This is a genomic window from Agarivorans sp. QJM3NY_25 (assembly GCF_050870875.2).
Lineage (GTDB): Bacteria > Pseudomonadota > Gammaproteobacteria > Enterobacterales > Celerinatantimonadaceae > Agarivorans.
In genome coordinates this window covers 2130590-2591962 of record NZ_CP194041.2, presented here as the reverse complement: position 1 = coordinate 2591962, position 461373 = coordinate 2130590, and the positions used below count along the sequence as shown (strand labels likewise).

Sequence of the window (461373 nt, the reverse complement as noted above, 5' to 3'; positions counted from 1 at the left end):
CTAGAGTGGCAATACCTTGATGGTCATTTTAACCTCCTGGCAGGCTTTGGGCTCTATTTCGGGCATTATGATCTGATGGTGAGCATCGATGGGGTAAGCCTGTGGCTCGATACAGATATAGCCATCGCTTATTGAAGGTTGATACAGCGTTATATAGTGGGTGTTATAGGTAATCACGATACGATAACCGAGATCCGGACGAAACAGGGTTGTTGCCGGGGCTGAGACTCTATAACAGTGATTCAACCATCCTTTCAACAACGCTTTTTTTGTTCTGAAATCATATTGAGTTGCGACACGTTCTTGGTAAGCCATGGGGAGGTGATGCTCACCCTCAGGCCAATATCCTTGATGCAACAAACACAGTTCAGTTTTATCATTAGCGGAGAAAAATGGGTGAAGACCGATATTAAATGGGAACGCATTTGCAGATTGATTTGTCACCCGAAGCGTCACCGCTAAGGATGACTCGGATAATTGATAGCTAAGCATCGCTAAATAATCAATTTGCGGGCTAATATGCGACTCTAAAACTAATTGAATGGTGCTTTTATTTTTGTTGAGGACGCGCCATGGTTTCTTCCAGGCATCTCCATGTAAAAAAAACAGCTCGTCCCACTCGACATTTGGTAAGGATAGGTTTTGTCCATGCCAGGGAATTGTATTGCCAGTGACTCGGTTAGCAATTGGAGCCATTGGAAATAACCCCCCGCAACCTGCCCCCTCGAGAGCCGGCATCAGGATGTGTTGCTTATTCACCAGAAAGCGATGAGCATAGCCTCCTCTGGAATCGATGCTGAGTGTGCAATTGGCGTAGTTGATGTCTTGGAGCATGTGGGCGCAGCAATGTGGGTCGTTAGCTGACTATATCTCGATATTAAAAGCCAATCTGGTTTTGAAGTCCCAGTTATTAGTTAACGTAGTTTATAAGCATAATCGTGGAACAAAGCCCAAACGTTTTGCTTCAGACGCTTGGGCTTTTACTAAGTTATGTATCTTGCCATTAGAGCCATTCATTACTGCTCTTCATGCCGGGTTATTAGCAGATTTATTTTGTGCAATAAGTTGATCATATAATGAATCAGATCGGTATTACTTACTTTCTCTGCCGGATGGCGATTTGGCTGAGTTGATCGATTAGCTGACTTTCTTCTTCGATTAAAGTAATGCTTTGCTGAGCATCTTGCGCCTGCTGGATATCTCGTTCGGCGCTTAAGGCCGCGTTTTGCGAGTTATCTGAAAGCGTTGTAAGTTCGTTGCTAAAAGATTGAGAACCAAGCTCTATATCACTTAAAACGGTGTCGATACTGTCTATTCCATGGGTGATATGGTTAATCGACTGGGTCACTTCTTTAATCGTCTCGCCAGTTTCATGAACGCTGGTTTGGGTACGTTTGGATAATTGACGTACTTCATCGGCCACTACCGCAAATCCACGGCCTGCTTCTCCGGCACGTGCCGCTTCGATGGCTGCATTTAGTGCCAGTAGGTTAGTTTGATCGGCAATGCCGCTGATTGATTGAATAATGTTAACGATTTTATCGGCGTTATTTTTAAGGGTGCTTACACCTTCCATCAATTCTTGGCGTTGGCTCTGTTGCTGATCGATTTTATGAATAAACGCAGCAAATTGTTCGCCTAAAGTTCGCAGCTGTTGGGCGGAGTCTGCAGTTTGGCTCGAGCCCTGCTGCAGTTGTGCGGTTGCCGATTGTAATAAAGGGTGAATTTTACTCATGTGCTGAATTACATCGGCTTGCAAAGTATTTATCTTCTGGGTACTCACCAATTTCGAGCGTAAGTAATAATTGTTAAAAGACGCTAAATAAAAGGGGTAATTGTCAGCATATTCGTCACTAAACTGGCTATGGTCATCTACTTTGAAGAAAGCAACGGCGGTAATGGTTTGATTTTGGTGTAAGCCTAAAAACTCACCAAAAGTGGAAAATCCCGATAGGCAGATCCCATCAAAACTATTGGCTTGATTTAGACTGGAGTCATTGTTGAGCCGTCGTAAAATACAGTCGTTGGCGATCATCGCCAGCGGCTTGTTAGGTTTACCCCGCATAAATTGCTGATAGTCACGCTGAGTCGATTGGTTAAAGTCTTTTGCTTTGACCAATAATAAACGGTCGCCAAAACTAAAGTCACTAAAGAAACGAATGCTACCGTCCGCGTTGATTGCCGCAACCGAGCGAATAAATAATTCTTTGTTGATCTGAATACCAAAGGAGTGTTTATTGAGTTGCTGCTCTACTTGCTCTGCGCTGCAATGAAAATGCTCACTTAGGCAATCGACCGGACTGCGGAGTTGCATCTTGTCGTCTAACACCGAATGTAATACGCGAGTAAAGGGGTCGAATTCGGCCACGTCGAAGCCATGACCCGTGGCTTCAAAGTTGTGACTCTTCATGATGCCGTAACGATAAGCGGGGGCAACTTTACAAAAACCAACAAGCGCTTGCCCGCTGAGTACCTGGCCATCTAAACCGACTTCGGCTTGTTTGAAGTCCAGTTTTCCGCCAGCGCTGCCACCAATGAAGTAACAGGGGAAACGTTGGCTGCGATAAAGGGCTTGGGTGAAAAAGTCTTCGCTGCCAGCTAAGCCATCAAAATAGGTGAGGGCAAGGGTGTCTCGACTTTCCACTTGAAAGGGTAACTGAATCGCTTTCAGTTCGCCGAGGATATGCTTAATTCGACGTTCGGCACTATCATCGGTGGCATGCGCACTTGTGGCCTTGAGTGTAATACGGTGGATCGATACATCGCTTAATATTTTACGTGAGAATGCATGCAATACCATCCCATCCCAAGTTTGCGGGGTCTCGTGATACAGTTTTGTGCGTCCACCGCCTAACTCACCGGCTGTCATCACCGCAATCATATGATCGGCAAAAGGCAGTGCTGTTTTCAGCTGTCGGTTCACTTCTGCAAAATTGCAGTGGGGTGATACAAAAGCGAGTACCAATGCAGTGCCTCCCTCTAACTCAAAATCTTTCAATTCTGCGAGTTTGAGTTGCTGACTGTTTATGGCGCGGGTGATGCTCACCGATACCTCGGTTTGCTCTTGTTTAGCGAAAATCCTTTTTCTAAAAAACATATCCATTGACTCCAAAAGTGAGCGCGCGATTGGCTTACATTTAGCTCGCGCGCTTTAATCCGATTATTTTATGCTTTATATAGTAAGACAAAAGCGATAGAGCTTAATTGATCAATATAGTCGTTCTTAGGGGATAAGCTTGAGGAAATACTAATCGTTAATGTCAATCATTAAAATTTGACAGTGAGGTTTAGGCGTTTGCAGAGTGCCGTGCCACGATGAATACTGGTGAAGCATTTTAAGGTGCCGCGTTGAGCAATGGAGACCTTCGGTGGTGTTTGTTCAAAGGTAGTTGCGAGGTATTTACGTTGAGTGCTAAGCTGCTGCGTGAATATCACCGCGAAGTTAAAGCCCCAGCTGGCGCTGCGCTCAATTCGTCTTCTGTCGTACGCTGCTAAGAAGGCAAATTCATCAGCCCCTGCCATGAAAGAGTCGTTATGCTAAAAATAAAGAAAGGCTTACGAGCCGTGGCAATGTTAGAAGCCTGCAAGGGGAGCTTGTCGTTCATTGTGGCTTTAGGACTATTTCAACTGGCGGGCGAGAATTTACAGCAGGTCTTATTAAGGCTGTTAGAACATCTGCATTTTAACCCTGCAAGTCACTTCGCGAGTATTTTATTACATGACGCAAGTTTAGTGACTGAACAAAACTTGCATCTGGTTTTAATTGGCTCGCTGGTCTATACCATGGTTCGATTTATCGAAGCCTATGGTTTATGGCATGGCTTTGTGTGGACCGAATGGTTCGCTTTACTAAGTGGCGCGATTTACCTTCCCTTTGAAATCTATGAGCTGCTGACCCAACAGAACCTTTTAAGTGTGGTGGTGCTACTGCTTAACTTAGCCATTGTTCTCTATATGTATCAGGTGTTGCAGCATAGTCGCAATCGCCAGTTTGATGAATAAGAGTCGGTGCCAGCAAAGCGCTGACACCATGGGCGTGTTTAGGGCTGAGTCGATGAAAGTACGGTTTTTGGCTGCGAGGCTAGTTTCGCCGCGCGTCGCTTGCCTTTGTTATACAGGCTCTTGTAGCTAAAAGCACAGATGAACACGAGCGCTTGAAACAAGACGATACAGGCGCTAGTTGAACCATCAATATGGTAGCTAATTATGACTCCCATAAAAGTCGAACAGCTCGCAACCAGACAAGCGATGATTAGCATTTGTTCAAAGCGTTTGCTAAGAATTAATGCAATCACCCCGGGTCCAACCAACATCGCAACCACCAATACAATGCCAACCACTTGAATGGCTGCCACCGTGGTCATCGCCATAAGAACCAACAATAAGTAATAAAGAAAGTTAGTATTTAAGCCGACTACCCGAGCATGACTTTTGTCAAAACAATATAGTTTTAAATCTTTACGGAACCAGAGTGTACACAGCAATACCACTGAACAAATGGTGATGGTTTGTAGCATCAGGTTTTTTGATATGCCTAAGATATTGCCAAATAATACATGCATCAGGTGTTGGTCTGTTTCTACTTGGGTAAATAGGACTAAGCCAAGGGCAAACATACTGGAGAAGACCACTCCCATCACAGTATCTTCTTTGATTCGACTGCGTTGTTTTATATAACCAGTTAATAGGGCGCAACTAAAGCCAGAGATGAATGCGCCGATTAAAAGTGGAATGCTTAAGCAATAGGCTATCACTACGCCGGGGAGTACTGCGTGAGATATTGCATCTCCCATTAACGCCCAGCCCTTCAGAACTAAGAAACAGGAAAGCAAAGCACAAACCAGGCTGACGACCAGCCCGGTGAATAAGGCGTGTTGCATGAATTGATATTGCAGTGGCTCTATCAGCATATTAAGCATGTTTAATTCCTGACCGTAATTTGTTTAGCGACCGAGCTTGTCGGTGATGGCTATTGAGCAGTCCGTACTTGGGGGCGAACAATAACGCTGTGGCAAAAATGCTCACTTGACTCAACACGATTAAGCCGCCGGTGGAGGTATCCCAAAAATAACTGAGGTACACGCCAAGTAAACTGGTCACTAGGCCAAACAACGTAGAAATAATCAGCATTACTCCAAATCTATCGCTCAAGAGATAGGCGGAGGCGCCAGGGATGATCACCATGGCGATCACCAGTAGCGCGCCAACAGCCTGTAAAGAGGCAACGGTGCAAGCACTTAACAGAACAAAAAATAGCAGTTTGAATCCACGGGCAGATATACCGGTGGTGGCCGCTTGGTTTTCATCAAAAAAAACTAATAATAAGGGTTTCCAAAACAAGCCGATAATGACAAAGGTTGAGACGGAAATAATGAGTATTTGCAGTAGCTCGCTCTGGGTAATCATTAAGATGTTGCCAAAGATCACCGCTTGAATATTAATTGAGGTTGGATTTAGCGAAATAATTAACAAGCCTAAGGCGAAGAAACTGGTGAACACTAAACCAATAATGGCGTCTTCTTTTAGATGGGAAAGCTGTTTAATGATCGCCATACTGCCAGCGGCTAAGAAACCAGCAAAAAATGCGCCCACAGCAAGCGGCAGGTGAAGAGTGTAAGCCACCGCAACACCCGGCACGACAGAGTGGGATAGGGCATCACCAATTAGCGACCAGCCCTTCAGCACCAAGTAAGTGGATAAAAATGCGCAGACTGAGCCCACTAATGCACCTGCGAGTAGTGCATTATTCATATATTGATAACTGAAAGGTTCCAACAAATACTCAATCATAATCTTGCCTGCTGGTTTCTGTTAACAGTTGGCTGTGTTCGGTTTTACTCCCATAAAATACCGCTGGTTTTTCATGGTCAGAAATAATCGTCACGGTACGTTGGTCGTCGTCCTTATGCAGGTCTGAACCAGAAATACCCATCTGTTTGAGCACGCCACCGAAGGTTGCAGCAAGGTTTTGTTGGGTAAAGGTAGTTTCTACCGTACCCGTTGCGACCACACTGCGATTGATCAATATCACATCATTACAATAGTCGGCCACGTTACCTAAGTTATGGGTCGACACGAGAATCAAATAGCCTTGCTTTTTTAGAGACTTAAGTAAATCCATAATCGCATTTTCGGTATTGAAATCGACGCCGGTAAATGGTTCATCAAGCAGCATGATGCGGCTTTGCTGGCTCAATGCCCGAGCTAAAAACACGCGTTTCTTTTGGCCGCCTGACAACTCGCCGATCTGTCGGTTGGCTAATTCGGTAATGCCCATTCGCTGCATCGCTTGGTCGACAATTGCATGGTCTTTTTTTGTGGGTCGTTTTAACCAGCCCATATACCCATAGCGCCCTTGCATCACCACATCTTTAACCAAAATTGGAAAATCCCAATCAATGTCTTCGGATTGTGGCACATAGGAGACCAAGTTACTTTTTAAGGCTTGTTGAGTGGACATACCGGATAAAAGTATTTTGCCGCTGGTTAATTTGACCAAGCCCATCATGCTTTTAAATAGTGTGGACTTACCGCCACCATTCACTCCAACTAAGGCACATATGGTTCCCCCAGATAAATCAAAGCTCACATCTTGGATTGCGGTAAAACCATTATTGTAAATGACGCTGACCTCTTGGGCCTGAATGCTGACAGCTTTACTCATAAATCAAACCCCCGTTTAATGGTGCTGGTGGTCACGCGTAATAAATCGATATAATTTGGAACCGGGCCGCCTTTTTCAGACAGTGAATCCACATAAAGTACTCCGCCGTAGTGGATCCCGGTTTCGCGGGCCACTTGCTTGGCTGCTCGGTCCGAAATCGTACTTTCGCTAAATATCACCGGGATGTGGTGTTGCCTAATGGTTTCGATTAATCGTTTCACTTGTTTGGGAGTTCCCTGTCTATCGGCGTTGATTGGCCATAAATAGGTTTCGTTGAACGCTAAATCTCTTGCTAGGTAGCTAAACGCGCCTTCGCTGGTGGCTAACCATTTTTGGCTTACCGGAAGAGTTGTAAAACTCTGTTTGATTGTTTGTTCTAGCTGGCTGATCTGTAGGGCGTAATTCTTAGCGTTACGGTTATAACTGGCGGCATTTTTGGGATCATATTTCACCAAGGCTTTGCGGATATTTTCAATGTATATCAATGCATTTTGGGTAGACATCCATGCGTGTGGATTGGGCTTACCTTGATAGGGACCTGCATAAATAGAGATCGGTTCAATCCCCTCTGTAACCACCACTGACGGCTTTGTAGGCATGTTACTAAAAAATTGTTTAAACCAACGCTCAAGGTTTAAGCCATTCCACAAAATAAGATCGGCCGCTTGTGCTTTAACTATGTCTTTGGGTGTTGGTTGATAATCGTGAATTTCTGCGCCCGCTTTGGTTATCGATAGCACATCTGCATTTGTTCCGGCGACGTTCTGAGCAATGTCTTGAATAATGGTGAAAGTGGTGACAACTTTGAACTTAGCGTGTGCGGTGTAAGGAACACCAATTGCAAACAACAAAATTGAACTCGTGAGCCAAAACCGAAGTGCCATGACTGTTTCCTTTTAGGTAAATAACCACACCACTATAGATGATAATGATTATCATTTGCAAATTGGTTTTGGATTAATCATGCTCAAGGCTGGCTTATTTTAAGCGATTATTTTTGCAGGAAGTGGGGAGTGCTTGGGACTAGGTTCAGTATTAATCATGTTTTTATTAATTAAAACTTTATTTGATTCAAATTAAACTTGTGGCGCTTAGTTATCCCTTTGCGCTGAGCAATCGGTAGAATGCACGGCTTTGATCCTGACGAGTCGTGTAAAGTTTGTGCTTATGAAATCTCAGTTTGAATTGTTGGCTCCTGGAGGAGATCTTGGCTCGGTAAAGGCTGCTATCGCAGCTGGGGCCGATGCGGTTTATTTAGGCTTGGAGAAGTTCAATGCTCGGAGTCGAGCAAGCAACATCTCACTGGATCAGCTTGATGATCTGTGCATTTTGGCACATCAGCAAAATTGTAAAATTTTTGTCGCACTAAATATTATTTTATTAGAGAGCGAACTGCCTACGATGACTCGCTTACTCAATCGTTTGGTGAACATCGCGATTGACGGCATTATCGCGCAAGACTTGGGCTTGTTGCATATGGTTAAGCAACATTTTCCCAGCCTGGACGCGCATGCTTCAACCCAACTAAATACCCATAACATTGGGCAAATTAGTTTGTTGAACAAACTTGGGGTGAGTCGTGTAAATCTTGCTCGAGAACTCAATATTGAAGAAATTAAATTATTGGCAGACTACGGACATCAACACAATGTACTGATGGAAGTATTTGTACATGGTTCCTATTGCATTGGCTTTTCCGGACTATGTTACATCAGTTCGGTACGTAACGGTTGTTCTGGAAATCGCGGCCGCTGTAGTCAGCCTTGTCGCGATCAATACCAAACTACCCAAATGGGCAAAGACTTTCCGTTAAACCTAAAAGATAATTCTGCTTTTCATGATCTTCAGGCTTTGGCCGATGCTGGTGTTTATTCCTTAAAAGTGGAAGGGCGCATGAAACAAGCGCATTACGTATACACAGTCGTTGGACAATGGCGCCAGCAGTTAGACCGCTACTATCAGAGTCAGCCGCTGTTAAGCGACAGCACGCCTTTGTATAAGGTGTTTAATCGTGATTTTAGTAACGGTTATTTAAAGGGCAAGCTTAGCCAACAGATGTATATTGATAACTCTCGGAATCATGCACTACAACATTTTTCTCAGCAACAATCTGCACTGAGCGAGTCGGCACGGCAAGTGTTAAAACAGTCGCTATATGATGATAATACCGCGCTCATTGCAAACATGCAGCAGGTGATTGACCGCTTAAGCATCAGCCAAATCCCGGTAAAAATTAAGCTGATCGCTAAGCTTGCTCAACCACTGAAATTAATCGCTCACAGCGGCTCGCAACAATTTATTCTCTGCAGCGAAGAAAATTTGCAGACAGCTAACTCACAGGGTTTGTCGACCCAACGACTGCAAGATTTATTTACTATCAACAATCGGGGCTATTGCCTAGCAGCGCTTGATGTGAGCGAAGTTTCCCCTGGGTTGGCTATTTCGGTCAAATCGTTATTTGCGCTCAAGCAACAGTTTGATCAATTGGTACTTCGGCAGCCGCCAAAGGTAAAAGCGCTTGATCCATCTGCATTGAATTGTTCCGTTGTGGCAAGCGCCGACAAACCAATAACTGTGCCTCGACTTGCGGTTTTGGTTGATGATCATAATGATCTTGAGTTGGCTGAAATAGAAGAGGTAGATTTATATTGGCACTTACCAAATGCCTTCGCTGATTCTCTTGATGACAGCATTGCATTATTCCAAGCTAAACCAAGGCTTAAGGCCTGGTTTCCTGCAATCTTAATCGGTGAGCATTACCAAGCTGCGGGGGAGTTTTTAAGGGTGGTTCAACCGAAACTGTTGGTGACCAACAATAGTGGGATCGGCGCTTTGGCACAACAATTAGGGCTCAACTGGATTGCCGGGCCACAGTTGAATACAGCAAATTCATGGGCGATGCAGGCCCTTCAACAGCAGGGGGGCTGCGATGGCGCTTTTGTGAGTAACGAACTTAATGCCGGACAAATGCGCCAATTAAAAGCACCGCAAGGCTTTCGTTGCTTTTACAGCATTTACCATCCAATCAAGATGTTGACCAGCCGTCAGTGTTTATTTCAGCAAGTGGTTGGTTGTAAGAAAACTCAAGTTGATCATAAGTGTTTACGTAAGTGCGTAAAAACAAGCTCGATTATTAATTTGAAAGACGCTGAATATGTGATTAGTAAAAAGGCTGGTGAGCATAATAGTTTGTATAGTCAGCAACATTTCTTAAACAGTGAGATCTTAACAAAATTGCCTGGTATATTTAGCGACGTCTTGGTCGATCTTAGAGATGTGAAAAATCAGACAAGGATAGCGGCGCACCTCACCAAGCAAGCTTTAATCGCCGAGTTTGTCAGTTTACTAAATGCCGAGCCAAACGCAGAGCAAACATTACATAGCCATATAAGCCCGACTCAAATTAAGCAGTACTACAAGGGTTTATAGCTTGATTATCGCAACTGGAAGTACAGATTAGGCCGTTAGCGTGGCATTTTGTAAGCCAAAGCTTTAGAATTGGCGGTTTCGTGGCATCGCCACAACCCATAAATTGAGGAATCATTGATGACTATCGCAAAAGACGATGTTGCCATAATCGAATACACGGTACATGCAAACGGTGAGCAATTAGACACCTCTGAAGGTAAAGAACCACTGGCAGTGATTGTTGGTCAAGGTCAACTCGTACCAGGTCTAGAAAACGCGCTACTTGGTAAAAAAGTTGGCGATAAGTTTGACGCAGAGATCGCTGCCGCAGACGGTTATGGTGAGCGTAATGATAACCTTGTGCAAGCCGTGCCTAAATCAATGTTCGGCGAAGTTGAAGTGGAAGTTGGCATGCAGTTCCGAGCTACGACCGATGAAGGTGAGCAATCGGTGATTATTATTGGTATCGAAGATGATGAAGTCATTGTTGATGGTAACCATCCTTTATCTGGTATTGATTTAGCGTTTAGTATCGAAGTGGTTGAAACGCGCAAGGCCACCGAAGAAGAACTGGCCCATGGGCACGTTCATGCGGCTGGCGGTTGTGGTCACCACCACTAAGGCGAACGCGGCTTAAAGTGTCGCGCAAGCTGGTGGCTCCACAATAACCAGCTTGTTGCGAGGCGTGCCTCGCGAGCGCTAGTATTTATCGTCGTAACATCACTATTCACCCCGCAAATAATTATCCAATATGGCTCGTTTGCGAGCGATTACAGTTGATCTTCCAGTGGCAACAAACCCACCAACCAGGCTTGAAATTTCCGCCATAGGGTGGCTTTCGGTTCTTGGCTGTAAACAATCTCGGTTTGATTGCGTAATTTTTCGCGCCAGCGTAGCCGATGATTACTATCGAGCTGAACTTGATAACTTTTATAATCCAGATTATCACGTATTTGTTGGGTGACCTTGTCCGCCAAATTAGGGCAGCTTAGTAACAAGCCCATTTCGGTGTTTAAATTGATGGAGCGTGGATCCCAATTAAAGGAGCCGATAAATAATTTTTCCTGATCGATAACAAACAACTTGCTATGTAAGCTGGCTCGAGAGGCCCCCTTACCGAAAAAAGCAAGCCGTTGACGTTGCTTTGCATCGGGTTTTATTTCATATATAAACACGTTTGCTTCCAGTAGTTGCTGGCGGTAGTTCTTATATCCGGCATGCACCGCCGCGACATCGGTTGCGGCTAAAGAATTGGTAATCACACTCACATCTACGCCGCTTTTGGCTATAGCGGACAAACCTTGGCTACCTGCTACTCCGGGTACAAAATATGGCGAACTAAGCAGGATAGTTTGTTTAGCCCGACCCAATACTTGTGCCAGATTGCTAGCAACATCTTGCGCAAAATCGGGGTTTTTATCGGGATGGTCGACGAATAATTCAGCGTCACACCAATACAGTACATCGCGTAAAGAATGGTTGCTAATTAGCTGTTGATAGCGAGTATGCGCCTGTAGCAGCGGCTTAAGGCTTTGGCTGAATAATTGTTGTTCTAAACGTCGTAATTGGGCGTCTTGGTCGACCGATTTAAGGTTGAGGGCTTCCATCGGGTAGCTACGTCGATCATTCCAGTACAAGTCGAAGGCTTGGCTCACCTGCTGAACCACCGGCCCAAAAGCCATGGCGTCGATGTCGGCAAAGTCGAGGTCATCCCGCGCGCTAAAATACTCATCGCCAATATTTCGACCACCAACCACACTGATCAAGCCATCGATGGTTAATGATTTATTGTGCATCCGGCTATTTAAACGCTGAAAATCTCCCAGCATATTGGTCACGCGAAAGCGTCGATTATAGAAGGGATTGAATATTCTCACTTCGATATTCGGGTGCATCGTAATGGCTTTGAGCATATCGTCGTAGTTATTGGTGTTAATGTCGTCCATTAGCAAGCGCACCCGTACCCCTCGCTCCGCAGCTTTTAACAAATGACCCAGAAAAATTGCCCCCGTTAGATCTTCCTTAATCATATAGTATTGGGCATCTATCGATAACTGAGCCTTTTCGATGAGGGCTATTCGTGCGGCCAGCGCACTCACCCCATCAGGTAATATCGCGATGCCATTTTTACCCGGCTGGTAGCTCTGAAGTTGCATGATACTTTGTTTATTGGACAGCTCATCTGGCGCAATTAATGCGTAGCTCGCTTGTTTGTATTGGACGATAAGTGCGGGGTCGGGACGCTGTGCACAACCAAAAAATACCAGGCCAGCGAATGCCATCATGATTAACTTTACTAAAAATTTAGTCGCGTCCATGTGCTTGTTCTTTTCCAAATAAATTGAATTGAGGACCAAGGGTTGGCTGCGAACATCGCCCAGTAAGCGCTTTTTTCATCGAGCAGTCGTTATCTCCCTAAGGCTCGGTAAGCAGCGTTTTTTACTAAGCGTTGCAATCTGTTTGGCCATACGATTGATCTAAACCAAAAGCGCTATCACCAATGGTATATATTGTGAATTTGGGCCGAAGGCCTCTCGCTTTGCTTAACTATTTAAATTACAAAGAAATGTTAGCTGTTATTTAGTGTTTAAGCTAGCTAACCAACAGGCAGATAAAAAGTTAGTTTGTTAATTTGGTGTTAATCCGTTTCCTTAGCTTGGTGAATACGTATATAATATGCGGCCTTCATTTTCGAGACCTTAAGCCTATGCACACCGCTGAAACCCTATTTAAACCTGAAAGCTGCGTGAATCGTCAGCGTAAGGCTGCGCCGTTTTTGCCGATGTCGCGCAAAGAGATGAAAGCTTTAGGTTGGGATAGTTGCGATGTGATACTCGTGACTGGCGATGCTTATGTTGATCACCCCAGTTTTGGTATGGCGGTGATTGGTCGAATGTTGGAAGCCAAGGGGTTTCGGGTCGGCATTATTGCGCAGCCCGAATGGACCAACAAAAATGATTTTATGCGCCTTGGTAAACCCAATCTGTTTTTTGGGGTGACGGCCGGCAATATGGACTCGATGATTAATCGTTATACAGCCGATCGTAAATTACGCCATGACGATGCCTACACGCCAAACAATGAAGGTGGCAAACGACCCGATCGGGCGGTAATTGTGTATTCACAGCGCTGTAAAGAAGCCTATAAAGATGTGCCGGTGATCTTAGGCGGTATTGAAGCCAGCTTACGACGAATTGCCCATTATGATTATTGGTCTGACAAAGTGCGTCGCTCGGTTTTGTTTGATGCCAAGGCTGAACTATTGATTTACGGTAATGCCGAACGTCCCCTGGTTGAAGTGGCCTATCGTTTGAGTCAGGGCGAAGCTATCGCCGAGCTCAACGATGTGCGTGGTACTGCGATTATTCGTAAACAAGCGCTGCCCGGTTGGAGCGGTTTAGATTCCAGTCATTTGGATAAACCCGGTAAAATCGATCCGATTATTAGCCCTTATGCCGAGATTGAAGAAAGCTGTTCTACTCAAGATGATTCGGTAGAAACGATTGATCCACAGCAAGCCAAGCCGATTGTGGTGCAGATGGAAAAGAAACGGCCTTGGGAAGAAGTTTACATTAACTTGCCGGCCTACGAGCAGGTGAAAGTGAACCCGGTGTTATACGCTCATGCTTCGCGTATTTTTCACCTCGAAACTAATCCCGGTTGTGCACGTGCTTTAGCGCAGCGTCATGGCGACCGGATTGTCTGGTTAAACCCACCGGCTTTACCTTTGAGTACTGAAGATATGGACGGGGTATTTGGTCTGCCTTATCAACGCATTCCACATCCCAGTTATGGCAAAGCGAAGATCCCAGCCTATGACATGATTAAGTTTTCCATCAACATCATGCGGGGCTGTTATGGCGGCTGTACCTTCTGTTCGATCACCGAACATGAAGGGCGAATTATTCAGAGTCGCTCGGAAGATTCAATCATTGAAGAGATCGAACAGATCAGAGATCAAGTTCCTGGTTTTACGGGGGTTATTTCTGATTTAGGTGGACCTACGGCAAACATGTATCGGCTGAATTGCAAGAGCCCCAAGGCCGAAGAAACTTGTCGACGCTTATCCTGCGTTTATCCGAGTATTTGCCACCATATGGATACCGACCACCAACCGACCATCGATCTATATCGGCGGGCTCGCAAGGTTGAAGGGATCAAAAAAATCCTGATTGCTTCTGGTGTGCGGTACGACATTGCTATTGAAGATCCGCGCTATATTAAAGAGTTAGCACTGCACCATGTGGGCGGATATCTGAAAATTGCGCCTGAGCATACCGAAGAAGGGCCCTTATCAAAGATGATGAAACCGGGCATGGGAACTTATTATAAATTTAAAGAGTTATTTGATAAGTACTCACAGGAAGCAGGGAAGAAGCAGTACCTTATCCCGTACTTTATTTCGGCTCATCCGGGAACCAAAGATGAAGACATGGTCACCCTTGCATTGTGGTTGAAGAAAAACAAGTTTCGCTTAGATCAGGTGCAAAATTTCTATCCTTCGCCGCTGGCCAATGCTACCACGATGTATCATACCGAGCGCAATCCTTTGCACAAGATCAGCCATAGCAGCGAGCGAGTTCCAGTAGCGAAAAAAGGGCGTCAGCGGCGTTTGCATAAGGCTTTACTGCGTTATCATGATGAGAAGAACTGGCCAATTATTCGGGAAGGTTTAACCAACATGGGCTTAACCAAGTTAATTGGGAATGGCTTACACCATCTGGTGCCTGCCGAAGGTCGTCGTGATGGTCGTCGCGCCGGTAATCGTGGTTTTAAAGGTGCCAAAAACAGCCAGTTTGCTGCCACCCGATTTACCAACAAGCAATTTAAACGTGAATAGGCTGGTGGTTGATTTGAATATTCTTTTTATTAGTGACTTAGTTTCAGCCTCTAGGTTATAGCGGCATGGCTCAACGGAGCGATAGATTGTTGAATCATTTCAATGTTTATCGCTCCGATATAGGCATTTGAAGGAGTACATCATGATACGGCATATATTGCTGATTAAGTTCCAGGCCACGGCAGACACGGTGCAGATTAAGCACTTGCAAACCTTATTTGAAGCGATGCCGCAAAAAGTTACTGGGGTGCTTACGGTTGAATGGGGCGTAAACAACAGCCCAGAGTATCGAAATAAGGGATATACGCATTCGGTACTGATGACTTTTGCAGACGAAGCTGGGCGACAAAACTATTTACCTCATCCCGAGCACCTTGCGCTTAAGCAAGTACTCAGACCTTTATTAGACGACATTATCGTATTTGACTTTCAGTTATAGCGAACGACAGCAAAGGTCTGGTGAGATAAATTTCCAAGCCAAATTCCTTTTAGTTCCACCAGCTTAATGCTAAAAGCATGTTACATAAACCCATCACTCGAAATAAATTACTTAACAAACAGCGATTTATTGCTTAGCATTCAGCAATCACCGAAGTCTAAATCGACCTAAGTCATAACGATATGGCGTTTAGACCCTTAGCAATAGTCTAAGCAGGGTAAAGGACAGAAATGCCTTTGCCTCCCGCATTTGGAAAGGTTGATTTATGTTATCGGATTCATTTTCCCGACAGTTTAGCTATTTGCGGCTTTCGCTCACTGAAGTTTGTAATTTTAAGTGCAACTACTGTCTTCCCGATGGCTATCATTGCGATACGCCTAAAAGCGAACTTAAGCTGTCGGAGATCGCGTTGCTCGCGCGTTGTTTTGCAGACTTAGGCACCAATAAGATCCGTTTAACTGGCGGTGAACCCAGCTTACGCAAAGACTTAGTCGAAGTGATCGAAATCTGTTCCCAAACCGAGGGAATTGAGCACTTGGCGATGACCACCAATGGTTTTAAATTAGCTAAACATGCCAAGCAATGGAGACAAGCCGGCTTAAACCATATTAATATTAGTGTTGATAGTTTGGACCCGCGTCAATTTGCTGCGATTACTGGCACCAACAGCTTTGTGAAAGTTATGGCGGGGGTTGACGAGGCTCTCAACCAAGGTTTTCGCTCTATAAAATTGAACGCGGTGTTGATTAAGCAGCTTGCAAAACATGGCTTTGAACAATATCTAAACTGGATCAAACACCGTCCGGTCGAAGTCCGCTTTATTGAAGTGATGGAAATAGGGGCAAATCCCGAATATTTTGAACAACATCATATTGCTGGGACGGGATTTAAACAGCAACTGCTGTCACGCGGATGGCAAGCGCAGATAAGAGCCCATAATGCCGGTCCTGCTGAGGTTTTTTACCATCCAGATTACGCCGGTAAGGTTGGTTTAATCATGCCCTATGCTAAAGATTTTTGTAGTACGTGCAATCGATTACGAGTCTCTTCTCAAGGGCGGTTGCATCTGTGTTTGTTTGGTGAAGAGGGGATTGAACTACGTGATTTGTTGAACTCCCCATTACAGCAGGCCGCTTTAACTCAACGAATTGAACAAGCCTTGTTGAGTAAAAAAGGGACTCACTTCCTTCATGATGGTAATACTGGCGCCACCCCTCATTTAGCGTCAATAGGCGGTTAGTTGTTAACGATGATGTATCATTGTGAGTCATCGGGAAGGTTGAAGTCACGTCATTTCCGTTTATCCCTTTAGCCAAGGCCCTTAAATTGGCCGCTGAGCCGAACAAGAGAAACACCAATAAGTTTATATTATATTAATACTTTTAATCATTACGCTAAATAGGCATTATTATGGTGAGCAAGCCGATGCAACAAAAGGATTGATGAGTCGTTATTTATGCAGGCAATTATCGGGGTAGTACTTGCAGGCGGGCGCTCTAGCAGGATGGGGCGCGACAAAGCGCTTCTTCACTGGCAGGGCAAAACTCTATTGCAGACCAAGGTTGAACAATTACAAAGGCTGCTTGGCTCTGCAGTATATGTGAGCGGCCAATATCCGGGCTATCAGTGTATCGTGGATATTGATATTTCCCGCGGCCCTTTGTCAGGTATTTATAGTTGTTTAAATCAGTTGGAGTCGCCAGCGTTTTTATTTGTACCGGTTGATATGCCATTACTGTCCGATGTGGTCCTCCGTCAATTATTGGCATGCTTTCAGCAAACCAATCGGAGTGCCTATTGCCAAAATAGTATGTTTCCACTTTATGTGGTTCGGAATCAACAAACAGAATCGATCTTACGCTCGCTGCTAGATGAACAAGATCCCAAGCGCGCTTCAATTGTTGCCTTTAGTTCAGCGATTGGTGCAAACGTCATTGAGTTACCCGCTGAATATCAAACAGTGATGGTCAATACTAATACGCCCGACCAATGGCAAGCGGCCCAAAAAACCAATGGAGAACACTCATGAGCCATTTGGCTACCGTTCAACAAACATTCTTAAATATTGCGGTACTTACGGTTTCAGATACCCGTAATGAAGCTACCGATAGTTCCGGCCAATATCTTGCGGAGGCACTTCAGCAAGCAGGACACCGGTTAGCGGATAAGCACATCGTAATTGACGATGTTTATCAAATTCGCGCGATTGTCAGCCAATGGATTGCTTCGTCTGAGATTGATTGTGTGATTAGCACTGGCGGAACAGGCTTTACTGCTAGAGATAATACTCCGGAAGCTATGAGCGTATTATTTGATAAAGACATTGAAGGCTTTGGCGAATTGTTCCGGAGTATTTCTTATCAAGAAATAGGCACATCTACGGTGCAAAGTCGTGCTTTAGCAGGTTTTGCCAATAAGACTGTGATTTTTTGTGTCCCAGGGTCAACCAATGCCTGTAAGACCGCATGGCAAAAAATACTTTTAGAACAACTTAATAGTACCCACAAGCCTTGTAACTTTGTGCCCCATATCAGGTGATTTTGGATGAGTAAATTTAGTCATATTAATGCTTCTGGCGAAGCTATCATGGTTGATGTCTCTGATAAGATAGCGACCAGCCGCGTGGCCAAGGCTCAGGCTTTAGTATTGGTTAACCAGCAGGTGGTTGATAATTTATTAGGTGCAGAGCAGCACAAAGGAGATGTTTTTGCTTGTGCTCGTATTGCAGGTATTCAAGCGGCTAAAAAAACTTCCGATTTAATCCCGCTTTGTCACCCCTTGATGCTGAGCAAAGTGAGTGTCGATTTAACTTTAGATGCATCTCGTCGAGAGATCTTGATTGTAAGTACTGTTAAATTAAGCGGCGTAACTGGGGTCGAGATGGAAGCTTTAACTGCTGCTAGCGTTGCAGCATTAACTATTTATGATATGTGTAAAGCGATTCAAAAGGATATTGTCATTCAAGATATTCGATTACTTGAAAAACATGGCGGTAAGTCTGGTTCTTTCCAAGTGAGTGGCCGTGAGGAAAATAAATGTTAATTAAGGTGTTATTTTTTGCTCGCTTAAAAGATCAGCTCGGCCAATCGGCGGTGACTATCGAACTCACCAATGGCGGCGACACTGCCACACTAAAACAGCAGCTTTTGAGCCTAGGCTCTCGCTGGACTGCATTGCAAGATCCAGCGTTATTAATGGCCGTTAATCACCAGCATGTAAACCACGATGTGGCTTTACATGCTGGTGACGAAGTCGCATTTTTCCCTCCCGTTACAGGTGGTTAGATGATTAAAGTTCAGCAACAAGATTTCGATGTAGGCGCCGAATACCAACGTTTGGCAACCAATTGCCACACCGGCTCGATTGTGTTTTTTGTCGGTTTAGTGCGGGATATGAATCTTGGAGAGCAAGTCGACAGCTTGCATCTTGAGCACTATCCCGGGATGACCGAAAAGCAGCTGGCTGATATTGTTGAGCAGGCCAAACAACGTTGGCCGATCCAAGATGCTAATATTATCCATCGAGTGGGGGATTTGGAAGTTAACCAACAGATTGTGTTTGTTGGAGTGAATAGTGAACACCGCGAAACGTCATTTGCCGCGTGTCAATTCATCATGGATTACTTAAAGACACAAGCTACATTTTGGAAAAAGGAACGTGGTCAGCAGGGCGAATCTTGGCTCGATGCGAGACAGTCTGATTTACGTGCCACAAGTAAATGGTAAAGCTTTAAGGGCTTCAACCTATAGCCTTACACTGATGGTCCTTCATTTTGCGATTCTAATGCCTTGTTGGTTAACGGCTAAGCTTTCATAAGCTTTGCCTTGTTTAGTGGAGCACCTAGCATCGAGATAGAGATCAAACCTAGCATTAAATCATGGGGCTGGCGAATAGCTCTATTTTGACCCATTCTCCTGCCATCACCTTGCCACGCTCTTGTTCTAACACGATAAAACAGTTTGCTTGACTAAGGCTGCTAAAAATAGCGCTGCCTTGATTTCCTGTGGGGGATACTTGCAGCTGCCCTTGCGCATCTGTACTCACAATACCACGCTGGAAATCGAGTCTTCCGGGACGTTTTTTCAACGCTGTCGTCGTTTGAGCGCTGATTTGCGGTGGCGCTTGATAATTCCAGGCACTTGCCTTTGCAATGACAAGCAAGGCCAATTTGTAAAAAGTAATGTAAGCGGAAACTGGGTTGCCGGGAAGGCCAATAAAGTAAGACTCTTTTAACTGGCCAAAAGCGAAAGGCTTACCCGGTTTCATTGCCACTTTCCAAAATCCGATCTCTCCCAGTTCGTCCAGCACCAATTTTGTATAATCTGCTTCACCAACTGATACGCCGCCACTACAGATCACAATATCAGCCTGTTGGTCTGCTTGCTCGAATGCTTGTTTGATCAATGAATGTTGATCTGGAATAAGCCCAAAATCGAGCACTTCAACAGGTAAGCGTTCTAGCATCGCTTTAATTGCAAAGCGATTACTGTCATAAATTTGCCCATGACTTAACGGATTGCCGGGGGCGATAAGTTCATCTCCTGTGGACATCAGCGCTACTTTCAGACGAGTTTGCACCGCAATTTGATCGAACCCTAAGCTGGCTAATAGGCCAATATGACTTGAATTGAGCAAAGTATTCGCGCTAATCACGATTTGCCCTTGAGTGATATCCTCTCCCATTTTTCGGATATTATTCCCGATGGATATTGGCTGTTTAAAGGTAATCAGAGAACCATCGACACTGGTATTTTCTTGCATTTCGACTGCATCGGCACCGCATGGTAGAGGTGCTCCGGTCATGATCCTGACACAGTGCTTTGGTTTAAGTTGGTGTTTGTTTACGTCTCCGGCAAACACCTTTTCACTGAGCGGAAGTTGTTGATTGGCCGGTAAGTGACTCACACATAGTGCGTAACCGTCCATGGCACTGTTATCGAAGGGAGGGATATTCAATGGTGAAATAAGATCAGCAGCGAGCACTCGGTTTAAGGCTGAATCTAAACCGACCATTTCAGTCTTGGTGATTACTTTTACATTTTCATTGAGCAGTGCTTTGGCTTGTTCCAGTGGCAATAGTCCAGGTTGGTGACAACAATCCATTGATTTTCCTATATATGAGTGCTTGATTATTAATATAACAAGATTATCGTATCTTTGACTGTAGGGGCAGGGAATTCATTAAAAAAACAATTTAGTCGAAAATACTGTATAACTAACTCGCCTTTGATTTTGCTTAAGTATAGCGAACACGCATTAGTTTAATGTACTATGAATGGTTGATTTAATAATATTAAATGTGAAACTGTCAAAAGTTAACGGCTTGTTATTTTTTGTGTTGCGGATTAACATAATACAGCTATGATTTAACTGGTTTGTTACAGCTGTGGCAAATTTAGGCCAGAATATTTTCAAGGAAGTTTATATGTCCACAGAGCCGAGTCCGAATCTAGTCGTTCGTGCTATTTCCAGCATCGAGCTTTATCAATTTTGTGAGTTATTGATGGAAGCTGCGTCTTGGTTTGAGTCACGGGGGGAAACCTTGTGGAAATGCCATCACATCACTCCTCACTCCATGTTAGCAAGTCATCGTTTAGATGAGATGTATATGGGGTATATTGCTGGTAAACCTGTCGCCGCGATGATTTTAGACAAAAACAGTGGAATTATTGATGTCGGTTTAGAAGAAAAACGCGAAAGCTTATTTATGCATAAGCTAACCGTTAAACGAGAATTTGCGGGTCAAGGTATTGCCAAGGCAATGGTGGATTGGGCGCGTTGCAGTGCCTTAAAAAAAGGATATACATTGCTGAGTCTTATTTGCAATTGCCAAGACCAACGACTTCGTTGGACCTTGGGTCAGTTTGGTTTTGAAGAAATAGAGATACTGAACCCCCATTATCAGTTACAACGTTATTTTCGTTTGGATTTGGAACACTGCAAAGTGCCTCTGGATAGGCCTTCTGTTGAGGGCTTGAGTTTTGACTATTCGCAGTTAGACTGTGCGACTTCGTTAATGAGGTAGTATGAGAAATTATCGTTTAATGGCGGTTGTTAAAGGTCATGTTCAAGGCGTAGGCTATCGATATCATGTGATGCAACAAGCAAGTAAATCAGATATTGTTGGTTACGCTAAGAATTTGGCAAACGGTGATGTTGAAATATTTGCCGAAGGAAAACAAACCAATTTGGAGCAACTTATTTCATTTTTATATCATGCATCACCGCTTGGCCGGGTGTCTGAGGTGGAGACTTTGGAATTTATTTCTATCGATCAAAAATCCAAAACCAACTTTGTCTGCTATTAGCTGTTCTTCTGTGTTTCACTTCCGAATTATTTTGTAATGAATAACAAACAGTGGCTTTACATACTTTGCCACTGTTTGCTATTGGCTAAGCTTATTTGTTTTTAGAAGAAACCCAGCGGGTTCACGTCGTAACTAACCAACATATTTTTAGTATTTTGGTAATGTGAGAGGGCTATTTTGTGGGTTTCACGACCGATACCGGAACGTTTGTAGCCACCAAAAGCAGCATGTGCGGCGTAGGCGTGGTAGCAATTTACCCACACGCGACCAGCTTGGATATTTCGCCCCATTCGTTGTGCTAAATTGATATCGCGGGTCCACACGCCTGCGCCTAAACCATACTCGGTATCGTTGGCGATACGTAAGGCGTCGGCTTCATCTTTAAACGTGGTGACCGAAATCACCGGTCCAAATATTTCCTCCTGAAAGATCCGCATGTCATTAGTCCCTTTTAAAATCGTGGGACTCACAAAGTAACCGTTGTTATGTTGACCGGGTAACTTACAGGTATCACCACCCGTTAATAACTCTGCACCCTCATTGCGGCCGATCTCAAAATAACTGAGAATTTTATCCAGTTGTTCTTTAGAAACTTGAGCCCCCACTTGAGTTGTCAGATCAAGTGGATCCCCTTGCTTGATGGTTTTTACACGCTCTAGGACTCGTTGCATAAATTGATCATAAATGGATTCTTGGATCAACGCGCGGGAAGGGCAGGTACAAACTTCCCCTTGATTGAAAAATGCGAGTAGCATACCTTCCACAGCTTTATCCAAATAGTCATCTTCATGAGCCATCACGTCGGCAAAATAGATATTGGGCGATTTTCCGCCAAGTTCAACCGTTGAGGGGATCAGTGAATCGGCGGCACATTTTAATATATGCTGACCAACTTCAGTGGAGCCGGTAAAGGCTAACTTGGCGATACGCTTACTGATTGCCAGTGCTTGCCCAGCTTCAGCACCAAAGCCGTTGATCACGTTAATCACTCCGACAGGCACTAGATCTTCAATTAGCTCCATGAGTACCATAATCGATACCGGGGTTTGTTCTGCGGGTTTTAATACCACACAGTTACCAGCAGCAAGTGCTGGCGCTAGTTTCCATGCCGCCATGAGTAAAGGGAAGTTCCAAGGAATAATCTGTCCTACAACGCCTAAAGGTTCGGGAAAGTGATAACTGACAGTGGTTGAATCTATATCGGCAGCACCACCTTCTTGGGCTCGAATACAGCCCGCGAAATAGCGGAAGTGATCAACAAATAGTGGTATGTCTGCGTTCAATGTTTCGCGGATTGCTTTACCGTTTCCCCAAGTTTCGGCAACAGCAAGCGATTCTAAATGTTGTTCGACGCGATCGGCTATTTTTAATAAGACCTTAGAGCGATCTGCGACCGAAGTTTTGCCCCAGCCCGCACTTGCTGCATGAGCGGCATCGAGTGCTAAACCGACATCTTGAGCATCGGAACGAGCGACCTTGCAATAGACTTCACCGTTGACCGGTGAACGATTCTCAAAATATTGTCCATTTTTGGGTGGGACCCACCGACCACCGATAAAATTGTCGTATTGTTCTTTAAAAGTAATCAATGAACCTTCGGTTCCTGGCTGCGCATATAGCATCGTCAAATCCTTCTATAATTTACTTTTTGTTATCAAGTTGTTGCTTTTGTGGGTGCTGATATATTGCACTTAATCAGCGTATTGCAAGTGATGAACCAATTAATCAGGACTTGTTGTTAATGAAATGTAAAGTTATGATTGGTAAAATAAACTATTTTCTCAAGGTGTGGCGGGCTGGTTGTTGAGTCATCAGGTGGGCTGTCACACTGTTATATTCTGGCACATACAATGTGTTACATTTTGGAACAGTGTTATGAGCGTAAAGTACCAACTGCCCAATTCACTTAATGCCTCTTGGTTAAGAAGCCAAAATGCGGGCTTATCGGAGAGTTATTCACCAGACGAACTTCGTTTAGCCAAGGCTGAATTAAAAATGCGCCACCAACGGTATGACGATCTGATTCAATTAGTAAAAACTTATGCCTATCCATTATTTGAGCAATTGATGGCCCACACGTCTTGTCGATTGATTTTGTCTGATATAGATGGTTTTGTGATTGATCATTGGGGAATAGACAAGTTCGCCGATAAACTCGCGAATGTGGCTCTTGAGTCTGGTGTGAACTGGTTAGAGCAGTATAAAGGGACCAATGCCATTGGCACCGCTATCGCGATCGGACAAGCAGTATCTGTGGTTGGTGAACAGCATTATATTAAACACCATCGCTTTATGAGCTGTAGTGCCTGTCCAATCTTTTCTCCACAGGGCGAGATGGTCGCAGTGTTAGATATCACCAGTGAACAACAGCGCCATAACCAACAAGCTATGTCTTTAGTTGCGAGTCTCGCCCAACAAGTTGAGATTGCCTTGCTGTGTCGACTCCCCCAAAGTGTTTACCGGATTGACTTAGCTGCGCAACCGCATTTGCTTCATTCTGGCTGGCAGGGGATTGTCGTGGCCGATGAAGAAGGTAAAGTATTGGGTCATAACCCAATGGCTCGCCAGTTGATCAAACAACTCGAAGTGGGCCAGAGTTTGACGACTCATTTAGGCGAGCAGTGGTTAAGCAAGGTGCGCTCAGCTAACTTGCGCTTACATATGCAGACTAAAACCTTAAGCACACCTAAATTTGTGCATGCGAGGCCTCCGGCACAGCCAAAACTTTCAGGTTTTAAAGAACCATCAATTCAACGCGCTTGGCTGCATGCTCTCAAGGTGATCGAGAAATCTATTCCTTTGTTAATTTATGGGGAAACAGGGGTCGGTAAAGAGCAATTTGTAAAACGTCTGCATCAGGCTAGCCAACGCGCGAATCACGTTTTACAAGCCGTGAACTGCGCGGCCTTGCCGCACGACTTAGTCGAAAGTGAACTATTTGGTTATCAAGCTGGTGCTTTTACCGGTGCCGCTCCAAAAGGCGCTTTGGGAAAAATTCGTCAAGCGGCAGGTGGGTTTCTATTTCTGGATGAAATTGGTGAAATGTCTTTATCGGCACAAACTCGTTTATTGAGAGTATTGCAAGAGCGTGAAGTGGTCCCGGTGGGTGGACATCAAGCGATTGCGGTCGATGTTCAAGTGGTTGCCGCTACCCACGTAAATTTGAAACAACGAGTACAGCAGGGATTATTTAGAGAGGATTTATATTATCGTTTAAATGGATTTCAGCTAACTTTACCAGCATTACGCGAGCGTCGAGATATTCAACAGATGATCGAACAGATCCATTTGCAGCATTGCCATGCAGGTCAACGTATTTGTCCTCAGTTACTGGCTATTCTCTGCGCATATCAATGGCCGGGAAATCTGCGTGAATTAGATAATTTTATGCAGGTTGCTTGTTTGATGGCGGAACATCAAAAGTTATTACAATGGGATGATTTACCGGAGTCTCTGCAACAGCAACTTGGTCATCCAGCTGAAGATAGACTTTCTGGAGAGGTGGGTTTAAAGCAGACGATTGATGAGAATATCCTACAGGTTTATCAACGTTGCCATGGCAACATTAGCCAGAGTGCCAGACTGCTAGGGATCAGCCGTAATACGCTTTATCGAAAATTACGACGTTTAAAACATAGTCGTTAATCGTTTTGTTAATACTAATTTGGTTGGTTATATGACCAACTTATTGCGTAGAATAAATCTGCCGATAAACAGGTATGAAGGGCGTAACTAGTCGCTTTAATCATAAGGTTCATCATGCAGTGAACGGTGATTTAGGCAGCAACAATGAACCGACAATTAGTTATATTGTTATAAGGCAAGTGTCACTTATTTTAAAGATAAAAAATCCGAGCCCTTAGACTCGGATAGAACCATTGATTGATGACCAATCGTCGGTAAATTACATGACTCGCATGCCCGGTTGAGCACCATCATCGGGACTTAAGATCCATAAATCTTTTCCACCCGGTCCAGCGGCTAACACCATACCTTCAGAATTACCAAAGCGCATTTTTCTAGGTGCAAGATTTGCCACCATTACGGTTAACTTACCTTCTAGGTCTTCAGGGGAATAAGCGGATTTAATCCCCGCAAATACCTGGCGATTTTCACCACCAATATCGAGTTCGAGGCGAAGCAGCTTTTCGGCTTTTTCCACATGTTCCGCTTTAACGATACGAGCGATCCGTAAATCAATTTTTGCGAAATCATCAAAACTGATAGTTTCTGCAATTGGTTCAATTTCGACAGACTTGGCCGGTGTCGCGGTTTCTGTTTCAGTGGTGGTTTGGCTCGATGCCTGTAAGTTGTCTTTTGAGGCCTCAACCATGGCTTCAACTATGCTCATGTCGATACGTTGCATCAAGGCCTTAAAGCTTTGTATTTCACAACCCACCAAGTGCTCGCCAATTTCATTCCACTTCAATTCAACATTGAGGAACTTTTCCACTTTAATTGATAGTTCTGGGAGAACCGGTTTGAGGTAAGTGATCAGCACTTTAAATAAGTGGATCCCCATAGAGCAGACTTGATGCGCACGCTCTAAGGTGTCTTCTTGTTTGGCAAGTTGCCATGGTGCTTCTTCGGCAATATATTGATTAGCTTTATCAGCCAGCGCCATAATTTCTCGCATCGCCTTACCAAACTCACGATCTTCATAGAGTGCGGCGATGGTTTGCTCTGCATCGGTAAATTCTTTTAATAAGCCCGGATTAATCAGTTCGCTAGACAAACGGGAGTCAAAACGTTTACTAATAAAGCCAGCAGTACGACTGGCGATGTTGATCACCTTGCCAACTAAATCGGAATTAACCCGCTGCGCAAAATCTTCAAGATTTAAATCTAAATCATCGATTTTATTGTTTAATTTGGCTGCATAATAGTAGCGTAAATACTCAGGATCTAGATGATCCAAATAAGTGCGCGCCTTAATAAAGGTACCACGAGACTTAGACATTTTGGCACCATTCACCGTGACGAAACCATGCGCGTAAACACTGGTTGGTTTACGGTAACCTGCACCTTCTAACATTGCCGGCCAAAACAGACTGTGGAAGTAAATAATGTCTTTACCGATGAAGTGATAAACTTCTGCTTTTGAGTCTTGGTTCCAATAATGAGCAAAATCTAAATCGTCACGTTTGTCACATAAATTCTTAAAGCTGCCCATATAACCAATCGGCGCATCGAGCCAAACATAAAAGTATTTATCGTCGGTCTCTGGTATTTGGAAACCAAAGTACGGTGCATCGCGACTGATGTCCCATTGTTGCAAGCCTTGTTCAAACCATTCGCTTAGTTTGTTAGACATTTCATCCTGCAGCGATCCAGATACAGTCCAATCTTTCAGCATTTTCTGAAAGGCTGGCAAATCAAAGAAGTAGTGCTCGGAATCTTTGAGGACCGGTTCGGCACCTGAAACTACCGATTTAGGTGAAACTAGATCAGCTGGGCTATAGGTTGCGCCGCAATTATCACAGTTGTCGCCATTTTGATCGTCGCTGCCACATTTAGGGCAGGTTCCTTTAACAAATCGATCGGGCAAAAACATGTTTTTCTCAGGGTCGTATAGTTGAGAAATAGTCCGCGTTTTTATGTGACCGGCTTGGTTCAATCGACTATAGATATCTTCTGATAAAATTTTATTCTCAGGGCTGTGCGTAGAGTGATAGTTATCAAACGCAATGTTGAATTCTTTAAAGTCGGCACTATGTTCGCTATGAACCTGATTGATCATTTCTTCAGGGCTAATGCCCATCTGCTGAGCTTTTAGCATGATTGGCGTTCCGTGGGCATCATCGGCACACACATAAGTGCAGGTATGACCGCGTAACTTTTGGAAACGAACCCATATATCCGTTTGAATATATTCTAATAAATGGCCAAGGTGAATGGGTCCATTGGCATAGGGTAAAGCGCTGGTGACCAGAATTTCTCGTTGTTCGTTTGTCATGTGATCTACTGTAAGCTCAGTCAATAAACAGGGGAATCAAGGGATGTAATACTACCTTAAGCAAAGGTTTATGCCTAGAGGCTGTTGGCCTTTGAAGCTTGGTTTACAGTCGTTTATGGATGATTAGAGCACGGCTGTTCCTCTCTAATCTAGTAATCCAGATGAATTCTCAAAAAATGCTGTATTTATGAGCAATCTACACTTCGTTTCATCTAATTGTGCTCAGTGCTTTGTGATATAGATGAATTGATATGACTTACGATATAGCGCTTAGTCATGATGCTGCTTCAAGGGGCAATTTATGAACGCTATTGCCGCGAAATAGTGCACCACCTAAAATTCAAACTGTTCGCTGGTATGAGCAGAGGGAAGGGCGTTTAATATATGATAAATCACTGATACAAAGCGATTAGTCTAATGACTAATCGACGCTTACCACCTATAATTGCGGCAAAAATTTTAGGTCAATTCAATGCAAAATCAAAATCATCATGTTGTCGTTATCGGGATATCGGGGGCGTCTGCATCCGGTAAAAGCCTATTTTCTAAAACGATAGTAAGTGATATTCGTAATGAACTCGGTGATAGTTGTATTGCAGTTATCAATGAAGACAGTTATTACAATGATCAGAGCCATATTCCAAGGGAAAAGCGTAAACTGACCAATTATGACCACCCTAAATCGATGGATCACGCCTTATTAGCAACACATTTACAAGCGCTTAAACAGGGGCAAACCATCGAGCGCCCGCAATACAATTACACAGTCAACAATCGAATGAGCGAAACAAAAACTGTGTGGCCGACTAAGATTATTGTATTAGAAGGTATACTTTTGTTTACCGACCCAGCGATTCGAGAACAACTGGATATCAGTATTTTTGTCGATACACCTTTAGATATTTGCCTGGCTCGTCGTATTCAGCGAGACATTAAAGAGCGAGGTCGTACTCTCGATTCGGTATTGGCTCAGTATCACAACACGGTACGACCAATGTATTTGCAATTTATTGAACCGTCCAAGCAGTATGCCGATGTGATTGTGCCTCGTGGCGGTAAAAACCGAATCGCGATCGATATTATTAAAAGTAAAATACGTCATTTACTGGGATCTTGAGTGCTATTCACTTGTTTTACTAAACAAAGTACACGCAGTATCACAAAGTTTATTATTATCTAATTGTCATTTACATATTATTCAAGCGCTTTTATAAGTAGGGAAAGTTATGAAGAAGTTGCTATATGGCTTTATTGCTATCGTTGTGTTGCTGCTCGTTGTGGTAGTGATTGCTGTCTCTTTGGTTGATACCAACGATGTTAAACAGCTTATTGTAAGTAAGACCAAGGAGGCCACTGGCAGAGAGCTGGTGATTGATGGCGATTTATCTTGGCGTTTTTTCCCAAGTATTGGTTTTCAGTTAGGCTCGCTTCATTTATTAGATCATCCTAACTTTGGTCAAGGGGAAACATTGAGCATTGACGGTGCAGAAATGTCGGTCGCACTCATGCCCCTATTTAGTAAGACTATTGATTTGGGTGAGATTTCGCTTTCCGGTTTATCTTTTCGTTATCAAACCAATGCTGACGGCTCAAGCAATTTGGATGATTTGACCAAAACTGGCGACGCAGCATCTCAAACAGAGCCGTCGGTCAGTCAAGCTCCTAGCGAGCAAGTCGCAACGGAAGCAGCAAGTCCTTGGAATATCAGCTTATCGGGACTTGTGATTAAAGATGCCAACATTGAACTGATTGATTTAAAAACTAATAAGACACAAAAAGTAGGCCCAATTGACTTTAAGTTAGAGGGTTTAGAACTTGGTAAAGACAATCGTTTTGAATTGACCAGCCAATACAGCGACGGAGAGTTAAGTTTAATACAGCAAGCTCACGGCATTTTGTTTGTCACTAAAGATTTTTCAAGTTTGTCAGTGAAAGACTTAGACAATAACCTTGAAATAAATGGTGATGCGATTCCGAATGGTAAAATGAATATTCAGTCTAACCTGAACTTGGAATACTTGGTTTCACAGAAAATAGCCGAACTATCTTCATTGAACGTCGATATTGATGGTAAGACTCAACTTAGCGGTAGCAGTCGTTTACAGCTTAGCGATGCCATACCAAGTTTGAGCTTTAACCTGATGATCCCATTACTAGATACTTCTGCGTTCATTAGCCCTAGCCAAGACGCTCAACAAACTGATGCGGTTAAAACTTCGCCTGAGCAGACTCCTGGCACTGAACAGGAACCTGATCTGAGTGCGCTTAAAACAATTAATCTCGACGGGCGTTTGACCATTACGAAGCTGCAGCACCAAAAATTACATTTGGAAAATATTAAGCAGCACTTAGTCATTAAAAGTGGCGTGTTAAGCCTTAAGCAGTTAAGCGCAGATCTTTATGGCGGCAAACTGGATAGCAGCGCGCTTGTGAATGGCAATGAGAAGCAAGCGAGTTATTCAATGTCGGCTAAATTGTCTGGAGTGAAAGCTCAGCCTTTGTTAAGTGATGCCGCTAACTTTGAGTTTGTTGCTGGAAAATTAGATGTCGACCTTAACCTAAAAGGTAAGGGGCTGACTTCGATGGCGGTCAAGCAGCGGATTAGTGGACCGATTAATGCGACTTTTAGTGACGGTGCAATTTATGGCATTAATATTCCACAAATGATCCGAGCTGCAACGGTATCCTTAAAAGGGGGTGATAAGCAACAAGCTCAACAAGAGCAAAAAACTGATTTTAGTGAACTGGTTATTCATACCAAACTCGGTCAGTCATTGGCTTCGGTTACTAAGGCTCAAATGGTATCCCCCTTATTAAGGGTTGATGGCAAAGGGAAAACTCATTTAGTTAACGAAAGCTTAGATTTTAGTTTTATTACCAAGGTTGTTGCCAGTTTAGAGGGACAGGGGGCTTCTAATGATTTAGCAGGTTTAGATATTCCTTTGAAAATCAGTGGATCTTGGACGCAACCAAAAGTGCAGTTAGATATGAAGAAATTACTTGAAGGCCAAGCGAAGGAAGCACTGAATAAAGAGTTGAATAAAGCCTTAGGTGGAAAAGAAGGTAATAAAAAATTATTGGATAGTTTAGGTAGCTTCTTTAAATAGAGGCATACATTATTACCAATGGAATAGAACTTTTATAATGGTCTGATGGTGCGAGTAAAGGGAACTGAGTGGATAAATTAAATGGTGTCAAATCGATTCTTGTTGTTTGTATGGGCAATATTTGTCGCTCGACAACCGCAGAAGCGGTACTCAGAGAGAAATTTAAACAGCAAGCGTTGAAGGTTAAAGTTGATTCGGCTGGCACCACCGATTACCACCGTGGTGATAAGCCAGATCCTAGAGCGATGAGAGTTGCAGAGGAGAAAGGCTATAACTTTAAAGGGATCCGTTCGCGTAAGGTTGCTGATAAAGATTTTACGAAATTTGATTTGATTCTTGCATCGGATAAAAAAAATCTTAGTTACTTGCAACAACATTGCCCTAGTCATTATAGCCACAAGTTAGCGCTGTTGTTGCCCTCTGGTGGTCTGGATATCGAAGAAGTACCAGACCCATATTACGGCAGCGTACAAGGGTTTAAACAAGTTTTGGGACTAATAGAGCAAGCTAGCGATGGCCTCATTACCAGACTAAAACTTTAAAGACCAACGAATCTATAAAAATAGATGTATTAAAAAAGGCCAGCATATGCTGGCCTTTTTGTTATACCGTTTAAAACTATTTATTCGGCTTCGTCATTGGGCTTTGTGACGAACTGGTTGAACTGCTGCTTGATATGCGTCGCGTCCCAGTTTTAATCGGCTTACGAACATAAGGTTTTTTCACTTCTTCCTGCACAGGGGCTGACCTTACTACCGGAGCTGCAGGTTTTGCCATAGCAGCAGAAGCGCTGCCCTTGGTGTCGACAGGGCTAGGCTTTAGTTTCCCGCGATTACTACGTTTCGCTTTAACAATCGCTTTTGCCGGTGCTTCGGCTTTCACTGTTTCCACAGGCGCTTCAGCTTTCGCTGTGTCTGCAGGTGCTTCAGCTTTCGCTGTGTCTGCAGGTGCTTCAGCTTTCACTGTTTCCACAGGTGCTTCTGCTTTCGCTGTTTCTGCAGGTGCTTCAGCTTCCGCTGCTGCTGCAGGTGCTTCAGCTTTCGCTGCTGCTGCAGGTGCTTCGGCTTTCGCTGTTTCTGCAGGTGCTTCGGCTTTCGCTGCTGCTGCAGGTGCTTCAGCTTTCGCTGCTGCTGCAGGTGCTTCAGCTTTCGCTGCTGCTACAGGTGCTTCAGCTTTCGCTGTTGCCACAGGCGCTTCAGCTTTCGCTGTTTCTGCAGGTGCTTCGGCTTTCGCTGCTACAGGTGCTTCAGCTTTCGCTGTTTCTGCAGGTGCTTCAGCTTTCGCTGTTTCTGCAGGCGCTTCAGCTTTCGCTGTTTCTGCAGGTGCTTCGGCTTTCGCTGTTTCTACAGGTGCTTCAGCTTTCGCTGCTGCTGCAGGTGCTTCAGCTTTCGCTGCTGCTACAGGTGCTTCGGCTTTCGCTGCTGCTACAGGTGCTTCGGCTTTCACTGTTTCAACAGGTGCTTCGGCTTTCGCTGTTTCTGCAGGTGCTTCAGCTTTCGCTGTTTCTGCAGGTGCTTCGGCTTTCACTGTGTCTGCAGGTGCTTCTGCTTCTGGGTAACGTGAATCGACGGCTTCTGCGTTAGTTTCCGCTTTTGGTAAGTCATTAAAGCGTTTACGCCCAGCATTGCTTGAAGAACGACGACGGCGTTTAGGTTTAACGACTTCTGCTTGTTCAGTCTCAGTTGCGTTTAGCGTATTTTCAAGTGAAGTCGATTCCACCGCTTTAGCTTTTGCCTTTGCTTTTGGTGTAATCTCTTGACTAACCTTTTCTGCAACCGATGCACTTTGGCTGAGTTCTTCGGATACTTCAGTTGTCATACGCACTTTTTTACGCAAATTACGACGTTCTCTACGTTCTTTTACGCGTTGCTCTTTTGGTGCAGCCGCTTCTTTTGGCGCTTTAGATACTTGCGATTTTTCTGCAACGGCAGTATTCGAAGTGTTTACGCTTGCTTTTGCTTCATCGTTTAGTGCGTTGTTGCGTCCACCTTTATTATTCCGCGGTTCTTTACGGCGACGGTTGTTGCTGCTGTTTTCGCCGCGGCTGCGTTCTGTTCGCTCTTGGGTTTTGCCATTACGCTTATCATTTCTAGGATTATTGCGTCGAGGATTACGCTTGTCCTTCTCATTCGACTGACTGCGTGGCGCTGGTTTAGCAGCCGGTGCTTCTTCGGTTTTAAATAGGCCAGAAATAAAAGCAACGATACGGGCGCCCAGAGAAGGTCCGCTGGTTTGTTGGACTTCAGCTTTAGGGCTCTTAGCTACAGGCTTAGGCGCTGCAGTCGGGGCAGGGGCCGCTGGAGCAGAAAAGCCTTGTAAAACGGGTTGTTCTGCCTCAGTTTTTTCCTTGGCTACTTGATTTGGTTGATATACCGGAGATGGATTTTCAGCGGTCAATTGATAACTGGTTTCTTGAGTCTCTTCGCCACTACGAACCCGAGTCACATCATAATGTGGTGTTTCCATGTGCTGATTTGGGATAATAATCAAGCGAACATCATGACGTTTTTCTAGTTTGTTAATCGCGACCCGTTTCTCATTCAATAAATAAGCGGCGACTGGCACAGGTACTTGAGCGTGTACTTCAGAGGTGTTTTCTTTTAACGCTTCTTCTTCAAATAAACGGAGGATCGAAAGCGCCAAAGATTCATTATCTCGAATAGTACCTTGACCACTACAACGAGGACAAATGTGGGTGCTAGATTCCCCTAAAGAAGGGCGTAAGCGTTGTCGAGACATTTCCAATAAACCAAAGCGAGAAATTCGACCAATTTGCACTCGCGCACGATCTTGACGGATGGCGTCACGGAAGCGATTTTCGACTTCTCGCTGATTTCTAACAGGTGTCATATCGATGAAGTCGATAACCACCAAGCCACCAAGGTCACGCAAACGAAGTTGACGAGCTATTTCATCTGCAGCTTCTAAGTTGGTTTGTAAGGCTGTTTCTTCAATATCTCCGCCTTTTGTCGCTCGGGCCGAGTTAATATCAATAGAAGTTAAGGCTTCGGTCGGGTCAATTACAATGGAACCGCCAGAAGGAAGGCGAACTTCACGCTGAAATGCAGACTCAATTTGTGATTCGATCTGATAATGATTGAACATTGGTACTTCGCCTTCGTAGCGTTTCACGCGATTAACGAAGTCGGGGCGAACCAAGTCGATATGTTTTTTCGCTTGTTCAAAGATAGTTTTGTTATCAATTAAGATCTCACCAACATCGCGACGAAGGTAATCACGAATAGCCCGAACAATCACGTTACTTTCTTGGTGAATTAAAAATGGGGCTTGTTTTGACTTGGATGCATCAATAATTGCACCCCAATGATTAAGTAGAACTTTTAGGTCCCACTGTAATTCTTCAGCTGACTTACCAACACCTGCAGTACGAACGATTAAGCCCATACCTTTAGGTAGCTCTAATCCGTTCATCGATTCTTTTAATTGGGTTCGCTCATCACCTTCGATACGACGAGATATGCCTCCGGCACGCGGATTATTTGGCATTAAAACCAGATAGCTACCCGCCAAACTTATAAAAGTGGTCAAGGCCGCGCCTTTGTTGCCACGTTCTTCTTTATCGATTTGAACGATGACCTCTTGGCCTTCCTTGATCACTTCCTTAATACTGGGGCGGCCTTGATAAACATAGCCTTCGGGGAAGTATTCTTTAGCTATTTCCTTCATGGGAAGGAAGCCATGACGTTCTGCGCCATAGTCAACAAATGCAGCTTCTAAACTAGGCTCTACGCGAGTAATTTTACCTTTGTAGATATTCGCTTTTTTCTGTTCGTGACCAGGACTTTCTATGTCTAAGTCGTATAGCCGCTGGCCATCGACCAATGCAACGCGCATCTCTTCTAGCTGCATTGCATTAATTAACATTCTTTTCATTTATATTGCCTTGGGGTTTGTTTGATTAAAACAACCTCACAAGCAGCAATTAACCTGCCTTAAATGGCCAGACCCTGTGTTTTTTGTTAGAGCGATTAGGTAACCTCTCGGTTAGCTACTCTAATCCTTAGGGCGCATTTTGGCGCTTTTATAAATAATAAGTGCCGCAAAAAAGTCTTGCAGAACTGAAAAATCTATTCTATATAGCGTTGATTTAAGGCAAGTATTTTTGATTGCCTATCAGGTTGCTATGAAAATTCTTACTATCAAGCTTTGCGTTTTTTACAAAAAATAACAGCTTGAAGTTGGTGCCAAATTAGGAAAATGTTTAAAAACGGGCACTTTAAGCCTGTTAAATATAGCAAAGCTATATTTTTCCATCAAATTATTTATGAACATGTTACACTTTTTGCTATGAATACCGAAAATAAAGCGGTTCAGATGGTCACGGTAAGTGACGACGAGGCTGGACAAAGAATAGATAACTTCCTCCTAAAGCGGCTAAAAGGGGTTCCTAAAAGTCGTATTTACCGTATTTTACGCAAAGGAGAGGTTAGGGTTAACAAAAAGCGGGTAAAGCCCGAATATAAGTTACTAACTGAAGACTTGGTCAGGATCCCGCCGATTAGGGTCGCGGAGCCGAATAGTTTACCTTCAAATAAACTTAATCAAGTGACTCAACTCGAACAACAAATTATCTATGAAGATGATTATTTGTTAGTTTTGAATAAACCCTCTGGGATGGCAGTACACGGTGGCAGCGGATTAAGTTTTGGTGTGATTGAAGCACTGCGCTCATTGCGCCAAGATTGCCGCTATCTGGAATTGGTGCATCGCATCGACCGTGATACATCGGGATTACTGGTTGTCGCGAAGAAACGTAGCGCGTTGCGAGAAATGCATCGACAGTTAAGAGAGAAGCTTGTTCAGAAGGACTATCTCACTTTAGTTCATGGTCAGTGGCCTAAAGGAACTAAATCGGTAGACGCGCCATTGCGAAAGAATGCCTTGGCTTCTGGCGAACGTGTTGTGGTGGTTGACCCAATGGAAGGGAAACAATCTCTTACTCGCTACAAAATAGAACGACGTTACACAGATATGACCTTGATGAAAGCCAGCCCGGTCACCGGACGAACTCATCAAATCCGTGTACATAGCCAATATGCAGGGCATAGTATTGCTGGTGACGATAAGTATACCGATAAGAAACTCATCGCCGAAGTTGCCGATATCGGCTTACATCGTCTATTTCTGCATGCTTGGCAGATCCGCTTTGAACATCCAGGCACTCAACAGCAAATGCAGTTGACTGCGCCATTAGATCCTGAGTTACAAGCGGTTTGCGATTGTTTAAAGCCGATTTAGGTGAAGTGAGGGAGGTGAGCCTCCCTTTGGCTTTTGCCTGCCATCTATTTGCTAAACCAGCAATGTGAAGCCCTGAGCCTCAAGTAAAGCACATAGCTTAATTAACGGTAATCCGATTAAGCTATTTGGATCATCTCCGCGTAGGTGTTTGAACAATACAATACCCGAACCTTCGCTTTTAAAGCTGCCCGCACAATTATAAGGTTGTTCAAGCTGAAGATATCGTTCGATGAGCTCAACGCTTAAATCTCTGAATTTAACTTCAAAGGGTTCAACCAAGCTATTCATTTGTTTATTTTCACTATTATATAAAGCCATGCCAGTATAAAAGGTAATTGTTTGACCGCTGGCTTCAGTGAGTTGCTTAATTGCAGTTTGGTGATCCCCAGGTTTGCCGACAATCTTGTGGTTAATACAGCAAACTTGGTCGGAGCCTATAATCAAATGTTGCTGAAATCGAGACTCACCAGCTATCGCTTTTTGTTCAGCTAGGCGCTTAACCAAGTGCTCGGCTGTTTCATTTGCGAATGGCGTCTCATCTATATCGGGATTGAAAGTGCTAAACTCAGGAACGATTTTCTGAAGTAACTGTTTTCTGAACGGGGAGCTCGAGGCAAGAACTAGGCGATTTTTCATCGTTTTTTAACCAAAAATGAGAGAACGATGATTTTAAACACAATCTTCAGCAATGGCGATGCTTTAAAGCCATGAAAAAAGCAGAATTTGTTTTGACTATCGCTAACTGTAACTATATTATGCGCGCCTTATGCAGAAAGTGAAATTACCAGTAGAGATTGACCCGTTTAGGGCGGCTAAGCGAAAGTTAGACTATCAAGGTACTCTTGAGGTTAAGCGTTTGCCCCGTCTAAGCGAAGCAAGCTTGAAAGTGAATAGTGATGTAGACGTCTGGTTACGCTTTGAAACTGACCCTCTGGGGTTGGTTGTCGTTCAAGGCAGAGCGTTAACTGAGGTGGAGTTGGAATGCCAACGTTGTGGTGAAGCGTTTAGTTACGCCATTGATGTTGAGTTTACCTATTCGCCAGTCTGCGATGAATCGCAAGTGGAAGCGTTAACTGAAGATTACGAACCACTACAACTTAATGACGATAACTACTTTGTTGTGCAAGAGTTGATCGAAGACGAGCTATTATTGGCGTTACCGATTATTCCTAGACATTCATTAAGCGATTGTTTAGTGAAAGAAAGCGAACAAGTATTTGGCGAGATTGAGGAAGTAGAGGAAGAATCGAAACCGAATCCATTTGCAGTGTTAGAAAGTTTAAAAAAGAAAGACTAGGAGACTGGGTCAATGGCTGTTCAGAAAAGTAAAGTTACACGTTCAAGACGTGGCATGCGCCGTTCACACGACGCAATTGAAAACAATGTTGCATTAACAACTGACGCAACTTCAGGTGAACTTCACCGTCGTCACCATGTTACTGCTGACGGTTTCTACCGCGGTAACAAGGTAATCAACAAGTAAATTTTTGCATTTTGCAAAAAATTACAATTGCAGTTGATGCAATGGGGGGCGATGTTGGCCCCCATGTTACAGTGCCTGCCGTTGCGCAGGCACTTAACTATTACCCTCATCTTAATATTATCTTAACTGGCGACAAGCAGGTGGTTGAGACTTTGCTCGTTAGCCACAAAATCAATCTTCACCCTCGATTCAATTTTATTCATACCTCACAGGTAGTGAGTGCGAATGATAAACCGTTAATCGCACTTCGTTCCCGTCGACATTCATCGATGCGCCTTGCCTTAGACCTAGTTCATCAGCGCCAAGCTGATGCTTGCATCAGTGCCGGTAATACAGGTGCTTTAATGGCGATGGCCAAGGTTGTGCTAAAGCTGCTTCCGGGGATCGAACGCCCTGCATTGGTCAGTCATTTACCCGAGGAAAATGGGCGAGGCAGTTTATTATTGGATTTGGGGGCGAATTCGAGTTGTGACTCCGATGTTTTAATGCAATTTGCCCTAATGGGTTCTGCTTTGGCCGAGAGTGTCTGGGGAATGACTCGTCCACGGGTTGCATTACTAAATATTGGTGAGGAACAAATTAAGGGTAACGATGTCGTAAAACAAACGGCCCAACTTCTTGAAAACTTAAACGCAATAAATTATATCGGCTTTGTCGAAGGTAATCAGTTATTTAGTGGTAAGGCTGACGTGATCGTGTGCGATGGTTTTGTTGGTAATGTTGCACTAAAAACAGCGGAAGGTGTCTCTCAGCTGATACTGTCAAAATTAAAAAACCAATTTGATGTAAATTGGTTTGCGCGTTTTGTACTCAAACTATTTCTTCCGAGTTTTAAAACTCAGTTAAAACAACTGAACCCCGACCAGTATAATGGCGCCAGTCTGTTAGGATTGCGCGGTATTGTGATTAAAAGTCATGGTCATGCCGATGAACAAGCATTTCTTCAAGCTATTCATCAAGCGGTTGCCGAAATACAGCAACAAGTTCCTAGCCGTATTACCGACAAACTTGAATCATTATTAATTGATAAGCATTAAATCATTTATGTACTCAAAAATTTTATCTACCGGTAGTTACCTACCAATTAACGTGAGAACCAACTCTGATCTTGAGCGCATGGTAGAGACGAGCGATCAGTGGATCACTGATCGTACAGGGATTAAAGAGCGTCGAATTGCGGGTAACGATGAGTCTGTTGCAGACATGGGATTTTATGCAGCACAGTTGGCAATTGAGCGTGCAGCTATTGACAAAAGCGACATTGGCTTAATCATCCTTGCCACGACTTCAAGCGAAAATGCATTTCCCGCTGCGGCCTGTGAAGTGCAAGCTAAATTGGAGTTACCCGGGGTTCCCGCTTTTGATATCGCCGCAGCTTGCGCAGGTTTTACCTATGCACTGAGTGTTGCGGACCAATATATTAAGAGTGGTCTTGTTAAAACCGCGTTAGTCATCGGCGCAGACAAGTTGTCTCATATGTGTGATCCCGATGATCGTTCCACCATTATTCTATTCGGCGATGGTGCTGGCGCAGTTCTATTGGGAGCAAGCGAAGAACCCGGAATTTTGTCTACTCATATTCATGCTGATGGTCGATTTGGTGAATTGCTTAAATTACCTCATCCACGCCGTGGTATGTCAGGCTCTACCATGGAATCATATATGAGCATGAGTGGTAATGAAGTATTTAAAGTTGCCGTGACTCGCCTCAGTGAAATTGTGACCGATACATTGCAGGCAAACGGAGTCGAAAAATCAGCATTAGATTGGTTAGTTCCTCACCAAGCTAACTTTAGAATTATTAAAGCCACAGCCAAAAAGCTCGCTATGCCGATAGAGAAAGTTGTGTTGACTTTGGACCGACATGGTAATACTTCGGCGGCATCAGTGCCGATTGCTTTAGATGAAGCGGTAACCGATGGTCGCATTCAACGCGGGCACCTTGTATTATTAGAGGCCTTTGGTGGCGGTTTTGCATGGGGCAGTGCCCTAGTTAGATTTTAACAATTAGGATAGAAGATGAATAATTTAGCATTCGTATTTCCAGGCCAAGGTTCACAAAGTGTGGGCATGTTGGCTGAATTGGCGAACGAGTATTCTGTGGTAGCGGATACCTTAAAACAAGCATCTGAAGTTCTAGGCTATGATTTAGCCGAACTTATTGCGAATGGGCCTGTCGAAGATTTGAATGTCACCAGTCGTACTCAACCTGCATTATTAGCCACATCAGTCGCCCTATGGCGACTTTGGCAGGAACTTGGTGGCACAATGCCAAGCTTATTAGCTGGACACAGCTTAGGCGAGTATTCAGCCTTAACTTGCGCCGGTGTATTAGATTTTGCTGATGCACTGAAGTTGGTTGAATACCGTGGCCAGTTGATGCAACAAGCTGTTCCTGCTGGGGTTGGTGCCATGTCTGCAATCATTGGTTTAGGTAATCAAGACATTATTGATGCTTGCGAGAAAGCTGCGCAAGACCAAGTGGTGACAGCTGTTAATTTTAACTCTCCGGGTCAAGTGGTTATCGCCGGGCACAAAGAAGCAGTCGAGCGAGCCAACGTATTATGTAAAGAAGCGGGTGCAAAAAGAGCCTTGCCGTTGCCGGTAAGCGTACCGTCTCACTGCGCGTTAATGCAGCCTGCAGCCGATGAATTAGCAGGCTATATTGAAGGGATTCAATTCTCTGAGCCCAAATTCGACGTGATTAATAACGTTGATGTTGCCATTGAGAAAGATGCCAAAGCGATTAAATTAGCGTTAATTAAGCAGCTTTATAGCCCAGTACGTTGGACTGAAACCATCGAAGCCATGGCAGCCAAAGGCATTGAAACTGTATATGAGTGTGGTCCGGGCAAAGTATTGACAGGATTGGTAAAACGAATTCATAAACCATTGGTAGCAGCGACTATTAATGATTTGACATCGATTAAGTCTGCATTAGATAAGTAACGAGGAATATTGATGACTTTACAAGGTAAAGTAGCACTAGTAACGGGAGCCAGTCGTGGAATTGGTCGCGCAATCGCCGAAACGTTGGTTGCCAAAGGCGCTATCGTTATTGGTACCGCAACATCGCAGAAAGGGGCGGAGTCAATCGGTGACTACCTCGGAGAGCATGGTACAGGGCTCGCCTTGGATGTAACCTCCAGCGAATCTATTCAGCAGTTGTTTATCGATATTAAAGAAAAATATGGCGATATCGATATTTTGATCAATAATGCTGGGATTACTCGCGATAACCTGTTGATGCGAATGAAAGATGACGAGTGGGAAGACATAATCAATACTAATCTCAGCTCTATCTTTCGTTTAAGTAAAGCGGTATTACGCTCGATGATGAAAAAACGCCATGGGCGTATTATCAGCATCGGCTCCGTGGTTGGCACGATGGGTAATGCGGGTCAGGCAAATTATGCGGCTGCGAAAGCCGGTGTACTTGGTTTCACCCGTTCTTTAGCGCGCGAAGTTGCCTCTAGAGGGATCACCGTAAATGCGATTGCACCTGGTTTTATTGAAACAGATATGACTCGGGCACTTGACGAGAATCAACGTGGTGCTATCTTGTCGCAAGTGCCTATGGGCCGTTTAGGTGATGCTGAAGAGATAGCAAAGACGGTTGCATTTTTGGCCAGCGACGATGCTGCTTATATTACCGGTGAAACCATTCATGTGAATGGCGGAATGTACATGGTTTAAGCAATGGCTTAAAAAAAACGCAAAAAATTGATAGATCGCAAGTTTTTCATAAAAATAACTACGAAAAATGTGGTTAGACCACTACGGTTAGGCTTGCAAAGTATCTCGGTTTGAATACACTATCGCAACAACGCAGAAGCGTATTACTAAGGAAAAATATTGTCATGAGTGCAATTGAAGAACGTGTTAAAAAAATCATCATTGAGCAACTTGGTGTAAGTGAAGACGAAGTTAAAAACGAAGCGTCTTTTGTTGATGACCTAGGTGCTGATTCTTTAGATACAGTAGAATTGGTTATGGCTTTGGAAGAAGAATTTGATACTGAGATTCCTGATGAAGAAGCTGAAAAAATAACTACTGTACAAGCTGCAATTGATTACGTTCTAAATAATCAAGATTAGTTAAAAAGTGGGCGACATAGGTCGCCCATTTTGCATCCCCCTAAGATAAGTAAATCCCCCCTTGGAGGCATTTCAGTGACTAAGCGTAGAGTCGTTGTTACTGGTATTGGTGCGTTATCACCAGTAGGTAATACCGCTGAATTAACTTGGCAGGCACTCAAAGCAGGCCAAAGTGGTATTGGGCCAATTGAGCATTTCGATATATCCGCATTTCCCACCCGTTTTGCTGGTCTCGTTAAAGACTTCAATGTAGAACAGTTCATGAGTAAGAAAGATGCTCGTAAAATGGACGCGTTTATTCAATATGGTGTCGCTGCTGGCATCATGGCTTTCGAAGATTCGGGTATTGAAGTCTCCGAAGAAAACGCTGACCGGATTGGTGTATCAATTGGTTCGGGCATTGGCGGATTAGGCTTAATTGAGCAAAATCACGAACATTATTTAAAAAATGGACCGCGTAAAATTAGTCCGTTTTTTGTTCCATCAACCATTATCAATATGGTAGCTGGGCATCTTTCTATTATGAAAGGCCTTAAAGGACCGAACATTGCGGTTACGACAGCCTGTACCACAGGCGCTCATGCTATTGGTTTGGCTGCCAGAATGATCGCCTATGGCGATGCTGATACGATGGTGGCTGGCGGTGCTGAAAAAGCATCAACTCATTTAGGTATGGGCGGTTTTGGTGCTGCCAAAGCGCTATCCACTCGCAACGATGATCCATCAAAGGCGAGTCGGCCTTGGGATCAGGATCGCGATGGTTTTGTATTAGGCGATGGCGCTGGCGTGATTGTGCTTGAAGAATATGAAGCGGCAAAAGCTCGTGGCGCTAAGATTTATGCAGAGCTCGTTGGTTTTGGGATGAGTGGTGACGCTTACCATATGACATCTCCACCAGCTGACGGTGATGGTGCTGCACGTTCGATGGCAGCAGCGATTAAAGATGCCGGCATTGATGCTGCGGATATTGATTACATTAATGCCCACGGTACCTCGACTCCGGCAGGTGATATCGCAGAAACTCAAGCGGTGAAAACGGTATTTGGTGAACATGCTAAAACCGTATTGGTTAGCTCGACTAAATCGATGACCGGTCATCTATTAGGTGCCGCAGGCGCTGTTGAAGCGATTATTTCTGTATTAGCAATCCGAGATCAAATCGCTCCGCCAACCATCAACTTGGAAAACCCAAGTGAAGGTTGTGATTTAGATTATGTGGTTGGTCAAGCACGCGAAGCTAAAATCGATTACGCTTTATCCAATTCTTTTGGTTTTGGTGGCACCAACGGTTCGTTAGTATTTAAGAAAGTTGACGATTAAACTCACTTCGATACTATGAAAAATTGAAAGCCTGATGTTCATATCAGGCTTTTTTATGTTTAGGGGCATCACAATTGAAAGTGGTTAACGTTAATAGTCATGATCGTGGTTTAAACTATGGAGATGGTTTTTTCACCACGGTGTTAATTGCTCAAGGCAAACCTGTGCTATGGGATTACCATTGCCAGAGACTGGTAGCCGCGCAACAACAATTGGGATTTCCACAACTTGATTTAGATAGTCTGTACATAGAACTATTAAGTCGAATTGAGCATCCACATGCGGTTGCAAAAATATTGATTTCCCGAGGTGTCGGTGGGCGAGGGTATGCAATTCCAGACAAAGTTGAACCGACGCTGCTTATTTCGATGTCTGCTTACCCCGAGCATTATACATGTTGGCAACAAGATGGCTTAAGTTTAGGGGTGGCCGGCCAACGCTTGGCAGCTGGCTGTAGCTTTTCTTCCATAAAGACGCTCAATCGTTTAGAACAAGTGATGTTGCGCAAGGAAGCGGATCAATCTAAGTTTGATGATTTGATTTGTCTGGATATTTTTGATCACTTGATTGAATGTGTATCTTCTAACTTATTCTGGTTAAAAGGAAATACGCTATATAGTCCTGATCTCAAGACGGCTGGTGTCGCAGGGATCCAGCGTCGGTTTCTGATGGACCACTGTCATCATTCGCCTTACAAATGGCAGGTAGGCCAATTTCAACTTGATGAACTCGCAGCAGCAGATGAAATTTTTATTAGCAATGCCGTCCTCCAGTTTGCACCTATAAAACAGTTCAATGAGCGAGTATTCACAGAGCATCATGCTTGTCGTTGGTTTCAACAGTTGGTAATTCGTTTTGCGTAAATTTTTTATTAGCGTCATGCTGTTAGCCATGTTGGTAAGCATTGGCTTTATAAGTTTCAAACATTTTCTGGAACAACAATGGAACCAACAGAGGAGCAGCCAAGTGGCATTGCTTGCTGTTGAGCCAGGCGATAATTTTTATAAGATGGTTAACTTGGCATTTACTGATGCCGAGCAAGACAATTGGTGGTTAAGGTTTTGGATTAAGCTCAATCCACAATTTGGGAAGATAAAAGTTGGTCACTACCAACTGGCTAAACACCTTAGCTATGCGACGCTTAGTCAGTTGTTAACGAGCGGTAATGTGGTGCAGCTGAAAGTAAGTTTGATTGAAGGGGAAACCTTTAAACAATTTTGGCAAAAGTTAAACCAAGCCGAAGGCATCAAATCGAGTTCGAAAACTGAGCAAGAACTAGCCTCTTGGTTGGGCAGTGAACGGAGCAAGTTAGAAGGTTTGTTGTTACCGGAAACCTATTTTTACGTCCACGGTACTTCTGCGGAAGAAATTGTTAAACGAGCTTATTTAGCTTTAGACAAAACACTGCTTGCTCATTGGCAGCTACGGGATAAACATTTACCTTTAGCCAAGCCCTATGACGCGCTTATTTTAGCCTCTATTATTGAAAAGGAAACGGGCGCAAAATTCGAGCGTCCGCGAATTGCATCGGTATTTATTAACCGTCTAAATAAAGGCATGCGTTTACAAACCGATCCTACGGTTATTTATGGCATGGGGGACCGTTACGATGGTAATATTCGTCGTAAAGATCTACGTGAGGCTACCGAATATAATACTTATGTAATTAAAGCCTTACCGCCCACACCGATAGCGATGGCGAGTGAAGACGCTATCGCTGCAGCCTTAAACCCTGAACACACCCAATATTTATATTTTGTCGCGAAGGGTCGTGGTGAACATTATTTTTCAAAATCGCTAGCAGAGCACAATCGTGCTGTACGTAAATACATTTTAAAGAAGTAGATGATGACTCCTGGAAAATTTATTGTAATAGAAGGCTTGGAAGGCGCAGGTAAAAGCAGTGCAGTTAGCGCGATTCAAACGGTCCTGAATCACCGTGATATCCCATTTATTAGCACCCGAGAGCCCGGTGGAACGCCAATTGCTGAAGCCCTACGAGACATTGTGAAGCAGGGGATGGCAAACGAACATGTATGTGATAGTACGGAATTGTTGCTGATGTATGCCGCGCGCGCGCAATTGGTAGAAACGCTGATCCGTCCCGCTTTAGCGAACGGTACCTGGGTTATCGGTGATCGCCATGACTTAAGTTCACTCGCCTATCAAGGTGGCGGGCGAGAGCTGGGAATGGCCAAGCTAAAAGCGATTAAGCAGATTGCAATTGGTGATTTTGAACCTGATCTCACCTTGTACTTAGATATTGAGCCGAGTTTAGGCTTGAGTCGAGCCCGCCAGCGCGGAGAGCTCGATCGTATCGAGCAGCAAGATTTGAACTTCTTTGAACGTACTCGAGAAGTTTATCTACAGCAAGTTGCAGAAAAAGAGAGCATCATGCTTATCGATGCCAGCCAAAACATGGAGCAAGTCGCCGCGTCCATTACGGCGATACTTATCCAATATGTAGATAATATCTAAGCGAGAGTCATTTATGAGTTTGCCCTGGTTAGGCCCAATTTGGAAGCAGTTAGCTTCACAGCTACAACAACAGCACTTTCCTCAATCCATACTATTAAGAGGAGAGAAAGGCCTGGGCAAGCAGCAAATGGCACAATTTCTTGCGAAAACACTGTTATGTACTGAACAGACTCACCAAGCTTGTAATGCTTGTCATAGCTGTCAGGTATTTGAGGCGAATAATCATGGTGGCTTGTATCAGGTGAATCAAGACAAGCCAAAGCTTGATGATATTCGAGAGCTTAGCGCTTGGGCGGGCCAAACTAGTCACCTCGGGCCACATAAGGTTGCTATTATTCACGATATTAGCTTACTCAACGATGCTTCTAATAATGCCTTATTGAAAACACTTGAAGAACCTGTTGATGGCACCTTTTTCATACTCATTAACCACTTACCGTTTAAAGCGATGCCAACCATTCGCAGTCGTTGCCAATCATTTAACCTTCCAACTCCACCACTTGAGTTAGTCAAAACTTGGCTGGTGAAACAAAAAATAAGACTCGATGAAAATTTTCTGCTGATACACCGTTTTTGTAATGGTGCGCCGTTAATCATGGCTGAGTTTTATCGCCAGCAATCACTGAAAGATTTACAGCTGTTTTTAACGCAGTACCAGCAGATGGTTCATGGTCAAACACATAAACTCGGCGATATAATACAAAAACAACCGGCACAACTATCATGGTTAGGCCATACGCTGGCTTTAAGCAGCAGTATTCGTGGAGGATTACTTAATCAAGCATTGTTCCCACAATTACCAGTCAAGCAGTTATCAGCTTCAACCTTAAACAAAGCATACCAAGATTGGTTATTGTTGGTGAAACAGCTAGAATCATTTCCAAGTTTAAATCTTGGCCAGCAGCTCTACCCATTATTCAATCGATTTAAGGAACCCGTTTCGTGTTAGTTGACTCTCATTGCCACTTAGACCGATTAGATTACCCAGGCAAACATAACAATGTCGCCGATGCTTTAAGTAAAGCGAAACAAGCGGGGGTCGATTATTGTTTGGCGGTTGCTATTTCGCCGGATAAGTTTCCGGCGATGATGGAAAAAGTCGAACAATTCGATAATGTATTTGCCTCTTGTGGTATGCATCCATTGTATGTTCAAGAGCAAGCCTTCGATAAAGCTTTACTCGCTCAATATCTTCAGCAAGCTAAAGTGGTTGCTGTGGGTGAAACTGGCTTAGACTATTTTTATGCAAAAAAACATAAAGAGTTACAGCAGACTGTATTTATTGAGCAGATCCAATTAGCGGTTGAATACAACAAACCTTTAATTGTGCATACTCGTGATGCTCGAGACGATACCCTACGTTTATTGGCTGAGCATCGGGCAGAGCAATGTGGCGGTGTATTACACTGTTTTACCGAAAGTTTAGAGATGGCTCTCGCGGCCATCGAAATGGGTTTTTATATATCAGCGTCTGGCATTATTAGTTTTAATTCAGCAAAAGAATTACAAAAGACCTTTAAGCAGATCCCCCTCGAACGTATTCTCGTTGAAACGGATAGTCCTTACTTAGCGCCGATCCCACATCGCGGTGAAGAGAACCAACCAGCCTATACCCGGGTGGTAGCGGAGTGTTTAGCGAATATCAAAGGCATCAGTTTTGAGCAAGTCGCAGAACAGACCAGTCATAATTTCTTTGAGTTATTTAGTTTAGCTAAACCTTAAAAAGACATCTCCACTCTAATCCTTGAGTGGAGAGTAGGGGAAGGGCTCTTTAAAGAGCCTTGCGCTAATAATCATTTAATTCCAATCTAACTAATTATCTGTTCATTTTTGTTGGCCCAAATCACCGCTAACTGGGTTATGTATCCTGTAGTTAGAGTCACTAGTGACTTCACTTCATGCCTCGTTATCGGCAGATTTATTGTGCGCAATAAGTTACTCATATGATGAATCAGATTGGTATAAGTCTAGCTGTCAACACTGACTTTGCAAACTCAATATAGGCCTTTGTCTTTGACCAATTCTCGCGGGTAAGCATTCTTAATCTTGTTGCGGATCCACTTTCCTAAACCAATCACTTGGTCTTTATAAATTAAGGCTATTTCACCACGATTACTATTTGGGTAGGCGATATCTTTTCCCTGATAAAAGTGATGTGCTTGCTGTTCATCAAGTGTGACCGTATTTTTCCCGATCAAAGCGCCTAAGCTGGTGATCGCATCATGGCTGGTTCGAAAACCTTGCTTGAATGATTCGGCAAGCTTTAGACCTACTCGTTCAAAACGCATTTCATCCTTTATGGCTAAGAACGTATCGGGGATTAACCAATAGCTGTCGCCCTTTATAAATACGCTATAGGATTCTGGCAGACTTAAAGCAAAACCATCCGTAAAGTGCCGTTTAATCGCTTGGTATTGTTTGGTATTGGCTTTATGGTAAGTAAAACCCTTAATATTTTTTTGTATTTTCTCTGCTGACAATCCATGCGTTGTTTTACGCAGGGCTGCAACAAAGAAGCCTTCACTATCGAAATATTGCGGCCATATATGCAAGTAACCTTCCTCGGTTAAGGCTCGCTCAGCACCGGGAAATAAATCGGCAAGTTGAAGTGGGGCTAACTGCTTCGGATATTCAGACATCAAGCGGGAGATAACTTGCTGGTTTTCTTGTCGATTGAGGGTGCAGGTGGAATATACCAATAAGCCTCCAGGCTTCAAAGCAAACAGAGCACTTTCCAAGAGCTTAAATTGTAAGGCGGAGATCTCGCTCAGGTGCTGTTCACTCCAGTTTTCTAAGGCTAAGGGATCTTTTCTTAAGGTGCCTTCACCAGAGCATGGTGCATCCAATAAAATGGCATCAAATTTTTCAGGCATCCACTGGCCAAATACTTCCGCGCTAAAGTGAGTGATAGCAGCGTTATTTACACCACAGCGTAATAAGTTTGCACTAAGCACTTTAATTCGACTAGCTGAAAACTCATTGGCAATGATGACGCCACAACCGTTGAGCTGAGCGGCAATTTGAGTGGTTTTTGACCCTGGGGCGGCGGCGGCATCCAAAATGAGGCTGTCGTCTTGTCCTTGGTAAAAATTAAACAAAGCACTCACTGGCAACATCGAGCTTGCTTCTTGGATATAAAATAGCCCGGCCATATGTTCAGCAGTATTACCTAAAGAAACACTGTCTTCTGCACGATCGATCCAAAAGCCTTGTTCACACCAAGGAATAGGCTGCAATTGCCAATCAAGTTGGTCTGCAAGGCTGATAAATGCCGAGACCGATATTTTTAAAGTATTGACTCGAATACTCTTGCGCAAAGGTTGTTGGCATATGTCTTTAAAGCTTGCCAAACTCAAATCGTTAGGTAGATCTTGTTCAATACGCGAAATGAACTGGCTGGGAAAGTTAATCGTTTTCGACAAAATAAATAGATTTCAGTTAAGGTTGAATTGATGGGCTCCATTGTAGCCATTTTTCATCATAAGTGGACTGCAATTCAAACTTATCTTCGTTTGCGGCTGCTTTCGCTAAGGGCAGTTTATCTGGAGTTGCAAAAGCAATCCCCCCACTGAGTAGTGTTTCCATTGAATCCACTCGAATGTCTGCGCCACTTAAACCCAGTTTCACATCGATACCGGATGCATTCCAAAAAAGGCTATTGGCTCTCACTAAGTGACGATATTTAGAGTTTATCTTCAGTCTAGCCATGATTTTAGAACCATCAAGGCTTAACTTAGCTGCATCGACTTTACCCACCTGGTATTGCTTATATAACACTGGGCTACCAACTTTCAAAGAACCAAAGTGGCTAGCACTAAGCCACACAATCAAGGCCTTACGATCGGTATTGGGTTGCTGTTTATGTAAACTAAATTCTAGCCTAGGCTGACCTTTGCCAGGTAAGGCACTGATAAAGTCACCTTTTACTAGCGTGTCTAAGTTTTTAACAGAAGAAAGGCTGAGCTGTGCACTCTCTTGCCAATAGAGGCTACCAGTTCGAGCAAAATTACGATAATAAGGATAATCAAGTTCAGCTGTTGCGGTTAATCCGCTGAGCGAATCGTCAAAGCTTAAATCGACGATTCTTCCAATTTGCTGGCCTTGGTATTTTATTGGCATATGCCGGCGTAAACCTTGAGCATCTTGACTATGCAGCTTGATGGTCAGTTGTCGTTTGGTCGCAGATTGCTTATCTTTGTGGACTATTCTCTGGGTTTCTTTGGCTAATTGATCAAACTGGTCAACACTTATTCCGCCAATCATTAGGCTTTTGAGCGACTCACTATTCACTGATAGCCCATCAAGGCTGGCTTGAATTTCGATGCCTGATGCGTGCCAAAAACGGCTGTGGTTGGTGATAAGGTGTCTATATTGCCCTTCAATGATAAGATCAATTTGTAACTCGCCATTCGCGGCCAATTGATAATGGCTCACTTTTCCTATCGGTAATTTGTGGTATAGAACCGGCGAGCCTTCTCCAAGTGAGCCCAATTCTTCAGTCATTAAACGTAACTTAAGCGCCGGTTGCGATTTCTCTTTAGAAAGTTTCGCAGCTTGTTGGTTTGGGTAGAGAGTGAATTGTTTTTGGGTCGAAGCGGTGGTGCTTGTTCCCGGCATTAAGACAATCGGCGTGTTTAAAAAACCACTTAAGCCACTACTTTCCACACTAATACCATTGATGTCAGCTCGCAGAGCTAAGGGACTCTGTAAGTAGAAACGACTATTTTTTGAAACCAGTGATACATAATCAGGCTCAATAAAGGCATCTATCTCAAAATGACGCTTAACTAAACGTATATTACTTAATTGACCAATGCTCAGGCCTTGATAGATAACAGGACTACCAATGGTAAGATCGCGCACGTTATCGCTTAGTAAGCGTAACGACTTACTGCCTAAAGGTGGTTTTACGGTTTGCGATAATCGAAAGCTATTTTGTAGTTCTTGAGGGGAGGGGTCGCTATAGACTTCAATTTGTTTTGCACCGATCAAAGCATCAATATTTTTGAACCCCTTAAGACTGATGTTCGGTTTAATTAGTACCAGTTGTGTGCTCTGGTTAAACAGCCCTTCGTACTTGGGTTCAACTAGAGCTTTGGCCACAAAATCATCTTGGCTACTGTTAGTGTTTATCTCAGTAATGAAACCGACGACAGCGCCGCGATAGAGCAATTTACTACGTTGCGCAATCAGGCCATATTGTTTTGCCATGGTAATTTCAATGACTTTGCCGCGATGGGCCTCTTGCAAGTTATTAAAAAGTTTAAATTGGTGACCCTTGACTGCGACAGGAGAATCCGGGGGGCTATCAAAACTGATCCCGCCCGTAATAACACTGGCTAAACCTTCACTGCTAATTTGCATCCCGTCCAGAGAGATATCGGCTTTAAAACCACTTACATTCCAAAAGTGCGAATTAGTCTTCACTAAATGTGCAAATTGCGGCTTAATCAAGATGTCAAATTCAACTTGTAGGTCATTTTTAAGCTGAAATCGCTGTACATCCCCAACCTTGATCTTTTTATAGTAGATACCGGAGCCGATATTTAAAGAACCTAAATCAGCGGCACTTAGTTTTAAGTTTAAACCTTCCCCACGCACTATATTGGGAGGCTCATTTAGCGCGACAAACTGATCGGCAAGTTCTCCAGTTCCTGGATTTAGTTCGATGTAGTTTCCGGATACTAAGGCATCTAAACCGCTAATTTCGGTGATTGATGCTTTTGGACGAACTAACCAGAACTGGGCATCGCTAGTAAGAAGACTTTCTGCTTCGCGTTTGATTTCAACTTTTACCACCACGCCCTGAAGTTTAGGACCCAGTTTGACTGACTTAACCACACCGATATCGAGCCCTTGGTAAAATACTTGGGTTTGACCTGTTGTGATGCCTTGGGCGCTTTCGAAAACAATATCAATTTTTATCCCCGCTTCTGACCAGGCCTTAAATAGTAACCATCCGCCGAGTAATACAGCCAAAATGGGTAGCAGCCAAATGGGAGAAATAATTCGCTCTTTTTTATACTCTGCGGTACTAATTTTATTCAATTTCTTTATCCCAAATGAGTCTGGTATCGAAAGACTTCGCAGCAAATAAGGTCAATAGCACCACTGCACCAAAGGCAGTTGCCCCTGCACCCGCTTCCACGCCAACCAAATTATTACGCTCAAATACCGCGATCATAATCGACAATACAAATAAATCTAACATTGACCACTTACCTATAATGTCGATGATCCGATAAATAACAATACGTTGCTTGTTAGTTAAGTTAAAACGGAAATGTAAGCTTAATAATATGACCGCTAAGCCGATGAGTTTCATGACCGGAACAACAATACTGGCGACAAAAACCACAATGGCAATTCCGACCATGTCATCTTTAATCAATGAAGCGACTCCCGACATAATGGTTTCGTATTGCGGAGCCCCCCGAGTAGTCAGCACCGTAATCGGTAATAAATTCGCAGGGAATAGACCGATGGTAGCGGTGATAACGAAAGCCCAACAGCGCTGTAAACTATTCGGTAATCGACTATGCACTGGCATATGACAACGTGGACAAGTCGCCTGTTCAACTGGCATCGTTAATTCGCAATGCCTGCATAACTTTAAACCGAGTTGTTTAGCTGATGTGAACATAACGATCCCAATAATCAGCCGCTCGATAGCGTTGAACCAAATAAGTGGACAAAAACAAGGTGGTACAAATACACCATAGCCCGTAACCTAGGTGGATATCTGCAAAATCAACCAGTTTAACTAAGGCCACTAAAAAGCTGACGATATACACTTCGATCATGCTCCAATCAATTAAGTCGTCTTGAAAGTGCAGCGCGGTAGCCAAACCGGGCGATTTCCAAGCGATTGCGAGGCTAAAAGACGTGTAAGAAATTAAACTAAAAAGTAAGATTGGCGCAATAAAACTGGCAAGAAAAACACAAAAGCCGACTAAATAATGCCCATGCTCCAGCAATAATACCGTGCCACGCAGTATGTTTGCTGAGTTAGGGATCCCTAATACTGTGAAGCTGAGTAGCGGGTAGGTATTGGCGAGAATAACCATGACTAAACAGGCTAAAGAAAGCGCTAGTTGACTTGAAAAACGAAGCGAAGAACCACGAAATAACACCTGGTCACAGCGGGGACAAGTGGTCACTTGGCCAGCCTTACATTGTTGCTGCTTTTCGAGCAACAAGTCACAGCTAGGGCAAATGGACAGCTTTGATATTTCTAAAGAATTCATAGTTATGTATATTAGCTCAACTAAGCTACAGAATACTGCATAATTTTTCTCTCTAGTAGTTTTGTGATTGATGATGCATAATAACCTGTACATAAAAACAGTAGATGGAGGCAGCCGTGGCTGTAATTATTAAATATGTCGTCGAACGTAACGGTGTAGAAAAAATGACTTTTAGCTCAAAAAAACAAGCCGACAGTTACGACAAGATGTTAGATGTCGCCGATCAGCTTACTTTATTAGTGAAACATGCCGATCCTAAAATGAGTGAGGCGCAAGCTGAAAACCTAGGTTACTTCTTGTCTTTGCAACGTAATGCGGTGCAACAGTTATTAAAAGGCCAAGAGTTTTCGGAATCAATGATTGAAGCAGAAGAGGAATAGCGCTTGCAGCAAGTTTCTAGCAGGTATCTAACCCTCGCCAAGCAAATTTCAGCCTTGCTTGATAGAGATTTACCCTATATTTCTAATTTGGCTAATTTTTCGGCCTTGTTATGGATGGAGTTAGAGCATATTAATTGGGTCGGCTGCTATCTCATTAATCAAAGCAACGACACATTGTTGTTAGGTCCTTTTCAAGGAAAACCAGCTTGTAGCTCCATTGTTGTGGGCAAAGGTGTCTGCGGAGAAGCCTTCGCCAAACAAAGCTCTATCTGTGTTCCCGACGTCCACCAGTTTCCCGGCCATATTGCTTGTGATGGCGCAAGCGCGTCGGAAATCGTGGTCCCGTTTCATCTAAATGGTCGACTGATAGGAGTGATTGATATCGATAGCCCACAGCTTTCACGATTCGACGATTCTGATCAAATTGGTATCGAGTATTTAGTTAAAGAGCTAGAAAATAACTTATCAGAAGTGCATTTTTAATGGCTTTTCAATATACCCTCACTATAATAGCCGAAATCAGCCCTATCGCTGTACCAGTAAAGATGTATAAGAAAGGTCATCATGGAACAAACTAATAAACTGAAAAATAGTAAAGAAGTTATTCAATATTTAGCGACTCAATTTCCGCTTTGTTTTTCGACGGAAGGTGAAGCTAAGCCACTTAAAATTGGTATTTTTCAGGATTTAGCTGAACGTCTTAAAGAAGATGAAAAAATCAGTAATACCGTATTGCGCTCAGCGTTACGTCAATACACTTCAAGTTGGCGTTACTTACATGGCGTGAAGGTGGGCTCCAAACGAGTTGACCTAGACGGCGTTGAAGGTGCAGAGATTGAGCAAGAGCATGTTGAACATGCACAAAAAACCTTAAAAGAGAGTAAAGATAAAGCCTTTGCTCACAAAAAGGCGCAAGCAGAAAAAGCTAACAAAGCTAAATTGGCTGAGCGTAAGGCAAAAGCTGATGTAAAACGCAACGAGAAACCCAAAGCCAGTGTTAGTAAACCTGCGGTAGAGAAAAAACCAATCGAGAAAATTGATAGTAAAGATTTGGTTGCAGGCAAAGAAGTGAGGGTATTAGTTGGTCAGACTCCTATGCCTGGGCAGATTTCCGAAGTCAGTAAAGATGGCATTGCGGTCACGCTTAAAAGCGGTATGTTAGTAAAAGTGAAAGCTGAGCATATCGTTGCATAAATTAATTTAGTAGTGAGATAGGTGCCTATGAAATATTCGAGCCGTCTTTGGCTGTTTTTTTTAACACTCTGTTATTCAACATTTTTGTTAGCTCAAACGGCTAATTTAAGCGAAGAAGCTTTACCGACATTAAGTCAGCAAAGTCAACATGCTACAGCGGCTAAAAGGATAAGTGCGCTCTACTCTCGCTCGCATTACCGTAGTATTCCCTTTGACGATGAATTATCGAGTGAGATTTTCGATAAATACATTCAACAACTTGATTACAATCGTAGCTTGTTTCTAAAAGAAGATATTGCTCGTTTTGAACGTTATCGTTATGTTTTAGACCAAGATATTCCAGCTGGCCGTTTGGAACCGCTTTACTCTATTTTTGACTTGTCGCTAAAACGTCGTTATCAGCAATTAGTATATTCGTTGCAGGTGATTGACGAGCAAATGGATTTTAGTAAAGACGAACAGTTTCAATTTGACCGTAGCAAGGCAGATTGGCCAAAAGATCAAGCTGAAGTCAAGGAACTATGGCGATTAAAAGTTAAGTACGATGCACTAAGCCTTAAATTGGCGGGGCGTGATCACGATAAAATCGTCGAGATTTTAGCAAAACGTTATAACAGCGCGATTAAACGTCTGGTACAAACCTCGAGTGAAGATGTTTTTCAAACTGCAATGAATGCTTATTCTCGCAGTATCGAACCTCACACTAGTTATCTTTCTCCCCGTACCGCCGAACGCTTTCAAATGGAGATGAACTTATCTTTAGAAGGGATTGGGGCAGTACTACAGGGCGAAGATGAATACACCATTATTCGTAGTTTGGTTCCCGGAGGCCCTGCGGCGCTGAGTAACCAATTAGGGCCTGACGATAAAATTGTTGGTGTAGCACAAGGCGAAGGCGAATTTGTTGATATTATCGGTTGGCGTTTAGATGATGTTGTCGATCTTATCAAAGGACCTAAAGGAACTACGGTTCGCTTAGAAATATTATCTTCTCATGGCAAAGTCGACGGTAAAACTAAAATTGTTGGCATCGTTCGCGATAAAGTTCGTCTGGAAGATCGCGCCGCTAAAAGTGAAGTATTAGAGATTGAAGGAAAGAAAGTAGGGGTACTGAATGTCCCTAGTTTTTACGTTAATCTGAGCAAGGACGCGAGCAAAGAACTGGCTAAACTAGCAGAGCAAAATATTAGCTCTTTAGTGGTTGATCTTCGTGGTAATGGCGGAGGCGCGTTGACCGAAGCCACTGCCTTAACTGGTTTATTTATCCCGCAAGGTCCGGTGGTTCAAGTTCGAGACCAATTGGGACGAATTAGTGTCAATAGCGATACCAGTAACCATGTGAATTACGATGGCCCAATGGTTATTTTAATCGATCGTTATAGCGCGTCAGCGTCTGAGATTTTTGCTGCGGCACTGCAAGATTACGGCCGAGCAATTATTGTGGGCGAACAAAGCTATGGTAAAGGTACTGTGCAACAGCATCGTGGTTTAGGCCGTATTTATGATTTATATGAAAACGAACTTGGCCATGTACAATATACAATTGCTAAGTTTTATCGAATTAATGGCGGCAGTACTCAACATCGAGGTGTGATCCCTGACATTGCTTACCCGGTGGCATTGTTGCCGGAAGAAACCGGAGAAAGCTTAGAGAAAAATGCCTTACCTTGGGATAAGATCAAACCTGCGGAATATAAAGTATTGAGTAATATTCATCCGTATATTGCGACTCTTGAGAAGAAGCATTTAGCGAGAATCAGTCATGATCCTGAGTTTCAGTATATTATTAATGATATTGCCGATTTTCGAAAAGATAAGGATATGGTTGAGATTAGTCTCAACGAGAAAACTCGAGTCGCCCAACGCGATGACAAAGAACAGAAGCAGTTAGTTCGATTAAATGAGCGCTTGACTCGTTTGGGTAAAACGCCAGTTAAAAGTTTAGATGATGCACCAAAGGATTTTGAAATTGATGACGCTTTTTTAGATGAAGCTGCAGAAATTTCTTTAGACTATTTGGCGCTCAGCAAGAACAGTTAAATATGTAATCCACCTAAAAAAAAGCCAGCTTTACGCTGGCTTTTGTGTTGATGACAAGCGCTTAATCAGAGAATACAGGGCTAGCCAATATGGATTGTTGCAGCTTTTTAACTTCTATAATTTTGACCTGAATAATATCGCTAATTTTATAATGGTAGCTATCACTTGAGATGGAGCCCATTTCATTATCTATTTTTAGCTCTTCAGCTGATTTAGCTAATTTACCCTTAGCAATAAACGCAGTGGCTCCACTATCAAGTAAGCGAACATTTAGGCCCCCTCGATTCACATTCGTAATTTCTGCATCTAAGCTGGTTGTGGCAGCTTGTTCACTGAAATATTCACAGTAGAGATAGTTGGCCATTTCTCTTTCTGCAAATTTCTGTTTTTTGCGACACTCGCTTAAATGTTCAGTGAGGGCCTCGGTTAAAGGTGAGTCAACTTGGTCACCTCTAATTGCTGCTTTAATCAATCGATGATTCAGCAAATCACTGTATTTTCGAATTGGTGACGTCCAGGTCGCGTATTTGGCTTCACCTAAGCCAAAGTGGGCTTGACACTGCGCACTGTAAACACTGAAGTTGAAGTGACGCTTTACTAATTGATCTAAAGTCTTATTCCCCGATTGACTAATCTTTCTACGTAATTCACAGAAATAATCCAAGTCATCCAATCGTGTACTGTCGACGCTAAACTCAAACTTTTTCAGTAGTTCAACCAGGCCTTCCAGTTTTTCAACTTTAAAACCAGAATGGCAGGTAAATACCCCGTGACCGAGTCGTTCATCAAGCAATCGTCCACCACATATGTTGGCAGCCACCATCGCTTCTTCCACCATTCGATTAGCACAGCGCCGTGATTGACGAAGGATATCGATGACTTGCCCTTTATGGTCCAGAACAAATTCATAATCAGCCTGATCACCAAATACTGAACGATGTGCAGCGCGCCAATGATAACGTTGTTCGCTAAGTTGATGAAGCTGGCTTAGTGCTTGCTGCAAATCTTCTAAACCATCAAACGTTCCGGTTTCATTTTCTATAAAATCGGAAACTTGTTGGTAGTTAAGACGATATTTAGATTCCACAGTCGCCAGATAAAACGTGGCATCATCAAGTAATTCACCGTCCAAGCTAATATTCATTTCACAGACTAAAGCGGGGCGCTGCTGGTCCGCGTGCAATGAGCATTTTTCGTTGGCTAATTGATTTGGCATCATCGGCACAGTACGAGCAGGCAAATACAACGTAAAAGCACGCTTTGCTGCAGCGGCTTCCAACTCACTCTCTGGGTTGAAATATGCACTGGGGTCTGCGATAGCTACCTTAAGACACCAGCCATTGTCGTGACGCTGAATCGCAATCGCGTCGTCCATATCTTTGGTACTTTCACCATCAATGGTGAAAAATAGCTCATCGACCACGTTACGGCGTGCCTCTTGAGGCTCAATGAGTTCAAGTGGCTCTGTAAGATCAGGTTGATCCCAAACTAAACCATGTTTTAGCGTGGTTGCTTTCCAGCGCGCAAAATTGTCATCACTATCGGCAATAAATTCAATGATCTCGACTTGAAACTGCTTATCTCTCAGTGCGTGTTTCAACAAACGAGCGATTACCCAGTCTCCTTGCTTGATGGTGAAATCACTACCTTTCTTCACCCTTGCACTCAAGGCTTGATTAATCAGTGGATGATCAACGATCACCTTAGTGCGATTATCAACAAACTTGATCCGTGCAACAAAGCTGTCTAGTGCTGCTTCCACTAAAGTTTCTGGCTCAGCGGCTTCTTTGCCATTATTTTCACGGATTGCGGCCTTGATTCGGTCACCATGAATCAGCTGCTTCATCGAAGGAGGCGAAATAAAATAACTTTTTTTATTATCGGTTTGTAGAAAACCAAAATTCTTATCGGTGGCTTTCACCACGCCTTCAACCGTGGGAATGGTCTCTCTAATTTGCTGTTTCAGCTGGGCTAATAGAGGGTTATCTTTAAGCATAAAGGGATCCGTCATACATTGTGCAGGCACTATACCCAAAGGTTTCTAGCTATTCTAGAGAAACAGTACTGGTTTGTTGGCTTTCCCGCGAGTTACACTTACTAATACGATGTCAACTAAATGGATTGTAGATGAGTAAAGACAAGCAAAAACACCAACAGCGCCAACAAAAAATAAAGGAAAACGTTGATGCTAAAGTTGAACAAGCGCAAATAGAACGCGGCTTACTACTGGTGATTACCGGAAACGGCAAGGGAAAATCCACTGGCGGATTTGGCAATGTAACCCGCGCTGTGGGCCATGGTTTTAAGGCAGTAGTCGCTCAATTTATTAAAGGCGGTTGGGACTGCGGTGAACGCGAGTTGCTGAGTCAACATGCTGTAGAATTTGCGACGATGGCGACTGGTTTCACTTGGGAAACGCAAAATCGCGACTTAGATCGCCAAGCGGCCGAGGAAGTATGGCAGCGTTGTAAACAGTGGCTGACAGATCCGTCCATTTACTTGGTTTTGCTGGATGAGCTCACCTATATGTTGAGCTACGACTACTTGGATGTTGATGAGGTTGTTGAAGCTATTGCGCAGCGTCCAAGAGAACAAACAGTTGTTGTGACTGGACGAGCTTGTCATCGAAAACTCTTGGAAATTGCCGACACCATATCAGAAGTAAAAAGTCAGAGACATGCCTTCGAAAATGGCATCAAAGCACGTAAAGGGATTGACTGGTAGATATTCAATCATCAATTATTGGCGCGAAATGATATTGAGCACTCATCAAAATATAAATTAAAATACTATAAATTGAGTTAGATTGAGAATTTATTTCTCAATCGTTCTTTTTTATTAGCTAAATCAGCCAGTTTTTTCTAGTGAGTCGAGGTTAACATGGTTTATCAGTTAATCAGTTGGATAGCTTTATGCACCAGTGGCAAGCTTACATAAACCTCGTTCAGTCTCAAGTTGTACCCGCTTTGGGTTGCACCGAGCCAGTTACAGTCGCTTTGGCCAGCGCGAAAGCAAGACAAATTCTTGGTGCCACACCAGATCACCTTAAAGTTAAAGTCACGCCCAATCTCTATAAAAATGGGATGGGTGTTATGGTTCCAGGCACAGGTAAAGCTGGTCTTGCCATTGCTGCTGCGGCAGGAGCTTGTACAGGGAATGCCGATAAGGGTTTGGAGGTACTGGCTGATATCTCCAGTGCCGACTTAGCTGAAGCGAACCAGATGCTCGTGCAAAAACGTGTCAAGATTGAGATGATTTCTCATCCAGATGTATTGTATACCGTTGTCCAAGCTGGTCTTGGTGAGTCTTTGGTTGAAGTGTGTATTGCGCAATCACATACTCATTTTGAATATATCGAAGTAAACGGTCAGCGGAGCCCGCAAGTGACGGACAATGCTTGTGGTGAGCATTTGGCGGTACCACCTTTGCCATTATTAACGCTGTCTGAGATCTATACATTTGTAACTCAGGTCCCGCTTAATCAAATCATATTTATAAAACGTGCCGCGGAATTAAATCGAGCGTTGGCCAGCATTGGGATGACCGGAGAGTATGGGCTAGCCTTAGGAGCAAGTTTACAGCAACAAATTACTCAGGGCTTATTGAGCGATGATTTAATGGGGCGAGCCATGCGTTTGGGAGCCGCTGCGTCAGATGCTCGCATGGGGGGCGCACCACATGCTGCGATGAGTAACTCCGGTAGCGGTAATCAAGGAATAGCAGCGACCATGCCTATTATTGCTTTTGCCGAATTACGCCAACTCAGTGACGAGCAATTTACCCGAGCGCTGATGCTAAGCCACCTCGTTGCTATCTACGTTAAATCCAAACAAAACAAACTGTCGGCTTTATGTGCCGCTACCACTGCATCTATGGGCGCAGCGGCAGGATTAACTTGGTTGTTGGGCGGAGACCTTGCCGCAATTCATCGGGCAATTAATGCCATGGTAGGGGACATCTCGGGTGTATTTTGTGATGGTGCGAAGGCTGGTTGTGCAATGAAAGTCTCGACGGGCGCGGGGAGTGCAGTTAAATCAGCTATTTTGGCTGTCTCGGGAAATACGGTGAGTGCGCAACAGGGGATCGTATTTGATTCCGCTGATGATAGTATTCAACAACTGGGGTTCTTGTCCAAAACCGCAATGTTGCCCACCGACGAAGCAATTATTGCAACCATGCAACATAAACAATTTTAGTTGAATACCAAACTGAGTTTATCCATAGCCAACTGAACCTTCTCTTTATCGTTAGGATTTTGTTTATGCACTAAGCTCAGTTCGAAAGGGTAGCTATATTCCGCTGGTTTTATCAGCCGTATCAATTCTGTTTCTAAATAACCCTTCAGCTCACTCAAAGGCAGATAACCAATATAAGCACCTGAGAGGATCAAGGCCACACGGCTATCAAACTGATAGCCTTTTGCACCAAAATTTAAGGCTTGTAGCTGCGCTCTTCCCATTGGGTTTAGCTCGATGCCGGGATGGATGGCGGCATGCTTGGAGAGTTCTTCGTTATCAATATTACCATCATTCATCGCATATAATTCCGATTGTTCGCTTGCGCATAAATATAAGGATTCACTAAAGACTACTTGGCTCGTCAGCCCATCAATACTTCGATAAGCCGGATAAAAGCCAATGTGAGCCCTATTATTGATAAGGGCAGCTTCAATATTAGCGACCGTATCCATGTTCAGGCAGATACATAAGCTAGGCGCCTGCTGCTTAATTAAGGCAATAGCTTTTCCAATTTTTTGAATACTCAAGCGATCAAGGAGATCGGAGTACAGTATAATTAGCTCACCGGTGAGTGCTTTGCCAAGGTTGTCGACGAGGGCACTAAATTCACTAATACTTGAAAATAACCTTAAGCAAGCCTGATAAACCGTTTGCCCACGCTCGGTTAAAGCAAAACCACTGCGGCCTCGTACGCAGAGCCGCATATTCATGCGGCTCTCTAAGCTAGACATGTGGACACTAATGGTGGAACGGGTAATACCTAAGGCATTTTCTGCGGCAGCAAATCCGCCGTGTTCAACTACCGCTTTAAATACCCGCAATAGACGTAAATCGTATTCGCTGAGTTGTTTGCCATTATTTGGATCGAGCATAGTTTTATCTAATTCAAACTTTAGTTTTATTGTTTGATATTTAACATTGTTTTTACTTGGTATTCAATAACGCTAAATTGTTATTTCAACTTCGTACATGAGGCCAGAGCCATGGATAGAATCATCGACCAACAATTAGTTCGTCATCAGTCTTACATTAACGGCCAATGGATGGCTAGCGAACAGCAGTTTTCTGTATATAACCCGGCCAATCAACAAGCAATAGCTCAAGTAGACGATGCTGGAATTCAAGGCGTGGAGAGTGCGATTGCTGCCGCCAAGGCTGCCTTTAAAGCTTGGTCTAATATGGCAGCTGCTGAGCGAGCAAAACTATTACGTAGCTGGTATCAGCTGATGTTGGAGCATCAAGACGATCTTGCCGCTATTTTAACCCTTGAACAGGGTAAACCTTTGGCCGAAGCCAAAGGTGAAATAGCCTATGGCGCTTCGTACATTGATTGGTTCGCCGAAGAAGGTAAACGTTGTTATGGAGACGTGATACCCGGTCCCGCCTCAGATAAACGGATTGTCGTGATCAAACAGGCGGTTGGAGTTGTGGCGGCGGTCACTCCATGGAACTTTCCAAATGCAATGATTGCTCGTAAGGCGGCTGCGGCACTGGCGGCGGGTTGTACCTTTGTGGTTCGTCCTGCCCAACTCACGCCTTTATCAGCGCTGGCTATGGCCGAATTAGCCGACCGAGCAGGTATCCCCAAAGGTGTATTTAACGTGGTGGTTGGTGAAGATGCGCGCGGTATGGGGCGGGTGCTAACCGAAAGTCCAGATGTTGCCAAATTCACCTTTACTGGATCAACCGCGGTGGGTAAACAACTGATCGCACAATGTGCCAGTACGGTGAAAAAAGTATCGATGGAACTAGGAGGTAATGCCCCCTTCATTGTATTTGATGACGCAGATTTAGATGCTGCTATTCAAGGTGCTCTTGCGTCAAAATACCGTAATGCAGGGCAAACCTGTGTGTGCGCCAATCGATTCTTGGTACAAAAAGGTGTTTATCAGGCCTTTAGCGAGAAATTGGCCCATGCTTTAAGTCAACTGAAGGTTGCTGATGGCTTGAGTGAAGCAGCTGTCATCGGTCCAATGATCAGTGAACAAGCGAAACAAGAAGTACACAAACTGGTGACGGACTCGGTTGCGGTTGGTGCCAAGATCCTGTGTGGCGGTGAAGAGCATCCAGCCGGAAAACAATTTTATAGTCCAACAATTATGACTCATGTTAGTAATGACATGCCGATTGCCGCGAATGAAATTTTCGGCCCAGTCGCGCCCTTAATTATGTTTGAAGATGAAGCACAAGCAATCGCACTGGCTAATGATACCGAATATGGTTTAGCGGCGTATTTTTATACACGAGATATTGGTCGCGTTTGGCGTGTTGGCGAAGCGCTTGAATATGGCATGGTCGGCGTCAATGAGGGGATTATTTCTAATGCTGCGGCTCCTTTTGGGGGGGTTAAACAGTCCGGTAACGGACGCGAAGGCTCGCATTACGGCTTAGACGATTACATGGAAATTAAATATTTGTGTTTAGGTGGCTTAAACGCCTAGTTTAGAGGAACTCAGCAATGTCTAATCAATTACTACAACAAAGAAAACAAGCGGTATTCGCTCGGGGTCAAGGTAACGCCTATCCAGTGTTTGTCGATAAGGCACTTAACGCCGAAGTCTGGGATGTAGAAGGCAATCGCTACATTGATTTTGCCACCGGGATCGCGGTATGTAATACCGGTCATTCGAATCCGGCGGTAGTCGCTGCAGTGAAACAACAACTGGATAGGTTCAGTCATACTTGCGTGATGGTGAATCCCTATGAAAGTGCTGTCGCCTTAGCCGAAAAGTTAGTCGAAATTGCTCCTGGCGAGAGTGAGAAAAAAGCGATTTTTGTCACCACTGGTGCTGAAGCAGTAGAAAATGCAGTCAAAATTGCTCGGGCATCTACCGGACGTCGTGGCGTGATTGCCTTTAACGGCGGTTTCCACGGAAGAACCAATCTCACAATGGCGCTGACCGGTAAAATTACGCCATATAAACATCTATTTGGTCCTTTCGCTGGCGATATCTATCATGTGCCTTTTCCGATGGCTGCCCATGGAGTGACCACCGAAGACACTTTAAAAGCGCTGGAAAATCTGTTTAAGGTAGATATTGGCCCACAAGACGTGGCGGCTATCATTATCGAACCAATACAAGGCGAGGGAGGTTTCTATCCTGCGCCTCATGCTTTATTGCAATCATTAAGAGCGCTTTGTGATGAGCATGGCATCGTCTTAATTTTGGATGAAATTCAAACTGGCTTTGGTCGTACCGGTAAGATGTTCTGTTGTGAAGATAGCGGCATTGAACCGGATCTCATCACCATGGCCAAGGGCATTGCTGGCGGTTTCCCGCTTTCTGCAGTGGTTGGTAAGAGCCATATCATGGATGCACCTTTACCTGGCGGTTTAGGCGGGACTTATGGTGGTTCTCCCGTTGCTTGTGCAGCAGGCTTGGCGGTTCTGGAACAAATTGAACAACAACAGCTAGTTAGTCGTGCGCAAATGATTGGTCTGCGTTTTAATGAACACTTGATGCAATTGAAAGCTGACTATCCTCAGTTAATTGGTGAAATTCGTATCTCTGGGGCGATGATCGCTTTAGAACTGATCTGTGATGGCGATCCAGAGTTGGCCAACACCAGTCTGACACAAAAGCTCATTGCTAAAGCAGCCGAGTTTGGTTTGATCTTGCTTGCATGTGGTTACTACGGAAATGTGCTTCGTTTCTTACCTGCGCTTACCATTGAAGACGAAATTGTTGACGAGGGCATGGCTAAGTTTACCCAGTTGTTTCAAGCCGCTGCCGAGTAGCGCATCTCAGCATTATATACTGCTGCCAGTCATTCTCATTAAGCGAACCATTTGGTTCGCTTTTTTTAGGGTTGATAAATCCTATCGCAATGCTGTAGAGAATGAGTTAAAGCAGCGTTAAGTCTTGGTTATTTTCATCACAATAGTCGCCTAGAGTGAGCTTATTCGCTTGCTTAACTCACGGGATGATTGCGAGGTATTTACTTAGAATGCTAAGCTGCACCACACGCCGCGATTAAAATACGTTATCTCTAACCCAAAATGAACCACGCCACACCCATAGCAGCTAGAGTTTTAAGGAAGCTACATGCCAAACCCCGTTCAAAATAGCCCCAGTACCTTATTTGTATTATGTCGTTGGCTATTATTGTTAATTCCAATGGCTTTAGTAGTTGGGTCTCTGAATGCCTTGTTTTTGTGGCTGTTGGACTTTGCGAGCCGAACTAGAGCCGACCAGCCCTACTTATTATACTTTTTGCCAATTGCTGGCTTAGTGGTGGTATTTATCTACCGACGGTTTGGTAAAAATTCGGAATCGGGAAACAATCTCATTATCGATGAAATTCATCAACCAGGTGCTGGGATCCCTGCGCGGATGGCCCCCTTAGTTTTACTTTCTACGGTCGTCACCCACCTGTTTGGTGGCTCTGCCGGACGCGAGGGCACCGCAATACAAATTGGTGGCGCTTGCAGTGCGGCTTATGGTCGATTATTTAAGTTACAAGGGCGAGACTATCAAGTCTTTCTCGCTGCCGGTGTCGCTGCCGGTTTTTCTGCTTTATTTAGTACTCCTTTAGCCGCCACTATCTTTGCTCTAGAAGTATTGGCAGTGGGTCGGATCCGCTTCGACTCCGTTATCCCAGCACTATTTGCCGCAATTTTAGCTGACTTGGTTTGTACCGCCTGGGGCACACCACACACTCAATATAAAGTCGATTTTTTAGAACAGGTGATGTTATTTCATCATATAGTTCATATTGATCTGCTGTTATTAGCGAAAGTTGTGGTTGCCTCAATGGCCTTTGGTTTGGTCGGATATTTGTTTGGCGAAATGGTGTTTATGTTTAAAGACATTTTTAAATTTGTCTTTAAAAACCCTTATCTCATCGCTGTGATGGGAGGCATTATTGTGATTGTTTTAGTGACTCTGATAGGTAATCAAGATTATGTTGGCTTGGGCGTGAATAGCTATCGCGAAGGCGGAGTCAGCATCATTAGCGCTTTTAGTCCAGGTGGCGCTGAATGGTACAGCTGGATGTTAAAATTATTGCTTACCGCTATCACCCTTGCTGCCGGCTTTAAGGGTGGCGAAGTTACACCACTATTTTTCATTGGTGCGACCTTAGGCAATACGCTTGCTTGGCTAATGGGGGCTCCAATTGATTTGTTCGCCGCGATTGGATTTATTGCGGTATTTGCCGCAGCCACCAATACGCCTTTAGCTTGTACCATCATGGGGGTCGAGTTATTTGGCTCAGAACACTTGATGTATTTTGCGGTCGCCTGTTTTGTTGCCTACTATTTTAGTGGGCATACGGGGATCTATTCTTCACAACGGATAGCGGTGCCCAAATCTGCCAACTTTAACGCCCATGCCAAAACGCTAGGAGAGTTGAGAAATACCGGTAACTATTTGGCGAAATGGTTTAAAAAACGGGGGGAATAAGATGTGGCACTCAACCGTGGTTCGACTGTGCTGGGCGACTGCTTTTAGTGTTGCCCTCATTTGGCCAAACATCAGTTTTGCCTATCCTGGGTCGATGACGACCATGTTACAAAACGACCAACTTAAAGTGACCATAACTTCTAATGTTGACCAGCCTATCCGTTGTCAGTTAGTCGCAGGGCGAGATACCGTATGGATGGAACTGGAGGCAAAACAGGAACATTTTAAATTAGCCAAAGGCTATCGAACCATCGATTTGAGCCTCTACTGTAAGATCATCAAGCAAAAAACCAGAGCCTTACCATGGCGACTGAATCCGAATAATATTCCATTTCCCGCTTGGAACAAGGTGATCTTTCCTGATTAATCAAGTAAAGCCGCTGCTTCTTATCAACACAAATCCGGAGAGGTGATTGGCTTATATGCGATAAAGGTTTTAGCTTACTCATGGGGCGTGCACTATAAAAGCCAAACAAATAACTTAGCGAGGTTTTAATCCACCATATACATACAGGCAAATTCCAAGGCTAAATAATCACTACGGGAAATCTAAATTATCTGACTGGGGGGAGTCAGATGGTATTCGCGAGTGGATTTGAACCACCGACCTCTACCATGTCAAGGTAGCGCTCTAACCAACTGAGCTACGCGAATATTTTGGTACAACCGAGTGGATTCGAACCACCGACCCCCACCATGTCAAGGTGGTGCTCTAACCAACTGAGCTACGGTTGTATTGTGCTTGTGAACAAACTACGGCGTGAAAGGTACTGCAAGTTAATGCGTCCGTCAACTGCTGTTCGCGAATATGCGAACTGTATGCTTAATCATTAATCAACCAAAAGGCAAGGGACGCTTTTTTGCTGATTTTTCGTTCTACTCGTCAATTCAACTCAACAAGGTCTTCGCTTCCGCTTCAAGTTGCAGTGCAACTCGCAATAATTTCCTGCCATTGAATAACGTGTTGTCTATTTGCTTGATGAAACCTTTGCTGAATCAATTGCGTCTTGCTGATTAGTGTTGTGAAGGAGGGAGCATGATACAGTTGGGCGAGGGCAATATTCACCACACTTGCACTTTGGTCGAGTTCGGCTAGATAGCGCTGTACTTTCGCCATGTACACCTTATTTAGCACATTATCTAAGATCTTGTATTGTTGTTGATTCGAAGAAACACAGCGAAATTCAGCATGCTTTAAGGATTCGGAAATAGATTTTAACCAAATGGTGGCCCGATTTAATTCGCTAAATAAGCTGAATATGCTAGGGCTTTGATCAAGTTGTTTTAGCTGTAAAAGTAAAGCGGCTTCATCTAGCGCAGCCCCATTTTGCAATACCGTTTGGTAACTCGCCAGGTGCTTGATTCGCTCAGCTAATTTGCGATAGGCTCCGCTAGGCGTCTGGGATAAACGATCTCGCCGAGTCCATAATTGCCTTAGGCTTATCTCATCCACTAAGAAATTATGCCAATAAATCGCGCTAGCTTGCAGCTTTCGGCTCAGCAGGCGATTTAGAACTAAAGAAAACTTAGGGTCGATATCCGCGTTATTTGAACAACGAGCTAAACCAAATATAATTTGAGAATGCCAAATCAATTTATACACAGCACTGGCTTGTTTGCCTAAACTGGAGTTTTTCTGGAAAACGGTCTGTTGCAAACCGCAGCGATTCAACTTAAAGCTATCCACAAAGGAAAGCCTTAAGTCTGGCTCAGTGAGATGGTAATTTCGCCATATAATGGTGCCTTGCCCAAGTTGATGTGGGTTCACAACGCCAATCTTAATATTGAGTACCCGTTGTAAACGTTGTCGGTAATCATTAAATAACTTGTCGCTGCGGGGGAGCAACCCATCGTGAACCAATGCAATGGCTGCTAGCAGCAATAAAGTAGCTGCTAGTATTTTTAAGCATTGCCTAAGGCTCATGCTTCCTTATTGATGAGATAGAGTCGCCCTGGATTATTCGATGCCCAAACCAAGCGAGCGAGTAGGCCTATCGCACATGCCGTTAAGGCAATCACAATCGCAATCCAAAAACCTTGTACACCCATTGGGTGCTCGGTAAAGGTATTGGTAAAGGTTAACAACGAACCAATACCTAAGCCAATTGGCCAGAAGCTAATAAGAGTCACCAACAAGATAAAGCGAGTGTCTTGATAACCTCTTAAGGCACCTGCACAGCATACTTGCAATGAGTCTGATAGCTGATAAGTCGCAGCAAGTAAAAATAGCGGTGCAGCAATCGCTGCAACGGTTGCGTTATCGGTATACCAACTAATAATTTCGAGTCTGAACAAAATGGTAGCAGATGCGATAAATACGGTTGCTATTACCGACAATATAATGCCGCTATAGGCACTAATTTGCGCCTTATCATAAGATTTCTCGCCCATGTAGTTGCCGACACGAATGGTTAGCGCAATCGCGATACTTAAGGGCAACATAAACACCATTGAGGTAAAGTTAAGCGCAATTTGATGAGCAGCCACAATATCTGCACCCAAAGGCGATAGTAATAATGCAATCATTGAAAACAAGGTCACTTCAAAAAATATCGCACAGCCTATAGGCAAGCCCAATTTAAAAATTCTCGAGATGGTTGGCCAGTCAATGGTGAGCTTAGCTTCAAATAAATGAAGTTTCTCGAGGGTCTGACTTCTAAACACATAAATGATCATGGCAATAACCATAAACCAGTTAACAATTGCAGTGGCGACACCGCAACCCGCTCCGCCTAATTTAGGTAAACCCAATAAACCGTTAATAAAAATATAATTAACCGGGATGTTTACCAATAGTCCCAAAATTCCAATAACCATGATGGCTTTTATATTCGAACAGGCTTCGTTCACCCCTCTAAGCACTTGATAGACGGCAAAAGCAGGTAGCCCAAAACTCACAAATAACAGATATTGTTGGGTTAAACCCACGAGCTTAGGATCGACATCCATCAATTTAAATACGCTCGGTGCAAACCAAAGGATCAGCCATCCAATAACGGTTAAGCCTAAGGAGATAACCACCGCTTGCTGAAATATCATGCCCCCTCGATGCGCTTGTTTTGCACCCACTTGATAAGCGACTAAGGGCGTGACTGCCATGAGGATCCCTTGCAACAATAAGATCACTGGGTTAAAGAAGCTGGACGCAACGGCAACCGCTGCTAAATCGGTTGGACTCACCGAACCAGCCATCAACGTATCAACAAACCCCATACCAGTAATTGTTAATTGGGCCACGACAATTGGCCCCGCAAGTCTTAAAATAGCAAAACATTCTTTAGCAAAGCGTTGCTTAAAACCGAGGATAAAATACTTCATGTTCACCGGAATAGTTCAGAGTAAGAAAAAAATAATCAGCGTTAAAAGATCACCCGGGCTTATGCAACTTTGGGTCGATTTAGGAGAGACCGAGGGCTTAAGTATTGGCGCTAGTGTAGCAATTAATGGCACTTGTTTAACCGTTGTTGCTATCAGCGAGCAGGGCGTTCAATTTGACTTGATTCAAGAAACGCTGAGTTTAACAAATTTAGAGCTGATTCACGAAGGAGATTTTGTGAATATTGAACGGGCGGCAAAGGTGGGGGACGAAATTGGTGGTCATCTCGTCTCGGGTCATATCCATACAACCGCACGCATCCAAGAAAAACGAAGCAGTGAGAACAACCTAGCCATACACCTCGCGCTCGATAAGCAGTGGCAAGATTACGTCATCTACAAAGGATTTATCTGCGTAGACGGGGCAAGCCTAACGGTCGGGCAGTTAAGTGAATCAGGATTCTGGCTACACCTCATACCTGAAACTTTAAGAACCACCACGCTTGGTGATAAAAAAGTTAATGACCTGGTGAATATCGAGATAGACAGTAGCACTCAGACGGTGATTGATACCCTGAAGCATCTCATGAGCAACGGTGATATTAAACGCTGGCTAAACTAAAAAATTTGCTCGTCGTCGGCGTCGATATAAGCGACAATTTTGCTGTTTTGTTCATCAACTGACAGTCTACAGTGGATGGTATAACAACAAACGCGGCAATCTTCATAATAATTTTGGTCACCATTGCTCGCATCTAACACTAATGGGGTATGGTGACCACAGTTTGGACAGCTAATCATTTTTTCAACATAGTTTTTCATGGCAATCACTCCATATGTCCACGATTTAAGTATGGCGCAAACCGCTATGAACAACGAGCAATTCGGTCAATAAAACTTCCGCTATTGAAGTTATTCGCCCAGCGCATTAATATTGCTCTCTTTTTAGTGCCTCAATGCACTTATTTTATCGACGAGACACGTGATGTTTAGTAGGCATCACCACTGTAAAAGCAAGGATAAATATGCCAGTTATAACTCTCCCCGACGGTAGTCAACGTCAATTCGAAAATGCTGTATCTACTATGGACATCGCCGCAGATATTGGCCCTGGTTTGGCCAAAGCCTGTATCGCTGGCCGAGTAGATGGAAACCGAGTCGATGCCTGTGAGTTGATTCACCATGATGCAAAAGTTGCGATTATTACCGCGAAAGATGAGGATGGTTTAGAGATCATTCGCCACTCTTGTGCGCACCTTTTAGGTCACGCGATCAAGCAGCTTTGGCCGAACACCAAAATGGCGATTGGGCCGACGATTGATAACGGCTTTTATTATGACGTCGATTTAGATCATTCACTCACTCAAGAAGATATCGATAATCTTGAGAAACGAATGAAGGCTTTAGCAAAAACCAATTACGATGTCATTAAAAAGACCGTCCCCTTAGCCGATGCAAAAGCAGTGTTCGTCGAACGTGAAGAACCCTATAAACTGGAGATTATCGAGGGCATCGATAGCGCCGCCACACCGGGTTTATACCATCATGAAGAATATGTTGATATGTGCCGTGGGCCACATGTTCCAAACATGAAATTTTGTCAGCATTTTAAACTGATGAAGGTTGCGGGTGCTTATTGGCGTGGTGATAGCAAAAATAAAATGCTGCAACGGGTCTACGGCACCGCTTGGGCAGATAAAAAACAATTGGCAGCTTACTTAAAACGTTTGGAAGAAGCGGCGAAGCGAGACCATCGTAAAATCGGTAAACAATTAGATTTATACCACATGCAGGAAGAAGCACCCGGCATGGTGTTCTGGCATGATTCTGGTTGGACAATCTTCCGTCAGCTGGAAAGCTATGTGCGTGAGCAGCTCACTAAATACCAATACCAGGAAGTTAAAGCGCCTCAAATCATGGACCGCAGCATGTGGGAAAAGTCGGGCCACTGGGATAAGTATGCCGATGCGATGTTTACCACCCAGTCGGAAAACCGCGAATATGCGGTGAAGCCGATGAACTGTCCGGGGCATATTCAAATTTTCAACCAAGGATTAAAGTCCTACCGCGATTTACCATTGCGGATGGCTGAATTTGGTTCGTGTCACCGAAACGAGCCATCTGGTTCTCTGCATGGCTTGATGCGCGTTCGTGGCTTCACCCAAGATGATGCGCACATTTTCTGTACAGAAGATCAAATTCAAGATGAAGTGTCTTCATGTATCGACATGGTTTACGAGACTTATAAAACCTTTGGTTTTGAAGAAATTGAAGTAAAACTGTCAACTCGCCCAGAACAACGCGTTGGTGATGACGAAACATGGGATAAATCGGAAAAAGCTTTGGCCGATGCATTGAGCTCGAAAGGGATTGAATTCTCCTATTTACCAGGAGAAGGAGCTTTCTACGGACCTAAAATTGAATTTACATTGCATGATTGCTTAGACAGAGCGTGGCAATGTGGTACTGTACAGCTAGATTTCTCTATGCCGGGTCGTTTATCCGCTTCTTTTGTTGGAGAAGATAACGAACGCCATGTGCCGGTGATGATTCACCGCGCCATTTTAGGATCTTTAGAGCGCTTTATTGGCATTTTAACCGAAGAGTATTCGGGCTTCTTCCCAACTTGGTTAGCGCCAAGACAGGTCGTGGTGATGAATATTACTGACAAACAGGCTGATTTTGTCCATAAAGTTGTAAAAAAATTAAATAAACAGGGTATTAGAGCCATTGCGGACTTGAGAAATGAGAAGATAGGCTTTAAAATCCGCGAACATACTCTAAAGCGTATACCATACTTGCTAGTCGTCGGTGATCAAGAAGTCGCCAGCAATGAGGTTGCGGTTAGAACTCGTAAGGGTGATGATCTTGGTAAATTTGCTGTTGATGATTTTATTCAACAGATAAAACAAGAAATTGCCAATCGTGATAATAATTGTATTGAGGTATAAATTATAAAAACCGGAAGACGTGGTCAGCAACAAGCTGCAAGAGCACACAAGATAAATGAAGAAATTCAAGCACAAGAAGTACGCCTTACGGGCTTAGATGGCGAAGCCATTGGCATTGTGAGTTTGGATGAAGCGCTAAACACCGCCGAAGAATCAGGCGTAGATTTAGTTGAAATTAGTCCGAATGCTGAACCACCTGTTTGTCGGGTCATGGACTACGGTAAGTTCATTTACGAAAAGAGTAAATCTGTTAAAGAGCAGAAGAAAAAGCAAATACAGGTTCAGGTTAAGGAAATTAAATTCCGACCTGGAACTGATGAAGGCGACTATCAGGTAAAACTACGCAACCTGATTCGTTTTCTAAGCGAGGGTAACAAAGCTAAAGTAACGCTACGTTTCCGTGGTCGTGAAATGGCACACCAAAGCTTAGGCTTTGATCTACTAAACCGTATTAAAGCGGATTTAGAAGAGATTGCAGTTGTGGAAGCTTTTCCAAAAATGGAAGGTCGCCAAGCTGTGATGGTGTTAGGCCCTAAAAAGAAGTAGTTGAGGCTCACAAGTAACAAGCAGCTTACTTTATAAGTAAGCTGTTTTTGTTCGCCTTTAACTATATGTTGTTCATATTGCAATGCGGAGTGCATGTAAATGCCAAAAATGAAATCAAACAAAGGTGCTGCGAAGCGCTTTAAGAAAACTGCTTCTGGTGGTTTTAAATACAAACAAGCTGGTCTTCGTCACATCCTGACTAAGCGCCGTACTAAGGTTAAACGTCACCTTCGTCCGAAGGGTATGATTGCTGCATCTGATGTTGCATCAATTGTTCGCATGTTGCCGTACGCATAAGTTTAGAGGAAGTTAAGAATGGCCAGAGTTAAACGCGGTGTACAAGCACGTGCACGTCATAAGAAAGTCTTAAAGCAAGCCAAAGGTTACTACGGAGCACGTTCACGTGTTTATCGCGTAGCCTTCCAAGCGGTAACTAAAGCAGGTCAATATGCTTACCGTGACCGTCGTCAGCGTAAACGTCAATTCCGTCAATTATGGATTGCACGAATTAATGCTGCGTCTCGTCAAAATGGTTTGTCTTACAGCCGTTTGATTAACGGACTTAAAAAAGCATCTATCGAAATCGATCGTAAGATCCTAGCTGATATTGCTGTTTTTGATAAAGCAGCCTTCACAGTGTTGGTAGAAAAAGCAAAAGCTGCTTTATAAGCGTCGCTAATGTTTGAAATGGGAGCCTAGGCTCCCTTTTTTTATATATAAAAATCACTAACATCCAGCCTTTTTCCGGGAACAAGTCTAGCTATAAGCGGTTCATTAAAGTACTATTTCCGGTCTTATTTAAAACTAAAAAATCAGCCTTTCCCTTGGGGGAATATGAGGAAATCATGCTAGATCTTGATGCGCTAATCAATCAGGCTAAGACTCACATTGATGCAGCTTCAGCGATGAATGAACTTGACGCTGTTCGCGTGGAATACTTAGGTAAAAAAGGGTTAATGACCAAACAACTGCAAGGACTTGGCAAATTATCGCCAGAAGAACGTCCGCAGGCGGGGCAACTTATTAACCAAGCCAAACAGCTTATCCAAGATGCGTTAAATGAAAAACGCGAAGCCTTGGTACAACAAGAGCTTAATGCCAAGCTCGCTTCGGAAACCGTCGATGTAACCTTACCGGGTCGCACCGATGAGCTGGGGGGCTTACACCCCGTGACACGTACCATTGAACGTATTCAGACCTTCTTTGGTGAACTCGGTTTTCAAGTCAAATCAGGGCCAGAAATTGAAGATGGCTTCCATAACTTTGATGCCCTAAATATCCCCGAGCATCATCCCGCTCGCGCCGACCATGATACCTTTTACTTTAATCCTAATTTAGTATTACGAACTCAAACTTCTGGGGTGCAAATTCGCACGATGGAGACAGAGAAGCCGCCAATACGCATAATTTCTCCAGGTCGGGTGTATCGAAATGATTACGATCAGACACATACACCGATGTTTCATCAGGTCGAAGGCTTAATGGTTGACAAAAATGTTAACTTTACCGAACTAAAAGGCGTTTTATACGATTTCTTACAAAACTTCTTTGAAGACGACCTACAAGTGCGCTTCCGACCATCTTACTTTCCTTTTACCGAAACTTCCGCAGAAGTTGATGTACTCGGAAAAAATGGTTGGTTGGAAATTCTAGGTTGCGGCATGGTACACCCGAATGTACTTCGCTCGGTAAATATTGACCCTGAGGAATACACAGGTTTTGCCTTTGGGATGGGGGTGGAGCGCTTAACCATGTTGCGTTACGGCGTTAACGATTTGCGTTCATTTTTCGAAAATGACTTACGCTTCTTAAAACAATTCAATTAAGGGTTAATTGATATGAAATTTAGTGAATCCTGGCTAAGAGAGTGGGTTAACCCTGCAATTACCCGAGAACAACTAGCAGAACAAATTACTATGGCAGGGCTAGAAGTTGACGGTATTGAGCCCGTCGCTGCCGAATTTAGTGGTGTTGTGATTGGTGAAGTTGTCGAGTGTGGCCAACATCCAGATGCGGACAAACTACGGGTTACCAAAATAAATGTCGGTCAAAACGAATTACTCGATATCGTTTGTGGTGCGCCGAATTGCCGCCAAGGCTTAAAAGTAGCCGTGGCGATGGTTGGTGCTGTGCTGCCTGGCGACTTTAAAATTAAAAAAGCTAAGCTTCGCGGCCAAGCTTCTCACGGTATGTTATGTGCCTATAGTGAGTTAGGCATTAGTGATGAGTCTGATGGCATCATGGAACTGCCAAGTGATGCGCCAGTAGGTACAGATTTACGGAATTATTTACAGTTAGATGATGTAGCGATTGAAGTTGATTTAACCCCCAACCGTGCTGATTGTCTTAGCCTACGCGGCTTAGCTCGTGAAGTTGGCGTGTTAAATCAAATTGATGTAGTAACACCTCAATGGGTTGATGCTGCGGTGACCATCGACGATACGTTTGCTGTCAATGTGCTTGCAACACAAGAGTGCCCTCGCTACTTAGGTCGGGTCATTAAAGGTGTGAATGTGCAAGCGACTACACCGTTATGGATGCAAGAGCGTTTACGCCGTAGTGGCGTTCGTTCAATTGACCCTGTTGTTGATGTCACCAACTACGTATTGCTTGAACAAGGCCAGCCGATGCACGCCTTCGATCTTGCGAAACTGCAGGGGAGTATTGAAGTTCGCTTAGCCAAAGCAAACGAAAAACTAGTGCTTCTAGATGGTAATGAAGTTGAGTTACAAGAAAATACACTGGCAATCTGTGACCAAAGTGGGCCTATCGCCATGGCGGGTATCTTTGGTGGTTTAGCCACTGGTGTCACTAACGCTAGCCAAGATATCTTCTTGGAATGTGCCTTTTTCAGCAAACTAGCGATCACTGGGCGTGCCCGTCAATATGGTTTGCACACTGATTCTTCTCATCGCTACGAACGCGGCGTTGATTTTGAATTACAAAACCAAGCGATGGAACGAGCCACCCAACTGTTAGTTGAAATATGTGGGGGACAAGTCGGTCCTGTACTTGAATCCGGAGACTTAAAGCAACTGCCAACGTCATCCAATATCACCTTACGTCATGCTCGTTTAGAGAAAGTGATTGGTTATCCATTTGAAAAGTCTAATGTGACCGACATTTTAACCCGCTTAGGTATGACAGTGGAAGTAACTGAGCAGGGTTGGCAAGCCTTAGCACCAAGCTACCGTTTTGATATGGATATTGAGGAAGATCTGATCGAGGAAGTCGCACGTATTTATGGATATAACAATATCCCGAATCTGTCGCCTAAAGCCTCATTAACGACCGCTCAACACCAAGAAAACATCTTACCCAGCGCTAAGTTACGACAGTTACTTTGTGCGCGTGGTTACCAAGAAGCAATTACTTATAGCTTTGTTGACCCTAAACGACAACAACTACTTCACCCAGAACAGCAGGCTATGATTTTGCCGCATCCAATTTCGGTTGAGATGTCAGCAATGCGTTTAAGTTTATGGACAGGATTACTTGATACCCTATCCTACAACCAGAAACGTCAACAGACGAGGGTAAGAGTTTTTGAGTCTGGCTTACGCTTTGTACCAGATGAAAATAGCGAGAATGGAGTGAAGCAAACACCGATGATCGCTGGGGTTATCTGTGGTAATGCAAACCAAGAAGCTTGGAATGTCAGTGATCGTGAACTGGATTTTTTCGATATCAAAGGCGATGTACAAGCCTTATTACAATTAGGCGCTAACGACGATGCCTTTAGCTTTGCTGTGGGAAGTCACCCCGCATTGCATCCAGGACAATCGGCAAAAGTAATCTATCAAGGGGAGGTGATTGGTTATGTAGGAGCGCTTCATCCACAACATCTAAAAGCCTTTGGTCTCAGCGGAAAAGTATTCTTGTTTGAGCTTGAAATGAACGCTGTAAGCTTACGCCGTTTGCCCGAAGCAAAGCCCGTTTCGAAGTTTCCAGCAAACCGCCGAGACTTAGCTTTATTGGTATCGCAAAACGTTCAAGCAGGTGATTTATTAAATTGCATTAAGAAAGTTGGCGGAAATCAATTAGTTGGCGTAAACTTATTCGATGTATACAAAGGGAAAGGTATTGCAGACAATATGCAGAGTATAGCGATTAGCTTAACTTTGCAGGAGCAGGGCCGTACCCTTGAAGAAAAAGAGATTGCCGCTACAGTTGATATTATTGTAGAGGCGTTACGTACCGAGTTTGACGCATCCTTGAGGGACTAGTTATGGCATTAACTAAAGCTGACCTGGCAGAAAATTTATTTGAAAACTTAGGCTTTAGCAAAAGAGAGTCTAAAGAAGTTGTAGAAGCATTTTTTGAAGAAATACGGGTCGCTTTGGAAAATGGGGAGCAAGTCAAAATTTCAGGTTTTGGGAACTTTGATCTTAGGGAGAAAAATCAACGCCCTGGTCGTAACCCCAAAACTGGTGAAGATATCCCCATTTCTGCGCGTCGAGTAGTCACCTTTCGCCCTGGGCAAAAGCTCAAGAGCCGGGTAGAGAACGCTGAACCGAAATAGATTTTAACCGTAATAAAAAAGGAAGCCAGATGGCTTCCTTTTTTTATCCAAATGATTCTAACGATAGTTAGTGATTTAAAATTTGGCTCAAGAATAACTTGGTTCTATCGGATTGCGGGTTTTCGAAAAATTGAACTGGTTCGTTTTCTTCAATAATCTCCCCCCGATCCATAAAGATAACTCGGTCTGCAACTTGCTTTGCAAAACCCATTTCATGCGTTACACACAACATGGTCATACCTTCATCTGCCAATTCCACCATCACATCGAGCACTTCTCGGACCATTTCTGGATCAAGCGCTGAGGTGGGTTCATCAAACAGCATAATCGATGGATTCATACATAAGCTTCTGGCAATTGCTACACGCTGCTGTTGGCCTCCGGACAATTGTCCTGGAAATTTGTCGGCTTGCTCGGGGATCTTGACCCTTTCTAAGTACTTCATGGCAGTGGCTTCAGCTTCAGCTTTTGGTATTTTCTTTACCCAAATTGGCGCTAAACAGCAATTTTGTAATACCGTTAGGTGAGGGAACAGATTAAAGTGCTGGAAACACATACCAACATCGCTACGTACCATTTCGATGCTTTTCAGATCGCTCAATAGTTCAGTACCATTGACGATGATGTCGCCTTTCTGATGTTCTTCTAAGCGGTTAATACAACGGATCATCGTTGATTTACCTGAACCAGAAGGACCACAAATAACGATCTTTTCGCCTTTAGTGACGGTAAGATCTAAGTCCTTTAATACGTGAAACTCCCCGTACCATTTGTTCATTCCCTTTAATTGAATGACCACTTCAGGGCTATTTTGATTTGAATTCATTTCAAACTTCCTTATTAATGTCCTGTGTGTAGTTTCTTCTCAAGGTAAATTGAATACCTAGACATACTGAAACAGAACACCCAAAATACAAACGCTATAAATACATACATTTCGCTTGAGAAGCCTAACCAAGCCGGATCGGCTAATGCTGACTGCCCAATGGCTAGTAAATCGAATAAACCAACAATTAACACTAAGCTAGTGTCTTTGAATAAGGAAATAAAGGTATTCACAATCGAAGGAATTGTAATTTTTAGCGCTTGCGGCAAAATCACCAAGCCCATTGACTGCCAATAAGTTAAGCAAAGTGCTTCTCCCGCTTCATACTGACCTTTCGGAATTGCTTGTAAGCCACCACGAATAACCTCTGCCATATAAGCAGATTGGAACAAAATAATACCGATAATTGCTCTTAACAACTTGTTGAAGTCAACTTCTGAACCAACAAATAGCGGCAACATAACCGAAGCCATGAACAGCACAGTAATTAACGGAACGGCTCGCCAAAACTCGATATAGATGGTGCAAAAGCTACGAACAATCGGCATATGAGATCGACGCCCCAAGGCCAGCAAAATACCAAAGGGTAACGCAGCAACGATACCAGTAATGGCTAATACTAAAGTTAGCATTAAGCCACCCCATTGATGGGTTTCTACTTTAGGTAAACCAAATGAATCACCGATAAGTAAGAAAAACACGATCACCGGATAAATCACTAAAGTAAAAATAGCAATTTTAGGCTTATGTGGCGTTTTTTCATAAACCAATGCGGCGATTAATAGTAAAAAGCTAACGAAAACAATATTTACCCGCCAGCGTTCGGCATGCGGATAAAAACCGTAGATTAACTGTGAAAAGCGATCTGCTACGAATACCCAGCACGCGCCATCACTGGTACAAGCTTCACGACTATTACCTATCCAATCCGCATCGATAACCACCCACTGAAATGCGGATATAATCGGCGGTATGATGATGTAAGCAATAAGCAAGGTTAATATCGTATTACCCCAAGAAGAGAATAGATTTTTCTTGAACCAACCGATAAATCCAACACTCATATTTGGTGGAGCAAGATCAGGTTTAAATTGATGTTCTGACATATTAACGCTCCACTAAAGCCATTTTTTTATTGTACAGATTCATGAGAAAAGACGTGGTAATACTGATGGTTAAATATACTGCCATCGTTAACGCAATTACTTCAATCGCTTGACCTGTTTGGTTGAGAGTCGTTCCCATAAAAACCGATACTAAATCCGGATAACCAATTGCCGTTGCCAAAGAGGAGTTCTTGGCTAAGTTTAGATATTGACTGGTTAAGGGTGGGATAATCACCCGCATGGCTTGCGGGATAATAACCAACTTAAGCGCCTGAGTTCTAGTGAGCCCCAAAGACTCTGCTGCCTCACTTTGCCCTTTGCTGACCGCTGATATACCGGAGCGAACGATCTCTGCGATAAAAGTAGCTGTGTAAAATGTAAGTGCCACTAATAAGGCCGCCAGCTCAGGAATCACGACCATCCCACCGCGGAAGTTAAAACCTTTTAATGCGGGGTAATCCAAGCCTATGGGGGCCCCCATCGCAAAGAAAACCACTAAAGGAACCAATACGATAACGGCTAAAGATACCAATAGGGTAGGAAAGGGTTGTCCGGTTAACACCTGACGCTTTTTAGCCCATCGGGCCATCAAGAAACATCCAATCACAGCAATCATGAAGCTGATGACAACAACATTGGATCCAGCTTCCATTATTGGCGAGGGTAAATATAAACCACGGACATTTAAAAATAGAGCGTCGCCGACGTTAATACTCTGTTTCGGACTTGGTAATGCACGTAAAACCGCAAAATACCAAAAAAAGATCTGAAGTAATAAAGGAATGTTACGTAGTGTCTCAATATAAACAGTCGCAACTTTTGCGATGAGCCAATTATTCGAAAGTCGAGCGACCCCCATAATAAAGCCCAATATCGTTGCAAAAATTATCCCGAGAACTGAAATAAGAATAGTATTGAGCAAACCAACAATGAAAGTATCACCAAAAGAGTGGCTTTCGTCGTATTCAATTAGGGTTTGAATAATACCAAAACCAGCGGTTTGGTTTAGAAAACCAAAACCGGTTGTAATACCACGTTGCTCTAAATTAAAAAGAGCATTGCTAATAATGTAATAAAAAAATCCGATTACACCAATTACAACAATAATTTGGAAAACTAGCGCTCTTACGTTGGGATCAAACCAGATCTTACGAAGACTGTTTGCTGAGTTATCCTTGGTAGAAGGATGAGCAGCCATATAAATCAACCTAGTGTGGAAGTTAAATGAAAAGAGAGCAGGCTAGGCCTGCTCTAAGTTATTACGATGATATTAACGAATTGGCGGCGCGTATTGGAAACCACCTTTGCTCCATAGCGCGTTCACGCCACGAGCGATGCCTAATGGAGAACCTGAACCTACGTTTCTTTCAAATGACTCACCGTAGCTACCTACTTGCTTGACGATGTTATAACCCCATTTGTCATCTAAACCCAAGCCTTTACCTTTTGGACCTTCTAGTCCTAAGATACGACGAACGTTAGGATTAGTTGACTTCAACATGTCATCAGCGTTGGTTGAAGTTAATCCATACTCTTCGGCATTGACCATTGCAAATAATGACCACTTAACAATATTCAACCATTGGTCATCACCTTGACGAACCACTGGGCCTAAAGGCTCTTTAGAAATGATCTCTGGTAGTACCATTGCGCTGTCAGGTTTAGCCAATTTAATACGCAATGCATATAACTGTGATTGGTCAGAAGTTAATACGTCACAGCGGCCAGCTTCAAACCCTTTAACGGTTTGGTCAGAAGTATCAAATACAACAGGAGTGTATTTCATGCCATGCTCGCGGAAGTAATCCGCTAAGTTCAATTCAGTGGTTGTACCAGATTGGATACAAACCGCGGCGCCATCAAGCTCTTTCGCACTTGATACACCTAGTTGCTTACTGACCATGAAGCCTTGACCATCATAGTAGTTCACACCAGCAAAGTTAAGGCCTAGAGAACTATCACGAGTCAGAGTCCAAGTTGTGTTTCGTGAAAGGATATCGATTTCGCCGGATTGAAGCGCAGTAAAACGTTCTTTCGCAGTTAAAGGTGTGTACTTCACTTTAGATGCGTCGCCTAGTACTGCGGCAGCAACGGCACGACAAACGTCTACATCCAAGCCTTGCCAATTACCAGTTGCATCTGGATTAGAGAATCCAGGTAAGCCGGTGCTTACACCACACTGCAAAAATCCTTTACTTTTAACACTGTCTAATATGCTATCAGCAGCACTCGCATTAGCAGCAAATGCTAAAGCAACAGCTGCCACAGCGGCTTTAATATGTGTGTTTTTTAACATGTTTTCTTCCCTGTACAGTTTGTCATTTGTTTATGTATGTACAAATCTCAAGATTTAAAAGAGATATATCCAGAGCCAATAACAACATAAACATTCAAATATTCGCTGTCAACAAAATTGTAACACTGAAATTCGATGCTTATGCCGAATAAGTGACCATAAGCGAAAAATTATTCACTATTAATGAATATAGTCTCACCTACGTATTTTGCTCAAAAATCCATATTTTATTTGCGCTAAGTCAATTTTAGCACAAGTCCCTTTAATACTCTGATTTAACTGTTACTCACTTGCTAAAAGCGAGAAATGTTGCATAGAGCACAATTGCTTTCTTAACTTAGTTAGAGTAACTAGATATTTAAAGGACTGTCGAGAATAACACTACAAACTATGTTAAGTCTCGGTAACTTTTCACCATTCTATGTCACATTACAACTTAAGTCTGATGGGGAAGGGTGCGACGATATTATATATTTATGAATTATTATTTGGTTCTCGGATTAATAGAAGATGAATATGAGAAAAAATATCGTGGTGTTGACTGGTGCCGGAGTATCTGCTGAATCGGGGATCCAAACGTTTCGCGATGCCGACGGTTTATGGGAGAAACATCGAGTAGAAGATGTTGCAACACCTGAAGCTTACATTCGAGATCCGGACTTTGTTGATCAGTTTTATAACTTACGCCGTCAGCAATTGCAGAATAAAATAGTTCACCCCAACGCGGCTCACTTTGCGTTGGCGGAATTAGAGCAACAAGAAAATATAGAATTACTGCTGATTACTCAGAACATCGATGACCTGCACGAACGAGCAGGCAGCAAAAATGTTTTACATATGCATGGCGAGTTATTAAAGGCACGTTGCCCAGTCTCCAATCAAACCACCGAATGGAAAGGGGATCTTGGTAAAAATGCATTGTGTACTTGCTGTCAGTTCCCAGCACGACTTAGGCCTCATGTCGTGTGGTTTGGAGAAATGCCCATCGGCCTTGACAAGATTTACCACCGACTTAGCCATTGTGATATATTTATTGCGATTGGTACCTCTGGACACGTTTTTCCAGCAGGAGGCTTCGTTCATGAAGCGGCTAGTCACGATGCAAGAACTATAGAATTAAACTTGGCCCCATCGGAAATGCAGAGTGAATTCGCTGAACGCTATTATGGTCCCGCTAGCGACTTGGTACCTCAGTTTTTGGGGCAATTATCACCTTAAAGAGAAACTGCTTGAAAAATAAAATATTAACGGCGTTGTTACTGTGCGCCTTAGTTGGCTGTGACAAAACACCGCAACAAGACCCTTCCGCCTTCGCTAAGGCTAAATTGCCTAATTTCCAATCAATAAGTGATGTTACAGAGAAAAAGCAGGCTTTTACTGATTTTATTTTGCCATTAGTTGATGTCAACAACCAACAATTACGAGAGCTTCGCCAACAACTAATTGGGTATCAAGAGTCTGCATCAAACCACCAATTAAATAAGACTAAACTTAAGCGTGTTGAGCAACTGGCCAAAACATATCGGGTAGCGTTTGATTCTGATATCAATCGTGTTTTACAGCAACTATTAATGAAGGTTGATGTGATCCCGTCTGCTTTGGTTTTGGCGCAGGCAGCAAATGAATCGGCTTGGGGAACGTCTCGATTTGCTCGAGAAGGTAATAATCTGTTTGGTCAGTGGTGTTATACAAAAGGCTGCGGTTTGGTCCCATTGAGCCGGGTTAGTGGAGCCAGCCATGAGGTTCGAAAATTTACTTCGGTGTATCAATCGGTGAGCGCATATATGTTGAACCTCAACAGTAACCCTGCCTATTCGGATTTTCAGCAGTATCGACAGCAAGCGCGACAAACCGGTGCGCTTAATGCCATCGATCTTGCTTCACACCTTACAAATTACTCGGAACGTGGCGAAGCTTATGTCGAAGAACTAAAGAAGATGATACAAATTAATCAAACGTTATGGCCATCTTCTATCGCTGTCACTTCAAGCTAGATTACAATTCGACGATCTGAACAAGACTTGAAGATGGTTGAACTGCTGGACTGGTGTCCAGCTCAGCCTGATCAAATCCAATATCCCCGCCATCAATAATGCCACTATTACGGTCAATCGATTTAAAATCAAATTGTTGATGGTCAAGTAGATGAGAAGGGACGATATTTTGCACCGATCTAAACATTGATTCTACTCGTCCAGGGAACCTCTTTTCCCAATCATTGAGCATCTGTTTTATCGCTTGGCGCTGCAAATTTTCCTGAGATCCGCATAAATTACATGGAATAATTGGAAAGTTTTTTAATTCCGCATAACGTTGCATATCACTTTCTTTGCAATAAGCCATCGGTCTAATGACCACATGTTTACCATCATCACTCACTAATTTTGGCGGCATTGTTTTAAGCTTCCCGCCGTGAAACATATTTAGAAAAAGGGTTTCTAAGATGTCGTCGCGATGATGGCCTAAGGCGATTTTTGACGCGCCAAGTTCAGTTGCAGTACGGTATAAAATGCCACGACGTAAGCGTGAACATAAGGAACATGTTGTCTTTCCTTCAGGTATTTTGTCTTTTACGATGGAGTAGGTATCTTCTTCAACGATTTTATATTCAATACCTAAACTTGAAAGATATTCTGGCAAGATATGTTCTGGAAATCCCGGTTGCTTTTGGTCTAAATTCACCGCAATCACATCAAAATCGATCGGAGCATGGGCCCGAAGGTTCAGCAAAATATCTAACATGGCGTAACTGTCTTTACCACCAGATAGACAAACCATCACTTTGTCTCCCGCTTCTATCATGTTGTAATCGGCAATCGCTTGTCCAACATGACGACGGATCCGTTTTTGTAGTTTGTTATGGTTGTACTGTTGTTTTGCTGTAAATGACATGTCGTGTTCCCAATGAAAAAGCGGGGCTATTATATATCCCCGCTAACACGACGCAACTATTTAAACGACGCCTTATTTGGCGTTATTTTTGAAATGGACTCACAAAATTATCTGGTTTAAGTGCCAAAAGATCACAATCTAATTGATCAATCACGTGCTCAGCGGTGTTGCCGATCAAAGCTGCGCTAAATCCACTTCGACCAGAAGTACCCAAAATAACAATTTCAGCATCAATATTGTTAGCGACTTCTGGAATAACATCATCTGGTAAGCCTTCTTCAAGGTGTGTTTTCACTTCATGTTCAAAGTTTTGTTTTACAAAATCAGCCAAGGCTTTTTCGTGAAACTCTTTCACATTTTGGTTGTATTTTAAAGGATCAAAATCGGGTAACTCTATAGCGATATTCACTGGTGCTGAAGGATAGGCCGTTACGACATGAGCTGAAGCATCTAATAGATGACACAGATCTTTAGTTTCGTTGGCGATATTGAGATTAAGTTTATGATGATCTTCGTTTTCAGAACCAGCATGAATCGCCGCCAAAATTTTACCTTTGGTGGGCCATTGATGTTCTTTCACCATTAATACTGGAGTGGGGCATTTTCGTAAAATATGCCAATCATTTGGCGTGAAAATAATTGACTGTAAAGTTGGGTGCGGATGAGTCGCTTTAACCACTAAATCGTGACCAAAATCTAACACCTCTTGAATCACGCTTTCGTACAGGCGATTGTTCCATATCACTTTGGTTTCAACTTCAATACCATGAGTCTGGGTATTAGCCACGATATCTTGAAGCCAAACGTTACGCTCTTCGATCACCCCAGAACGCATCGCTTCACGTTCTTCAATCGAGAGCATTGAAGTCATCTCATAAGAGAAATCATAGATAGTGAGTAGCGCTTTGATCTTGGCTTTATCTTCTTTGTTTGCTAAGAAAACAGCACGAGACAATGCCGCTTGAGAGTCGTGTAGGGGATCAATTACCACCAATATATTACGATACTTAATCATAAAGCAGCTCCTAGAATTTGTCTGGAATAGCTACTTAACTTTAGCTCATATTGTTGAAAATATATTAGAGGTGGTTAACACTGACCTCATTATTATGCAGTTGATTGATATAAATCAGGTCAGTGTTTTTAATAGCTTAGCTTGGTTTCGTGCCGGCCAAATGACGAAGCGCGTCACGATCGGTAATTGAAATATATTTACCCTTTACAGCGATCATGTCCGCTTTTTGGAAACGACCTAGGAGTCGAGAAATAGTCTCTACAGTTAAGCCCAAGTAGTTTCCGATATCGCCTCGAGTCATGGTTAAACGAAATTCGCGCGGAGAAAAACCACGTTCTGAAAAACGTTGTGATAAGCCATAAATAAAAGCAGCTAAACGCTCTTCTGCATTCTTTTTACTAAGCAACAAAATCATTTCTTGATCAGCGACAATTTCGTTGCTCATTAAACGCATCATTTGCCGACGCAATTTGGGCATGCTTGCAGAAAGTTCATCCATGGTATCAAATGGTATTTCACAAACCATTGATGTTTCAAGGGCTTGAGCGAAACTGGGATGGACTTGATTATTAATGGCATCAAAACCTACTAAATCTCCCGCTAGATGAAAACCGGTGATTTGTTCGTCGCCTTGCTCGGTGATTGTATAAGACTTAATTGTGCCCGAGCGAATAGCATACAAGCTTTTCAATTTGTCACCAGCAGCAAAAATTTCTTCGCCTTTTTGAATTGGTTTTTTTCTTTCAATAATGCTGTCTAAGCGATCGAGCTCAGTTTCATTTAATGAAAACGGGATACACAATTGTGCAATACTACAATCTTGGCAATGGATCTCACATCCACCGGTTTGGATTCTTTGATTGGCTTTTGGGTTAATGCTCATACTCAAACTATGCTACTGGAGTTCGAGGCAATTCTACTCTTTCTGTAAGTCATTTTCTATAGTTATTGCTACAACAATGTAACAACTTGATATAGTCCTAAACTAAATACCATTAAGCCGGAACAAATCTGTAGATAGCGGTTGGCTAATATTCGAGTGAGTTTTTGGCCCAACATCACGGCGAGCAACATCACACTGAAGGTTCCTAAACCAAAACAGAACATCACAATCGCCCCATTAAACCAATTTGCCTGGCTAGCACTTAAAGTCAAATTGGAATAAACCAAACCACAAGGTAGCCATCCCCATAACATGCCCAAAGGTAAGCTGGCCAAAGGATGTTTAATCGCCATTACCTTACTCGCTGTTGGTTGAATTTTACCCCACAATCCCCGGCCTAAGGCTTCAATCGGCGAAAGTACAGAAAACCAACGGGTGAGATGGATCCCCAGTAGGATCAACATAATGGCAGCGAGCCATTGCAATAAGAAAAGTAACTGGAATGAAGAATGAACCAGACTTATAGCCTGAAAAGAACCAGCAACAAAGGCGCCTGCTATTGAATAACTTATAATTCGCCCAAAGTTAAAACCTAGGCTAAGCAAAAATTTTGAGCTATTGTCGCTCACTCGGCTACCGAGTATACAAGCGATACCACCACACATCGCAACACAGTGGCTTGCTCCAAGTAAGCCGGTAATAAAAGCAGCCAAGTAATCAGATTGCATCGTTGTCATGCTGTTTCTTGCTCTTGTCAGAGCTTTTTTCATCAAACAATATATTTACGCCCTGACGATCCAAATCTTCAAACTGCTCACTTTTAACCGCCCAAAAAAAAGCGCCGATCCCTGCTGCTATAAAAATTAAGGCGATAGGAATTAATACAAAAATGATAGACATTATTTATTTAGCCTTAAGGAGTTAGTTAAAACTGCCAGCGAAGATAAAGACATCCCAATAGCGGCCATGTATGGCGTCACCCAACCAGCGGCGGCTAAAGGCAAGATAAGAGCATTATATCCCAGCGCCCAAGCGAGGTTTTGAGTAATAATTGTTTTTGTTCGCTTGGCAAGGTCAATTGCCGTTAATAAAGTGCACAGCTTACTGCCCAGTAGAACTGCATCGGCACTAGATTTTGCAACATCCGTCCCCAAACCCATGGCAATCGATAGCGGTGACGCAGCTAACACGGGGCCATCATTCACGCCATCGCCCAACATCAGTAAGTGGGGATAATGCATACATTTTTGCTGCACCAATTTCAACTTATCTTGAGGCAGGGCACCGCTCATCACATCATCGATGGCAAGTTGCTCTGCTACAAACGCAACTTGTCCTGAGTCATCACCAGTTAACATGGTTAAGCTAATGCCTCGTTTACGAAGACCTTCTGAAAATAGTTTAGCATCTGCCTTTATTACGTCGGACAAATAAATGCGTGCCGCAAGCTGATTGTCACAGCACAAAACTAACTCTAACATTCCGGGTTGATGAATGGACCTTTGCTTGCAGAAAGACGCTTTGCCAAGCGTGAAATGGCGACCCTCAATGCTTCCTTCTAATCCCAAGCCTGTATGGTGTATAAGTTGAGTAGCATTCAAATCGTTGAAATGTGCAAAAGCTTGGGCAATTGGGTGAGAGCTTTGTCTTTCTAAAGCACCAGCGAAGTTCAACACCTGCAGTTTTGTAAAACTAGGCTCACAAATAACTTGAGAGATGGTTAAATTGCCTTCGGTCAGAGTCCCAGTTTTATCTGAGACGACGGTGGTCAGTTTGGCTAAAGTTTCTAATACGTGTCCTCGCTTGACCAATAGACCATTCTTTGACAACTGATGCGTCGCAGCAGTCAATGCGGCAGGGGTGGCTAACGATAAGGCGCAGGGGCAGGTTGCGACTAATACTGCAAGCGTGATCCAAAAGGCGTCTTGTGGCGAATAATAGTGCCAAAAAGTATAAGTTGCGGCCGCAATAAGTAATAAACCAAAAATAAAGTAACGTGCAACCTGATCTGCAATGGTCGCTATTTTAGGCTTTTCGCTTTGCGCCTGTTCTTGTAAGCGTAATATATTTGCGACAAAGGTATTCTGAGCCACTGCCCGAACCCTTAAGTGAACCGTTTGCTCGTGATTAATCGTGCCCGCATATACCCTATCATTTAAACGTCTGTTTACCGGTAAAGATTCTCCAGTAAGCGAAGACTCATCGAAATCACTTTCGCCAAAGCAAATATCACCATCAGCAGCGACCGCTTCGCCCGGCATGATCACAATACGCTCACCAACTTTTAATTGGCTTGCTGCGACTCTTTCTTGACTGCCATCATCGCGTAAACGCTGTGCTAACTTAGGGATCAACTTCAATAGATTGGAACTGGTTTCACTGGATTTTCGTCTCGCTCTAAGTTCCAGCAAACGACCTAATAATAAGAAGAATGTAAACATTGACACCGATTCAAAATAAACCTCTCCGGTTCCTTTCAAGGTGGCATAAAAAGAGGCGCTATACGCGCTTAGTAACGCAATGGAGACTGGAACATCCATATTCAGCGTCTTGGCTTTTAAACTGCGATAAGCACCAAAGTAAAATGGTTGAGCAGAAAAAAGCAATACCGGCGTTGCCATAATTAGGCTCACCCAACGAAAGTAATCCCGATACAGCAAATCCATTTCATCAAAAAAATCGCCATACAAGGCAATTGCAAACATCATCACCTGCATACTCGCAAGGCCCGCCACTCCGAGTTTAAGTAGATGACTGCGGTAAAGCTTACGGTCTATCTTTTCTTGTTCATCCGTTTGAAAGGGAGTGGCTTGATAACCAATATGCTGAACAGCATTTAACAACTGACTCAGTTTTACTTGTTGGTCGTCCCACAGCAACGTGGCGCGTTGCGTGGTAGAGTTCACATGAATTTTGTGAACCCCATCCATTTGTGATAACTGTTTCTCAATTAACCATGCACAAGCGGCACAACTAATACCTTCGATAGACAGCAATACTTCTTTATATTGTTCAGTATTTGCAACAAACTCTAATTGAACGTTCTCATCATCATATTCGAGCATCTTCATCAAGGCACTTGGCACCAGATCTTGCGCGCTGGGCGCTGCTGCTGTGCGATGTTTATAATAATCTTCTAAGCCACTATCGATGATGGTTTTAGCAACTGCGGCGCAACCCTGACAACACATTGGTTGTGGCTTGCCCAAAATCATTACATCTAGCTTAAAACCTTTAGGAATTAATTCATTACAATGAAAACAGTGACTCCCTTTATTGGCCATCAATCTCTTCTACCTTATACAGCGGTAGTTGTAGTTCTTCTTGTAAACGCCAGCTATCGTCCATTGGACTAACACTAATAAACCAGCGACTATCATCGGTTAAGTCATCCCCAAAACGATATAAGCCATTTGCATCTGCGGTCACAATATAGTTGCGATCGTACTTAGCTAAAGTCTTATGGGCTAAAGCTATTTTTAAAGGTTGGTTTTTAATCGTATCGGGTAGATCTATGTTCAGAATAAGACCTGAAGCAACTTGGCTTAATTTCGCTGTAATATTTAGTTCTTGTGCTCGGTGAAGCAAAGAAAGGTCAGCGTTAATGGCTTTACCTTTTTTATAATAAGACTCAACCACCAGGTCGTTGTTGCTTGTCAGTGCTAGATACAGAGTATAAAAACTCGCGACAACTGCACACATGGGAAGAGTAATCAAGAACCAAGGCCAAAACTGTTTGTACCATGCTTGTTGCATAAGGATAGGATTCCAGAAATAAGAGGGTTTAAATATAACAAAAAAAGCGACGCGAAAGCGTCGCCTTTAATAAGTTTTTAGTTTATTCAGTTTTAGAAAGCTGATAAACATAAGCAGAAATAAGCTGGATCTTATCTTCGCCTAGAATATCCTTCCATGCAGGCATCACACCGTTACGGCCATAACGTAGGGTTTGTTCAACCGCCCGTTTAGAACCGCCATATAACCAAATGCTATCCGTTAAATTCGGTGCACCGACCGCCTGACCACCAGTTCCATCAGCACCGTGACAAGCGGCACAAATAACGAACCGACTTTTACCATTCGCCGCATCAACGTCATTCACCTTACGTCCCGATAAGCTTAATACGTATGCAGTGACATCTCTGATACCATCGTCACCCAAAACGGCTTCCCAGGTTGGCATTTGCCCTTGGCGACCATTCATGATGGTTGTTTTAATGGTTTCACCACTACCACCATATAGCCAGTCATTATCGGTCAAATTGGGGAAACCCTTCCCGCCACGAGCCGAAGCACCATGACATTGAGAACAGTTTTGTAAGAATAAACGTTGTCCAATCTTAATCGCATCAGGATCGGTTGATAACTCTTCCACGCTGCGATACTCACCAGAATCGTTATATGCAACTTTGCGAAAAACTTCGCCAAAACGTTGGTCTGCTTTACCCATTTCATTGTGGTATTGGTTGGCAACCGTTCCATCATAAGCCGCTTCACGTTGTTGACCTTCAGCGATAGTTTTGATGTCTTTTTCGGCACTTTTCCAACCAAATAGGCCTTCCCAATTTCCTAAACCAGGGTAAAGCGCTAAGTAGCCCAATGAATAAATAATGGTTGCAAGAAATAGATAGGTCCACCATTTCGGAAGAGGGTTGTTTAATTCCTCAATTCCGTCAAAGCTGTGGCCCATTGATTCGCCTTCTTTAACCCCAGTATCATTTTTTGTGAAAGTCCTTAATAACCAATAGCATCCAGCGATACTACCTAGGGTTATTACCGTAATCCACACGCTCCAAAATGTTGTCATTTTTTCTGTGCTCCTTCAAAATCCTTTTCGAGCTTAGTTGCCGGTTCATCGGCAAACACTAAGTTAGCGGCCTCAGAAAAATCTTTATTCCGTTTTTTACTATAAGCCCAAGCAATAATGCCAAAGAAAATAGCCATCAAGAACGCAGTGTAAAGGCCACTGAATGTGCCAAAGTCCATAACTAACTCCTTATTTCAGTGCAGTACCTAACACTTGTAGATAAGCAATAAGTGCTTCGATTTCTGTTTTACCTTGAACCGCTGCTGCTGCGCCGTCGATATCGGCATCGGTATAGGGAACACCAAATTGGTTTCTAAATAGGCTTAATTTTTTACTGGTCAATGAGCTATCAACCATATTTTCAGCCAACCAAGGGAATCCCGGCATATTCGATTCTGGAACCACATCCCGCGGATTCATTAAGTGTACATGATGCCACTGGTCTGAATAACGTTGACCAACTCGTGCTAAATCAGGACCTGTCCGTTTAGAACCCCATAAAAAGGGATGTTCCCAAACACTTTCGCCAGCCACTGAGTAATGGCCATAACGTTCGGTCTCTGACCTAAATGGACGAATCATCTGACTATGACAGTTATTACAGCCTTCGCGAATATAGATATCGCGACCTTCCATTTGCAAAGCAGTGTAGGGCACTAAACCTTCAACTGGCTCGGTCGTTTCAGGTTGAAAGATTAACGGCGTAATTTGCACCAAACCACCAAAGCTGATGGCAATAACGATGAAAATAGCAAGTAGGCCTATATTTTTTTCGATTAACTCGTGCTTCATGTTATGCCTCCTATGCCTGCTCGATGGCTTCTAATGAGCCTTTCTCGGCGAAAATAGTCTTGTAGGCGTTATATGCCATAACCAACATGCCAGAAAGGAAGAATAGGCCACCAATAAAGCGGACAATATAGAATGGGTAAGACGCTTGCAGCGATTCAACGAAAGAATAAGTTAAGGTACCGTCTTCGTTGACTGCGCGCCACATTAGACCTTGCATAACACCAGAAATCCACATCGCAACGATGTACAAAACCACGCCAATGGTTGCTAACCAGAAATGCACGTTGATTAATTTAACGCTATGCATGCGACTTTGGCCAAACAACACAGGAATAAGGTGGTAAATACTGCCTATCGATACCATGGCCACCCAACCTAAAGCGCCGGAGTGAACATGACCAATGGTCCAGTCAGTGTAGTGAGATAAGGCGTTCACCGTTTTAATCGCCATCATCGGACCTTCAAAGGTGGACATACCATAGAAAGACAATGAAACAATAAGAAACCGTAAAATAGGGTCATAACGCAACTTATGCCAAGCACCCGACAAGGTCATAATACCGTTAATCATACCGCCCCAAGAGGGGGCAAATAGAATCAAAGACATAACCATACCAAGCGATTGCGCCCAATCAGGTAGCGCAGTGTAATGAAGATGGTGAGGGCCAGCCCAAATATAAATAGAGATTAATGCCCAAAAATGCACAATCGATAAACGATAACTATAAACCGGACGCCCAGCTTGTTTCGGTACGAAATAGTACATCATACCTAAGAAACCAGCGGTAAGTAAGAAGCCTACGGCATTGTGGCCATACCACCACTGCACCATGGCATCAACTGCACCCGCATAAACCGAATAGGACTTGGTCATCGTTAACGGTATGGCAGCATTATTAACGATGTGCAGCACCGCAACCGTGATAATAAAGGCACCAAAAAACCAGTTTGCCACATAAATGTGAGACGTTTTTCTCTTCACGATCGTGCCAAAAAACACGATGCCATATACCACCCATACCACAGCGATTGCGATATCGATAGGCCACTCAAGTTCGGCATACTCTTTAGAGGACGTTAAGCCCATCGGCAAGGTGATTGCGGCTGACAAAATAATAGCTTGCCACCCCCAAAATACGAAGGCGGCGAGGGAGCCGCCAAATAACCGGGTTTGACAGGTACGCTGTACCACATAAAAAGAACAGGCCATTAATGCACTGGTACCAAATGCAAAAATTACCGCATTGGTATGAAGTGGGCGGAGTCGGCTATAGGTTAGCCATGGGGTATCGAAATTTAGTGCGGGCCAAACTAATTGCGCTGCAATTAATACCCCAACACTCATTCCAACTATACCCCAAACAATGGTCATTACAGTGAATTGGCGTACAACCGTATAGTTGTAGTCCAATTCTGTGCTAGCTGCTTGGTTCATAAATAGATGCTTCCGTTGCTATTATTATTTGTTAAAGCGAGTTAAATGCGGGTGCATTAACAAAATGGAACGACATGCTAGTTTAACGAATGATTGCGCAGAGTCCTCAAACACCAACGCTAAACTAACCGCAAGATCATACTTGATCGATACAGCAAATAACAGATTGAAAAACTAGTTATTTGCATACCTAAGCCAAATTATTAACAATTTCTTTCCAATCCATGTACTCCATTGATCTAGATCAATATTTATTTTTGGCTTTAAACTCACATCTTAATGACATTAACTGCCAACGAGCATAGTCAGCTCTTAAGCTTATCGCCTCTGCCTTTGTGAATGAATTTTACCCGAATTCATGAAATGCAAAAATTATATACGCTGATAGATTTAACATGAAAGTACCTCATCTTGTTACTGTATTGTTGATTTGATGACTATAGTTAAATTCAACACTTAAGTAGATCCGAATTTTCAGGAAGGGACATATGATGGAAAACCGAGCGACGATTCTGATTGTCGACGATACCCCTGAGAACATTGATGTATTAGCCGGTATTTTACGTGACGAATATAAACTACAAGTCGCTAGGAATGGCGACATGGCCCTCAAAATTGCGGCAAAAGCGAACAAACCAGATTTAATCTTATTAGACATTATGATGCCGGGGATTGATGGCTATGAAGTCTGCCATCGCCTCAAACAAGATCTTACCACGCGCCACATTCCCGTTATTTTTGTGACGGCCAAAATTACTCCTGCCGATGAGCTAAGAGGCCTTGAATTAGGTGCTGTAGACTACATCACCAAACCAGTTAGCCCACCAGTGGTTAAACTAAGAGTAAAAACTCAATTAGCACTGTTTAACCAAAACCGAGAGTTAGACAGAAAGGTAAAATTGCAGACGAGGGTTATTCATGATACCCGTTTACAAATAATTCAACGTTTAGGGCGAGCCGCAGAATATAAAGATAATGAAACCGGTATGCATGTAATACGGATGAGTTATTACGCTAAGATCCTAGCCCTAGCCGCTGGGATGAGCGAAGCGGACGCAGATATGCTCATGAACGCAGCGCCAATGCATGATATAGGTAAAATTGGGATACCAGATAAAATATTACAAAAACCGGGGAAATTAGACTCAGAAGAGTGGGCTATTATGAAAAGCCATGTCTATATTGGCGCCGAGATTCTTGGCAACAACGATAACCCAGAACTAATCGAACTTGCCAGAACCATTGTTCTAAGTCACCATGAAAAATGGGATGGTAGTGGCTATCCTCATGGGCTCACAACAGACTCCATCCCAATTGTTGGCAGGATCGTCGCAATTGCTGACGTATTTGACGCTTTAACATCTGCTCGCCCGTATAAGGAAGCCTGGCCTGTAGCCAAAGCCTTTGATTTACTTGAACGAGAATCCGGTAAGCACTTCGACCCTAAACTTGTCCCCTTATTTATCGCAGCAACCGATAAAATTCTAGAAGTGAAAGAAAAATTTAAGGAATCACCAGTGCATCAGCCTGAAAGCAAACAACAAGCTGACGTGCTTGCGTAAGGGTCGAAGGGAGGCAAGTTAAACTATGTGAGGCAATAACCAAAAGAGTAGGGGACAAAGCAGGATCACTCGGTCCCGAAGAATAAGGCTTAAAACTCTTTAGGCGCAAACCCCGTGACTTCTTTTACTCCCATTTCACGGCCAAGCGTTGTCATAGGGTGAACAACCACTAAACCCTTCACCGACTTCTTAAGCTTGCCCATATCTGCTTGTTCAGTCTTGGTGAGTACACGACTGTAGGGTAGGCCTTTTATTTCCCCCCCTTTTTTACTCAACTGCTGAGTGTGCTGGCCTTTCACACTTTTCAAGCGTTTATTTAAAACTTCAATGGTGTGATTAAATTGCTGAATCATCACCTTATCTCCGCGCTCATGAGCGGCATTAAGTTTTCGCTTAGCTGAATCCAATTTATTGCTAATTTCTTGGATTTCTTTCTTTAAATTCATTACTGATCTCAATACAAATAAAATAGAACGTAAGACACATAGAGTTATTAGTGGTGCATTATAACAGTTCTAGTCGTTACCATTGTAAAAACATTTGTTTTTAAATCTACCAATGTTTAGACCCTGCATTGCCGATAATGCTATTTATCGGCAATTGCCATTTCATTGATTTTTAAGTAAAATCATTAATTTCTTCGAGACCGCTTATGCTAGAACTACCACCCGCCTTACCTTTATTTGATTCAGTTCATCATCTAGAAGATGGCAATGCTGAAGTGAACCTCTATTTAGCCAACATCACCATGAATGCGGTAAATGACGCGGCTTATGTTTATGAATTTGCTGTTGAGTGGTTGTTGGAGCAGCGTTTTAGCGAAAACAATTACAAAACCTACCGTAGTGAACTCACGACTTTTTTGCATTGGGCTTACAGCGTTGAACAAATCTCGGTAGGAGAAATCAAGCGCCGTAGCTTATCTAAATACATCGATTACTGTTGTAATCCGCCAAAGTATTTGGTGGCTTATCGTAATGTTGCGCAATTTGTACTCGACAAAGAACTAAAATTACGTCGTCCAAACCCAGCATGGCGACCGTTTCTAGGTAAAAAAAAGGACGGTGTCGAACAAAGCTATACTATTAGTGACAAAGCACTAAAAACAAAGCTGGCGATATTATCGTCATTTTATAGTTATCTGATTAACGAAGAATACAGCGAAATAAACCCAGCAATGATGCTGATGAAAAATGGCCGTTTTCGTTCCAGTAGCCAACACCTTGTTAGCCATGAAGATCAAGAAGATATTAAGTCCTTCAGCGACTTGCAGTGGTCTTATGTCATGAGTAGCGCAAAACAACTCGCCAAGATGAATCCATCAGAGAATGAACGTTTATTGTTTTTAGTTAGCCTTATTTACGGCTGTTATTTGCGAATATCGGAAGCTGCAGCGCGACCAGGATTTTCACCTGTCATGGGACAATTTCGCCGAGATAAAAAAACTGGAGTCTGGGGTTTTTTCATTCCTCGCAGCAAAGGTGGCAAAAAAAGAACCGTCGCAGTTTCTAAGCAACTACTTGCAGCGCTTAAACGATATCGCTTATTTCTTGGTTTAACGCCATTACCAGCGCCGAGCGAAGATACACCTTTATTTGTTCGCCACCGAGCGCCAGGTAGAGGTCGCCAAAGTGGACTACTCAATGCGAACCTTGGGATAAGACAGTTGCGCGAACAAATATATATCGTGATCGAGCACGCCGCAGAGATAGCCGAAAAAGATGGCTTTACTCAAGATGCTTTAGAAATGCGCCAACTTACACCACACAGTATTCGTCATACGGGGATTTCTCACGATATTAATTTAGTAGGCCGACCATTGGCGCATGTGCAAGCCGACGCAGGCCACGATAGTATCGAAACAACTTCTCAATATCTTCATGTCTCCCGAGTAGAGCGTCACCAATCTGCAGAACATAAGCCTTTGGATCATTTAGCTGAAAACTGAGAATAACCACACTAGACTCATAAATCGTGTCAGATTACAAACCTACGCCATTAAGGCGCATAATGTATATTAAATGTAACCATCTAAATACACTGCCAAGCCTTACTACAAAAGGGCTAGAGCTACTTCAAATTGTTTCGCACCATGCGAATAAAAATTTCTAAAGTGTTGTTCAAAAACAACACTTTACTATCTAAGCGACTAATTTCTTCAAAATACTTTTTGTGCGCTCATTCTTTGCCTTCTCAAGCAAGATAGATAAGACCACTAGTTCTGCATCCATCTCCAAATCATCGGCAATTCTGAATGCCATTTCTTCAGACATAGAAGCGCCATTTCTAAGCTTAGATACAGCTTGCTGTGTAATGCCTAGATATTTAGCGAGTTTATAGTCGCTAGGTATATCACGGCGGGCTTTTAGCCCATCTAAAAGTTCAACTGTTGTAATCATTTGGTACCCCCTGAACACAGTGTAGTACTGTTTATTTGTACAAACAACGCACACCGCGTCGGTTGTGTAACCCCATTGTGGTTGTGTATTCTTTATCTCGTTGTTAGTCGCCCCGCTCGATGTACCCCTAATACGGATGAGCGGGGCGGCGTCTGACTAAAGTCAGGGCAACCAGACAACTAATGACTTGGAGTAATCAAAATGAATGCACCACTACACGAAATCACCATACCAGTTAGCAACGCAATGTCGGCGATTAGTATCGAATTAGCGTTGCTGGATGCAGCCAGAACAAAAATAGCCACAGCCTATGTGCTCAGAGGGACTAAGCACCACGCGTCAGAGTTGGCGCGAGTAGCAGATTTGCGCACTGCGTACCTAGCAGCCAAAAAGGCCGGAAATACTCTCATATGGGCGGGGTGCTTCTAATGACTACCCAACTAATTGACCCTATCCCAAAAATAGACCGCAAATGGATTGGCTTAACACCATTTGAAGCAGCAAAGCAACGCACTCCTGAAAAGAAAATTAGGGGGATTAAATGCTGTGCTGCTCTGCGTCAAATATTAGCGGGTGAACGCGAAGCACCGGATTACAATAAAACTGTATTAGGTGCCTGAGAGTGACGCTCCCAAATTCAGTCCCACCTTATGTGCGCGATATCCATTGCGCGCCTGATGATAAAAAGTGGGTGATCCAGAAATTAGCGGGGCTTCCCGCTAACGTGGCTTATAAGCTAGCCAACGAATACAACTTTCGCTACAACCAAGCCCCAAAAAAACGCAGTTATGCGCGTAAGAATGGGCCGCACTATACAAGTCCAGCTCGTAACGCAAACTTATTTCTACGTGAAGCCGTTGCCACATTGGAACCAATGTTAAGCGGTTTACTTATTCCCATCGCCGTACTTAAGCGTGAGCACTCAACCGAAAAATATATTGAAGCCAAGCACCGCTTTTTGTTTGAGCATTCCGTTGGCCTGTTAGAACGCGCCGGTGATTTAGAAGAATACAGCGAACAGCTTAAACATGTGCTGTCAGGTTTAGTCGATTACATGCGAGAAAATGACTTAGCTTTCGCAGTGCCAGGATGTTTAAGTGATCTCGAAGATTGCGCCGATGAATTCCTTGAATCACAGATTTTGCGACTACGCTGCGTTGAGCATTTGAAGCGCAAAGCGCAAGCCTATCGAAACCGCACACTAGAGCATATTGCCATTGCTGCAGGAATGGTAAAAAAAGGTGCTCAGCCTTACATCTCTGAAAACTCATTGCGTCAATGGAAGCATAAGAAACACGCCAATTTAGCGTGGCTGAAAGCGATGGTTGCCGAAAATACGGTGACCGGACAGCAGATTGATTTAAAAGAGTTGGTCGATAAAAGCAGCGCTAACCCTGAACACCGCCGAATTGAACTGATGGTCCGCTTGCGTGGCTTTGAAGAGTTGGCCGAAGAGCTAGGCCATAAGGCGTATTTTTTAACATGGACAGCGCCGAGTGCCTTTCACCGTAGCTCAAAAAAATGGAACGGGGCAGACCCGCGACAAACGCAAAGCTATTTAGTCGCTCAGTGGGCAAAGCTACGCGCAGCGCTGCATCGCGCCAATATCAATTGGTTTGGCTTTCGGGTGACCGAACCGCACCACGATGCCACCCCGCACTGGCATTTGTTGGTCTTTGTTGCCCCCAAGCAAGTAAAACCGATGCTTGCGAGATTCAAGCATTATGCGCTTGAGCACGACGCAAGCGAAAAGGGCGCAAAGCAGCACCGATTCAAAATTGATTTTATCGACCCCGCCAAGGGTAGCGCTACAGGCTACTTGGCAAAATACATTGCTAAAAACATTAACGCCAATCACATGGACGGAGAAAAAGACCATGAAACAAACACTGACAGCGCTAGCGGTGCAATTCGCGCTCAAGCATGGGCTAGCTGGCACAAAATACGCCAATTTCAACAGTTCGGCGGCGCTCCGGTCACGCTGTGGCGAGAGCTGCGCAGGATGGGCAGCGACCCAAGTCACGACAAGCTAATCGAGCCAGCACGACAAGCAGCAGATAAAAGCCGATGGGCTGAGTTTTGTAAAACAGCCCAAAGTTTAGCGATTGTTTATGAATGTACAGGCACCAACGAATACAACGAACCCACTAAACGCCCAAGGGGCGTAGTAGGCGCAACAGTCACCGAAGTCACTCGCTTAACGCAGTGGGCGATTAAGTGCGCTCGCTCTGCTTTGAAAAAAGGCGATAGCCGCCCTTGGAGCACTGTCTCTAACTGTACGCAAGCATTAATCGAGCAGGTTAATGATCACCTAAAAAGCTGTTTGGGGATTGATGATAGTCACTCAACAGCGGTTCTACTTCACGGCGGCCAAGTCGCCATTACGCCCCACAAGTCGATTCGTCTTCGCGGCAATCAGCTTATCGAAATGAGAAGGTAAAAAATGGAAAAACTAATGCAATTTATGTTCGAAGAGATGGCCAAACAAAACAAAACCACGCGGGCTGATATTCGTATGGGGATAGAAAAAGCCAGTGACAGCGGCGAGTGTAATCAAGGCGTGATTGATGCGCTGAAAGGTCTAGAAGGAGCGGTTAAGTGTCAAATGGCATTCACTGAGAATTGTGTAGAGCAATTTGCAAGGGGATTAGCGGAGCAAAACCATGATTAAACAAATAGACCGCGATTTTGAAGCGTTGAAAGTTTGCATTGCTCAAGCCGAAGCAAACCGAAACCCGACCAAAATAAAATCATTGGCCGGGGCTGTCGCGACCCAAAGTTTAAAGACGCTCGAGTCGTTACGTAACGTAGCGTTAGATTTGGACGCCAGAGTATCTGCATTGGAGGGCGCACAAAATGGCAATTACTAATCCCACGTTAGGTGAGGTTGATTGCGCTTGGTGCGGCAGTGAATCGCCCGTTCGCAAAAACAAAAACGGCAAGCTTTACGTGATATGCCCCAATTGCGGCCAACAGCCGTTGAACCTGCCCGGCGGGCAAGAGCAGATATTAACCCGCGCTCGAATGTATGGCGCGGCCAATGACCCTGCACCACAAGAAACCCCGTTACCGAAAGCCGCTAATGATGGCATCACAGAAGAACCCGCTCCCGCTAAAAAGCGGGGCATGTTCTCATTTTTGGATGATTAAGCATGGATAAATTAATTATTACCGACCAGCCCGACCTGCCACAAGATTTAGCCGTCATCGCCGATGAACAACAGCAGCTTGTCGAGCATGGTAGCTTGAGCGCCGCCAATGATGACAGTTACGCTGAGGACTTGGAATTTGGCGGTGAAGAGTTGGCCGAATTCGCCTCCATTGGCATTATGGCTATCAGTGAATTCATGAAAGGCAAACGGGGTGACCATTGGGAAGTCAAAGAAAAACCATTAGCCCGATTTGAGCTAAAGCTTGCTCGTTATCTTTCAACAACCAGCATGGCCGATTTGCCGCCGGGGCTTGCGGTCACTTTAAGCGGTGTGGCTCTATTTGCGCCTGCGCTCATCACTGAAGTGGTCACCGCCACACAAGCCAGCAATGAAGCAATGGAGCATGAAGGGGGCGAACATGACACAAGCGCAGCCGCTTAGCCGCACCGATGAAACATTAGATTGCTTTCACCATGCCATTATTGGCTATACCGGAAGCGGTAAAACCAGTTTTATTAAGCGCCACCCGTTCTACACCGAAAGACCGCGCGTTTTAGCATGGGATCCAGAAGAAAGTTATAAGGGCTTGCGCACCTATACCACGATTAAAGGCTTTTTAGCGGCGGTTCGCGAAGCGGGCTATAACGACATTCGCGCCCGTTTGGTGATGGAGCCAACGACCGAAAATTTCGAAGCATTTTGCGAAATCGTGTGGCGCGTGGCGCATCAGGCTAAACCGATGCTGGTGATTGCCGAAGAGCTTAGCGATGTTTGTTCGCCGGGGAAAGCCTCGCGCTTTTGGGGCCAGATATTACGCAAGGGCCGCAAATATGCGATTGCGGCCTTTAGTGTCAGCCAGCGACCACAAGAAATCGACAAAACCTGCTTTAGCCAAAGCGTGTTCAAGTGGTGCGGCGTTCTTGGCAGTATGGCCGATTATAAATACATGGCAAACGTGATTAATGTTCCCGTTGAAGAGCTGCAAAAGCTGCAAGAATTACAGTTCTATATTCGTAAAGGGGCCAAGTGTCCCAAGCCCGGTGAAATCGTCTTTAACCACTAAAATTAGCCACTAAAAATCAAGGTTGCCCGTTACGTTACGGGCGGCCTTTTTTTTCATCCAAAAACGTTGCATAAAGCCTCTCGAACAACTTCTAAACGTCAAATAAAAGGCCAGAGGGCAGCAACATGACAAAAGCACAATTGATGAAATTTTTAATCCCCGCCGTGGTGTATGTCGCGCTGAATAAAATCAGTAGCGCTTCGCCACAAATCCGCCGAATCGTTCAATAGGAGAATAGCCATGCGTTCTACTGATTCTCTCGGATTCGTATCTAATGTTCAGCCGGGAACCACCGCAACGGTTCGTATTCCAGTGGGTAAAACCATTGAGCGTTTACACCTTGATTTAACCAACTTAGCGCCAGCAGATTTAAGCAATATTCGCTTAGAGCTGAATACTGATTTAGTGCTTGAATACAAAGACGGGGCGCAAATGGAATCGCTCAATGTGGCTTACTTTGTGCGAAACAAAGAAAGCAATCGCCTTACCTTTGATTTCAAGCAAGACGATATTTTAAAAACGGTTGAAGAAGGTCGTTTCTTTGCCTTAGGCACCCAAGGTTTAACCACCGTGCAACTTAAAATGGACATTGCATCAAGCGTCACCGACCCTCGAATCGAAGTCTTTGCGGAAACGGTGGTCGGTACGTTGCCGGGCTGGATGCTGCAAAACAAGCGGCTTCATACCAGCTCAAGTGTGGCAGGCACCTTTGAAATCGACTCCTTTCAAATTCCTGCGGGCGCAATGATTGCCCGCTTGCATATTTACAAGCCTGAGGGCGATATCAGCAAGGCAACATTTGAGATTGATCGCGTCAAACTCTTTGAAGCGCCGAAGCGGATTCAAAACGGTATTTTGCGAGATTATGGCCGCGCCCCTCAAGACAACCATTTCACCATTGATTGGGTGCTCGATGGCGATATGTTCCACGGCGTCAAAATGTCAAAAGCAATTCAAGACATGCGCTTAAAGCTAGAGCTAGATTCACCCGGTCAGGTCATTGTCAATATTGAGTACATGGCACCTTACGGCGCTATCTAAGGGGACGTTATGGTACAGGCAGTAACAGCAACAGCAATCGGGCCTGTCACCGCCAGCACTGGCGGCGGCCCTGAATGGCTGGAAACAGTTGACCAAGGTTTGCAAACCGCTTTAAGCGCTTGGATGGGCTATGAGCAAATTCAAAAAACAAAGAATGCCGTCGGCATTGGTCAGCTTGAACTCGCAAAAACTCAAACGCTTGAAAATGGCGCAGCGATGCCCGTTGACACCAAACCCTTATCACCCGGCCAACAGCAAAGCCAAGCGGTATTAGATAAAGCCGCGCAAGCCTTAGGTATGACGGGCAAAGGTTTGTTGATGCTTGGCGGGTGCTTGGGTGTGCTTTGGTACATCAACCGCTAAGGGGGCTGGAATGTTAGGAGCAATGACCAGCCTCACCGGAGGCGGCGGCCTGAGCGCAAGCTCTAGCGCTGCCGCCACCAATGGCGATTTCCAAGGCGGCAATACCGGATTTTATGGCGGCGCGATTAACTTTGCGCCCAGCGCTGGCAGTACGGGCGGCATCAGTACCCCGATGTTAATCGTGATTGGTTTGGTGGCCCTTTATGCGCTTCGTAAACGTTAGCTTTGAAGAAGCCGCGCCCTATTTAGCGCAAGCGATGGGTGATGATGCGAAAGCGATTGAAGCGCAAGTCAAAAACGGCGAGGCCGATTGCTACAAAGCAGGCCAAGCCTATTTTTTGATGCGCGTGGAAACGCTATTCAATGGCGTAAAAGAACTGGTTCTCGTCGCGATTGCCGGGCGAAACGTGGCTGAATTACGTCACGATTTGGTCACCATTGCTAAAGCCGTTGGCGCTGGATCTATTCGCTGGCATACCACAAGCAAACTGGCCGCCAAAGAGCGCTATTTTATGCGCTTCTTTGCCGACCTAGAGCCGCAGTTAACCGAAAAAGTATATAAAGTTAGGGTGAATTATGGGGAGTAAATCCAGCTCATCACAAGCGAGTAACAGCACCAATACCAGCTTGAGCCAAGCCATACAGGGAAATAATGAAGGCGTGGTTTTATCTGGCGATGGGAACGTCTTGGAAATGACGACCACCGATATGGGCGCGATGAATGCCGCGAAAGAGATTACAGAGCAGGGCGTTAGCATGGTCGGTGATTTAGCGTCATCGGTCACCGAAAACAATCGACTTGCACTGCAAGAATCCGGTGACTTAGCACGCGATATGCTGTCAACCACGGTTGGCGCGGTCGATGCGGCCATGAGTGATAACACCAGCTTAGCCAATAACGCCATCAATCAGGCAGGTTCCGTGTTTGGCAGTGCAGGAAATCTATTGTCCGATATGGGGCAAGTGATCTCAAATGCTGCGCTTGATAATCATCTACTTGCATCAACCAGTATCAACGCACAAAGCGACCTTGCAACCAAGGCGCTAACTGAAAATAGCGACTTAGCATTTTCAGCGATGGACTTAAGCCGTCAGAACTTAACCGAAGGCTCAAACCTTGTTTATGAGCTGGCGAAAATGAACGACACCACGCAAAGCGACAATCAAAAATACTTTTATGATTCGCTCGCCAATGCCAGCAAGCAAGCCTATCAATTTGCCGATAACGCAAGCCGTAGCGATGGGCAACAACTTGCCATCGAATCCAATAAAACCATTCAATACACCGTTTTGGCCGTGGTCGTGGGCGCAGTGTTGATTGCATTAAAAAAGGCTAAAAAATGATTGTAACCATTAGCTTAAAAGCAGACTTACCGGAAACCGTCTCACGAACGGGCCGTTACTTAAATCTTCTGATTGCTGCGGGTGAAATTCGAGTGCGTGCAATGGGGAATGGTTCGGAGAATTTCGACTCAAACCTATACAAAGGCTGCGCACCAACCTTAAGCGCGGCTTTCGAAATCTTCGAATTTACCAGCCCCGTTGACCAAGAAATTAAGGTTTGGATCTCGAAACATCCAATGACAACCCAAAGCTCAGAAATGCGCAGCGTTGGGAGCGAGAATATCAGCTCAAACCAAGCGCAGGCGTTTTATGGTGCGCCTCAACTTATCGCGCAAGCGGAGCCCGGTCGAAGCACAGTGTTAATTCAACCATGGAACGATGTAATTTTTATTGGCGGTTCGAATGTTTCCAGCGCCAACGGCTTTAAAGTCGCGGCGGGCGAGCCTGTAAAAATTAGCACACAAGGCGCGGTGTATGCAGTCACGGACAACCCAATTTATAAGCGTTTTTTGGTGCCGACTGCGGGCGAAATGAGCCTTCAAAAATCTATTCCGATTGGTGCGACTAACAATTCGTCCCATCCTCAGCCGCAAGTCAATTTCATTGGTAGCAAGCTTTATAAAAAGGATGACAACATGCTTGAGTCGTCCGATTTCGGTGAAACTTGGGTTGATACGGGCGTCAAAGCGCGCCGAACTGTGGCGCAGACCTATTCAGGCTTGGCTGCTAATGATTTTTCAAGCGTAACCTTCATGGAAGAAGGCCAAGCGCATAAAACTTTTGCGCTTGGTGATATTGGTGGTACATCGATAGCGGTCGGCGCAAGCAATCGACGCGCTCAGCTGATGGTCATGACAGATTTTAGTGCTAATTTTACGGATTACCGAGCAAGTTACTTCGACAGCGATGCGTGGCATCCCGTTTTAATCGATGGAGAACACGCGACAGTCAGTGCAATCATTCACTATTTGGATGGCTTTTTGGTGTTCGTGAATGACGGGACACAGGCAAAACTGTATTACGTCGAAGACGGTGTTAGCGAGCTACAAGCAACGCTCGCGCATCCCATCAAAACCTATGATTTTGTCTCTGCTACTTCAGACGGGCGCATCTACTATCACGCGAAATATGGTGATTATCAATTTCGATGTCACGAGCTTAAAAAAGAGTCGGGGAGTTGGACGAGTGTATCGCTACACGCATCCAACACTTACAACAATGAAATCTTAAGTCAGCACTTATGTACCAAGGGCGAGTCGGTCGCTTATTACGCACGCGCTGAGCAAAAGTTAAAACTAAAAGTTGATGCAAGTAGCCCTTGGATAATTGTTGACAGTGGCATTAACGCCCCTTGGCCTGTGGCTCTAGGAGAGGGCTTGATTGCGGGCAATTCGTTTTATTCGGGCGGTCTTGAGCCAAGCGGCGGCACAAAAATCAACGTACTGAGAGAGGTCAACTAATGCAAAAAGCGCTATTAGTCACTGTCCCGCTCGGTCTTTTGCTGTGGCTTTATTCAAGCAAAACCGCTGTGCCAGGATTAAGCGAATTACCGCGCGGCATTCGCAACAACAACCCCGGTAATCTTGAATTTAACGACCGGGTGAAATGGCAAGGTCAAATAGGCAGCGATGGCCGCTTTATTATTTTTGATACCCCCGCGAATGGCCTTCGAGCACTGGGTAGAACCTTGCTCACCTATCGCTCACGCGATGGCGTCGAGGGCTACGGTTCGGCGGGTGTTGATACTATCACCGAAGTCATTAACCGCTACGCACCGTCAAGTGAAAACAATACAGGGAGTTATATCAATCATGTTTCTAGTCAACTTAATGTATCGCCTGATACCGCCTTGGAGTATTCCGATTATCCAAATTTAATGGCGGCCATTATCAAACACGAAAACGGCCAGCAGCCCTACAGCATGGCGGAGTTAAATCAAGGTTGGAGGGCGGCGGCATGAAAATCACCAAGCAGCATATGTTTGTCGCATCGGTTGCCCTAATTGGGGGCTATCTGCTTTACAGCAAAGCGAAAGATGCAGCCCAAGCGGTTAACCCCATGAGCGACCAGAACTTAGCTTACCAAGGCACCAAGGGTTTGGTGGATGAAATAGGGGGCGAGGGCGCGTTTAACACCGTGGCCGACCATATTTTCGGGGGCTTGGATCTAATCAATCCTTGGGCGCCTGAGTATCGCAAAAACTACGCTAAAAAAGTCTATGGATTGGAGTGAACAACAGATGAATAAGTTAAAAAACGCATTACAAACAAAACGCTTTTGGTTTGGGATTGGTGCCGTGGGAACCGCTATCGCCACCGGGCAAGTGAACCAAAGTACCGTCGGCGCAGTGGTTGACCTTTTCAGTATCTTTACGGGGGCTTAATGGGCGAAATGTTAGCGCAACTGCAAGCCGTTGGTGTTGATGGCAGTACCGCTGTTCTCGCGTGGTTTTGCTGGATAATGATGCAGCGCGACAAGATAAACAGCGAAGTGTTACGCCAGTTAACCAAGGCAGTGGCCGAGCTACGGGAGCGGATTAATGCTCATACCTGAAAACGGCAACTACGGCGTCACCGTCAACACGCCGCAACCCGTAGAAGTCCGCCTAGAAATCGGCAACAAAACACAATTTGTATTAGGTGCAGCGCTAATTTTGCTCGCTGCATGGATAAAGAAAAAAGGAAAATAATATGTCAATTCGTACCCGCAAAAAACGCCGTTCAACGGCTAAGAAATCAGTTGGCAAATCAGCAGGCACCAAGGGCAAAGGGCGCTTAAAGAAAGGCTATAAATACGTGAAGGGCGGTCGCATCGTTAAAGTGAAATAATGATGCTCGGACAACAAAAGGCGCTTAACTGCGCCTTTTTTGTTACTTGAGATTTCTCACATTTGCTTCCGCTATTGTTTTTTGTGGGGTATAGTCAAAACACTCAATAATGATTTGGTGAAACATGCGTAAAATAGCTCTATTTATCAGCAGGCTAGGTTGTTTCATGAAGTATGTATTCATGAAGTTTAAAGTTGTAATACTTATGCCTTTGTTGATGTGTGTGCATTATTTGATAATTTCTTCATCGTGCGTGGAATATCTCCCATGCTGGAGTGATAAGCTGGTTAATGAAACTATTGCGTTGGTATTAAATGTGCTGGGAACGGGGATAGTGGTCCATTCTATAAGTTCCAACTTGGGAACAATTCGTCCTAGCTGGGCTAGCGATATTTTGAAGGAATTCAATGCGCAATTGGCAAAATTAATGGGTAGGGGAAATAATATAAATATAAGTGCTACGTTTGGGGGTTATCGTTCACAGGCTTATGAACCCGAAATCTCAATAACGGAAAAGGATCCCACAACCGTGGCCGAACTTCACGCTTATGTTCAAAAAGAAATAAAAGAATTAAAAAATGAAGCAGCTGTTTTTAAAGGTATCGTTGATGAAAAAATAACTAAGTTATCAACAACGTTGAATGATAGTTTAGATATAACGAAAAATGATATTCAGACCACTAAAAAGCAGCTATCGGAAGTTGCCGTGGGCGGGGCTGAGACTCAGTTGTTAGGTGTTCTTTTGCTCATATATGGCTCAGTTGTAAGTTACTTTGCATAGTCTCTGTTTTAAGGTGTTGCATGGCTAGAACGTTTAAGTTTGGTGAAACCAAAATGAATTACGCTTTAGAGTAAAGAATAAGGTTTATTGATTTTTGCTTATTAGAGTTTGGGTTTGTTACCACCAATCTGGTGTCCCGATATTTTGGAATTGGAGAGCGAACAGCAAGGGATGACTTAAAGTTGTATCAAGCAATCGCTCCAAATAACATGCTTAAAAAGCACAGCGTAGGATGGGTAGCTAGTAAACAATTTAATGCAGTATTTGTCTATTAGTCGGATTGATTGCCGATAATACCATTTATCGGCATTTAAATAAAAGGGCTATTTGACCACTTTCAGCTTATTAGCTTGAGCCATATTTAAAGTGAGTTCTTGCTCTCGATTTAACAGCTCTCGCTTAAACGCCTCCTTGTACATCGAAATCAGCTGTACGTCATGCGGTAAAAAAGGTTCTTTAAATCCGTTGACCGATAGCCCCCAGCTTTTTTGGTTTCGCACTGTGCCAATCTCTATTAATCGAACATCTGACCATTGCGGGGTTGTTGGTAGCCAGCCACGCGATTGAATGAGCATCAACCGCAGGGCCATCGTTGGCCAAGTGCCATTTTTGAGCCAGCGATACACGGTTGCCAAATCAACATCGAAATATAAAGCACCATCTTTGGGATCATCAAAGCATTTATTGAAGAGATACCGCCCAACAACTTTAATATCATCGCTGTGTGAACAGCTCACGAGTTCGCGCCAAATGTTATAGCGTTGAGCTGGTCGGTAACGATATTGGGTCGGTTTGCGTTTTGACATGAAATAAAACTCCATTTTTATTGTGACGCCAGTCACACTTATAAGAAGTTGAGCCAAATAGCTGTTTTTAGGCGCTTTTACACCTGTAACTACTAACAGTTGTAAAAGAAACAAACTCTCCAATCCTTAAGGCGCATAATGTATATTATGTTAAATTGTAAATATAAAAACCACCATTAATCAATCTGACGCTTGTCATTATTTATCCTTATGGGTTTTTAAGCTCAGCATGCTAATACTCCCTAGAGCAAGTTTTTCCACTTTAAGTAACTGTACTTAAACCCTTTGGCATCTATATATTCTTAGCTATCAGTGAAGACTTCAGTAATCCACCTTTAGTAAACAATTTTGCAGAGAATTTGGGGGCTCTTCGCGCTTTGTATGCATCTAAGATCTGCTTGAGACCGGAAGCTTCGAGCAAGGAAATATTTACTTCAGTATCCATTTCGGCTGACTCAACAAAGTCATCCGAAAATGAAGGAGCGATGATAAGTACTTGAGCTACACGTTTACCAGTATTTTCACAGCGGTTTACGTAAGCTTTCACCTGGCGAGAAGTAGTTGAGTATTTGGCAAAATCACCGTTTTTGCATGTTTTTGCTTCGCCTACAATTACGTCATCGTCACTTAATGCAATAAGGATATCGGCTTTATCTTTGGCTGTATTAATCGAACGCCGTAAATCTTCGTCTACTTCCAGACCTAGTTGCTCAAAGATGGCCTTGGTAACTTCCTCAAATTTAACGCCAATTTCGGCTTCAGGTAGCTCAATTCCTTGCTTTTTGAGCTCTTGTAAATCTCTACGTGCTAGCACGTCATAGTTGTCTATCAACTTATCTGTCGCATCTGCAAAGCTTTCCAGAATGACGAGACGAGGGTTACCTCGCTTGCTTATGCCCATACTGTCTTTTACATCTTTTACTTCATCATTGGTCAGCATGTACAAAATGTCATGTGGCGTGATGCTTAAAGCTCTAAGCATGTCGACATCAATTTCGTCGTTATTTTCCAGCTCAAACTCTTGTCGCAGGCGTTTAGATAAAGGTGAAAAGTGAGCTTGTAACCCATTAAACAACTCTCGAAATCCTGTTGCGCTAAGCGAATTAAACTCAGCTTCTGTTGAACTATTTAAAGCAGATACGATGAGGTTGGTACGTTCTTCGATAGTCGAGCCGAGTTTATCGACCGTCAAATCGAGATCTACGATGAGTTGTTTGAGGCGCTCCTTACGTTCATTAAGCGCGGCATCAGTGCTAAACAAGTCGCTCTGTAAAAGCTGAGCACACGGTAAACACATATGCATTACGGTGCTTATTTTTTGTAAGCGCTCTACCCCACGGATTCGTTTTCCATGATTTTTAAGGATGTTTGACAGTTCTGCATCGCTGAATGTCCGCAAGATTCTCAGGACATGCTTATCCGCAAGATCTTTACCTAGCATGTTGTTAAGCATGGACACAATTTCATCTGGCACATAGACCATGTGGCGCTTTCGGCTGATAAACAGTAAGCCAATTTCGCGCAATGTGTTTAACGCATCTTGTACGCCAGTCTGGGGAATAGCATTTACTAAATGCTCTAGAGCAGATTTATCGTCGGATGTAATGTCAAGCTTGTGTGCGAGTAAATTTAGGACCCCTCGTTCGTCATCAGTAATTTTCGCTTCACGATTGTTTTTCTCATCGTTTGTGTAAGCTTCGCTGAGACATGAGAAATAAATATCCAATCTTTTCGATTCATCAAAGGCATCTTGCTCACTTGTTCTCTGCATGGTTTCCGCCAACTCTTTAGAACGTTGGTTAATAAGCTTCCACTCTTTTGTGTACAGCGACTCGATCCAGGAAATTCTAGCGATACAATTGCCATCTCGACTTAGTATGTTTACTAACAAAGATGCCTGAACTCCAAGCATTGCCAGCTGCGCTTTGACACTCTTTTCGTAATATGGGAGTACCAATTTGAACAGTTGCGTGATTTCACTACTAGAGGCGTTCTTTATCTGGCCATCTAGGTTTCGGACTCGACGAGCAAGCTCTTTATCGTGCTCTATAGCATCATTACAGATGCGATCAATGAAATTGATAAACTTAGATTTTTCGACTTGGTTGACAGCAGAGAGGATGTTCGCAAGCTTCATACAGAATGTCCTTATTCTTTCATGATTACGCAAACAACAATCTACCACTTTCTATGTGGTTATTGAATGGAAATAAAGGGTTAACACCTGTTATTGAATTTGCATCACAGTCCGGGGGTCGGCAAACAAGACACCCAAACTAACGAAACGTTTTATAGTCTAAACTATCAATAGTTATTTATTTGGGGAGTTATCATCATGCCTAGGTCAAGACGCTCGCAAGTGAGCTTATCGGATACACCCTACTATCATTGTGTTTCCCGTTGTGTTCGACGGGCGTTTCTGTGTGGCGAAGACCAACAAACCGGTAAAAGCTATGAGCACCGCCGCCGAAGTGTATCGGACTCGCCTGTATGACTTAAGCTGGTTTATGCGCCATTTAAACGAACACATTGCGCGAGCCGCCAATCAGCATGATTAACGCCTGAGAACTAAATAATGGCAGTGGTGTTCACTTCACTAACACTGTTACTGTCCCTGTAGTTTTTATCATGGATGTCCATGCTCTTCTCATGCTCTTGGTGCAGACTCTCGCCTTCCCTACTCTACAACCTTTACCTGTACTACATGAATAGAATGCCTACTGGTACCTTACTTAAAGCATACCCGAAGAAACCAAGGTTTAGCGCGATTAGTCGCGGCTACAATTAACCGACTGAGGCTGGCGTAGCAACTTGATTCTATATTAAATGAAGTAAACAACTGCACTTAACATCACCGAGGCGAATACGCCGATAAAGATATTCGGTCCTTGATTAAAACCTTTACGCTTCTTATAAGGCGCTTTTACCGGACCTTCTTGAAAACTTCTCTTGGCAAGTTCCTTTACGTAATTATTTTGCATTCTTTATCCCTTCGTCGTTATTTGGGATAAAGATAAAACCTCAAGCTAAGTTGAGGTTAATACCCTTTTTAGTCTTGAGACTAAGGCTGTGAGGGTAACTCAAGGGCAATTGCTAAATGAACAGCAGCACTGGCGACCAATATGCGCAGTTCAGACTGTCATTATCATTTGCTTTCACTTCCAGCAAACGTTATTCGAGACCTTCGTTAACTAAAAAATCACAGCGGTGATCAGCAACTGATTTACCTTAATAGGCTAAATTTTTGGAGGTCTATTCTAATTTAATACACCAGTCGAAATAAAAATAGGTCAAACCTTCTGAATTGGTCTAGTCTTTCAGATTACCAATCTCAAACCCTGATGTTGGTAATTGATAACTCTACAAATAAAATAATAAGTATAAGGAATATACGAGATGAAAATACAACTGAACTTACCACATGTTAGCCGATGGCGACCCTGCAATATTATGCGGTCAGTCGGTATAGCGGTATCCCTGCTAAGTGCTTCATATGCAGCCAATGCAGCTGAGCAAATATTGTGGTATCCGTTTGACGATCCTGCCGGTTCAACTACTCTGTCTGATGCCTCTGGTCATGGCTATGATGCTGACATTATTGGCGGCGTCACGCTCACTGGCGGAGCCGCGCATTTTGATGGCATAGACGGTTATATCGACCTGCCAGACAATTTACTCACAAGCTTAAACGCGATTTCGATTACCGCTGAAATTTTTATCGAGAACAGTCAGCCTTCTCCGTATTTTATTTATGGATTAGGCAATATTTCTGGCGCATATGGTGATGGTTATTTGTTCACCACCGGCAATCATTACCGTACCACGCTGTCTAGCTGTCACTGGAGTTGCGAACAAAGTACCGCAACTGCGAGTGCTAATTTACCAAGGGGTTCTTGGCAACACATTGCTTATACCCAAGACAATAACCTCGGCATTTTATATTTGAATGGGGTTGAAGTCGCTCGAAACGATGCTATCACTCTCATGCCAGGCACCATTGGCGACGGTATCACCTTAGATAACTTCTTGGGACGCTCGCTGTATAGTGCCGATAATTACTTCTATGGTGATTTTGCGGATTTCCAAATCTGGAACGGTGCCTTAAGTCCGGAAGAAATAGCCGCAACGGTACCGCAACTGGTGCTGTGGTATCCCTTCGATGACGCACCAACCTCAAGTGTGATCACCGATGCTTCCGGTAACAACCACCATGGAACCGTTGAAGGAGGGGTTACTTTAGACGGCGACGTTGCAGAACTAGACGGTAAAGATGCTTATATCGATCTGCCCGATAACTTAATGGCGGGCCTCGATGAAATCACGGTGATGACTAAGGTCTTTATCGAAAACGACCAGCCATCTCCCTATTTCATTTATGGTTTAGGAAATACTTCGGGGAGTAATGGTAACGGATATCTGTTCACTACGGGTAACTATTACCGAACCACCCTGTCAACTTGTCATTGGTCTTGTGAGCAAAATACCGGGACTTCTGGTAGTAATTTGAGTCGGGGCGAATGGCATCATTTAGCTTATAGCTTAAAAGGCAGTATTGGGATTGTGTACTTAGACGGCGTAGAAGTTGCGCGCAACACCAATATCACAATCACACCTGCCGACATCGGTGATGGGACCACCCTTGCCAATTTCCTCGGTCGGTCACTTTACAGCGGCGATAACTTCTTACATGGTCGCTTTGACGACTTCCAAATTTGGAATGGGGCTCTAAGCGCCAGCGTGATAGCCACTACCGCAGAACAAGCGCTTGCTGAAATTCAGCTCGATGATGCCGAGTCTGTCGCGGCTGATAGCGAAGCGTTAGCAATCGTTAATGTTGATGATGTGCGTGGACATATATTTCTCGCAACCCAGGGTAAATATGAAACCAACATTTCTTGGTCATCAGATAATACCGATGTGATTACCCCCGATGGTCTCGTCACACGGGCTCCGGTCTGTGTTGCCGAACCGCGTAACAAGCTCTGCGGTTTAGTTCAAACCGTGACATTAACAGCTACGATAACTAAAGGCGAAGAGTCGGCTACCAAAACCTTTATTGCGACCGTACCGCCACTCACCACATTAGACGATTTCGAAGCGTATATGTTCAGCTACTTTACTGGTGAAGGAACAGCCGATGGAGAGCAGGTTTATTTCGCCCTGTCTAATGGTAACAACCCGCTCGATTGGCAAACTTTAAATAGCGAACAGCCAGTACTATCCACCACATTAGGAGAAAAAGGAGCTCGCGATCCATTTATTATTCGCTCCCCCGAAGGCGATAAGTTCTTCATGATTGCAACCGATCTGAAAATCTACGGTAATTGGGATTGGGGACGCTCTCAAACTTGGGGGTCTCGTTCGCTACTCGTTTGGGAATCTAACGATTTGGTGAACTGGAGTGATGCACGCCTGGTGCAAGTCTCACCAGACACTGCTGGTAATACCTGGGCACCAGAAGCCTTTTGGGATCCCGAGCGAAATGCGTACGTGGTTTTTTGGGCCTCTAAAATATATAACGACGCCAGCCATTCCAATGGTACCTACAATAAAATGATGTATGCCCTCACCCGTGACTTTGTGAACTTTAGTGACGCTCAGGTATGGGTCGATGAAGGCTACTCCACTATCGATTCAACCTTGATCAAACATGATGATGTTTATTACCGGTTTACTAAAGACGAGCGCTCAGCGTCGGAGTCGGCCTGTGGTAAGTTCATTCTTTCGGAAACATCAACGACTCTTAATAACGATAATTGGGATTTCCAAAGTGAGTGTATTGGTAAAGGGGATATGAGCCAAGGTGAAGGTCCCTTAGTATTTAAATCCAATACCGAGCAGAAGTGGTACTTGTTTATCGATGAATTTGGTGGCCGTGGTTACATTCCCTTTGAAACAACCGACCTATCCAGTGGTAACTGGAGCTTAGCCAAGGATTACACTTTACCGTCGCGACCACGCCACGGAACCGTGTTACCAGTCACCGCAAAAGAGTATCGGGCGATCCTCAATAAATGGGGTAAGCAAATGATTGGCGATTTTGATGGAGATTTTGATATTGATTCATTAGATGTATCTTTGTTTTATCAAGCGATCCGCTCGGCTTCGATAAGCGACTTAGCTTACGACTTCAATCATGATGGCCAGATTAATCGCCGTGACCTACGTGGTTTAATGGATCTTTGTACTCGCGCTCGTTGTGCAACTCACTAAGGGAATTACCGATGAAATATATAATCACACTGCTTGCAACATTGTTCACATTACAAGCCAATGCAGCGTTTATCTCACTGGAAACAAATGCCAGTCAATATGCCGCTGGTGACTTAGTGGATGTACGTATGATGGTTGATAATTCGGCAGCAGATATCGCCGAACTAGATTTTGGTCTGCGCTTTGATGAGACCTTGGCCAGCTACCAAGACAGCGGATTTAATGTCTTAAACACTCAGTGGGCAATGGTAACCGATGCGTTCTTATCAGCCAGTAATACACTAAGTGTTTACAGCCTATGGTTTGATAGCCTAGACGTTCCGGTTGGCGTGTTTGAACTAGCCAGTGCGAGCTTTACCGCTCAGTCGGCTTTTTCAGCCCAATCATTTGAGTTAATCAACGTCTATATCGCAGATTCATTTGGTGACCAAATCGCCAACACGCCTCAAGTATCAGAACCAGCGTCACTGGCGATGTTGCTGATGGGGCTTGGCGTGATGGGATTTAGGCGAAAAGCTCACGCTTCACTTCCAGCTTAAGTTCACCAAGTTAAAAGCCCAAGCACCAGCTTGGGCTTTTTATTTTGTATATCGAGTGTCCATCAATACAACAGCTATCCAGAATCATTAAATTTACTAAATGCCTTCTCAATTACATCACTGCACTGCCTTATGATTGGTTAAGCCTGCCACTCAATTGGCCCTTCCTATAATAATTCGGTGTCTCACCAAGATGTTGTTTGAATGCATATATGAAACTACTGGTACTACTGTAGCCACAAGATAAGGCGATATCGCTAATCGATAACGGACTCTCAAGTAAACGAAGCGCATGCTGTAATTTTGCTAATGCTCTCCATTGCTTAAAAGTGATCCCAGTTTGTTGCATAAACAAGCGAGAAATTGAACGCCCACTTAAGGCAAATCTTTTTTCGAGCATTGCTTTTGAGAAAGGAGCATCGGGAGTAGACAATAAATAAGCGGCTAACTTTGTTAATCGTTTATCACGAGGCATTGGAAGCTCAAAGTTAGTTCGCTCCGCTGATGATATTTCATCAAACAGAACACCCAGTAAACGGTGCATCGCCCCCTCCATGACTAAATGCTCTGTGGCGGTTAAGCGAAGCAATATTGCATGTATAAGAAACGGTGTTTTTACTAGTTTTTCCATCGTGTTATCAGCCGTAATGACGTCTGGATCCAATCTTAGTATTTTTCCCTGACAACCAACGATAACCTTTGCCCGATGTGAACACTCAGCGGGGATCCAACCTAAACAACCGGGTGCTAAAGTCCAACTGGATTCAACAGTATCCACGCTAAGTATACCTTTAGTCACCCAGAATAACTGGCCTCTGGCGTGGCGATGCCAATCAGTTTCGTGATCGTGTATATGCTGAATATTGGAGATCTTCATGCGATTCATGTTGGCCTATATTCTATATAAGTTGTCCTAATGTAGAAAGAATACCGCTAAATACGCAGGTAGCATAGGCACTCAATTCCCCTCTAATGAGATCCAGCATGAAATATTCAAATAATCGAGATTTAGTTCGCCATGTTTTTAAAACGTTGTTTAGTTCAGAACTTATAGAACTGTCGGTGGTCGAGCGTTTTTTTTCAAAGACCTACCGCCAATATGCGGATGGACATCAACTCAATTATGAAGAATTTTATTTACATTTAAAAAAACTGAAAAATGAAACGAAAAGCCTGACTATAGAGTTTAAGGCCATTGCAGAACAAGGATCTGATGTACTAACTCATCATTATGTCCATCTTGTCAAACAAGACAATTCAGAGTCATTACTGGAGGTGCTGGCACATTTCCAACTTGAGGATGGCAAAATTACGGGTTGTTGGGAATCTTGCCAAGTTATATCGGGATCTTCATCTGATCATTCATTCGCCTATATTCAATGAACCACGCAAAGCGAGTGTCTTCGCGGTCATTTTCAGCAGATTTGGAAAGACATCGTTCAGTCAGTAGCCGATAAGCCTTCAGAGGCGCATCAGCGACTCAACATGGCTTAGCCGTGGTGCCCGATGTAATAAAGCGGAAACATCCCCCCCTCAATAACGACAAAACTGAGACCTAATCACCTATAAGCCTTAAAAGCTCGCTATGTGGCGAGCTTTTAAATTAAAGACACTTTCTCACTCCCACAGATTTTTAAGCGTATTTAACAAACGATGAGATACTGCGCTTTCAATCAGATATTGGCCTGCCAGCATCTAGATGCATCCACGATACAAACTTAGTATTGACAATAACTTCACCCGATTGACACACAACTGTCAAAAAATCATTCTATTTTAATCCTCGTCGCTAAGCCCTGAATTTGTTGCAGATCTTATGCGTTCCATAATTTAGAAGCCCTAGTTATTCGTTCAAAATGGAGTTTGAAATGAATTATCACGCAAATCTAATTGCTGTGCCCTTCTGCGCGATATTTCTCAGTTTCGTTGGTCACGGCAGAAGCCGAATCCCTAATCAATGCAACAAAACATCCTTAATGCTAGGCCTCACCACTATTTATCCAAGGAAAATGCACTTGCTTTTAGCTGACGCGGTTTCCTTGAATTTTTGTGCATGTTTTTAACCAATAGAAAATGGATTGACTATGAAAATGAATATTCTTGCGGCTACGGTGGCCACATTGCTGGCACCGCAGGCGCAATCGACAATCTTCTTGTCGGAGTACATTGAAGGTAGCTCGTATAACAAGGCGATTGAAATTGCCAATGATTCAGAGAATGCAATAACCCTCAACGGTTATAGTCTAAAAAAAGCAACCAATGGTCGAGATACTTGGGGGCAATCAATGGCTCTCGATAATGTGACTATCGCGCCTCATTCTGTATTTGTACTGTCTCACCCCAGTGCAAACAGCGATATTCAGCTAGTGACAGATCAGTCAGACGCTAATGTTATTAACTTTAATGGCGATGATCCTATCGCGCTATTTTTAAACGATACCATCGTCGACATCATTGGTGTTATGGGTGACATTAATTTTGGGAAAGATCAAACACTAGTGCGTATCGACTACACACCTAGTACAGCGTTTAATCTGGCGCAATGGGAAGTTCGCCGCAAAAACGATAGTTCTGATTTAGGGCAGCTGGCTGATGGAAATAGCCCAGCTGTAGAAGCAAGCGAAGTGACTATTATGGATATCCAAGGCGACTCTTGGTTTTCGCCATTAATTGATTCCGGTTATCTATCAACTGAAAATTATCAAACTGAAGGTGTGATCACTGCGATCCAAAACAAAGCGCTTGGTAACGACATTAACCAAGGCTTTTTTATCCAAGACCAACAAGGTGACAACAACCCACTAACCTCAGACGGTCTGTTTGTTGACTACGCAGATTTAGCCGGCTTGAATGTTGGCGATAAAGTGGTGGTGATTGGTAAGGTGAATGAAAACTATGGTTGGACGACTTTATTAGGATCTCAAGTAGAACGAGTTTCTTCTGGGGAATCAATTGAAGCAACGCCGCTACAAACCCTGAGTTCAGATGAGAGTTTCCGTGAGACCTTAGAACGCTACGAAGGCATGCTCGTATCATTAGAGAAAACATCTGATCTGCGAGTCACTCGAACTTACGGCTTTGATTACAGTGCTTACCGCAACAATATGGTAGTCGCTCATCAACGAGTCAACTTCCATCCTAATCAGTTGAATACGCCAGTTACTTACGATGATGTGATTGATAGCCCTGCAGAGCAGCAATTGGCTAATAATAAAGACCAACGAATCGTTATCGAAAGTTTTGAAAAAGCAAGCAATGGCGTTGTGCCTTGGTATCCTGAGTTTGGTGTTACTGACATTGATCAAAACGGCTCGACCGAGGATTACATTCGAATTGGCGACTTAGTGGACGGCCTTCACGGTGTGCTGGGATATTCATATGCAGAATATCGCTTATATGTGACCAACCAAGCTCACACAGATAGCTTTATTCATGAAGAGAATGACCGTACTAATACGCCTGAACTCACCAAAGGGGACCTACAGGTGGCAACCTTCAATGTGCTGAATTACTTTAATTCACCATTTGGTGGAGCAGCTAACCCTAAAGGGCAAAACCGGGGCGCAACGACACTGGTAGAGTTTGAAATGCAGGCCGATAAGATAGTGGCGGCACTTAAAGCGATGAACGCAGATATTGTCGGTTTAATGGAGATAGAGAACAATGGCTTTGGGGCTAACTCAGCCATTGTTGATCTGGTTAGCCAGCTAAATGCTGAATTACCGCTAGCGGATCAATACCAGATTGCTTGGGACGGAGAGCTTGAACAAGTCGGCAGCGATGCAATCACCAATCAAGTGATTTATAAACCCGCGAAGGTGACTCTGAAGCAAATGCAGGTACTGCAAATGCCAGAACAACATGCGCCTGCTGTAGGCGATGAAGATGGTAATAACTACCAGCGCGATGCGATCACTCCGACTTTTAGCATTAATGGCAGCGACCAAACGCTGACGGTTGCAGTCAATCACTTCAAGTCAAAGGGCTCAACCTGCTGGGAAGACGTGGCAATACAACAAGGACAAGATCCAAACCGTCAAGGCTCATGTGAGAATCTAAGAGTATCGGCTGCTTATCAACTGGGTGAAAGCTTAATGGCGGTGTCAGGACACAAGCTCATTATTGGCGATTTAAACTCATACGCGGCTGAAGATCCAATTAGCGTATTAACCGATATCGCTCATTTACCAACCGACTACGAAGTGAAGACTGCTCGTAGCACTTATGTGGGAGAGACCCCATTACACGGTGATGAGGGGGCTGTTATCACCAAATCCTATGGATACACCAATGTGGTAAAAGCATTCCATCCAAACGCCTATGGCTACTCTTACAATGATGAAGTCGGCACCTTAGATTACATATTGGCGTCTCCTAGTTTGATATCACATCTGGTAGATGCTGCCGAATGGAACATTAACGCCGTTGAGTCGAGCTTATTTGAATATTCATCCGAGTACAGCGGCGATTTGCCAAAGTACGCTGACGCCTACCGAGCGTCAGACCATGACCCCGTGATTGTTGCTTTGAGTTTTAAACCTCAGGAATTGATTGGGGACTTTGATGGAGATCTTGATATTGATTCATTGGATGTATCTTTGTTTTATCAAGCGATCCGCTCGGCTTTGATAAGCGACTTAGCTTACGACTTCAATCACGATGGCCAGATTAATCGCCGTGACCTACGTGGTTTAATGGATCTTTGTACTCGCGCTCGTTGTGCAACTCACTAAGGGAATTACCGATGAAATATATAATCACACTGCTTGCAACATTGTTCACATTACAAGCCAATGCAGCGTTTATCTCACTGGAAACAAATGCCAGTCAATATGCCACTGGTGACTTAGTGGATGTACGTATGATGGTTGATAATTCGGCAGCAGATATCGCCGAACTAGATTTTGGTCTGCGCTTTGATGAAACCTTGGCCAGCTACCAAGACAGCGGATTTAATGTCTTAAACACCCAGTGGGCAATGGTAACCGATGCGTTCTTATCAGCCAGTAATACACTAAGTGTTTACAGCCTATGGTTTGATAGCCTAGACGTTCCGGTTGGCGTGTTTGAACTAGCCAGTGCGAGCTTTACCGCTCAGTCGGCTTTTTCAGCCGAATCATTTGAGTTAATAAACGTCTATATCGCAGATTCATTTGGTGACCAAATCGCCAACACGCCTCAAGTATCAGAACCAGCGTCACTGGCGATGTTGTTGATGGGGCTTGGCGTTATGGGATTTAGACGAAAAGCTCACGCTTCACTTCCAGCTTAAGTTCACCAAGTTAAAAGCCCAGGCACCAGCTTGGGCTTTTTATTCTAAATATATTGCTTTCGATAAAACTGAAAAACCGCTACTTTCTGCATCAAGCAAGCTGGTTCTTCCTTATTAGAATCTCGACACCGCTTATTGTAAGCCTACCACTCGAGCTTAAGCCGATGCTGTTTGCGATACAACTCGGTGTAGAAAAAATACTAAGAAGCTGTTAGCTACGGCTCTCAATTACCCTCGAATAAAAAGCAACATGCAGACTTCAAACAATCGAGGTATTAACCATCTCGCTCAATATAATCAAATAGAGCCGATGGCTCTAGCGGCTTAGCAAACAGCCAGCCTTGGCCGATCGCTTGAGGTGAACGTTGCAATATATAGTTCAATTGCACTTGTGTTTCGATCCCTTCAAAAACAACGTGCACGTTGAACTTCTCTAACAAGCCAAATATACCTTCCAGAGTTAATTTATTTAGAGTGTCGCAGTCAATCGCCTGAGTAAACTCTTTGTCTATTTTGATTTCATTCGGTTCAAAGGTATTTATCCAAGTAAGGTTGGACATTCCCGTACCGAAGTCATCTAAAGATATTTTATAACCCGCTCTCGAAAATCGCTTGGCATAGGCAGACATCTGCTTGAAGTCAGCGGAAGAACGTTCCGTGATTTCTAAAATAATATTTTCTGTTGGCAGTTGCGTTTTAATCCGCTGACTTTCAATAAAATCGAAAAAATCTTCTTCTAACAAGGTTGAAATTGCAATGTTAATACTCACGGTATAACCAGCATTCACAAACTCAGGGGTATTTAGATCATCGAAAACCTTCACGATAAACTTACGCGTTAGTTTACTAATCAGTAGTGATTGTTCTGCTGCAGCAATAAAGATTTCTGGCGAAATCTGCCCTAATTGCGGATCGTGCCATCGCGCTAACGCCTCAACCCCAGCCATTTTACCGTTGCTTAAATGAACCTTTGGCTGATAAACCGGATAGATTTGATTATTGTTTATCGCATGACTCAGGGCTCTGGTAAATGCTTGCTGCCCGTAGTAGTAATCTTTATATTTCCATAAAAATAACTTACCAATTGAGAATCCAATCAGACCAAGAAAGACTATCAAAAATAGATCCAATTGATAAATGCCGGGCTTGATTTGAAACACCACTAAGCAAATATTATAGTCATCGTTACATTCTCGATGCTCCAAGAAGTTATTCGGTAACGGTAACCAATTAAAGTTTTGCTTTCCTAATAGACTAGAAACATCTATCTCGGAAACTTCTCCAAACTTTTGAACCACTTGCTTAGTTTGTTTGTTGTATAAGATCCCCCCCATGCCATGTAAAGATAGAGACGATAAGTCAACATTATGAAAAAACATGTCGTTAACGCTGACAATCACACTTCCCTTGGAAAATACTCTTATATTACTCGCTTCTTTTGCAGACAGACCATTATCCTGTTGAATCAGCTTTTCTTTGTGTTTAATAGTGTAGGTGCCAAGCTCTACTGGGGGGGTTAAGGAACCAAGCTTAACGGTACAAGCCACATGGCCATTATCAACTCGACCAACATCGACTATATACTCATACGCAAACATCACTTCTGTCAAAAAACGGATATCGCTACTAGAGCAAAAGTCATCTTTAACACTATTTGCGATGCGGATACTGTGATCGACCTCGTTTCCAATATCCATTGCTGTTGCAAAAGCAGAATCACCATAACTTTCTAATAATTTTAACTCACGGTGAACTAACACGTAATGAACCGCAAACACAACACATACACAAACGCAGAAAGGAATAATCCAATTTATATACTTAGTTTTTGCCCGTAAATGACAATAAAAACTGTTAATTATAACTTCTGACATGCCGATACCTATAGTTGTTCTAAACGAGCGAACAAGATTTTACTTAGCCCTATAACGATTGCAATCGGTTTCACCCTGGTGCTCTTCGATAAAACGACATGTAGATAACCATGCCCGATAGGATTGGAGCCTTTAAGTGAAGCAACAATTTGTTATCTCAGCGTTTTTGTTTTAAACATGCTCCGCTTTAGCTTCACTCAATATTCTCATCATTTTCACTATGCATCATTAACGCTTTACCATTACTTAAGCAATCGACTACCTTAAAGCGAGCTGACTTAAGAATATTGGCAAGAGTTTGCCGTGAAACCCCCATTTCTATTGCCGCTTTTTGCTGTTGCATTTTCATTTGGTCAACCAAACGTAAAGCTTCAAATTCGTCTTTATCCAACTGAACCTTCTCCAGTTCACTCATTGGGATCCGATTTGGCTTAAAACAGCTATCTGCTGCCGTACCGCATATATTGCGAGGTATTTTGGGTCTAGGCATTGTTAAATCTACATAAATGGCATTGGCTACATATATACACTATTCACCAATCTATCCCAACCATAATCAAGGGAAAGTTTGCTTGATAGACTGCCCTATAAGTGAAAGACATGTCAATTTTTGTACTAAATAGAAAGACATAAATATCGCGTACAAGTCGTTCGGTTTCACAACTGTTAATGTTTACAGTTAATAAAACTGAGATGCTCTGCTTTAATCAAATAGAACTTATCAAATATTTGATTAGCTCTCGCGTTTTTAAACTACTTTCATCGTCACTGTTTGCTTGATGACGATACATTTTCAGTGATGGCTGAAAACAAATCCTCCCTTATGGACACCACTCTATTATGTAGTGGTTTTTTTTTATCCATTGAACGTCCCGATGCAAATGACCTCTCTATAGAAAGCTTATGCTTGCCGTCTTAGACTTCACTCTTGGCTAGAGTAAAAAATGCCAATGATAAATTTGCATTGCCTTATGAGTTAAGTCGGGTCCACAAGCTATTAAACTTTACCTAACGAGAAGGTTTCTTTAGCCTCGTAATTGCTGTATAAGCATGCTCCGTATTATTTTTTAGCGAGAGGACTCGAGTGATGTCAAAGTTTTTTTATAAGGGAAAAATCGAGAAAAGACCTAAATATGAGAGTTTTGGTTTTAGTACAAAACGAAACATCAAGCCAGGTTCGGCTGAAAATCCTCTTCAGCTGAGAGTACAAACTGAGGCGCGAAAGCTTGAGCTTGAAACCCAGTTATCAGAGCTACAACTGATTGCCAATATCGTCTTAGCACCTGAGACCGAGGAAGATATCCAAGCGCTAAAAGTTTTATTAGATACACCGCAAACAGCTATTTTTGATAAAACCCCAAAACGCAATGACCCTTGCGATTGTGGCAGCGGTAAAAAATATAAAAAATGTTGTGGTTAAGCGATTCATATAGTTAATAATGCTGGTGGAATTAAGCTTGAATATTTTAACTCTCACTTAATCTGAAATCGGCAACTGAAGCGGCTTCCAGTTAATATCTAATTCATGACTACCAATCGTGACATAGGCAGATTGTTCGGTAATCGTCACCGATAGATCCATGGTTCGCTCCACATAAGATGCCAGTTTACAAACCTCTTGCCAATCAAGTTGCCAAACTTGCAAATCCAACCGAGTCAGTTTTCCTTGGATTTGTTGCCACCAAGTATTTGATTTAGAGTTAAAACTATACACTTTTACCGTTTCCGCGAGACGCGTCGCCTTCTTAATGCGTTCAGCACTGGGTTCCCCCACATCAATCCATAGTTGAACCTGACCATCGAGAGACTTCGACCAAAGGTCGGGCTGTTCGATTTCACTTAAGCCCTTGGTAAACTCCAAACCTTGTTCTGCACTGTGGCAATAAGCCATTACCCGAGCCATCATCCTTTCAAGCGTTTCAGAAGGGTGTTGGGCAATGGTTAAATTGAGTGTGTCATAGTAATTACGGTTTAAATCAGAGAGAGAGATCCGCAATTTATAGATGGTGGGTTTTAGTGCCACTGTAGCGCCTATTCGATATAGCTGAGCTCTGAGCGCTTAGGCACAGAGCTAGTTAAATGAAGAGAATGCGCTTTTTATTAAGTAAATTCAATGCAATAACACGAAAATATTAGCCTTTGGCCTATTAGCTATCGATCGTTAATCCGGATGGCTGTTGCGAATTTCTAAGAACTCGTCAAAATTCTCGATTAACAGATCAACTAAGGTTGGATCAAAGTGTTTTCCTTTTTGTTCGATGATAAATTGTTTGATTTCTGCGTTCGACCAGGGCTCTTTATAAGAGCGCTTCGACCCCAAAGCATCAAATACATCGGTAATAGCCATGATTCGGCCCACTAAAGGAATGTCTTCCCCCGCTAATTGACGAGGATATCCGCTACCATCCCATTTTTCATGATGGCAAATAGATATTTCGGCTCCGAGACGGGCAATAATCTTATTGGAATCGGCAAGCAAATCGTGACCAACTTGAGCGTGAGTTTGCATCACCTCCCACTCCTGAGCATCTAGCTTACCAGGTTTATGCAGAATCGACTCCGGTATAGCAATCTTACCCAAATCATGTAATGGGGCCGCGTATTTAAACAATTCAACAAATTCAGGGTCAAAATTTAATTTTTTAGCCATTAGTTCGCAAATCAACGACACCCGTTTAACGTGTGACCCAGTTTCTTTACTACGTTGTTCGATGGCGTCACCAATAATGAAAATAAGTTCTTTTTGGGTATCTTGGATCTCTTCTTTAATCGTGAGGTTTTCAAAAGTTAATGCGATATTAGTCGCAAATACTTCTAACAAGCCCTTTTCTATATCATCAAGCGGTTTTTCATGTTGTACATAAAGCAGACTAACACTGCGATTATCGGTTGAATAAAATCCAACATAACAGTCTTCATTTACGATGGTTCTACGCTCTTGTAACGCGTGTTTGAGCAATGCTTTTACGTTATCAGGGATCTTACTCTGATCAAAATCAGATTCATTGTGCTCATTCGTCACAAAATCACCGGTCGCAGCCAATACATTAAACGACTGATGATGTAATACGTCTTCAGTTAAGGTGGTGATATACATTGCCGACGTTTCTAACTGAAACAATTCAACCAACTGCTCTAACACCGCTGATCCGAAGTGGTAAAGTGTTTTACTCTTTAAAACTAAGGATGTGGACTCGATAACCTTCAACAAACCAGAGCGATGACGTTCGATGAATAGAATATCTCGGTAAGAACGGATCGCTGAATAAGTAATGGTTTTTAACTTGGTGGCGGTTAATTCTGTTTTGCTCTTATAATCATTGATATCGTAATCTTTAATCACCGACTCTTCTGGAGCCTGCCCTGGCTGACCGGTCCTTAAAATCAACCGCGTAGCATGGTTTTCTTTGGTTTCGCGGATCCAGCGAACTAATTCCAAGCCAGCATGATCGGTTTCCATCACCACATCGACTAAAGCAATCGCGATATCATCATGCTCATTAAATATTTGGCGCGCCTCCTCCGCACTATAAGCAGAAAGAAACTCTAACTGATAACCATCAATTTCAACCCCAGACAGCACTAAGCGCGTTACCGAGTGAATTTCAGCTTCATCATCAATAACCAATAACTTCCAAGATGCTTTGGTAACTTTTTTTACTGGTTCTTCAGTATCATCAATGAACAGAAAGTCACTCATGCGCTGCTCCGTATTTTTTCGTTACAGTAAAATTAGAACAGTAACTGCATAATATCAAAGACTAATATGCAGTTACTGTAGAAAACTTCGAGGCCAGACTGCTTATTGGCCTATATCGATTTTAAATTAGTTAAATATTCTATAAAATCATTCCAAACTCAATTACTTGAAATTTATGGAAAGTCGCTTAACAAGCCATAATGTATTCCCGTCCCTCGCCATTTTGATGATAGCGACAGGGGCACTAATTTGGTATTCAAGCTTGTCTACTAATATTCGCGAACTCATTTATTGGTTACCCTATGGCTTCGCTACCATTATTACAATGCTGGCACTGCAGTTTAACCGACGGCAGTTATTCGTGGTAGCACTTGTAAATACTTTTAGTTATTGGTTAATAGTCAACTACTTACAACAACCGCTTGCAGAGCCAACAGCTTCGACCTGCTTCACTGTGCTCGGTTTATTCATTCCTTTCAACTTGTTTCTTAATCAATTAGTCAAAGATAACGGCTGGATAACTCGGCGAGCTCTTGTTTGGTATATTTGCTTAGCATTACAAATGCTAAGCATACCAATCATCATCGACTTTTTAGCCCTCGATATGCAAGGTATGATTAAACAATGGTTTAGCCCCCACCCGCTCGAAGGCCTCGTGATTAGCCTAAATGCGCTCGGGTTCATCATGTTTTGTTTGGTTATCTCATTTGTTCGTTTCATCAATAAACCAACCAGTATTTCGATTGGACTGTTTTTTAGTTTCTTAGCCAGTACCTTTCCGCTGATTTTTCTCGACAGAGAAGCAATTTCTTCAATTTTTTTTACGGCATCGATGTTAATCATGTTGTTCAGTGGATTTAATGCTTCACATGAACTGGCTTATCGCGATGAGCTCACCGGATTATTAGGTCGACGCATGTTATTCGAGCGCTTAGCTGGATTGTCTAAAAACTATTGCCTAGCCATGGTGGATATTGACCATTTCAAAAAATTTAATGATACCTATGGCCATGATGTGGGTGATGATGTCTTGGCGATGGTGGCAGCAAAGCTAGACCAAATTGAAGGTGGAGGTCAAGTGTTTCGTTATGGGGGAGAAGAGTTCACTGTATTATTTAAGGGCAAGCAACTCGAGCATGCCAAAATATTTTTAGATGACATACGCGAGCTCATTGCTCAAACCCCTTTCGCTATTCGTGATAATAACAGTCGTAATACCAGCGATAAATCACGCCGAGGGGAACAACCCGAGCCTAAAAATACGGTACAAATTACGGTAAGTATTGGAGTGGCAGAGAAATCTAATCTACACGCCAGTGCAGAGGAAGTGATAAAAGATGCAGATAATGCCTTGTATGAAGCGAAAAAGAAGGGGCGCAATGTCGTGATAGGATAAGGCTTAGCAAGCTAAGCCTTATTGTTTACTTGCTACACAACCGCTGCTATCGCTTCACATAATGCTTGCATATTGTCTTTGGTCATCCCGGCGACGCTGATCCGACCCGAGCCAACAATATATACCGCATGTTGCTCTTTTAAGATTTGCACTTGTTGTTTACTTAAACCAGAGAACGAGAACATACCATTCTGGCGCTGAATAAAGCTGTAATCACCCTCAGCGCCTTTTTCAGCTAACGTGGCAACAAACAAGTCACGCATTTCTTTAATCCGCTCACGCATCTCTGTGACTTCGCTATGCCATTGCGCTTTTAGCTCTGGGTTTTGCAAAATTGTAGTCACCACAGCAGCGCCGTGAGATGGTGGGTTCGAGTAGTTCGCTCGAATACCTGCTTTTACTTGGCTAAATGCCGCGGCGCCCTGCTCTTTGTTTTGAGCAACCAAAGTGAATGCACCCACCCGCTCATTATATAAGCCAAAGTTTTTAGAAAAAGAACTGGCAACCATTAACTCTTTAATTTGTTCGGCAAAAAGTCGCAAACCAGCGGCGTCTTCTTCCACACCTATAGAAAACCCTTGGTAAGCGAAATCAAACAATGGCAATATCTTTTTGCTTGCTGCTAAATTGGCTAATTGCTGCCATTGTTCAATTGTTGGGTCGATGCCAGTAGGATTATGACAACAGCCGTGGAAAAGCACTAAGTCGCCCGCACTAACGTGCTCTAAAGAACTTAACATCGCTGCAAAGTCGAGATCTTGGGTCTCTGGGTTGTAGTAATCGTAAGCTTTTACTTCAAGGCCTAAGGCTTTAAAAATATTGCCGTGGTTGGCCCAAGTTGGGTTACTCACCCAAACAGTACGTACACCTAAATGATTATAAGCGAATTCAGCGGCATTATGCAGAGCCCCGGTACCACCTGGCGACTGAGCCGTAAAAGCGCGTTGGCTGCTTACGATTTCACTATTTTCACCAAACAACAGTTTCTGTACTTCCAAGCCATAAGCAGGATTACCTTCAATACTAAGATAAGACTTACTACTTTCCGTTTCCAGTAACTTCTGCTCTGCAATTTTAACGGTCTTTAAAACTGGAGTTGCACCAGCTTCGTTTTTATAAATACCGACTCCTAGATTAATCTTGTTAGGACGGGGATCGGCTTTAAAAGCTTCAGTTAAACCTAAAATGGGATCTGCCGCGGCCGCGGAAACACGCTCAAACATACTTTCCTCACTGCTAATTACTTGCCTGTATTGAGCGAAGATTACCTTAAGTTTAGAAAGCTGTCTTTATGTAGAGGAAAAAATAACAAGTAAATTTTGATTTAACGCATTAATTTGGATTAAGTCGAGATTTTTGATAATTTTAAACACCTATGAATAAGGATAGATTAAGATGCTTGCATCGCAAACTAGAGAACCAGCTATATGGATTTAAGTTTAGGTTTTATTGTAAAAAAATGGTTAGGTTCGTTACTGATGCCTCTCAACATTTCGCTATTTTTTTTGGTGTTATCACTTTACTTTTGCCTCACTAAACGGCCTTATCGCGCCGCGATCACCCTTTTACCTGCTTTAGTCATATTATTGCTTACCAGTAATCCTTGGTGGGTTAATCAGCAGTTAATCGCAAACGAGCGACAAGTTCTGCCTCCGAGTCAGCTGGTCAATAGTTTTGACTTTGTTGTGGTCTTGGGGGGCGGACATATCAGTGACCCCTTGTTGTCCCCTACTGAGCAACTCAGTCGTTCATCTTTTGCCCGCATCACTAAGGGCATCGAATTGAGTCTTGTGAATCCACAGAGCCGCTTAATCGTATCTGGTTATGGTGGAAGCGATCCCAATAGTAATGCTGAATTAATGCAAAAGGTTGCTACAGCAGCTAATATTCCGCCAGCCAATATTATCACCATTCCAAAAGCGATGGATACAGAGCAAGAAGCCGCAGTCATCGCTAGTTATATTGGTCAACGACCTACAGCGCTGATTACCAGTGCAACCCATATGCAACGCGCACTGCAGTACTTCCGTCAATACTCGAACAACATTAGTCCTGTTCCCACGGATTACTTAGGGAAAGAAGCCCAAGGAAAACAACGCCTTTACGAATTTTTACCGGATGCTCGCTTCATCTATCGTTATGATGCGGTTTGGCACGAGAAATTGGGGATTTGGTGGCAAAAAATTCGTGACCATTTTTCATAATCGTTTGTTTTAGATCAGCTACTTTCAGTTTTAACCAGATAATTTCGTGTAAACACTACGATTTTGTAATTTATTCTCTATAATCGAGCCAATTTACTTAAAGGAGAAAGCGTGATGAGAACACCTCTTGTAATGGGTAACTGGAAGCTAAACGGTACGAAAGATTCAGTTACTGCGTTAGTGAATGGTTTAATTGAGCCAGCAAAAGCTGCAACCAATGTACAAACAGCGATTTGCCCCCCAGTGATTTTCTTAGGTCAAGTAGAAGCCTTAGTCGGTGACGCTCCTATCGCTTACGGCGCGCAAGATGCTAGTGTGAACGTTTCTGGTGCATTTACAGGTGAAAATTCACCCGTCATGTTAAAAGAATTCGGCTGTACTTACAGCTTGGTTGGCCACAGCGAACGTCGCCAATACCATAACGAAACTGACGCAGTCGTAGCCGTAAAATTCAAAGCAATTCAGGAAAACCAATTAGTACCTGTTCTTTGTATTGGTGAAACGCTTGAAGAGAATGAAAGCGGAAAAACTGAAGCTGTTGTTGAAGCTCAATTAAAAGCTGTAATTGAGCTTTGTGGTATTGATGCCCTAGCTAATGCAGTGATTGCTTACGAGCCGGTATGGGCCATTGGTACTGGTAAGTCAGCAACGTCTGAGCAAGCACAAGCGGTTCATGCTCATATCCGTGGCTGGTTAGCAGCACAAAGCGCAAGTGTTGCAGAAAAAGTTCAAATTCTTTACGGCGGTAGCGTAAAAGCTGCGACTGCAAAAGAATTGTTCTCTCAAGCTGACATTGACGGCGCGCTTGTTGGCGGAGCTTCATTAATGGCTGAAGAGTTTGGCGCAATTATTCTTGCTGCGAACTAATCACGATTCATTGTTATTAAGCCGCGACGTTTAGCATCGCGGCTTTTTTTTAACTCATTTTTATAAGTTGTTGATGTAACTCTGCGATACTATCACGCAAGCTTGCGGCTTGTTCAAACTCAAGTTCCTTAGCATGACCAATCATTTGCTTTTCTAAATCAGCAATTTTCTTTAACATCATCTCTGGAGTCAGAGTTCGATATTGTGCTTGTGGTTCTGTAGCTTGCAGCGCTTTTGATTTTCCAAAGTTACTAATATCGACAACTTTTTTGTTGAGTTTTTGCGGAATAATCCCCCGCTCTTGATTGTAAGCATGCTGAATTTCACGACGTCGGTTGGTCTCAGAGATAGCTTTATCCATCGAACCAGTAATTTTGTCCCCGTACAAAATAGCTTTGCCTTGCGGATGTCGGGCAGCACGGCCAATGGTTTGGATCAAAGACCGTTCTGAACGCAAGAAGCCTTCCTTATCCGCATCTAGAATAGCGACTAACGAAACTTCCGGCATGTCTAAGCCTTCTCGTAGCAAGTTAATCCCAACCAGTACGTCAAAGATCCCCATACGTAAGTCTCGAATGATTTCAACCCGCTCTACAGTATCAATATCGGAGTGTAAATAGCGCACTTTAACTTGATGCTCTGCCAGATACTCGCTTAAATCCTCGGCCATTCGCTTCGTCAGCGTAGTTACAAGCACTCGTTCATCAATCGCTGTTCTAATTCGGATCTCTGATAGTAAATCATCTACTTGGGTGGCAACGGGTCGCACTTCAATGACCGGATCCAGCAACCCTGTGGGCCTAACGACCTGCTCAACAAATTCTTGATTAGTTTTCTCAAGTTCATAGGTACTCGGCGTCGCCGAAACAAAAATAGTTTGCGGCGCAATCGACTCGAATTCTTCAAATTTTAATGGTCGATTGTCCAGCGCTGAAGGCAAGCGAAAACCGTAATTCACTAAATTTTCTTTTCGTGAACGGTCACCTTTATACATCGCGCCAATTTGCGGTACGGTGACGTGCGACTCATCTATCACCATCAGCCCATCAGCAGGAAGATAATCTAATAAGGTTGGTGGTGGCTCGCCGGGGGCGCGACTGGAGAGATATCGGGAGTAGTTTTCAATCCCAGAGCAATATCCCAATTCATTCATCATTTCGATGTCAAACAAAGTCCGTTGGGAAATTCGTTGCTCTTCAATAAGCTTATTAACGTCAAGCAACTGCCTTTTACGCTCATTTAACTCTTCTTTAATGGAAGAAATTGCGTTAACGATAGTTTCGCGAGGAGTAACATAGTGCGTTTTAGGAAAAATAGTTGCCCTGACCATCGAAGCTTCTTCTACTCCGGTGAGCGGGTCAAAGCTGCTGAGTCGTTCTACTTCACCGTCAAATAATTCTATACGTAAAGCATTTTTATCGGATTCAGCAGGAAAAACATCGATTACATCTCCCCTAACCCGAAAGGTTGAGCGTTGAAATGCCGCATCATTACGAGAATATTGTAATTCCGCGAGACGTCGTAAAATGGCCCGTTGGTCAATCATATCCCCAACACTCAAGTGCAACATCATCTGTAAATACGACTGTGGATCTCCCAAACCATAAATTGCAGAAACTGAAGCAACTAACACCACGTCCCTACGCTCTAATAGCGCCTTAGTGGCCGAGAGTCGCATCTGTTCAATATGCGAGTTAACCGAAGCATCTTTCTCAATAAAGGTATCAGTGGTCGGTACGTAGGCTTCTGGTTGGTAATAATCGTAGTAAGATACAAAAAACTCGACGGCGTTATGAGGGAAAAATTCCTTCATTTCACCATATAGCTGCGCAGCTAAAGTTTTGTTTGGCGCCAAAATAATTGTTGGACGGTTTTGTTCGGCAATCACGTTGGCTATGGTAAAAGTTTTACCGGAGCCAGTGACACCTAGCAAGGTTTGGTGAGCTAAGCCATCTGCTAAGCCTTCATTTAGACTTTCAATCGCTTTAGGTTGATCGCCTGCAGGCGTATATTCAGAAACCAAATCGAAAGTTTTTTTCATAAATCGATAACCAACTAAAAACCAGATGAGCGTCATTCTACTCGAATGTCGCTCAGTTTAAATAAGCGCGCGATAGCTATCAGCCAATTTATTGCGGTTCAGTAGAGAATATCGGTTTTGTATAATTAACAGCAGAAATTGCTGAATTGTGTACAGTAAACTTCTTGTAACAAAAAGTAATGCACACCGATTTTTTTGTTAAATGCAATATTTATTTTCTCGGTCGAATTTTGAGCTTTTATCCTAGAAATAACAATAAGTGTTTGTTATATATAGAGTTAAGCTTATTTTTGAATTTCGTTTAATTTCTCTTGACCCCGCGTCTTTATTGGCCTGCAGCCAGATATAATATTTTAATGCACATAGTTATCCACAAAATCAGTGGATAAGTCATAGAAACATCCACAACCAAAGGCTTTGCGGGATTGTGTATAAATCTCAGCAATAAAGTGTAGCGCACTGCAAGAGTTTAACCATGATGACACACCGAGTTTAAAAAATTTTGGCAAGCAATTTTGAAAATATCGCAAACCCGATGTCACAGAGCTTCGCAAAACTATCTTCCTAAGCTCACCGCAAACTTTTGCTATGAATTAAACGGCAGCCTGGTGCTAAATGCGTGACAAGCGCAGTGCAGAGCAAGCCTTCAAATTGGTTTTAGGGTATTTGGTTAAAACGACTTTTTAGCGCCATGTGTAGGTATAAGACCTTTGTTATTCGACACCTAAATAAAGTGAGCGTTGTTGGCTATTTCAATTTACGGCAGATTCGTGAACAACATCGTTTAGGCTCACCCCACTATTTTCCCATTATTGACGCATGTTTTAAGGTAACGATTCAATACAAGCATAAGGTAATGCTAACCACTGCCTATTATTTAAGACAGGCATAAACGACCAGCTCTGCAGTAAGTAAACATAGCAACGCGACACTTTAGGCAAGGCATCACAAACTACTTTACGATAGGCAGCCAGCATGACTTTGTTGGTTACGTACAACGAATTACATCAGACGCCAATTCAGCAGTTTTTCATCACCGCTGAGCAAGATTTGATCGAAGATGGGTGATATGTGGATGTAGTTTGAGCAAACAAACACTATTTATCATTTTTGAGGTAGAATTAGTTGACAGCTATCAGGGCAATTATTACTATGCGCCCCGCACTTAAGCAAAGCGATTCCCCAGTAGCTCAGTTGGTTAGAGCGGTGGACTGTTAATCCATGTGTCGTTGGTTCAACTCCAACCTGGGGAGCCAATCTGTTTCGCTTTAGTACATATCAAGATTCCCCAATAGCTCAGTTGGTAGAGCGGTGGACTGTTAATCCATGTGTCGTTGGTTCAAGCCCAACTTGGGGAGCCAATCTTGATGACAATAAGTTAGACCTTATATGATTCCCCAATAGCTCAGTTGGTAGAGCGGTGGACTGTTAATCCATGTGTCGTTGGTTCAAGCCCAACTTGGGGAGCCAATCATATAAGCAGATAGTGTTGATAATTCCCCAATAGCTCAGTTGGTAGAGCGGTGGACTGTTAATCCATGTGTCGTTGGTTCAAGCCCAACTTGGGGAGCCACATCAAAACTATCGTAGGTAAATGCTGATAATTCCCCAGTAGCTCAGTTGGTAGAGCGGTGGACTGTTAATCCATGTGTCGTTGGTTCAAGCCCAACCTGGGGAGCCATTATCTAGCTCACTCTTCTGTTAAATATTGTTTATTCTAGCTAGTTGATCTCAATTCACTAACCATCTGATAGATAAGTCTATTGTTTACATGTATTATCATTAAATATTGCTGATTTAATGAACAGGTAGATTATGAAAGGCCTTAGAACATTCTTTGTTGTAAACGCTCTTTTATTTATCGCTTTATGGGGTGGATTAGTCAGTGTTCATGTGCAACTGTTTAAGCAAGATTTAGCACACGAAAATCAACAAATTAATACCCTACTACAGCTGCAATTAAATGATGACGCACAGCTCAAGCAAACTTACTTACAACAGCTGCTTGAGCAGCATAAACTCAGTTTTATTTCAACGCAGTTAGCCATTGATAACAACCTTGCCTTAGTTGGCCCTCCCCAACATTGGTTGGTAGAGCTGGTTGAACCCAATAAAACAAAACTACAAACGATCACCGTCGACAATTACCAGGTTAACTATAAACCGTCTTTCGAATTTGTCAGCGACAACTACCTTAAGCTCTATTTAACCATTGCTGGTATTTGTTTATTTGGTTATGTATTAACCAGCCTTCTATTCTTGCGTTCAATCTCGCGCGTAAAAAGTAAACTCAAAACGCTACTAAATACCGAACGTTATGTCGATGAACAACCCGTATTAGGCTCCGTGGGAGAATTGATTAAAGAACAAAAATTACAACTCACTCAGCAAATCCGCGAACAAAAACATGCGATTGGCCAATTAGAAAAACAAGTTGCATTAGATCCTTTAACTGGCCAGTTAAATCGCCATTCATTTCGCCAGAAAATGCAAAGTCTATTAAAATCTGAACTCAAAGATACGGTACTATTTTTAGTCAGAGCTTCTCAGTTACAAGAAATTAATAAAGTGCGAGGTCATCAAGCCGGAGATAAATATATACAAGAAGTGGCTAATATCATCGATTACAACCGTAAAGAATACCACAACAGCTTATTATACCGTTTGCTTGGCGCTGAATTTGCGTTGATCATTCCAAGACTACCTGCGACTCGAATCAGTCAAGTTGCGCAAAACTTAAGCGCGTCATTTAGTGATTTGAGTCATCGTAAACAAATGCAAAGTGCCGCCTACATCGGTATCACCGAATTTAAAAATGGAGATACTATCGAGCGAATCATCACCCGAGCAGATGCCGCCTTAGAAATCGCCCAAAGTCTTTCTCCAAATGCTTGGGAGCTGGTACTCGAAGATAGCCATACTCTCGAGAGTAGCGAACTACAATGGCATACGACCCTCAGTTCATTATTAACACACCAGCGCTTTCGTATCGCTTCTCAGGCCATTCAATCACTGCATCGTACAATGCCCGCTTATCATGAAGTTTTCATTCGTTTCTTATCTGAAGACCAGCAACAATTGCCTACCGAAACATGTTTAGTTATGGCTGAACGTCTTGGGTTAATTGCAAAACTCGAACAATCGACCCTTGCTTATGTATTGCAAACCATCGCCGAACAGAATGCAGAATATCGCTGGGGGATCAACCTGAGTAAGTTAGTTTTAATCGAACCGAGTTTTTGCACTTGGTTAAGTCAAGAATTGTCAAAATACCCCAACCTGCAATCACGAGTCGTATTTGAACTAGAAGAAGAAGTTCTGAATTTGCACTTAAGCAATGCAAAAAAATTGTTCGAAATATTAAGGAAAAACAGTTGCCATACCGCTATTGCAGACTTTGGTACGGGGATCGGCTCTTTTAAGCTATTTAAAGAATTGAAGCCAAACTATGTAAAAATTAGCAGCGATTTAGTGCAACAACTTGCAAATGACAAATCCAACCAGCAACTGGTCGGTATGCTGGTGGAAGTGTCGCACCGCTTAGGCTGCCAAGTTATCGCTCAAGGCGTTGAGACATTAGAACAAAAACAACTTTTGGAATCGATGTATGTTGATAGCTTGCAAGGCTATTTAATTGCCCGACCCAAGCTCATACATTGAGTCACGCAAGGGGTGTTGATATATAACCTGATTACTACTGCCCCGCCAAACTAACTTAGCATCGGCTAAGCTTTGTTCGAACTTACCATCGATAAGTGTATCAATCATTCGTACGATATCTTGTTGCGCAGGATTAAGCTCGGCTAAGCGATAACCAGTCCATAACCAAATATCTTTGCCAATACATTCAGTTTTAACTCGTAATACTAAACGTTTAATCGCTGCGAGGTTGTTAGGATGCAGTGGATCGCCACCAGTCAAACTTAAACCTTTGCGTTTAATTCGAGGGTCATTTAGATCATCAATAATTTTCTGTTCTAAGGCATCGGTAAATTCATGCCCCGCATCACAACGCCAAGACTTCTGATTATAACAGCCCTTACACTGATGCTCACAACCAGCAACAAACAAGGTACAACGCGTACCCTGTCCATTCACCACGTCGATCGTATGGTAGCTAAGATAATGCATTTACAGATGTTTGACCCGACGTTTCACTTCTTCTTGTTTGCCATAGTTAAACGGACGTGCATCAGGACTACCTAAGTAACCGCAAACCCGACGAATAACCGATACCTTACTAGCTTCACTATTGCCACATGAAGGACATTCAAAGCCTTTGCTGGTACAGTTAAATTCGCCCGTAAAATGACATTCATAACACTCATCAATCGGTGTATTTGTCCCATAATAAGGCACCCGATCATAGCTATAGTCCCAAACGTCTTCTAGGGCTTCTGTATTATGTTGCATATTTGGATATTCACCATAGCAAATAAACCCGCCGCTAGAGATCGCAGGGTAAGGCTGTTCAAAGTCGATCTTATCAAAGGGATTGACCTGTTTCTCTACATCCAAATGGAAACTATTGGTGTAATAACCTTTATCCGTGACTCCTGCTATCACCCCAAACTTCTTCGCATCTAAACGGCAGAAACGGTCACATAAATTCTCACTAGGCGTACTATACAAGCTGAAAGCATACCCACTTTCTTTCTCCCAACGCAGAGTTGCTTGTTTCAGCGCCGTTACGATCCCAAGGGCCTTTTGTCGTAACTGTTTACTATCGTAAACATGTTGGTCATCAGCATATAAAGCATTTACTGTTTCATGTAGACCAATATAACCCAATGAAATAGAAGCTCGACCATTTTCAAATATTTTGGAGACATCGTCTTCGGCGTTTAAGCGAACACCACAAGCTCCTTCCATATATAAAATAGGAGCAACTTTGGCTTTCACCCCTTTTAGACGCTCTATTCGGGTATCAAGACCTTGCTTGGCGATACTTAAACGTTGGTCTAACAACTCATAGAATCGTTGTTCATCCCCTTTTGCTTCGATGGCTATCCGCGGTAAATTTAAACTGACAACACCGAGGTTATTTCGACCATCATGGACTTCTTTACCGCCCTCTTGATAAGGTCCCAAGAAACTGCGACACCCCATTGGGGTTTTAAAAGAACCGGTCACTTCAACGACTTTGTCGTAGTTCAAAATATCAGGGTACATTCGTTTAGATGCACACTCTAAGGCAAGTTGTTTAATATCGTAACTTGGATCTTCAGGCTTATGATTTAAACCATCTTTAATCGCAAAGACCAATTTAGGGAATACCGCGGTTTTGGCATTTTTGCCTAAACCTGCAATACGATTTTGTAAAATTGAGCGCTGAATCAACCGTGCCGCCCAACAGGAGCCTAAACCAAAACCGAAGGTGACAAACGGTGTTTGCCCGTTGGCTGTATGTAAAGTATTCACTTCATACTCTAAAGACTGAAAAGCATCATGACATTCTTTCTCAGTTTGTGCTTTCGCATAAGCCTCTTGATCCGCTATTTCCCATTGTTTAGCAGTAGCTAAATGCTTTTCATGACTTTTGAGAACATAAGGCGCCAGAATCTCATCAATTCGATTGATAGTTGTGCCACCATAAATATGACTCGCAACCTGAGCAATAATCTGCGCTGTCACCGCAGTTGCAGTAGAAATGGACTTTGGCGTCTCAATTTCAGCATTGCCCATTTTAAAACCACCAGTGAGCATGCCTTCAAGGTCAATTAGCATACAATTAAACATCGGAAAAAATGGAGCGTAGTCTAAGTCATGGAAGTGGATCTCACCGCTATCGTGAGCCTTAACAACATCTCGAGGTAACAAATGGGTTTTCGCATAATGCTTTGCAACAATCCCGGCTAAAAGATCACGTTGAGTCGGGATCACTTTGCTATCTTTATTGGCGTTCTCATTAAGCAAGGCGGCATTACTTTGCTCGACCAGTCCTCTGATTTCGTTATTTAAAACGCTACGTTTGTCGCGGGCAACATCTCGATCATGACGATACTCAATATAGGCGCGAGCCAAAGTCTTATTGTCATTTTCCATCAGGCAATTTTCAACTGACGCTTGAATGTCGTTGATATCAACTTCTGCCAGATTGATAAATTGTTCGGTCACCTGCTGCGCTATTTGTAATGCGACAAGATTATCTTTTACGCCTAAAGCCTCTGCGGCTTTCAATACGGCGTCAACAATCCGTTTAGCGTCGTAAGGTACACGGCTTCCGTCTCGCTTGATCACGACTGTTTTCACGATTTACGCTCCAATTTTACTCACTCATTCATTAGAAAATTGCGGAACCCGCGCTACCAAAGGCTTAGCTGTCGATATTGTATAAAAAAGCATCTGGATGATCGGATAACCATATATTGTGGTTGAGAATTGTAGTTCCCACTAGATATGGTAGTCGAGAAGTTTAAACGTTAAAGCAAAATCAAATGATCAAGATCAAGCTAAGCTAAAAAAGCTTATCTGTTTGCCTAAAAATGCTCCACAAATCACGGCAAAATTTATGGCCTTTTTCCACAGTGATCTCACGGTTGTTATAAAGACCACAAACGGGGATAATACGCTTTTGTTTGGCTGCATCTTATATAAATGACTGAATATCTGTTGTTATTGATTAGTACCGTACTGGTTAACAACTTTGTACTGGTTAAGTTCTTGGGCCTGTGTCCCTTCATGGGGGTTTCTAGCAAAGTAGAAACCGCTATAGGAATGGCATTAGCCACTACATTTGTATTGACTCTGGCTTCTATGTGCTCGTATCTGGTCGAACAGTATATTTTGGCACCACTAGATATCACCTATTTGCGTACCATGAGTTTTATCCTTGTGATCGCAGTTGTGGTTCAATTTACGGAAATGTTTGTCCAAAAAGCTAGCCCCGCATTGCACCGCGTATTGGGGATCTATTTACCCTTAATTACCACCAACTGTGCGGTGTTGGGCGTGGCGCTATTAAATATAAATGAGCAGCATGATCTATTTGAGTCCATCATTTATGGTTTTGGGGCTGCGGTCGGTTTCTCATTAGTACTGATACTATTTTCTGCCATGCGCGAACGTTTAGTCGTTGCCGATATTCCCCTCCCTTTTAAAGGGGCTGCGATCGCGATGATCACCGCTGGACTCATGTCTTTAGCCTTCGTCGGTTTTGCCGGCCTAATTAAGTAACCACAGCATGTTAGTAGCCTTAATTACCATTACTCTATTGGCCTTAGTATTTGGCGCCATTCTTGGTTATGCCGCAATTAAATATAAGGTGGAAGGCAATCCAATTGCGGATCAAGTCGAAAGCTTATTGCCGCAAACGCAGTGTGGCCAGTGTGGTCACCCTGGATGTCGTCCCTACGCCGAAGCCATCGCCAATGGTGAGCCCATCAATAAGTGCCCTCCCGGCGGGGACGAAACTATCGCTAAAATCGCAGATTTACTCGGTGTGGAAGCAATTCCTTTAGATGCAGCAGCAGTGAAAGAAGACGACCGTAAAAAAGTCGCCTTTATTGTTGAAGATGCTTGTATCGGTTGCACCAAGTGCATTCAAGCTTGTCCAGTAGACGCGATTATGGGTTCCAATAAACACATGCACACGGTGATCGCAAAAGAATGTACCGGTTGCGAGTTGTGCGTTGCCCCCTGCCCAACTGATTGTATCGAAATGCGTCCAATTGAGACAACCACCAAAAATTGGGATTGGAAATTAAACCAAATTGACGTCTCAATCATTGAGGAACTGAAATAGATGGTGGCTTGGCTAGAAAAAATAAAACAAGGCTTTACCTGGAACTACCAAGGTGGGGTTCATCCTGAAACCAATAAACAGCTGATTAATTGCGAAAAACCAGAGTGGCTGGCGAACCCTGAGTATCTCACCATTCCTGTACAACAACACATTGGCAGCGCTGCCAAATTATTAGTTGTCGTCGGCCAAAAAGTACTCCGTGGACAAGCATTAAATGAGTCGCAGTTTTATCAAGCGCCTCCGGTGCATGCCTCATGCTCCGGTACCATTGTTGCGATAGAACCTCGTGTCACAGCGCACGCCTCTGCTATTCCAGAGTTAGCGATCGTGATTAAGGTCGATGAACAACAACGAGATGCGGTTTGGCCTGCCCCCCTTAGCCAAAATCAACAAACCCCAGAACTTATTTGCCAGCGAGTCCATCAATCTGGGATCGCCGGTATGGGTGGAGCTGGATTCCCCACGGCTCTAAAAATAAGCCCACATAAGCCCTTAGATATACTCATTATTAACGGCGCCGAATGTGAGCCTTATATTACGGCTGATGACTGTTTAATGCGCAATTACCCAGCCGAAGTCATTAAAGGGGTACAAATATTACAAACAGCGCTGCAGCCGAAGTTAACAATTATTGCCATTGAAAATGATAAACCGGAAGCAATTGAAGCCTTAAGCAAGCACACCAATGATTCGATTATCATCCGTAGCATTCCCACCAAGTATCCTTCTGGCGGGGAAAAACAACTGATCGAAATTTTAACCGGACAACAAGTCACTGCCAGTCAATTACCTATCGATTTAGGAATGTTGGTGCAGAATGTTGGAACTGCCTATGCGGTTCATCGTGCAGTTGATATCGGTGAACCATTGATCTCTCGAATCGTAACTATCGCCGGAGATTTGGTTGAACAGCCAGCTAACTACTGGCTACCCCTCGGGACCAGCGTCGCACATATATTGAGTGAAAAACTGCAAGTCGCCAACAATACTCCGACAATTATGGGCGGTTCGATGATGGGGTTCATGCTGCCCAATAATCAGGCTCCTATCGTAAAAACCAGTAACTGTTTAATTGTCAACCACCCACAAGCTGCCACGACAGAATCCCCTTGTATTCGCTGCGGTGAATGTGCTCAAGCTTGTCCTATGGGATTATTACCGCAACAACTTTACTGGTTTAGCCAAGCGGATGAGCTCAACAAAGCCCGCAGCTACAACATGATGGATTGTATCGAATGTGGTGCCTGTGCCTTTGTTTGTCCCAGTCAAATATCGCTAGTGCAGCACTACCGCACTGCCAAAGCTAAAATTAGAGCCGAAGATCTAGCGAAACAAGAAGCTGATATTGCCAAACAACGTTTTGAAGCCCGCCTCGCGCGTTTAGAAAAAGATAAATTAGAGCGAAAAGCCAAACATCAACAAGCTGCGCTCCGTAGACAAGAGCAAACCAATGCCAACTCTTCGGCCAACAAGCCTGATCCTGTTGCTGCGGCCTTGGCACGGGTAAAACAATCGAAATCTCAAGCTCCGGCAGCGATACAAACGACCAGCGGAGAATGGATCCCCGATAATCAACAAGCAATCGCCGAACGCGAAGCTCGTAAACAACAGCGCCGTTTGGCTAAAGAGCAAGGACTCAAGGCCTCTAGTGATTCAAACGAGACTCAAGCTGAAAGTCACAGTGACAAAGCCAAATCAAGCAACCCAGCGGTGGCCGCAGCAATTGCCCGCGCCAAGGCTAAAAAGCTAGCCGCAACCGACACGGCGCAAACAGAGACCCCAGTCGCAGACGATGCCAAGGTAGCTGTCAAAGCCAAATCAAGCAACCCAGCGGTGGCCGCAGCAATTGCCCGCGCCAAGGCTAAAAAGCTAGCCGCAACCGACACGGCGCAAACAGAGACCCCAGTCGCAGACGATGCCAAGGTAGCTGTCAAAGCCAAATCGACTAATCCCGCGGTGGCCGCAGCAATTGCTCGCGCCAAGGCTAAAAAGCTAGCCGCAACCGACACGGCGCAAACAGAGATGTCAGTTGCAAACGACACCAAGGTAGCTGTCAAAGCCAAATCGACTAATCCAGCGGTGGCTGCAGCAATTGCCCGCGCCAAGGCTAAAAAGCTAGCCGCAACCGATACGGCGCAAACAGAAATGCCAGTCGCAGACGATGCCAAGGTAGCTGCCACCACTAAGTCGACGAATCCTGCGGTGGCCGCTGCAGTTGCTCGCGCCAAGGCTAAAAAGCTAGCGGCAACTGACGCAGCACAAACAGAGACGTCAGTCGCAAACGACACCAAGGTAGCTGTCAAAGCCAAATCGACTAATCCAGCGGTGGCTGCAGCAATTGCCCGCGCCAAGGCTAAAAAGCTAGCCGCAACCGATACGGCGCAAACAGAAATGCCAGTCGCAGACGATGCCAAGGTAACTGCCACCACTAAGTCGACGAATCCTGCGGTGGCCGCTGCAGTTGCTCGCGCCAAGGCTAAAGCGAAGAAACGTGCAGAGCAAACCAAACCACAAGAGACCAAGCCAAATGACCAGTAATACCCTGCAAAGCTCGCCGTTTGTACACAAGCCTGTAAAAACCAAGACTTTGATGTTTTGGGTTATTTTATGTCTTGTTCCCGGTTTCTTGGTACAAACTTACCAATTTGGGATCGGCACATTAGTGCAAGTGCTGTTAGCAAGTAGCATCGCGATAGCAAGTGAGACATTAATACTGTTACTACGTCGACGTCCCCTATGGCCAACGTTAAGTGACAACAGCGCATTAGTCACCGGAATATTACTCGGTTTAGCCCTACCCGCTTATGCGCCTTGGTGGATGACTCTAATAGGCTCTTGCTTTGCCATTATCGTGGTCAAACACTTATATGGCGGCTTAGGTCATAACATTTTTAATCCAGCCATGGCGGCTTATGTATTGTTGCTGGTCTCTTTTCCAGTCAGCATGACCAGTTGGATGCCACCCCAGGCCTTATTACACGAATCATTTAACAGTGTTGACGGTTTGGGCTTAATTTTTAATGGTTTCACTGTCGACGGCTTTAGCTTAAAACAAATTGCCAGCATCGATGGACATACCATTGCCACTCCACTCGATGAAATGAAAACCCAGCTCAAGCTTGGCTTCACCTCATCAGAGATCGCAAGTAAAGCAATCTATGGCGCCTTAGCTGGTGTTGGTTGGCAGTGGATAAACCTCGCTTACTTACTCGGAGGTGTAGCGCTACTTTACTTGAAAGTTATTCGCTGGCATATTCCCTTGGCTTTCTTATCAGTATTATTGTTACTAAGTTTAATCTCTAACGCAATTAACCCAGATCATACGACGCCAATCTTGCTACAGCTCTTTTCTGGCGCAACAATGCTTGGCGCGTTCTTCATTTTGACGGATCCGGTCAGTGCTTCCACAACCAACCGAGGCCGGATTATTTATGGTGCTTTAGTCGCCTTATTCGTCTTTCTGATCCGAAATTACGGCGGCTATCCTGATGCCGTAGCCTTTGCGGTTTTACTGAGTAACATGGCGGTGCCAATGATTGACCATTTTACCAAACCAAAAGTTTACGGATACGGCGAAGGAAACAAACATGAGCACTAAGAGCCAATCCATCCGCAGCAATGCCATTATGTTGGCCACTTTTGCCTTCTGCTGCACCTTGCTAGTCGTCGTGGTGAACTACTTTACTGCACCACAAATCGAGCACCAGATTGAACAGCAACGTAGAAAATCGATGAATGAAGTTCTCCCCACTCAATTAACGAGTATTGCCTATCAGCAGCAATGTTATATCGACACTAATTTAGGGTACTTAGGGAGTGATAAGGCGCAAACCATTCGTGTGATCTCTAACAAAGGCCAAGTTCAAGCCTATGTATACCCAATTACTGCACCTGATGGTTATGGCGGTGCAATTTCCTTGTTAGTTGGGGTTGAGGCAAACGGTAAGATAAGTGGGGTACGAGTTGTCCAACATAATGAAACTCCAGGCTTAGGTGACAAGATAGAAACCCGTAAATCGGATTGGATTTATCAATTTAATCAACAGTTCTTGTTAGATGAAAATGATAGTCGTTGGGCAGTTAAAAATGATGGAGGTCAATTCGACGCTTTTACCGGAGCAACCATAACGCCTAGAGCTGTAGTTAAGGCGGTTAAGAAAGCTTTGATTTATCATGCCAAAAATCATCAAACCATCGGCATCTCTGCTGTTGATTGTTAACCCGAAGGAAAAGCGATGAGTGATTACAAACAAATAGCTTGGCAAGGGCTATGGAAAAACAATCCCGGTTTAGTTCAATTACTGGGCCTATGTCCCCTGCTCGCGGTGACGTCTACGATCAGTAACGCTTTAGGTTTAGGTTTTGCCACCATGTTGGTACTTATCGCCTCAAACACGACCGTGTCATTGATCCGGAAATGGGTCGCCAAAGAAATTCGCATTCCCGTATTTGTGATGGTTATTGCCTCTTTTGTAACATGCGTTCAGTTATTAATGAATGCCTACAGCTATGGCTTGTACCAAAATCTGGGGATCTTTATTCCTTTAATTGTGACTAACTGCATTATTATCGGCCGTGCCGAAGCATTTGCGGCTCGCAACCCTGTCCCCGCCGCAGCCTTCGATGGTTTAATGATGGGTTTAGGTTTTGCGTTAGTATTAACTCTGGTTGGGGCCATTCGTGAACTATTAGGCAATGGCAGTTTGTTTGAAGGTATCGAGCTGTTACTGGGTGACTGGGCATCGGTTTTACATGTACAAGTCATCAATTTTAACGAACATTTTCTAGTTGCGATCCTTCCGCCGGGCGCTTTCTTAGTCATGGGGTTTATTATCGCCTTGAAGAATATCATCGATCATCGAGTAAAAACCAAACAACAAGCCACTGACTTAGTCATGGAAGATCTTCAACACAATGAATAACAGTAAACGACGAGAAATCTTAACGCGACTACGTAACGATAACCCGCATCCCACAACGGAGCTTAATTTTTCAAGCCCTTTTGAGCTGCTAACCGCGGTATTACTATCGGCACAAGCAACCGATGTGTCAGTAAATAAGGCAACGGCTAAGCTATTCCCAGTGGCCAATACGCCAAAAGCTATTTTAGAACTCGGCTTAGACACGCTGAAAAGCTACATTAAGACCATTGGTTTATATAACTCTAAAGCTGAAAACCTACTGAAGACCTGTAAGATCTTAATCGATCAGCATCAGGGAAAGGTGCCTGAAAATCGAGAATTCTTAGAAGCGCTGCCCGGTGTGGGGCGGAAAACGGCGAATGTTGTGCTCAATACGGCTTTTGGCTGGCCAACCATAGCTGTCGACACTCACATTTATCGCGTTTCAAACCGTACAAAATTTGCCATGGGCAAAAATGTTGAGCAAGTCGAACAAAAATTACTTAAAGTTGTACCCAAAGAATTTAAAGTTGATGTGCATCATTGGCTCATTCTGCATGGCCGCTATACCTGTGTTGCGCGAAAGCCGCGTTGCGGCTCCTGCATGATTGAAGATTTATGTGAGTTTGCCGACAAGACCGAGCTGTAGCATCCCTTAAGGAGCTGCTCGCTGATATTAGTGGGCAGCACGGTGACCACTCCCCCGTTTGCGATAAGCTCAATTGGACAGCCAATATGCATATCGCCTAATCCGGCCCTTTAGCCTGTACTTACCCGGACCACACTTGCCTAAATATCAAGTCACCTAACTCATATTTTAAAAGCGGCACTCGCTCTGAATCCCGAGTTCGAAAAATCTCACGCAACTTTATCTAACAATCTGTAACTTACAATACCTACATTAATCCATCATTTCTTAAGCGTTTCTTAAGTTTCCCCCCTTATCTTTAAATAAATGATGAAGATGAGGTTAGCGAATGAATCAAGACTTTCAACGAGACTCGGTAAGTTTGGAATTTATCACGGCTGCCCACCCACTCTGGCAGCAAGTTATTCAGTATATAACCACTCGATACCAACAAGCTTTTGATGCCAAACTAGACTCGTTCATGCCCACTTATATGGCTCTGACCGAAAACGGTCAAATCAAATCTTTATGCGGTTATCGCCTCGCCAATCATGAGCCTTTATTTTTGGAACAATACTTAGATCAAACAGCAGAGCTGTTGCTCTCAAAAGCGTTCAATCAAAGCATCAAGCGAAACCAATTAATTGAGTTCGGCCAGCTCGCATCTTTTACCAAAGGCGCTTCTCCCTTACATTTTTTATTGATGGCTGAAGCCTTAGTTGAGCGTGGGTTTGCTTGGTGCATATTCACCGCAACAGATCCCTTATACGCCCTAATGAAGCGCCTTGGTCTTGTCCCTACGCTGATTGCTGAAGCGGATCCACAACGAGTCCCAAGAGCAAAACAACGTTGGGGGAGTTATTACCAACATCAACCACGGATCTTCGCAGGTAATCTGCAAGTGGGATTAAACCACCTAACTAGTCGCGTGGGTATAACAAATATGCAACAGATAGGTCTCTAAATGAACAGCATTTTACAAGCAATTAGCCGCCACGCTAATGATCACCCTGATCAACTTGCTTTTATCGGTCACGATGTTAAAGGTCAAGCAAGTAGCTTAACTTATCGCCAACTAAAACAACAAGTTGATGCCGCAGCCTTAAGTATCGTCTCGCTAAATGTGAATGCCATCGCCTTGAAAGCAGAAAACTGCTTAGACTGGGTGATCGCCGACTTAGCAGCGATGCAGGCTCGGGTGGTAATCATCCCCATTCCGACCTTCTTTGCAGCACAACAAGTCGAACATAGTCTTGAGCAATCAGCTGCTGACTTATTAATTGGCGATTGGCCTGAATACGCTCAACTAGACTTACAAATTGCAGGTTTAGCCGCCTATCGACGACCAGTGACACAAGCGGTGCTTCCCTTAAAACAGACTTGCAAAATTACCTTTACCTCTGGCTCGACCGGGAACCCAAAGGGGGTTTGCCTTAGCGAGCAAAACTTACAACGAGTCAGCGAAGTTTTAGCCGACAAAATTCGAGATCAAAGCGAGCAACATTTAGTGTTACTCCCTTTATCAACCTTACTAGAAAATATTACTGGGGTTTATGTTCCGCTATTACTCGGTGTTACGGCGAAGATCTATCATGGCCAGAGCCTCGGTTTACATGGTTCCAGTCGATTTGAAGCTAACGTTTTTGCCAGCGCCCTAATACGCGAGAAACCCAATAGCTTGGTGCTGACACCCGCATTATTAATGGCGCTTATCCAACTGGTTCAACAGCAAGCTCAGTTGGCAGAATCGTTACGCTTTGTTGCTGTTGGCGGGGCTCGCGTTGCGCCAGAGCTTATCCAGCTCGCTCATCAACTTTCGATCCCAGCCTATGAGGGCTATGGTCTTTCTGAATGCGGCTCAGTGGTATGTATTAACACCGAGAAATCGTATAAACCTGGGAGCTGCGGCCAAGTATTAGAGCATGTAGAAGTCAAGCTAGCCGATGACGGTGAATTGCTGGTAAAAGGTAATATTGCACTTGGTTACTTAGGTATGGCTTTCACCGCCCCTTGGCTCGCAACCGGAGATTTAGCCACCATAGATGATCAGGGATTTGTCACATTACTGGGCCGTAAGAAAAACCAGCTTATTACTAGTTTTGGTCGCAATATTTCTCCAGAGTGGATTGAATCTGAAGCGCAGAGTCATTTTGCTGGTCGCCCATTCATCATAACCGGAGATGCCCAAGCTTTTCTAACTGCGGTCACTGAGAGCCAAGCAAACATCAACCAACGTATACAAGTACTCAACCAAAAGCTCCCCGATTACGCGCAAATCAAGCGAGTGATAGCGATTCCATCACTTTATTCTCATCAAGAATGGTTCACCGCTAACGGTCGACCCAAACGAATGGTGCTTGAACAATGGGTACAGGAAGTCTTGGATACGCCAAGTGACGCACTCGACCATATTCAAATAACCGAAATCAACTAAGCAAATTTGCAGGAGAGTCCAATGAGTCTTTTTTTTGAAACCTTACAACAACAAACCCGAGCTGCTCAACAACAAATGTTACAAGCGCCAGTGTTCGCTGCTTGTAGTCGCGGGGAAATTAATCGCGAAATGTACCTCGCCTTTCTCACTCAAGCCTATCACCATGTGAAACATACCGTGCCCTTACTCATGGCCTGCGGTGGCCGACTATCAGCGGACTACGAGTGGGTACGAGAAGCAATCGCAGAATATATTACCGAAGAACAAGGTCATCATGAGTGGATCTTGAATGATATCGAAGCTTGTCATGGCAACGCCCAACTAGTTCGAGACAATCAAGCCCAAGGTAAAGTGAGCCCAGCTATCGAGCTGATGGTTGCCTACCTGTATCACCAGATTGATCGTCATAATCCTTTGGCTTTATTTGGCATGGTTTGGGTATTGGAAGGCACTAGCGTGGGAGTTGGCGCTCAGATAGCAAAGCTAGTGAAGAGCACGCTTGACCTTCCCGATGAAGCTCTTAGTTACTTGCTTTCGCATAGTGAGTTAGACCAACAGCACATTTTATTTTTTGAAGAGTTAATGAATCAAATCACAGATCAGGATGATCAAAAGGTCATTATTGATTCGGCCAATATGGTGTTTTCACTCTACGGGCAGATGTTAAGAGAGCTCAATATTAGTGCTGCCGAGCAGGCAGCATAAGGATAAGAAATGCTTATTCAAGACAAAACAGTGTTACTAACAGGCGCATCTGGCGGGATTGGAAAAGCCATCGCAAAGCAACTTAGTGAGCAAGGTGCACGGTTATTGTTAGTGGCAAGAAATCAGCAAAAGCTAGAAGTGCTGCGCCAATCCCTTAGCGCCCCTGAACGACACCAGAGTTTAAGTATTGACTTACTGTCCTCTCACGACATCAAACGGCTCAAATCTGTGGCGCTTGACTACCAACAACAGGGGCAAACGATTAGTGTTGTGATCAACAATGCTGGTAGCAATCAATTTCGCTTTCTCAGGCAACGAAGCACTGAGTCACTACAACAAGAAATGCAGCTAAATTTAATGGCCCCAATCATACTAAGTCAGGCAGCTTTGGATTGGATTAGCCGCCCAGGGATCATTCTTAACATTGGTTCCACTTTTGGCTCGATCGGCTATCCAGGCTACGCAAGCTATTGCGCCGCAAAAGCGGGCGTACATCGTTTTAGTGAAGCCATGGATAGAGAGCTGGATGGTACCGGAATCAGAATGCTTTACCTTGCGCCGCGCGCCACCGACACCGAACTCAATAGCGATGCAGTTTGTCAACTCAACCAACAATTAGGCAACCATAGCGACTTACCGCAAATTGTTGCACAGCATGTGCTGAATATACTCCAGCATGAACACCGTGCGAAATGGATCGGTTGGCCAGAAAAGCTATTTGCTCGAGTGAATCAAATATTCCCGTCGCTGGTCGCAAACTCGATTCGTAAACAACAGGCGACAATCCACCAATTCATTAATCACAACAGCCAATAAACAAGGAACATACAATGAAAACGACTCTTACCTTAAGCGGCTTACTTGTGAGTAGCCTTTTCGCTAGCAGCGCTTCATTCGCTGCAAACGACAACTTACCACAGATCCAAAGTGACTGGGCGCATTGCCAATACCAAGTTGAACCAAACAAAGCACAAGTACAATGTTTTGAACAACTCATCGAGCTCAACTATCAAGCCGTAAATAACGATCCCAAGGATTTGGAGTTACAAGTTTGGTTAGCAATTAACAAAGCCTCACTAGCTGGCGCCAAAGGCGGTTTATCCGCATTACGTTTAGCCAAAGAAGCGAAGCAACTCTTAGAGCAAGTAATTGATAAAAACCCAAAAACTTTAGATGGCTCTGCCTATACCAGCTTAGGTTCGCTATACTACAAAGTGCCAGGATGGCCAATCGGTTTTGGCGACGATGACAAGGCAGAAGCGATGCTTAAACAAGCACTAGCCCTTAATCCCGATGGGATTGACCCAAACTATTTTTATGGTGACTTTTTGGCTGAAGATGGCCGTAAGCAACAGGCCATTGAATATTTAACCCGCGCCCAGCAAGCCGCAGCTCGGCCAGATCGACCGCTGGCAGACAAAGGTCGGCAACAACAAATCGCCTTACGTTTGGAGAGCTTAAAATAACCTATGCGTTTGTTACTAGTAGAAGATGATGTATTACTCGGCCAATCAATGACTGCATCACTGACGCGCCACGGTTATACTGTAGATTGGCTTGAGCGTGGCATGGGGGTCGCAGCAACACTCAAAGCCGAACAATTTATTGCCGTTATTTTAGATCTGACACTCCCCGACATTGACGGTTTAGAAGTACTGCATGAAATTCGCAGAACTGGTTTTGACTTACCGGTGATGATCTTAACGGCCCGCGATGATATTAACGACCGCGTTAAAGGGCTGGATGCTGGTGCCGACGAGTACCTCGGCAAACCCTTCGCCCTCGAAGAGTTATTAGCCCGTTTGCGGGTGTTGATCCGCCGTCAATCCGGTAGCGCAAATGAAACAATCCAATTAGGAGAACTATCACTTTCTCTCATTGAACAAACCATTAACTTTCAGCAAAATCCTCTAAAACTCACCCGCAACGAATACAAAATATTAGCAAGTTTAATCACTAATGCAGGCCGAGTTCTGAGTAAAGAGAAACTACAACAGTCACTGCATGGCTGGGATGAAGGAACCAGTGACAACGCCATTGAAGTACATATTCATAATCTGCGTAAAAAAGTACCAAACAAAGTGATCAAGAACATTCGAGGTGTGGGTTATATCATTGAAAAATAAAACATTCTCAATAAAGCGCCGATTAACAATATCGATCATTGTAGTTGCAAGTTTATTACTGGTGGTCTCACTGTATTTTAGTCTTTTATCTGCTCGCGATGAAATTGAAGAAGTCTATGACGCCCGGCTCGGCCAATCGGCAAAATTGCTGCTCATGGTAAGTCCTGTTGCGACCGACCGCTTAACGTTTACTCAGCAACAGCAACAATTTGATTTATGGATGAATCGTATTCAAAAATTGACCGAAGATGATGACAGCCCTGCGACTGCTTACGGCCATCCTTATGAGCAAAACATCTTATTCCAATTCTATCAAGATGAGCACCTACTATGGAGTTCAAACAAGCGGCTTGGACCACTGCCACTGCTAAAACACGCTTCTGGCTATGGTGACATTTCAATGAAAAATGAGCAGTGGCGATATTTTAAACTAGCAATGGCGAATACTTCTGAGCACCAGCAATATATAGTGGTGGCAGAAAAACAAAGTATCCGCCAAGAAGTGATCGATAAAATTGCCTTTACCGCAACCTTACCGCAATTGATCCTGGTCCCCTGCCTGATCATGCTATTGGTACTTCTAATCGACAAAAACTTCAAACCGATTGCCGAATTGGGTACCGCCATTGCTCAACGTAGTGCACACAAATTAGATCGGATCTATGTGACCAATCAAACTCGAGAGCTGTCCCCCTTAGTGGATGCTTTAAACCAGCTTCTAGTGCAGCTGGAACAAGCTTGGCAACGGGAAAAACGCTTTACTCGTATGGCAGCTCATGAACTAAAAACCCCATTAACCATCTTACGACTCAATGCTGAAAACGCTATTCTTAGTGAAAATCCACAGCAACTAAGGCAAGATTTAGATAACATTCTTAAAGGCATTGATCGTACCGATCGTTTGTTACATCAACTACTCACACTTGCCAAAGTGGAAAGTATCACAGATTTAATCAGCCAAAATTTTGATCTTGCCAAAGTTCTACAGCAAGCTTTAGCAGATTTAGCCCCCATTGCACTGCGCCAACATCAAGAACTCAGTTTTGAAGGCGATAGCTGTTACATTGATGGTGATGAAATACTATTAAGTATTTTATTTAGGAATCTAATTGATAATGCAATCCGATACTCAGGAAGCCACAGTGAAATTGACGTCAAACTGAAGGCGCAAGCCAATGACATCGAAGTCACGATCAGTGATAGTGGTACGGACATCAGCCAAGACACCAGAGAGAAACTATTTGATAACTTCTATCGGGCAAATACCGAAAAAGGCGATGGTGCGGGTTTAGGGATGTCGATTAGCCGAGATATTGCAGAGCTACATCACGCGACGGTACGCTTATTACCGCGCACTCAACAGCATAATACCTTTCAGGTTCGTTTTAATCAAAGAAGCTAAGTATTTACGCCTAAGTTGACGCTGTTAATGCTCGTCCTCAACAAGCTGCTCGCAGCCTTTAGCTGCGGGCGACATTCGCTAGGCGATTAGCTGTTGGCTCTTGAGTCATAAAGCGCCACCATTACAGCACATCATAGAAATTTAGAGTAGATCTTTACCTAAGGAAATAACCACTCGGCGATTTCGTTCGCGACCTAAGGTATTATCATTACTTGCGACATGGCGCCGCTCACCATGACCCGCCACCTCGATCACGCTGTCGTCTAAACCACTCGATTTAAAAAAATCTTTGATTCGCTTGGCGCGTTTATCCGACAATTCTTGATTTGTCCATTTACCACCATAACTATCGGTGTAAGCATCAACCAATACAACATCAATGTCTGGGTCATTCTTGACATAGTCACCAATCAATCTTAAACGTTGTTTAGAACGCGGAGTCAACTCGTTACTATTGGATTGATAAGTCAAAACCGTGAAGGCGATATCATCGAATGAGTAAGGTAACAATCGCCCCACACACTTCAAAAAATCGTTATATTGTTGCTTAAAGTTAACCGATGAGATCCCCACCGATGTTGTCGCATTATTAGCATACCAATCGTCAAAATAAAAAGTGGGGATATTACCGTCTTCTAATTCGCTCAGCATTTGCCAAGCTGGCTGGGCATGCACGTAACCGTCAAATTGCTGGTAAAAAGACAATTCACTAATTTTTTTAGAACTTGCCCCAGGTTTCCACATCGGCGGCACACTGCGTAATGAAACCTGATGCGTCTGCGGCGAAATTTTGTACATGTCTAAGTAGAAGTCTAAATTAACATTCTTCGAGGCGCGACTAACAAAACTAGCGATCCCAAACGATGGAATAAAATGGTCCATACGACATTCAATAGGAGATTGGCTGGACATGACCCAGGTTGAATCGTCCATTGATGCTGAATAGCTGCGTACACTAGCGTGAGTGACCGTCGTCCCAAGCGCCAAAGTTAACAATAAATAAGGTTTCATAGTCGCAAATCCTCTGTTCTCCTTAAAATATCGGCCAAAGGCCAATTATCTTTAAAGCAAATTCGCGATTCTTTGCTGCTTTTGTAATAATGCGCGCCTCAGTAAATACTATGCCAGATTATGACCATTACAGAACACAGCTCTCAGCTTATGTCGAACCGCTTTCGAGGGTATTACCCGGTTGTTATCGACATTGAAACGGCAGGCTTTAATGCCAACACCGATGCATTATTGGAAATAGCGGCTTGCTTACTCAGCTTCGATGCAAATGGCGAGTTATATGTACTCGACAGCGTGCAATTTAACGTTGATCCCTTTGTGGGAGCAAACTTAGAAAAAGCTGCTTTAGAGTTTACCGGTATCGATCCCACAAACCCGCTCCGTGCTGCGGTGAGTGAAGAGTTCGCACTAAAAGAAATGTTTAAGCCAATTCGTAAGGCCTTGAAAGCCCACGGCTGTAGCCGTGCTGTCATGGTGGCTCACAATGCCGCTTTTGATATGAGTTTCTTTAACGCTGCGGTTGAGCGATGTCGGATCAAACGTAACCCTTTTCACCCTTTCGTGAGTTTTGATACCACAAGTTTGAGCGCTTTAGCGCTCGGCCAAACCGTGTTAGCGAAGGCCTGTCGGGAAGCTGATATTGAATTTAGTAATCAAGAAGCTCATTCGGCACTTTACGATGCGCAAAAAACCGCAGAACTATTTTGCAAAATAGTAAATAAATGGCAGACCTTAGGTGGTTGGCCGCTTCCTATTCCACAAGATACCCCTGAAGAACCATAGGATCTCATTCATGTTTAACCCCGTTGTTGTTTCCGTTTGTTTAATGCTAATACTTAGTCTCATGCGGGTAAATGTAGTATTAGCGCTCACCATTAGCGCGTTAGTCGGAGGCCTCGTTTCAGGACTGCCCCTGGCGGAAACAATTTCTAGCTTCGAACAAGGTTTAGGCAATGGTGCTCAAATTGCTCTCAGTTACGCCCTACTTGGCGCTTTTGCTGTGGCAATATCTCGCAGTGGACTGACTGATTTTATTGCCGAAAAGATTATCAGCCGCGTAGACAAACACCGAGAAAGCCGCTTAAGCTTAGTGAAATGGTTGATGTTAAGCGCCATCATTCTCATGGCCATCGCTTCGCAAAATCTGGTGCCAGTGCACATTGCCTTTATCCCCATTTTAATTCCACCGCTGATTGGTGCTTTAAATCAGCTAAAAATCGATCGCCGTTTAATCGCTTGCTGTTTAACTTTTGGCTTAGTTACAACCTATATGTGGTTGCCAGTTGGGTTTGGTGGCATCTTCCTAAATCAACTTTTATTTACCAATCTACAAAACAATGGTTTAAGTATCGATAAAGCACAACTTCCCTTGGCTATGACCATCCCGGCTCTTGGGATGGTTGTCGGCTTGCTGAGTGCGATTTTTATTTCTTATCGTAAACCACGCGAATATCGTAGTGATATGCTTAAGGCTTCGGCGAGTTCCGCGCCTGCAATGCCGACTCAAAAGCTGTTGATTAACATTATTGCTATATTCGCAGCTCTGGCGATTCAGCTTTATAGTAACTCGATCATTATCGGCGCTTTAGCTGGCTTTCTATTATTAACGACAGCATCAGGGATCCGCCCTCAAAACAGCCAAGATTTATTCATTGAAGGCGTAAAACTAATGGCTTTGATTGGCTTTATTATGATTGCCGCAGCTGGCTTTGCCGCCGTAATGAAAGAAACCGGTGGCGTACCCGACTTGGTATCGAGCGCCGCAGATATGTTAGGTAGCAATAAAATGTTAGCCGCAGCAGTATTACTGATTGTGGGTCTGTTAATCACCATGGGGATCGGCTCATCGTTTTCAACGATCCCGATTATCGCCGCTATATATGTCCCCTTAGCTATTTCTTTAGGATTTTCGGAACTGGCAACCGTTGCTTTAGTGGGAACAGCGGCGGCACTGGGTGATGCAGGTTCACCGGCATCCGATTCAACTTTAGGTCCAACGGCGGGATTAAATAGTGACGGCCAGCATGATCATATTTGGGATACGGTTGTACCAACATTTATCCACTTCAACCTACCATTATTGGTATTTGGCTGGATAGCAGTTATTGTTTTATAAAAAGTGATAACAATCTGATTTACTGGTGATTTAACGACTCGCGTCTGACGACTAATATTTTATGGGAACACCAACTTGACCAACTTTGAAATACCGCTCGATAAACTACAGCCTACATTTAATTTGGCTAATGTGACTCCCAATAGTCATCACCAATGGGCAAACTTAATGCCCTTGGCAAAAGCAAGCTTTGATTATTTTTTGTCACAAGCTCCTAGTCTGCCTCTCATGATATGCCAAGCAGCCAGTTACCTACAGCATCAGTCAATACTTCAAGCCCTGTTGCGCTCACCAACTGTAACCAGCGCGCCCCCATCAAACTATGTCATGTTGTACCGGCCAAAAACGCCCTATCAGCCCAGTTATTTTCAGCTTAAAGCAGGGTCTCTACCGTTATTTAAGCAACTCATGCAACAACTAAACGAACTCATCAGAGCTGAGCCAACATCGAGTATAAGCGTACAAGCTGAAGCCAATGAGTCGCTATTTATACAGTTACACAGCTGCCAGCAACAACTCGGCTTAGTTGATGCTGTTCAAGACTTGTATCATGCTTTAATTGAACAACAGCCGGCGAATGATATTTCAGCTTATTACAAAGTTTGGCAAAGCCAACATCAGCCAATACTGTGTCCAGAATTTTCAAGAGCTGCTCTGTTCGGCTCAATTCGCAGTGGTAGCTCTGCTGCCGATTTAACAGGCATCGACTTAGGTTTGTTCCAACAATCCCCGCACGGTGTATTTGTGCTCAATAGTGATGATGTAATAGCAGATCCCGGATTGTGGTTTGAATTAAAGGCGTGCTTAAAATCATCCCGTTTGGATTGGTCTCGAGCGAAGAGTCACAAAGCGACAATGATACCAGAAGCCTCAGACTTCAAACCGAAGCTCGTATTACTCGGTGAGCCGATGGCTATCTCTGCTCTGTTAGAACTCGACCCAGAAATATATCAACTCAGCTTGATTGAAACCGAACTACCCAGTGAAGTTGAACTAAACAGTGTCAATATCGAAGCCTATCTAAGTCAGATTAATGCTACGCTGAGCGATACGAAACTAGCACCACTCGATGCTAAACTTTATACTTCGGTACTTAGTTATGCCTCACGCTTGTGTGAACATAACGACTTGCTCAGCCTCGATATTCTCCACATCATCAAGCCACTTCGTTTAGTGGCCCATTTACAGCTGAACCATAATGCCGAGGGCTTCGCCAGCGCATTAAATACACTACATAGAAACATCAATAGCCAGCAACAATTTAGTGATCTAGCATATCGAGATCAACAAACTAAGATTGAGCTTTCTGGTGAAAAAATAGGTCAAATCAATGGCTTATCAGTTATTGACTTTAACGGTCTCGGTTTGTCTTTTGGAGAGCCAATCCGGATCACTGCGACCGCTCACCAAGGCGAAGGTGATTTTACCGATGTTGAACGCAAAGCTGAGCTAGGCGGCAATATTCATGCAAAATCCATGATGATTATTCAAGGTTATCTCAGCGAGTTATTTGCCAAAGAACACCATTTCCCGCTGTCTGGTAACATCGTATTTGAACAATCTTATCATGAGATCGATGGTGATAGTGCCTCAATGGCGGGCGCTTTGGTGATGATGAGCGCATTGGCGAACCTTCCCATTAAACAAAGCTTCGCCGTAACCGGAGCGCTCGACCAAAAAGGTAATATTCTCGCAGTTGGTGGGCTTAACGAAAAAATTGAAGGCTTCTATCGGATAGCTCAACAAAGTAAGATTGCAGGCCCCTTTGCATTGATACTTCCCAAAGCCAACCTTAATCAGTTAAATTTGAATCACGATGTGATACAGGCCTGCACTCAAGGTAAACTTAAGTTGTTTGCTATTGAGCATATTGAACAAGCCGTTCAGTTACTCTTTAATCAACCTGCCGGTGATGTATATGATGCGCAAAGTGTCTATGGACAGATCTATAGAAACATTCATCCTGAAGGCCAAAACAACAGTTTTTTCGCTTACTTACTTAGAAAAATACTCGGCGTATTCAAACTCTAACAAATTTATTAGTCATCGGACTTGTTTAGCGCACACCTGTTCGCTAAAGTAGCGGCAAATTTTTTAAAGGTTTAAATCATGACTCAGGTTTCACAAAAAGATCTAGGTAAAACTAGCTATGAACGCCAAGAATTACTCGACTGTAGCCAAGGTCTTTTATTTGGTGAAGGAAATAGTAAGCTTCCTGCCCCCAATATGTTAATGATGGATCGCATTCTCAAAATTAGTCATGAAGGTGGTGAATTTGGAAATGGTGAAATTATTGCCGAATTAGATATTGATCCAGATTTATGGTTTTTTGGTTGCCACTTTCCTGGCGACCCAGTGATGCCAGGTTGTCTCGGGCTCGATGCGATGTGGCAGTTAGTTGGGTTTTTCTTAGGTTGGAGTGGCGGTCCAGGAAAAGGACGAGCTCTGGGTGTTGGTGAGGTTAAATTTACTGGACAAGTCTTACCCACAGCAAAGAAAGTGACCTATAAAATCCAAATGAAACGCGTAATCATGCGCAAATTAGTGATGGGTATTGCCAATGGTATTGTAGAGGTCGATGGGCGAGAAATTTATTCCGCAAATGACCTGAAAGTTGGTTTATTTACTGACACATCAAGCTTCTAAGTAAATCATCTCCTATAAAAAAGCCCTGTTAACCAACAGGGCTTTTTTTATTCATTAATGATTGTCTAATCCTGAAACGCGTTCTTCAAGCGCCTCGCGCCATCCTCCGTACCAATGCCCTCTCGCGTCAACTCCTCCGTACGGACAGGTCTCCTTAGAACGACCAGATAACCCTGCTTGATAACCTTTGGCATGCGCTCTTTCTAAACGATCGCGTTTTTGTCTTTTCATAGACTATTCCTCATCAAGATCAGAAAATAAACCAGCGGTCCGTTTAGGACCACCGTTCTACTATCGCCTATCGTTTTACAAAGATCAAAAACAAATTTTTAAGTATTCGCTAAGCATTTGATCTTTTTGTTACAACCAACAAAAAGATTAACGTTTTTTGAAGCGTCTCACATAAATTAAGGGTAATAACAATAAACCAAACCAAGAAACGCCTGCACCTTGGCGCTCATAAGACGCTTCTTCAAGCATTGGGCAACGAGCAATATCATTGATATCAGTGACTACAGGGTTACGCTCTAAACGCAGTAACACGGGTCTCGGATTAACACCATGAATAAGGTCATCCGGTGTTTCGTAGTGATACCCACTCGCGTAAACAGTGCCGTCATCGAGGATTTGAGAAGCATACTCAATCCGATATAGTGGCATCCGTGGTTGTCCGTCTTGTTCATAACAAGTTAAGGAATTGAGGCTCCAGTTATAGGTACTTTCACCATTCTTATAACGATCAAAATCTAGCAAAATTGCACTCTGCCAACGAGTCGTACCACTATAAGAAGGCTGTTCTTCACCATCCGCATCAACCCAACCGACAATCAAATTATCATTATTAATATCACTAAATTCGCTATTAGCGCCATTAAATGGCAAGTCACGCAGTGGCCAAACCACTTGTTGATAAGAACTAGAAGCTTGATCATTATCATAAACAAAAGCTTCTACTGGGCGATTACGTGATTTCACTTGCGTATAACGCAAGTTGCCAACCATCAATTCCGCATCATTAACGGCATTTGCCCAAGTATGTGAGACCGAGTCTTCAAAGTCTGCACTATCACCACCGATGTTAATGTTAGGAATTTGATTTAGTGAATAACTTCCATCGTCATTTGCGCTATAAAATACCGCTCGTCCGCGAGAACCTACGGTTGAATCATAAACATCGTCAGAAGAGATCCCAACAAATATATCCGCATGACTGTTGTAGTCCTTGATGAAATTATAATTGGGTGCATCGCCATATTGAGAACGAACGTAACCTTCAACCAAGGGCACGCCTTCCACCGCATCGCCATCGTCGGCGTTAGTAATATCCCACACCCAAGCCTGCGTATTAAAACCAGAACAGCGATAATAATAATCCTGGTCACCAGTTTGACATTCGCCAAAACTATCGCTATTCGAGTAACTAACACTACTCAAACCAATCACAAGCGTCTTACCGTCTTTCTGAATGACTTGTAAACCCGACGAAACACCACCTTTGTCGCTACTCAATTGTCCATCACTACTAAATGGTGTTGGTAATAAAGTAATTTTGGCATCGTCACTAAGGCGCAGCGCAAACCCGCGTTGAATAAACTCTCGAGTATAGACCGCGCTAGAGCCATTACTAAAAGGTGCGGAATCGTAACCGACAGCCCAACCAAGCGAACTATTAATTCGATTCACTCGAGTATCTGTCGTATAAGTTTGCTGACTACTATCGTCAAAAATGAACAACTTATCGTTAACGGTGTCCCAGGTCGGGATCTCACTGTTAGTTCCGTTAAGGTGAGTCCCTGTCACATTGCGCTGCGCAATGAATGCTAATACATTAGACTTATATAAGACCGAGGCTTGATTAAATAAGCGATGTCGATAGGTACCATAAAAACTATTGTCACCTTCAAAAAACAGATCACATACTTCTACAGCATATTGACAGCCGTAGTCAAAACTAGTGCGGTCGGAGAAATCATAAAAACGAAATGGGCTACGAAAAGTTAAGGCATTGCCCGCAACATACTCCCCATCCTCACTAACAGCGGTGACATTAAAACTGCTATTCGCTTCTGCTAAGCCATTCGCCATTTCAATAGGAATTTCTTCAACCAAATAGTACGCCTCAACTTGCGCGGCATGGACCATACCAGCAGAAAGTAATAAGGGCGCAAATACCAGCGATAACGAACGATTAATAATAGACTTCTTCATGAATTTTTTAATTCTTCCAATTCTTCCCAACGTGAATAAAGCACTTCTAATTCTGTTTCAGCTTCATTCAGTTGGCTTAGGGTGGTCTGAACCAAACTTTGTTCTAAACTATAAAACTCTGGCTCATTTACTTGTTTTTGTAGCTTTTCGAGTAAGTTTTCGGCAGCTTCTAACTTTTGAGGCAATTGGTCAAGCTCAAGTTGTAATTTATAAGATAACTTTTTAGTGGGCTTAACACTACGGCTACCCACTTCTGTTTTCTGTACCGAGTTGCTGCGTTGCCCTTGCTGCTGTTGCTCGATATAAGTCTGTACTTCCGAATAGCCGCCGACATAAGTATCGACTTGCCCTTCACCGGGAAAATACCAAACATGACTGGCAGTATTATCGATGAAACTTCGATCGTGACTAACCAACAGTACAGTCCCCGGATATTGGCTCACTAATTCTTCCAATAACTCCAGCGTTTCGACATCGAGATCATTGGTTGGTTCATCAAGCACCAATAAATTTGCTGGTTTTAAAAATAGCTTGGCGAGCATCAGGCGATTTTTTTCACCACCAGACAATGCCTTGACCGGGGTAAACGCACGTTTTGGGTGAAACAAAAAATCTTGTAAATAGCCCATCACATGGCGCTTCCCACCATTGATCTCGACCTCCTGTTTACCACCGGCCAAATTATCGATAAGTGTTTTCTCGGGATCAAGTTCTTGGCGATATTGGTCAAAGTACGCAACACTGAGTTTTGTGCCTACCTTCACATGACCGCTGCTCGGCTGCAACTGGCCGAGTAATATCTTAATCAATGTAGATTTACCACAACCATTGGCACCCACAAGGGCAATTTTGTCACCGCGCATCACCAATAAATCAACCGGAGAGATAATTGGCTGTTGATTAGGGTAACTAAAACTAATGTTCTCGGCTTCAAAGACTATTTTCCCTGAACGCAAACCATCATCGATTTGCATCTTGCTGGTACCCAAACGGTTAACCCGCTCTCCACGCTCGTTACGCATTGCCTTAAGTGCACGAACGCGCCCCTCGTTACGGGTTCTACGGGCCTTAATACCTTGACGGATCCAACTCTCTTCCTCGGCGAGGCGTTTATCGAATAAGGCATTTTTCTCTTCTTCAACCCGCAACCATTCGATTTTACCTTCGAGATAGGCATCATAGTTACCGGGCCAAGAAGTGAGAACGCCACGGTCAATATCTACAATCCGCGTGGCAATTTTTCGAATAAATGCTCTGTCGTGACTAATAAAGACAATGGTGCCTTTAAAGTTAATCAAAAAATCTTCTAACCACTTAATCGTCGTGATGTCTAAGTGGTTCGTGGGTTCGTCTAGCAACAAGATATCCGGCTCACCGGCCAAGGCTTTAGCCAATGCAACTTTACGTAGCCAACCCCCAGATAAACCCTGTAAAGGCTTATCACCATCCAATTTCATGGTTGTAAGTACTTTTTGGATTTCACTATCAAATTGCCAGCCATCAACGACATCAATATGATGCTGAACATCTTGCAAACGTTTTAGTAATTTTTCATCACTACCATCCCCAATATGGTTAGCTAGGTGATGAAACTCACTGAGCAACTTACCGATATGTGGCTTACCTTCAGCAACATAATCAAAAATACGTTGATCACTGGCTTGCGGCGGATCTTGTTGTAATCGAGTAATCACAACATCATTCACCAACTGCCGTTGCCCAGAATCGAGTAATACGGCACCTTCAATTACTTGTAATAAAGAGCTTTTACCTGCGCCATTACGGCCGACCAAACATACTCTTTCTGACTTATTAATTTGTAAATTGGCTTTGTTTAGCAGAGGTGTATCACCATAAGCCAAAACTGCATCTTGTAAGTTAATTAACACGTACAACTCTCTATAAATTGCTCTAACTGACTCGCATCAAAAGGCCAGCTTAACTGTTGCTGGCTAGGCGCATGACACAGCACCGGAATACTATAGCGAAACTGCTCAGTCAAAGCTTCATCATCAATAATATCTTGTTCACTCAGTTCGCTGATATTAGGACTGGCTAATATCAATGCTTTGGCATCTTCACACAAATGACAACCATCGGTACTGTATAACACCCAAGTCATAGCGCTATTCCTTGTGGATCATCCAACAATTGTGGATATGTTTATTGCGTTCGAAATCTGCAGACAAAGACTTCGAGGAGATATTTTCCAGGCTCAAACCATGTTTAACTAAAGCCTCTTGGTCAAGCTTAAAGTGACGTTTATTATTGGAGAATATTAAATCACCCCCCTTATTAAGCAAGCGCGCCACCGACACAATCAAATCAACGTGATCTTTTTGAATATCAAATACTTCATCCATTTTCTTTGAGTTAGAAAATGTGGGCGGATCAAGAAAAATCAGATCCCAGCGCTGAGATATTTGAGTTTTTAACCAGGCCATACAATCAGCACGAATAAACTCGTGTTTATTGATTGGCAATTGGTTTAAACGGAAATTATCTTTGGCCCAGTTCAGATATGTATTCGACATATCAACTGTGGTGACCTTTTTAGCCCCCCCTAAAGCCGCATGCACACTTGCCGAGCCCGTATATGCGAACAGATTAAGCACGCTCTTCGCTTGACTGTGTTGCTGAATATAATGCCGCATATTTCGATGGTCCAAAAAGAGTCCGGTATCGAGATAATCGGTTAAGTTAACGTAGAACTTAGCTCCATACTCTTGTACCACAACCCGCTCTTTTTCATCGCTATGACGTTGGTATTGTTGTTTCCCTTTTTGCTGAGCACGTTGTTTAATCACCAGCTTATCGTTGTCCACTAAACCGCTTTGCAAAAGTCCGGTAAGCAAATCCAGTAAGCGTCTGCGAGCCTTGTTAGGATCAATGGTTTTTGGAGCTCGATACTCTTGGACAATCATATAATCGTCGTAACGATCAACTGCAACATTATACTCGGGTAAGTCTGCATCATATAAGCGATAACAGCTGATCTGCTCGCGTTTAATCCACTTTTGTAACTTTTTTTGATTCTTGGTTAAACGATTGACAAAATCAGCCGCATATTGGCGATTTTCCGCTTGACCACTTTCGGCAATTTGATAAATCTTTAATACACAAGCCAACGAACCATTGAAAAACTTATAGGTTTTATCGGCACGTAAGCGCAAGTAATCAAGTAATTCGGGCGCACCGGTAAATAGCGATAAACGCCAACCACCGTAGTTTTGTCGAACGCTGGCACCAAAAGAAAGAAACAAGCCAATCAATTTGGTTAACTCACCTAATCGCTCCCCATAGGGGGGGTTTGACAAAATTAGCCCTGGTTCACTCGGCGCTACAGGCAAATTGGCAGCATCATGTACATGTACTGAAATCAACTTATCTAAACCTGCACGCTCGATATTGGCTTTGGCTATCGCCACCATTCGTTTATCAATATCGTAGCCAATCAATCTTTGTTTACAATTAGCCAAGCCAAGTTCAGCTCTGGCTTGCGCATCGGTTTTAATATCCCGCCAAGCAGACGCTGCAAAATTACTTAAACGTTCGAAGCCAAACTGGCGCTGTAGACCCGGCGCGATATCGGCAGCCTGCATCGCCGCTTCAATCAGTAAGGTTGCCGAGCCACACATCGGATCGATGAGGTATTTTTCTGTCCAAGCACTTCTTGTGACCAAGGCTGCTGCAAGGTTTTCGCGTACCGGAGCCTCACCCTGTTCGGTTCGATATCCGCGTCTATGTAAGCCACTACCTGATAGATCTAAAGAAATAGCCAAATGTTTACCTGCGATCCGCACCACGATCCGCGCATCTTCATCTATCTTGGCAACATTAGGCCGAGTACCGCAGTTCTCTTTATATTGGTCGACAATAGCGTCTTTCACTTTCAATGCGCCAAACTGACTATTGTCTATGAAATGATTGGTGCCACTACAATGCACGGAGAAGGTTTGATCGACACTAAAGTACTTATCCCAAGGCACTTGATAGGCACTATCGTATAAGTCATCTACTTTGTCCGCTTGGGTTTCCACCAAACGTAACAGGATCCGCGAAGCAAAACGTGTCCATAAACATATTTTATAAGCGGTAGGCCAATCACAGGTAAAACTCACACCCGCGACGGTTTGTTTGCAGTTGTCGGCCCCTAAGGCCACTAACTCATCTAAACATAAGCTTTCTAAACCTTTAGCGGTCGAAGCGAAAAAATCTGCCATTTTGATACTCAATTAAATTAACCCAAGGATTATACCTGTTTTAACGAGGATCAGTAGTAAAAGGGGCTTTCGGACAAATATTCGGCAGTTGGTTAAGAACAGGAAATTATCTCTTGTAATCTAAGCGAGCTCTGCGTAATATCCGCACCTCGTTACGGACGCGGGATGGAGCAGTCTGGTAGCTCGTCGGGCTCATAACCCGAAGGTCGTTGGTTCAAATCCGGCTCCCGCAACCAATTTCTACTTCGGTAGCGATTGACTAGTTTGAATAGCTAGGCCAAATAATTATTCACTATCACTTAACTTTTATAGTTAAGACCGAACGCGGGATGGAGCAGTCTGGTAGCTCGTCGGGCTCATAACCCGAAGGTCGTTGGTTCAAATCCGGCTCCCGCAACCAATTTCTACTTCGGTAGCGATTGACTAGTTTGAATAGCTAGGCCAATTAATTATTCATTATCACTTAGCTTTTATAGTTAAGACCGGACGCGGGATGGAGCAGTCTGGTAGCTCGTCGGGCTCATAACCCGAAGGTCGTTGGTTCAAATCCGGCTCCCGCAACCAATCTCTACTTCGGTAGCGATTAACTAGTTTGAATAGCTAGGCCAAATAATTATTCACTATCACTTAGCTTTTATAGTTAAGACCGGACGCGGGATGGAGCAGTCTGGTAGCTCGTCGGGCTCATAACCCGAAGGTCGTTGGTTCAAATCCGGCTCCCGCAACCAATCTCTACTTCGGTAGCGATTGACTAGTTTGAATAGCTAGGCCAAATAATTATTCACTATCACTTAACTTTTATAGTTAAGACCGGACGCGGGATGGAGCAGTCTGGTAGCTCGTCGGGCTCATAACCCGAAGGTCGTTGGTTCAAATCCGGCTCCCGCAACCAATCTCTACTTCGGTAGCGATTAACTAGTTTGAATAGCTAGGCCAATTAATTATTCACTATCACTTAGCTTTTATAGTTAAGACCGGACGCGGGATGGAGCAGTCTGGTAGCTCGTCGGGCTCATAACCCGAAGGTCGTTGGTTCAAATCCGGCTCCCGCAACCAATTTTTGTCCAATCAAATCCCTTTTTATTTTGACTCGTTTGCTTTCCCTAATATGAATCCGGAAAACTCTTAGCACAAATCAACAGCTTCAATGCTGCCTGGCCACACAGCAAAACTAGTTAAAGACTTCGAACGCCCTCCTTCTATTTAATATTTTCTAATACTAATCTGACTCATTATATGATCAACTTATTGCGCAGAATAAATCTGCCGATAACTAGGCATGGAGCGCAGTCACTGGTGGCTCTCATGACAAGATACATGACGCAGTTAGCGGTGATTCAGACAAGCAAGAATCAAGCGATAATGAGTTCGATTGCTATAATTTAATGCGCAAACTCCCCTTGCCTGGTTAATCGATGCGGTGCATTCCCATGATAATGTTGTTCGCAGTTCTCAAGAGAAGGACTGAACCGTCTGGCAAGCTTAGCTTGACTTAACCATCACCGTGAGACGGGAACTACAGACCAATTGCTGCTGTTGAGTAATATTGATCTGCCAAACTTGAATCGATTTGCCTAACTGGATTGGCTGAGCTTTCGCTGTGACCTCGCCATTCCTAACCGCTTTAATATGATTCGCATTAATTTCCAAGCCGAGTACCATTGCGCCGTCCCCCGCAACACAATAGGCCGCACAACTTGCAATACTTTCAGCAAGAACCACGCTAGCCCCACCATGTAACAAGCCCATAGGTTGCTTTACTTTGGCTGTCACAGGCATCGTTGCTACCAAATAATCGTCACCAATCTCGATAAACTCAATACCTAAATAAGCGAGCATATTGCCCTCGCCCATGGCATTCAGCTTTTCCAGAGACATCGGTAACTGCCATATACTCAAACTAAAATCTCCAATAATATCTGCAGCGGATGTTTTGGTTTGTGACCTTCGATGCGTTTCACCTGGCTACGACAAGAATAGCCAGTCACCATAATACGTTCTACCGGTAAAGTTGCCATTTTATGTTTCCAGCTTAAATCATAAATCGCTTTAGAAGTTGCCAACTGCTTGGCATCATGACCATAGGTACCAGCCATTCCACAACAACCAACAGCAACATCTTGCAGCTGAGCATCGAAGTATTGAAATACCTGTTGCCACTGAGCAAAAGCATCTGCTTTTAATGCTTTTTCGGTACAGTGACCAAATAAGTACCACGGCTCATGATCACTCACGCCAAAGCTCAAATCTTGAGAAACTTGAACCTGCTGCAGCCATTCTTGAACAACTTGAACCTCAAAGTTGCCGCGTTTATCTCCCAAAGCATGCAAATATTCGTCGCGATAACACAATACCAAGGCAGGCTCTACGCCCACCATTGGTATATTTAATTCACTCACCTGATTCAAAAAGTCAGCTGAAGTTTGCGCAGATTTTTCAAATTTACTTAAAAAGCCTTTAATATGCTGAGGTTTACCATTGGGCTTAAATGGTAACAATACCGGATTAAACCCTAATTTCTGGGCTAACTTTATAAAATCTTCCACCAATTCCGCTTCATAAAAACTGGTAAAGGGATCTTGTACAATGAGTACTGTACGTTGCTTTTGTTGCTCGCTTAAATTTTGCAATATTTTATAGTCATACTGACTAACTAAGGATTCGGGGATCCGTTGTTTTAAGGTTGGAAAACTAAGCTTGGGAATATCAACCATACCAATGGTTTTGGTCACCAAGGCGTCAACCCACTGCGGTGCCATCAACTGATTAAAGAGTCTTGGCGCTTTTGCCATCAGTGGAGCATAGCTTTCAACATAAGCAACAAAATAATCTTTAATAGGTCGTAGATAACGGCCATGATAAATATTTAGGAAGCGCGAACGAAAAGTCGGCACATCAACCTTAATTGGACAGCCCGTAGTACAGGCTTTACAAGCCAAACAGCTTTGCATCGCATCATATACTTCATGGCTATAGTCATACTCACCTTTACTCTTGGCGATGCTATTTCGAATTTTTAACAACAAATTATCCGGAGCAACAAAGCGAGTTTTGAGTTTTTGCTCTTGCTCTAATGGATCTATTTTTAAGTTCGCTAATTGCCGTAACCATTCGCGCATCAAACCCGCACGACCTTTGGGAGAGTAGCGTCGGTCTCCTGTTGCTTTAAAAGATGGGCACATCGGGCTAGCCGTATCATAATTAAAACATAAGCCATTACCATTACAATCCATGGCATTTTTATAGCTATCTCTTACTTCAATGGCGATCTCTCGATCGTATTGACCTCGTTTTGTGCCATCAACTGAGACTAAATGCTCGTCGCTGTGTAAAGGAGTACAGATTTTTCCGGGATTAATTTGGTTATGCGGATCAAAGGCGGCTTTGATTTTACGTAATTCTGCAAATAGCTCATCCCCAAAAAAATCGGGACCATACTCCGACCGAAAGCCTTTCCCGTGCTCTCCCCACATTAAGCCTTTGTATTTAGCGGTTAAGGCAACCACTTGGTCAGAAATTTCGCGCATCAAAATTTCTTGCTGAGGATCGCACATATCCAAAGCAGGGCGAACATGCAATACGCCAGAGTCAACATGGCCAAACATGCCGTATTGTAAACCTTTTGAGTCCAATAACTCGCGGAACTCAGTAATATAGTCAGCGAGGTTCTCTGGTGGGACGCAGGTATCTTCGGTGAAAGCAACAGGCTTTGCAGCACCATCGGTATTCCCCAGTAAACCTACAGCCTTTTTACGCATATTGTAAATCGCGTTGATGCTGGTTAAATCGTCACAGCGTTGAAAACCAATCACTCCAAGTTCGCGAGCGTCAGCTTGAGTTAGTATCGCTTCCAGTGCCGCAATTTTTTGCCCTTGAAGTTCAATATCGTTTTCGGCAAACTCAACAATATTAATACCTTGCAGATCATGCTCTGGTACATCTCGGATCAATTCTTTTACACTCTCCCAAACGACATCTTGGCGAGCAAGATTAAGCACTTTCGAGTCAACCGTTTCGACCGATAATGCTTGAGCAGCAACCAAACTGGGGGCGTGCTGTAGCGCTGAACTAAAGGCATCATACTTAACCGTAATTAGACTTCTGAATTTGGGAATTTCGGTTAAATCAAGTGTAGCTTCAGTAATGAAAGCTAAAGAGCCTTCAGAGCCACATAAGATACGCGTTAAATCGAGGCTATCACTCTGCGCATGGTAGGCATTTTTTAAATCGTAGCCAGTTAGAAAACGGTTTAACTGAGGAAACTTATCTTCTACGAGCTGCCGTTTATCGATACAGGCATGCTTGACCGCATCAAATATAGGACGAAGCGAAGGACGCTGCTGATCAAGCTGATCAACAGCCAATCTGCCGGTTTTTAGTTCCTCACCATTGGCCAACACCGCAATGACCGACAATACATGATCACTGGTTTTGCCATAAACCATCGAACCCTGTCCTGAGGCATCAGTATTGATCATGCCTCCAAGAGTTGCCCGATTACTGGTCGAGAGTTCCGGCGAGAAGAATAAACCATGGGGTTTTAAAATTGCATTAAGTTGGTCTTTTACGATGCCAGTCTGCACTCTCACCCAACGTTGTTCAACATTTAGCTCTAATACCTGGTTCATAAACTTGGACAAATCAACCACAATACCTTCGGTTAAAGATTGACCGTTGGTACCAGTACCACCACCACGCGGTGTTAATTTAATACTTTCAAAAGACGAAGCTGAAGCGATCCGACAAAGCTGCTTGATGTCCGCAGTGCCTTTCGGGTACACCACCGCTTGTGGTAAATACTGATACACCGAGTTATCTGTCGCCACAGACAAACGACTCGCGTAAGAGGTTGCTATCTCACCAGTGAAAGATGATTGTTCAAGTTTTTGTAAATAATCTAAATACAGAGACTCAAGAGAATTCTTAGGGCTTAACTTCGGGATCATAAATCCGTTGTCCCAACACAAGGTATTAAAATTTGACGGGATTATATCACGCCAAAAAGCCCTTCTGCATGCCTTTCGTTGTAACAAATCAATCATCTAAAAATCATTTAAACAACAGCGCTTCCTGTTAAGCAAATGGTTGAATATAAAAATTTAACTCTGTAGAAATCAAACCTGATTATATATCATTCAACTTTCTTGCAAATTTATTAAACCAGCTTCCCAGAAACATACGCCCGGGAAAGCGACTGACGACTCATTTTTTTTACCAACAGAACTGCGCGTTGACCGATGGCAACTTTATCATTTGGAAAAACTATTGCTTTCGGACCGTCCTCAATAACGATATTGTTTACGCCATCACGGGCTAATAAATAGCCACTTGGATACTCACTAAAATTGGCTTGTTCTGGGCTAAAATTAAACCGAAATTCTGAACTGGTTTTTTCAATCACATCGCTCACTTCAAACAGCTGAGCCTGCTCAGCTTGAAAATTCCATATATCCAATGGCTCAGCACTCATTAAACGAATCAGGCTGCATTGTAAGTCAGCCAAGTTTGACAAATCATTTTCCCCAAAAGGCTGGACTTTACCCAATTCCACGGTAAATGCTATTGCGCCATGAACAAAACTACTGTGGAAACTAAATGTTGCCGCTGCTTGATTTGAGAATAATACGCAATTTACACCACAGGCTTGTAACAGCGCTAAGCTACTAAGCTTCCAAGCTTTTTCATGAGTGTAAGGGTAAACTGCAAACTTAGGGTATTTGGATGCGCGTATCGCGGTGTGTAGATCAAGATGATAACGCGTCAGCTTAGGATATAGCTGGTAAAAATCCGCCACCATTTGTTCCAGTTGTTTTGCCCGATTCACTTCATAACATACCGGGTACTGTTGATATTGTCCGGTAAACAAACGATTGAGGTTCACCGATAATTCTCGTTTTGCTTCAATCATGGCTGGCGGATTTCCCAAAATAATTAAAGTCGGTTGAGAAATAAGCCATTGCTCGCTCAATATCTGAGAAGCCAAAACATCTAAACACTCAATCGGCGCGGTTTCATTACCATGGATCCCCGCAGATAAAATCACCACCCGCTGGGCAGTCGTCTTCGGTTCAAATAAAAATAACCCTGCTCCCTTCACTGTAACCTTGGTTTTATTCTGCAAGTAAAAGCTAAAGGTGTCTGTACTTCGTGGTGATGCGAGCGTATAGGCCAATATACCTTGTTTTAATAATGCGGTTTTTGACACTTCTCATCCCTTCATTTCTGTTAAGAACAACACAGTATGCGGTTTTTATAGACATAAAAAAAGGGAGACCAAGTCCCCCTTTTGTATCTCATAAACTGAGCTTAGTTAGGCAAGACTTTTTCAAGATGCCAGATACGATCAACATAATCTTCAATTGAGCGGTCAGAGTTAAATTTACCGACAGACGCTGAGTTGATAATTGCTTTACGTGCCCATTCTTTTTTGTCGCTGTATAGCTTATCAACTGCGATATTTGCTTCAGAGTAAGACGCAAAATCAGCCAAGCATAGGTAAGGGTCACCACCTTCTAACAGGCTGTGCTTAATCGCTGACAACTCACCTGGTGCGCCAGGCGTAAAGAAGTCAGTTTCTAACCAATCAAGAACCGCTTTCAATTCTGGGTTACCGTAATAGTAATCCCATGGATTGTAGCCAGCTGCTTTAAGTGCCTTCACCTCGTCACAATTTAAACCGAAGATGAAGATGTTGTCTTCGCCCACTTCTTCAGCAATTTCAACGTTCGCACCATCAAGAGTACCTAAAGTTAATGCACCGTTCAGCGCAAATTTCATGTTACCAGTGCCGGAAGCTTCATAGCCGGCAGTAGAAATCTGCTCAGAAACATCTGCAGCTGGGAATAATTTTTCAGCCAGTGTAACCCGGTAATTCGGTAGGAATACGACTTTCAACTTACCTTGAATACGCTCATCGTTATTAACTTTATCAGCGATCTTGTTGATAGCGTAAATGATATCTTTAGCTAGCTTGTAACCCGGTGCCGCTTTCGCACCGAAGATGAACACACGTTTGTTCATTTCATAATTAGGATTTTCCAACAAGCGACGGTATAGGGCCAAAATGTGTAGCACGTTTAGATGCTGACGTTTGTACTCGTGAAGACGCTTGATTTGAATATCGAAAATCGCATTTGGATCGACTTCAACATCACATAGCTCTTGGATTACTTTAGCCAGTTGAACTTTTTTGGTGTGTTTAATATCCATGAATTGCTTCTGGAATTTAGCATCATCCGCAAAAGCGTTGGCTTTACTCAATAAAGTCAGATCACGAGGCCATTGATCGCCAACTAAGTCGGTATACATACTAGCCAACTCTTCATTACAAGCGAGCAACCAGCGACGAGGCGTGACACCGTTTGTGACGTTTTCAAAACGTTCTGGCCATAATTCACTGAATTCGGGGAATAAATCCTGTTTTACCAATTCAGAGTGCATGGCTGCCACACCGTTGGTTTTGAAACAAGTGACAACACATAAGTAAGCCATGCGGACCATCCGTGTTTCACCTTCCTCGATGATAGACAAATGGCGCTTCATTTCATCGTTACCAGGCCATTTTGCTTCAACTTGATCTTCTAAAAAGCGACGGTTGATTTCATAAATGATTTCAAGGTGACGAGGTAAGACTTTCTCGAACAAGTAAACAGCCCATTTTTCTAAAGCTTCAGGCAATAGAGTGTGGTTAGTATAAGCGAAGGTTTCGCTACATACTTTCCAAGCGTCGTCCCATACCAGCCCTTCTTCATCGATCAGAATACGCATCAATTCAGGAATAGCGACAGTTGGGTGAGTGTCATTTAACTGGATTACCGCTTGCTTAGAAAACTGTGAGAAGTCGGTGTGATTACGTTTATAACGACGAATAATATCTTTCAGTGAACAAGCACAGAAGAAATATTGCTGAATCAAGCGAAGCTCTTTACCTTGTTCACTTTCATCGTTTGGATAAAGTACTTTAGAGACCGCTTCGGCTTGAGATTTTTCCGCCTGAGAATCGATATAACCACCGGCATTAAATACATCCCAATCAAAGAAGTCAGCGGCTTTAGATTCCCACAAACGTAATACGTTCACAGTTTTAGCCTCGTAGCCAACCACTGGAATATCCCATGGCACACCTTTAATTTGACGACCCGCGTGCCAAACTTTACGCATTTTGCCATCTTCACCGAATACGGTTTCTACATAACCGTACAAAGGGACTTCCTGAACTGACTCTGGACGGCAAATTTCCCAAGGATTACCATACTCGCGCCAGCTATCGGGGCGTTCAATTTGGCGACCGCCTTGAATTTCTTGACGGAATAAACCATGTTCATAGTGAATGCCATAACCGACCGCGGGGTAATTTAAAGTCGCTAAAGAGTCAATGAAGCAAGCCGCCAAACGACCTAAACCACCATTCCCAAGGGCCATGTCTGGTTCTTCATCGCAGATGTCATTAATATCTTTGCCTAAATCGCTCAACGCATCACGAGCGGCTTCGAAAACACCAACATTATGCAGATTGTTGACCGTTAAACGACCCATCAAGAATTCTAAAGAAAAATAATGAACAGCCCTTGAATCATTTTCTGCATTTGCTTTTGACGTTTCAGTTAAACGCTCAAAGACCAACTCGTTGACTGACGAACATGTTGCTTTCCACCACGCCTTATTATTAGCGCGTCCTTCGTCAGTACCGAGCGTACTGCGCAAATGCTTCAGGATTGAATCTTTAAATTGCTCTTTCGATAACGCTAATGCGTTTTTTGCTTTTGCCTTTTTAGCGGCCATGTGGATTTCCTTTGTATCTAACCTTTGTGGTGACATCTTCAAACGTAGCATCAGTTGGTTAACCGAACAACAAATGCTAGTCGTGAATTTCAAGTGCCCGGAAGAATTTCCAAGCTCATGTTACCGATGCAAACGAATATTATATACGTTCGACATCACATTTAGTTAAAAAAGCCTCTCGCAACACTAAATTTTTATGCATTTATTTACAAAAGTACATTTTAACTAAAAGAACTGAAACGAAGTGTAAAGAAAACCCTAGAAAAGCCTAGAGCTTGAAAATGCTTTCATTGGCAAATTACAAAAAATGTTGATCGGAATCAATTAATACGGGGTCTTGGGAGCAGGTTTAAATACATTTTCAGCTTGGTTATTGTAGGAGCACTTTGTAACAAGAATATTACAGTTTGTGCAATTTAATACAGCTGGCATACGTTTTCATCTAATAAAAAGTCACAATATGTGAATTTAAATTCGCATATTGTGACAGAGGGGCTTATAGACCAGCTTTCGCTAAGGCCGCCGAAACGATGCTCTGGGCTTCTTGTTCTATCTGGGCTAAATGTTGTTCACCCTTAAAACTTTCCATATAGATCTTATAGATCGCTTCAGTGCCCGAAGGGCGTGCCGCAAACCAACCATTCTCGGTGACAACTTTAAGTCCTCCGATAGCCGCATCATTACCCGGAGCACGAGTCAACTTAGCGATGATCGGCTCGCCAGCTAAAGTTTGAGCTTCCACCATGGCTGGATCAAGCGCGCTTAGTACTGCCTTCTGCTCGATACTCGCAGGTGCATCAATACGTTTATAACAAGGTTCACCAAATTGATTGACAAAAGCTTGATAGTGTTCACCAGGATCCTTGCCTGTAACTGCAATAATCTCGGCAGCCAGCAGGGCTAAAATGATGCCATCTTTATCAGTACTCCAAACGCCACCATCTTTGCGAAGAAAAGAAGCGCCAGCACTTTCTTCTCCACCAAAAGCGATGCTGCCATCGAACAAACCATCAACAAACCACTTAAAGCCAACTGGCACTTCTTTTAACTCGCGGCCAAGTTTTACGGCAACACGGTCGATCATTGAACTGGACACTAGTGTTTTGCCAATGGCGGCAGTGGCAGGCCATTGCTCGCGGTGAGAAAACAGATAATCAATGGCGACCGCTAAATAATGGTTAGGGTTTAACAGGCCACTGCTTTTGGTGACGATACCATGGCGATCATAATCAGGATCATTGGCAACCGAGACATCAAATTTGTCTTTAAGCGCAATTAAACTCGCCATCGCATAAGGCGACGAGCAATCCATACGGATTTGACCGTCTTTGTCCAAAGTCATAAATGAGAACGTCGGGTCTACCCGTTTATTAACAACTTCAATATCTAAACCGTAAGTCTCGGCAATCACAGGCCAATAAGCAATCCCACTTCCACCAAGAGGGTCAACACCAATTTTAACTTTTGCTTTAGCAATCGCATCCATATCCAATACATTGGCTAGATCGTCTACGTAAGGTTTGATGTAATCAATCGCTTCAATTGACGGCATTTTAATCGCGGCGTCGTAGCTTAAACGTTTCACGTCTTTTAGATCATTGGCTAAAATTTCGTTGGCCCGATCTTGAACAAGCTTGGTCACGTCACTATCGGCGGGGCCCCCATTTGGCGGATTATATTTAAAGCCACCGTCTTCTGGTGGATTGTGAGAAGGTGTAATCACTACGCCATCTGCTTGTTCTTTACCTAAACGATTGTAGGCCAAAATCGCATGTGAAATAACTGGCGTTGGGGTATAGCCCAAGCCTTCTTGATAGCGAACCTCAACACCATTCGCAGCAAACACTTCAATTGCCGAGCAAAATGCTGGTTCAGATAAAGCATGAGTATCCTTACCTATATATAGAGGACCAGTTGTGCCCTGCTCTGCCCTATATTCTGCAATCGCCTGACTGACCGCCAAAATATGGTTTTCATTAAAAGCCCGCTGACTGGAACTTCCGCGGTGTCCTGATGTACCAAATGCCACCTGCTGTTCGCGTACATTCACATCGGGTTCAAGCAAATAATAATCTGCGACCAGACGTGGGATGTTTGCTAGGTGCTCAGCCTGAGCTGGCTTACCTGCTAAAGGATGAATAGCCATGAATAGCGTCTCCGTTGCTTAAGTTATAAAATAAAAAAGTTTAGAGCGCCTCGCATACACGCTCTATTTGTATTGCTTGCAAGCCCATCTCACTAGCGACATGCTGAAGAATGTAACGTTTTCGGGCTGTATTAGTATTGGTGATCACCCAGTAAGGGCTGGCAGGAATGGCTTGGGGCTTACTCGTTTTCCCAGAGGCTAACAATGTTTCTTTCGCTTGAGAAAAGTACTCCCGCTTACTCCCCTTAATCACACAAGCTTTAGCAAAACGAGAGCGGTCTAAGCAGTAAAGTTGAGAGAGTAAAGCTAAAAATCGTTTGGTGGAGCTGCCCGCTTCTGCGATACCAGAAAAATCAAATTCAACATGCTGTATAGAAGAAATAACTTTATCCGCTTCGACATCTTCGCCCATCACTGGTTCTGCTGGCACAGACGGTAGTGCTTGAGAACCAACGCGAGCATCATTTAACTCTGAGCTGGCATTTAATTGGGATTGTGCATCCAGTAAGCGTCTTAAGATATCAGAGGCGCTTTCGCCGATGTGCTGAGTTTGTCCCGCAATGTATAAATACAAGTCATCTTCAATTTCTATAGTCTTCATTGCCATTTTTATTTATAAAGCCAGATTAAATATGGATTTATTATACATAGCAAAGTTAATAACTCATCATTAATCCCTTATAAGTCTATTAAAAGCTGAAATTTTGCCCACTAAACTCACCTTTTAGGGCTTGTAGATACGAGGAGATATAGGCAGACTAGTCGACGAATGAGCAGAGGGTAAATTTTGAAATTGCACTACAAACAACAAGGAACGGGCTACCCCGTTTTACTAATTCATGGCCTATTTGGCAGCTTATCTAATTTAGGTATATTAGCGAAACATTTGCTTGAAAATGATTATCAAGTGATTAGTGTTGATGCGCTCAATCATGGCTTCTCACCACGCAGCGAATCAATGAATTACCAAACCCAAGCGAATAGCATAAAAGATCTATGCGACCAACTGGCGATTGAGCAATGTGCTATTGTCGGCCATTCGATGGGGGGGAAAGTCGCAATGGCCACCGCCCAGCTTTACCCTGACCTGGTGTCTGCAATTGTGGTGGCAGACATTGCACCTGTCGCCTACCAACATAACCACCAAGCGGTATTTAGCGGTTTAAACAGCTTTGATGTAGCCACCGTAACCAGTCGAAGCGAAGCTGACCAATTGTTAGCCCACTATATTAATGAACCAAGTGTTAGACAATTTCTGCTTAAGTCCTTAATTAAAGCAGAAAATGGTTGGACTTGGTTATTTGATGTCCAACGATTATCTCGGTGCTACCACAATATTATTGACTGGGAACCTTTAGGCGTCTTTAATCAGCCTTGTTTGTTTATCAAAGGACAAAATTCGGATTATATTGTTAGTCAGCAGCAACTCAGTACCGTACAACAGTTCCCCAAAGCTGAATTAAAAGTAATAACGGCGAGCGGACATTGGCTACATGCCGAAAAACCTGCTACTTTCAATCGTTTGACTGAGCGTTTTTTAGGCACGCATATTTAACACCTCGCTGTGCTTTGTGATATAGTGCGCGTCGAATTTTCTCCCGAGGATAGCCATGTTTGCTCAATACATCGATCAAATAGAAAGCCTTGCCTTAACGATTGGCTTTGTTATTTTATTTTTTCTTATTGGCATGGCTATTCAAGATGTACTCAAAAAAGGCAATGTTCCCCCCTTCGGCCGCGCCGTTGTATGGTTAGTATTGTTTTTAGGATGTGCAGGCTTTGTCGCAAAAGGCTTAATTCAGCTATCTTGGGAAGGTAGTGGTTTAGGCTAAACGGTTGTTTCTAAAAGTAATGGCAAAACAAAATACAGATCGAACCACAATTGATCTATTTGCGAGCGAAAAAAGAGTGGGTCGGCCAAGAACCAACCCCTTAGAACGCAAAGATCAATTGAAAGCCAACAAACGAAATCAACTTAAACGAGATCGTGCAAATGGGCTTAAAAGAATAGAATTAAAAGTTGAACAACACCTATTCGAAAAACTGAATCAATTAGCTGACGAATCAGGTATTAGCAGAAGTGAATTGATTGAAAAAATATTGAATAGTCAATTTTCAATAAATCAATAGTTTGTAATACAGGTGAAAAATATGGCAAGCGTAGGTATATTTTTTGGCAGTGACACCGGCAACACCGAAGCCGTTGCACAAATGATCCAAAAAGAGTTAGGTAAAAAACTAGTTGAAGTGAAAGATATCGCCAAGTCGACCAAAGAAGACATTGATGAATTTTCACTGATCCTATTAGGGATCCCCACTTGGTATTATGGGGAAGCACAATGTGATTGGGATGATTTTTTCCCTGACCTGGAACAAATTGACTTCTCAGAAAAACTGGTTGCGATCTTCGGCTGCGGCGACCAAGAAGACTACGCTGAGTATTTCTTAGATGCGATGGGTACCATCAACGATATCGTCGTGAATAAAGGTGCTACCGTTGTTGGGCATTGGCCAATTGAGAGTTACGATTTTGAAGAATCTAAAGCCTTAGCTGACGATAAACATTTTGTAGGCTTAGGCATTGACGAAGATCGCCAGCCGGAGTTAACTCAAGAACGCGTGAAAGCTTGGTGTCAGCAAGTCTACCAAGAGATGTGTTTGGCCGAGTTAGAAGATTAAGTGACTGGGCAAAGCCCAGTTTTTCTTTAATAAACTAACACAATTGGCAATAATTATGCTTAACTTTGGCTAGAGGTGTTGAGCATTGCCAAAATTACTGTTATTAATTTCACTGATAGTGTCTTTTTCTAGCTATGCCGATGTTTGGTTTTATCAGGACCAACAAGGGGTTATGCATTTTTCTCAAGAGAAAAAAGACTCAAAATGGCGTTTGTTAATGCGCACCCCGGAAGCATTTGCAAAACCAAAATCCATCGTACAGGCCCCAAATCCACTCAACAACAATGCTTATCAACAACTGATTATTGACACCGCAAAGCGATACAATCTCGATCCGGCCTTAATCCATGCCATCATTGCAACTGAATCTAATTATAAAAACAATGCTGTTTCACGCAGTGGCGCGATGGGCTTAATGCAATTAATGCCTGCAACGGCAAAACGATTTTCAGTCACCGATCCCTTTGTTCCAGAGCAAAATATAGAGGCCGGGAGCCGTTATCTTCGCTGGTTATTAGATGAGTTCCAATCGCTGCAACTAGCGCTTGCCGCATACAATTCAGGAGAAAATACCGTAAAACGCTATGGTTTTAAGATCCCTCCTTACCAAGAAACCCAAGATTATGTCCGTAAAGTCATTAAACGTTACAAACAAAACCTCAGCCAAACTAATTAGCGGTTAAACTAACAGAGCGTTCCATTTTAGCTCCACTTTGATTGCAAGAGTTCACATCTATCTGCAGCGCTTATGTAGAAACAAACTATTACAGCATACTGTTAGAGGGCATAGCGGGAATAAACCTGTCAGTTTTTCCTAGTGACTATCATCGCTAGTCTATGTGCGAGCTTCATCAGTAATCGGCGAGTCACTACGAGTAGTGGTTCATCGCGAAAACGAAGCCAAGTGCACAAATTCGCTGGCTTAACCCACATCAATGCAGCAAGTTTTTAGCTTGGGGCTTTGTGTTTAGTGCGTAAGCCCGTATACTACGGGCAGTTATGGAATGGATAACAGCAAGGGATAAAAATCACCTATGTCTGATAATAATCACGCACTAAAAAAAGCGGGTCTTAAAATTACGCTACCCAGAATGAAAATTCTGGATTTGCTACAAACGCCGAATAACCAGCATATCAGTGCCGAAGATTTATATAAATTACTACTTGAACAAGGCGAAGAAATTGGCCTTGCAACCGTTTATCGAGTACTGAATCAATTTGATGATGCAGGTATTGTTACGCGTCACCACTTCGAAGGCGGAAAGTCAGTATTTGAGTTAAATACTCAAAATCATCATGACCACCTAGTTTGTCTTGATTGTGGGAAGGTCATCGAATTTAACGACGAAGTGATCGAGCAACGCCAGCGCGACATTGCTAAAAACAATGGTATTCAACTCACTAATCATAGTCTTTATCTTTATGGGCACTGTATTCAACAAGATTGTACAGAAAACTCTGAAGAAAACTGACAACTCAAACAGGTGTAACAACATACACCTGTTTTCTATTGAGCATATCCCCAACGCCCTACCAGCTGATTATCTACCCCTAAATGATCGAGGATCCTTGAGGCCACATGATCGACGAGTTGCTCAATACTTTGTGGGTTGTGATAAAAACCAGGGCAAGCTGGCAATATATCAACCCCTATTCTGGCGAGCTTCAACATATTTTCTAAGTGAATTGCAGAAAAAGGCATTTCCCGCGGCACTAAGACTAAACGTCCCTTTTCCTTAATGACAACATCAGCAGCTCGCTCCAGCAGATTATCTGATAGGCCCATCGCAATTGATGCCAAAGTTCCCATACTACAAGGACACACCAACATCATTTTAGGTGCAGCAGAGCCTGAAGCGACAGGCGAAAACCAATCCGTTTTACCAGGTAACAAAATTTGCCCTTTTTGAGCTTTAAAACGTTCCTGCATGAACTGTTCTACTTTATCTTTTGCGGTTGGCCACTGTTCGCCTAATTCCGTTGCAATAACGACCTTTGCCGCACTAGATATCAATAAATGCACTGTAAATTGCTTTTCGATGAGCAACTCAAGTACCCGGATAGCATAAATAACACCGGACGCGCCAGTAATAGCTAAGGTTATATGTTTGTTTTTCATTCAGTAAATACTGTACTCGATTTTAAGAGCGATCCTGCAAGAGAGGCAGGTTTATACCAAGATTTTCGGCTTGAGGGTAATTGTAACGTCATTAATTCGGCTAAGCGACTAATTATACAGCTTAAAGCATTTATAAAAACTAAGGTATTAACTACAATAAGGAAAAGGAATTTATGTAACGGGCTTATGTCTAAAGTAGAAATCCCCACCAACAGCTTACAGGTTGGTCATTATATTAGCTTACCGATTGGTTGGACTGCCCACCCTTTTATGCGAAATAGCTTCAAAATAAAAAATGAAGAACAATTAACTGTTGTTCGTTCTTTAGGCCTAGATGTGATTACAGTTTTCCCCAATAAATCAACCGTTAACGTTAACTTAGTGACCACGGCTACGACCGACGAGCAAGCACCAGAAGCAATCGCAGAAATCGATCCGGAACAAGCAATACTAGAAGAATTAAGGCACGCTCAAAAACGTGCGAATAAAGCATTCTTACGTAATTCAGAGAGTTTTCGTCTGGCCTTGACTAAATTTACCAATAAACCTGAAGAAGCTTATTACAGTATATTCGAACAAATAAATATCACTTTACAACTGATGTTTAAATCTAAATCACCACATAGTGTTTATGTTATTTTGGAACCCAGTAGCGAAGAAGATATTTTTTTCCACAGCGTAAATGTCGCTGTTCTCTCTGCTTTAGTGGCCAAGAATTTAGGTTTTACTGAGAAAGAATGTTCGATGTTGTGTATTGCGGCGATGGTTCATGACATTGGCGAACTCAAAGTTCCCCAGCAGATCCGCAGAAAACCCAATGAATGGGAATCCGCAGAACAGAGTTTTTTTGAAACTCATCCTAAATTTAGTGCTGACCTGATTAAAAAAGCAGGTTCATTTCCAAAAGAAATTCTGCCGATGGTGCTAAATCATCATGAACGATTAGATGGTAGCGGCTACCCAAAAGGTTTAAAAGCAAAAGAGCTAGATAAAACCACTCAGTTACTGTCGATTGTTGATGCTTTTGAACACCTATGTTCACCTTTACCACATCAGAAAAAACTCACACCTCAAGAAGCCTTCGCCTTTCTCTATAAGTATGCAGGAACAAAATATAACAAGTTATACTTAGAGCAGTTAATGAATACTTTAGGTATCTACCCCCCCGGCTCCATAGTAAGCTTATCCGATCAAACTTATGCAATGGTGATGTCGAGCAACCCTAAACAAAAACTTAAACCGAGAGTTTTACTTTTAGAAAAAGGTAAAAGCTTCAGCAATGCTAGCGTCATCGATCTCAGTAAGTCAGACGTCAAAATTAGTCAAACTGTAAAATGGGAAGACGTACCACAGGCGCTAATTAAGAATTTCGACCCTAAACTTCGCTGTTGTTATTTCTTCGACCCCGAGCAAGAATAATTCAAATCCGTTAGCCCTACTATTTTTAGCTTTACTTCACTTCAAATAAATTCATTTACGCGTGTTCTAGGTAAAAAGCGAAAATCATCAACTGATTTCCGCTTTTTATCTAAGTTAGTCATTGGACTATTATTCGATAATGTCTTGTTTACCTTTTACTTTTTCTCTCATACTTTGCATCATTACGTAAAAAACGGGCACCAGACAAGTCCCAACAAGGGTGGCGGCGATCATCCCGCCCATCACCGCATAACCCAAAGACACGCGACTAGCCGCCCCTGCACCAGTCGCAATCACTAAGGGGATCACCCCAAGAATAAACGAGAAGGCAGTCATCAATACGGCTCGAAAACGTAGGCGAGCAGCTTTTACCGCAGCATCTCGAATTGTCATACCGCTTTCTCGCAATTGCTTGGCAAATTCAACAATCAAAATAGCATTCTTACAGGCTAAACCGATCAATAAAACCAAGCCGATTTGAGTATATAAGTTCACATCGGAACCCATAATCCAAATGTAAACAAAAGCCCCTAAAATCGCGATAGGTACCGCAAGCATCACTGAAATAGGTATCGTCCAGCTTTCGTACTGAGCGACCAAGAACAAATAGGTAAAAATGAGGGCTAGAGAAAAAATAAGCGGTGCCAAATTACCAGCTTTTAACTCCTGATAAGTTTGCCCTGACCACTCGTAGGTATAACCGACCGGAAAACTATTTTCCGCAATTCGTTTAACCGTTTCAATCGCTTGCCCTGTACTATAGCCCGGTGCTGGGAAAGCATTCATTTTCACTGCGCCATATAAGTTAAATTGGTTGATATACTCCGGCCCCAATTTAGGCTCAACAGTCACCAAAGTTGTTAGAGGGACCATTTCATCAAACTTATTGCGAATATAGAAACGAGAAATATCTTGTTCAGAGTTTCTATATTCAGTTTCGGCTTGCATGTATACCCGAAAGACCTTACCAAAACGGTTAAAATCATTGACGTATTTAGAGCCTAGCATCGTTTGCAGCGTGGTAAAAATACTATTCAATTGTACCCCCTGCACTTTTGCTTTCTGTCTATCAACATCAACGAACAGTTGTGGTACATCCGCACGATAAGTACTAAAAGCAGCGGCTAGTTCCGGAACGCCTGCGGCTTCTACTGCGGTAGCCCGCATCACACTAGCCAATTGCGCAGGACTTCGCCCCAAGGTGTCTTGAATATAAAACTCAACACCTGCGACGGTCCCCACCCCCGGTAAAGCCGGCAACGAAAATCCCATCGCTTGCGCTTCGCCATAACGACTCAGCGCAGCATTTGCTTTTGCTAAAATACTCGACTCAATTAATGCGGGATCGTTACGTTCATCCCAATGGGATAAAATCACCACCATAAGCCCCGCATTTGAAGACACCGCGCCTGAAATAATTGAATAACCACTAGCCGAAATAACGTTAGTCACACCATCCAACTGGTTGAGTTCGTCAACCATTTTGCCAATTACGTCTTTGGTTCGGTTAATTGATGCACCATTAGGCAATTGAACATCTACAAAAAATGCCTTCTTATCTTCAGTCGGTACAAAACCAGTCGGTAATGAAGTTGCAAAATAGCCAGTCGCACCAAGCAATAGCACATAAACAATTCCAACAATCGACAACTTTCTGACCATCCCCGATACAAAACCACTATATTTCCCAGTGGCTTTATCAAAATAGCGGTTAAAGACAGCATGAAAGCCCTTTTCATGAACTTTAGGGGTTTTTAATAAAGAGGCACATAGTGCCGGACTCAAGGTTAAGGCATTCACGGAAGAAATGAGTACCGAGATACAAATGGTAATGGAAAACTGAGCATACATTTGTCCAGTGATTCCCGGCATCACAGCGGTAGGGGCGAATACAGCTAACAGTACCAAAGTGGTTGCGACCACAGGGCCTGTGACTTCTTGCATCGATTTGATAGTCGCATCGACAGCGTTCAAACCTTCTTCTTGCATTAAACGGGTGGTATTTTCCACAACCACAATCGCATCATCGACCACAATCCCAATTGCAAGGATCAAAGCAAATAACGAAACAGTATTAATGCTCATGCCAGTTGCCAATAGAAATGCAAAGGTACCAATCAATGAGACCGGTATCGCGATAGCAGGTACTAGGGTTTGCCTGAAATCTTGTAAGAAAACATAAACCACAAAGATAACCAAAGCCACCGCAATCAACAGCGTTTCTAACATCTCATTAATCGAGGTTTGAACAAATTCTGTCGTGTCGTAAAGGATTTTGTAATCCATATCCTCGGGAAACTGAACACTTAAGCGATCCAGTTCTTCTCTAACACCTTTTGCGACTTCTAAAGCATTGGCACCACTGGTTTGATAAATAAACAGTAATGCAGAGTCCTTATTATCCAGTTTTGCTTCAGCATCATAGCTTGCCGCCCCCAATTCAACCCTAGAGATATCTTTTAAATATACGGCGCTCCCATCCGGATTGGAACGAACGATAATTTCTTCAAACTCTTCGGGGTGACTTAAACGTCCCTTCGTGGATAAGGTATATTGAAACTGTTGATCCTGGGGCACAGGTGCTGCACCAATCCGGCCTGCGGCAACTTGAATATTCTGTTCTTCGATAGCCGCAATCGCGTCATCAACGCTAACACCTAAACTAGCCATTCGGTCTGGATTTAACCAAATCCGCATTGAGTAATCCATCCCACCAATAATGCTAACCTTTGATACCCCATTCACTCGGGCAAGGTTATCCTTGATGTTGATCCCCAAATAGTTGTTCAGAAATAAATTATCTAAACCTTCATTGGGTGATATCAAGTTGAGCATCATCAAAATATTGGGATCTTGCTTTTGAACTTTAATTCCGCTGCGCTGGACCTCGTAAGGTAGACGAGGCATAGCCTGCTGAACCCGGTTCTGCACATTCACTTGCGCCATGTCAACGTCGGTACCAACTTCAAAAGTAACGCTTAAGGAGTAACTGCCGTCATTGGCGCCTTTTGACTCCATATAAATCATATTTTCAACGCCGTTAACTTCGGCTTCAATAACCTTGGCCACAGTGTCTGCCACCACATCGGCACTCGCACCAGGATAACTGGTCGTCACCGAAACGGAAGGCGGAGAAATATTGGGAAATTCAGCAACCGGTAATACCGGGATCGACAACAAGCCAGCCAAAGTTAAAACAATAGAAATAACAAAGGCAAATTTGGGTCGATGAATAAAAAACTTACTAATCATCACCGACTCCTTAAGATTGAGCTTCAGTGAAAGGCTGGATAGTATCCATCTCGTGTTCGACTTCAGCACCAATACGAACTTTTTGTAAGCCCTCGCTGATGACTAAATCCCCTTTGTCCAATCCGTTTTTCACTTCCCAGTCAATCCCGTAACGTTCCCCTAACTCAAGGTTTTTTCGTTGAACTATATTTTGTTTATCCACAATTAATGCATATCGACCTTGTTGATCTTCTTGAACCGCACGCTGCGGGATCAGCATCACTTGTTGCATATTAGGTGACTCAATGATCACCGTGACATACAAGCCCGGCACCACCAGATCATCTTTATTGGCAAATTCGGCGCGAATCGCCAAAGTACCCGTCGTTGCATCGACCCGATTATCCACAAAGTCCATCTTGCCCGTTTCTTGATACATGCTGCCATCAGGGAAACGCATTTTGACTGGGAAATCTCCCAATTTGAAAGGTGTAGATATCGATTTATGGGCACGTTGCGCAGCCATAATAGTTTTCTCTGGGATTTGAAAATTTACCCAAACAGGTTCCATTTGCACCAAACTCGCCAATTCAGTTTGTTCCGGCACAATCAAATCTCCGGTAAAAACAGCTGAACGGCTAATCCGTCCGGTAAATGGCGCATATATCTTGGTATACCCAAGTTCTAGCTTGGCATTGTCTAAATCAGCTTGGGCACTCTGTAATGCAGCGGCAGCCTGAAGCTTTTTCGATAATAAATTATCGTAATCAGATTGACTGATGAAGTTATCTTTAATTAAACCTTCACCGCGTTTAAAATTGAGAACCGCGGTATCAAATGCAGCTTTCGCTTGAGCCACTAAAGCTTTTGAAGCGTTAAGCGCGGTAGTATATTGCTCAGGATCAATTTCAAAAAGCAACTGATCCTTTTCGACAATGCTCCCTTCAACAAAATTAATTTTTACTAATTCACCTCTAATTTTTGCTTTTAAAATAATATCTTGGGTGGCTTCAGTTCTGCCAACAAATTCGTTACTTGGCCTGACTTCTCTGGTGGTCACTTCTAAAACTTTAACCTTTGCTATGACCTTTGGTGCTGGAGGTGGTGCGTTATCGCAGCCACTCACAAAAAAGACTGACAAAAGCATCATTCCTAACACCGAAGATATGCGGCCTATTTCCTTGGAACGCTTCATAAATATTCCTTGTTAACAATATAAAAGAGGAAACTATAAGTTTATCATAGTTGCTAACTAACAAACTGAAAACTAGAGAATTTGGAATAATTGATAGTTTTTTTAAATCATCAAAAATAGCGATATAAAAGTCACGGTTTAGTCATATATAATGACTAATAATTTATTAGAATCATTCTCTTTAAATATCGTTGACGGAACAATAATGCAACTAAAACCAGTAGACAAACAACGTTATCAGACTCGCTCCCGATACTGCTACTTTGGCATATCTACGGTATTAATTATCTTAAGCTTAGTTTGGTCAAGTTGTTGGATTTACTTATTTTCTAAGAATGATGATAATTTTATATTCAATCTGCTTGGAGTCGTGAGCGCAGTGGTGTCGATGTTTCCAATCGTTCGCTATTGCAAAAATCAGCCTTGGTTTGATGAGGTCGTCTATATTTGGAATTTAAAACAAGAACTAAACAAAATTAATCGAAAGATGTCTTCTCTCGTGCAAGCTTGTGATCGAGCTGAATTGAATGCCTTCACTGCAATCAAGTTTAGCTATCAGGGAAGCCGTCAAATTTGGCAACTTGACGACAACACTCTCATGCTAACTGAACTGAATTTATCCGAACAGCAGCTTGATGAGGCAATCGCAAAACAAGGTCTTGTTATTAATATAAACGATTACCACAGCGAGATATTAAAAGCTTACTAGAACTGGTTGATCAAAACACATGTATGACCATCGACCAGCACCGGAGAAATGAGCAAGTCTTCGGCAAAAGCTTTCTTTAGACTACCGTCAATCACTAGCTTGTCACCTACATTCGATTGCTTATCAACTAATTCTGCGGGGTAACCCCACAGATTGCAGCTGGTAAGCTGTGCCGGTTCCGCGTCATCAGTGGCTAGCTGTAACTTTAAATAACTTTGGTTATTCACGCTCTGACGTAATGAAGACTTACTAAGCAATTGGCCAACTAAGGTTAACTTGTTCCAGTACAACTGGGTAGGCGCGCCAATAAAACTTAGTTGTTCTGCTTCTATGGCGCTAATAATCCGCCCTTCAGAGTCTTTTTGATATCTAAGTCGCCCTTTGACAACCACCCCATCTCCGGCTTTGGCATATTGTTTTAAGCGCTCCGCTTCATCTGCGCGTGCAGTAACCGTGAACACATCTACACGTTCCTTGGCTGGCGGTTTCGTTTTTTTCTTTACCAACAAGTCAAATTGAGTGATAGCAGTCCCATCGCTAAAATAACGAAGGGTCACTTGCTTGGTTACAATGTTGCCCAATAATTCAATATCTGAGCGGCATAAAGCGTTTGTTGTCATAGCCAATTTAACGTTATTATCCTCATTTATGCTTATATTAGGGCCATTATGAAATACCCTTGTCGATTAGACAAATACCTTTCAAAAGCAATGTCCATTTCCCGCAGTGATGCTAAAAAACTAATCAAAAATAAGCGAGTGACAATTGACCTCCAATTGAGGGTACAAGCACAACAAACGCTGTATGCGGAGCAACAAGTACATCTAGATGGTCAACCATTAAGCTTAATCTCTCAGCATTATTTCATGCTCCATAAACCCACGGGCTACCTGAGTACTGCAGCAGAAGCGGGTCATCCAAGTGCGCTCTCTTTAATTACCACCGCTGCACCCGTTGCACTCCATGCAGCCGGACGTTTAGACTTAGATACCAGTGGCTTACTACTGCTTACCACTGACGGACAATGGTCCCATCGCGTCACTAGCCCCAACAGTGGGAAATATAAAGCTTACCGAGTCCAACTAGCAGAATCGCTCAGTTTGCATGATTTAGAGCAACTTCGACAAGGTATTTTGTTGCGTGGTGAAGATAAATTAACCAAACCCGCTTTAGTTGAGCCACTCAGTGCAACAGAAGTTGACCTACAAATTACCGAAGGACGATATCATCAAGTAAAACGTATGTTTGCCGCTTTAGGGAATAAAGTGCTTGGTTTACATCGTTGGCAAGTTGGGCAAATAAAGCTCGATGAACAACTTGCACCGGGTGAATATAGAACCTTGACTCCCCAGGAAATCGCAAGTTTTGAACAAGCCAAATGACTCATAAATCATTAGTAAATTTACAGTGTTAAGCTCAATCTGTTGTTTGACAACGAATCGAACGAAGCAAGATTGCAAACCAGCGAGGTATAGAAATGACAAGTTTTAGATTTCATCCGCAAAGCCAAGTCGTTCGACAAGCCGAGCATTACCTCATTACCTTGTATACTGATCCAGCAGAGCAATATGAACAACTCCTGATTCGAATTGAGCCAGACCATGAGGAACTATTCATGGACATGCAGCGCTGCTCAACCAGTGGCTCTTGGCTAAAATGGCAAGTTAAAATTCCGGTGAGTGTTCATGCTCCCCATACTCTCTACTGCTTTAAATTTGTCTATAGCGATCGACAAGTCTATCTGCATGCGGCAGGTGAGTCGGTGCGCCTTCCTCAAAAACATTATCACTTTAAAATTCATTCTGATGCTCAGCCTCCTGAATGGGTCAAACAACAGGTTTTTTATCAGATATTTCCTGAAAGGTTCGCCAATGGCAAACCCGACATAACCCCGTCCGCCGATACCTATCAATATCACCAAGATGGTCGGCCTGTGGTGCAAAAACAATGGGGAGAGCCAGTAGCAAAAACTCACTCAGGAACCGGCGCTACCGAATTTTACGGTGGTGATTTAATAGGTATCGAGCAACAACTCGATTATCTTCAACAACTGGGAGTCACCGCTCTTTACCTGAATCCAATATTTGCTTCCCCCAGCAACCATAAATATGACTGCGTTGATTACTGGCAAGTTGAACCTCACTTTGGCGGAAACAAGGCGCTAATATCATTAAGCGCAGCCTTAAAAACACGACATATGAAGTTAATGCTCGATGCTGTTGTAAATCATACCTCGAATCAACACCCTTGGATCGACTTCTATCAACAAGGCAAAAACGGCGCTTATAATCATCCCTCCTCTCCCTATCGTAATTGGTATCATTTTGATAACGACGGCCACTACTGGTCTTGGAAGGGGATTACCAGTCTGCCTAAGCTGAATTTTGCTGAGCCAGAAGTTCAGCAAGCGATCTATTCTGGAAAAGACGCCATGCTTAAACATTGGCTCAAACCGCCCTATCAAATTGATGGTTGGCGCTTTGATGTGGCACACATGCTCGGTGAACACAACAGCGCTCTAAATAATGCGCATCACATCCGCCAATTTAGAAACGCGATTAAACAAACCAACCCACAAGCCTATATGATCGGAGAGCATTTTTCAGAAGCTAGCCAATGGTTACAAGGCGAACAACAAGACGGCGCGATGAATTATTATGGATTTTGCCATCCTGTGGTTGCCTTTCTCACCGACACCGACGTACCAAGACATGCACCAATTCACCTAAGCGGAGTCGATTTAGCAACCTGGCTTGCCGAGGCCCGAGCCTCAATCCCATTTGCTAATCAACTCGCCCAATATAATTTATTAGACAGTCACGATACCCCAAGATTTTTACATCTAGTCAAAGAAAATCGTCAACTGAAGCAGATCGCCGTAACGCTTTTGCTCACTTATATCGGTGTACCCTCTATCTATTATGGGGACGAGGTGGGAGTCACTGGTGGCAACGATCCAGACTGTCGTCGCAGCTTCCCTTGGGATCAAGATCAATGGGATCACAAGCTGTTCAAGCATTACCAAAGCTTAATCGCATTGCGTAAAGAGCGTATAGAACTACAACAGGGGGATCTGATAAGTCTTGCAGAAAAAGCTGACATCTGGGTCTATCTACGTTGGATACCTGGTCAACACAGTATTGTGGTCGTCAATCGCGGGCCAGCCCAAGAACTCACCATCTCGTTAGAACATTTCGTACTGGAATCACGCTGCTACCTTGAACGATTATCTGGAGAACAATTAACACTCAATCACAATCAATTAACGATTGAATGTGCCGCCCAATCTTCACAAATACTCAGCTCTATTGAACACCGACCAGCGATGTAGAGTAACATTCAAAGCACTGCCAATACGAATACTTGGCAGTGCTACCCTCACGCCCCTTCATCTGACAATTTATTGTTTTCCAAAAAATTATCCGCTAGCGATTTGCTTGAACTAATTTGTAAGTCTTTCAATTGTTGAGCCTGCCTAATCAAGTTGCCTTTGCCTGAGCTAAGTTTATTCATCGCACTGTGATAGCTATCAGAAGCTCGCTGTATTTGTTGGCCATGTGTCGTTAAATCTTCAGTAAAAGCGACAAACTTATCAAATAACTTACCAGCGCGTTGCGCAATGATTTGTGCATTCTGTTGTTGATGTTCACTGCGCCATAAATTCTGAATGGTTCGCAAGGCAACCATCAAACTACTAGGACTCACTAGCAAAATATTGGCTTCAATCGCAAACTTAATCAACTGGGGATCATGCTCCAGCGCGCTAAGGTAGGCACCTTCAATCGGCACAAATAGTAATACGTAATCTAAAGAGTTCAGCTGATATAAGGTTTGGTAATCTTTTTTACTTAAACCAATAATTTGCTGACGTAGGCTTTTAACATGTGCCTTTAAAGCACTACGCTGCTGCTCTTTGTCTTCACTATTAAAATAGCGCTCATAGTCCACAAGGTTGACTTTTGAGTCGACGATCACCGCTTTGTCATTCGGCAATTTAACCACAACATCGGGTTTTATTTTCTGCCCGTGTTGGTTTACCCCCATCACTTGAGTGTGGTACTCATAACCTTCTCGCAAACCAGAAGATTGCAAAATTTGCTCGAGGATCAATTCTCCCCAATCCCCTTGCTGTTTATTATCGCCTTTAAGTGCTTTAGTTAGTTTTACCGCATCATCACTCATTCGCTGATTGAGTTGTTGCAAAGTGACGATTTGATCTTTTAGTGAATGTCGCTGTTTGGCTTCATTCTCATAACTGCTTTGAACTTGTTGTTTAAAACCGTCTAACTGTTGTTTTAAAGGTTGCAATACCGCTTCGATACTTTGCTTACTTTGTTGTTGTAATTCTTGACCTTTTTCCGAGAAAATTTTGTTAGCTAACAGCTCAAACTGAGCACTCACTCGAGCTTCGCTCTGTTCTAGGTAACGGATCCGGTCTTGTAAGTTAAGGTCTTTTTGTTGCAACAGCGCACAGCGTTGCTGCTCACGTTGTAACAATTGTTGGTTAGCCTGAAATTGCTCTGACAACTCGCGTAAATGATGGAGTTCATTTTCACAAGCTGCATTCTTTAACTGTTGCTGATGAAGATTTGTAGTCGCGTCTTCCAAAGCTTGGCCCGTGGTAACTAATTGAGCACTCGTTTGCTCAAGCTGTAATTTCAATCCAGCGAATTGTTCCTTCATCGAACGTCGAGAAAGCTGCCTTTGTATATAAAGCAAAATCACTAACAACAATAGGCAGATGGTCGATAGACCGCTAAATTGACTAAACTGGGATGAAATAAACTCTAATATCACGGTAATTCCATTGCGCTTAAGATGAGATGCTCGTTATCATGCATCATACCTTAGGGTGAGGGCTAAACGCGCCGTCGCACTAATATTTTTAGTTTAATTTTAGGAAATTCACTAAGATGAGTATTTTTTCGGCATTTAAAAAATTATTTGAATCTACACCCACACCAGCCAAAAGCTACCCTGAGCAAGAATATAAAGGTTTTATTATCGCCGCCTGCCCACAGTCAGCCAATGGTCAGTATCGTGTCTCAGCAATGATTAGCAAAACCATTGCCGATGAAGTAAAACAACATCATTTTATTCGCTCCGATACCTGCGCCAGCGCTGAAGATGCAGCAGAACTGGCGGTGCATAAATGTAAAACTTTCATCGATCAAATGGGTGATCAGATCTTCGAATAATGGCGGAATCACTTATTGATGGTCAAACAAGCTCGCTAAGACTTGTTTGACAACATCAATATCAAAAGGCTTATCGACTAAAGCTGAGACACCACTTTGACGAACTCCATCAAGCTTCGCGCCATTATTTTCCGATGTCACCATCAAGGCAGGAATATCACAAAACCTTGGATGCTGTCGCAAAGACTCAATTAGAGCCGCCCCATCCATCACCGGCATATTGTAATCAGTAATCACTAAATCAACTGGATGCTGTTCAAGCAAAGCTAAGGCTTGTTGTCCGTGCTCAGCCACCAGCACCTGACGAATACCGATGTTTTCCAGCACTTTAGAAATGTGCCGCCGCGCGGTTTGGCTATCGTCGACCACCAAAATTCGTTTGCTTGAATAATCAATATTAGCCAGATAAGAAGCATCCGGTTCTATGTAACTAATCGTCGCCTGTAATGCGGCTAACAAATGAGTAAATTCAAAAGGCTTCGGTAAAATTGCTATCACCCCAGCCTGTTTAATCGCATCTAGGGTATGGTGGCAGGCTTCACTCGAAATCAACATAAAGGCGATATCACGGCTTAAGTCGTTAGCGCGTAACTGTTGCACTAAATCCGTCGCGGTGCCATCCATAAAGTACATCGAGCTTACGACTAAGTCGGGGGCACTCTGAATTGCCAAGTTCACCGCTTGTTGGCAGTTTTCAGCCATTAAAAAGTTATCAATGCCCGCTTCGTGAAAACGAGTACGTATGATATTGCGCTGCATATTAGATGGCTCGACCAATAAAATTGTAAGATCGCCTAACGACAAAGATTCCATAACGTCCTGTTAGAATAAATTGAACTGATGCTTAGTTTACCTGTTAAATTTCCGCATTATTATCGCTAATTTGCTAATCTTGGTCTTTGACTTGAAAAACTAGCGATTAATCACCAAATTAAGCTTAAATAAATTTTAGGAAACACTATGCAGCCGAGTACATCTGTTATCGATATTAGTTTCGAAAACGCCCAACAAGTATTAATAGAAGGGTCATTCAATCAAGCCGTGGTGGTTCATTTTTGGTCACCCGCTAGTCCTCAATGTGAAGCACTATTCCAATTATTACAAAATATTCACCAACAAAGCGACGCTAGCTTTATTTTGGCGCGCTTGAACATGGATGAATTAGCCCAATTGGCTCAACAGCTGGGGGTGACTCAAGCACCCGCTGTGGTTATTTTAAAAGAAGGACGCCCAGTGGACGGTTTCGCTGAGATCCCCGCCCCTGAAGTGATTAGTGAAACCATTGGTCGTTATCTGCCTCCCCCTGAAGAACAACTGTTCAATAAGGCAAAGGCTCTGTTAGCAGAAGAACAACCCGTCGAAGCTTTAATGCAGATTCGTCAAGCGCATCAACTTGCTCCGCAACGCAACGACATCATCTTAGTATTGATCCAAGCCTTGTTAAATAATCAGCAGACAGAAGAAGCCGAAGGACTATTAAATGGTTTGCCTTTAGAAGAGCAACAAGCCGATTATCACGCTTTAAAAAGCCAATTGGAATTATTGCAAGCAGCTGCCGACAGCCCCGAAATAAAGGCCTTGGAAGCGAAAATAAACAGCCCTGAAGATAATGAACAGATCCGCTTAAACTTAGCAATTCAATATTCACAAGCAGGGCGTAACCAAGAGGCCTTAGAATTATTGTTTAGCATATTACAAAAAAACCTAGAAAGTCTCGATGGTCAGATCAAAAAGAACTTTTTAGATATTTTGGCGACCTTAAATGGTGATCCTCTGGCCTCTCAATTTAGACGTAAGTACTTTAGCCTACTCTACTAGACAGCTCTGTAATCCAAGCCAATATCTATTTATATTGGCTTGGATCCCGTTTGTTTTTTACTCCAAATGAAACTCATAATAGATGTCCAAGGCACTATTTAGGCCAGAGAAGGCTTCAATAAACAACTTCGGTAATAGCTCATACTTCACGGTCAACTCATTCACCGGATCAAATACTCCCATCCCATAACGCACCTGCACTCCGGGTAAGATATATGCGCTCACCTCAACCTGAGTTGCGCTACCAGAGCCTGCTGTCGCTAAGGACAAATCTTTAACCCCCAGAGTATTCCCAACATTGCCAACCAAACCACCAGCACGATTAACACCAGCGCTCAACAGCATTGCAGAGAGAGCATTACTATCTTGTTCGTTATCGCCTAACGCACGTCCACGTAACAAATATGACAACATTTCATTCTGCGACATCGCAGGATCAGAGTATAAGTTGACTTGAGGCGCATCGGCCAAACCAACAACCTTGACGCCCACCGTAACATCGTCCGAAATTGTGGCGGGATTTCGAATAGCTTGAAAATCTAAGTAAGGTTGATCTAAAGGCCCGGTGAACATTAACCACCCCTTCTCTATGATGAGGTTTTGACCATAAGCCATAAACTTACCGTCAACGAGTTCGATCCGTCCATTTGCAATCAAAGGCTCTGTGGGCTGTTGTTTCAAATTTAACTGCCCCTGCAAGCGAGTATCTAATCCAAGGGCTTGTAAACTCAAACTATCGGACAAGGTAACCGTCACATCCAAAGAGGTATGCTTGGTGGTCGGAGTCTCACTCTGCTCTTCCATCACAATCGCATCACTTGACTCAGTTACCGCTGATTCAGGTAAAGACTTCACTTTTATTTCGCCTTCATCCGCCCTAACCGTGCCACCAACGGCTATCAAACTATCGCTAATGGCCACCGTTATATTTGGCGAAACAACAAGGTTTGCATAAGGATCAACATTGACTAACAGTTTATCGGCGGTAAAGTCGATGTCTCCGAGTAATTTGTCATTTGGCCATGTAAATTGACCTTGCCAAGTTGCATCTCGGCCGTCGCTACGAAAACTGCCATTTAAACTTGCCGTTTGATTATTAAAAATCAGACGACTTTGCAGCTGCTCTATCGTTAAAGGAATATCGGGGCCACTGAGTACTCCCTCGACAAGATTAATTTCTCCCTGCAACTTCGGTGATTTAAGTTTGCCCGCGACGCTCACAGTTCCATTCACCTGGCCTGACAAATGATTCAACGCTTCAACAAAAGGTAACAAGGGAGATAGCTGCAGATCTTCTAAGCGAAGCTCGGCTGCAAGCTCACCATCACGTAGCAAATCGGCATTCCCCTGAGAGCGAATCGTTCCTAATTGCTCCGATGACAAGCGTGCTTGCCAACGTAAGCGCTGGTTTTCGAGATCCGCGCTCAGATCCAGTTGTTGATACGCCAAACTTAAATTTTCATTTTCTTGATGCCGTAGCATGCGACCCGGTGAAAATTTGAGCTTAAGTTTCCCTTTTTTTGGTCGCCATCGATTCAAGCTAGAATCGAGGTGCAAGGAGGCGCGGCCTTCTAATGCTAGTCCTTCCGGCATAAACAATTTAAGGCTGGCAAAATCGAACTGTTCAATACTTAAATCGAGTGTACTATTCCCATCACTGCTTAAGGGCGCGTTCAAACACAACTGGCTCGGTCGCTTACTCCAGCAATGAGCACCAACGGTGGCTATTCCCTCAACCAAGGTTAAATCAATCGGCTGAGACAAAGACCAAGTCCCCAGCTCCGCTTCTATATCAGCATCACTGACTTGCCCATTCCATTGCTGCAAATCTCCTTGACCCTGCAATAACATACTTAATTTACGAGCAACTTGCTCAAGCTTAAGGGCTAACTGCTGATGACTTTTGTCACTACTATAGTTGATACTGGCATTGTCAATTACCTGCTCTGCTAACGTCAATCGGGACAAATTCAAACCAAATTTTCCCGTCAAACCCGAGTCTAAATTCAACTGACCTTTACTACTGAGTGAATCGAGACCAAGCTGCTTAGTTTCAATATCATCGGCTTGCAAGGACCAATCGATGAAAGGCTGATTAAGCGGCCCTTTCAGTTTTAAATTTAGGCCTGCGCGCCCCCCACTCAACCAAGGCAGTTCTGCCAACTGGGGAGTATCTAGAGTACTGTTCAAGCGTAGTTTATCACCGACAAGATTTGCGTCGGCAAGTAATTGACTGTGGCCTAAACGCAAGTCTAAATGGCCTTGGTTAGTTTGCCCCTTCAGGTTTCCCTCAGCCGTTAATGATGCGCTTAATGGTAGCTCAAACCAAAGGCCAGTAAAATCGGCTTGAGAGACTTGCCATTGTTGCTCACTGAGCTGCGCGTTGAGCTTGCCATCTATTTTAGGTAATGCAAACTCTTCACTTAGGGCCAACCAATGATGAAGCGCTAATTGCTCTATATTGAGCGAAACGTTGGCTTGCAACTGAGCTTGCCAGGATGCCGAACCTTGTAACTGAAACCCGCCCAGAGATTTAGGCTTCGCTGTCGATTCTGGCGCCACTGTTGACGAATTTTCCGGCGGCGCATCCAACAATTCACCAAGCATTGAAAATTGGTCTATTTGGCTCAAATTTCCTGTCACTTTCCCGTTTAGCCACAAGTCCTGTAAACCCGAAAGCTCACTTTGCCATTGTAAATGATACTGCTTGAGTCCGCCTTCGGCATGAAGCTTGAAACTGGCCAGTGAAAGTTGCTCGGACAATAATGGAAATTTCTGTTGCAACTTGGCGTCTAATTGGAAAGGAATATTTGGCTTAAGCCAAGCGCTCTGTAACTGTAGCTCTGCGGCCAACCAACCACGACTGTGAATATCGCTGACTAAATCAGTACCGTCGCCGTGTAACGAAAATTCGATGTCAAGTGGTTGCTGCTCTACTTGCATCTTCCAAGAGCCGATTAATTGTGAAGCAAAACTCGCTTGAAAACCCTGACGACCACTCAGGTCTAACTCGCCCCAAGGGCTAAGTAAGTGCAGCGCCTGAATATCTACCGATGAAAAACCGACTGTCGCGGCGAGTGTCAACTCAGGAAACAGGTAGTCATTCTGACCGTCATTGACCCGCCCCTGACTAAAACGAAGTTGCTTCACATTCACCTGATAAGGCGGGCTAATATCGGGTAATGATATTGTCAATGTATCGGGGAGCGGCGAGCTATTTGGCTGAATTGAAGTAGTATTAAGCTGAGATTCTGGCAGAACGACTGCCCATTGCTCTAGCAATAATTGCTCAAGCTCGATCGTCTGGTGCTGCCAGTTTGCCCGCAAATCCAACTGATGCCAGCTAAGCGCGACCCCGTCTAGATTGAGTAAGGCATCTCCTGCATTCAATCGCTGTAAAACAAAAGGAACTGGCGGCGTCCATATTGGCGAAGTGCTTGGTGCAGGCTCAGTGGTCGACACGCTAGCCGCCATCACCTCGGAATCAAGATCAAGCCTAATACGGCTTGTATCCAAGTGATCGATACAGAGCTGGGTTTGACTAATGCACACCCAATCAAAGCCAAGCTTGAGCTGGTTTAACTGTACAGTCAAACCTGGTTGCTGCCAAACCACTTGCCGAGCTTGAATACCTTGATAGAAATTGCCCTGAGGCTGAAGGATCGTTAAACCATCGACGGCCTTCGACACTTGCACTAACAACCACTCGGTACTTGGACTAAATGATAGCGCAATAATCAAACTAAAAAGCACCGCACTCACGGCGATGACCACAAACTTAATACATTTAAAGATCATAAATCGGGACCTATAGAGAAATGCAATCTCCAGGGATCGGATTCATTTTGCAAACCCTTAGCGATATCGACACGTAAAGGACCGATTAAAGTGATCCAGCGGATCCCCATGCCAACCCCAACAGATGTTGGCTCAGAAAAGTCATTCGTTGCGGTACCTGCGTCAACAAAAGTGGCGACTCGCCAATTCTTGGCAAATTGGTAATTGTATTCAGCACTACCAGTGACTAGGTATTTTCCCCCAATCAACTGGCCTTGGTTATTTGTAGGCGAAATGGTTTTGTAATCATAACCACGGATACTTTGGTCTCCACCGGCAAAAAAGCGCATCGAGGCTGGAACGTCACTGAGGTTGTCGACTAACACCCCACCTAAATCCACACGCAATAACAAACGATGCTTTTGATATGCGCGTAACCATTTGGCTAACGAGGTATACCGCAGCAACTCAACATCAGAACCCCAGTAAGGGTGTCCAACTTCAATACTGGCTTGTAGATTATCTCCCCAATAAGGGTCAAGACCGCCTCGAGTGCGCAGCCTAGCCCAATTAACCCCAGGTAATACCAAATTACTAACCGATTGTTGATTGGCCTGTACATATTCTTCATGTTGCCATTTTACAAAAACCGACGGAGTCCAACCATTATCCCAACTCCATTGGCGGGTGGTAGAAATCACAATCTTGTCACTCTCAGTATCATTGGTTTTTTCAAGCAGATATCCCGCTTGGATATCGAGATAATCATCCACCGGATTGTTCATAGGAATACGGTAAACAAACAATGCACTCTGCTTCGGTTGGGCAGCTTCCAGCTCAAAGCTAAGACTATGGCCCTTGTCATTGACCCAAGGTCGATTCCATTTCAAACGAACTCGAGGTCCTATGTCGGTGGTGATCCCGCCTCCCACTTCAATAGAGTCTCTGGGCTTCAAGCCCAAGTCAACCAACAGATCAATCTGTTGATCATGACGATTATCCAGATCCGGTCGCACCGAAATCAGCTGAAAATAGTCAGTTTCCCCTAAACGCTGATTAAATTGGCCCACCTTTTTTGCATCATATTTATCCTCTTGCTTAAAATCAGCAAGATTGGCAAACATTTGCTGAGGTAAATCAGGATTGGAAAAAATAATATCGCCAAAATGGTAACGCGGACCAGAGTCGTAACTCAGAAAAATATCGGCAGTATTCTGCTTGATACTAATTTTAATCTCAGCCTGGCTATAAGCCGCATCAAAATAGCCATAACGAGAAGCCAGACGATTTAACTCTGCTTTCAAGTTATCGTAAGCAACATGAGAAAACGACAGCCCCTTTACCAATCCACTGTTTACAATTACTTTTTTAAAACGACTATCTCGCGTTGCAGCACCAGTTAAATTAATGTTCAATTGATTGACCAGCAACGGTTTTCCCACCTCTACCGCCACCAAAAATCGCCCCTCATCGGTTCGGCTTACCAAAATTTTACTTTGGTAATAACCTAAAGCACGTAAAGCATTTCTAGTTTGTTCAGTACTGGCGCTGATGATGCGTCGATCACTACTATTCTCGGGGAAAGTTTGCGCCTCAAGGTAAACCTTCACATTGTCTTTCAGTGAACCATCGAGTCCTTGATAGTCAAAGTCTAGCGCTTTTACCGAAAAGGCAATCATCACAACAATTATCGGCAATAAACGACCAAGCAAGCCAACATTCCTTATTAAGTTTTATGCAGCGCTCAGTTTAATGTTTTTTAAGCAGTTTAAAACTACTTATCGAAAGTGAATGGTAAATTCCGACAGAAATTAAACTCGAAAAGTATCCTCCGCCTCGCTAAGCTAGATCGAAACCCTTTCAGGACAGGTTCAATGAGACAAAAATGGCCCAAACCAGTGTTAGGCTTGGCGGGTTATAGTGGCAGTGGAAAAACCAGTTTACTCTGCCAGCTATTACCTTTGTTAAAGCAACGAGATTTGCGAGTCTCCGTGATAAAACACAGTCACCATGAAATCCTTTTAGATAAACCCGGTAAAGACAGTCATCGTTTATTTAACAGTGGTGCCAACGAAGTCATTCTAGCTTGTCCTCAGCAACGTTATCACTTTAGTCAGCAGCATCAGAGCGAGCAGCTAGAACAGCAACTACAATGGGTACAATGGCAACAATGTGATTTGGTTTTGGTGGAAGGCTATCGGGAAAGTAACATCGATAAAATTGAAGTTCATCGTCCGGCACTCGGTAAAGCGCTACTCTACCCTAACGACCCCAATATTATTGCCCTAAGCTGCAATGAGGCCCTTAATGCACCTTTGCCAGTACTTGATTTAAACCAAGCATCGCAGGTTCTAGATTTTATTATTGATTATCTCAGCCAAATATCCGAGTGAAAGAATATCATTCAGTTAAGGGTCTATTAGGGATAAGCACTTACCATAGAGCAAAATATGAATAAAAATAAATGGGTTGTAGTTGTCATCCTTGCCTTGATTATAGCAACAGCAAGCTGGTTTGACCTAGGGCAATGGTTGAGCTTTTCCACGATTAAGCAGCAACAAGCAGAATTACAAACCATCGTTGAGCAACATTACACCTGGTCTTTGCTTGGCTATTTTCTGCTTTATGTTTTAGTGACTGCCTTTTCGGTTCCCGGCGCGGCGTTATTAACGCTATTAGCCGGCGCCTTATTTGGCGTGGTCAATGGAGTGATCCTCGTGTCATTTGCCAGCACCATCGGAGCAAGCCTTGCTTTTATCGTGGCCCGCTATCTATTAAGAACCAGTTTAGAACGCCGTTATACCCACAAATTAAAAGGAATCAATCAAGGCATTGAAAAGGAAGGAGCCTTTTATTTACTTAGTTTACGTTTGATTCCTATTTTCCCATTTTTTTTAATCAACTTAGTGATGGCACTCACGACCTTGCCCTTGCGTACTTTTTACTGGGCGAGCCAAGTCGGCATGTTTCCGGCAACTCTTGTCTATGTAAATGCTGGCACTGAACTGGCTAAATTAGATGGCTTAGCCGGGATATTATCCCCTTCTCTAATATTGGCGTTTAGCCTGCTTGGTTTACTGCCCTATATCAGCCAAGCTTTGATCAAGCGTTATAAACAGCAACGACTATACGCTCGCTTTGCCAAACCCAAGCAATTTGACAATAACCTCATCGTGATTGGTGCTGGTGCTGGTGGTTTAGTGAGTTCTTATATTGCAGCAGCAGTTAAAGCGAAAGTGACTCTAATCGAAAAACATAAAATGGGAGGCGACTGCTTAAATACCGGTTGCGTCCCCTCCAAAGCGTTAATCCGTAGCGCCAAGTTTGCATACCAAGCGCAACAGGCGCAGCACTTTGGCTATCAACAAGTAACCGCCAAGGCAAATTTTGCAGAAGTCATGCAGCGAGTCCACAGAGTCATAAAACAAGTCGAACCGCATGATTCCATCGAACGTTACACAAATTTGGGCGTTGAGTGTTTACAGGGAGAAGCTCGCATTGTTAGCCCATGGGAGGTTGAAATAAATGGGCAGCGGCTCACCACAAAAAACCTTGTGATAGCGACGGGGGCCCGCCCACTGATTCCTGCAATTGCAGGCTTAGAAAACATCGACTATCTCAGCTCTGATACCTTATGGAAGTTAACTGAATTGCCGCAGCGCTTATTAATCTTGGGCGGAGGTCCAATTGGCTGCGAGCTCAGCCAAAGTTTTGCTCGGCTCGGTTCACAGGTAAGTCAAGTTGAAATGGGCGAGCATTTATTGCTTCGTGAAGATCCTGAAGTCAGTGTTATCATCGAACAACAATTTACCAAAGAAGGTATCCACTTGTACTTGGGGTGGAAAGCGACCCAATTTATCCAACATAACGGCGAACAAAGCGTCATCTTAGAAAAAGATGGACAGCAACAACAACTGGTATTTGATAAAGTTATTTTAGCCCTAGGCAGAACCGCGAATACCCGAGGCTTTGGCCTTGAAGCGCTAGACTTATTGCTCGCGCCACAGGGCACCATAGCAGTCAACCGCAAACTACAGACTAATTATCCGAACATCTATGCCGTGGGAGATGTCGCAGGTCCCTATCAATTTACCCATTTTGCAGCTCATCAAGCATGGTATGCAGCAGTAAATGCACTGTTTGGCCGCTTTAAAACCTTTGCCGCAGATTACTCGGTGATCCCTGCCGCAACCTATAGCTATCCTGAAGTAGCCCGTGTTGGACTCAACGAACAGCAAGCAAAACAGCAACAAATTGCTTATGAAATTAGTCTATTTCAGCTAAAAGAATTAGACCGCGCAATTGCAGACGGTGAAACTCAAGGTTTTATTAAGGTACTTACGGTTCCCGGCAAAGATAAAATCTTAGGTGCAACCATTGTCGCTGAACATGCAGGTGAACTATTAGCCGAATTTACCCTCGCTATGAAACATAAGCTAGGCTTGAACAAAATACTGTCAACTATTCATGCTTATCCAACGCTCATGGAAGCCAATAAATATGTCGCCGGTGAATGGAAACGAAATCATGCACCGCAAAAATTACTCAGTCTATTGGAGAGATATCATCGATGGAATCGAGGGGCTTAAGCTTCAAAAACCGCACCATCAGATCAGGCGGTTTCAGCCTGATCTATAAACAAACGATCTTCAAAGATTTCTGGCTCAAGTGCTTCACTGAAATAGAAGCCTTGATAAACCGTGCAGCGACGATATTTTAAGAATTCCAGCTGATACTCAGTTTCGACACCTTCCGCAATAACTTCAAGCGCTAAGTTCTCAGCCATTGAGATAATCGTGGTAATAATCGCACACTCGCTGCCACCACTATGCAGTTCACTCACAAAAGACTTATCAATTTTAAGACAGTTAATTGGCAATTTATTTAAATAGGCCAAAGAAGAGTATCCGGTACCAAAATCATCCACCGAAAAGCGTACCCCAATATCACGCAGCGCTTGTATTTTGGCCACCGTTTCCTGAACATCGTCCACGAGTACCCCTTCGGTGATCTCCAATTCAATCAGTCGAGGGTCACAGCCAGAACGCTGAATAATATCTAAGGTTTCTTTGATAAAGCTATCGCGATGGAATTGATTAGGACTGACGTTAATCGATAAGGTTTTAAAATTATCGGGTAAACCGCGATCTTGCCAAGTTTTTAAGGTTTCACAGGCGCTGCGCATCACCCATTGACCAAGTAATACAATCAATCCACTCTCTTCCGCCAGAGGAATAAACCGACCCGGCGAAATCCAACCCATTTTAGAATCAAACCAACGCAATAAAGTTTCTGCGCCAACCATTTCATAATTAGCGTTATAACGCGGTTGAAAATAGGCGACCATATCTTCTTTTTCTACCGCTTCACGCATCATGCTCGTAAGCTGATGCCGCTCTTGGATCTCATCTGCCATTTTCGCGGAGAATACATGCACACTAGAACGCGCCAAGTCTTTGCCGTGATACAGCGCAATATCGGCTTGGCGAAGAATTTCTGTGGCATTGCTGTCGAGATTAGGAAATAGAGCGACGCCAGTCGTTAAGTTAAGGCTAATTTGATTCCCTTTAATCACAAACTCTTTATGGATCACCTTAGCTAAATGTACTGCTAACTCTGAAGCTTTTGCCTTCGCTTGTTCACGGTCACTAGATAAGTTGGGCACCAGTAAAGCAAATTCATCGCCCCCTAAACGAGCCACTGTTTCTCCACTATTACGCCCTTCCCTTAAACGATGAGCAATCAGCCTCAATAGTAAATCACCGGCGGCATGCCCCAGCATATCGTTAACGTTTTTAAAATGATCGATATCCAAATAAATCAAGGCACCAATTTGATTACTTCGGCGTCCACGCTCAATTTCCAAATCAAGATTTTCAATCAATTTTCGCCGATTAGATAAGCGTGTAATATCATCATGGGAAGATTGAAAGCGCACTAACTCTTGCGCAGAACGAACCTCAGAAATATTTGTTTGAGTACTGATCACTCGAGAAGGCAAATCCCGTTCTGTGCGCTCAACGACCATACCTCTTGATAAGACCCAAAGATAATGCCCGTCTTTATGTTTAATCCGGTGCATCGCTTCATAAACTTTGGTGTTCTTTTTTAGGTGTTTTCGTAACTCATTCAAAGTTTTATCTAAGTCTTCAGGATGAATTCGCGACTCCCACTCTTCTATCTTTTCGCCAATCTGTCCATCTTGGTAACCCAACATAGACTTCCATTGGGGGGAGTAATAGACCGTATTACTTAATAAATTCCAATCCCAAATCCCATCACCCGAGCCATTCAACGCAAACTGCCAGCGTTGCTCACTACGTTGCAACTGAGCAAAACTACAGTGGATCCCCTCAGCCATTTTACTAATGGCAAGTTCTAAGGCACCGAGCTCTCCTTGACTATTCGCAATAATCGAAGTGCTATTATGGGTTTGTATTTGGGTGGTTTTACCGACCAATTTATTCAATGGATTGACCAGCACGCGACTTAACATTGATACCAACAACAGCATCGCAATCGCCATATAACTAAAACTTTTAATCGCCTGATCAAAAATGATTTGACGCTGCACCAACCAGCTATCTTTAAGATTAAAACTAAAGAAAATTGCGCCCTGCTCTGCTCGGCGTAAACTATCTTCCCGAGGGCCCATATCTAAGGGGAAATACAAATTCACCTGCCACTGTTGCGGTAATATTTGGCTGATAGGAGTGCGCTGCTGTTTGACTTGAGCGAACATCTCAGCATTAAAATAATTGTTATTGTCAGCCGCAAACACATTTTTTTCGGAACGATGGTTAGACAATTGAACCAAACCTTGAGGATCAATCACCTGCAGTGAATCTAAATGTTGGTTTAAAGACACTAAGCTAATTTGACGTTCGGCAATATCCCATTGATGACGCGACAAACTATCAGACAAACTTTGCTGTAGCTGATAACCAATATTGAGTAGACGTTGGGTCGCTTGAGTCGCCAATTGTTGATGCTGTTGGTTAAGTGTTCCAAGCAACAGTAGACCTTGAGCAATCAGTAACAAAACCAGTGCAAAACTTGGAATTACAACGCTAAGAGAGATCCTCTTTAATCTAAACACCGGTTAACTCCATCAACCATTCACTCGAAAAATTATTAGATAAATCAGGAATTCGGTGAATTAACTCGAGCTCAGCCATACGCTGCGCCTTAAGGTGAGCATGTTTGAGAATAGATTGATCTGAATATAAGGCAGCACTTTGCTGAGCATTCAGGACTTGGATCTTACTATAGGCTTGTTTAACTTCTTTGCTATAAAGCTGAGTTCGCTTGGCAATTAATTTAAAGCCTTCCCGAGAATGTTGTTCTAACCAAGAGCTGGCAGAATAAAAGTTATCAAGCAAACTAAGAATATGCTGATGTTGCTGTTTTAATACTTCATTACGAACCACCAACACTCGATAATAAGGCTGTCCATGAGCGGCACTTTGATATAAAACGTTTGCCGAAAGGTTATCGACTAAGCGGCTCTGCAATGGACCAGAAGTCATCACTGCGCTAATTTCCCCTTTACGAAACAAAGCTAATTGCTCATCTAGTTTTGCTTCTACCAACACAAAGTCTTCGGCTTTTAAAGCACTATCTCTGAGCCAATCGTCCATCACCAGTGAAGCCACCGATAGACTTTCGTAGCCAATTCGCTGCCCTTTTAAAGAATCAATATCACGAATCGGCTGCTGTGTGATAAGCGCATCACCACCAACGCTGCGGTCGATCACTGCCACAACTGTAATATCAACACGCTCGGCCAATAAACTAATGACTTCGGTAAGGCTCAAAAAGCCAGCATCCACTTGCCCACTTTTAAGAGCATGCATTACATGACTGGGAGTGGTTAATTCGTTTAGGCTATATTGGTCAAAACCTGGATAAGCAAGTTGCTGAGCGAGATAAATTGATTCAAAGCCGAGCCAAGGCGACACCGCAACGCGCAGAGTTTGAGCTGGTGCTTGGCAAGCTGCCATAACACTTGCCATAAATAGTATAAGCAAGTACCGAATCTGGTTAATCGAAGGTAAGTTAACGCTCATATCCCTAGCTTGTTATGAACTCATCCTGAGTATTTAGTAAAACAGAAGCAACCATTCTGCTTGGCTCAATCGTAAAAAGGAAGCAATCTATTTAAAATTTTCAGTAAACATTACGAACTTAAAAGTTTACAGTTCAAGAATGAGTTCCTAGTCAAAAAAAGCGCCTCACATGCGGCGCTTTATCAAAAAAACATGAATAATTAGTCAAATTAGAGAGCGCGAAGTGCCGCAATACGTTTTTCTAAGGGCGGATGGCTTAACAATAATTCACTCATTGAACGTTTACCGTTAATTCCAAAAGCCATCAACGAACCTTCCATTTCAGGTTCTCGACTTCCACCTAAGCGTTGTAAGGCACGAATCATTTTCTGTTTACCAACCAACTTAGCCGAACCCTCATCGGCGCGATATTCTCGTTGGCGAGAAAACCACATCACGATGACACTGGCCAAGATGCCAAATACCATTTCGAGTACGAACACCGTCGCCATGTAGGCAAACATACCTAAACCTTGACCATTTTGATTATTGTTGCTCATCGTCGAGCTAATCACATTTGCGATAATCCGCGCTAAGAAAATAACAAAGGTATTCACCACCCCTTGAATTAACGTTAAGGTCACCATGTCCCCATTAGCCACGTGACTAATTTCATGGGCGAGAACCGCTTCCACTTCGTCTCGACTCATGTTTTCTAGTAAACCACTACTCACTGCCACCAAGGCAGCGTTACGTTTAGCGCCAGTCGCAAAAGCATTCATGTCTGGAGCATGGTAAATCGCGACCTCCGGCATGCCGATCCCAGCAGCCTTAGCTTGACGCGCTACAGTATTGATTAACCACGCTTCGGTTTCGTTGCGTGGGGCACCAATGACTTGTGCGCCAGTCGATCGCTTCGCCATCCACTTAGACATCAATAAAGAGATAATTGAGCCACCAAAACCAAAAATGGCAGCCATCACCAACAAACCACCGACACTTCGGGTAGAGATCCCCAAAGCCGAAAACACGATGTTCATAACGATACCAAGTATCAATACTACGGCTAAGTTCGTCGCTAAAAACAACAATATACGTTTCATCGTTTGCCTCTATCTTATATGGGAAAATACTACACCATAATATATGGGGTATGGCTCACATTTTTCAATAGTTTAACAAATAATTTCCACTTTATATTGCGCCATGAAAAACCCTCAAATCAAAATAGTTTTCTATTAATTCAGGATTTACCTTTGTTTTATAAGGAATGGTTGCGATGCAAGGTGCCGTAATGGCATTTTTTAAATACTCAATATTTAGCGTCGCTATCTCAGAATCATCACTCAAATGATTGGCAACCCATGCCAATAATTTTACACCGCTAGCCTTAATTGCCTCTACCGTTAGCAAGGCATGATTCAGACAGCCGAGCTTCACGCCAACCACCAAGATCACCGGAAGCTGGTGTTTGACAACCCATTGTGAGAATGTGGCTTGCTGATCGTCAAGCGGAACATGCCACCCCCCAGCCCCCTCAACCAACAAAATGTCTGATTGCGCTTGTAGTAAATCTAAACCGCTGTCCATAGCCGCAATATCAATCGGCGCATTCTCCAAACGGGCGGCAATATGTGGTGCAATGGCCTGTTGTAGTGTCACGGGGTTAACCTGTTGGTAGCTTAAAGGCAACGAAGTGTATTGTTGAATAGCCAAACCATCTTCATTATTCAAACCATCTGGCCCCTGTTCCGCTCCTGCTGCTAACGGCTTGAAACCATTCACCACTAGCTGTGTATTCTGGCGTTGTAAGGCCAGCATCAAAGCGCAACTCACGAGGGTTTTACCCACTTCGGTATCGGTGCCGGTAATAAACACACTTTTAATCATTGATCAGTACTCCATAACACACTTGATAAGTGGCACTCACCTGGTTTTTCTGAGCAAATTGCTGTTGGTAAACTTTCGCTAATTGACGTAGCTTTGCGGCGGTATTTAAGCCTTGTTTTGCATCAACCACATAGTTAGCACCAATTCCCTTTAATTCAGCCAACAAGGCAAAAACATCGGGGTACCACAAAGTACGGGTCTCAGTTTGCACCTGCGGATCAGCAAACCCCGCCAAACGGATTTGCTCATATAGGCAATTTTCAGCCATAAATTGATTTACATGGGGGGTATCGTCAATTTCACACCAAGCTTGTTTAAGTTCCCACAAAGTACCATCAAGTAATGACGAAAAAACACAGATCCCGCCTGGACGTAAAATTCGTTTGATCTCGCGGAGCGCACGACTTAAGTTATTACACCATTGCAGGGCTAAATTCGAAAATACAATGTCTACACTTTGGTCGCTCAAACTAATACATTCCGCATCACAAACCATGGCATAAAAATTATGGTTCTGTTGTTGTGCGTATTGCGCCATTGCGAACGAGAGATCGATGCCCACAACTTGCGATGCTGTCGCTTGCAGCTTGTGCGCAAAATGGCCAGTACCGCAGCCTAAATCAAGTGCCCGAGAGGTCGGTGTTTTAGGCAGATGCATCAATAAATTATCGCCTATATCTCTTTGCAACTGCGCAAAATCATTATAGCTAATCACGGCTTTGGAAAAATGCCGAGCAACCTGCTGCTTATCAATATTCATCATTCAATTCTTAATAAATCAACCAAAGTGTCCAATAAACGAGAGATATCATCAGCCCGATGAGAGCTACTTAAGGTCACTCTCAACCGAGCCGTATTTACCGGAACAGTTGGTGGACGTATTGCACTGACCCAAAAGCCACGCAACTTGAGTTGCTCGCTGATCCATAAAGCGCGCTCACTTGAACCTAAAATAATCGGTTGAATTGCCGTATCTGACTCAAGCAAGGGTAAGCCTAAATCTCTGCCAAGATTTTTAAATAATCGGATATTTTGGTGTAGCGTTTCTTGAAATTCCGGTTCAGTTTGCAGCACTGCGATAGCTTCAGTGACGGCTGCAGCTTGTGCTGCTGGCATTGCGGTAGAGTAGATATAACTGCGATCAAAATTAATCAGATAATCTCGCACCGAACTATCACATAACACCGCCGCACCAGAGACCCCTAAGGCCTTACCAAAGGTTAACATTTGCAATTGAATGTCATCTGCTGCTAAGTCTGCATCTTGAATACTGCCTCGCCCTTGATCACCGAGACAACCCACGCCATGGGCATCATCGACCATTAGCCAAGCATCATGCTGCTTACATAGACGGCTGATTGCATTTAACGGGGCTTGATCCCCATCCATGCTAAATACACCCTCGGTGATCACTAAGCAATTATTCGCCTTACGGCTAGCCAGTAAGGTTTGCAAACGTTCCGTCGAATTATGCGTAAAACGTTTAAACTGAGCAGCGGATAAACTCCCTGCTTCCATTAACGATGCATGATTCAATTTATCTTGCAACAACAAGTCTTGCTTACTGAGCAAAGCTTTAATGATCCCCTGATTCGCGCTAAATCCACTGCTAAATAATAAAGCCGCAGCTTTTCCCTGCCACTCACATAAAGCCTGTTCGAGTTGATGATGTGGTAATTGATACCCGGTCACCAAAGGTGAGCCACCACTGCCCGTTCCGTACTGATCAGCTGCGTTCTTCCAGCCGGCAATAACCTTGGGATGTTGCGACAACCCCAAGTAATCATTACTGGAGAAATTTAAATATTGCTGATCAGAAACCTGAATGAAGCGACCCTGGCCGCTACCGAGGCAAAATCGCTCGCGCACCAGTTGTTTAACTTTACGTTGCTGGACTTGCTGATGAATAAACTCGAAAGCCATTAAGAGGCATCATAAAAGAAAGCATTATCGGCTTGATTCTGTTGTTGAATCAAAGACTGATACAGATCTTGCTCTTGTTCTTCGGTGCCATGCTTGAGTTCTGCCGATTCTGGGCGAATGCCCAATTTATTAAACAACTGTAAATCTTGGTTTTCATCTGGATTTGGTGTGGTTAATAACTTACAACCATAAAAAATGGAGTTTGCGCCCGCCATAAAACAAAGTGCCTGAACCTGTTGATTCATTTCCTCGCGACCAGCCGATAAGCGAACATGAGAGCGCGGCATCATTATTCGAGCGACAGCGATGCAACGAATAAAGTCAAACTGGTCCATGTCTTCAACATCTTCCAACAAGGTTCCCTTGACTTTTACCAACATATTGATGGGTACACTTTCGGGATGACTCGGTAGATTCGCCAGTTGCACTAACAAAGCACTGCGATCGGTGGCGGTTTCTCCCATTCCCATAATGCCACCAGAACAGACTTTCATGCCGGCAGAGCGCACATGTTCTAAAGTATCTAGGCGCTGATCATAGGTACGAGTGGTAATAATTTCTTGATAAAACTCGCGCGAAGTATCGAGATTATGGTTGTAGTAATCTAAACCAGCTTCGGCTAAGCGTTCAGCCTGTTGTTTTTCTAGCATACCCAGCGTCATACAAGTTTCCATTCCCATCTGTTTGACGCCCTCAACCATTTTGACGAGGTAAGGCATATCCCGCTGTTTCGGGTTTTTCCAAGCAGCGCCCATACAAAACCGAGTTGAACCATTCGCCTTGGCTTTTTCGGCTTCTTTAAGGACATGCTCAACTTCCAATAGACGTTCTGTTTTTAGATCGGTCTTGTGGTGAGCACTCTGTGGGCAATACTTGCAATCTTCTGGACAAGCACCAGTTTTAATCGATAGCAAAGTAGAAACTTGAACCTGGTTTGGGTCAAAATTAGCTCGATGTACACATTGAGCTTGAAACATCAGATCATTAAATGGCAGCGAAAACAGCGCATTAACTTCGTTAACAGTCCAATCATGGCGAAGTGTTTGAGTCATAACTAAAACTTTCATTAAATAGAGTATTCGGCTAGTCTATCCACAGCCAGCCAGCTGTCAACTTCAAATTACCCAAAACTTTACTAACGGTTAAATAATGAGCACAGATATTCAGTTCGATCAAGACCATCTTTGGCATCCTTACACCTCATCAATTGCTCCTCTGCCCTGTTATGCGGTGGCGTCAGCATCCGGCTGTGAAATTGAACTCGAAGACGGCCGACGTTTGGTTGATGGCATGGCTTCTTGGTGGGCCTGCATTCACGGGTATCAAGTCAAAGAGTTAGATCAAGCCGCCAGCGAGCAATTAGCTAAAATGTCACACGTGATGTTTGGTGGTTTAACTCATCAACCCGCGGTAGAGCTTGCCAAGCGTTTAGTCGACTTAACACCAGCATCCTTAGAACAGGTTTTTATTAGCGATTCGGGATCCGTCGCGGTGGAAGTGGCCTTGAAAATGGCCTTGCAGTACTGGCATGCTAAAGGCCAAAAACGGACTAAGTTTGCCACTATTCGTCACGGTTACCATGGCGATACATTTGGCGCTATGTCAGTATGCGATCCGCAAGGCGGCATGCATCAGCTTTATCAAGGTTTCCTGCCTGAACATCTATTTTGCGCTGCACCACAAACTCGCTTTGATCAAGCATGGGATCCAAAAGATTTTATACCGATGCAACAGATGTTAGACGCCCACCACTCACAAATCGCCGCGGTAATTATCGAGCCCATTGTACAAGGTGCAGGAGGGATGCGAATTTACCATCCTCAGTATTTAAAACAACTAAGGCGTCTTTGCGACCACTACGGATTACTGTTGATTGCCGATGAAATCGCAACCGGGTTTGGCCGTACTGGTAAACTGTTTGCCTGTGAACATGCCGATATTGCGCCTGACATACTTTGTTTAGGTAAGGGACTTACTGGAGGCTATATGAGTTTGGCCGCCACTCTCACCAGCAAAACCATTGCCAACACCATCTGTAGTGGCGAGGCTGGTGTATTTATGCATGGTCCGACATTTATGGGAAATCCCCTCGCCTGTGCCGTTGCCTGCGCCAGTATCGACCGACTCCAAAATGGGCCATGGCAACAACAGGTCGCGGCTATCGAACAGCAACTAAAAAAACAGTTAGCGATTTGCCAACAGCTTAACGCGGTGGCCGATGTTCGGGTATTAGGCGCGATCGGGGTCGTGGAAACTGAGATGGCGGTAAATGTCGCTGATATTCAGGCCAAATTTGTTGAACTTGGAGTATGGATCAGACCTTTTGGAAAATTAGTCTACATCATGCCGCCCTACGTGATCAGTGCCCAACAACTCAGCAAATTATGCCATGCTATCTATACTGCGTTAGCTGAACTTGATACAAGACATGACTAACTAAGTAGGGTCTTTGGTTGGCGATAACTTGAAGGACAAGGCGCTACAATACTAAGAAAAAACATTTAAGTAGTATGCAAACAAAGTGGTTAACACGATCAAAGCTAATAAGCCCATGTTAATAATGAAATGATCCCCCTTGCGGCGGGATCGACTCCAATTGAAGCCGATCGTGGTCAGAGTAATCCCACAACAAGTCCACAACAAATAAACAAACACCGTTCGCAGGTTTTCTTGCCAGTGATCACGGTAACCCACCCCATCATTAGGTTGAAATGCCGAATAGGCTATTTCCGGACGAGCGTAGTGATAAACGATGAGAGCTGCCAAGAAAGCCCCCCAAGCTAACAAAGAAAACAGCACAAATAATTTTTGTAAGCCGTCAGGGCCCTTTCTTCGCTCGATTCGTTTTTTTGGCATTCGCTTACCTATATTCTGAATACTCAGCAGTTTAATTAAGATAACATAGCGATTTCTAATGTTTTATCAATTTTTACTTGAGTCTTTGGCCTCACCAAGTAACATTGGTTCCCTTATAATTTTAGCACTATCAGATTGGAGCAATTGTTTGCTATGACGCATTCTTCAGTGACAGACGTATTGAGTGGTAAATTCAGCGTTGGTCAACAAGTTACTATCAAAGGGTGGATCCGCACTCGCCGCGATTCTAAAGCTGGTCTTTCTTTTTTAGCCATTCACGATGGCTCATGTTTTGAGGCAATTCAGGCGGTCGCTCCCAATACTCTATCTAATTACGAGAATGATGTGTTAAAGCTTACCGCAGGTTGTTCGGTAATGGTTAGTGGTGAAGTGGTAGAATCCCCCGGACAAGGCCAGTCCTTTGAAATCCAGGCCGAGCAAGTTGAAGTGCTGGGTTGGGTTGAAAATCCCGATAGTTACCCAATGTCAGCCAAACGCCACAGTATTGAATATCTTCGTGAACATGCCCACCTACGACCACGCACCAATGTAATTGGTGCCGTGACTCGAGTCCGAAACTGTTTGGCGCAAGCGATTCACCGCTTCTATCATCAGCAGGGTTATATGTGGGTAAGCACCCCAATCATTACTGGTAGTGATACTGAAGGTGCAGGTGAAATGTTCCGCGTATCCACGCTAGACATGAACAACTTACCTTTAGATGACAAAGGCGAAATCGATTACCAACAAGACTTCTTTGGTAAAGAGACTTTTCTTACGGTATCCGGTCAATTAAATGTGGAAACCTACGCCTGTGCATTATCCAAGGTCTACACCTTCGGACCGACGTTTCGCGCTGAAAATTCGAATACCAGTCGCCATTTGGCCGAATTTTGGATGGTTGAACCAGAAGTCGCCTTTGCCGATTTAAACGATGCCGCCAAACTCGCCGAAGATATGCTTAAGTATGTATTTAAAGCGGTATTGGACGAGCGCATGGATGATATGAATTTCTTTGCCCAGCGGGTCAACAAACAAGCCGTGAGTCGCCTACAAAATTTTGTTGAAGCAGATTTCGCGCAGGTCGATTACAGCGACGCAATTCAAATTCTAATCGATTCCGGTCGCAAGTTTGAATTCGACGTAGAATGGGGCATCGATATGTCTTCAGAACACGAACGCTACTTAGCCGAAGAACACTTCAAAGCTCCGGTGGTCGTCAAAAACTATCCCAAAGACATTAAGGCCTTCTACATGCGCCAAAATGACGATGGCAAAACTGTTGCGGCGATGGATGTATTAGCACCAGGCATTGGTGAGATAATTGGTGGTAGTCAGCGCGAAGAGCGTTTAGACGTGCTCGATAAACGCCTCGCTGAGCTGGGCTTAGATAAAGATGACTACTCTTGGTATCGCGATCTACGTCGTTACGGGACTGTGCCGCACTCAGGCTTTGGTTTAGGTTTTGAACGTTTAGTCTCTTATGTTACCGGTATGACCAATATTCGCGATGTAATTCCTTTTCCACGCGCACCTAAAAACGCAGAGTACTAAACTCTCAGGTATGATTGGTTATTTGAAAAGCCCCAAAGACTGGGGCTTTTTTGTACCTACTTTGTTAAGCATGAGCTTGATTGAGTCCTCATAGAGGATAAACAAAACTATACAGCACCCGACTCATCATCCATACTTAGGCGCATTAATAATGTAAAAGTCATTGCGATTTTAAGAAGGATCTACATGAAAAGATTGAAAGTTGTCACCACTGAAGATGTATTATTAACCCTCTGTAATTCCGTCACCAATGTCTTAAGTAAGGCGACCGCCAGTGACATTAGATTCTCAGCGATGGTGCAAAAAATTAACAAAACCTGTTTAAAACCCGACATTGGTTGTTTTGTGTTATTCGATGGTGGATTCTCTGGTTTAGTGGTAATTAATTTTACCGCTCCTGCTGCCATGGAGATTTATAGAAATTACATGTTGCATATGGGGATCCCTGAGTCAGAACTAGCACAACAACATACAGCCGACGAAGTGGGAAATGTTATGGGTGAGTTGATGAATCAGATGGTTGGCTACTTTACCGGAGTGATCGGCAAAGAATTGCAAACTTCGCTCACCCAGAATCAACCCAAAATGTTAGCGTTAAACAAACAGGTATTAATTTCTATCGATACCAACTTGGATCGCCCACAAGCTCGCCGAGTAACCTTTACCACCGCAAAAAATAACATCTTTTACTTGGAGTTGGCGATGGACAAAACTGAGTTCATTAAGTTGCATGAATTTGAAACAGAAGATGATGTTGATCCTGATGCACTAATTGAGCAAGCTGCTCTCGATAAAAAATCAGAACAAGCCAGTATAGCCACTGCGACCGCAACCATTGATCAAGATTTACTCGATGAGCTCGGTATTTAAGCCTGTCGACTGAACCTATTGATTAAGTGATACCGCTATTTTTTCAGTCTAAACCGAAGTAACTGTAACTTAGGTTTAGACTGAAAGTAACCCGTCATGCGATAAAAAAACGTAATAACCCGCGACTTCAAATAGCCATCAATGTCTCTGTATCAAGCAACCCTGCAAGTCTTGAAATCGATAAACAAGCCACATGACATTCCCCGGGAAAACTAAAGCCAGCTAACATAATCTTTAAAGGCTAACTGTTTATGTTTATTCGGTTTTACTTGGGGACTGCCTAAATACAAAAATCCAACAATAGACTCTTGTTCAGCGAGTCCCAATTCGTCGTTAACAATTGAGCTATAAGCCATCGCTCCTGTGCGCCATATTCCGTTATAACCTTGAGCAAGCGCTGCCATTTGCATTGCTTGTACAGCACAACCGGCAGAGAGCACCTGTTCTATCTCAGGAACTTTGGTATGCGATTTAGGTGATGCGATCACAATCGTAATCAGCGGCGCTCGAAAAGGCATCGCTCTCGCTTTTTCTTCATCGGCTTGCTCGGCAAACGCCGCTTTTTCAAAAATGGAGGAGAGTCTAGTGAGCCCTTCACCACTCACATGGATGAAACGCCAAGGTGTTAATCCACCGTGGTCAGGCGCTCGTAAACCTGCATTCCAAATTACTTCTAGTTCAGCCCCCTCTGGAGCTGGTGCGGCCAAACGCGCACAAGACTGACGCTCTAATAATAAGTCTAAGGCGTTCATTGTGATCCTTAAGAGTTAAAATGTAACACCATTGTGATTGAAATATCATAAAAGTAAAGCGCTGCTTGCCCCTTGTTAGCTAAAGGATTAACAAGCCCACATTAATCAAAAATGTAGCTATAACGATAGCTTGCGGGGTACAAACTGCTTGCTCTTCATCGATGTGTAAGCCTAGATAACCAGCATGACTGCTTATATCATCGCGGCCAATTCAGCGCCTTGACGAATAGCCGCTTTTGCATCAAGTTCTGATGCCAAAAATGCCCCACCAATCAGATGCGAATGACGACCTAAAGCGCTTAGTTCTTCATGCAACGAACGTAAACTTTCTTGGCCTGCACATACCACAACATGATCAACTTCCAATACCGATTGCACGCCATCGATTTTGATGTGTAAACCCTGATCGTCAATTTTGAGATATTCTACCCCAGCAAGCATTGTGACCCCATTTTGCTTTAAACTTTCACGATGGATCCATCCAGTGGTCTTACCAAGCCCTTTACCGACCCTGCTCGCCTTACGCTGACACAGAAAAACTTGTCGTAAAGGATGATGCTTTAAGACCTCCTTTTTCAAGCCACCAGCATTGGACATAGTAGAGTCAATGCCCCAATTGTCTAACCAACGATCAAGATTGGTGGCTAAGGACGGCTGTTGTTCCACCAAATACTCAGCCACGTCAAAACCAATACCACCTGCCCCAATAATTGCAACCCGCTCCCCTACTGTTTTATGATCCTTTAGTACATCTAAATAGTTATAGACCTTAGGATGCGCGATGCCTTCGATGGGCGGCGTTCTCGGCACAATCCCAGTAGCGATCACCACTTCATCGACCGACAACTGGGCCAGCATCGCCGAATCTAGCTTAGTATTTAGCTTTAAAATTATCCCTAAATGTTTAATCTGATTTGAAAAATACCGCAAAGTTTCATAGAACTCTTCTTTACCAGGGATCTGCTTTGCGTAATTGAATTGCCCGCCAATCTGATCTGCCGCATCATAAATAGTCACTCGATGCCCGCGTTGTGCTGCATAACAAGCAAAAGCTAATCCTGCCGGACCCGCGCCCACCACCGCAATGTTTTTAGCTTCCATCACCGGGGAGAATGTTAACTCGGTTTCGTAACATGCCTGCGGGTTCACCAAGCAACTGGCGCGCCGTTGTTTAAACACATGATCTAAACATGCTTGATTACACGCAATACAAGTATTAATCAGCTCAGACTGATCCGCTTTAGCCTTTTGTACAAACAACGGATCGGCAAGTAAAGGTCTCGCCATCGATACCATATCCGCTTGGCCAGAACTTAAGATGTTCTCAGCAATCTCGGGTGTATTAATTCGGTTCACCGCGACCAAAGGAATACTAAGGTGTTGTTTTATTTTTTCCGTCACCCAAGAAAACGCACCACGCGGCACACTCGTCGCGATGGTAGGCACTCTGGCTTCGTGCCACCCAATACCAGTGTTCAGTAGTGTCACCCCCGCCAGCTCCAAAGCTTTTGCTAAGTGAATAACTTCTTCTAACGTACTGCCTTTTTCAACCAGGTCTAACATCGATAAACGAAAAATGATGATGAAATTTTGCCCCACAAGATCCCGAGTTTGTTTCACTACCGCCAACGCGAATTTGATACGATTACAATAGCTGCCACCCCAGCTATCATTGCGTTGGTTGGTTCGCGCGCAAATAAACTGGTTAATTAAATAACCTTCCGAGCCCATAATTTCCACACCATCATAGCCAGCACGTTGAGCAAGTTTCGCGCTAGTTGCAAAATCTTTAATGGTGCTCAATATTTGTCGCTCGCTCATTGCCTTAGGTTTAAACGGGTTAATTGGCGCTTTAATCTTACTGGCACTGACCGAAAATGGATGATAAGCATAGCGGCCTGCATGCAAAATTTGCAGTGCTATCTTTCCCCCCTGTTGATGAACTGCCTCGGTGATGAGGCGATGTTTTTTGATTTGCCATGGAAAACTGAGCTGGCAACCATTAGGCGTTAATCGGCCGCGAAAGTTTGGCGCAATCCCACCAGTGACGATCAAACCAACACCTCCCTTTGCTCTCTGCGCATAAAAGGCTGCAAGTTTGGCAAAACCGCCTTTCTCTTCCTCTAAGCCTGTATGCATAGAGCCCATCAATACACGGCTAGACAACTGGGTGAAACCTAAATCCAGGGGCGCTAATAAGTGCGGGTATTTGGTCATCTCTGGCACCTCAACTTGATGATTAATGTTATTAAACTGTTAATAGATTATCGGAAGTAAACTCACGTTTCAAACATTTGTTTAAATAATTCAAGATGCCTGTTTATCGGGTCTATGTTAACGTTTATCCATCGTTGACTTTAATAAGTGGGTCCCAGTGTTTAAATTTATAAAAAACCTCTTCAGTCTATTCTGGAAAAGCTTAAATTTTATTCGTTCACTGATCGTTAATTTGTTACTTATCGGCATGATAATTATCGTTGTCGTAGCGATAAATCAAGTGAGCGAGCCGCCAAGCACTGAGCCTGAAGCTTCGGCGCTACGCATCAATTTAGATGGTCAAATTGTAGAACAACGGCAACGACTTAACCCAATGACGGAACTAAGTAATGAGTTAGTGGGTAATCCTCAGGAAAAAGAAATCGATCTACAACGCTTGGTTGACACCATCGATGCCGCCGCAACAGATAACAATATTACCGGTATTATTCTATCACTGGACCAACTTCCACCGACCAGTCAAACCAAACTCGCTATCATTGGCCAAGCTCTGGAACGATTTAAAAGCAGCAACAAACCAATCCTGAGTTACGCTGACTATTATGATCAACACCAGTATTACTTAGCCAGCTTTGCCGACGAATTGCTACTCAACCCTAAAGGCGCAGTATTGATGCGCGGTATTAACTCTCGTCGTTTATTTTATAAAGATGTTATCGACAAGCTTGATGTGAGTACTCATGTATTTCGGGTTGGCACTCACAAATCATTTGTTGAACCCTACATACGCAACGATATGTCACCAGAAGCGAAACAAGATTTAGCCCATTGGATGGATCAGCTGTGGCAAGGCTATTTAATTACCGTTGCTCAAAATCGTAAACTTGATGCCCAGCAGCTAGTCCCTGAACCAAAGCGACTGATACAGCGTTTAACCACGGTTGAAGGCGATTCAGCCCTCTATGCAGAACGCTTTGGTTTAGTTGATCAACTGGTTACACGAGATCAAGCAAAACAATATTTTGTTGAACAATTTGGTGAAGCCGATAACAAGCTAGGTTATCACTACCTCAGCTACCAAGATTACGCCCAATCAAGAACTTTAAGTCATAGCGAGGCAAACGATAACAAAATCGCCCTGTTAGTCGCCCAAGGGCCGATCGTTTCGGGCGAAGGTGAAGAGAAGGTAATTGCCGCTGATACAGTGTTAAGACAACTCGACCAAGCCCTGCAAGATGACCAAGTCAAAGCGTTGGTGATGCGGGTTGACAGCCCTGGAGGAAGTGCCTTTGCCTCTGAGCTGATCCGCAATAAACTCCAGCAATTCCAAACCAAAGGGATCCCTGTCGTGGTTTCTATGGGCAGTGTTGCTGCTAGCGGCGGATATTGGATTTCTGCCAGTGCCGACCAAATTTTTGCCAGCCCAACCACCATTACGGGCTCGATTGGTATCTTCGGGATGTTTGCCACAATCGAAAACGCGCTAGCAAAACTTGGGGTCCATAGTGATGGCTACGCCACCACCACGCTTGCAGAACTAAGTCCTTTTCAAGCCCTTCCGGAGGAGTTAAAACAGCTTATTCAATTAAATATTGAACATGGATATCATGACTTCTTAAACTTAGTTTCAGAGGGACGCGGCATCGAAATAGCAAAATTAGATAAACTGGCTCAAGGACGGATCTGGACTGGCAAAGACGCTTTGGCAAATGGTTTAATCGACCAACTTGGTGATCTGAATGATGCTATCGCCTATGCGGCAAATATGAGTGAGCTACAAGACTATCAAATCGACCGCTTAACCGTTCCGCTAAATCCGAGAGAGCAATTCATTGCCCAATTGTTTGACTCCCAAATTAGTCGCTCACTAGAAGCTTTGATTCCCCATTGGCGCTTATTAAAGGCTCTCTCTGAACAAGCACCCGCCCTCGAAATGTTTAACGATCCACTCGGACAATACAGTTACTGCGCTATTTGTGAACAGCTATAAACTACAGCATTAACGCTACGCAGTGATTGCTTTAACAAAGCATCAGACTATAATTTCAAAAAATTTTTGAATTATAGTCTGATGAACCGAAAATCTATTTATATCGCCTATACAGGCGGTACCATTGGTATGCAACGCAGCGAACAAGGCTACATTCCTCAAGCGGGTTTTATGAGCGATTGCTTAGAAGCCATGCCTGAATTTAAGCGTGAAGAAATGCCCCTGTTTACCGTACATGAATTCTCACCCTTAATCGATTCTGCGGACATGGATCCTCACCACTGGCAATTCATCGCCGATGACATCCAAGCCAATTATGAAAAATACGACGGATTTGTAGTACTACATGGCACCGACACCATGGCATATACTGCATCAGCGCTGTCTTTTATGTTGGAAAACCTTAGCAAACCAGTGATAGTCACCGGCTCTCAAATCCCTTTAAGTGAGCTGCGTTCTGACGGACAAACAAACTTATTAAATGCCTTGTATCTAGCCGCGTACTATCCGGTTCATGAAGTATGTCTATTTTTTAACAACAAACTATTAAGGGGTAACCGCAGTACTAAAGCCCATGCAGACGGCTTCGATGCGTTTATGTCACCAAACTTCCCCCCGCTACTGAAAGCCGGTATAGATATTGAAGTTATTGCCGGAGAAATAAAGCCCACTGGCATTAGTGCACTACAGGTTAGCCCCATCGTCCCACAACCAATTGGGGTCGTCAGTTTATATCCAGGGATCTCTGCAGAAGTATTAGCTAATTTATTACAACAGCCAGTTAAGGCCCTGATTCTATTGAGTTACGGCGTGGGGAATGCCCCCCAGCATCCAGCGATGCTCGAACAACTAGAGCAGGCCAGCGAGCGAGGGATCATTGTTTTAAATTTAAGCCAATGCTTAACCGGAAAAGTTAATATGGGGGGCTATGCAACCGGTAATGCCTTGGCTAAAGCTGGGGTCATCAGCGGTGGGGATATGACCACCGAAGCGGCTTTAGCTAAGTTGCATTACTTACTAAGCAAAAACCTACCAAGTATGCGAATCCGCGAATTACTTTGCCAAGACATTCGCGGCGAGATTTCAGTCTGAATATCAAGATTGAGTAAGTTGTACAATCACTTGCTCATCTTTATATTGTCGTTTCAGTTCCTGTTTGGACTTCATCACTAATTCGCCGTCAGTACCAACCGTAAAGTGTTGTGGTTGATGGTTATGCTTGGCTTGATACAAAATAACCAACTGTTGAGTATGGTCTCGCTGCTCAGCATTCAGTTTTTTACCATCTGGCCAACGCCCGGTTTCAACAGCATTCAGCATGTTTTGGTAAATTTCGGGGCTCATTGCAGCCAACAATTTCTCTACATCCATTTATCACTCCTATAATCTAATAAGAACATTAACAAACCAGTAACCAACTGCCAAGCAATAAGCAAGCGAACAATAGAAAATTCAAGTAACGCTGAAGACAACATAAAATAAAAATATGCTAACCTTAGCTGCATCGCAATATACTAAAAATAATACAGGAATAAGACTTGTCTACCATGAAACTAACTGGACGTTTTTTATGTTTACTCTTACCGTTAGCACTCAGTGCTTGCGATCTCCGCTTTAATATTTTCAATTTTGGTAGCCTATCGGCCAAAAAGGTCTGTAACAACAATCCGGAATTATGCGAAGACCTAAACCAAGATGGCTGGTGTAAAAAAGAACGTTCAGCCGTCATACTCAGCCGTTATAATGAATCCAAAGAACCTAATGACCCGCACAAATACCAACTCATCAAAGATTATAAAGACTATAATGCTTGTATAGAATTGGCAGCGAGTATCGAACCAAGATACGACAAATCACGTAAGACAAAACGAGTGGTTGGCATGTTAACGTCGATAGAAGAATTGGCCCGCCTAGAAGCCGAAACTACAAATTCAGATTACCCGTTTTTACTCATGTACCACTGGAAGCAGCTCCGCGATAAGCAAGCTAAACAACGTTTCTTGGCTTTAGAAGGTAGTGATGCTTTAAAATCACCTGAATTACAGTGGACACTTGCGATGTATTACAATGGCAAGAACGCGAAAAAAACCATCACTATTTTAGAAAATACCTTCAAGCTATTTCCTGAAGATGAAACCATACCAGCTAAATATGCCGAAGCGATTGTTTCTCAATACATGGTATTAAAAGACTACAACAATGCCTATATTTGGGCTCAAATTGCTTCCCAGTTTGATGATCATATTCAACAGGATTATTCAGGTCTCAATTACCAACTAAACCTGACGGAACAACAACAAGAAAAATTGGAAGAACAAGCCGAGACCATTGCTGAACAAATAATAAATAGACAATATCGTTTGTAAACTTCTCCGTCTATTTGGCCTTAAAGTCGAGCGCTACCGAATTAATACAATAGCGCTCGCCAGTTTCCGTTGGACCATCGTTAAATACATGGCCCAAATGAGCATCACAAGCTTGGCAACGCACTTCTACCCGTTCCATATTATGGCTTTTGTCACTTATAAACTTAATTGCTTGATGGTCAGAAACACGATCAAAACTCGGCCAGCCACAACCAGAATCAAATTTTGCATCAGATTGAAATAACACCTGTTGACAACAAACACAAGCATAACTGCCCTGTTCTTTGTTATGTAATAACTTGCCACTAAACGGACGTTCGGTCGCCCCTTTTCTTGTGACTTGGAAAGTTAATTGATCAAGTAGCTGTTGCCACTCCTGCTCTTCTTTAAACAAAACACGATGACTCATGAAGGAATTTGTTCTAATAGTAACATGGAGTTGGCACTTAACTTAAGGCTGTCAGGGGCAATAAGTTTCTTCGAATAAATAGAATTATCAGTAGCTGTGTCCATTTGTTGCACCCAAATAAAACTACTTTCTACATTCGGAATGGTGAAATCAATGGGGTGATCACAGGCATTAATGATCCAAAACCAACGTTCTTTCGGGTCTCGAACAGAACGTAATTCCACTGCAACCGACCATGCGTGGGCATCATGCCAGTCTTCTTGGCGCATGTGTAAACCATCATGTCGATACCAGCGAACACTATGGTGCCTATAATGGGATTTCTCGTAACTATCATTTTCCAATTGCAAATGATTAAATAACGGACAACGCTTACGTAATTTAATCAGCTTCTGCGTAAAATCCAAAAACTGTTGCTGCGTACTATCCAAGGTCCAATCAAACCAACTAATCTTATTATTTTGACAATAAGCATTATTATTTCCTTGCTGGGTGCGGCCCAATTCATCCCCACCAAGAAAATGAGGAACGCCTTGAGAAAGCATCAGGGTCGCCAATAAATTTCGTTTCTGTTTACGACGTAATGCCAAGACTTTCTTATTTTCAGTTACGCCTTCAACACCGTTATTTGCTGAAATATTATGCCCATGTCCATCCCGATTCTCTTCGCCATTCGCATAATTGTGACGTTGCTCGTAGCTCACTAAATCTTCTAAAGTAAAACCGTCGTGGTAACAAATATAATTAACACTGCTATGGATACTTCTTCGGCTAGCAAGAAACATATCTCTGGAGCCCATCATTCGAGTAACCATCTGGCCGAGCAAACCGTGCTCTCCTTTCCAAAATGCTCGACAAGTATCACGAAATCGATCGTTACATTCCATCCAACGCTCAGGGAAGCGACCTAATTGATATCCATCTTGACCAATATCCCAAGGCTCAGCGATTAACTTAGCTTGAGACAAAATGGGGTCTTGTGCGATCGCTTTGAAGAATGCAGCATGACTACTAAAATGATTATTTTCTCGGCCCAGGCTAACCGCTAAGTCGAACCGGAAGCCATCGACTTGCATAACATCTACCCAATAACGCAAGCTATCAAGCACTAAGCGCAGTCCAATGGGGTGATCTAAACTCACGCTATTCCCACAACCAGTATTATTCGTATACTGACTATAATTAGGGCTGTCACCAATCTGCTCAAATAAATAATACCTTTTGTTATCAAGTCCGCGATAACACAACGTTGGTCCATCCGCACCCGATTCTGCTGTGTGGTTAAACACCACATCCAAAATCACTTCTAAACCATGGCGATGAAATTCACGGACCATGGTTTTAAATTCAACTAAGGCATCATTTGCTGCATAACGCGGCTCCGCGGCCATAAATAAAATCGGGTTATATCCCCAGTAGTTACTCAAACCTAAAGCTTTCAAGCGAGGCTCAGACATAAATGCTGCGATAGGCAGTAATTGAATACTGGTAATGCCCAAGTTTTTAAAATGCTCAATGCTTGGGGCACTCACCAACCCCAAATAACGCCCCTGTAATTCTGGATCTACGTCCGGTTTTAATTGACTAAAGCCTCGAACGTGGGTCTCATATAAAATAGTTTCATGGCGTGGGATATTGGGTTTACCGACACCTTGCCAATCAAAGTCGTCGTCAACAACAATACACTTCGGAATCATTGTCACATCATCCTCTTGATAGGCCTTTGCATCCCAAATCAAAGACCGAGAAATCGCTTTAGCATAGGGGTCTAGAATTAACTTGCGGGGATCGTACCAACAACCGTGTTCAGGTTGATAAGTTCCGAATACTCGATATCCGTAATACTGACCCGCTTTAATTCCTGCGATGTGACCAAACCTTATCCCTCCCTGCTTACTCGGTAATACAATCCGTGATATCTCGTTTTCATCCGAGTCAAATAGGCACAATTCAACGTGTTTGGCATCACCCACGTTAATTGAAAAATTACAGCCATTTTGGTCAAGGCTTGCCCCAAGGGGAAAACTACAGCCAGGTGAGACTTGCTCTGCACTCAGCCGAATGGGTAGTGCTTGAAGTTGACTTTTTATAGACATGCGAACCTTACTTCCCCCCTCGTGTTACAAGGGGGCTTGTCAAAAACTAATCTATTTTGATTAAATACAATGTTGCCAACGGAGGCAAGTTTAATATGATGGAATTTTCTCGACCATGGCCAGTAATCGCCTCACTTTGGAACTCTATGCCTGCATCATAATTCCCTCCCCAATACAGCTCTGAGTCGGTATTAAGGATAATCCGATAGCGACCTTGCTCTGGCACACCCAGACGATAACCATCTCGAGGGACTGGTGTAAAATTACACACAACAAACAAGCTTTCTTGAAAACTTAACGCATTACGCTGAAATGCTAGAATGCTGTTTTCCCAGTCATCTAAATCTATCCAAGTAAATCCTTGGGTATCATAGTCACCTTCATACATAGCAGCATGACTGCGATAGACGGTATTCAGTTGTTTAACCAGTGCTTGTTGACCTTGATGTTTAGGGTATTTCAAGACGTTCCATTCTAGACTCGTGTCATGATTCCATTCACTTGACTGCGCAAATTCGGTCCCCATGAAATTGAGTTTTTTGCCAGGGTGGGCAAACATAAACGCAGTATACGCGCGTAAATTTGCCGCTTGCTGCCACTCATCACCTGGCATTTTACCAATCAATGAGCCCTTACCATGAACAACTTCATCATGAGAAATCGGTAATACGAAGTTTTCATCGTAGTTGTACACCATCGCAAAGGTAATTTCACTGTGGTGATATTTTCTAAAGGCAGGGTCTTTTTGCATATAGGTCAGGGAGTCATGCATCCAACCCATATTCCACTTAAACCCAAAACCAAGGCCACCGGTAAAGGTTGGACGAGAAACGCCAGCAAAAGCAGTTGACTCCTCAGCAATCGTCATCGCATGTGGATACTGGCGGTATACCTCTTCGTTAAACCATTTTAGAAGACTGATTGCTTCATAGTTATGATTACCACCGTCAACATTTGGTACCCACTCACCTTCTTCCCGTGAATAATCCCAATATAACATCGATGCCACAGCATCAACGCGTAAACCATCGACATGAAATTTATCCAACCAAATTAAGGCACTCGCCACTAAAAATTGACGAACGGTATCGCGTCCAAAGTCATAAATGTAAGAGTTCCAATCATTATGCCAACCACGACGGGGATCTTCATACTCATATAAAGCCGTACCATCAAATTTAGCTAATCCATGGGAATCACTCGGAAAATGTGCAGGTACCCAATCAACAATCACACCGATACCATGCTGATGACATTGATCAATCAAATATTTTAAATCATCTGGATTACCGAAACGACTCGTGGGTGCAAACAAGCCAATTGGCTGGTATCCCCAAGATCCATCGAAAGGGAACTCAGAGATTGGTAATATCTCAATGTGGGTGTAACCCATCTCCTTAATGTAATTAACGAGTTCGACAGCCAATTCACGATAACTAAGATACTGATTTTCTTGCCCTTCAACTTTTCGTTTCCAAGATCCCAAATGCACTTCATAGATGCTCATTGGCTGGGTAAGTTTGTCATTCAGCTGTGATTCAATCCAAGCTTGGTCGTTCCATTGATATTGGCTATGATCCCACACCACCGAAGCAAAAGACGGATATTGCTCCGCGTAAAAACCGACAGGATCAGTTTTATGCGGCAAGCTGTTCCCGTGTAGATCTTTAAGTTCATATTTATATTTAGTTCCTGCCGCCAAACCCGGAACAAATAATACCCAGTGACCATCTAAAGAACGCTGCATCGGCATGCGACGCCCATCCCATTGATTGAAATCACCAATCAAGCTCACACTAAAGGCGCTTGGTGCATATACCGCAAAACGCACCCCATTCACTGATACGCCGTCTACCACTAAACTTTTGACTTGGGCCCCAAGTACCTGATAAATATTTTCAGGCGCATGGGACATAGTTGCTAATCCCTCATAGGCCTCTTCTGTGAACTGATAGGGATCGATAACTGCGAGAGTGTGTTTGCCATAATCAACTTCGAGGCAGTAGTTGAAACGTTGCTCAGTGTCGAACTTCAACTCAAACAACCCCTGCTTAGCGAGTTGTTGCATTGAACCTAAGATTTCTCCCGATAAAGATTTAACCGTAATCGCTGTAGCATCTGGTTGCCAAGCTCTTAAAACCAGCCCTGTTTTATTTTTATCTTGATTTAAACCAAGCACACTAAATGGCTCTTTTAAGCGAACATTAGACAACTGTTGAACTAACCGAGAAACCTGAGAAGACAAAGATCGTTTCATTATTTACTCACCTTAAGATCCTGAGAATATGACAATTTACTAAGTTAAGCTTAGGTTAGCGCAAGTCACCTTGCTTTTCTGCATAAATGACCACTAAAGTGAGATCGAAAGCATTTTCATAAGCAAAAAAAAAAGCGCTCCAAAGAGCGCTTGATGATATATAACACAAAACTTAACTGGCTTTAAGGCGAGCGTCAGTGAGTTGCTGCATTAAATGTTGTACATCATCATTACCAAACAAGTCCGCTAAATTCCAAGTTAATTTCCGGCGCCAGTTGGGATATTCGCTAGATGTACCTGGAACATTCACCGGTTTATCCATTTCCATCCAGTCTTCCAATTGAACTGAAAGTAAATTACAACTTCCTTTCGCCATATGAACTTGAATACCGTAATTCAATCCACGGTCCATTCCGACCCAATTCACATCACGAGAAATATAATCAGGAATACTGTGATGCCCATGCAGTGAATCAAGTAACTTCTGTTTGTTGTCATGACGGCTTTGATAAAGACTTTGTAACACTGCTTCATCGGGGTAAATCCCCAATTCACGACCTAATGCCAAATCATCACAATGCCAGAAACCGCGTAAAGTCGGCATATCATGAGTGGTCACCGCGGCCATTGCTTGGCTTGGATAATGAGACGGCGAAATATAGCCGCCATCAGCAGCTTGTTCAAAGAAGAAAATTCGGTAAGAGTGAACCCCATTTTCTTGTAAGATTTCAAAAATTCCATCAGGAACGGTGCCCAAATCTTCACCAATGATCAAACATTGATTACGGTGACTTTCTAAGGCAAGAATACCTAACAGATCTTGGATCGGATAATAAATATATGCACCCTTATCGGCAGAATCTTCTACAGGCACCAACCAAAGTCGCAATAAAGCCATTGCATGATCGATACGTAAAGATCCACAGGAGCGCATATTAGAACGGAATAGGTCAATCATGGGTTGATAAGCTTGTGCTTCGAGCACTGCTGGATCCATAGGGGGAAGACCCCATTTTTGCCCCAAAGGTCCAAGGATATCGGGTGGCGCGCCAACACTAGCATCTAAGCTATATAGATCACCGTTTGCCCAAATTTCAACACTTCCCTCACTCACACCAACGGCTAAATCGCGGTAAAGTCCCATCACCATTCCCGAAGCCTTCGCCACAGCATCAACTTCGGCAAGTTGCTCATCAGCTAACCATTGCAGCCATAGATAAAAATCCACTGCATATTGATTTTCGCTCACCCACTGAGCGACACCTGGCAAGTGATACTCTTTATATTCATCTGGCCAAGCCTGCCAACCCCAGGCATTACCGATATTATTATACAAATGTTCCTGCAAGGCGTCATAGGTGGCTTGAGCGGCTAAACTTTCGCCACCTTCCTTAATGAAAGACCGAAATGCATTTGCCCTTTTACTACGACCTTTTTGAATGGTTTGAAATTGTTTAAAAACCAATCTCAAAGCTTCAAGTTTCGCTTCGGTAACACCAGTGTAATCAACCCATTCACTTTTACGAAGTTGCTGTAAACGATTCTGGAAAACCGAACTCTCGACCAAAGCCACTGCCTCTGAGTTTGCAAACTCAGCAATCGCCTCTACATCGATATAAACGATGTTTAGCCAGCGACGAGAAGAGGGACTATAGGGGCTTGCAGCCTCAGGGTTGGCTGGATAAAGAGAATGGATAGGATTTAATCCAACAAAGTCACCACCACTAGCTGCGATGTTTTTCACTAACAATTTGAGATCAGAAAAATCACCAATACCCCAGTTTGTTTCACTACGTAAACAATATAACTGGACGCTTGGCCCCCATATTTTTTTCCCTGAAGCAATTTCTGGTTGAATATAAGCCGCTTGGGGCGCAACGATATAACGAGTTTCAGCAAGAACTTTGCGCCCTCCTTGCAACGACAAACTCAAATGGTGATATCCAATCGGAAGCTCAATCGTTAAAAGAACGATGTAAGTCTGATACTCAACATCGTGAATCGCATGCGCTTCAACTAGTTCACCATCCACGGGGACAACTTGGCCTTTAAACGCCTCACCTTGTTCCGTTTCTAGTTTCCAACTAAAGGTTTTGTTAGCCAACTCAATTGGAACTCTAATCTCTAGAGGGTATTGCTGTGCTACTCGCACGACTTTAACGGTAGGCATAAGCTGCTGCCAGTAATTTAATACATCCTCTTCATACCTTTGCGCTAATTGCTCTGCATCATCTACAGGGTAACCCAGTGCTTTTAATAATTTTACTTTGCTTTCAGGCACGACCTGAGTCGGATTCCCCCAAGCGTCAACGTAGTTGGTTTCTATGCCGCGAAGCTTTACCAACTGTTCAATGATTTGATCTGACATAACATTTCCCAAGTTATTGCTTTGTATCTAACTAATTATTATTTTTTTGCGTCTGTATTGTACTCATCCTAAAGCTCGATTTATCGATCTAGCACAACATTCGCTTTATTTATTTTATCTGAGATTAGGCTATTTAGGTTGTTTTTTTTAACGACTCACCCAATACTTCCTATTTGGAAAGTAGGCTTGGTCATTTTTAAATCATTAATTGATATCGCGCAAATTAATTGTCGATTCGACTTGAAGAAATTTCAGAATGTTGTAAGTTTACAACCAAATTATACATCTTCTAACAACTAGGAACATTAGGTATCACTATGACAATTAAAGTTGGTATTAACGGTTTTGGCCGTATTGGACGTTTCGTATTCCGTGCTTCTGTTGAGCGCAGCAACCTTGAAGTTGTAGGCATCAACGATTTAATCGACGTTGATTACATGGCTTACATGCTAAAATACGATTCAACTCACGGCCGTTTCAACGGTAGCGTAGAAGTCGTTGACGGTAACCTAGTCGTAAACGGTAATGTTGTTCGTGTAACTGCAGAGCGTAACCCTGAAGATCTTAAATGGGACGCAATTGGTGTTGATGTAGTTGCTGAAGCAACTGGTATCTTCCTAACTGACGAAACTGCTCGTAAACACATCACCGCTGGTGCGAAAAAAGTAGTTTTAACTGGTCCTTCTAAAGACGCAACGCCTATGTTCGTAATGGGCGTAAACCAAGAGTCTTACGCTGGCCAAGACATCGTTTCTAACGCTTCTTGTACAACCAACTGTTTAGCACCGATTGCTAAAGTATTAAACGACAAGTGGGGCATCGAATCTGGTCTTATGACCACTGTTCACGCAACCACTGCAACTCAGAAAACTGTAGACGGTCCTTCAGCGAAAGACTGGCGTGGTGGCCGTGGTGCTTCTCAAAACATCATCCCTTCTTCAACTGGTGCAGCGAAAGCAGTAGGTGTTGTTCTTCCTGAGTTAAACGGCAAATTAACTGGTATGGCTTTCCGCGTACCAACTGCTAACGTTTCTGTTGTTGACTTAACAGTTAACCTTAAAGAAGCAGCAAGCTACGAAGAAATTTGTGCAGCAATGAAAGCCGCTTCTGAAGGCGAAATGGCTGGCGTACTTGGTTACACTGAAGATGCAGTTGTTTCTCAAGACTTCATTGGTGAGACTCAGACTTCAGTATTTGACGCAACGGCTGGTGTTGCCCTAACTGACAAATTCGTTAAAGTTGTATCTTGGTACGATAACGAAATCGGTTACTCAAACAAAGTTCTTGATTTAATTACTCACATTTCAAAATAAGAACTGTAACTAAATTTTCAAAGGCGACCCTTCGGGTCGCTTTTTTTTTGGGGAGAACAAATAATGATTCTTGAACGATTGAACTTACAGGTTGTAAAACAAATCGATAATGCCGTCTTCGAAGTCATGAACACCGCTGGGATGTTATTTTATTGGGTTGACCATCCTAAGGTGAAAGCGCTCATTTCCCAGCAAGGAGCACAATTACTTAGTTTTCGTCCAAATCTTGGACAAGAAAAACTCTGGCTCAGTCCAATCACTAAGTTCGAGCCTGGTAGCGCTATTCGTGGTGGCGTGCCCATTTGCTGGCCTAGTTTTGGCGATTCAAATCCAAGTCTGCCGGGGCACGGATATGCAAGGATCAATGACTGGCACCTGGAAGAAATAGACACCACTGAACAACAATGTAAACTAATATTCCGTTTGAATAGCCGTTTAGATCCCCTTATCGACTTGAAGTGTGAGTATGTTCTGAATCAACAAGCCAGTATTCAATTAACAACGACCAATAACAGCGAGCAAATATTTAGTTTTAATGGCGCGCTACACAGCTATTTTTGCGCAGATGTGGCTAAACTACAGATTACTGGTTTGGGCGATCATTATTTTGATTCAGTCACTCGCCAAAATGTTACGGTCACAGAACCATTCTCTTTAGCACCCCGAACCGACCGAATTTATTTACAGCCAGAAGCAACGACTCGACTCGACTCATCTTACGGTTTGGTCAACATTCATCACCGCGGTCATAATTCGGTCGTGGTCTGGAATCCAGGCACTGAACTGGCAAGCAATATGGTCGACATCCAACAGTACTCAACACAGTTTATCTGTATCGAAACAGCCCTCACCCAAACAACCATCGACTTAGAGCCAAAACAATCCCACAGCCTAGAGCAACAAATTGTATAACGAGCCAGACAAAAAAAGCCTCCGGACAAGCCGGAGGCAAACAACATTATCTTCCTCTCAATCAACTTAGCTTAAGGTTGAGGTTTCCAACCAGATCCATCGTTATAGCTAGCAAATACTTTATCACGAGTTAAATAAGGTGCCGCTTCTTCAGCACTCAGCACAATACCACTTTCGCGTTTTGTTACATCAAGTGCATTACCTGTCAGATCCTGACTTGCGTACTCTCTCCAGCCAGATGTTGCTGATGCTGGTTTCGGCGCAGGTTGACCGTTCACATCTTTACCTGCCCACCCAATATCTGCGATATGTGGACCTACTTGGCTGTTAATCAAGACTACATTATCGTAGGCATTCGATTTACCGCTACTCCGTGCAAAATAGGTTGAACCATCTTTCACAGTATTACCAACAGGGCCTACGCCACTGGTAAATTTACTATTAATAAATACAAATCCAGGATCGCCTTCATTTGCCGTACGAGCCTGTAATACGTAACCACCCGAGGTTTCGACCTCAACGCCAGATTTTGAATCCCCTAAAGTACGGATTTCGCTATTTTCAAACACAGAAGCGACACTGTAACCCCAAATAAAATCGACATTACCAGCCACCAGCGTATTGTAGAACCAAGTGTATCCCTTCAATAACAATGTGTCTTGCTCACTAATAAAGTTAGCGTTTTTCGCGATTAAACGGTATGGACTATTGAAGTAAATGGTTTCAGCTTGGTTAGAGTATGCACTTGAGCGTACATGGGTATTCTTCAGAGTAAGATCTTCCAGCACGAGATTATCCACGGTTTCGACCAAGAATACCGCACGTCCACCTTCGGCTGAAGAAGTGCCTGCAGAGCTCTTACCACCACCGCCGTTTAAGGTGTCATAGTTATCGTATTGAATGAAAGTCTTGTCTTTACCAGCACCTTTGATAGTGACATTATTCACGCTGCGGAGGAACAATAGCCCTTCATAGGTCCCTTCTTGAACGGTAACTGTTTTGGCTGCATTCTTATCGACGTTCTTCATTAAGTAAGTTAACGCCCCTTGAACAGAGGCAAACTGACCAGTAGGACCGACTGTGACATCTGCACCAGTTGCAGGAGCACTCTTTGTTGTGAACTTCCAATTACTATTCGCGCCGAGGCCGACAAAGTTATTTCCGTTCAATTTAGAGCCTTTAACCAGCCCTTCGCCAATTACCACATAATAGCTTGTGCCGTAATCGAGTACGCCGTCGTGCAATGCGATCTTTAAAGTCTTACCATCGTCACCCACACTTAAAGGATTAAAGTTAACCACTCGGCGTTTATCCTGTCCCTCGTAACCAAGAACATTCAGCTCATTCATTGCTTTAATCGTGTCGACGGGATCAGTGGTTGTACCGTTTTTATAAATACGGATTTCGCCAATCTCACCTAAAGTTATATCATCATCAAAAGTGATAGAAAGTTGGCCATCAATAAATTGCTCCGTGCTATCGATTGCTGGCATCAATTTACCACTCAAATCACCATAATCAGCTGTTGGCATTACAAATGCGCGATTAACGGTCACTGCAATAGACTTGGTTAAATCAGCATCCGAACCTGAGATAAAGGTAATCACCGCAGTACCTTCGGCCATAGGCTCAATGGTCACCTGACCATTGACTTCGTTTACCAGCACAACATCTTCGTCACTAGACGAAACCTCATAAGTATCTTCGGTAGTTCCATCGCTTTGTACAGCTGTAACATTAACCACCAACGGGTCTCCCCCTGCAACGGCGTTCTCCCAAGCTGTCGACATATAATCTAAAGTCAATTGTACTGGTTTGATTGTTGGGTCACCTACCTTAATATAATCGATTTCAAAGGCGCGGTTATTCGTAAAGAGACCAAACTTACCAGTAGACTGATACTTATCACTATCGGTTGTACCGATAAACTCACCGTCCAAATATACGCTAAGATGATTGTCGATCATTTCAAATCGAGTCACATACCAAGTACCGTCTTCAAAGGTTTCACTGTCAGTATTTCTAGTTCCTAAGGCAATCGGTCTTTTAGACTGTACTGGCCGGCTAATCGATCCGTCGGTACTTATAACCGCTTCAACTTGAGTACTCGAAGGAGAGTTTTGCACATTCAAGCCACCGCCAAACCAGTTGCCTTCGCTGTCGTAACGGCCCATTAAGAAAATTTGTTTATTGGCTGTGGTACCATTTTGACGAGGACGAATTTTCGCTTCCACAAAATAGTTACCTGATGGAACATCAGCCATTGCAGCATCACTAGCAAGTAGGATCTCCCCCCCCTTACCACCTGCGTTATAACGTAAATAGCCTTTGTTCGCTGGGATATCAAATGTACCGGCTGCGGTACCATCATTTGCTCCCTCAACCGCCAATACTTTCCAATTAGTTGCCATGTTATCCGTTGAGAAGCCGTCACAAAAATATAAATTATCCATATCTTTACAATTATCAACAGCAGGCTCAACCACGATACGGCTGGCGCTATCGTCGTCACTACCACAACCGGCAAGGCCGATAGATGCAGCTAAAACAGAGAGTACAAATCTTTTGTTCATTAATATTTCCTTATCGATGAGTTGCATTTAGCAATACAAATACAATATATGGAAGCACCTTAAAAAAATATTTACTCAGACAACTATGTGATCCACGATTTAATTTAAAACGATTTTTTGTATATTTTTTGAATCTGATCAAATATTTTTAGAACAACGTTTCAATAAGAAACTATTTTGACAAAATAGACAATTATGGTTATTTTTATTTGTGGTAATAAAACAACACTTTAAATTTAGTACAACTATGACAACTAAACCGAAAAACTGAAGCTATTCCAAATTCGCTCTTAGAACAGGTATTTACCGAGTAAATAATTTCTAATTTTGTACTGACAGCAGAGTGCTAGCAACAAATACCTATCATACTCAAAACTCGATTAGATGAACTTATCCGACGTAAGTATTGCGAAAAACGGAATTTTTAGCTCATCAAACACTTATGGTTCATCTTAACTTTTCGATGATTACAGAAAACTGCGCGATTAAATGATTCCAAGATACAAAGTGAAGGACTTACATAGATCATATAAGAGTGGATTAAAACTAGCGCTTATCTGGAAGTGAATTGGACGACAGGCCTTATACCAACAGCCATAAATGAAATTTAAATAGAATAAAAACTTAAAGGATAAAACTAAGCTTGTCATTCATAAATACCAGCGATAACGCAATCCTAAACCAGAAAGAACCGCCTGCTATATACATAACCATATAAAAACAAACCAACGTTTTAAAAAAAAGAAACTTGTTTTATAAAAAACAAACCCGCGCATGAATCTAGAATAAAATTAGACCGATAATCACATGCAAAAATCTATCGGCGGAGCAATAAAAATAATTAACCACGAAGCCAAAAATCTCTAAATATAAATTTTAGTTGTTTGTTATGCCATCAAGAAATAAGTTAACAGATGTTACTAAAAAATAGAATATCAGCAGAGGGGAATAAAGGGATGCCTTGGAGTAGTTTGATTTATATTTTAAGAGCAAGAGATTTACGGGTTTAGTATTTTTTCAATAAAAACACTAAACCCGTAGCGTTCCATGGTTCCGTATGTTTTATGAAAATCAAGCTTCAAAACCTATCAGTATCTTCACTGACAAACATCGATTAAACGCCTAAAATTTAGAAATAGAACCTATTCCTTCCGATACTCTGCGGTGACTCACAGACACTAATTGTTCCATGTTAATTTATCACAATTTGTACAAATGCCAGATTTCGCGGGTTTTATCAGCCACTAGCCCTGTTGATAGTCCTTAGGTTCAGCTCGGATATTTGGCATCGGATTATGCCGATAGATAACACTGTCTCTCCGCCCATGATGTTTAATATAATCGAAATGAGCAACTTGGGCATGATGCTGCCCTCTTTGAGTATCATCAGTAATCGGAACAAAGGGGTTTCTCGAAGGATGTATCAATTTGTCGCCTATATATTCATGCAATCGACCGTTTACATTTTCCATGTGGTAATCGGCATGTTTACGAGCAGGTTCCCGGCCAACATTATGAGGACTGTGAAATGGAGTAATGTGCCCAAAAGTACCGCTACTGCTACGATAATAGCGAGTTTTATGCGCATCATCGGTACCAGTGGTTCCAATAAGATTAAATGGTCGGTAAAGGCGATCCGCTTGTTTATCAGCAGTGGTTGCACCGAGATGATTTTGTTCTGCTTGGTCAATAGCAGCTTTTCTAGCCGTGGAAAAACTCTTATTTGGGGCAAATAACGCTTTAAACTGCCCCCATCCTCCGAGTGATTTTCCCATACTGGCATCTACTTCTTTTTTATAGCGGGCGTATCTTTCTTTATAACTTGGCATTGCAGTTCTCCTACTTCGTTATTTAGAAATTCAAATCCATTTTTCCGTACTTTAATCGTGGGATAAATTGTCCGTTGGATGTTGGCGTGATCCCTTGATGCTGCTTGGCCAAATCAATCCGCAAGGAATTCTCCGTTGGTAGTCCATTGCTTCCTCCAGTTCCATCGGCGGCACCTACGGTCACACGCTCCTCTTTTATTACCCCTGGCGAAACATGATAGTTATCATGTTTACAGCTTTGTAGGGTTCCAGTTGCGGAATGAGTAGCATGAATAAGTTCATGTCCCAAACTGATAACTGAAGAACTTGGAGCTGCATGCGACCGTGGTTCGAGAACTGAACGGTCAGTCTGATGGGGCACTAAGGAATCTGAACCTACACCGTTGGTTTTCGCATCTAATCTATCCAACGCTTTTTGTGAGCCTCCGTGTTTGGGCTTATCGCCTCGATCTTGAATTTTCACTTTATAGCCCGAACCATGAATCGTATCGAAAACCTTCTGTCCTGACTCCATGGCTAACAGTAAGTTTAAATCTCGCTTTGCTCTTAAAGTGAAATCTAGCAATGCGCTGCCTGTTTGATAGACAGCATGCGCACCATCACGGATGATCGAGACCGAAGGAATATGTGCGACGCTAATTTCGGTCACTGGTTTAAGCTGCGATTTAGCATCACGTCGCTTCTGGATTACGGGAGGCTGCAGACTAGATGATGTTGGCTGAGCAGCGATATGACGTAGATGCTGTCGTACATGACGGTGTAAGTCGCTATCGGACTTACCCGCTTGGCCAACGACAACTTGCCTTTTTTTCGCTTTGTCATTCATACTGATGCCTCTTATTTTATCTAAACTACATAGGCTAATCACTACTCACTTCCAGCCCCATCAACTCAAATATGTTTAATTGACCACCTTTTTGTAAAAATAGTTGCTGATATAAGTCTGGCGCGCTCATCTCTCCCCAGTTACAGGCCGTATATACCAAATAAGGAACGGGACTATGCGGGTCATCTTCCATTAAAAATTCTGCCGCACGCCGCAACATCACAAACGCATCCGCTCGATCACGCAGCTCACTATGGTGGCCTCCGCCACCGCCAGCCGACGAGGGCGGCGTATCACTTGCGCTTCCTCCCTCATCATGCCCATCTGATTCACTAGCATTAGCCAAAGAAATGCCCCGGCGAAATAATTCATTACAGACCATTTCATTGACGTTACTTAGCAACTTACGTAAGTCACTTAAGCTGGGACTATCACTATCACAGGTTTCATCGAGCCACAGCTGAAATTCATCTACCGCCACAATGCCATCATCCAATGCCTGATGAAGATCTAGCAGCGTAACTGGTGCCGTGGCAGCTATACGTTGTTTAAATAACTTAGGATTGGGGCCATCCCAAGCGCTAGATAGCTTGTTTTGGTTGTGTAATTGTTGATAACGCAGCGCATTTTCCCAATCATCCCAACTGTACTCATTTCCATCTAAGGGGGTATCGGTAATTTTGATTAAACGGAGTTGTAAAGTGAGCTTTTCATTAACCCAATTAATCGGGTTGGTACGATACTCTAAATCGCCGTCTACCATTTGAGGGTGCATGGTGTCCCAGTATTGCTTACACAATTGCAAAATTAGCACCAATGCGGGAGCAACACCGGAAAATCCATACAAGTGAATATTCGATTCAAGCAGCCAAACACCTAATTGCAGATCCTTGCACTTTTCACTTAATGCTTCCAAGGCTATTTTTCTAACTTCTTGCCAATCAGCGACTTTCAGTTCGTGGCTCCAAACTCCCATAGGAAGGCTTGGATCGTCAGACTTGCGGGCATTCTTAATGTTAAAATAGACACCGTTATGACGAACTGAATCCCCTACTTGGTTATCGCCCACTGGCGCTATTAGCGTCTCTAACGGTATGCCAAAGTGTTGTTGAATATAGTCATCAACTGACTGTCCAGAGGCAGGTAATCGCATTCAGATTTCCTCAGTTATCACTAAAATTTGGAGCTTTTTGGGGCAAGGTCTGCGGCCAACTCATGGTATGACGAAGACCTTTGGCATCGGTATATTGTCCGGTCAGCGCAATATTAGGCTGACTAACGTAGGCTAATTTTTGTTGCTGTGGGAGTTTTTCTTTATAAGAGACAGGGACATTAAACATCAGTAACTGAGTGCCTGCCGCCATGCCTTCAGGTTTCATATGCATACTATCCGCGTAACGAATAAGCCATTCATACAGACCCCAAGCACCCGTGGTCTCAAAACGTACCGCTGAACGTTGTGAAACAAATGTCGCGTGAGGTAAGTCTGCCAAAGTATAAGGCTGGTAGGGAGAACTATCGGCCCAAAATAACTCTAATGCCAGCGGCCTCCCAACTTGCCAATGAATGACTTCGCCTCGATTAGGAAAACCGATAAGCTGCTGACTGCTGCTGAGTTCCCAACGAACGATTTGGTTGGTTCCTTTGGCCTTCCCTGACAATGCGTTAAATTGCACATCTAATTCGGCTGACCAAGTTTGTCCGTCTGAAGCGAGCCCGCTATTGAGCCAGTTTTTAAATTGATTAAGCTGCTTTAAAAAGCGCTTCCAGCTGGTCGGGATTTTTGCTGGATAAGCTTTGGCCATCGCATCTAATTGCTCAGACAACAACTGAGGGTCATTATCTGGGCTCGTAAAAAATCCGACCGCGGTACTTAAAGGCAAGTCATTCTTACCTGCTTCGCTCACCTCAGAGAACGGAAACAGACCGGCTAGCTGCTGATCAAATCTCCTCGCCATAGCCAAATAACTATCAATTGCTCGAGCCTGAGTTGACTTTTTACAGTGCGCCCAAACCTGTAGATCAAGTCTTTGCAACTTCTCGCCAAACCAACTGCCCCCCCGTTGAGGACTTACATCCACATCGCTGCATTGCAGCATCGTCATTTCTGGCAATGTCGTGGTAATTAAGCTCTCCAGCTTACTCAAGTCATTATCAGGATCTTTGCGCTGATACTTCGCTAAGGTATTCAAGGTATCAAACCAACGCTGAGAACTACCGCCTAACTGTTCTATTCCCCCACTATTCAATAAAAAGCTAACCAGTGGCTGCGCATAACTTTGTGCCAGATAACTCAAGCGCTGGCGCTGAGCAATGGCATATTGGCTAAGTTGCTTGTCAGTCTCAATTGCAAACAGGGCCTGAGCAAAATTCAATTGCTGCCAATCTGGTTTCTTTTCTGCAACATAAAGCCTATCGAGACTCACTAGCTCATCAATCTGTTCTAACAACTGTCGCGCATGATTACGCGCGGATTGTTTCAGCCAAATTCGGTTACGAGTATCACCCAACTGCATCAGTAGTTGTTCAAGATTTAAAATAGCATCCTGTACATTTACAAAGTTGTTGATACTTAATGCAAGCTCAGCTTCCTTATCGCTATTCTCTAAAGAATTGGCTAAGCGAACTTGCCGTTGCATCGCGTCGTTAAGCTGGTAGGTGATGACATCGCTTAACTTATGTCGAATCGAATTGGCGTAGAAAGAATCGGCGCTATGGTAGTAACGCGCCTCAAATGCTTGATACTGACGAATACTATCCAATGCCTGAGTCAGAGGCCCCAGACGCCAACGCTGTATCGGTGTTGTTGGCAGCGGACTCAATGTTCCGGATAATTGCTGGATCACAAATGGCAATTGCTCTAGTGCTTTAATTTCTTGCTGTAAAGTAACAAGTTTTGGGCTCATCCGGACTAATTTGCCTGCTGACACAAAAGCTGAACCATGCTGTGCTAGATTGACCGCTAATAACTTCTGCTGCGCAACCTGGTAACAACGCTGTTCACCAAATAATTCACTGATCTCATCTAAGATCCATGCAGGATGATCGCCTGACTTGCGTAATCCCTTGATCGCGCTAGCCAAATGAGTATTGACCTTACCACAGGGACTAGCGCTATAAGGAACCGTCCATTTAAGGTTACTGGTGCTTAACCATTCCCCCAAACTTCTTAACTGACTAATTAATAAATTGGAGGTAGGCGCGTCATCTTTGCCAAGCTCAGATAAAAATCTAGGATGAGTACTGTCAATAAGGGCTTGATGTAATCTCTTCGCGGACTGCAGTAAATGAGTAATGTTTCGTTCGGGATCGGTTAAAGTTTGTTGCTTTACTTTGTATTCCATCACCTGTATTGCCCCAGTAACCAGAGGGGATGAAGGGCGTGAAGCCTCTGGCACTGGAACATCGTATGCGTAGTCGAGTAAACTGGTGAGCCTAGCTTGTACTTGCTTATCGCTACCCAATGGACCCGCCAAATATACGAAGTCGTCAACACTGGTATTAAATATCGACATCGAGTCTGCAAATACAAATAGTTGCTCAGTTAAAGCTGACTCATTAGCTTGGCTTTTTGAGCTTTGCTGTTCCAATTTATTTAATTCTATGGCTTTGACGCTTAAGCGACATTCAAGACTACTGAACAATTGAGGACTCAGTAGTTGATTGCCAACAACCAACTGATTTTTGTACAATTGGGTATCCAACCACGATACTGGCATCGATAGGTTCCAAGGCTTGTGCCCTACTTCTGCTAAGTGAGCCAATAAGCGGTAGGGGTTTTGACCCAGTGATGGACAATTCGTAGTCGAATCGCTGATTTCACTCGCTGCTTGTTTGAGGACCCGAGTGAAGTTGTGGTTATAGTTAAGCATGCGAACACTGTCAAAGCACAACCATAACAATAACAAGGCTCCAAACCCCATAGTCGAAAGTTGAAACCGCTGTAGGAGCTTTTCCGAGGACAACAGCCGTCGCTCCAGCGGAGTGGCTAAATTCAGTTCTGCGAATATTTTTTGGTTAAACAGTTGGTCAGTAAATGCCGGGACCTGCTCAACTGCACCGCAAAAGAACACCCCTCTTAACGGCAGAGGTGCCTGAAATTGGCTGCGACTGAATGTCCCTTCCATGACTTTTTTAAGGGGAGATTGCATGCGACGAAAATGCTGATGAAACAACATAAATCGGTCTATATCGACTATCTCACGACTTGAGGCTGCGACTTCCAGTTGAGCGAGCTGTAAATCTGCAACCACTTGCTCAAATGCCAAATCTATCCAATTCGGATCAAAGCTACTTTCTAATTGCAGTGGGTTTGACCAACCAATCATCTCCCGCCAACGTTGGTCGCTTTGAGCCTGCCAGAAAGCTTCAAAACCTTCGATAACATCGCACTCGGTTACCACCAGATAAATCGGCAGCACAAAACTGCTTTTTTTCTGCACCAACCATAACTGCTTGAATAACTGCTCAGCCAGCGCCGCTTGGCGGTAGATACTGTCGGCCTCTAACAATGACTTGGCAGAGATGCTCATAACGATACCGTCTAGCGGTCGCTCTGGTCGATATCGGTGAATGACTTCTAACAGTTTAGCCAGTCGAGGCATTTCTCCACTAGGGTTGTGTCCAGTTTGAGATTCTACTAATAGCTCTTGGTCGGCTTCAATCAACACCCCATTGTCAAAGAAATGCCATTGGCTACCAGCTGCATGTTGCTGTTTTTCTCGATGCAGCAATGCTGCACGCTTGCCAGAACGGATCCCTTCAAGTAACGCATTTCCGCCCGATCCCGGTTCGCCAAGCAACAAAAACCATGAGCTTTTATAACGCCACTGGCGGCTAGTGGTTAAATACTTTAAAGTGTCGCGAATTCGTTTCATGCGAATCCTGAGCCTTAAATTCTGACGCGCTTTTCGACGATAAGCCTCTCGATACTTGTCAAACCACAGTCGCGCAACCGAAAAGGGTTTTGCCAACCAGCAGAGTAAGGCTTTCGCTCCTACATTGATGGTTGAAAACAAAACGCTAATCCAAGTGAATCCAAGTTTTAATAGCCACCAAGCCAGTATCACGATAAGTAACAGTAAAAAAAAGATGAATAAGACACGCCATACTGGATCGTTCCAGTAAGGGTCAAGCATAACCACCAGCGGGGATAAACGTTGCTGCAAGCCACCGCTGCCCCCTCTCAGCAACAACTCAGAGGTTTCCCATAGCGAGTTTAACTTAGCAAATAGTTCGGCCATTACGAACCCAGTCCCAGAAGCGAGAGCTGACTAAGCGGCAAATTAAGTAATGCCCAAATGGCTGAGCTGAGTACTAAATAAGTCAGCGTTACCCAAGCCATTTTCCGGTACCAGTTGGCGATAGGAGCCAATCGTTGCTGCTCATTTGACACCAACAAATGCTTATAAGCAGTCGCGCATATCGGAGTAGATTGTCCGTTCGCCTCCGCTCTCAGAAGTCGATATAAACGCTGTCGGTAACTTGCCAATTTTTCCGGTTGTTCACGATAACGGCCAGCAAAACCCAAACGTAACATGAATAAATACACGGTCGATAATTGGCGTTCCATCGACGTATGGCTGCGCGCATTCAGTAGTTTTTCAATTAACTCGAACATCGTGCTGCCGGCTCGGCAACTCTTAAACATCGATTTTTCGAGCAATATATCTTGCCAGTGAGCTTGCCCTACCCAGTCAATTTCAAATAGAGCCAACTCATCAGCCAAAGCAACCATGGCGTAAAGCGCACATTTCATCGATTGATTTTCACGGGCCGTATTTCGCTCGTTATATTGGTGCCGAGTGGCTTCCAACCACAATCGCAAACGCGCCTGAACAGCGTAAGCAATTTCTTCCGGTTTCGGAGCTTCGGCTAACGCTATCTCTCGTTTTACAACGTCATCTAGTATGCCTTGCTGATTTTGCTGTTTGAATATGGCAATCAGTTCGTAAAACTGCACCATTAACGAAAGTAAGTCGAGCTGATCAGTTTTAGTTTTCATACTAAACCCTTAACTCATGAGGGACATGCAAGGTGATACGCCGAGGTTGCTGCAACTTCAGCTGTCCACTGGTACATACAATAACCAGTTGTTGCCCCGGCAGGATCAGCTTTTCATCGGCTTGAATGGCAAATAACGCCCGACCCGGTCCGGCAGCAATACCAGTTTGCTCATCGACACTCACTTGACGAACCGAAGCACCCAGCATGCGGTGTTTGGCTAACGACTCATGCATCTTAAATGATGCAATACGACAGGCCTTAAACCACTCACTCAGCTCTTCAGTGCTACCGCCATCAAAAGCCGACAACTCTACAAGTAGCTCCCCACCAGCCCACGCTTTATCATACTGCAGGGTGAACACACCTTTACGGTTTTGCTCAAAGTGAATACTAGTGAAGCGCATATTCACGTTAGAGAGCTGCTGTTGCAGGTAATCCAAAGCCTGATTGAAGCCAGACAGAGAATTACTATGTTGATATGCTGCCAGTTTAGGGGGCACCCCAACTGGATCCAACTCACTAAAAATGCCAACCATACGCGCCAACAACATATACAGTGTGTGTGGGTGAGTTTGTTGATCATCACTAGCTAATTCAAATTCTGGCAGATTACGGCTTAAGGCTCTTATCCAACTCCGATGTAGCTGGCCAATTTTATGCCCCAGTCGATCTTCCCCCTGCTCAGAATAGCCAGCAAGCTGCCGCGCCTTATTACGTATACTTAAAGCAAGAGCTTGGCAACGTTGTTGAATCGGCTTACGAGTACCAATAGTATTCTGATCAAATACGAAACTTTCTGCAGCGATATTTAATAACGCTGGACAATACTCACCGAGTTGAAAATTACCCACATCGGGTTGGCAAACCTCAAATAACGGTACGCTCGCATATTTGCTACTAACTCGATCGGTTGCCTGCAAGGCCAGTTTGGGGCTTAAGCGCTGGGTCACTATCTCACCTTGTCCGGTGTTATCATCGACCGAAGGCGGACCATCAACCGCTTCAAAGCGTTGAATGGTGGCACTATCACTCACACAACCAGGCGTTCGAATGGGTGCGACCAAATGAATACGAACCCGAGTCAGTTGATCAATTCCCGAAAGCGTCGTCAGGTCAAGCTGTAAGCGGTCATGCTCATTTTCTTGATAGTTCACAACTAAGCCATCCTGCAAAATCGCCCTGACCCGCCTTACCACGACCTCACCTTGCATTAACTTCCCATGGTCGATATCTAAAAGAGTTAAGCCCCAAGCATGCGGGGAAACCAGTTTTCTAAGGACTTGCAACTGACTTTCCCAGTACACATCATTTTGCTGAAAGTGCTGCGGTGACAGCATCATCCCTTCAGACCAACATAGAGCTTGCGGGAGAGACTCCCAATCTATATCTTTCATGATTTGCCACCCGCTATAATCTGGTATTGATTCACCTCGAACTGAATTCGAACCGATGGATAACCCTCGATACGCGCGGCAACTTGGCCAAGCGAAGCAAGGTAATTAGCGAACAACAACACGGCAGTGGCATCTCTTGAATTCTTGGGTAATGTGATTGGCTGCTCGGAAGTCAGTGGAACAATGTCGTAACTCAGTACGGCAATTTTGCTACCCAAACTCAATTGCATCGCTTCTTTTTGCTGGAACCATTGTGGGGCACTCATTGTGCTTAAAGTCGCGGCTGCCCCAGTATCGAATATCAGCACTAGGTCATACGCCACTGGATTATTCTGGTTACAATCAGCGGTACTACTTACAGAGACTTTGCTTAAGTCATTGGCATGGCTAAGCCCAAGGTATTCCTTTAATGAACAAGCAGTCATCAGCAACATACAAGTCAACAAAATCCCAACTGATCGACTCATAAATTTGTTCTCGCTAAATCCACCATAAAGGTCACCCGTTCACGCCCTTGGAATTCACCCAACCGACTAAGACGGCCTAATTGGTTTCCTTCCCCCTTTAAACAAAGCGCTTTAGAAACAGCCTGATCGCTAACTAAAGTGACCTCACAATCACATTTGCGATCGGTAATCCAACACAGTAGGCGATATAACTGCGAATATCGGTCCCCCTCCGGTAACAAACGCTTAAGGCTCAAATTAGGCAAGGGCCCAAGGACCACGCCAATCGCCGCTTGCTGATCCCATATTTGAGTTCCTAGAGTCGCCTCTCCACCTAAACAATGGTTGGCTTGTCCAAGCCGAATATGATCTTCGACTTCAACTCTTAGCCAACGACCAATACAATGTTTAAGTTGGTTTAAACGGACATCTAAAGTCACTCGAAATAGCTCTTGAATAAGCGGTAAGGACATGCGTCGATTTGCCAGTGAGCCTGCAAGCCCAATAAACCGATCGGTATTTTGTTGATACAGCTGGCGGTGCACTTTAAGTAGATTGCCACTTAAAGCCAGTGACATTTGGCCTATTTCTGAGTGCTCCGCTGGTGCGTGGGCAAGAGTGGCGTCGGTCAAGCTTCTGAATAAATATCGTAAGCTTTGCAGGCGATGGTTAAACAGATCCAAAAAATGAGCTAACACCGCCTGACGGTTTTTTATATCATCAACCACCAGCTCGGTGAGGCCATCGGGCAACGGGCCAGCTAAGCCGCTGATATGATTGCCTAAGCTAACAATTTGATATTTGTGGCTAACATCATCCCGCCCCGAATCGATAACTGTAACCGCTCTCACTTCTCCCGCCGGAAAATGTGCTTCATAAGATGCTCTAAAGAAGAAATGTTTATCTAAAGATTGAACGAGTTGGTTTTCGATAGACTGTGGTTGTTCTATTTGACTTAAGTAGAAAGCTCGCGTGGCACGATGAGCCTCTAAATGGCTCACATCTTTTAATTCACCGAGAACCGCTTGCGCATCGCCTAGCGAATCGCTTGTTTCAGATAATTCAGGATCCTGTGATTCTTCAGATAATAGTAAACGTACCAGCTGATAAAACGACCAGCCAGCTTCGGGATTAGTATATAAGTCAGCTACAGTAAAACCTGTTCGCCAATGCGCGGTGGCCATTGTTTCCACACTCCTTCACGTTGATGACTCACTAGCTGTAACTGAACAAAATGGTTCAAAGTCGTATACAGACCCAAAAAATGACTTAGAACTTGCCCCAACAATAGTGGGTTGGCGTCACCAAAGTAGTGTTCGTCTACCGTCATCGTGATACGAGTTCCTCGGCAGTGACCGCGCCAAGCCTGCCGACCAATGCGCTTAACCACACTTTCGCCATGCCAATCCATGAGACCCTCAATTTGGCGCATTTGCGATGAAGCGAAACTATCAGCATATAGTGTGAGGATTTGTTTGAGCAAAGCTAATCGATTACGCCCTTCGCCAAGCGCAAAATGATTTAAACTTAACTGCGACAGCAATTTCACATTGTTACCCGGTTGTAATCGTGCTCCTTTGAATCGGGTTGGCTGCTCCATCACGTTAGCAGTCATCATTGGTGCACTTCCTACCGGCTTTAACTTATTCCCCATCCGCAAAAACTCTGGGAGACGTCGATTACTACACCAACCTTTTATCACCAAGGTCTGATCAATCGGATCACAGGTATTAAATTGACCATCGTAAAGTGCAAGCATCGTGTCACAACCGCTCTGCTCTGCCTTTAGCAATGAAGTTAAGCGAGTGATATAGTATTGCTCCGCGCTATTTTCACGCTTGACTCCCAGCCATGGGTCCACCAATTTGGCCTTGCCATCAAAACCAATGCTACGAACCTCAGTAATCTGATGGATCTCTGCCAGCAGGTATTGCTGCTCATCTGCTGTTAAGCGGTATTCATGTTCAGTTTGCTTCAATTGAACGGGCTTGAAAGTTTTTGGATATAAATTGATCACCGGAAAGCAGTTCAACGACAAACTGTTACGAGCAAGGTGAATCGAACTTTTTGCTTCATCCAGTAAAAACAGCAACTCAAACTCATCGACACAACCATCAAGTTCTAAACCATTCACGTCGAAAAAATAAAATTTATCGGGGAAGGCAAAGTATTCCTGAAGCAAACGATAGGCACGCTGACTACCGTCGCCATCGGGCAATACGTTATGTGAAGCTTCAAAACCCAGCCAGCTCAGTACATGCTGCTTTGAACTGTCTGGTAATATCCGAATGTTATCTCCAACTTTAAGCGCCACCGCTCTTAACTTGTCATTGAATAGTTGAAATAGCTCTGCTCGCTGGCTGGTATTGTTTAAATAGAATCGCAGCTTATCCAAAGGATATTCATATACATTATCCATCCCTCGACTAGCTACGGTGACCGAAAGAACGGCCTGAGTGTCGCGACGTTGATCGATTTGACTGTAATAATTTTTGGGTAAAATTTTCACACCAGTGATGTCAAAAGGCCACAGAGGCGTGTCATAACAGCACTGCATCATACAGTCGTAACTCTTATCGCTATGACTTGCCCGGGCTTTAGTGACAAACTGCCGCCCCTTTTTTAACATATAACCATTTACAAAATTTGCGCCGTCGGTCTCAACGTTAGCCTGCAACACCGTCATGCACGGTTGTGAATGCACCAGACTCGGGTATAGCGTTTGCAGCATCTGATTTGGTATTTCACCGCGCTGTTCCGCCATGTCAGAGCGTAATTTTCCAGTAAGGTAAGCAAAAGACTGTAATAATTGTTCCACATGAGGATCAGCCGAACGACCCGAACTTAATTTTAGCTCAGCGGCAGCCGCAGGGTAAGCTTGACCAAACTGCTCCACCGAATGACGCAAAAACTGCAATTCCTGTTGAAAGCTGTCATAGTGATTCATGCACGACCATTCCTGTTTTCATCTGCCTTAAAACTCGATACTCAAAATTGAAAGTCTTCAACTAAATCCATATCAAGCACCTGTAGCTTTAATTCACATTTACCATTACCTACCTCTCGAAAACTAAGGTCACTGATTTCAACAGCCTTAACCCTCGGTTCGAAACGCAATATCAACTGCTCTAAGCGCTCTTTATAGGTGTCGAGATCGGCATGGCTATCCGCGCCCTGCTCTACTAAAGACGGCACTAAACCACGATTGGCATTGTGCACATCACCATCGAGTAACATTCGCGAGTCAAAAATTGCTTGAATGTTGCGTCGAACAGAATCCACTAACACGATCTCCTCACCAGGAAACGATAAGCGTTCGAACAGTGTTTTACTCACCATCTCTAACTCCTTTGCTGGTATTCGTTAAGCAACAAAGCTCTTACTTATCAAGTGTTGGCCCCCTGCAATGGCATGGACTAGCACGCGCATATCCCGGCCCATCCTGTGGTTCAGATTGTTAGCTTGACAAAGCACCAATTGGACGGTTTTTGGCAATACTCCAACCCGCTGCCATGGTTCCTTTGTTCTGCATTCCAGGACCTTGTAACTGATGATGCCAAGTAATTTCAGTAAAATTCAGCTTAAACTGCTCGGTCGCCATATCATTCGGATGAGACTGAAACTGAATTTCACTAATCAGTGCGAGACGCAACTCGAAGCGCATAATAATGTTGAGCTGATCCCCAGAGTTACGCAGTACAAAAATAATGGTTGGGCTGCTAGGGTCGGTATCGAGAGGCTTCGCTCGTAAACAATAGTCGTACATTTTGGGTGAGCTCACATCAACATACTTTACGCACGTAAAATCACTGATGATGGGCCGACCAGAAGTTCGTGCACTGTTACTCACATCGGTAGTGACTTGCTGCTGCAGACCTTGATTAATCGACACTAACTCGACACATTTTTTCGCATCGAAACCCGAGCCACCCGCATTATCGGCCAGTGCTGACCAAGTATCGCCATCGGCGGCACCGTCGATAAGTGATCCACCAGAGGGGTCTAGAAAGCCGCTACCCGCAGGATCTTGGGGTTTAGTGAAGCTGTCATCACCAAATTGTAGCAATATCAAATCCATAATTTATCTCTCATTTTGTCCATATTTCTGAGCAGCCAAGCTTTACTTGGTGCTGCATTTCGGTGTCGAAACTACGGTAACTCCGCCACCAATCGAATCGAGGTCGATAACTCTTCCAGTTGGAAATGCGGACGAAGAAATACCGTTGCACGATACTTGCCTGGTGAGCCAGGAACATCGGTCACGTTAATCCTTGCATCACGTAGCGGATAACTCGCTTTCATCACTTGTGGGGCTGAGTCATCAACCAGCACATAGTTCGCAATCCAGTTATTAAGGAAGTCTGACGCATTATCCTTGGTTAAGAAGCTACCCACCTTGTCACGCATTATGACTTTGATGTAGTGAGCGAAGCGCGACGCATTCAATACATAGGGCAACATACTTGAAATACGGGCATTGGCATTCGCGGCATCGGTGTTATATTTCTTCGGCAAGTTGGTTGTTTGCCCACCAAAAAATGCGGCCTTATCAGAGCCCTTACGGTGTAGAATGGCCATAAATCCCAAATCGTTAAGTTCTTTCTCTCGACGATCACTAATCGTCACTTGGGTAGGACAAGTCAGTTTGATATCACCGGAAGGTGTTTTAAAGGTGTGCGTTGGCAAGCCTTCCACCAGCCCGCCACCTTCCACACCGCGAATTGCGGCTAACCAGCCATACTTAGCATAAGCATTAGTGATCCGCTGTGCTAAAATATATGCTGCATTTCCCCATAAATAACGTGATGCATCTCGGCCATCCACATCTTCTTTAAAGTCAAAGCCTTCCACCGACACCGTATCGGGTCCATAGGGTAAACGTAACAGCACTTTAGGTAAGGTCAACGTGACATACCGAGAATCGTCAGTTTCTCGAAAGCTGCGCCACTTAATAAGCTCCGCACTTTCAAAAATCTTACTCAAGTCGCGCGGTTGAGCTAAAGAGAAAAAATCTTTTAAATCAAACAGCTTAGCGTAAGCAGAGGTGATAAATGGGGCGTGAGCCGCTGCCGCTACACCAGCAATTTTTTCCAGGAGTTCAATGTCTTCAGGATGGCGACCAAATTCATAATCCCCAACCATAAAGCTGAAAGGGTCACCACCGTAAGTGCCAAATTCTTCTTCATAGGTTTTTTTGAACAGAGCACTCTGATCAAATTCAACAGCCTTTTGTAAATCTTTCAGTAGATCGGCCTTAGACACATTGAACACCTTCAACTTCAATTGAGTACTGGTTTCAGTATTCATCACTAAAAAGTGCAAGCCACGCCAAGTCGCTTCTAAAGACTGAAATTTAGGATGTTGCAGTACTAGATTAATCTGCAGGCTCAACAAATTGTCGACGTGGGAAATACGATCATTGATCAGGTCCGCCGCAAAAGCAGGCTGATTGGGATCAAGCTTTTGCACCACATCAACCGTGAACTGGCCGATCAGGTTAAGAACATAAGGAATTTGCGAGTCATCTAATGCCATATGTCCTTCAGTCAACATCAGTTGAGTGAAGCCTGTGGGAGTTACTGCAGAAAAGTCATCCGCCTTTGCAAAAGTACCAATCAGTTCATCCTGCAACTTTTTGTCGCTAAATAGTTTCACCAACAGCTCATCAAGCGCATCGTTCCCGTCGAGCTTACCTAAAAAGTCTCGCAGATAACAACGGCCTTGGTAGAGAGCAGCGGTAGGTTCAATATTATTCACCAGATTCATTGGGCTAAAATCATCAATCGAATTGAAAGCGAGGATAAAGACTTTCTTTTTCTTGTCCGTAGCAGCTTCAGAGGCAGGGTCTTTGTCACCTTCCTCTACGTCGCCATCCTTAGCCGTCTTAGCTGCTTTCCCACCTTTTTCTTTCGCCGCAGGTGTCTCCAACGATTCGCTCAGAACATCCTCTACATCAACCTTTAACCTCACCTGACAGCCCGTCATTACCTCGTTGAAGCTGTCACGATCAATCTCAACAAACGATCGTTCTTTAATCGCGGGTAACGGTGTTAATGCTGAGTCATTTGGTGCAACGGACGGCAGGTCACCAGAAAGATCTGACAAAATAGCCACCATCAGGGGTAACTCGCGCTGTTCAATCGCATCTCCAATCTCCACATCATAAGTAATATGTACCCGTGGAGAACGAACGCGTGACAGTTTCTTTTGTAAACTTTCCAAAACTTCACTCCTTAACGATTTGGCTAGTCAAAAGCTCCTTATGACTAGCACTCAAAACTACTATTGCGGACTCACGTCCTTGCTTATGCCTTCGCATTAAATCGGTAATAAGAAACACCGTTGCGATTTGTTTCAACCACGATCTGTTCCCCTACCATACGCTTCAATGCTGTCTCTACCGCCATCATAGAATCATCGAAACGTTGCCGCTTTACCCACCAGTCGGTAATGCCTGCAAGGGAGTCTTCTGATCCCGGATGCTGTTGCAGGTAACGTAAGATCACCAACTTGATGTCTTGTACTTCGTCCGTCATAGTTACCCTCGTGGTAAACGACATAACCAAACCTTCAGCAAAACTGATGCCAAATTGACAAAACAAATAATTAACAAGTAAGAACAATGGGATATATATAGTTGGATGTTATCTGCGTATATTTTAGGTGATCAGGAACGCGTGAATTAATACCCAGTGGGTAAGTTGTAGCCCGGTACGTTTCGATTCAGAGAGCTATTGAGTGATGCTGCAACCCCATCATTTAAGTTTGTATCGCTGTCATTTTGGTAAGTAAGTTGCGCATAAGATGTAGCTAAGGCTATATAGATAGGGTCCGAGATGGGTAAACATGACTTATGAATTCATTAAAAGTTTAATATTACTTTTATTGTTCGCCTTTAATGGATACCAGATCCCTTGAGTAATCGCCAAGTTTCACAGGAAAAACTCAGCAGGATAAGCCGAGGTCAGGGTAATTTTTACTGATATTGTATTTCTTCACCAACTTGCCAAATGCCCTGCGCTCTTTTCCACAAAGTGATGCAGCTTTAGTAATATTACCGTTACACTTCACCAAGGCATGTTTCACAAAAGCAAGTTCGAAAGCCTCTACTGTTTGACGTTTAGCATCGGCGAAAGAAATACCATCAAAATTTTCCGGCTCAGTGGCAATCTTCGATTTAGCAACCACAGTTTGGGTCTCGCGCAAAGTTTTTGATGCAAACAGCAAGTACTCAACATTATCAATGAGCGGGAGTTCTGCGGTTAAATACAGCCGATGTAAGGTATTTTCTAACTCTCGAACATTACCAGGCCAATTATGTTGACACAGCTGATGCATGATTCGTTCGCTGACTCTGTTTCGCCCTAACTGGTATTGACTGTCGAACTTACTCAAAAAGTGTTCTATCAGTTCGGGCATATCTTCGATACGTTCACGCAAGGGAGGCATATGAATGGTCAAAATCAATAGACGATAGTAAAGATCTTCACGAAAACAACCTTTGGTGATCTGCTCTGCTAGATCACAGTTGGTTGCAGTCACAAGCCTAACACTCGCTTTACAGGTGTCGTTACTTCCTACCGGACGAAATTCTTTTTCTTGTAAAAAACGCAATAACGTCGCCTGAGATTTAAGTGACAAACTATCGATCTCATCAAGAAACAAAGTGCCCCCCTCTGCCGCAGCTAACAAGCCTTGACGATCGGTTTTAGCATCGGTAAATGAACCTTTCTTGTGACCAAACAATTCACTGACAAATAAATCATCATTAAAGGTGGAACAGTTAAGCGCAATAAATGGCCTACTGGAAAGGCCTCCAGAATAATGCAAACCACGTGCTGCCAATTCCTTACCGGTTCCTGTTTCACCCGTGATAATCACTGGTGTGGGAAATACAGCCTGAGTTCGAATGGCTTTGATCACCCTTTTGATAGCGTACGAGTGACCAACAATATTTTGTTCCAATATGTCTTTCACTATTCCCTGTTCCTATCTTTGAGTTATTGATAGTGCCGGGTTCATCCTTACCCTATAAACAACCAAAAACAAACTATCGGCTTTCACTCATAAACAATACATTAGTTGACAAACTCATTATTTGACAGATAGGTTAGTAAATAATGCTGATGATGATTGCATGAATCTATCACCTGAAATCTAGTCAGCCCTCCAGCACAGCGCCTCAATGTATCTATTTCCAGGTATCCATAGCGCTATCCAATATTGATGGTCAATACCATGTCCGAGTGACGCTTACTTGAATTAATCTGCGATTTATTCGCACTGGCATTAAGCTTGAATATATTTTCAGAACCGTTTTCTAAACAATTGCTATTTATCCCCAAAAGACTTGGTTAAAGCCTATGGAATCATTCAATTTTTCACTCAAATTCGCCGGCTTAGCAAGCCATGAGATCTTCGACAATAAAATGGGCTCGCGGGTTGCTAGCCAAATTACCTACGGCTTACAACATGGCATTTCTCCCTGTGAGCGTATAACGTGGTTACTGTGGTTACGACAACAAAAATTAGAAGCTTACCCAGTGAGCCAAACCTCAGCGCAATTACTCATCAAAGCAATTGAATTAGCTGATTGGCTTGAAGACTGGTCCTTGCTACTAATTTTAAGACGTCAACTGCATAAATATATTGCTGGGTTAGAAAGTACCCGAGGTTTACAACAAAATGCGATTGATAACTGCTATCAGACCGTGGTGACATTAATTAAAACTGGAAACCTAAATAACGCAGAAGCAAGCTTACGCAATGCACTATTGCACTATCCAGAAGCCCAACAATTAACCCAGAGTATAACGCTACTGCAACAACGTCAGTGCAACATATCTTACCACCCTGACGATTGCTCCAATCAACTGCTCACTTTAATCCCCTTGGATTACGAGCACTACAATGCGTTTATCTGGCAATTTTATGAACCCTCAATCGCCGAGTTATGCAATTTACCAAACTTTGCCAGTGAAGCCGAATGGCGACATTGGCTTCATCAAAATCAATCACAACCAGACCAGCGAGTATTCGCCTTGATCCATGATCATTGGGGTTTTGTGGGATCGGTTTGCCTACGGATCCGGCAGAACATTGGCTTTTTTTACTTCTGGCTGGGTAAAGACTTTCAAGGCAAGCAACTTGGTCCTCAAGCATTGCAGACCTTACTATATTTGGGAGAACACTATCACAAGATAAGCGCATGTTATGCTTGTGCTTTTGCCCATAACCGAGCCTCAATCAGCGCAATGCACAAGCTAAAATTCAGCATGCTACCCTTCACCTTTTCAGCGCCCGATGACAACCAACGGATTTATTATCGAGGTAAACCAAAGACCTTGTATCAGCATTATGTGGAGATCCATGAGATCTTTAACCTGAACGATGAAAAGCAGCTAATCCCCTTGTCTACCATCACATCAGCACTCAAACTCAGGACATCAAAAACTAACACCGACCATAACTTTGCCAGTCTATTTTGCAGCTAAGCGGCAAAATGACAGCTTATTAATTGCAAACCCAGCGAAAGTTGTTAAATTTACATTATTAACAATAAAGAGAATAAGAACATGGCAAAGACACTGCTCGCTATCTTCGTGTTATTTGCCGCGATTGGCGTAAGTTTAACTGCCATCCTTCCGCCGAATACCGTATTAAATCCGCTTAAATTTAAACTTGATAGCGCGTCGCTTAAATCGCCTCTCAGCAATCAAGACTTACAGCTTAAAGTCGCTGATACCGGCAATCGCCAATTTGCGGTTCAAATTGGCCTATACTCTGATTTAACACAAGCCAGCTTCGCCTTGAATAAACTCGAGTTAAGTCAAACCGCTAATATTTTTGCCACTCACGACAATCAGCGACAATGGTATGTTGCATTACTTGGTCCTTTTAGCACGATTGATAACGCGAAGCATTGGCAACAGCAGCACTTCAACTTAGCAACATCGCTAGTTCAATGGCCTGATAGTCCCCCTGAGCAAACGGTCAAACAGGAGCAAACAACACCATGAAATCTACCATTGCCGCACCGCTGCGAGATTATCAACAATTGGTTAGAATTGTTCGCGATAAAGGGGTTAACGACCACTACCAGCTGGCAAACGCCTATGGCCTAGGTTCCAAAGTAAGTCATACAGAGCTGCGCATGCGCACTCTAGAAGAGCTTGGCGAGCCCAGTTCCAGCCCACGACGCCCGGCACCGACAGTAAGTGGCGGCGAGTTTTCTAAACGGGATACAACGATTATGTATCATCAGCTAAACCCCCAAACCCGCGGTTATTTTAGTGGTGTAAGCCCCAACATTGTCAGCCGAAATGACAGCATTCCCGGCACCAAGCTGCGCACCGGACTTGGGAGCCATAGCTTTAGTAACAAGATAGAGCCAAGCTTAAGCCTGTCACCAATGGCCCACTCAAATGCACACGCTCAGCCTAAACATCAGCATCAACAGAGTTTTTCCTCAAAAGGCTCAGGCTTTAATAGTTTCCGCTCATAACACTAGGTCTATTTTGTCGGAAAATGTTGAGCAACCGTCCAAGGCACGGTAGATGCCCGGCCCGCATTCAACTCAGTTTTCACTTGAGTGGGGTCAAGGCTCGAATTTAGCGAAACCTGAGTTCTCTGTACCATGGTGGTACCCGGTTTGCCTTTTTCAACTGATATACCGATATCCTTTTTAAAATCAGAAGTTGCCTTATAAGAAGCTTGTCCCTTAAATACACCAACCTTGGCTGTATCTTTTGCAAGCAACAGCGAAGCTTCAGTTCTCGCCATGTTTTCCGACTGATTAAAGGCCTTATATGAAGTGAATTTTGAGGATGTAGATGTGGGCATACCGGTGCCAATCCCTAGAATGGTTTGCTTATTTAATCGCTCTCGTAAATTGGCAACACTCAATACAGGATCATGTTTGCCCAAATACCCCTTGCCAACGTTGCTAGGATCTGCCCGAAATAAAGCATGTCCACCGGAAGCAATCTCCGATTGAACCGCTTTTGAAGCCTCTAGAAATTCATCGTGGCTACCATATTTGGTTTTTGTCCAATCGGGGCTTGATGAGGTAAATATCCTGTTTGTAAATTCTGAGTCTCCGTTTGAAAACTGGCTAACACCTTCTTTAAAACCAAATGTAGGATCAGTTATTTTGGTGCTCGTGTTGGTCTTTTTCTTATTTTTTATGATAACCCCATCTACCGTCATCTCTGGACGTGAAGGCCCTGTTGCGATAAAAACCTCACCTGATGAGGGCAAGGTTCGGCTTTGCGCCAACTCTTTACGTTTTTGCTCGATTTTGGCTCTAGCACCTTGCGAAACATCTAAGGATACATTCGGATACACCGCTGTCCCATCAGATTTAAGCTGTCGTTTACTTGGCTCTGAATGAGCAGGAACAGACTGCTGAACTTTGTTTGGACTTTTTTTATTTGCTCTAAGCTGCCGCGCTTTTTCGAGTAACGGACTTGGGCTTAAGCTACCCGCCCCAGCAATTAACACCGCTCTTTTTTCTGACCCATCTTCCATGTTGTGCTCCTTTCAACAGCCAAAAAATCCGGCTCAACAAACTACAATAAACTTTATATAGACATGAATACATGCCACTAACTCAATATCATCACCTTCACCTGGCAGGGGCTTAAGGTCACACCGGGTACATTAGCCAAGGGGCCATTCTGACCAGTGATCGATAACATTTTGGTTGCAGGCATGACCGACTTGAAGACCTTAAAGCTCCCGACCACGTGGCTACATGGCCCCATAATCAGGTTCGATACCAATCCCAACAACAGGCCAGCTTCGTCACCATTACTTAACACCACCGTCGTCAACAAGTTGTGATCTGGCATGGCTTCGGTGAACTGATTAAACACCGTTGGGATCGCCATACTGGTGGTCGCAATATTTGGATAAGGGAGCGGCACTGGTGCCACCCCTACCAGAGTTTTACAGACATCGGGAAAGGCCAAATTAATCGCCGTCATTTGGGTATTTGCAAACATAATATTCACCCCATATTGATCCGTTTGCCGTCGATACGTACATCTTCTTCGGCGGTAATCACCTGCTGCCTGCCAGACAGGCGCAGTAAACCTTTGGCTGTGACCATCAACTGATTCACCTGTTTCACCATGAAATCAGCACAGCTCACCAAGGTTCCGCTCACCGAAATAAGCCCATGTTGACCGGTGAGAGAAAAGCGATTCAGTGAAAGCAATTCAAGCTCCTGCTCTGCCGAAAGAACAATTTTGGGCGCGTGCAGTTGTATCGGATGGACGCTATTTATTTGCGTCACCTGCTCGCAATTACGTTGCAGGATATGCAGCAGAAAACAACCAGCCTCGGTCTTAAGATAAGCAACTAAATCACCACGAACCGGCTGAATTAATGAACTCATTGCCAACACCACTTCAACATCATGATCAAGCTGATATTTTACCGCCCGCCCCGCTTCATCGTGAATCACGGCGGTCACATGAGCCACTATATAAGCGGCTTGTTCAGGCTTTGCTGTGGTTTGTGGTAGCTCGACTCTCAATTGTTGATAAGCAACATATGGCTTCATAGAATGATCCCCAGTTGATTTAGTTTTTGTTCGATCTGATTTAGTTCGACATCGGTTTGCAGCACAGTCCCCTCAGTAAATTTGGGCCATTTACAATCTTTGTCCTGCATCGCGTGAATGTTGGTACGCTGTAGAGTCACGTCCTGAAAATTGCAGGATTTAAGCACTGCATGGGAAAAATTGGCATTGCTTAGCTCACTCGCAGAAAAATCGCTATCGCTGATCACCGCATGTTTAAACCAAGACTCATTCAACTGGCATCGATTGAATAAGCAAGCATCAAGCGTCGCTTGCTGGAAATTTACGCCCTGCATGTGGGCTTGGTTAAATGAACAGCTTTTAATCGTCGCTTCGATGAATAAACTACGTTGCAATTGCGCCCCTTCAAAGCAAGCCTCTTCAATCAAACATTTCGAAAAGTTACTCCCCTGAAGCTGGGCGTCTTTAAACTGTGTCCCAATAAATCGACTCTCTGAGCAGGTGCAATTTTGTAATTGTCCTTGGCTTAAGTCCTGAGCGCTCAGATCACATTCCAGCAGCAAAACATGATTAAACTGGCAGTTGATGAGCTTGGCATCGCTTAAATCAGCCTTCAGCCACGCCACGTTGTTTAACTGACAACTATCGAGCAATGCGCCATCCAGAGATAACTGGTTTAAAGCGGTCGTTTTAAAACTGCAACGCATGACAGCGACTTTATCGAGCTGACAGTCGCTAAAAGTACTGGCCTCAATCTCCAAGTTATTCAACACGGCGCCAGTGAAGTTACATTCCGCAAAAGTGGCCCCATGACACTGCCCTTGCCAGTGCGTATCTTTAACCTGACACTGCAACAGATTACTTTGTTGCCAATGAAGCTGAACTAAACTGCTTTGGGAAAAATCACAGCGGATAAACACACAGCGTGTCAATTGGCATGCCTGTAAGTTCATCTGGTTAAATTTACATTCAATAAACGTTAGCCCCTCTATCGAAATTTGTTGCCAGCTCTGACCACAAAATTCGGCATTCATCACCGGTTTGCCTGTTGCTGCGTATTCTTGTAAATCATTGGGCTGCATTAGTATTAACCTCTTGATCAGGAATTAGTTTTTTCGGTTTCGGGCTTTGTTTGAGCCCATGAACACGGCACAGATCAAAAGCACCATGGTCAGTATCGACTTCATGCATAGTGGCGCCTCGCCAGTCGACCTGACTAGCCTTAACTTTACGTAGCTTGGTTTGGTGCAGTAGGCTGGCTCGCCAATCCAATGAATGAAACAGGGCATCGCCCATCAAACAACGATAGAAGGTACTTTGGCTTAAGTCTGAATCGACCCACTGCACCGAACTAAAATCACATTCGACAAACACCGCCGAACTTGCTGTGCAATCTTTTAAACTGAGCGCTCTCAAACCACATATTTTCCAGCTTGCGCGACTCAGGTTAACCCCTTGCCACTCCCCCCCAGGGCCGAACTGTAGCAGTTCACAACGGCTCCCTTGCCAACGACTAAAACTCAGCCGCATGTTGACCATGACGCAACGCTTTACCTGAGCATGCTGCCAGTTGCTGTCACAGCAATCGGCCCCATACATAACGAGGGCGCTAGCCTGGCAATGCTGCCAGACACTGCCGACTAATTCGGTTTGCAGCAACTGGCTGTCTATGAGCTCAGCCCCGCTAAAGTTGGCGGCTTTTAGTTTGGCCTTGGTCGCATTGACTTGCTTAAGCGAAGCCTGAATGAAGCTGGCATTGCTGAGCTGCGCTTCCAGCAACTGGGTTTTAATGAGTTCAGCACCATCGAAACAAGGCCCATCACCAGTGGTTGCAGACAAATTACTAGCATGCAGCTTGGCCTTGCTAAAGTTACTGGCACGAATACAGGCTCCGGTGAGCACTGCACCACTCAGATCACAGGACGAGAAATTACAATCACTAAGATCTGCCCCCTCCAGCATTACATTGCGGCAATTTTGCCCGCTAAAATCTAAGCCACTTAAATTGGCGCCAGCCAAGTCTCGCCCTGACAAGCTTTCGCCTGCAGCAAGTAGCTCTTGCAGCCATATTCGAAGTAGCGAAGATTGTTGCTCTGGCAGGGGGAGATAATCGACGGTCACGGTCGGACTAAGTTGACGCATTTGCAGGCTTGACGCCGCTTGTAGTTGCTCCGCCTGTGCCTGCGGGGATAAGCCGCTTGCTGTTGCATCCCGTTCACCAGCAATCCGCATGAGTCGCGCTCGCAACTGCTGATTGCTTTGCCCGGGTGGCTTGCTTGCTTGCACAGGGCTCGCAGCGGTATTGCTCGCTTTGAGCTTCGCGCACAAGCTATTTACCTTTGCCATGACAGGTGATAGATCGTAATCGAATTCGCTCATCAGTTCAGAGGGGATCGCTGCCAGCGAGTCAAGCTCCGAGTCGTCTTCAGGACTGGCTAAACCCAACTCTGGCTGGCCGGCCTTTAAGGCGGAGAGTTTAGCTCGCTTGCGTTCTTGCAGCGCATTTTGAGCATTGGTGATGAGAGTTTTGCGGCGGGCCAATTGCTGCGGCGTCTTCTCGGGCAACAGTGGCGCTTCGTTCAACAGACTATTAGTGGCCGATGTCGGGTCACTGCGCACTGCCAGTTGCTGTTGGTAATGGGCCAGCGAGCGAGGGGGGTCATCCACACCTTCGCAGGCTAACAGTAGTTGTTTGATGTCCAAACCATCGACATCCTGAATTGGCACAACCCCACGATGTATCGCCACCCCCAACAACGCGTCAGGAAACAACCATAGGGTATCAATATAGTTTTCGACTTCCCGGTAATAAAGCGCACCATCCAACTGCTGCTGAACCAACATACGAATCCGAATATTGGGTAAAATACCTGCAATGGTACTTATTTCAGGATGCAATCCGCTAAGCTTAAAGGTCGTTTGAGGCTTAATGAAAGCATTAAAATGTTGATCTTCGGCTGCGGCTAAAAACAACTTTGGATCAGCGTCTTGCGGAAATCCGGGGTGGCGTTCCGCGAGCCATTTTTCGTCATAAGTTCCCTGATATCGGCTACGCTGCGGCCAGCCAATATCCAGTGGCCCAAGGCCTGCAGGATGCTTGGGTTGATATCCTAAGCGCTGATTATCGGAAGGATAGTAAAAGTTAGCCAAAGGCTGCAGCTTAGTACCTTGATTTTTACAACCGGCACCGCGACCAATAGGGTTATTGGGCATGTTAGGCCCGCCATAGGCCCGCTCATAGCTCAACGGCATGTGACGAAAAGGCTGCGGCTGGCTGAGTTTCGTTAACCAGCGATGCCTGAGGTAGCGATCACCGACGACAACAAGACTCTTGTCTACAGGCCCCACCTGCAGCGCAACCCGACAACGCTCGGCAGCCTGACCTTCGGTCGGGTATGCCGCGCCCGCGACCAATACTTCCCCCTTCGGTTTGGCGAATCCCATATCCAGCACCTGAGTTTGCCCCAACGCTTTGGTCATGAGCGGCCATTGCTCACTTTCAAGCAGCAAGCGGGGTGTTTTCTCTAGCGAAAAAAAACTTAAGGCGCCAATGGCTAAGCCCCATTCATCAAAGCGATAAGGCCGCGATATCAGGCCTAAACATCGAGGTTTAATCAGCTGCATCGTCATAGATTAATCTGCATGACCAGCATGTTGATTTGTGGACCCGAGTCGATTTCAATCTCAACCGAGGCTTTCAGAGGCTTGAGCGCTAAGGGTGCACTTTTCATTTCAATATCCACCGAAGCAACCGTTTTACTGGTGATATTGATCCCCATAAAAGTTGAGAATTCGGCTTTCATGCCAAAGAAACTCGAATCTTCAATTTTCGCCCCCATAAAAGTAGACGAACTGATATCACTGGCCAAAGCCACCGATGACGAAATGCTGCTACCGAGTTTTACGCTGCTATCCATAGTCGCGCCGATAAATGTAGACGTTGAGTTTTTAAGTCCTAAGTAGGTTTCGGTATGATTGGCCACTCCCAGAGTCGTTGACACATTATTGCTAGCGCTGATGTTCGTGGTGACGCTATTCGATGCGCCAATATGGGTCGCCATGGCATTACTCGCCGCAATTTTAGTACTGAGCTCATTGCTGGCACTAAGGTTGGTACTGATGGTATTGCTAGCTCCAATACTGGTTTCAATATTACTAACGGCCGACATACTAGTATTAATGTTACTCGTTGCCGCAAGCTGGGTAGAGATATTGTTCTTCAAGCCCATATAAGTATCGATATGCGAGGTCAAACCTAAGAAGGTTGACATATTGGTGACCGTTGCCAGCGTTGTTGAGATGTCGGTACGATTGCCCATAAAGGAGTTCATAGCAAAGGTATCGCCGATTTGAGCCGATATGGAGCTATTATTCCCCAGCGTCGTATGACTGGAGTCACTATTGCCCAGCGTAAGGCTGGTGGAATTACTATTACCAATATGCTGATTACTATTACTGGCGTTACCCATGTGCTGCGATTTACTTTCGGTATTACCACAGACAATGCTGTCGGAGTAAACCACTGCACTAGAGCCACCAAAGCTTGGCGGGGCAATCCCCTGCCCACTCAGCGATATGCTACGTCCTTTGGCATGGTGCTCATTGTAGCTATCGCCTTCGGCTAAGGTATTGGCGATATCGATAATCGACTGCTCAGGCACCCTGCCATTGATGAAGCTCGGCTGACTTAAATCAACTTGGCCATCGTATCTGCCGACTACTGAACGACTAACGCTTTTACCCACCTGAGAGTAATTTTGCGTGCTACCAGTATCACTGTAGCCATAACTTACTTTGGCATGATTTTCATTATAACTACTACCAGCGGAGACACTGGCATTGCTCACCCCATCGGCATTTTGATTACTCAATGAGAGGTTATATCCACCACCACGCGAAAAACTGACATTATCATAGTTGTTGCCATGCATATCGGCGTTATCATAGGCACTTTCGACAATTGCTTTTTCACGCTCAAAATCAACCACCGAGCTATAACCATAACGCAGGCTAATGCCATCGCCATAACTACAAGAGTAACTGGAACCCCAATTGGTATTGGCCGTCCAAGATTGATTACGCCGATCGGGAGGTTGCACGGTCTTTGAACCGTGTGATGCGACAACGCTAAGCTCGGGTAATTCGCTATCGTTATTAGCGCGCGAAACCATCACCATCGCCCCCACTTCGGGTGCCGATGAACTATGCGAACTCAACCTTACCCAAAACTGTTCGGAACTATCACGCGCGGTGGCAAACTGAACCAAACAGCCTTTTTCTTTTTCATCGTCCCCGGCAAAAGAATTTTGTGCCTGCTCCACCTGAAAATTACTTTTTTCCCGGTAACGCCACCCCCTTGGTACCGCAGTTTCTAACACCCTGGCCAGCACACTTCCCTGTTGCGTACTTTCCATCGAAAAAGGACTGAGTAGCGTGCCTTGACTACTGTCGGTTTGCGGATTGACTTCACTGGCCTGCAGTGTACCTTTATAGGGCTGTTGATCGCTCGCTTTGTGCTGAATACTGGTGACCACGAAGGTTTTGCCGCTAAAAGACTGACGCATTAAACGCATCTCGTTGCTACTGGCAGCTGTCGGTTGCGACAATTGAAAGGTATATCCCGGGCTCAATAAGGGTGAAGTCGAGCTACCCGACAAGGTTTCTTGATCGCTTGCCAACTCCTGCTTTAATTTCTTTAACTGGCCTTCTGCCTCACTACGATCCGTGCCATAGGCGTAGCGACGATGCCTTAAATACTGTGGGTTATCTTGCTGTTCTGGGTCGCCGTTGTAACTGGTAAAGCCCGCTACATCATTTTGCTCCCACTGCGCCTCTTCGCGGGTGAGGATTGCATCCACTGACTGAGGCACCAGTTTAACTTGATAACTCATGTCACAAAACAAATCGTCTTGCTGTAGACCCAGTTTTTCCGCACTAGAATAACTGTAACGCAAGGCTAGAGGCTGCTGCTCACAGTTGGGGATATCTACTTCTCGTAGCGCCGTCGGCCGATTAGAGAACACTAAGCTAAGTTCATTTGAGTGATGTATAAAGTAATAATGCACCGCGACGTGACCAGCGATGCGCTGTAAAAATGCCATATCCGTTTCACCGGCTTGCAACCAATCTTGCACCCGACTCACGGTTAGGCTTTCATCAAAACGAAATTCAAGCTTTAAGCGTCCCGACGCAGTTTCCCGCTCTAGTAAACAACTAAACAAAGCAACAACATCCATGCTGTGATAAATGTGATAGCGATTACGTAAATTAAGAAAATGTAAAGGTGAACCCAGCGCCAGTTGGTAACAACCAGGGGCCATCAGCGTCATGCTAGTTACAATCCCCTGAAAATAGCGTGACGGCGTGCTGCCTTCCCAATCGGCAGCGTCATCTACTGGGTGGAGGGCAAAACGGTCTTGATGCCAAGCACAAGCAATCCGGACACTTCCCCATAAACCGACCACAGCGGCAGCATTAAAGCTGGCTAACTGCTCCACTTGCTGTCGGTTTAACTGTTCTACATCATTTGCCCTCAACTCCAAATTAAACTGATAGGCCTGTGAAATCCCCTCCTGCCCCTGCAGCGACGACAAGCGCAAGAAATCATCGGTCATCGCATTAAGCGAGCTGATCCCATCCACTCTGAGTTGCAAAGCCCGTGTTAGGCGTCGCTCGCTTGCTATCGCGACATCAGTTAGCGCCATATAACCCTTAACTCCGTAGCATAGAAAATCTTCTATTCAAGCTATTAGCAGTTACAGTGCCAACTTATATCTATCTGTTATTGATAAATTTTTCATTTTGTAAACCTTATAGTGGGTAAAATTATACCCACGGCGAAATAGGTTAAGCTCTCTCCCTTCGTCAAGCTATTGGCTTTTCTCCCTAATTCACTGTGCTCCGTTAGCACTTCACAAATAGTGATTCGTGATGGCCTGAATGTTGCTAATCATAAGAGCTCTATACACTAATGAGTAATACCCGATGTATAACCAAGGAAGAAAGCGCACAGCCTCGCAAGCAGGCCTCGATGATTATGAATTACCAGCAAAAAGATTTAAGAGCGCCTCAGGTAAAGCAATCCCGATGTGGTCCTCATCTCAGTTGCGCAAGCTTTCCTCACAACTCCCCCGAAATAAAAGGATCCAGCGAAAACTCAAGCAGCCATTCGTCACAAACCCATCCCCCTTTGGTTTTCCTCATCTGTTTGCTCCCCAATCATCGAGCCACGACACTTCTTCATCGCAACACAAGCCTTTCGATTTCAGTGTTTTCAATCAGCAACAAAGTGTCAAGCAAATGGGTCTTTGGCAAATGAGTCAATCCCGACAGGCGCAATTAAGCAAACAACTGCCGAGCTATATTGCGAGGCAATCCCCGAGAAGCACCGATATTCGGATCAAAGCCAATACTGGAAATATGGAAGACTGGGGAGTCAGTGCCGACGAAAATATCAGAACTCAGATCCAACGCGATAAACGTTCACAAATGACTGACTCTGAAGCGGAAATGGCCTTTAACCAACGCAGTCATCAAGGCGCATTAGTGTGGAAAACCAATTCCCCTACGCTTTTAATGTATGGTGATCATACCGATAACTCGGAGCCACTTTCGGCGCATACACCAGGCTTGAAATCTCTACAAGTGAAAGGAACCAAAGGTGCAAAAACTAAGGAGCATGGCACCCGCGACACGCGAAGGGGAAAAATTGTGATGCAAACACTCACCGATCCAAAGCGTAAACCATCTGATCTGGCAATTATCGGAAAGTTAGCAACTGTTCAGCTATTTCAATCTCCGGCAGAAGAGCTGCAAACAAGCAAACTACAAATGCAAAACATGCCACAAGCTCGCTTTTCAGTTTTCTCGGATATTGGAGATATTACAGACTCTCACTCGCAAAACTTTGACAAGCTCGCACAACGGCAACAAGTCGTTCGGGAAACCGATAAAATGCATATTGCCAAAAACTTGCTGATTGCTGGTCGCGACAGCCTGGTTCCAGCAACTCATAAACACTTGTTAAGTTCTGCGCAAGGGGATGTTGGCAAAGCAATGGACTTGCTTCATCAGCAAAGCATCTCACAGCAACCCAACATTACGTTTAATCAGCATCCCAGCTCTCAAACCACCCGATTGGATCTGAGCAGCCTTGGGCAAATGGATACCCAGAATCAAGCTAAAGCTCAACAAAATATTCCGCTTAGTCCAGTGCGGAAGATCAAATCGCCCAAATTCACCTTTACCGACTGAGATGATAAGCACTTGCTAGCTCAGGAAACACCTAGTGTGGCAGCGCATATACAGATTGTAGAGGGACCTAAACCTCTCCGGCTACCCAATTAGGGCGATATTCAGCTTATATTCAAGCTGCATTGCTTTGGTAATCCTAGCGAGTAAAACTGGAAAAACCTACTTTGGAGACTTGTCACGAATGGGATAGTGGGCAAATTGAAGTGTACTTGAGATGGCTGTTTAATTTCTACATTGATTGAATGACAAAACATAGGTTAAAAAACTGCAATAAGTGACGTTTGTCTTTGTATGCAAAGAGAGCCTTTAAGACAGTTTACCCGAAGCCGAAAACTCTGTACGCTGATGCGTATTCCGCTTGTTCACGCGTTCTGTTTTCCTCTAAACAACATCATAACCAAAGATTATATAAAGTCGACTCGCTAGCGGCATATGATTACTTCTGCATGAGTAAATGCTCTATCTTATTCAAAGACATCGTCAGCGCTGTAGCTATTTTAGAGCTCCCAAGACAGACACAAACAAATGACTTTTTATTTCTCAATGGGAGCAGCTAACTGCTGTTCAATAAATTGGATAAACGCTCGCACCCGCAACGGCACAAACTGGCGTTGTGGCATCACAGCGTAAATGGAAGTTTGCTTATAGTAATCAGGTAATACATGGCACAAACGACCTGCTTCTAAGTCATTTTTAATATGCCAGTCTGAATGCAGAGAAATACCCAGACCCGATAAAGCTGCCTGATACAACGCTTCACCGAGGTTACTTTCTAAGGTCCCTTGTACTTTTATTTTTTCTTCCAGACCTTGTTTATTCATCAGTTGCCATATGTGTTCACGGCCATATTCTCCCGATAAAATTAAACAATTATGCTGAGCCAAATCCGCAGGGCTATTGGGTTGGCCGAAATTAGCTAAATAATCAGCAGAAGCGCATAAGATTCGTTTATTGGTATTAAGTTTTTTGGCGAGCAAACTTGAGTCTTCTAGAGCACTTGAGATTCGAATCGCCAGATCGAACCCCGAGTCGACTAAGTTCACTCGCTCATCACTCAGATTAAGTTGTACTTTTAAAGCGGGATGCTGCTTTAGAAACTGAGGTAACAAAGGCGAAATAAACAAACGACCAAACGAAACACCCGCGGTGATACGAAGGGTTCCCGATACCTCCTGCGATACTTTTTTAAGATCACTGGTTAAAGTTGCTAATTCCTCAACCAAATGCCGACCTCTTAATGCCAGCTCTCTCCCCTCAACGGTGGCGCTAACGGTTCTTGTCGTTCGATGCAACAAACGAACCCCCAGCTGTTGTTCTAACACCTGTAAGCGTTTACTGGCGAGGGCTGGTGATATATCAAGACTGCGGGCAGCCGCACTGATCGACTTAAGATCGAGAACTCGAAGAAAAAGGGATATATCCGCCAAATTACTCATCGCTATTATCAACAATATCATGAAAGTGTTTCTCTATTGTTGCTGTTTTTTTGACAAAAGCAAGCGGGTACTCTAAAACCATTCAATCGTAATTAGGAAATAAAATGGAATATCGATTTTTAGGAAAATCCGGCTTTAAAGTATCAGCCTTAGGATTTGGTGCTGGTACTTTTGGTGGCAAAGGTCCGTTATTTAGTGCTTGGGGAAACAGCCAAGAAAAGGAAGCTAAGCATATGATGGATATCGCACTAGACCACGGGATCAATCTGTTTGATACTGCAGATGTTTACTCCGATGGCGAATCAGAACGCCTGCTTGGTCTCGCCATGAAAGGACGAAGAGATAAAGTTATCGTATCTACAAAATCGACCTTAAGAATGGGAGAAGGAACCAATGACATTGGAGCCTCTCGACATCGCCTAATCGAATCCATAGACAACGCGTTAAAACGTTTAGATACCGACTACATCGACATTTTTCAGCTGCATCACTTCGATGCTATGACCCCCATGGAAAATGTCATGGCAACACTCGACCACTTAGTGAAATCAGGTAAAATTCGTTATATTGGTGTGTCTAACTTTTCTGGTTGGCAGGTGATGAAATCTCAAGCTATAGCCGACCGTTACGGTTATAGTCGTTTTGTCGCCAATCAAAGCTATTATTCACTTTTAGGCCGTGATTATGAGTGGGAGTTGATGCCCTTAGGACTTGATCAAGGACTTGGGGCTATCGTTTGGAGTCCCCTAGGGTGGGGCCGATTAACTGGGAAAATCAGCCGTAACAAGCCGATCCCAGCGCAAAGTCGCTTACATGAAACCGCTCAGTTTGCACCACCCGTTAGCGACGAACATTTATATAAGGTGATTGATGTCATGGAAGACATCGCCGAGGAAACAGGAAAAACCATTCCTCAAATTGCTTTAAATTGGGTGCTTTATCGCCCCAGTGTGTCATCGGTACTGATCGGGGCTCGCAATGCATCGCAACTAACAGACAACATACAAGCACTCGGCTGGCGTCTAACCGAGGATCAAGTCAAACGCCTAGACCAAATCAGCCAGACCGCAATCCCCTACCCTTATTACCCCTATTGGAATGGCCAGTTTACTGAACGAAATCCGCCAGCCTGCTGAATAAAAACACCTTCTATAGTCGTCTCACGTAGCTCAAGGTAGAAGGTGTTTTTAAATAACTCGTCGCTCGATATGATCGCTATCAAGCGATCATTTTAACATAGCTTTCAATGACACTATTGAAGGCCAAATTACCCAACTTTATTTTTAACAATGGTGTAGATACATTATGACTCGTTGCTCCTAGCAAATACCTTAAACCAGATAAGTTTCACTGCTCGCCATTGCTTCACATAACTTGGAGAGTATTATCGCGGGAGGATTTGAGGCACTTATTGAAGGCTAGAGCCTCTTATCGGAAAGTTCTAACTGAACACATATAGCGAACTCCAATCCAATTCACTGGCCTGTTCCAAGTCAACTTTAAGCGATGCAAAACCAAAGAAGCCATCGGTTTGAAATTAAAAGGACTGGATATAGAACAACAACCATACCACATTAGCTATCAAAAGCATGATACGCTCTTAATACCATTTCTAGGTATGGTTGTTTCAACAAAACCTTCGATTGATTACACTTTAGTAATACCGAACACTTGATTCTCTTGCTCTTGAACTCGGATAAAAGTGGTTCGTTTGGTGAGTTCTTTCAGTTCAGATGCACCCACATAGGTACAAGCCGAACGAACGCCACCAAGAATATCTTGAATCGTGAATTGCACGCTGCCTTTATATGGGAGTAATACCGTTTTGCCTTCAGAGGCACGATACTCTGCAACACCGCCAACATGTTTATCCATCGCAGTTTGAGAGCTCATACCGTAGAACTTCATGAATTTTTCACCATTTTGTTCTACAAGTTCGCCGCCGTTTTCAGCATGCGCAGCCAGCATACCGCCGAGCATCACAAAATCAGCGCCGCCACCAAAAGCTTTTGCGACATCCCCTGCCTGAGTACAGCCACCATCTGCAACGATTTGTCCGCCTAGGCCATGGGCAGCATCCGCACATTCTATAATGGCCGATAATTGCGGGTAACCCACACCAGTTTTCACCCGAGTGGTACACACGCTACCGGGGCCAATCCCTACTTTCACAATGTCTGCGCCACTTAAGATCAGTTCTTCAACCATCTCACCCGTTACTACGTTGCCAGCCACGATGACTTTGTCAGTAAAGCTGTCACGCATTTTACGTACAAATGCGACAAAATGTTCAGAATAGCCGTTGGCTACATCAACACAAATAAATTGTAAATTCTGATTCAGCGCTAAAATTTGCTTGGTTTTTTCAAATTCAGCATCTGATGTGCCGCAACTAACCATTAAATATTTAATTTTTTCTGGTGCCATCGATGCTAAAAACTGTGACCACTGCTCAATGCTGTAATGTTTATGAACCGCAGTCATCATACGATGTTCCGCTAGCGCTTTTGCTAAGCCAAAAGTTCCCACCGTATCCATATTCGCCGCAATAACAGGTACACCGTGCCATTGACTATTGCTGTTTTTGAAGGTAAACTCCCGATCAAGTACAACCTGTGAGCGACTCTTCAAGGTTGAACGTTTAGGTTTAATCAAGACGTCTTTAAATCCCAGCTTTATATCTGTTTCAACTCTCATTTACTTCTCTGCTAGTTATTAGGCACAAAACCCACGAAGTATAACAAACCATTATTGATAACAAAAACGTTAATAATATGATTTCGAAATAGGATTGCTGTGAGAATTAGTTTTGCCAATATTAGTGCAAAAAAAGTACTCGTCGAAACTCTGCAGAATAGATCATTTTTGCAAATAACTTCCATATATTAAGTCATGAACAATACCAATCTGATTCATTATATAAGCAACTTATTGCGCAGATGAATCTGCCGATAACGAGGCATGAAGCGCATTAACTAATGGCTCTAGTGACAAGATACATAATGCAACTGACGATGATTTAGGCTTTTAAGAATAAAGTTAAATTGGCATAACTAGCCACTGAATTCAATCGAGTGCACTAAAAGTAAAAAACCAGCTCTAAAGCTGGTTTTTTCAAGCAAAGCAACGCAGACTAAGCGTTACCTTTCACCTTTAATTGGTTACCTTTAGCAAAGTTGAGCATCCTGTTTAATGGGACCAACGCTTTATCAATCAAGGCATTGTCTACAAATACCTCTTTACCCTTTGCGTCTATTAAGGCCTCTTCGATGGCCTGCAAGCCATTCATAGCCATCCAGGGACAATGCGCACAAGAACGACAAGTCGCCCCATTGCCGCCAGTTGGCGCCTCAATCATCTCTTTATCTGGGCAAGCCTGTTGCATCTTGTAAAAGATGCCACGGTCGGTAGCAACAATTAACTTTTTATTCGGCAGCGTTTGAGCAGCCGCAATGAGCTGACTGGTCGAACCCACAGCATCAGCCATCGCAACTACGTTTTCTGGCGACTCAGGGTGAACCAAAATAGCCGCATCAGGAAACTGCTGCTTAAGCGCCCACAAGGCATTGGCCTTAAACTCTTCATGAACAATACAAGCGCCTTGCCAAAGTAACATATCGGCACCGGTTTGCTTCGCAACGTAGCCCCCCAAATGTTTATCAGGCGCCCAGATAATTTTATGCCCTTCGGCATCTAAATGTTCCACAACATCCACGGCAATGCTAGAAGTAACGACCCAGTCGGCCCGCGCTTTTACAGCTGCGGAAGTATTCGCATAAACGACAACCGTATGCTCTGGATGCTGGTCACAAAACGCAGAGAATTCTTTTTCTGGGCAGCCTAAATCCAAAGAGCAAGTGGCTTCTAAGGTCGGCATGATGACCTTTTTCTCTGGCGTTAAGATCTTGGCGGTTTCCCCCATAAAACGCACCCCCGCCACTAGCAAGGTTTTTGCTGGATGGTGATTACCGAATCGTGCCATTTCTAAAGAATCAGCAACGCAACCACCAGTCTCTTCGGCCAGGGCTTGGATTTCAGGATCGGTGTAATAATGAGCGATTAATACTGCATCTTGCTCAACTAACAACTGCTTTATACGTTGCTTATGGGCCGAACGCTGTTGCTCACTCAAAGGCTTGGGTTTAGGCGGAAAGGGGTAAATTGATTCGTTAAAATATTCGGGCTGCTGCATAACTACATCTGAGATAAAATAATTAGAGTATTATACACCGCAGAGAGTGCAGATGTCAGTCATTGGACTAAAGAATTAGATGAGGTAATAGAGTCATGATTTGTAATGATAAAATGATGGTGGGTTGTGAAGGATTTGAACCTTCGACCAATTGATTAAAAGTCAACTGCTCTACCAACTGAGCTAACAACCCATAATATTTGGTATTTACAGTGATGGTGGGTTGTGAAGGATTTGAACCTTCGACCAATTGATTAAAAGTCAACTGCTCTACCAACTGAGCTAACAACCCGTAACTGTAAATCACCTATTTGGAAACGAAAAGCGTGGTGGGTTGTGAAGGATTTGAACCTTCGACCAATTGATTAAAAGTCAACTGCTCTACCAACTGAGCTAACAACCCGTAACGTTTCAAAATAGTGGTGGGTCGTGAAGGATTTGAACCTTCGACCAATTGATTAAAAGTCAACTGCTCTACCAACTGAGCTAACGACCCACTAAAGTGGTAATAGATATGGTGGGTTGTGAAGGATTTGAACCTTCGACCAATTGATTAAAAGTCAACTGCTCTACCAACTGAGCTAACAACCCGTATACATCTACTACATTAAAGCTACAAAGTGGTGGGTTGTGAAGGATTTGAACCTTCGACCAATTGATTAAAAGTCAACTGCTCTACCAACTGAGCTAACAACCCGCTTTGAACTTCAGCTAAATCCGCCTCACTGCTGTGTTAGCAATTGACCCGACTCAACGGCGGCCTATGATACGGATTTAAGACTGTTGTGCAATAGTATTTTGAATCTTTTTTTCTAAGCGTTCAGCAAATAAGCAACCAGCTTCAACTTTGTACAGAATTTTGAATTTGCTAAAGTTTATTATTCAAAAACTGTACTAAAGTTGGCCTAATCGATTCTTCGCTAAACTCGCAGCACTACTATTAGGGTGCTCTTGGACCACTCGAGTAAACAATTTTTTGGCTTCATCATTATTTTTTTGAAACTGCGCAATGATACCCAATTTTAACAATGACTCAGCAACCTTATTAGATTTGGGATAATCGTTAACAACTTTAAGGAATTGCTGGGCGGCTTGCTCCCGTTGCCCACGAGTATATTGTAGCTGGCCTAACCAATAATGTGCATTCGGTGCATAGCCAGACTTAGGGAAATCCTGGATAAAAGCTTGAAAGGCCGGAATCGCTGCATCATAGTTTTTATCTTGCATCACTAGCGCCACGGCTGCGTCGTAAGCCTGATCTTCTCCAACCGCTGCAGGGGCAGCAGTAGTTGTGGCGGCAACTTTAGGCACGGCTGTTTGCAACTGAGCAAATCGACGGTCTAACTCTTGGTAGAGTTCACGTTGACGTTCAGTAATTTGTTCAATCTGATAGTTACTCTGTTCTAGCTGACCAACCATGGTTGACATGCTATTGGACAGCTCATCGACCTGACTTTGTAGTTCTAACTGGACCTGATTTCTAGCCTGCAACATCCTTTCCAGGCGTTCGACCCTTTGCTCAAGGCTTAGTTGACTACTGGGAGAATTTAAAGAAACAGCGGTTCTATTACCCGCCTCTTCGACTGGCGCAGCGGCATTAACACTAGCTGCTAATAAAACGGCCACTGTAGTAGCCGTAATCATTTTAAGTTTCATAGCTCACTCTACACTTGTAAGTTTATTAATAAACTAACACCGCGCGGCGATTTTTAGCCATCGCTACTTCGGTGTGTGAATTATCAACGGCTTTCTCTTCACCATAACTAACAATAGAAATTTGCGAGGCTAAGACACCTAAGCTTTGTAAATACTTCGAGACCGCTTTACCACGACGCTCACCCAAAGCAATATTATATTCAGGCGTCCCTTTTTCATCGGTATGGCCTTCAATTAACACCGTTACCGAAGGATTATCACGCAGATAGCTAGCGTGCGCTTCTAATATTTCGGCAAACTCTTCTCGAATATCGGTTCGGTCAAACTCAAAGTAAACGATTTGACTCTGACGTAACTCAGCAGCCTTGAGACGCTCTTGCTCGTCGGCACTAAGTACTGGGTCAACTGAACCCATTTCTACGCCGCCAGCTGCTTCGGTGCCAGTGATTTCCATTGAGGAATCTCCGCCAGCCTTGCCTTGTTCATTTAAATCACTATCGCTACTACGGGTAGAACTACAAGCGGCTAAGCCAGTGAGTACCACACCTAAAAATAGAGTTTTAGCTAACTTTTCAAATTGCATTATGGATCCCTTATGATCAGATTTAGTTATTTAGTTTAAAAATGGCGACCAAGCTGGTGCGCGAACACTGCCCTCTTTTGCTGGTAGCGTCGCTTTAAATCTTCCATCCATAGAAACCAAAGCCAATACTTGGCGACCATTGGCCACGGTACTGTACATAATCATACTGCCGTTCGGTGCAATGGTTGGCGATTCATCTAATTGAGTACGGGTTAATACTTGTACATAACCAGTATCAAAATCTTGTCGGCTAATGCGATATTGGCCATTTACACGGCTCACCATTACCAACGCGGAGCCATCGGGTGTCACCGCCCCACCTAAGTTCATTTCGCCTTCCCAGGTCACCCGACTAATTTTATTTGTATTCAAATTAGCCCGATAGATTTGCGGTTTACCACCACGCTCGGAAGAAAACAGCAATTCATGTCCAGATGGTAACCAGCTAGGTTCGGTATCAATCCGACGACTTTTAGTAATCCGTTTAAGTTGCTTAGTGGCGACATCCATCACATAGATATCTGGCTGGCCATCCTTGGATAATACCAATGCAATTTGACGTCCATCTGGCGACCAATCGGGCGCACCATTAATGCCACTAAAAGCACTCAACTTAGTGCGTTGCGAGGTATAAATATCCTGAATATAGATTTCTGCACTGCGATTTTCAAAACTAACATAAGCAAGCTTTTCACCATCAGGAGACCACGCCGGAGACATCAGTGGCTCTTGTGAGCGAAGTAAAGTCTTTTCGTTATAACCGTCATAATCTGCAATACGAAGTTGATATGGATAGTTAGCATCGGCATTCACAACTACATAAGCAATTCGGGTTAAAAATGCCCCTCTTTCACCAGTCAAAGATTTATAAACACCATCGGAAATTAAATGAGCCATCTGTCGTAACTGAGCTTTCCCTACGCTTTTATATCGATCGAGCAGCACATGATCCTGGCTGGTGACTAATTGACCGTCTTTAAGTTGTTGCTTATTGCCGGCACTCACCTGCCCACGCAGTACATCGACTAAGGCATAATTAACCTTATAAGTGCCATCAGCCAAGGCTTCTATTTTACCGGTCAATACCGCTTCTACGCCAAGCGCTGCCCACGCTTGATAGTCAATCTGTTCCACTGATTGCGGAGTTTGCGGCATCTGGCTAATCGCCACAGGATTAAACTTACCGCTGCGGCGTAAATCATCGGCAACAACCTTCGCTAAGTTCAAAGGTGCTTCGCCGTGTCCTTGCCAAACAAAAGGGACCACGCCTACCGGACGGGCACTGTCGACCCCTTCGGTAATGACAATTTCTAGGTTAGCTTGAGCTAGATTTGAAAAGACAAACCATAGGCAAACGCCCGTTAACAGTTTTTTAATCATCACAGCTGTTCCGGTTTTAAAGTTAAAGTAATGGTTTTAAGTTTGGCAAAAACATCCGGGTCTTTAGAAACCGGTAAAGTCATTGCCTTTTTTATCGCTCGACGAGCCGACTCACACACCGCTTTATCTCCACGCCCTTCACTGGTTTTTGTCACAAAACCATTGGTGGCTAAGTGAATGTCAATACGACATTGCTTGCCAGACATACTTGGATCGGTGAGCCAGTTTCGTTGAATTGTCGACATAATCATGGCTTTGTATTTATCCACTTCACTTAATACTTGTCGTTGACGTCGTACATTCGTTTCGGCCGCCATCTCTGTTTGTAATTGCTTTTCAAATTCAGCTTCTTGACGAGCGATTTCGGCTTTACGTTGACGCTCAGCCTCGGCCTTCGCGGCTTTCTCTGCAGCCAATTTAGCTTCCTTCTCTTTTTGCTTACGAGCCAACTCAGCTTTGCGCGCTGCCTGTTCAGCTTTTTGAGCTGCTATTTCGGCTTGCCGTTGCTGCTCAAGCTTACGAGTCCGCTCTGCTTCTGCGGCTGCTGCTGCGGCTTCAGCTTTCTGCTGTTGCTCAACCTTACGAACCCGCTCCGCCTCCGCTTTGGCTGCTGCCGCCTCCGCCAACTTGCGCTGTTGTTCCTGTTTGACCCGTTCGGCTTCAGCTTGCTTGGCTCGCTGTTGTTCTAACTTTTGTTTTTCTTGAGCACGACGCGCCTGCTCATCAGCTTTTTTCTTGGCTTGTTCATGCTGGCGTTTTTCTAATTCCAACTGCTTAATCCGTTTTTCTTCGGACAAACGTTTCTTACGGGCCAATTCCGCTTGTTTCTCTGCTTGAGCAACTCGCTGTTTCTCTTTGTCTGTTACGGCCTTTTGCTGTTGCTTTAAACGTTCAACTTGCTGGCTTATCTGTTTCGCATCAATCGCGGTAGCCTTAATAATCGGAGCGCTGGGCGTTGCTTCGAGCTTAACGCGCTCAAAATCAACTGACCACACTAACGCAATAAACAACAAAGCATGCAGTAAAATGGAAATAACAACCGACAGGCTAAATGGCGATTTCAATGCTAATCCTAATTTAGTTGTTTTCAGGTTGGGTCATAAGGCCAACCGATGGTACACCTGCATTTTGCAGCAATACCATTAAATTGATGACTTGCTCATAGCGAACGTTCTTATCCCCGCGAACCACTACTGGTATTTTAGGGTCAAGCTGTAAATGCGCCATCACCAAGGCTTGCAGATCATCGCCCGACAAAACTTCAGTAGATGATTGAGAGTCATTCCCCGTATCTAAGTAATATTGCCCACTTTCAGTGACCGTCGCCACTAGCGGCGGTTTACTATCTTCTGGCAAAGCCTCGGCACTCGCTTGTGGCAAATCAACTTTGACCCCTTGGGTAATCAAAGGCGCTGTCACCATAAAAATAATCAATAGCACCAACATCACATCGATATAAGGTACCACGTTGATTTCAGCAACCAAGCGGCGCTTGGGGCGTTGGTAATAATTCACGACGCCTCCTAATTTGTACCACTGTGGGTTTGGCGATGCAGAATACTTGAAAACTCTTCCATAAAGTTGGCGTAATTATGTTCTAACTTACCAACGCCCGTAGAAAAACGGTTAAAAGCGATCACAGCAGGGATCGCCGCAAACAATCCCATCGCAGTTGCAATCAGTGCTTCGGCAATCCCGGGAGCAACCATATTTAAACTGGCTTGCTGAACTTCTCCCAGAGCGATAAAAGCATTCATAATCCCCCACACCGTACCAAATAAGCCAATATAGGGGCTAATAGAACCAATCGTTGCCAACATCGGCAACTGATTCTCTAAAGCCTCGACTTCGCGGGACAAGGAGACTCGCATGCTCCGATAAGTACCATCCATCACCGCATCGGGACTTCGATTTCCTGATTTATGTAGACGAACATACTCTCTAAAACCAGAATGAAATATCTGTTCCATACCTTGCAGATGCTCGGCTCTAGCATTACTTTCTTGATAGAGCTTATTGAGGTCAATGCCAGACCAAAATTTCTTTTCGAAACTATCACTGGCAGTTTTTGCCGACTTCAAGATTTTATTACGATTAATAATCATCGCCCAAGAATAAATCGACATGCTCAATAGCAGCAGCATGACAAATTTAACCAGTAAGCTCGCCTGCCAAAACAAGCCAATAAATGACATATCAGAGTGCACCGAGTAAATCCTCTTTTAATTGATCGGGAATGGCCGTGGCCTTCATTGACGACAATGTGACGCAAGCAACGGTAACCATTCCATGGGCAATAACTTGTTGGTCAGCATTTTTAATCGTTTGCTCAAACACCATGCTGGCTCGTTTCATATTTTCAATACGAGTTTCAACCGTGAGTACTTGATTAAAACGAGCTGGTAGTTTGTAGTCAATTTGCAGCGCTCGAACCACAAAACATAGATCTTGCGCCATCAAACGGTCTTGTTCGTAACCTAATTCTCGCAACCATTCGGTACGACCTCGTTCGAAATACTTAATATGATTTGCGTGATAAACAACCCCACCCGCATCAGTATCTTCGTAATACACTCGAACCCTTAAAACCGACATTACACCTACCTTAGTATTTCAATTAGAAAATACTATACACAGGCAAGTGCTTAAGGTTAAGACTCAAACCATTTAATTTGAACAATTGCGATACAAATTTCGGCCAACGGCTTAAAAATGAACACATTAAGCCGTTTTATTGACTTGCCTGTCGCCGATAAACGACAGCATTTCTAACGTTTAGGTAAATCTAAACCAAGGTGCAAATAGGCACGGTCGCTGGCGATCCGTCCGCGAGGAGTACGTTGCAGATAACCCTGTTGAATTAAGAAAGGTTCAAGTACATCTTCAATGGTTTCTTTATCTTCACCGATAGCTGCGGCTAAGTTATCTAAGCCAACAGGGCCACCGCCAAAAGTATCGGTAATGGCAAGCAACAATTTGGTATCCATATAATCAAAGCCAGCACTATCGACACTAAGCAAATCCAAAGCTTGTGCTGCGATTTCTTGAGTGACTTTGCCATCAAATTTTACATCGGCAAAATCTCGAACCCGACGTAACAGGCGATTCGCGATCCGCGGCGTACCACGTGAGCGACGAGCCACTTCCCAAGCACCCGCTTCATCCAAGGTTAAATTCAAATAATGAGCGCTGCGCTTCACAATATCAGCCAAATCATCAGTTTTATAAAACTCTAAGCGTTGCACAATCCCAAAACGATCTCTAAGTGGTGAGGTTAACATTCCCGCTCGAGTGGTTGCACCAATTAAGGTGAACGGCGGCAAATCAAGTTTGATAGAACGCGCGGCTGGCCCCTCACCAATCATAATATCCAACTGATAATCTTCCATTGCCGGATAAAGGATCTCTTCAACAACTGCACTTAAACGATGAATCTCGTCGATAAATAACACATCGCCAGGTTCTAAATTAGTTAACAATGCCGCTAAGTCTCCCGCTTTTTCAAGCACTGGGCCGGAAGTGGTTTTAATGTTCACTTCAAGTTCGTTCGCCACAATATTCGCAAGCGTCGTTTTGCCCAAACCTGGCGGGCCAAAAATCAATAAATGATCCAAGGCATCTTCACGGCGGCGCGTGGCTTCAATAAAGATTTCCAATTGCTCTACAACCGCCTGTTGGCCGGTATAATCACCTAAGCGTTTTGGCCGAATAGCCCGATCGACGGTTTCTTCTTCTGCAACGGGCAAGGCTGCTACCAAACGATCTGCTTCTATCATCTTTTGAACCTTAAATTATAATGCAGCCTTAAGGGCTTCACGGATCAACTGTTCACTGCTCATACCCGACTGCCATACTAGCTTCACGAGTTTTTCAGCTTGAACGCCTTTATAACCCAGCGATTCTAAGGCTGCAACGGCTTCTTCTTTAGGATCGGTAGCAGGACTCAGCGGTAGATCGCCATTGGCTGTAATACCATCGCTTAATGGCGTAGCTGGTGGTTCTGCATGCCAGTTTTTCAAACGATCTTTCATCTCGACCAACAGCCGTTCAGCCGTCTTTTTGCCGATCCCAGGAACTTTTACCAAGCTGGATAAATCTTCATGTTTTACCGCATAGACAAATTGTTCACAGCTGAGTCCTGACAAGATGGCCAGCGCCACTTTTGGACCTATTCCATTCACCTTAATCAACTCGCGAAACAAGGCGCGCGAAGATTTATCATGAAAGCCATAAAGCAACTGAGCATCTTCACGAACAATAAAATGGGTCAGTAAACGCACTGGCTCGCCCAATTCGGGCAATTGATAGAAGCAATTCATGGGTAACTGGATCTCGTAACCCACGCCAGCTACGTCGACTAACACAAAAGGGGGTACTTTTTCTTCTAAAATACCTTTGATAGTGGCTATCACTAAGATGACTCCGTCTAAATACAATACCAGCTAACTCACCTGAGCAAGTCAATCATAAAGCTGGCACACTACGCTGATAAATTGAAGCTAGCTTAACTCAAAGACTGGATATTTATCCAGTCTTTCTCCGTATTCGAAGCGGATTTTGCGCAAAACGATTCATAAATAGCGGCTTAAAATCAAAGTAGCACAGAACTTAACCACGATAGCGACTCAGGTATCTATTAATTTTTAAACAGTCCACGAGCCAACAAAGCAATGTTATGTTCTGCCAGTTTCAATAATTTATCTTTTGGCAGACTAATGTGATTGGCCTGCAATAAACGCTCCGGGATCAAAAACGGAAAGACCATTAAACTCATAAAGCTCAACTGAGCTAATTCAGCATCAACCCCTTCCGCGAAAGAGCCCTCTGCCGCTAAACGTTGAAATAGGCCCTTCCCCAACAAACGGCCAAGATTTTGCAAAATTAAATTCAATTGCTCGAGACTTTCATGGTTGCCGGGCATACTTGCCAACTGAAAGATTAGCTTCGGAAAATGAGGATTATCGGCCATCGTTTGATAATAAATACGCATTAAGTCATTTAAGCTGCGGCTGCCTAGCTGCGCCGTAACCTGCTGTAAAGTAGCAAACACCGGACTGGATACCGAGCTTAGCATTTCGCCAAATAGACCGGCCTTAGATCCGAAATAGTAAGCAATTAAGGCAGGATCTAATTGCGCCTGCTTACCAATCATCCTCAACGACACTCGGTCATAGTCCAACTCAATAAATAACGCTGTTGCCACCTCTAATAACCGTTGCCGGGCTTGACTCTCACCTTTCGGTCGACCGACTTTATTTTTTGAATTCATTACTTTTTCCTATTCATCAGCTATAGAATAGTTTATTGAATAGCTACACAAATCACCTCATATATTGGCACAATTAACTCAATATAAAACGGTGAAAACGACTTGTTTCGCGTCATTATTATGTGCATCACCCCTGAGGAGGTAGTCCATGGCCAAACGAAAAGACAGAGTAATCGGCTTAGCACTTGGCAGTGGAGCCGCCAGAGGATGGGCTCACTTAGGCGTAATTTTGGCATTACGTGAAATGGGGATCCGACCACATCTAGTCGCAGGCTGCTCCATTGGAGCCCTTGTTGGCGCGGCTTATGCGTGCCAACGTGTCGACCAATTAACCAACTGGGCGCTAGGATTATCTAGTTGGCAAGTATTCAACCTTATGGACTTTTCGTTCTATAAAGGGGGGCTATTAACTGGTGAAAAAGTATTTAACGCCGCCGAGCAATATATTGGACGTAGCAATATTGAGCAATTAAGTATTCCCTTTGGTGCTATTGCAACAGAGTTGGGATCGGGAAAAGAAGTGTGGCTGCAGCAAGGCCGAGTCCGCGATGCGGTCCGCTCTTCCTGTGCCATGCCAGGCTTAATGGCTCCTTACCAGCTGAATAATCAATGGTTGGTGGATGGCGCTTTAGTCAATCCCGTTCCTGTTTCGCTATGCAGAGCCATGGGCGCCGATGTGGTGATTGCAGTCAACCTAAATAGTGACAAGTCTCACCTCAATAACTTCGACGATGAGCTTAAAGATAGCACTAGTGAACCCGACCAACCCTTCTTACGCTTATTGGGCGGAGGTAAAGAATTTTTAACATCAATGCTGGCAAGCATCAAACAGAATAATGATGATCGGTCACCGGGAATGATCGGCGTTATGTCGACTTCAATTAATATTATGCAAGAGCGCCTTACCCGGGCCCGTATGGCCGGCGATCCACCGGATATTTTGTTAAACCCTAAATTAGGTAGTATTAGTGTGATGGATTTCCACCGCGCCGAAGAAGCGATTCAAGAAGGACGGCGAGTCACCGAGTTACTACAACCACATATCGAAGAAGAATTGAGATAAAAACAGCTATATTGATCTAGGAATATTATTGATTACTTTAATCAATAATATTGATAACGACAAATTAACTTCTATTAAATCAATTATTAATGGTCAATTATTGCTTTTTTTCAGGTCTTAATTAGCCATTTAACTAAACCATCAGTGCTCTATAATAAAACTTCACAGTTAGGGGCACGTTATGCTGAACAAATTAAAACTTTTATCGACTAATGATTATCTATGTATTGCGGTTGCTTTATCAGTATTAACCCCTTGGGTAAATGGGCCGGGAGCGCTTATTATTGGTGCATGTTTAGCCAGTTTAGGCTTGACGCCAAACAACATAAATATCGGCATAGTCACCAAGCGTTTGTTAGCCATTTCCGTAGTTGGCCTTGGCTTTGGCATTTCTATCGAGCAAGCCATTGAATATACCCAAGCAGGCTTTGGTTTAATTGTTGGCTCTATCGCCCTTACCTTATGTTTAGGTTTTGTGGTCGCAAAGTTGCTAAAAGTAGAGCGAAAAACGGCTTATCTCATTTCTGTGGGTACCGCGATTTGTGGCGGTAGCGCAATTGCCGCGGTTTCTCCCGCGATAAAGGCCAACAGCAAGCAGATTTCCTTAGCCTTAGCCACCGTATTTATTCTCAACGCTTGTGCTTTATTTATCTTTCCACTGCTAGGACACTTACTTCACCTCAGCCAAGTCCAATTTGGTTACTGGGCGGCGATTGCCATTCATGATACGTCTTCTGTAGTCGGCGCTGCCGCAAGTTATGGAGACCAAGCCTTAAACGTTGCTACCACCGTCAAGCTGGCAAGAGCTCTATGGATCATTCCAGTGGCCTTAATTAGCGCGGTATTATTTAAAGAAAAAGACGGTAAGCTTTCGGTACCTTACTTCATTTTGTTTTATATCTTAGCAATGTTGGTCAGTAACTATGTGCCAATATTTGAGTCACTTTATCAAGGTTTATTTAAGGTATCGAAACAACTACTCGGGGTTTGTCTGTTTTTCATTGGTTATGGGCTTACCACAAAAAATATTCAAGCGGCTGGGATGAAACCCTTACTATTAGGCCTTAGCCTATGGTTTAGCATTGCTAGCGCATCATTACTGATTATCCTCGCTTATTATTAACATCGACGATGTTCAGCTTTCATGACTGGCTTTTTCATCCTTAGCTTTAAGCTTGCTAGCCAAAATCAACAGTAAGCTAAGGAAAGCCAAAGATTCAAAAATCAAACGCATCAACTCGCCACTAAAGACCGATAGTAATAAAAATAAAGGGATAAGTATCCACAACAGAGTCTGTAACATATTGGCTCCTCATTTAAGCAAGCTAAGCTTAAACCAATCAAAGGCCGTAACAAATTCCGAATATCCATAAGCTAGTTCACTCGGGTATAAGTGAGAGGCAGACGCAAAAAGTAACAAATATTAGACTTACATCACGTTTTTGTTAAAATCGTCAGCAATTATTGAAATTAATGGCAGAAACATGCTTCAAACATTGCTCTACAGAATACTATTTCCTTTCATCATCGTAATACTCGCTATTATCCTACTGATATTGGAAATGCAAAAAGTTACCCTTGCCGAATTTTATGGAAAGCAGCTTAGCCTTAAAGAATACCTCAATTGGTTTTCTACTCATCCCGTGAATACCATCGATGTACTCGAGGTATTGCGTGCACGACAACCCAATACTCACGGTGGCAATAGTAAAGACTGGTGTCCAAATATTCATTCTGAGAAGGGCTTTATTAGCATCAGCTATCTAGGTGACCAAGCGATTTGTTGTAGCTTAGGTAAGGGGCAACGTTACGTTTATTATAAAGAAAATGAACAAGAACTGACGATACTCTGTGGCCGCTGGCCTCGAACCGAGACCCTCACGATTAACAAAGCACAACTGAAGTCCGCGCGCGCTTATGCGAACTGATGGAATACTTTTTTGCAGTTAATGCTCGTCAAAATAATCTTTATTTCGAATATATTTACGCATGTAATGATAAGTAAAAGGCAACAGCATCCAGCTAATTAGCGACTTCGACATTCGATACCAAGTGGGCGTATTCTCATATATTTTCTCATCATGTAACCACAGCATCCTCCCGACATGCCAGTAAACAAAAGGCAAAGGCGGTAAGAAAGTCACAATATCTAAGTCACAACAGATTCGATAGGTTTTACGATGAAGTTTATAGTGACGCTTAAAATTCCACAGTCCGGTGGCTGGCTGACCGAAAGTTACCACCCGCTTCACTTTTTTGGGATATTTACGCTCTAAGCGATCGGCGACTAAAACCGCCATTGCACCGCCAGAGGAATGTCCCGTCAAAGTGATTTTTTTCCCTTGTGTCATCAGTGGCAATAATACTGACTCCAGACGCTGGTAGACACTGCACTTCTGTTTCCCTCGGTTTGGATCACAACTCATTTGCTCCAATAACTGTAAATAGCCCCAATGCACATGGTAGTAAACATGCTCAAACTGATAACGTCTGGGGATAAAAGCCAAATTAACCAGCCAATCTAATAGATTGGTAGAACCACGAAATACCACAATCACTTCACTCTTATCGGGTTTCCACAATACCCGCGTGGTTGAGCGTCCCCAACGGTCAAATATCTCTTGGTAACGATAGTTATCCAACTGATCTTGCATCTTACCTAGCGCCGAAGGATAAGCCAGACGGCAAAGCACCGCATAACGTTCATACTGATAACGCTTTAGTTTTTTAAGCTTAAAGTTCGTTTCAAGTGCAAGTGAAGAGTCCAAACAGTAAATCCCAATAAAATGGTTCGCCTTATTGAACCACAGCTCTCGGTCTACAATATGACAGTTAGATGAAGCCCATAATAAAAGGGCCTATTTATGCTCGTCTCGAGACATTTGAGCATAATAATCAAGCCAAAACTGCTGTGCTCGCTGGGGTTCGGGTAACACAGCTTGCCAGCGATAATCATTGGCAAATTTATGCAACACAAAAAAACTGAGCGCTTGACTGCCGCGGCCCTGATTGACTTCAAATTTTCCCCAGGCCGAAGCAAAAGTCGTTAATGGCGGAAATATCATCTGTAGCTCAGCTGTCGAACAAGCGAGCTCTGAGCTTGGAAAATCAACCATATAAGACAACTCAAGCCAGTTCTGAGTTTGACTAAGCTGTTGCAACTGCTGAGTAATGATTTGATCTAGGGTCAATTGCACTGCCACTAAACGACCGCTTAACTGCTGAAACGTATCAGACAAACAACTTGAACTAGTTGGTAAGGTGATCTTATAGCGACCATCTGCGGAGAGCTTAACTGACTGAGCCTGATCAATTGTCAAACTTAATAAAGGATAAGCACCTTCGATTACCTTTAGCGATAGCTGATTCGCGAAACCAAAAGGACTAAACAACAAAAAAGCAATCATCCATTTCAACATCATCATTCCTTAGGCGTTGATATTCACAAGGCATCTTAGTACAAGCTAGTTGAGCCGCTAGCTTGGGTCAACCAAACTTAACCAAGAGCTCAATTGATTCACCGTCCACTCCGCGTCATCTAGCGGTAAATCATGACCAGCACTTGGATGCTGCTTATGCTCACATTGCCAATGAGTCGCCAATACCTCACTACAACGGCAATCAACTAGCTTATCTTGGCGACTACTGAGGAGCAAAGTAGCCACTTTAGGTTTATCGGTACAACGAAACCGAGCGGCTGCCCAAAGCTGCCGTAAACTATTTTGCCAAGTCACCGGATACTGCTCAGACCAACTCAACCAACGCGCTAATACACCTAAATGTTGCATAGGAGCACAACTGGTTAACTGTAAAATTTTGAGCTGACGCTGGAAGCGATTAACCGTGAAAAGTATCGACAAAATCTTGCCCAAGCTTTGCCAACGCAAACGTTGATAAAAAGGAGAAAAGCTGGCGTTGCTAGAATTAATCAAAGTTATTGAATTTATTTCTTCAGGGAAATGGGCTTGCCAGTCAACGGCAACCATCCCACCTAAAGAGATGGCGACAACATCAATCTTGTCGGTATTGAGCGAGCTTAAACGTAGCTGTATACGCAAACTTTGACGCATCGCCGTAATAGAGCGAGGGCTGCGCAAGTGGACTAAATGACCATTCCCCGGAAGATTAAAACTCAACACCGTCCGGTTTGGAAACTGGGCTTGCAATTGTTCCGCAAAATCCCCCCAGTGACGACGTTCTCTGATCAAGCCTCGTAGCAATAATATAACCCTACCCGACTGACTTACAAGATGGTTTGATGATACTAGTACCACAGTTTCCTCGCTGCATGTTTCGCCGACGCCAAGCCGTCGACCTGATCGAAGCTTTGCCATGAATAACTCACATTTATTAAAAACTCCATCAGTACCAAGTGTCGCCGCATGACTCTTTGCACCCGATGCGGCTTCATTGGATGATACAAACCTAAACCACTAAAAACCTGCAAAGGGTTTTTCTTGAGCCATCGCCAAGATCCCATTTCTAAAGTAAGAGGAAGAAATATGCCGGGCCTTGATAAAGATTGCTGATAGCAATAGTCCCAGAGATCACCGTGGCACCGATAATGTTTGGTCTGCGGCTCAAACAAGTAATTCTGATGTGGGTAACTGGCAAAAAAAATTTCCCTTAGGCGATAAACCCAAGCAATATCATCGATAGGCTCAGAAGCTGATTTTGCATAGGGAAACCAGATCCTATCCGCATGACCAAAACCACTATGGCAATCGAGCACTAAGCTAAAAGGCCGTTCATATAAGTGCTGCTGAACAAATTGACACAAGGCCGCAGCCTCTTGCTGCATCGGTTGATTAACAGCACCACGATACCAAGGCAGGCGAGCACTTAAACGTTGCCCACCAACCATCCAAGTGGCGCCACACTCGGCGACTGCCGGAGAGTTTCGCATTAAGTCCACGCCCTCTGCGTTGGCTCGCCGCTGTAATAACATCCCCACTGGATTTACGATGGGAATAAATAACAATTGCATATGTAACAGCAAATTTTGCAACTGCTGATCCCAAGCCAAGCGAGTGAACAAATTATGCATAAAAGACAACACCACTTGGCTGCCAATACGCTCCACACCATGTACCCCAGCCACAAAACAAATCGCAGGGTCGCGTTTATTTTCGCTCCCTAAACGAATCGCCTGTACTGGATAATTAAAACCTTGGTACGTTATCGAGCTAATCGTCTCCACCCGTAACATACGTTGATGTTGAGCCAACAACGCTTGTAGTTGCTCCATCTCTGGAAAAAGAACTCGATTTAGCATCTTTATCTCTATCACGAAGGCTTGTGAATTACACTTAACCAACGGTGATGACAGCAAGATGACAATCATCCATGAAACCTAACTTTCGAAATTATTTAGCCACAAACTGTTCAGAACTAATACATCCAGAGTAAAACGTTTAATGAAGAGACTCAGCTTAAATAGACAATCTCTCCCTCACATGGATTCATTTTGGGATGCGGCTTGGTTTCAGTTACACTTGTATTGACAGCATAAAAAAGGAGCGACGATGCCGCTACACAACCAGCTAGATTTTTCGACCGTGTTAGCCACTGCCGTGCACGATATGAAAAATTCATTGTGTATGTTAACCCAATCCACCGAAGCGATCGCTCTTCGTTCCAAACAGTTGGGTCGCGAAGATAGTGAAGAGCTATCGCGACTTCATTATGAAGTATCGCGTTTAAATGGCAGTTTGATGCAGTTGTTGGCTTTATATCGCTTCGAAAAAGAACAAATGCCAATGACCATTGAGGAGTGTTATATCGAAGATCTACTCAATGACATTTATTACAAAAACAAAACCTTTATCGAGCAGGCTAATATGAGCGTGCAAATCGAAGTAGAAGAAGGTTTAAGTTGGTATCTCGACGGCGTATTGGTAGATTACCTACTTAATGATATTGTAGTAAACGCACTACGCTACTCTAAAAAACAAATTAAAATTTCAGCGAAACAAGCCGATAGCTACTTATGTATTCAAATTGATGATGACGGCGATGGATTTCCCCAAGAGATTATCGATTTGGCCCACGCTGAATTAGCACCAAGTTTAGACTTTTTAAATAATCGTAGTGGCTTAGGTTTGTTTTTTGCGAAATTGATCGCTAAAGCACACATAAATTCAGGTAAAGAAGGTAGAATTGAACTAAATAATGGAGGCTTACTTGAAGGCAGCCGTTTTAGCTTATATCTCCCGTAGAACAAACATTTAGGATATTTTTTCGGTTAAATTATGGTATTTACCTTAATATTGCTCGGCGTCGGCACCCTACTATTTTTAGTCATCGGCTATAACATGGTGCAGCAGTTTAAACAAAAACAAGAAACAGAACGTCGCTTAGCCATTGCGAAGCAAAAAGCGATCATCAATGAAACCGAAGAATTATTATTACATTCTTCCATTCTTCCCTACAGTAAAGAATTGGTGGAAACCCTACACTCTCGTATTTTACAAGCCTTAAACCATATCCGTACTACCGATCCAACAGTCAAGGGCTTGAACAATCGTATTCGCGCCACCAAAGGGCAATTAAGCCAAATCAAAGGTTCAGGTGGCGAGGTCAGCGATAGTGCCTTCCGAGCCCCAGATACCGATAAAGATGCTTTACAAATGCTTCAAATTGTTAAAAAAATTCGTGCAGTGGTTCGCTCAGAACACGCCAAGGGCCGTTTAAATACTCAAGTATTCGTCTTAGAAGATCGCCGATTAGAGTTAATGCAACTAAAAATTAATATCGAGAACGCCTTAAAACGCGCCATTGAAGCTCAAGCACTACGCCAATGGGGCAGCGCTCGCCAATTACTCAACAAAAGTATTTCCGCACTGAGTAACATTTCTGATCGCGACGCCTACTTAGAACAAAAGCTCACCGACATGAAACGGATGAATTCGGAAATGAGTGAGAAGCTCAAATCGGCCAGTCAACAACAAGTACAAGACTTAGCCGAAAAAGAAACGGACGAGCTTGACGTCTTATTCCAGCCCAAGAAAAAATGGTAGTTCGGGCGGATTTTTAACGCGATCTCTTTCGCAACTGGGGATTTTTAGCTTTCGCTATGCGAAAATGAACCCAATTATTCCTATAAGCTTTACATATCATGCGCAAAACACTGCAACAAATCTCTAGTGATAGCTCCCATGGCGTCTACTTTATTGGTACGACGCCGCCCAAAAAAAACACCGATATAGAAAAAGTCAGCGCGATTGCAGACAAATTATTATCTCGTCTTGATGAACTGGATTATGACGGTTTGATTGTTTATGACATTCAAGATGAGAGTAGTCGAATTGATAAGCCTAGACCCTTTCCTTACATGCAAACCCATGACCCAAGGCTATATGCACAATTATTAATGCAAAAAAGCCAACGTTCGGTAATCACTTATAAGAGTGTCTCACAACGAAATGAAGCTGAGTTTGTAAACTGGCTAAAACAGGCCTGGCACCAATATGGAATTCGTGACTTAGTATTAGTAGGTAGCCCGGCAGCTAATTCGGAAATAAAGCTGAGCTTAGCGGACGCTTATCAAGCTTTAGCCAACCAAGCCCCAGAGTTTTACCTAGGCGGCGTGACCATTGCAGAGCGTCATGCGAAGAAAGGGGATGAACACCTTAGGTTACTGCACAAAATGGAACAAGGCTGCCGCTATTTTGTCTCACAAGCAGTGTATAACGCTCAAGCAACCATCGATATGTTAAGCCGCTATGCCCATCAATGTCGTGAAAACCAGCAGCAGCCACAGCGGATCATACTCACCTTTTCACCTTGCGGTAGTGCTAAAACCCTTGAGTTTATTGAATGGTTAGGGATTTCGGTTCCAGAAGCCACTAGTTTGCGTATTCTCAATGCAGAAAAACCGCTAAACGAATCAATTTTAATTTGCTACAACAATCTGGTGCAGATCTTAGAAACCTGCTTGCCCTTAGGGATCCCCTTGGGTTTAAATATCGAGAGTCTCACCAACCGCAAAGAAGAAATTGATGCTTCGATCCTGCTCTACAAATTACTAAAAGCCACTATGGATAAGAAGCTAGCACAACAACAATTACGATGAAATAAGCAGTTATTCTGAGCGAAAACAGCAATAATAAACATTAAAAAAGGAAGCTCTCGCTTCCTTTTTTATTTAATCCGCCTTCGCCGCTTTTGGCTTCTTACGTTTATCTTCAATCACCCATTTATTATCGGTAAAATAGGCCCGCCAACCAGTTGGTTTACCTTCCACCTCAGAACTTAAATATTGCTCTTTGGTTTTACGACTATAACGCACCAAAGTTTTGACCCCATCGGGATCTTCCGTTGGGCCATCGGCCAAATAGTAAAACTTCTCGGGTAAACGATCTTTAAAGCGTTTCAACTCTTCAACCAACGGCGCTCGAGTTTCACGCGAGCGTGGAAAGTTACTCGCCGCCATAAATATCCCTGAAGCCCCGTCACGCAATACAAAATAGGCATCGCTATTCACACAAGGTAACTCAGGCAAATGCACCGGATCTTCGCGTGGAGGTGCAACCTCGCCACTTTTTAATATCTTACGAGTATTACTACAATCTTCACCGGTACAAGCCATATACTTACCAAAACGGCCGGTGCGTAACTGCATATCATTGCCGCATTTCTCACACTCAACAATCGGCCCATCGTAACCTTTGATTTTAAAGCTACCTTGCTCAACCACGTACCCGTCACAATCTGGATTATTACCACAGACATGCAACTTACGAGTTTCATCGATGAGGTAACTATCCATCGCGGTCGCACAAATTGGACAACGTTCTTTCGCACGCAGAGCTTCTGTTTCTTGCTCTTCTACATTCGCCGCGACCGCTTCTTCTCCGGGGATAAGATTAATGGTGCATTTACAGCGCTCTTTGGGAGGGAGCGCATAACCAGAGCATCCTAAAAAGACCCCGGTACTGGCAGTACGGATCCCCATGGGACGTCCACAATCAGGACAACTAATGTCAGTGATGACGGGGGTATTGCTACGCATCCCATGCTCATCATCATCAGCCTTGCTTAATTGGCCTTTAAAGTTCTTATAAAATTCATTGAGAACCTGCTTCCATTCAAAGCTACCATCCGCAACTTCATCCAAGCGCTCTTCCATTTCAGCGGTAAAGTCGTAGCTCATCAGATTTTCAAAGCTTTCACATAGCCGTTCAGAAACAATTTCGCCCATTTTCTCCGCATAAAAACGACGACTTTCGGTACGCACGTAGCCCCGATCTTGAATTGTGGAAATAATCGATGCATAAGTTGAGGGCCGTCCAATACCACGTTTTTCCAACTCACGGACTAAGGAAGCTTCGTTAAAACGAGCCGGTGGTTTAGTAAAGTGCTGCTTAGAATCAAGCTCAACCAAGTTTAATACATCACCTTGGCTAACCGCTGGTAATACACCGTCTTCATCTTTTTTAGCTTTGCCTACCGGTTGTACTCGCGTCCAACCGTCAAAACGTAATATTTTACCCTTCGCTCGCAACTCAAACTGACCCGCACTCACTGTAACAGTGGTTGCGTCATATTGCGCATCGGTCATCTGACAAGCGACAAATTGACGCCATATAAGATCGTAAAGTTTCTTCGCATCAGCATCCACACCATCGATATGGTTCCCTAAGACGTTCACATCCGAAGGTCTAATCGCTTCGTGTGCTTCCTGGGCTCCTTGCTTGCTAGAATAACGCAAAGGATTTTCAGGAAGATAATCTGCCCCGTAATTATCGACGATATAGGCCCTACCAGCCTCCACAGCGTCGTTGCTCAAGTTTGTTGAGTCAGTACGCATATAGGTGATGTAACCCGCTTCATAGAGCCGCTGAGCCAACATCATCGTTCTTTTCACACCAAATCCAAGGCGAGTACTCGCTGCCTGCTGCAAGGTCGAGGTTATGTAGGGAGCTTTTGGCTTAGAACGAGTCGGTTTATCTTCACGCTTAGCAACTTTATAAGCCGCTGTTTTTAAACTACTTACTGCCGTAGAGGCTTGTTGTTGAGTAACAGGCTTAAAGGGCTGGCCATTTTCTTTGACAACTTCAAGACGAAAGTTTTTCGCTTGTTGGGTGGCTAAGTCAGCATGAATGTCCCAATACTCTTCTGGGACAAAAGCTTTAATTTCACGCTCCTTCTCCACCACAAGCCGAACCGCGACTGACTGCACTCGACCCGCCGATAAGCCACGAGCAATCTTTTTCCACAACAATGGAGAAACCATATAGCCAACCACTCGGTCAAGAAAACGGCGGGCTTGTTGGGCATTCACTCGATCCATATTCAGTTCACTGGGCTGAGAGAAGGCATCTTGAATCGCAGACTTGGTGATTTCGTTAAATACAACTCGCTTAAAGCGGCTGTCGTCACCCCCAATAATTTCTTTTAAGTGCCAAGCAATCGCCTCTCCTTCGCGGTCTAAATCGGTCGCGAGATAAATGGTGTCGGCATTTTCGGCGAGGGTTTTAAGCTCATTAACAACTTTTTCTTTGCCAGGAAGAATTTGGTAATTAGCTTGCCAATCTTTCTCCGGGTCAACGCCCATCCTAGACACTAAAGCCTTTTTGTCTTTTGCTTGCTTTAATTTGGCTTTTTCTTCTGCGCTTAAGCCTTTGGTAGAAATCGGTGCCGCCTTCTTTTTATTGGTGTTACTGCCGCTACTGGGCAAATCACGAATGTGGCCGACACTCGACTTCACCACGTATTGGCGGCCTAAGTATTTATTAATCGTTTTTGCTTTGGCTGGTGATTCCACGATGACCAGTGATTTACTCATATTCTTCTTATTACCGATTAAGTCCGTCAATTATCTTTGTACGGAGAGTAGCAGACAGTGTGTTCTTTTTAAAATTGCTCGAGACTCAGCATAGGTCAATAACTTTTTTAATTCTTTGGTTTATTGGGTGAATAATTAAGCACTCGACCAGCTAAAAACAAACTGATAACATCTGAAAGTCTCGTAATCGCGTAGAGTTATACGCTTGATTTTCTTTATATGCCAATATAAATAACCATTACTATAAAAATTTTCAATAAAAGATAACTCATTTTTGATGAGCGTACTGAAAGGAATATTATGAAACACTTCGAAGTTAATTTTGACGGTTTAGTGGGCCCTACCCACAACTATGCAGGACTGTCATTCGGTAACGTGGCCTCCCTTTCTAATGCTCAAAATGCATCGAACCCGCAGCAAGCAGCCAAGCAAGGCTTATTAAAAATGAAAGCCTTGCATGACCTAGGACTGTACCAAGGCGTACTCGCGCCACAACAACGCCCCGATCTTAACTTACTTCGTCGGATCGGATTTACTGGTAACGACAGCCAACTGTTGCAGCAAGCCGCTGCGAAAGCACCAGATGCCCTACTCGCCAGCTATTCAGCCTCCAGCATGTGGACCGCCAATGCAGCCACGGTTTCACCAAGCGCCGATACTGGCAATGGTAAAGTACATTTCACCCCCGCAAACTTAACCAATAAACTACACCGTTCTATTGAGCCCGGAGTGACAGGCAACATCTTAAAAGCAGTATTTGCGAATCCTAAATACTTCGAACATCACCAACATCTACCAGAAAATGATTACTATGGCGACGAAGGTGCAGCAAACCACACTCGCCTGTGTAGCAATTACGGTAAGGCAGGTCTTGAGCTATTTGTCTATGGGCGCAGTGCCGCCAATAGTCAGCAAGTGGCTCCAAGTAAATTCCCTGCTCGACAAACTCTTGAGGCCAGTCAGGCTGTCGCCCGTTTACATGGTTTAGATAACGATACCGCAATGTTTATTCAGCAAAATCCAGCGGTGATAGATCAAGGCGTATTTCATAATGATGTGATTGCCGTCGGGAACCAAAATGTACTGTTTTATCATCAACAGGCATTTTTAAACTCACAACAAGAAATTCAGCGTATTCAGCATTATTTCGGCGAAGATAAGCTCCATTTTATTGAAGTTAACGATCAAGAAGTCTCTGTGAGTGAGGCGATAAAGAGTTACTTATTTAATACTCAAATTATTACCACTGCGCCTGGAGAAATGGCAATTATCGCCCCAACAAACTGCCAAGAATCCGATTCAGTTCGTCGTTACCTTGAGAACTTAGTGACTCGCAACACGCCGATCAAGCAGGTGCATTATTTCGATGTAAAACAGAGTATGAGTAACGGTGGCGGCCCAGCCTGTTTACGCTTAAGGGTCGCCCTTAATGACATGGAACTAGCGGCGGTGAATCAGCATACTCTGCTCAATGAGCAACTGTTTAACACGCTTAACTGCTGGATTGATAAACACTACCGAGATAGCTTAAGATTTGATGATCTACGAGATCCACAACTGATCACCGAGGTGAACACCGCCCTGGATGAACTCACCCAAATTCTTCAGCTTGGATCCATTTATCCTTTCCAACAAGCCTAAAAAGAACCAATAAAACAATACGTTAATACAGTGATTACAACCGTAAGCTAGCTTACTGATTAATTAAGACACAAAAAAGCCTGATGAACATGATCAGGCTTAATATTTTACATCCTCTTAATTTATTTCGTCCAATCCCAAGATTGCGATTGCAGCAGTTTCATCATGCCTCGCTCTACCCCGAGACTAGCTGCTTGACTTAATTTTTCCGCCAACTTTTTCTTGCCGTGATATTTAAACTGAACGACTTGCTTGTCGGCATAGTGTTGCATCAAGTAGTCATCACTGGTGCTCACCTGATCGATAAGCTTCAAACCATAGGCTTGAGTACCATACCAATGCTCACCCGTCGCAACCTTGGCAATATCAAGTTGTGGACGAAACTCTTGTACAAAATCTTTAAATAGGATGTGAGTTTCTTCCAACTCCGCTTTAAATTTAGCACGAGCCTCATCGGTATTTTCACCAAACATGGTCAAGGTGCGCTTGAACTCACCGGCAGTCAGTTGTTCAAATTCAATGTCATGGTTTTTTAAGACTTTATTAAAGTTAGGAATTTGAGCGATAACCCCAATAGAGCCGACAATCGCAAACGGAGCAGCGATGATCTGGTCGGCAATACAAGCCATCATATATCCTCCACTCGCCGCAACCTTATCAACGGCAATGGTCAGTTTAATCCCTTTCGCCTTGAGTCGCTTCAGCTGAGATGCCGCTAAGCCATAGCCATGCACCATACCACCACCACTTTCAAGCCGAACCAACACTTCATCGTCTTGCTTGGCGGTAATTAACACTGCGGTGACTTCTTCGCGGAGGCTAGCAACCTCCTTCGCATCGATACTGCCTTTAAAGTCAATCACAAATAAGCGTGGTTTTGACTGCTCTGCGGTATTTTTTTTATCGGCTTTTTGTTGCTGTTTCTGCTGTTTTTTATACTGTTTAAGCTGTTCTTTATTCATTAGCGAGTCATTCAAATGATCCTCGATCTGATGATGACGCTCACTCAGATCTTTCAGCTCTAACTCACCACTCTTATGCTTATTCTTAACGGAAGCCGCCACAATAACCACAACAACCGCAATAATGGCGATAACAATAGTTATCGCCTTGGCAAAAAACAAACCAAATTCAATCAAGAAATCCAAACTTTTACCCTCATCAATTCAAGCAGCTATTAGTACCATAGCTTGAATCACGAGCCAAGTAACAAAAAAGGCCTGCACAATGCAGGCCTAGTAGCAAATAAACTGACCTATTGGGTTGCAGCAATCACTGAGCTATCATTCACGACCACCGTGGCATTCCCGGCATCAGCGCTTACCGCATAACTAACAAACTGAGTTTGCATCTCCAAAGTAGTGGCTATGCTAGCGCTGGGACTAATTAAGGAAGCATGCGCGCCTTGACTAAATCGAACTGCATAACTGCCTGCGGAGGTCACCTCTGTCCCCTCTAAACCCATCGCTGAAATTAACGGCTCGGTACCAATTAACGGTAGTCCAGCTACGCGATTGGGAATGGTTTGGTCACCACTTTCGCTACTGCCATCCCCCACCACTTCGTGCAGTAACACTGGCATAGCAAAACCATTCTGACTAAAGTTTAACGGATCTGCGCCATCTACAACCGTTTGTGCCAAGGAACTAAACACCGAGGCAAAGGCTGGGTAATTGGCATTAATCACTAGTGCCGCCGCCTCAGGGTAACGAGCTTGATAAACGGCAAATTGCTCTAATGCTGTGCCACTGTCGTTGTCGACAAAACCTAAACCCGCAGCAACCAGAGCTAGATAACCAGTGTTCGCTTTCAAACCAGCTTCCACTGCTGGTCCAAAACTAGGGGAATACAAAAACACTCCAGCAAGTCCTCCACCCGGTACACTAAGTGCGGCACTGTCTAAGCGATAATCAACATCCATTCCATTCACGGTCACTATTTTCGCCAATGCAGCAACTGGGATCCCAACAACCGAACCCAAAGATTGCCCTACAAAATGCACCTTACTGCCATCTAATTCAGCAGGCGCGGTAGTGGCTTGTAAAGCGGCCCTCAATGCCAAAATATCGGCACTCGACTGACGCAAGTTTTCCCTAATACTCAAAAAACTACTGAGATTGGCAAACACTTGAGCATCAAGATTAGCACTTAGGTCTGGCTGACCATCCCCATCTAAATCAATGGCTCGGCTACCATGATATGGCAAATCAATCGCCACCACAGCATAGCCTTGTGCCGCATACCCAGCAGCAATACCTGCCGCCGTTTCTTTCAAAGTGGTAATGCCATGTTGGAACATGACCACCGGCCAACCATTGGCAGGCATAGTTAGGTTAGTCAATAGCTTGGTATCGGGCAGATATACATCAACCTTAAGGTTGGCCATGCTACGAGTTTTCGGTAAAGGGTTATAGGCGGTTAGATGATGATGAACGTCAACCAACTTCGTATTCCCATTTTCGATATAAGTCAGTCCCGACAAATCAGCTTGCGCTAACATTTGTGCCGCGCGAGTCGTATCACCCGCACCAACCAAGGTCCCAAAAGTAGTAACATCAAAACCTTTAGCGGCAGCTTGCGCCCAAAAACTTGTGGTACTACCTTGATTGGCAAAGTCACTATTGGTTTGCAGCAGTTGTAGTATGGCTACTGGGCTGTCAGTTTTGGCTTGTGCCCACTGATTAACATCGCCACCCCCAAGATCGGGATGATCTAAATCGGATAAGTAATAAGGCACCGTCAAACTTGATGTGTAATATTTTGCAGCTGCAAAACTTGGCTGGCTGGCCCCTAATACCGTGTTGGCAACATCTTGCGCGGTACTGCCAGTATCCACTAAGGATGACAATGATAATTGCCCCATCAGCGCCATGCCGCCATATACCTGTTGCAAACTACTTAATACCGGGTTAACAGACTGGGTGGTAAATACTGCCGTATAACTGATTGTACCTTCAACGCCTCGCGCAGCGAGCAAAGCATTATTCCAATTGGTTAAGCTCTTCAGCGACTGAACGGTCGCACTATCTTCAGCCTTTGGTACTTCACTTAACAAGGAATAACCCGTCCCAGCGTCCACAGAACGTCCATTCTCATCGTACAATTGCTCGCTCACCACCACCATATAAGAACTCGCGGGGGCGAAAGGTTTCAGTGGTACGACTACCAGTTCACCATCAGCAAAATTAACGGTATAGTCTTCCCCGTAAACCAACTGCTGGTCGATGCGACAAGTTTGACCAGCCACAAAACTGCCACCATTTTCGCTCACATCACTACAATCATCGGCAAAACCTGAAGCCCTCACTTTAAATAACAACAGCCCATCGGCAAAACTGGCATTATCAAGTTGTACATCAATTTTGTTGTTATAATCATCCTCATTGTCACCGTAACCCAGCGGGATCCTAAATGGTACGCTGGTTTGCCAACCGTCTAATGCGCCTAACACCTGAGTAATATCTCGGTATTCTGAAGTACTCACAATTTCAGCTTCACTCGGTAAATTAATGGTCCCATCTAAGCTGCCGCTAAATAGTAAGTTATTGGGCGTTGAGACATCGCCGGTCAGAGGATTGAAGCGAATTTTTACTGAGTTGGGGACTTGGGCCGTGCTATCATCTGCAAAATCTAATGGCGAGTTGCCACCGCAGCCCGCCAGAGATACTGACGCAAATAAAGTAATCGTTGTTGCTATTCGGGACAAACGCATATTCGCAAATTCCTTTTAATAGTAATGGTTCACAACAGCACCATAAACACCGCTTAACATTTTTGCAACAGGTCTAACCAGATGAATAAACAGTTGTTTAACTATTGAGTAATATTTGTGCGCTGTCGCACATCTACAGGAATCAAACATGAGCAAGGAAATCTTTCCTCAACAATTTCAGGCGAGTCAGCATGAATTGAATGACAAAGTCATTCTCGTCACCGGTGCCGGAGACGGGATTGGCCGCCAAGCAGCCTTAAGTTTTGCCGAACATGGCGCGACCGTAATTTTGCTCGGGCGAACAGTAAAAAAACTAGAAGCGGTTTATGACGAAATCGAAGCTTTAGGCGGTCCGCAGCCAGCGATTATTCCTTTAGATCTGAAAGGTGCAAGCCAACAGAATTACCTCGATATGGTTGCCACCATAGAATCACAATTTGGCCGTTTAGACGGTGCATTGCTTAACGCCGCCAATCTTGGGGTATTAAGCCAATATCTACAAATTGATGAAGATCTTTGGGATCAACTAATGCAAGTCAATCTAAAATCGCAATTTTTACTGAGTCAAGCGTTGATCCCATTGATGCTGAAAAGTCAAAATGCGTCCTTGGTATTTACATCATCCGGTGTTGGTAAAAAAGGCCGTGCTTACTGGGGGGCTTATAGTATCTCAAAGTTCGCCATTGAAGGGATGTCGCAAGTCATTGCCGATGAGTTCGAACAAAGCGCTTTGCGCTGCAACTGCATCAATCCAGGAGCCACTCGCACCCTGATGCGGGCCAGCGCTTATCCCGGAGAAGATCCAAAAAGCTTAAAAACGCCACTCGATATCATGCCGAGTTATTTATACTTATTAAGTGACGCCAGCATCGGTGTTACTGGCAAAAGTATCGATGCCCAAGCCAAGTAATTGATAGCAACGGATTGCCTATGATCCCTCCTTTTCGCGCAAAAAGCACCTTGGAACAATGGCGGATCTTCCAAGCTGTTGTTGACTATGGCGGTTATGCCCAAGCTGCGAGTCAATTGAATAAAAGTCAATCTTCGCTCAATCATGCGGTGAGTAAACTGCAAGGTTTATTAGGCGTACAGTTACTCGAAGTAAAAGGTCGCAAAGCCTACTTAACCCCTATTGGTGAAGTCATGCTGCGACGTAGTAAGTTGCTCAGCCAAAACATTCAAGAGCTGGAAGTTCTGGCGGCAAGCCTAGAGCAAGGCTGGGAACCTAAACTAAGTGTAAGCTGCGACGCCGTGCAATCTAAAGCACCAGTGATCAAAGCCCTGAAGGCATTTCTGCCTGACAGTCGAGGCACTCGTATCGAATTGCTGGATAACGTATTAGGTGGTTCGGACGAAGCCATTTATGATCATTCTGTCGACATGGTGATTACGCCGATCCTCCCGCAAGGAGTACTTGGCGAGAAATTTGGTACTGTCACGATGCTGCCAGTGGTACAACGTAATCATCCACTGGCAAAAATAGCGGCATCGGTATCCATTAACGAAGTAGTACAGCACCTGCAATTGGTGGTTAGAGATACAGGAAGTCATCCTCACCTCGATCGTGGTTGGTTACGCGCCGAACAACGCTGGACCTTTAGCGGATTTAGCCAAGTACTGGAAGTTCTCAACCAAGGCTTAGGTTTCGCTTGGTTACCCGATCATATCGTCGCGCCTTACTTGGAAGATGAAAGTTTAGTAGAACTTAATATCCTAGGAGGCGCTGCCAAAACCTTAGTGACCTATTTAGTGATATGTCGACCAGAGCAATTGGGCCCAGCTGGACAACACTTTGCGAAGATACTACTACAATGCAGCAAACAGCGTTAGAGATGAACCAGCTCTTAAACCTCAATATGGAGTCAAGATGCGATTAAACTGCGATATGGGTGAAAGCTATGGTGTATGGAAAATGGGCGCCGATGAGCTAGCCATGCCCTTTATCGACATGGCAAACATTGCTTGTGGCGGACATGCTTCAGACCCTCATGTCATGAGTCAAACCATTGCTTTAGCTAAACAGCATCAAGTACAAATTGGTGCGCATCCGAGTTATGCCGATATCGCTGGGTTTGGTCGTCGAACCATCGCCTACCAACCCGAGCAATTAAGCCAAATCATTCTCGCTCAAATAGGAGGTTTACAAGCGCTATGCCGTTACCAAGCAACTCAGATCCACTATGTGAAACCTCACGGCGCGCTGTATAACGACATGCATTGTTCAGCCCAGATATTTGAGGCGGTGCTCAAGGCTGTCGCTAGTTTAGAAGGCGAAATTAAACTCATGGTATCGGCCAGTTTAAGCACTGGTTTTGTCAGCCGTTTAGCGGAGCAATATCAAGTTGGCTTAATCAAAGAGGCTTTTTGTGACCGCCGCTATTTGGCCAATGGTCAGCTGCAGTCTCGAGAACTAGACGGTGCGGTGCTCAGCCAGCCCAATGACTTATTGGCTCAAGTGAACTTACTGCAGCAGCAACAACAAGTCATCTGTAGTGATGGCAGTCGCCTAAATATTAGCGCAGACACCCTCTGCGTACATGGCGACAACGCAGCGGCAGTTGCGCAAATAAAATTGATTAAACAAATCCTAGATCCACAAACAAAGAGCCTCTAAAACATGTTTTGTATCGATTGGGTGAATGAAGACAGTCTCTTACTCAGCTGTAAGTCCCCCCAATTTCAGGCCGCGTTACCGAGCCTCGCGGAGCAACTTAAGCAAAATATCAAGGGCGTAAACGATGTTATCGTTGCGTCTGACAGCCTACTCTGCATTTTCGATTATCAAACTGAGTTAAATGATCTGGAGTCGCTGTTAAGCCGTTTTCAGTTGACTCGTCACTCAAAACCCGTGAAAACGATACACGTTCCAGCTTGTTATGATCCGCGTTTAGGCCCCGACCAAGAGGCAACCGCCGCACATTTACAGCTCAATGTAAAACAATTAATCGAGTTGCATTTGGCTGGTCACTATCAAGTCAAGGCGATCGGCTTTATGCCCGGTTTCGCTTACTTATCAGGTTTAACTAAATCCCTACAACTCCCCAGAAAATCCACCCCTGCAAGCCATGTAGCAGCGGGCAGCATCGCGATTGCTGAAGACATGAGTGCTGTGTACCCGGCAGCGAGTCCCGGCGGTTGGCATGTCATCGGTCAAAGCCCAATGCGTTTTTTTGACCCCTCAAGTCAAGATATGTGTCCGGTAAAAGTCGGCGATCAGATCCGCTTTTACCAAATCAATTTTCAGCAATTTCAACAATTACAGGCGAAAGCATGTCTCCGGTAGGTCAATTAAGCGTATTAAGAAGTGGCCCACAAACCAGCGTAGTTGACCAGGGCCGTAGCGGTTATCAAGACATCGGGATCAGTCCAGGTGGCGCTGCGGATTTACATGCCTTTCTCTGGGCTAATCGACTACTCGGTAATGCACCAGGAGCTGCAGCCCTAGAAATTGCCATTGGAGGCGCAACTTTCCAATTTAACCAAACATGCCAAGTCGCGGTTTGCGGTGCAGATATGCCACTCAAGGTGAGCGGCGCAAGTCGCAATCCCCAACCCGCCCCTTGGCAGAGCTTTACGGTTTTGGCTGGCCAAAGCTTGAATCTTGGCACTGCACGCTCTGGATTACGATCATACCTCGCCATTAAAGGTGGTTTACAAGTGAAAAAACAGTTAGGGAGTGCTAGTAGCTCAATGCGACAAGGTTTAGGTCTTTTTATGGGCCGCTGGTTAAGTCAAGGGGATCAACTCAACTATCTAAGTTCTGCAATCGAGCCCAGAAAACAAACACCGAACCGTTTCATACCAGACTATAACCAAGCCTTATGTTTAAATTTGATCCCCGGCTATCAATTTCATCAGTTTTCAAGGCATGCTATCCAAACCCTATGTCACCAAACCTACCGAGTGAGTGCTCTGAGTGACCGAATGGGCATTCGTTTGGATGGAGTATCCCTCGATAGCGTCCCCGCCAGTGGCGAATCAGAACCTATCGCACTTGGCGCCGTGCAAGTGCCTCCCAGCGGACTCCCCATTGTATTATCGATCGACAAACAAACCATCGGTGGATATCCAAAGTTAGGTTGTATTTCTCGCTTAAGTCTTTATGCGCTCAACCAACGTCGAGCCAAACAAACCCTCAAGTTTCAGCTCAGCTCTTGGCAACAACAGCGTCAATACTGGTTGCAATTTCAGCATTTTTTTAATAATGAACAACTAAAAGTTTAGCCAATATCGAAAACCATTCAGCAAGTGCTCCACTTCGCTCAATTGCTCAAGCCGCTGAATAGTCTGCAGTGCCATGATCGGCTCATCGGTAATTACGCCATCAACCCCTAGATAGTACATTCGTTCAACCTCACTGACTCGGTTCACCGTCCAAACGTAGATTTTCTGCTCGCGCTGCTGAGCACTGAGTAAGCGCCAAGGACTAACCCACTGTTGATTCACCATTAACATATCTGCGTTCTGAAGCAAACTCGATTCACCAAAGCTGGCAGCCGCAATAAATGCAGTTTTGACTCTCGCCGCCAACGGGGTACCTTTAATCAATTGCTTAAGATAATTGAGTAACTCCGCATCTAAGCTACTGACGACCACCGGATATGGGTAACGCTTGAGTTGAGTCAGGAGTGCAGGTACTAAATCTAGAGAATCGTCATAACGTTTTAATTCTAGGTTCAGCGTGATCTGAGCAGCACTTTTAGCTAACCACACAGATAAAGGCTGAGGAGACGGGAGCCCGGCAGCAACAAAAGCCTGCTGAACCTGAGCAAAATTACTCAGATGCACCACACTCGGATCGCCAGTTAAACGTCCTAGATCACGGTCATGAACGACCACTATTTGTCCATCGGCAGTGAGTTGAATATCAATTTCGGTCATGCTTAAACCCAGTTCAATAGACTTTTGCAAACCCGCTAAGCTATTTTCTTCAGCCAAATAACCACCAGCGCGATGGCCCATAACCGAGAATTGACTACTCTGAGCAAAACGTTGGGTAAAACTGTCCACTTCATCAGCGAACTCATTCGCCGCAAGTAATAGACTCGCCAGCAATAGCAATCTAAAACCTAAATGTAAGCGATGATTTTCTTTTAATACCGCTTGATGTTCATTGGCTAATTTTCCCCTTGTCTGCTTAACCAACACTTTAAACATATAAAACTGAATACAGGCATAGAGCCAAGTATCCAAGAAGCTTAAAACTGATCCCCCCGCCAACAATGCAAAACTAAATAGCACTAAAGCTAAGTTGGATAACTGCTGTGGATCCCACCAATCAATAGTCACATGCAACAACCAAATAAATGCAGCAACCAGCACCACAAATACCAAGGTTCTTAGCGCTAACCAAATCACTGTAATAAGTACAATCCACTTACGCTGGCCCTGAGCTAAATCGGTAGAATCTCGCAACTGGCCAAGCAGAGTTCGCCTTTGTAACATGCAAAATGGCAAAGTAAACCACCACTTCAGCCATTGATTCGCCAGCCAAAAAGTGACCGGCAAACCGCCTAAACATAATACACTGAGAAAGAACCACAGCTGACTTCGCTGCATGGTGAGATAGTAATTAATGTCCCAATCGGCCAGCATCAGTCCAAACAGCCAACGACCAACAAATAACAAGCTACAACAAATGCTAATCAGTAATACTGATTGCAAAAAAGCTAAACCCGCAATCGACCAAGCACGGCGTAGCAATAGATGAATCGCTTGAGAAATTGAACGCCGATTAACTTCATGCTGAGCCAACAATAAGGTGAGTACCCCCTGTTGCAAAAAGAAGTTAAACAAAGCCATCGCAACCAGCCAAATCGCAAACAAATAACCACTGGGGGAGAGGAAAAAACCGAGTAACTGCTGATTTGCAACGCCCTGTAGGCCATACAACGACATCAGTGATTCACTGACCACAATGGTGAGTGGTGCGAAGGCCGCGAGCCAGCATGCTTGCACCAACAAATAGGCTGCAAACATTGCCAAACCGCGGTGTTTAAGAGTATTCGCTAGGTAGAAAAAAAAATGCTGACAGCGATGCCATAGAGCGAGCAACATTAACTTAGCGCCCTCGCTCCATCTGTTTCACCATCAACTGAACCAAAGACTGCGATACTGTTTGGCGGGTCAGTTCACTTGATACATCCTTCGCCGACGCCATTGCCTTGGCATACTGGGTGGCAAAAACGCTCGGTAGGTCTTCTGCCGCGGCACTATGTAGCTGCTGAATACCGCGCTCAAGTAACTCACCAATATTATGAGCTCTCACGCCTCCCGCCGCTAGCCATTCTAGCTGGGGAAATTGTTGCTGTAATGCTAACACTAGCTCCACGCCCTGTTCTATCTTATCTTGCTGGCCAGAGCTCAATATTCGAGTTACGCCGATATCGGCTAAACATTTCGCCGCAAAACTCGGCTCGGCCACACAATCGAAGGCGCGATGAAACACAAAATCGATGCCTTGCGCTGCCTTAGCAAGCCGCTGACAAGCACTCACATCCACACTCGCGTCGGGATTGAGGGCGCCACTAACCACGCCATGAAAACCGAGTTCTTTAATCAGCAAAATATCGGATTCCATCTGCATCAGTTCCTGAGGCTGATAACAAAAATCCCCGCCTCTAGGTCTCACCATAACCACGATAGGGATCTGAGTGAGATAGTGCTGAACCTGCAGCAATGCGCCATAACTTGGCGTAGTCCCCCCATCACTTTGGCCGGCACAGAATTCAATACGATGGGCCCCGCCCGCAATTGCTTTTTCGATATCTGCAACGCTATAACAGCAAACTTCTAACAAAGGAAATGATACAACTGAGTTATTTAACAAAATACAATCAATATAGGGCTTTATTTACGCCTAGTATAAACCATTATCCTGCGAGGTCATCGTGGTTTAGTGATTCAGATTAAGACAAAGTAAGCGCATGAGATAAGCTGAACAGCTGCCAAACACTTCCAATCCTTGCACCGCTAAACAAGCTCACTTCTTAAAAATTCATATCTTTGGAGCATCAGGTAAGGATACTAAATGCATGGAAACCCCTATTGGCATAAGACATAAATACAAGTTAAGTCCCTTCATTGGCCACATATCGCAATTCGACTTTCAATTAAACTGGCATTAGGCACCTTCGCGGGATCCATCAATAAACACTTCATGACTAAAAAAGCTGTTGTTTTCCCTAACCAAACTTAGTCTCTCAAACAAGCGTTTTTTAGCATAAGAGTGTATATTAACCAACTTGCACTATGGATAAAGAGCAAACTTAGGTGAAAAAATGAAACGATTTTCCAATTTTTTATTGCTGATTATATTGAGTTTAAGCAGCAACTTCACCGGGGCGAACGAGTACTTATTTTTGGGTACTGGTAACGTAAGCGGGGTCTATTACCCGACTGGCAACGCCTTGTGTCGACAACTAGAACAAAATAGTGACCATAGAAAACTCAGTTGCACCGCAGAAAGTTCCGGGGGCTCCAGTGACAATATCCAAGCACTACGAAGTGGCGATATCGATTTAGCGATCGTTCAGTCGGATGTGCATTGGCAAGCCTACAAAGGCAGCGGTGAGTTTGCCAAACAAGGAGCCTATAAGGAGATGCGCTCTCTGTTAGCCCTTTATCCAGAGGCCTTTACTGTATTAGCGAAGGCCCAGCTAAAGATTAACCAAGTTGAACAATTGAAAGGACATTCGGTCAATGTTGGGCCACTTGGTTCTGGCCAATATTCGACGATGAAACTCATCATGCAACAGCTGCATTGGCAAGATGGCGATTTTACCCAGCTAGGTCATCTAAAACCAGACGAACAAAGCCGCGCGCTATGTGGCAATAAAACCGAGGCTATCGTTTATGTGGTTGGCCACCCCAATACCTCGATTACCCGCGCGACCACAATGTGTGAATCCAATTTGCTGAGTCTGTCAACCACGACAATCGCCGCCTTAGCCCAAAAATACCCATATTTTTCTCCGGTAAGCATTAAAGGGGGAACCTATCATGGTAACCCGAAAGATGTGCAATCGATTGGCGTCAGCGCAACCTTAGTTGCAGACAAACAACTATCGGAGCAAACGGCACATGATTTTGTCGCGGCAATTTTTGAAAACCTCGACACTTTACGCGCCTTACATCCGGCATTAGCCGATTTAAAAGTGCAGCAAATGATCCATACAAATCTCACGGCGCCACTGCACCCAGGTGCCCTACGATATTATCAAGAACAAGGGTGGATGAAATAATGCCGCAACAATCAACTTAAACTCAGGATAAGCCAGCATGCTGGCTTATTTGACTTAGGGGTAAATCCAAGTGCTCACATAAAGGATCCAACTCCCGACCAATCACCTGCTGCCAATCTTCACATTTTCCCTGCCAAGCTAAACTTTCGAGCCAGTGTTGACGAAAACTACGATTGATAAATAAATCATGTAAATAACTCCCCTGCACCACACCTAATTGCCAGCCGGTAACTTGTTCAACAAAGGGCTTTAGCGCTTCAACGCAAGGGCTTGCAGCGTGATGAATTTCGTAACAAGCTAAGTGCTGCTCTTGCCACTCAACGTCGCGTTGCGTGGTCACCTTAGCATCGGCATATTCGGTGATGATTGGTAGTAAAACCAAACCCTCAAAACCTTGCCCTTCAAGCCCCAAAGGATCTAGAGTTTGCTCGCCTAGTATTTGCAAGCCACCACAAATCCCAGTCACTCTCACCCCTTGTTTCGCCGCGTGAATAATCGCCTGATCTAAACCACTCTGCGCCAAATGCATTCGGCTAGCTGAAACATTTTTCGAACCGGATAAAATAATCGCATCGTAATAACTTGAATCTTGAGCATCGCGTAGTGGCACCAGATTAACACCTGCTTGATAAATTAATCGGTCAAATTCATCCAGATTGCTGGCAAAGGGATAAACCATTAAGGCAATGTTGGTGGTGCCCAGCTGCCATTGATTTCGATGAAAGAAATTATCTTCTTCCGACAGTTGGTGGGCTGTCCAAGGGAGCACCGCTACGATAGGAATTCCTGTTTGTTGCAAAACCCACTGATTAGCATCCGCGAATAGCGTCTGTTCACCGCGAAACTTGTTCAAGACAAAACCTTTAACACGAGCTTGCTCTACTTGGCTAAGGCACATCCATGTCCCAAGCAAATGGGCGTAAGCACCAGCTCAGTCGATATCCACAATCAAATAAACCGAAGCCTGCAACGCTAAGGCGAGTTCCATGTTAACGATAGCGCTTTTAGGTAGATTAACTTCCGCAGGACTGCCTGCTCCTTCAATCACGAGACATTGATGTTGCAGTGGTAAACGCTGAACACTTGCCAAAACCGCAAGCCAAAGAACGGCTTTACGCTGATGCCAGTCGATGGCATAGCTGATGGCTCACCTCACCATGAATCACTAGCGGTGCGCCGAGTTCGCTATGCGGTTTCAATCATACCGGATTCATATCAATACAAGGCCGTTGCCGAGCGGCTAAAGCCTGCAGGTATTAAGCACGACCAATTTCACCTCCCTGGTCGGTGACGGCCGCATTGTGACTCATGTTTTGTACCTTAAAAGGAACCACATCAAGCCCTTAAGTACTCAAGTAACGGCAAATCAGGGCGCACACAAAAGATTTACCCGCATCATTGGGGCAAGCCATAAACATGATTGGGGTCTTAATGCTCAATGAAGAACTCATGAATTATTATTACTAACCAACAAAAAGGCTAAGATGTCCTTCCAGGTCACAATACCCTGCAGATGCTGATGTTCATCAATCACTGGCAAGCAACTCAAACCTTGTTCAATCATTAAACGCCCCGCATCCGTCACACTGGTGATGGCAAAGCAGCACTGTGGATCGCGCGTCATCAATTGGTGAACCCGTTGGGTTAAGGTTTTAATATCTCGCTGATTCTCCGCAGCCTTACCAAGAAAAGGACTTAAAGCCGCCAGCACATCCGCTTCAGTTAATACGCCAACCACTTGATCATCGTCATCGAGTACCACCAAGTGATGAAAGCTCACGTTGTCAAAAATGTCTTTAATATCGAATAGCCGCTGATCCATATCAACACTGACTACTCTAGTCTGCATAATATCTTTGATTATCAAGGGAATCTCCTTCGATTGGGTGGGATATTAGTATTATAAACATAAGCACCCACAAGTCGCGTTTTAGTTGCACACAACTGTAGAAATATTCAGCCGCATCCGTACACTAAGTGGGAGACAATTCAGAGTATGAGTAAAATGGCCTATCAAATTATCCCTGTGACCCCTTTTCAACAAAACTGTAGCCTCATTTGGTGTGAGCAAACCTTAGAAGCGGCAATTGTCGATCCCGGAGGCGACCCGCAGCTCATTCAAGCCGCCGTCGACAAAGCGGGTGTGAAAGTGACTAAAATATTGTTAACCCACGGTCATCTTGACCACGTAGGAGCCAGCAGCTTAATCAAACAGCGCTATCAAGTTCCCATTGTAGGGCCTCATCAAGACGACGATTTTTGGCTTAGTAAAATGGCAATGCAGTGCCAAATGTTTGGTTTTCCAGAAGTTGCAAGTTTCAGCCCAGATCAATGGTTAGAGCATGGCGACATCATCGCTCTAGGAGAAATAGAACTTGAGGTCAGACATTGTCCCGGCCACACTCCAGGCCATGTGGTGTTTATCGATCACGCTGCCAAACTCGCTATCGTAGGTGATGTTTTATTTAATGGTTCGATTGGCCGAACCGATTTTCCTCAGGGCGATCACCCCACGCTGATCAATGCCATTAAAACTCAGCTCTATAGCCTAGATGATGATTACCAGTTCTTACCTGGACATGGGCCAATGTCGAGTATTGGTCACGAGAAGAAATTTAACGGCTATACTCGGTAAATCTAAAAAACAACAAAGGGCTCGCTCGGCGAGTCCTTATCGTTTATCAGCGCCGAGTAGATCTCTCTTCACTTTTGCGTAAAGTAAATAAACACTACTCAACCAAACACCCACGGCCATAAAAAACAGCGGATATTCACGTGGACAACCGTCGCTTAAACAGCTCAGATCAGTAAACGGAAATAAGCCCAAAGGCGTGAAAAGATGGAAAAATATCGCCCCAGACATCACCACGAACGCAAGCGCTGCCCCATAAAACCGAGTCGCTTTACGTAAAATGAGAATGCTGGCAACCAATTCCACCAAACCAATTAGCGTTTCACCATACTGAGCAAACAGCGAGCCAACCGACTCCAGCCCTAAACCACTGCTGAGCCAAGTTCCCACGGTTTGAAAAATATAAACTGTAATGTCAGCGGGATGGCCAAACCAACCTGCAAATTTAAAAAACAGCGATTGTAAGAATACAAAAGCGACGTAAATCGCCAAAATAAGCGGAATGTATTTATTCAAGGTACAGATCCCATATGCCAAAAAAATGAATCGTTCTAAGTAAGTTCCAAACAAGACCTTAGCAAGCGAACTTATATTTCACCGGAAACTGATATCGCTGATGAACCGACCCCAACAAAGGCCAGATACTGGGATAAAATAGTTAATAATATTTGTCAAAATAAGATAAGTTACACAAGAAATATTGTGAATGTAACAACCAATAGCATCATCAAACCATTCTCGCTCTGGAGCCCATATGTTAAATTTGAGAAACCGTTCAGACGATCTTGAAATATTAATTGCTGTCGTTGATTGCGGTGGCTTTTCTGCTGCTGCCGAGCAGCTCAATATTCAAGTCGCGCGAGTCTCGCGGGCAGTCTCGAAGATTGAACAACAGATCGGTGTGACACTGCTCAATCGAACCACTCGGCGGATCCACCAGACCGATGAGGGGCGTCGATTTATCGAAGCCGTTCGACTCGGCCTACTCCAACTACAACATGCAGAAGAAGAGCTGTTAGCAAACGATGCATTTCCCAAAGGCAAGCTACGCGTCGATGCCGCCAGTCCATTTGTGTTGCATCAACTGGTGCCGTTAATACATGACTTTAAGCAAGCCTATCCCAACATTGACTTAGAACTGAGTTCCAACGAAGGCTATGTTGATTTACTCGAGAAACGAGTTGATGTTGCGATCCGTATCGGTCGCCTAAGTGATTCAACTCTGCACGCTCGCCCTTTAGGTAAAAGCCCTCTTTACGTGGTCGCCTCTCCCGACTATCTGGCACGCCGTGGTGTGCCGCTGCATATTACCGACTTACAACAGCATGATTTATTAGGTTTCACCAGCAAAAACCTCAATTTATGGCCACTTAAGGGTTTTAGTTTAGAGGCTCCCTCACTGATTGCTAGTAACGGCGAAACCGTTCGCCAATTGGTATTAAGCGGTAACGGCATTGCCTGTTTGTCCGGTTTTATGGTTAAACAAGATATCGCTCATGGAACGATGATCCGCTTATTTGGCTCAGAAGCCGTTTACGATACGGGCCGTGAACAAATACACGCGGTGTATTACAAGTCTTCCTCATTAGCACGGCGGATCTCTTCTTTTATCGACTTTATCCAACCACGACTCAGCCTATAAAATAAAGCTTCACTTAAAACTAATTATTGTGAAATTCACAAAAATAATTTGTCATCTACGGACTGATTGCAAGCGCACTCAACTGCTACACTGATGCTCTAGTTTTTCGAGGATCTCACACATGACAGCCACACTCTTTCAAGCCATTCAACTTGGTAAACTTAGATTAAAAAACCGCATCGTCATGCCGCCGATGACACGCTCGCGTGCTACTCAGCCTGGAGACACCGCCAATCAAATGATGGCCGAGTACTATATGCAGCGCTGTGAAGCAGGACTCATCATTGGTGAAGGGACTCAAATATCAGAACGGGCTAAAGGTTACGCTTGGACTCCCGGGATCTATTCTCAAGCACAAATTGATGGCTGGCGTTTAGTGACCGATGCGGTTCACCAGCAGGCAGGTGTGATATTTGCGCAACTATGGCATGTAGGACGAGTCACTCACCCGGATAATATTAACGGTGCTCAGCCTTGGTCCGCTTCGCCACTTAAAGCCGAAAACGTGAAAGTATTTGTGGATAACGGTAGTCAGCAACCGGGGTTTATAGATGTGGTCACGCCCAAACAAATGAGCCAAAAAGAAATTAATCTAGTGATTGAGCAGTTTCGCCAAGCGGCCCTCAATGCACAACAAGCTGGTTTTGATGGGGTAGAGTTACACGCCGCCAATGGGTACTTAATCAATCAATTTATCGACTCTGAATCTAATCAGCGAACCGATGCCTACGGCGGTAGCCTTAGCAATCGTTTACGTTTTCTTGATGAAGTACTTACAGCCTTAGTGGGTGCTATTGGTGCAGACAAAGTCGCCGTGCGACTAGCTCCGCTCACCACCTTAAATGGCACCGTAGACGCCTACCCCGAGCAAACCTACACTGCGGTGGCCGAGTTGCTCAATCAACATAAAGTAGTCTATATGCACATTGCCGAAGCCGATTGGGACGATGCGCCGCCAATGCCGCTTCATTTTAAACAGGCACTACGCAAAACCTACGCAGGGACCATTATCTACGCCGGAAAATACACGGCAGCAAGCGCCAGCCAAGCCATAGAAGACGGCCTCGCCGATATGATAGCTTTTGGCCGCCCATTTATTGCGAATCCCGATTTACCCTCTCGAATTAAACACCATCAAGCCTGGACGAGTCATGATCCCAACACCCTATTCGGAGGTAACCATCATGGTCTAACTGATTACCCTCGTTTTGAACACCAGTAAAATATAAGTTTAATCGACTAGCGGTAAAGTCTTGAACAACTTTACCGCCATCAAAGAATGGCAAAGCTTACCCATCAAACAACGAACCAGCTTGGCGCTCAAAAATCGTGATAGCTGATGAAGCAAATACATACCACACAATAAAGTTGCACGGTAAGTAAAAACCTACATAAAACGGACTTGTGCTTATCTGGCGACTTGCTGTGAATCAAGCGCGAACACCCTGTTGCAGCCGTGAGATTCGGCGCATATGATTAACGCTCTAACAAAGAAAACATAATCTCCTGAACGCCTTGACCGCCCACACTACTCACTTGTTTAGTCATCTCGATGGCGCTTAAGCCCTGATTATTGCGAAAGGTCAAATCGGGATCATGGCGAAGCAACTGCCTAAGCATGGAGAGTCGCCCAAATTTCACCGCGTACATCACCGGTGTCAATCCTTGATTATCAGCAAAATCGACATCTGCAGCATGGTCCAATAAGATCCGCGCAGTCCTAGGTTTATTAAACTTCACCGCGAGACATAAGGCAGTTTGTCCCTTTTGGTTAATGGCGTTTGGATCCATCCCTAAACGCAAAAGCGTATCAGTGATCTGCGAAGGACCGTAGTCTCCTCGACCCTCTAACCCTGCGACGCGACTGAGGATATCCGCTTTAAACAAAGTGAATGACAACGACAATTGAGTCGGCTGAAAAAACACATTAAAAACACGCTCTTCTCCACTCAAGGCTGCGACATCAAGCGCAGTAAGTCCACGATGATCAATCAGCGACAGATCTGGATTAAATTTTAGCAAGCTGCGCATGCTTTCAATTTGCAAATTGGTGGAAGCAATATGCAAAGCGGTCTGCCCACGGGAATTCCGCAGATTAATATCCATATAAGGACCAATTAATTGCAACATTTTTGCTTGTTTAGTATCTAATTGTTCACCGTCGTAGCGATTCATCTGTACCTGTAACGGTAGCCACCCCGCTAACGCAGAACTTAAACGCTGCTGACCATCATTTGTCTCCGTTAAGCTCGCGATAAATGGCAACTCTAAATGCTCAATCGCTCGCTTTATTTGCTCCTCACGACTGCCCTGAGCAGGTGACGTTCGGATGACTAAGGCCAATTTATTGAGTTGATTTTCAATCGCCCATTGATAGGCTGAGCGACCATCACTTGCAGTGCCAGCGCTATCTATACCCGCTGTTTTCAAAATCCGGACAATTTTTTCTGAATCGGCATATTGACGAGGCAAATACCTAGTCGCCAAGTAATGCAGTGTATTTCTGCCTTGCTGATCTTGGGCGTTGATATTAGCCCCGGCACCAAGCAGCGCATCAACCACTGCGATTTGTCCATAATAAGCAGCTAACATCAAGGGGCTTATCGCCTTTTCATCGGCCAGATTGACATTTGCCCCACGCTTTATCAGCTCTATCGCAATCTTTGAGTTATGCTGTCGAATCGCAGCCATTAAGGGGCTGACCCCTAGCCGATTTTGTTGATCAATATTGATACCATTTTCAATCAACAACACCGCTATTTTTTTCAGGTAAGGCTCGCCCCCTGCAATGGAATAGGATGAAACATGGTGCAAAGCATTTTGACCATTGTTATCTAGTCGATTAACATCAACTTTCTCAACTTCTAGCAGCTGCTTTACGGAGAAAACACTAGCAGTATTAGCGGCCTTCATCAACGCGCTGATATCGTCGCTTAAGCCCCCGTAAGTCATAAAACGATTATATGGAACGTTTACCTGACAGCAAACAACAGTCTGCTGAGATGCTGTCGGAGCCGACTGTCGCTGACTACATGAAATTAATAAACCGGCCAACGCCACCCCAAGTACTACTCGTTCCAAATTCATTTAATCGCTTATCCTTGCTAGAACAGATCGCCATTGCAGCGCAGAGCCAACAAAAAGTCAAAAATACACAACAGAGTCATAATTAACTTTTGTGATTACATATAATTTGGGTTGAAGCATGAAATAAAGTGGACCCAGTAGTTTGGAACTTATTTGTTCTAGCTTTAAAAACAAATAAATAGAATGAAAACGGTGATCTTGTTGATGCAGCGCTTGCTCCGCCAATGCAGCAGAGCAAGCACCTAAGATAAAGAGCCTAAGAAACGTCCCGGTAAGGGTTGCGCGGATCCTGAGTCCAGTTCATATAGGGTTTGTCGGCCTCTTTTTGCTCCATCTTGATACAGCTATCCACCGGACAGGTGATCTGGCACAGATTACAGCCAACACACTTATCTTCGATCACTTCGAAAGCGACGCTGCCATCGGGACGAGCGGTCTTGCTAATTGCCTGATGCGAGGTATCTTCGCAGGCGATGTAACAACGGCCACAGCCGATACACTTATCTTCATCAATATCGGCCACCACCTTATAGTTCATATTGAGGTATTTCCAATCGGTGGTATTGGGTACTGCGAGCCCCTGGAAATCGGAGATTTTCTCGTAGCCTTTACTGTCCATCCAATTCGACAGGCCTTGCTGCATTTCGCTGACAATTCTGAATCCGTAGATCATCGCAGCGGTACACACCTGCACGCAACCTGAGCCCAAGGAGATAAACTCCGCCGCATCGCGCCAGTTACCAATGCCACCGATCCCTGAAATAGGTAGGCCTGCAGTTTCCGGATCACGCGCGATTTCACTGACCATGTTTAGGGCAATCGGTTTCACCGCTGGGCCACAATAACCACCGTGGGTACTCTTGCCATCCACCAAGGGCCGCGCAGCCATCTGATCCAAATCGATCCCAGTAATTGAGTTAATGGTATTGATTAATGAAACCGCGTCAGCACCGCCATTTTTGGCAGCGCGCGCCGAGAAACGAATATCAGTGATGTTCGGGGTGAGTTTCACGATCACTGGCAACTTGCTATAGGTTTTACACCAACGAGTCACCATCTCCACATATTCTGGAACCTGGCCTACCGCCGCCCCCATCCCGCGCTCTGGCATCCCGTGCGGGCAGCCAAAGTTAAGTTCGAGGCCATCAGCGCCGGTTTGTTCCACTTGTTTCACGATGGTTTTCCATGATTCTTCCTCACAAGGCACCATTAAGGAAACCACTAAGGCTCGGTCGGGCCAGCTTTTTTTCACCGCCTCGATTTCACGCAGGTTGATTTCCAAACTACGATCGGTGATCAATTCGATATTGTTAAAGCCCGAAACTTCACCATTATGATCATAGATTGCTGAATAGCGAGAGGACACATTCACTGCCGCTGGATCTTCGCCCAAGGTTTTCCAAACCACTCCACCCCAGCCCGCTTCAAAAGCGCGTTCGACGTTATAGGCTTTATCCGTCGGTGGCGCTGAGGCCAACCAAAATGGATTGGGAGATTTGATCCCTGCAAATTCAATTGATAAATCGGCCATGGTATTAAGCCTCCACTGAGTTAAGTTGTTGATGAATGGCGATAGCTGCCAACTTGCCCTGTTGCACCGCTTCTACGGTGAGGTCTTGTCCTTCACTGGTACAGTCGCCACCGGCAAACACGCTGTCAATACTGGTGATTTGCTTACCAAAGGTGGCAATTTTTCCATTGCTTACGGTGGGGATCAGCTGCTCGGCGTTGGGGTAAGCAAACTTCTGGCCGACCGCTTTAAATATTGCCGAACAAGCAACATCAAAGGTTTGCTCAGTATCTTTAAGCTGGCCATCTTCACTATAGGTTTTACGGAAGGTCATACTGCGTAATACCCCATCTTGGTCCAGATTAATTTGCTCTGGTTTGGCCCAGGTTTTTATTCTGACCTGATGGTTTTTGGCAATTTGCTGTTCGTGCTCGGTGGCGCTCATTTGCGCTTCGCCGCGACGATAAACCAGCGTCACCTCTTCTGTACCCAAACGTTTGAGTTGGCAGGCCATGTCGATGGCGGTATTACCGGCACCAATCACCACCGCGCTGTCCAGCGGGACCGCCAAGTCCTCGAGATCTTTAGCCTGGCGTAGCTCTTTAATGTAATCCACGGCATTGAGTACTTGCGGATGGCTTTCGTTGAGCAACATCAAGGACTGAACGTCCTGTAAGCCAATGGCTAAAAACACCGCATCAAAACGCTGCTTCAACTCGCTCAAGCTGACATCTTGGCCTAAGGCGGTATCGGTATGCAGGGTGATGCCACCGATCCCTAAGATGAAATCAACTTCTTTCTGAGCAAAATTGTCGGTAAGTTTGTACTTGGCAATGCCGTATTCATTCAAGCCACCCGCTTTTGCTGCCGCTTCGAAGATCTCCACTTCATTGCCCAGCATCGCCAAGCGGTGTGCACAACTTAAGCCAGCGGGGCCTGCGCCCACTACCGCGATAGTTTTACCGGTCGGCGCGGCTCGTTCGAAAGGATGTCCCTCAAACACCGCATTGTCGGTGGCATGCCGTTGTAATAAACCAATTTTAACCGGTGACTGTTCCTGCTCTTTATTGCGCACACAGGCTTGTTCACACAAAATTTCGGTTGGACACACCCGGGCGCAACTGCCACCCATGATGTTTTCCTGATAAATGGTTTTAGCCGCTCCAGTTAAATCGTCAGTATGAATACTGGCAATAAAACTCGGAATATTAATTTTTGAAGGACAGGCTGTAATACAAGGCGCGTCGTAACAATAGTAACAACGCGAACTTTCGATGCCAGCTTGGCGGGCACTTAAGGCTGGATTGATATCCTTGAACATCTGATCAAGGGCTAACTGCTGTTGTGAATAGCCCTCAGGCTTTTCCATACTCATCACCATGGGATCTCCCTATTTTTTTTATAATGCCGAGATAAAACTCTCTGCTTGTACAAAAACAAAGCAAAGCCTATACCATGTTCTGACCAAACGGTCAGGAGATGTGATTTTTGGTTCGGGGCTAGTAATATAACCATCTGTTTAATAAGGCTAAAAATAAATAGTCATTGAATGAAAAAAACAGATAGTTAACAATAAGTCTTGATTAGAGTTATGCTGTCAGTCAGTGGGTAGAACTAAGCATGCCCAGTATCAAGGCAAATAGCTTCATATTAGTGCAGAGAGCAATCAGCCCATGAGCAAAACCACCACCACGAATACCAAACGCCGTAAGCTAGCAGATATTCGTAAAGACAATCTCGCGCAAATTCTATTAGTTGCCGAGCAGTTATTTGCCGAAAACGGTTACTCGGGAACCACCATTGCAGCCATTGCGGCAAAAGCTGAATTACCCAAAGCCAATGTCCTTTATTATTTCAAAACTAAAGAGGCTTTATATAAGGGGGTACTCAGCCAGCAACTCGTCATATGGATGAGCCACATGGATCAAATGACGCCCGAGCAACATCCCAGTGTGGCGCTACGCCATTACATTTTGCAGAAGATGCAGCAATCCAAACAACACCCCAACGCTTCACGGATTTTCGCTGCCGAGATCTTACACGGAGCCCCCTACCTGCGAGAACAGTTAGCCACCGAGTTAAAACAGCAATTTGATAAAACCTGCCAGGTATTTCGAGATTGGATCGCCAAGCAGTGGATGGAACCGATTAATCCAGAACATTTAATGTTCATGATTTGGGCCTCAACCCAAGCCTATGCCGACTACGCCATTCAAAGTAGCCTGATGTTAAACAAAGAAGCCCTGGATGATAGTGATTTTGAAGAAGGTATGGAATTAATTGCTCGCTTGGTGCTTAAAGGTTGCGGCATCAAGTTACTTTAGCGAAATAAGGCTAGCAACGACCACGAATCGATGCTTCATTAAAATTGAGCAAATTGGTTTGAACCAACAATTAACAGGGAATAGAGACGCATACTAGGCATAAAAACAAAGGATTAGAATAATTTCTAATCCTTTGTTACGGTGAAAGCTAGATTTCACCGCAGAATAAGCAGCTATTTACTCAGCGCAAGATCTTCAAGCGTTGTAGCTTCTGTGACTTGTTCTGCCATACTAAGCATGGCATTTAACAGCACCGAGCAACCCGCTTCACATTCTTCCTGAGTGGTGCTTTCTATCTCATTATGACTAATACCATTTAAGCAAGGCGTGAAAATCATGCTGGTTGGCGCAAAATCAGAGACATAACAGGCATCGTGACCTGCTCCAGCAATAATATCCATGTGACTATAACCTAAACTGACCGTAGCATTTCGCACTGCATCAACACAGGCCGAATCAAAATGGATCGGTTCGTAATACCAGAATGGATCGAGCGCAACTTCAACACCAGTTTGTTGCTCAAGCTCAGCCACTGCGGCTTTGAGTTCTTGATCCATGGCGCTGAGTTCTTCATCGATGGGGTGGCGTAAATCGATACTCATTTCAATTTTACCGGGGATGGTATTGCGCGAATTTGGCAACACCTGCACAAAACCTACCGTACCACACCCCGGTGGATGTGCTTTAGCGATTTGCTCCACTTGTTGCATCAATTGCGCACTGGCCAGCAACGCATCTTTTCGCAGGTGCATCGGAGTCGTCCCAGCATGAGACTCTCGACCGGTAATCGTGGCATTAAACCAACGTTGCCCCTGCCCACCAGTGACCACGCCTATCTGTTTCTCTTCAGCTTCTAAATAAGGGCCCTGCTCGATATGAGTTTCGAAGAAAGCATGAAATTTTCGACCCGTCACTGGCGTTTCGCCAGCAAAGCCGATCCGCTCTAACTCATCGCCCAAACGCAAACCGTCTACATCCAAACTGTCTAAAATTTCTTGTAAACTAAAACGCCCAGAGACCACGCCAGAGCCCATCATCGCGGGGGCGAAGCGCGAGCCTTCTTCATTGGTCCAGACCGAAATCTCAATGGGATGTTTGGTTTTAATGCCACGATCATTGAGCGAACGGACCACTTCTAAACCCGATAATACGCCAAATACACCATCAAATTTCCCTCCCGAAGGCTGGGTATCTAAATGACTACCCGTACCCACAGGCGGCAGGCTCATATCTTCACCGGGACGAGTACACATAATGTTACCAATAGCATCAATTTTCACACTACAACCCGCCTCTTCAGCCCATTTAATGTAAAGCTCTCGACCTTGTTTATCTAAATCAGTTAATGCTAATCGTCGGCAACCGCCTTTTTCGGTGGCTCCGATTTTTGCCATTTGCATCAAACTGTCCCACAAACGATCACTATTAATTTTGTAGCTACTCATACTGGCCTCCACTCAACCAAACTGTTTCATTTTTGTGTTAAATCCGCCCTCGGCGTTGCACTCAACCATGCAAAGTATTGACCAAACGGACAAGAAGTTAGACGGTAAAAGTTAAGCTATTGATAATTAACGATTAAATAATACATTATTTGTTCAGTTCTAATTTTCAGTAGCACGACCCGGTATTTTCGTTCAAATTTTATGCACTAAAAGTGGGATTATACGCCCTGCAATGGCGCGTAAGCGAGTCTATCCGACTCACTATGCAAACCAGTGGCTATCCGAATAAAACCAGTGTTCATGCGGCTTAGCATTAACAATAACCAACAAACTGTCCAATTGGTCAATCTATTGCATAACACCTAATTAAGGTAAGGGTTTTGCATCACAATAGACAACTTGATGCCCCTTTGAATCAATTAACGAGGTAGTTAGCAATGAGTGTACTAATTAAGGGTGGCAAAGTGGTCAACGCTGACCAAAGCATCTTTGCCGACGTTTACTGTGAAGGCGGTTTAATCAAAGCCATCGGCCAAGATCTAGATGTTCCCAGTGACGCTGAAGTGATTGATGCCAGCGGTAAGCTGGTAATGCCCGGCGGTATTGACCCCCATACCCACATGCAATTACCTTTTATGGGATCCGTCGCCAGCGAAGATTTCTATAGTGGCACCGCCGCAGGACTGGCCGGTGGTACCACCATGATTATCGATTTTGTGATCCCCAACCCCCAGCAACCACTGATGGAAGCCTACCAAACCTGGAAGGACTGGGCGGCTCGCTCAGTTTGCGATTATTCCTTTCATGTCGCCATTACCTGGTGGGACGACAGCGTTTATCAAGATATGGGCACACTCGTGAACCAAGAAGGGGTAAACAGTTTCAAGCATTTCATGGCCTATAAAAATGCCATCATGGCCGAAGATGAAACGCTGGTAAATAGCTTCAATCGCTGTTTAGAATTAGGCGCAATGCCAACGGTACACGCCGAAAATGGCGAGTTGGTCGATCACCTGCAAAAGAAATTACTCAAAGCCGGCTTAACTGGCCCCGAAGCGCATCCCCTATCGCGCCCTACCGAGGTGGAAGGCGAAGCCGCCAACCGCGCAATTCGGATTGCGCAATCGCTCGGTGTGCCACTCTATTTAGTGCATGTCTCTTGTAAAGAAGCGGTGGATGAAATCGCTCGGGCGCGCCATGAAGGCCAACGAGTTTACGGTGAATGTTTAGCTGGTCATCTTGAGTTGGACGACAGTGTCTATCGACAAAGTGACTGGGCCAGTGCCGCTGCGCATGTAATGAGCCCGCCGTTCAGACCGAAAGGACATCAGGAAGTTCTATGGAAGGCGCTACAAGGCGGCACCCTGCAAACCACCGCCACTGATCACTGCTGCTTCTGCGCTGACCAAAAAGCGAATGGGAAAGACGATTTCACTATAATCCCCAATGGCACTGCTGGCGTCGAAGATCGAATGATGGTGCTGTGGGATTCTGGAGTGAATAAAGGTCGTTTAAGCGAGAGCGAGTTTGTGGCAGTGACGTCCACCAACAGTGCCAAAATATTCAATCTTTACCCTCAGAAAGGCTGTATTGCTGTGGGTTCTGATGCCGATATCGTGATTTGGGATCCAACAAAAACACATACCCTTTCGGCCAAAACCCATCATCAAAAAATAGATTTTAATATTTTCGAAGGCCGAACAGTACAAGGTGCTCCGCACATCACCATCAGCCAAGGCAATGTCGTCTTTAAAAACGGTCAGTTAAACGTGGTTGAAGGTGCCGGACGTTACATTAAACGTCCAGCCTTTCCCTCGATTTTCGAAGCGGTTCAAAAATATAACCAAAGCCATGCACCTGTTGGAATAGAACGATAACGCTGCCGCCTCAAATGAGCCGCCCAAAAACAATAAAAATATGAGAGAGAGACTATGTTAGCAGTAGCACAACAGACCACTGAACAAACCACTGCCGATAAAGCGCCGAGTCATCGTTCGATGATTGCCATTGAAGACTTGTCTTTGGTGTTTAATACCAACGATGGACCGGTCAATGCCTTGTCGAATATCCAGCTCAATATTAACGAAGGGGATTTTGTTTCATTTATCGGCCCCTCAGGTTGCGGTAAAACCACCTTGTTACGAGTGATCGCCGATTTAGAGCAGGCCACAGCAGGGAAAATAAAGGTTGATGGAACTTCACCCAGAGACGCTCGCTTAAATCGACTTTATGGCTATGTGTTTCAGGCCCCAGGTTTATTACCCTGGCGTACCATTCAACAAAACTGCGCACTGCCGATGGAAATCTCCGGACAAACTGGCACCCATCAACAAAAGCAAATCGATAAGTATTTGAAGATGGTAGGCCTACAAGACTTCCATAATAAATTTCCCTGGCAGTTATCTGGCGGTATGCAACAGCGTGCCTCCATTGCTCGGGCGCTGTGCCTCAATCCCGACCTGTTGTTGATGGACGAGCCCTTTGGCGCTTTGGATGAAATTACCCGTGACCATATGAACATAGAACTATTGAGAATTTGGCAAGAGACTCAAAAAACCGTGGTCTTTGTGACGCACTCCATTGCCGAAGCAGTACTGTTGTCGACCCATATTGTGGTGATGTCACCGCGCCCTGGACGGATCGTGAAAGTCATCGAAAGCCCCTTACCTCGTTTGAAAACCTTAGCACTGCGAGATGAAGCGGCTTTTCATGAACTGGCCGCGGAAATTCGTACCGCACTGGCCACCGATCATGCCATTGACTAAGCACAGCAAAGAGTAAACTATGCAAAGCACTACGAAGGACCGTCAGTGGCTGTCTTTAGCCAGCTTAATCATCGCGCTACTCGCCATTTGGTATTTAGCCGCATTGATCATGAATGGCAACCAACTGATCCATAACCTTGAACGTAAGAAACAAGACTGGAGCTATAGCCAGGTCATTAGCCAAGCGTATCAAGTTAAAAGGCCGATGTTACCAGCCCCCCATCAGGTGGCTTTAGAACTTAAAAAATCGGTCTTTGATACCTCGGTAACTTCTAAGCGTTCCTTGGTATTTCACAGCATCATTACCCTTAACTCAACCCTTTTAGGCTTCGTTTTTGGCTCCTTATTAGGCATGCTAATTGCCATCGGTATTGTGCATAACAAAACCTTAGAAGCGAGCTTAATGCCCTGGGTGATCGCCTCACAAACCATTCCCATTTTGGCCATCGCGCCAATCATTGTGGTGGTACTCGGCGCACTCAATATTACGGGCGTGGTCCCCAAGGCGGTGATCTCGATGTATTTGTCGTTCTTCCCGGTGACCATCGGTATGGTTAAAGGTTTACGCGCCTCCGACACCATTCACGAAGAATTAATGTATACCTATAGTGCCAGCACCCTGCAAGTATTCTGGAAACTACGCTGGTACTCTGCCCAACCCTACCTGTTTGCCAGTTTAAAAGTTGCGATTGCCGCAGCCTTAGTTGGCGCCATTGTTGCCGAGCTGCCAACCGGGGCTCAAGGTGGCTTAGGTTCTCGCTTACTCAGTGGCTCCTATTATGGACAAACCCAGCAAATTTGGGCTGCATTAATCATGGCTGCACTGCTTGGCTCACTCTTAGTATGGCTTGTCGGTTTGGCTGAAAAGGCGCTATTAAAACGACGCGGGGGATTGAGCAATGCTTAACTATTTTTCTAATGCCTTATATCTTGGCTTGCTGCTACTGCAACTGGCTTTGACGATGAAAGTGGAAGCAGGCTTTTACCAACGAGCACCAAGCTTGATTATCCTTTTATTGTTAGCGACTTACGCCACTGCGGCGCTGTTAAGTCAGCTCACTCATTTGAGTACTTCACGCCCGGCATTTGCTCGCTATATTAAACCACTAATCCCTAGCTTATTTGCCTTTATGCTGATCCTTGCTTGGCAAAGCATCGTCACTGGTTACGCTATCTCTGCAGTGTTATTACCCGCCCCTTCTAAAATTTTCACAGCATTAATCAATAATCTGCCGATGTTATGGGGAGACTTTAAGCAGACTTACTTAAAAGCAGTTCTCGCGGGTTATTTGCTAGGTTGCGCCTCGGGTTTTGTGGTCGCGCAATGGGCGGTAAAAAGTGCGTTTTTACGTAATGGTTTGGTGCCATTGGGTAATTTTATGTCGGCCATTCCGATTGTGGGGATCGCGCCGATTATGGTGATGTGGTTTGGCTTCGATTGGCAATCCAAGGCCGCAGTGATCGTGGTCATGACTTTCTTCCCCATGTTTATTAATACTCTAACCGGCCTACAGGCAACAGATGCGATCCACAGAGATTTGATGCATACCTATGCCGCCAGTAAAACCCAAATCTTCATCAAAAGTCAGCTGCCGCAAGCACTGCCTTTTATATTTAACGCCTTAAAACTCAACTCAACGTTGGCCTTAATTGGCGCTATTGTGGCCGAGTTTTTTGGTACCCCGATTGTTGGCATGGGATTTCGAATTTCAACCGAGGTTGGCCGAATGAACATGGACATGGTATGGGCCACGATTGTGGTAGCAGCAATTGCCGGCTCTTTAAGTTACGGGGCTTTAGCCTTGTTAGAAAAATCACTGCTATTTTGGCACCCCTCGTTTCGAGGTGGGAATAAACACTAGGGACATCAGACCCCTAGGCAATTACTTCAAACACTTGTAGCAATAAAGGGAATTAACTATGAATCGATCTCTGATTTCACTAGCATCTGGCGTCGCTTTAATGGCCGCTAGCCTCAGCGCAAGCGCAGCTGAAAAACTAACCTTACAACTAAAATGGGTCACTCAAGCCCAATTTGCCGGTTACTACGTCGCGCTCAATAAAGGTTTTTACAAAGACCAAGGGATCGATTTAACCATTAAGCCTGGTGGACCCGATATTGCGCCAGCCCAAGTACTGGCAGGCGGCGGTGCCGATGTAATTGTAGACTGGATGCCTTCTGCACTTGCTACCCGAGAAAAAGGCCTGCCACTGGTCAATATTGGTCAAATCTACGGTAAGTCAGGCATGATGCTCACTTGCCTTAAGTCGAGTGGCATTAGCAGCCCGGCAGATTTTAAAGGTAAAACCTTAGGGGTTTGGTTCTTCGGCAACGAATACCCTTTCCTAAGTTGGATGTCTAAACTCGGTTACGCCACCACCGGCGGCAAAGATGGCGTGACAGTATTGAAACAAGGCTTTAATGTTGATCCGATCTTCCAAGGTCAAGCCGATTGTGTCTCCACCATGACCTACAACGAATACGGTCAAGTGCTTGATGGCGGTTTAAGCAACGACGAACTAGTGCTATTCAAGTATGAAGATGAAGGCGTTGCAACGCTAGAGGATGGCCTGTACGTTCTAGAAGACAGTCTAAAAGACAGTAAAAAAGTCACTACCTATGCCAAATTCCTCAAAGCATCGATTGAAGGCTGGGAATGGGCAGCAGCACATCCCAAAGAAGCGGCTCTCATTGTATTAGACTACGATGATACTGGCGCGCAAACTGAAGCACATCAAATTCGCATGGCCACTGAGGTTGCAAAATTGTTAAGTAATAGCGATAAAGGCATTGGTTACCTCGAACCCGCAGCCTTTGACCGTACCGTTAAAATCTTACTCGATAGTGATTCAACACCGGTTATCACCAAAATGCCCGAAGGTGCCTACACCCATAAAGTATTTGACGAAGCCGCTAAACTGTAATTATTTAGTTATGATCATTTGATATAAAAAAGAGCTGCCAATGGTAGCTCTTTTTATTTGAACTGCGGTCAGCACCTCCCGATAAGTTCAACCAACAGAAAGCTCAACCAAATAAAAGAATATTCTATTTTTCACAAGGGTATCCGCCATGTCCATTAAACATAAGTTTTATATCGGTAGCGCTATTTTGCTGATTGCATCATTACTTTTGTTATTTACTATCGTGCAAACCGTCGTTATACCAGTCATTAAGAACCAAGCCGTAACCACGGCGACATTCCAAGCCAAGGTCATCGGCAAAGCGATTGCCGAAGATCTCAGCGAAAACGCCGTTCTTACCCGAAACTTAGCCGCTCTAGCGGGGGGCCTTCCACTAGAGAAAGCGACATTTATTACCCACATTGAACCACTCATTAAGAGCGGTGAAGGCGTTGTGGGCGGTGGCATTTGGCCTGAACCCAATAAATTTAACCCAGATAGCCAAAAGGCTTCGTTATTTTGGGCCAAAACAGGGCCAAACCAGCTCTCCCTCCTAGATGACTATAATAAGCCAAATAGCAGTCCATACCAGCAGGAGTCATGGTACACCAATGCCAAACAAGCCACACAAGGGCAATGTGTTTGGTCTGAAGTGTATGTTGATCCAGTATCCAATGAGTCAATGGTCACCTGTTCGGTCAAGATTCAACGTGATGGCCAATTTTGGGGGGTGGCTACCATCGATGTGGAATTAGCTAATATTGAACAAAGCTTAATCACTGAAAACAATGAAACCGGAACCTACAGTCTAATTGTCGATCAAACTGGGCAAATTGTTTCACTGCCCTTATTACGTAAGCAAAATATTACGATGCTCAGCTTAAATGATTTAAGCCAGCAAGACGCTTCTCTAGCCCCTTTAGCGGCGGCTCTGCAAGCGAACAATAAGGATATGGTTGAGTTTAAACAAGGCGTGGTTCGTAATGACGCATCGATGCTAGTGCGCTTTACCCTACCCGATCAAGGCTGGACTGCGGCGGTAATCTTACCCGCTCAAGTGGCACTAAAAGATATGCGCTCATTAACCACCACCCTCTATCTTGCCTTTGCAGGCTTGATCCTTGTGTTTATTGTTGCCTTACTGGTGTCAGCTAAGCGCTTAATTACCAACATTAATTTAACCACCAACCAAGTTCGCTCATTAATTCAAGGTCGGCTCGATACAAAACTCAAGATCAACGGCAAAGATGAGATGAGTGAGTTAGCGCAAGCGATTAATGACTACGGCGATCATTTACTCGGCATCCTCAAACGTGTGAAGCAAGAAGCCGAAAACGTAAAGAATAATGCAAGCTCAATGGATGGCCTGAGCGAGGCAAGCCAACAGCGAGCGCAACAACTAATGGATGAAAATAATACTCTTGCTACAGCGATTAATGAGATGTCTGCAACGGCCTCATCGGTATCACAGGATGTAGCGTCAGTGGCGGAGATCACCACCGACTCTTCCGACCGAGTGAATCAAGGCTTTACCGTAATCGAGCAAAACTCAGAATCCATTTCCTTACTATTTGATAAATTGGCGGAATCGGTCACTGTTATAGAGAAACTTTCACAAGACTCGCAGTCGGTCAGTAAGGTATTGGATGTCATCATGAGTATTTCTGAGCAAACCAATTTGCTAGCACTGAATGCCGCGATTGAGGCGGCTCGCGCTGGTGATTCTGGACGTGGTTTTGCCGTGGTTGCCGATGAAGTACGAACTCTCGCCCAAAAAACCCAGCAATCAGCAGGCGAAATAGAAACCATGATCAATCAACTGCAACAAGCCTCACAACAAGGCGTTACGGTGATAGAAGAATGTCGCGGGTACTCTGAAACGGTGAATCAACGCTCTACCACCACCCGTAGCCAATACGAGCAAATTGTCAGCGCCTTTAATGATATTAAAGAGCGCGCCAACAACATTGCCGTGGCCACCAACGAGCAATCGAAGGTCACTGATAACGTAGAGATGCTTGCAGAACGGATCCGCGAAATCTCAAATCAAAATGTTAGTGATGCCGACGAATTTAGGCAGGTGAGTAGCGAAGCGACACGACAAGCACAACGTCTTTATGAACTGAGTCGCCAATAGCAAGACTCTGACCATTGCCTATGAGGTACCAGAGATAATGCTTGTGCGAACGAGAGTGACCGCGAGAATCAAACTCGCAGATACAAGCTAGTAGCCTTGAGTTGCGGTACCAATCAATACCGCGACACCAAGCTCGAGAGTCGTTACCTAAAAAAAGCCAGCGAAAACTGGCTCTTTTTTATCAAGAAGCATTCCCCCTAACGAAGGCTACTGAATGCTGCTAAGCCAAGCGTCCGACTTAAACCACTTGTCATAAATCCGCTGGTAAGAACCATCTTTTTTAATTTGAACAAGATAATTATTTAAGAAATTCAGAAAATGGTAGTCATGTTTACGAATTGCCCAACCCAAGGGTTCATAGGTGAAGGAACTATCTAAGTGATAAACCTTATCTTGGTGTTGCGAAGCGTATAGAGCGTTGTAAGGTAAGTCGTATACAAACGCATCCGCTTTGCCATTACTCACCTGCAACACGGCATCCGCCGAAGTTTCAAACAAATCAATATTGGCTTTTGGTAGGTACTTCTTCGCCGCAATCGCACCGGTAGTGCCGACTTGTGAAACCACTGTGTATTTCGGATCATTTAAATCACGATAACTTTTCACGCTATCTTTCAACTTTGGTGATAACAAGACTGTTTGACCAATTTCAATGTAGGTATTGGAAAACATCACCTTGAGATTACGTTCAGGAGTGATGGCAATGCCGCCAATAATGATGTCACACTTGCCCGTTTGCAGCGCTGGAATAATACCATCCCATGCGGTATTTACGGGGACAAAATTTACTTTCATAGCACGCGCCATGAGCTTGGCAATATCAATATCAAAACCGATATAACGGCCATCTTTACTCTTCATCTCGAAGGGAATATAGCCTGCTTCAAAGCAGACCTTTAACTCGCCGTTGGACAGAATAGTTTCAATGGTAGGCTCCGCAGCAGAGGCTGTGGTATGCATCAGTGACAAACTTGCAAAGGCAATGCCCGCAAATGTGTTTTTAACAAAGGGATTCATGTATATCCTTGAACTAAATGGTGTTGTTTGCATTGATAAATTATTTATTTTCTAATTCGGTTGCTGTCGCAGCCAGTGCTTGTTTTAGATCAGCCAGCAGATCGTCGGTATCTTCAATCCCGACAGAAATGCGGACTAATCCTTCAGAAATACCCAGCGCTTGACGCTCCTCTAAAGTATTTTCTACATGACTTGTGGTACGTGCCGGCCCATAAATTGTCTCTACAGCGCCCAAATTTCCAGCGCAGTGGGCATACTTCAACTTTGGTAATAGTAGCTTCACGGCATCCATTCCACCTTTCAGCACAAAACTCACTATTGCCCCAAAACCCCGCATCTGTTGCTTGGCGATTAGGTGGTTTGGATGTTGCTCAAGACCAGGATAATTGACCGATTCAACCAAGGCTTGTGTCAGCAAAAAATCTGCCATGGCTTTAGCACTCGCCTGTTGCTGGCGAAAACGTAAGGCTAGTGTTTTGATCCCACGAATAATCAAATACGCAGCAAAGGGATCGAGCGCAGCACCATTAATCTCACGATAATGTCGCACTTGCTCCATCAAGACCTTAGAACCACAGGCAATTCCGCCCATCACATCACCATGACCACTCAAATATTTGGTCGCACTATGTACCACCACATCAACCCCCAGAGAGAGCGGATTTTGGTTGATGGGCGTCGCGAAGGTATTATCGGCCACCACTAAGGCACCAACTTTTTTAGCTGCGGCAACTAAACGTTTAATATCCAATATTTTTAAACTTGGATTGGTGGGTGTTTCTAAATACAAGAGATCACAACCTTGAGCAATCTGAGCTTCAATTTGCTGATGATCCAAAGTGTCACACAGGCACACATCAACGCCCATACGCGGCAAAAATTCTTCAAAAATTTTATTAGTCCCGCCATAACTGTCTTTAGTCGATACAACCCGCTTTCCATGACTCAAAAACGTATACAGCACACTGCTGATCACCCCCATGCCACTGCTAAATGCCACCGCCGCTTCAGCCTGCTCTAAAACACTAAGCTTCGCTTCCAAAACCGCAACCGTTGGATTACTCATACGACTGTAGATAAAACCCGGTTGTTGACCTAGTGCCACCTCATACCATTGATCAATATCAGAATAGGCATGCGCCGCACTGGCCACGATGGGCGTTTGCGTCGCGCCATAGGGGTGACCCGATTGCTCACCAGCCCATACACTTAGGGTTGCAGAGCCCACACCGATTAAGCTCTTATCTACTTTAGCTTGTTCCATTTATTCGCCTTCAATTAAACAATGACAATAGCGCATCGTCGGGATTATGACGCCAATTCAGGCAAAAGCGAAGTTGCATATACGCCGACAGCCGAGGAAAAGCGCCCTTTATTATTCAGGCAAGCCTAAATGAGCCTAGAGAGAAAGTCATCCCCTTCATTTGACAAATATTTTACAAAAATCACAATCACTCTAATAACATCATTGAAAGCACGGTTTAAGCCATCAAAACACATGCTTCGAGAGATAAAAAAGCACCCTGAACACCAGCAAAAAGCCCCGCATCAGTTTTGCGGCAGAAACCAAGGCCAGTATAAAGTTATGGACTGACATGTATTTGTAAACTAAGTGGATTAAGGTGTTTAAAACCGTTCGTAACTGCAGCGGTCGTGAGCTTTTGTCTAAAAATACAAGCACACCTAACAAACAACAATAGAGTAAGGATCCAACTTGATGTCAAACGCATTAACTAAAGGACTAGTGGCTAGCGCAATTTTAGCTTCACTAGCAGGATGTAATAATAGTGATAATGACGCCGCTATCGCAAAGGCAAACAGCTGCGCTGAAGCAGGCGATGCTTGTACCCGATTTACCATTTTGCATACCAATGACCATCACGGCCGTTTTTGGAAAAACAGTAAAAATGAATACGGAATGGCAGCACGTAAAACCTTGGTGGATCAGATCCGTGCCGAAGTAGAAGCAAATGGCGGAGAGACACTGTTGCTATCTGGAGGAGACATTAACACTGGCGTCCCCGAATCAGATTTACAAGATGCTGTACCTGATTTCATCGGGATGAATCAAATTGGCTATGACGCGATGGCAGTCGGTAACCACGAGTTCGATAATCCTTTGGAGATCCTCGATTCACAACGCTCCATCGCCAACTTTCCAATGCTCGCCGCTAACATCTATAAAGCCGATGGGACTCGTTATTTTGACCCCTACAAGATTTTCGATGTAAACGGTCTTAAAGTCGCAGTGATTGGATTAACCACTGAAGACACAGTAAAAATTGGCAATCCTGAGTTTATTTCAGAACTCACATTTACCGATCCTAAAGTAGAAGCAGCCAAGGTCATTAAAGAAATTCAAGCGGCAAAAACCGCTGATGTCATTTTGGCATCAACTCATATGGGCCACTACGCAAGAAGCCTTCACGGCAGCAACGCCCCGGGAGATGTAACGCTTGCTAACTATCTAGAAACCGGTGCGTTACAAGCCATTATTGGTGGTCACTCACAAAATCCGGTGTGTATGGAAGGCAGTGCTTACGCCGACTTCAAGCCCGGAGACGACTGTGTGCCCGATAAACAAAACGGCACCTACATCATGCAAGCCTATGAATGGGGCAAGTACGTCGGTCGCGCCGACTTTGAATACTTTAATCATGAACTGCATTTATCTAGCTACAAATTAATCCCAGTGAACCTATTGAAAAAAGAAACTGATGCACAAGGTAACGAAACCGGAGCCGAAGTACTTGCGGGAGAAAAAATCGAGCCCGATGCGGCCTTAGAGCAACTTCTGTCTTACTACCAAGAGCAAGGACAAGAAAAACTTGGGGAAGTGATCGCCACAAGTGATGGCTTACTCGATGGCGAACGCAGCAACGTGCGTTATAAACAAACTAACTTAGGCCGCCTAGTTGCCGAAGCTCAACGTAGTAAAGTTGTCGCAGATATTGGCGTAATGAATTCTGGTGGTGTTCGAGCCTCCATTGCGGCAGGTGAAATAAGTTATCGCGACGTGCTTACCGTGCAACCCTTCGGTAATACCGTAACGCTCAGTACCATGACCGGTCAACAAATCACTGACTACTTAGGCCCAGTCGCTAGCATCCAAATCGGCTCTGGTGGTTATGCTCAAATCACAGGCGTTAAAATGAGTGTTGATTGCACGGCTCAAACCGTAAACATTAATGAGATTAACGGTAAAACATTCAGTGCAAGCGATAGCTACACCTTAACCGTGCCGAGTTTCAGCGCCGCTGGCGGTGATGGTTACCCAGTGATAGAACCACAGCAAACCGGTTATGTTGACGCCGATGTGTTATACGATTTCTTCAAAAAACAGGGCAGTATTGTCGCCTCAGACTACAATCCGGTGGGTGATATTGTTTATACCAATTCAGACAGTAGCGATGGTTGTTTAATTACCCCTTAGCTAAGTCTGATTTAAAAAGGTAGCTATTCAAGCTACCTTTTTATTTGAATTTAAATCCTTTGACCACTGCAGCCTAAATAACCTTCAAAACATACCCACCGGTAAACTTTTTAATTTCAATATATCTTGCATCATTTATACGTCTACATGGAATGCCAACCTCTAAATCACCTACATTCTGATTAAAGCCACATTCACTCTGTGGTTTTTTATGACATGTACAACATTCCCTGGACTAACCACATACAAAAACCAATATGAAAGAGAAAATATAATAAAAAATGATAATGAAAAAAATGAAAATAAAAATGAACTAAATACAACATTTACAAACGCATATATACTCGTTTCTTTTTTATAAAAATGATAAAAGGTTTCAAAATCAAAGAGCATGTATAACCTAAACATAAAAGTTAGAAATATAAAAGCCGCTCCTGCTAAATATAAAGGTATGATTGAGTACACAAAAGAAAAAACCATATACAACGAAAAAAATAAAAGATAAAAAATTAATCATGTATAAACTTTTCTTTTTGCGTAAAAAAGATCTATTTTCAGAAAAGCTAAATTTACTCATATCGATCTTCCTTTCCTCATATCAAACTACTAGCAATAATCGCATTATTATCAAAAATTTTGCTAACAGTTTTATATTTATAACCTAGCAATGTTGTCATAAGGCATAGAGCGCCAGACGCCGTATTAGTTCAGTTCAGATCCAAACCATTATTATTAAGATCACCTGCAATACGAACACTCACGCTCTCACCCTACCGCTAACCATTTATTGTGAAAACCTATCTCAAAAAAATAACGATCAGCGCACCAAGTACCGGAAGAAACATAGCGCTAGTGCGCAGGCAATCATCGCCCTTCTATCAGTTGATGGACGGTCGTCTACTCCTTCAAAACCATATCAATACACATCACCGCGGCTAAAATGAGTTTTCGAACATCATCGTTCTCTGGTACATCATTTGATATTTCAAGAATATAGTTATCCGCACTGGTAAATAGTTCTTTACCTAATCCGGCCCATTTCTTAGAGACGTGAGCAAACTCTTTCCCATCTTTTTTAAAGTAGAAATCCCACCCCGTCCATTTTCCTTCCAATTGACAGATCATTTGATCATGCTTATCAAGCACATCAAACTTCCCACCAATTGAAAAAAACTTCTGCGCAAAACCACCAATCGTTTGGTTATTTTGATCACTCACGGTAACTTTTGATAAAAACAGTGAAATCCCCCGCTGAAGGCGAACGATGCGCTGCCCATCAGGTGTGGTTATTTGAATGTCGAACGGTGTCATTCGTTTATAGTCAGTAAACCGCAGCATCTTGGTAAAAAAACCTAAAGAAGGTTCTCTGCACTGCATGATTACGTCCCCGGTAGAAGGGTCATAAATATCGAAGTTATTGGCAGCTTTGAATAAGCCGACATGCTCTTTTACTAAAAACAAATTACTATTGATGACATCGCTCATTCTCATTTTTTCTCCATTGGGGTAACAAGCAGTACACGCTTTATTAAAGATAAATTAGACTCTTTATCCTTCTCTTAAGCAACTGATAAATATTAATATTTAAAGGAGTAAAGATAAATCAGAACGGAATTATCATTCAACATGTCCCGCCATATGACCCCTTCACACATTTAAAGCTGATCATCACTCGTCTGATTCTATAAGCTCAACTTATCGCAATTCGAACCATCACCATTTGGTTATTTTCAGGCAAAACCAATCTTGCAAACTAATGGCGCCGAATAAATCTGCCGATAACCAAGCATAAAATGCGTTAACTAAAGGCTCAATGATAAGATTCACGACACAGTCAGCGCTGATTTAGGCCAACAAGAATGAGCAGATAATGAGTGACATTGGTATAAATACAAAGCTAATGCCGTAAATATTCAGCACTTAGTTTCGCAATTTTGTTCAATCTTTTCGCCGCAAATCTCCCTATACTGATATTCAAGATCAACGGAGAGTAATCGAGAAGGGCAAGCCAATGGCGCAAGAGAATCAATTCCAGTTCATCAATAGCAGCAGCTGGAAAAATATCACCGCGCTAAATGCCACCATGAGTGATTTTTCCTATTCTAAACATGCCCATGAAGAATATTCTTTGGGTGTGACTTTACAGGGCCGCCAAGATTTTTTCTGCCAAAATGCTTATCACAAGAGTCCTCAAGGTGGAGTGTTGCTGTTCAACCCTGAACAAGTTCATGACGGACATTCCGGAGGAGAGCAACATCTTAAGTATGTAATGCTTTATATTCATCCAAAGGAACTTCATCCCTTATTCCGAGCCCTCGGTTACCCACAACATTCGATCCCAAGGTTTGAGCAACCCTTGATCGAAAACCGGATGCTTCGCCACCAGATCCTCCAATTTTCATCCATCATCGACCAAGCCCACTATTCAAAAATCGAGTTTGAATCTTGCTTATTTCGAATTGCACAATCACTGGTATCAATGTCTGGGGTTTTAAGCATTGAGAAACCAAATAATAAACCAAGCGATAAATTGCTGCTTAGGGCAAAGGATTATATTTTGGCCAGCCTCGCGCAAGATTTATCAATTGACGATATAGCCATGGCTGCCAACATGTCTAAATTTCACTTTATTCGGCTATTTCGTCAGCAATTTGGGATTACACCTCACCAGTACGTATTGAGCTGCCGAGTCAATGTTGCGCGAAAAATTATCGAGTCAGGACAATCACTAAATGAAGCGGCTTTCATGGCTGGATTTGCCGATAGCAGTCATCTGATCCGCCATTTTAAACGTGTATATGGAATGACGCCAAAAACCTTCCAACGCCAACTTTCTGCATAAATTTATTCGAGGTTTCAATATGTTAAGCATTCTAATCTATGCTTTTAGTATTATGTACTCGCCTGGGCCTGTCAATCTACTAGGCATGCATAGCGGTATCAATAGAAACACTCGTGGTCACATCGGCTTCTTTGCTGGTGTGGCGTTCGCGATGTTACTACTTTTTATTAGCCTTGGCTTGCTTGGTGCGACCTTGGTAAACCCTGTCTTACTACCTTACCTCAGTTTATTGGGGTGCTGCTACATTTTATATGTCGCATGGAAGATCATGAAAACGAGTGTGGATATTAAGCCCTCGTCCAATGATAAAAAAACCTTGTCATTTTGGGATGGTTTTCTTATACAACTATTAAACCCCAAAGGATTAGTTGCAACGCTGCCTATCGCAACCATTCAGTTCCCGGCAGAAGATATTTATGGAATGAGTATGATTCTTTGGTCTGTGGGTTTATCGATGCTTGCTTTTGGCGCGCCGACTAGCTACTCGATCATCGGCATGCAACTTGGAAAAAAGCTAAATAATCCGGTTTACTTCAAAATATTTAATCGATCCATGTCAGGACTACTGGTATTAGTGGCGTTCAGCATCGCTCATGAATACGCATATCAAGAAATTATAAAATAGTAAACTCAGCAATAATTAACTTAGCTCGATATGGTACAAGTCACCTTTCTGTCCAATGCGAGTTTAGTTTCCAATAAAAAAGTTCTGAGCCTGTGACCCTTTTAAGCGTCAAATTCTCAGAACTTTTAGAGTTCACCGATAACTAAAACCAGCGTTGCTTATTTCACGAGAGCGGCTTTCGCTTCCGCTATCCAAGCATCAAATTGTTTTTGATGGGCTTTAATCCATCCATTTGCGTGGGCTTCAATATCCTTACTTTTGTTTTTCCCTTGACTCATCATCATGTTTTGAGCACTAACATCGTTAATGTTCAGTTTTATGATAGAAAATAGCTTCTCTGCGGCTGGGTTTTCTGCGGCAAACTTTTTATTCGCAACAATATTCATTGAGTTCATTTGGAAACCATAATTCTTACCGTTCGGTAAAGTGGTATCAACATCTGTTCGTTCGCCAGGGAGCGACGAGAACGGGACTTCCAACCAAACGACATCTTTACCTGGGACCAATACACCGCTCACCCAATAAGGGGTCCAGGTGTAATACAAGATCGAACCACCATTTTTATAACGAGAAATAGTATCGGCGATGATCGCTGAGTAATTACCTTGGTTATGCGTAACTGTATTTTCTAAACCGAAAGCAGAAAGTTGATGTTCAATCACACCTTCACATCCCCAACCAGGGTTACAGCCCGTTAGGTCAGCTTTACCATCACCATTAGCATCAAATAACTTAGCGATTTTTGGATCTTTTAATTGAGCAATATTGGTAATACCGTATTTAGTCGCGGTCTTTTTGTCGATTAAGTAACCTTGAGCGGCACCAGAAATATATTCTCCCGAGCGAAAGAACTTTTCATCAGCGCCCGCTTTTGCATATTTATCGGCATGCAATGGAAACCAGCCAACGGTTAAATACGTTGCATCACCTTCAGCAATTGAAGTATAAGCAACGTTATAGTCCACTTCTTTAGTTGGACTCACGGTGTAACCTAAAGCTTCCATCGCCTTATTTACAATCAGTGTCTGAAATGTCTCTTCTGCCACAGTTGACTGAACGGGTTGAACCGTAATACCTTCACCTGGAAGTTTTTCGGCTAAGACCGTAGTTGAAAGCGTCGCCGTAAGCATGGTCGTTGCAGTAAGCAAGCTTTTCCATGTTGTATTCATATTTCTCTCCTTGAGTTTCAAGTCTAATTAGGATTTAACTTTACGATAGATAGAGTGAATAAAAGCTGCTGGGCCACTGTGATACCAGCGTGATTTCTGATCACGTGATTCAACACCAATGGTTTGAGTCAGCCGATCGAGTAAAATAGCTAAAATAACGATACCGAGGCCGCCAACCGAGGCCATCCCCATATCTAAACGGCCGATACCGCGCAGTACCATTTGACCAAGGCCACCCACCGCGATCATCGACGCAATAACCACCATCGATAAAGACAGCATTAAGGTTTGATTGACTCCGGCCATAATCGTGGGCATTGCTAAAGGAAGTTGAATCCGATAAAGCATTTGCTTCGAACTTGCGCCAAAGGCATGTCCCGCTTCAATAAGCTCCTCTGGAACCTGCTGGATCCCTAAAATAGTGAGCCGAACAATTGGTGGTAAGGCAAAAATAATCGTCACCACCACACCGGGCACATTACCAATACCAAATAACATCACAATGGGGACTAAATAAACAAAAGCGGGGGTTGTTTGCATGGCATCTAGCATGGGTCGAATAATGCGTGCAGCCCGCTGACTTCGCGCCAGCCAAATCCCCATGGGGAGCCCAATTAATAAGCAGAAAAATACTGAGGTCAGCACCAATGCCAAGGTAACCATGGCTTCAGACCATGCGCCGATTAAACCAATAATGGTCAGTGACAGCAAAGATGCAATGCCCATTTTGCGCCCAGCTAACTGCCAAGAAATCAAAAATAGGATGAACAGCATTATCGGTGCTGGTGTAGACACTAGGGTCGTTTCAAAAGATTGTAGAATAATGTCAATTGGGACCCGAATGGCTTGAAATAACGGCCGACCATGGGCGACTAGCCAGTTTAAAGCGGTTTCGATCCAGTGATCGAAAGGAATGACAGCCTCCTTAAAAGGATGAAGCCAATCAAATGACTCCGGTGCAGCATTGGTCGTTAGCCAATCATTGGCTGCACTGGCGGTGTCTGCTGCACCACTGGACCAAGGATCAGCAGCAGATGTTGCTGGCGTGGCGGTTGCCCAAGGATCGGCAACCGGCGCTGAGGTTGCGGTCGCCCAAGGGTCTACTATCTCTGTCGCAGGCGTTGTTTCCGTTGTCATGTCTATTCTCTATCTAATACTTTTAACAGTCGTGATTTAGTAATCACGCCAAAATACTTACCATGTTGGTCGACAACTGGCACCGAATAAGGAACTTGAGCAACTGGGCCAATCAGCTCGCTAACGGATAGTTCTGGGTCAATAGTGATGGTGTCAGGAAGTAAAGCGCTGCTTAAAGATGCATTATCTTTCTTGGCAGCCTTTAGTGAATCTAAAGAGACAATACCCGAGAATTTGTTGGCCCGGTCAACGACGATGCCAAACTCTCGATCATTATCTACCAGCAATTGAATTGCGGTCGCCGGACCGTCATTATCATGCTTCTTAAATACTGCCGCAGGATTTTTAAGCGCGATATCTTTGGCTGTGAAAATAGTCGCCGTATTTACCCCACGGAAAAATGACCGCACATAATCGTTAGCTGGCTTTTGTAAGATCTCATCAGGAGTTCCCACTTGAACGACGATCCCATCTTGCATAATAGCAATTCGATCACCAATACGCATGGCTTCATCGAGGTCATGAGAGATAAATACAATCGTTCGTTTATCATCATTTTGTAAGCGGATTAACTCATCTTGCATTTCGGTGCGGATCAGCGGGTCGAGAGCGGAAAAAGCCTCGTCCATCAACAAAATATCTGGGTCGTTCGCCAGAGCCCTTGCAAGACCAACACGCTGCTTCATACCACCAGAAAGTTCATCTGGATATGAGTCACAGTAGGCATCTAAGCCAACCCTATCCAAGGCGGCTTTCGCACTGGCATTGCGTTGATTGAGTTCAATACCTGCCAGTTCCAAACCAAAGGCCGCGTTCTCAATCACTGACATATGTGGCATCAGCGCAAAATTTTGGAACACCATAGATACGTTTTGTCGACGAACTTCCCTTAATTCTGCTTCGGATATTTTAGCGATATCTCTTCCATTCAGTAATACGCTACCTCGAGTAGGCTCAATCAATCGATTTAGCAGACGCACAAGGGTGGACTTTCCTGAACCCGATAGGCCCATGATGACGAAAATTTCACCTTCTTGAATACTTAGTGAAACATCTTTCACACCAACGGTGAGTCCTGTTTTCTCGAATATTTGATCTTTATCGAGACCTTTGTCTATTAGAGGAAAAGCGAGTTCGGGTGTTTCACCGAACACTTTATACAAGCTTTTCACTTCTAGTATGCTTCGCATTAATTACATCCTTGATTTTGTATGAAACTAAATCATTCATATTTGTTATGTACTCTAAACATTTTTGTGACGAACTTCAAGTATTCAGTTTGATAACGGCGTAATTAAAACCGAATAAAATACAATGTTATCATAGCGTTATATACACATTCTTGTTTCTGTATAAAGTGTTCCCAAGCGGCACAATACTTCGTACTGAATGTATTTTCACCGATGATTACAAACAGATAAATAGATCTTATTCGCCATGACTGATTTTAGGTCGGTGTTTGTGCCACAGAAAAACCTATTAATTTTGCCAAAAGACGAGCGTAAACCAAGTCAATACCGTTCAATATGACTTCAAGCGAAAAGTTGAAACGTCTTGAGCCAGATGTTTTATCGCTCTCATACTGAGTGACTCGTATTGGCTTTTGCATGGCAGCTATAAAAACTATGTACGGTATCAGTCACAAAAACGTAGCGATAAATACAGATTTAAGTTAAACCAAAATTCACCAAGTTATTCGCTATTCATATGCCTCTTTAAATTAGATATTTATTCTTGATTTTGAATAACGACAGACGTTTAATAAGTAAACTATTATTTAATGCTGAAATCGTGATCAGCTGATGACTTTGTCGTCATAAGCAACCACAAAGTAATAACAACTGAAGCAAAAACGGAGAAAGGAATGATATTTTTTGGCTCAAAGGGTAAATCCATATCAGGGCACGTCATAGAAGGACTCCAGTGCCCAAGTTGTGAAAATGAACAGTTTATTACTTTCGGCTTACTTCGATACTTTCACCTATATTGGATCCCCACATTTGTTACCTCCAAAAAGGTTGGTATCGAATGTACTCATTGCAAAAAAACACTCATCGGCAAAGAATTACCAAGCGACTTAGCGAAGCAAATCAAGAGCACGGTTTATAATCTAAAAAACACTCTACCGATGTTTTCCGGGCTGATTATCATTGCCTGTTTGGCCTTAACGCTAAGTTATTCCTTACAGCAAAATGGCCTTCAAGAAGTGGCTTATATCGAGCAACCCGTGATTAACGATTTATATATTGTTAATTTCACAAAAATATTTACCGAAGCAGATCCAAAATACAAATATGGGCTGATCCGAATAAAACAAATTTCAGTAAACAAAGTGACGTTTCAAGTGAGTCAGGTTGCCTACAATAAGGCCTCTGGTGTGCGTAAAGACATCGAAGAGAATAAGGCTTTAGCTGATTCTTACTATGATGATGAACCTTTATCCTTCGACATCAAACAACTCAAATTAATGAAAGATTCCGGCGCAATTTATTCCATAGAACGTCTCTAAGCGATGAAGTAGGAAACGGTTAGAATCCAAGCCACCTATTTGGTGGCTTGATGTCAATAAGCTAATATTTTTATAGTAAACAATAACTTCCGCTACATAGGTATAATTAAATAAAAACAAGCGCACCACTCACTCAAGGCGGCTGTGAATCATTGTTGAATATCAACCACTGAGAATCGCGAATCGACAAATTTTCTCGAAATGCCGCATTGCTCAAATAGAAGCCACACCTTCGCAATAAAATTATCACATACTTGGGTCTACTCTTCGTGCATCGCAATAATTACACCAATGGCCAGTTCAATACTATCGGTAATACGGGCGCACCCCATACCGTTAGCCATTAAAAATATGTCAAAGTGTTCGCAGGCCAGAAACGGTTCACGTTCTGCCATGTCGTCCTCACTACACACGATCACCCGAACGCCAGGATGATGCTTGGTAAAACAACTCAACTTTTGCTCAAAAGTGGCTGGGTCCGCGAGGCGATGAACTAAATTACCGAGCATCGCCATATCCAGCGCTTCAAATTGGGTTTCGCCTTGATCTGAAGTACAACCACATTGATGTTCGGCTGTATGCTCTCCCCCTTCTTGCTGGCATTGGCACTCATGTTGATGTTTGGGTTTATGGTTGTGCGCTTCACCCTTACAGCCGCATTGTTTCATGTCTTTGTTTGTTACAGTGTGCATAAACAGTCCTCTGTAGGTATTGCTTGTTGCTTATCAAGCAAGCGTTGTAACCATCGTGGGGGGGCCTGCATCACCTCTTGCAAACGCTCTAAAATAATCTGGCTGGGCTGCGGGGTTAATTGCTTCAGCGGCAAAATGTCGGCACGACTAACTCGTGCCGCCGCAGGCCCACCAATCGATAGGGTCGCGAGCAATTGGCAATCACCAATTAGTTCGATCAAATAGCTGGTCCGTTCGTCCCCAGTTTTATTTTCCACCACTGGGCGCACATCGACTAATTGATAGCCCTGTGAGTTCACCTGATAAATCAGAAATCGCAAGCACGAGCCAAAATGACCGTCTATATCTTCCAAATTGTTCGAGCTCACGGCTAATTGCAGCACCGATCCAGAGAGTTCGCGACTCACGGGCACTTCTGGTGGTTGCATAGCACTGATCTGAGTCGAACTAAAAATGGCGTGTACTTGATTCACTTGACCGCGTTCAAGATGAGCGCTTGAAGACTGAAGTACTTCGCGTAAAGCCTTGGGACTTAAAGCACGAAGCTTTTTCTCGGTCAGCGGCTCACCACAGTGTTTCACCAAGATATCGACAAATTGTTTTAATTCGATATCAGGCATCGCTTTCGACGCCATGGCTAACCTTAAGGCTAACTGGTCACTCATTGAAACGCTCATAACTTTCTCCTGATGATAAAACTAAACATTAGGCTCGACGGGCACGAAAGGTTTTAGGCAAGGTAGGCTCTGGGTTAACGGGTTCTATGTAATATTTACTCCCATCACTGAGTTCGATTTCTCCGCCCCACTGGTCGCTTTGCTCAAACTGTAAATTTTGAATGGGCAGTTCCAGGTCTTTCTTGGCGATATAAGCCTGCAGCGCACCGGAAGCTTCACGGCTAATAATAAGATTTGGCATACTTAGATTCCTTAAGATGGCCGGAGCAGTGCACCGGCCATTGCTTCATACAGATAACGAGGTTTAACGAACCAGATCGAAACCGTAGTCTGTTTTACCCAGCTCTGAAGTGTCTTCATCGAGTTTTGCCAACACTTCGTTGACCAGCGTGGTCAGCATATACATGCCGCCTTCGTAGCCTAAAGTGGTGTTACGATGCAAATGGTGGCGATCGAAAATGGGGAAACCCAGTCGAATCAGGGGTACTTCAAACTCTTCACCCTTGGCTTTGGTATCGCGTTGGATGAATTTGGCGTATGAGTTACCAATCATAAAGTCAGGTTTATTAGTGAACACCAATGAACGGAAATGCCATAGATCTTTACCGACGTGAATTTCAGCATTGGCCGTAGTTGGCGATTGCGCAATCAAGGCTTCCATCTTCTTACGCCAGCGTTTTGCGGCGTTATTACATAAGATGTGTTTAATTTCACAGCCCAATTCCATCAGAAATTTAGTTAAACCCATTAAGTAATCTGGGTCGCCATAGATAGAGAAGCTGACTCCATGTAGCCAAGTATGCGAGTCTGTCATCATGTCTACTAAACGGCCACGCTGGGTCGCCAGTGATTCAGGGATCGCTTTGCCAGTGAGTTCAGAAATCTTCATTAAGAATTCATCGGTCCAATCTAAGCCCATTGGAATATTGAGTGTAGGCACTTCATGCTTCCAAACGCCTTCCACAAACTTCTTGGTTTTTACCAACTGATCGGGTTGCAGCAAAATGGTGGTAATCGCGTTTGGTGCATCTTCTAGCTCAGCCAGCGGTGTGCCGCCTGCGTACATACGATATTCGCCATCAGCTGGCGTATCGAGTACTTCCGAAGGATCACTCAATAGACTGTAATTAACATCCATCTGCTGCAGCATGCTATGGATGACTCGGTAGTTTCCTAAGTAGGTTTCAAAGCCGGGAATAAGGTTGATTTTGCCATTACTAGCGACCACCTTATCGTCCATGTTTTTGCCCGTGAAATACTTGGCAAAGCCCTCAAACATGCCATCCCAACCGGTGACATGACTGCCCACAAAACTCGGTGTATGGGCAAATGGGGTTGGCAAGTCTTCTGGGATGTAACCCTCTTTCTTGGCATTACCAATGAAGGCATTCAAGTCATCACCAATAACTTCCGCCATACAGGTAGTAGAAACAGCAATCACCTCTGGCTTGTACAATGCCAAGGAGTTTTGAAGACCGTCGTACATATTTTTTTGGCCGCCAAATACCGCTGCATCTTCGGTCATTGAATCTGACACACAAGCCACTGGCTCTTTAAAGTGACGGTTAAAGTAAGTGCGGAAATAAGCCACACATCCTTGCGAACCATGTACATAAGGGAGGGTTTTTTCGAAACCCAAGGCACATAATACCGAACCAAGTGGTTGGCAGGCCTTTGCGGGATCGATGGTTAAGGTTTTGCGTGAAAAGTTAAGCTCTTGGTACGCTTCGGTGGTGGTCCACTCAAAGACTTCTTTGATCTTCTCGTCACTCACGCCTTCTTCATGATCGGCACGTTTGCGCGCCATCATGTCTTGATATTCTGGCTGCTGAAACAGCGGGTAGCCAGCTTTGATATCGTCTACTGATTGACTCATTTTATATCTCCTTCCGCGCCACTCATCTGTGAACTAACGGATTGAGTTAAACACTCAAGTGCGGTTGCACTCATCCTGACCTTGCTAAGCAAACTAGACTGCACTTAAGCAGCTGCTTGATTTTCTGTCTTATCCGCCTTCCATGGTGGCGTTAACTTATTCCAACAAGGGTTGTTCAGCGTCATGTCCATGTCGCGGGCGAAAATAGCAAACCCATCGAAGCCATGATAAGGACCGGAATAATCCCAGCTGTGCATTTGACGGAATGGGATCCCCATTTTTTGAAAGATGTATTTTTCTTTCACACCGGCACCAATCAGATCGGGTTTCAGTTTGTCGGCAAATGCTTCTAACTCGTAACCTGTTACGTCATCGTAAATCAAGGTGGCATCTTTCACTTCAGGGACGGTTTTGCTGTAATCATCGTTATGACCAAATTCATAACCCGCACCAACAATTTCCATACCTAAATCTTCATAGGCACCAATCACGTGACGCGGACGTAAACCACCCACATACAACATAACTTTTTTGCCTTCTAAGCGAGGACGGTACTTGTCGACAACGGCTTGCCATTGCGCTTTGTAACCAGCAATTACCTCTTCAGCCTTGGCCTGAATTTTCTCATCGAACTTGGCCGCAATAGCGCGTAAGGATTCTTCACACTTAGTGGGACCAAATAAGTTGTATTCCATCCATGGCACACCGTATTTTTCTTCCATGTGGCGACAGATGTAGTTCATCGAACGATAACAGTGAACTAGGTTAAGCTTCACCGAAGGGGTATTTTCAAGCTCTGGTAAGGTACCGTCACCCGACCACTGCGCCACGACCCGTAAACCAATTTCTTCCAATAAGATCCGTGAAGACCAGGCATCACCACCAATGTTGTAATCACCAATGATGGCCACATCGTAATCGGTGGTCGCTACTTCTTTACCTTCCGACTTATCCAAGACGTAATCTCGTAAAGTATCGTTAGCGATGTGGTGACCCAGCGACTGACTCACCCCACGGAAACCTTCACAACGCACTGGCACGATGGTTTTACCGATTTCTGCACCTTTGGTTTTAGCAACCGCTTCAATATCATCACCGATCAGCCCTACAGGACATTCTGATTGAATAGAAATCCCGCTCGCTAATGGGAACAACATTTCCACTTCGTCGATCATGGTGGCAAGTTTTTTATCACCCCCAAACACAATGTCGCGCTCTTGGAAATCAGAGGTAAAGTTCATGGTGCCGAAGCTGTTTACCCCGGTATAACCGGTATAATAGTTACGACGGCCAGCGCGTGAGTATTGGCCACAACCCACAGGACCATGAGAGATATGCACCATATCTTTAATTGGTCCCCACACAACCCCTTTCGAACCCGCGTAAGCACAGCCCCGCGCGGTCATCACCCCTGGCAACGACTTACGGTTAGCGGTAATACAACTACCCGTTCCACTGTCGTTGGCATCGAGGTGCTTTTTACGATCCGCTTTGGCTTTTTCTGGATAAACTTCTAGCACTTCATCAATCAGCGCTTGAGTTTCTGCTTTATTGTTAGACATTGCTGCCTCCTATAGCATCAATAAGATCACTTGGTTGGTGAATGATTAGGCGGTCACTTCTTCAGCAACTTGACCAATGATCGACTCGTCTTCTGCGTCCATGATGCCGAATTCCATAAGCAACTCTTCTAACTCATCCATAGTCACAGGAGTCGGAACGACAAATAACTTGTTGTTGATGATTTTATTGGCGAGGGCGCGATATTCATCGGCTTGATTACATTTAGGGTTGTACTCAATCACGGTCATACGACGAATTTCAGCTTGTTGTACAACGTTGTCACGCGGTACAAAGTGGATCATTTGAGTACCAATTTTGGCCGCAAGCGCTTCAATCAGTTCATCTTCACGGTCACATTTACGTGAGTTACAAATCAGACCCGCTAAACGAACACTACCGGTGGCAGCATATTTACAAATCCCTTTAGAGATGTTGTTTGCGGCATACATCGCCATCATCTCACCCGATACCACGATGTAGATTTCTTGCGCTTTGTTTTCGCGAATAGGCATAGCGAAACCACCACAAACCACGTCACCCAATACGTCGTAGAATACGAAATCGAGATCTTCTTCATAGGCGCCTTCTTCTTCTAAGAAGTTAATCGCAGTAATCACACCACGACCCGCACAACCTACACCTGGCTCAGGACCGCCAGACTCAACACAACGAACACCGCCGTAACCGACTTTAAGTACATCTTCTAATTCGATATCTTCTACAGAACCCGCATCAGCAGCCATTTCCATAATGGTGTTTTGCGCTTTTGCATGTAAAATAAGGCGGGTTGAATCCGCTTTAGGATCACAGCCGATAATCATTACTTTCTTGCCAGCTTCTGCTAAAGCACCTACTAAGTTTTGGGTAGTAGTTGATTTACCAATACCACCTTTTCCGTAAATTGCACATTGACGAATAGCCATAATATTTTCTTCCTTTAGCTTGATAAACGGTTCCCGCAGTAACTATTGCGAATACCGAGCCAACTGGAATAAAAACCATAAGTCGTTGAATAAAAACAAGAATAAATCATCACTAAGAAGTTTTTGTCGCAAGTGCGTGCCACAAAGCCCTCATCAATGTCGCTTACACAACAATCATTGTAAGAATGATTGTGCTTGCGGAGCGACCCCCAACAAATGAATAAATGACTTAGATACAATTAAATCACTCAATATTGAGAAAATGTTCAGGACAAGTAATATAAAATGCAGCTCGATCATGCCACTGGGCTAAATGTCATTATCGAACCTAACCAGCAGCTTCAGCTGCTTAAGTGAACACCACAACAGATTGTGCAATGCTTGCAGCAGTAAACTTAGAGCTGTGGCTCTCGGTTTATCGTGGTTATGGCTTAACTCAATGATATGCGCAAACACATCCCACTCACGATAGGCGACAGCATTAACCGCAATATAAACCGCTAGCGCCTAATATAAGGGGCGGTATCCTCAACCAATAACGGATAGTCGCTCATACTCGATTTTACCCACGTTCTGACAAATCACGACTAAATCCTATAAATGGCTTGCTGCATCATTGCTCACAATAGCGCAAACATGTGTTTGGGGAGTTGGGATGACAGTCTAGTTATTTGTTACCATGATCAACCTTTTCACATCACTAGCCAGTAAGCAATTCCATCTTTACCAATGAAGATAATACGGCTAAGTTTGATATTAGATTGATTGTATGTGTATCAATTTTTTAAAAGTAATGTGTCTGTAGAGCACTTACTTAAATAAGCGTTAGAGGGGAATACACACTCTTAATTTGGCCTATAACATGGTGGCTGGTCAAGCATTGCTTGTCCTAGAATATGCGTCTCTCCCAACTTTTTGTTTAAGCATATTGAGTTATAGTTTTCATCGCGTTGCAATGTTGAATCGCCCCTCGATTCCTCAAAAACGTCTTCACACTCTGGGACTTGCAACCAAGAGTGTTCTTTGTGGTGCTGCGCTCACCAAGCTAGATCGTTTTCTCAATACAAGCTCTACGCTGGAAAAATAAGAAGACGTTTTAAAACAGGAATCGCTGTCTAGCTATCTTGTTAGGGAGTCACTGACTCCCGTATTGTTACTTGTAAATAATCAACTATAAGTGAGTCATAAACGTGCCTTTCGGACGAACAGGTAGGTATTTTTTATAGAAATTTTGGTAATACTCAACTGGGTCTAAATCTTTAAAAACTTCCGGATACATTATCTTGGCGTAATATTGGATCATAGCACCATCCAAAATCGTCCGAACCGCACCGTGATATGCACCATAGATTCGATTGTTTTTCACAGCTGCTAACGTTGTCCAGTCATCGCGATTTTTATAGCCGAGAAGACGTTGCTTCGCTAACTCTTCATCAACTCCTTGTCCCATAACCATCGCTGTTTTATTTGCTCGACCAGATTCATAACCAGTGATAACGACAATGTCTGGGTTAGCGGCAATAATTTGTTCAGGATTGAGTTTTCCCCACCATTCGACATAAGGAGCTGCGATATTATCTGCGCCAGCCATTGTGGAAATAGCACCCCACATGTTTTTACCAAACGTATAACCAATTTCTTCCACGCCGGCACCTCCGTATTCAGTATAAACCTTTGGTTTAGGTAGGTTGGCTTCTTTTAACCTAGCGTTGATCATCTCTACACTTTGCTGGTACTCACTCGAAATTTTGGCTGCGCGCTCTTCCTGGCCAGTAATAACACCTATTAGCTCAGTACTCTTAACATGACGTTCTACGGTTTGGGCATTGTAATCAACAACGATAATCGGGATCCCTACAGACTCGAAGCGTGATACTTCACTCCCCAGCGCTTTATATTGCCACTCGGCTAGCATCAATAGATCAGGGTTTAGTGCTATAACTTTTTCAACAGAGAAAGAGTTGGTATCCACTCGACCCATGTCAGGAATATTTTTTAAAGAAGGACGGTGTTTTAAATATAACTCCCAGTTTTCAGTGCGAGTTTCCCACATGTATTTTGCCATCCCAACAACATGATCAAATGCCGCTTCAGTACCTATTGCCATATAGTCTTCTGGATAAAAGCCAACAACTACACGTTGCGCTGGGGCATCAAAAGTGACTTCACGATCAATAACATCCGTGACAGTGGTGAGTTTTGCAAACGAAACCTGACTAAAAATAACTGCGATTAAGCCAAGTAATATTTTGTACATTTTATATGAGTCCTTATCTATTTTGCTAACCGATTAATACTGAACTGCCTTGAAGACTGCGTCACACTATCCATTTGCTAACGATAATGCAAATAAACATCATTTGCATTTAATTCGGCGTAGACAATACATTGGCAAGAAATTCACACTAAGCAACTGAATATTAATACAAAAATTAGGAGTTCGGTAATCCTCCCATTATTAACCGCATTTATTCGTAGAATTCATGCTGCCGTTTTTAGTGGTGGGAACCCTCCATTTGCAAGGTGTGGTCGTTGATGATTGTAGAACCATAACCATTGGGTCGCCCGATCTTGAACCTCTTCAAGTGTGTCAAACAAATACTTACTCACTAAGCCAAACCTCATAGTACGGTTGAACCTTTCTATATAGGCGTTTTGTTGTGGGTTCCCTGGCTGAATATAATCGATTCGAATGTCGTGGTTGTTGGCCCATTTAATAAACGCATGGCTAATGAACTCAGGACCATTGTCGCAGCGGATCGCAACAGGTTTGGTTCGTTGTTCGATGAGCTGCTCTAAGATCCGAGTGACTCGTACTGTGGGCATTGAAAAATCAGGTTCTGACGCCAGACCTTCACGTTTGTAATCATCTATCACATTGAATAAACGGTACTTCCGGCCATCAGATAGCTGATCATGCATAAAGTCCACGGACCAAACTTGGTTTGTTTTAATCGGCTCTTTAAGAGGCTCTGGCGTATGGCGATTCAGGCGTCGTTTTGGCCTAATACGTAAGTTTAGAGCCAATTCGCAGTAGATCCGATAAACCCGCTTATGGTTCCATGTATACCCTTTAACGTTCCGCAAATGGTGAAAACACAGGCCAAAGCCCCAGTCAGAGCAGTCTTCACTGTTGCACAGCGTTACTAACTCCTGAGCTATCAACTCATTCTCAGGTTGAAGCTTCGATTTATAGCGATAGCAGGTCTCGCTGATCCCAAACCAATAGCATGCACTTTTAATGCTGATGTGATAGTTCGCCACCGAACGCTGAGCCATCAATCGACGCTCACAGGGCTTCACCACTTTTTTGCCATCGCTTCTGAGATCACCTCTGCTTTAAGGCGTTCTTCCGCATACATCTTTTTAAGCCGTCGATTTTCATCTTCGAGTTCTTTCATCCGCGCCATAAGGGATGCGTCCATACCACCGTATTTCGAACGCCACTTGTAAAAGGTTGCGTTGCTCATTCCATGCTCACGACAGAGCTCAGGAACAGGTGAACCAGCCTCAGCCTGCTTGAGAATAGATAAGATCTGACTGTCCGTGTAACGTGACTTTTTCATGTTGAATCTCCTGTATTTACTATACGAGAAAATTCTACTTTTGCATGGGATTAATTTTCGGGGGAATTACCGTTCCATTTCTGGATATTCTATACTTGATACAACAAGGGGGCTGAAAACGATCTTTAACTTTAGTTGACTTTCCATTTCTGGTGAAGATTCAGTTCAAATCGTGGTTACTCGCTTACGTATACCGATGGCGATATTAACTGCAGTTATAAGTGGCATGTTAGGAGCTAAGAACTAAAAGTTGGGAGTTGGGAGTTGGGAGTTGGGAGTTGGAATAGCAGAAATGCGGACATGACTTCACAACAATATGGCGAGCCCTTATATATTCTAGCTAGGCATGGCAAGAAATAACAAGATTGTCATTCTAAAGCAGCTCGTTGGGATGACTGTCTGGTTAATTGCATCAAACTGAGTCACCTACTGTGAATTTAGCCGTTAATCGGCATGACAATAACCTGAGGACTAAATGATTTCAGTGGTGTTCACTTCACTAACGTTGTTACTGTCCCTGTAGTTTTTAACATGGATGTCTATGCTCTTCTTTTTGCTCAAATTGAGCACGGCGTAAAGGATAGAGAGTAAAAGCGCAGGCAGTTTAATTGTGGCTTAGTAAGATGTTATTCAACCTATAACCACTTTATGCTTAAAAAACACTCATGCGCTCGCCCTGTTATGGTGCATTAATGAGGGAGGCCCCAAGCACCTTCAATAACGACAAACATATCAAAAGGATACTTTAAAAAATCAATTTTATTTAACTTAGACTGTAATCCTGGTGATAATTGTGAGTACTCTATATTTGGTTGAATAGAAGTTTTAGAAAAAACAAGCTTCCTAATTAAATGTACCTGCTCCTTAATAACAGAAGATTTTTCTAAAGCATTTTGTTCCTCAAGAATAAGTAATGAATTAGCTAAATTAAATATTTCAGGCTGAGTACATTGTAGAAGCGCGTCATCAAGTAACTTCGTTAAACCTTTTGAGGCCTCTTTAGGTAATTTTTTTAGGCGGGCTCTGTCAGTTGATGACAACGTAAAAGATCTCATTTTATTACGACAGCGCTCACTTTTCTCACTATATTTAGTTAAGTTAACCTGGACCAAAAAAGAAGCATATTTAGCTTCCTCTGAAATTTCAGCTATAGAATAGAATGGAAGTGTCAGTAACAATGTGAAAATAATTTTATTTAGCATTATATTTACAACCTAAATATATAGCCTTCCAAAATTTATATTCTTTAGGCTTAGAGATATGAGCTTGACCTTGATTAAATGCAATAAATTCAATTCTTTCTTGTGCTATTTTATCAAAAGCATCAAAGGATTGGTAAAAATACTCCCAATTAGCCATATAAATATTATAGCTTGTTTGATTCGCCTCAGAAATAACAACTTTACCTGCACCATTTAGTACTTCCTTGGCTGTGCCATTAGGAATAGCATTCATAACAGTGGAAACACCTGAACTAGACGCTCCCCTTTTTACACTACCTCCAAAAATAGAATAAATATGGCCCATGAATAGAGCGTATCTACCAATCTTTTTCAAGTTGTATATTTGTTTTATTTCCTCAATAGCTTTTAGGCTATTTTCATCTAATTTTAAATCAATAATGATTGGACACTCTTTCAATTTTAATCCTTTAATAATTGTAAAGTTTAATGTGAATAAATATACGTGATGCAACCCTTTACACCCCAGACATAATGATCCCCTGGTGAAAGTGTCGACCTCCTGCGTTTATCGTGGATTCGTCAAACTAGAGCCACACTGTTAGATGGAAGTCATAACAGAACAGGAGATCGACACGTCTAAATCTAGCACGTTTTTCATTGGACTAGACGTTCACAAAGAAACCACAGATGTCGCTTATTGTATTGATAATTCGAGAGATGAGCCCGTGTTCCATGGCACCATCCCCACCAATATTTACTCTATCAAAAAATTTATCGATAATTCTATCAAAAACATAAATACTTGGCTAGTCATCTTTGTGTAGTTTATGAAGCTGGGCCTTGTGGGTTTTGGCTTTATCGTCATTTAGTTAAGCACGGTATCGCGTCAAACAACGCGTCAGACAAGATACCCCAACTAACGAAACGCTTATTATAGTCTAAACTATCAACAGTGGTTTATTTGGGGGAGTTATCATTATGCCTCAGCCTAGAAAATCGCAAGTAAGCTTGGATGATACGCCTTATTACCACTGTGTTTCCCGCTGTGTACGTCGGGCTTATTTGTGTGGTGAGGATAAGCAAACAGGCAAGAGTTATGACCATCGCCGCCAATGGGTAGAAGACTATTTGCTAAAGCTAGCGGAGGTGTTCGCCATTGATGTGTGCGCCTATGCGGTCATGAGCAATCATACGCATATCGTAAATTATATTAGACACCCATGATTGTGGCGAAGTATTCGCCCCCCATCAACGCTTAAGTAAAGTCTTCGCGTCGAGTGCTTGTTATGGGCCTTGTTGATCAAATCCAAACTCAAGGTGCAGTTATTCTAGGCTCTTACTTTATTTAGCCAGTTACCTGACAAACAGGCATACCTAGCCTAGTCATTTTGTTTAATGCACTGACACTTACCATCATTTCACCCGCTTGGGCGTTGTAATGACGTAAGCTCAACTTATCACTCGTCAGCTGTTTGTAACGGTACATGGCCGTCTCTGACAGTGAACACTCGTGATAACCCGATTGGGTTTTCCATTCTTCTAGTTGGTCATTTTGCAGGGCTTCAACGGCTTGGTTGCGAGGATGGCCTTCCTCCCAGTAAGCGGCGTTTTGCCTCGGTGGGATCACCGGGGCTATTCTTTTCGTTCCAATACCCCATAGCAGCGTTTAGTGTCATAATCCCCATCCGCCGAGACTTTTCGAATTTTGCGACGAAGTGGGTTTAGCTGTGTGGGTAAGGCTTCGCACTCATGCACTGAATCGAGTGATGCCACCATGCTCACTATTTCATGCGTATCAGTATCAACGGCAAGGTGGAGTTTACGCCATACTCGGCGCTTTTCTTTGCCGTGCTTACGCACCTTCCATTCTCCTTCACCAAACACCTTTAAACCCATTGAATCAATCACGATGTGCCTAAAGGTTATATAGGTTAAGTGCCGCGAAAAGGTGTTATTATTGATTTTGTTTTTAGAATGGGTGTCTAGTTTATTTCTTCAAATGTTGAACGCCCCATGCATGTAGCGCTTCTATTATGGGAGTCAGGGATTTTCCGTAGGTCGTTATTGAGTATTCAACTTTTGGGGGAACTTCTGCGTATATCTTTCTCGAAATCAGATTGTCGGCTTCTAGTTCTCTTAGCTGTTTTGTTAGCATTCGTTGTGTAATTTCTGGCATTAAACGGCGTAATTCATTAAAACGGATCGTTTCTGAAAGTAGATGGTAAAGTACTATCCCTTTCCATTTTCCGCCAATAACTTCTAACGTGGCTTCAACTGGACAACCATTATTGCAGTCATAGTCGCTGTGACTCATGATAACTCTCCCTTAGTATACAAAATGATACTACATACCAAAAATGTGCGTACTTACTTTGAATTTCTACTTAGTTTACTCTTCTGGTGTCTGAGCAACAATATTGGTAGCAATGAGATGCTACGTATATGTTTAATAAATTAAGGGATAAGTTATGAAGGTTTTAATTGCACTTGCGCATCCGGATGTAAATGAACAATCAATCGCTAATAAAATTATTATAGAGAGGCTGGTTGATAGAGATAATATTGAAGTAAGAGATCTTTATAGAATGTATCCTGACTTTAACATTAACGTCGATGCGGAGCAAAAAGCACTGTTAGGAGCTGACATAGTTATTTTTCAATACCCATTTCATTGGTATAGCATGCCTGGAATGCTGAAAGAGTGGTTAGATAGAGTATTTTTGCATGGTTTTGCTCACGGAGATACTGGTGATAAATTAAAAGGAAAATCGTTTATGATCTCGACGACAATTGGTGGTCCTGATCAGAGTTACTCAGAGGGGGGGCTCAATAGCTTTACTGTTGAAGAGTTTCTAAAGCCATTACAACAGATAGCTAAGCGTTGCGGAATGATATATCACCCACCAATTGTTTCCCACAACATGGTTTACATTCCAGATAGTTACGGTGATAAATTGGAAGTTGAACAACGTGCCGTTGCTCATGCGAACAAACTGGTGGAGTTTATAAATAGTTTAGATTTTCGTCAGTGTAACTAATCATATTTAGTTTTTGTAGTATTATATGTATGCAAAAACCGAATCGGGTAGCCGTAGGTATCTAGCCTCCAGCCCCCACTACACCCGGCATGCGGCTCCGCACAGGGCGTTTCCTGAAAATGTTTAAAATACAACGGTCGATTCGCGCCTTTGCATTCCAATGACGGCTTTTGATTTTGTGCCACTGTTTCTAAGTCCGATCGGATATAGAACGAGTGAGCAGCACAGGCTCCTCATTGATTTTCAGGTTCAGGTCTTCACTATGTCCCAACCACTACACAATAAAACGGTATTGGGACTCTTTATCTAAAAATACCGTCTGCTTAAATCGCCATGGAGTCAGTTAATCATTCACTATGCCACTACAGCTCCCCCACTCTTTATTTATAAGAAGTAGAACATGGACTTTCACATCATTCGTTCATGCCCCTGCCGGGCGTACACAAATTACTCAAGTCGACAGCGAACGCTCGGCATTTTAGGTTTAGTCTATGGTTAAGGTGGCTTTGCTTGAGTTCTATAGCGGTTAGCTGCAACTTAGTAAGGCCTTAGCCAAGGATAAATAATGAAGAAAATTGACTATAAGAAAGAGTTGAAACACCTATACAAACCTTCCCCGAAGAGCGTTGAGATTGTTGATGTCCCAGAAATGAATTTCCTGATGATTGATGGCCAGGGTGATCCGAATACAGCGAAAGACTACAGTGACGCAATCGAGGCTCTCTACGCCTTGTCGTATGCTCTCAAATTCATGGTCAAGAAAGGCGAATTAGAAATTGACTACGGCGTCATGCCATTGGAAGGGCTTTGGTGGGTTGATGACATGTCTCTATTTGACATCAACGACAAGAGCAAATGGAAATGGACGTCTATGATTATGCAACCGAAACATGTGACACAAGATCTGTTCTTAGAAGCCTACAAGCAGGTAAAGGAAAAAAAGAATTTAGAGGCATTGCCAAAGGTTCGTTTTGAGTTATTTTGTGAAGGTATATCAGCACAGACTATGCACATTGGACTTTTTTCAGAAGAGGGACCAACGGTTGAGCGTGTCCATGAATTTATCCATGCCAACGAATACACGCAAGCCGGTAAGCACCATGAGATTTACTTGAGTGATATTCGTAAAGCTGCCCCTGAAAATTGGAAAACAGTAATACGGCAACCCATAGAAAATGGCTAATCGGGTAGCCGCAGGTATCTAGCCTCCACAACACCCTGCATGCGGCACCGCACAGGGCGTTTCCTGAAAATGTTTAAAATACAACGGCCGATTCGCACCTTTGCATTCCAATGACGGCTTCTGATTTTGCGCCACTGTTTCTAAGTCCGATCGGATATAGAACGAATGAGCTGCACAGGCTCCTCATTGATTTTCAGGTTTGGGCCTTCACCGTGTCCCAACCATTACAAAATAAAGCGGCATTGGGAGTCTTTATCTAAAAAACGTCCGCTTGCTTCAGACATTCCCTCACGGTAATGCCCTTGCCATTCGCGAGTCCTTAGCGTTTATTCATCATCGTGTGATTAAACGCTGATCTTCCTACAGAAGATCTGCGCGTACATAAGGCCAAGCAGCATTGGAGCTATGGAGCTATGGAGCTAGTTTATTTTCAAGTCCCAACTAGAATTACTCCTCCTGATGATCTGTTGTTACTGAAATATCGGCCCATAGTTCTAGTTCTTTCATACGATTATTTAGGATGTCCCGTGACATAGAAAGAGCATCGCTACCTGCGACTAGTCGAAGTGGTGCCGGGCTTATACCCGCAGTTTTCACAATGAGTTGAGCAAGCCTTTTAGGGTCACCGAGTTGCGCATGGCTATATTCATCGTATTGTGATTTTTGAGTATTTGCGACATCCGTATAGTCTTGTAATTCAATTTGGCCATAACGTACAGAAGAGTCATCCAAAAAGTCTGTTCGAAAAAAGCCTGGTTCAACAATAGTGACATCGATGCCAAAGCGGGCCACTTCCAACGCGAGGCTTTCTGAGAATCCTTCTACAGCAAATTTTGCAGCACAATAGATGGCAGCGCCGTCAAAGCCCAGAGCACCACCAATAGATGACAAATTCAGAATGTGCCCGCGTTGCTGCCTGCGCATAGCTGGCAATACTGCACGGGTCACGTGCATCAGGCCAAAAACATTAGTAGAGAATTGTTGCTCTATAGCGCGCTGCTCAACGGTTTCAAAGTGACCGAGCTGACCGAAACCAGCATTGTTAACAAAAACATCAATACTACCAAATCGCTCAATTGACCAGCTGACCGCCTCTTTCGCCTGAATATAATTATTCACGTCTAGCTCAATACATTCTAGCTGTGGTTGGATTTCTGAGCCCAATTGCTCCCGAAGCCTTCTTACGTTACGTGCTGTTGCGACGACATTGTCACCAGAGACCAGTGCCGCTTGTGCAATTTCGAAGCCGATACCGCGAGATGCGCCCGTAATGAACCATGTTTTCTTCATAAGTAACCTTTGTGCTAATTTTCAAATTTGAGCCTCAAGGCTCACTGGTAGTTATCGTGGATGAAAAGCACAAGTAGTCGGTATGACTCTTTCCCATAATTCTTGTATTATCCTCCATATTCTAATTAGTATTCTGAATTTAGTAATACAGGAATGGAGTACTGATATATGCGTACGATATGCGATCTGGCAAAGCTATTACTCGATTTATCGAACGATGATGGTATTTTTCAGACACCAATTCCACGGGTTTCGATTATGAAATCCTCCATACCCACCACGCCTGAGCTGGTTCTTTACGAACCAGCAATATGTGTGGTTGCACAAGGGAGGAAAGAGGCTAGACTCAACAATCAGATTTACCATTACGACTCCGCGCACTACCTGTTAGGCTCTGTACAGCTACCCGTTTTTGGCGCAGTCACAGAAGCTACAAAAAGTAGTCCGTATCTTTGCCTGCGACTGGATCTGGATTCTGCACTCATCGCAGAATTGACCGAGCTATGTACCAAAACAAGCGATAGTGAAGGCACGACTTCCGGATTAAATCTGGGATCAATGGATGATCAATTGGTCGATACTGTAGTAAGGCTGACCGAGACGCTGCAATGCCCACAAAATATCGCGGTGTTGTCACCATTAATTGAAAGAGAGCTGATTTGGAGGCTACTTCAGAACCCGCAATCTCATACAGTCCTTGTTCAGATGGCGACAGCAAACAGCCGACTGAGTCGTATAAAAAAAGCGATAACATGGTTAGAAACCCATTTCACCGAATCGATATCCATCAATAAACTGGCCAGCATCGCAAATATGGGACAGTCAGGTTTTTATAAACATTTTAAAGACGTCACTGGGACAAGTCCGATTCGGTTCAGAAGTCATTTGCGATTGATGGCAGCAAGACGGCTTATGTTGGTGGAGGGATATGCCGCCGCAGAAGCGGGGTTTGAAGTCGGCTACAAAGAACCCTCACAATTCAGTCGTGAGTATTCGAAACAATTTGGGTTACCGCCCAAACATGACTCTATGCGCCTCAAAGGTAATTTTCAGTCGGTGCTTTGATAACAAGTTTGACCTTTGTTGTAATTCTAATAAGTAAAATATCTCCGAACATGCTCTGGTAGGTTTGTTATTTAACTTGCCAGAGAAACTTAATCGGGTAGCTGAAGGTATCTCGCTCTCATCTCTCCAGGGCTTGTATTTCAGCTAAAACTTAACCAGTAGAAGCCACAACAAATCAAGCGATACCCTGTGCGCCCAATGTTCATCGTGACCTCTCCCTGCGAACAGAGCCCCTAAGCCGCTAAGTCAACCCGAGCCAAGCAAACGAGCGACGTAAAAACTTGTCAACTTCATGGTTAACGATCAGGCCGTGGGCCATGATCAGAACTTTCGGCTCCCAGCTCAAGATCTGCTGTAGGTGTTGCCTGGCCTCACTTTTACCAAAGATAAAACTAAGGCGCCAATCGATGGGCATTTTGCCATGGGGCGCAAGGATCCCGGTGGCTTTTGCGACATGGCGCTGAATTGGCGTAAAAACCTCGGGTGAAAAATTCTCGACCAGATCGGTCACAATCAACACCTGAGAGGGCCTATGATAAAACACACATTCCTCCATCGCGACAGAACCAGTAAATAACAATTGCGCGATATCAGCTTGCCAAGGGCCGGGGATATTTGGCGTAAATAATCCGTCAAAACGAATATCTTTGCGCTTCGTTTGTAAAGCTTTAGTAGCAAAAATCTGAGCCTGAGGGTGCTGCTGTTGCCACTCACTAATAAACAAATGATGTAATTTATTTGGCGCCACTAAATACTTAACCGGACCAAGTTGATCCAATTGTTGTTGCAACTGACTTGTCCAACGAATCGGGCTGTGTAGCCACAATGAACCGCACGATAAACGGATCACAGTCATGCGGGTACTATAAGGCAAGCCAAAAAATGGCACCGTTTCGCCCTCACCGACCCAAACACTATTGGAAATTTGAATCATGGCTACTTCCTTGTTCACTCACAATAATGGCTCCATAAATACTCAACAGCTTGGCAACACGAGTAAAATGCAGACCAGACCCTATGATGATATTAGGCTTAAAGGCTTGCCCTGCTCTGTAAATAATTTTTCCAGCTCTTGGTAGCCTTCTAAAACCATAATCAGCTCTGCTTTTTGTTGTTTGGCGATGCTTAACCAATGTTTTCCCTCTAAGGCTCCTACCAAAGCATACAATAGATTTAAACTAGGCTGAGTTGCACCGAACTGCTTCACCTTGATAAAAGCTCGGATTGCGCCTAACTCACGTAGGTCTTCTAGCGAAATAATTCCCGCTTGCTCAAGCATTTGAGCTGATTTTGGCCCCAATCCTGGTAAATCTGTTAGGCTTTTCATCTGAGTATGTACTTCTTCATGAATACCAATTCAAACCATAGATAAAAACTATCACAGCAATAAAAACAAACGGTTACACCAATTACGATATATTAAACTATGATGTTTACGAACAGTAAGGGTCACCCCTACAACCAAGCAATACCATAAACCAAAGTGGAGAGAATAATGGATAAAAATAATGCGGTAAGCGCCGGCAAATGCCCAGTGATGCACGGCTCTCGAACTAAAGTTGCTGATAAGGGCACCGCCAATCAAGATTGGTGGCCGAATCAACTCAACCTCAATATTCTTCACCAACACAGTAAAGAATCAAACCCGCTCGGTGAAAACTTTGACTATGCGCAAGCATTTAAAAGCCTCGACTTCGCAGCACTTAAACATGATCTTCAAGCCTTAATGACCGATTCACAAGATTGGTGGCCAGCCGATTACGGCCATTATGGACCGTTTTTTATTCGCATGGCATGGCACAGTGCAGGCACCTATCGCACCGGTGATGGCCGTGGCGGTGCTGGCAGCGGTAGTCAACGTTTTGCTCCCCTTAATAGTTGGCCTGACAACGTGAACTTAGACAAGGCTCGCCGCTTACTCTGGCCAATTAAACAGAAATACGGAAACAAAATTTCTTGGGCAGACTTGATGATCTTAACCGGTAATGTCGCATTAGAATCGATGGGCCTAAAAACCTTTGGTTTTGCTGGCGGGCGCGTCGATATATGGCAACCCGAAGAAGACATCTATTGGGGAACAGAGCGAGAATGGTTAGATGACAAACGTTACAACGGAGAACGAGATCTAGAAAATCCTTTAGCCGCAGTACAAATGGGCTTAATTTACGTGAATCCAGAAGGGCCCAATGGCGACCCCGATCCCCTCGCCTCAGCCAAGGATATTCGTGAAACCTTTGCCCGCATGGCCATGGATGACTATGAAACGGTGGCGCTGATCGCTGGCGGTCATACCTTTGGTAAAACACACGGCGCAGGTGATGCCGCGCAGGTCGGTGCCGAACCAGAAGCCGCGTCCATCGAGCAACAAGGTTTAGGTTGGCACAATAGTATGGGATCAGGCAAGGGTGTGGACACTATTTCTAGCGGTTTAGAAGGCGCTTGGACTGCCACGCCAACGCAATGGGATAACAGCTTCTTTGAAACCCTATTTGGTAACGAGTGGCAACTCACCAAAAGCCCAGCCGGTGCCCAACAGTGGACACCAACAGGCAATAGCGCCAAAAATAGCGTCCCCGATGCTCACGATCCGTCGAGAAGCCATGCGCCAATGATGGCAACCTCAGACATTGCACTTCGCGAAGATCCCGCCTATCGCAAAATATCTCAGCATTTTCATCAAAATCCTGAAGAATTTGCCGACGCCTTCGCTCGCGCCTGGTTCAAACTAACTCACCGCGACATGGGACCCGTTCAACGCTACCTCGGCCCAGAAGTCCCTGCCGAAGAATTAATTTGGCAAGATCCTATTCCAGCGGTAGAGCATGCAATCATCGACGACGCCGATATTAAGGCGCTCAAAGTAAAATTGTTAAATTCTGGACTATCGGTATCTGAGCTAGTTGCAACGGCTTGGGCTTCGGCCTCGACCTTCCGCGGTTCGGATCTACGCGGTGGCGCCAATGGGGCTCGGATCCGCCTTGCACCACAAAAAGACTGGCAGGCCAATCAACCCGCTCAGTTAGCCAAGGTATTAGCGGTACTAGAAGCCATTCAAAGCGAGTTTAATCAAGCCCAGAGCAATAACAAACAGGTCTCGCTCGCTGATCTAATCGTACTGGGCGGTAACGCTGCCATTGAACAAGCAGCGCTAGCAGCCGGACAAAAGCTTGAAGTTCCGTTTAGTGCCGGGCGCAATGATGCCTCGCAGCAACAAACTGACGTCACAGCGTTCGAACCCTTAGAGCCTATCGCAGACGGATTCCGCAATTATCTAAAAGCGAGCTACAGCGTGTCGTCGGAAGAACTATTGCTTGATAAGGCACAACTACTTGGTTTAAGTGCTCCTGAAATGACGGTACTGATCGGCGGCATGCGAGTCCTCAATGCCAACTATCAGCAAACGCAACATGGGGTATTGACCCAGCGACCAGAGCAGTTGAGTAATGACTTCTTTGTGAATCTGCTAGATATGGCAACCGAGTGGAAACCAAGTGCCACAGAAAAAGGCGTATTTGAAGGACGTGAGCGAACGAATGGCGCATTAAAATGGACCGCCACCCGAGTTGATTTGGTATTTGGTTCCAACTCGCAGTTGCGGGCACTTGCCGAAGTGTATGCCCAAAGTGATGCACAAACCAAGTTCTTACACGACTTTGTAGCCGCGTGGAATAAGGTGATGAACGCCGATCGCTTCGATCTCGCTTAAATAACCAGTGCTAAAAATGATAGCAACCATCGGAGCCAATCCGATGGTTTTTTTTGCGCTTTAGCTTCGTTGGTCTTTCGGCGTTTCCATCACCACCAGAGTTGAAATCGAATTAACTTGAGGGATCTCACCCAGCACGTCAGAATGAAAACGTTTATAGGCGGCAAGATCGGCAGTCTCGATCCGTAACAGGTACTCATTCGCCCCAGTGATGTTATGACATTCGGTGACTTGTTTGGCATCCATAATGTGCGCTTCAAAATCGAGCTGCGATTGTTTGCTATGATTCGACAGCCCAATCGTGACATAGGCGATGAATCCTATCCCTAATTTGATTGGGTTAAGCACCGCTCGATAACCTTGAATCACTTGGCTGCGCTCCAGCTCTTGCACTCGACGTAAAGTCGCCGAAGGTGACAAACCGATGCGTTCTGCCAACTCCACATTAGTTAAGCGACCGTTCAATTTTAGCTCTCGCAATATTCTTTCGTCGAACCTATCCATAACCACCAATAGTTGTGCATTAATGCTGATCTAAACAAATATAGGCACAAAATTTACGGCATATCTAATTAATATACAAGTACCCAATACAATTGAAATAAGAAACAGACATGGAATATCAACAACTTATAGCACTAGTTAGCTTTGCTTTTGTTTCAACGGTCACACCCGGTCCAAACAATATTATGCTAATGAGCTCGGGAGCGAGTGTCGGTTTCATTCGCACCATCCCCCACATGTTAGGCGTGGTATTTGGTTTCAGCTTGATGGTGATCTTGTTAGGTTTCGGTTTAACGGGGCTGTTTACTCGTTACCCCTTTATTCATCAGCTATTACAGATTGCCTGCATACTTTATCTGCTCTTTCTAGCGTTTAAAATTGCTCGCAGTAAGCCAGTGAACGCGACGCATCAGCAATATCAAGCAATGAGCTTTTTATCTGCAGCTGCGTTTCAATGGGTCAACCCCAAAGCTTGGTCTATGGCACTCAGCGCCATTAGTGTGTATGCACCAAGCAGCGAACTAAATAGTGTGCTCCTTGTTTCATTGATCTTTAGCTTAATTAACCTCCCTTCGGTCGGCATTTGGGCCGCTGCGGGGAAACAATTACAAACTTTTTTAACTGCACCTAATAAGATAAGAGCTTTTAATTACTGCATGGCAGGTTTGTTAGTCATATCAGTGATCCCAATGGTTTAATACCCGCTTAATTGATGACGGGGGTAAACTTGCTCATTCTTCAAGCAAATTGCCGCTCAGAATTGAGCTAATCAAGAGAGATATTGCTAAAAAGTATCAAGCAATATCTCTCACTTATTGATTCTGAGCGATTCGCCACAACACACCACTTGGATCCGTCAGACAAAACTCCAACATGCCCCAAGGTTGGCTCACTAATTCAGACAAGCTCACGCTAAATGCTGAGCTTACCTCCGATTTAATTATATGTTCACGCCAACTCGCAGCATCTTCTACTAACAAATGCATCATAAAATTTTGGCAATGAGCACTCTCATAAAAATCTTGAAGCAAAAAAGAGCATGCGCCTTTTCTAAAATAAGCAATCCCATCGAAATCCGAAGCGAGCTCAAATCCTATGGCCTGATAAAAACGTTTAGAATCCTCGAAATTTTTAGCTGGCACAAAAGACTTTATTTCAATTATGTCTAGGTTTTGCATTGCGACTCCTTCGGCGAATGAGTTTCGATTTAACCGAATCATTGACAAATTATCAACGACAAATTAAAACTATATTAACTTTAAGGACATGAGCCGAAAACTAACCTTATGATAGCAGCCAGGACGAGAAACAAACGTCCTGAGCCAAGCATACCAAACCAGTGTTAAGCTAGCTTAGCAACAAAGCTGTAAGGAAGCCTCCTTCTCAAAAACCAACGATTTAAGTTGATCGCGACAATATTTATTTCAACTTAATTAGCCACCAGTAAATGCGAGCATTTTTTATCATTGCTTTGTCAAATATGGAACAATCATGAAACGTCTGATCTTAGTTACATCGCCACCGGCCAGTGGTAAAACCTATATTTCAAAACAATTAGCCAAAGCGCTCAAACATGTGGTGTATTTAGACAAAGACACCTTGATTGTACTATCTCATCAAATTTTCAAGCTAGCGAACCAAGAAATAAATCGAAGTTCAGATTTCTTTGAAGAGCATATTCGCAACTACGAATATGAAGCAACTTTAGCACTGGCCATGGAGGCATTGGACTATGACGATATTGTGTTAATCAATGCCCCATTTACCCGTGAAATAAGAGATACCGCATATATCGATAACTTAAAGAATAAGCTCATTGAAAAAAAAGCGCGGCTCACGGTGGTTTGGGTTGAAACGGATATTGAGGTGGTTAAACAACGGATGATTCAAAGAAACTCGTCTAGAGATACTTGGAAATTAAATAATTGGGATGAGTATCTTCAAGGCCTTGATTTTTCAATTCCCCGTAGCATCGACAACCCAGAGATCATTGACGATTTATTGCTATTTCGTAACTCAAATGAAGAGCAGTACCGCCAGTCGATGCAAGAAATACTGGCTATTTTAGAAGCCAAGCCGTAAAACCAGATTGAAAAATATGATTTCGAAAGGCTTATTTAAAGAGCAAAACCTCCACCATCAAAAAAGTGTATATAAATTTTGTCGAATCGTGGCGATAACTTCCCGATAAAAATCTGGAACAACCACATCAAAACCGTTTGCGACTCGGCATCCTTGTTTCGCCAAGCAGGTGTCGAAACTTAACGAAATTGCGGCATAAAGTCTAAATTTTGCTGAATCGTCTCTTGCAGCGCTTGCTCTAAAACCGAGCCTGTATTCACCAGCGGGTTGAGGATCAAGGCTCGATGTGCAGCGTTACGATTACCAGTAACCGCCGCTTCGACAGTCAACGATTCAAATTCTTTCATCAACTGGATTAAACGTAAAGTATCACTTGGAAAAGGCGCGACGTTGAGCGGTAATGGTCCAGACTTGGTTATCACACTACTGACTTCTACAACGCAATCATTGGCAAGCCCTGCTATAGCACCATGATTACGCGTATTCACATGCATAATAGTCCGTTTATCGTTGTAAATTGCACTCATCAGCTCACAAGCAGCTTGTGAATAGTATTGCCCACCCCGTTTTTCAAGTTCTTTAGGCTTCTCGCTTAACGCTGGGTTGCGGTAAATGTCAAACAGGCGCTTCTCCATCGCTTTGACCACTTCGCCCCGCGTCCCTTCAGAATTTGCCTCTGTAAGTTCCTGCGCCATAATATCTTGGCTGCTGTAGTAGTAGCGTAAATAGGCGCAAGGGATCATGCCCATATGACGCAGTAGCTCTGCAGGCCAAGCGAATGGCGGAATGTTTTTTGGCACCAAGGGATCATTGCCAGCCAAAATGTGTTCCACCACTTCCGCTAACTTATCTTGCCCCTGATAAAGAATTTGCCGCGCCCAAATCAGGTGGTTCAGCCCAGCTAATTGTAAAACAATATCTTTTTCGTCGGCACCCAGTAATTGTGCCACACCCTTTTGCATGATCACCGGCACATTACATAAACCCACAGCTTTCACTCGAGAGTATTTAAGAATCGCTTCGGTGACCATACCAGAGGGATTAGTAAAATTTAGCAGCCATGCATCAGGACAATATTGCTCCATTTCATGGCAGATCGCCAAAGCAATCGGAATCGTACGACAAGCATTGGCAAAACCACCTAAGCCATTAGTTTCCTGACCAATCATGCCATACTTCAAGGCGATACGTTCATCACGGATCCGCCCTTCTAAGCAGCCAGCCCTAAATTGAGAACAAACAAAATCAGCCCCCTGCAAAGCCGCAATGCGATCCAAGGTGACATGCACCGCAATGTGGTCCATACCATTCTTAGCTAACATACGCCGAGTTAAATCACCAATGATGGCGACTTTCTCTCTGCCAGCTTCGATATCTACCAGCCATAACTCAGCAATCGCTAGCTCATCTTTAAGCTTGATGAGACCTTCCATCAACTCGGGCGTGTAACTTGAACCCGCTCCAATAATGCATATCTTAAGAGTCGATTTCATCTTTTCGTCCCCCTATAGGCAAGTTAAATTAATTAAAGCATTGGTTTTCAAGTGAAACAAACCAGATATAATCCATCATGTATTAGAATCACTAATGTGTAGTGGAGATCGCATCGATGGATCGCAAACAATTATTACTCACCAATATGTATACATTTAGTATTGCCGCTAAATTTTTAAGCTTTACCAAGGCTGCAGAAGAGCTATTTATTACTCAAGGAGCCGTGAGTCAACGGATCAAGTCACTAGAACAACAATTAGGATTTAGCCTATTTGTACGACTGACCCGCCGCCTAGAACTCACCGAAGAAGGCGGTCGTTTGTTACACGCTCTCAGCCAATCCTTTGATGTCATATTTTCAGAAATTGAAGACATTAAATTTAATGAGTTAAGAGGTGAACTATATATTGGCGTTGCGCCTACCTTTGCTCAAAGCTGGTTACTCCCGCGTCTCGCGAAGTTTCAAAACCTGTATCCCAATCTCAATGTCAAAATTAGAGTGAAAGCCAGTCGTTTAGATTTTCAACATGAACCCGTCGATCTAGCGATCTATTACGGTGAAAAAAGCTACCCTGAATTTTATAGCTGCCGACTATTTGAAGAAATGCTCACACCGGTATGCAGCCCTACATACTACCGAAAACTATTTGGCGAACACGGACATCAAAGCTCAGCGATCGCCTCTCAGTTGACCAAAGCCACGTTCATACATTGTTCTGAATCTTTAGAAGCAGATGAACCGAATCGTGAATGGCGATTATGGCTCAAAGCGCAACCTGAAAACTCACTGCAAACCCTAAAGGTATTAGAGCGAACTTATATTTTTAATCACTCGGAGATGGCAATGACTGCCGCCAAGAATGAAATGGGAATTGCCATGGCTCGGGAATCATTGGTCACTAAGAGCCTGCAAACGGGTGAATTAATTGCACCATTTCAACGAGTCCATGCTGGTCGAGGCTACGATTTAATTTGCCTTAACGGGCAAGAGCATCGCCCACGAATCGCCGCCTTTATTGACTGGCTCAAACAACAAAGTGCCGCTGAAAAGATCCCCTTAATGTAAATCAACCAAGCCAGCTGTGGCCAACAAATTTGCAGACAAACAAGTGGTCTAGGTCGGGGTTTCAGATTACGCCAGCATTTTGACTCGCCTAAAAGGTAATCGGTGATTAAAGCGGGCATCCAATTATCTTGTTAGGTACACGCATGAGTGCGGCTTCATCCAAAAGCGCTTGGGATTTAGAGCGTCCCTCCCAAAAACGACCGGTGCATTGGTCTTCTTGGTTGGCGGCTCGCGCAATGTGTTCGTTTAAATGGCGCATAAACCAGCTTAAGTCATACAGGCGAGTCCGATACACTTCGGCGATGGCGCTGATGGCCTGTAGTTGCACCTCATTAACTGCGGTCGTAACTCAAAGTTGAGATACATCTGAGTCAGTAAGGTGCCCTGATGCAAACGATGCCAGCGCGCTAACACTTCATCCATTGACCAAGCTTCTGCTTGCTGCGGATTAACATGTAGCACGAGGTGGGTATGATTACTCATGACAGCATAAGCACAAACATCAATGGCGAACACCGACGCTTATTTGAGTAGATAATCCTCGACCCACTGGCGGCGGTGCCCATAGCTTTTGCCGGTTTGTTGGTCTTCGCCACACAGAAACGCCCGTCGAACACAACGCAAAACACCGTGATAGCAGGGTGTATCTGATAGCTCACTTGCGAGCGTCTTGACCGAGGCATAATGATAACTCCCCAAATAAATCACTATTGATAGTTCAAACTATTATAGGTGTTTCGTTAGTTGGGATGGGTGTCTTGTTTGACTGCTTAGGGATAAATGAAGCGCAGTGGCTGACTTTAAGCGGTGAGTTTGAACGGCACTTTTCTGGGGCTGTTGGTCAAGAGCGCTTGCTCAGGCAATACCATCAGCATATGGGACATAAACGAACGGCCGGTTTAAGTTGCTGCAAACGTTTGCTAAATCGCGCTTAAGCGCGAGCTTGCTTTCGAACTATGTCTTAATCATCAGTATTGTATCGGTGGTGATACCTTGCTGAGGCGCACATTGGCCCAGAAATTATCAAACCGAGTCACCTACTCTGAATTTAGCCGTTAATCGGCATGACAATCGCCTCAGAACTAAATGATTGTAGTGGTGTTCACTTCACTAACGTTGTTACTGTATTTATGATTTTTAATATGGATGTCCACTTTAACCACACTTAAGTTGATGAGGCTTAAGTGCCGGGCCTGTTGAACTAGCGGCCAAGCTAGTGAGTTAAACGATCGCAAGTTAAGCAGATCTCCCCAGATAAGAACATGCACTGTCTCTGCACTGCTGCATCATTTACGGTGGCCGTTAGATCACATGGCTTCGTTGTCTTGTGCCAACTCGCCTCCAGCCTACGCCTCATATGATGTTCTTGTTCATCAGCTCGCAGGTTTGCGTCCGGCTTCCTTCAGACATTCCCTCGCAGTTATGCCCTTGCCATTCGCTAGTAGTTAGCGTTTAATAATCAAAGTGTTATTAAACGGTGACCTTCCTACAGAGGACTTTCACCTCATTAGTTCATGCCCATGCTGGGCGTACACAAGCAATTTAACAGGGCTAAAAACAGTGGGCTATCGCTCGTACCTCACTCATTTTAGCCCACAATTTTTAGCCCGTTAATATGGGCGTTAGCAGTCTAAACTATGAAAAAATGGCGTATCGAATATAGAGTGGAATATACACCAAGCCCTTTGAGCTTTTGGGTGCATAAACACCTAGATAGTGAAGTGTGGTCAAATGCTACTAAGTTTGATCCTCCTCTTCCTAGAAGTATTCCGTGCAAGGGTTTTCCTGTTTTAGTTATTAATGCCCTCGGTGTTGAACTCGAATTTTCTTCTATTGAGGAGGCTGAGCATTTCTTGGATATTATCAGCAAAAAAAATATGCCAACTTCTTTACAACTTTCAAATTTGAGGGGGGGAAGTTATGGGCCTAATGGACATTGGCTAAGTCGGCTCCCAGCACGCTTAAAGCCTTGGGTAAAGCGAGAGAAAATAATCCCAATTATTAAAGGTGGTATACGAGAGTTTAAGTTAAGTCCCGTATAATCAACTGCTAACAAGGCAATTAATCGGACATCGTAAGCCAAATGAAAAACTTAGCCAAACTGATAATTTTATGGAGCTTTATTGTGTCTGTAGTTAGCGCTGAAGACCTTTACTTTACCGCTATAGGCGAAGAAGATGGAAAACCACTCATTTTTAGGAGCCTACAATCTGTGCCAGAAGGCTCAAAAGAAACGGATTATCCTTTTCTTATTTCCATTTACTGGCCTTATATACCAGCAAATGACGGTGGGATGCCTGATGCAGAGGCAAATGAAGCTCAAATAGTTTTCGAAGATGCTTTAGAGTACTTGGATAAACCAGGTATAAGTCACTTAATGCTAGTTGTAACAGGAAACGGCAGAAAGGAGTGGCATTGGTATGTCAAAGATATCGAAGACTGGATGCAAGGTCTGAATGATGCGCTAGCAGGGAAACCTGTATTTCCAATTGAAATAGAAAACTCAAAGCAGCCAGATTGGTCGCTGTATCACAATTTTGTTTCTGGCGTAAATGGTATTTAACAAGCAACTGCAGCGGAACAATGAAGGAAATTAAGCGCTGTTTAGCAAGCAGCGACTTCGAGCTAAACCCGTTGTGCGCTTATGGCCGAGGTGTTGATGGTATTTCCGTAATCGGCGCTCTTTACCCACTGCTCCTGAAAAGTGCTGTTCAAACTCGCAACTTAGACTCAGCCATTGCTCTGCGGCTATGCCTAAGCGTTGCATCATGGGGCTGGCCTCTAGCTTGAGGTGGCCTCGTTTGTCTTCTCGAACAATACGGCCAGTGCTATCGACCAATTCCAAATAATGGTGCAGTTGAAAAGGTAAGCCCTGCGGCATGTTGTTTCTTGGGTTACCCACAAAGGGAAACAGCGCTTTCGGTTGGGCTTTGTGTTGTTGTACTGCTTTAGCTCTTAACCTAACACTGGTGTGTTGAGAGGATTCGGGCGTTTTTGCCATTTTCGCCCTGACTGGGTTTAAATCGACATAAGCCATACAGGCCATTAGCGCAGCTTCATCCAGCAAGGCTTGAGATTTAAAACGTCCCTCCCAAAACCTGCCCGTGCATTGGTCTTCTCTATTGGCTTCTCTAGCAATATGTTCATTGAGCTGGCGCATAAACCAACTTAAGTCATAGAGACGTTGGCGGTAAACTTCGGCGGTATCATAAATGCATTGAAGCTGGCTTGCATCTAGTTGACGACGCCGTTCCCGGTTTAAATACATTTGAGTCAGTAAGGTGCCCTTGTGCAAGCGATGCCAGCGCTCAAGCACCTCTTGTATTGACCAAACCTCAGCTTGTTGTTGATTCACATGCAGTACGATATGCGTGTGATTGCTCATGACCGCATAGGCGCACACATCAATGGCGAACACCTCCGCCAGCTTTAGCAAATAGTCCTCTACCCATTGGCGGCGATGGTCATAACTCTTGCCTGTTTGCTTATCCTCACCACACAAATAAGCCCGACGTACACAGCGGGAAACACAGTGGTAATAAGGCGTATCATCCAAGCTTACTTGCGATTTTCTAGGCTGAGGCATAACAACAACTCGACGCGAAGGCTTTACTTAAGCGTAGAAGCGTGGCTAATATTTCGCCGCAATCATGGGTGTCTTATATAATTTTGTTCCGTTTAAAGCCCTTGTGTACGCCCAGCATGGGCATGAACTAATGAGGTGAAAGTCCTCTGTAGGAAGGTCACCGTTTAATAACACTTTGGTTATTAAACGCTAACTACTAGCGAATGGCAAGGGCATTACCGCGAGGGAATGTCTGAAGGAAGCCGGACGCCTTTTTATCTAAAGAGAGGGCGAGCTAATGAAAAATATCATATGAGGCGTAGGCTGGAGGCGAGTTGGCACAAGACAACGAAGCCATGTGATCTAACGGCCACCGTAAATGATGCAGCAGTGCAGAGAAAAGAGAAAGTGCATGTTCTACTTCTTATAAACAAAGAGTGGGGAGCTCTGCTTAGCAAGCTGATCGTTTAACTCACGCCATGGCGATTTAAGCAGACGGCTTTTTTTTAGATAAAAAGTCCCAATGCCGTTCTATTGTGTAATGGTTGGGACATGGTGAAGGCCTGAACCTGAAAATCAATGAGGAGCCTGTGCAGCTCATTGTCTCCGTATCCGACCGGACTGAGGAGTCATGGCGCAAAAACAGAAGCCATCATTGGAATGCAAAGGAGCGAATCGGCCGTTGTATTTTAACCGTTTTCAGGAAACGCCCTGTGCGGAGCCGCATGCAGGGTGTTGTGGGGGCTGGAGGTTAGATACCTCCGGCTACCCGATTATGAGTTGGGCGTATCAGGTACGACTTCACTCTCTCTATAACCTTTAAATAAATAGAGTATGAATCCAGACATCGCTGGAAACAGAACTGCAAAGCAGACCAATAGTACTTTGTGATAAGTGCGTTTCGCAGACCAGGCTACACTAAACGAATAGACGATCATATGTAGCAAGAATAGCAGCACTAATGTCTTCAAACTTATTTCTAACCAACCCCCAACAGGAAGGTATGTCAAAATAGCTGCCCCCAAAAATGAACCATAACAGCTAATTCCTGCGTACTTATTTATCAAACTTAATTCCCTCTTAAACTCATAACGCCCTTGTTAAGCTGCAAAAAATGGTTGGCTAAAATCGCGAAGCGATGGCCAACTGTTTTTTGTCGGCTTGAACAGCTTGATAATCATTGAGCCTCCTCCCTAGCAAACCGTATCAGCGGTATGCTTAAGGTGACCAAACCAACAGCAGAAAGCTCAATGAGATTTTATAATAACTCACATCCATACTACTGTGGCATTGATTTACATGCACCCTTACTTTATGTCTGCATCATTGATTCTAAAGGGGAAGTTGTCGTCCACAAAAAGATTGGGGCTGATAAAAATGACTTGTTACTCATACTCGAACCCTATATCGGCAATGTCATTGTCGGGGTTGAGTGCATGCATTGCTGGTATTGGGTCTCTGATTGGTGTGCTGAACTGGGCATCGATTTCATTCTAGGTCATGCCCTTTACATGAAAGCTATCCATGGCGGTAAAACCAAAAATGATAAAGTAGACTCCTTTAAAATTGCCACACTACTTCGTGGTGGTCATTTCCCTATTGCTTACAATTACCCTCGCGAAATGCGTGCTACGCGAGACTTGTTACGCCGAAGAATGAAGATTGTCCGTCACGGTGCCATGCTCAAAGGCCATGTGGTTAACACCAACAGTCAATACAATCTGCCTGCCACTGACTTAAACCTTAAAAACATGTCTGCAAGACAACAACTACGCGAGCAATACCAAGACCCTATCGTGCAGCGTAATATCGACATGGATATGGCAATACTGGATTTCTACGCCAAAGAACTTGCCCAAGTGGAATGGTTCATTGAAAAACAGGCCAAAAACCATAACCCCGTTTATTTAGAATTGCTAAAGACCGTACCTGGGATTGGCAAAATTTTATCCCTGACCATCTTGTATGAAATTGGTGATATCGCCCGATTTGAATCAGTACAAAAGTTTGCCTCTTACTCTCGGTTAGTGAAGTGCAAAGCTCAGTCTGCTGGTAAAACCTACGGCACTAACGGCAACAAAATCGGTAATGCTCATTTGAAATGGGCATTCTCAGAAGCGGCTGTGCTTTACCTGCGTGGCAATGACAAAGCCCGAAACTACCTTAATCAATTACAAAAAAGGATGAGCAAAGCTAAAGCATTATCGGCACTGGCACATAAACTTGGCCGTTGTGTCTATTTCATGTTGAAGAACAAAACGGTGTTTGATGAACAGCGATTCTTGAAAGGGTAAGTCGCGCAATAAGGTGAGCTGAACGTCTAACTAGATGCTCTTAAAAAGAGAAGCGAGCATGACCGTGAATGATGTGGCTAATGGAGCAATAACTCATCACCATCATCACTATGCCAAAGGCTATTTAAGCTACGCCGACTTGATTAGACACCTTATTGGCGCGCATTAATGAATACAATCAACAAAATCGTTTACACCTTAAATGAGCCTGACACTAACTGTGCATAAAGCCCCTGTGACTTGAATAGTGCCATTTTAGGGTTAACCGATAAATGTCTAGTGCCTCTGACATTCCGAAGGACCGGATAGTCTCAGGCAGCGATAAGATCGCACTAAGAGAGCCTCTATATGTGTTTGCTGTAAACGATGATTTGACAGCTAACTGACAAACGAAGTAGATGCATTTGTTGATTGATTTTAATTTGACTGCAAGAGCAGTCAAATAAGTTAGGCTCGCCTATTGACTACCCGGAGGCTCATATGTGTTAGAAGTTTCCTGTTCTGCAACTTTTTGATTCTCTACTCGAATCATGAGGCCGACAATTATTATACGCATAAGTGATATGATGGCGTCCATTATCATCAATAATTTCACATTTAACCTCACAAGGTTTCCCCAATGCACAACGCCAATAGTGATGCTTATGCTCAAAATCAACTTCAAAACTAACAATTATTTTTGCTGACATTACCCAGTTACGGGGAATACAACGTTTACCCAACAAACTCTCAAGCTTAGCCAAGTATAAGGCTAGCATTGAGTGAAATTCGCTAGTAGGAGGTCTAATACACTGCTCTAGAAGATCCAATTCAATGACCTTTTCATCCTCTTTTTCCAGAAATTTATAAAGCTTTCCGATACCCCAATAGCCATCAACATCATTATTTCTACTATTAAATGATCCACTGATTCCGCTAGCTATACTTCCTAATTCCTTTCGTCGAGCCATATTTCTCCCGGTGACTTCTAACGCCGCAATCAACTGCGTAGCAAGCTGGCGCTTGTTTTGCGGGGTTTATCGCAAAACAAGTGACAGTTTGCGGAGTCAGATTGCATTGCCTTGTTAGGCGCCTGCTTACTTTTTGACACCATTTATAATGTTTTTAATTGACTCTCGTATACCAGATAGCACTTTCTCGTGACGAGTTAAGACTTCATTTGAGTTCTGAAATAAATCTGGATCGAGAAATAATTTCGGCAAATCTTCCACTGAAACACCTCTTTCTCTAGGGGTGAGTATTTCTAAGGAGCGATCCATTATTGCCTCAACCATTTGACGCATTCTTGGATTAGCACCATTCTCTAATACAGTATTTAAAGTTGCCTCAAACTCTTCGATTGATGGAGCATCTTCGAGCACTGGGGCTGCAATTTGTGCAAAAGGAGCCATATTTGGAGCTGGTAGCCTATATGCATAGAGGGTATCAAGAGCCATTATTTTTTTGCTTTTGTCAGAATTCAGCCACTCTTTTATCTTTCCCCAAGGCGTACCCAATAACGCAGCACCTTCTCCCCAATGTGTTGTTACAGGAGATTCAATATTATTTTCAATCCAAATAAGAGCCTCGGAAAGACCGGTATAAGCTAATAATTTTGAATTCGGTGATCTTAGTGCAGGTCTCTGTTGACTCAGTATATCGATTAGCCAGTCAAACGTTGCCTCAGGCCCATTATTCTCCAACATCTCAGCCATTGGATCAGATAAGCCTCTAGAGTCTGCTTGTAATAAATCCATATCTCGAATTACTTCCTTCGCCTAACAGTATATTAATATGCAAATTCCCATCTTTCACGCATGCGAAGTTACCACCTATCACGCACCACAGAAATTCCCATACCCTTTAATATTTAAATTTATCAACAGCATATCAGTGAATCACCATTTTGACCATGTGTGAAATATGGGAACCCATTGAACTGTATATATAAAAACAGTATCGGATGCTATTTATGTCATCTCCATTTTTGACTTATATCAGCGAACATATGCGTACGCGCCACTATCGTGAGGCAACTATCAAAACCTATTTGCTGTGGATCAAACGTTTCATCATTTTCAATCATAAGCGGCATCCTAGCGAATTGCATAACCAACAGGTCGAGGCCTTCCTATCTCACATGGCGAGTGCACAGCATTTAGCGCCAAAGACCCAAGCGATTGCATTAAATGCATTGGTTTTTCTTTACCGAGACATCATCAACCACCCCTTATCACTCGCGTTAAATTTTCAGCCAAGCCACCAGCAAACTAAGTTACCAGTCGTTTTAACACAGGCAGAAATTGAACGTCTTTTAGCGGCATTATCACCTCCCAATCTTTTATTAGCTCAACTAATGTACGGTAGTGGCTTACGCAAAATGGAAGCTCTAAGGCTACGAGTAAAAGATATTGATTTTGATTACCTTGGCCTCACTATTTGGGATGGGAAAGGCGGTAAGCATAGAAGAGTAACCCTAGCCGGAAATTTACTCCCCGCCTTAAAGCAACAAATATCAATCAGTGAACAGTATTACCTTAGTGATAAAACCAATCTGGAATATGCGGGAGTATATTTGCCCTACTCATTATCCAAAAAGTACCCAAGGCTGCTTTTGAATTAAGCTGGCATTACCTTTTCCCTTCTAGTCGCTTAAGTTACGAGCACGGTGCTAGGTACTTGCGCCGCCACTACCTCGATCCCTCTAACATTAGCCGAGCTATAAAACAGGCAAAACACCAAGCAAAAATAAGCAAAGCAATTACTTGCCATACCCTTCGCCACTCTTTTGCTACCCACCTATTACAAGCAGGTGCCGATATTCGCACTATTCAGGCCCAACTAGGGCATAGTGATATTCGTACGACGCAAATTTATACTCATGTTTTGAATATGGGCGCTGATGGCGTCACCAGCCCCTTAGATCGTTTAACCTAAGACGCGTGGCATAAGCGATAAATAACTTTTTACTTGGCCCCAAAAACGAGCGCCTACCTAAGGCGGAAAAAACTTACATTTGTGCCCCTATTGACAATTTATCACACAAATTGTCCCCAAATTTTGGGTGGTAGCTGTACTAAGAGAATCACATGATGGCTATCCTCCTAAGCACCATCATCCAGACTGGGCCTTGAGGAGGCGATATTGCCTTTTACTTTGCCTGTTATACAGACTATTTAGACTTCACGATCGGGTCTAGCAGAAACTAGAAGGGTCAATCTTATTTGAGCAACAGCGCCCCAACTCACAGAAACGTTCTACCTACATTGGGATCGTCATCTGGGAAGACACCATGATAAATACTGTCTGTTTGAATATTCTACGCCCCCCTGATGAGTAAAATTAAACTAAGATTAAATAATTCTCTGTAAAAACAAAGGGAATAATCAATTTACCCAAGCTAAATCAAAATACATGACATAGCCTATGATAGAATCACCACTTTCTATCGGAGCTTGTCCTACAAATCTGTTCGCTCCTCCGATACATGGTCTTACTGAACTATCAGTTTACTTTCAACGCGGGCCCTTTTCGCTACTTAGCAAAGCTAATTAGCGCTCTCGCTATGCGGCTTATGAATTGAACCTGCGGTCGAAACCTATCTTTACGCAAACTGATATTGCTTTATTCAAGGAGAAATTAACCAATGATGATTGGTCCAATTATGAACAGTTGCGCGATTATTTTAGGCGGCTTAGGTGGCGCGTCTTTGGCTCGTTATATTCCCAAACGGCTCCAAAAAGGTTTACCTGCCACATTTGCTCTGTCGGCTATCGCAATTGGTATTTCGATGATTGTTAAAGTCAATAATCTCACCGTGGTCGTGATGGCCTTAATCTTAGGCACCGCTTTAGGCGAATTAATTTACCTTGAATCAGGCGTAAGCAAAGCGGCTAGTTTTATCCAGCGTAAATGCGAAGGTTTTTTGCCACTGCCTAGAGGCTTAAGCAAACAAGAGTTTTCCCACCAGTTTACCGCACTGATTGTATTGTTTGGGGCCAGTGGATTGGGGGTCATCGGGGCCATGACCGAAGGTCTTAATGGCAACTACCAACTGTTATTAGTGAAATCATTGATGGATTTCGTCACCGCGATGATCTTTGCGGTCACGTTGGGGCCTGGAGTGGTATTACTCGCGGTCGTACAGTTTGTTGTTCAAGCCTCACTATTCTTGCTAGCTCAATCGATTATGCCTTACATGGACGCTATTGCTTATGCAGATTTCTCGGCTGTGGGCGGTATTATCATGCTCGCAGTTGGATTACGTATTGCAAAAATCATGCACTTTGCAGTGGTAAACTTTTTACCGGCGTTGATCTTAGTATTACCATTTACCTATTTATGGCGTGAATTTTTCCCAACGTAACAGCAATAAAGCGACGGGTAGTCGACGACTACCCTAACGGATAGCCTTTAAGACTCTATGTTTTCAGCCTGAAGCCAAAACTCATTCGATTTGAAAGCGTAACGATAAGCAGGAAGCAATAATAATAAATAAGCCAAGCCACCAAACACCGCGCCAAAAACTGCAGGGCCAGAGGGATTCGCAACAAACAAATCCGACATAAACGAAATTTCAACCACAAACTGACAGGCTAAAATCGGCATCGCAATACAAAATGCGACTTGCCAAATTTTCTTAGCGCCAATGATCGCGTTGTAGGCATAGCCAAAAAACGGTACTAACATTACCGCACTCGCCACTAGCCCCAATACACCAAGTAAATCAACCGAATCAGAAGTTGGGACGCTAAAAAAATCAGAGGTTGTTAATCCAGCTAACAACCAAAAAATAACTTTCCACTTAAGCAACTTAGTCCCCTTAAACGTTATCACCCCTAACTGGGGCTAAAATCGGAGACTAAAATAACTAACTTAGAGGCAGCTGCCAACTGTTTTTCCCCTGAACCAAGCACACAACAACGATTTTGCCGTTTAACTGCCGGTTTATACCCGTAATACTCAAACAATCCGCCTCAGCGCTCGCTTCACCGTAATACGACTAACACCGTTTCAAAAAGCCGTTAGCCCTACACAAAACACTCGTCGTAGCTACTACACTCGCCACAACTGGGAGCACGGCAAATATAATCCCCTCCCTGTTCACATAAGCTGCGATAAAAGAAGCGTTTCCAGCGCATATTTTCGTGGTTTAAGGCATGTAACTGAGGAAAATTATGCTTAATCAAAGCACTTAGATCGCTACGCTGCTTAAGACCCAAACTCCGCCAAAGATGGGATGCAGACAAACTGGCACTGGCCAGCACGATTGCCATTTCTAAAGCAAAGGGCTCATCTTGGTTAGCGTACTGAAACAATAACGCTATCAGCTCATTACGCTCCTTAGCACGCAAATCAATGAGTTCATCTAAGGTATCGGCGCGTTTACGTAAGAGGCTATGCACTGGTTTAAGCCAAGCACGTTCTTGCTTATCAACCGTACCGCTACAAATTGCGCGCTTAAGCTCCAAATAACTCGCATTGTCTAAACCCAGACCATGCGGTAAAGCAGTATCGCCCTTGAGTTGCGCTAAGATGATTTGGCGAAACCAATGTCGGTTTGCCACCGACAAAGGCTTACAGATGTTAGATAATGCTTCTAACCAACTTGCCCCAATAAACGGGGTTTGTAGATGGGTGTTTGCACTACTCATATCAACACTCCTACTTCGCAATGGTAATAATACGACTCTGCGGTGGCAAACCACACAGCGAACCGGGAGGGTTCAGCGCCACCCCTTCGCTATCGGTGATCGCCGTTTCCACCGGACAAATTTGTGCGCACTGCGGTCCATGAACATTGTTCGCGCATTCGTTACAGCGATGCGCCACAATACTAAAACCCTGTTCACTAGCCTTCACGGCGTTGTTGGGGCAAACCTCTTTACAGGCGAAACAGCCAATACAGGCTTGAGTGATGGTTAAAGCCATTAGCCACACTCCTTCGAATTGCAAGCCGAAGACCCAGCCAAACTTGCAAGCAAGTCCGCCTGCAACTGCTGCAAACTTGGCTGGATATCACGAAGGGCAAATTGCGTATTTACCGTGATGCCTAATTCTTCTAGTTCCTGACGAGGGCTTAAACCGATCCGGCTACAGAGCAACACATCAAACTCACTTAATAGACTCAGCTCTCGGCGGTTGTCTTCTAGCGCTTCATCGCAGCTGCTACTGCCTTCGCAATATTGTTGCCAACTAAACGCCGCTTGCTGAGTGATACCGTCTGGCGTAATTACATAATGTTGAAACTGATTGGCATGGCCAAAGTGTTGATCGACCAGTTGCTGACTTTGACTCGCCACCGCCACCCGAATTTGTTGCACAGGTTGCGCCACTTTCGAGCCAAGAGCTTCGAGATCGAGATCTTGCCCCAGCTTACCCACTGCATCAGCACGACACTGCTGACAATGAGTCATTTGCTGCATACTTTGCCCGGCCAAAGTACGCGCCTGATTTAACTGTTCTTTGTTGGGTTCGGCTTGGCCCTTTAATCCAAAATAAGTGCCATGAGCAGGATCCGAAATCAGCGGCATAATATTGTGAATAAACGCGCCATAACGCCCCAGCTCCATGGCCAATGCCTCGATGTGCTGGTCATTGATGCCGGGGATCAATACCGTATTCACCTTCACTAACATACCGGCATTTATGGCGGCTTCTAAACCCAGTAGCTGCTGGTCGATTAAGGCCTGCGCGCCTGCCCGCCCACGCAAACGCTGCTGCTTGAAATAGACCCAAGGGTAAATCTTTTCTCCAATTGCGGCATCGATACAGTTAATGGTGATAGTGAGGTGTTTCACCCCGACAGCAAGTAACTTGTCCAAATGGTCAATCAAGGCGAGACCATTGGTCGAAATACATAAGTGCACATCGGGATCGACCGCGGCAATTGCTTTTAAACTCGCAATGGTCGCCTTGGGATTTGCCAATGGATCTCCCGGCCCTGCAATACCTACAACTCTGGTTTCTGGGACGTGTTGCTTTACCTTCGCAAAGCGCTTCGCCGCCATCGCTGGCGAGAGTAGTTTAGACACCACTCCGGGACGCGTTTCATTGCTACAATCAAATTTTCTGTTGCAATAGTTGCATTGAATATTACAAGCGGGCGCAACCGGAAGGTGCATCCTCGCGTATTGATGTCCCTCTTTTGAAAAACACGGATGGGTGGCAACCAAAGCCGTTTGAATATCGGCTTTTGATTGGGAAGAACTGGCCGTCGCGCCATGATTAAGTTGCTGGATTTTCATAAAGAGCTTCCCTAAATTGACTTAACTTAGAGTCTGCAAAGCGCATTCCAGAAAATATAATCATTAAAAACAACAGGTTAAGCAAAATCATTCAGGTAAAAAACTAACAACTGTCGCATTTGTCACAAATGCGACAGTACATTTTTGTCAAAGCTGACGCATATTAATATTCATCACTTGGATCCGGTAAGCAATTTGCCGAGGAGTCATGTTTAGTAAGCGAGCCGCCTTCGCTTGTACCCAACCCGCTTGCTCCAAGGCCGCTATCACTCGTTCCCGTTCGTCCATCTCTGAATCGTCTAACAGCGCTTTGTCTGCACCGATACTCGGTCGGCGAGTAAAACTTTGGCCTTCAAGACCATCAATCACGATGAGATCCTGATCAATCATACCGCTTTCACTCATCACCGAGGCGCGCTCCAATAAATTTTCTAGTTGGCGCACATTACCCGGCCAATCGTAAGCCATCATCATTCGGATGGCACTATCGGTTAATGACAACTTTCGACGCTGCTGCTTACTCAATTTTTCGATTAAAAAATCAGCGAGTTCAGGTAAATCTTCAATCCGATCTCGTAGTGGTGGTGGGAACATCGGCATCACATTCAGTCGATAATACAAATCTTCCCTAAAGCGTTCTTGTTTTACTTCTTCTTCTAGATTGCGATTGGTTGCAGCTAAGATCCGTACATCAACATGCAGAGTTTGAGTACTACCAATACGCTCAAATTCACCTTCTTGTAAGACTCTTAATAGCTTCGCCTGAAAGGCCGCTGATATTTCACCGATTTCATCCAAGAACAAAGTACCACCGTCGGCCATTTCAAAACGACCTTTACGCTGCTTCACTGCCCCAGTGAAAGCTCCTTTTTCATGACCAAATAACTCCGATTCTAATAAGTTATCTGGTAAGGCTGCGCAATTGAGCTTAATGAAAGGCCCAGTAGCTCGCGGGGAATTATAATGGATCGCGTTGGCAATCAACTCTTTACCGGTACCCGACTCTCCACGAATTAATACTGTGCTATCCCATTTTGACACTAAACGAATTTGTTCAAAGACCTTACGCATCACCTGACTATGACCAACGATGTTGTCTAAGCTGTAATTACTTCTCACTTTCCGTCGCAGTCGATCGCGCTCTGCTTCTAACTGAGTCGTTTGCACTGCCACGTCTTTTGCCAACAATACACTTTTAGCAATAAGGTTAGCGGTCATTTCTAAAAAACGGGTAAAGGATGCCAATTTTTGAGGATCATCCAGTTGCGGCTGAGCAGCAAGTACCCCGAGCACTTCACTTGATTTCTTTATTGGCACCGCTATAAAAGGCAGATCTAGGGCGTATAAGTCTAACTTGTCGGCAAAACGTAGATCATTGGAAACACGACTCAGCACGATCGGCTGTTTTTGGGTTAACACCGTTCCGACAATGCCTTCACCGGGACGATAGCGCACATTTTTAGTAATGCTGTCACTAATATGACTCGGTGTGTGTACCGTATCGATGGTCAACATTTGGTCATTTTCGGCAATAAGCGCCAACATCGCATGCTGAAGCATGGCCTTTTCGTGCAGCACCTGTAGCACCTTAGTGACACTTTGTTTGTAGTCTAAACTGTCGGTAAGTACGCTACTCACCTCGTAGAGCGCCAACAAGTGTTGTTCGGCTATTTTTGATTCTCTCGCGGTTGAATATTCCATGATTAAGCCCTTTTTGTAACTCGTAGAGGAAGCACTAACTTGGCTTTACATCCACCCAACGACGTTGATTGATATTGCACCGTACCATTGTGTTCACTCACCACCTGTTGAACGATGCTTAAACCCACGCCACGGCAACTGTTACTAGACAAGGGCTTGGTGCTATAAAATGGTTCAAATATCTTCAGCTGTAATTCCTTTTTAAGCCCTGGGCCACTATCTTCGAAGGTGATTTCAATATCGTCATCTACTCGCTGGGTGCAACAGATAATTTCTCTACGTGGCATTTTGGCGTAATCGATGGCATCGATGGCATTATCTAATAATTGCTTTAAGGCCACTCGGATCCGCGAAGGCTGACCGGTAAACGCGGGTAGCGTACCGTTTAAACTAAGTTGCATGCTGATACTACGAGCCAGCAGCCGCTGATTACTCATTTCGGTGACTTCATGAACTAACTGGTTGATATTGACCGACTGCATCGGCTCATGAGGGCGCTCAGGTAAAGCATTCTGTAATTGATCAACCGCTGCATGCCCAGCCTTTAAACCGGCTTGCATGGCATCAATCCGAGCGCATTGGGTCGCACCGCCACAGAACATATTTAAGGCCGAATCAATCATATTAATCGGCCCCTGGATCTGGTGAATCGCAGCATGTAATACCTCTTGCATCACGTGCAAAGCTTCCGATTCTTCAGTTGAGCGTTGTAATTCAATCAGCCGCTGACGTTCCTGGCGACGTCGCTCCCGAGTAAATTCGCTCAGTGTGAGCACTAAGAAGCGACTCACCGTTGGCGTAAAATAATCATCAACATTGCCATCATTAAGTTCCACACTGGATAAGCAACAAGAAAACCAACGTTTGTGCCCTCCACTACCGACCTCAACATTAAATTGCTGCCCTTCGGCGAGGTGTAATAATCCTTCATCATCATCCCCCGCCGATTGTTTTAATTGTTGCAACACAATATCAACCGGCTCTCGGCCAAAATCAGAGGCCAGAGTTTTATAAGAAAGATTGTCGAGTAATACGGATTGATGTTCATCAATTAAGGCAATCGCAACTGGTGCCGTGTTTAACACCGCTTCCACCATCGCTTTTTGATTGGCAACCTTGGTTTGATTATCATGCCGTTGGCTAATATCACGATGCATTCCAACGTAATGAGTAATTTCCCCAGCTCGGTTATACAGCCCTTTGATTGAAACTTCGGCTAAGTAACGCTGACCATTCTTCTTACGATTAATCAAGGTCCCTTGCCAATTTTTTCCAGCTGAAATACACCCCCATAATTGTTGGTAGACTTCGATGGGAGTGGTTTTATAACTCAAAACCGAATGTTTTTTCCCCTCCAACTCTTCCACTGAATATCCGGTAATTTCAGTAAAATATCGGTTTACGTAGAGAATGTTAGCACTTAGGTCGCTAATCGATATGGCCATGGGGGCTTGCTCTACCACTTGCAAATACTGCTCAGACACATCGCTCATTGTGCCATCCCCCACAACGGCCAAGGCCTGCTCTAACTTAGATTGAAGTTCGCTCATCGTCATTGTTACCTTTTGCATTGCTGCTTGTTGTGACTAACCTTGTTCAATGCAAAGGGTATTCCCATGTGCCAAAGCCCCTAAATTCAGCCTCCATTAACCATTCATTGTTTGATTTACAACAAAAATAAGATATTTATCAGTAAAAATTGTTAGCTTTAACACCAAAATTCAAGCGCCATAATCAGTCCACCTAGCGAACTAATCCGCTCTGTCACAAGGCTTTTCTCCCTAATTTGGTTCAACTCCCCATATTGGTACAACACCTGCAATTAACTAAGCATGGTGATCCTTGGAACAAACAAATGGCTGAATATCTCTTAATCTTTATTAGCACCGCGGTCGTGAATAATGTGGTGCTGGGTAAATTTCTTGGCTTATGTCCATTCATGGGCGTATCCAATCGCATCGACAGCGCCTTAGGCATGGGGCTAGCAACCACCTTTGTACTGTGTTTAGCCGCCGTCGCCGCCTGGTTAATCGAAGTCTTATTATTGGCACCACTAGGCTTGCAAGTGATGCGTATTCTGGTCTTGATTATTGTGATTGCAGCAGTGGTGCAACTGACCGAGCTACTCATCCAAAAAAATAGTCCCGACTTATACCAAGCGCTTGGTATTTTTCTGCCTTTAATTACCACCAACTGCGCGGTATTGGGAGTGGCTTTGTTAGTTGTACAAAACAACATGAATTTTTTAGCAACCCTATGTTATGCCTTTGGCTCGGCATTGGGATTTAGTCTGGTGATCGTGCTGTTTGCCGGATTACGCCAGCGGATCAAGCTGGCCAAAGTACCCGCAGCATTTGCAGGCCTACCGATCGCGTTTATAACCGCAGGACTATTATCGATGGCCTTTCTTGGTTTTAGCGGCATGGTCAAATAACAGGAGACGAGCAATGATCTACTTATCCATTTTTTTGCTAATGCTAGTGGGTGGCTGTTTAGGCGGACTGCTAGGTTGGGCATCAAAAGCCTTAAAAGTTGAGGGGGATCCAAGAGTCGATGAATTGGAAGCAATGCTGCCCGGAGGACAATGTGGTCAGTGTGGTGAGCCTGGTTGTCGACAAGCCGCGGAAGCCATGGTCGCTGGGCGTTTGTCGGCTCAGAGCTGCCCTCCTGGGGGCGCGGGCTTAGCCAGCAGCATTGCGGCATTGCTTGGTGTGGAACTAAGCGCCGAGCAAGGCAGTGGGCCTTTAGTCGCTTATATCGATGAAAGCAACTGCAGCGGTTGTACTCGTTGCTTTAAAGCCTGCCCCTTCGATGCCATCGTTGGAGCCAGTAAACAAATGCATACAGTGATTAGCGATGTTTGTACTGGTTGCCGACTCTGCGAAAAGGCTTGTAGTCAAGGTTGTTTAACAATGCAAGCTCCCGCCGTCAAACTCAATACCTGGCAATGGCCAAAACCCCAAGTTGCCTAAGGAGACAGTATGTTTGCATTCAAACCCAGACCATTTAGTGGCGGCGTCCATCCCAAAGGTTTTAAAGAACTCACTGAACAGCAAAGCATTGCCAAAGGCTTTCGCCCTGATCGGGTTTACCTTGGCATGCAGCAGCGGAATGGCTCAATGTTACAGTGCTTAGTTGCCGCTGGAGACATGGTTTTCAAAGGACAATTAATCGCCAAAGGCAGTAACGACATGACCGTACCGCTGCATTCACCAGTGAACGGTCAAGTACTTGAAATTAAGCCCTATTTAAGTAGCCATCCAGCGGGGATCAAATGTCAAACCTTGGTGATAGTTAATAATGGCGACAATTGTTGGGGAGACGCTCACCCTCCCTCTGACTATACAAAGCTAGAGCCGGAACAAATTGTCCAGCGCGTATTAGATGCTGGCGTCGTCGGTCTAGGTGGCGCAGGTTTCCCCAGCGGCATCAAGCTCAGGCTCGCCCGACAAGCCAAGGTACACACCCTGCTCATTAATGGCGGCGAGTGTGAACCCTACCTCACCTGTGATGACCGTTTGATGCAAGAACACGCTGCCGAGATTATTGGCGGTATCAACATGATGCTCAAAGCAATTGGGGCCAATAAAGCAATTATTGCCATCGAAGATAACAAGCCTGATGCGATCGCGGCCATGGCATCGGCGTGTGCGGAACAGCCCAAGCTGGAAATAAAGATGGTTCCGAGTCTCTACCCGATGGGATCGGAGCGCCATCTAATCAAAGCAGTGACCGGACTGGCCATTCCCCCCGGACAACTGAGTACCGCCAAAGGCATATTGGTGCATAACGTAGCGACCGCTAAGGCGGTTTTCCAAGCGGTACGTTTTCAGCGTCCTTTAATTGAACGAGTACTCACAGTGTCGGGAGATGCCATTGAACACCCAACCAATTTGCTGGTTCCCATTGGTAGTTTGGTGTCGCAGGTATTAGCCGAATGTGGAGGCCTAAAAGTTGAAGCGAACCGAATGATCGCCGGAGGGCCGATGATGGGCCAAGTACTGCCCTCTCCCTTCGTGCCTATCGACAAAAGTATTGGTGGACTATTAGCGCTTAGCGATTCTCAAATTAACCAACGTGAACGCCAAGATTGCGTGCGCTGTGGAAACTGCGTCAAAGTTTGCCCGATGGGTTTAATGCCCTTCCAAATGGCGGCTCATAGTAATCATGGTGATTTTGCAAGCGCTCAACAATTTGGTTTAGACGCCTGCTTACTATGCGGTGCCTGTAGCTATATTTGTCCCTCCAGCATTCCCTTGGTGCAATATTTTCAACACGCTAAATCTAACGTCAATGCGCAGCGCAGCATGCTACAAAAATCTAATCAAGCTCGCCAGTTGACTGAAGCTCGTCAGTTACGCTTGGCTAAAGAAGCCGCAGCGAAAAAAGCAGCCAAGGCATCTAAACGTAAACGCCCAGCCAGAGCCCGCCGTACTCAAGGAGAAAGCTAATGGCCCAATACAATCCGGTTGCCGCCCCACATACCCACTCCGGTACCTCAACGACCAACATCATGTATTTAGTGATTTTGGCCCTAAGTCCCGCCGCTATTTATGGCGTATGGCTGTTTGGCCTGCCAGCGCTTAGTGTGATAGTAAGCTGTTGCCTCACCGCCTGGTTATGTGAGCTAATCTGTTTATTGCTACAAAACAAAAACTGGCAACACAGTTTCGATGGTTCGGCTTTATTAACCGCACTGCTACTGGCAATGAGTTTACCGCCGGCAACACCTTGGTGGGTCGCCGCCTTAGGTTGTGGCTTTGCAATTTTCTTAGGCAAGCATGTTTACGGCGGATTGGGGCACAATCCCTTTAACCCAGCGATGTTGGGTCGAGTCATGTTATTGATTTGTTTTCCAGTAGAACTCACCGACTGGCGCGCGATTGCTCCACCAACTTTAAGCGAAACCGGCCTAATATTTAACTCACAATGGACTGGTATCGACGGTAGCAGTGCGGCAACCCCACTGGCCGATCTCGGTCAAATACACGATTTGAGCATGCTGATCACAGGACAACACGCGGGCAGCATGGGAGAAACCAGTGCAATTTTAATCGCCATTGGCGGTTTGTTTCTGATTTGGCGGGGAGTGATCCGCCCCTACATACCAACTGCCTTAATTTGTGGCTTGGTGCTTCCAGCCAGCATCGCTCACCTCATCGACCCAAATCAATTCGCCTCACCAATATTACATGTATTCAGTGGCGGGGCGATGTTAGCCGCATTTTTTATTGCCACCGACATGGTGACCTCACCCACTAGCCCCCGCGGACAATGGCTATTTGGTTTAACTTGCGGCTTATTAATTTGGTTAATTCGCTGCTTTGGCAGCTACCCGGAAGGTGTCGCCTTTGCCATACTCATCATGAATGCCTGTACACCAGTCATCGACCATTATTTACGTCCCACCATATTTGGTATGGCCAAGCCTTTTAGCCGATCAAAAGGAGCCTAAACATGACCCTTCCCAGTATTGAAAAACATATCGATAGTACCGTGTATCAATCGCTCTCGTTGGCCGCTGCTGTCGCTATCGCCAGTATCTTACTACTAACCTTAAATAGCTTCACTGCCCCCGCTATCGCAGAACGACTCAACGAAGACAAACTCGCGGCAATTGACCTAGTTATGCCAAAACAGCTCTATCAAAACCCGATGTTATCTACCGAACAAACATTTACCATTGGCAAACAACAATACACCCTATATACCGCTTTAAATCAGCAACAGCAAATTAGCGGTTATGTGGTACAAACTCAAGCCAATGGTTATGCCGGGCCGATTGACCTTCTAGTTGGGGTCGACGCCGATCTTGCCATTTTGGGCGTACGAGTATTAAGCCACAGCGAAACGCCTGGGCTGGGCGACAAAATTGAATTTGAGAAAACCCCTTGGGTGCTTAGCTTTAATGGCAAAAGTTTAGACAATACCAACCAAAAAGCCTGGGCAGTAAAAAAAGATGGTGGTGAATTTGACCAATTTACCGGTGCTACCATCACGCCTCGTGCAGTGGTGAACTCCGTACACCAAGCACTACTCGATTTGCAGATCCAAACTCAGCAAGGAGGCCAACAATGAGCCGCTATTCTCAAATTATTGCCGACGGTCTTTGGAATAACAACGTGGTTTTGGGGCAATGTTTAGCCCTGTGTCCGTTGTTAGCCGTAACCTCTAGCGCCACCAATGGTTTAGGTTTAGGTTTAGCGACTCTCGCGGTAATGGTCAGTTCTAACGCGGTTAGTGCACTAATTAAAAACTATGTGAGCCGCGCAGTTCGGATCCCAATTAACATTTTAATGATTGCCACTCTGGTGACGATCACCGATCTGGTACTCAACGCTTGGGTTCACCCACTGCATAAGGTGCTAGGCCTGTTTATTCCGCTGATCGTGACCAACTGCGCTATCTTAGGCCGAGTCGAATCCTTCGCCAGTCGACAAAAAGTAATGCCAGCCATCGTGGATGGTTTGGCCATGGGGATCGGCTTTACTTGGGTCTTGGTATTACTCGGTGGGATCCGCGAAATTATTGGCTCCGGCACCCTATTTGCCAACGCCCATATTTTATTGGGCCCAGCCTTTAGTGCGATTGAGCTCACTGTGATTCCCGACTATCACGGCTTGCTATTGGTAATTTTACCGCCTGGAGGCTTCTTGGTACTGGGCGGTTTGCTTAGCATTCATCGACAGGTCCAAAGAATTTTAGCGCAAAAACAAACCACTCAAGCCGCTTGCTGCGTCGATCCTTCGGCCTCAAATTAGGAGCTTACCAAGATGTTAGTCTCTATTGCTTATGCCACCCCTCACCAGCAACTATGTATCAATGTTGATGTAGTGCAAGACAGCAGCGTAATAAACGCGCTGCATCAATCGGGGATCTTAGACCTATGTCCAGAAATCGCTTTAGATAAACAAAAAGTAGGCATTTTTGGCAGGTTTGTCACCTTAGAAAACCAATTGGTAGAAGGTGACCGAATAGAAATTTATCGACCGATTACTTGGCAACCTGAAGACCTAGATGATGATGACGATGACGAATAAATCAACACTTTGTGAGCTTTACGACATCAGTGTTGGTGACATTGTGGGAAACCTTCATCCTATATATTAATAACCCCTTGTAATATAAGTATTTTTGTTTGGTTTGAATATTGCAAAACACTAATTGGTCTGATCTTTAAGGAGTTAACCATGGCAGATATAGGCATTTTTTTTGGTACTGATACTGGTACAACCCGCAAAATCGCAAAAATGATCCAGCAACAACTCGGAGCGGATTTATGCGACAAACCCCTCAATATTAACCGAGTAGACGTAGATACCCTCACCAGCTATAAGATGCTGATCCTAGGTACCCCAACCCTAGGCGAAGGACAACTTCCAGGCTTGGCTTCTGACTGCCAGGCAGAAAGCTGGGATGAGTTTTTACCCCAGCTAGAAGACGCTGATTTTGCCGGTATTAAAGTTGCTTTATACGGGCTAGGCGATCAAGTGAACTATGCCAGCGAGTTTGTCGATGGTCTTGGCGAGCTATACGACGCGATGGCCGAGACTGGTGCAGAATTAATCGGAGAATGGCCCGCTGATGGCTATACTTTCGACGATTCAGCAGCTCTGTTAGAAAATGGCAAATTTGCCGGATTAGTCTTAGATAACGATAATCAAAGTGAATTACACCCCGAACGCATTAGCGGTTGGTTAGAGCAAATAAAATCTGAATTTAATTTGTAAGCGCAGGCTTTAATACGGGCTTTGCTCGTATTAAAGCCTCTTTCAAGATCCGAAGAGTAAGTGAATAGAACAGTTTTGGTCGACTTCTAGCTTCTCAGCGCTACAGACTCGGATCGTCAACGGTTAATCGGTAAGCCGCGTTCATGACAACGTTAATCTTCCAACTATTCTACATGAGCGGGCAATAGTTCCAGCCACTCAAACCACCATTTCAGACCAATCTATTTCTCGCAAGCTTAACGAATCAATATATACCGTCCCATTCCAAGCTTTAGTAAACAAAAGTAGTGCAAAAAAACCAAAATATTGAATAAGCATCATGGCTTATCTGGTCAATGTTCATTTTTATTTGCAGTTAATCCATACAATAATTTCGTGAAATTGTTCCCAATATCACTATTTCATAGCACAATGCATGATCGTTGCGCTTGGCTATTTACCATGAGCCCTCAGCTACACAGCGCCGGTTTGGGTTCACTGCTTGATTCAGCATCCGCGCTAACCGGTAACCAAGAAAGCACCATAAACAGTGAGCTACTAAACAATTTAACTAGCCAGCTAGGCGTGAGTGACACTCAAGCTACTGGTGGTACAGCAGCCTTGCTGGCGCTTGCCCAACAACAGCTATCTGGTAGCGAAAGCTCTTTGTTGAACGACATTATTCCAAGTGGAAACAGCGCTTCACTCAGCGCTCAACTACTCCAGAAAATTAGCAGCATGGACAGTGTTAAAAGTGCTTTTTCAGCATTGGGCTTAGACGCAAGTATGATAGAACAGTTTGCACCCATTATTTTACAATATGTTGGTAATAACGGCGGCTCAAGCTTAGTGGATGGCTTGAGTAAAATTTGGTCTTAATGATGAAGCGAAGTAATATTGACCGCATCAATAATATTTCGCATATATTTTGGTTCAACATTTAACCGAGCACCACATGAGATGGCTTGTCAATCAATAAATATATATAACTAGTGATATTAACCATAAAATAGCCAGCATTTCGATTCAATATCACACAACTACATCTTATAAAACCTCCCCTGCTCAAAGAATGGAAAAATGCAGGGTGAATAATAATAATGTCAATGTTAATGTACAAATTGGATAACTAAAACGCTATAAAATGAGTAGAATTATGGATGATCAACACTCATTATCTCGCAACTATTACCAGATATTGGACGCCTTGCCGGATCATGTATTTATTTTTTCGGAATCAGGAGTGTACTTAGATGTTTTTGGTGGCGAAGACAATGATGCCGGCTTCGATTGCAAGCCGTTTATTGGTAAGAGTTTATACGATGTTACCTCCCAAGATATAGCTGAAGAATTTCATGGCTATATTAAGAAAACACTAGCAACCAATAAAACACTGGTGGTGCACTACCATTTTGCCAATGAGAATATGCTAGCGCTGCCTGACGGTATCTCTGTACCCAACGAGCTATGGTTTGAAGGTATTATTAAACCACTACCATTACTCGAAGACGGACAAAAACGAGTCGTATGGACAGCAAGAAATATCACTCTGCGACATAACCTGGAAGAACAGCTAAAAAAGTTGTCTGAAACCGATGAACTAACAGGCATTCTAAATCGTCGCGCTTTCATGGCAAAATTGACCATCGAACTACACCGCTACCAACGCTACAAGCAAAATACCAGCTTATTGATGCTGGATATTGACAGGTTTAAAAGTATCAATGATCTACTAGGCCATCAATCCGGTGATCGGGTGATTAAACATGTCACAGATATTTGCTCCAAAGAAATCCGAGAAGTCGATTATATTGGTCGGCTCGGTGGTGAAGAGTTCGCGATCCTACTCAGCAATGCCAATCTACTACAAGCTATTGAAATGGCTGAACGTTTAAGGCAAAAAATAGCGCGTTCTCCGTGTGTCGTTGAAGACTATACCATTCATATCACCGTGAGTATTGGCTTGTCTCAAATAGAAACCGAAGCTGATAGCTCAGAATATCTGATATCGAGAGCCGATAAAGCTATGTATCACGCCAAAAAACAAGGCCGAGACCAAGTTAGAATTTTCCACGATGAGCTTTGCAATCATGAGATTGAATTAACTCAGCATAGCCATATTCGTAAAAATAAAGCTTAATGAACTCGAGCGTTTATCAATACCTTCATCGCGTTATTCCCATTCATTAAGCTAGCCATTCACCGTGGAAAACTTATAAACTTTCGCCCTAAAAACCAATGCTTGATAAGCTCGCAAGTCAAGTCTGATGATAATCCTCTTCCCAAGCTTAGCTGCTCACTGATTGCGACGGCTAAGCGCCAAGTCATCATTTTCAATTAAAATGGCTGACTCCTAGTCGGTACATACCATTGTCTATACCAAGTGCGATGGCTCCGTTGATGAAACAGCGGGTATCAAAATATGCAAACGACACACATCCACGACTAACATCATCGATTCACATCAAGGTAATCATTTGAAAAAACGGACAAAATTTCATTTCACTTTATTGTTCTATTTCTAGATATGCAGCTCTGTATTTCGCATGTAATAAAAAATAGGTCTACTATTAATCAAATATTCACTTAAAAATGTACACTTGTGAATATTTTTTCATCAGATAGGATCTGATCATTGAAGTCTAAAAATCTATGATTTAGCTTCATTTTTACTGAAAAAAAACCGCATTATTCATACCGAGCTCAGTGTATAGAGAATAAATACATCACTAATGATAATGTATCAAACAGATGTCTAACCAGTTAGAAAATAAGTCATATTATGGATGAAAAATACTCATTATCTAAAAACTATTACCAAATATTAGATGCCTTACCCGACCATGTGTTCGTATTTTCAGAAGCAGGTGAATATTTGGAAGTGTTTGGAGGCGAAGAAAACGAGACAGGTTTTGATTTTAAAGACTATATTGGTAAAACCTTACATGACGTGCTCTCGCACGATAGAGCGACTGAATTTCTGGATTATATTAAGAAAACAATCCAAAGTGACACAACATTGGTAGTACGCTATCACTTTGCCAATGAGACCATGTTAAAGCTGCCTGACAGTTTTATTGTTCCTGATACCTTATGGATAGAGAGCACCATCAAACCACTTCCAACACTCGTAAATGGATTGAAACGGGTAGTATGGACAGCAAGAAACATCACCTTACGGCATCACCTGCAAGAGCAACTAAAGAAATTATCTGAAACAGATGAACTAACAGGCATTTTAAATCGCCGTGCTTTCATGGAAAAACTGGCTGGCGAATTACATCGCTATCAACGCTACAAGAATGACACTTGTTTATTAATGCTTGATATCGATAAATTCAAAAGCATCAATGATTTACTTGGGCATAAATCAGGAGATCAAGCGATTAAGCATGTCACTGATATCTGTTCTAAAGAAATAAGAACTGTGGATTATATTGGCCGACTCGGCGGTGAGGAGTTCGCTATCATATTGAGTAATACCTGCCTACAACAAGCACTTGAAATGGCCGAACGCTTACGGCGAAAAATATCAAATAGCCCTTGTGTCGTCGAAAACTATACCGTTCATGTCACTGTGAGTATTGGTTTGTCCCAAATAGAAGTGCAAGATGATAGCTCGGAGCAGATCATTTCTAGAGCGGATGAAGCAATGTATTTCTCAAAAAAACAAGGCAGAGATAGAGTGAGCATCTTCAATGAAGACATGCACGATAATGAGATTGAATTAGCGGAAAATAACCATATTTATCGCACTAAACCTTAATTTGAATCGAAGCTTCGTGTTCTGAATGAACATTTATCTAATCCCCTCATCAGTAGGAAAATATGCGCTAAAGCAAAACTGCAGAGCAGTAGTTTTACTACACTGCAGCTTATAGCTTGCTACTTAGAGCTCTTATTTAAAACCCAAGCAGACATACTCGCCTGCAAGTAACTCTCTTCTGGCGCGGTACCATTACCTAACCAGGCCGACACGTTTAACTGTTGACTCACGACATCGAGAGTCCCACTAATCGAGATGGGCTGCTTATCATTAGGTATCAAACCACTAATCGATAAACTTTGTAAATCAAGATCGGCCCGATGCGTATCGGTAAAACCATAAATTGGAAAGCACTGTTGCTGGAAGCTTGCTGACCCACTCACAATACCTAACTCAGGGTTTGTCACTGCCAATTGGATACTAAGAGCGTTACTTGGATCACTCCAAGTACCATTCATCAAATCCGGATGCTCTCCCTTAATGCTTAGCTCGAAGGGTTGCAAGTTAACATTTGATTCAACTTTATGAAAACCAAGTTTATCAATGTAGTCCCCAACGATAATTTGTTCAAACTGGGTTGATGCAACCAGCGAATTAATCACTTCCATCTGCTGATTCGCTTGAAGCTGACCACAATAAGTTGACACCCAATGCCAACTAGCGTCAGGAGCAGAGCGTTCCACAGATCGCCAATAAATAGAGATCACGACGCCTTGGCCCAGCGAAGGATTTGGTTCATGACCGCTCACATAGCCAATCATTAAATAACGTCCTGAAGAACCAGTCGTAGAACTGTAATCTCCCAACAATAAACCATCTTTTTGAACGCTCAGTCTCATCTGAGAGCCATAACTGTTTTGCCACATTCCATCGATTGCGTGAGTCATAAATTAGTTCTCTTCGTTTTGGGTAAATATTCTTGCGGGAGAAGATTGACGGTTTTGAATAATGTTTAAGCCGCCAGGTTTATTAAATATCCAAGTCCCCACCGGAAACAAAGCAACCTTGCCGGCAATATGTCTGACTCGATATTCATAAACGGTGTATAGATAATCCATCAGAACTGACCCGGTTAAGATTAGCCCAGGGATCCCTTCCATTGGCTTAAATTGAGGTTGAACTTGCCCTTCATCTTGACCGGCCTCTATCTTCACCAAATATGTACTGGCAGGAATGCGTAGCTCACCATTAGGCGTTTCACCCGTATCACCAAAAGTAATAATTAACTCTTCTGGACTTTTAGCCACGGCTTTAAGCGCCGCATTCATCACTTCTACATCGCCTTTATATTGAGAGGAACCAGAATCGAGTATAAAATCTGCATCCTTGGCTAAGATCTGATCACCCAGAGCAAAGCTTTCCAGCTGCGTCGACCATAAGTAGGAAACGCTTGGGATCAAAGATTCTTTCCATGGCAAAAATAAATACTCTCTACTGGTTTGATAACTCCGATCGAGTCGGCCCAAACTAACACTTCCTTCCCCGCTTGGCCCATCAGTTTCAAAGGCGACATACGGCATATGCGCTTCCACTAGCTGCTGCTCTATCAGGCTAGCCATGATGTGAAATGAAGGTTCTAATTTATTGACCGCACGAAGACCATAATGACCAGCCTTCGCTTGGTGTTCCGATTTCCCGTCAGTCGGAATAGTATAACTTGGCATACCGATGCCACCATCCCAATCTAACTCCTTAAATTGACTATCTTTATCAACAAATGCTCGAGATAGATAAAGCTCACTTTGTGTTGGCTGGTTATCGATAAAATGGAATACATCTTCACCCAGCTCTACCTGCATCTCCCCCCATGGGCCAAAATCGACCATTTGTGGTTGCTGAGAGATGAACTGAAAAGAGCTTGAATTATGGTAATTAAACAAATCACCGCCATAATGTTGGCATTTATTTTCTTTACACTCATTCTCTACACATAGCGAAGAGCTCACCCAAACAAAGTTACTGCCAGTATCAACACTAAATTTTAATTGCTGAATTTCGGTTCCCGGTTTTGCGGTCCCCAGAGTCAGTGTCGCATACCAAGGCGAAGCGCCATTATTTTGAAATGGCCCTTTCGATAACGGCAAGCTAATTCCACAGCATGTTTCACTCAGTTGTTCAGACATCGCCAATCCTTTTTAAATAGTTGTTTGTAATGACATATAAATCAATCATAATTTGATAAAATTATCTACACCAAAAATCAATAAATAGTCAAAACTATATTCACTCAACATCTCAAAGGCTTAATTTGTGAGTTGAAGAGCAAAAATGGCCAGTGAAACTTAAATGACTGGCAAGACCGTTGAAGATGAAATGAACACATTTATTCATAAATTCCGTAGATCAATTCAGATTAAAACAAGCCTGTTCTGGTCTAATGCCATCGGACACTTAATTTTGAGACCGTATTGTTAATCCGTTAAGAGACCTATATGAGTTTGAAAAATCACACAAGAGCTATCCGCAGGAATTTAGAGATGAAGCTCAACAACTAGGTATTACCTTGGAAGAGTCTGAGCGGGATGAACTTAAATGATGACGTTAATAAAACAAAGAATTACGCATGGAGAAAGACATTGACAGAAGCCGTTTTTAGAATGTCTTTTTCCATTTCAAGGCGCTTAACTCGCGTCTCTGACTCGCAAATACGACGCGGCTCACCCGTCATGGGTGTCGCCTTAGAAGATTCACCACAGCGCTCTGAGCGAAGTTGTTGAAGCTAAACCTGCTTAGGATAAGCAGACAGTTCCTGTCACAACGACGCATGAGAACTGACGACCGGAATTGTGACGGATCCAAATGATAAATTCTGTGATGTACTATGCCACTATATCAGTGCAACTAATCAGGTAAAACAATCAACCCAAGTTGCTCAAGTAACTGCTCTTGCTGCCAAGCGCAAATTTTTACACCACTAAGGTCGACTTTTCTAGGGTCCAAACCATTCAATTCTGAATGACTCAAATTACAACCTTGCAGCTGAAAATGGGTCCAACAATCTTCAGAAAATAAACCTCGGCTTAAGTCCGACTCTTTGAAAGAGGCGCCTTGTAGATTAGCTCCAATCCAGTTATTTTCAAATAAGTCACATTTCTCTATACATTGGCGTTCCAAGTTAGCATAGGATAAATTACATCCCGTGATATACGCAGCACAAAAGTACATACGATGACTCACTTGATTTGAGAAACTCGCTTGGATGAAATTAGCCCCCTTCAAATCACAGCCCCTAAATTCAATGCCGAAGCATTTCGCCCCAGTGAAATTAGCCATGGATAGCTGGCAGTTTTTAAAAGAACTGTCACGAAGGTCACTATAATTAAAATCGCAACCTTCAATCGCACCTTGTTCTATAAACATACAATCGACAAACTGCGCATCCCTTAGATTTGTACGACTAAAATCACATTGATAAAACTTACAACGTTTAAAAAGGGCATCACCCAAATCCTGGTGAGAAAAATCAACTTGATTAAACACTTCATATTCTTCGTTCATAACTAGCCCTTGCGCCACACGAGCCTGAAGACTAACAGCTACCCCCGAAATCGCAACAAAAACAAAGCTTTTAAAAACAACCCTTTAAAGGTTCTCAAATGGCTAATATTGGCTACCAAACCGACACCTAGAACAAGGTTTGGACGGTCAGTAAGGCCAACATCGCGTGAAATGTTTATGGCTAACTAATCCAATAGAACTAATTATCTGGCCGTTCTTGGGGGCCTAAATTACCGCTAACTGCGTGATGTATCTTGTCACTAGGACCACGAGTTGCTGCACTTAATGCCTGGTTATCGGCAGATTTATTCTGCGTAATAAATTAATCATATGATCAATCAGATGGGTATAAGCGCTAGTCGTCAATCTGAATATATGTTTTGAATGGCTAAAACATATAGGGTTAAACGTTCCGATGCTCGTTAAAGCGAACAACAAGGCAAGCCATTCAAGATCGCTTGCCTGATGAGTGCATGATTAGTGGTTGATTGGTGGCGTGACGTCAATAAACTGAATGTTTTCTGAGTCACTGAGCTGCCATGGGGAAGTCGCGGCATTTTCCCAACTTTCAATCGTCACATCACGAAAGACTGCATCTTTCAGACGACTGATATGGCTAACTTTAGTATTTTTTACTCGCACATGTTCAAACAAAAAGTTTTGTTGAAAGGTTTCTGGATAAACCAAACGTTGATCGGCACCGTCGTAACCATCGATTTTGAGCCAATAATTTGCCGGGCTTTCACTATCAACATTATCTAAGCTCACATCCTGCACCACAATATCGCGAAATTGAGCAGCCTTGGGTGCCGATTCAAATACGTTATCCCCCATTTTATAGGCCAAAGTAAATACAAATGGATTCCCGACCCGGCCACGATTCTCAATGATCAGGCCATCAATCTGATGGGAATTTTGGGTACCAATATCTTTCATCGCGTTATTGCGAAAAGTAATATTGCGCGCTCCCCCGCCAGTAGCCGGGGTGCTCTTCATTCGCAATCCATTATCGGTCATAAAGGCAACATTCTCTTCTGCCAGAATGTTTTGGATCCAGGCACCAGTATGACTGCCAGCAACCACCATGCCATGCCCTTCGCGGGTATAGTTATTAAAAATCCAAGCGCCGTCGGTGGCCTGTACATGTGCAGAGCCCAAATGATAATCCGCCCCCTGACCAGCAGCGAAGTTTATACAGTCGTCACCACTATCGATAAAATTAGCAAAGATCAGAGAGTTTTCACTATTACCAAACTCCACCCCATCGGCATTGTTAATATCAAAGGTTTGAACCGAATTATAAGCAAACACCGTGTTTTCGGCTTCTAGAAACATCACCCCGTGATAGGCCGGGTTGAGTAGCGTTAAACCCGCAAAGTAAATATCTCGCACCCCACGAAAGGTTGCCAGGCTAGAGCGCCGATTCGAGTACAAGTCACGATGTAACTGCGCCTGATAGTCAATCTCATCGGTATCACCATCCCAAGCGGGGTTAAATTGTCGATAAGCTTTTTGCATTTGGTCTTTTGCCAATAATCCCAAGCGATATACTTTCGCCCGACTCCCTGCCGGATAATATGCCAGCGACCGACCTAGTTCATCTTGAGTGTCCTTCCCCCTTAACCAGCCGCCACCATCGATGGTTCCTTCACCAACAATTCGGATATTGTTAAAGCGACCGCGACGATAATCGTAACCATGTTGGCTGTGATTTTCAGCATTCATCTGATGCGGGTTGAGGGCGTTCAGTAATGATGGAGGACGGCGTGAATCGGTCGTATTGGTTCGATAGCTATACAGTTGATAGCCCTGGCCTAAAGGATAGTCATCTGCATTTTCCGAGCCCTTCAAAACAGCCCCTGCTGCAATCTCCAGAGTCATATTACTTTTTAAGAACAATGCCCCACTCACAAAAGCCTTGCCACTGTTTGTTGATGGAATAAGCACCTTACATCCATAAGCACTGGTCGAGGCCACCGAGCAAGTGTCAATTGCCGCCTGGATAGCTTTTGTATTCACCGTTAGGCCATCTGCAATTGCACCAAAGTCTCGGATATCAACCACTCTGCTAAAGGGGGCTGCCGTTTCGGTTGTGAGAACCGGGCTGCGAGGCGATTCACGACCATCGGCATAGATAGCAGCAACCGAGAAATGATATTCAGTGGCTGGCTGTAAATGCTTCACCTTGAAGTTTAGATAGACACTGCGTTGGTGAAAACCAACCTTATCTTCGGCAAAAAACTTGTCCATATAAGGCTTTGCTGGATTGTGAGCACTGTTATTTTGACTCGACAAGCCCAATGGCTGCCCATTTTGATAAACCCGATAATCAACAATCTGTTGTCCATTATCGGGTTTGTTCCAAGCCAATACCAAGGAGCGATCATCATAGGCTAAGGTAGGGACCATCGGTCGACTCAAAAGCAACGGACTGACCGAAGGCTCTACAGTCTGGTGACTCAGCTGAGGCTCCATCTTCTCGGAACCTTGTACCGATCCCACATCCAGAGATTGACAAGCTGTTAACAACATCGTCTGGCCTAAAACCAAAACAGCGAGCATACATTTTGCAGAGCCCATAACAGTCCTCTTAAAAATAAAATAGCGTTTCAAATATGAAGTACTATTTATCAGTAATCACTGTTTCTGGTCACTAATTATTTTTGATTATGTGAGGCGACTCGAAATATCTGCAAGTTAATTCCAAATTCGCAAGAGATTTTTTGTAAAAACATAGACTTATAAACAAACACAGCTGCCGAAGCAGGAGTCTAAAGATCACGGGGGCTGGCAGCAATTAATCGAAAGACTGACGACCAATAAAAGAATGAGACAAAGTTGTCCCATCAACACTGTCTAACTCTCCCCCCAACGGCACGCCATGAGCAATACGCGACACCTTTACCTGGTAACGTTTTGCCATATCAGAGATATAATAGGCGGTTGCTTCGCCCTCAACCGTCGGATTAGTGGCAAGGATCAGTTCCGATATAGGTTCGTTTTGCAGCCGATTCTCCAATTTATCCAAGTTTAACTCACTTGGTCCGATCCCATCTAAGGGAGATAAATGGCCCATCAATACAAAATAGCTACCATAAAACTGCGCCGTTTGTTCTATCGCGGCAACGTCTGCCGGGGTTTCAACCACACAGATCTGCCCCTTGTTCATCCGCTTTGTCGACTGGCATATCGGACATAAATCATCCTCAGCAAAGTTACGACAACATTCACAATGCCCAACGACTTCCATGGCTTGATTAATACTGGCGGCTAATTGCAAACCATCTTGGCGTTTGCGCTCTAGCAAATGAAAAGCCATCCGCTGAGCACTGCGTGGGCCCACGCCAGGTAAGACTTGTAATGATTTGATTAGATGATCGATACTCGGACTATATTTCATTGGCATTCCGCTAAACTGGTTTTTGCGAGGCTAATGTAACAGTGTGTTTGGCAAAATTCACCTAGCTCAACAATTTATTATTATCAGCGATAACAACAAGCGAGCCAAGATTACTGCTGAGACAATGAATTTGAGTTATCATGATCCACAAATAACGCTTTGCCTAAACGCATATTTTCACTGCAAGGACGACTGTGAATAACTTTTTTAGAACTGTATTGATCATCAACTTAGTTAGCTTTGTCATTATTACCAGCCTAGGCTTTGTTTGTCTGCCGGTCTTATTTGAACAACAACGTAACGCTAGCGTCAATGAAGTGAAAACGGCCTTAAGTTTATTTGAAATCAGTGCCAGAAAAGCGGTAAATAGTCAAAATAAAGCCCAGCTGGAAGCGTTAGCTCAACAACTGTTGCTTTCACCTAGTATCAACTACGTGAAAGTGACAGATGAGAGCAGCCAGCAGCTAATGGTAGAGGCCGGAAAACCCTTGCAACAGGGCCGTGAAAATTATCTGAAGGCCCATAAATTAGCCCAAAAATTTAATAATCAGCAGATCCCAGCCAAGCAAATCAACCCTTTAGCCTGGGTTGAAATTGAATTCAGTAGTCCAACGAGGCTAGTCGATTGGTTGAAATCCAATCAACAACCATTAGCTCGTCCAATTATTCTGCTCGCCTTTCTACAATTAATACTTAGTTTAATCGCAGCACGAATACTCAGGCCCAAAGTTACTTCCCAAGCAAAGCCCTTAACCACATCAAATGCAACAAAAGCACCGCAACAGACAAATCAGCAATCAGCGGCTTCCGTAGAACAACAATATCAAGAACTTAAGCAACAACTCAGTAAAGCTAATAGTGAACAACTGCAAAATCAGCAAAAGCTCAAACAATTAGTTGCACTATCAAGTCGAGCCAATAGTCTAAAAAAAGCCCTCTTAGAACAGCTGAATCAAGCTTACTATGTGGTCGACGAACATAATCATGTGATCGAAGCGAGCCCATCCGCTTTAAGCTATTTGGGGATCGCTGCAGAGCAACTAACGCGCACTAATTTAAACGAGCACTTTCAGCCTAAAGCCCAACAAGATACAGAAAATTCAGCTGATTTTATCGAGCTCTTAGTCTCCTACCCAGAACAATTTTGTTTGTTAGTCCGTGGTAAAAATTCCGATCAACAATTCTATGCGACTCACATCACGCTGAACTTTCATGACGATGCCTTGTATTTAGTTCGTTTAGTGCCAATACCAACAATAACGAAAGCCAAACCAAGCCAAACAAGCTTGGCTAGTAGCGTCCAGCAGTTACAGTTAGCTGAGCTTTATTCACCACTAAAAGCCGCATGTTTCAGCACCTTGCACCAGTTAAATAACACCTTACTGGCGGATCACCTCAACAAAGGTCTAGCGCTCGATAGCAGCTTGCGCTTATCGAGCTTGCTACGCTGTTTACCTTGGGTACAAAACAAAGCAGTAACACTCAATACCGATGCCTATTCTGTGATTCACCTATTTGAACAGCGCCTCAGCACATTTGCCCCTCTGTTAGCCTGTAAAAATATTGACTGGGGCTTAGTTATTAACCCTGAAATGAAGCCCTACTACCAGTTAAACCTTGCGCTCACTCAGGCAATATTTGACCTACAGCTGTATTTAATTTCCTTATATCCAGAGGGAACTCAGGTACTATTTCAATTCGATTTACAACAACAGCAAATACAGTTGAATATTGATGTTGAACAAGCCAACCACTTACAGCCAATACAACAATCCCTGTTAGCTTGTAGTTCAGTCTTGTTGGAACAGATTGGTGGCGAGCAACAGCAACACCAAGACTCTTTGTGTTTAACGATGTCTCTAGAGAGTACCGCTAAAACATCAATGCTCGAGCAGGTAAAAACTCAAGCAAAACAAATCCAAGTACTTATCGATATAGAACCCGGTTTTGCCCAGCAGTGTCTTAATCTACAGCTACAATTATTTGGTTTACAACTACTCACCCAAGAGCAACTCGAGCAAATCGATACCACACAAACATTATGGTATGTCAGTGAGCGAGCGGAGCTGCCTGAATTTATAACTAAATTAGCTGCGACATCGTTAAAACACTTCATCTATGTCGACACCCCGCCGCCATTGGCACAACTAGAATCGGAACACCGTTACTGTTTACGGCCACGACTGAGTAGTTTTCTTTATGAACAACTCATAACTAGCAATCCTGAAAGCGAACAACAGCAACAACGTGAAGTAAAAGCCTCATCTTTGGCCGCTATCGCAGCAGAAGGGCTGGCCCAATCGAATGAAAAAGCACGGTTGGTTTTCTCACTAGGAACCGAGTCGCAAGCGCCAGACTATATAGCCGTTCTCAATGAAAGCTATGGTTTAAAAGCTGAATATTGCACCATTAACCAAGCTCAGCAACGGCTGGCTAATCTGGCCTCTATCGAAAGTGTAATCATCAATGCCAGCCAAGTGCACTCTCCTCAACTCGCACAATTAGCCTTAAAACATAAACTGCAAAATTTGATTATTCTTCAGGATTCGTCTTTCCAAGAGCTGCCGAAATACCTTGCAAAACTAAGCTATCAACAGATTGAATTACCCGTTACTGCTGAGCAGCTATACACTGTGATTAGTCAGCAACAACTTAAATCATCGCTCTTCGAACAGTTATTTCAAGATGAACAACTACTCGATACTCTGAACCAAACCGAGCAGCAATATAGCCAGATAATTAATCAACTCTGTACATCAACAGAACAAGCCCCCCCAGAAGAGATAGAGAACCAAGTCACTGCTAGCACACCAGCGAGTTACCTAAAGGCCTTATACCCCATCTTTAGCAGCGAAGCTCGGCAACGGCTATCGCAGATCAATCGGCAATTGCAAGCACAACAATGGCCTGAAGTGCAAAAACAAGTTCAAGAAATTATCCTCAGTGCTCAAAAATTTGATGATGTAAAACTAAGCACATTGTTAGGCGAAATGCTTCAGGCAAGTTTAAACAAAGACAGCCACGCCCTAGAGCTTTGCCAAGCAAATTTGAGTGAATATTTGTAAAAGCGCGGTTTAGCTTAACGCTATCAGTCTACCGCTGCCAACTGCGCAAAGCCACGGCGGCTTTAAGGTGATGCATACAAGCGGGAGCTAAATCGATATGCTGTTATGACCAACTTCAGCTGGTCATAACAGCGCACAACACCAGTATAATTTGGCGTCGAAGGAGAAGAGAAAGTTAATCGACAATCAAGTCATATTCTTTACGCAAAATATCAATCACCTCTTGTTTAGGATTATCGCCTATCACAATCTCACTTCCGGTAATTTTTTCAGCAATACCAATATAAGTACTAGAGATCTTCATTAATACCTCTACAGGCAAACTATTATCTCGCGCTAAGGCTTCACGTTCATCCATGCGATTTTTATTTAACAAAATGTCGGGGTCGGGGAAATAATTTAACAGCGTTTGACGGAAGTCTTCTTTCGAATTTTCTACAACCTTTCCTTGGCGATATTCTGGGCCATCCCAGATCCGCGATGAATCTGGCGTCCCAACCTCATCCATATAGATCAACTTATCGTTTCCATCAGCATCCGTCACATAACCAAACTCAAACTTGGTATCAACAAACACTTGATCAACCTCGCTTAATGCTTGACTAATCAGCTGAAACCCTTGTTTTAATAAGTTTTCATAAACACTAATGTCATCGGCCGATTGAAACTTAAAGGCGCTAAAATTATCTGCAATATTTTGCCGTGTTACATTCACATCATCCGCTTCAGGCACCCCAGGGATCCCTTTAAGAATGCCTTTAGTCGAAGGGGTAATCAGCAATTCTGGCAACTTCTGATCGCGTTTTAAGCCTTCGGGTAATTTGATACCACAGAAGTTTCGTTCACCTTTTTCGTAGGCTCGCCACATTGACCCGGTAATGTATTGGCGACAGATCGCTTCGATCATCACTGGACGTGCTTTTTGCACTATCCAAACAAAGGGATGCGGAATATCCAAAATATGACTATCGGCCAATCCCTGTTGTTTAAATAACTTAAACCAATAATTAGAAATAGCGTTTAAAGCAGCCCCTTTGCCAGGTACGCCCTTGAGGCCCTCTTCGCCATGCCATATGCAGTCGAAAGCAGAAATGCGATCACTGATCACCATAATCGCTAATGGAGTGTCAGGCGCAACATCATAGCCCTTCTCTAAAATTAACCGTTTGCTATCGGCGTCAGTCAACCAATAAACCGAGCGAACTTTACCGCTGTGAACGGGGCTATCGGTGCGTATGGGAAGATCGTTATTCACTGCTAATACTTTATCAGCGAGGCTCATGGTAAACAGTCCTATTTAGAAAGTGAAAACGCGACGCTAACCGTAATTAGGATGAGCGTTTTACAGGGAACGATTATTTGCGCAAAGATTTTACCAGAAAGTGTGGCAACTACTAGAGCCTGTTAAACTTTGATCCGTGTTTTTGCGGCGAGCTGTTGTATATTTAGACAAGGCAGGCTCGTTGACGTGTGCCAACCAAAATAAATCACCAGCAACGCCGAATAAATCAGCACTAACTGGCTCGCCTCTCCTCCCCGACGAAGGATCTGTCAACATCAGTGAGCATTAAGCCAAAGCACAAAGTTTGACGTGAACACAACCAGCATCGCCCATTGGTTCATGGCTTCAGCAATAAATGATAAACACCAGTTCCGCCAGTCATTCGTCATAAATATGAGAATATCGACAAATCAATCCTCAGTAACAACACATTTAAATATTAAGACAAGCACAACAAAACTTTGTATTCTAATAGCCTGTATAAATGGAATTGTTACACGCTAAATGACTACTCACTTCCAGCTTTTTGCTTTAAATGAAGATGCCGACGAGCAACAAATTAAAACGCGATATAAGCAATTGGCGATGCGTTGCCACCCCGATAAAGGTGGTTCGGCGGCGCTAATGGTGATGATCCAAAATAGTTATCACAAATTGATCTTAGGTGAAGGGGCTCTGCAATTAAGCCTAGCGGTCAATCAACAAGATAAACAACTGATCCAGAGTTTAAAAAAAACGATTCATCAACAGCAGTTTGCGATTCAAAAGCTCAGTATTGCCATCGCTAAACGGCAACAAGAAAAAGAAAACAAGGCTTTAAAAAGAGTCACCATGCCACTATTAGCAGCATTATTAATTCTGATGAATGTTGCTTTGGCGTGGGCTTGGTACACCAGTCAAGCAGCTGATGTTCCCCAAACGCCCCCCTCCTTGGCAGATATCTCCCCAAGCAAGCAAGCAATGCCACCCCTAGCACAGACCGACAATGCCTTGGACAACTCTTACAAGCTATGGGAGCTGAAGCAGAAACTGCGCCTTAGCTCAGCCCGCCAACAATATTTACAAACAGATTTTGAACAGAGCAAACAGCTTATCAGCCAATTATTAACCGCCGACCAACTTGGTCGTTTAACTCAGGAACAACGCCAGTTTTTAACCCAGCATCAAATACAGTCAATGGCAAGCCTCTACGAGGGAACGATAAACATGGATAACGTACTACTAGAAGACCTATTTATAGTAGAAGATCCATTTATGGACATTGATATGCAGATAGATATCAACCACTAGGAATTACGATTTAACAGCGAACATAGCTCTTGTTTAGCTTGTTCATTTTGCTCTCTGATTGAAGCAATTTGTTTGATTAACTGCGATCTTAGTTCTGCATCAGGTAATCTATCACACAGCGATTGAAGTTGTTCGAGCGGAGATAGTAACTGATCAAACTCTCGATGGATCTGTTGCATAATTGGCTCTCTCTCAATAGACCTTAGAATAATAACTCTAAGAATTATTAAATTGAACAAACAAATACTCAAAACACTATTTAAATCTCATAATACCCATAAATACAATTTCTTAGTCAATGACATACTCGCATCCCAAGTTAGACTTCATCTCGACAACCAGACATTAGCTATGGCGTAAAACTCTCATTGTAAAACATACCAAATCACCTTTACTGCGAACTTGGGAGGAATCCCTACTTATTAGCCGGCAGACTATTTGCAATGCCTGAACAAAAATAGCCTTGCCAACATGACTCCTTTATCACTCATTTTATTCCAAATATCTCGGTGAACCTAGTTGATACAAGGATTTCATCGTTTTTTCACCGAGGAAACATCCAAGTAATAACGGTACGGTAGAAAACTCGTTTCTTATTCTTTCAAGGAAAAGTTACAATATGTGTGCTTAACTGATTAAACGATATGCATCGCGACAACCGCGCGTTGCCCCTGACCCAAAACATAAAGCTCAACAGGCACCAAATAAGCCAAGCCCCATTTAGGTGAACTATGCGACTACCCTTATTCCCTTTAGCTCTTTTTATGCTGCCCGGCGGACGAAGTAAACTGCGGATTTTTGAACCTCGTTATCTCCGCTTAGTCGCCTTAGCAAGTGAAAATCAACAGGGATTTGTATTATGCCAACCAACTCACAACAACACCGATAATGACATCGGTGTACTCTGTCTTATCGAAGATTTTGAACAGTTAAAAGATGGGATGTTAGGCATTTCCATTCAGGCTATCGAACGTGTTTCTATCACCGATATCAGCCAAGCTGACGATAACCTTCTTAGTGGACTCATTCTAAAAATCCCCGAGTGGGAAGACAGCTCGGAGGCAATAAACAATCAACAAATGACAAGCAAACTCAAAGAAGTGCTTGAACGTCATCCAATCTACAAACAACATCCAGATTATCTCGACTATGAAGATCCACGCTGGGTGGTATTACGCTGGCTAGAACTATTACCATTTTCAACCACCGCAAAGAACCAAATTTTAAAAGAAAATAGCTTTCCTACTCTGAGTAATTTAGTTTTACACTTACTTCCAGAAATTGACATCGACGAAGATTAGCTTAGTTTCAGTTCTACATCATCGACCTACAGTCACAAAAAAAGGTCATCACGCTCAAGAAATAGTCAATCGTGTCATTTTGATTATAATTTGCGAACTTTTACACAGCCTTAAATGGCAAATTGCTTTATTATAATTCAGTCATGGATGATGACAGGCGTGTTTGCGGAAGTCTGTTATCAGGGCAAAAGTCCTGATTTGCTTACACCCTATTACCCTTGGAATGATTAATATCTAGATGTTAGAAAGTAGACCGTCTGCGAAGTTTACTTTCCTAAAGGTGATTCATGAGATATAAAGCAAAAATTTGCGCAGCAATTACCCAAGCTCTACCATTACTCCAAAGTGCCACTGCCGATGAAGCCGTATTATGGAATATCGAGCAAGAACGCGACATTTTGTGTATGGAGTTTACATCAAGCTTGAGTTTTGAAAGCTTGGAGCTCGGATTTAAACAGGCAGCCGAACAGTTTGGTATTAACCACCAAATTAGTATCTTAAAACTGCGCGGCTAGTCCAAAGCACAGGGGAGTTCTTACTCCCCTTTGTCTATCGTTTTATTTGGTCGCCTTAAGCCCGAAAGCTCGCCTTGTACTCTCACTCATAAATTAAATTTCTCGGTGAATCAGCTGAATAACGTCGCGAATATCCACTAAAAATAAATAACTCTCCGACAGTTCGATTGATACCAATCTAACTCATTATCGGTTCATTCTTGCGGATCTAAATCAGCGCTAACTGCGTAATGTATCTTGTAATTAGAGCCACCAGTTACTGCGTTGCATGCCTTGTTATCGACAGATTTATTCTGCGCAATAAATTAATCATATAAGTACTCAGATTGGTATTAACCTCATCGCTAATAAAAAAAGCAGCGTATACGCTGCTTTTTTAAACCAACAAAGTCTTATTGCAGCCAAGGCGGTAGGCAAACCCCTAAACCACCCAAACCACAATAGCCATTAGGGTTCTTGTGCAAATACTGCTGATGTTCTGACTCAGCATAATAAAATTTATCAAACTCAACAATTTCAGTACTAATTGCCTTCGCCAAGCCCTCGCTGTTCAATGCCTGCTGGTAGCTTCGTTGCGCTTGCTCCGCAAGTGCTGCCTGTTCGCGACTCAAAGTAAAAATCATCGAACGATATTGGCTGCCAACATCACCACCTTGGCGCATTCCCTGAGTGGGATCATGCTGCTCAAAAAAACAAGTTAACAGCGCTTGATAAGTAATCACCGTTGGGTCATAAATGACTCGCACGGCTTCAGCATGCGCAGTTAACCCAGTACAGACTTCGTCATAGCTAGGATTAGGCGTGTAGCCCCCCGCGTAACCAACCGCTGTGGACACCACCCCCTGCTGTTGCCAAAACAAACGCTCGGCGCCCCAAAAACAACCCAAAGCAAAATAGGCTTCGCTCAAGCCATTAGAAACGCCAGCAAGGTAATCACTCCCGTTTACTGCATGAATGCCATCTAAGCAAATCGCCTCTTCTCGGCCTTTTAAGGCATCCGCTTGGCTAACTATTTGGTTCTTGCCCATCGACAGAATTCCTTCAAATCATTGAGAGTTGTAAGCTGACAAAAAGCCATTACTCACCGGTTTTAGCCCAAGTATCCCGCAAGCCCACGGTGCGATTAAACACTAAATGCTCGCGACTGGAATCAACATTATCAGCACAAAAATAACCTTGACGTTCAAATTGGTAGGCTTGTTCGGCAACCGCATCAATTAAACTCGGTTCTACAAAAGCCTTTTTAACGACCAAGGACTCAGGATTTAGTACTTTGGTGAAATCCTCTTCCGCAGCAGGATTTGGCACCGTGAATAAACGATCATAAAGACGGATCTCAGCCGGTTTAGCATGTTTTGCAGAAACCCAATGGATCACCCCTTTAGGCTTGCGTCCATCAGCCGGATTTTTACCTAACGTCGTGTCATCGTAACTACAATAAACAGTGGTCACTTTGCCGTCTGCGTCTTTGTCACAACGCTCTGCTTTGATCATATAAGCGTTACGTAAGCGAACTTCTTTACCCAAGACTAAACGTTTAAATTTCTTATTGGCTTCTTCGCGGAAATCTTCCGCTTCAATATATAGTTCTCGACTAAATGGAACGACTCGCTCTCCCCGATCTTCGCTTGGATGAATTGGTGCAAGCAAATCCTCAGTTTGATTTTCTGGGTAATTTTCAATCACCACTTTAATCGGATCCAATACTGCCATCGCTCGAGGTGCATTGGTATTGAGGTCTTCACGAATACAAGCTTCCAACATTGGCATCTCAACCATGTTTTCCATCTTAGTGACACCAATCCGTTTACAGAACTCGACAATAGAAGCTGAGGTATAACCACGGCGACGTAAGCCAGCAATAGTTAACATACGAGGGTCATTCCAACCATTTACATGATGGTCTGTCACCAAGGTATTTAGCTTGCGCTTAGACATCACGGTATATTCGAGATTTAAACGTGAAAATTCATACTGATGTGGAATGCTATCAATCGTAATATTCTCTAATACCCAATCGTATAAACGACGATTGTCTTGAAATTCTAAGGTACATAGCGAATGAGTGATGCCTTCGATAGCATCAGAAATACAATGCGTAAAATCGTACATCGGGTAGATGCACCATTTATCTGCCGTTTGATGGTGGTGAGCAAAACGAATTCGATAAATGATCGGATCTCGCATACACATGAACGATGAACTCATATCGATCTTGGCTCGCAATGAACACTCGCCTTCTTTAAATCCACCAGCGCGCATTTTTTCGAACAGACTTAAATTTTCTTCAACCGAAGTATCACGATATGGGCTGTTCTTCCCTGGCTTGTTCAAGGTGCCACGATATTCCCGAGCTTCATCCCCGTTTAAGAAACAAACATAAGCCAAGCCTTTTTCAATCAGCTCTAGCGCATAGCCATACAACTGGTCAAAGTAATTTGATGAATAACGAACCTCGCCATCCCAGTCGAATCCTAGCCACTTAACGTCTTGCTGGATCGAGTTAACGTAATCGATATCTTCTTTTTCTGGGTTCGTGTCGTCAAAACGTAGATTACACGCGCCATGGTAATCCTGAGCAATTCCAAAATTTAAACAGATCGACTTCGCATGGCCGATGTGTAAATAGCCATTTGGCTCTGGAGGAAAACGCGTATGAACGCTAGTGTGTTTTCCTGACTTAAGATCTTCATCAATAATATGACGAATGAAATTGCTAGGGCGATTTTCCGCCTCACTCATACCAGCCTACCTATAAAAACAGTTCATACAAAATAATTCCGTATAATCCCTGATTCTTTAACTTAGTACAAGCGACCATCAACTAAGCGTTGAAAAGATCATCGCAAAGCGCGAATAAAAGCGACGATTTACCGCTATGTGTCGGTTTTGAGTGTTTTGACTCCGCAGAGCCCCCTGCATAAACACATCCCTTATGATGTGCTCGACCACACATAGACAAAAAGCCCAACAAAGAGCTTTCAATCGATAGTAAGACCCGCTATCTCAATAGGCTTTATAAAAGCGGCCTCTTATTTAACCAAAACTTCTCCTAGTTTTTGTTGCTCAGCCAAACATAAACGCATGAAATCAGCAGTTAGTTGTTGCTCTATTTCCATTGCCTTTTCGGTCGGACAAAACACTGTAAACTCTATTTTCATATAACCAAGTTCAGTGGTGCCAACTTCCAATTGCGGTTTCGGCCCAACGATTGCGCCCCCCATTTTTCGCTCGATAGACTGGTTGTAACGAGCTGCGACGTCTTCAAAGTCATTACAGTAGCTTTCAGCATTTTCAGCCAATTGAGCAACAAAACTAAAAGGGTTAATCATGGTATCTCGCACCAGCACAAAATGATGCACCGCATAACGCTTCATAAAGTTTAAGTTTTTGATTGTGCTGGTAATTAATTTATTATTGGGAATAAACAGGGTTTTACCTGTGTATTGATAAGTATTGATATTAATTTCCAATACTGTGGTTTTTATCCAATCCAATTGGGAAACTTCCCCTACAGTGTTATCAACTTGGATCCACTCCCCCGCCCGAAAGGGACGAGTTGACATCAGATAGAAAAAACCAATGATGCATTGAATAAACTCTTTGGTTGCTAGCACTATCGCAACTGCAAATGCCGCTAAAGAAAATGCAAATTTTTGCAATTCGCCAGCCCATAAATTGAATAGCAATAAGACTAATATGAAAATAAGAAAATTTTTAACGTTACTAATCAGGTCTCGATGGTCCTTACCATTATTTTTTTGCTGTTTATCTATCAATTTAACAGCAACAAATTTGACCAGGAAGGTAAAAAGAATCACCCCAACGGTTAGCACTAGTTTATTTTGGACAAATTGACTTAAATAGTTCATAACACAATACTGACTCATTCACGCAGTAAAAATTAACGCACAACTCTAGCATCTTATTTAAACTAGACACAATTGATTACAAGTTAACTTTGATTTATAGATGCTGCTCGATACAGGCAAAGGCCGTCCCGACGCGGCTACGAATTTTTCACAAGGATAGTCCGTGACCATTGACAGTTTAGCAAGCTTACTGAAGACACCCATATTCCACATTCAAGACAAAGCAATTAGTGCTGGTGACTTGCTCATCATTCCTTGTTTGTTATTCGTTGGGTATTTATCCCTTAGAACCATTGTAAAGCTACTCACAAATCGCATGACTCGGCAAAAAGTCGCCCCTGATTTAATTCATTTAGTCACTCGCATCACCTATGTACTCGGTATATTAGTCATGGGGATCACCACTCTAGATTTGATCAATGTCCCGATTACTGCTTTTGCCTTTCTCTCTGGTGCGGTTGCAATTGGCGTCGGTTTTGGTGCTCAGAATATCATCAATAACTTTATAAGCGGTTGGATATTAATGTGGGAGAGACCGATTAAAATTGGTGATTTTTTGGAAGTCGATAATGTAAAAGGGAATGTAGAGGCCATCAATACCCGCTCCACTCGGATCCGACGCACTGATGGCGTCCACTTGCTCATTCCGAATAGTAAATTACTTGAAAATACCGTGGTTAATTGGACTCTCATTGACAACAAAACTCGCACTTCAATTAGCATTGGCGTAGCCTATGGCTCTCCTTGCCGAAAAGTCGCTCAACTGATAGAACAAGCAGTAAAAGAACAAACTTCAGTGCTGACGACCCCCGCACCAACGGTGATATTTAATGATTTTGGTGACAATGCTTTAGCGTTTATCGTGTACTTCTGGATGGACGCCAACATGGAAGGGCAACTTAGACAGGTAAGCAGTGAAATCCGCTTTCGGATCGATGAACTATTTGCAGAACAAAATATTGTAATTGCTTTCCCACAGCGAGACATCCACATCGATGGCGAGCTAACATTAAATCGTAAAAAAAGTATCGATAATCATGTCATATAAAAGCGGAGTTACCTGATTAAAGCAGGTTCTTAAGCTTCTTTATGCAGGCATATTAAATTGCAGTAAATAGACAATGCCAATTCCGAATTGAAATATAACATTGCCTCAACTGGCAATTCACTTTGATAGACGTCTGGATGATATCCTAAACATCTAATCAAAATTAGCGAACACAGAATGATGAGTGCTCTCAAACCTACTAAGAAGAGCACCCATTTTATTCTATTCGTTTTATTCCCATCATCTATTATAAGGTGAAATGGGCCAATGCCTCTTTCATCGCAATACTTTGACCGCTTAACTCTTCGGCTGCTGCGGCTCCTTCAACCGAAGCTGCTGCATTTTGATCAACAACATCTCCAACCGATGCAATTGATTGGGTTACTTCATCAACCGCAAGTGCTTGTTCATTGCTGGCCGCAGCAATACCCGCCACCAAATCAGTGGTCTCGTTAATACCGCTAAACACAGCGAGCAGTGCTTTCTCTGTTTTTTCTGCAATCACAACACCGTTGAGTGTTTTATTTGATGACAATTGTATCAATTTAGCCGTTTCTGATGCCGCTTGCGTACTTCTCGAAGCTAACCCTCTCACTTCATCGGCAACAACTGCGAACCCTCTACCTTGCTCTCCTGCTCGTGCCGCTTCTATCGCTGCATTTAAAGCGAGTAGATTTGTTTGCTCTGCGATGCCATCAATAGTTTGGATAAACACGGCGATACTTTCACCCGCTTCCTTAATCTCATTCATCGCTTCAACCATCTCTTTCATATGATTCTGTCCATCAGATACCGCTTGCTGAGCCGTCTCAGCTAATTTTCGAGCATCATTGGCGCCATTTGCGTTTAAGCCTGTTTGTGTTGACAACTGCTCTAATGCTACAGAAATAGTTTGTAAGCTATCTTTTTGTATTGTAGCCCCCTGTGCAAGTGACTGACTTACACTCGAGACCTCTGCACTGCCAGCTGCAATTTGATCTCCCGAGCTTTGGATCTCACTTAAAATATCATTTAAGTTCTGTACCATTTCTTGCAAAGCAAGGCCTAATACATCTTTATCAGACGCTAACACAATCTTAGAAGAGAGGTCCCCATCAGCTATTTTCTGAGCAAGAACTGCTTTATCCTGCAAACTTTTAACCATGATACGTACACCAGCATACAAGCTAGTATCGAGTTCATTATGACTGGGTAAATCAACCGCTAAATCCCCCTCGGCAACACGCCTAACAATATTTGTGACCAATAACGGATCACCGCCTAAACTATTCATTGTCGAACGAGTAATAAAGAAGGCAATAGCAATACCAAATATTAAAGCAACAGCCACAATGCTCTCGATAATAACGACTGCACTATGATTACTTTCTTGCAATTGAGGACCAAGGATGTCTTGATCTTTCTTAATCGACAGTTTTAGATCTTCTGTCATTTTTGCAACCACTGGACCAATTCGATTTAGTGTGCCATTAATAATTACATTACGATCAGCTATTGCCTGAACAACCTCATCAAAAACTGTCTCATATTCGCTGATACTTTTTTGTGCATCCTTAAGCAGTTCCATCTGTACTTGACCCTGCAAATAATCAGCCAACTCATTGATTTCCATATCTATATCAGAAAACTCTTTATGTACTCGATCAACATCAGATTGCTCATTAGAAATCAAAAATTTTACAACATATAATCGAGCCAATAATAAACTGCGAGTCGCTAATGCAGTTTTATGTGCAACATGCATATCTTCTTCAGCTGCTGCTGACATTAGTATTTTAGTCAGTGTCTTTTCAATTGAAGGACCATTGCTATCTAAAACATTTTTAACCAGTGCATTTCTTTGTTCCTTAAGAACAACAACCTGTGAAAAACCTGCTTTATATTCATTGAGTAAACCATCAATATCCTTAATAACCCCAATACGTTTAGGGTCAGAAATAATGCCTTTTGCCTCATTCATATAGTTTTGTGTTTTCTGCCAATACGATTCAAACTCATCTTTATCTTTTTGGGACGAGGTCGTAATAAAATCTTTCACATTCATTCGCACCATCAGCATATTGGCCTGAATACGGCTGACAGCATTAGTGGCTCTAGCCAAAGATCGGTAATCTTCAAATCCCGATGACGCATTCATTAGGGCAAAATAAGCGCTGCTTCCCACGACACAGAGAAGAATAAGTACCACCGAAAAACCTAAATATAATTTTTTTGAAAATCCAAACACGATATAACTCCATTTTTATTGACGTATAGAGCAATAAACTCACAACCTTTTAATAATCATTTGGTCATTAAATGAAACACCACACCGTAATTAACAATAAGTAGCACTTCCCCAGCAGCACATGAATAGCAGGACAAAAGCATGAGTGCTTATTCATCGAACGGCACAACTCTATAGTCATCCGTTATTCAAAGATGCGCGGTTAACTCACTGATTTTGAGAGTAAAAAATGAGTAATGTTTAAGCGGAATTTGAGCGAAAATATTCACAATTTCACTCTGACATTAAGAGCGAGCAAACATACTCATACAAAATACAGTGGTTAATACCAGAGCGATGACACGAGTACATTTTTAAAAAATATAAACATATTGACTCCATTTAAAGCGGTGCGGATATAAAACCAATGTTTCACCTGTTTAATTATTGAACGATCCGTATTCAAATAATATTCAAGCGCTTGTCTTAGTAGGTGTAAAACCTAAAGCGTAGTTTGCATAATCAACTCTTGCCAAAAAAAACATATCTTCATTTTCAAACGAATTAATAACTGGAAAAAATGACTGGATAAGCAAAACAATTGATATAAGTTCACTTATGACGAACGAGAAGAAGAAACTGAAATTTGAAGATATCCAAACTTTATTGAATGATAGCCAACAATAAATACTCCTTAACTATTTATCAGGCTTTTCGACTTCCATGTAAACGCTCCAGTCTCCTTCTGAAAGAAAGACAAGCAATAGACTTCGCTAAACCCAAGCATCGTGCTTAGCTGCATCATAATTTTAGTAAGCTCGTCGTAATCGCAAGCAGCGCATCCTCTTACAAACGAGATTGCGACGGTGACATGATATCTTTTTAAGAGGTAACAACGAGTCCAGCGCCAACAACAACTCGTTAGCATACGCATTTCCAGTCAAGCAATGGCTGCGCAATTAATGAGTTATTTTAAATAAAAAAGGCGGCTCAATTGAGCCGCCTTTTTTCAAATCTAAGTGAGAGTGACTACTGAAGCCCCGCAAACACCACTACAACCTTATCATTACCCTTGCTGCGGCTAAATGCATAGGGTTTATCACTTATCTTATGGTGTTCTCCTGCACCAATGGCTACGTGACGTTTCCTGAATTGCCCCAGCGTTTGCCAGTGTTTCAGTAACGCTTGTCGATCCGCTTCTTTAATAATTTGCTGCCAGTTCATAAATGAGCGCGTAGGCGCATCAAAGGCATCTGATTGAGGCCCTCGTGGGCGGGCACTCTCATCTCCATAGTAAAGCTGTACACCACCGGGCATCATCATCAAGGCCGTTCCGGCCCCAGCCTGTAGCGTTAAATCTTCATAATTGGAATAGAACAACTTGGTATCATGTGAACTGATATAGGTGAGCAAGTTATAGTTAGGGTCTCGATTAATCTCTTTCGCGTAACTAGCATAGATACCTTCGTTTTGGGGAAGACATTGCGCCCCTTTCAGCGCCGCTTTACCACCGCCATATTCGAAGTTAATTAAACTATCCATGCCATTATCAAAATAAAAATCTTTATAGGCCCCATGATGCCAAACTTCACCGACCATCCAAAAGGGTTTGTCGTCTAATTTTTTATCCGGGTGTTTGGCTTTCCAATCGGCCAAAGCTTCAACTCCAGCTTGCTTGAGTTTACCCCAAACCTCGGGCTCAACATGCTTCACTGTATCCGCTCTAAAGCCATCAACACCATAGTCACGAACCCAATTGGTATGCCATTCAATCAAGTAGTCCGACACCGTATAACCTTCACGTTCGACGGCTTTGGTATCTTTTTTATGTTTAAGAAATGGTGGCAAACTCACCGACTTGGTTCCTTCGGTGATTAAATCCGGCAGCCCTGACAAGTTCATCGTGATATCATCCCCCCCTGGCGCCGTATAACCCGCCATACCGCTACGAACCCAATCCGGGCCCCACCATTTATCGACCCATTCACTAGAGCTCCAACGAATAAAATTAGTGTAGCGATACCAATTTTGGCCCTTGCTCAAATCTGGCTGCCAATCGGTCCATTGCTTAGGTACTGGCGCATGGGGCGCTAAGGCATCAATGCCCATAGTTTGCATATCATCCAGCGTGGGGTAGCCAACATGATTCATAACGACATCAACCAGCACGCGAATACCTCGTTTATGAGCTTCATCAACGAAACGTCCAAAATCTTGTTCGCTGCCGAGGTTCGGATCTATCTTGGTAAAATCTAAGGCCCAATAACCATGGTAGCCATAAAAAGGAAAACGACCGTGATCGCCTCCACCAATAAAGCCATGAATTTGCTCAACAATGGGAGTGACCCAAATTGCGTTCATCCCAAGATCTTTGATGTAATCCAGTTTGGCAGTGATGCCGCTAAAGTCTCCACCTTGAAAAGTACCGGCTTCTTGCTTGCCGTCTGCTTTACGATGAAAAGGAAAGTCGTTACTCGTATCCCCATTATTGAAACGATCGGTCATAATGAAATAAACGCTAGCATTGTCCCAAGAAAACTCACTGGCTTTGCCATCTGCAGCTTCTAATAACAGCAGTCCCCCGCTGGCGGGGTCGGGCTGCATACTCACTTGACCATTCATCACCGTCTGAGTTTGGCCCGAATAAAAATCTTTCACCAATTGACCGTTATTAAAAGTAGAACTTACATCAACCGTAATTGGCTGCCCGTCCCACTGAATGCAGTCAACTGCAGGGGGGCTACGTTTAAAACTTGAGGCCTTGGCCTTACGTGCCACTTGTAGCGTTGGTTTGTCGCTTTGTGAGTTATCTAAAATCAGTTCATAATTTCCCGCGAAGCGAATATTCAACTCAAAATAACGGTCATTAGCGCATGCGTTCAGCGCTAGAGGCTTAGAAAAAGCAAACTTGCTACCATCTTCTGGCCCAAAACGAAGTCCACAACTTTGCCCTTGGTCTGAAACTTGAATTTTGTAAATGCCTTTTTCAAACGGTAGCGTGATCTTATAGCGACTTTTACCTGAAAACTTTAAACGTTGTGCGGCATTCACACCACTGTCAGCGTAATTCAAGTAAAGGGGACTTTTAATCATTGCCGCTGATACGTTCGCCGAACCTGCGGACATGACTAAGGCAGCGCTGATTAGACCTAATTTAAAACCTTTCATCCAAACTCCTTGGCGTTTTAGCACTAAAAACAAGCTGCAAAGGCCTATTTTCCGTCAATAACAGTGATGAAAACAAAAGCTAGTTAAGTTTTCACTAACAAAGCACGATTATTTGCTAATTTTATGACTGACAGCGCTTTCATTTGGCAAAACAGCAAGTTCGCGAATAATCACGCATTGATTCGGTGCAGCCCCTTGCTGCACCTAGCATGTTGTTTTATGATGAACAGTCTTAATTATGCTGATTTGGTCGTCTAATTTACCTAATGAGCATAATTTGCAGACAGAAAAAATAGACAGTTTAAGTTTACTAGTAGTCGCTTAAAGCTTGACAAAGAATAAAAACAGCGCGAGTGAGAGCAACAGACAGGGTGTAAAGGAAGCAATGAAAAAAACAATGTACGAAAAGATCTGGGACGCGCATGTAGTCCACGAACCTAAAGGTAGCGCATCTATCCTTTTTGTTGATCGTCACCTCATGCACGAAGTAACAAGCCCGCAAGCCTTCGAAGGTTTACGCATCGCGAATCGCCCAGTTCGTAATCCCCACAGCATTCTGGCAACAATGGATCACTGTGTTCCAACCAAAGCAGCCGACCGAGCAACGCTCCCTGATCCGATTGGCAAGAAACAAATTCAAGTGATGGCGCAAAACTGTGCCGATAACAGCATTAATCTGTACGACATGAACAATGCTAACAACGGTGTAATTCATATCGTTGTACCAGAGCACGGATTTGTTCATCCCGGCATGGTGGTTTGTTGTGGTGATAGTCACACCGCAACTCACGGAGCCTTTGGCGCCCTCGCCTTCGGTATTGGTACTTCTGAAGTTGAACACATTATGGCAACTCAGACCATCCAACAAGGCAAATCAAAAACTATGCTGGTGAAAGTGGATGGTGAGTTACCCGAGTTTGTCACCGCCAAAGACATTGTGTTGGCCATTATCGGTAAAATTGGTACTGCCGGAGGCACCGGTTACGTCATCGAATTTGCAGGCTCTGCAATTGAAGCTCTTTCGATGGAAGGCCGCATGACCGTTTGTAATATGGCCATTGAAGGTGGAGCACGAGCGGGTTTGATTGCACCAGACCAAAAAACCTTTGATTTCCTCAAGGGCAAAGAGTTCGCTCCTAAAGCTGAATACTGGGATCAAGCAGTTGCCTATTGGCAGTCATTGACCACCGACGAAGGTGCCGAGTACGACGCTGTAGTAGAATTAAACGCAGCAGAAATTGCGCCACAAGTGACTTGGGGTACTTCACCAGAGCAAGTACTACCAGTGGATCAACCAATTCCAGATCCGACTCAAATCGAAGATTCAATTAAATCTTTAGCGGCTAAAAGTGCGCTTAGCTACATGGGTTTAGAAGCCGGTAAGAAAATGACCGACTTTCCGGTAGATGTTGTATTTGTGGGTTCATGCACCAATGGCCGTATCGAAGACTTCCGTGCCATTGCCGCTGTATCTAAAGGTAAAAAAGTAGCATCAGGTGTGCAAGCGATTGCGGTACCAGGTTCTTACCCTGTGAAAGAACAAGCTGAAAAAGAAGGCATTGATAAAGTGCTTATCGAAGCTGGCTGGGAATGGCGTGAGCCAGGCTGCTCAATGTGTCTCGCGATGAATGGTGATTATCTTCAACCTGAACAGCGTTGCGCATCAACTTCAAACCGAAACTTCGAAGGACGACAAGGTAAAGGGGGTAGAACCCACCTTGTATCACCCGCAATGGCAGCAGCAGCGGCCATTGAAGGTAAGTTCGTCGATTTACGTACTTGGAAATAATGTAAACACGTTGATTAATCAATGTGAGTGAAATTTTTGGAGTTTATGATGCAAGCATATAAAAAACACAGCTCAGTTGCTGCGGTAATGAATCGTAGCAACGTAGATACAGACCAAATCATTGCCAAGCAATTTTTGAAAAAAGTGGAGCGTACCGGTTTTGGCGTTCACCTTTTCCACGATTGGCGCTACCTAGAAGATGGCTCTGACAACCCAGAGTTTGAATTAAACCGACCCGAGTTTAAAGGTTCAAAAATCCTAATCGCCGGGGATAACTTTGGTTGTGGTAGCTCACGTGAGCACGCACCTTGGTCAATTGCCGATTACGGTTTTAATACTATTATTTCAACTAGCTACGCTGACATTTTCTTTAGCAACTGCTTTAAAAATGGCATATTACCAATCATCGTTGATGCTGAAACATTACAAGCATTAATGGATGAAGTCGAAGCGGCCCCTGGGATTTCAATTACCATTGATTTAGAGAATCAAGTCATTCAAACCCCTGCCGGTAAAGAAATAGCATTTGATGTGGACCCATTCCGTAAAGAGACTTTATCTAAAGGTCTAGACGACATTGGCTGGACTTTAAAATTCGAAGACAAGATCTCTGAATTTGAAGCCAAACACAAACAACAACTTCCTTGGTTATGGCCTAACGCCTAATCAACGATGTACCGTTTTGTACATCAATCGTTATCTAGCAGGCGCAGCTCAGGTTGCGCCTACTTCTTTAAGCTAATTCTTTACTGAGAGATCGGCTTTATGGAGCAAAACCGCTCAATTCAACTCATGGATACCACGCTACGCGATGGCGAGCAAACTCAAGGTGTATCTTATTTTCCACAAGAAAAAGTCAGTATTGGCAAAGCCTTACTCCAATCACTAAAAGTTGACCGCATCGAAGTCGCTTCGGCACGTGTCTCAGAAGGCGAAAAGGCAGCGGTACAACAACTCACCGCTTGGGCAAAAACCACTGGCTATTTACAGCAAATCGAAATTCTGGGCTTTGTTGACCACACTAAGAGTGTCGACTGGATCGTAGACTCAGGTGCAAAAATCATCAACTTGCTTACCAAAGGCAGCTTAAACCACTGTACCAATCAGTTAGGTAAAAGCCTTGAACAACATATTATCGATATCAAACAAACCGTAGACTATGCCAAAAGCCAAGGTTTATCGGTAAATGTTTACTTAGAGGATTGGTCAAATGGCTACGCCGATAGCCCCGACTATGTTTTTCAATTGGTAGAAGCGCTCAGCAACCTAGACATTGAGCACTTCATGCTGCCAGACACCTTAGGTGTGATGGCACCCAAAGAAGTGTATATCAGTATCTCAGAGATGATTACTCGCTTCCCACAAATCAAATTTAATTTTCACCCCCACAACGACTATGGCCTGGCCACCGCCAATAGTATGGCTGCAGCCGAAGCAGGTGTTGCCGCCTTACATTGCACCATGAATTGTTTAGGCGAACGAGCAGGAAATGCATCACTAGCAGAAGTCTCAGTGGTCCTTAAAGATAAACTCGGCTTTCAACTTAATATTGATGAGAAAGAGATCCACAATATTGCTAAATTAGTTGAAAGCTTTTCCGGTAAACGTTTAGCTGCCAATACGCCTATTGTAGGAGCCGATGTGTTTACCCAAACCGCTGGGATCCATGCCGATGGCGATCATAAAGGGGGCTTATATATTACCGAATTAAGCCCCGAACGTTTTGGCCGCGAGCGAAAATATGCGCTGGGCAAGATGGCCGGCAAAGCTTCTATCGTGAAGAATTTAGAAGCGATGGAGATCGAGCTGTCTCCCGAAAATCAAAAGAAACTACTCCAAAAGATTGTTCAACTTGGTGACCAGAAGGCGACCATTACGCCCGACGACCTACCCTTTATTATTGCAGACATCATGGAGAGTAACGATTTTGCTCACATTGAGTTGCTTAACTGTTCAATTACCAGTGGTTTAGATCTCGAGTCTTCGGCCAACATCCGTCTGCGAATTGGAGATGAGATCTATAAAAGCTCTGGCCATGGTAATGGTGGCTTTGATGCCTTTATGAAGGCCTTAACTTATCCTTTATCAGAAGCTAAGTTGAGCATGCCTGAGCTGCTTGATTATGAAGTACGCATCCCACCGGGCGGTCAAGCCAACGCTTTAACCGAATGTGTGATTCAATGGCGCGATGAAAACAAACAGTTCCATACGCGCGGAATCAACTCAAACCAGGTATTTGCGGGTATTCAAGCAACCTTGCGAATGCTGAACGTACGTTTACACCAACGTCAGTCAAACTAAATCAACGGCAAGCATCGCTTGCCGTTATCGTTTAATCACAAAGGCTCTTATTGTCGGCAAACAATAAAGCTTGCGCGATAGATTAAATCTTGACCGTTTTAGCCATAAATGAATAGTTCTGTACCCATGGGCTATCTCATCGCTGCCCCGCTCTGGGTTAGCCTACGGCGACGTCATTAAGCTTCAACGAGCAAAGCTTAGCTAAGCACGCCCTGCATCTTCTTAAACCCTGCGTTGCTTATTCTCAAGGGCGTTGAAGTAAACACTACGCTCAAACAGACTTCAACCTTACTCTCTTGTTCATTTGCGCTACTCGGCGAAGATGATGGGATTTAAAAGCGTAATCTTAGCTATCGAGAGTGTGAAATGTTTTTGTTTTTAGAATGGGTGTCTAGTTTATTTTTATTTTCAGCACGCAATTAAACTTATGTCGTTAAATTGCTTAGTTTTTTGAGCTTTAGCATAGGTAAGTGTCGCGAAAAGGTGTTATTGTTAGTTTTGTTTTTAGAATGGGTGTCTAGTTTATTTTATCAGTTTATTTTATCGCATGACTGAACTAGCTTTGGTAGGTACTTGCCTGTTGACTTAGTCCAGTTTGGGTTGACCAGTACACTTCTATCAAAACCTACAGAAGGATGTGAATTAATTGGCAAGGAATAATAACCAGATCGCGTTGGCTGATGTTTTAAGGGAGTATGAAGACAACGGCACTACCTTTACCGCTGAGATGGTAGCCCAACGCACCACGTATAGTAAAAACTCCATCAACAAGTACATTAATGAGAAGTTGCTTGATAAGTACGTTTATCATGCTGGTTCGCGTACCAAATACCGTATTGAAGGGATAAGCGCCTTATCAAATGACGCATTCCTTGCGGTAATGAGTCAGTCAGCAAAGGTTAAGCAGAAAACACCTGAAGAGCAGTTTCACAACAAACTGGTTAGTCGGAGCCTCGATGCTTTCACTTTGGCGCTGGAGGTATATAACCGACCTAGTATGAAAAATCGCGTTGAAGCCTTTGCAATCATGATGGTCAATGCTTGGGAGCTGCTACTTAAAGCAGAGGTCCTCAAGGCTGAAGGGTATGAAAGAATCTTTTACGATGGGGATAAAAGTATATCCATTTCAGATGCGGTTAAACGGAGGCTGCAAGAAAAAGATCCCGTCAGAATAAATTTAGAGACGATTATTGATTTACGTGACCACGCCATCCATTTGCTGATACCAGAGTTACAGCCACAATTATCCCGACTTTTTCAAGCAACCGTTCTGAACTATCAAACACGTTATAGGAACGAAATGGGGAATGCACCTCTTGCTGGACAAAGTGTGGGTATGCTGAGTTTGGTAGTAGATGGCCCCGCTCCAGAAGTAGCATTAATTCAAAAGTTGTATGGTAAATATGCTGCTCAATCAGTAGCTAAATTCATTCAACGTTTTGACGAAACATCGAAAAAAATTGATTCTACAGAGTTCTCAATTCCTATTGATTACAGGCTTGCTCTCGTTAAGCGGGAAGATGAAAGTGATCTGTCGCTTAGTGTTGGAGATGTCGGTGAAGGAGCTGTTATCATCACGAAGACTAAGGACCCAGATGCTACTCACCCCTACCATATGAACGAGGCTCTTGATGAAATAAACAAACGGCAAGCAACCATTTCAATTAAGAGTGGCGCTTTTCAGGCCGTGCTGAATAAACACAAAATTAATAATCAGACAAAGTCCGATATGCGTTGGGTTATTGATGGAAGACCTCGTTATTCTGAAAAATTCATCAGATGGTTTGTATACAACTTAAAGCAACCCAAATGGCTGGAATCCGCTAAGGAATTTAGGCGCAGCCAACTTAGGAACAAGCGCTGATATGTCAGATATAAAGTTTGATAGTGAGCCTCCCAACGTGAGCGATGTACTGCACGCCCATCACAGGGCAAATGCCCTGAACGATACATTCCAGTCACTCGAAACTATCTACCAACTATTGTCACTAGCGAATCTTCCGGTCGAACCTCCTCTTGGGAATATTTCACGTTACAACTGGGTTCGTTCGATTCTAGATATTGTTTTTAGAATGGATGTCTAGTTTATTCTTTAGCCGTGAATGAATCGTTCTGTACCCATGAGTTATCTCATCGCTGCCCCGCCCTGTGTTAGCAACGGGGTAAAAGCTTTCGCCTACGGCGACGTCATTAAGCTTCAACGAGAAAAGCTTAGCTAAGCAAAAAGAAAGCTCGCCCTGCATCTTCTTAAACCCTGCGTTGCTTATTCTCAAGGGCGTTGAAGTAAACACTACGCTCAAACAAACTTCAACTTTGCTCCCTTGTTCATTTGCGCTACTCGGCGAAGGTGATGGGATTTAAAAGCGTAATCTTGGCTATCGAGAGTGTGAAAAATTTTTGTTTTTAGCATGGGTGTCTAGTTTATTTAGCCGAGCATATGTGAAAGCTGTTGCTGCTCAGCTTGGTTTTAGATCGTCTATTCCCGATGTTGATGATGATAGTGTCGACCTAATACTCCAAGGAAGAGGACTCTCTTCTGGTATAAGAAACCCTCAAATTGAAGTGCAATTAAAATGCACATCTAAAAACACGGGAAATAACGAACACTTAAAATTTGTACTTCCTATCAAAAACTATAATGACCTTAGAGGGGACGGGGTGCTTTGCCCTCGTTACCAAAGGTTTTTATTTTTAGAATGGGTGTCTAGTTTATTTCTATCTCATAGCTGCCCCGCTCTGTGTTAGCAACGGGGTAAAAGCTTTCACCTACGGCGACGTCATTAAGCTTCAACGAGCAAAGCTTAGCTAAGCAAAAAGAAAGCTCGCCCTGCATCTTCTTAAACCCTGCATTGCTTATTCTCAAGGGCGTTGAAGTAAACACTACGCTCAAACAAACTTCAACTTTGCTCTCTTGTTCATTTGCGCTACTCGGCGAAGATGATGGGATTTAAAAGCGTAATCTTGGCTATCGAGAGTGTGAAAGGTTTTTGTTTTTAGAATGGGTGTCTAGTTTATTGTCTAGTTTATTGTTGGCGCAACATAATCAAAGGGCTTATTTCAGAGTGGGTCTTTCCCTGTCAAAAAACACTTGATCATTAATTAATCCCATGGGATTATTGGATTCAAATTGAATCCAATAGTAATAAGAGGTTTTAAATGAAGAAGGTTAAGTTATCCCTTTTTGACATTCTAGCTAGATTGGGAGGAAGTGCTCCTATTATTGTGGAGCCCCCGCCTAGTGACCCTAACGAGAAACGAGTGACCCAATCAGTTAGGTTTCCACCAGACGTGCGGCATTGGATTACAACTCAAGCTGATCACTTAGGAGTGAGCGTACAAGATTTCATTTCACTCACGATGAAGGGCGTAATGGTAACGACAAATTCGCCACAAACAGATGATTTTGACACGATGGTTATGCGTTTCTTTCAACTATTTAAAGCTCATGGTGTGGCCACGGCAGATATCCCGCATTTCTTGCCTGAAGGTTCAATTTCTCGTTCAGGTCTAAGAGATAATAACAAGATTATTGATCTGCTTGATGATCCTGTAGTTGAGCATATTTGCTCAATTTTTGGTGTACAAGAAAGCTGGTTAAAGGGTAAGTCAGATTACCCTTATCGCTCTAGGAGGTTCTATAAAAACCTAACAGCAATACTTGTTGAAATCACAAGGCATAAGCTAAAAACAGGACGGAAAGTAGATGTGCTATTCCTTACCGAGTCTGGTGTAAAACTAGATGAGTTGGCACAAATGGCAAAGGAGAGCGATGGACGTGATAGTGATAGCTATGTGCACGTTATCCTTAAACTTGAGAAAAGAGTAAATGGCCAAGACATCATAACTTATCAACTCTGGGACAGTTTGCCGTGGGATTACTGGCGCTCTCGCCAACATGCAAAAGCACTAATATATTTTTGTGATAAAACTCAGAACTTTACGTCAGCCTACAGTATTGAGAAAGATAAACTCAGCGACTTTGTCTCTGGTCAGAAGCTACTTACAAATATCAGCAGTCACGGACAACATTGGTTGCTAGATGAACTGGTGTGGGATGATGATCGAAACCCAGAGAGGTGGGAACTTGCAGAAATTAAGAAGTATTTCAGTGAGCAGGGAGGAGACCCTTACATGTTCGCAGTTCGTTATACCCACAAAATAAAGAACCGTGATGAGTTCATTTCAGGGAAGGAACCCCTAGTACTCGATGAAAGCCGCTAGATGGAAAGGGTTGTGCGCTTTATACGTCAATCTCGATTGCTCCCGTTTCTGCCCCAGTTGATACTAGCTTCGATAGGGCCAACTAACGCCTTTTCCTCTATTTAATTGTCGCGATCATCTGGCCTCTTCGGAGTGCATCAATTCGCCAGCAAGCTGGCTAGGACATAAAAAACACGTTTTGCCCCATACTAAGCTAGAAAAAGAACATACGAATGGATTGTCAGCGTGCTCTAACCCTAGCCTTTAGGATGGTACTTTAGGTTCAATTGACTATATTTGCGTGGTATTTGAGATGCTCAATGAACATCGGAATTTTTTTAGCCAAGTGCTTTCTAGAAGAATAAAAAGCATACAGCACTAAATTATCAGGCTGATACTCCATCTCTACCACCTCCAAAGTGCCCGAACATATCTCAGCCTGGCAAAATTCGATAGGTAGTATCGCAAAACCTAAACCAGATATTGCCCCTGTTTTGGCAAGGTGCCCGCTGTTCACTTTAAAGGAAGACTGTACCTTTTGAGTGATAAGCTCACCTTTAGCGTTTTTGAATATCCACGGAGTTCCATTTATCGCGGTAAAGCTACTGATACACGGAACATGTTTCAAATCGGTAATCTGAAAAGGCCTAGGAAAGCTTTGTAAGATTTTGGGGGATGCCACTACAGCACTTGGCCAGCATTTAATCTCCTTCGCTACCCAATTATTGTCTTCTAGCTTCCCACGATGAAAACTTAGAACGATGTCGAATCCATCAAGCAAATCTTCTTTCGGACTGATGCTGGTATCACAACATAATGAAACCGAGGGGTGCTGGGTACAAAAAGAAACCAATGCTTGGGCTAAAGCAGGCGAATCAGGCATTAAGACTTTAAGCTGACCCATAACCTGATGAGAGTGCTGAGTCACTTCCTCAAGAGCATCATTAAGCTTGTCCAGCAATGGCTGTGTGCGTAAATAAAGATGTTCTCCCGCATCTGTTGGAGCGATTCTGCGGGTCGTTCGGTCAAATAGTCGTGTATCCAGTCGATCTTCCAGCAAAGCGATATGGCGACTAACATTTGATGTCGGCAAACCTAGAAATTCTGCAGCCCGTTTAAAGCTATTGTTCTCATAGACACAGTGAAAGCTTTTTAACCACTGCTGTTCAATCTTGTCTAGCATCTCATTTGTCCCATAAAGTGGGATTATTAAACCAATAATTGCCACTTTATTACCAAATACAGGCTAATACAATACCCTTCACTAAAGGTATCTGAATAAGGTTTCCCATGAGTTGGCTAGAAAAGCTACTAGAGAAGAAGAACATCATTCGTACACGTAAAGCGTCGATTCCTGAGGGAGTATGGACTAAATGCCCTTCTTGTGATCAGATCTTATACCGTATAGCTCTTGAAAAGAATCTGGCGGTGTGTCCAAAATGTGAACACCACATGCGGATGGCTGCACGCCAACGAATAGAAAGTTTTCTGGATAAAGGGGAACGAACTGAAATTGGCAGTGAACATGAACCGAAAGATTTGCTAAATTTTAAGGATCTGAAGCGATATAAGGAACGCCTTGCTCTAGCTCAAAAAAGCACCGGAGAAAAAGATGCGCTCGTGGTGATGAAAGGAAAACTAATGGGGATACCTGTTGTGACCTGCGCATTCGAGTTCTCATTTATGGCAGGGTCGATGGGGTCAGTTGTAGGGGCTCGTTTCGTTCAGGCAGTTGACGCTGCCATTGATGCAAATTGTGGGTTCGTATGCTTTTCTGCTTGTGGCGGTGCTCGAATGCAAGAGTCGCTAATGGCTCTGATGCAAATGGCCAAAACCAGCGCTGCCTTGAATCAATTATCAATGGCTAAACTCCCCTACATATCGGTACTAACAGATCAAACTTTTGGTGGTGTCTCAGCTAGCTTAGCTATGTTGGGTGACATTAACATTGGCGAGCCTAAAGCAAGGATCGGATTCGCGGGGCGTCGTGTTATCGAGCAAACCGTTCGAGAAAAATTACCCGAGAGTTTTCAGCAGAGTGAGTTCCTCTTAGAGCATGGTGCTCTAGATATGATTGTGGATAGACGTGAGATGCGCAAACGAGTTGGTGGACTCATCGCTAAAATGACAAATACAACGATTCAGCAGGATGTATAGCTTGTCAATGCGGTAACAAAACAGATTGAGTTCACTGAATTAAAACCTCTCAAATCCTCGTGTCCCCCATCAGTGTCCAAATTATTATGCCACTCCCTGGTAAACTGGCGTCAAATACCCAAGTACTAAAAAACATGAATACAGAACTCAAAACCACCCACAAAAAGCGAGGGCTGAACTCGCTTCCAGCCCCCATGCTAAGCGCGTCACCGTCAACGATTCCATACTAACGCTAATTCCAAACACCGTTGCATAAGTGGCCGCTCAAACTCGTTTTGGCCAATCGTGAGTATTAGAACAATAGCCCCCTCACTGATCTGTTTTTAGCATTTACAATGCTAAAAACACTGTTATCTTCCGGCACCTATAGCGAAGCATTCGCATTAAAAGCTAACAAGATTTTAGTGACCTCGTCGATCCGTCGCACAAAACTCTGTTTACTGGCGCGTTCATGAACCGTGTGGTCACCATCACCATACGGCCCAAAACCATCCAGAGTCGCCACCCCGGCTGACGACACGATGTTAGCATCACTCACCCCACCTCGCTTCTCGGTTTTTAATGGATAATCTAAAATTTCGGCTATCGTTGACAGTAATTCAGCTTGCTCAGCGGATGCCTGCATCACATCGCGTTGGATCCCCCCTTCCAGCGAAGCGATTACACCGGCAACCTTTGGCTCGGCGACAATGCGTTCAAGTCCGGCAAGTAAACGGTCTCGTTCCTTGATTTGGGTATAGCGCAGCTCAACAACAATTGAAGCTTTCGGTGAAATCGTATTGGCACCTATCCCTCCCGAAATTTTTCCCACATTTACGGTGCTACCAGCAGCTAGATCCGTTAAATCGGTCAAGGCAATCAGCATCTGTGCCGCCGCCAAATTAGCATTGCAACCATCGGCGTAATGATTCCCCGCATGAGCAGCCTTGCCTTCAAAGTGAATGGTAAACGTGCCGACACCTTTACGCTCAGTCACCACTTCATGCTCGGCCCCAGCAGCTTCAAATACCAAGCAAATGTCATAATTTTTAGCCAATTCCGCACTCAGGTATTTGCTGTCATCACTGCCGCTTTCTTCATCACTAACCAACAACATATCGATATTAGCCAGTCCGCCGTGAGCCAAGCGCACAGCCTTAAGCGATTCTAAAGCAACAATATTACCGCCTTTCATATCACATACGCCGGGCCCATACACCCAGTCGGAGTCTTCACGAAACCCTTCAAAGCTATTGGGAGGAAATACGGTATCAAGGTGGCCTAATAGCAATACCCGTGGTAATGCCGAGTTATATCGACTGGTAAATAGCAAATGATCCCCAATATGCTCTCGCCGAAAAACTTCGGTGATATAGCCGAGTTGCTCCATCCAAGCGCGAAACACTGCACCATTTTGGTCAACCCCCGCTTTATTTTTTGTATAAGAGTTTAAATCGATAATACTTTTCAATTGGGCAAAGTTCAGCATCTCGCTTAGTTCCTCATTATTTTTAAAGCCTTAAAAATCGCTATATTCCCTTAAGGAGCGGCCCTTATAGGTCGCTAACGCTCGCAAACCTTAAGCGCCCCTAAACCCCCATATCATTCGAAGCCATTTGTCTACTGCAAAAAGTGAACCATTGAAATGGTAACGACATCTAATGGCATTAATATTGCTGATTTAGACCATAGGTTTAATGGAAATAAACCTTGAACGTGATGAATTCTGGTCTTAAGGGGCTTTTATGGGTAAGAATCTAGTAGATAAAAATGGCCCTACCATAGGGATGTGGATGTATCAAAACAGCGGTGGGGACACCATCCAGAACAACATTATCAAGCAATTAGCACAACGTGGGATTAACGTAATTACCGGCTTAGATTTAGCACAAGCCTCAGCGCAAAATGGCGAGATTATCTGTAATGGTATTGCCATGGAGCAACTCGATTTATTCTTCTCTTATAATGCAGGCCAACAAACACCTTTCCAAATGTATTTATATCAAGCGATCAATAAATTGGTGCCAACTATCAATAATTTTGAAGCCTTTTCTCTGTCCGAAGATAAATTTTTAACCGCTTACGCGCTCAATCAAGCCGGCATACGCAGTGCCGATTATCGCTTATTTAATCGTGAAGATTTTTCAGGGCTACGCGACACGGTTCGTGAATGGAATGGCCGAGTTGTATACAAACCAACCGATGGCTGGGGCGGAACAGGGATCGTGAAGATCGAAGACGAGCGTTCTTTAGATGTGCTGGTACCGTTTTTAAATCGACTCGATGTCCCGCACTTTTACTTAGAAAAATACATCAATTACGATAAAACTGATTATCGTGTCGACGTTGTCAACGGTAAGTACATCGGTTGTTACGGCCGTAAAGCGCCCACCGATAGCTGGAAGACCAACATCACCAGTGGTGGCAGCGTGATTACCCGCCATCCCTCAGATGAAGTGATTGAACTCGCCATACAGGCAGCTAAGGTTACCGGCTTAGAGATTGCTGGCGTCGACCTACTTTATGACTTAGATACCGAAGAATATGTAGTGTTGGAAGTCAACGGCATTCCTGCCTTTGCCACACCGGAACAAGAAAAACTGGGGATCGATTTTAACTCGAGAAAAATTGATGCCATTGTTGAATTAGTAGAGCGCACTATATTTACCAACACCCAACCTCTCCCCTTAGTTGACCGAATAGAAGACAGCATATATGAGCAACAGCAGACTGCCTAAACTAGGCCTACTTTATCTAGACCACGTCTTAAGATTTTTCGACAAATCTAATTTTAAAGGCTGGCCAAATACAATTGAAACCGTGGTTTACCATTGGGGACACGATAAAAATCGCTTTATCGAAGAAGTGAAGCAAAAAAAAATCGAAGTACTCATTGGTAATATTCCCGCAACGGCCTACGAAACTTTTCGACAAATTGCACGCGAATTGCCAGAGGTTCGATTTATTCCCTCACTAGATACTCAATTCAGCAATAAATCGAAAGAAAATGTCACTCATTTTTGTGAAAAATACCAAATCCCCATTCCGCCCACCGATATTTTTTATGAATATGCCGAAGCCGAAGCATTCTTAAAGACCACTACTTACCCCAAGATCATCAAAAAATCTTACGGGCCATCAAACTACGGTGGTTACTTTGTCCATAAAGTAGACAACTTTCAAGAAGCCAAAGCCTTACTCGCCGAAAAAAAATACTATCCGGTTTACCTGCAAAACTTTGTCCCCATGAGCGCCGATATACGGGTGATGCTGATTGGCCATAAACCGGTATGCGCTTTTTGGCGCCGTCCTCCCGAAGGCGATTGGCTAACCAATACCAGCCAAGGCGGCAGCATGGATTATCAGGATGTCCCCAAAGAGGTGTTAGATTTGGCAGTTCAAGTCTCCAAAGCCGCCAAGGCCGAGTATTGGGCCTGTGACATCGCTGTTGGTATCGATGGTAAATTGCGCATTCTAGAATGCGCCACCGCCTTTGCCGCCTTCCCCTATATTCGAGACTGGATAGGCCAATACCTGATGTGGAACTTATCCGACGGGCAATTTAAATTGCCTAATATTCCACTATACAACTGGGAAGAGCTAGGCAAAATGAGCGCTTCGATCCTGCGAACGATGCGGTATATCACCTTTGGCCGAAAGTACTTTCCCAGCTGTGACAGTGGTGAAACCTTTACCGCACTTAGCGAGGATAATTACCCCATTGTTTCAACAAATCCGATCCCCGGTGCAGAAGAGTGGCCAAGTGAAGTTTGGAATCGTCAGGATAACTACCCGCGAAATCAATCATCCACAAGTCCCCGGCAAGCGACCATGCAAAGTGCTGGTACGCAAAGCCAAGGCGATATTCCCTCTTCAGAAGAAGCAGACGAATCAAGCCCGCAACAACAACCAGACTAAATGATTGACGAACCATCCCCCTTATTCTGTAAACTAAGGGGGAACGGAGCTTGCTTCGTATGATGATTGAACACCACAACAGTAACTAAAGTACACTCTCAAGGAAGAAATGCAGGCTTTGCAAAAAACCTGGCAGTAGGCCAAATATGAAAAAACAATATACTTCTTATAAAGATACGATGGCTTTTCTTGAACAAGCAATGGCTGACTACCCAGACTTAATCCACGTGCAAAGCATTGGGAATACTTGGGAAAATCGCCCTATTGTTCTAGCCACTCTCTCCTTAGGTTTAGCCAATGCCAACACCAAGCCTGCACTGTTATATACGGGAACCATTCATGCCCGAGAATGGATTGGTATCGAACTGGCCAATAGCTTCATCAAATACATTATCGACAATCATCAGTTTAACCCAAAGCTTCAGCAAGCCTTGAGTCGCAATACCCTATATATTGTGCCCTGCCTTAACCCCGATGGTTTTGAATTTTCTCGCACTCATTTTTCTTTTTGGCGAAAAAACCGCAGAGATAACGGCGATGGTAGCTTTGGCGTCGATCTAAACCGCAATTTTGGCACTCGTTTCAAACACCGTAACGATACCAATGCCACCACCTATGGTGGTCCTGAAGCCTTTTCTGAACCAGAAACTCGAGCGATTAGAGACTTTGTCGACAACCATCACAATATTACGATCGCGCTAGATTACCACTCGCAAGGCAACGTATTTTTCCCTGCGCATAAATTTAATCATGAAGCCGAAGTCGATACCACTGACTTAAATACCCTATGCGCCAACATGGCACATGAAATCCAAAAAGTCTCGGGTACCCAATATGGGATACATCGTGGCAAGCCCCCCACCAATTTAATTAATGGTAGCGGCCGAGAGTACTATTACGACAAAGGCATCATTGCCACCGTTGTTGAGGTAGGCACTCGTAATATTCCCGATTACATGGAAAACATGACCCAAAGCGTGAACGAAAACATTCCCGCGCTGGTACTCGCACTTAACTCAGCAATCAGTTACTCGTCCCTCGCGCCGCAGCGAGTGAGCAACTTCACGATTAACGCACTTGCCGCCAATGAAGCCACTTTAGAGTGGGAATATTCCGGTGACGAGGATGTTTATTTCGAAATTTATCGCAACCAGCAACATAAAAGTCCCTGTACAGATGACAACTTAGTGGGCATCACCAAATCCACCAGCTTTACCGATGTTCAACTGCAAAGCGGCAGCTACTATTACTACAAAATTAGGGCGGTTCATGCAAAACAGCAGATCTGCGGCCCCTATGCGCCAGAAGTGAAATTAAAAACCGACCTCGCGCAACATCAATTTAGCCGAACCTTATTTCCGCTGCGCAACGATATTGGCTATCTAGGGCAATACACTCAAGAAAAAAATCGAGAACATTTTGGGAACAACTCGTTATTTATTGGAGTGAATAAATCTCGAGGCGTTTGCTACGGCGTCATTGAATTTAAACTAGATAGAGTCCCCGACGATGCTCAAATTGAAGCCGCATCATTCTCGCTTTACCCTCTCAACCGTGTTGGTGCAAAAATAGAAAACTACGGAGAATGGGGGATTTCAATACTCGATCCCGCGAGTATTTCCGATATTCGCGACTTTGAAGCCATCAAAAACGCCAAAGTACTACACACCGGTCAAGCCATCGAATCAGATAAGTTAACCCAAGGGGTCTGGAGTCATTGGTCGTTTAACGGTGCAGAGCGCAAATTACTTGAACAGTTTATCGAACAAGGCAGTCTGGTGATCCGTATCGACGGCCCCACGACGCTTCCCCGAGGGCACGAATCGCAGATGATGCAGTTTGATATTGGCTTTGGTCGCTTTGGTTCAGGCATTCACTATCGACCCAGTATTGAACTCACCTATACACGTCGACCACAGCGTGTAGAACTCTACCCTACAATGGTCAATAGTATCTATCGACAAGGAATTGAAAATGGCAAATTAGCTTCGGGTTATGACCCTGAAGGTGAAAAAGTTTATGGGCAACTGGCCTTCGCTATGCAGGCGATGCCCGACCCGCAACGAACCGTGATTACCGATGCCTATCTCGTCATTCAAAACACCAACTTCTTGGGCCCCAAAAAAGATATTCGATTCACGGTCGAATTGGCCGAAGTGGACAACTTGAGCTACCAATCAGTTAAAGAACGTCAACGAATTCAATATATTGGATACGAAGTCAGTCATACTGAGCTACGCGATAAAAAGCCACACTTCTTCAATTTTGATAGCTTTAGTCGTGGAGAACTGGAGCGTTTATATAGTGAACATAGCCCCATTTGTTTTGTGATCCGCTCCACCTCTGCCAGCAAAAAAGGCCAAGATGATCTGATAAATTGGCTTAATGATCCGAGTAATCAGCAACAACCAAAATTAATCATCGAGTATATCGAACGTCCGAAGACCCGTTTAGCTGCCCCGACAAACTTCACGGTCACGCTTGAAAAAAACTTAGCGAAACTCACCTGGAAAAACCCTGACAATGACGATTTTGTGGGTGCCTTTGTGGTGCGGAATCGCTTTCATCCTCCCAAATCACCTCAAGATGGCGTAAAAATTTATGGCGGTAAGGATGAATACACTTTTGATGATTTTGGTAATCCCAATATTCCTAAGTACTACTCGATATTTTCTTACGATGGTGTCCCCTTATATTCCGCTCCCGCTTGTATTTATTTCAGTGCAAATCAGGCCGTCCCGGTAGTCGAACTTGACCCTGAAGACTGGGAGCCTCAACAAGATGAGTATTTTCAAAGTTTAGATAATCCTTAAACGGCTAGTGCCGAACCAGCGAAACACCACTGTTTTCGCTGGCTTGGCGCTAATATTTAGCTTAAACAGTTCCTAGAGTTAACTTCAGAATGGTAATCCGGCATTAACTGGTATTGAAAATGATCCATTATTATTTCTCAAGGCATGGGCTAATAATGCGGTACGCCTGTTACTGTCTTGTTTCCAAGTGATTTTGCCATAACCATGACCATTCCAGTTGCCATAGGTAAACGCAGCGGTCGCGTTAGCTGGAATATCAAAACTAATCGTCGCATCAGCCGGTGAAGTACTGATATTTATCGCAACCCCGTTTAAATTCGTAAATGCCGAAGGGCTGCTAATTAAACTGCCATTAAGATCGTACATTTCAAGTTCAACACTAACGGTTTCGTCAGTAATATTTGAAATAGTCACCCCCATCTCACTGGCCTTTGAAGTTGCTGACAAGTTTTAAGGAATGTATGCCGACCCCATGCTCTCAGCAAAGCTTGCGGAGGATAAGAAAGCCAGTAACATGACAAAAATCGTCGATATTTTCATTTAATAATCCTTAATTAAGTTATAAAAATTTTTCCAAAGCTATAGAAAGGTCTAAGCGTGCCTGTCAGCTCACCTCATAACGAAACGCATCCACGAGCAAACGATCAGTCAGTGAAATGAAAAGGGATGTAATACTTACGACAAAAAAATAATACGCTATGAATCTCTTAGAACCTATTTTTAAGCATTTGTTTAATAAAACATTATATCGAGATTGTCAGCTTTGAGTATTTTTGATTCGAATTCAAAACGGTATATTGAATCGCGGTACAAAGGAGAATGGCATGAAGTAATTTAGCATTTATGCTCATTTGATTTGAGAACCATCACAAGCCAACCATAAAAAATCCCGTTAAATAGCAACCTTCAACGGGATTAAGAAATTGCGACAATAATCTATAATTTAAATCGGCTCACTTCTTGTTGTAGCGATTCGGCTAAATTTGCCAGTTCCTGGGCTTGTGTCATCGAGGTTTGCGCCTCTTGAGATAAGTTTTCCGACACTTCACGAATCGATTCGGTATTTCGATTGATTTCACTGGTCACAGAAGTTTGTTCTTCTGCTGCCGTCGCGATCTGCGTCGCCATATCTGAGATATCGTTGATCGCCTTACTAATTTGAGACAAACTTTCGCTAGCAGAATTTGCATCGGTAACGCTAGTTTCGGCCATATCATGACTCTGGGTCATCGAGGTGACTGCTTTACCAGCCGTCTGTTGTAAGGTCTCGATCATCGCCTGAATTTCTTGGGTCGATGAATGGGTACGTTGCGACAATACTCGGACCTCATCTGCCACAACAGCAAATCCACGACCTTGTTCGCCAGCTCGAGCTGCTTCAATGGCGGCATTTAGAGCCAGCAAGTTGGTTTGCTCAGCAATACCACTAATCGTTAACAAGATACTATTAATTTTCTGTGAGTGCTCGTTCAACTCACCAATAATCTGTCCGGCGGTCGCCACTTCGTCCGCCAAACTGCGAATCGACTGCTGGCTCTGCATCACTTGAGTTTGACCATGACTAGAGAGAGTCACCGCTTCTTGTGCGGTATTCGCCGTAAGCTCTGCATGGCTAGCAATTTCTTCGGTTGCGCTGGCCATCTCAGTCACTGCGGTGGCAACCATGGTCACTTCATCTTGTTGAACCGCGATTCGCTGACTATTATCGGTGGCTGATGCACTGGTTGTTGTGGCTTGTCCTCCCAATTGACCCGCAATTTCATGCATCCGAGAGATCATACCGTGAACCCGTTCAACAAAACGGTTAAAACCGCCAGCCAACTGGCCGATTTCATCGTAACTATTCGTTGTTTGAATGCGTACTGTTAAGTCCCCTTCACCTTCGGCAATATCATTCAGCGCCTGAGCGACTCGCTCGAGACCTCTAAATTGAAATTTGAAAATCGCGACTAAAACCAACCCAAATAGAATCAATAAAATAAAGCCCATCGCCGACATCCACCATGCGAGGCTAGCAGCCTGTGACATAATTTGCTGTTTGCCCATGATGAATATTAAAGACCAATCACTTTCTGGTACCGCTTCTACATATACCAGCTTAGCGGTATCATCCAAAATGCGATTTTCTATGAGATTGGTATTGGCGCGCGCTTTAACCCAGTTTTGATTCATCTCACCATCAATCGTGCTTAGTTGTTGATTATTCAATTCACTATCTGGGTGACTAATAATCAAACCAGCGCTATCGACCAAAATAGAGTAACCTTCTCCAGGGACCTTTAGTTGTCGAACTGCGTCCGTTAATTGATCAAGTGTTAAATTAGCCGCAGCAACCCCGTAAAATCGGCCAGCCACCATCACCGGCTCGGCAATCGTCACCACTTGCTTCTGCAAGGTCACACTCACATAAGGCGCCGTCATAATCATGCTGCCAGCAGCCTTTGCACTCTTATACCAGGGTCTGACTCTAGGATCGTAATTTGGCTTATTCAAGCGAGGATCTTGACGATACATATTGCCTTGCTCATCACCAAAATAGGTTAAAGCAAAACCGATACTATTATGCGCTTGCAATAAATAAGGAACAGGATCGAGATCTGGTTGCGCCTCAATGGTTGATTTGAGGCCCGTAATGGCTTTTTTGCGATCATAAATCCAATGGCCTATTCCTTGAGTAAAGGTAGTCGCCAGATGTTCAATTTCGAGCTGAGTATTGGTGAGAGCATTGCTACGAATGAAGTAACTGGAAATACTCACCAATACCGCCACAGTGATCAATACTGCAAACAGACTACTTAGCAGTAGGCGAGTCTTAAGTGTTGTTCGCATCATCACTTCCTTATTAAAAATATTAAGCTTTTTCAGTATAGTAACAATAATAAAATTGGCGTATTTGAAACGATAAAAATGAGCCTTTAAGCAAACAAAACTAACATTAGAGACTCGTTTTAAGATCTAAAACCCCTCAAACCATGAACCCGCACTAGAAGATCATGGCTGCTCTTAATGACATGAAGATGAAACTGAATTGAACAAATCAGATGCTGGGTGGCGAAAAACAGATACCAGAAAAATACCGTGAACAAAGAACGCATAAATAAATACGCAGCCTTGAAATAGCGCTATCACAACTTAAATTACAGGTTTTTATACCAATCTAACTGCTTATCGGTTAATTTTTGCGGGCTTAAATCACCGCTAACTGGGTTATGGAACTGATTGCTATTAGTGACCATCGCTAATAATTTTAGGTTTAACTCGCGCCTGTCCATTGGCATTAAAAAATGGGTTTGGTTTCCCCCTGCGCATTAGTTTCCACAGTAACATTTTACTGATGATCCGAAAAATGATCCGAGCTCGAGACTTATTACCCCATAAGGACTCAGGTAAATGACTGGTTGCCTGTTGCTGGTAAGCTGAACCATATAACGGGCCTATAATCTCTTGAATATCTTGATCTGGTGCAATAAAGCTATGGATAAGTCCAACAAAGGGGACATTCAAACCAACAGTATTAGCCACGGGCGTGTCACAACAACTGGTATACCAGCGATATAAGCCTTTTTTATGTAAACGAAGACAAGCCAAATGCTCTTGGCCCTGTATAATTTGAACTGCAGCGGGATAGATCTGAAATAAAGCGGTTCCCCCAAACTCATTGAGGGTGGCCGTTTCAGCTTGCAACTGAGCGGCAAAAGCTTGGCAATCTTTACAATAACAGCATAAATGAGTGCCTTGATTGGGCTTAAGCTGTTGTACAAGCCCCCTCACTTGACCACATTTACATTTTAGTTCTAATTGTGCCATCTTCGCTTCCTTAGTATATGGACCATCTGCGGCAATCACTATCCTTGCGAGCCTAAAGATAGCATAAAGCTACGTTTCGGGTTTTGTTTTGAAGGGTAACAGTTGTTGGCATTGGCGGCCATATTCAACCATTTGTTGGCGTTCTTGGGCACAAAAGTCGGCGATAACCTGCGCAAAGTCAGCTTGTTTAATATAATGCGCCGAGTAAGTTGTGACCGGTTCGAAGCCCCGTAACAGTTTATGCTCGCCTTGGGTACCGGGGTTAAAACGTTTTAAACCTCGCTCTATTGCAAACTCGATCCCTTGATAAAAGCACAGTTCGAAATGTAAGCAGGGGTATTCTTCAAGGCAACCCCAGTATCGTCCATACAAGTTATCAGCATCAAAAAAGAATAGTGCCGAAGCAACAATTTGCTGATTATTTTCTGCAGTCACGAGCAACATAGAATCGCCCAGTTGTTCGAGCAACTGCTGAAAGAAGCTAAAAGAAAGGTAGCCTTGTTGTCCACGTTTTAAATAAGTACTTTGATAACATTGATAAAAGGCTTCGAGTGCTGTTTGACTAATTTGTTGACCGACTAAACGATTTATATGCTCAACACTACCTTGTGCAGTGCGCCGCTCCTTATTGGTGTTTTTCCGTTTTCGCGACGTAAAAGTCTGTAAAAAATCATCGAAATGATGATACTGGTGATTGAACCACTCAAACTGCACTCCATGACGAATCATTAAGCCAAGCGCTGCCAATTGCTCAGCTAAATCAACATCAATAAAGTTACAGTGCCACGAACTGAGTTGTTGCTCTTGACAAATACTTATCACCACTTGCACCCAATCTTTAACTGCGGCCTCAGACAATCGCTGACCCAGATGCTTTTCGCTAGTGATTGGCGTAAAGGGAATTGCCGAGACCAACTTTGGGTAATACTGCAAGCCATAACGATGGTAAGCATCGGCCCAGCTCCAATCAAATACATACTCCCCATAACTGTGTTGTTTGATATAACTTGGAATAAGTATTTGAGCGTCACACAATTCTATATGACGCGGCAACCAACCGCTGTTATCGCCAACACAACGCTGTTGTTCCAGTGCTTGTAGAAATATAGGTGAATTAAATAACGAACAGCCAGCTTGATAAGCTGTCGGGAATTGTTGATGCACTAAGTAATCCGGAGACATTTGACTAAACGCTAAAACCTTATCTTTCATTTACTTGCCCAGTTTTTCTTCAATCAACTCACACAAGCTAATTTATCGTTCTCGGTTTATTGATACCACTGCTGTGCAGCAAAAGCTAGTCAAGCAAATATCAGCATAACAAGATGGATAGCAAGATCCTGCGGGTAAGTTTACTTTGAAGGAGAGGTTTGCCCCTATTTACATTGGAAGGTATGGACTCAAGCTTGAGCAAGCCTATGCGCAAGCTGATATTTTCGCTGCACGATGACTCATCGCAGCATCAATATCCAAATCTAGCCTATGAAATCAGAATAACCTAAATATTAGTGTCTAAAATCCGCCCCAAAACCCCAAAAAATTACTTTACCTTAACTCGCATCTTTCCCCATTTACCGCTACCATCGAAAAATAATGAGTCAATTTATGTCTACTCCGTAGCCAAAATGCTTTTAAGTTGAACAAAAATCAAACACCAAAAATAAGTGAACCTTTCAGCTCACACGATTAACCATCAGGGAAGATATGGCTAAATTAACGATTACCTCGCTTATGTTGGTTATCATTTTTAACGTAACAATAGCAAAAGCGAATAATGCGGATCCCCCCCCCAGATTGGTCGCTTATAGAGATACTTACATTCTATTTGCCAAATACAATCCGGATCCGCCCGCCTTAGCAGATTACTCAACCCGTCTGGCCAGCGAACTCTCAACAGATGAACAGGTGATTGACAAATTGGAGTCCGAGTTTCAGATCAGCGGCAAATTAATTCTTAAGAGTACACTATTCAACAATCGAGATTACCTGAGTATTGCCTATACGCAACAAAGCTTCTGGCAAGTCTATAACAAGCCGGTATCTGCGCCCTTCCGTGATACCAACTACGAACCAGAACTCATCTACACTTGGTTACCAAATGACAAAAGCATCGTCAAGAATCGCTGGCAACTGAAAGCTGTTAGTCTAGGATTTAGTCATCAAGCCAACGGCTCTCAAGACGAATTTTCTCGCTCTTGGGAACGTGTCTATGCACAATTTGATGCCGCATATAACAATTTTCAACTCAGTTTCAAACCTTGGCTACCAGTTGGCCCAGAAACGAATCAAGGCGAAGAGTTTACTGATTATTATGGTTACGGTGAATTATCAATGGCCTATCTATTTGGAGAGCCGACCTGCCCAAATAAAGTCAGAGTCATGGGGCGAAACAACCTAAAATCAAATAACAAAGGCGCATTTGACTTACGTTTATCCTACTGCGTCTCTCAGTCTTTTTCCCTATATGCTAAATACTTTAATGGTTATGGTGAATCTTTACTCGACTACAATTTCCACAATCAATCCTTTGGATTAGGGCTCAGTCTAAACCGTATCCCAGCCAGTGATGACCTCATCCAAAATCACGAAATATGGCAATATGCAGGAATGAGTCTTTTCCGCGATAACTACATTCTTCCTGTCAAATACAATCCCTCGCCCAGTATTCCCGATTTAAAAGGTGGGCTCAGCGGCGAACAGCCCGAGAACATGGAAGTTGAGTTTCAAATTAGCTTTGGGATCATGCTGCCCTTCAAGCTGTTCACCGACAACGACAATATAAACATTGCTTATAGTCAGCAAACGTTCTGGCAGCCCTACAAACGCTCTGGCGATTCAATCAGAGAAACCAACTATGAGCCAGAGATATTCTATCAATGGAATCAACCAGACAACGATTTAAGTCAAACCGCATGGTCGCCAAGCTGGGTAAGGCTAGGTTTGGTGCACGAATCAAACGGACAGGCACAGCTACGTTCACGCTCTTGGAACCGGATCTACACTGAGTTTAATTTCGATTTAGGAGAACCATTAGATATTGGCAAACTCAATCTGGCAATCAAACCTTGGTATCGATTTAAAGAAGAGGCTGAGGATGATGATAACCCGAATATGGAAGACTATTACGGTTATGGCGAGCTAAGCGTAGATTTAGAATTTAGTAAGTATCATCGTTTAAACCTACTCGCCCGTAACAATCTAAAACGAGATAACAAAGGTGCCATCGATGTGCGCTGGTCTTATCCAATCAGCTCTGAACTGTCGATATACCTAAAGTATTTTAACGGTTATGGAGAATCACTGATTGATTACAATAAACACAACCAAAGTTTGGGTTTAGGTTTTGCCATTAACCACTAAGCAAAGCAATAAAATGGCCGAGTTTATATTCATAAACTCGGCCTTAACACTAAGCTACACCGCTTGCCAGCTGTGCCTTACTAATGTTCAGCAAATCGATATTCGCCTGACGTGCCTTTTCGGCATTACCCGCCATAATCGCATCGTAAACCGCTTTATGCTCTTCGATACAAGTTTTATCCCCTTCTTGAGAGGCATGATCAATAAAACCAACAAACATCGTACGCAATACATTTGCAAAAGGAATATAAAAACTATTTCCGGTTGATAAAAAGACCAAGCGATGGAATTCCATATCTACATCGGTCCATTTTGTCTCCGAGTCTACTCCACTCGCAACATTCGACATTTGCTGAAATACCGCAGATAACTGCATCCGCTGTTCTGCACTTGCATTACGCGCGGCTAAAGCCGCTGCTTCAGGCTCAATAGCACAACGTAGTGTCAAAAATTCATGATAAGCGCTCTCGGTATTACTCAAACCCATCATCCAGTCGAGTAACTGTGCGTCGAGGAAGTTCCAATGTTCCCGATCACGAACACGCGTGCCTATCTTCGGCCTAGATTCCAATAAACCTTTAGAATTGAGCAATTTAATCGCTTCACGCAAAGCCGTTCGGCTAACGCCAAATTGTTCGCAAAGGGCTATTTCTCCAGGAATAATACTTCCTTGAGCCAAAGCGCCGGATAAGATCCCTCTCGCGATTTCTCTAGCTACTTGTAAATGCAGACTTCGTGATGCCCCTTCTATTTGATTGAATTCGTTAGACATGTAACAACCTTTATAAAAATTAATAGTAATAAAGCGACCTGAACTATCACTCACTTTACTGCTATTAACTATTCGGCTTTAGTATGACTAATAGTAACCAATATATCGAGCAACATACATAAAAAATACTTAAACACAGAGATAAGCGACAAATTTATTACCATATTGAGGCCAATAGCCAAATAATAACTCGTTTAGTATGATGATCTCTTGCCGATGAGCAGAGCCTAAGATAATACTTATTATTCAGGACTAAGCTTACAATCCCAAAATCGAGTGGTAATGGCACGAATTGCATAGTGTTGGGCGAATAATAGTGAAACCCATGTACGAGCCTAGTCATTGGCGTCTCCATTCAATGACCATGCAGAGTCATTCATACAAATGTCTCGCTTGAGGGTGTCTCGGAGCAAGTAAAGCAACAGTGAAAAATTAGTCTATGGAATTGGAAGACATTTATCGACGCGATCTGAATCTTCTGATCGGATTAAAAATACTTTTAGAAGAAGGCAGCGTAAGCGGTGCGGCTCAAAGGTTAAATTTAAGCCAATCTGCCATGAGTCGAGTATTAACTCGTCTACGTGAGTTACTCAACGATCCCTTGTTTATTCGTCAGGGTCAGGGCTTAGTGCCAACCCAACGAGCCATCGAGCTGAATCAACATTTACAGCATCCCCTAGAAGAGCTAAGGCAAATTTTAAGCCCTAGTGATTTTAATCCCAGTCAATGCCAACAACACTTCACGATCGCCACCACCGACTATGCGATGCAAACGATCCTTCCCTTTGCCTTGCCACGAATTTATCAAGAAGCGCCTAACATCACTCTCGAGTTTGTTCCGCTACAACACGACCAATTAAACAAACAGTTAACCAGTGATGGCTACGACATGGCGATAAGTCGACCAACAAAGCCTGTTGCACCTTTGCTCAGTGAAAGCTTAGGCTTAGTCAGTGTATTTTGCTTACTCTCAAAGCATCATCCTTTAGCCAAGCAAGCACTCAGTTTACAAAATTATCTCCATTACCCACATGCGATGATTGCAATTAGTGACGGCGTAAAACAGTTGATTGACGAAGCCCTGATTGGACACCCTAAACCTAAATTATTATTACGTGCTTATCACCTAGATGCCGCCATCGCCATTGCCGATAAGCAACCCATCATCATTACCGTTCCCGCAGATTTAGCTTATTTGCAAGCAGACAAACATCAGCTACTCATCAAACCTTTACCCTTTAAATTTGAACCCTTCGATTATTCACTAATTTGGCCTTTACGCTGTGAACATGCTGCGCCACAGCAGTGGCTACGAAATCTGATTAAACAAGAGTGCAGCCGGCTGATCAGTAAACGAGTTCAAGACATGGGCTTGGTCTAAAGCGTCAATCAATACGCCGATCTTTGTCGGCGTATTCAATACCAAGGCTCTCAATTCTTATAACTTAATCACCACTCGACCAGTCACCTGACCGAGGGTAATGGCTTCTGCATATGCAGCAACTTGCGGCAGTTCAATTTCGGTACATGCTTGCTGGAAATAACTTTGTGGAAGTAATTCAGCTAAACGTTGCCAAGCTTTAATGCGCTTGGCCGTCGGACAACTCACTGAATCAATACCTAATAAGCTCACACTACGCAAAATAAATGGCATCACGGTGGTTGGTAAGTCAAAACCACCCGCCAGACCACAGGCTGCCACCGCACCATTGTAATCAATTTGCGCCAACACTTTTGCCAATACATTGCTACCAACCGTGTCTACCGCACCTGCCCATAATTGCTTTTCTAAGGGACGCGCAGCTTCGGCAAACTCATCTCGATCAATAATCCGAGAGGCACCTAAAGAACGCAATAACTCGCCATTTTGTTCAACACGCCCAGTAACAGCTGCCACGCTATATCCAAGTTGGGCCAATAGACAAACGGCTACCGAGCCCACGCCACCGCTAGCACCCGTCACCAGTATTTCACCAGACTCAGGCGTGACCCCCGCATCAATTAAGGCTTGTACACATAACATCGCGGTGAAACCAGCCGTACCAACCATCATGGCTTGTTTACCATCAAATCCTTTGGGTAAAGGCACCAGCCAATCTGCTTTTAAACTGGCCTTCTCTGCCATTCCCCCCCAATGCCCTTCACCGACGCCCCAACCAGTTAATACCACTTTATCACCTTCGGCGTAACGCGGATCTAAAGAGCTTTCTACGGTACCTGTTAAATCAATTCCAGGGACCATTGGAAAATTACGAACAATTCTGCCTTTGCCGGTAATTGCGAGGCCGTCTTTATAATTCAACGAGGAATAATCAACTTTAACCACCACGTCTCCCTCTGGAAGCGCCGAGTCTTCCAGTTGACAAATGCTAGCGCAGGTTTTCTTATCAGCAAGATCGAGTACGAGTGCCTTAAACATAAATATGCTCCGAATAAATGACTGAAATAACAAAACAAAGGTGAAGTGTAATCCTTGTTGAATAATGTATTAAATGAATTTTTATCATTTAATAGATGTACATAACTCATAACTTAGCCAACATGAGCGAAATTGTTTTGCTTGGGTATACACACTATTTTCAGGGTCTAGCTTATACCTTATCACAGGCTAAGTAACGGATAGCTTCGTCGTCAAACAACCACCGAAATAGAACAGTGAAAAACAAATGGGTTCAAAATTAACTTTACACTCCATATGAACCGGAGTACATTGTGAGCCATTCAACCAAAAGAACCCAACGAACGCTCGAGGAGTAAACATGGAACGCAGTTATATTTATGCGCGCATGTCACCCAAATTTATACAGCAGGCAGCACAAAATCAAACCATTCAAAGCCAGTACCCAGAAGCCGAACTGAAGTTAGAAACAGGGATCCGCGGTAATGTGCCAGCCCTTGAGCGTCCGGTATTAAGCACCCTAATGGCGCAACTCAAAACTGGAGATACGCTGATTGTTTGGTGGATTAACTGCTTAGGTAGTAGTTTTACTGATATTCATAGCACCATAAGCCAACTGCTGACACAAGGGGTCACAATTAAAACCTATGACCAACAACTCAGCATCCATGCCGACAGCAAACAATTATCCTTAATAAATGCTTTATTGACTGGCTTTGCCAATAACCAGCGCTGTCGCAGACTCGCAGCAGCAGCACTGAGCCGTGAAGCATTGCGACAAAATCCAAGCGAATGGAATAAGAAATATCAAGGTCGCAAATGTGACCAAGAAAAGCATCAAAAAATCGCAGCAGCCTTAATTGAGGGGAAAACCTTACAACAGACTGCCGATGAGAGTGGCGCCAGTCTGTCGACGGTGAAGCGCGTAAAAGCCAAAATTGCGGAACAAGGCAACTTAGGCGATATGCGGCTCAAACGTAAATCCAACAAACAGAATCAAAGTGAATAATCATGAAAAGAAAATTACAGTTAAAACAACTCACCGTGGTCAAAAGTGAGACCATATCGCCGAATATGCAGCGGGTCACTCTCAGTGGAGAAGCAATCAAGTCGTTTGCTGAAGATAGCGCAGGTCAATACCTAAAACTATTATTTCATCCGCAAGGTGGCAGTGATCTGAGTTCGTTAAGCGAAGAACAACGCCCTGTGGTACGTACTTACACCGTACAAGCCTTAGATCAAAGCACACAAACCTTGAGCATCGATTTTGTGCGTCATGGCGATGCCCAGCCGAGCCCAGAAAATGGCGGCTATGCCAACCATTGGGCGCAGCACTGCAAAGTAGGTGATAGCATTCAGCTGGCAGGCCCTAACTCAAATGCAGCGATTGACATGAATACCGATAGCGTATTGCTGATCGCCGACATGACTGCTTTGCCCGCAATGCAAGCAAAACTAGCTCAACTGCCGAGCAACACCCAAGGAACAGCCTTCGTATTGCTCAAGCATCAAGCCGATAAGCAGTCAATCCAAACACCAGAAGGCATTCAAATTCACTGGCTGATTGAAGAAGACAACAGGCAAACGCTAGCAGATGTAGTGATCAATCATCCATGGCCTCAAGGCAGTGTTGCTGTTTGGTGTGCTTGCGAATTTACTGACATGCGCAAGATACGGGCGTATATTAGCCAGCTAAAAGTCCCGCGCTCAAATTCTTATTTCAGTAGTTATTGGAAACAAGGGATGACCGAAGATGGTCACAAAGTATTGAAAAAAGAAGACTCAGACGCCTTCTCTCACAACATGAAGTAACGCGATGACAAACCGCTCATTTAACTGGAAACCCGTTCTGTTGGCCAGCTTAGTCGTAAGCATTGGTCAACTCAGCATGGGTTTAGTTTTTCCTTCGCTGCCTTGGATAGCCAAAGATTTTTCGATTAGCGTCGATGAAGCACAACAACTGATAGCCATTTATCTACTAGGCTTTGGTCCATCACAATTTATTTATGGCCCGGTATCAGATGCAATTGGTAGACGTAAAGTGTTGTTATTTGGACTGTTACTTGCCTTGCTTGGTTTAAGTGTAGCAGTGGTCGGTAGCCAACACTTCGAACTACTGGTGCTAGGCCGCTTTATCCAAGGCTTGGGAGCAGGTTGCTGCGCCGTTTTAGGACGAGCCTCGCTAAGAGATAGTTATTCTAAGGATGAGCTTCCTAACGCGCTATCGTGGATTACCGTTGTCGCCTCATTCACGCCAATTGTCGCGCCTGTCATTGGTGGGTTTATCAATCATAATTTAGGCTGGCTTAGCGTGTTTATCTGCTTGCTTTGCTACATTTCGCTAGTTTGGGTTTTGCTGTATTTCTTATTCACAGAGACCCTACAAACCAAGTCTGCTTTGGCGAAGCCACAAAAAATAGTGTGTGACTATATTGAACTGTTTCGTTCGCGCTACTTTGTCAGTTTTGCGGCCATTAATTGGCTTAACTTCAGTTTGGTGGTGATCTCGGTATCACTGATGCCTTTCATCATGCAAGTCCAGATTGGGATGACTTCGGAAGAATACGCTTTATGGGCCTTAATACCGGCCAGTGGTCTACTCACTGGCAGCCTCATTTGTAATCGAGTTCGGCCAAAAATAGGAACCAAAGCAATGTTGTTCTGCTCACCAGTGGTTCATCTTTGCGCTGCAATCTGGTTGATTATGGCTCCATTAACACCGCTGGCGATGATGAGCGGCCAATTTTTAATGGCTCTTGGCAATGGAATTGCCCTGCCCTGCGCCATGACATTATTACTATTACCTTTTAAAGATAAGGCTGGTACTGTCGCCGCTTTAGCCGGTGGCTGCCAGATGCTGTTTGCCGCCCTGGCGAGTATGCTATTGCTCAAAATGGGCATGCATTACGCCTGGCATTTAGGATTAGTTATCGGACTATTTGCCTTACTAAGCAGCTTTAATATCTATTACGGCTTTAAGGCCTCGCCTCCAAAATCAAAGTCCGAGGCAACGGTATTATCGAGTTCAGTTTAACGAGTGGAATACGAGTTAAACTCTTTTTATTACAGTGTCTTAAGGCGATTAAATAGCCGTTCCATAATACATGCAGATCCGCTCACCATCGATTTCCCGGATCTTAAAGGGAATCTCATAAATTTGAGAGAGCACTTGTTCATCGATGACTTCCGCCACGGGTCCACTTTTAATCACCTCGCCCTTTTTCATTGCGACGATGTTATCGGCATAACAAGAGGCGAAGTTAATATCGTGGATCACAATCACCACCGCCTTATTCATCTGATGAGCCAAGCGACGCAGGGTACTCATGATCTCGACCGAATGTTTAATATCCAGATTATTTAGGGGTTCATCTAAAAAAATGTAATCGGTATCTTGTGCCACCACCATAGCAATAAAAGCCATTTGTCGCTGACCGCCACTAAGCTGATCTAAATAACTCTGTTGAATATGCTCGATATCTAAATGTTCTAAAGCTTGATCAATAATTTGCTGATCTTGCTGGTTTAACCGCCCCTTCGAGTGAGGAAAACGGCCAAAAGCCACTAACTCTCGCACGGTAAAACGCATATGAATATTGTTGGCTTGCCTTAAGACTGCTAAACGCTTTGCCAGCGCTTCACTATCCCACTGCGCCAGTTCTTTACCAGCAATGAGCACCTCCCCTGCATCACAGTCCGTTAAGCGACTAGCCATCGACAACAAGGTACTTTTACCCGCGCCATTGGGGCCGATGATTGCACTCACTTCCCCCAAGGGAAATAGTGCACTGGCGTTGTTTACCACATAGTGATTACTGTAGATTTTTGACAAGCTGGTTAGTTTTATCATAGGACTAGTCTTGAGAGCCGTTAGTTAAATTTGTTACGCATCAGCAACAGCAAAAAGTAGCTGCCACCGATAAAATTAATGATCACACTGAGAGTGGTTTCAAAACTCAGGAGGTTTTCCACCAACCACTGTCCACCAACCAACAATACGGTTGCTAACAACGAGCAGGCGATCAGCAGGAAACGATGGTTGAAAGTCGTAAATAATTGATGTGTCAAACTCACCACAATCAATCCAAAAAACAAGATCGGTCCCACCAGTGCGGTAGAGATTGAAACTAATATTGTGACCACAAACATCACTTTCATGGTAAGCCGCTGTGTATCAATCCCTAAGCTTTTGGCGTTATCTGCGCCCAAGAGCAATACATCCAATTGACCAGACAGTCGATACAAGTAGCTAAGCGCCAAAAGTAAGGGAGCGATACACCAATAGACCAACTCACCGTTCACATTATTAAAGCTGGCGAACATCGACCCCTGAATGAGCGAAAATTCACTCGGATCCACCACCAGCGTAAAAAAGTTAGTCATACTGCTAAATAAGCTGCTACACACAATGCCAATTAGCAATAAAGTAAACACATCGTTGCTTTTACGCCGAAAATAAAGTGTAAACAGGCCCATGGCTAAAACCACCATGCTCAAGGTCGCAATTAAAAAGTTAAGTTTGCTATTCAGCATCAAGCTGCTGGCACTGCCAAATAGCAGTAAAATCAGCACTTGTATCAGCACGTAAAGGGAGTCAAAGCCTAGGATAGAAGGCGTTAAAATTCTATTATGAGTAATGGTTTGAAAAGCCAACGAAGAGGCTCCAATCGCGGCTGCAGCCAGCATCATTGCAAGTACTTTAGGGATCCGCCGTGACAAAAAGAATTGATAATTATCGAGGGTTAATCCCTTTGACAAAAAATATGCAATAATAATCGCGGCCGCTATCGCCAGTAATGTCACCTTCATCGAATTAGCCATTGGACTTATCCTTTAACACTAATCCAATAAAAGTTATCCCACCCAAAATGCTAATAATCATTGAAATAGGAACTTCATAGGGAAACAATATGACTCGGCCAAGTACATCACAAATTAGAACTAAAACCACTCCCCAAAAAGCCGTCCAAGGTAAATTTCGCTTCATATTATCGCCCATGAATAGCGAGACCAAATTGGGAACAATTAGACCTAAAAATGGAATAACACCAACAATCATCACCACCGACGATGCCAACAATGCAACAATCATGACGCCTATCAAGATGATTTTCTGGTAATCCAAACCTATATTTTTAGCGAAGCTTTCACCAATGCTAGCGGCACTAAATTGACTTGCGTAATAGTAGGCGACTAGTGATACAGGTAAAGCTAAGTAGAGAATTTCGTAATTCCCCTGTAGCACCGAAGCGAAGTTTGCAACGGTCCATGAAGACAAGGTTTGCATTAAATCGTATTTATAAGCGATGAAGGTGCTTAACGAAGAAATAACATTGCCATACATAATCCCAATGAGCGGAACCAGCACCGTATTCTTGAACTTTAAGCGCTGCAGGAAACGTACAAAGATTAAAGTGCCCAGCAGCGAGAATAATAGGATCACCCCAAGCTGAACTAAACTGTTCGCATCACTAAACAGCATAATGCTCAACACATAACCCAACATCGCGCAATCGATGGTTCCGGTGGTCGATGGTGCAGCAAAACGATTTTGTACGATTTGCTGCATGATTAAACCAGCGATGCTTAAACCAGCGCCCGCCAAACAAACGGCCAATAGTCTTGGGATGCGGCTTGTTATAAAGATAAGCCAAGCTTGGTGATCACCTTGCAATAAGGCTTGCGGGCTAATGCTCGCCACCCCGACAAATAGCGAACAGCTTGCTAAGCTAAACAAAGCAAGCAGCGCGCACAATACGCGATTTATTTTCATAGTAAAAATTGCCCAGACAGGGGACTACCTTAAATTAATTGAATGCCTTATGAACATCATCCAACATGATTTGAGTAGCCCTTGGCCCTCCGGCGCTTAAATACCAAGCTGCGGGATCAACAAACACAATCCGCTGATGTTTGGCGGCAGGCGTACTCGCCACCAACGGATTATTAAATAGTGATTTAGCACGTCCAGAGCTGCGTCCTATTGCTTGTTCGCGGTCTAGTACCAATAAAACATCGGGCGCTGCATCGGCAATATATTCGAAAGAAATGAGATTTCCGTGAGGACCCACTGTCGATTCAACATTTTTAGCTAACGAAGACAAAAAACCCAATTCTTGATATACCAAAGAAAAACGACTGTTATCTCCGAAACTGGCTAAATTGTTTCCATTATTCATCACCGTGAGCGCTGTTAATTGTTGTTGCTCACTCAAGTGATGTTGCGCGGTGAATTGTTGAGAGAAACCTTGAATTAAAGTTTCTGCTTCAGCTGACTTACCGAACAACTTGGCTAAATTACGCCAGTTAGTTTGGGTGTCTCGCCAATAGTGGCCGGGCTCCACATAAAACATATAGGTGGGTGCAATCGCTGAGAGCTCTTGATAAACCTTCATCATTCGCGCTTCTGCAATAATCAGGTCTGGCTTAAGCGAATATATCGCTTCAAAATCTGCCTCGGTGTTACTTCCTGCGCTACCATATTGCTCAGTTTGATATTGCTTTAGGTAATCGGGTAACAAGCTTTTAACAACACCCACGGGCTTAATTCCTAGCGCATCCACCAAATCTAAGCTGGCATGCCCCAAAACCACCACTCTTTTAGGTGAACTCTCAAGGCTTAGTTCCCCCATGTGGTGACGTACCGTGAGACTTTCTGCCAATACTGCGCCAGACACCAAACATAGCGCAGTAACCAGCACTGCTTTACCCCAAACTAACAACCGATTTTTGACAGACATGTTCAACTCAAACTCTCTATAAGATCAAAAAATATGCAACGTGATTACACGTTCAAAATAAAGCATCCAAATAGTTAAACTAAAAAATAATCGCAAAGCCACGCGCTAGATCAACTTAAAGTTAAATTTAAATGCAAATCATTCTTGTTGGCATCAACAGTAACAAATAGACTTCATCCGTCAACTGAATATTGTTAATAGTAGCTATCCATCTTATGAATTTACGAAGTATCGATCTCAACCTACTGCTGATATTGCAGCAACTGTTAAATCAAAAGCATGTCTCCAAAACCGCTCGGTCTCTCAACATCAGTCAACCCTCGGTGAGTCGCGCACTACAAAAGCTCAGAGTCATTTTTAAAGATGAACTACTGGTCAGAACCAATCAAGGTTACGATTTAACTAACCGTGCTAAAGTTTTACTCAAGGATTTAGAGCGTCTGATTGCGGAGATGGAAACCCTGTTTGACGGCCAACAATTTGAGCCAGCCAACAGTAGAAAAACCATCAAAATGTTCGGTCTACTGCCAGATATCAACTATCTACTACCGCCCTTTTTTAAACTGCTGCGTCAACAAGCCCCCAATATGACGCTAGACGTTGACACTATCCCGCAAGATCATTTTAGTCCCCTGGAAAATGGTGACACCCACTTTGTACTCTCTGCATTTACACCTAGTTCTAGCCAACAAGAGCTCTATCGCATGCCCATCGCTCAATTGGAATTTAAATTGGTGATGAATCAGGATCACCCCTTAGCCAAGCAAGTGATCAACTTGGACAACCTACTTGAGTGCAATTTTGGGGCAATTTCCATTCAAGGTGATAAACGCTTTACCTTAGAACAACAACTCCGAAATAACGGCTTACTAACAAAGCAGCAACAGCTTCGAGTTCCGCTGACACTGACCAACTTTAACGCAGCCGCCTGCCTAGCCGAGGTGAGTGATATTATTTTCCAGCTGCCTGCCCACTTTGCCGACAGCATTTGCCAAGGACGAAATTTGGTGGCCCGCTCAAACCTAAAAGCACTAAAAATCAATAACCCAATCATCTATTTGTACTGGCATAAGCGCCATCATAACGACGCAATGTGTTGTTGGGTAAGGGAACAGTTTAAAGCACTTTACAATAACAAAGCTGACAAGCCGCTCAACTAAACGTTTTGCTTAGTCTTATCAGAGCCAGTATGCAATAGATGAATAGTTACCATACAAATTTACAATGGCACTCGCGTTGACTTCATCGGGAAATTCACCGACTTTAGCGCAAATTATTCTCATTAGCATTATGGATATACCAATGACATTGTCAGGAAACGCTCGCTTACGCACTGCTCCGACTTACTTCGTCGCTGCACTTACAACACTTAGTAGCCCCAGCATATTGGCCAACGAGGGCGAGCAAACCACTGAGAAATTTGAACAGATAGTTATCACGGCATCGCGTACCCAAGCGAGTGTGGCAAAAGCCCCTGCCTCTATTTCAGTGATTAGCGCCGAACAAATTCAAAGTAAACCCAACATCAACTTGGCAGATATAGTTAAAGAAGCGGTGGGCGTAGAATCCATCAAAGAAAGTGGCCGAGCTGGGCGTGAGCAAGTCAGTATTCGTGGTATGGATGCTAAATATACCTTAGTACTAGTGAATGGTCGACGAATGAGCTCTAGCAGTGCGATTGTGCGAGGAAATGACTTCGACCTTTCCACAATTCCGGTCGACAGCATCGAACGCATCGAAATTATTCGCGGGCCAATGTCGGCGCTCTATGGCTCGGATGGGATGGGCGGTACCATTAATATCATCACCAAAACACCACAAAATGCTTGGCAATCTACCCTCAACGGTAACTTATCAAGCCCAGCCGATGGCAACGGTGGCGAGCAATACTTACTTGGCTTAAATACTGGCGGCGCATTAATCAACGACAAGCTATATGCTCGCTTTGCGCTCAACGAAAGCTATCGAAATTCTTGGAACCCCTACACAGGCACTGGCAATACCAGCAACGGCTCCTACGACCGAGCCGATGTAACCGCTATCGAGAAACGCGATACTCTAAGTATGCAAGGAGCGCTGTCTTGGTATCTTAGCGATCAGCAAATTATCGATTTGGATCTCAGCTATAGCGATGACTTTCGAGACTCCCTAATCGAAGGGAATAAAGGTGGCCAACCGTCGATTACCGCCAGTGAACAGAAAGTAATACGCCATAGTCAGGCACTGACTCACAGCGGTTTTTGGCGCTGGGGAGATAGCCAAACGCGCTATTCTCACGAACAAGTCAAAGTTGAAGGCCAAGCCACTAGCGAAGACGCGCTGGAAACCAATCATATTTTCGAATCTTCAGCCACCACTTATCTGGCTACCCACAGCTTAACCTTTGGTGGTGATGCCCGTTATAGTTCCCTTGACGACCCCAATAACTTACCGAATAGCAAACAAACTAGTGTTCAGCAGCAAGCGCTATTTGTGCAAGATGAATGGGCCTTTGCGAGAGACTGGACCGCCACGCTAGGTGCTCGTGTCGACCATCACCAAGACTTTGGGACCGAGCTAAGCCCTCGCGCCTATTTGGTTAACCAAGTTAATCCAAATCTAGTGATTAAAGGCGGTGTGGGCAAAGCCTTTAAGGCACCAACCATGGTACAGCTGAATCCAGATTTTACGCTCTCTAGCTGTGGCGGCCATTGTTATGTGGTTGGGACCCCAGATCTCCAGCCAGAAACCAGTGTCAACTACGAACTCTCGGCTTTATATCATCAGCACTCGTGGTCACTCGCCGCCACAATATTTAGAAATGAAGTCGATAACCTGATCCAACGTAGTGGTACTCAAATCGATGATGGCCAATACGATAGACCCTATGAATACTATGAAAATGTAGAGCAAGCCCTATTTCAAGGCTTAGAACTCGAAGGCAGTGTTGAGCTTTCAGCACAGTTGAGTATTAAAGCAAACTATAGCTTTACCGATGCTCGCGATGCGACTACCAATCAACAGCTCACCAATCGCTATAAGCATTCTTCACTGTTGCAACTCAACTGGAAGCCAAGCGAGCACTTATCAGCATTCACCAGTGCCAACTATCGCGGTCGAAAAATAATCGAACAAAATGACAATGGGGAAGAACTAATCCAAGCACCATATACCCTCATCAACATCGGCTTAAATTATCAGCTAAACGACAGCTTTAAGTTTCGCGCAGGGATCGACAACCTAAGTAACCAAAAGCTAAGCGACGATATTATTGCCTTAGGTCATGTGGAATCGCCACGCACTTATTATGTTGGTATGTCTGCTAATTTCTAGGAGAAAGTTTAATAAGCAGCTTCGCCCTACTTAAAAGAGGCGAAGCGCCTATTGAATGTCATCAATCAAGGTCATCAATCAAGGTCATCACCGCGGATGAATTACCATAGCGTTTACCAGCATGTTAGTCTTCGCCACACAAAAAAGTCCAACGAACGCAGCGGGAAACGCAATGACAATTTTAGATATTGACTAACATTTCGCTAGTTAAGATGGATGTCTTGTTATCTTTAGTTTAAGTTGCTGCAGACATTTGCTAAATCACGCTTAAGCGCGAGCTTACTTTCGAACAATATCTTAATCATCAGTCTTGTATGGGTGGTGATACCTTGCTGAGGCGCACATTGGCCCAGAAATTATCAAACCGAGTCACCTACTGTGAATTTAGCCCTTAATCGGCCTGACAATAGCCTGAGGACTAAATAATTGCGGTGGTGTTCACTTCACTAACACTGTTACTGTCCCTGTAGTTTTTATCATGGATGTCCATGCTCTTCTTATTAAACGCTGACTGCACTTCTTCGACTGTATACGGCGGGTTTCTTTTATGCACAACCCTATGGCAATTAGGGCACAGTGGAACTAAATCAATGATTGGGTCAATTTGATAATCAGCACCAATTTCAGAAATAGGTTTGATATGGTGAACCTCAATAATACCTTCAGCAATTTCCCCATAAAGTTCACCCATATTATTTAAACAGCATTGACATGTTAATCCGTGGTGCTCGATACAAGCAGCATGAGCATATCGATTTCTTTCAAATTTATTGACTTGAATTTGAACCCTTTTTCCTTCCCACAAAGGAGTGTCAGTTTCAATTTCAGGTAATACAGCTGACTCTTCATTTACAATATTTAATACTTTTTCATGTAATTCAGATTCACTTAATTTTTTAAGAGAATCATTAACTTTTACACGAGATGATCTCTTCTCTGCGCCTTTATAACCTGCTCTATGTGGGAAAAATGCATCATATTCATCTCGCAGTCTCTTCAATGAACTGTCTGGCATTGAAAAGAATCTAGAGTAACTAATAAGTAAATTCGTCATATTTTTATTAGGCTCAAGATTTTTATAAGAATCTGGAAATTTTGCCAAATAGTAGGCAACGACATGTGCTTCTTCTGGGATATGAGCCATTGGATTCTCCTGCACTATGAATAAAAATATAACGCTGAGCTCAGTTGCAAAAATACCTGGCGCTACATTTTGGGTACCAAAATTCGTGACAGGTATTTTTGTCAATTGCAGCGATTTGTGTACGCCCAGCATGGGCATGAACTAATGAGGTGAAAGTCCTCTGTAGGAAGGTCACCGTTTAATAATGTTTTGATTATTAAACGCTAACTACTAGCGAATGGCAAGGGCATTGCCGCGAGGGAATGTCTGAAGGAAGCCGGACGCCTTTTTATCTAAAAAGAGGGCGAGCTGATGAACAAAACGTCAAAGAAGACACCCACCCCAACTAACGAAATGCTCATTACAGTCTAAACTGTCAATAGTGATTTATTTGGGGGAGTTATCATCATGCCTAGGTCAAGACGCTCGCAAGTGAGCTTATCGGATACACCCTACTATCATTGTGTTTCCCGTTGTGTTCGACGGGCGTTTCTGTGTGGCGAAGACCAACAAACCGGTAAAAGCTATGAGCACCGCCGCCAGTGGGTCGAGGATTATCTGCTCAAATTAGCGTCGGTGTTCGCCATTGATGTTTGTGCTTATGCTGTCATGAGTAATCATACCCACCTCGTGCTACATGTTAATCAGCCGCAAGCAGAAGCTTGGTCAATGGGTGAAGTCTTAGAACGCTGGCATAGCTTGCATCAGGGGACCTTACTAACTCAGATGTATCTCAACCTTGAGTTACGTCCGCAGTTAAGTGAGGTGCAACTGCAGGCCATTCGTGCCACCGCCGAAGTGTATCGGACTCGCCTGTATGATTTAAGCTGGTTTATGCGCCATTTAAACGAACACATTGCGCGAGCCGCCAATCAAGAAGACCAATGTACCGGTCGATTTTGGGAAGGACGCTTTAAATCCCAAGCGCTTTTGGATGAAGCCGCACTCATGGCGTGTATGGCTTACGTAGACCTAAACCCCATCAGAGCCAAGATGGCAAGTACACCAGAGGACTCGGCCCATACCAGCGTACAGCGACGAGCAAAAGCCGCTCAGCTAAAACAAGCCCAGGCAACAAACCTGTTTCCCTTTGTGGGTAACCCAAGAGAGCCGATGCCCCAAGGCTTACCCTTTGAGCTGAAAGACTACCTTGAGTTAGTCGATATGACCGGACGCATGGTAAGAGAAGATAAACGGGGTTACATCGACAGTGGAGAAAGTTCCATCATCCAACGCTTAGGGATAAATGAAGCACAGTGGCTGACTTTAAGCGGTGAGTTTGAACGGCACTTTTCTGGCGCAGTCGGTCAAGAGCGCTTGCTCAGACAATATCATCGGCATATGGGGCATCAACGAACGGCCGGTTTAAGTTGCAGCAAACGTTTGCTAAACCGCGCTTAAGCGCGAGCTTACTTTCGAACTATGTCTGAACCATCAGCTTTGCTGAGGCGTGTATGGTTTCAAAAATCAGCGAAATGAGCCATTTTGGCAAACTTACCCGTTAATCGGCATGACAATAGCCTGAGGACTAAATAATTGCAGTGGTGTTCACTTCACTAACGCTGTTACTGTCCCTGTAGTTTTTATCATGGATGTCCATGCTCTTCACGAAATGAGCCATTTTGGCAAGCTTACCCGTTAATCGGCATGACAATAGCCTGAGGACTAAATAATTGCAGTGGTGTTCACTTCACTAACGCTGTTACTGTCCCTGTAGTTTTTATCATGGATGTCCATGCTCTTCGAAAAATAATCGAACAAAATGACAATGGGGAAGAACTAATCCAAGCACCCTATACCCTCATCAACATCGGCTTAAATTATCAGCTAAACGACAGCTTTAAGTTTCGCGCAGGGATCGACAACCTAAGTAACCAAAAGCTAAGCGACGATATTATTGCCTTAGGTCATGTGGAATCGCCACGCACTTATTATGTTGGTATGTCTGCTAATTTCTAGGAGAAAGTTTAATAAGCGGCTTCGCCCTACTTAAAAGAGGCGAAGCGCCTATTGAATGTCATCAATCAAGGTCATCAATCAAGGTCATCAATCAAGGTCATCACTGCGGATGAATTACCATAGCGTTTACCAGCATGTTAGTCTTCGCCACACAAAAAAGTCCAACGAACGCTGCGGGAAACGCAATGATAATTTTAGATATTGACTAACATTTCGCTAGTTAAGATGGATGTCTTGTTATCTTTAGTTTAAGTTGCTGCAGACATTTGCTAAATCGCGCTTAAGCGCGAGTTTACTTTCGAACAATATCTTAATCATCAGTCTTGTATGGGTGGTGATACCTTGCTGAGGCGCACATTGGCCCAGAAATTATCAAACCGAGTCACCTACTGTGAATTTAGCCCTTAATCGGCCTGACAATAGCCTGAGGACTAAATAATTGCGGTGGTGTTCACTTCACTAACACTGTTACTGTCCCTGTAGTTTTTATCATGGATGTCCATGCTCTTTGGGATCAGTTTGAACTGGCAACACTGGACTGGATTGCTTGTTCAACAACGGGCGGCGGCTGAGTTCATACCACCAGCAGAATACGAAGAAAACTACTATCGACAGTTGCCCGATGATCAGGCAGCATAACTCAAATAAATCTGCCTCCGAACTTGTCGGGGCGATTCATAGACCATCTTTACAACTATAAACCATTAAACATACGGAGAAAGGTTCATGGAAGAACATAGCTACACCAGTAGGCCGACATTAAATCATAATGAACACTTGTTTATTTTTCTTTCGATAATGTATGCCTATCTAGTTTCGATTATTCTCAAGGAAATCACTGTGATCATCGTTGAAACCAGTTTTCTGAACAGCACTCCATTTCAAAGGTACGAGCTGATACTGGTGTTATCTTGTTGGTGCATAACATTTTTATTTTCGGTTCAAACATGGTGGTCTTTATGGTTTGATAAGAAAAAAGCGAACAAAAGTTTCAATCACTTTATTCTCTTAAATAGTTTGCCGGCACTGTTTTTACTGGCAGTAGCATTTTTAAACAAGCAAACTGATGTGTGGTTGGAATCGTATAACCTAGGGCCAGATTCATCTAGCGACGGGAGTACATTTCTAAAGGGGTTGCATAACTACCTATGGGTCATGGGATATATTCTCCTTCATATTGTATTAATGAAGTATAAGTTAAATGAAAATATCGATTCAAAACTAAAATATCTACACCAAAGAGCATTACCTGGATTCCTACTAATAGTTTTAGGCACCATTGAGTTTTACTTGGATAGTAATGGTAAAAACTATAGCCTATTAAGTGGATACCTTGGGGCTGCCACACTGTTGGCATGTGGTGTGGGGGGATATTTAGTTTTTGTTTTCACTAATCGCTATAAAAATTTAATGAATAGGGAAATAGATGAGGATGAGTTTGTTGAAAAATGCCTTCCATTAGCAAACGACTCCCATCGTAACAAATCTAAAGTGGCAATACTAATAGTGAAATCTAGCAAGCGTTTTGTGAGCGCTGATTGTGCAGAGATAAAACGAATAAGTCGAAAGGACCAGCCAACTCATATACTACCTGGTTATTTTATTTATCACTTTATAAGAAAAGCAGACAATGCGCATCAAATCAAAGGAATTATGTCTAGGGTTGACTCATCGATTAAACACACATCAATATTGGGTATAACAACTCATCAGTTCGTGTTTTACGATCTTGGGCCAGAAAAAGATTTAGATTGCGAAAAACAAATGCTTCAATTCCTTAAGGAAGCAAGGGAGTTATTTGACAGAAAGTTGAATTTGGAAGCCAAAAACGAAAGTGATTTTCCGTACATCGAAAACTGCTTACCTTCTGAACGCGATCTGCAAATAGTTTAAAGTTTAAAGATTCGGTTTTAAGCGCAAGTTCAGGGCTACGCTGTCAACTTGCGCTGCCGATCCCTTACTGATCCCTAGCGTCATAGTAGACACCCACCCCAACTAACGAAATGCTTATTACAGTCTAAACTATCAATAGTGATTTATTTAGGGAGTTATCATCATGCCTCGGTCAAGACGCTCGCAAGTGAGCTTATCGGATACACCCTACTATCATTGTGTTTCCCGTTGTGTTCGACGGGCGTTTCTGTGTGGCGAAGACCAACTAACCGGTAAAAGCTATGAGCATCGCCGCCAGTGGGTCGAGGATTATCTGCTCAAATTAGCCTCGGTGTTCGCCATTGATGTTTGTGCTTATGCTGTCATGAGTAATCATACCCACCTCGTGCTACATGTTAATCCGCAGCAAGCAGAAGCTTGGTTAATGGATGAAGTCTTAGAACGCTGGCATAGTTTGCATCAGGGCACCTTACTGACTCAGATGTATCTCAACCTTGAGTTACGTCCGCAGTTAAGTGAGGTGCAACTACAAGCCATTCGTGCCACCGCCGGAGTGTATCGGACTCGCCTGTATGACTTAAGCTGGTTTATGCGCCATTTAAACGAACACATTGCGCGAGCCGCCAATCAAGAAGACCAATGTACCGGTCGATTTTGGGAAGGACGCTTTAAATCCCAAGCGCTTTTGGATGAAGCCGCACTCATGGCGTGTATGGCTTACGTAGACTTAAACCCCATCAGAGCCAAGATGGCAAGTACACCAGAGGGCTCTGCTCATACCAGCGTACAACGACGAGCAAAAGCCGCTCAGCTAAAACAAGCCCAGGCAACAAACCTGTTTCCCTTTGTGGGTAACCCAAGAGAGCCGATGCCCCAAGGCTTACCCTTTGAGCTGAAAGACTATCTTGAGTTGGTTGATATGACCGGACGCATGGTAAGAGAGGACAAACGAGGTGACATCGACAGTGGCGAAAGTTCCATCATCCAACGCTTAGGGATAAATGAAGCGCAGTGGCTGATTTTAAGCGGTGAGTTTGAACGGCACTTTTCTGGGGCTGTCGGTCAAGAAAGCTTGCTTAGGCAATACCATCAGCATATGGGGCATAAACGAACGGCCGGTTTAAGTTGCAGCAAACGTTTGCTAAATCGCGCTTAAGCGCGAGTTTACTTTCGAACAATATCTTAATCATCAGCCTTGCTGAGGCGTGTATTGTTTCAAAAATCAACGAAATGAGCCATTTTGGCAAGTTTACCCGTTAATCGGCATGACAATAGCCTGAGGACTAAATAATTGCAGTGGTGTTCACTTCACTAACGCTGTTACTGTCCCTGTAGTTTTTATCATGGATGTCCATGCTCTTCTTAATCGGCATGACAATAGCCTGAGGACTAAATAATTGCAGTGGTGTTCACTTCACTAACACTGTTACTGGCCCTGTGATTTTTATCATGGATGTCCATGCTCTTTGACCTAAACCCCATCAGAGCCAAGATGGCAAGTACACCAGAGGGCTCCGCTCATACCAGCGTACAGCGACGAGCAAAAGCCGCTCAGCTAAAACAAGCCCAGGCAACAAACCTGTTTCCCTTTGTGGGTAACCCAAGAGAGCCGATGCCCCAAGGCTTACCCTTTGAGCTGAAAGACTATCTTGAGTTGGTTGATATGACTGGGCGCATGGTAAGAGAGGATAAACGGGGTGACATCGACAGTGGCGAAAGTTCCATCATCCAACGCTTAGGGATAAATGAAGCGCAGTGGCTGATTTTAAGTAGCGAGTTTGAACGGCACTTTTCTGGGGCTGTCGGTCAAGAAAGCTTGCTCAGGCAATACCATCAGCATATGGGGCATAAACGAACGGCCGGTTTAAGTTGCAGCAAACGTTTGCTAAACCGCGCTTAAGTGCGAGCTTGCTTTCGAACTACCCTCAATAATCAGCTTTGCTGAGGCCCTCATTGCTTCAAAAATCAACGAAATGAGCCATTTTTGCAAACTTACCCGTTAATCGGCATGAGAACAGCCTGAGGACTAAATAATTGCAGTGGTGTTCACTTCACTAACGCTGTTACTGTCCCTGTAGTTTTTATCATGGATGTCCATGCTCTTCTTAGTTTTCAGGAAACGCCCTGTGCGGAGCCGCATGCAGGGTGTTGTGGGGGCTGGAGGTTAGATACCTCCGGCTACCCGATTAGCTATTTTTTAACCTTTTGACCATAACAAACATTCCTATCTGATACCTATCAGTTTTATAAGGTATTTCATCAATTATTCCAAATTGATGCCGTAGATAGAATTTTTGGGCTTTCACGTTGTTTTTTAACACATCCAGCCACACGTATTTACTATCAAGTTCTGCTGCAAGTTCCATTACACGCTCAATTAGTGCTGAACCTAGATTATTGCCAACACTATCCTTTTTTAGATAGATTTTTTGCAATTCAATGCATGGTTTCCCCATACCATTCAGCTCTGAATTTATGTTTAATTTGGCAAAACCGACCAATGTATTGTTTCTAAGAACTAGCAGATAGCGATGACTTGATGGCGATTTTATACACGATTCAATTGCTTCATTTGTAAAATCAGTATTTAAAAAACTATCAATGTCATGCCAAATATCGGCAAAGTGTTCTTTATATATGCTACGACCCAAAACTGATATTGCTGAAACATCGTCTAATGTCGCTTCTCTTATATTGAATTCCGATTCCAAACTTATTTGTACCTCATGACTTGGATAGCTAACAGTATATTAATATGCAAATCCCCATCTTTCACGCATGCGAAGTTACCACCTTTCACGCACCACAGAAATTCACACACCCTTTAATATTTAAATTTATCAATAGCATACCAGTCTATCAGCATTTTGACCATGCGTGAAAGGTGGTCATGTATTTGCAGAAAGATGGGAACCAACCAAGCTGTATACCATCACAGTAGTTTACCCATAAAAAAAGAAAAGCTAAGCGTAAGCTGGTTTTTCAGGAGTATTGCTTAGGCTTGTCGTAACAAGTAATACGACAACAATGAGATAAATCATGAATGCTGAACTATTCACTTATAGCAAAAATTAATCAGACTTTATTGTACGCCAACAATTGGCCGAACTAATCGCCATTTAGACTGTTCGTAATTATTTGTTGATGCAGCTTTAAATATTCAATGTCTACTATATAAGCCAAATGATGGTCATCCTTGAGATTAGCAATAAATGCCTCATTCCCTTTGGCTGCTTGGTCGTGCATAAAATCAAGCAAGGCTTGTATCCTCGATATCATCACATCAACTA

General features: G+C 43.8%; 405 protein-coding genes, 19 tRNA genes, 5 pseudogenes and 1 riboswitch (1 of these 430 running past the window's edge). Of the genes and pseudogenes, 222 read left to right on the top strand and 207 right to left on the bottom strand.

Features of this window, described 5'->3' with window-relative positions:
• From ACRRSW_RS12005 to ACRRSW_RS11995, 3 genes are all read right to left on the bottom strand, one after another.
• Entirely contained in the window at nt 1-834 is an 834-nt protein-coding gene (locus ACRRSW_RS12005; RefSeq protein WP_432459454.1) for a hypothetical protein, read from the bottom strand.
• A gap of 262 nt (nt 835-1096) precedes the next feature.
• On the bottom strand, nt 1097-3097 hold the full coding sequence (locus ACRRSW_RS12000) for a methyl-accepting chemotaxis protein (protein WP_432459453.1): 2001 nt from the start codon (nt 3095-3097) through the stop codon (nt 1097-1099).
• A 170-nt stretch (nt 3098-3267) separates the two neighbouring features.
• Nucleotides 3268-3522 carry a hypothetical protein gene (locus ACRRSW_RS11995; protein WP_432459452.1) on the bottom strand — a complete coding sequence of 85 codons (255 nt, stop codon included), beginning with the start codon at nt 3520-3522 and terminating at the stop codon, nt 3268-3270.
• A gap of 12 nt (nt 3523-3534) precedes the next feature.
• Here ACRRSW_RS11995 and ACRRSW_RS11990 point away from each other — a divergent pair, with 12 nt between their 5' ends.
• Nucleotides 3535-4002 (top strand): DUF2127 domain-containing protein, encoded by a 468-nt coding sequence (locus tag ACRRSW_RS11990; protein ID WP_432459451.1) that lies wholly within the window; start codon nt 3535-3537, stop codon nt 4000-4002.
• 38 nt (nt 4003-4040) lie between these two features.
• Here ACRRSW_RS11990 and ACRRSW_RS11985 read toward each other — a convergent pair whose 3' ends face one another.
• From ACRRSW_RS11985 to ACRRSW_RS11970, 4 genes are read right to left on the bottom strand one after another with little or no spacing between them, the layout of a single operon-like run.
• On the bottom strand, nt 4041-4919 hold the full coding sequence (locus ACRRSW_RS11985; RefSeq protein WP_432459450.1) for a metal ABC transporter permease: 879 nt from the start codon (nt 4917-4919) through the stop codon (nt 4041-4043).
• Complete coding sequence (locus tag ACRRSW_RS11980) at nt 4912-5790, bottom strand: metal ABC transporter permease (protein WP_432459449.1); 879 nt, start codon at nt 5788-5790, stop codon at nt 4912-4914. The genes ACRRSW_RS11985 and ACRRSW_RS11980 overlap by 8 nt, the downstream gene beginning before the upstream one ends.
• Entirely contained in the window at nt 5783-6664 is an 882-nt protein-coding gene (locus ACRRSW_RS11975) for a metal ABC transporter ATP-binding protein (RefSeq protein ID WP_432459448.1), read from the bottom strand. The genes ACRRSW_RS11980 and ACRRSW_RS11975 overlap by 8 nt, the downstream gene beginning before the upstream one ends.
• Nucleotides 6661-7548 carry a metal ABC transporter substrate-binding protein gene (locus ACRRSW_RS11970; protein ID WP_432459447.1) on the bottom strand — a complete coding sequence of 296 codons (888 nt, stop codon included), beginning with the start codon at nt 7546-7548 and terminating at the stop codon, nt 6661-6663. Before ACRRSW_RS11970 ends, ACRRSW_RS11975 begins: the two co-directional genes overlap by 4 nt.
• A gap of 283 nt (nt 7549-7831) precedes the next feature.
• On the opposite strand from ACRRSW_RS11970, the gene ACRRSW_RS11965 reads away from it, so the two are divergent.
• Together ACRRSW_RS11965 and ACRRSW_RS11960 are read left to right on the top strand one after the other, a co-directional pair.
• Nucleotides 7832-10093 (top strand): peptidase U32 family protein, encoded by a 2262-nt coding sequence (locus ACRRSW_RS11965; protein ID WP_432459446.1) that lies wholly within the window; start codon nt 7832-7834, stop codon nt 10091-10093.
• Nucleotides 10094-10210: 117 nt separating this feature from the next.
• Complete coding sequence (locus tag ACRRSW_RS11960; RefSeq protein WP_432453012.1) at nt 10211-10693, top strand: FKBP-type peptidyl-prolyl cis-trans isomerase; 483 nt, start codon at nt 10211-10213, stop codon at nt 10691-10693.
• A 149-nt stretch (nt 10694-10842) separates the two neighbouring features.
• Here ACRRSW_RS11960 and ACRRSW_RS11955 read toward each other — a convergent pair whose 3' ends face one another.
• Nucleotides 10843-12390: a phospholipase D family protein gene (locus ACRRSW_RS11955; RefSeq protein ID WP_432459445.1), complete on the bottom strand. Its 1548-nt coding sequence runs from the start codon at nt 12388-12390 to the stop codon at nt 10843-10845.
• 389 nt (nt 12391-12779) lie between these two features.
• On the opposite strand from ACRRSW_RS11955, the gene ACRRSW_RS11950 reads away from it, so the two are divergent.
• The 8 genes from ACRRSW_RS11950 to moaE all read left to right on the top strand — a co-directional run bounded on the left by ACRRSW_RS11950 (nt 12780) and on the right by moaE (nt 19076).
• The gene (locus tag ACRRSW_RS11950; protein ID WP_432459444.1) at nt 12780-14912 is read left to right on the top strand and encodes a YgiQ family radical SAM protein; all 2133 of its coding nucleotides are present in this window, start codon (nt 12780-12782) and stop codon (nt 14910-14912) included.
• 142 nt (nt 14913-15054) lie between these two features.
• Nucleotides 15055-15351, top strand: a complete 297-nt coding sequence (locus tag ACRRSW_RS11945; RefSeq protein WP_432453015.1) for a Dabb family protein — start codon at nt 15055-15057, stop codon at nt 15349-15351.
• 136 nt (nt 15352-15487) lie between these two features.
• Nucleotides 15488-15628: riboswitch (molybdenum cofactor riboswitch) on the top strand.
• Nucleotides 15617-16591, top strand: a complete 975-nt coding sequence (gene moaA, locus ACRRSW_RS11940) for a GTP 3',8-cyclase MoaA (RefSeq protein ID WP_432453016.1) — start codon at nt 15617-15619, stop codon at nt 16589-16591. Its footprint overlaps the riboswitch before it by 12 nt.
• Nucleotides 16592-16807: 216 nt before the next feature.
• Nucleotides 16808-17380 carry a molybdenum cofactor guanylyltransferase gene (gene mobA, locus ACRRSW_RS11935; RefSeq protein WP_432453017.1) on the top strand — a complete coding sequence of 191 codons (573 nt, stop codon included), beginning with the start codon at nt 16808-16810 and terminating at the stop codon, nt 17378-17380.
• Nucleotides 17377-17889, top strand: coding sequence for a molybdenum cofactor biosynthesis protein B (gene moaB, locus ACRRSW_RS11930; RefSeq protein WP_432453018.1), 513 nt, complete (start codon nt 17377-17379; stop codon nt 17887-17889). Before mobA ends, moaB begins: the two co-directional genes overlap by 4 nt.
• A gap of 6 nt (nt 17890-17895) precedes the next feature.
• The gene (moaC, locus tag ACRRSW_RS11925; protein ID WP_432453019.1) at nt 17896-18393 is read left to right on the top strand and encodes a cyclic pyranopterin monophosphate synthase MoaC; all 498 of its coding nucleotides are present in this window, start codon (nt 17896-17898) and stop codon (nt 18391-18393) included.
• Nucleotides 18387-18635, top strand: a complete 249-nt coding sequence (gene moaD, locus ACRRSW_RS11920; protein WP_432453020.1) for a molybdopterin converting factor subunit 1 — start codon at nt 18387-18389, stop codon at nt 18633-18635. Before moaC ends, moaD begins: the two co-directional genes overlap by 7 nt.
• Nucleotides 18636-19076, top strand: a complete 441-nt coding sequence (moaE, locus tag ACRRSW_RS11915) for a molybdopterin synthase catalytic subunit MoaE (protein WP_432453021.1) — start codon at nt 18636-18638, stop codon at nt 19074-19076.
• Nucleotides 19077-19221: 145 nt separating this feature from the next.
• Here moaE and moeA read toward each other — a convergent pair whose 3' ends face one another.
• Nucleotides 19222-20454 (bottom strand): molybdopterin molybdotransferase MoeA, encoded by a 1233-nt coding sequence (gene moeA / locus ACRRSW_RS11910; protein WP_432453022.1) that lies wholly within the window; start codon nt 20452-20454, stop codon nt 19222-19224.
• A 322-nt stretch (nt 20455-20776) separates the two neighbouring features.
• Between moeA and ACRRSW_RS11905 the strand changes: the two genes are divergently transcribed.
• Both ACRRSW_RS11905 and ACRRSW_RS11900 read left to right on the top strand, forming a co-directional pair.
• Nucleotides 20777-21376 carry a GNAT family N-acetyltransferase gene (locus ACRRSW_RS11905; protein ID WP_432453023.1) on the top strand — a complete coding sequence of 200 codons (600 nt, stop codon included), beginning with the start codon at nt 20777-20779 and terminating at the stop codon, nt 21374-21376.
• A 1-nt stretch (nt 21377) separates the two neighbouring features.
• Nucleotides 21378-21659 carry an acylphosphatase gene (locus ACRRSW_RS11900; RefSeq protein ID WP_432453024.1) on the top strand — a complete coding sequence of 94 codons (282 nt, stop codon included), beginning with the start codon at nt 21378-21380 and terminating at the stop codon, nt 21657-21659.
• A 101-nt stretch (nt 21660-21760) separates the two neighbouring features.
• On the opposite strand, the gene exaC is transcribed toward ACRRSW_RS11900, so the two are convergent.
• Nucleotides 21761-23281, bottom strand: coding sequence for an acetaldehyde dehydrogenase ExaC (gene exaC, locus ACRRSW_RS11895; RefSeq protein ID WP_432453025.1), 1521 nt, complete (start codon nt 23279-23281; stop codon nt 21761-21763).
• Between the two features lie 253 nt (nt 23282-23534).
• On the opposite strand from exaC, the gene ACRRSW_RS11890 reads away from it, so the two are divergent.
• Nucleotides 23535-25304, top strand: coding sequence for a sigma-54-dependent Fis family transcriptional regulator (locus ACRRSW_RS11890; protein WP_432453026.1), 1770 nt, complete (start codon nt 23535-23537; stop codon nt 25302-25304).
• A 259-nt stretch (nt 25305-25563) separates the two neighbouring features.
• Here ACRRSW_RS11890 and metG read toward each other — a convergent pair whose 3' ends face one another.
• On the bottom strand, nt 25564-27615 hold the full coding sequence (metG, locus tag ACRRSW_RS11885) for a methionine--tRNA ligase (protein WP_432453028.1): 2052 nt from the start codon (nt 27613-27615) through the stop codon (nt 25564-25566).
• Nucleotides 27616-28087: 472 nt separating this feature from the next.
• Between metG and udk the strand changes: the two genes are divergently transcribed.
• From udk to ACRRSW_RS11870, 3 genes are all read left to right on the top strand, one after another.
• Nucleotides 28088-28732 (top strand): uridine kinase, encoded by a 645-nt coding sequence (gene udk, locus ACRRSW_RS11880; RefSeq protein WP_432453029.1) that lies wholly within the window; start codon nt 28088-28090, stop codon nt 28730-28732.
• Between the two features lie 109 nt (nt 28733-28841).
• Nucleotides 28842-30722: an AsmA family protein gene (locus ACRRSW_RS11875; RefSeq protein WP_432453030.1), complete on the top strand. Its 1881-nt coding sequence runs from the start codon at nt 28842-28844 to the stop codon at nt 30720-30722.
• A 110-nt stretch (nt 30723-30832) separates the two neighbouring features.
• Entirely contained in the window at nt 30833-31264 is a 432-nt protein-coding gene (locus ACRRSW_RS11870; protein ID WP_432456178.1) for a low molecular weight protein-tyrosine-phosphatase, read from the top strand.
• A 76-nt stretch (nt 31265-31340) separates the two neighbouring features.
• Here ACRRSW_RS11870 and rne read toward each other — a convergent pair whose 3' ends face one another.
• A complete protein-coding gene (rne, locus tag ACRRSW_RS11865) occupies nt 31341-34616 on the bottom strand; it encodes a ribonuclease E (protein ID WP_432459441.1) in 3276 nt (1091 codons plus the stop codon).
• A gap of 414 nt (nt 34617-35030) precedes the next feature.
• Here rne and rluC point away from each other — a divergent pair, with 414 nt between their 5' ends.
• Nucleotides 35031-35981, top strand: coding sequence for a 23S rRNA pseudouridine(955/2504/2580) synthase RluC (rluC, locus tag ACRRSW_RS11860; protein WP_432459440.1), 951 nt, complete (start codon nt 35031-35033; stop codon nt 35979-35981).
• 51 nt (nt 35982-36032) lie between these two features.
• Here rluC and ACRRSW_RS11855 read toward each other — a convergent pair whose 3' ends face one another.
• Nucleotides 36033-36617 carry a Maf family protein gene (locus ACRRSW_RS11855; RefSeq protein WP_432459439.1) on the bottom strand — a complete coding sequence of 195 codons (585 nt, stop codon included), beginning with the start codon at nt 36615-36617 and terminating at the stop codon, nt 36033-36035.
• Nucleotides 36618-36747: 130 nt separating this feature from the next.
• Between ACRRSW_RS11855 and yceD the strand changes: the two genes are divergently transcribed.
• From yceD to ACRRSW_RS11790, 13 genes are all read left to right on the top strand, one after another.
• Nucleotides 36748-37278 carry a 23S rRNA accumulation protein YceD gene (gene yceD, locus ACRRSW_RS11850; protein WP_432453034.1) on the top strand — a complete coding sequence of 177 codons (531 nt, stop codon included), beginning with the start codon at nt 36748-36750 and terminating at the stop codon, nt 37276-37278.
• Nucleotides 37279-37290: 12 nt separating this feature from the next.
• Nucleotides 37291-37464, top strand: coding sequence for a 50S ribosomal protein L32 (gene rpmF / locus ACRRSW_RS11845; protein WP_432453035.1), 174 nt, complete (start codon nt 37291-37293; stop codon nt 37462-37464).
• Between the two features lie 11 nt (nt 37465-37475).
• Nucleotides 37476-38501, top strand: coding sequence for a phosphate acyltransferase PlsX (gene plsX, locus ACRRSW_RS11840; RefSeq protein WP_432453036.1), 1026 nt, complete (start codon nt 37476-37478; stop codon nt 38499-38501).
• Between the two features lie 7 nt (nt 38502-38508).
• Nucleotides 38509-39468, top strand: a complete 960-nt coding sequence (locus ACRRSW_RS11835) for a beta-ketoacyl-ACP synthase III (RefSeq protein ID WP_432459438.1) — start codon at nt 38509-38511, stop codon at nt 39466-39468.
• A 15-nt stretch (nt 39469-39483) separates the two neighbouring features.
• Entirely contained in the window at nt 39484-40413 is a 930-nt protein-coding gene (gene fabD / locus ACRRSW_RS11830; protein WP_432459437.1) for an ACP S-malonyltransferase, read from the top strand.
• 12 nt (nt 40414-40425) lie between these two features.
• Nucleotides 40426-41160, top strand: a complete 735-nt coding sequence (gene fabG / locus ACRRSW_RS11825) for a 3-oxoacyl-ACP reductase FabG (RefSeq protein WP_432459436.1) — start codon at nt 40426-40428, stop codon at nt 41158-41160.
• Between the two features lie 164 nt (nt 41161-41324).
• On the top strand, nt 41325-41561 hold the full coding sequence (gene acpP / locus ACRRSW_RS11820; RefSeq protein WP_016403339.1) for an acyl carrier protein: 237 nt from the start codon (nt 41325-41327) through the stop codon (nt 41559-41561).
• A gap of 75 nt (nt 41562-41636) precedes the next feature.
• Complete coding sequence (gene fabF / locus ACRRSW_RS11815) at nt 41637-42881, top strand: beta-ketoacyl-ACP synthase II (RefSeq protein WP_432453042.1); 1245 nt, start codon at nt 41637-41639, stop codon at nt 42879-42881.
• Nucleotides 42882-42961: 80 nt separating this feature from the next.
• Nucleotides 42962-43744: an aminodeoxychorismate lyase gene (gene pabC, locus ACRRSW_RS11810; protein WP_432461115.1), complete on the top strand. Its 783-nt coding sequence runs from the start codon at nt 42962-42964 to the stop codon at nt 43742-43744.
• Nucleotides 43737-44726, top strand: coding sequence for an endolytic transglycosylase MltG (mltG, locus tag ACRRSW_RS11805; protein WP_432459435.1), 990 nt, complete (start codon nt 43737-43739; stop codon nt 44724-44726). Before pabC ends, mltG begins: the two co-directional genes overlap by 8 nt.
• On the top strand, nt 44727-45359 hold the full coding sequence (gene tmk, locus ACRRSW_RS11800; RefSeq protein ID WP_432459434.1) for a dTMP kinase: 633 nt from the start codon (nt 44727-44729) through the stop codon (nt 45357-45359).
• Between the two features lie 13 nt (nt 45360-45372).
• A complete protein-coding gene (locus ACRRSW_RS11795; protein ID WP_432459433.1) occupies nt 45373-46308 on the top strand; it encodes a DNA polymerase III subunit in 936 nt (311 codons plus the stop codon).
• Nucleotides 46302-47081: a TatD family hydrolase gene (locus tag ACRRSW_RS11790; protein ID WP_432459432.1), complete on the top strand. Its 780-nt coding sequence runs from the start codon at nt 46302-46304 to the stop codon at nt 47079-47081. Before ACRRSW_RS11795 ends, ACRRSW_RS11790 begins: the two co-directional genes overlap by 7 nt.
• 272 nt (nt 47082-47353) lie before the next feature.
• Here the strand turns inward: ACRRSW_RS11790 and rsmF are convergent, their stop codons facing one another.
• Genes rsmF through ACRRSW_RS11770 form a run of 4 tightly spaced genes read right to left on the bottom strand, consistent with a single transcriptional unit; the run spans nt 47354 to nt 52519 of the window.
• The gene (rsmF, locus tag ACRRSW_RS11785; protein WP_432459431.1) at nt 47354-48781 is read right to left on the bottom strand and encodes a 16S rRNA (cytosine(1407)-C(5))-methyltransferase RsmF; all 1428 of its coding nucleotides are present in this window, start codon (nt 48779-48781) and stop codon (nt 47354-47356) included.
• Nucleotides 48782-48797: 16 nt separating this feature from the next.
• On the bottom strand, nt 48798-51407 hold the full coding sequence (locus ACRRSW_RS11780; RefSeq protein ID WP_432459430.1) for an MlaD family protein: 2610 nt from the start codon (nt 51405-51407) through the stop codon (nt 48798-48800).
• Entirely contained in the window at nt 51400-51945 is a 546-nt protein-coding gene (locus tag ACRRSW_RS11775; protein ID WP_432459429.1) for a paraquat-inducible protein A, read from the bottom strand. Before ACRRSW_RS11775 ends, ACRRSW_RS11780 begins: the two co-directional genes overlap by 8 nt.
• 40 nt (nt 51946-51985) lie before the next feature.
• Nucleotides 51986-52519 (bottom strand): paraquat-inducible protein A, encoded by a 534-nt coding sequence (locus ACRRSW_RS11770; protein WP_432459428.1) that lies wholly within the window; start codon nt 52517-52519, stop codon nt 51986-51988.
• Between the two features lie 203 nt (nt 52520-52722).
• Between ACRRSW_RS11770 and ACRRSW_RS11765 the strand changes: the two genes are divergently transcribed.
• From ACRRSW_RS11765 to prc, 4 genes are all read left to right on the top strand, one after another.
• Nucleotides 52723-52986 (top strand): YebG family protein, encoded by a 264-nt coding sequence (locus tag ACRRSW_RS11765; protein WP_432453053.1) that lies wholly within the window; start codon nt 52723-52725, stop codon nt 52984-52986.
• A gap of 3 nt (nt 52987-52989) precedes the next feature.
• Nucleotides 52990-53469 carry a GAF domain-containing protein gene (locus tag ACRRSW_RS11760; protein WP_432453054.1) on the top strand — a complete coding sequence of 160 codons (480 nt, stop codon included), beginning with the start codon at nt 52990-52992 and terminating at the stop codon, nt 53467-53469.
• An 81-nt stretch (nt 53470-53550) separates the two neighbouring features.
• A complete protein-coding gene (gene proQ / locus ACRRSW_RS11755) occupies nt 53551-54180 on the top strand; it encodes an RNA chaperone ProQ (RefSeq protein WP_432453055.1) in 630 nt (209 codons plus the stop codon).
• 27 nt (nt 54181-54207) lie between these two features.
• Nucleotides 54208-56220: a carboxy terminal-processing peptidase gene (gene prc / locus ACRRSW_RS11750; protein ID WP_432459427.1), complete on the top strand. Its 2013-nt coding sequence runs from the start codon at nt 54208-54210 to the stop codon at nt 56218-56220.
• A gap of 61 nt (nt 56221-56281) precedes the next feature.
• Here the strand turns inward: prc and ACRRSW_RS11745 are convergent, their stop codons facing one another.
• Nucleotides 56282-58216: an exoribonuclease II gene (locus ACRRSW_RS11745; protein WP_432459426.1), complete on the bottom strand. Its 1935-nt coding sequence runs from the start codon at nt 58214-58216 to the stop codon at nt 56282-56284.
• Nucleotides 58217-58347: 131 nt separating this feature from the next.
• Between ACRRSW_RS11745 and cobO the strand changes: the two genes are divergently transcribed.
• Both cobO and ACRRSW_RS11735 read left to right on the top strand, forming a co-directional pair.
• The gene (gene cobO, locus ACRRSW_RS11740; protein WP_432459425.1) at nt 58348-58944 is read left to right on the top strand and encodes a cob(I)yrinic acid a,c-diamide adenosyltransferase; all 597 of its coding nucleotides are present in this window, start codon (nt 58348-58350) and stop codon (nt 58942-58944) included.
• Between the two features lie 188 nt (nt 58945-59132).
• Complete coding sequence (locus ACRRSW_RS11735; protein WP_432453059.1) at nt 59133-60416, top strand: serine dehydratase subunit alpha family protein; 1284 nt, start codon at nt 59133-59135, stop codon at nt 60414-60416.
• On the opposite strand, the gene ACRRSW_RS11730 is transcribed toward ACRRSW_RS11735, so the two are convergent.
• On the bottom strand, nt 60413-61330 hold the full coding sequence (locus tag ACRRSW_RS11730) for a LysR family transcriptional regulator (protein WP_432453060.1): 918 nt from the start codon (nt 61328-61330) through the stop codon (nt 60413-60415). The genes ACRRSW_RS11735 and ACRRSW_RS11730 overlap by 4 nt on opposite strands.
• 111 nt (nt 61331-61441) lie before the next feature.
• Between ACRRSW_RS11730 and ACRRSW_RS11725 the strand changes: the two genes are divergently transcribed.
• The 4 genes from ACRRSW_RS11725 (at nt 61442) to ACRRSW_RS11710 (ending at nt 66230) form a co-directional block, all read left to right on the top strand.
• Nucleotides 61442-62899, top strand: a complete 1458-nt coding sequence (locus tag ACRRSW_RS11725; RefSeq protein WP_432459424.1) for an NAD-dependent succinate-semialdehyde dehydrogenase — start codon at nt 61442-61444, stop codon at nt 62897-62899.
• Between the two features lie 17 nt (nt 62900-62916).
• The gene (gabT, locus tag ACRRSW_RS11720; RefSeq protein ID WP_432453062.1) at nt 62917-64197 is read left to right on the top strand and encodes a 4-aminobutyrate--2-oxoglutarate transaminase; all 1281 of its coding nucleotides are present in this window, start codon (nt 62917-62919) and stop codon (nt 64195-64197) included.
• A 307-nt stretch (nt 64198-64504) separates the two neighbouring features.
• On the top strand, nt 64505-65863 hold the full coding sequence (locus ACRRSW_RS11715) for a voltage-gated chloride channel family protein (RefSeq protein WP_432453064.1): 1359 nt from the start codon (nt 64505-64507) through the stop codon (nt 65861-65863).
• Between the two features lies 1 nt (nt 65864).
• The gene (locus ACRRSW_RS11710) at nt 65865-66230 is read left to right on the top strand and encodes a hypothetical protein (RefSeq protein WP_432453065.1); all 366 of its coding nucleotides are present in this window, start codon (nt 65865-65867) and stop codon (nt 66228-66230) included.
• Nucleotides 66231-66440: 210 nt separating this feature from the next.
• Here the strand turns inward: ACRRSW_RS11710 and ACRRSW_RS11705 are convergent.
• From ACRRSW_RS11705 to ACRRSW_RS11690, 4 genes are all read right to left on the bottom strand, one after another.
• A tRNA-Val gene (locus tag ACRRSW_RS11705) sits at nt 66441-66517 on the bottom strand.
• Between the two features lie 4 nt (nt 66518-66521).
• Nucleotides 66522-66598, bottom strand: a tRNA-Val gene (locus tag ACRRSW_RS11700).
• Between the two features lie 181 nt (nt 66599-66779).
• On the bottom strand, nt 66780-67787 hold the full coding sequence (locus ACRRSW_RS11695; RefSeq protein WP_432459423.1) for a DUF3080 family protein: 1008 nt from the start codon (nt 67785-67787) through the stop codon (nt 66780-66782).
• Nucleotides 67784-69181 carry an MATE family efflux transporter gene (locus tag ACRRSW_RS11690; protein WP_432453068.1) on the bottom strand — a complete coding sequence of 466 codons (1398 nt, stop codon included), beginning with the start codon at nt 69179-69181 and terminating at the stop codon, nt 67784-67786. The genes ACRRSW_RS11695 and ACRRSW_RS11690 overlap by 4 nt, the downstream gene beginning before the upstream one ends.
• On the opposite strand from ACRRSW_RS11690, the gene ACRRSW_RS11685 reads away from it, so the two are divergent.
• On the top strand, nt 69180-69800 hold the full coding sequence (locus tag ACRRSW_RS11685) for a riboflavin synthase subunit alpha (RefSeq protein ID WP_432453069.1): 621 nt from the start codon (nt 69180-69182) through the stop codon (nt 69798-69800). The two genes, ACRRSW_RS11690 and ACRRSW_RS11685, sit on opposite strands and share 2 nt — an antisense overlap.
• On the opposite strand, the gene ACRRSW_RS11680 is transcribed toward ACRRSW_RS11685, so the two are convergent.
• Nucleotides 69797-70000 (bottom strand): CPXCG motif-containing cysteine-rich protein, encoded by a 204-nt coding sequence (locus ACRRSW_RS11680; protein ID WP_432459422.1) that lies wholly within the window; start codon nt 69998-70000, stop codon nt 69797-69799. The two genes, ACRRSW_RS11685 and ACRRSW_RS11680, sit on opposite strands and share 4 nt — an antisense overlap.
• 203 nt (nt 70001-70203) lie before the next feature.
• Here ACRRSW_RS11680 and thrS point away from each other — a divergent pair, with 203 nt between their 5' ends.
• The 7 genes from thrS to ihfA all read left to right on the top strand — a co-directional run bounded on the left by thrS (nt 70204) and on the right by ihfA (nt 77197).
• Entirely contained in the window at nt 70204-72129 is a 1926-nt protein-coding gene (gene thrS, locus ACRRSW_RS11675) for a threonine--tRNA ligase (protein ID WP_432453071.1), read from the top strand.
• A gap of 3 nt (nt 72130-72132) precedes the next feature.
• Nucleotides 72133-72675 (top strand): translation initiation factor IF-3, encoded by a 543-nt coding sequence (infC, locus tag ACRRSW_RS11670; RefSeq protein WP_432456180.1) that lies wholly within the window; start codon nt 72133-72135, stop codon nt 72673-72675.
• A 99-nt stretch (nt 72676-72774) separates the two neighbouring features.
• Nucleotides 72775-72972, top strand: coding sequence for a 50S ribosomal protein L35 (gene rpmI / locus ACRRSW_RS11665; RefSeq protein ID WP_016401507.1), 198 nt, complete (start codon nt 72775-72777; stop codon nt 72970-72972).
• 18 nt (nt 72973-72990) lie between these two features.
• A complete protein-coding gene (gene rplT, locus ACRRSW_RS11660; protein WP_432453072.1) occupies nt 72991-73344 on the top strand; it encodes a 50S ribosomal protein L20 in 354 nt (117 codons plus the stop codon).
• A gap of 176 nt (nt 73345-73520) precedes the next feature.
• Nucleotides 73521-74501 carry a phenylalanine--tRNA ligase subunit alpha gene (gene pheS, locus ACRRSW_RS11655; protein ID WP_432459421.1) on the top strand — a complete coding sequence of 327 codons (981 nt, stop codon included), beginning with the start codon at nt 73521-73523 and terminating at the stop codon, nt 74499-74501.
• Between the two features lie 12 nt (nt 74502-74513).
• On the top strand, nt 74514-76901 hold the full coding sequence (gene pheT / locus ACRRSW_RS11650) for a phenylalanine--tRNA ligase subunit beta (RefSeq protein ID WP_432459420.1): 2388 nt from the start codon (nt 74514-74516) through the stop codon (nt 76899-76901).
• A 2-nt stretch (nt 76902-76903) separates the two neighbouring features.
• Complete coding sequence (ihfA, locus tag ACRRSW_RS11645; RefSeq protein ID WP_432453075.1) at nt 76904-77197, top strand: integration host factor subunit alpha; 294 nt, start codon at nt 76904-76906, stop codon at nt 77195-77197.
• A gap of 67 nt (nt 77198-77264) precedes the next feature.
• On the opposite strand, the gene ACRRSW_RS11640 is transcribed toward ihfA, so the two are convergent.
• The 4 genes from ACRRSW_RS11640 to ACRRSW_RS11625 form a co-directional block, all read right to left on the bottom strand.
• On the bottom strand, nt 77265-78023 hold the full coding sequence (locus tag ACRRSW_RS11640; protein WP_432453077.1) for an amino acid ABC transporter ATP-binding protein: 759 nt from the start codon (nt 78021-78023) through the stop codon (nt 77265-77267).
• Between the two features lie 14 nt (nt 78024-78037).
• Complete coding sequence (locus ACRRSW_RS11635; RefSeq protein ID WP_432453078.1) at nt 78038-79129, bottom strand: amino acid ABC transporter permease; 1092 nt, start codon at nt 79127-79129, stop codon at nt 78038-78040.
• 1 nt (nt 79130) lies between these two features.
• On the bottom strand, nt 79131-80327 hold the full coding sequence (locus ACRRSW_RS11630) for an amino acid ABC transporter permease (RefSeq protein ID WP_432453079.1): 1197 nt from the start codon (nt 80325-80327) through the stop codon (nt 79131-79133).
• Nucleotides 80328-80399: 72 nt separating this feature from the next.
• A complete protein-coding gene (locus ACRRSW_RS11625) occupies nt 80400-81425 on the bottom strand; it encodes an amino acid ABC transporter substrate-binding protein (RefSeq protein WP_432453080.1) in 1026 nt (341 codons plus the stop codon).
• 516 nt (nt 81426-81941) lie between these two features.
• Here ACRRSW_RS11625 and cobB point away from each other — a divergent pair.
• Together cobB and ACRRSW_RS11615 are read left to right on the top strand one after the other, a co-directional pair.
• Nucleotides 81942-82643, top strand: a complete 702-nt coding sequence (gene cobB / locus ACRRSW_RS11620; RefSeq protein ID WP_432453081.1) for a Sir2 family NAD+-dependent deacetylase — start codon at nt 81942-81944, stop codon at nt 82641-82643.
• An 11-nt stretch (nt 82644-82654) separates the two neighbouring features.
• Complete coding sequence (locus tag ACRRSW_RS11615) at nt 82655-83419, top strand: glucosaminidase domain-containing protein (protein ID WP_432459419.1); 765 nt, start codon at nt 82655-82657, stop codon at nt 83417-83419.
• Nucleotide 83420: 1 nt separating this feature from the next.
• Here the strand turns inward: ACRRSW_RS11615 and ttcA are convergent, their stop codons facing one another.
• The 11 genes from ttcA to ccoN all read right to left on the bottom strand — a co-directional run bounded on the left by ttcA (nt 83421) and on the right by ccoN (nt 93249).
• Nucleotides 83421-84317: a tRNA 2-thiocytidine(32) synthetase TtcA gene (gene ttcA, locus ACRRSW_RS11610; protein WP_432459418.1), complete on the bottom strand. Its 897-nt coding sequence runs from the start codon at nt 84315-84317 to the stop codon at nt 83421-83423.
• 82 nt (nt 84318-84399) lie between these two features.
• On the bottom strand, nt 84400-85332 hold the full coding sequence (uspE, locus tag ACRRSW_RS11605) for a universal stress protein UspE (protein ID WP_432453085.1): 933 nt from the start codon (nt 85330-85332) through the stop codon (nt 84400-84402).
• Between the two features lie 136 nt (nt 85333-85468).
• Entirely contained in the window at nt 85469-86215 is a 747-nt protein-coding gene (locus ACRRSW_RS11600) for an FNR family transcription factor (RefSeq protein WP_432453086.1), read from the bottom strand.
• 68 nt (nt 86216-86283) lie between these two features.
• Nucleotides 86284-86952 (bottom strand): sulfite exporter TauE/SafE family protein, encoded by a 669-nt coding sequence (locus ACRRSW_RS11595; RefSeq protein ID WP_432453087.1) that lies wholly within the window; start codon nt 86950-86952, stop codon nt 86284-86286.
• A complete protein-coding gene (ccoS, locus tag ACRRSW_RS11590) occupies nt 86933-87115 on the bottom strand; it encodes a cbb3-type cytochrome oxidase assembly protein CcoS (protein WP_432453089.1) in 183 nt (60 codons plus the stop codon). The genes ACRRSW_RS11595 and ccoS overlap by 20 nt, the downstream gene beginning before the upstream one ends.
• Nucleotides 87115-89499: a heavy metal translocating P-type ATPase gene (locus tag ACRRSW_RS11585; RefSeq protein ID WP_432453090.1), complete on the bottom strand. Its 2385-nt coding sequence runs from the start codon at nt 89497-89499 to the stop codon at nt 87115-87117. Before ACRRSW_RS11585 ends, ccoS begins: the two co-directional genes overlap by 1 nt.
• On the bottom strand, nt 89489-89971 hold the full coding sequence (locus ACRRSW_RS11580; protein WP_432453092.1) for a FixH family protein: 483 nt from the start codon (nt 89969-89971) through the stop codon (nt 89489-89491). The genes ACRRSW_RS11585 and ACRRSW_RS11580 overlap by 11 nt, the downstream gene beginning before the upstream one ends.
• 82 nt (nt 89972-90053) lie before the next feature.
• Entirely contained in the window at nt 90054-91022 is a 969-nt protein-coding gene (gene ccoP, locus ACRRSW_RS11575) for a cytochrome-c oxidase, cbb3-type subunit III (protein ID WP_432453094.1), read from the bottom strand.
• On the bottom strand, nt 91019-91201 hold the full coding sequence (locus ACRRSW_RS11570) for a cbb3-type cytochrome oxidase subunit 3 (protein WP_432453095.1): 183 nt from the start codon (nt 91199-91201) through the stop codon (nt 91019-91021). The genes ccoP and ACRRSW_RS11570 overlap by 4 nt, the downstream gene beginning before the upstream one ends.
• 10 nt (nt 91202-91211) lie before the next feature.
• The gene (ccoO, locus tag ACRRSW_RS11565) at nt 91212-91814 is read right to left on the bottom strand and encodes a cytochrome-c oxidase, cbb3-type subunit II (protein WP_432453096.1); all 603 of its coding nucleotides are present in this window, start codon (nt 91812-91814) and stop codon (nt 91212-91214) included.
• Between the two features lie 10 nt (nt 91815-91824).
• The gene (gene ccoN, locus ACRRSW_RS11560; protein ID WP_432453097.1) at nt 91825-93249 is read right to left on the bottom strand and encodes a cytochrome-c oxidase, cbb3-type subunit I; all 1425 of its coding nucleotides are present in this window, start codon (nt 93247-93249) and stop codon (nt 91825-91827) included.
• A gap of 491 nt (nt 93250-93740) precedes the next feature.
• On the opposite strand from ccoN, the gene ACRRSW_RS11555 reads away from it, so the two are divergent.
• Complete coding sequence (locus ACRRSW_RS11555; protein WP_432461114.1) at nt 93741-94811, top strand: HD-GYP domain-containing protein; 1071 nt, start codon at nt 93741-93743, stop codon at nt 94809-94811.
• A gap of 89 nt (nt 94812-94900) precedes the next feature.
• Here the strand turns inward: ACRRSW_RS11555 and ACRRSW_RS11550 are convergent, their stop codons facing one another.
• A complete protein-coding gene (locus ACRRSW_RS11550; protein WP_432453099.1) occupies nt 94901-95257 on the bottom strand; it encodes a YibL family ribosome-associated protein in 357 nt (118 codons plus the stop codon).
• Nucleotides 95258-95463: 206 nt separating this feature from the next.
• Here ACRRSW_RS11550 and ACRRSW_RS11545 point away from each other — a divergent pair, with 206 nt between their 5' ends.
• On the top strand, nt 95464-96759 hold the full coding sequence (locus ACRRSW_RS11545) for a tyrosine-type recombinase/integrase (protein ID WP_432453100.1): 1296 nt from the start codon (nt 95464-95466) through the stop codon (nt 96757-96759).
• Nucleotides 96760-96952: 193 nt separating this feature from the next.
• Here the strand turns inward: ACRRSW_RS11545 and ACRRSW_RS11540 are convergent, their stop codons facing one another.
• The gene (locus tag ACRRSW_RS11540; RefSeq protein ID WP_432459417.1) at nt 96953-97210 is read right to left on the bottom strand and encodes a helix-turn-helix domain-containing protein; all 258 of its coding nucleotides are present in this window, start codon (nt 97208-97210) and stop codon (nt 96953-96955) included.
• Nucleotides 97211-97411: 201 nt separating this feature from the next.
• Between ACRRSW_RS11540 and ACRRSW_RS11535 the strand changes: the two genes are divergently transcribed.
• The 21 genes from ACRRSW_RS11535 (at nt 97412) to ACRRSW_RS11435 (ending at nt 107782) form a co-directional block, all read left to right on the top strand.
• Nucleotides 97412-97639 carry a hypothetical protein gene (locus ACRRSW_RS11535; protein ID WP_432459416.1) on the top strand — a complete coding sequence of 76 codons (228 nt, stop codon included), beginning with the start codon at nt 97412-97414 and terminating at the stop codon, nt 97637-97639.
• On the top strand, nt 97639-97830 hold the full coding sequence (locus ACRRSW_RS11530; protein ID WP_432459415.1) for a hypothetical protein: 192 nt from the start codon (nt 97639-97641) through the stop codon (nt 97828-97830). Before ACRRSW_RS11535 ends, ACRRSW_RS11530 begins: the two co-directional genes overlap by 1 nt.
• Before the next feature lie 2 nt (nt 97831-97832).
• The gene (locus tag ACRRSW_RS11525; RefSeq protein ID WP_432459414.1) at nt 97833-99650 is read left to right on the top strand and encodes a replication endonuclease; all 1818 of its coding nucleotides are present in this window, start codon (nt 97833-97835) and stop codon (nt 99648-99650) included.
• Between the two features lie 15 nt (nt 99651-99665).
• A complete protein-coding gene (locus ACRRSW_RS11520; protein WP_432459413.1) occupies nt 99666-99881 on the top strand; it encodes a hypothetical protein in 216 nt (71 codons plus the stop codon).
• Nucleotides 99874-100080 carry a hypothetical protein gene (locus ACRRSW_RS11515; RefSeq protein ID WP_432459412.1) on the top strand — a complete coding sequence of 69 codons (207 nt, stop codon included), beginning with the start codon at nt 99874-99876 and terminating at the stop codon, nt 100078-100080. Before ACRRSW_RS11520 ends, ACRRSW_RS11515 begins: the two co-directional genes overlap by 8 nt.
• The gene (locus ACRRSW_RS11510) at nt 100067-100360 is read left to right on the top strand and encodes a hypothetical protein (protein ID WP_432459411.1); all 294 of its coding nucleotides are present in this window, start codon (nt 100067-100069) and stop codon (nt 100358-100360) included. Before ACRRSW_RS11515 ends, ACRRSW_RS11510 begins: the two co-directional genes overlap by 14 nt.
• 2 nt (nt 100361-100362) lie before the next feature.
• Nucleotides 100363-100803 carry a hypothetical protein gene (locus tag ACRRSW_RS11505; protein ID WP_432459409.1) on the top strand — a complete coding sequence of 147 codons (441 nt, stop codon included), beginning with the start codon at nt 100363-100365 and terminating at the stop codon, nt 100801-100803.
• On the top strand, nt 100781-101425 hold the full coding sequence (locus tag ACRRSW_RS11500; protein WP_432459408.1) for a hypothetical protein: 645 nt from the start codon (nt 100781-100783) through the stop codon (nt 101423-101425). The genes ACRRSW_RS11505 and ACRRSW_RS11500 overlap by 23 nt, the downstream gene beginning before the upstream one ends.
• Nucleotides 101426-101665: 240 nt before the next feature.
• Nucleotides 101666-102466: a major capsid protein P2 gene (locus ACRRSW_RS11495; protein WP_432459407.1), complete on the top strand. Its 801-nt coding sequence runs from the start codon at nt 101666-101668 to the stop codon at nt 102464-102466.
• Between the two features lie 9 nt (nt 102467-102475).
• On the top strand, nt 102476-102829 hold the full coding sequence (locus ACRRSW_RS11490) for a hypothetical protein (RefSeq protein ID WP_432459406.1): 354 nt from the start codon (nt 102476-102478) through the stop codon (nt 102827-102829).
• A 10-nt stretch (nt 102830-102839) separates the two neighbouring features.
• The gene (locus ACRRSW_RS11485) at nt 102840-103052 is read left to right on the top strand and encodes a hypothetical protein (RefSeq protein WP_432459405.1); all 213 of its coding nucleotides are present in this window, start codon (nt 102840-102842) and stop codon (nt 103050-103052) included.
• Entirely contained in the window at nt 103033-103416 is a 384-nt protein-coding gene (locus ACRRSW_RS11480) for a hypothetical protein (protein ID WP_432459404.1), read from the top strand. Before ACRRSW_RS11485 ends, ACRRSW_RS11480 begins: the two co-directional genes overlap by 20 nt.
• Nucleotides 103406-104173 (top strand): hypothetical protein, encoded by a 768-nt coding sequence (locus ACRRSW_RS11475; protein ID WP_432459403.1) that lies wholly within the window; start codon nt 103406-103408, stop codon nt 104171-104173. The genes ACRRSW_RS11480 and ACRRSW_RS11475 overlap by 11 nt, the downstream gene beginning before the upstream one ends.
• Nucleotides 104170-105633: a hypothetical protein gene (locus ACRRSW_RS11470; RefSeq protein ID WP_432459402.1), complete on the top strand. Its 1464-nt coding sequence runs from the start codon at nt 104170-104172 to the stop codon at nt 105631-105633. The genes ACRRSW_RS11475 and ACRRSW_RS11470 overlap by 4 nt, the downstream gene beginning before the upstream one ends.
• A complete protein-coding gene (locus tag ACRRSW_RS11465) occupies nt 105633-106133 on the top strand; it encodes a virion protein (protein WP_432459401.1) in 501 nt (166 codons plus the stop codon). Before ACRRSW_RS11470 ends, ACRRSW_RS11465 begins: the two co-directional genes overlap by 1 nt.
• Entirely contained in the window at nt 106130-106405 is a 276-nt protein-coding gene (locus ACRRSW_RS11460; protein WP_432459400.1) for a hypothetical protein, read from the top strand. The genes ACRRSW_RS11465 and ACRRSW_RS11460 overlap by 4 nt, the downstream gene beginning before the upstream one ends.
• Nucleotides 106406-106412: 7 nt before the next feature.
• Entirely contained in the window at nt 106413-106556 is a 144-nt protein-coding gene (locus ACRRSW_RS11455) for a hypothetical protein (RefSeq protein WP_432459399.1), read from the top strand.
• Nucleotides 106556-106726: a hypothetical protein gene (locus ACRRSW_RS11450; protein WP_432459398.1), complete on the top strand. Its 171-nt coding sequence runs from the start codon at nt 106556-106558 to the stop codon at nt 106724-106726. The genes ACRRSW_RS11455 and ACRRSW_RS11450 overlap by 1 nt, the downstream gene beginning before the upstream one ends.
• Nucleotides 106713-106862, top strand: coding sequence for a hypothetical protein (locus ACRRSW_RS11445; RefSeq protein WP_432459397.1), 150 nt, complete (start codon nt 106713-106715; stop codon nt 106860-106862). Before ACRRSW_RS11450 ends, ACRRSW_RS11445 begins: the two co-directional genes overlap by 14 nt.
• 1 nt (nt 106863) lies before the next feature.
• Complete coding sequence (locus tag ACRRSW_RS11440) at nt 106864-107001, top strand: hypothetical protein (RefSeq protein WP_432459396.1); 138 nt, start codon at nt 106864-106866, stop codon at nt 106999-107001.
• Between the two features lie 181 nt (nt 107002-107182).
• The gene (locus ACRRSW_RS11435; protein ID WP_432459394.1) at nt 107183-107782 is read left to right on the top strand and encodes a hypothetical protein; all 600 of its coding nucleotides are present in this window, start codon (nt 107183-107185) and stop codon (nt 107780-107782) included.
• 323 nt (nt 107783-108105) lie between these two features.
• Here ACRRSW_RS11435 and ACRRSW_RS11430 read toward each other — a convergent pair whose 3' ends face one another.
• Nucleotides 108106-108588, bottom strand: a complete 483-nt coding sequence (locus tag ACRRSW_RS11430; RefSeq protein WP_432459393.1) for a hypothetical protein — start codon at nt 108586-108588, stop codon at nt 108106-108108.
• 292 nt (nt 108589-108880) lie between these two features.
• Nucleotides 108881-110725 carry a hypothetical protein gene (locus ACRRSW_RS11425; protein WP_432453101.1) on the bottom strand — a complete coding sequence of 615 codons (1845 nt, stop codon included), beginning with the start codon at nt 110723-110725 and terminating at the stop codon, nt 108881-108883.
• 198 nt (nt 110726-110923) lie between these two features.
• Here ACRRSW_RS11425 and ACRRSW_RS11420 point away from each other — a divergent pair.
• Nucleotides 110924-111070: pseudogene (locus tag ACRRSW_RS11420) on the top strand (transposase); the annotation flags it as partial.
• The gene (locus ACRRSW_RS11415; RefSeq protein ID WP_432456201.1) at nt 111012-111146 is read left to right on the top strand and encodes a hypothetical protein; all 135 of its coding nucleotides are present in this window, start codon (nt 111012-111014) and stop codon (nt 111144-111146) included. The pseudogene ACRRSW_RS11420 and the gene ACRRSW_RS11415, both read left to right, overlap by 59 nt.
• Nucleotides 111147-111410: 264 nt before the next feature.
• Here ACRRSW_RS11415 and ACRRSW_RS11410 read toward each other — a convergent pair whose 3' ends face one another.
• Entirely contained in the window at nt 111411-111569 is a 159-nt protein-coding gene (locus ACRRSW_RS11410) for a hypothetical protein (RefSeq protein WP_432453102.1), read from the bottom strand.
• A gap of 415 nt (nt 111570-111984) precedes the next feature.
• On the opposite strand from ACRRSW_RS11410, the gene ACRRSW_RS11405 reads away from it, so the two are divergent.
• Both ACRRSW_RS11405 and ACRRSW_RS11400 read left to right on the top strand, forming a co-directional pair.
• Nucleotides 111985-114801 (top strand): LamG-like jellyroll fold domain-containing protein, encoded by a 2817-nt coding sequence (locus tag ACRRSW_RS11405; RefSeq protein ID WP_432453104.1) that lies wholly within the window; start codon nt 111985-111987, stop codon nt 114799-114801.
• Between the two features lie 11 nt (nt 114802-114812).
• Nucleotides 114813-115340: a PEP-CTERM sorting domain-containing protein gene (locus ACRRSW_RS11400; protein WP_432459392.1), complete on the top strand. Its 528-nt coding sequence runs from the start codon at nt 114813-114815 to the stop codon at nt 115338-115340.
• 130 nt (nt 115341-115470) lie between these two features.
• Here ACRRSW_RS11400 and ACRRSW_RS11395 read toward each other — a convergent pair whose 3' ends face one another.
• Nucleotides 115471-116226 carry a helix-turn-helix domain-containing protein gene (locus tag ACRRSW_RS11395; RefSeq protein WP_432459391.1) on the bottom strand — a complete coding sequence of 252 codons (756 nt, stop codon included), beginning with the start codon at nt 116224-116226 and terminating at the stop codon, nt 115471-115473.
• Between the two features lie 98 nt (nt 116227-116324).
• Between ACRRSW_RS11395 and ACRRSW_RS11390 the strand changes: the two genes are divergently transcribed.
• From ACRRSW_RS11390 to ACRRSW_RS11380, 3 genes are all read left to right on the top strand, one after another.
• Nucleotides 116325-116723: a nuclear transport factor 2 family protein gene (locus ACRRSW_RS11390; protein WP_432459390.1), complete on the top strand. Its 399-nt coding sequence runs from the start codon at nt 116325-116327 to the stop codon at nt 116721-116723.
• Nucleotides 116724-117424: 701 nt separating this feature from the next.
• On the top strand, nt 117425-120073 hold the full coding sequence (locus tag ACRRSW_RS11385) for an ExeM/NucH family extracellular endonuclease (RefSeq protein ID WP_432459389.1): 2649 nt from the start codon (nt 117425-117427) through the stop codon (nt 120071-120073).
• Between the two features lie 11 nt (nt 120074-120084).
• A complete protein-coding gene (locus ACRRSW_RS11380; RefSeq protein ID WP_432453110.1) occupies nt 120085-120612 on the top strand; it encodes a PEP-CTERM sorting domain-containing protein in 528 nt (175 codons plus the stop codon).
• 275 nt (nt 120613-120887) lie between these two features.
• Here ACRRSW_RS11380 and ACRRSW_RS11375 read toward each other — a convergent pair whose 3' ends face one another.
• A complete protein-coding gene (locus ACRRSW_RS11375) occupies nt 120888-122486 on the bottom strand; it encodes an EAL domain-containing protein (protein WP_432453112.1) in 1599 nt (532 codons plus the stop codon).
• A 193-nt stretch (nt 122487-122679) separates the two neighbouring features.
• Nucleotides 122680-122976, bottom strand: a complete 297-nt coding sequence (locus ACRRSW_RS11370; RefSeq protein ID WP_432453113.1) for a DUF134 domain-containing protein — start codon at nt 122974-122976, stop codon at nt 122680-122682.
• 597 nt (nt 122977-123573) lie between these two features.
• On the opposite strand from ACRRSW_RS11370, the gene ACRRSW_RS11365 reads away from it, so the two are divergent.
• A complete protein-coding gene (locus ACRRSW_RS11365; RefSeq protein ID WP_432453115.1) occupies nt 123574-123906 on the top strand; it encodes a PBPRA1643 family SWIM/SEC-C metal-binding motif protein in 333 nt (110 codons plus the stop codon).
• Nucleotides 123907-123963: 57 nt separating this feature from the next.
• Here ACRRSW_RS11365 and ACRRSW_RS11360 read toward each other — a convergent pair whose 3' ends face one another.
• Together ACRRSW_RS11360 and ACRRSW_RS11355 are read right to left on the bottom strand one after the other, a co-directional pair.
• On the bottom strand, nt 123964-124509 hold the full coding sequence (locus tag ACRRSW_RS11360) for a YaeQ family protein (protein WP_432453116.1): 546 nt from the start codon (nt 124507-124509) through the stop codon (nt 123964-123966).
• A 138-nt stretch (nt 124510-124647) separates the two neighbouring features.
• On the bottom strand, nt 124648-126186 hold the full coding sequence (locus ACRRSW_RS11355) for a DUF3369 domain-containing protein (RefSeq protein WP_432453118.1): 1539 nt from the start codon (nt 126184-126186) through the stop codon (nt 124648-124650).
• Between the two features lie 262 nt (nt 126187-126448).
• Between ACRRSW_RS11355 and ACRRSW_RS11350 the strand changes: the two genes are divergently transcribed.
• On the top strand, nt 126449-127582 hold the full coding sequence (locus ACRRSW_RS11350; protein ID WP_432453119.1) for a GGDEF domain-containing protein: 1134 nt from the start codon (nt 126449-126451) through the stop codon (nt 127580-127582).
• A 32-nt stretch (nt 127583-127614) separates the two neighbouring features.
• On the opposite strand, the gene ACRRSW_RS11345 is transcribed toward ACRRSW_RS11350, so the two are convergent.
• Nucleotides 127615-128805 carry an amino acid aminotransferase gene (locus ACRRSW_RS11345; RefSeq protein ID WP_432453121.1) on the bottom strand — a complete coding sequence of 397 codons (1191 nt, stop codon included), beginning with the start codon at nt 128803-128805 and terminating at the stop codon, nt 127615-127617.
• 204 nt (nt 128806-129009) lie between these two features.
• On the opposite strand from ACRRSW_RS11345, the gene ACRRSW_RS11340 reads away from it, so the two are divergent.
• Together ACRRSW_RS11340 and tpiA are read left to right on the top strand one after the other, a co-directional pair.
• On the top strand, nt 129010-129786 hold the full coding sequence (locus ACRRSW_RS11340) for an ElyC/SanA/YdcF family protein (RefSeq protein WP_432453123.1): 777 nt from the start codon (nt 129010-129012) through the stop codon (nt 129784-129786).
• A gap of 114 nt (nt 129787-129900) precedes the next feature.
• Nucleotides 129901-130653, top strand: coding sequence for a triose-phosphate isomerase (tpiA, locus tag ACRRSW_RS11335; protein WP_432459388.1), 753 nt, complete (start codon nt 129901-129903; stop codon nt 130651-130653).
• Nucleotides 130654-130702: 49 nt separating this feature from the next.
• On the opposite strand, the gene uvrB is transcribed toward tpiA, so the two are convergent.
• On the bottom strand, nt 130703-132694 hold the full coding sequence (gene uvrB / locus ACRRSW_RS11330; protein ID WP_432453125.1) for an excinuclease ABC subunit UvrB: 1992 nt from the start codon (nt 132692-132694) through the stop codon (nt 130703-130705).
• Nucleotides 132695-133873: 1179 nt separating this feature from the next.
• Here uvrB and ACRRSW_RS11325 point away from each other — a divergent pair.
• The 6 genes from ACRRSW_RS11325 (at nt 133874) to ACRRSW_RS11300 (ending at nt 136354) form a co-directional block, all read left to right on the top strand.
• Nucleotides 133874-133950 (top strand) — tRNA-Asn (locus tag ACRRSW_RS11325).
• Between the two features lie 29 nt (nt 133951-133979).
• Nucleotides 133980-134055, top strand: a tRNA-Asn gene (locus ACRRSW_RS11320).
• 33 nt (nt 134056-134088) lie between these two features.
• Nucleotides 134089-134164, top strand: a tRNA-Asn gene (locus ACRRSW_RS11315).
• Between the two features lie 27 nt (nt 134165-134191).
• Nucleotides 134192-134267, top strand: a tRNA-Asn gene (locus ACRRSW_RS11310).
• A gap of 32 nt (nt 134268-134299) precedes the next feature.
• Nucleotides 134300-134375 (top strand) — tRNA-Asn (locus tag ACRRSW_RS11305).
• 134 nt (nt 134376-134509) lie between these two features.
• Entirely contained in the window at nt 134510-136354 is a 1845-nt protein-coding gene (locus ACRRSW_RS11300; protein ID WP_432453126.1) for an EAL domain-containing protein, read from the top strand.
• Here ACRRSW_RS11300 and nrdG read toward each other — a convergent pair.
• Together nrdG and nrdD are read right to left on the bottom strand one after the other, a co-directional pair.
• Nucleotides 136325-136825, bottom strand: coding sequence for an anaerobic ribonucleoside-triphosphate reductase-activating protein (gene nrdG / locus ACRRSW_RS11295; RefSeq protein WP_432453128.1), 501 nt, complete (start codon nt 136823-136825; stop codon nt 136325-136327). The two genes, ACRRSW_RS11300 and nrdG, sit on opposite strands and share 30 nt — an antisense overlap.
• Entirely contained in the window at nt 136826-138946 is a 2121-nt protein-coding gene (nrdD, locus tag ACRRSW_RS11290; protein WP_432453129.1) for an anaerobic ribonucleoside-triphosphate reductase, read from the bottom strand.
• Between the two features lie 345 nt (nt 138947-139291).
• Between nrdD and rsxA (ACRRSW_RS11285) the strand changes: the two genes are divergently transcribed.
• The 14 genes from rsxA (ACRRSW_RS11285) to ACRRSW_RS11220 all read left to right on the top strand — a co-directional run bounded on the left by rsxA (ACRRSW_RS11285) (nt 139292) and on the right by ACRRSW_RS11220 (nt 152634).
• Nucleotides 139292-139870: an electron transport complex subunit RsxA gene (gene rsxA, locus ACRRSW_RS11285; RefSeq protein WP_432453130.1), complete on the top strand. Its 579-nt coding sequence runs from the start codon at nt 139292-139294 to the stop codon at nt 139868-139870.
• 7 nt (nt 139871-139877) lie between these two features.
• Nucleotides 139878-140438, top strand: coding sequence for an electron transport complex subunit RsxB (gene rsxB, locus ACRRSW_RS11280; protein ID WP_432459387.1), 561 nt, complete (start codon nt 139878-139880; stop codon nt 140436-140438).
• Nucleotides 140439-142976, top strand: a complete 2538-nt coding sequence (rsxC, locus tag ACRRSW_RS11275) for an electron transport complex subunit RsxC (protein ID WP_432459386.1) — start codon at nt 140439-140441, stop codon at nt 142974-142976.
• Nucleotides 142966-144036, top strand: a complete 1071-nt coding sequence (gene rsxD, locus ACRRSW_RS11270; RefSeq protein WP_432459385.1) for an electron transport complex subunit RsxD — start codon at nt 142966-142968, stop codon at nt 144034-144036. Before rsxC (ACRRSW_RS11275) ends, rsxD begins: the two co-directional genes overlap by 11 nt.
• Nucleotides 144026-144658: an electron transport complex subunit RsxG gene (gene rsxG / locus ACRRSW_RS11265; RefSeq protein WP_432459384.1), complete on the top strand. Its 633-nt coding sequence runs from the start codon at nt 144026-144028 to the stop codon at nt 144656-144658. Before rsxD ends, rsxG (ACRRSW_RS11265) begins: the two co-directional genes overlap by 11 nt.
• 15 nt (nt 144659-144673) lie before the next feature.
• Nucleotides 144674-145360, top strand: a complete 687-nt coding sequence (locus ACRRSW_RS11260; RefSeq protein WP_432453135.1) for an electron transport complex subunit E — start codon at nt 144674-144676, stop codon at nt 145358-145360.
• Nucleotides 145353-145988, top strand: a complete 636-nt coding sequence (gene nth, locus ACRRSW_RS11255) for an endonuclease III (protein ID WP_432453136.1) — start codon at nt 145353-145355, stop codon at nt 145986-145988. Before ACRRSW_RS11260 ends, nth begins: the two co-directional genes overlap by 8 nt.
• Nucleotides 145989-146316: 328 nt before the next feature.
• Entirely contained in the window at nt 146317-146931 is a 615-nt protein-coding gene (locus tag ACRRSW_RS11250; protein ID WP_432459383.1) for a thermostable hemolysin, read from the top strand.
• Entirely contained in the window at nt 146932-148401 is a 1470-nt protein-coding gene (locus ACRRSW_RS11245; RefSeq protein ID WP_432459381.1) for an AMP-binding protein, read from the top strand.
• A 21-nt stretch (nt 148402-148422) separates the two neighbouring features.
• Nucleotides 148423-149106 carry a TenA family transcriptional regulator gene (locus tag ACRRSW_RS11240; protein WP_432459380.1) on the top strand — a complete coding sequence of 228 codons (684 nt, stop codon included), beginning with the start codon at nt 148423-148425 and terminating at the stop codon, nt 149104-149106.
• A gap of 9 nt (nt 149107-149115) precedes the next feature.
• Entirely contained in the window at nt 149116-149922 is an 807-nt protein-coding gene (locus ACRRSW_RS11235) for an SDR family oxidoreductase (protein ID WP_432459379.1), read from the top strand.
• Between the two features lie 14 nt (nt 149923-149936).
• The gene (locus tag ACRRSW_RS11230) at nt 149937-150572 is read left to right on the top strand and encodes a tetratricopeptide repeat protein (protein ID WP_432459378.1); all 636 of its coding nucleotides are present in this window, start codon (nt 149937-149939) and stop codon (nt 150570-150572) included.
• Nucleotides 150573-150575: 3 nt separating this feature from the next.
• Nucleotides 150576-151232 carry a response regulator gene (locus tag ACRRSW_RS11225; protein WP_432459377.1) on the top strand — a complete coding sequence of 219 codons (657 nt, stop codon included), beginning with the start codon at nt 150576-150578 and terminating at the stop codon, nt 151230-151232.
• Entirely contained in the window at nt 151222-152634 is a 1413-nt protein-coding gene (locus tag ACRRSW_RS11220) for an ATP-binding protein (protein WP_432459376.1), read from the top strand. The genes ACRRSW_RS11225 and ACRRSW_RS11220 overlap by 11 nt, the downstream gene beginning before the upstream one ends.
• A gap of 141 nt (nt 152635-152775) precedes the next feature.
• Here ACRRSW_RS11220 and ACRRSW_RS11215 read toward each other — a convergent pair whose 3' ends face one another.
• Nucleotides 152776-153645, bottom strand: coding sequence for a flagellar protein MotY (locus ACRRSW_RS11215; RefSeq protein WP_432459375.1), 870 nt, complete (start codon nt 153643-153645; stop codon nt 152776-152778).
• Nucleotides 153646-153765: 120 nt separating this feature from the next.
• Here ACRRSW_RS11215 and rnt point away from each other — a divergent pair, with 120 nt between their 5' ends.
• The 4 genes from rnt to fabA all read left to right on the top strand — a co-directional run bounded on the left by rnt (nt 153766) and on the right by fabA (nt 158407).
• On the top strand, nt 153766-154428 hold the full coding sequence (gene rnt, locus ACRRSW_RS11210) for a ribonuclease T (RefSeq protein WP_432453145.1): 663 nt from the start codon (nt 153766-153768) through the stop codon (nt 154426-154428).
• A 10-nt stretch (nt 154429-154438) separates the two neighbouring features.
• The gene (locus ACRRSW_RS11205) at nt 154439-155761 is read left to right on the top strand and encodes a Na+/H+ antiporter family protein (protein WP_432453146.1); all 1323 of its coding nucleotides are present in this window, start codon (nt 154439-154441) and stop codon (nt 155759-155761) included.
• Between the two features lie 75 nt (nt 155762-155836).
• On the top strand, nt 155837-157792 hold the full coding sequence (locus ACRRSW_RS11200) for an AAA family ATPase (protein WP_432459374.1): 1956 nt from the start codon (nt 155837-155839) through the stop codon (nt 157790-157792).
• A 78-nt stretch (nt 157793-157870) separates the two neighbouring features.
• A complete protein-coding gene (gene fabA / locus ACRRSW_RS11195) occupies nt 157871-158407 on the top strand; it encodes a bifunctional 3-hydroxydecanoyl-ACP dehydratase/trans-2-decenoyl-ACP isomerase (RefSeq protein WP_432459373.1) in 537 nt (178 codons plus the stop codon).
• 54 nt (nt 158408-158461) lie between these two features.
• On the opposite strand, the gene rmf is transcribed toward fabA, so the two are convergent.
• The 5 genes from rmf to rlmKL form a co-directional block, all read right to left on the bottom strand.
• A complete protein-coding gene (rmf, locus tag ACRRSW_RS11190) occupies nt 158462-158638 on the bottom strand; it encodes a ribosome modulation factor (RefSeq protein ID WP_432453149.1) in 177 nt (58 codons plus the stop codon).
• Nucleotides 158639-158785: 147 nt separating this feature from the next.
• Nucleotides 158786-160615 carry a DUF3466 family protein gene (locus ACRRSW_RS11185; RefSeq protein WP_432459372.1) on the bottom strand — a complete coding sequence of 610 codons (1830 nt, stop codon included), beginning with the start codon at nt 160613-160615 and terminating at the stop codon, nt 158786-158788.
• The gene (gene uup, locus ACRRSW_RS11180) at nt 160612-162504 is read right to left on the bottom strand and encodes an ATP-binding cassette ATPase Uup (RefSeq protein WP_432459371.1); all 1893 of its coding nucleotides are present in this window, start codon (nt 162502-162504) and stop codon (nt 160612-160614) included. Before uup ends, ACRRSW_RS11185 begins: the two co-directional genes overlap by 4 nt.
• Nucleotides 162498-162737, bottom strand: a complete 240-nt coding sequence (locus ACRRSW_RS11175; protein WP_432459370.1) for a glutaredoxin family protein — start codon at nt 162735-162737, stop codon at nt 162498-162500. Before ACRRSW_RS11175 ends, uup begins: the two co-directional genes overlap by 7 nt.
• A gap of 4 nt (nt 162738-162741) precedes the next feature.
• The gene (gene rlmKL, locus ACRRSW_RS11170; RefSeq protein WP_432459369.1) at nt 162742-164838 is read right to left on the bottom strand and encodes a bifunctional 23S rRNA (guanine(2069)-N(7))-methyltransferase RlmK/23S rRNA (guanine(2445)-N(2))-methyltransferase RlmL; all 2097 of its coding nucleotides are present in this window, start codon (nt 164836-164838) and stop codon (nt 162742-162744) included.
• Between the two features lie 159 nt (nt 164839-164997).
• Between rlmKL and ACRRSW_RS11165 the strand changes: the two genes are divergently transcribed.
• From ACRRSW_RS11165 to ACRRSW_RS11140, 6 genes are all read left to right on the top strand, one after another.
• Nucleotides 164998-165074: transfer RNA gene (locus ACRRSW_RS11165), tRNA-Met, on the top strand.
• A gap of 87 nt (nt 165075-165161) precedes the next feature.
• Nucleotides 165162-165238, top strand: a tRNA-Met gene (locus ACRRSW_RS11160).
• Nucleotides 165239-165325: 87 nt separating this feature from the next.
• Nucleotides 165326-165402 (top strand) — tRNA-Met (locus ACRRSW_RS11155).
• 87 nt (nt 165403-165489) lie between these two features.
• Nucleotides 165490-165566, top strand: a tRNA-Met gene (locus ACRRSW_RS11150).
• 87 nt (nt 165567-165653) lie between these two features.
• A tRNA-Met gene (locus tag ACRRSW_RS11145) sits at nt 165654-165730 on the top strand.
• Nucleotides 165731-165817: 87 nt separating this feature from the next.
• Nucleotides 165818-165894: transfer RNA gene (locus tag ACRRSW_RS11140), tRNA-Met, on the top strand.
• A gap of 426 nt (nt 165895-166320) precedes the next feature.
• Here ACRRSW_RS11140 and ACRRSW_RS11135 read toward each other — a convergent pair.
• The 6 genes from ACRRSW_RS11135 to ACRRSW_RS11110 all read right to left on the bottom strand — a co-directional run bounded on the left by ACRRSW_RS11135 (nt 166321) and on the right by ACRRSW_RS11110 (nt 176366).
• Complete coding sequence (locus tag ACRRSW_RS11135; RefSeq protein ID WP_432453154.1) at nt 166321-166737, bottom strand: hotdog fold thioesterase; 417 nt, start codon at nt 166735-166737, stop codon at nt 166321-166323.
• Nucleotides 166734-169784, bottom strand: a complete 3051-nt coding sequence (gene ydiJ / locus ACRRSW_RS11130) for a D-2-hydroxyglutarate dehydrogenase YdiJ (protein ID WP_432459368.1) — start codon at nt 169782-169784, stop codon at nt 166734-166736. The genes ACRRSW_RS11135 and ydiJ overlap by 4 nt, the downstream gene beginning before the upstream one ends.
• Before the next feature lie 209 nt (nt 169785-169993).
• A complete protein-coding gene (astE, locus tag ACRRSW_RS11125) occupies nt 169994-171043 on the bottom strand; it encodes a succinylglutamate desuccinylase (protein ID WP_432459367.1) in 1050 nt (349 codons plus the stop codon).
• 101 nt (nt 171044-171144) lie between these two features.
• The gene (locus tag ACRRSW_RS11120; RefSeq protein WP_432453157.1) at nt 171145-173619 is read right to left on the bottom strand and encodes a glycogen/starch/alpha-glucan phosphorylase; all 2475 of its coding nucleotides are present in this window, start codon (nt 173617-173619) and stop codon (nt 171145-171147) included.
• A gap of 496 nt (nt 173620-174115) precedes the next feature.
• The gene (pgm, locus tag ACRRSW_RS11115) at nt 174116-175765 is read right to left on the bottom strand and encodes a phosphoglucomutase (alpha-D-glucose-1,6-bisphosphate-dependent) (RefSeq protein WP_432453158.1); all 1650 of its coding nucleotides are present in this window, start codon (nt 175763-175765) and stop codon (nt 174116-174118) included.
• 40 nt (nt 175766-175805) lie between these two features.
• A complete protein-coding gene (locus ACRRSW_RS11110) occupies nt 175806-176366 on the bottom strand; it encodes a replication initiation regulator SeqA (protein WP_432459366.1) in 561 nt (186 codons plus the stop codon).
• Nucleotides 176367-176552: 186 nt separating this feature from the next.
• On the opposite strand from ACRRSW_RS11110, the gene ACRRSW_RS11105 reads away from it, so the two are divergent.
• From ACRRSW_RS11105 to fur, 6 genes are all read left to right on the top strand, one after another.
• Entirely contained in the window at nt 176553-177320 is a 768-nt protein-coding gene (locus ACRRSW_RS11105) for an alpha/beta fold hydrolase (RefSeq protein ID WP_432459365.1), read from the top strand.
• Between the two features lie 55 nt (nt 177321-177375).
• Nucleotides 177376-177597, top strand: coding sequence for a DUF2788 domain-containing protein (locus tag ACRRSW_RS11100; RefSeq protein ID WP_432453161.1), 222 nt, complete (start codon nt 177376-177378; stop codon nt 177595-177597).
• A 19-nt stretch (nt 177598-177616) separates the two neighbouring features.
• Complete coding sequence (ybfE, locus tag ACRRSW_RS11095; RefSeq protein WP_432453162.1) at nt 177617-177895, top strand: LexA regulated protein; 279 nt, start codon at nt 177617-177619, stop codon at nt 177893-177895.
• A gap of 21 nt (nt 177896-177916) precedes the next feature.
• Nucleotides 177917-178444, top strand: coding sequence for a flavodoxin FldA (gene fldA / locus ACRRSW_RS11090; protein ID WP_432453163.1), 528 nt, complete (start codon nt 177917-177919; stop codon nt 178442-178444).
• Nucleotides 178445-178529: 85 nt separating this feature from the next.
• A complete protein-coding gene (locus ACRRSW_RS11085; protein ID WP_432459364.1) occupies nt 178530-179120 on the top strand; it encodes a lytic transglycosylase domain-containing protein in 591 nt (196 codons plus the stop codon).
• A gap of 358 nt (nt 179121-179478) precedes the next feature.
• Nucleotides 179479-179916, top strand: coding sequence for a ferric iron uptake transcriptional regulator (gene fur, locus ACRRSW_RS11080; protein ID WP_432453165.1), 438 nt, complete (start codon nt 179479-179481; stop codon nt 179914-179916).
• Between the two features lie 35 nt (nt 179917-179951).
• Here fur and ACRRSW_RS11075 read toward each other — a convergent pair whose 3' ends face one another.
• Nucleotides 179952-180563 (bottom strand): flavin prenyltransferase UbiX, encoded by a 612-nt coding sequence (locus tag ACRRSW_RS11075; RefSeq protein WP_432453166.1) that lies wholly within the window; start codon nt 180561-180563, stop codon nt 179952-179954.
• Nucleotides 180564-180749: 186 nt separating this feature from the next.
• On the opposite strand from ACRRSW_RS11075, the gene ACRRSW_RS11070 reads away from it, so the two are divergent.
• Nucleotides 180750-181982 (top strand): HD-GYP domain-containing protein, encoded by a 1233-nt coding sequence (locus ACRRSW_RS11070; RefSeq protein WP_432459363.1) that lies wholly within the window; start codon nt 180750-180752, stop codon nt 181980-181982.
• A 129-nt stretch (nt 181983-182111) separates the two neighbouring features.
• Here ACRRSW_RS11070 and ACRRSW_RS11065 read toward each other — a convergent pair whose 3' ends face one another.
• Both ACRRSW_RS11065 and ACRRSW_RS11060 read right to left on the bottom strand, forming a co-directional pair.
• Nucleotides 182112-185234: an efflux RND transporter permease subunit gene (locus ACRRSW_RS11065; protein ID WP_432459362.1), complete on the bottom strand. Its 3123-nt coding sequence runs from the start codon at nt 185232-185234 to the stop codon at nt 182112-182114.
• A 10-nt stretch (nt 185235-185244) separates the two neighbouring features.
• A complete protein-coding gene (locus ACRRSW_RS11060; protein ID WP_432459361.1) occupies nt 185245-186408 on the bottom strand; it encodes an efflux RND transporter periplasmic adaptor subunit in 1164 nt (387 codons plus the stop codon).
• Nucleotides 186409-186613: 205 nt separating this feature from the next.
• Here ACRRSW_RS11060 and ACRRSW_RS11055 point away from each other — a divergent pair, with 205 nt between their 5' ends.
• Nucleotides 186614-187117, top strand: coding sequence for a DUF3087 family protein (locus tag ACRRSW_RS11055; RefSeq protein ID WP_432453170.1), 504 nt, complete (start codon nt 186614-186616; stop codon nt 187115-187117).
• Here the strand turns inward: ACRRSW_RS11055 and ACRRSW_RS11050 are convergent.
• Nucleotides 187114-187737: a single-stranded DNA-binding protein gene (locus ACRRSW_RS11050; RefSeq protein ID WP_432461112.1), complete on the bottom strand. Its 624-nt coding sequence runs from the start codon at nt 187735-187737 to the stop codon at nt 187114-187116. The two genes, ACRRSW_RS11055 and ACRRSW_RS11050, sit on opposite strands and share 4 nt — an antisense overlap.
• 48 nt (nt 187738-187785) lie before the next feature.
• On the opposite strand from ACRRSW_RS11050, the gene ACRRSW_RS11045 reads away from it, so the two are divergent.
• Nucleotides 187786-188499: a pseudouridine synthase gene (locus ACRRSW_RS11045; RefSeq protein WP_432459360.1), complete on the top strand. Its 714-nt coding sequence runs from the start codon at nt 187786-187788 to the stop codon at nt 188497-188499.
• Nucleotides 188500-188594: 95 nt separating this feature from the next.
• Entirely contained in the window at nt 188595-190448 is a 1854-nt protein-coding gene (gene malZ / locus ACRRSW_RS11040; protein WP_432459358.1) for a maltodextrin glucosidase, read from the top strand.
• A gap of 47 nt (nt 190449-190495) precedes the next feature.
• Here the strand turns inward: malZ and rmuC are convergent, their stop codons facing one another.
• A complete protein-coding gene (gene rmuC, locus ACRRSW_RS11035; RefSeq protein WP_432459357.1) occupies nt 190496-191914 on the bottom strand; it encodes a DNA recombination protein RmuC in 1419 nt (472 codons plus the stop codon).
• A 116-nt stretch (nt 191915-192030) separates the two neighbouring features.
• Here rmuC and ACRRSW_RS11030 point away from each other — a divergent pair, with 116 nt between their 5' ends.
• Nucleotides 192031-192315: an HlyU family transcriptional regulator gene (locus ACRRSW_RS11030; protein ID WP_432453174.1), complete on the top strand. Its 285-nt coding sequence runs from the start codon at nt 192031-192033 to the stop codon at nt 192313-192315.
• A gap of 12 nt (nt 192316-192327) precedes the next feature.
• Here ACRRSW_RS11030 and ACRRSW_RS11025 read toward each other — a convergent pair whose 3' ends face one another.
• Nucleotides 192328-193128 carry a response regulator gene (locus ACRRSW_RS11025; RefSeq protein ID WP_432453175.1) on the bottom strand — a complete coding sequence of 267 codons (801 nt, stop codon included), beginning with the start codon at nt 193126-193128 and terminating at the stop codon, nt 192328-192330.
• 147 nt (nt 193129-193275) lie between these two features.
• Between ACRRSW_RS11025 and ACRRSW_RS11020 the strand changes: the two genes are divergently transcribed.
• The gene (locus ACRRSW_RS11020; protein WP_432459356.1) at nt 193276-194133 is read left to right on the top strand and encodes a tetratricopeptide repeat protein; all 858 of its coding nucleotides are present in this window, start codon (nt 193276-193278) and stop codon (nt 194131-194133) included.
• A gap of 57 nt (nt 194134-194190) precedes the next feature.
• Here the strand turns inward: ACRRSW_RS11020 and tamB are convergent, their stop codons facing one another.
• Both tamB and tamA read right to left on the bottom strand, forming a co-directional pair.
• Nucleotides 194191-197931 carry an autotransporter assembly complex protein TamB gene (gene tamB, locus ACRRSW_RS11015; protein ID WP_432459355.1) on the bottom strand — a complete coding sequence of 1247 codons (3741 nt, stop codon included), beginning with the start codon at nt 197929-197931 and terminating at the stop codon, nt 194191-194193.
• Nucleotides 197928-199622, bottom strand: a complete 1695-nt coding sequence (tamA, locus tag ACRRSW_RS11010) for an autotransporter assembly complex protein TamA (RefSeq protein ID WP_432459353.1) — start codon at nt 199620-199622, stop codon at nt 197928-197930. Before tamA ends, tamB begins: the two co-directional genes overlap by 4 nt.
• 162 nt (nt 199623-199784) lie before the next feature.
• On the opposite strand from tamA, the gene mobB reads away from it, so the two are divergent.
• Complete coding sequence (gene mobB / locus ACRRSW_RS11005) at nt 199785-200303, top strand: molybdopterin-guanine dinucleotide biosynthesis protein B (RefSeq protein ID WP_432459352.1); 519 nt, start codon at nt 199785-199787, stop codon at nt 200301-200303.
• A 57-nt stretch (nt 200304-200360) separates the two neighbouring features.
• Nucleotides 200361-202499, top strand: coding sequence for an FAD-dependent oxidoreductase (locus ACRRSW_RS11000; RefSeq protein WP_432453180.1), 2139 nt, complete (start codon nt 200361-200363; stop codon nt 202497-202499).
• A gap of 23 nt (nt 202500-202522) precedes the next feature.
• On the opposite strand, the gene ACRRSW_RS10995 is transcribed toward ACRRSW_RS11000, so the two are convergent.
• The 7 genes from ACRRSW_RS10995 to bioB all read right to left on the bottom strand — a co-directional run bounded on the left by ACRRSW_RS10995 (nt 202523) and on the right by bioB (nt 210823).
• Nucleotides 202523-205009, bottom strand: a complete 2487-nt coding sequence (locus tag ACRRSW_RS10995) for a putative bifunctional diguanylate cyclase/phosphodiesterase (RefSeq protein WP_432459351.1) — start codon at nt 205007-205009, stop codon at nt 202523-202525.
• Entirely contained in the window at nt 205002-205913 is a 912-nt protein-coding gene (locus ACRRSW_RS10990; protein ID WP_432453182.1) for an ABC transporter substrate-binding protein, read from the bottom strand. Before ACRRSW_RS10990 ends, ACRRSW_RS10995 begins: the two co-directional genes overlap by 8 nt.
• A 275-nt stretch (nt 205914-206188) precedes the next feature.
• Nucleotides 206189-207061, bottom strand: coding sequence for a protease HtpX (gene htpX, locus ACRRSW_RS10985; protein WP_432453183.1), 873 nt, complete (start codon nt 207059-207061; stop codon nt 206189-206191).
• Between the two features lie 91 nt (nt 207062-207152).
• Nucleotides 207153-207848 carry a dethiobiotin synthase gene (gene bioD, locus ACRRSW_RS10980; RefSeq protein WP_432453184.1) on the bottom strand — a complete coding sequence of 232 codons (696 nt, stop codon included), beginning with the start codon at nt 207846-207848 and terminating at the stop codon, nt 207153-207155.
• Nucleotides 207841-208611 (bottom strand): malonyl-ACP O-methyltransferase BioC, encoded by a 771-nt coding sequence (gene bioC / locus ACRRSW_RS10975; protein ID WP_432453185.1) that lies wholly within the window; start codon nt 208609-208611, stop codon nt 207841-207843. Before bioC ends, bioD begins: the two co-directional genes overlap by 8 nt.
• Nucleotides 208608-209771 (bottom strand): 8-amino-7-oxononanoate synthase, encoded by a 1164-nt coding sequence (bioF, locus tag ACRRSW_RS10970; RefSeq protein WP_432453186.1) that lies wholly within the window; start codon nt 209769-209771, stop codon nt 208608-208610. Before bioF ends, bioC begins: the two co-directional genes overlap by 4 nt.
• Nucleotides 209771-210823, bottom strand: a complete 1053-nt coding sequence (gene bioB / locus ACRRSW_RS10965; RefSeq protein WP_432459350.1) for a biotin synthase BioB — start codon at nt 210821-210823, stop codon at nt 209771-209773. Before bioB ends, bioF begins: the two co-directional genes overlap by 1 nt.
• Nucleotides 210824-210920: 97 nt before the next feature.
• Between bioB and bioA the strand changes: the two genes are divergently transcribed.
• Nucleotides 210921-212207 (top strand): adenosylmethionine--8-amino-7-oxononanoate transaminase, encoded by a 1287-nt coding sequence (gene bioA / locus ACRRSW_RS10960; RefSeq protein WP_432453188.1) that lies wholly within the window; start codon nt 210921-210923, stop codon nt 212205-212207.
• Between the two features lie 51 nt (nt 212208-212258).
• On the opposite strand, the gene ACRRSW_RS10955 is transcribed toward bioA, so the two are convergent.
• Nucleotides 212259-212627, bottom strand: a complete 369-nt coding sequence (locus ACRRSW_RS10955; RefSeq protein WP_432453189.1) for a hypothetical protein — start codon at nt 212625-212627, stop codon at nt 212259-212261.
• 153 nt (nt 212628-212780) lie between these two features.
• Between ACRRSW_RS10955 and asnS the strand changes: the two genes are divergently transcribed.
• Together asnS and ACRRSW_RS10945 are read left to right on the top strand one after the other, a co-directional pair.
• Nucleotides 212781-214181, top strand: coding sequence for an asparagine--tRNA ligase (gene asnS / locus ACRRSW_RS10950; protein WP_432453190.1), 1401 nt, complete (start codon nt 212781-212783; stop codon nt 214179-214181).
• A gap of 186 nt (nt 214182-214367) precedes the next feature.
• Nucleotides 214368-215051 (top strand): DUF3334 family protein, encoded by a 684-nt coding sequence (locus ACRRSW_RS10945; protein ID WP_432453191.1) that lies wholly within the window; start codon nt 214368-214370, stop codon nt 215049-215051.
• 212 nt (nt 215052-215263) lie between these two features.
• Here ACRRSW_RS10945 and ACRRSW_RS10940 read toward each other — a convergent pair whose 3' ends face one another.
• A complete protein-coding gene (locus tag ACRRSW_RS10940; protein ID WP_432459349.1) occupies nt 215264-215803 on the bottom strand; it encodes an NAD(P)H nitroreductase in 540 nt (179 codons plus the stop codon).
• Nucleotides 215804-215995: 192 nt separating this feature from the next.
• On the bottom strand, nt 215996-218020 hold the full coding sequence (locus ACRRSW_RS10935; protein WP_432459348.1) for an FAD-dependent oxidoreductase: 2025 nt from the start codon (nt 218018-218020) through the stop codon (nt 215996-215998).
• A 157-nt stretch (nt 218021-218177) separates the two neighbouring features.
• On the opposite strand from ACRRSW_RS10935, the gene sppA reads away from it, so the two are divergent.
• Nucleotides 218178-220010, top strand: coding sequence for a signal peptide peptidase SppA (sppA, locus tag ACRRSW_RS10930; RefSeq protein WP_432453194.1), 1833 nt, complete (start codon nt 218178-218180; stop codon nt 220008-220010).
• 81 nt (nt 220011-220091) lie between these two features.
• Nucleotides 220092-221102: an asparaginase gene (ansA, locus tag ACRRSW_RS10925; RefSeq protein WP_432453195.1), complete on the top strand. Its 1011-nt coding sequence runs from the start codon at nt 220092-220094 to the stop codon at nt 221100-221102.
• A 3-nt stretch (nt 221103-221105) separates the two neighbouring features.
• Here ansA and ACRRSW_RS10920 read toward each other — a convergent pair whose 3' ends face one another.
• On the bottom strand, nt 221106-221381 hold the full coding sequence (locus ACRRSW_RS10920; protein WP_432453196.1) for a YeaC family protein: 276 nt from the start codon (nt 221379-221381) through the stop codon (nt 221106-221108).
• Nucleotides 221382-221557: 176 nt separating this feature from the next.
• Here ACRRSW_RS10920 and ACRRSW_RS10915 point away from each other — a divergent pair, with 176 nt between their 5' ends.
• Nucleotides 221558-222376, top strand: coding sequence for a DUF2989 domain-containing protein (locus tag ACRRSW_RS10915; RefSeq protein WP_432456182.1), 819 nt, complete (start codon nt 221558-221560; stop codon nt 222374-222376).
• 10 nt (nt 222377-222386) lie between these two features.
• Here ACRRSW_RS10915 and msrB read toward each other — a convergent pair whose 3' ends face one another.
• The 4 genes from msrB to malQ form a co-directional block, all read right to left on the bottom strand.
• On the bottom strand, nt 222387-222785 hold the full coding sequence (gene msrB / locus ACRRSW_RS10910; protein WP_432453197.1) for a peptide-methionine (R)-S-oxide reductase MsrB: 399 nt from the start codon (nt 222783-222785) through the stop codon (nt 222387-222389).
• Nucleotides 222782-224881 (bottom strand): glycogen debranching protein GlgX, encoded by a 2100-nt coding sequence (gene glgX, locus ACRRSW_RS10905; protein WP_432459346.1) that lies wholly within the window; start codon nt 224879-224881, stop codon nt 222782-222784. The genes msrB and glgX overlap by 4 nt, the downstream gene beginning before the upstream one ends.
• Nucleotides 224882-224927: 46 nt before the next feature.
• Nucleotides 224928-227138 carry a 1,4-alpha-glucan branching protein GlgB gene (glgB, locus tag ACRRSW_RS10900; RefSeq protein ID WP_432459345.1) on the bottom strand — a complete coding sequence of 737 codons (2211 nt, stop codon included), beginning with the start codon at nt 227136-227138 and terminating at the stop codon, nt 224928-224930.
• Between the two features lie 172 nt (nt 227139-227310).
• Nucleotides 227311-229506, bottom strand: coding sequence for a 4-alpha-glucanotransferase (malQ, locus tag ACRRSW_RS10895; RefSeq protein ID WP_432459344.1), 2196 nt, complete (start codon nt 229504-229506; stop codon nt 227311-227313).
• 317 nt (nt 229507-229823) lie between these two features.
• Between malQ and gap the strand changes: the two genes are divergently transcribed.
• Both gap and ACRRSW_RS10885 read left to right on the top strand, forming a co-directional pair.
• Nucleotides 229824-230819, top strand: a complete 996-nt coding sequence (gene gap / locus ACRRSW_RS10890) for a type I glyceraldehyde-3-phosphate dehydrogenase (protein ID WP_432453201.1) — start codon at nt 229824-229826, stop codon at nt 230817-230819.
• A 63-nt stretch (nt 230820-230882) separates the two neighbouring features.
• Nucleotides 230883-231731 (top strand): D-hexose-6-phosphate mutarotase, encoded by an 849-nt coding sequence (locus ACRRSW_RS10885; protein WP_432453202.1) that lies wholly within the window; start codon nt 230883-230885, stop codon nt 231729-231731.
• 71 nt (nt 231732-231802) lie between these two features.
• Here the strand turns inward: ACRRSW_RS10885 and ACRRSW_RS10880 are convergent, their stop codons facing one another.
• The 15 genes from ACRRSW_RS10880 to ACRRSW_RS10810 all read right to left on the bottom strand — a co-directional run bounded on the left by ACRRSW_RS10880 (nt 231803) and on the right by ACRRSW_RS10810 (nt 252782).
• Complete coding sequence (locus ACRRSW_RS10880; protein ID WP_432453203.1) at nt 231803-234304, bottom strand: pectinesterase family protein; 2502 nt, start codon at nt 234302-234304, stop codon at nt 231803-231805.
• A 1244-nt stretch (nt 234305-235548) separates the two neighbouring features.
• Nucleotides 235549-236133, bottom strand: coding sequence for a hypothetical protein (locus ACRRSW_RS10875; protein ID WP_432453204.1), 585 nt, complete (start codon nt 236131-236133; stop codon nt 235549-235551).
• A gap of 22 nt (nt 236134-236155) precedes the next feature.
• Nucleotides 236156-236959 (bottom strand): M91 family zinc metallopeptidase, encoded by an 804-nt coding sequence (locus ACRRSW_RS10870; RefSeq protein ID WP_432453205.1) that lies wholly within the window; start codon nt 236957-236959, stop codon nt 236156-236158.
• A gap of 34 nt (nt 236960-236993) precedes the next feature.
• Complete coding sequence (gene tssA / locus ACRRSW_RS10865; RefSeq protein WP_432453206.1) at nt 236994-238112, bottom strand: type VI secretion system protein TssA; 1119 nt, start codon at nt 238110-238112, stop codon at nt 236994-236996.
• Between the two features lie 10 nt (nt 238113-238122).
• Nucleotides 238123-242202 (bottom strand): type VI secretion system protein, encoded by a 4080-nt coding sequence (locus ACRRSW_RS10860; protein WP_432453207.1) that lies wholly within the window; start codon nt 242200-242202, stop codon nt 238123-238125.
• Complete coding sequence (locus ACRRSW_RS10855; protein WP_432453208.1) at nt 242202-242963, bottom strand: DotU family type IV/VI secretion system protein; 762 nt, start codon at nt 242961-242963, stop codon at nt 242202-242204. The genes ACRRSW_RS10860 and ACRRSW_RS10855 overlap by 1 nt, the downstream gene beginning before the upstream one ends.
• Before the next feature lies 1 nt (nt 242964).
• Nucleotides 242965-244359, bottom strand: coding sequence for a type VI secretion system baseplate subunit TssK (gene tssK / locus ACRRSW_RS10850; RefSeq protein ID WP_432453209.1), 1395 nt, complete (start codon nt 244357-244359; stop codon nt 242965-242967).
• Entirely contained in the window at nt 244356-244826 is a 471-nt protein-coding gene (locus ACRRSW_RS10845; protein WP_432453210.1) for a hypothetical protein, read from the bottom strand. The genes tssK and ACRRSW_RS10845 overlap by 4 nt, the downstream gene beginning before the upstream one ends.
• A complete protein-coding gene (tssG, locus tag ACRRSW_RS10840; RefSeq protein ID WP_432453211.1) occupies nt 244823-245989 on the bottom strand; it encodes a type VI secretion system baseplate subunit TssG in 1167 nt (388 codons plus the stop codon). Before tssG ends, ACRRSW_RS10845 begins: the two co-directional genes overlap by 4 nt.
• Entirely contained in the window at nt 245953-247752 is a 1800-nt protein-coding gene (tssF, locus tag ACRRSW_RS10835) for a type VI secretion system baseplate subunit TssF (RefSeq protein WP_432453212.1), read from the bottom strand. The genes tssG and tssF overlap by 37 nt, the downstream gene beginning before the upstream one ends.
• 41 nt (nt 247753-247793) lie before the next feature.
• Nucleotides 247794-248144, bottom strand: coding sequence for a hypothetical protein (locus ACRRSW_RS10830; RefSeq protein ID WP_432453213.1), 351 nt, complete (start codon nt 248142-248144; stop codon nt 247794-247796).
• A gap of 118 nt (nt 248145-248262) precedes the next feature.
• Complete coding sequence (locus tag ACRRSW_RS10825; RefSeq protein ID WP_432453214.1) at nt 248263-248883, bottom strand: type VI secretion system tube protein Hcp; 621 nt, start codon at nt 248881-248883, stop codon at nt 248263-248265.
• A gap of 71 nt (nt 248884-248954) precedes the next feature.
• On the bottom strand, nt 248955-251027 hold the full coding sequence (gene tssC / locus ACRRSW_RS10820) for a type VI secretion system contractile sheath large subunit (RefSeq protein WP_432453215.1): 2073 nt from the start codon (nt 251025-251027) through the stop codon (nt 248955-248957).
• An 83-nt stretch (nt 251028-251110) separates the two neighbouring features.
• Nucleotides 251111-251341 (bottom strand): hypothetical protein, encoded by a 231-nt coding sequence (locus tag ACRRSW_RS10815; RefSeq protein ID WP_432453216.1) that lies wholly within the window; start codon nt 251339-251341, stop codon nt 251111-251113.
• Nucleotides 251342-251750: 409 nt separating this feature from the next.
• Nucleotides 251751-252782, bottom strand: coding sequence for a sigma 54-interacting transcriptional regulator (locus ACRRSW_RS10810; protein WP_432453217.1), 1032 nt, complete (start codon nt 252780-252782; stop codon nt 251751-251753).
• Nucleotides 252783-253168: 386 nt separating this feature from the next.
• Here ACRRSW_RS10810 and ACRRSW_RS10805 point away from each other — a divergent pair, with 386 nt between their 5' ends.
• From ACRRSW_RS10805 to ACRRSW_RS10795, 3 genes are all read left to right on the top strand, one after another.
• Nucleotides 253169-254299, top strand: coding sequence for a GNAT family N-acetyltransferase (locus tag ACRRSW_RS10805; RefSeq protein ID WP_432453218.1), 1131 nt, complete (start codon nt 253169-253171; stop codon nt 254297-254299).
• A gap of 81 nt (nt 254300-254380) precedes the next feature.
• Complete coding sequence (locus ACRRSW_RS10800; RefSeq protein WP_432453219.1) at nt 254381-254824, top strand: SPOR domain-containing protein; 444 nt, start codon at nt 254381-254383, stop codon at nt 254822-254824.
• Nucleotides 254821-255309, top strand: coding sequence for a hypothetical protein (locus ACRRSW_RS10795; RefSeq protein WP_432453220.1), 489 nt, complete (start codon nt 254821-254823; stop codon nt 255307-255309). Before ACRRSW_RS10800 ends, ACRRSW_RS10795 begins: the two co-directional genes overlap by 4 nt.
• 8 nt (nt 255310-255317) lie before the next feature.
• Here the strand turns inward: ACRRSW_RS10795 and ACRRSW_RS10790 are convergent, their stop codons facing one another.
• The 6 genes from ACRRSW_RS10790 to ACRRSW_RS10765 all read right to left on the bottom strand — a co-directional run bounded on the left by ACRRSW_RS10790 (nt 255318) and on the right by ACRRSW_RS10765 (nt 264056).
• Complete coding sequence (locus ACRRSW_RS10790; protein WP_432453221.1) at nt 255318-256334, bottom strand: hypothetical protein; 1017 nt, start codon at nt 256332-256334, stop codon at nt 255318-255320.
• Between the two features lie 77 nt (nt 256335-256411).
• Entirely contained in the window at nt 256412-256810 is a 399-nt protein-coding gene (locus ACRRSW_RS10785; RefSeq protein ID WP_432453222.1) for a DUF4150 domain-containing protein, read from the bottom strand.
• Nucleotides 256811-256815: 5 nt separating this feature from the next.
• Entirely contained in the window at nt 256816-257373 is a 558-nt protein-coding gene (locus ACRRSW_RS10780; RefSeq protein WP_432453223.1) for a hypothetical protein, read from the bottom strand.
• Entirely contained in the window at nt 257370-258434 is a 1065-nt protein-coding gene (locus ACRRSW_RS10775) for a pentapeptide repeat-containing protein (protein WP_432459343.1), read from the bottom strand. The genes ACRRSW_RS10780 and ACRRSW_RS10775 overlap by 4 nt, the downstream gene beginning before the upstream one ends.
• The gene (locus ACRRSW_RS10770) at nt 258421-260982 is read right to left on the bottom strand and encodes a DUF2169 domain-containing protein (protein ID WP_432459342.1); all 2562 of its coding nucleotides are present in this window, start codon (nt 260980-260982) and stop codon (nt 258421-258423) included. Before ACRRSW_RS10770 ends, ACRRSW_RS10775 begins: the two co-directional genes overlap by 14 nt.
• Nucleotides 260979-264056 (bottom strand): contractile injection system protein, VgrG/Pvc8 family, encoded by a 3078-nt coding sequence (locus tag ACRRSW_RS10765; RefSeq protein ID WP_432459341.1) that lies wholly within the window; start codon nt 264054-264056, stop codon nt 260979-260981. The genes ACRRSW_RS10770 and ACRRSW_RS10765 overlap by 4 nt, the downstream gene beginning before the upstream one ends.
• Before the next feature lie 280 nt (nt 264057-264336).
• Between ACRRSW_RS10765 and ACRRSW_RS10760 the strand changes: the two genes are divergently transcribed.
• Nucleotides 264337-265605, top strand: a complete 1269-nt coding sequence (locus ACRRSW_RS10760) for a hypothetical protein (RefSeq protein ID WP_432459340.1) — start codon at nt 264337-264339, stop codon at nt 265603-265605.
• A 533-nt stretch (nt 265606-266138) separates the two neighbouring features.
• Here the strand turns inward: ACRRSW_RS10760 and ACRRSW_RS10755 are convergent.
• Complete coding sequence (locus ACRRSW_RS10755; RefSeq protein ID WP_432453228.1) at nt 266139-267062, bottom strand: LysR family transcriptional regulator; 924 nt, start codon at nt 267060-267062, stop codon at nt 266139-266141.
• Between the two features lie 83 nt (nt 267063-267145).
• Between ACRRSW_RS10755 and ACRRSW_RS10750 the strand changes: the two genes are divergently transcribed.
• Nucleotides 267146-268177 carry an aldo/keto reductase gene (locus ACRRSW_RS10750; RefSeq protein ID WP_432453229.1) on the top strand — a complete coding sequence of 344 codons (1032 nt, stop codon included), beginning with the start codon at nt 267146-267148 and terminating at the stop codon, nt 268175-268177.
• A 511-nt stretch (nt 268178-268688) separates the two neighbouring features.
• Here ACRRSW_RS10750 and ACRRSW_RS10745 read toward each other — a convergent pair.
• The 18 genes from ACRRSW_RS10745 to ACRRSW_RS10660 all read right to left on the bottom strand — a co-directional run bounded on the left by ACRRSW_RS10745 (nt 268689) and on the right by ACRRSW_RS10660 (nt 280121).
• Nucleotides 268689-269738 carry a GMP reductase gene (locus ACRRSW_RS10745; protein WP_432453230.1) on the bottom strand — a complete coding sequence of 350 codons (1050 nt, stop codon included), beginning with the start codon at nt 269736-269738 and terminating at the stop codon, nt 268689-268691.
• Between the two features lie 436 nt (nt 269739-270174).
• Nucleotides 270175-271233 carry a quinolinate synthase NadA gene (nadA, locus tag ACRRSW_RS10740; protein ID WP_432453231.1) on the bottom strand — a complete coding sequence of 353 codons (1059 nt, stop codon included), beginning with the start codon at nt 271231-271233 and terminating at the stop codon, nt 270175-270177.
• A 117-nt stretch (nt 271234-271350) separates the two neighbouring features.
• Nucleotides 271351-271426: transfer RNA gene (locus tag ACRRSW_RS10735), tRNA-Lys, on the bottom strand.
• Nucleotides 271427-271449: 23 nt separating this feature from the next.
• A tRNA-Lys gene (locus ACRRSW_RS10730) sits at nt 271450-271525 on the bottom strand.
• A gap of 35 nt (nt 271526-271560) precedes the next feature.
• Nucleotides 271561-271636, bottom strand: a tRNA-Lys gene (locus tag ACRRSW_RS10725).
• 17 nt (nt 271637-271653) lie between these two features.
• Nucleotides 271654-271729, bottom strand: a tRNA-Lys gene (locus tag ACRRSW_RS10720).
• 19 nt (nt 271730-271748) lie between these two features.
• A tRNA-Lys gene (locus ACRRSW_RS10715) sits at nt 271749-271824 on the bottom strand.
• Nucleotides 271825-271854: 30 nt separating this feature from the next.
• Nucleotides 271855-271930: transfer RNA gene (locus tag ACRRSW_RS10710), tRNA-Lys, on the bottom strand.
• 197 nt (nt 271931-272127) lie between these two features.
• Complete coding sequence (ybgF, locus tag ACRRSW_RS10705) at nt 272128-272889, bottom strand: tol-pal system protein YbgF (RefSeq protein WP_432459339.1); 762 nt, start codon at nt 272887-272889, stop codon at nt 272128-272130.
• 25 nt (nt 272890-272914) lie between these two features.
• Complete coding sequence (gene pal, locus ACRRSW_RS10700) at nt 272915-273472, bottom strand: peptidoglycan-associated lipoprotein Pal (protein ID WP_432459338.1); 558 nt, start codon at nt 273470-273472, stop codon at nt 272915-272917.
• A 30-nt stretch (nt 273473-273502) separates the two neighbouring features.
• Entirely contained in the window at nt 273503-274852 is a 1350-nt protein-coding gene (gene tolB / locus ACRRSW_RS10695) for a Tol-Pal system beta propeller repeat protein TolB (protein WP_432453234.1), read from the bottom strand.
• Complete coding sequence (gene tolA, locus ACRRSW_RS10690; protein WP_432453235.1) at nt 274852-275916, bottom strand: cell envelope integrity protein TolA; 1065 nt, start codon at nt 275914-275916, stop codon at nt 274852-274854. Before tolA ends, tolB begins: the two co-directional genes overlap by 1 nt.
• 13 nt (nt 275917-275929) lie before the next feature.
• Nucleotides 275930-276367, bottom strand: a complete 438-nt coding sequence (gene tolR / locus ACRRSW_RS10685; protein ID WP_432459337.1) for a protein TolR — start codon at nt 276365-276367, stop codon at nt 275930-275932.
• 8 nt (nt 276368-276375) lie between these two features.
• On the bottom strand, nt 276376-277059 hold the full coding sequence (gene tolQ, locus ACRRSW_RS10680) for a protein TolQ (protein ID WP_432459336.1): 684 nt from the start codon (nt 277057-277059) through the stop codon (nt 276376-276378).
• Complete coding sequence (ybgC, locus tag ACRRSW_RS10675; protein ID WP_432459335.1) at nt 277049-277447, bottom strand: tol-pal system-associated acyl-CoA thioesterase; 399 nt, start codon at nt 277445-277447, stop codon at nt 277049-277051. The genes tolQ and ybgC overlap by 11 nt, the downstream gene beginning before the upstream one ends.
• A 173-nt stretch (nt 277448-277620) precedes the next feature.
• Nucleotides 277621-278628 (bottom strand): Holliday junction branch migration DNA helicase RuvB, encoded by a 1008-nt coding sequence (gene ruvB, locus ACRRSW_RS10670; protein WP_432453239.1) that lies wholly within the window; start codon nt 278626-278628, stop codon nt 277621-277623.
• Between the two features lie 15 nt (nt 278629-278643).
• On the bottom strand, nt 278644-279264 hold the full coding sequence (gene ruvA / locus ACRRSW_RS10665; protein ID WP_432453240.1) for a Holliday junction branch migration protein RuvA: 621 nt from the start codon (nt 279262-279264) through the stop codon (nt 278644-278646).
• Nucleotides 279265-279488: 224 nt separating this feature from the next.
• Nucleotides 279489-280121, bottom strand: a complete 633-nt coding sequence (locus ACRRSW_RS10660) for a TetR/AcrR family transcriptional regulator (RefSeq protein WP_432453241.1) — start codon at nt 280119-280121, stop codon at nt 279489-279491.
• 148 nt (nt 280122-280269) lie between these two features.
• On the opposite strand from ACRRSW_RS10660, the gene rssA reads away from it, so the two are divergent.
• Nucleotides 280270-281184, top strand: coding sequence for a patatin-like phospholipase RssA (gene rssA / locus ACRRSW_RS10655; protein WP_432453242.1), 915 nt, complete (start codon nt 280270-280272; stop codon nt 281182-281184).
• 181 nt (nt 281185-281365) lie between these two features.
• Nucleotides 281366-282307, top strand: coding sequence for a YeiH family protein (locus ACRRSW_RS10650; RefSeq protein WP_432459334.1), 942 nt, complete (start codon nt 281366-281368; stop codon nt 282305-282307).
• A 12-nt stretch (nt 282308-282319) separates the two neighbouring features.
• Here ACRRSW_RS10650 and ACRRSW_RS10645 read toward each other — a convergent pair whose 3' ends face one another.
• The gene (locus ACRRSW_RS10645) at nt 282320-282487 is read right to left on the bottom strand and encodes a hypothetical protein (protein ID WP_432453244.1); all 168 of its coding nucleotides are present in this window, start codon (nt 282485-282487) and stop codon (nt 282320-282322) included.
• A 259-nt stretch (nt 282488-282746) separates the two neighbouring features.
• On the opposite strand from ACRRSW_RS10645, the gene ACRRSW_RS10640 reads away from it, so the two are divergent.
• The gene (locus ACRRSW_RS10640) at nt 282747-283112 is read left to right on the top strand and encodes a hypothetical protein (protein WP_432459333.1); all 366 of its coding nucleotides are present in this window, start codon (nt 282747-282749) and stop codon (nt 283110-283112) included.
• 18 nt (nt 283113-283130) lie between these two features.
• Here the strand turns inward: ACRRSW_RS10640 and ACRRSW_RS10635 are convergent, their stop codons facing one another.
• The 4 genes from ACRRSW_RS10635 to ACRRSW_RS10620 all read right to left on the bottom strand — a co-directional run bounded on the left by ACRRSW_RS10635 (nt 283131) and on the right by ACRRSW_RS10620 (nt 286459).
• Nucleotides 283131-283952 carry a lipase family protein gene (locus ACRRSW_RS10635; protein ID WP_432453246.1) on the bottom strand — a complete coding sequence of 274 codons (822 nt, stop codon included), beginning with the start codon at nt 283950-283952 and terminating at the stop codon, nt 283131-283133.
• Nucleotides 283953-284042: 90 nt separating this feature from the next.
• Nucleotides 284043-284609, bottom strand: coding sequence for a hypothetical protein (locus ACRRSW_RS10630; RefSeq protein WP_432459332.1), 567 nt, complete (start codon nt 284607-284609; stop codon nt 284043-284045).
• A gap of 51 nt (nt 284610-284660) precedes the next feature.
• Nucleotides 284661-285404 carry an alpha/beta fold hydrolase gene (locus ACRRSW_RS10625; RefSeq protein WP_432459331.1) on the bottom strand — a complete coding sequence of 248 codons (744 nt, stop codon included), beginning with the start codon at nt 285402-285404 and terminating at the stop codon, nt 284661-284663.
• Between the two features lie 44 nt (nt 285405-285448).
• Nucleotides 285449-286459, bottom strand: coding sequence for a DUF2817 domain-containing protein (locus ACRRSW_RS10620; protein ID WP_432459330.1), 1011 nt, complete (start codon nt 286457-286459; stop codon nt 285449-285451).
• Nucleotides 286460-286709: 250 nt separating this feature from the next.
• Here ACRRSW_RS10620 and ACRRSW_RS10615 point away from each other — a divergent pair, with 250 nt between their 5' ends.
• From ACRRSW_RS10615 to ACRRSW_RS10605, 3 genes are all read left to right on the top strand, one after another.
• Nucleotides 286710-287402, top strand: a complete 693-nt coding sequence (locus ACRRSW_RS10615) for a sensor histidine kinase (protein ID WP_432459329.1) — start codon at nt 286710-286712, stop codon at nt 287400-287402.
• A gap of 33 nt (nt 287403-287435) precedes the next feature.
• Nucleotides 287436-288203 carry a DNA repair protein gene (locus tag ACRRSW_RS10610; protein WP_432453251.1) on the top strand — a complete coding sequence of 256 codons (768 nt, stop codon included), beginning with the start codon at nt 287436-287438 and terminating at the stop codon, nt 288201-288203.
• 98 nt (nt 288204-288301) lie between these two features.
• Entirely contained in the window at nt 288302-289258 is a 957-nt protein-coding gene (locus ACRRSW_RS10605) for a methylenetetrahydrofolate reductase (protein ID WP_432459328.1), read from the top strand.
• A gap of 72 nt (nt 289259-289330) precedes the next feature.
• Here the strand turns inward: ACRRSW_RS10605 and topA are convergent, their stop codons facing one another.
• Nucleotides 289331-291973 (bottom strand): type I DNA topoisomerase, encoded by a 2643-nt coding sequence (gene topA, locus ACRRSW_RS10600; protein WP_432453253.1) that lies wholly within the window; start codon nt 291971-291973, stop codon nt 289331-289333.
• A 300-nt stretch (nt 291974-292273) separates the two neighbouring features.
• Here topA and astB point away from each other — a divergent pair, with 300 nt between their 5' ends.
• Entirely contained in the window at nt 292274-293614 is a 1341-nt protein-coding gene (gene astB, locus ACRRSW_RS10595; RefSeq protein WP_432453254.1) for an N-succinylarginine dihydrolase, read from the top strand.
• 122 nt (nt 293615-293736) lie between these two features.
• On the opposite strand, the gene sohB is transcribed toward astB, so the two are convergent.
• Nucleotides 293737-294762, bottom strand: a complete 1026-nt coding sequence (sohB, locus tag ACRRSW_RS10590) for a protease SohB (protein WP_432453255.1) — start codon at nt 294760-294762, stop codon at nt 293737-293739.
• Nucleotides 294763-294869: 107 nt separating this feature from the next.
• The gene (locus ACRRSW_RS10585; protein ID WP_432459327.1) at nt 294870-297326 is read right to left on the bottom strand and encodes a VolA/Pla-1 family phospholipase; all 2457 of its coding nucleotides are present in this window, start codon (nt 297324-297326) and stop codon (nt 294870-294872) included.
• Nucleotides 297327-297474: 148 nt separating this feature from the next.
• On the opposite strand from ACRRSW_RS10585, the gene ACRRSW_RS10580 reads away from it, so the two are divergent.
• From ACRRSW_RS10580 to ACRRSW_RS10560, 5 genes are read left to right on the top strand one after another with little or no spacing between them, the layout of a single operon-like run.
• Nucleotides 297475-298236, top strand: coding sequence for a YciK family oxidoreductase (locus ACRRSW_RS10580; RefSeq protein ID WP_432453257.1), 762 nt, complete (start codon nt 297475-297477; stop codon nt 298234-298236).
• A gap of 20 nt (nt 298237-298256) precedes the next feature.
• Nucleotides 298257-299156, top strand: a complete 900-nt coding sequence (locus ACRRSW_RS10575; RefSeq protein WP_432459326.1) for a LysR family transcriptional regulator — start codon at nt 298257-298259, stop codon at nt 299154-299156.
• 37 nt (nt 299157-299193) lie between these two features.
• A complete protein-coding gene (locus ACRRSW_RS10570) occupies nt 299194-299940 on the top strand; it encodes a 5-oxoprolinase subunit PxpA (RefSeq protein WP_432453259.1) in 747 nt (248 codons plus the stop codon).
• 3 nt (nt 299941-299943) lie between these two features.
• Nucleotides 299944-300609: a 5-oxoprolinase subunit B family protein gene (locus ACRRSW_RS10565; protein ID WP_432453260.1), complete on the top strand. Its 666-nt coding sequence runs from the start codon at nt 299944-299946 to the stop codon at nt 300607-300609.
• Entirely contained in the window at nt 300597-301550 is a 954-nt protein-coding gene (locus ACRRSW_RS10560) for a biotin-dependent carboxyltransferase family protein (RefSeq protein WP_432453261.1), read from the top strand. Before ACRRSW_RS10565 ends, ACRRSW_RS10560 begins: the two co-directional genes overlap by 13 nt.
• Here ACRRSW_RS10560 and ACRRSW_RS10555 read toward each other — a convergent pair.
• Together ACRRSW_RS10555 and ACRRSW_RS10550 are read right to left on the bottom strand one after the other, a co-directional pair.
• The gene (locus ACRRSW_RS10555) at nt 301539-303383 is read right to left on the bottom strand and encodes a glycerophosphodiester phosphodiesterase family protein (protein WP_432453262.1); all 1845 of its coding nucleotides are present in this window, start codon (nt 303381-303383) and stop codon (nt 301539-301541) included. The two genes, ACRRSW_RS10560 and ACRRSW_RS10555, sit on opposite strands and share 12 nt — an antisense overlap.
• 4 nt (nt 303384-303387) lie before the next feature.
• The gene (locus ACRRSW_RS10550; RefSeq protein ID WP_432453263.1) at nt 303388-304155 is read right to left on the bottom strand and encodes a copper homeostasis protein CutC; all 768 of its coding nucleotides are present in this window, start codon (nt 304153-304155) and stop codon (nt 303388-303390) included.
• A gap of 451 nt (nt 304156-304606) precedes the next feature.
• On the opposite strand from ACRRSW_RS10550, the gene ACRRSW_RS10545 reads away from it, so the two are divergent.
• Nucleotides 304607-305569, top strand: coding sequence for a TAXI family TRAP transporter solute-binding subunit (locus ACRRSW_RS10545; protein ID WP_432459325.1), 963 nt, complete (start codon nt 304607-304609; stop codon nt 305567-305569).
• A 22-nt stretch (nt 305570-305591) separates the two neighbouring features.
• Here the strand turns inward: ACRRSW_RS10545 and ACRRSW_RS10540 are convergent, their stop codons facing one another.
• The 3 genes from ACRRSW_RS10540 to ACRRSW_RS10530 form a co-directional block, all read right to left on the bottom strand.
• Nucleotides 305592-306422 carry a hypothetical protein gene (locus ACRRSW_RS10540; protein WP_432459324.1) on the bottom strand — a complete coding sequence of 277 codons (831 nt, stop codon included), beginning with the start codon at nt 306420-306422 and terminating at the stop codon, nt 305592-305594.
• A gap of 78 nt (nt 306423-306500) precedes the next feature.
• Complete coding sequence (locus tag ACRRSW_RS10535; RefSeq protein WP_432459323.1) at nt 306501-306659, bottom strand: hypothetical protein; 159 nt, start codon at nt 306657-306659, stop codon at nt 306501-306503.
• A gap of 357 nt (nt 306660-307016) precedes the next feature.
• Nucleotides 307017-307436, bottom strand: a complete 420-nt coding sequence (locus tag ACRRSW_RS10530; RefSeq protein ID WP_432459322.1) for a CBS domain-containing protein — start codon at nt 307434-307436, stop codon at nt 307017-307019.
• A gap of 138 nt (nt 307437-307574) precedes the next feature.
• On the opposite strand from ACRRSW_RS10530, the gene ACRRSW_RS10525 reads away from it, so the two are divergent.
• The gene (locus tag ACRRSW_RS10525; protein WP_432456183.1) at nt 307575-308204 is read left to right on the top strand and encodes an MBL fold metallo-hydrolase; all 630 of its coding nucleotides are present in this window, start codon (nt 307575-307577) and stop codon (nt 308202-308204) included.
• Nucleotides 308205-308240: 36 nt separating this feature from the next.
• Here ACRRSW_RS10525 and ACRRSW_RS10520 read toward each other — a convergent pair whose 3' ends face one another.
• Nucleotides 308241-308717, bottom strand: a complete 477-nt coding sequence (locus ACRRSW_RS10520; protein WP_432459321.1) for a hypothetical protein — start codon at nt 308715-308717, stop codon at nt 308241-308243.
• A 247-nt stretch (nt 308718-308964) separates the two neighbouring features.
• Between ACRRSW_RS10520 and ACRRSW_RS10515 the strand changes: the two genes are divergently transcribed.
• Both ACRRSW_RS10515 and ACRRSW_RS10510 read left to right on the top strand, forming a co-directional pair.
• Nucleotides 308965-309843 carry a LysR substrate-binding domain-containing protein gene (locus ACRRSW_RS10515; protein WP_432461111.1) on the top strand — a complete coding sequence of 293 codons (879 nt, stop codon included), beginning with the start codon at nt 308965-308967 and terminating at the stop codon, nt 309841-309843.
• A 121-nt stretch (nt 309844-309964) separates the two neighbouring features.
• Complete coding sequence (locus tag ACRRSW_RS10510) at nt 309965-311065, top strand: alkene reductase (protein WP_432459320.1); 1101 nt, start codon at nt 309965-309967, stop codon at nt 311063-311065.
• Nucleotides 311066-311319: 254 nt separating this feature from the next.
• On the opposite strand, the gene ACRRSW_RS10505 is transcribed toward ACRRSW_RS10510, so the two are convergent.
• From ACRRSW_RS10505 to ACRRSW_RS10495, 3 genes are all read right to left on the bottom strand, one after another.
• Nucleotides 311320-312930, bottom strand: coding sequence for an ankyrin repeat domain-containing protein (locus ACRRSW_RS10505; RefSeq protein ID WP_432459319.1), 1611 nt, complete (start codon nt 312928-312930; stop codon nt 311320-311322).
• Nucleotides 312931-313186: 256 nt separating this feature from the next.
• Nucleotides 313187-314461: an NAD-dependent dihydropyrimidine dehydrogenase subunit PreA gene (gene preA, locus ACRRSW_RS10500; protein ID WP_432459318.1), complete on the bottom strand. Its 1275-nt coding sequence runs from the start codon at nt 314459-314461 to the stop codon at nt 313187-313189.
• 4 nt (nt 314462-314465) lie between these two features.
• Nucleotides 314466-315809 (bottom strand): NAD(P)-dependent oxidoreductase, encoded by a 1344-nt coding sequence (locus ACRRSW_RS10495; RefSeq protein WP_432459317.1) that lies wholly within the window; start codon nt 315807-315809, stop codon nt 314466-314468.
• 304 nt (nt 315810-316113) lie between these two features.
• On the opposite strand from ACRRSW_RS10495, the gene ACRRSW_RS10490 reads away from it, so the two are divergent.
• Entirely contained in the window at nt 316114-316764 is a 651-nt protein-coding gene (locus ACRRSW_RS10490; RefSeq protein ID WP_432453274.1) for a TetR family transcriptional regulator C-terminal domain-containing protein, read from the top strand.
• A gap of 173 nt (nt 316765-316937) precedes the next feature.
• Here ACRRSW_RS10490 and ACRRSW_RS10485 read toward each other — a convergent pair whose 3' ends face one another.
• A complete protein-coding gene (locus ACRRSW_RS10485) occupies nt 316938-318209 on the bottom strand; it encodes a Zn-dependent hydrolase (protein WP_432459316.1) in 1272 nt (423 codons plus the stop codon).
• A 437-nt stretch (nt 318210-318646) separates the two neighbouring features.
• Between ACRRSW_RS10485 and hydA the strand changes: the two genes are divergently transcribed.
• The 6 genes from hydA (at nt 318647) to ACRRSW_RS10455 (ending at nt 326015) form a co-directional block, all read left to right on the top strand.
• Nucleotides 318647-320086 (top strand): dihydropyrimidinase, encoded by a 1440-nt coding sequence (gene hydA, locus ACRRSW_RS10480; protein WP_432459315.1) that lies wholly within the window; start codon nt 318647-318649, stop codon nt 320084-320086.
• A 54-nt stretch (nt 320087-320140) separates the two neighbouring features.
• Complete coding sequence (locus ACRRSW_RS10475; RefSeq protein WP_432453277.1) at nt 320141-320974, top strand: ABC transporter ATP-binding protein; 834 nt, start codon at nt 320141-320143, stop codon at nt 320972-320974.
• A gap of 19 nt (nt 320975-320993) precedes the next feature.
• The gene (locus ACRRSW_RS10470) at nt 320994-321881 is read left to right on the top strand and encodes an ABC transporter permease (protein WP_432453278.1); all 888 of its coding nucleotides are present in this window, start codon (nt 320994-320996) and stop codon (nt 321879-321881) included.
• The gene (locus ACRRSW_RS10465; RefSeq protein ID WP_432459314.1) at nt 321874-322836 is read left to right on the top strand and encodes an ABC transporter permease; all 963 of its coding nucleotides are present in this window, start codon (nt 321874-321876) and stop codon (nt 322834-322836) included. Before ACRRSW_RS10470 ends, ACRRSW_RS10465 begins: the two co-directional genes overlap by 8 nt.
• Before the next feature lie 58 nt (nt 322837-322894).
• Entirely contained in the window at nt 322895-323899 is a 1005-nt protein-coding gene (locus tag ACRRSW_RS10460; RefSeq protein WP_432459313.1) for an ABC transporter substrate-binding protein, read from the top strand.
• Between the two features lie 148 nt (nt 323900-324047).
• A complete protein-coding gene (locus ACRRSW_RS10455) occupies nt 324048-326015 on the top strand; it encodes a methyl-accepting chemotaxis protein (RefSeq protein ID WP_432459312.1) in 1968 nt (655 codons plus the stop codon).
• A gap of 207 nt (nt 326016-326222) precedes the next feature.
• Here the strand turns inward: ACRRSW_RS10455 and ACRRSW_RS10450 are convergent, their stop codons facing one another.
• Entirely contained in the window at nt 326223-327032 is an 810-nt protein-coding gene (locus ACRRSW_RS10450) for a transporter substrate-binding domain-containing protein (protein WP_432453282.1), read from the bottom strand.
• 40 nt (nt 327033-327072) lie between these two features.
• Nucleotides 327073-328296, bottom strand: a complete 1224-nt coding sequence (locus tag ACRRSW_RS10445; protein WP_432453283.1) for a cystathionine gamma-synthase family protein — start codon at nt 328294-328296, stop codon at nt 327073-327075.
• A gap of 453 nt (nt 328297-328749) precedes the next feature.
• Here ACRRSW_RS10445 and ushA point away from each other — a divergent pair, with 453 nt between their 5' ends.
• Complete coding sequence (gene ushA / locus ACRRSW_RS10440; protein WP_432459311.1) at nt 328750-330465, top strand: bifunctional UDP-sugar hydrolase/5'-nucleotidase UshA; 1716 nt, start codon at nt 328750-328752, stop codon at nt 330463-330465.
• Nucleotides 330466-331362: 897 nt separating this feature from the next.
• Here the strand turns inward: ushA and ACRRSW_RS10435 are convergent.
• A complete protein-coding gene (locus ACRRSW_RS10435) occupies nt 331363-331950 on the bottom strand; it encodes a phospholipid scramblase-related protein (RefSeq protein WP_432453285.1) in 588 nt (195 codons plus the stop codon).
• Nucleotides 331951-332476: 526 nt separating this feature from the next.
• Between ACRRSW_RS10435 and ACRRSW_RS10430 the strand changes: the two genes are divergently transcribed.
• On the top strand, nt 332477-333307 hold the full coding sequence (locus ACRRSW_RS10430; protein WP_432459310.1) for an AraC family transcriptional regulator: 831 nt from the start codon (nt 332477-332479) through the stop codon (nt 333305-333307).
• Nucleotides 333308-333326: 19 nt separating this feature from the next.
• Entirely contained in the window at nt 333327-333932 is a 606-nt protein-coding gene (locus tag ACRRSW_RS10425; protein WP_432459309.1) for a LysE family translocator, read from the top strand.
• Nucleotides 333933-334090: 158 nt separating this feature from the next.
• Here the strand turns inward: ACRRSW_RS10425 and proX are convergent, their stop codons facing one another.
• From proX to proV, 3 genes are read right to left on the bottom strand one after another with little or no spacing between them, the layout of a single operon-like run.
• Nucleotides 334091-335101, bottom strand: coding sequence for a glycine betaine/L-proline ABC transporter substrate-binding protein ProX (proX, locus tag ACRRSW_RS10420; RefSeq protein WP_432459308.1), 1011 nt, complete (start codon nt 335099-335101; stop codon nt 334091-334093).
• A gap of 27 nt (nt 335102-335128) precedes the next feature.
• Entirely contained in the window at nt 335129-336238 is a 1110-nt protein-coding gene (gene proW, locus ACRRSW_RS10415; RefSeq protein ID WP_432459307.1) for a glycine betaine/L-proline ABC transporter permease ProW, read from the bottom strand.
• A 2-nt stretch (nt 336239-336240) separates the two neighbouring features.
• Nucleotides 336241-337428, bottom strand: a complete 1188-nt coding sequence (proV, locus tag ACRRSW_RS10410; protein ID WP_432453291.1) for a glycine betaine/L-proline ABC transporter ATP-binding protein ProV — start codon at nt 337426-337428, stop codon at nt 336241-336243.
• 674 nt (nt 337429-338102) lie between these two features.
• On the opposite strand from proV, the gene ACRRSW_RS10405 reads away from it, so the two are divergent.
• Nucleotides 338103-338747, top strand: coding sequence for a hypothetical protein (locus ACRRSW_RS10405; protein ID WP_432459306.1), 645 nt, complete (start codon nt 338103-338105; stop codon nt 338745-338747).
• A gap of 260 nt (nt 338748-339007) precedes the next feature.
• Here ACRRSW_RS10405 and ACRRSW_RS10400 read toward each other — a convergent pair whose 3' ends face one another.
• The 10 genes from ACRRSW_RS10400 to ACRRSW_RS10355 form a co-directional block, all read right to left on the bottom strand.
• Nucleotides 339008-339439 carry a hypothetical protein gene (locus tag ACRRSW_RS10400; protein WP_432459305.1) on the bottom strand — a complete coding sequence of 144 codons (432 nt, stop codon included), beginning with the start codon at nt 339437-339439 and terminating at the stop codon, nt 339008-339010.
• Nucleotides 339427-340116: a NifB/NifX family molybdenum-iron cluster-binding protein gene (locus ACRRSW_RS10395; RefSeq protein WP_432459304.1), complete on the bottom strand. Its 690-nt coding sequence runs from the start codon at nt 340114-340116 to the stop codon at nt 339427-339429. Before ACRRSW_RS10395 ends, ACRRSW_RS10400 begins: the two co-directional genes overlap by 13 nt.
• A 28-nt stretch (nt 340117-340144) precedes the next feature.
• Nucleotides 340145-340357: a putative nitrogen fixation protein NifT gene (gene nifT / locus ACRRSW_RS10390; RefSeq protein WP_432453301.1), complete on the bottom strand. Its 213-nt coding sequence runs from the start codon at nt 340355-340357 to the stop codon at nt 340145-340147.
• 63 nt (nt 340358-340420) lie between these two features.
• Nucleotides 340421-341992 carry a nitrogenase molybdenum-iron protein subunit beta gene (nifK, locus tag ACRRSW_RS10385; protein ID WP_432453302.1) on the bottom strand — a complete coding sequence of 524 codons (1572 nt, stop codon included), beginning with the start codon at nt 341990-341992 and terminating at the stop codon, nt 340421-340423.
• A gap of 104 nt (nt 341993-342096) precedes the next feature.
• Nucleotides 342097-343554, bottom strand: coding sequence for a nitrogenase molybdenum-iron protein alpha chain (nifD, locus tag ACRRSW_RS10380; RefSeq protein ID WP_432453303.1), 1458 nt, complete (start codon nt 343552-343554; stop codon nt 342097-342099).
• A gap of 45 nt (nt 343555-343599) precedes the next feature.
• On the bottom strand, nt 343600-344478 hold the full coding sequence (gene nifH / locus ACRRSW_RS10375; RefSeq protein WP_432453304.1) for a nitrogenase iron protein: 879 nt from the start codon (nt 344476-344478) through the stop codon (nt 343600-343602).
• Nucleotides 344479-345649: 1171 nt separating this feature from the next.
• Nucleotides 345650-346735 carry an ABC transporter substrate-binding protein gene (locus tag ACRRSW_RS10370; RefSeq protein WP_432459303.1) on the bottom strand — a complete coding sequence of 362 codons (1086 nt, stop codon included), beginning with the start codon at nt 346733-346735 and terminating at the stop codon, nt 345650-345652.
• Between the two features lie 224 nt (nt 346736-346959).
• Nucleotides 346960-348044, bottom strand: a protein-coding gene (locus tag ACRRSW_RS10365; protein WP_432458895.1) for an IS3 family transposase whose coding sequence is annotated in 2 segments (ribosomal slippage) — nt 346960-347795 and nt 347795-348044 — 1086 coding nt in all. Because the reading frame shifts where the segments join, the coding sequence is not laid out codon by codon here.
• A gap of 689 nt (nt 348045-348733) precedes the next feature.
• Nucleotides 348734-349246, bottom strand: a complete 513-nt coding sequence (locus ACRRSW_RS10360) for a hypothetical protein (protein ID WP_432453306.1) — start codon at nt 349244-349246, stop codon at nt 348734-348736.
• A complete protein-coding gene (locus tag ACRRSW_RS10355) occupies nt 349236-349685 on the bottom strand; it encodes a hypothetical protein (RefSeq protein WP_432459302.1) in 450 nt (149 codons plus the stop codon). The genes ACRRSW_RS10360 and ACRRSW_RS10355 overlap by 11 nt, the downstream gene beginning before the upstream one ends.
• Before the next feature lie 521 nt (nt 349686-350206).
• Here ACRRSW_RS10355 and ACRRSW_RS10350 point away from each other — a divergent pair.
• Nucleotides 350207-350440, top strand: a pseudogene (locus tag ACRRSW_RS10350) (transposase); the annotation flags it as partial.
• 133 nt (nt 350441-350573) lie between these two features.
• Here ACRRSW_RS10350 and ACRRSW_RS10345 read toward each other — a convergent pair.
• Together ACRRSW_RS10345 and ACRRSW_RS10340 are read right to left on the bottom strand one after the other, a co-directional pair.
• Nucleotides 350574-351142, bottom strand: a pseudogene (locus tag ACRRSW_RS10345) (IS5 family transposase); the annotation flags it as partial.
• Between the two features lie 73 nt (nt 351143-351215).
• On the bottom strand, nt 351216-351542 hold the full coding sequence (locus tag ACRRSW_RS10340) for a winged helix-turn-helix transcriptional regulator (RefSeq protein WP_432453308.1): 327 nt from the start codon (nt 351540-351542) through the stop codon (nt 351216-351218).
• Between the two features lie 154 nt (nt 351543-351696).
• Here ACRRSW_RS10340 and ACRRSW_RS10335 point away from each other — a divergent pair, with 154 nt between their 5' ends.
• Nucleotides 351697-352266, top strand: coding sequence for an NAD(P)H-dependent oxidoreductase (locus tag ACRRSW_RS10335; RefSeq protein WP_432459301.1), 570 nt, complete (start codon nt 351697-351699; stop codon nt 352264-352266).
• 565 nt (nt 352267-352831) lie between these two features.
• Nucleotides 352832-353449 carry a GyrI-like domain-containing protein gene (locus tag ACRRSW_RS10330; protein ID WP_432459300.1) on the top strand — a complete coding sequence of 206 codons (618 nt, stop codon included), beginning with the start codon at nt 352832-352834 and terminating at the stop codon, nt 353447-353449.
• A gap of 447 nt (nt 353450-353896) precedes the next feature.
• On the opposite strand, the gene ACRRSW_RS10325 is transcribed toward ACRRSW_RS10330, so the two are convergent.
• Nucleotides 353897-354739, bottom strand: a complete 843-nt coding sequence (locus tag ACRRSW_RS10325) for an SDR family NAD(P)-dependent oxidoreductase (protein ID WP_432459299.1) — start codon at nt 354737-354739, stop codon at nt 353897-353899.
• Between the two features lie 168 nt (nt 354740-354907).
• On the opposite strand from ACRRSW_RS10325, the gene ACRRSW_RS10320 reads away from it, so the two are divergent.
• A complete protein-coding gene (locus ACRRSW_RS10320; protein WP_432459298.1) occupies nt 354908-355804 on the top strand; it encodes an AraC family transcriptional regulator N-terminal domain-containing protein in 897 nt (298 codons plus the stop codon).
• Between the two features lie 241 nt (nt 355805-356045).
• Here ACRRSW_RS10320 and ACRRSW_RS10315 read toward each other — a convergent pair whose 3' ends face one another.
• Nucleotides 356046-356738, bottom strand: a complete 693-nt coding sequence (locus ACRRSW_RS10315) for a DUF4336 domain-containing protein (protein WP_432459297.1) — start codon at nt 356736-356738, stop codon at nt 356046-356048.
• Nucleotides 356739-356819: 81 nt separating this feature from the next.
• Complete coding sequence (locus ACRRSW_RS10310; RefSeq protein WP_432459296.1) at nt 356820-357131, bottom strand: TfoX/Sxy family protein; 312 nt, start codon at nt 357129-357131, stop codon at nt 356820-356822.
• A gap of 168 nt (nt 357132-357299) precedes the next feature.
• Between ACRRSW_RS10310 and katG the strand changes: the two genes are divergently transcribed.
• The gene (gene katG / locus ACRRSW_RS10305; RefSeq protein WP_432459295.1) at nt 357300-359510 is read left to right on the top strand and encodes a catalase/peroxidase HPI; all 2211 of its coding nucleotides are present in this window, start codon (nt 357300-357302) and stop codon (nt 359508-359510) included.
• Between the two features lie 60 nt (nt 359511-359570).
• On the opposite strand, the gene ACRRSW_RS10300 is transcribed toward katG, so the two are convergent.
• On the bottom strand, nt 359571-360014 hold the full coding sequence (locus ACRRSW_RS10300; RefSeq protein WP_432453316.1) for an Lrp/AsnC family transcriptional regulator: 444 nt from the start codon (nt 360012-360014) through the stop codon (nt 359571-359573).
• A gap of 110 nt (nt 360015-360124) precedes the next feature.
• Here ACRRSW_RS10300 and ACRRSW_RS10295 point away from each other — a divergent pair, with 110 nt between their 5' ends.
• The gene (locus ACRRSW_RS10295; RefSeq protein WP_432459294.1) at nt 360125-360712 is read left to right on the top strand and encodes a LysE family translocator; all 588 of its coding nucleotides are present in this window, start codon (nt 360125-360127) and stop codon (nt 360710-360712) included.
• A 114-nt stretch (nt 360713-360826) separates the two neighbouring features.
• On the opposite strand, the gene ACRRSW_RS10290 is transcribed toward ACRRSW_RS10295, so the two are convergent.
• Nucleotides 360827-361192: a VOC family protein gene (locus tag ACRRSW_RS10290; RefSeq protein ID WP_432459293.1), complete on the bottom strand. Its 366-nt coding sequence runs from the start codon at nt 361190-361192 to the stop codon at nt 360827-360829.
• 313 nt (nt 361193-361505) lie between these two features.
• Here ACRRSW_RS10290 and ACRRSW_RS10285 point away from each other — a divergent pair, with 313 nt between their 5' ends.
• On the top strand, nt 361506-362096 hold the full coding sequence (locus ACRRSW_RS10285) for an AAA family ATPase (protein WP_432459291.1): 591 nt from the start codon (nt 361506-361508) through the stop codon (nt 362094-362096).
• Nucleotides 362097-362275: 179 nt separating this feature from the next.
• On the opposite strand, the gene ACRRSW_RS10280 is transcribed toward ACRRSW_RS10285, so the two are convergent.
• Nucleotides 362276-363589, bottom strand: coding sequence for a 6-phospho-beta-glucosidase (locus tag ACRRSW_RS10280; RefSeq protein WP_432459290.1), 1314 nt, complete (start codon nt 363587-363589; stop codon nt 362276-362278).
• A gap of 116 nt (nt 363590-363705) precedes the next feature.
• On the opposite strand from ACRRSW_RS10280, the gene ACRRSW_RS10275 reads away from it, so the two are divergent.
• On the top strand, nt 363706-364656 hold the full coding sequence (locus ACRRSW_RS10275) for a LysR substrate-binding domain-containing protein (RefSeq protein WP_432459289.1): 951 nt from the start codon (nt 363706-363708) through the stop codon (nt 364654-364656).
• Nucleotides 364657-364798: 142 nt separating this feature from the next.
• On the opposite strand, the pseudogene ACRRSW_RS10270 reads toward ACRRSW_RS10275, so the two are convergent.
• Nucleotides 364799-365339, bottom strand: a pseudogene (locus ACRRSW_RS10270) (transposase); the annotation flags it as partial.
• Nucleotides 365340-365405: 66 nt separating this feature from the next.
• On the opposite strand from ACRRSW_RS10270, the gene ACRRSW_RS10265 reads away from it, so the two are divergent.
• The 3 genes from ACRRSW_RS10265 to ACRRSW_RS10255 all read left to right on the top strand — a co-directional run bounded on the left by ACRRSW_RS10265 (nt 365406) and on the right by ACRRSW_RS10255 (nt 367219).
• Nucleotides 365406-365591, top strand: a complete 186-nt coding sequence (locus tag ACRRSW_RS10265) for a hypothetical protein (protein ID WP_439037773.1) — start codon at nt 365406-365408, stop codon at nt 365589-365591.
• Nucleotides 365592-366293: 702 nt separating this feature from the next.
• Nucleotides 366294-366698: a hypothetical protein gene (locus ACRRSW_RS10260; RefSeq protein WP_432459287.1), complete on the top strand. Its 405-nt coding sequence runs from the start codon at nt 366294-366296 to the stop codon at nt 366696-366698.
• A gap of 41 nt (nt 366699-366739) precedes the next feature.
• Complete coding sequence (locus tag ACRRSW_RS10255) at nt 366740-367219, top strand: DUF695 domain-containing protein (protein WP_432459286.1); 480 nt, start codon at nt 366740-366742, stop codon at nt 367217-367219.
• Between the two features lie 30 nt (nt 367220-367249).
• Here the strand turns inward: ACRRSW_RS10255 and ACRRSW_RS10250 are convergent, their stop codons facing one another.
• A complete protein-coding gene (locus ACRRSW_RS10250; protein WP_432459285.1) occupies nt 367250-368242 on the bottom strand; it encodes a transposase in 993 nt (330 codons plus the stop codon).
• Between the two features lie 1229 nt (nt 368243-369471).
• Between ACRRSW_RS10250 and ACRRSW_RS10245 the strand changes: the two genes are divergently transcribed.
• A complete protein-coding gene (locus ACRRSW_RS10245; RefSeq protein WP_432459284.1) occupies nt 369472-370515 on the top strand; it encodes an IS110 family transposase in 1044 nt (347 codons plus the stop codon).
• Nucleotides 370516-371000: 485 nt separating this feature from the next.
• Here the strand turns inward: ACRRSW_RS10245 and ACRRSW_RS10240 are convergent, their stop codons facing one another.
• Complete coding sequence (locus ACRRSW_RS10240; protein WP_432459283.1) at nt 371001-371465, bottom strand: hypothetical protein; 465 nt, start codon at nt 371463-371465, stop codon at nt 371001-371003.
• A gap of 126 nt (nt 371466-371591) precedes the next feature.
• Nucleotides 371592-372251: a hypothetical protein gene (locus ACRRSW_RS10235; protein WP_432459282.1), complete on the bottom strand. Its 660-nt coding sequence runs from the start codon at nt 372249-372251 to the stop codon at nt 371592-371594.
• A 215-nt stretch (nt 372252-372466) separates the two neighbouring features.
• Here ACRRSW_RS10235 and ACRRSW_RS10230 point away from each other — a divergent pair.
• Together ACRRSW_RS10230 and ACRRSW_RS10225 are read left to right on the top strand one after the other, a co-directional pair.
• Nucleotides 372467-373431 (top strand): annotated as a pseudogene (locus ACRRSW_RS10230) (integron integrase).
• A gap of 709 nt (nt 373432-374140) precedes the next feature.
• On the top strand, nt 374141-374860 hold the full coding sequence (locus tag ACRRSW_RS10225; protein WP_432453329.1) for a DUF554 domain-containing protein: 720 nt from the start codon (nt 374141-374143) through the stop codon (nt 374858-374860).
• Nucleotides 374861-374907: 47 nt separating this feature from the next.
• On the opposite strand, the gene ACRRSW_RS10220 is transcribed toward ACRRSW_RS10225, so the two are convergent.
• From ACRRSW_RS10220 to nifL, 6 genes are all read right to left on the bottom strand, one after another.
• Complete coding sequence (locus ACRRSW_RS10220) at nt 374908-375306, bottom strand: hypothetical protein (RefSeq protein WP_432459281.1); 399 nt, start codon at nt 375304-375306, stop codon at nt 374908-374910.
• A gap of 218 nt (nt 375307-375524) precedes the next feature.
• A complete protein-coding gene (locus tag ACRRSW_RS10215; protein ID WP_432459280.1) occupies nt 375525-376148 on the bottom strand; it encodes a nitrogen fixation protein NifQ in 624 nt (207 codons plus the stop codon).
• A 10-nt stretch (nt 376149-376158) separates the two neighbouring features.
• Nucleotides 376159-376425 carry a ferredoxin gene (locus ACRRSW_RS10210; protein ID WP_432459279.1) on the bottom strand — a complete coding sequence of 89 codons (267 nt, stop codon included), beginning with the start codon at nt 376423-376425 and terminating at the stop codon, nt 376159-376161.
• Nucleotides 376425-377741, bottom strand: a complete 1317-nt coding sequence (nifB, locus tag ACRRSW_RS10205; RefSeq protein ID WP_432459278.1) for a nitrogenase cofactor biosynthesis protein NifB — start codon at nt 377739-377741, stop codon at nt 376425-376427. The genes ACRRSW_RS10210 and nifB overlap by 1 nt, the downstream gene beginning before the upstream one ends.
• A 147-nt stretch (nt 377742-377888) precedes the next feature.
• Nucleotides 377889-379442 carry a nif-specific transcriptional activator NifA gene (gene nifA, locus ACRRSW_RS10200; RefSeq protein WP_432453334.1) on the bottom strand — a complete coding sequence of 518 codons (1554 nt, stop codon included), beginning with the start codon at nt 379440-379442 and terminating at the stop codon, nt 377889-377891.
• Nucleotides 379443-379444: 2 nt separating this feature from the next.
• A complete protein-coding gene (nifL, locus tag ACRRSW_RS10195; RefSeq protein ID WP_432453335.1) occupies nt 379445-380992 on the bottom strand; it encodes a nitrogen fixation negative regulator NifL in 1548 nt (515 codons plus the stop codon).
• Nucleotides 380993-381297: 305 nt separating this feature from the next.
• On the opposite strand from nifL, the gene rsxA (ACRRSW_RS10190) reads away from it, so the two are divergent.
• The 11 genes from rsxA (ACRRSW_RS10190) to ACRRSW_RS10140 all read left to right on the top strand — a co-directional run bounded on the left by rsxA (ACRRSW_RS10190) (nt 381298) and on the right by ACRRSW_RS10140 (nt 390917).
• Complete coding sequence (gene rsxA, locus ACRRSW_RS10190) at nt 381298-381876, top strand: electron transport complex subunit RsxA (RefSeq protein WP_432453336.1); 579 nt, start codon at nt 381298-381300, stop codon at nt 381874-381876.
• A gap of 13 nt (nt 381877-381889) precedes the next feature.
• Nucleotides 381890-382414, top strand: a complete 525-nt coding sequence (locus ACRRSW_RS10185; protein ID WP_432459277.1) for an RnfABCDGE type electron transport complex subunit B — start codon at nt 381890-381892, stop codon at nt 382412-382414.
• A gap of 9 nt (nt 382415-382423) precedes the next feature.
• Nucleotides 382424-383893 (top strand): electron transport complex subunit RsxC, encoded by a 1470-nt coding sequence (gene rsxC, locus ACRRSW_RS10180; RefSeq protein WP_432459275.1) that lies wholly within the window; start codon nt 382424-382426, stop codon nt 383891-383893.
• A complete protein-coding gene (locus tag ACRRSW_RS10175) occupies nt 383893-384897 on the top strand; it encodes an RnfABCDGE type electron transport complex subunit D (RefSeq protein ID WP_432459274.1) in 1005 nt (334 codons plus the stop codon). The genes rsxC (ACRRSW_RS10180) and ACRRSW_RS10175 overlap by 1 nt, the downstream gene beginning before the upstream one ends.
• Before the next feature lie 2 nt (nt 384898-384899).
• Nucleotides 384900-385520: an electron transport complex subunit RsxG gene (gene rsxG, locus ACRRSW_RS10170; RefSeq protein WP_432453340.1), complete on the top strand. Its 621-nt coding sequence runs from the start codon at nt 384900-384902 to the stop codon at nt 385518-385520.
• Nucleotides 385517-386203 carry an electron transport complex subunit E gene (locus ACRRSW_RS10165; protein ID WP_432453341.1) on the top strand — a complete coding sequence of 229 codons (687 nt, stop codon included), beginning with the start codon at nt 385517-385519 and terminating at the stop codon, nt 386201-386203. The genes rsxG (ACRRSW_RS10170) and ACRRSW_RS10165 overlap by 4 nt, the downstream gene beginning before the upstream one ends.
• Before the next feature lie 12 nt (nt 386204-386215).
• Complete coding sequence (locus tag ACRRSW_RS10160; RefSeq protein ID WP_432453342.1) at nt 386216-386482, top strand: RnfH family protein; 267 nt, start codon at nt 386216-386218, stop codon at nt 386480-386482.
• A 150-nt stretch (nt 386483-386632) separates the two neighbouring features.
• The gene (locus ACRRSW_RS10155) at nt 386633-387172 is read left to right on the top strand and encodes a flavodoxin (protein ID WP_432453343.1); all 540 of its coding nucleotides are present in this window, start codon (nt 386633-386635) and stop codon (nt 387170-387172) included.
• Between the two features lie 441 nt (nt 387173-387613).
• Nucleotides 387614-388030 carry a DUF2780 domain-containing protein gene (locus tag ACRRSW_RS10150; protein ID WP_432459273.1) on the top strand — a complete coding sequence of 139 codons (417 nt, stop codon included), beginning with the start codon at nt 387614-387616 and terminating at the stop codon, nt 388028-388030.
• Nucleotides 388031-388307: 277 nt separating this feature from the next.
• On the top strand, nt 388308-389291 hold the full coding sequence (locus ACRRSW_RS10145) for a diguanylate cyclase (protein ID WP_432453345.1): 984 nt from the start codon (nt 388308-388310) through the stop codon (nt 389289-389291).
• Between the two features lie 642 nt (nt 389292-389933).
• The gene (locus ACRRSW_RS10140) at nt 389934-390917 is read left to right on the top strand and encodes a diguanylate cyclase (protein WP_432459271.1); all 984 of its coding nucleotides are present in this window, start codon (nt 389934-389936) and stop codon (nt 390915-390917) included.
• 119 nt (nt 390918-391036) lie between these two features.
• Here ACRRSW_RS10140 and ACRRSW_RS10135 read toward each other — a convergent pair whose 3' ends face one another.
• From ACRRSW_RS10135 to recR, 5 genes are all read right to left on the bottom strand, one after another.
• Nucleotides 391037-391804 carry an avidin/streptavidin family protein gene (locus ACRRSW_RS10135; RefSeq protein ID WP_432459270.1) on the bottom strand — a complete coding sequence of 256 codons (768 nt, stop codon included), beginning with the start codon at nt 391802-391804 and terminating at the stop codon, nt 391037-391039.
• Nucleotides 391805-391807: 3 nt separating this feature from the next.
• On the bottom strand, nt 391808-393040 hold the full coding sequence (locus tag ACRRSW_RS10130) for a pepsin-like aspartic protease (protein ID WP_432459269.1): 1233 nt from the start codon (nt 393038-393040) through the stop codon (nt 391808-391810).
• A 718-nt stretch (nt 393041-393758) separates the two neighbouring features.
• The gene (locus tag ACRRSW_RS10125) at nt 393759-394415 is read right to left on the bottom strand and encodes a Qnr family pentapeptide repeat protein (protein ID WP_432459268.1); all 657 of its coding nucleotides are present in this window, start codon (nt 394413-394415) and stop codon (nt 393759-393761) included.
• A gap of 477 nt (nt 394416-394892) precedes the next feature.
• Nucleotides 394893-396995, bottom strand: coding sequence for a glycosyl hydrolase family 28 protein (locus ACRRSW_RS10120; protein WP_432459267.1), 2103 nt, complete (start codon nt 396993-396995; stop codon nt 394893-394895).
• Between the two features lie 217 nt (nt 396996-397212).
• Complete coding sequence (gene recR, locus ACRRSW_RS10115; RefSeq protein ID WP_432453351.1) at nt 397213-397815, bottom strand: recombination mediator RecR; 603 nt, start codon at nt 397813-397815, stop codon at nt 397213-397215.
• 194 nt (nt 397816-398009) lie between these two features.
• Between recR and ACRRSW_RS10110 the strand changes: the two genes are divergently transcribed.
• Nucleotides 398010-400880 (top strand): hypothetical protein, encoded by a 2871-nt coding sequence (locus tag ACRRSW_RS10110; protein ID WP_432459266.1) that lies wholly within the window; start codon nt 398010-398012, stop codon nt 400878-400880.
• A gap of 175 nt (nt 400881-401055) precedes the next feature.
• On the opposite strand, the gene ACRRSW_RS10105 is transcribed toward ACRRSW_RS10110, so the two are convergent.
• On the bottom strand, nt 401056-402162 hold the full coding sequence (locus ACRRSW_RS10105) for a phosphoribosylaminoimidazolesuccinocarboxamide synthase (protein ID WP_432453353.1): 1107 nt from the start codon (nt 402160-402162) through the stop codon (nt 401056-401058).
• Nucleotides 402163-402666: 504 nt separating this feature from the next.
• On the opposite strand from ACRRSW_RS10105, the gene ACRRSW_RS10100 reads away from it, so the two are divergent.
• Nucleotides 402667-403452: a J domain-containing protein gene (locus tag ACRRSW_RS10100; protein ID WP_432459265.1), complete on the top strand. Its 786-nt coding sequence runs from the start codon at nt 402667-402669 to the stop codon at nt 403450-403452.
• Here ACRRSW_RS10100 and ACRRSW_RS10095 read toward each other — a convergent pair.
• Nucleotides 403449-403631, bottom strand: a complete 183-nt coding sequence (locus ACRRSW_RS10095) for a hypothetical protein (RefSeq protein WP_432453355.1) — start codon at nt 403629-403631, stop codon at nt 403449-403451. The two genes, ACRRSW_RS10100 and ACRRSW_RS10095, sit on opposite strands and share 4 nt — an antisense overlap.
• Nucleotides 403632-404183: 552 nt before the next feature.
• On the opposite strand from ACRRSW_RS10095, the gene ACRRSW_RS10090 reads away from it, so the two are divergent.
• The gene (locus tag ACRRSW_RS10090; RefSeq protein WP_432459264.1) at nt 404184-404753 is read left to right on the top strand and encodes an LON peptidase substrate-binding domain-containing protein; all 570 of its coding nucleotides are present in this window, start codon (nt 404184-404186) and stop codon (nt 404751-404753) included.
• A 287-nt stretch (nt 404754-405040) separates the two neighbouring features.
• Nucleotides 405041-405268: a hypothetical protein gene (locus tag ACRRSW_RS10085; protein ID WP_432453357.1), complete on the top strand. Its 228-nt coding sequence runs from the start codon at nt 405041-405043 to the stop codon at nt 405266-405268.
• A gap of 392 nt (nt 405269-405660) precedes the next feature.
• Here the strand turns inward: ACRRSW_RS10085 and msrA are convergent, their stop codons facing one another.
• The 3 genes from msrA to ACRRSW_RS10070 all read right to left on the bottom strand — a co-directional run bounded on the left by msrA (nt 405661) and on the right by ACRRSW_RS10070 (nt 409140).
• Nucleotides 405661-406296 (bottom strand): peptide-methionine (S)-S-oxide reductase MsrA, encoded by a 636-nt coding sequence (gene msrA, locus ACRRSW_RS10080; RefSeq protein WP_432459263.1) that lies wholly within the window; start codon nt 406294-406296, stop codon nt 405661-405663.
• Nucleotides 406297-406345: 49 nt separating this feature from the next.
• Nucleotides 406346-408010, bottom strand: coding sequence for a glutamine--tRNA ligase (gene glnS, locus ACRRSW_RS10075; RefSeq protein WP_432459262.1), 1665 nt, complete (start codon nt 408008-408010; stop codon nt 406346-406348).
• Between the two features lie 290 nt (nt 408011-408300).
• Nucleotides 408301-409140: a mechanosensitive ion channel family protein gene (locus ACRRSW_RS10070; protein ID WP_432459261.1), complete on the bottom strand. Its 840-nt coding sequence runs from the start codon at nt 409138-409140 to the stop codon at nt 408301-408303.
• A gap of 163 nt (nt 409141-409303) precedes the next feature.
• Between ACRRSW_RS10070 and ACRRSW_RS10065 the strand changes: the two genes are divergently transcribed.
• Nucleotides 409304-410188, top strand: coding sequence for a mechanosensitive ion channel family protein (locus tag ACRRSW_RS10065; protein ID WP_432459260.1), 885 nt, complete (start codon nt 409304-409306; stop codon nt 410186-410188).
• A 247-nt stretch (nt 410189-410435) separates the two neighbouring features.
• On the opposite strand, the gene ACRRSW_RS10060 is transcribed toward ACRRSW_RS10065, so the two are convergent.
• Complete coding sequence (locus ACRRSW_RS10060) at nt 410436-412415, bottom strand: HAMP domain-containing methyl-accepting chemotaxis protein (protein ID WP_432459259.1); 1980 nt, start codon at nt 412413-412415, stop codon at nt 410436-410438.
• A gap of 1008 nt (nt 412416-413423) precedes the next feature.
• Nucleotides 413424-415562 carry an alpha-amylase gene (locus ACRRSW_RS10055; protein WP_432459258.1) on the bottom strand — a complete coding sequence of 713 codons (2139 nt, stop codon included), beginning with the start codon at nt 415560-415562 and terminating at the stop codon, nt 413424-413426.
• 385 nt (nt 415563-415947) lie between these two features.
• On the opposite strand from ACRRSW_RS10055, the gene leuC reads away from it, so the two are divergent.
• From leuC to ACRRSW_RS10025, 6 genes are all read left to right on the top strand, one after another.
• Nucleotides 415948-417351 (top strand): 3-isopropylmalate dehydratase large subunit, encoded by a 1404-nt coding sequence (gene leuC / locus ACRRSW_RS10050; protein WP_432453364.1) that lies wholly within the window; start codon nt 415948-415950, stop codon nt 417349-417351.
• A gap of 48 nt (nt 417352-417399) precedes the next feature.
• Nucleotides 417400-418017, top strand: a complete 618-nt coding sequence (leuD, locus tag ACRRSW_RS10045) for a 3-isopropylmalate dehydratase small subunit (RefSeq protein WP_432456187.1) — start codon at nt 417400-417402, stop codon at nt 418015-418017.
• Between the two features lie 99 nt (nt 418018-418116).
• The gene (locus ACRRSW_RS10040; protein WP_432453365.1) at nt 418117-419652 is read left to right on the top strand and encodes an alpha-isopropylmalate synthase regulatory domain-containing protein; all 1536 of its coding nucleotides are present in this window, start codon (nt 418117-418119) and stop codon (nt 419650-419652) included.
• 646 nt (nt 419653-420298) lie between these two features.
• Nucleotides 420299-421516: a DUF3644 domain-containing protein gene (locus tag ACRRSW_RS10035; protein ID WP_432459257.1), complete on the top strand. Its 1218-nt coding sequence runs from the start codon at nt 420299-420301 to the stop codon at nt 421514-421516.
• 548 nt (nt 421517-422064) lie between these two features.
• A complete protein-coding gene (locus tag ACRRSW_RS10030; RefSeq protein ID WP_432461110.1) occupies nt 422065-422397 on the top strand; it encodes a DUF4365 domain-containing protein in 333 nt (110 codons plus the stop codon).
• 411 nt (nt 422398-422808) lie between these two features.
• Nucleotides 422809-423873: a hypothetical protein gene (locus ACRRSW_RS10025; protein ID WP_432459256.1), complete on the top strand. Its 1065-nt coding sequence runs from the start codon at nt 422809-422811 to the stop codon at nt 423871-423873.
• A 262-nt stretch (nt 423874-424135) separates the two neighbouring features.
• Here the strand turns inward: ACRRSW_RS10025 and ACRRSW_RS10020 are convergent, their stop codons facing one another.
• On the bottom strand, nt 424136-425080 hold the full coding sequence (locus tag ACRRSW_RS10020; RefSeq protein WP_432459255.1) for a LysR family transcriptional regulator: 945 nt from the start codon (nt 425078-425080) through the stop codon (nt 424136-424138).
• A 62-nt stretch (nt 425081-425142) separates the two neighbouring features.
• Between ACRRSW_RS10020 and accD the strand changes: the two genes are divergently transcribed.
• Nucleotides 425143-426009, top strand: a complete 867-nt coding sequence (gene accD, locus ACRRSW_RS10015) for an acetyl-CoA carboxylase, carboxyltransferase subunit beta (RefSeq protein ID WP_432453367.1) — start codon at nt 425143-425145, stop codon at nt 426007-426009.
• Nucleotides 426010-426373: 364 nt separating this feature from the next.
• Here the strand turns inward: accD and ACRRSW_RS10010 are convergent, their stop codons facing one another.
• The gene (locus ACRRSW_RS10010) at nt 426374-427477 is read right to left on the bottom strand and encodes a M20 family metallopeptidase (protein ID WP_432459254.1); all 1104 of its coding nucleotides are present in this window, start codon (nt 427475-427477) and stop codon (nt 426374-426376) included.
• Between the two features lie 256 nt (nt 427478-427733).
• On the opposite strand from ACRRSW_RS10010, the gene ACRRSW_RS10005 reads away from it, so the two are divergent.
• The 3 genes from ACRRSW_RS10005 to ACRRSW_RS09995 all read left to right on the top strand — a co-directional run bounded on the left by ACRRSW_RS10005 (nt 427734) and on the right by ACRRSW_RS09995 (nt 432719).
• Entirely contained in the window at nt 427734-428726 is a 993-nt protein-coding gene (locus ACRRSW_RS10005) for an ATP-grasp domain-containing protein (protein WP_432453369.1), read from the top strand.
• A complete protein-coding gene (locus tag ACRRSW_RS10000) occupies nt 428704-429906 on the top strand; it encodes an ATP-grasp domain-containing protein (RefSeq protein ID WP_432459253.1) in 1203 nt (400 codons plus the stop codon). Before ACRRSW_RS10005 ends, ACRRSW_RS10000 begins: the two co-directional genes overlap by 23 nt.
• Nucleotides 429907-430052: 146 nt before the next feature.
• Complete coding sequence (locus ACRRSW_RS09995) at nt 430053-432719, top strand: M14 family zinc carboxypeptidase (protein WP_432459252.1); 2667 nt, start codon at nt 430053-430055, stop codon at nt 432717-432719.
• 84 nt (nt 432720-432803) lie between these two features.
• Here the strand turns inward: ACRRSW_RS09995 and ACRRSW_RS09990 are convergent, their stop codons facing one another.
• The 4 genes from ACRRSW_RS09990 to ACRRSW_RS09975 all read right to left on the bottom strand — a co-directional run bounded on the left by ACRRSW_RS09990 (nt 432804) and on the right by ACRRSW_RS09975 (nt 437738).
• Nucleotides 432804-433133, bottom strand: coding sequence for a hypothetical protein (locus tag ACRRSW_RS09990; protein WP_432459251.1), 330 nt, complete (start codon nt 433131-433133; stop codon nt 432804-432806).
• A gap of 522 nt (nt 433134-433655) precedes the next feature.
• Nucleotides 433656-435548, bottom strand: a complete 1893-nt coding sequence (locus tag ACRRSW_RS09985) for a methyl-accepting chemotaxis protein (protein ID WP_432461109.1) — start codon at nt 435546-435548, stop codon at nt 433656-433658.
• Nucleotides 435549-435944: 396 nt separating this feature from the next.
• Nucleotides 435945-436526: a DUF6151 family protein gene (locus ACRRSW_RS09980; protein ID WP_432453373.1), complete on the bottom strand. Its 582-nt coding sequence runs from the start codon at nt 436524-436526 to the stop codon at nt 435945-435947.
• Between the two features lie 69 nt (nt 436527-436595).
• The gene (locus ACRRSW_RS09975; RefSeq protein WP_432459250.1) at nt 436596-437738 is read right to left on the bottom strand and encodes a GNAT family N-acetyltransferase; all 1143 of its coding nucleotides are present in this window, start codon (nt 437736-437738) and stop codon (nt 436596-436598) included.
• 492 nt (nt 437739-438230) lie between these two features.
• On the opposite strand from ACRRSW_RS09975, the gene ACRRSW_RS09970 reads away from it, so the two are divergent.
• Nucleotides 438231-439886 (top strand): phospholipase A, encoded by a 1656-nt coding sequence (locus ACRRSW_RS09970; protein WP_432459249.1) that lies wholly within the window; start codon nt 438231-438233, stop codon nt 439884-439886.
• 49 nt (nt 439887-439935) lie between these two features.
• Here ACRRSW_RS09970 and ACRRSW_RS09965 read toward each other — a convergent pair whose 3' ends face one another.
• On the bottom strand, nt 439936-440658 hold the full coding sequence (locus ACRRSW_RS09965; RefSeq protein WP_432453376.1) for a FadR/GntR family transcriptional regulator: 723 nt from the start codon (nt 440656-440658) through the stop codon (nt 439936-439938).
• A gap of 439 nt (nt 440659-441097) precedes the next feature.
• On the opposite strand from ACRRSW_RS09965, the gene ACRRSW_RS09960 reads away from it, so the two are divergent.
• Nucleotides 441098-442039, top strand: a complete 942-nt coding sequence (locus ACRRSW_RS09960) for a LysR family transcriptional regulator (protein WP_432459248.1) — start codon at nt 441098-441100, stop codon at nt 442037-442039.
• A 57-nt stretch (nt 442040-442096) separates the two neighbouring features.
• Here ACRRSW_RS09960 and acuI read toward each other — a convergent pair whose 3' ends face one another.
• On the bottom strand, nt 442097-443077 hold the full coding sequence (gene acuI / locus ACRRSW_RS09955) for an acrylyl-CoA reductase (NADPH) (RefSeq protein ID WP_432453378.1): 981 nt from the start codon (nt 443075-443077) through the stop codon (nt 442097-442099).
• A 340-nt stretch (nt 443078-443417) separates the two neighbouring features.
• On the opposite strand from acuI, the gene ACRRSW_RS09950 reads away from it, so the two are divergent.
• The 3 genes from ACRRSW_RS09950 to ACRRSW_RS09940 are packed head-to-tail and all read left to right on the top strand — an operon-like array spanning nt 443418 to nt 446090.
• Entirely contained in the window at nt 443418-444065 is a 648-nt protein-coding gene (locus ACRRSW_RS09950; RefSeq protein ID WP_432453379.1) for a recombinase family protein, read from the top strand.
• 2 nt (nt 444066-444067) lie between these two features.
• Nucleotides 444068-444868 carry a siderophore-interacting protein gene (locus ACRRSW_RS09945; protein WP_432453380.1) on the top strand — a complete coding sequence of 267 codons (801 nt, stop codon included), beginning with the start codon at nt 444068-444070 and terminating at the stop codon, nt 444866-444868.
• Between the two features lie 4 nt (nt 444869-444872).
• Nucleotides 444873-446090 carry a multidrug effflux MFS transporter gene (locus tag ACRRSW_RS09940; RefSeq protein WP_432459247.1) on the top strand — a complete coding sequence of 406 codons (1218 nt, stop codon included), beginning with the start codon at nt 444873-444875 and terminating at the stop codon, nt 446088-446090.
• Between the two features lie 48 nt (nt 446091-446138).
• Here the strand turns inward: ACRRSW_RS09940 and ACRRSW_RS09935 are convergent, their stop codons facing one another.
• The 4 genes from ACRRSW_RS09935 to ACRRSW_RS09920 are packed head-to-tail and all read right to left on the bottom strand — an operon-like array spanning nt 446139 to nt 449796.
• Entirely contained in the window at nt 446139-446906 is a 768-nt protein-coding gene (locus ACRRSW_RS09935) for an iron ABC transporter ATP-binding protein (RefSeq protein WP_432453382.1), read from the bottom strand.
• Between the two features lie 20 nt (nt 446907-446926).
• Nucleotides 446927-447877 (bottom strand): iron chelate uptake ABC transporter family permease subunit, encoded by a 951-nt coding sequence (locus ACRRSW_RS09930; protein WP_432459246.1) that lies wholly within the window; start codon nt 447875-447877, stop codon nt 446927-446929.
• The gene (locus ACRRSW_RS09925; protein WP_432453384.1) at nt 447870-448829 is read right to left on the bottom strand and encodes an ABC transporter permease; all 960 of its coding nucleotides are present in this window, start codon (nt 448827-448829) and stop codon (nt 447870-447872) included. Before ACRRSW_RS09925 ends, ACRRSW_RS09930 begins: the two co-directional genes overlap by 8 nt.
• Nucleotides 448830-448863: 34 nt before the next feature.
• Nucleotides 448864-449796, bottom strand: a complete 933-nt coding sequence (locus ACRRSW_RS09920) for a siderophore ABC transporter substrate-binding protein (protein WP_432453385.1) — start codon at nt 449794-449796, stop codon at nt 448864-448866.
• 215 nt (nt 449797-450011) lie between these two features.
• Between ACRRSW_RS09920 and ACRRSW_RS09915 the strand changes: the two genes are divergently transcribed.
• The gene (locus ACRRSW_RS09915; protein WP_432459245.1) at nt 450012-450956 is read left to right on the top strand and encodes a LysR substrate-binding domain-containing protein; all 945 of its coding nucleotides are present in this window, start codon (nt 450012-450014) and stop codon (nt 450954-450956) included.
• 142 nt (nt 450957-451098) lie between these two features.
• On the top strand, nt 451099-453108 hold the full coding sequence (locus ACRRSW_RS09910) for a TonB-dependent receptor domain-containing protein (protein WP_432459244.1): 2010 nt from the start codon (nt 451099-451101) through the stop codon (nt 453106-453108).
• A gap of 418 nt (nt 453109-453526) precedes the next feature.
• On the opposite strand, the gene ACRRSW_RS09905 is transcribed toward ACRRSW_RS09910, so the two are convergent.
• Nucleotides 453527-454252, bottom strand: a complete 726-nt coding sequence (locus tag ACRRSW_RS09905; RefSeq protein WP_432459243.1) for an HNH endonuclease — start codon at nt 454250-454252, stop codon at nt 453527-453529.
• 387 nt (nt 454253-454639) lie between these two features.
• Between ACRRSW_RS09905 and ACRRSW_RS09900 the strand changes: the two genes are divergently transcribed.
• The 6 genes from ACRRSW_RS09900 (at nt 454640) to ACRRSW_RS09875 (ending at nt 459983) form a co-directional block, all read left to right on the top strand.
• Complete coding sequence (locus tag ACRRSW_RS09900; protein WP_432459242.1) at nt 454640-455632, top strand: transposase; 993 nt, start codon at nt 454640-454642, stop codon at nt 455630-455632.
• A gap of 324 nt (nt 455633-455956) precedes the next feature.
• Entirely contained in the window at nt 455957-456190 is a 234-nt protein-coding gene (locus ACRRSW_RS09895) for a hypothetical protein (RefSeq protein ID WP_432459241.1), read from the top strand.
• 501 nt (nt 456191-456691) lie between these two features.
• Nucleotides 456692-456829 (top strand): hypothetical protein, encoded by a 138-nt coding sequence (locus ACRRSW_RS09890; protein WP_432459240.1) that lies wholly within the window; start codon nt 456692-456694, stop codon nt 456827-456829.
• An 87-nt stretch (nt 456830-456916) separates the two neighbouring features.
• Nucleotides 456917-458083 (top strand): hypothetical protein, encoded by a 1167-nt coding sequence (locus ACRRSW_RS09885; RefSeq protein WP_432459239.1) that lies wholly within the window; start codon nt 456917-456919, stop codon nt 458081-458083.
• 163 nt (nt 458084-458246) lie between these two features.
• Nucleotides 458247-459239: a transposase gene (locus ACRRSW_RS09880; RefSeq protein ID WP_432459238.1), complete on the top strand. Its 993-nt coding sequence runs from the start codon at nt 458247-458249 to the stop codon at nt 459237-459239.
• Nucleotides 459240-459542: 303 nt separating this feature from the next.
• Entirely contained in the window at nt 459543-459983 is a 441-nt protein-coding gene (locus ACRRSW_RS09875) for a hypothetical protein (protein WP_432459237.1), read from the top strand.
• A gap of 286 nt (nt 459984-460269) precedes the next feature.
• On the opposite strand, the gene ACRRSW_RS09870 is transcribed toward ACRRSW_RS09875, so the two are convergent.
• Together ACRRSW_RS09870 and ACRRSW_RS09865 are read right to left on the bottom strand one after the other, a co-directional pair.
• On the bottom strand, nt 460270-460794 hold the full coding sequence (locus ACRRSW_RS09870; protein ID WP_432459236.1) for a GNAT family N-acetyltransferase: 525 nt from the start codon (nt 460792-460794) through the stop codon (nt 460270-460272).
• A 397-nt stretch (nt 460795-461191) separates the two neighbouring features.
• Nucleotides 461192-461373, bottom strand: partial view of a phosphotransferase gene (locus tag ACRRSW_RS09865; protein WP_432459235.1) — the 3' portion only. Its footprint extends 598 nt past the window's final position; 182 of the gene's 780 nt are visible here — the last part of the coding sequence; its start codon lies off the right edge, out of view — the gene reads right to left on this strand; it ends in the stop codon at nt 461192-461194.

What these genes read in the sequence shown, in the direction of transcription:
- ACRRSW_RS12005 (WP_432459454.1), bottom strand. Translation starts at nt 834, where the DNA reads ATGCTCCAAGACATCAACTACGCCAATTGCACACTCAGCATCGATTCC.
- ACRRSW_RS12000 (WP_432459453.1), bottom strand. Translation starts at nt 3,097, where the DNA reads ATGTTTTTTAGAAAAAGGATTTTCGCTAAACAAGAGCAAACCGAGGTA.
- ACRRSW_RS11995 (WP_432459452.1), bottom strand. Translation starts at nt 3,522, where the DNA reads ATGGCAGGGGCTGATGAATTTGCCTTCTTAGCAGCGTACGACAGAAGA.
- ACRRSW_RS11990 (WP_432459451.1), top strand. Translation starts at nt 3,535, where the DNA reads ATGCTAAAAATAAAGAAAGGCTTACGAGCCGTGGCAATGTTAGAAGCC.
- ACRRSW_RS11985 (WP_432459450.1), bottom strand. Translation starts at nt 4,919, where the DNA reads ATGCTTAATATGCTGATAGAGCCACTGCAATATCAATTCATGCAACAC.
- ACRRSW_RS11980 (WP_432459449.1), bottom strand. Translation starts at nt 5,790, where the DNA reads ATGATTGAGTATTTGTTGGAACCTTTCAGTTATCAATATATGAATAAT.
- ACRRSW_RS11975 (WP_432459448.1), bottom strand. Translation starts at nt 6,664, where the DNA reads ATGAGTAAAGCTGTCAGCATTCAGGCCCAAGAGGTCAGCGTCATTTAC.
- ACRRSW_RS11970 (WP_432459447.1), bottom strand. Translation starts at nt 7,548, where the DNA reads ATGGCACTTCGGTTTTGGCTCACGAGTTCAATTTTGTTGTTTGCAATT.
- ACRRSW_RS11965 (WP_432459446.1), top strand. Translation starts at nt 7,832, where the DNA reads ATGAAATCTCAGTTTGAATTGTTGGCTCCTGGAGGAGATCTTGGCTCG.
- ACRRSW_RS11960 (WP_432453012.1), top strand. Translation starts at nt 10,211, where the DNA reads ATGACTATCGCAAAAGACGATGTTGCCATAATCGAATACACGGTACAT.
- ACRRSW_RS11955 (WP_432459445.1), bottom strand. Translation starts at nt 12,390, where the DNA reads ATGGACGCGACTAAATTTTTAGTAAAGTTAATCATGATGGCATTCGCT.
- ACRRSW_RS11950 (WP_432459444.1), top strand. Translation starts at nt 12,780, where the DNA reads ATGCACACCGCTGAAACCCTATTTAAACCTGAAAGCTGCGTGAATCGT.
- ACRRSW_RS11945 (WP_432453015.1), top strand. Translation starts at nt 15,055, where the DNA reads ATGATACGGCATATATTGCTGATTAAGTTCCAGGCCACGGCAGACACG.
- moaA (WP_432453016.1), top strand. Translation starts at nt 15,617, where the DNA reads ATGTTATCGGATTCATTTTCCCGACAGTTTAGCTATTTGCGGCTTTCG.
- mobA (WP_432453017.1), top strand. Translation starts at nt 16,808, where the DNA reads ATGCAGGCAATTATCGGGGTAGTACTTGCAGGCGGGCGCTCTAGCAGG.
- moaB (WP_432453018.1), top strand. Translation starts at nt 17,377, where the DNA reads ATGAGCCATTTGGCTACCGTTCAACAAACATTCTTAAATATTGCGGTA.
- moaC (WP_432453019.1), top strand. Translation starts at nt 17,896, where the DNA reads ATGAGTAAATTTAGTCATATTAATGCTTCTGGCGAAGCTATCATGGTT.
- moaD (WP_432453020.1), top strand. Translation starts at nt 18,387, where the DNA reads ATGTTAATTAAGGTGTTATTTTTTGCTCGCTTAAAAGATCAGCTCGGC.
- moaE (WP_432453021.1), top strand. Translation starts at nt 18,636, where the DNA reads ATGATTAAAGTTCAGCAACAAGATTTCGATGTAGGCGCCGAATACCAA.
- moeA (WP_432453022.1), bottom strand. Translation starts at nt 20,454, where the DNA reads ATGGATTGTTGTCACCAACCTGGACTATTGCCACTGGAACAAGCCAAA.
- ACRRSW_RS11905 (WP_432453023.1), top strand. Translation starts at nt 20,777, where the DNA reads ATGTCCACAGAGCCGAGTCCGAATCTAGTCGTTCGTGCTATTTCCAGC.
- ACRRSW_RS11900 (WP_432453024.1), top strand. Translation starts at nt 21,378, where the DNA reads ATGAGAAATTATCGTTTAATGGCGGTTGTTAAAGGTCATGTTCAAGGC.
- exaC (WP_432453025.1), bottom strand. Translation starts at nt 23,281, where the DNA reads ATGCTATATGCGCAGCCAGGAACCGAAGGTTCATTGATTACTTTTAAA.
- ACRRSW_RS11890 (WP_432453026.1), top strand. Translation starts at nt 23,535, where the DNA reads ATGAGCGTAAAGTACCAACTGCCCAATTCACTTAATGCCTCTTGGTTA.
- metG (WP_432453028.1), bottom strand. Translation starts at nt 27,615, where the DNA reads ATGACAAACGAACAACGAGAAATTCTGGTCACCAGCGCTTTACCCTAT.
- udk (WP_432453029.1), top strand. Translation starts at nt 28,088, where the DNA reads ATGCAAAATCAAAATCATCATGTTGTCGTTATCGGGATATCGGGGGCG.
- ACRRSW_RS11875 (WP_432453030.1), top strand. Translation starts at nt 28,842, where the DNA reads ATGAAGAAGTTGCTATATGGCTTTATTGCTATCGTTGTGTTGCTGCTC.
- ACRRSW_RS11870 (WP_432456178.1), top strand. Translation starts at nt 30,833, where the DNA reads ATGGGCAATATTTGTCGCTCGACAACCGCAGAAGCGGTACTCAGAGAG.
- rne (WP_432459441.1), bottom strand. Translation starts at nt 34,616, where the DNA reads ATGAAAAGAATGTTAATTAATGCAATGCAGCTAGAAGAGATGCGCGTT.
- rluC (WP_432459440.1), top strand. Translation starts at nt 35,031, where the DNA reads ATGAATACCGAAAATAAAGCGGTTCAGATGGTCACGGTAAGTGACGAC.
- ACRRSW_RS11855 (WP_432459439.1), bottom strand. Translation starts at nt 36,617, where the DNA reads ATGAAAAATCGCCTAGTTCTTGCCTCGAGCTCCCCGTTCAGAAAACAG.
- yceD (WP_432453034.1), top strand. Translation starts at nt 36,748, where the DNA reads ATGCAGAAAGTGAAATTACCAGTAGAGATTGACCCGTTTAGGGCGGCT.
- rpmF (WP_432453035.1), top strand. Translation starts at nt 37,291, where the DNA reads ATGGCTGTTCAGAAAAGTAAAGTTACACGTTCAAGACGTGGCATGCGC.
- ACRRSW_RS11835 (WP_432459438.1), top strand. Translation starts at nt 38,509, where the DNA reads ATGTACTCAAAAATTTTATCTACCGGTAGTTACCTACCAATTAACGTG.
- fabD (WP_432459437.1), top strand. Translation starts at nt 39,484, where the DNA reads ATGAATAATTTAGCATTCGTATTTCCAGGCCAAGGTTCACAAAGTGTG.
- fabG (WP_432459436.1), top strand. Translation starts at nt 40,426, where the DNA reads ATGACTTTACAAGGTAAAGTAGCACTAGTAACGGGAGCCAGTCGTGGA.
- acpP (WP_016403339.1), top strand. Translation starts at nt 41,325, where the DNA reads ATGAGTGCAATTGAAGAACGTGTTAAAAAAATCATCATTGAGCAACTT.
- tmk (WP_432459434.1), top strand. Translation starts at nt 44,727, where the DNA reads ATGATGACTCCTGGAAAATTTATTGTAATAGAAGGCTTGGAAGGCGCA.
- ACRRSW_RS11795 (WP_432459433.1), top strand. Translation starts at nt 45,373, where the DNA reads ATGAGTTTGCCCTGGTTAGGCCCAATTTGGAAGCAGTTAGCTTCACAG.
- ACRRSW_RS11775 (WP_432459429.1), bottom strand. Translation starts at nt 51,945, where the DNA reads ATGCCAGTTGAACAGGCGACTTGTCCACGTTGTCATATGCCAGTGCAT.
- proQ (WP_432453055.1), top strand. Translation starts at nt 53,551, where the DNA reads ATGGAACAAACTAATAAACTGAAAAATAGTAAAGAAGTTATTCAATAT.
- prc (WP_432459427.1), top strand. Translation starts at nt 54,208, where the DNA reads ATGAAATATTCGAGCCGTCTTTGGCTGTTTTTTTTAACACTCTGTTAT.
- ACRRSW_RS11745 (WP_432459426.1), bottom strand. Translation starts at nt 58,216, where the DNA reads ATGCTTAAAGATAACCCTCTATTAGCCCAGCTGAAACAGCAAATTAGA.
- cobO (WP_432459425.1), top strand. Translation starts at nt 58,348, where the DNA reads ATGAGTAAAGACAAGCAAAAACACCAACAGCGCCAACAAAAAATAAAG.
- ACRRSW_RS11735 (WP_432453059.1), top strand. Translation starts at nt 59,133, where the DNA reads ATGCACCAGTGGCAAGCTTACATAAACCTCGTTCAGTCTCAAGTTGTA.
- ACRRSW_RS11730 (WP_432453060.1), bottom strand. Translation starts at nt 61,330, where the DNA reads ATGCTCGATCCAAATAATGGCAAACAACTCAGCGAATACGATTTACGT.
- ACRRSW_RS11725 (WP_432459424.1), top strand. Translation starts at nt 61,442, where the DNA reads ATGGATAGAATCATCGACCAACAATTAGTTCGTCATCAGTCTTACATT.
- gabT (WP_432453062.1), top strand. Translation starts at nt 62,917, where the DNA reads ATGTCTAATCAATTACTACAACAAAGAAAACAAGCGGTATTCGCTCGG.
- ACRRSW_RS11715 (WP_432453064.1), top strand. Translation starts at nt 64,505, where the DNA reads ATGCCAAACCCCGTTCAAAATAGCCCCAGTACCTTATTTGTATTATGT.
- ACRRSW_RS11710 (WP_432453065.1), top strand. Translation starts at nt 65,865, where the DNA reads ATGTGGCACTCAACCGTGGTTCGACTGTGCTGGGCGACTGCTTTTAGT.
- ACRRSW_RS11695 (WP_432459423.1), bottom strand. Translation starts at nt 67,787, where the DNA reads ATGAGCCTTAGGCAATGCTTAAAAATACTAGCAGCTACTTTATTGCTG.
- ACRRSW_RS11685 (WP_432453069.1), top strand. Translation starts at nt 69,180, where the DNA reads ATGTTCACCGGAATAGTTCAGAGTAAGAAAAAAATAATCAGCGTTAAA.
- ACRRSW_RS11690 (WP_432453068.1), bottom strand. Translation starts at nt 69,181, where the DNA reads ATGAAGTATTTTATCCTCGGTTTTAAGCAACGCTTTGCTAAAGAATGT.
- ACRRSW_RS11680 (WP_432459422.1), bottom strand. Translation starts at nt 70,000, where the DNA reads ATGAAAAACTATGTTGAAAAAATGATTAGCTGTCCAAACTGTGGTCAC.
- thrS (WP_432453071.1), top strand. Translation starts at nt 70,204, where the DNA reads ATGCCAGTTATAACTCTCCCCGACGGTAGTCAACGTCAATTCGAAAAT.
- rpmI (WP_016401507.1), top strand. Translation starts at nt 72,775, where the DNA reads ATGCCAAAAATGAAATCAAACAAAGGTGCTGCGAAGCGCTTTAAGAAA.
- rplT (WP_432453072.1), top strand. Translation starts at nt 72,991, where the DNA reads ATGGCCAGAGTTAAACGCGGTGTACAAGCACGTGCACGTCATAAGAAA.
- pheS (WP_432459421.1), top strand. Translation starts at nt 73,521, where the DNA reads ATGCTAGATCTTGATGCGCTAATCAATCAGGCTAAGACTCACATTGAT.
- pheT (WP_432459420.1), top strand. Translation starts at nt 74,514, where the DNA reads ATGAAATTTAGTGAATCCTGGCTAAGAGAGTGGGTTAACCCTGCAATT.
- ihfA (WP_432453075.1), top strand. Translation starts at nt 76,904, where the DNA reads ATGGCATTAACTAAAGCTGACCTGGCAGAAAATTTATTTGAAAACTTA.
- ACRRSW_RS11640 (WP_432453077.1), bottom strand. Translation starts at nt 78,023, where the DNA reads ATGAATTCAAATCAAAATAGCCCTGAAGTGGTCATTCAATTAAAGGGA.
- ACRRSW_RS11635 (WP_432453078.1), bottom strand. Translation starts at nt 79,129, where the DNA reads ATGTCAGAACATCAATTTAAACCTGATCTTGCTCCACCAAATATGAGT.
- ACRRSW_RS11630 (WP_432453079.1), bottom strand. Translation starts at nt 80,327, where the DNA reads ATGGCTGCTCATCCTTCTACCAAGGATAACTCAGCAAACAGTCTTCGT.
- ACRRSW_RS11625 (WP_432453080.1), bottom strand. Translation starts at nt 81,425, where the DNA reads ATGTTAAAAAACACACATATTAAAGCCGCTGTGGCAGCTGTTGCTTTA.
- cobB (WP_432453081.1), top strand. Translation starts at nt 81,942, where the DNA reads ATGAGAAAAAATATCGTGGTGTTGACTGGTGCCGGAGTATCTGCTGAA.
- ttcA (WP_432459418.1), bottom strand. Translation starts at nt 84,317, where the DNA reads ATGTCATTTACAGCAAAACAACAGTACAACCATAACAAACTACAAAAA.
- uspE (WP_432453085.1), bottom strand. Translation starts at nt 85,332, where the DNA reads ATGATTAAGTATCGTAATATATTGGTGGTAATTGATCCCCTACACGAC.
- ACRRSW_RS11600 (WP_432453086.1), bottom strand. Translation starts at nt 86,215, where the DNA reads ATGAGCATTAACCCAAAAGCCAATCAAAGAATCCAAACCGGTGGATGT.
- ACRRSW_RS11595 (WP_432453087.1), bottom strand. Translation starts at nt 86,952, where the DNA reads ATGACAACGATGCAATCTGATTACTTGGCTGCTTTTATTACCGGCTTA.
- ccoS (WP_432453089.1), bottom strand. Translation starts at nt 87,115, where the DNA reads ATGTCTATCATTTTTGTATTAATTCCTATCGCCTTAATTTTTATAGCA.
- ACRRSW_RS11585 (WP_432453090.1), bottom strand. Translation starts at nt 89,499, where the DNA reads ATGGCCAATAAAGGGAGTCACTGTTTTCATTGTAATGAATTAATTCCT.
- ACRRSW_RS11580 (WP_432453092.1), bottom strand. Translation starts at nt 89,971, where the DNA reads ATGCAACAAGCATGGTACAAACAGTTTTGGCCTTGGTTCTTGATTACT.
- ccoP (WP_432453094.1), bottom strand. Translation starts at nt 91,022, where the DNA reads ATGACAACATTTTGGAGCGTGTGGATTACGGTAATAACCCTAGGTAGT.
- ACRRSW_RS11570 (WP_432453095.1), bottom strand. Translation starts at nt 91,201, where the DNA reads ATGGACTTTGGCACATTCAGTGGCCTTTACACTGCGTTCTTGATGGCT.
- ccoO (WP_432453096.1), bottom strand. Translation starts at nt 91,814, where the DNA reads ATGAAGCACGAGTTAATCGAAAAAAATATAGGCCTACTTGCTATTTTC.
- ccoN (WP_432453097.1), bottom strand. Translation starts at nt 93,249, where the DNA reads ATGAACCAAGCAGCTAGCACAGAATTGGACTACAACTATACGGTTGTA.
- ACRRSW_RS11555 (WP_432461114.1), top strand. Translation starts at nt 93,741, where the DNA reads ATGGAAAACCGAGCGACGATTCTGATTGTCGACGATACCCCTGAGAAC.
- ACRRSW_RS11550 (WP_432453099.1), bottom strand. Translation starts at nt 95,257, where the DNA reads ATGAATTTAAAGAAAGAAATCCAAGAAATTAGCAATAAATTGGATTCA.
- ACRRSW_RS11545 (WP_432453100.1), top strand. Translation starts at nt 95,464, where the DNA reads ATGCTAGAACTACCACCCGCCTTACCTTTATTTGATTCAGTTCATCAT.
- ACRRSW_RS11540 (WP_432459417.1), bottom strand. Translation starts at nt 97,210, where the DNA reads ATGATTACAACAGTTGAACTTTTAGATGGGCTAAAAGCCCGCCGTGAT.
- ACRRSW_RS11535 (WP_432459416.1), top strand. Translation starts at nt 97,412, where the DNA reads ATGAATGCACCACTACACGAAATCACCATACCAGTTAGCAACGCAATG.
- ACRRSW_RS11530 (WP_432459415.1), top strand. Translation starts at nt 97,639, where the DNA reads ATGACTACCCAACTAATTGACCCTATCCCAAAAATAGACCGCAAATGG.
- ACRRSW_RS11520 (WP_432459413.1), top strand. Translation starts at nt 99,666, where the DNA reads ATGCAATTTATGTTCGAAGAGATGGCCAAACAAAACAAAACCACGCGG.
- ACRRSW_RS11515 (WP_432459412.1), top strand. Translation starts at nt 99,874, where the DNA reads ATGATTAAACAAATAGACCGCGATTTTGAAGCGTTGAAAGTTTGCATT.
- ACRRSW_RS11510 (WP_432459411.1), top strand. Translation starts at nt 100,067, where the DNA reads ATGGCAATTACTAATCCCACGTTAGGTGAGGTTGATTGCGCTTGGTGC.
- ACRRSW_RS11505 (WP_432459409.1), top strand. Translation starts at nt 100,363, where the DNA reads ATGGATAAATTAATTATTACCGACCAGCCCGACCTGCCACAAGATTTA.
- ACRRSW_RS11500 (WP_432459408.1), top strand. Translation starts at nt 100,781, where the DNA reads ATGACACAAGCGCAGCCGCTTAGCCGCACCGATGAAACATTAGATTGC.
- ACRRSW_RS11495 (WP_432459407.1), top strand. Translation starts at nt 101,666, where the DNA reads ATGCGTTCTACTGATTCTCTCGGATTCGTATCTAATGTTCAGCCGGGA.
- ACRRSW_RS11490 (WP_432459406.1), top strand. Translation starts at nt 102,476, where the DNA reads ATGGTACAGGCAGTAACAGCAACAGCAATCGGGCCTGTCACCGCCAGC.
- ACRRSW_RS11485 (WP_432459405.1), top strand. Translation starts at nt 102,840, where the DNA reads ATGTTAGGAGCAATGACCAGCCTCACCGGAGGCGGCGGCCTGAGCGCA.
- ACRRSW_RS11480 (WP_432459404.1), top strand. Translation starts at nt 103,033, where the DNA reads ATGCGCTTCGTAAACGTTAGCTTTGAAGAAGCCGCGCCCTATTTAGCG.
- ACRRSW_RS11475 (WP_432459403.1), top strand. Translation starts at nt 103,406, where the DNA reads ATGGGGAGTAAATCCAGCTCATCACAAGCGAGTAACAGCACCAATACC.
- ACRRSW_RS11470 (WP_432459402.1), top strand. Translation starts at nt 104,170, where the DNA reads ATGATTGTAACCATTAGCTTAAAAGCAGACTTACCGGAAACCGTCTCA.
- ACRRSW_RS11465 (WP_432459401.1), top strand. Translation starts at nt 105,633, where the DNA reads ATGCAAAAAGCGCTATTAGTCACTGTCCCGCTCGGTCTTTTGCTGTGG.
- ACRRSW_RS11460 (WP_432459400.1), top strand. Translation starts at nt 106,130, where the DNA reads ATGAAAATCACCAAGCAGCATATGTTTGTCGCATCGGTTGCCCTAATT.
- ACRRSW_RS11455 (WP_432459399.1), top strand. Translation starts at nt 106,413, where the DNA reads ATGAATAAGTTAAAAAACGCATTACAAACAAAACGCTTTTGGTTTGGG.
- ACRRSW_RS11450 (WP_432459398.1), top strand. Translation starts at nt 106,556, where the DNA reads ATGGGCGAAATGTTAGCGCAACTGCAAGCCGTTGGTGTTGATGGCAGT.
- ACRRSW_RS11445 (WP_432459397.1), top strand. Translation starts at nt 106,713, where the DNA reads ATGCTCATACCTGAAAACGGCAACTACGGCGTCACCGTCAACACGCCG.
- ACRRSW_RS11440 (WP_432459396.1), top strand. Translation starts at nt 106,864, where the DNA reads ATGTCAATTCGTACCCGCAAAAAACGCCGTTCAACGGCTAAGAAATCA.
- ACRRSW_RS11435 (WP_432459394.1), top strand. Translation starts at nt 107,183, where the DNA reads ATGAAGTTTAAAGTTGTAATACTTATGCCTTTGTTGATGTGTGTGCAT.
- ACRRSW_RS11430 (WP_432459393.1), bottom strand. Translation starts at nt 108,588, where the DNA reads ATGTCAAAACGCAAACCGACCCAATATCGTTACCGACCAGCTCAACGC.
- ACRRSW_RS11425 (WP_432453101.1), bottom strand. Translation starts at nt 110,725, where the DNA reads ATGAAGCTTGCGAACATCCTCTCTGCTGTCAACCAAGTCGAAAAATCT.
- ACRRSW_RS11410 (WP_432453102.1), bottom strand. Translation starts at nt 111,569, where the DNA reads ATGCAAAATAATTACGTAAAGGAACTTGCCAAGAGAAGTTTTCAAGAA.
- ACRRSW_RS11405 (WP_432453104.1), top strand. Translation starts at nt 111,985, where the DNA reads ATGAAAATACAACTGAACTTACCACATGTTAGCCGATGGCGACCCTGC.
- ACRRSW_RS11400 (WP_432459392.1), top strand. Translation starts at nt 114,813, where the DNA reads ATGAAATATATAATCACACTGCTTGCAACATTGTTCACATTACAAGCC.
- ACRRSW_RS11395 (WP_432459391.1), bottom strand. Translation starts at nt 116,226, where the DNA reads ATGAATCGCATGAAGATCTCCAATATTCAGCATATACACGATCACGAA.
- ACRRSW_RS11390 (WP_432459390.1), top strand. Translation starts at nt 116,325, where the DNA reads ATGAAATATTCAAATAATCGAGATTTAGTTCGCCATGTTTTTAAAACG.
- ACRRSW_RS11385 (WP_432459389.1), top strand. Translation starts at nt 117,425, where the DNA reads ATGAAAATGAATATTCTTGCGGCTACGGTGGCCACATTGCTGGCACCG.
- ACRRSW_RS11380 (WP_432453110.1), top strand. Translation starts at nt 120,085, where the DNA reads ATGAAATATATAATCACACTGCTTGCAACATTGTTCACATTACAAGCC.
- ACRRSW_RS11375 (WP_432453112.1), bottom strand. Translation starts at nt 122,486, where the DNA reads ATGTCAGAAGTTATAATTAACAGTTTTTATTGTCATTTACGGGCAAAA.
- ACRRSW_RS11370 (WP_432453113.1), bottom strand. Translation starts at nt 122,976, where the DNA reads ATGCCTAGACCCAAAATACCTCGCAATATATGCGGTACGGCAGCAGAT.
- ACRRSW_RS11365 (WP_432453115.1), top strand. Translation starts at nt 123,574, where the DNA reads ATGTCAAAGTTTTTTTATAAGGGAAAAATCGAGAAAAGACCTAAATAT.
- ACRRSW_RS11355 (WP_432453118.1), bottom strand. Translation starts at nt 126,186, where the DNA reads ATGAGTGACTTTCTGTTCATTGATGATACTGAAGAACCAGTAAAAAAA.
- ACRRSW_RS11345 (WP_432453121.1), bottom strand. Translation starts at nt 128,805, where the DNA reads ATGTTTGAGCGTGTTTCCGCGGCCGCGGCAGATCCCATTTTAGGTTTA.
- ACRRSW_RS11340 (WP_432453123.1), top strand. Translation starts at nt 129,010, where the DNA reads ATGGATTTAAGTTTAGGTTTTATTGTAAAAAAATGGTTAGGTTCGTTA.
- tpiA (WP_432459388.1), top strand. Translation starts at nt 129,901, where the DNA reads ATGAGAACACCTCTTGTAATGGGTAACTGGAAGCTAAACGGTACGAAA.
- uvrB (WP_432453125.1), bottom strand. Translation starts at nt 132,694, where the DNA reads ATGAAAAAAACTTTCGATTTGGTTTCTGAATATACGCCTGCAGGCGAT.
- ACRRSW_RS11300 (WP_432453126.1), top strand. Translation starts at nt 134,510, where the DNA reads ATGAAAGGCCTTAGAACATTCTTTGTTGTAAACGCTCTTTTATTTATC.
- nrdG (WP_432453128.1), bottom strand. Translation starts at nt 136,825, where the DNA reads ATGCATTATCTTAGCTACCATACGATCGACGTGGTGAATGGACAGGGT.
- rsxA (WP_432453130.1), top strand. Translation starts at nt 139,292, where the DNA reads ATGACTGAATATCTGTTGTTATTGATTAGTACCGTACTGGTTAACAAC.
- rsxB (WP_432459387.1), top strand. Translation starts at nt 139,878, where the DNA reads ATGTTAGTAGCCTTAATTACCATTACTCTATTGGCCTTAGTATTTGGC.
- rsxC (WP_432459386.1), top strand. Translation starts at nt 140,439, where the DNA reads ATGGTGGCTTGGCTAGAAAAAATAAAACAAGGCTTTACCTGGAACTAC.
- rsxD (WP_432459385.1), top strand. Translation starts at nt 142,966, where the DNA reads ATGACCAGTAATACCCTGCAAAGCTCGCCGTTTGTACACAAGCCTGTA.
- rsxG (WP_432459384.1), top strand. Translation starts at nt 144,026, where the DNA reads ATGAGCACTAAGAGCCAATCCATCCGCAGCAATGCCATTATGTTGGCC.
- ACRRSW_RS11260 (WP_432453135.1), top strand. Translation starts at nt 144,674, where the DNA reads ATGAGTGATTACAAACAAATAGCTTGGCAAGGGCTATGGAAAAACAAT.
- nth (WP_432453136.1), top strand. Translation starts at nt 145,353, where the DNA reads ATGAATAACAGTAAACGACGAGAAATCTTAACGCGACTACGTAACGAT.
- ACRRSW_RS11250 (WP_432459383.1), top strand. Translation starts at nt 146,317, where the DNA reads ATGAATCAAGACTTTCAACGAGACTCGGTAAGTTTGGAATTTATCACG.
- ACRRSW_RS11245 (WP_432459381.1), top strand. Translation starts at nt 146,932, where the DNA reads ATGAACAGCATTTTACAAGCAATTAGCCGCCACGCTAATGATCACCCT.
- ACRRSW_RS11240 (WP_432459380.1), top strand. Translation starts at nt 148,423, where the DNA reads ATGAGTCTTTTTTTTGAAACCTTACAACAACAAACCCGAGCTGCTCAA.
- ACRRSW_RS11235 (WP_432459379.1), top strand. Translation starts at nt 149,116, where the DNA reads ATGCTTATTCAAGACAAAACAGTGTTACTAACAGGCGCATCTGGCGGG.
- ACRRSW_RS11230 (WP_432459378.1), top strand. Translation starts at nt 149,937, where the DNA reads ATGAAAACGACTCTTACCTTAAGCGGCTTACTTGTGAGTAGCCTTTTC.
- ACRRSW_RS11225 (WP_432459377.1), top strand. Translation starts at nt 150,576, where the DNA reads ATGCGTTTGTTACTAGTAGAAGATGATGTATTACTCGGCCAATCAATG.
- ACRRSW_RS11215 (WP_432459375.1), bottom strand. Translation starts at nt 153,645, where the DNA reads ATGAAACCTTATTTATTGTTAACTTTGGCGCTTGGGACGACGGTCACT.
- rnt (WP_432453145.1), top strand. Translation starts at nt 153,766, where the DNA reads ATGACCATTACAGAACACAGCTCTCAGCTTATGTCGAACCGCTTTCGA.
- ACRRSW_RS11205 (WP_432453146.1), top strand. Translation starts at nt 154,439, where the DNA reads ATGTTTAACCCCGTTGTTGTTTCCGTTTGTTTAATGCTAATACTTAGT.
- fabA (WP_432459373.1), top strand. Translation starts at nt 157,871, where the DNA reads ATGACTCAGGTTTCACAAAAAGATCTAGGTAAAACTAGCTATGAACGC.
- rmf (WP_432453149.1), bottom strand. Translation starts at nt 158,638, where the DNA reads ATGAAAAGACAAAAACGCGATCGTTTAGAAAGAGCGCATGCCAAAGGT.
- ACRRSW_RS11185 (WP_432459372.1), bottom strand. Translation starts at nt 160,615, where the DNA reads ATGAAGAAGTCTATTATTAATCGTTCGTTATCGCTGGTATTTGCGCCC.
- ACRRSW_RS11175 (WP_432459370.1), bottom strand. Translation starts at nt 162,737, where the DNA reads ATGACTTGGGTGTTATACAGTACCGATGGTTGTCATTTGTGTGAAGAT.
- rlmKL (WP_432459369.1), bottom strand. Translation starts at nt 164,838, where the DNA reads ATGGCAGATTTTTTCGCTTCGACCGCTAAAGGTTTAGAAAGCTTATGT.
- ydiJ (WP_432459368.1), bottom strand. Translation starts at nt 169,784, where the DNA reads ATGATCCCGAAGTTAAGCCCTAAGAATTCTCTTGAGTCTCTGTATTTA.
- ACRRSW_RS11120 (WP_432453157.1), bottom strand. Translation starts at nt 173,619, where the DNA reads ATGGCCGCTAAAAAGGCAAAAGCAAAAAACGCATTAGCGTTATCGAAA.
- pgm (WP_432453158.1), bottom strand. Translation starts at nt 175,765, where the DNA reads ATGGCTATTCATCCTTTAGCAGGTAAGCCAGCTCAGGCTGAGCACCTA.
- ACRRSW_RS11110 (WP_432459366.1), bottom strand. Translation starts at nt 176,366, where the DNA reads ATGAAGACTATAGAAATTGAAGATGACTTGTATTTATACATTGCGGGA.
- ACRRSW_RS11100 (WP_432453161.1), top strand. Translation starts at nt 177,376, where the DNA reads ATGTTTGCTCAATACATCGATCAAATAGAAAGCCTTGCCTTAACGATT.
- ybfE (WP_432453162.1), top strand. Translation starts at nt 177,617, where the DNA reads ATGGCAAAACAAAATACAGATCGAACCACAATTGATCTATTTGCGAGC.
- fldA (WP_432453163.1), top strand. Translation starts at nt 177,917, where the DNA reads ATGGCAAGCGTAGGTATATTTTTTGGCAGTGACACCGGCAACACCGAA.
- fur (WP_432453165.1), top strand. Translation starts at nt 179,479, where the DNA reads ATGTCTGATAATAATCACGCACTAAAAAAAGCGGGTCTTAAAATTACG.
- ACRRSW_RS11075 (WP_432453166.1), bottom strand. Translation starts at nt 180,563, where the DNA reads ATGAAAAACAAACATATAACCTTAGCTATTACTGGCGCGTCCGGTGTT.
- ACRRSW_RS11070 (WP_432459363.1), top strand. Translation starts at nt 180,750, where the DNA reads ATGTCTAAAGTAGAAATCCCCACCAACAGCTTACAGGTTGGTCATTAT.
- ACRRSW_RS11065 (WP_432459362.1), bottom strand. Translation starts at nt 185,234, where the DNA reads ATGATTAGTAAGTTTTTTATTCATCGACCCAAATTTGCCTTTGTTATT.
- ACRRSW_RS11060 (WP_432459361.1), bottom strand. Translation starts at nt 186,408, where the DNA reads ATGAAGCGTTCCAAGGAAATAGGCCGCATATCTTCGGTGTTAGGAATG.
- ACRRSW_RS11055 (WP_432453170.1), top strand. Translation starts at nt 186,614, where the DNA reads ATGCAACTAAAACCAGTAGACAAACAACGTTATCAGACTCGCTCCCGA.
- ACRRSW_RS11050 (WP_432461112.1), bottom strand. Translation starts at nt 187,737, where the DNA reads ATGACAACAAACGCTTTATGCCGCTCAGATATTGAATTATTGGGCAAC.
- ACRRSW_RS11045 (WP_432459360.1), top strand. Translation starts at nt 187,786, where the DNA reads ATGAAATACCCTTGTCGATTAGACAAATACCTTTCAAAAGCAATGTCC.
- malZ (WP_432459358.1), top strand. Translation starts at nt 188,595, where the DNA reads ATGACAAGTTTTAGATTTCATCCGCAAAGCCAAGTCGTTCGACAAGCC.
- ACRRSW_RS11030 (WP_432453174.1), top strand. Translation starts at nt 192,031, where the DNA reads ATGAGTATTTTTTCGGCATTTAAAAAATTATTTGAATCTACACCCACA.
- ACRRSW_RS11025 (WP_432453175.1), bottom strand. Translation starts at nt 193,128, where the DNA reads ATGGAATCTTTGTCGTTAGGCGATCTTACAATTTTATTGGTCGAGCCA.
- ACRRSW_RS11020 (WP_432459356.1), top strand. Translation starts at nt 193,276, where the DNA reads ATGCAGCCGAGTACATCTGTTATCGATATTAGTTTCGAAAACGCCCAA.
- tamB (WP_432459355.1), bottom strand. Translation starts at nt 197,931, where the DNA reads ATGATCTTTAAATGTATTAAGTTTGTGGTCATCGCCGTGAGTGCGGTG.
- mobB (WP_432459352.1), top strand. Translation starts at nt 199,785, where the DNA reads ATGAGACAAAAATGGCCCAAACCAGTGTTAGGCTTGGCGGGTTATAGT.
- ACRRSW_RS11000 (WP_432453180.1), top strand. Translation starts at nt 200,361, where the DNA reads ATGAATAAAAATAAATGGGTTGTAGTTGTCATCCTTGCCTTGATTATA.
- ACRRSW_RS10990 (WP_432453182.1), bottom strand. Translation starts at nt 205,913, where the DNA reads ATGGCAGCTTGCCAAGCACCAGCTCAAACTCTGCGCGTTGCGGTGTCG.
- htpX (WP_432453183.1), bottom strand. Translation starts at nt 207,061, where the DNA reads ATGAAACGTATATTGTTGTTTTTAGCGACGAACTTAGCCGTAGTATTG.
- bioD (WP_432453184.1), bottom strand. Translation starts at nt 207,848, where the DNA reads ATGATTAAAAGTGTGTTTATTACCGGCACCGATACCGAAGTGGGTAAA.
- bioC (WP_432453185.1), bottom strand. Translation starts at nt 208,611, where the DNA reads ATGATGAATATTGATAAGCAGCAGGTTGCTCGGCATTTTTCCAAAGCC.
- bioF (WP_432453186.1), bottom strand. Translation starts at nt 209,771, where the DNA reads ATGGCTTTCGAGTTTATTCATCAGCAAGTCCAGCAACGTAAAGTTAAA.
- bioB (WP_432459350.1), bottom strand. Translation starts at nt 210,823, where the DNA reads ATGACTCAAACACTTCGCCATGATTGGACTGTTAACGAAGTTAATGCG.
- bioA (WP_432453188.1), top strand. Translation starts at nt 210,921, where the DNA reads ATGAGCACAGATATTCAGTTCGATCAAGACCATCTTTGGCATCCTTAC.
- ACRRSW_RS10955 (WP_432453189.1), bottom strand. Translation starts at nt 212,627, where the DNA reads ATGCCAAAAAAACGAATCGAGCGAAGAAAGGGCCCTGACGGCTTACAA.
- asnS (WP_432453190.1), top strand. Translation starts at nt 212,781, where the DNA reads ATGACGCATTCTTCAGTGACAGACGTATTGAGTGGTAAATTCAGCGTT.
- ACRRSW_RS10945 (WP_432453191.1), top strand. Translation starts at nt 214,368, where the DNA reads ATGAAAAGATTGAAAGTTGTCACCACTGAAGATGTATTATTAACCCTC.
- ACRRSW_RS10940 (WP_432459349.1), bottom strand. Translation starts at nt 215,803, where the DNA reads ATGAACGCCTTAGACTTATTATTAGAGCGTCAGTCTTGTGCGCGTTTG.
- ACRRSW_RS10935 (WP_432459348.1), bottom strand. Translation starts at nt 218,020, where the DNA reads ATGACCAAATACCCGCACTTATTAGCGCCCCTGGATTTAGGTTTCACC.
- ansA (WP_432453195.1), top strand. Translation starts at nt 220,092, where the DNA reads ATGAACCGAAAATCTATTTATATCGCCTATACAGGCGGTACCATTGGT.
- ACRRSW_RS10920 (WP_432453196.1), bottom strand. Translation starts at nt 221,381, where the DNA reads ATGGATGTAGAGAAATTGTTGGCTGCAATGAGCCCCGAAATTTACCAA.
- ACRRSW_RS10915 (WP_432456182.1), top strand. Translation starts at nt 221,558, where the DNA reads ATGAAACTAACTGGACGTTTTTTATGTTTACTCTTACCGTTAGCACTC.
- msrB (WP_432453197.1), bottom strand. Translation starts at nt 222,785, where the DNA reads ATGAGTCATCGTGTTTTGTTTAAAGAAGAGCAGGAGTGGCAACAGCTA.
- glgX (WP_432459346.1), bottom strand. Translation starts at nt 224,881, where the DNA reads ATGTCTATAAAAAGTCAACTTCAAGCACTACCCATTCGGCTGAGTGCA.
- glgB (WP_432459345.1), bottom strand. Translation starts at nt 227,138, where the DNA reads ATGAAACGATCTTTGTCTTCTCAGGTTTCTCGGTTAGTTCAACAGTTG.
- malQ (WP_432459344.1), bottom strand. Translation starts at nt 229,506, where the DNA reads ATGTCAGATCAAATCATTGAACAGTTGGTAAAGCTTCGCGGCATAGAA.
- gap (WP_432453201.1), top strand. Translation starts at nt 229,824, where the DNA reads ATGACAATTAAAGTTGGTATTAACGGTTTTGGCCGTATTGGACGTTTC.
- ACRRSW_RS10885 (WP_432453202.1), top strand. Translation starts at nt 230,883, where the DNA reads ATGATTCTTGAACGATTGAACTTACAGGTTGTAAAACAAATCGATAAT.
- ACRRSW_RS10880 (WP_432453203.1), bottom strand. Translation starts at nt 234,304, where the DNA reads ATGAACAAAAGATTTGTACTCTCTGTTTTAGCTGCATCTATCGGCCTT.
- ACRRSW_RS10875 (WP_432453204.1), bottom strand. Translation starts at nt 236,133, where the DNA reads ATGCCAAGTTATAAAGAAAGATACGCCCGCTATAAAAAAGAAGTAGAT.
- ACRRSW_RS10870 (WP_432453205.1), bottom strand. Translation starts at nt 236,959, where the DNA reads ATGAATGACAAAGCGAAAAAAAGGCAAGTTGTCGTTGGCCAAGCGGGT.
- tssA (WP_432453206.1), bottom strand. Translation starts at nt 238,112, where the DNA reads ATGCGATTACCTGCCTCTGGACAGTCAGTTGATGACTATATTCAACAA.
- ACRRSW_RS10860 (WP_432453207.1), bottom strand. Translation starts at nt 242,202, where the DNA reads ATGGCCGAACTATTTGCTAAGTTAAACTCGCTATGGGAAACCTCTGAG.
- ACRRSW_RS10855 (WP_432453208.1), bottom strand. Translation starts at nt 242,963, where the DNA reads ATGAAAACTAAAACTGATCAGCTCGACTTACTTTCGTTAATGGTGCAG.
- tssK (WP_432453209.1), bottom strand. Translation starts at nt 244,359, where the DNA reads ATGAAAGATATAGATTGGGAGTCTCTCCCGCAAGCTCTATGTTGGTCT.
- ACRRSW_RS10845 (WP_432453210.1), bottom strand. Translation starts at nt 244,826, where the DNA reads ATGAGTCGATCAGTTGGGATTTTGTTGACTTGTATGTTGCTGATGACT.
- tssG (WP_432453211.1), bottom strand. Translation starts at nt 245,989, where the DNA reads ATGGCCACCGCGCATTGGCGAACAGGTTTTACTGTAGCTGACTTATAT.
- tssF (WP_432453212.1), bottom strand. Translation starts at nt 247,752, where the DNA reads ATGAATCACTATGACAGCTTTCAACAGGAATTGCAGTTTTTGCGTCAT.
- ACRRSW_RS10830 (WP_432453213.1), bottom strand. Translation starts at nt 248,144, where the DNA reads ATGGTGAGTAAAACACTGTTCGAACGCTTATCGTTTCCTGGTGAGGAG.
- ACRRSW_RS10825 (WP_432453214.1), bottom strand. Translation starts at nt 248,883, where the DNA reads ATGGATTTGATATTGCTACAATTTGGTGATGACAGCTTCACTAAACCC.
- ACRRSW_RS10815 (WP_432453216.1), bottom strand. Translation starts at nt 251,341, where the DNA reads ATGACGGACGAAGTACAAGACATCAAGTTGGTGATCTTACGTTACCTG.
- ACRRSW_RS10805 (WP_432453218.1), top strand. Translation starts at nt 253,169, where the DNA reads ATGGAATCATTCAATTTTTCACTCAAATTCGCCGGCTTAGCAAGCCAT.
- ACRRSW_RS10800 (WP_432453219.1), top strand. Translation starts at nt 254,381, where the DNA reads ATGGCAAAGACACTGCTCGCTATCTTCGTGTTATTTGCCGCGATTGGC.
- ACRRSW_RS10795 (WP_432453220.1), top strand. Translation starts at nt 254,821, where the DNA reads ATGAAATCTACCATTGCCGCACCGCTGCGAGATTATCAACAATTGGTT.
- ACRRSW_RS10790 (WP_432453221.1), bottom strand. Translation starts at nt 256,334, where the DNA reads ATGGAAGATGGGTCAGAAAAAAGAGCGGTGTTAATTGCTGGGGCGGGT.
- ACRRSW_RS10785 (WP_432453222.1), bottom strand. Translation starts at nt 256,810, where the DNA reads ATGTTTGCAAATACCCAAATGACGGCGATTAATTTGGCCTTTCCCGAT.
- ACRRSW_RS10780 (WP_432453223.1), bottom strand. Translation starts at nt 257,373, where the DNA reads ATGAAGCCATATGTTGCTTATCAACAATTGAGAGTCGAGCTACCACAA.
- ACRRSW_RS10775 (WP_432459343.1), bottom strand. Translation starts at nt 258,434, where the DNA reads ATGCAGCCCAATGATTTACAAGAATACGCAGCAACAGGCAAACCGGTG.
- ACRRSW_RS10770 (WP_432459342.1), bottom strand. Translation starts at nt 260,982, where the DNA reads ATGACGATGCAGCTGATTAAACCTCGATGTTTAGGCCTGATATCGCGG.
- ACRRSW_RS10765 (WP_432459341.1), bottom strand. Translation starts at nt 264,056, where the DNA reads ATGGCGCTAACTGATGTCGCGATAGCAAGCGAGCGACGCCTAACACGG.
- ACRRSW_RS10760 (WP_432459340.1), top strand. Translation starts at nt 264,337, where the DNA reads ATGTATAACCAAGGAAGAAAGCGCACAGCCTCGCAAGCAGGCCTCGAT.
- ACRRSW_RS10755 (WP_432453228.1), bottom strand. Translation starts at nt 267,062, where the DNA reads ATGATATTGTTGATAATAGCGATGAGTAATTTGGCGGATATATCCCTT.
- ACRRSW_RS10750 (WP_432453229.1), top strand. Translation starts at nt 267,146, where the DNA reads ATGGAATATCGATTTTTAGGAAAATCCGGCTTTAAAGTATCAGCCTTA.
- ACRRSW_RS10745 (WP_432453230.1), bottom strand. Translation starts at nt 269,738, where the DNA reads ATGAGAGTTGAAACAGATATAAAGCTGGGATTTAAAGACGTCTTGATT.
- nadA (WP_432453231.1), bottom strand. Translation starts at nt 271,233, where the DNA reads ATGCAGCAGCCCGAATATTTTAACGAATCAATTTACCCCTTTCCGCCT.
- ybgF (WP_432459339.1), bottom strand. Translation starts at nt 272,889, where the DNA reads ATGAAACTTAAAATGATTACGGCTACTACAGTGGCCGTTTTATTAGCA.
- pal (WP_432459338.1), bottom strand. Translation starts at nt 273,472, where the DNA reads ATGCAATTTGAAAAGTTAGCTAAAACTCTATTTTTAGGTGTGGTACTC.
- tolB (WP_432453234.1), bottom strand. Translation starts at nt 274,852, where the DNA reads ATGATTAAAAAACTGTTAACGGGCGTTTGCCTATGGTTTGTCTTTTCA.
- ybgC (WP_432459335.1), bottom strand. Translation starts at nt 277,447, where the DNA reads ATGTCGGTTTTAAGGGTTCGAGTGTATTACGAAGATACTGATGCGGGT.
- ruvB (WP_432453239.1), bottom strand. Translation starts at nt 278,628, where the DNA reads ATGATAGAAGCAGATCGTTTGGTAGCAGCCTTGCCCGTTGCAGAAGAA.
- ACRRSW_RS10660 (WP_432453241.1), bottom strand. Translation starts at nt 280,121, where the DNA reads ATGAATTCAAAAAATAAAGTCGGTCGACCGAAAGGTGAGAGTCAAGCC.
- rssA (WP_432453242.1), top strand. Translation starts at nt 280,270, where the DNA reads ATGGCCAAACGAAAAGACAGAGTAATCGGCTTAGCACTTGGCAGTGGA.
- ACRRSW_RS10650 (WP_432459334.1), top strand. Translation starts at nt 281,366, where the DNA reads ATGCTGAACAAATTAAAACTTTTATCGACTAATGATTATCTATGTATT.
- ACRRSW_RS10645 (WP_432453244.1), bottom strand. Translation starts at nt 282,487, where the DNA reads ATGTTACAGACTCTGTTGTGGATACTTATCCCTTTATTTTTATTACTA.
- ACRRSW_RS10640 (WP_432459333.1), top strand. Translation starts at nt 282,747, where the DNA reads ATGCAAAAAGTTACCCTTGCCGAATTTTATGGAAAGCAGCTTAGCCTT.
- ACRRSW_RS10630 (WP_432459332.1), bottom strand. Translation starts at nt 284,609, where the DNA reads ATGATGATGTTGAAATGGATGATTGCTTTTTTGTTGTTTAGTCCTTTT.
- ACRRSW_RS10620 (WP_432459330.1), bottom strand. Translation starts at nt 286,459, where the DNA reads ATGCTAAATCGAGTTCTTTTTCCAGAGATGGAGCAACTACAAGCGTTG.
- ACRRSW_RS10615 (WP_432459329.1), top strand. Translation starts at nt 286,710, where the DNA reads ATGCCGCTACACAACCAGCTAGATTTTTCGACCGTGTTAGCCACTGCC.
- ACRRSW_RS10610 (WP_432453251.1), top strand. Translation starts at nt 287,436, where the DNA reads ATGGTATTTACCTTAATATTGCTCGGCGTCGGCACCCTACTATTTTTA.
- ACRRSW_RS10605 (WP_432459328.1), top strand. Translation starts at nt 288,302, where the DNA reads ATGCGCAAAACACTGCAACAAATCTCTAGTGATAGCTCCCATGGCGTC.
- topA (WP_432453253.1), bottom strand. Translation starts at nt 291,973, where the DNA reads ATGAGTAAATCACTGGTCATCGTGGAATCACCAGCCAAAGCAAAAACG.
- astB (WP_432453254.1), top strand. Translation starts at nt 292,274, where the DNA reads ATGAAACACTTCGAAGTTAATTTTGACGGTTTAGTGGGCCCTACCCAC.
- ACRRSW_RS10585 (WP_432459327.1), bottom strand. Translation starts at nt 297,326, where the DNA reads ATGCGTTTGTCCCGAATAGCAACAACGATTACTTTATTTGCGTCAGTA.
- ACRRSW_RS10580 (WP_432453257.1), top strand. Translation starts at nt 297,475, where the DNA reads ATGAGCAAGGAAATCTTTCCTCAACAATTTCAGGCGAGTCAGCATGAA.
- ACRRSW_RS10575 (WP_432459326.1), top strand. Translation starts at nt 298,257, where the DNA reads ATGATCCCTCCTTTTCGCGCAAAAAGCACCTTGGAACAATGGCGGATC.
- ACRRSW_RS10570 (WP_432453259.1), top strand. Translation starts at nt 299,194, where the DNA reads ATGCGATTAAACTGCGATATGGGTGAAAGCTATGGTGTATGGAAAATG.
- ACRRSW_RS10565 (WP_432453260.1), top strand. Translation starts at nt 299,944, where the DNA reads ATGTTTTGTATCGATTGGGTGAATGAAGACAGTCTCTTACTCAGCTGT.
- ACRRSW_RS10560 (WP_432453261.1), top strand. Translation starts at nt 300,597, where the DNA reads ATGTCTCCGGTAGGTCAATTAAGCGTATTAAGAAGTGGCCCACAAACC.
- ACRRSW_RS10555 (WP_432453262.1), bottom strand. Translation starts at nt 303,383, where the DNA reads ATGTTGCTCGCTCTATGGCATCGCTGTCAGCATTTTTTTTTCTACCTA.
- ACRRSW_RS10545 (WP_432459325.1), top strand. Translation starts at nt 304,607, where the DNA reads ATGAAACGATTTTCCAATTTTTTATTGCTGATTATATTGAGTTTAAGC.
- ACRRSW_RS10525 (WP_432456183.1), top strand. Translation starts at nt 307,575, where the DNA reads ATGGCCTATCAAATTATCCCTGTGACCCCTTTTCAACAAAACTGTAGC.
- ACRRSW_RS10510 (WP_432459320.1), top strand. Translation starts at nt 309,965, where the DNA reads ATGACAGCCACACTCTTTCAAGCCATTCAACTTGGTAAACTTAGATTA.
- ACRRSW_RS10505 (WP_432459319.1), bottom strand. Translation starts at nt 312,930, where the DNA reads ATGAATTTGGAACGAGTAGTACTTGGGGTGGCGTTGGCCGGTTTATTA.
- preA (WP_432459318.1), bottom strand. Translation starts at nt 314,461, where the DNA reads ATGGCCGATTTATCAATTGAATTTGCAGGGATCAAATCTCCCAATCCA.
- ACRRSW_RS10495 (WP_432459317.1), bottom strand. Translation starts at nt 315,809, where the DNA reads ATGGAAAAGCCTGAGGGCTATTCACAACAGCAGTTAGCCCTTGATCAG.
- ACRRSW_RS10490 (WP_432453274.1), top strand. Translation starts at nt 316,114, where the DNA reads ATGAGCAAAACCACCACCACGAATACCAAACGCCGTAAGCTAGCAGAT.
- ACRRSW_RS10485 (WP_432459316.1), bottom strand. Translation starts at nt 318,209, where the DNA reads ATGAGTAGCTACAAAATTAATAGTGATCGTTTGTGGGACAGTTTGATG.
- hydA (WP_432459315.1), top strand. Translation starts at nt 318,647, where the DNA reads ATGAGTGTACTAATTAAGGGTGGCAAAGTGGTCAACGCTGACCAAAGC.
- ACRRSW_RS10475 (WP_432453277.1), top strand. Translation starts at nt 320,141, where the DNA reads ATGTTAGCAGTAGCACAACAGACCACTGAACAAACCACTGCCGATAAA.
- ACRRSW_RS10470 (WP_432453278.1), top strand. Translation starts at nt 320,994, where the DNA reads ATGCAAAGCACTACGAAGGACCGTCAGTGGCTGTCTTTAGCCAGCTTA.
- ACRRSW_RS10465 (WP_432459314.1), top strand. Translation starts at nt 321,874, where the DNA reads ATGCTTAACTATTTTTCTAATGCCTTATATCTTGGCTTGCTGCTACTG.
- ACRRSW_RS10460 (WP_432459313.1), top strand. Translation starts at nt 322,895, where the DNA reads ATGAATCGATCTCTGATTTCACTAGCATCTGGCGTCGCTTTAATGGCC.
- ACRRSW_RS10455 (WP_432459312.1), top strand. Translation starts at nt 324,048, where the DNA reads ATGTCCATTAAACATAAGTTTTATATCGGTAGCGCTATTTTGCTGATT.
- ACRRSW_RS10450 (WP_432453282.1), bottom strand. Translation starts at nt 327,032, where the DNA reads ATGAATCCCTTTGTTAAAAACACATTTGCGGGCATTGCCTTTGCAAGT.
- ACRRSW_RS10445 (WP_432453283.1), bottom strand. Translation starts at nt 328,296, where the DNA reads ATGGAACAAGCTAAAGTAGATAAGAGCTTAATCGGTGTGGGCTCTGCA.
- ushA (WP_432459311.1), top strand. Translation starts at nt 328,750, where the DNA reads ATGTCAAACGCATTAACTAAAGGACTAGTGGCTAGCGCAATTTTAGCT.
- ACRRSW_RS10435 (WP_432453285.1), bottom strand. Translation starts at nt 331,950, where the DNA reads ATGAGCGATGTCATCAATAGTAATTTGTTTTTAGTAAAAGAGCATGTC.
- ACRRSW_RS10430 (WP_432459310.1), top strand. Translation starts at nt 332,477, where the DNA reads ATGGCGCAAGAGAATCAATTCCAGTTCATCAATAGCAGCAGCTGGAAA.
- ACRRSW_RS10425 (WP_432459309.1), top strand. Translation starts at nt 333,327, where the DNA reads ATGTTAAGCATTCTAATCTATGCTTTTAGTATTATGTACTCGCCTGGG.
- proX (WP_432459308.1), bottom strand. Translation starts at nt 335,101, where the DNA reads ATGAATACAACATGGAAAAGCTTGCTTACTGCAACGACCATGCTTACG.
- proW (WP_432459307.1), bottom strand. Translation starts at nt 336,238, where the DNA reads ATGACAACGGAAACAACGCCTGCGACAGAGATAGTAGACCCTTGGGCG.
- proV (WP_432453291.1), bottom strand. Translation starts at nt 337,428, where the DNA reads ATGCGAAGCATACTAGAAGTGAAAAGCTTGTATAAAGTGTTCGGTGAA.
- ACRRSW_RS10405 (WP_432459306.1), top strand. Translation starts at nt 338,103, where the DNA reads ATGATATTTTTTGGCTCAAAGGGTAAATCCATATCAGGGCACGTCATA.
- ACRRSW_RS10400 (WP_432459305.1), bottom strand. Translation starts at nt 339,439, where the DNA reads ATGCACACTGTAACAAACAAAGACATGAAACAATGCGGCTGTAAGGGT.
- ACRRSW_RS10395 (WP_432459304.1), bottom strand. Translation starts at nt 340,116, where the DNA reads ATGAGCGTTTCAATGAGTGACCAGTTAGCCTTAAGGTTAGCCATGGCG.
- nifT (WP_432453301.1), bottom strand. Translation starts at nt 340,357, where the DNA reads ATGCCAAATCTTATTATTAGCCGTGAAGCTTCCGGTGCGCTGCAGGCT.
- nifK (WP_432453302.1), bottom strand. Translation starts at nt 341,992, where the DNA reads ATGAGTCAATCAGTAGACGATATCAAAGCTGGCTACCCGCTGTTTCAG.
- nifD (WP_432453303.1), bottom strand. Translation starts at nt 343,554, where the DNA reads ATGTCTAACAATAAAGCAGAAACTCAAGCGCTGATTGATGAAGTGCTA.
- nifH (WP_432453304.1), bottom strand. Translation starts at nt 344,478, where the DNA reads ATGGCTATTCGTCAATGTGCAATTTACGGAAAAGGTGGTATTGGTAAA.
- ACRRSW_RS10370 (WP_432459303.1), bottom strand. Translation starts at nt 346,735, where the DNA reads ATGTACAAAATATTACTTGGCTTAATCGCAGTTATTTTTAGTCAGGTT.
- ACRRSW_RS10360 (WP_432453306.1), bottom strand. Translation starts at nt 349,246, where the DNA reads ATGCTAAATAAAATTATTTTCACATTGTTACTGACACTTCCATTCTAT.
- ACRRSW_RS10340 (WP_432453308.1), bottom strand. Translation starts at nt 351,542, where the DNA reads ATGAGTCACAGCGACTATGACTGCAATAATGGTTGTCCAGTTGAAGCC.
- ACRRSW_RS10335 (WP_432459301.1), top strand. Translation starts at nt 351,697, where the DNA reads ATGAAGGTTTTAATTGCACTTGCGCATCCGGATGTAAATGAACAATCA.
- ACRRSW_RS10330 (WP_432459300.1), top strand. Translation starts at nt 352,832, where the DNA reads ATGAAGAAAATTGACTATAAGAAAGAGTTGAAACACCTATACAAACCT.
- ACRRSW_RS10325 (WP_432459299.1), bottom strand. Translation starts at nt 354,739, where the DNA reads ATGAAGAAAACATGGTTCATTACGGGCGCATCTCGCGGTATCGGCTTC.
- ACRRSW_RS10320 (WP_432459298.1), top strand. Translation starts at nt 354,908, where the DNA reads ATGCGTACGATATGCGATCTGGCAAAGCTATTACTCGATTTATCGAAC.
- ACRRSW_RS10315 (WP_432459297.1), bottom strand. Translation starts at nt 356,738, where the DNA reads ATGATTCAAATTTCCAATAGTGTTTGGGTCGGTGAGGGCGAAACGGTG.
- ACRRSW_RS10310 (WP_432459296.1), bottom strand. Translation starts at nt 357,131, where the DNA reads ATGAAAAGCCTAACAGATTTACCAGGATTGGGGCCAAAATCAGCTCAA.
- katG (WP_432459295.1), top strand. Translation starts at nt 357,300, where the DNA reads ATGGATAAAAATAATGCGGTAAGCGCCGGCAAATGCCCAGTGATGCAC.
- ACRRSW_RS10300 (WP_432453316.1), bottom strand. Translation starts at nt 360,014, where the DNA reads ATGGATAGGTTCGACGAAAGAATATTGCGAGAGCTAAAATTGAACGGT.
- ACRRSW_RS10295 (WP_432459294.1), top strand. Translation starts at nt 360,125, where the DNA reads ATGGAATATCAACAACTTATAGCACTAGTTAGCTTTGCTTTTGTTTCA.
- ACRRSW_RS10290 (WP_432459293.1), bottom strand. Translation starts at nt 361,192, where the DNA reads ATGCAAAACCTAGACATAATTGAAATAAAGTCTTTTGTGCCAGCTAAA.
- ACRRSW_RS10285 (WP_432459291.1), top strand. Translation starts at nt 361,506, where the DNA reads ATGAAACGTCTGATCTTAGTTACATCGCCACCGGCCAGTGGTAAAACC.
- ACRRSW_RS10280 (WP_432459290.1), bottom strand. Translation starts at nt 363,589, where the DNA reads ATGAAATCGACTCTTAAGATATGCATTATTGGAGCGGGTTCAAGTTAC.
- ACRRSW_RS10275 (WP_432459289.1), top strand. Translation starts at nt 363,706, where the DNA reads ATGGATCGCAAACAATTATTACTCACCAATATGTATACATTTAGTATT.
- ACRRSW_RS10265 (WP_439037773.1), top strand. Translation starts at nt 365,406, where the DNA reads ATGGGTGTCTTGTTTGACTGCTTAGGGATAAATGAAGCGCAGTGGCTG.
- ACRRSW_RS10260 (WP_432459287.1), top strand. Translation starts at nt 366,294, where the DNA reads ATGAAAAAATGGCGTATCGAATATAGAGTGGAATATACACCAAGCCCT.
- ACRRSW_RS10255 (WP_432459286.1), top strand. Translation starts at nt 366,740, where the DNA reads ATGAAAAACTTAGCCAAACTGATAATTTTATGGAGCTTTATTGTGTCT.
- ACRRSW_RS10250 (WP_432459285.1), bottom strand. Translation starts at nt 368,242, where the DNA reads ATGCCTCAGCCTAGAAAATCGCAAGTAAGCTTGGATGATACGCCTTAT.
- ACRRSW_RS10245 (WP_432459284.1), top strand. Translation starts at nt 369,472, where the DNA reads ATGAGATTTTATAATAACTCACATCCATACTACTGTGGCATTGATTTA.
- ACRRSW_RS10240 (WP_432459283.1), bottom strand. Translation starts at nt 371,465, where the DNA reads ATGGCTCGACGAAAGGAATTAGGAAGTATAGCTAGCGGAATCAGTGGA.
- ACRRSW_RS10235 (WP_432459282.1), bottom strand. Translation starts at nt 372,251, where the DNA reads ATGGATTTATTACAAGCAGACTCTAGAGGCTTATCTGATCCAATGGCT.
- ACRRSW_RS10225 (WP_432453329.1), top strand. Translation starts at nt 374,141, where the DNA reads ATGATGATTGGTCCAATTATGAACAGTTGCGCGATTATTTTAGGCGGC.
- ACRRSW_RS10215 (WP_432459280.1), bottom strand. Translation starts at nt 376,148, where the DNA reads ATGAGTAGTGCAAACACCCATCTACAAACCCCGTTTATTGGGGCAAGT.
- ACRRSW_RS10210 (WP_432459279.1), bottom strand. Translation starts at nt 376,425, where the DNA reads ATGGCTTTAACCATCACTCAAGCCTGTATTGGCTGTTTCGCCTGTAAA.
- nifB (WP_432459278.1), bottom strand. Translation starts at nt 377,741, where the DNA reads ATGAAAATCCAGCAACTTAATCATGGCGCGACGGCCAGTTCTTCCCAA.
- nifA (WP_432453334.1), bottom strand. Translation starts at nt 379,442, where the DNA reads ATGGAATATTCAACCGCGAGAGAATCAAAAATAGCCGAACAACACTTG.
- nifL (WP_432453335.1), bottom strand. Translation starts at nt 380,992, where the DNA reads ATGAGCGAACTTCAATCTAAGTTAGAGCAGGCCTTGGCCGTTGTGGGG.
- rsxA (WP_432453336.1), top strand. Translation starts at nt 381,298, where the DNA reads ATGGCTGAATATCTCTTAATCTTTATTAGCACCGCGGTCGTGAATAAT.
- ACRRSW_RS10185 (WP_432459277.1), top strand. Translation starts at nt 381,890, where the DNA reads ATGATCTACTTATCCATTTTTTTGCTAATGCTAGTGGGTGGCTGTTTA.
- rsxC (WP_432459275.1), top strand. Translation starts at nt 382,424, where the DNA reads ATGTTTGCATTCAAACCCAGACCATTTAGTGGCGGCGTCCATCCCAAA.
- ACRRSW_RS10175 (WP_432459274.1), top strand. Translation starts at nt 383,893, where the DNA reads ATGGCCCAATACAATCCGGTTGCCGCCCCACATACCCACTCCGGTACC.
- rsxG (WP_432453340.1), top strand. Translation starts at nt 384,900, where the DNA reads ATGACCCTTCCCAGTATTGAAAAACATATCGATAGTACCGTGTATCAA.
- ACRRSW_RS10165 (WP_432453341.1), top strand. Translation starts at nt 385,517, where the DNA reads ATGAGCCGCTATTCTCAAATTATTGCCGACGGTCTTTGGAATAACAAC.
- ACRRSW_RS10160 (WP_432453342.1), top strand. Translation starts at nt 386,216, where the DNA reads ATGTTAGTCTCTATTGCTTATGCCACCCCTCACCAGCAACTATGTATC.
- ACRRSW_RS10155 (WP_432453343.1), top strand. Translation starts at nt 386,633, where the DNA reads ATGGCAGATATAGGCATTTTTTTTGGTACTGATACTGGTACAACCCGC.
- ACRRSW_RS10150 (WP_432459273.1), top strand. Translation starts at nt 387,614, where the DNA reads ATGAGCCCTCAGCTACACAGCGCCGGTTTGGGTTCACTGCTTGATTCA.
- ACRRSW_RS10145 (WP_432453345.1), top strand. Translation starts at nt 388,308, where the DNA reads ATGGATGATCAACACTCATTATCTCGCAACTATTACCAGATATTGGAC.
- ACRRSW_RS10140 (WP_432459271.1), top strand. Translation starts at nt 389,934, where the DNA reads ATGGATGAAAAATACTCATTATCTAAAAACTATTACCAAATATTAGAT.
- ACRRSW_RS10135 (WP_432459270.1), bottom strand. Translation starts at nt 391,804, where the DNA reads ATGACTCACGCAATCGATGGAATGTGGCAAAACAGTTATGGCTCTCAG.
- ACRRSW_RS10130 (WP_432459269.1), bottom strand. Translation starts at nt 393,040, where the DNA reads ATGTCTGAACAACTGAGTGAAACATGCTGTGGAATTAGCTTGCCGTTA.
- ACRRSW_RS10125 (WP_432459268.1), bottom strand. Translation starts at nt 394,415, where the DNA reads ATGAACGAAGAATATGAAGTGTTTAATCAAGTTGATTTTTCTCACCAG.
- ACRRSW_RS10120 (WP_432459267.1), bottom strand. Translation starts at nt 396,995, where the DNA reads ATGGGCTCTGCAAAATGTATGCTCGCTGTTTTGGTTTTAGGCCAGACG.
- recR (WP_432453351.1), bottom strand. Translation starts at nt 397,815, where the DNA reads ATGAAATATAGTCCGAGTATCGATCATCTAATCAAATCATTACAAGTC.
- ACRRSW_RS10105 (WP_432453353.1), bottom strand. Translation starts at nt 402,162, where the DNA reads ATGAGCCTCGCTGATAAAGTATTAGCAGTGAATAACGATCTTCCCATA.
- ACRRSW_RS10100 (WP_432459265.1), top strand. Translation starts at nt 402,667, where the DNA reads ATGACTACTCACTTCCAGCTTTTTGCTTTAAATGAAGATGCCGACGAG.
- ACRRSW_RS10095 (WP_432453355.1), bottom strand. Translation starts at nt 403,631, where the DNA reads ATGCAACAGATCCATCGAGAGTTTGATCAGTTACTATCTCCGCTCGAA.
- ACRRSW_RS10090 (WP_432459264.1), top strand. Translation starts at nt 404,184, where the DNA reads ATGCGACTACCCTTATTCCCTTTAGCTCTTTTTATGCTGCCCGGCGGA.
- ACRRSW_RS10085 (WP_432453357.1), top strand. Translation starts at nt 405,041, where the DNA reads ATGAGATATAAAGCAAAAATTTGCGCAGCAATTACCCAAGCTCTACCA.
- msrA (WP_432459263.1), bottom strand. Translation starts at nt 406,296, where the DNA reads ATGGGCAAGAACCAAATAGTTAGCCAAGCGGATGCCTTAAAAGGCCGA.
- glnS (WP_432459262.1), bottom strand. Translation starts at nt 408,010, where the DNA reads ATGAGTGAGGCGGAAAATCGCCCTAGCAATTTCATTCGTCATATTATT.
- ACRRSW_RS10070 (WP_432459261.1), bottom strand. Translation starts at nt 409,140, where the DNA reads ATGAACTATTTAAGTCAATTTGTCCAAAATAAACTAGTGCTAACCGTT.
- ACRRSW_RS10055 (WP_432459258.1), bottom strand. Translation starts at nt 415,562, where the DNA reads ATGAAAGGTTTTAAATTAGGTCTAATCAGCGCTGCCTTAGTCATGTCC.
- leuC (WP_432453364.1), top strand. Translation starts at nt 415,948, where the DNA reads ATGAAAAAAACAATGTACGAAAAGATCTGGGACGCGCATGTAGTCCAC.
- leuD (WP_432456187.1), top strand. Translation starts at nt 417,400, where the DNA reads ATGCAAGCATATAAAAAACACAGCTCAGTTGCTGCGGTAATGAATCGT.
- ACRRSW_RS10040 (WP_432453365.1), top strand. Translation starts at nt 418,117, where the DNA reads ATGGAGCAAAACCGCTCAATTCAACTCATGGATACCACGCTACGCGAT.
- ACRRSW_RS10025 (WP_432459256.1), top strand. Translation starts at nt 422,809, where the DNA reads ATGAAGAAGGTTAAGTTATCCCTTTTTGACATTCTAGCTAGATTGGGA.
- accD (WP_432453367.1), top strand. Translation starts at nt 425,143, where the DNA reads ATGAGTTGGCTAGAAAAGCTACTAGAGAAGAAGAACATCATTCGTACA.
- ACRRSW_RS10010 (WP_432459254.1), bottom strand. Translation starts at nt 427,477, where the DNA reads ATGCTGAACTTTGCCCAATTGAAAAGTATTATCGATTTAAACTCTTAT.
- ACRRSW_RS10005 (WP_432453369.1), top strand. Translation starts at nt 427,734, where the DNA reads ATGGGTAAGAATCTAGTAGATAAAAATGGCCCTACCATAGGGATGTGG.
- ACRRSW_RS10000 (WP_432459253.1), top strand. Translation starts at nt 428,704, where the DNA reads ATGAGCAACAGCAGACTGCCTAAACTAGGCCTACTTTATCTAGACCAC.
- ACRRSW_RS09995 (WP_432459252.1), top strand. Translation starts at nt 430,053, where the DNA reads ATGAAAAAACAATATACTTCTTATAAAGATACGATGGCTTTTCTTGAA.
- ACRRSW_RS09985 (WP_432461109.1), bottom strand. Translation starts at nt 435,548, where the DNA reads ATGCGAACAACACTTAAGACTCGCCTACTGCTAAGTAGTCTGTTTGCA.
- ACRRSW_RS09980 (WP_432453373.1), bottom strand. Translation starts at nt 436,526, where the DNA reads ATGGCACAATTAGAACTAAAATGTAAATGTGGTCAAGTGAGGGGGCTT.
- ACRRSW_RS09975 (WP_432459250.1), bottom strand. Translation starts at nt 437,738, where the DNA reads ATGAAAGATAAGGTTTTAGCGTTTAGTCAAATGTCTCCGGATTACTTA.
- ACRRSW_RS09970 (WP_432459249.1), top strand. Translation starts at nt 438,231, where the DNA reads ATGGCTAAATTAACGATTACCTCGCTTATGTTGGTTATCATTTTTAAC.
- ACRRSW_RS09965 (WP_432453376.1), bottom strand. Translation starts at nt 440,658, where the DNA reads ATGTCTAACGAATTCAATCAAATAGAAGGGGCATCACGAAGTCTGCAT.
- ACRRSW_RS09960 (WP_432459248.1), top strand. Translation starts at nt 441,098, where the DNA reads ATGGAATTGGAAGACATTTATCGACGCGATCTGAATCTTCTGATCGGA.
- acuI (WP_432453378.1), bottom strand. Translation starts at nt 443,077, where the DNA reads ATGTTTAAGGCACTCGTACTCGATCTTGCTGATAAGAAAACCTGCGCT.
- ACRRSW_RS09950 (WP_432453379.1), top strand. Translation starts at nt 443,418, where the DNA reads ATGGAACGCAGTTATATTTATGCGCGCATGTCACCCAAATTTATACAG.
- ACRRSW_RS09945 (WP_432453380.1), top strand. Translation starts at nt 444,068, where the DNA reads ATGAAAAGAAAATTACAGTTAAAACAACTCACCGTGGTCAAAAGTGAG.
- ACRRSW_RS09940 (WP_432459247.1), top strand. Translation starts at nt 444,873, where the DNA reads ATGACAAACCGCTCATTTAACTGGAAACCCGTTCTGTTGGCCAGCTTA.
- ACRRSW_RS09935 (WP_432453382.1), bottom strand. Translation starts at nt 446,906, where the DNA reads ATGATAAAACTAACCAGCTTGTCAAAAATCTACAGTAATCACTATGTG.
- ACRRSW_RS09930 (WP_432459246.1), bottom strand. Translation starts at nt 447,877, where the DNA reads ATGGCTAATTCGATGAAGGTGACATTACTGGCGATAGCGGCCGCGATT.
- ACRRSW_RS09925 (WP_432453384.1), bottom strand. Translation starts at nt 448,829, where the DNA reads ATGAAAATAAATCGCGTATTGTGCGCGCTGCTTGCTTTGTTTAGCTTA.
- ACRRSW_RS09920 (WP_432453385.1), bottom strand. Translation starts at nt 449,796, where the DNA reads ATGTCTGTCAAAAATCGGTTGTTAGTTTGGGGTAAAGCAGTGCTGGTT.
- ACRRSW_RS09915 (WP_432459245.1), top strand. Translation starts at nt 450,012, where the DNA reads ATGAATTTACGAAGTATCGATCTCAACCTACTGCTGATATTGCAGCAA.
- ACRRSW_RS09910 (WP_432459244.1), top strand. Translation starts at nt 451,099, where the DNA reads ATGACATTGTCAGGAAACGCTCGCTTACGCACTGCTCCGACTTACTTC.
- ACRRSW_RS09905 (WP_432459243.1), bottom strand. Translation starts at nt 454,252, where the DNA reads ATGGCTCATATCCCAGAAGAAGCACATGTCGTTGCCTACTATTTGGCA.
- ACRRSW_RS09900 (WP_432459242.1), top strand. Translation starts at nt 454,640, where the DNA reads ATGCCTAGGTCAAGACGCTCGCAAGTGAGCTTATCGGATACACCCTAC.
- ACRRSW_RS09895 (WP_432459241.1), top strand. Translation starts at nt 455,957, where the DNA reads ATGGATGTCCATGCTCTTCGAAAAATAATCGAACAAAATGACAATGGG.
- ACRRSW_RS09890 (WP_432459240.1), top strand. Translation starts at nt 456,692, where the DNA reads ATGCTCTTTGGGATCAGTTTGAACTGGCAACACTGGACTGGATTGCTT.
- ACRRSW_RS09885 (WP_432459239.1), top strand. Translation starts at nt 456,917, where the DNA reads ATGGAAGAACATAGCTACACCAGTAGGCCGACATTAAATCATAATGAA.
- ACRRSW_RS09880 (WP_432459238.1), top strand. Translation starts at nt 458,247, where the DNA reads ATGCCTCGGTCAAGACGCTCGCAAGTGAGCTTATCGGATACACCCTAC.
- ACRRSW_RS09875 (WP_432459237.1), top strand. Translation starts at nt 459,543, where the DNA reads ATGCTCTTTGACCTAAACCCCATCAGAGCCAAGATGGCAAGTACACCA.